The organism is Hahella sp. NBU794, from assembly GCF_050749805.1.
Taxonomy (GTDB): domain Bacteria; phylum Pseudomonadota; class Gammaproteobacteria; order Pseudomonadales; family Oleiphilaceae; genus Hahella.
In genome coordinates, this window is sequence record NZ_CP192738.1 from 1,104,539 (window position 1) to 1,565,911 (window position 461,373).

The 461,373-nt window shown below is 53.1% G+C and carries 422 protein-coding genes, 9 tRNA genes, 1 other RNA gene and 1 pseudogene (2 of these 433 only partly in view); 228 read left to right on the forward strand and 205 right to left on the reverse strand.

Annotated elements, in window-relative coordinates; all coding sequences use genetic code 11:
* A protein-coding gene (locus ACQYWX_RS04920) for an amino acid ABC transporter substrate-binding protein (RefSeq protein ID WP_370454958.1) crosses the window boundary here: on the reverse strand, positions 1-18 show its 5' end (the start). The gene continues 939 nt to the left of window position 1, outside the view; only the first 18 of its 957 coding nucleotides appear in the window; its start codon is at positions 16-18; its stop codon lies beyond the left edge, outside the window.
* Positions 11-70, reverse strand: a complete 60-nt coding sequence (locus ACQYWX_RS04925; protein ID WP_370454959.1) for a hypothetical protein — start codon at positions 68-70, stop codon at positions 11-13. Before ACQYWX_RS04925 ends, ACQYWX_RS04920 begins: the two co-directional genes overlap by 8 nt.
* A 400-nt stretch (positions 71-470) precedes the next feature.
* Here ACQYWX_RS04925 and ACQYWX_RS04930 point away from each other — a divergent pair, with 400 nt between their 5' ends.
* Genes ACQYWX_RS04930 through glcF form a run of 3 tightly spaced genes read left to right on the forward strand, consistent with a single transcriptional unit; the run spans position 471 to position 4,287 of the window.
* A complete protein-coding gene (locus ACQYWX_RS04930) occupies positions 471-1,922 on the forward strand; it encodes an FAD-linked oxidase C-terminal domain-containing protein (protein WP_431688067.1) in 1,452 nt (483 codons plus the stop codon).
* Positions 1,923-1,962: 40 nt separating this feature from the next.
* A complete protein-coding gene (gene glcE / locus ACQYWX_RS04935) occupies positions 1,963-3,021 on the forward strand; it encodes a glycolate oxidase subunit GlcE (protein ID WP_431688068.1) in 1,059 nt (352 codons plus the stop codon).
* Positions 3,022-3,069: 48 nt separating this feature from the next.
* A complete protein-coding gene (glcF, locus tag ACQYWX_RS04940; RefSeq protein ID WP_216736803.1) occupies positions 3,070-4,287 on the forward strand; it encodes a glycolate oxidase subunit GlcF in 1,218 nt (405 codons plus the stop codon).
* A gap of 27 nt (positions 4,288-4,314) precedes the next feature.
* On the opposite strand, the gene yjeH is transcribed toward glcF, so the two are convergent.
* Entirely contained in the window at positions 4,315-5,574 is a 1,260-nt protein-coding gene (gene yjeH / locus ACQYWX_RS04945; RefSeq protein WP_431688069.1) for an L-methionine/branched-chain amino acid transporter, read from the reverse strand.
* Positions 5,575-5,795: 221 nt separating this feature from the next.
* Here yjeH and ACQYWX_RS04950 point away from each other — a divergent pair, with 221 nt between their 5' ends.
* Complete coding sequence (locus tag ACQYWX_RS04950) at positions 5,796-6,230, forward strand: Lrp/AsnC family transcriptional regulator (RefSeq protein ID WP_371824053.1); 435 nt, start codon at positions 5,796-5,798, stop codon at positions 6,228-6,230.
* Between the two features lie 6 nt (positions 6,231-6,236).
* Here ACQYWX_RS04950 and ACQYWX_RS04955 read toward each other — a convergent pair whose 3' ends face one another.
* Positions 6,237-6,683 carry a DUF2214 family protein gene (locus tag ACQYWX_RS04955; protein WP_431688071.1) on the reverse strand — a complete coding sequence of 149 codons (447 nt, stop codon included), beginning with the start codon at positions 6,681-6,683 and terminating at the stop codon, positions 6,237-6,239.
* Between the two features lie 246 nt (positions 6,684-6,929).
* Between ACQYWX_RS04955 and ACQYWX_RS04960 the strand changes: the two genes are divergently transcribed.
* A complete protein-coding gene (locus ACQYWX_RS04960) occupies positions 6,930-7,574 on the forward strand; it encodes a TetR/AcrR family transcriptional regulator (protein WP_279506898.1) in 645 nt (214 codons plus the stop codon).
* A gap of 71 nt (positions 7,575-7,645) precedes the next feature.
* Here ACQYWX_RS04960 and ACQYWX_RS04965 read toward each other — a convergent pair whose 3' ends face one another.
* Complete coding sequence (locus ACQYWX_RS04965) at positions 7,646-8,908, reverse strand: 6-phosphofructokinase (protein ID WP_216736807.1); 1,263 nt, start codon at positions 8,906-8,908, stop codon at positions 7,646-7,648.
* Positions 8,909-9,377: 469 nt separating this feature from the next.
* Here ACQYWX_RS04965 and mpl point away from each other — a divergent pair, with 469 nt between their 5' ends.
* The 6 genes from mpl to ACQYWX_RS04995 all read left to right on the forward strand — a co-directional run bounded on the left by mpl (position 9,378) and on the right by ACQYWX_RS04995 (position 15,371).
* A complete protein-coding gene (gene mpl / locus ACQYWX_RS04970; RefSeq protein ID WP_431688072.1) occupies positions 9,378-10,751 on the forward strand; it encodes a UDP-N-acetylmuramate:L-alanyl-gamma-D-glutamyl-meso-diaminopimelate ligase in 1,374 nt (457 codons plus the stop codon).
* Positions 10,748-11,386: a flavin prenyltransferase UbiX gene (locus ACQYWX_RS04975; protein WP_431688073.1), complete on the forward strand. Its 639-nt coding sequence runs from the start codon at positions 10,748-10,750 to the stop codon at positions 11,384-11,386. The genes mpl and ACQYWX_RS04975 overlap by 4 nt, the downstream gene beginning before the upstream one ends.
* A 48-nt stretch (positions 11,387-11,434) precedes the next feature.
* Positions 11,435-12,196, forward strand: coding sequence for an ATP-binding protein (locus ACQYWX_RS04980; RefSeq protein WP_431688074.1), 762 nt, complete (start codon positions 11,435-11,437; stop codon positions 12,194-12,196).
* Between the two features lie 3 nt (positions 12,197-12,199).
* Positions 12,200-14,701: a YdbH domain-containing protein gene (locus ACQYWX_RS04985; protein WP_431688075.1), complete on the forward strand. Its 2,502-nt coding sequence runs from the start codon at positions 12,200-12,202 to the stop codon at positions 14,699-14,701.
* 74 nt (positions 14,702-14,775) lie between these two features.
* Positions 14,776-14,967 (forward strand): YnbE family lipoprotein, encoded by a 192-nt coding sequence (locus tag ACQYWX_RS04990; protein WP_041598940.1) that lies wholly within the window; start codon positions 14,776-14,778, stop codon positions 14,965-14,967.
* Between the two features lie 77 nt (positions 14,968-15,044).
* A complete protein-coding gene (locus tag ACQYWX_RS04995) occupies positions 15,045-15,371 on the forward strand; it encodes a YdbL family protein (RefSeq protein ID WP_431688076.1) in 327 nt (108 codons plus the stop codon).
* Positions 15,372-15,408: 37 nt separating this feature from the next.
* On the opposite strand, the gene ACQYWX_RS05000 is transcribed toward ACQYWX_RS04995, so the two are convergent.
* Positions 15,409-15,900, reverse strand: coding sequence for a HugZ family protein (locus tag ACQYWX_RS05000; RefSeq protein WP_431688077.1), 492 nt, complete (start codon positions 15,898-15,900; stop codon positions 15,409-15,411).
* Between the two features lie 179 nt (positions 15,901-16,079).
* On the opposite strand from ACQYWX_RS05000, the gene ACQYWX_RS05005 reads away from it, so the two are divergent.
* The 3 genes from ACQYWX_RS05005 (at position 16,080) to ACQYWX_RS05015 (ending at position 21,048) form a co-directional block, all read left to right on the forward strand.
* Positions 16,080-17,216 (forward strand): acyl-CoA dehydrogenase family protein, encoded by a 1,137-nt coding sequence (locus ACQYWX_RS05005; RefSeq protein WP_431688078.1) that lies wholly within the window; start codon positions 16,080-16,082, stop codon positions 17,214-17,216.
* A gap of 541 nt (positions 17,217-17,757) precedes the next feature.
* A complete protein-coding gene (locus ACQYWX_RS05010; RefSeq protein ID WP_431688079.1) occupies positions 17,758-20,373 on the forward strand; it encodes a M9 family metallopeptidase in 2,616 nt (871 codons plus the stop codon).
* A gap of 264 nt (positions 20,374-20,637) precedes the next feature.
* Complete coding sequence (locus ACQYWX_RS05015) at positions 20,638-21,048, forward strand: hypothetical protein (protein ID WP_279506917.1); 411 nt, start codon at positions 20,638-20,640, stop codon at positions 21,046-21,048.
* An 11-nt stretch (positions 21,049-21,059) separates the two neighbouring features.
* On the opposite strand, the gene ACQYWX_RS05020 is transcribed toward ACQYWX_RS05015, so the two are convergent.
* Together ACQYWX_RS05020 and ACQYWX_RS05025 are read right to left on the reverse strand one after the other, a co-directional pair.
* On the reverse strand, positions 21,060-22,283 hold the full coding sequence (locus ACQYWX_RS05020; protein ID WP_431688080.1) for a hypothetical protein: 1,224 nt from the start codon (positions 22,281-22,283) through the stop codon (positions 21,060-21,062).
* 67 nt (positions 22,284-22,350) lie between these two features.
* Entirely contained in the window at positions 22,351-22,944 is a 594-nt protein-coding gene (locus ACQYWX_RS05025) for a TetR/AcrR family transcriptional regulator (RefSeq protein ID WP_216736818.1), read from the reverse strand.
* A gap of 48 nt (positions 22,945-22,992) precedes the next feature.
* Here ACQYWX_RS05025 and ACQYWX_RS05030 point away from each other — a divergent pair, with 48 nt between their 5' ends.
* The 7 genes from ACQYWX_RS05030 (at position 22,993) to ACQYWX_RS05060 (ending at position 29,807) form a co-directional block, all read left to right on the forward strand.
* The gene (locus ACQYWX_RS05030) at positions 22,993-23,493 is read left to right on the forward strand and encodes a hotdog fold domain-containing protein (protein WP_431688081.1); all 501 of its coding nucleotides are present in this window, start codon (positions 22,993-22,995) and stop codon (positions 23,491-23,493) included.
* Positions 23,494-23,533: 40 nt separating this feature from the next.
* Complete coding sequence (locus tag ACQYWX_RS05035) at positions 23,534-23,935, forward strand: PaaI family thioesterase (RefSeq protein ID WP_431688082.1); 402 nt, start codon at positions 23,534-23,536, stop codon at positions 23,933-23,935.
* Between the two features lie 301 nt (positions 23,936-24,236).
* Positions 24,237-25,214 (forward strand): hypothetical protein, encoded by a 978-nt coding sequence (locus tag ACQYWX_RS05040; RefSeq protein WP_431688083.1) that lies wholly within the window; start codon positions 24,237-24,239, stop codon positions 25,212-25,214.
* Positions 25,215-25,354: 140 nt separating this feature from the next.
* Positions 25,355-26,101: a tRNA pseudouridine(65) synthase TruC gene (locus tag ACQYWX_RS05045; protein ID WP_279506922.1), complete on the forward strand. Its 747-nt coding sequence runs from the start codon at positions 25,355-25,357 to the stop codon at positions 26,099-26,101.
* Positions 26,102-26,295: 194 nt separating this feature from the next.
* Complete coding sequence (nhaD, locus tag ACQYWX_RS05050) at positions 26,296-27,546, forward strand: sodium:proton antiporter NhaD (RefSeq protein WP_127968724.1); 1,251 nt, start codon at positions 26,296-26,298, stop codon at positions 27,544-27,546.
* 281 nt (positions 27,547-27,827) lie between these two features.
* The gene (locus tag ACQYWX_RS05055; protein WP_431688084.1) at positions 27,828-28,880 is read left to right on the forward strand and encodes a DUF2156 domain-containing protein; all 1,053 of its coding nucleotides are present in this window, start codon (positions 27,828-27,830) and stop codon (positions 28,878-28,880) included.
* Positions 28,881-29,027: 147 nt separating this feature from the next.
* A complete protein-coding gene (locus tag ACQYWX_RS05060; RefSeq protein WP_431688085.1) occupies positions 29,028-29,807 on the forward strand; it encodes a crotonase/enoyl-CoA hydratase family protein in 780 nt (259 codons plus the stop codon).
* Positions 29,808-29,812: 5 nt separating this feature from the next.
* Here ACQYWX_RS05060 and ACQYWX_RS05065 read toward each other — a convergent pair whose 3' ends face one another.
* From ACQYWX_RS05065 to ACQYWX_RS05085, 5 genes are all read right to left on the reverse strand, one after another.
* Positions 29,813-31,120 (reverse strand): TRAP transporter large permease, encoded by a 1,308-nt coding sequence (locus ACQYWX_RS05065; protein WP_431688086.1) that lies wholly within the window; start codon positions 31,118-31,120, stop codon positions 29,813-29,815.
* Between the two features lie 17 nt (positions 31,121-31,137).
* Entirely contained in the window at positions 31,138-31,659 is a 522-nt protein-coding gene (locus ACQYWX_RS05070; RefSeq protein WP_216736825.1) for a TRAP transporter small permease, read from the reverse strand.
* Positions 31,656-32,804: a TRAP transporter substrate-binding protein gene (locus ACQYWX_RS05075; protein ID WP_431688087.1), complete on the reverse strand. Its 1,149-nt coding sequence runs from the start codon at positions 32,802-32,804 to the stop codon at positions 31,656-31,658. Before ACQYWX_RS05075 ends, ACQYWX_RS05070 begins: the two co-directional genes overlap by 4 nt.
* A 211-nt stretch (positions 32,805-33,015) precedes the next feature.
* Positions 33,016-33,996 carry an inositol 2-dehydrogenase gene (gene iolG, locus ACQYWX_RS05080; protein ID WP_431688088.1) on the reverse strand — a complete coding sequence of 327 codons (981 nt, stop codon included), beginning with the start codon at positions 33,994-33,996 and terminating at the stop codon, positions 33,016-33,018.
* Between the two features lie 126 nt (positions 33,997-34,122).
* Complete coding sequence (locus tag ACQYWX_RS05085) at positions 34,123-34,974, reverse strand: MurR/RpiR family transcriptional regulator (RefSeq protein ID WP_216736828.1); 852 nt, start codon at positions 34,972-34,974, stop codon at positions 34,123-34,125.
* 569 nt (positions 34,975-35,543) lie between these two features.
* On the opposite strand from ACQYWX_RS05085, the gene ACQYWX_RS05090 reads away from it, so the two are divergent.
* From ACQYWX_RS05090 to ACQYWX_RS05100, 3 genes are all read left to right on the forward strand, one after another.
* A complete protein-coding gene (locus ACQYWX_RS05090; protein ID WP_431688089.1) occupies positions 35,544-36,683 on the forward strand; it encodes a Gfo/Idh/MocA family protein in 1,140 nt (379 codons plus the stop codon).
* 61 nt (positions 36,684-36,744) lie between these two features.
* Complete coding sequence (gene iolB, locus ACQYWX_RS05095) at positions 36,745-37,548, forward strand: 5-deoxy-glucuronate isomerase (protein WP_431688090.1); 804 nt, start codon at positions 36,745-36,747, stop codon at positions 37,546-37,548.
* 226 nt (positions 37,549-37,774) lie between these two features.
* Positions 37,775-38,017, forward strand: a complete 243-nt coding sequence (locus tag ACQYWX_RS05100; protein WP_216736831.1) for a DUF6429 family protein — start codon at positions 37,775-37,777, stop codon at positions 38,015-38,017.
* Between the two features lie 21 nt (positions 38,018-38,038).
* On the opposite strand, the gene ACQYWX_RS05105 is transcribed toward ACQYWX_RS05100, so the two are convergent.
* Positions 38,039-38,959, reverse strand: a complete 921-nt coding sequence (locus ACQYWX_RS05105) for a LysR substrate-binding domain-containing protein (RefSeq protein WP_431688091.1) — start codon at positions 38,957-38,959, stop codon at positions 38,039-38,041.
* Positions 38,960-39,061: 102 nt separating this feature from the next.
* Between ACQYWX_RS05105 and ACQYWX_RS05110 the strand changes: the two genes are divergently transcribed.
* Positions 39,062-39,664, forward strand: a complete 603-nt coding sequence (locus ACQYWX_RS05110; RefSeq protein WP_431688092.1) for a short chain dehydrogenase — start codon at positions 39,062-39,064, stop codon at positions 39,662-39,664.
* A 77-nt stretch (positions 39,665-39,741) separates the two neighbouring features.
* The gene (locus ACQYWX_RS05115; protein ID WP_431688093.1) at positions 39,742-40,236 is read left to right on the forward strand and encodes a GNAT family N-acetyltransferase; all 495 of its coding nucleotides are present in this window, start codon (positions 39,742-39,744) and stop codon (positions 40,234-40,236) included.
* 99 nt (positions 40,237-40,335) lie between these two features.
* Here the strand turns inward: ACQYWX_RS05115 and ACQYWX_RS05120 are convergent, their stop codons facing one another.
* The 5 genes from ACQYWX_RS05120 to ACQYWX_RS05140 all read right to left on the reverse strand — a co-directional run bounded on the left by ACQYWX_RS05120 (position 40,336) and on the right by ACQYWX_RS05140 (position 44,713).
* A complete protein-coding gene (locus ACQYWX_RS05120) occupies positions 40,336-40,860 on the reverse strand; it encodes a hypothetical protein (protein WP_431688094.1) in 525 nt (174 codons plus the stop codon).
* Between the two features lie 2 nt (positions 40,861-40,862).
* Entirely contained in the window at positions 40,863-41,885 is a 1,023-nt protein-coding gene (locus ACQYWX_RS05125) for a YHYH protein (protein ID WP_431688095.1), read from the reverse strand.
* A gap of 389 nt (positions 41,886-42,274) precedes the next feature.
* The gene (locus tag ACQYWX_RS05130) at positions 42,275-42,790 is read right to left on the reverse strand and encodes a gamma-glutamylcyclotransferase family protein (RefSeq protein ID WP_431688096.1); all 516 of its coding nucleotides are present in this window, start codon (positions 42,788-42,790) and stop codon (positions 42,275-42,277) included.
* Between the two features lies 1 nt (position 42,791).
* Positions 42,792-43,595, reverse strand: a complete 804-nt coding sequence (locus ACQYWX_RS05135; protein ID WP_431688097.1) for a hypothetical protein — start codon at positions 43,593-43,595, stop codon at positions 42,792-42,794.
* A gap of 20 nt (positions 43,596-43,615) precedes the next feature.
* A complete protein-coding gene (locus ACQYWX_RS05140) occupies positions 43,616-44,713 on the reverse strand; it encodes a helix-turn-helix transcriptional regulator (protein ID WP_216736839.1) in 1,098 nt (365 codons plus the stop codon).
* A 119-nt stretch (positions 44,714-44,832) separates the two neighbouring features.
* On the opposite strand from ACQYWX_RS05140, the gene ACQYWX_RS05145 reads away from it, so the two are divergent.
* Together ACQYWX_RS05145 and ACQYWX_RS05150 are read left to right on the forward strand one after the other, a co-directional pair.
* Positions 44,833-44,979: a hypothetical protein gene (locus ACQYWX_RS05145; protein WP_158304996.1), complete on the forward strand. Its 147-nt coding sequence runs from the start codon at positions 44,833-44,835 to the stop codon at positions 44,977-44,979.
* A 262-nt stretch (positions 44,980-45,241) separates the two neighbouring features.
* The gene (locus tag ACQYWX_RS05150; protein ID WP_431688098.1) at positions 45,242-47,017 is read left to right on the forward strand and encodes a DEAD/DEAH box helicase; all 1,776 of its coding nucleotides are present in this window, start codon (positions 45,242-45,244) and stop codon (positions 47,015-47,017) included.
* Positions 47,018-47,404: 387 nt separating this feature from the next.
* Here ACQYWX_RS05150 and ACQYWX_RS05155 read toward each other — a convergent pair whose 3' ends face one another.
* From ACQYWX_RS05155 to ACQYWX_RS05195, 9 genes are all read right to left on the reverse strand, one after another.
* Entirely contained in the window at positions 47,405-50,212 is a 2,808-nt protein-coding gene (locus tag ACQYWX_RS05155) for an EAL domain-containing protein (protein ID WP_431688099.1), read from the reverse strand.
* Positions 50,213-50,399: 187 nt separating this feature from the next.
* The gene (locus tag ACQYWX_RS05160) at positions 50,400-52,235 is read right to left on the reverse strand and encodes a long-chain-acyl-CoA synthetase (protein ID WP_431688100.1); all 1,836 of its coding nucleotides are present in this window, start codon (positions 52,233-52,235) and stop codon (positions 50,400-50,402) included.
* Between the two features lie 111 nt (positions 52,236-52,346).
* Positions 52,347-53,177 carry an SDR family oxidoreductase gene (locus ACQYWX_RS05165; RefSeq protein ID WP_431688101.1) on the reverse strand — a complete coding sequence of 277 codons (831 nt, stop codon included), beginning with the start codon at positions 53,175-53,177 and terminating at the stop codon, positions 52,347-52,349.
* Positions 53,178-53,211: 34 nt separating this feature from the next.
* On the reverse strand, positions 53,212-55,173 hold the full coding sequence (locus ACQYWX_RS05170) for an acetyl/propionyl/methylcrotonyl-CoA carboxylase subunit alpha (RefSeq protein ID WP_431688102.1): 1,962 nt from the start codon (positions 55,171-55,173) through the stop codon (positions 53,212-53,214).
* Positions 55,170-55,976 carry an enoyl-CoA hydratase/isomerase family protein gene (locus ACQYWX_RS05175; protein ID WP_431688103.1) on the reverse strand — a complete coding sequence of 269 codons (807 nt, stop codon included), beginning with the start codon at positions 55,974-55,976 and terminating at the stop codon, positions 55,170-55,172. The genes ACQYWX_RS05170 and ACQYWX_RS05175 overlap by 4 nt, the downstream gene beginning before the upstream one ends.
* A 3-nt stretch (positions 55,977-55,979) precedes the next feature.
* On the reverse strand, positions 55,980-57,155 hold the full coding sequence (locus ACQYWX_RS05180; protein WP_431688104.1) for an acyl-CoA dehydrogenase family protein: 1,176 nt from the start codon (positions 57,153-57,155) through the stop codon (positions 55,980-55,982).
* A gap of 42 nt (positions 57,156-57,197) precedes the next feature.
* Positions 57,198-58,814: an acyl-CoA carboxylase subunit beta gene (locus ACQYWX_RS05185; protein ID WP_216736846.1), complete on the reverse strand. Its 1,617-nt coding sequence runs from the start codon at positions 58,812-58,814 to the stop codon at positions 57,198-57,200.
* Positions 58,815-58,830: 16 nt separating this feature from the next.
* A complete protein-coding gene (locus ACQYWX_RS05190) occupies positions 58,831-59,694 on the reverse strand; it encodes an SDR family oxidoreductase (RefSeq protein ID WP_216736847.1) in 864 nt (287 codons plus the stop codon).
* Position 59,695: 1 nt separating this feature from the next.
* Positions 59,696-61,495, reverse strand: a complete 1,800-nt coding sequence (locus ACQYWX_RS05195; RefSeq protein WP_216736848.1) for an acyclic terpene utilization AtuA family protein — start codon at positions 61,493-61,495, stop codon at positions 59,696-59,698.
* 287 nt (positions 61,496-61,782) lie between these two features.
* On the opposite strand from ACQYWX_RS05195, the gene ACQYWX_RS05200 reads away from it, so the two are divergent.
* The 6 genes and pseudogenes from ACQYWX_RS05200 (at position 61,783) to ACQYWX_RS05225 (ending at position 68,705) form a co-directional block, all read left to right on the forward strand.
* Positions 61,783-62,385, forward strand: coding sequence for a TetR/AcrR family transcriptional regulator (locus ACQYWX_RS05200; RefSeq protein ID WP_216736849.1), 603 nt, complete (start codon positions 61,783-61,785; stop codon positions 62,383-62,385).
* A gap of 140 nt (positions 62,386-62,525) precedes the next feature.
* A complete protein-coding gene (locus ACQYWX_RS05205) occupies positions 62,526-63,311 on the forward strand; it encodes a substrate-binding periplasmic protein (RefSeq protein ID WP_431688105.1) in 786 nt (261 codons plus the stop codon).
* Between the two features lie 141 nt (positions 63,312-63,452).
* Positions 63,453-63,845 (forward strand): response regulator, encoded by a 393-nt coding sequence (locus ACQYWX_RS05210; protein ID WP_216736851.1) that lies wholly within the window; start codon positions 63,453-63,455, stop codon positions 63,843-63,845.
* The gene (locus ACQYWX_RS05215) at positions 63,835-65,496 is read left to right on the forward strand and encodes a diguanylate cyclase (protein WP_431688106.1); all 1,662 of its coding nucleotides are present in this window, start codon (positions 63,835-63,837) and stop codon (positions 65,494-65,496) included. Before ACQYWX_RS05210 ends, ACQYWX_RS05215 begins: the two co-directional genes overlap by 11 nt.
* Before the next feature lie 23 nt (positions 65,497-65,519).
* Positions 65,520-67,994 carry a two-component system response regulator gene (locus ACQYWX_RS05220; protein ID WP_431688107.1) on the forward strand — a complete coding sequence of 825 codons (2,475 nt, stop codon included), beginning with the start codon at positions 65,520-65,522 and terminating at the stop codon, positions 67,992-67,994.
* Positions 67,995-68,072: 78 nt separating this feature from the next.
* A pseudogene (locus ACQYWX_RS05225) lies at positions 68,073-68,705 on the forward strand (MBL fold metallo-hydrolase).
* A 36-nt stretch (positions 68,706-68,741) separates the two neighbouring features.
* Here ACQYWX_RS05225 and ACQYWX_RS05230 read toward each other — a convergent pair.
* Positions 68,742-70,433, reverse strand: a complete 1,692-nt coding sequence (locus ACQYWX_RS05230; protein ID WP_279506972.1) for an amidase — start codon at positions 70,431-70,433, stop codon at positions 68,742-68,744.
* Positions 70,434-70,609: 176 nt separating this feature from the next.
* Between ACQYWX_RS05230 and ACQYWX_RS05235 the strand changes: the two genes are divergently transcribed.
* The 3 genes from ACQYWX_RS05235 (at position 70,610) to ACQYWX_RS05245 (ending at position 75,764) form a co-directional block, all read left to right on the forward strand.
* A complete protein-coding gene (locus ACQYWX_RS05235; RefSeq protein WP_431688108.1) occupies positions 70,610-73,168 on the forward strand; it encodes a S8 family serine peptidase in 2,559 nt (852 codons plus the stop codon).
* 237 nt (positions 73,169-73,405) lie between these two features.
* Positions 73,406-75,298 carry a DNA topoisomerase IV subunit B gene (gene parE, locus ACQYWX_RS05240; RefSeq protein WP_216736857.1) on the forward strand — a complete coding sequence of 631 codons (1,893 nt, stop codon included), beginning with the start codon at positions 73,406-73,408 and terminating at the stop codon, positions 75,296-75,298.
* Positions 75,288-75,764, forward strand: coding sequence for a hypothetical protein (locus tag ACQYWX_RS05245; RefSeq protein WP_431688109.1), 477 nt, complete (start codon positions 75,288-75,290; stop codon positions 75,762-75,764). The genes parE and ACQYWX_RS05245 overlap by 11 nt, the downstream gene beginning before the upstream one ends.
* Here the strand turns inward: ACQYWX_RS05245 and ACQYWX_RS05250 are convergent.
* The 4 genes from ACQYWX_RS05250 to ACQYWX_RS05265 all read right to left on the reverse strand — a co-directional run bounded on the left by ACQYWX_RS05250 (position 75,761) and on the right by ACQYWX_RS05265 (position 80,467).
* Positions 75,761-76,585 carry an ATP-grasp domain-containing protein gene (locus ACQYWX_RS05250; protein WP_431688110.1) on the reverse strand — a complete coding sequence of 275 codons (825 nt, stop codon included), beginning with the start codon at positions 76,583-76,585 and terminating at the stop codon, positions 75,761-75,763. The two genes, ACQYWX_RS05245 and ACQYWX_RS05250, sit on opposite strands and share 4 nt — an antisense overlap.
* A 50-nt stretch (positions 76,586-76,635) precedes the next feature.
* The gene (locus tag ACQYWX_RS05255) at positions 76,636-77,106 is read right to left on the reverse strand and encodes an RDD family protein (protein ID WP_279506977.1); all 471 of its coding nucleotides are present in this window, start codon (positions 77,104-77,106) and stop codon (positions 76,636-76,638) included.
* A 159-nt stretch (positions 77,107-77,265) separates the two neighbouring features.
* Positions 77,266-78,672, reverse strand: a complete 1,407-nt coding sequence (locus tag ACQYWX_RS05260) for a S28 family serine protease (protein WP_431688111.1) — start codon at positions 78,670-78,672, stop codon at positions 77,266-77,268.
* A gap of 304 nt (positions 78,673-78,976) precedes the next feature.
* Positions 78,977-80,467, reverse strand: a complete 1,491-nt coding sequence (locus tag ACQYWX_RS05265; protein ID WP_431688112.1) for a protein adenylyltransferase SelO — start codon at positions 80,465-80,467, stop codon at positions 78,977-78,979.
* 276 nt (positions 80,468-80,743) lie between these two features.
* On the opposite strand from ACQYWX_RS05265, the gene ACQYWX_RS05270 reads away from it, so the two are divergent.
* Positions 80,744-81,397, forward strand: coding sequence for a DUF4360 domain-containing protein (locus ACQYWX_RS05270; RefSeq protein ID WP_431688113.1), 654 nt, complete (start codon positions 80,744-80,746; stop codon positions 81,395-81,397).
* Between the two features lie 192 nt (positions 81,398-81,589).
* Here ACQYWX_RS05270 and ACQYWX_RS05275 read toward each other — a convergent pair whose 3' ends face one another.
* Both ACQYWX_RS05275 and ACQYWX_RS05280 read right to left on the reverse strand, forming a co-directional pair.
* A complete protein-coding gene (locus ACQYWX_RS05275; RefSeq protein WP_127968804.1) occupies positions 81,590-81,808 on the reverse strand; it encodes a WGR domain-containing protein in 219 nt (72 codons plus the stop codon).
* 324 nt (positions 81,809-82,132) lie between these two features.
* Positions 82,133-83,059, reverse strand: a complete 927-nt coding sequence (locus ACQYWX_RS05280) for a zinc metalloprotease HtpX (RefSeq protein WP_431688114.1) — start codon at positions 83,057-83,059, stop codon at positions 82,133-82,135.
* A gap of 230 nt (positions 83,060-83,289) precedes the next feature.
* Between ACQYWX_RS05280 and ssrA the strand changes: the two genes are divergently transcribed.
* From ssrA to ACQYWX_RS05325, 9 genes are all read left to right on the forward strand, one after another.
* Positions 83,290-83,643: a transfer-messenger RNA gene (gene ssrA / locus ACQYWX_RS05285) on the forward strand.
* 463 nt (positions 83,644-84,106) lie between these two features.
* On the forward strand, positions 84,107-85,048 hold the full coding sequence (locus ACQYWX_RS05290; RefSeq protein WP_431688115.1) for a helix-turn-helix transcriptional regulator: 942 nt from the start codon (positions 84,107-84,109) through the stop codon (positions 85,046-85,048).
* A 14-nt stretch (positions 85,049-85,062) separates the two neighbouring features.
* On the forward strand, positions 85,063-86,904 hold the full coding sequence (locus ACQYWX_RS05295) for a type I restriction-modification system subunit M (protein ID WP_431688116.1): 1,842 nt from the start codon (positions 85,063-85,065) through the stop codon (positions 86,902-86,904).
* Positions 86,894-88,285, forward strand: a complete 1,392-nt coding sequence (locus tag ACQYWX_RS05300) for a restriction endonuclease subunit S (RefSeq protein ID WP_431688117.1) — start codon at positions 86,894-86,896, stop codon at positions 88,283-88,285. Before ACQYWX_RS05295 ends, ACQYWX_RS05300 begins: the two co-directional genes overlap by 11 nt.
* Before the next feature lie 2 nt (positions 88,286-88,287).
* Entirely contained in the window at positions 88,288-89,268 is a 981-nt protein-coding gene (locus ACQYWX_RS05305) for a DUF3644 domain-containing protein (protein ID WP_431688118.1), read from the forward strand.
* Complete coding sequence (locus ACQYWX_RS05310; protein ID WP_431688119.1) at positions 89,265-92,432, forward strand: type I restriction endonuclease subunit R; 3,168 nt, start codon at positions 89,265-89,267, stop codon at positions 92,430-92,432. Before ACQYWX_RS05305 ends, ACQYWX_RS05310 begins: the two co-directional genes overlap by 4 nt.
* Before the next feature lie 50 nt (positions 92,433-92,482).
* Entirely contained in the window at positions 92,483-94,921 is a 2,439-nt protein-coding gene (locus ACQYWX_RS05315) for an AAA family ATPase (protein ID WP_431688120.1), read from the forward strand.
* On the forward strand, positions 94,921-96,063 hold the full coding sequence (gene mcrC / locus ACQYWX_RS05320) for a 5-methylcytosine-specific restriction endonuclease system specificity protein McrC (RefSeq protein ID WP_431688121.1): 1,143 nt from the start codon (positions 94,921-94,923) through the stop codon (positions 96,061-96,063). Before ACQYWX_RS05315 ends, mcrC begins: the two co-directional genes overlap by 1 nt.
* A complete protein-coding gene (locus ACQYWX_RS05325; protein ID WP_431688122.1) occupies positions 96,050-96,904 on the forward strand; it encodes a restriction endonuclease in 855 nt (284 codons plus the stop codon). Before mcrC ends, ACQYWX_RS05325 begins: the two co-directional genes overlap by 14 nt.
* A gap of 139 nt (positions 96,905-97,043) precedes the next feature.
* On the opposite strand, the gene ACQYWX_RS05330 is transcribed toward ACQYWX_RS05325, so the two are convergent.
* The 11 genes from ACQYWX_RS05330 to ACQYWX_RS05380 form a co-directional block, all read right to left on the reverse strand.
* A complete protein-coding gene (locus tag ACQYWX_RS05330; RefSeq protein ID WP_431688123.1) occupies positions 97,044-97,508 on the reverse strand; it encodes a hypothetical protein in 465 nt (154 codons plus the stop codon).
* 326 nt (positions 97,509-97,834) lie between these two features.
* Positions 97,835-98,143 carry a hypothetical protein gene (locus tag ACQYWX_RS05335; RefSeq protein WP_431688124.1) on the reverse strand — a complete coding sequence of 103 codons (309 nt, stop codon included), beginning with the start codon at positions 98,141-98,143 and terminating at the stop codon, positions 97,835-97,837.
* Between the two features lie 149 nt (positions 98,144-98,292).
* Positions 98,293-98,781, reverse strand: a complete 489-nt coding sequence (locus tag ACQYWX_RS05340) for an imm11 family protein (protein WP_431688125.1) — start codon at positions 98,779-98,781, stop codon at positions 98,293-98,295.
* A 121-nt stretch (positions 98,782-98,902) separates the two neighbouring features.
* Positions 98,903-99,487 (reverse strand): imm11 family protein, encoded by a 585-nt coding sequence (locus tag ACQYWX_RS05345; protein ID WP_431688126.1) that lies wholly within the window; start codon positions 99,485-99,487, stop codon positions 98,903-98,905.
* Positions 99,488-99,510: 23 nt separating this feature from the next.
* Entirely contained in the window at positions 99,511-100,086 is a 576-nt protein-coding gene (locus ACQYWX_RS05350; protein ID WP_431688127.1) for an imm11 family protein, read from the reverse strand.
* Between the two features lie 184 nt (positions 100,087-100,270).
* Positions 100,271-101,119: an immunity 49 family protein gene (locus ACQYWX_RS05355; RefSeq protein WP_127968790.1), complete on the reverse strand. Its 849-nt coding sequence runs from the start codon at positions 101,117-101,119 to the stop codon at positions 100,271-100,273.
* Between the two features lie 9 nt (positions 101,120-101,128).
* Positions 101,129-102,268, reverse strand: coding sequence for a hypothetical protein (locus ACQYWX_RS05360; protein WP_431688128.1), 1,140 nt, complete (start codon positions 102,266-102,268; stop codon positions 101,129-101,131).
* Complete coding sequence (locus ACQYWX_RS05365) at positions 102,265-103,230, reverse strand: DUF4123 domain-containing protein (protein ID WP_431688129.1); 966 nt, start codon at positions 103,228-103,230, stop codon at positions 102,265-102,267. The genes ACQYWX_RS05360 and ACQYWX_RS05365 overlap by 4 nt, the downstream gene beginning before the upstream one ends.
* A 71-nt stretch (positions 103,231-103,301) precedes the next feature.
* Positions 103,302-103,868 carry a hypothetical protein gene (locus ACQYWX_RS05370; RefSeq protein WP_431688130.1) on the reverse strand — a complete coding sequence of 189 codons (567 nt, stop codon included), beginning with the start codon at positions 103,866-103,868 and terminating at the stop codon, positions 103,302-103,304.
* Complete coding sequence (locus ACQYWX_RS05375) at positions 103,865-108,139, reverse strand: RHS repeat-associated core domain-containing protein (protein ID WP_431688131.1); 4,275 nt, start codon at positions 108,137-108,139, stop codon at positions 103,865-103,867. The genes ACQYWX_RS05370 and ACQYWX_RS05375 overlap by 4 nt, the downstream gene beginning before the upstream one ends.
* Positions 108,140-108,635: 496 nt before the next feature.
* Complete coding sequence (locus tag ACQYWX_RS05380; protein WP_431688132.1) at positions 108,636-109,508, reverse strand: LysR family transcriptional regulator; 873 nt, start codon at positions 109,506-109,508, stop codon at positions 108,636-108,638.
* A gap of 215 nt (positions 109,509-109,723) precedes the next feature.
* Here ACQYWX_RS05380 and ACQYWX_RS05385 point away from each other — a divergent pair, with 215 nt between their 5' ends.
* From ACQYWX_RS05385 to ACQYWX_RS05395, 3 genes are read left to right on the forward strand one after another with little or no spacing between them, the layout of a single operon-like run.
* A complete protein-coding gene (locus tag ACQYWX_RS05385; RefSeq protein WP_431688133.1) occupies positions 109,724-110,332 on the forward strand; it encodes a glutathione S-transferase family protein in 609 nt (202 codons plus the stop codon).
* A 45-nt stretch (positions 110,333-110,377) separates the two neighbouring features.
* Positions 110,378-110,779 carry a nuclear transport factor 2 family protein gene (locus ACQYWX_RS05390; RefSeq protein ID WP_431688134.1) on the forward strand — a complete coding sequence of 134 codons (402 nt, stop codon included), beginning with the start codon at positions 110,378-110,380 and terminating at the stop codon, positions 110,777-110,779.
* A gap of 27 nt (positions 110,780-110,806) precedes the next feature.
* A complete protein-coding gene (locus tag ACQYWX_RS05395; protein WP_431688135.1) occupies positions 110,807-111,010 on the forward strand; it encodes a tautomerase family protein in 204 nt (67 codons plus the stop codon).
* 161 nt (positions 111,011-111,171) lie between these two features.
* Here ACQYWX_RS05395 and ACQYWX_RS05400 read toward each other — a convergent pair whose 3' ends face one another.
* The 3 genes from ACQYWX_RS05400 to ACQYWX_RS05410 are packed head-to-tail and all read right to left on the reverse strand — an operon-like array spanning position 111,172 to position 114,063.
* Positions 111,172-112,131 (reverse strand): DUF4123 domain-containing protein, encoded by a 960-nt coding sequence (locus tag ACQYWX_RS05400; RefSeq protein ID WP_431688136.1) that lies wholly within the window; start codon positions 112,129-112,131, stop codon positions 111,172-111,174.
* 30 nt (positions 112,132-112,161) lie between these two features.
* Complete coding sequence (locus ACQYWX_RS05405) at positions 112,162-112,614, reverse strand: hypothetical protein (RefSeq protein ID WP_216735223.1); 453 nt, start codon at positions 112,612-112,614, stop codon at positions 112,162-112,164.
* A 42-nt stretch (positions 112,615-112,656) separates the two neighbouring features.
* Positions 112,657-114,063 (reverse strand): hypothetical protein, encoded by a 1,407-nt coding sequence (locus ACQYWX_RS05410; RefSeq protein WP_431688137.1) that lies wholly within the window; start codon positions 114,061-114,063, stop codon positions 112,657-112,659.
* 343 nt (positions 114,064-114,406) lie between these two features.
* Between ACQYWX_RS05410 and ACQYWX_RS05415 the strand changes: the two genes are divergently transcribed.
* From ACQYWX_RS05415 to ACQYWX_RS05440, 6 genes are all read left to right on the forward strand, one after another.
* Entirely contained in the window at positions 114,407-115,489 is a 1,083-nt protein-coding gene (locus ACQYWX_RS05415) for an efflux RND transporter periplasmic adaptor subunit (RefSeq protein ID WP_216735221.1), read from the forward strand.
* Complete coding sequence (locus tag ACQYWX_RS05420; RefSeq protein ID WP_279507382.1) at positions 115,486-118,539, forward strand: efflux RND transporter permease subunit; 3,054 nt, start codon at positions 115,486-115,488, stop codon at positions 118,537-118,539. The genes ACQYWX_RS05415 and ACQYWX_RS05420 overlap by 4 nt, the downstream gene beginning before the upstream one ends.
* Before the next feature lie 192 nt (positions 118,540-118,731).
* Positions 118,732-119,394, forward strand: coding sequence for a hypothetical protein (locus ACQYWX_RS05425; protein ID WP_431688138.1), 663 nt, complete (start codon positions 118,732-118,734; stop codon positions 119,392-119,394).
* A 214-nt stretch (positions 119,395-119,608) separates the two neighbouring features.
* Positions 119,609-120,097, forward strand: coding sequence for an SRPBCC family protein (locus ACQYWX_RS05430; RefSeq protein WP_431688139.1), 489 nt, complete (start codon positions 119,609-119,611; stop codon positions 120,095-120,097).
* 59 nt (positions 120,098-120,156) lie between these two features.
* Positions 120,157-120,564 carry a DUF3052 domain-containing protein gene (locus ACQYWX_RS05435; protein WP_431688140.1) on the forward strand — a complete coding sequence of 136 codons (408 nt, stop codon included), beginning with the start codon at positions 120,157-120,159 and terminating at the stop codon, positions 120,562-120,564.
* 5 nt (positions 120,565-120,569) lie between these two features.
* Positions 120,570-120,923 (forward strand): hypothetical protein, encoded by a 354-nt coding sequence (locus ACQYWX_RS05440; protein ID WP_431688141.1) that lies wholly within the window; start codon positions 120,570-120,572, stop codon positions 120,921-120,923.
* A 45-nt stretch (positions 120,924-120,968) separates the two neighbouring features.
* On the opposite strand, the gene ACQYWX_RS05445 is transcribed toward ACQYWX_RS05440, so the two are convergent.
* The 5 genes from ACQYWX_RS05445 to ACQYWX_RS05465 all read right to left on the reverse strand — a co-directional run bounded on the left by ACQYWX_RS05445 (position 120,969) and on the right by ACQYWX_RS05465 (position 124,607).
* Positions 120,969-121,337, reverse strand: a complete 369-nt coding sequence (locus ACQYWX_RS05445; RefSeq protein WP_127968812.1) for a YciI family protein — start codon at positions 121,335-121,337, stop codon at positions 120,969-120,971.
* 62 nt (positions 121,338-121,399) lie between these two features.
* Positions 121,400-121,771, reverse strand: a complete 372-nt coding sequence (locus tag ACQYWX_RS05450) for a YciI family protein (protein ID WP_431688142.1) — start codon at positions 121,769-121,771, stop codon at positions 121,400-121,402.
* A 75-nt stretch (positions 121,772-121,846) separates the two neighbouring features.
* Positions 121,847-122,284, reverse strand: coding sequence for a YybH family protein (locus ACQYWX_RS05455; protein WP_431688143.1), 438 nt, complete (start codon positions 122,282-122,284; stop codon positions 121,847-121,849).
* A gap of 40 nt (positions 122,285-122,324) precedes the next feature.
* Positions 122,325-123,152 carry a YciI family protein gene (locus ACQYWX_RS05460; RefSeq protein WP_431688144.1) on the reverse strand — a complete coding sequence of 276 codons (828 nt, stop codon included), beginning with the start codon at positions 123,150-123,152 and terminating at the stop codon, positions 122,325-122,327.
* A gap of 132 nt (positions 123,153-123,284) precedes the next feature.
* On the reverse strand, positions 123,285-124,607 hold the full coding sequence (locus tag ACQYWX_RS05465) for an RNA polymerase sigma factor (protein WP_431688145.1): 1,323 nt from the start codon (positions 124,605-124,607) through the stop codon (positions 123,285-123,287).
* A gap of 284 nt (positions 124,608-124,891) precedes the next feature.
* Here ACQYWX_RS05465 and ACQYWX_RS05470 point away from each other — a divergent pair, with 284 nt between their 5' ends.
* Positions 124,892-126,439: an alanine/glycine:cation symporter family protein gene (locus ACQYWX_RS05470; RefSeq protein WP_216735213.1), complete on the forward strand. Its 1,548-nt coding sequence runs from the start codon at positions 124,892-124,894 to the stop codon at positions 126,437-126,439.
* 122 nt (positions 126,440-126,561) lie between these two features.
* Here the strand turns inward: ACQYWX_RS05470 and ACQYWX_RS05475 are convergent, their stop codons facing one another.
* The 5 genes from ACQYWX_RS05475 to ACQYWX_RS05495 form a co-directional block, all read right to left on the reverse strand.
* On the reverse strand, positions 126,562-126,807 hold the full coding sequence (locus ACQYWX_RS05475; protein WP_241566993.1) for a hypothetical protein: 246 nt from the start codon (positions 126,805-126,807) through the stop codon (positions 126,562-126,564).
* An 82-nt stretch (positions 126,808-126,889) separates the two neighbouring features.
* Entirely contained in the window at positions 126,890-128,134 is a 1,245-nt protein-coding gene (gene pgaC / locus ACQYWX_RS05480; protein WP_431688146.1) for a poly-beta-1,6-N-acetyl-D-glucosamine synthase, read from the reverse strand.
* On the reverse strand, positions 128,131-130,083 hold the full coding sequence (gene pgaB / locus ACQYWX_RS05485) for a poly-beta-1,6-N-acetyl-D-glucosamine N-deacetylase PgaB (protein WP_431688147.1): 1,953 nt from the start codon (positions 130,081-130,083) through the stop codon (positions 128,131-128,133). Before pgaB ends, pgaC begins: the two co-directional genes overlap by 4 nt.
* Positions 130,080-132,524, reverse strand: a complete 2,445-nt coding sequence (gene pgaA / locus ACQYWX_RS05490; protein ID WP_431688148.1) for a poly-beta-1,6 N-acetyl-D-glucosamine export porin PgaA — start codon at positions 132,522-132,524, stop codon at positions 130,080-130,082. The genes pgaB and pgaA overlap by 4 nt, the downstream gene beginning before the upstream one ends.
* A gap of 477 nt (positions 132,525-133,001) precedes the next feature.
* The gene (locus ACQYWX_RS05495) at positions 133,002-134,519 is read right to left on the reverse strand and encodes a 2OG-Fe(II) oxygenase (RefSeq protein WP_431688149.1); all 1,518 of its coding nucleotides are present in this window, start codon (positions 134,517-134,519) and stop codon (positions 133,002-133,004) included.
* A gap of 164 nt (positions 134,520-134,683) precedes the next feature.
* On the opposite strand from ACQYWX_RS05495, the gene ACQYWX_RS05500 reads away from it, so the two are divergent.
* A complete protein-coding gene (locus ACQYWX_RS05500) occupies positions 134,684-135,334 on the forward strand; it encodes a TetR/AcrR family transcriptional regulator (protein ID WP_431688150.1) in 651 nt (216 codons plus the stop codon).
* 7 nt (positions 135,335-135,341) lie between these two features.
* On the opposite strand, the gene ACQYWX_RS05505 is transcribed toward ACQYWX_RS05500, so the two are convergent.
* On the reverse strand, positions 135,342-135,836 hold the full coding sequence (locus tag ACQYWX_RS05505; protein WP_431688151.1) for a hypothetical protein: 495 nt from the start codon (positions 135,834-135,836) through the stop codon (positions 135,342-135,344).
* A gap of 176 nt (positions 135,837-136,012) precedes the next feature.
* On the opposite strand from ACQYWX_RS05505, the gene ACQYWX_RS05510 reads away from it, so the two are divergent.
* Positions 136,013-136,567, forward strand: a complete 555-nt coding sequence (locus ACQYWX_RS05510) for a hypothetical protein (RefSeq protein ID WP_431688152.1) — start codon at positions 136,013-136,015, stop codon at positions 136,565-136,567.
* Between the two features lie 70 nt (positions 136,568-136,637).
* Positions 136,638-137,138, forward strand: coding sequence for a hypothetical protein (locus ACQYWX_RS05515; protein WP_431688153.1), 501 nt, complete (start codon positions 136,638-136,640; stop codon positions 137,136-137,138).
* A 166-nt stretch (positions 137,139-137,304) separates the two neighbouring features.
* Here the strand turns inward: ACQYWX_RS05515 and ACQYWX_RS05520 are convergent, their stop codons facing one another.
* The 17 genes from ACQYWX_RS05520 to ACQYWX_RS05600 all read right to left on the reverse strand — a co-directional run bounded on the left by ACQYWX_RS05520 (position 137,305) and on the right by ACQYWX_RS05600 (position 143,879).
* On the reverse strand, positions 137,305-137,685 hold the full coding sequence (locus ACQYWX_RS05520; protein WP_431688154.1) for a hypothetical protein: 381 nt from the start codon (positions 137,683-137,685) through the stop codon (positions 137,305-137,307).
* The gene (locus tag ACQYWX_RS05525) at positions 137,678-138,076 is read right to left on the reverse strand and encodes an ankyrin repeat domain-containing protein (RefSeq protein WP_431688155.1); all 399 of its coding nucleotides are present in this window, start codon (positions 138,074-138,076) and stop codon (positions 137,678-137,680) included. The genes ACQYWX_RS05520 and ACQYWX_RS05525 overlap by 8 nt, the downstream gene beginning before the upstream one ends.
* Before the next feature lie 160 nt (positions 138,077-138,236).
* A complete protein-coding gene (locus ACQYWX_RS05530; RefSeq protein WP_431688156.1) occupies positions 138,237-138,758 on the reverse strand; it encodes a hypothetical protein in 522 nt (173 codons plus the stop codon).
* Between the two features lie 282 nt (positions 138,759-139,040).
* Positions 139,041-139,601 carry an HNH endonuclease gene (locus ACQYWX_RS05535; protein ID WP_011399230.1) on the reverse strand — a complete coding sequence of 187 codons (561 nt, stop codon included), beginning with the start codon at positions 139,599-139,601 and terminating at the stop codon, positions 139,041-139,043.
* 60 nt (positions 139,602-139,661) lie between these two features.
* Positions 139,662-139,736 (reverse strand) — tRNA-Gln (locus tag ACQYWX_RS05540).
* Between the two features lie 149 nt (positions 139,737-139,885).
* Positions 139,886-139,958, reverse strand: a tRNA-Trp gene (locus ACQYWX_RS05545).
* A 46-nt stretch (positions 139,959-140,004) separates the two neighbouring features.
* Positions 140,005-140,091 (reverse strand) — tRNA-Leu (locus ACQYWX_RS05550).
* An 8-nt stretch (positions 140,092-140,099) separates the two neighbouring features.
* Positions 140,100-140,318 (reverse strand): hypothetical protein, encoded by a 219-nt coding sequence (locus ACQYWX_RS05555; protein WP_216735199.1) that lies wholly within the window; start codon positions 140,316-140,318, stop codon positions 140,100-140,102.
* 20 nt (positions 140,319-140,338) lie between these two features.
* A tRNA-Asp gene (locus ACQYWX_RS05560) sits at positions 140,339-140,413 on the reverse strand.
* A gap of 28 nt (positions 140,414-140,441) precedes the next feature.
* Positions 140,442-140,528, reverse strand: a tRNA-Ser gene (locus ACQYWX_RS05565).
* 27 nt (positions 140,529-140,555) lie between these two features.
* A tRNA-Ser gene (locus tag ACQYWX_RS05570) sits at positions 140,556-140,643 on the reverse strand.
* Positions 140,644-140,837: 194 nt separating this feature from the next.
* Positions 140,838-140,993, reverse strand: a complete 156-nt coding sequence (locus ACQYWX_RS05575; RefSeq protein WP_431688157.1) for a hypothetical protein — start codon at positions 140,991-140,993, stop codon at positions 140,838-140,840.
* A gap of 521 nt (positions 140,994-141,514) precedes the next feature.
* Positions 141,515-141,802, reverse strand: a complete 288-nt coding sequence (locus ACQYWX_RS05580) for a hypothetical protein (protein ID WP_431688158.1) — start codon at positions 141,800-141,802, stop codon at positions 141,515-141,517.
* A 73-nt stretch (positions 141,803-141,875) separates the two neighbouring features.
* Entirely contained in the window at positions 141,876-142,148 is a 273-nt protein-coding gene (locus tag ACQYWX_RS05585; protein ID WP_431688159.1) for a hypothetical protein, read from the reverse strand.
* A 70-nt stretch (positions 142,149-142,218) separates the two neighbouring features.
* A complete protein-coding gene (locus ACQYWX_RS05590; protein WP_431688160.1) occupies positions 142,219-142,605 on the reverse strand; it encodes a hypothetical protein in 387 nt (128 codons plus the stop codon).
* Positions 142,606-142,716: 111 nt separating this feature from the next.
* The gene (locus ACQYWX_RS05595; protein ID WP_431688161.1) at positions 142,717-143,130 is read right to left on the reverse strand and encodes a hypothetical protein; all 414 of its coding nucleotides are present in this window, start codon (positions 143,128-143,130) and stop codon (positions 142,717-142,719) included.
* A 422-nt stretch (positions 143,131-143,552) separates the two neighbouring features.
* Positions 143,553-143,879, reverse strand: a complete 327-nt coding sequence (locus ACQYWX_RS05600) for a DUF440 family protein (protein ID WP_431688162.1) — start codon at positions 143,877-143,879, stop codon at positions 143,553-143,555.
* 179 nt (positions 143,880-144,058) lie between these two features.
* On the opposite strand from ACQYWX_RS05600, the gene ACQYWX_RS05605 reads away from it, so the two are divergent.
* A protein-coding gene (locus tag ACQYWX_RS05605) for an IS3 family transposase (protein ID WP_431685671.1) occupies positions 144,059-145,218 on the forward strand; the annotation gives its coding sequence in 2 pieces (ribosomal slippage) (positions 144,059-144,323 and positions 144,323-145,218; 1,161 coding nt in all).
* 518 nt (positions 145,219-145,736) lie between these two features.
* Here the strand turns inward: ACQYWX_RS05605 and ACQYWX_RS05610 are convergent.
* From ACQYWX_RS05610 to ACQYWX_RS05625, 4 genes are all read right to left on the reverse strand, one after another.
* Complete coding sequence (locus ACQYWX_RS05610; protein WP_431688163.1) at positions 145,737-146,753, reverse strand: serine/threonine-protein kinase; 1,017 nt, start codon at positions 146,751-146,753, stop codon at positions 145,737-145,739.
* Positions 146,750-147,202 (reverse strand): hypothetical protein, encoded by a 453-nt coding sequence (locus ACQYWX_RS05615; RefSeq protein WP_431688164.1) that lies wholly within the window; start codon positions 147,200-147,202, stop codon positions 146,750-146,752. The genes ACQYWX_RS05610 and ACQYWX_RS05615 overlap by 4 nt, the downstream gene beginning before the upstream one ends.
* A 407-nt stretch (positions 147,203-147,609) precedes the next feature.
* Positions 147,610-148,023, reverse strand: coding sequence for a hypothetical protein (locus tag ACQYWX_RS05620; protein WP_431688165.1), 414 nt, complete (start codon positions 148,021-148,023; stop codon positions 147,610-147,612).
* Positions 148,024-148,167: 144 nt separating this feature from the next.
* Positions 148,168-148,392: a DUF433 domain-containing protein gene (locus ACQYWX_RS05625; RefSeq protein WP_431688166.1), complete on the reverse strand. Its 225-nt coding sequence runs from the start codon at positions 148,390-148,392 to the stop codon at positions 148,168-148,170.
* 982 nt (positions 148,393-149,374) lie between these two features.
* Between ACQYWX_RS05625 and rtcR the strand changes: the two genes are divergently transcribed.
* Both rtcR and ACQYWX_RS05635 read left to right on the forward strand, forming a co-directional pair.
* Positions 149,375-151,009 (forward strand): RNA repair transcriptional activator RtcR, encoded by a 1,635-nt coding sequence (rtcR, locus tag ACQYWX_RS05630; protein ID WP_431688167.1) that lies wholly within the window; start codon positions 149,375-149,377, stop codon positions 151,007-151,009.
* A gap of 146 nt (positions 151,010-151,155) precedes the next feature.
* The gene (locus ACQYWX_RS05635) at positions 151,156-153,636 is read left to right on the forward strand and encodes an acylase (protein ID WP_431688168.1); all 2,481 of its coding nucleotides are present in this window, start codon (positions 151,156-151,158) and stop codon (positions 153,634-153,636) included.
* A gap of 12 nt (positions 153,637-153,648) precedes the next feature.
* On the opposite strand, the gene ACQYWX_RS05640 is transcribed toward ACQYWX_RS05635, so the two are convergent.
* The 3 genes from ACQYWX_RS05640 to ACQYWX_RS05650 are packed head-to-tail and all read right to left on the reverse strand — an operon-like array spanning position 153,649 to position 162,504.
* A complete protein-coding gene (locus ACQYWX_RS05640) occupies positions 153,649-155,913 on the reverse strand; it encodes an AAA family ATPase (protein WP_431688169.1) in 2,265 nt (754 codons plus the stop codon).
* A complete protein-coding gene (locus ACQYWX_RS05645; RefSeq protein ID WP_431688170.1) occupies positions 155,903-159,199 on the reverse strand; it encodes an AAA family ATPase in 3,297 nt (1,098 codons plus the stop codon). The genes ACQYWX_RS05640 and ACQYWX_RS05645 overlap by 11 nt, the downstream gene beginning before the upstream one ends.
* A complete protein-coding gene (locus ACQYWX_RS05650; RefSeq protein WP_431688171.1) occupies positions 159,196-162,504 on the reverse strand; it encodes an AAA family ATPase in 3,309 nt (1,102 codons plus the stop codon). The genes ACQYWX_RS05645 and ACQYWX_RS05650 overlap by 4 nt, the downstream gene beginning before the upstream one ends.
* A gap of 505 nt (positions 162,505-163,009) precedes the next feature.
* Here ACQYWX_RS05650 and ACQYWX_RS05655 point away from each other — a divergent pair.
* The 8 genes from ACQYWX_RS05655 (at position 163,010) to arcC (ending at position 169,913) form a co-directional block, all read left to right on the forward strand.
* Complete coding sequence (locus ACQYWX_RS05655) at positions 163,010-163,471, forward strand: hypothetical protein (protein ID WP_431688172.1); 462 nt, start codon at positions 163,010-163,012, stop codon at positions 163,469-163,471.
* An 18-nt stretch (positions 163,472-163,489) separates the two neighbouring features.
* Complete coding sequence (locus tag ACQYWX_RS05660; protein WP_431688173.1) at positions 163,490-163,981, forward strand: hypothetical protein; 492 nt, start codon at positions 163,490-163,492, stop codon at positions 163,979-163,981.
* A 21-nt stretch (positions 163,982-164,002) separates the two neighbouring features.
* Positions 164,003-164,506, forward strand: coding sequence for a hypothetical protein (locus ACQYWX_RS05665; protein ID WP_431688174.1), 504 nt, complete (start codon positions 164,003-164,005; stop codon positions 164,504-164,506).
* Positions 164,507-164,728: 222 nt separating this feature from the next.
* The gene (locus tag ACQYWX_RS05670; RefSeq protein ID WP_431688175.1) at positions 164,729-164,926 is read left to right on the forward strand and encodes a CsbD family protein; all 198 of its coding nucleotides are present in this window, start codon (positions 164,729-164,731) and stop codon (positions 164,924-164,926) included.
* Between the two features lie 247 nt (positions 164,927-165,173).
* On the forward strand, positions 165,174-166,610 hold the full coding sequence (gene arcD / locus ACQYWX_RS05675; RefSeq protein WP_431688176.1) for an arginine-ornithine antiporter: 1,437 nt from the start codon (positions 165,174-165,176) through the stop codon (positions 166,608-166,610).
* 60 nt (positions 166,611-166,670) lie between these two features.
* Positions 166,671-167,921 (forward strand): arginine deiminase, encoded by a 1,251-nt coding sequence (arcA, locus tag ACQYWX_RS05680; protein ID WP_431688177.1) that lies wholly within the window; start codon positions 166,671-166,673, stop codon positions 167,919-167,921.
* 33 nt (positions 167,922-167,954) lie between these two features.
* Positions 167,955-168,962 carry an ornithine carbamoyltransferase gene (locus ACQYWX_RS05685; RefSeq protein WP_216735188.1) on the forward strand — a complete coding sequence of 336 codons (1,008 nt, stop codon included), beginning with the start codon at positions 167,955-167,957 and terminating at the stop codon, positions 168,960-168,962.
* A 15-nt stretch (positions 168,963-168,977) separates the two neighbouring features.
* Entirely contained in the window at positions 168,978-169,913 is a 936-nt protein-coding gene (gene arcC / locus ACQYWX_RS05690) for a carbamate kinase (RefSeq protein WP_431688178.1), read from the forward strand.
* A gap of 17 nt (positions 169,914-169,930) precedes the next feature.
* Here the strand turns inward: arcC and ACQYWX_RS05695 are convergent, their stop codons facing one another.
* On the reverse strand, positions 169,931-170,683 hold the full coding sequence (locus ACQYWX_RS05695; RefSeq protein WP_216735186.1) for a substrate-binding periplasmic protein: 753 nt from the start codon (positions 170,681-170,683) through the stop codon (positions 169,931-169,933).
* 361 nt (positions 170,684-171,044) lie between these two features.
* On the opposite strand from ACQYWX_RS05695, the gene ACQYWX_RS05700 reads away from it, so the two are divergent.
* The 7 genes from ACQYWX_RS05700 to ACQYWX_RS05730 all read left to right on the forward strand — a co-directional run bounded on the left by ACQYWX_RS05700 (position 171,045) and on the right by ACQYWX_RS05730 (position 179,533).
* On the forward strand, positions 171,045-171,611 hold the full coding sequence (locus tag ACQYWX_RS05700; RefSeq protein WP_431688179.1) for a DUF4875 domain-containing protein: 567 nt from the start codon (positions 171,045-171,047) through the stop codon (positions 171,609-171,611).
* Between the two features lie 68 nt (positions 171,612-171,679).
* On the forward strand, positions 171,680-172,177 hold the full coding sequence (locus ACQYWX_RS05705) for a hypothetical protein (protein ID WP_431688180.1): 498 nt from the start codon (positions 171,680-171,682) through the stop codon (positions 172,175-172,177).
* Between the two features lie 846 nt (positions 172,178-173,023).
* Positions 173,024-173,398 carry a DUF6559 family protein gene (locus ACQYWX_RS05710; protein ID WP_431688181.1) on the forward strand — a complete coding sequence of 125 codons (375 nt, stop codon included), beginning with the start codon at positions 173,024-173,026 and terminating at the stop codon, positions 173,396-173,398.
* A gap of 379 nt (positions 173,399-173,777) precedes the next feature.
* Positions 173,778-174,506 carry a TetR/AcrR family transcriptional regulator gene (locus ACQYWX_RS05715; RefSeq protein WP_431688182.1) on the forward strand — a complete coding sequence of 243 codons (729 nt, stop codon included), beginning with the start codon at positions 173,778-173,780 and terminating at the stop codon, positions 174,504-174,506.
* Positions 174,507-174,508: 2 nt separating this feature from the next.
* Entirely contained in the window at positions 174,509-175,900 is a 1,392-nt protein-coding gene (locus tag ACQYWX_RS05720; protein ID WP_431688183.1) for an efflux RND transporter periplasmic adaptor subunit, read from the forward strand.
* Entirely contained in the window at positions 175,897-179,040 is a 3,144-nt protein-coding gene (locus ACQYWX_RS05725; RefSeq protein ID WP_431688184.1) for an efflux RND transporter permease subunit, read from the forward strand. The genes ACQYWX_RS05720 and ACQYWX_RS05725 overlap by 4 nt, the downstream gene beginning before the upstream one ends.
* Positions 179,041-179,053: 13 nt before the next feature.
* The gene (locus tag ACQYWX_RS05730; protein WP_431688185.1) at positions 179,054-179,533 is read left to right on the forward strand and encodes a nuclear transport factor 2 family protein; all 480 of its coding nucleotides are present in this window, start codon (positions 179,054-179,056) and stop codon (positions 179,531-179,533) included.
* Positions 179,534-179,576: 43 nt separating this feature from the next.
* Here ACQYWX_RS05730 and ACQYWX_RS05735 read toward each other — a convergent pair whose 3' ends face one another.
* Positions 179,577-182,024, reverse strand: coding sequence for a CHRD domain-containing protein (locus tag ACQYWX_RS05735; RefSeq protein ID WP_431688186.1), 2,448 nt, complete (start codon positions 182,022-182,024; stop codon positions 179,577-179,579).
* Between the two features lie 226 nt (positions 182,025-182,250).
* On the opposite strand from ACQYWX_RS05735, the gene ACQYWX_RS05740 reads away from it, so the two are divergent.
* Positions 182,251-182,991 carry a M35 family metallo-endopeptidase gene (locus ACQYWX_RS05740; protein ID WP_431688187.1) on the forward strand — a complete coding sequence of 247 codons (741 nt, stop codon included), beginning with the start codon at positions 182,251-182,253 and terminating at the stop codon, positions 182,989-182,991.
* Positions 182,992-183,048: 57 nt separating this feature from the next.
* On the opposite strand, the gene ACQYWX_RS05745 is transcribed toward ACQYWX_RS05740, so the two are convergent.
* The 7 genes from ACQYWX_RS05745 to ACQYWX_RS05775 form a co-directional block, all read right to left on the reverse strand.
* A complete protein-coding gene (locus ACQYWX_RS05745; protein WP_431688188.1) occupies positions 183,049-183,408 on the reverse strand; it encodes a hypothetical protein in 360 nt (119 codons plus the stop codon).
* Between the two features lie 14 nt (positions 183,409-183,422).
* The gene (locus tag ACQYWX_RS05750) at positions 183,423-183,833 is read right to left on the reverse strand and encodes a GFA family protein (RefSeq protein WP_431688189.1); all 411 of its coding nucleotides are present in this window, start codon (positions 183,831-183,833) and stop codon (positions 183,423-183,425) included.
* A gap of 825 nt (positions 183,834-184,658) precedes the next feature.
* A complete protein-coding gene (locus ACQYWX_RS05755; protein ID WP_431688190.1) occupies positions 184,659-185,111 on the reverse strand; it encodes a GNAT family N-acetyltransferase in 453 nt (150 codons plus the stop codon).
* Between the two features lie 4 nt (positions 185,112-185,115).
* A complete protein-coding gene (locus ACQYWX_RS05760; protein WP_431688191.1) occupies positions 185,116-186,810 on the reverse strand; it encodes a hypothetical protein in 1,695 nt (564 codons plus the stop codon).
* A gap of 40 nt (positions 186,811-186,850) precedes the next feature.
* Positions 186,851-187,975 carry a hypothetical protein gene (locus ACQYWX_RS05765; RefSeq protein ID WP_431688192.1) on the reverse strand — a complete coding sequence of 375 codons (1,125 nt, stop codon included), beginning with the start codon at positions 187,973-187,975 and terminating at the stop codon, positions 186,851-186,853.
* On the reverse strand, positions 187,975-188,238 hold the full coding sequence (locus ACQYWX_RS05770; protein ID WP_431688193.1) for a hypothetical protein: 264 nt from the start codon (positions 188,236-188,238) through the stop codon (positions 187,975-187,977). Before ACQYWX_RS05770 ends, ACQYWX_RS05765 begins: the two co-directional genes overlap by 1 nt.
* A gap of 9 nt (positions 188,239-188,247) precedes the next feature.
* The gene (locus ACQYWX_RS05775) at positions 188,248-188,715 is read right to left on the reverse strand and encodes a hypothetical protein (protein WP_216735171.1); all 468 of its coding nucleotides are present in this window, start codon (positions 188,713-188,715) and stop codon (positions 188,248-188,250) included.
* Between the two features lie 232 nt (positions 188,716-188,947).
* Between ACQYWX_RS05775 and ACQYWX_RS05780 the strand changes: the two genes are divergently transcribed.
* Positions 188,948-189,712: a substrate-binding periplasmic protein gene (locus tag ACQYWX_RS05780; protein ID WP_279507295.1), complete on the forward strand. Its 765-nt coding sequence runs from the start codon at positions 188,948-188,950 to the stop codon at positions 189,710-189,712.
* A 39-nt stretch (positions 189,713-189,751) separates the two neighbouring features.
* Here ACQYWX_RS05780 and ACQYWX_RS05785 read toward each other — a convergent pair whose 3' ends face one another.
* From ACQYWX_RS05785 to ACQYWX_RS05820, 8 genes are all read right to left on the reverse strand, one after another.
* A complete protein-coding gene (locus ACQYWX_RS05785) occupies positions 189,752-190,522 on the reverse strand; it encodes a heme ABC transporter ATP-binding protein (RefSeq protein ID WP_216735169.1) in 771 nt (256 codons plus the stop codon).
* A gap of 67 nt (positions 190,523-190,589) precedes the next feature.
* Positions 190,590-191,609 (reverse strand): FecCD family ABC transporter permease, encoded by a 1,020-nt coding sequence (locus tag ACQYWX_RS05790; RefSeq protein ID WP_431688194.1) that lies wholly within the window; start codon positions 191,607-191,609, stop codon positions 190,590-190,592.
* A gap of 6 nt (positions 191,610-191,615) precedes the next feature.
* The gene (locus tag ACQYWX_RS05795) at positions 191,616-192,503 is read right to left on the reverse strand and encodes a heme/hemin ABC transporter substrate-binding protein (protein ID WP_431688195.1); all 888 of its coding nucleotides are present in this window, start codon (positions 192,501-192,503) and stop codon (positions 191,616-191,618) included.
* The gene (locus tag ACQYWX_RS05800; protein WP_431688196.1) at positions 192,500-193,579 is read right to left on the reverse strand and encodes a hemin-degrading factor; all 1,080 of its coding nucleotides are present in this window, start codon (positions 193,577-193,579) and stop codon (positions 192,500-192,502) included. The genes ACQYWX_RS05795 and ACQYWX_RS05800 overlap by 4 nt, the downstream gene beginning before the upstream one ends.
* 57 nt (positions 193,580-193,636) lie before the next feature.
* The gene (locus ACQYWX_RS05805; RefSeq protein WP_431688197.1) at positions 193,637-194,866 is read right to left on the reverse strand and encodes an HmuY family protein; all 1,230 of its coding nucleotides are present in this window, start codon (positions 194,864-194,866) and stop codon (positions 193,637-193,639) included.
* Between the two features lie 89 nt (positions 194,867-194,955).
* Positions 194,956-196,962, reverse strand: a complete 2,007-nt coding sequence (locus tag ACQYWX_RS05810; RefSeq protein ID WP_431688198.1) for a TonB-dependent receptor plug domain-containing protein — start codon at positions 196,960-196,962, stop codon at positions 194,956-194,958.
* A gap of 171 nt (positions 196,963-197,133) precedes the next feature.
* A complete protein-coding gene (locus ACQYWX_RS05815) occupies positions 197,134-198,021 on the reverse strand; it encodes a response regulator (RefSeq protein WP_431688199.1) in 888 nt (295 codons plus the stop codon).
* 23 nt (positions 198,022-198,044) lie between these two features.
* Complete coding sequence (locus ACQYWX_RS05820) at positions 198,045-200,597, reverse strand: ATP-binding protein (protein ID WP_431688200.1); 2,553 nt, start codon at positions 200,595-200,597, stop codon at positions 198,045-198,047.
* A gap of 247 nt (positions 200,598-200,844) precedes the next feature.
* On the opposite strand from ACQYWX_RS05820, the gene ACQYWX_RS05825 reads away from it, so the two are divergent.
* The 4 genes from ACQYWX_RS05825 to ACQYWX_RS05840 all read left to right on the forward strand — a co-directional run bounded on the left by ACQYWX_RS05825 (position 200,845) and on the right by ACQYWX_RS05840 (position 205,409).
* Complete coding sequence (locus tag ACQYWX_RS05825; protein WP_431688201.1) at positions 200,845-203,439, forward strand: glycosyl hydrolase family 18 protein; 2,595 nt, start codon at positions 200,845-200,847, stop codon at positions 203,437-203,439.
* A 124-nt stretch (positions 203,440-203,563) separates the two neighbouring features.
* Positions 203,564-204,106, forward strand: coding sequence for a demethoxyubiquinone hydroxylase family protein (locus tag ACQYWX_RS05830; RefSeq protein ID WP_431688202.1), 543 nt, complete (start codon positions 203,564-203,566; stop codon positions 204,104-204,106).
* A gap of 58 nt (positions 204,107-204,164) precedes the next feature.
* Entirely contained in the window at positions 204,165-204,623 is a 459-nt protein-coding gene (locus tag ACQYWX_RS05835) for a hypothetical protein (RefSeq protein WP_216735159.1), read from the forward strand.
* A 51-nt stretch (positions 204,624-204,674) separates the two neighbouring features.
* Entirely contained in the window at positions 204,675-205,409 is a 735-nt protein-coding gene (locus tag ACQYWX_RS05840; protein WP_216735158.1) for a hypothetical protein, read from the forward strand.
* 10 nt (positions 205,410-205,419) lie between these two features.
* Here ACQYWX_RS05840 and ACQYWX_RS05845 read toward each other — a convergent pair whose 3' ends face one another.
* Complete coding sequence (locus ACQYWX_RS05845) at positions 205,420-205,746, reverse strand: hypothetical protein (RefSeq protein ID WP_216735157.1); 327 nt, start codon at positions 205,744-205,746, stop codon at positions 205,420-205,422.
* 235 nt (positions 205,747-205,981) lie between these two features.
* Between ACQYWX_RS05845 and ACQYWX_RS05850 the strand changes: the two genes are divergently transcribed.
* Positions 205,982-206,563 carry a PhnA domain-containing protein gene (locus ACQYWX_RS05850; protein ID WP_431688203.1) on the forward strand — a complete coding sequence of 194 codons (582 nt, stop codon included), beginning with the start codon at positions 205,982-205,984 and terminating at the stop codon, positions 206,561-206,563.
* 95 nt (positions 206,564-206,658) lie between these two features.
* Here ACQYWX_RS05850 and pspC read toward each other — a convergent pair whose 3' ends face one another.
* Genes pspC through pspA form a run of 3 tightly spaced genes read right to left on the reverse strand, consistent with a single transcriptional unit; the run spans position 206,659 to position 207,999 of the window.
* Positions 206,659-207,048, reverse strand: a complete 390-nt coding sequence (pspC, locus tag ACQYWX_RS05855; RefSeq protein WP_216735155.1) for an envelope stress response membrane protein PspC — start codon at positions 207,046-207,048, stop codon at positions 206,659-206,661.
* A 10-nt stretch (positions 207,049-207,058) separates the two neighbouring features.
* On the reverse strand, positions 207,059-207,322 hold the full coding sequence (pspB, locus tag ACQYWX_RS05860) for an envelope stress response membrane protein PspB (RefSeq protein WP_216735154.1): 264 nt from the start codon (positions 207,320-207,322) through the stop codon (positions 207,059-207,061).
* Positions 207,322-207,999, reverse strand: a complete 678-nt coding sequence (pspA, locus tag ACQYWX_RS05865) for a phage shock protein PspA (protein WP_216735153.1) — start codon at positions 207,997-207,999, stop codon at positions 207,322-207,324. Before pspA ends, pspB begins: the two co-directional genes overlap by 1 nt.
* Before the next feature lie 228 nt (positions 208,000-208,227).
* Between pspA and pspF the strand changes: the two genes are divergently transcribed.
* Positions 208,228-209,280, forward strand: a complete 1,053-nt coding sequence (gene pspF, locus ACQYWX_RS05870) for a phage shock protein operon transcriptional activator (protein ID WP_431688204.1) — start codon at positions 208,228-208,230, stop codon at positions 209,278-209,280.
* Here the strand turns inward: pspF and ACQYWX_RS05875 are convergent.
* From ACQYWX_RS05875 to ACQYWX_RS05895, 5 genes are all read right to left on the reverse strand, one after another.
* A complete protein-coding gene (locus ACQYWX_RS05875) occupies positions 209,244-210,032 on the reverse strand; it encodes a substrate-binding periplasmic protein (RefSeq protein WP_431688205.1) in 789 nt (262 codons plus the stop codon). The genes pspF and ACQYWX_RS05875 overlap by 37 nt on opposite strands.
* Positions 210,033-210,124: 92 nt before the next feature.
* Entirely contained in the window at positions 210,125-210,619 is a 495-nt protein-coding gene (locus tag ACQYWX_RS05880) for a DUF2165 family protein (protein WP_216735150.1), read from the reverse strand.
* Positions 210,620-210,725: 106 nt separating this feature from the next.
* Complete coding sequence (locus tag ACQYWX_RS05885) at positions 210,726-211,448, reverse strand: DNA alkylation repair protein (protein WP_431688206.1); 723 nt, start codon at positions 211,446-211,448, stop codon at positions 210,726-210,728.
* A gap of 3 nt (positions 211,449-211,451) precedes the next feature.
* Positions 211,452-211,934 carry a GNAT family N-acetyltransferase gene (locus ACQYWX_RS05890; protein ID WP_279507261.1) on the reverse strand — a complete coding sequence of 161 codons (483 nt, stop codon included), beginning with the start codon at positions 211,932-211,934 and terminating at the stop codon, positions 211,452-211,454.
* 47 nt (positions 211,935-211,981) lie between these two features.
* Positions 211,982-212,293, reverse strand: coding sequence for a cupin (locus ACQYWX_RS05895; protein WP_279507260.1), 312 nt, complete (start codon positions 212,291-212,293; stop codon positions 211,982-211,984).
* Positions 212,294-212,433: 140 nt separating this feature from the next.
* Between ACQYWX_RS05895 and ACQYWX_RS05900 the strand changes: the two genes are divergently transcribed.
* Positions 212,434-212,988, forward strand: a complete 555-nt coding sequence (locus ACQYWX_RS05900) for a GNAT family N-acetyltransferase (RefSeq protein WP_431688207.1) — start codon at positions 212,434-212,436, stop codon at positions 212,986-212,988.
* Here the strand turns inward: ACQYWX_RS05900 and ACQYWX_RS05905 are convergent.
* Positions 212,912-213,559 (reverse strand): TetR/AcrR family transcriptional regulator, encoded by a 648-nt coding sequence (locus ACQYWX_RS05905; RefSeq protein WP_279507258.1) that lies wholly within the window; start codon positions 213,557-213,559, stop codon positions 212,912-212,914. The two genes, ACQYWX_RS05900 and ACQYWX_RS05905, sit on opposite strands and share 77 nt — an antisense overlap.
* A gap of 218 nt (positions 213,560-213,777) precedes the next feature.
* Between ACQYWX_RS05905 and ACQYWX_RS05910 the strand changes: the two genes are divergently transcribed.
* The gene (locus tag ACQYWX_RS05910) at positions 213,778-214,896 is read left to right on the forward strand and encodes an HlyD family secretion protein (RefSeq protein ID WP_216735144.1); all 1,119 of its coding nucleotides are present in this window, start codon (positions 213,778-213,780) and stop codon (positions 214,894-214,896) included.
* 66 nt (positions 214,897-214,962) lie between these two features.
* Entirely contained in the window at positions 214,963-216,486 is a 1,524-nt protein-coding gene (locus tag ACQYWX_RS05915) for a DHA2 family efflux MFS transporter permease subunit (protein WP_279507257.1), read from the forward strand.
* A gap of 31 nt (positions 216,487-216,517) precedes the next feature.
* Here ACQYWX_RS05915 and ACQYWX_RS05920 read toward each other — a convergent pair whose 3' ends face one another.
* A complete protein-coding gene (locus ACQYWX_RS05920; RefSeq protein WP_011399161.1) occupies positions 216,518-216,826 on the reverse strand; it encodes an ArsR/SmtB family transcription factor in 309 nt (102 codons plus the stop codon).
* Between the two features lie 132 nt (positions 216,827-216,958).
* On the opposite strand from ACQYWX_RS05920, the gene ACQYWX_RS05925 reads away from it, so the two are divergent.
* The 6 genes from ACQYWX_RS05925 to ACQYWX_RS05950 all read left to right on the forward strand — a co-directional run bounded on the left by ACQYWX_RS05925 (position 216,959) and on the right by ACQYWX_RS05950 (position 225,374).
* Positions 216,959-217,162 carry a YgaP family membrane protein gene (locus ACQYWX_RS05925; RefSeq protein WP_279507256.1) on the forward strand — a complete coding sequence of 68 codons (204 nt, stop codon included), beginning with the start codon at positions 216,959-216,961 and terminating at the stop codon, positions 217,160-217,162.
* A gap of 9 nt (positions 217,163-217,171) precedes the next feature.
* Entirely contained in the window at positions 217,172-219,805 is a 2,634-nt protein-coding gene (locus ACQYWX_RS05930; protein WP_431688208.1) for an efflux RND transporter permease subunit, read from the forward strand.
* Positions 219,802-220,614, forward strand: coding sequence for an outer membrane lipoprotein-sorting protein (locus ACQYWX_RS05935; RefSeq protein ID WP_431688209.1), 813 nt, complete (start codon positions 219,802-219,804; stop codon positions 220,612-220,614). Before ACQYWX_RS05930 ends, ACQYWX_RS05935 begins: the two co-directional genes overlap by 4 nt.
* Before the next feature lie 18 nt (positions 220,615-220,632).
* Positions 220,633-222,066: a DUF1302 family protein gene (locus ACQYWX_RS05940; RefSeq protein WP_431688210.1), complete on the forward strand. Its 1,434-nt coding sequence runs from the start codon at positions 220,633-220,635 to the stop codon at positions 222,064-222,066.
* A gap of 305 nt (positions 222,067-222,371) precedes the next feature.
* Entirely contained in the window at positions 222,372-224,693 is a 2,322-nt protein-coding gene (locus tag ACQYWX_RS05945; RefSeq protein WP_431688211.1) for a glycoside hydrolase, read from the forward strand.
* Positions 224,694-224,708: 15 nt separating this feature from the next.
* A complete protein-coding gene (locus ACQYWX_RS05950) occupies positions 224,709-225,374 on the forward strand; it encodes an SIMPL domain-containing protein (RefSeq protein WP_431688212.1) in 666 nt (221 codons plus the stop codon).
* Positions 225,375-225,386: 12 nt separating this feature from the next.
* Here the strand turns inward: ACQYWX_RS05950 and ACQYWX_RS05955 are convergent, their stop codons facing one another.
* Complete coding sequence (locus ACQYWX_RS05955) at positions 225,387-226,187, reverse strand: substrate-binding periplasmic protein (protein ID WP_431688213.1); 801 nt, start codon at positions 226,185-226,187, stop codon at positions 225,387-225,389.
* Between the two features lie 211 nt (positions 226,188-226,398).
* Between ACQYWX_RS05955 and ACQYWX_RS05960 the strand changes: the two genes are divergently transcribed.
* From ACQYWX_RS05960 to ACQYWX_RS06010, 11 genes are all read left to right on the forward strand, one after another.
* A complete protein-coding gene (locus ACQYWX_RS05960; protein ID WP_431688214.1) occupies positions 226,399-226,926 on the forward strand; it encodes a dihydrofolate reductase family protein in 528 nt (175 codons plus the stop codon).
* A 138-nt stretch (positions 226,927-227,064) separates the two neighbouring features.
* Positions 227,065-227,637, forward strand: a complete 573-nt coding sequence (locus ACQYWX_RS05965) for a hypothetical protein (RefSeq protein ID WP_279507249.1) — start codon at positions 227,065-227,067, stop codon at positions 227,635-227,637.
* A gap of 50 nt (positions 227,638-227,687) precedes the next feature.
* Positions 227,688-228,509: an ABC transporter permease gene (locus ACQYWX_RS05970; protein WP_011399150.1), complete on the forward strand. Its 822-nt coding sequence runs from the start codon at positions 227,688-227,690 to the stop codon at positions 228,507-228,509.
* A gap of 106 nt (positions 228,510-228,615) precedes the next feature.
* Positions 228,616-229,500, forward strand: a complete 885-nt coding sequence (locus ACQYWX_RS05975) for an ABC transporter ATP-binding protein (protein ID WP_216735132.1) — start codon at positions 228,616-228,618, stop codon at positions 229,498-229,500.
* 17 nt (positions 229,501-229,517) lie between these two features.
* Positions 229,518-231,236, forward strand: a complete 1,719-nt coding sequence (locus ACQYWX_RS05980; RefSeq protein ID WP_431688215.1) for an ABC transporter substrate-binding protein — start codon at positions 229,518-229,520, stop codon at positions 231,234-231,236.
* Positions 231,237-231,247: 11 nt separating this feature from the next.
* Positions 231,248-232,033, forward strand: a complete 786-nt coding sequence (locus ACQYWX_RS05985; protein WP_431688216.1) for a vWA domain-containing protein — start codon at positions 231,248-231,250, stop codon at positions 232,031-232,033.
* A gap of 36 nt (positions 232,034-232,069) precedes the next feature.
* Positions 232,070-233,614, forward strand: a complete 1,545-nt coding sequence (locus ACQYWX_RS05990) for a phosphate ABC transporter substrate-binding/OmpA family protein (RefSeq protein WP_431688217.1) — start codon at positions 232,070-232,072, stop codon at positions 233,612-233,614.
* A gap of 2 nt (positions 233,615-233,616) precedes the next feature.
* Positions 233,617-234,423: a hypothetical protein gene (locus ACQYWX_RS05995; RefSeq protein ID WP_431688218.1), complete on the forward strand. Its 807-nt coding sequence runs from the start codon at positions 233,617-233,619 to the stop codon at positions 234,421-234,423.
* A 13-nt stretch (positions 234,424-234,436) separates the two neighbouring features.
* Positions 234,437-235,621, forward strand: a complete 1,185-nt coding sequence (locus ACQYWX_RS06000; protein ID WP_216735127.1) for a toxic anion resistance protein — start codon at positions 234,437-234,439, stop codon at positions 235,619-235,621.
* Between the two features lie 55 nt (positions 235,622-235,676).
* A complete protein-coding gene (locus ACQYWX_RS06005) occupies positions 235,677-236,711 on the forward strand; it encodes a putative urea ABC transporter substrate-binding protein (RefSeq protein WP_216735126.1) in 1,035 nt (344 codons plus the stop codon).
* Positions 236,712-236,986: 275 nt separating this feature from the next.
* Complete coding sequence (locus ACQYWX_RS06010; RefSeq protein WP_431688219.1) at positions 236,987-237,775, forward strand: acyl-CoA thioesterase; 789 nt, start codon at positions 236,987-236,989, stop codon at positions 237,773-237,775.
* A gap of 29 nt (positions 237,776-237,804) precedes the next feature.
* On the opposite strand, the gene ACQYWX_RS06015 is transcribed toward ACQYWX_RS06010, so the two are convergent.
* The gene (locus tag ACQYWX_RS06015; protein WP_279507242.1) at positions 237,805-238,896 is read right to left on the reverse strand and encodes a PA0069 family radical SAM protein; all 1,092 of its coding nucleotides are present in this window, start codon (positions 238,894-238,896) and stop codon (positions 237,805-237,807) included.
* Positions 238,897-239,111: 215 nt separating this feature from the next.
* Between ACQYWX_RS06015 and ACQYWX_RS06020 the strand changes: the two genes are divergently transcribed.
* Both ACQYWX_RS06020 and ACQYWX_RS06025 read left to right on the forward strand, forming a co-directional pair.
* Positions 239,112-240,092: a phospholipase A gene (locus ACQYWX_RS06020; RefSeq protein ID WP_431688220.1), complete on the forward strand. Its 981-nt coding sequence runs from the start codon at positions 239,112-239,114 to the stop codon at positions 240,090-240,092.
* 168 nt (positions 240,093-240,260) lie between these two features.
* Positions 240,261-241,019, forward strand: coding sequence for a transglycosylase SLT domain-containing protein (locus ACQYWX_RS06025; RefSeq protein WP_279507241.1), 759 nt, complete (start codon positions 240,261-240,263; stop codon positions 241,017-241,019).
* Positions 241,020-241,129: 110 nt separating this feature from the next.
* Here the strand turns inward: ACQYWX_RS06025 and ACQYWX_RS06030 are convergent, their stop codons facing one another.
* The gene (locus ACQYWX_RS06030) at positions 241,130-241,393 is read right to left on the reverse strand and encodes a hypothetical protein (RefSeq protein WP_041598903.1); all 264 of its coding nucleotides are present in this window, start codon (positions 241,391-241,393) and stop codon (positions 241,130-241,132) included.
* A gap of 175 nt (positions 241,394-241,568) precedes the next feature.
* Here ACQYWX_RS06030 and parC point away from each other — a divergent pair, with 175 nt between their 5' ends.
* The gene (gene parC / locus ACQYWX_RS06035; RefSeq protein WP_431688221.1) at positions 241,569-243,848 is read left to right on the forward strand and encodes a DNA topoisomerase IV subunit A; all 2,280 of its coding nucleotides are present in this window, start codon (positions 241,569-241,571) and stop codon (positions 243,846-243,848) included.
* Positions 243,849-243,933: 85 nt separating this feature from the next.
* Entirely contained in the window at positions 243,934-245,163 is a 1,230-nt protein-coding gene (gene serB / locus ACQYWX_RS06040; protein ID WP_216735121.1) for a phosphoserine phosphatase SerB, read from the forward strand.
* A 126-nt stretch (positions 245,164-245,289) separates the two neighbouring features.
* On the opposite strand, the gene ACQYWX_RS06045 is transcribed toward serB, so the two are convergent.
* From ACQYWX_RS06045 to epmB, 3 genes are all read right to left on the reverse strand, one after another.
* Complete coding sequence (locus ACQYWX_RS06045; protein WP_216735120.1) at positions 245,290-247,386, reverse strand: EAL domain-containing response regulator; 2,097 nt, start codon at positions 247,384-247,386, stop codon at positions 245,290-245,292.
* Between the two features lie 167 nt (positions 247,387-247,553).
* Positions 247,554-249,356, reverse strand: a complete 1,803-nt coding sequence (locus ACQYWX_RS06050; protein WP_216735119.1) for a GTPase — start codon at positions 249,354-249,356, stop codon at positions 247,554-247,556.
* A 268-nt stretch (positions 249,357-249,624) separates the two neighbouring features.
* A complete protein-coding gene (gene epmB, locus ACQYWX_RS06055) occupies positions 249,625-250,671 on the reverse strand; it encodes an EF-P beta-lysylation protein EpmB (protein WP_431688222.1) in 1,047 nt (348 codons plus the stop codon).
* Positions 250,672-250,755: 84 nt separating this feature from the next.
* Here epmB and efp point away from each other — a divergent pair, with 84 nt between their 5' ends.
* Both efp and epmA read left to right on the forward strand, forming a co-directional pair.
* Positions 250,756-251,328: an elongation factor P gene (gene efp / locus ACQYWX_RS06060; protein ID WP_011399132.1), complete on the forward strand. Its 573-nt coding sequence runs from the start codon at positions 250,756-250,758 to the stop codon at positions 251,326-251,328.
* 107 nt (positions 251,329-251,435) lie between these two features.
* The gene (gene epmA, locus ACQYWX_RS06065) at positions 251,436-252,392 is read left to right on the forward strand and encodes an EF-P lysine aminoacylase EpmA (protein ID WP_431688223.1); all 957 of its coding nucleotides are present in this window, start codon (positions 251,436-251,438) and stop codon (positions 252,390-252,392) included.
* Positions 252,393-252,441: 49 nt separating this feature from the next.
* On the opposite strand, the gene asd is transcribed toward epmA, so the two are convergent.
* The 3 genes from asd to ACQYWX_RS06080 all read right to left on the reverse strand — a co-directional run bounded on the left by asd (position 252,442) and on the right by ACQYWX_RS06080 (position 256,048).
* The gene (gene asd / locus ACQYWX_RS06070) at positions 252,442-253,332 is read right to left on the reverse strand and encodes an archaetidylserine decarboxylase (protein ID WP_431688224.1); all 891 of its coding nucleotides are present in this window, start codon (positions 253,330-253,332) and stop codon (positions 252,442-252,444) included.
* A 39-nt stretch (positions 253,333-253,371) separates the two neighbouring features.
* A complete protein-coding gene (locus ACQYWX_RS06075) occupies positions 253,372-254,196 on the reverse strand; it encodes a sulfurtransferase (protein WP_431688225.1) in 825 nt (274 codons plus the stop codon).
* A 124-nt stretch (positions 254,197-254,320) separates the two neighbouring features.
* The gene (locus tag ACQYWX_RS06080; RefSeq protein ID WP_431688226.1) at positions 254,321-256,048 is read right to left on the reverse strand and encodes an HDOD domain-containing protein; all 1,728 of its coding nucleotides are present in this window, start codon (positions 256,046-256,048) and stop codon (positions 254,321-254,323) included.
* 95 nt (positions 256,049-256,143) lie between these two features.
* On the opposite strand from ACQYWX_RS06080, the gene motA reads away from it, so the two are divergent.
* The gene (gene motA, locus ACQYWX_RS06085) at positions 256,144-256,995 is read left to right on the forward strand and encodes a flagellar motor stator protein MotA (protein WP_127968928.1); all 852 of its coding nucleotides are present in this window, start codon (positions 256,144-256,146) and stop codon (positions 256,993-256,995) included.
* Between the two features lie 53 nt (positions 256,996-257,048).
* On the forward strand, positions 257,049-258,035 hold the full coding sequence (gene motB / locus ACQYWX_RS06090) for a flagellar motor protein MotB (RefSeq protein ID WP_216735113.1): 987 nt from the start codon (positions 257,049-257,051) through the stop codon (positions 258,033-258,035).
* 6 nt (positions 258,036-258,041) lie between these two features.
* Here the strand turns inward: motB and rsgA are convergent, their stop codons facing one another.
* On the reverse strand, positions 258,042-259,088 hold the full coding sequence (rsgA, locus tag ACQYWX_RS06095) for a small ribosomal subunit biogenesis GTPase RsgA (protein WP_216735112.1): 1,047 nt from the start codon (positions 259,086-259,088) through the stop codon (positions 258,042-258,044).
* 178 nt (positions 259,089-259,266) lie between these two features.
* Between rsgA and orn the strand changes: the two genes are divergently transcribed.
* Positions 259,267-259,815 (forward strand): oligoribonuclease, encoded by a 549-nt coding sequence (gene orn / locus ACQYWX_RS06100; RefSeq protein WP_431688227.1) that lies wholly within the window; start codon positions 259,267-259,269, stop codon positions 259,813-259,815.
* On the opposite strand, the gene queG is transcribed toward orn, so the two are convergent.
* Positions 259,804-260,928 carry a tRNA epoxyqueuosine(34) reductase QueG gene (queG, locus tag ACQYWX_RS06105; RefSeq protein ID WP_216735110.1) on the reverse strand — a complete coding sequence of 375 codons (1,125 nt, stop codon included), beginning with the start codon at positions 260,926-260,928 and terminating at the stop codon, positions 259,804-259,806. The two genes, orn and queG, sit on opposite strands and share 12 nt — an antisense overlap.
* A gap of 156 nt (positions 260,929-261,084) precedes the next feature.
* Here queG and ACQYWX_RS06110 point away from each other — a divergent pair, with 156 nt between their 5' ends.
* From ACQYWX_RS06110 to ACQYWX_RS06165, 12 genes are all read left to right on the forward strand, one after another.
* Positions 261,085-262,575 (forward strand): NAD(P)H-hydrate dehydratase, encoded by a 1,491-nt coding sequence (locus tag ACQYWX_RS06110; RefSeq protein WP_431688228.1) that lies wholly within the window; start codon positions 261,085-261,087, stop codon positions 262,573-262,575.
* A gap of 5 nt (positions 262,576-262,580) precedes the next feature.
* Positions 262,581-263,060, forward strand: a complete 480-nt coding sequence (gene tsaE / locus ACQYWX_RS06115; RefSeq protein WP_431689500.1) for a tRNA (adenosine(37)-N6)-threonylcarbamoyltransferase complex ATPase subunit type 1 TsaE — start codon at positions 262,581-262,583, stop codon at positions 263,058-263,060.
* A gap of 29 nt (positions 263,061-263,089) precedes the next feature.
* A complete protein-coding gene (locus tag ACQYWX_RS06120) occupies positions 263,090-264,412 on the forward strand; it encodes an N-acetylmuramoyl-L-alanine amidase (RefSeq protein ID WP_216735108.1) in 1,323 nt (440 codons plus the stop codon).
* A 154-nt stretch (positions 264,413-264,566) separates the two neighbouring features.
* Positions 264,567-266,411: a DNA mismatch repair endonuclease MutL gene (mutL, locus tag ACQYWX_RS06125; protein WP_431688229.1), complete on the forward strand. Its 1,845-nt coding sequence runs from the start codon at positions 264,567-264,569 to the stop codon at positions 266,409-266,411.
* Entirely contained in the window at positions 266,411-267,409 is a 999-nt protein-coding gene (miaA, locus tag ACQYWX_RS06130) for a tRNA (adenosine(37)-N6)-dimethylallyltransferase MiaA (RefSeq protein WP_431688230.1), read from the forward strand. The genes mutL and miaA overlap by 1 nt, the downstream gene beginning before the upstream one ends.
* A 133-nt stretch (positions 267,410-267,542) precedes the next feature.
* Positions 267,543-267,794, forward strand: a complete 252-nt coding sequence (gene hfq / locus ACQYWX_RS06135; protein WP_011399116.1) for an RNA chaperone Hfq — start codon at positions 267,543-267,545, stop codon at positions 267,792-267,794.
* A 17-nt stretch (positions 267,795-267,811) separates the two neighbouring features.
* On the forward strand, positions 267,812-269,104 hold the full coding sequence (gene hflX, locus ACQYWX_RS06140; RefSeq protein WP_431688231.1) for a ribosome rescue GTPase HflX: 1,293 nt from the start codon (positions 267,812-267,814) through the stop codon (positions 269,102-269,104).
* 146 nt (positions 269,105-269,250) lie between these two features.
* Entirely contained in the window at positions 269,251-270,414 is a 1,164-nt protein-coding gene (hflK, locus tag ACQYWX_RS06145) for an FtsH protease activity modulator HflK (protein WP_216735104.1), read from the forward strand.
* Positions 270,414-271,298 (forward strand): protease modulator HflC, encoded by an 885-nt coding sequence (gene hflC / locus ACQYWX_RS06150; protein ID WP_216735103.1) that lies wholly within the window; start codon positions 270,414-270,416, stop codon positions 271,296-271,298. Before hflK ends, hflC begins: the two co-directional genes overlap by 1 nt.
* A gap of 162 nt (positions 271,299-271,460) precedes the next feature.
* Positions 271,461-271,649, forward strand: a complete 189-nt coding sequence (locus ACQYWX_RS06155; RefSeq protein WP_431688232.1) for a DUF2065 domain-containing protein — start codon at positions 271,461-271,463, stop codon at positions 271,647-271,649.
* Between the two features lie 43 nt (positions 271,650-271,692).
* On the forward strand, positions 271,693-272,916 hold the full coding sequence (locus tag ACQYWX_RS06160) for an ATP phosphoribosyltransferase regulatory subunit (protein ID WP_431688233.1): 1,224 nt from the start codon (positions 271,693-271,695) through the stop codon (positions 272,914-272,916).
* A 13-nt stretch (positions 272,917-272,929) separates the two neighbouring features.
* A complete protein-coding gene (locus ACQYWX_RS06165) occupies positions 272,930-274,228 on the forward strand; it encodes an adenylosuccinate synthase (protein ID WP_431688234.1) in 1,299 nt (432 codons plus the stop codon).
* Between the two features lie 75 nt (positions 274,229-274,303).
* Here ACQYWX_RS06165 and ACQYWX_RS06170 read toward each other — a convergent pair whose 3' ends face one another.
* Positions 274,304-274,759 (reverse strand): hypothetical protein, encoded by a 456-nt coding sequence (locus ACQYWX_RS06170; RefSeq protein ID WP_127968942.1) that lies wholly within the window; start codon positions 274,757-274,759, stop codon positions 274,304-274,306.
* 204 nt (positions 274,760-274,963) lie between these two features.
* Between ACQYWX_RS06170 and ACQYWX_RS06175 the strand changes: the two genes are divergently transcribed.
* Positions 274,964-276,175, forward strand: coding sequence for a saccharopine dehydrogenase family protein (locus tag ACQYWX_RS06175; protein WP_431688235.1), 1,212 nt, complete (start codon positions 274,964-274,966; stop codon positions 276,173-276,175).
* Here ACQYWX_RS06175 and ACQYWX_RS06180 read toward each other — a convergent pair.
* Positions 276,144-277,091, reverse strand: a complete 948-nt coding sequence (locus ACQYWX_RS06180) for a DMT family transporter (RefSeq protein ID WP_431688236.1) — start codon at positions 277,089-277,091, stop codon at positions 276,144-276,146. The two genes, ACQYWX_RS06175 and ACQYWX_RS06180, sit on opposite strands and share 32 nt — an antisense overlap.
* Before the next feature lie 154 nt (positions 277,092-277,245).
* Between ACQYWX_RS06180 and ACQYWX_RS06185 the strand changes: the two genes are divergently transcribed.
* Positions 277,246-278,358, forward strand: a complete 1,113-nt coding sequence (locus ACQYWX_RS06185; protein WP_431688237.1) for an NAD(P)/FAD-dependent oxidoreductase — start codon at positions 277,246-277,248, stop codon at positions 278,356-278,358.
* Between the two features lie 5 nt (positions 278,359-278,363).
* Here ACQYWX_RS06185 and ACQYWX_RS06190 read toward each other — a convergent pair whose 3' ends face one another.
* A complete protein-coding gene (locus ACQYWX_RS06190) occupies positions 278,364-278,693 on the reverse strand; it encodes a ComF family protein (protein WP_431688238.1) in 330 nt (109 codons plus the stop codon).
* A 496-nt stretch (positions 278,694-279,189) separates the two neighbouring features.
* On the opposite strand from ACQYWX_RS06190, the gene bioB reads away from it, so the two are divergent.
* The 9 genes from bioB (at position 279,190) to ACQYWX_RS06235 (ending at position 289,243) form a co-directional block, all read left to right on the forward strand.
* Complete coding sequence (gene bioB, locus ACQYWX_RS06195; protein WP_431688239.1) at positions 279,190-280,266, forward strand: biotin synthase BioB; 1,077 nt, start codon at positions 279,190-279,192, stop codon at positions 280,264-280,266.
* Positions 280,267-280,271: 5 nt separating this feature from the next.
* Entirely contained in the window at positions 280,272-281,462 is a 1,191-nt protein-coding gene (bioF, locus tag ACQYWX_RS06200; protein ID WP_431688240.1) for an 8-amino-7-oxononanoate synthase, read from the forward strand.
* Positions 281,455-282,162, forward strand: coding sequence for an alpha/beta fold hydrolase (locus ACQYWX_RS06205; protein WP_431688241.1), 708 nt, complete (start codon positions 281,455-281,457; stop codon positions 282,160-282,162). The genes bioF and ACQYWX_RS06205 overlap by 8 nt, the downstream gene beginning before the upstream one ends.
* An 88-nt stretch (positions 282,163-282,250) precedes the next feature.
* On the forward strand, positions 282,251-283,021 hold the full coding sequence (gene bioC / locus ACQYWX_RS06210; RefSeq protein ID WP_431688242.1) for a malonyl-ACP O-methyltransferase BioC: 771 nt from the start codon (positions 282,251-282,253) through the stop codon (positions 283,019-283,021).
* Positions 283,022-283,024: 3 nt separating this feature from the next.
* Positions 283,025-283,711, forward strand: coding sequence for a dethiobiotin synthase (gene bioD, locus ACQYWX_RS06215; protein WP_431688243.1), 687 nt, complete (start codon positions 283,025-283,027; stop codon positions 283,709-283,711).
* 128 nt (positions 283,712-283,839) lie between these two features.
* Entirely contained in the window at positions 283,840-284,088 is a 249-nt protein-coding gene (locus ACQYWX_RS06220) for a flagellar biosynthesis protein FlgE (RefSeq protein ID WP_216735089.1), read from the forward strand.
* Between the two features lie 47 nt (positions 284,089-284,135).
* Complete coding sequence (locus tag ACQYWX_RS06225; protein ID WP_431688244.1) at positions 284,136-285,116, forward strand: putative metalloprotease CJM1_0395 family protein; 981 nt, start codon at positions 284,136-284,138, stop codon at positions 285,114-285,116.
* Positions 285,117-285,491: 375 nt separating this feature from the next.
* Positions 285,492-287,291: an acyl-CoA dehydrogenase C-terminal domain-containing protein gene (locus ACQYWX_RS06230; RefSeq protein WP_279507211.1), complete on the forward strand. Its 1,800-nt coding sequence runs from the start codon at positions 285,492-285,494 to the stop codon at positions 287,289-287,291.
* A 161-nt stretch (positions 287,292-287,452) separates the two neighbouring features.
* Positions 287,453-289,243 carry an acyl-CoA dehydrogenase C-terminal domain-containing protein gene (locus ACQYWX_RS06235; protein ID WP_431688245.1) on the forward strand — a complete coding sequence of 597 codons (1,791 nt, stop codon included), beginning with the start codon at positions 287,453-287,455 and terminating at the stop codon, positions 289,241-289,243.
* Positions 289,244-289,334: 91 nt separating this feature from the next.
* On the opposite strand, the gene ACQYWX_RS06240 is transcribed toward ACQYWX_RS06235, so the two are convergent.
* The 5 genes from ACQYWX_RS06240 to leuS form a co-directional block, all read right to left on the reverse strand.
* A complete protein-coding gene (locus tag ACQYWX_RS06240; protein ID WP_431688246.1) occupies positions 289,335-289,946 on the reverse strand; it encodes an endonuclease in 612 nt (203 codons plus the stop codon).
* Between the two features lie 221 nt (positions 289,947-290,167).
* Positions 290,168-290,434, reverse strand: a complete 267-nt coding sequence (locus ACQYWX_RS06245; protein WP_127968955.1) for a hypothetical protein — start codon at positions 290,432-290,434, stop codon at positions 290,168-290,170.
* Positions 290,435-290,541: 107 nt separating this feature from the next.
* The gene (gene holA, locus ACQYWX_RS06250; protein WP_431688247.1) at positions 290,542-291,558 is read right to left on the reverse strand and encodes a DNA polymerase III subunit delta; all 1,017 of its coding nucleotides are present in this window, start codon (positions 291,556-291,558) and stop codon (positions 290,542-290,544) included.
* 9 nt (positions 291,559-291,567) lie between these two features.
* Positions 291,568-292,089, reverse strand: coding sequence for an LPS assembly lipoprotein LptE (gene lptE, locus ACQYWX_RS06255; RefSeq protein WP_431688248.1), 522 nt, complete (start codon positions 292,087-292,089; stop codon positions 291,568-291,570).
* Positions 292,090-292,093: 4 nt separating this feature from the next.
* On the reverse strand, positions 292,094-294,679 hold the full coding sequence (leuS, locus tag ACQYWX_RS06260) for a leucine--tRNA ligase (RefSeq protein WP_279503119.1): 2,586 nt from the start codon (positions 294,677-294,679) through the stop codon (positions 292,094-292,096).
* 251 nt (positions 294,680-294,930) lie between these two features.
* Here leuS and ACQYWX_RS06265 point away from each other — a divergent pair, with 251 nt between their 5' ends.
* Positions 294,931-295,503, forward strand: a complete 573-nt coding sequence (locus tag ACQYWX_RS06265; protein ID WP_431688249.1) for a zinc ribbon-containing protein — start codon at positions 294,931-294,933, stop codon at positions 295,501-295,503.
* Here the strand turns inward: ACQYWX_RS06265 and lnt are convergent.
* From lnt to miaB, 5 genes are read right to left on the reverse strand one after another with little or no spacing between them, the layout of a single operon-like run.
* The gene (lnt, locus tag ACQYWX_RS06270; protein ID WP_431688250.1) at positions 295,500-297,041 is read right to left on the reverse strand and encodes an apolipoprotein N-acyltransferase; all 1,542 of its coding nucleotides are present in this window, start codon (positions 297,039-297,041) and stop codon (positions 295,500-295,502) included. The two genes, ACQYWX_RS06265 and lnt, sit on opposite strands and share 4 nt — an antisense overlap.
* Positions 297,038-297,880, reverse strand: coding sequence for an HlyC/CorC family transporter (locus ACQYWX_RS06275; RefSeq protein WP_216735079.1), 843 nt, complete (start codon positions 297,878-297,880; stop codon positions 297,038-297,040). Before ACQYWX_RS06275 ends, lnt begins: the two co-directional genes overlap by 4 nt.
* Before the next feature lie 10 nt (positions 297,881-297,890).
* On the reverse strand, positions 297,891-298,361 hold the full coding sequence (gene ybeY / locus ACQYWX_RS06280) for an rRNA maturation RNase YbeY (protein ID WP_216735078.1): 471 nt from the start codon (positions 298,359-298,361) through the stop codon (positions 297,891-297,893).
* A gap of 55 nt (positions 298,362-298,416) precedes the next feature.
* On the reverse strand, positions 298,417-299,385 hold the full coding sequence (locus ACQYWX_RS06285; RefSeq protein WP_216735077.1) for a PhoH family protein: 969 nt from the start codon (positions 299,383-299,385) through the stop codon (positions 298,417-298,419).
* Positions 299,386-299,421: 36 nt separating this feature from the next.
* Positions 299,422-300,762, reverse strand: coding sequence for a tRNA (N6-isopentenyl adenosine(37)-C2)-methylthiotransferase MiaB (miaB, locus tag ACQYWX_RS06290; protein ID WP_431688251.1), 1,341 nt, complete (start codon positions 300,760-300,762; stop codon positions 299,422-299,424).
* A 223-nt stretch (positions 300,763-300,985) separates the two neighbouring features.
* Between miaB and ACQYWX_RS06295 the strand changes: the two genes are divergently transcribed.
* On the forward strand, positions 300,986-301,321 hold the full coding sequence (locus ACQYWX_RS06295; protein WP_431688252.1) for a DUF1820 family protein: 336 nt from the start codon (positions 300,986-300,988) through the stop codon (positions 301,319-301,321).
* A 67-nt stretch (positions 301,322-301,388) separates the two neighbouring features.
* Here ACQYWX_RS06295 and ACQYWX_RS06300 read toward each other — a convergent pair whose 3' ends face one another.
* The gene (locus tag ACQYWX_RS06300; RefSeq protein WP_216735075.1) at positions 301,389-302,429 is read right to left on the reverse strand and encodes a nucleoid-associated protein; all 1,041 of its coding nucleotides are present in this window, start codon (positions 302,427-302,429) and stop codon (positions 301,389-301,391) included.
* A gap of 202 nt (positions 302,430-302,631) precedes the next feature.
* On the opposite strand from ACQYWX_RS06300, the gene ACQYWX_RS06305 reads away from it, so the two are divergent.
* Positions 302,632-303,756, forward strand: a complete 1,125-nt coding sequence (locus tag ACQYWX_RS06305) for a pyridoxal-phosphate-dependent aminotransferase family protein (protein ID WP_431688253.1) — start codon at positions 302,632-302,634, stop codon at positions 303,754-303,756.
* A gap of 64 nt (positions 303,757-303,820) precedes the next feature.
* Here the strand turns inward: ACQYWX_RS06305 and cysN are convergent, their stop codons facing one another.
* From cysN to ACQYWX_RS06320, 3 genes are all read right to left on the reverse strand, one after another.
* Positions 303,821-305,476, reverse strand: a complete 1,656-nt coding sequence (cysN, locus tag ACQYWX_RS06310; RefSeq protein ID WP_431688254.1) for a sulfate adenylyltransferase subunit CysN — start codon at positions 305,474-305,476, stop codon at positions 303,821-303,823.
* A 65-nt stretch (positions 305,477-305,541) separates the two neighbouring features.
* Positions 305,542-306,450 carry a sulfate adenylyltransferase subunit CysD gene (cysD, locus tag ACQYWX_RS06315; protein WP_279503129.1) on the reverse strand — a complete coding sequence of 303 codons (909 nt, stop codon included), beginning with the start codon at positions 306,448-306,450 and terminating at the stop codon, positions 305,542-305,544.
* A gap of 303 nt (positions 306,451-306,753) precedes the next feature.
* Positions 306,754-307,134 carry a PilZ domain-containing protein gene (locus tag ACQYWX_RS06320; RefSeq protein ID WP_241566998.1) on the reverse strand — a complete coding sequence of 127 codons (381 nt, stop codon included), beginning with the start codon at positions 307,132-307,134 and terminating at the stop codon, positions 306,754-306,756.
* Between the two features lie 261 nt (positions 307,135-307,395).
* On the opposite strand from ACQYWX_RS06320, the gene rimO reads away from it, so the two are divergent.
* Positions 307,396-308,715, forward strand: a complete 1,320-nt coding sequence (rimO, locus tag ACQYWX_RS06325; protein WP_431688255.1) for a 30S ribosomal protein S12 methylthiotransferase RimO — start codon at positions 307,396-307,398, stop codon at positions 308,713-308,715.
* A 55-nt stretch (positions 308,716-308,770) separates the two neighbouring features.
* Here rimO and gatB read toward each other — a convergent pair whose 3' ends face one another.
* The 3 genes from gatB to gatC form a co-directional block, all read right to left on the reverse strand.
* Entirely contained in the window at positions 308,771-310,213 is a 1,443-nt protein-coding gene (gene gatB / locus ACQYWX_RS06330) for an Asp-tRNA(Asn)/Glu-tRNA(Gln) amidotransferase subunit GatB (protein WP_431688256.1), read from the reverse strand.
* 52 nt (positions 310,214-310,265) lie between these two features.
* Positions 310,266-311,720 (reverse strand): Asp-tRNA(Asn)/Glu-tRNA(Gln) amidotransferase subunit GatA, encoded by a 1,455-nt coding sequence (gene gatA / locus ACQYWX_RS06335; RefSeq protein ID WP_431688257.1) that lies wholly within the window; start codon positions 311,718-311,720, stop codon positions 310,266-310,268.
* Positions 311,721-311,794: 74 nt separating this feature from the next.
* A complete protein-coding gene (gene gatC / locus ACQYWX_RS06340; protein ID WP_127968973.1) occupies positions 311,795-312,082 on the reverse strand; it encodes an Asp-tRNA(Asn)/Glu-tRNA(Gln) amidotransferase subunit GatC in 288 nt (95 codons plus the stop codon).
* Positions 312,083-312,413: 331 nt separating this feature from the next.
* Between gatC and ACQYWX_RS06345 the strand changes: the two genes are divergently transcribed.
* The 7 genes from ACQYWX_RS06345 to ACQYWX_RS06375 all read left to right on the forward strand — a co-directional run bounded on the left by ACQYWX_RS06345 (position 312,414) and on the right by ACQYWX_RS06375 (position 321,815).
* The gene (locus ACQYWX_RS06345) at positions 312,414-313,451 is read left to right on the forward strand and encodes a rod shape-determining protein (protein ID WP_011399070.1); all 1,038 of its coding nucleotides are present in this window, start codon (positions 312,414-312,416) and stop codon (positions 313,449-313,451) included.
* 143 nt (positions 313,452-313,594) lie between these two features.
* The gene (gene mreC / locus ACQYWX_RS06350; RefSeq protein WP_216735066.1) at positions 313,595-314,428 is read left to right on the forward strand and encodes a rod shape-determining protein MreC; all 834 of its coding nucleotides are present in this window, start codon (positions 313,595-313,597) and stop codon (positions 314,426-314,428) included.
* Between the two features lie 5 nt (positions 314,429-314,433).
* Positions 314,434-314,907, forward strand: coding sequence for a rod shape-determining protein MreD (gene mreD, locus ACQYWX_RS06355; RefSeq protein ID WP_216735065.1), 474 nt, complete (start codon positions 314,434-314,436; stop codon positions 314,905-314,907).
* On the forward strand, positions 314,900-315,505 hold the full coding sequence (locus ACQYWX_RS06360) for a Maf family protein (protein ID WP_431688258.1): 606 nt from the start codon (positions 314,900-314,902) through the stop codon (positions 315,503-315,505). Before mreD ends, ACQYWX_RS06360 begins: the two co-directional genes overlap by 8 nt.
* A gap of 4 nt (positions 315,506-315,509) precedes the next feature.
* The gene (gene rng / locus ACQYWX_RS06365) at positions 315,510-316,994 is read left to right on the forward strand and encodes a ribonuclease G (RefSeq protein ID WP_216735063.1); all 1,485 of its coding nucleotides are present in this window, start codon (positions 315,510-315,512) and stop codon (positions 316,992-316,994) included.
* Between the two features lie 112 nt (positions 316,995-317,106).
* Positions 317,107-320,982 (forward strand): YhdP family protein, encoded by a 3,876-nt coding sequence (locus ACQYWX_RS06370; RefSeq protein ID WP_431688259.1) that lies wholly within the window; start codon positions 317,107-317,109, stop codon positions 320,980-320,982.
* Positions 320,982-321,815, forward strand: a complete 834-nt coding sequence (locus tag ACQYWX_RS06375; RefSeq protein WP_431688260.1) for a carbon-nitrogen hydrolase family protein — start codon at positions 320,982-320,984, stop codon at positions 321,813-321,815. Before ACQYWX_RS06370 ends, ACQYWX_RS06375 begins: the two co-directional genes overlap by 1 nt.
* A 10-nt stretch (positions 321,816-321,825) precedes the next feature.
* Here ACQYWX_RS06375 and yjgA read toward each other — a convergent pair whose 3' ends face one another.
* The 12 genes from yjgA to ACQYWX_RS06435 all read right to left on the reverse strand — a co-directional run bounded on the left by yjgA (position 321,826) and on the right by ACQYWX_RS06435 (position 331,142).
* Positions 321,826-322,362: a ribosome biogenesis factor YjgA gene (gene yjgA, locus ACQYWX_RS06380; RefSeq protein WP_216735060.1), complete on the reverse strand. Its 537-nt coding sequence runs from the start codon at positions 322,360-322,362 to the stop codon at positions 321,826-321,828.
* A gap of 89 nt (positions 322,363-322,451) precedes the next feature.
* Positions 322,452-323,813, reverse strand: a complete 1,362-nt coding sequence (gene mgtE, locus ACQYWX_RS06385) for a magnesium transporter (protein WP_279503136.1) — start codon at positions 323,811-323,813, stop codon at positions 322,452-322,454.
* A gap of 237 nt (positions 323,814-324,050) precedes the next feature.
* Entirely contained in the window at positions 324,051-324,320 is a 270-nt protein-coding gene (locus ACQYWX_RS06390) for an HPr family phosphocarrier protein (protein ID WP_011399061.1), read from the reverse strand.
* Between the two features lie 94 nt (positions 324,321-324,414).
* Positions 324,415-325,275, reverse strand: a complete 861-nt coding sequence (rapZ, locus tag ACQYWX_RS06395; protein ID WP_127968982.1) for an RNase adapter RapZ — start codon at positions 325,273-325,275, stop codon at positions 324,415-324,417.
* A gap of 26 nt (positions 325,276-325,301) precedes the next feature.
* Entirely contained in the window at positions 325,302-325,766 is a 465-nt protein-coding gene (ptsN, locus tag ACQYWX_RS06400) for a PTS IIA-like nitrogen regulatory protein PtsN (protein ID WP_127968983.1), read from the reverse strand.
* 6 nt (positions 325,767-325,772) lie between these two features.
* The gene (hpf, locus tag ACQYWX_RS06405; RefSeq protein ID WP_011399058.1) at positions 325,773-326,081 is read right to left on the reverse strand and encodes a ribosome hibernation-promoting factor, HPF/YfiA family; all 309 of its coding nucleotides are present in this window, start codon (positions 326,079-326,081) and stop codon (positions 325,773-325,775) included.
* Between the two features lie 115 nt (positions 326,082-326,196).
* Positions 326,197-327,693: an RNA polymerase factor sigma-54 gene (locus tag ACQYWX_RS06410; protein WP_431688261.1), complete on the reverse strand. Its 1,497-nt coding sequence runs from the start codon at positions 327,691-327,693 to the stop codon at positions 326,197-326,199.
* A 122-nt stretch (positions 327,694-327,815) separates the two neighbouring features.
* Positions 327,816-328,541: an LPS export ABC transporter ATP-binding protein gene (gene lptB / locus ACQYWX_RS06415; RefSeq protein WP_127968985.1), complete on the reverse strand. Its 726-nt coding sequence runs from the start codon at positions 328,539-328,541 to the stop codon at positions 327,816-327,818.
* A complete protein-coding gene (lptA, locus tag ACQYWX_RS06420) occupies positions 328,538-329,062 on the reverse strand; it encodes a lipopolysaccharide transport periplasmic protein LptA (protein WP_431688262.1) in 525 nt (174 codons plus the stop codon). The genes lptB and lptA overlap by 4 nt, the downstream gene beginning before the upstream one ends.
* Positions 329,046-329,624, reverse strand: coding sequence for an LPS export ABC transporter periplasmic protein LptC (gene lptC, locus ACQYWX_RS06425; RefSeq protein ID WP_431688263.1), 579 nt, complete (start codon positions 329,622-329,624; stop codon positions 329,046-329,048). The genes lptA and lptC overlap by 17 nt, the downstream gene beginning before the upstream one ends.
* Positions 329,625-329,628: 4 nt before the next feature.
* Positions 329,629-330,165 (reverse strand): KdsC family phosphatase, encoded by a 537-nt coding sequence (locus ACQYWX_RS06430; RefSeq protein ID WP_279503139.1) that lies wholly within the window; start codon positions 330,163-330,165, stop codon positions 329,629-329,631.
* The gene (locus ACQYWX_RS06435; RefSeq protein WP_431688264.1) at positions 330,165-331,142 is read right to left on the reverse strand and encodes a KpsF/GutQ family sugar-phosphate isomerase; all 978 of its coding nucleotides are present in this window, start codon (positions 331,140-331,142) and stop codon (positions 330,165-330,167) included. Before ACQYWX_RS06435 ends, ACQYWX_RS06430 begins: the two co-directional genes overlap by 1 nt.
* A gap of 310 nt (positions 331,143-331,452) precedes the next feature.
* On the opposite strand from ACQYWX_RS06435, the gene ACQYWX_RS06440 reads away from it, so the two are divergent.
* The 10 genes from ACQYWX_RS06440 (at position 331,453) to hisC (ending at position 339,361) form a co-directional block, all read left to right on the forward strand.
* On the forward strand, positions 331,453-332,292 hold the full coding sequence (locus tag ACQYWX_RS06440; protein WP_216735054.1) for an ATP-binding cassette domain-containing protein: 840 nt from the start codon (positions 331,453-331,455) through the stop codon (positions 332,290-332,292).
* On the forward strand, positions 332,264-333,043 hold the full coding sequence (gene mlaE / locus ACQYWX_RS06445) for a lipid asymmetry maintenance ABC transporter permease subunit MlaE (RefSeq protein WP_216735053.1): 780 nt from the start codon (positions 332,264-332,266) through the stop codon (positions 333,041-333,043). The genes ACQYWX_RS06440 and mlaE overlap by 29 nt, the downstream gene beginning before the upstream one ends.
* A 1-nt stretch (position 333,044) precedes the next feature.
* Positions 333,045-333,494: an outer membrane lipid asymmetry maintenance protein MlaD gene (gene mlaD / locus ACQYWX_RS06450; protein WP_431688265.1), complete on the forward strand. Its 450-nt coding sequence runs from the start codon at positions 333,045-333,047 to the stop codon at positions 333,492-333,494.
* An 81-nt stretch (positions 333,495-333,575) separates the two neighbouring features.
* Positions 333,576-334,229 carry an MlaC/ttg2D family ABC transporter substrate-binding protein gene (locus tag ACQYWX_RS06455; protein WP_431688266.1) on the forward strand — a complete coding sequence of 218 codons (654 nt, stop codon included), beginning with the start codon at positions 333,576-333,578 and terminating at the stop codon, positions 334,227-334,229.
* Positions 334,229-334,561 (forward strand): STAS domain-containing protein, encoded by a 333-nt coding sequence (locus tag ACQYWX_RS06460; protein WP_216735050.1) that lies wholly within the window; start codon positions 334,229-334,231, stop codon positions 334,559-334,561. The genes ACQYWX_RS06455 and ACQYWX_RS06460 overlap by 1 nt, the downstream gene beginning before the upstream one ends.
* Before the next feature lie 135 nt (positions 334,562-334,696).
* Complete coding sequence (locus tag ACQYWX_RS06465) at positions 334,697-334,939, forward strand: BolA family protein (protein WP_127968995.1); 243 nt, start codon at positions 334,697-334,699, stop codon at positions 334,937-334,939.
* A gap of 26 nt (positions 334,940-334,965) precedes the next feature.
* Positions 334,966-336,228 (forward strand): UDP-N-acetylglucosamine 1-carboxyvinyltransferase, encoded by a 1,263-nt coding sequence (gene murA, locus ACQYWX_RS06470; RefSeq protein ID WP_216735049.1) that lies wholly within the window; start codon positions 334,966-334,968, stop codon positions 336,226-336,228.
* Positions 336,229-336,257: 29 nt separating this feature from the next.
* Positions 336,258-336,893, forward strand: coding sequence for an ATP phosphoribosyltransferase (gene hisG, locus ACQYWX_RS06475; RefSeq protein WP_279503142.1), 636 nt, complete (start codon positions 336,258-336,260; stop codon positions 336,891-336,893).
* A gap of 76 nt (positions 336,894-336,969) precedes the next feature.
* Positions 336,970-338,265 (forward strand): histidinol dehydrogenase, encoded by a 1,296-nt coding sequence (gene hisD / locus ACQYWX_RS06480; protein WP_431688267.1) that lies wholly within the window; start codon positions 336,970-336,972, stop codon positions 338,263-338,265.
* Between the two features lie 4 nt (positions 338,266-338,269).
* Entirely contained in the window at positions 338,270-339,361 is a 1,092-nt protein-coding gene (gene hisC / locus ACQYWX_RS06485) for a histidinol-phosphate transaminase (RefSeq protein ID WP_431688268.1), read from the forward strand.
* 7 nt (positions 339,362-339,368) lie between these two features.
* On the opposite strand, the gene ACQYWX_RS06490 is transcribed toward hisC, so the two are convergent.
* A complete protein-coding gene (locus ACQYWX_RS06490) occupies positions 339,369-340,457 on the reverse strand; it encodes a S1C family serine protease (protein ID WP_431688269.1) in 1,089 nt (362 codons plus the stop codon).
* A 66-nt stretch (positions 340,458-340,523) separates the two neighbouring features.
* On the opposite strand from ACQYWX_RS06490, the gene ACQYWX_RS06495 reads away from it, so the two are divergent.
* The gene (locus tag ACQYWX_RS06495) at positions 340,524-341,285 is read left to right on the forward strand and encodes a Nif3-like dinuclear metal center hexameric protein (protein ID WP_431688270.1); all 762 of its coding nucleotides are present in this window, start codon (positions 340,524-340,526) and stop codon (positions 341,283-341,285) included.
* Between the two features lie 25 nt (positions 341,286-341,310).
* Here the strand turns inward: ACQYWX_RS06495 and ACQYWX_RS06500 are convergent, their stop codons facing one another.
* Positions 341,311-341,796, reverse strand: coding sequence for a YhcB family protein (locus tag ACQYWX_RS06500; RefSeq protein ID WP_127969002.1), 486 nt, complete (start codon positions 341,794-341,796; stop codon positions 341,311-341,313).
* Positions 341,797-342,061: 265 nt separating this feature from the next.
* Here ACQYWX_RS06500 and zapE point away from each other — a divergent pair, with 265 nt between their 5' ends.
* The gene (zapE, locus tag ACQYWX_RS06505) at positions 342,062-343,174 is read left to right on the forward strand and encodes a cell division protein ZapE (protein WP_431688271.1); all 1,113 of its coding nucleotides are present in this window, start codon (positions 342,062-342,064) and stop codon (positions 343,172-343,174) included.
* 64 nt (positions 343,175-343,238) lie between these two features.
* Here the strand turns inward: zapE and ACQYWX_RS06510 are convergent, their stop codons facing one another.
* Entirely contained in the window at positions 343,239-344,420 is a 1,182-nt protein-coding gene (locus ACQYWX_RS06510; RefSeq protein WP_431688272.1) for a thiolase family protein, read from the reverse strand.
* Between the two features lie 504 nt (positions 344,421-344,924).
* Between ACQYWX_RS06510 and ACQYWX_RS06515 the strand changes: the two genes are divergently transcribed.
* Together ACQYWX_RS06515 and ACQYWX_RS06520 are read left to right on the forward strand one after the other, a co-directional pair.
* Positions 344,925-346,730, forward strand: coding sequence for a DUF1302 domain-containing protein (locus tag ACQYWX_RS06515; RefSeq protein WP_431688273.1), 1,806 nt, complete (start codon positions 344,925-344,927; stop codon positions 346,728-346,730).
* A gap of 39 nt (positions 346,731-346,769) precedes the next feature.
* Complete coding sequence (locus tag ACQYWX_RS06520; RefSeq protein ID WP_216735039.1) at positions 346,770-348,146, forward strand: DUF1329 domain-containing protein; 1,377 nt, start codon at positions 346,770-346,772, stop codon at positions 348,144-348,146.
* Between the two features lie 132 nt (positions 348,147-348,278).
* On the opposite strand, the gene ACQYWX_RS06525 is transcribed toward ACQYWX_RS06520, so the two are convergent.
* From ACQYWX_RS06525 to ACQYWX_RS06555, 7 genes are all read right to left on the reverse strand, one after another.
* Positions 348,279-349,133: an acyltransferase gene (locus ACQYWX_RS06525; RefSeq protein ID WP_431688274.1), complete on the reverse strand. Its 855-nt coding sequence runs from the start codon at positions 349,131-349,133 to the stop codon at positions 348,279-348,281.
* A 211-nt stretch (positions 349,134-349,344) separates the two neighbouring features.
* The gene (locus tag ACQYWX_RS06530; RefSeq protein WP_431688275.1) at positions 349,345-349,761 is read right to left on the reverse strand and encodes a YkvA family protein; all 417 of its coding nucleotides are present in this window, start codon (positions 349,759-349,761) and stop codon (positions 349,345-349,347) included.
* A gap of 107 nt (positions 349,762-349,868) precedes the next feature.
* Complete coding sequence (locus ACQYWX_RS06535) at positions 349,869-350,693, reverse strand: glucosaminidase domain-containing protein (RefSeq protein WP_216735036.1); 825 nt, start codon at positions 350,691-350,693, stop codon at positions 349,869-349,871.
* 134 nt (positions 350,694-350,827) lie between these two features.
* Positions 350,828-353,152 (reverse strand): hypothetical protein, encoded by a 2,325-nt coding sequence (locus tag ACQYWX_RS06540; protein WP_431688276.1) that lies wholly within the window; start codon positions 353,150-353,152, stop codon positions 350,828-350,830.
* A gap of 218 nt (positions 353,153-353,370) precedes the next feature.
* Positions 353,371-353,934: a YfaZ family outer membrane protein gene (locus ACQYWX_RS06545; protein WP_127969011.1), complete on the reverse strand. Its 564-nt coding sequence runs from the start codon at positions 353,932-353,934 to the stop codon at positions 353,371-353,373.
* 200 nt (positions 353,935-354,134) lie between these two features.
* Positions 354,135-355,136, reverse strand: coding sequence for a DUF3187 family protein (locus ACQYWX_RS06550; RefSeq protein ID WP_431688277.1), 1,002 nt, complete (start codon positions 355,134-355,136; stop codon positions 354,135-354,137).
* Positions 355,137-355,250: 114 nt separating this feature from the next.
* Positions 355,251-357,038, reverse strand: a complete 1,788-nt coding sequence (locus ACQYWX_RS06555) for a cation:proton antiporter (RefSeq protein WP_216735032.1) — start codon at positions 357,036-357,038, stop codon at positions 355,251-355,253.
* A 362-nt stretch (positions 357,039-357,400) separates the two neighbouring features.
* On the opposite strand from ACQYWX_RS06555, the gene ACQYWX_RS06560 reads away from it, so the two are divergent.
* Entirely contained in the window at positions 357,401-359,677 is a 2,277-nt protein-coding gene (locus ACQYWX_RS06560; RefSeq protein WP_431688278.1) for a response regulator, read from the forward strand.
* Between the two features lie 526 nt (positions 359,678-360,203).
* Complete coding sequence (locus tag ACQYWX_RS06565; protein ID WP_431688279.1) at positions 360,204-360,527, forward strand: PilZ domain-containing protein; 324 nt, start codon at positions 360,204-360,206, stop codon at positions 360,525-360,527.
* Here ACQYWX_RS06565 and tsaA read toward each other — a convergent pair.
* The 7 genes from tsaA to pilB form a co-directional block, all read right to left on the reverse strand.
* Positions 360,517-361,239 carry a tRNA (N6-threonylcarbamoyladenosine(37)-N6)-methyltransferase TrmO gene (tsaA, locus tag ACQYWX_RS06570; RefSeq protein WP_253938084.1) on the reverse strand — a complete coding sequence of 241 codons (723 nt, stop codon included), beginning with the start codon at positions 361,237-361,239 and terminating at the stop codon, positions 360,517-360,519. The genes ACQYWX_RS06565 and tsaA overlap by 11 nt on opposite strands.
* Positions 361,240-361,242: 3 nt before the next feature.
* Positions 361,243-362,289 (reverse strand): hypothetical protein, encoded by a 1,047-nt coding sequence (locus ACQYWX_RS06575; RefSeq protein ID WP_431688280.1) that lies wholly within the window; start codon positions 362,287-362,289, stop codon positions 361,243-361,245.
* A 50-nt stretch (positions 362,290-362,339) separates the two neighbouring features.
* The gene (gene yacG / locus ACQYWX_RS06580) at positions 362,340-362,576 is read right to left on the reverse strand and encodes a DNA gyrase inhibitor YacG (protein ID WP_431688281.1); all 237 of its coding nucleotides are present in this window, start codon (positions 362,574-362,576) and stop codon (positions 362,340-362,342) included.
* Positions 362,566-363,192: a dephospho-CoA kinase gene (gene coaE, locus ACQYWX_RS06585; protein WP_431688282.1), complete on the reverse strand. Its 627-nt coding sequence runs from the start codon at positions 363,190-363,192 to the stop codon at positions 362,566-362,568. Before coaE ends, yacG begins: the two co-directional genes overlap by 11 nt.
* 19 nt (positions 363,193-363,211) lie before the next feature.
* Entirely contained in the window at positions 363,212-364,090 is an 879-nt protein-coding gene (locus ACQYWX_RS06590) for a prepilin peptidase (protein WP_431688283.1), read from the reverse strand.
* Positions 364,091-364,158: 68 nt separating this feature from the next.
* The gene (locus ACQYWX_RS06595) at positions 364,159-365,379 is read right to left on the reverse strand and encodes a type II secretion system F family protein (protein ID WP_216735025.1); all 1,221 of its coding nucleotides are present in this window, start codon (positions 365,377-365,379) and stop codon (positions 364,159-364,161) included.
* 3 nt (positions 365,380-365,382) lie between these two features.
* Positions 365,383-367,095 carry a type IV-A pilus assembly ATPase PilB gene (gene pilB, locus ACQYWX_RS06600; RefSeq protein WP_431688284.1) on the reverse strand — a complete coding sequence of 571 codons (1,713 nt, stop codon included), beginning with the start codon at positions 367,093-367,095 and terminating at the stop codon, positions 365,383-365,385.
* A 317-nt stretch (positions 367,096-367,412) separates the two neighbouring features.
* Here pilB and ACQYWX_RS06605 point away from each other — a divergent pair, with 317 nt between their 5' ends.
* The 4 genes from ACQYWX_RS06605 to ACQYWX_RS06620 all read left to right on the forward strand — a co-directional run bounded on the left by ACQYWX_RS06605 (position 367,413) and on the right by ACQYWX_RS06620 (position 371,216).
* Positions 367,413-367,889 (forward strand): pilin, encoded by a 477-nt coding sequence (locus tag ACQYWX_RS06605; protein ID WP_216735023.1) that lies wholly within the window; start codon positions 367,413-367,415, stop codon positions 367,887-367,889.
* Positions 367,890-367,983: 94 nt separating this feature from the next.
* Positions 367,984-368,430, forward strand: coding sequence for a pilin (locus ACQYWX_RS06610; protein ID WP_216735022.1), 447 nt, complete (start codon positions 367,984-367,986; stop codon positions 368,428-368,430).
* Positions 368,431-368,459: 29 nt separating this feature from the next.
* Positions 368,460-370,337: a hypothetical protein gene (locus ACQYWX_RS06615; RefSeq protein ID WP_431688285.1), complete on the forward strand. Its 1,878-nt coding sequence runs from the start codon at positions 368,460-368,462 to the stop codon at positions 370,335-370,337.
* A gap of 9 nt (positions 370,338-370,346) precedes the next feature.
* Entirely contained in the window at positions 370,347-371,216 is an 870-nt protein-coding gene (locus ACQYWX_RS06620; RefSeq protein WP_431688286.1) for a glycosyltransferase family 2 protein, read from the forward strand.
* On the opposite strand, the gene ACQYWX_RS06625 is transcribed toward ACQYWX_RS06620, so the two are convergent.
* The 8 genes from ACQYWX_RS06625 to ACQYWX_RS06660 form a co-directional block, all read right to left on the reverse strand.
* Positions 371,174-372,388: a glycosyltransferase family 4 protein gene (locus ACQYWX_RS06625; RefSeq protein ID WP_431688287.1), complete on the reverse strand. Its 1,215-nt coding sequence runs from the start codon at positions 372,386-372,388 to the stop codon at positions 371,174-371,176. The genes ACQYWX_RS06620 and ACQYWX_RS06625 overlap by 43 nt on opposite strands.
* A complete protein-coding gene (locus ACQYWX_RS06630; protein WP_431688288.1) occupies positions 372,381-373,310 on the reverse strand; it encodes a glycosyltransferase family 2 protein in 930 nt (309 codons plus the stop codon). Before ACQYWX_RS06630 ends, ACQYWX_RS06625 begins: the two co-directional genes overlap by 8 nt.
* Before the next feature lie 13 nt (positions 373,311-373,323).
* On the reverse strand, positions 373,324-374,529 hold the full coding sequence (locus tag ACQYWX_RS06635) for a hypothetical protein (RefSeq protein WP_431688289.1): 1,206 nt from the start codon (positions 374,527-374,529) through the stop codon (positions 373,324-373,326).
* Positions 374,526-375,371: a glycosyltransferase gene (locus ACQYWX_RS06640; protein ID WP_431688290.1), complete on the reverse strand. Its 846-nt coding sequence runs from the start codon at positions 375,369-375,371 to the stop codon at positions 374,526-374,528. Before ACQYWX_RS06640 ends, ACQYWX_RS06635 begins: the two co-directional genes overlap by 4 nt.
* Complete coding sequence (locus ACQYWX_RS06645; RefSeq protein WP_431688291.1) at positions 375,368-376,609, reverse strand: glycosyltransferase; 1,242 nt, start codon at positions 376,607-376,609, stop codon at positions 375,368-375,370. Before ACQYWX_RS06645 ends, ACQYWX_RS06640 begins: the two co-directional genes overlap by 4 nt.
* Positions 376,606-377,277 carry a methyltransferase domain-containing protein gene (locus ACQYWX_RS06650; protein ID WP_216735014.1) on the reverse strand — a complete coding sequence of 224 codons (672 nt, stop codon included), beginning with the start codon at positions 377,275-377,277 and terminating at the stop codon, positions 376,606-376,608. Before ACQYWX_RS06650 ends, ACQYWX_RS06645 begins: the two co-directional genes overlap by 4 nt.
* Positions 377,271-378,497 carry an oligosaccharide flippase family protein gene (locus ACQYWX_RS06655; RefSeq protein WP_431688292.1) on the reverse strand — a complete coding sequence of 409 codons (1,227 nt, stop codon included), beginning with the start codon at positions 378,495-378,497 and terminating at the stop codon, positions 377,271-377,273. The genes ACQYWX_RS06650 and ACQYWX_RS06655 overlap by 7 nt, the downstream gene beginning before the upstream one ends.
* Positions 378,498-378,562: 65 nt before the next feature.
* Entirely contained in the window at positions 378,563-378,763 is a 201-nt protein-coding gene (locus ACQYWX_RS06660) for a SlyX family protein (protein ID WP_279503173.1), read from the reverse strand.
* A gap of 401 nt (positions 378,764-379,164) precedes the next feature.
* Between ACQYWX_RS06660 and ACQYWX_RS06665 the strand changes: the two genes are divergently transcribed.
* Positions 379,165-379,641 carry a cold-shock protein gene (locus ACQYWX_RS06665; protein ID WP_431688293.1) on the forward strand — a complete coding sequence of 159 codons (477 nt, stop codon included), beginning with the start codon at positions 379,165-379,167 and terminating at the stop codon, positions 379,639-379,641.
* 45 nt (positions 379,642-379,686) lie between these two features.
* Here the strand turns inward: ACQYWX_RS06665 and ACQYWX_RS06670 are convergent, their stop codons facing one another.
* From ACQYWX_RS06670 to map, 8 genes are all read right to left on the reverse strand, one after another.
* Positions 379,687-380,082 (reverse strand): hypothetical protein, encoded by a 396-nt coding sequence (locus tag ACQYWX_RS06670; RefSeq protein WP_431688294.1) that lies wholly within the window; start codon positions 380,080-380,082, stop codon positions 379,687-379,689.
* Positions 380,083-380,085: 3 nt separating this feature from the next.
* A complete protein-coding gene (locus ACQYWX_RS06675) occupies positions 380,086-380,388 on the reverse strand; it encodes a hypothetical protein (protein ID WP_216735011.1) in 303 nt (100 codons plus the stop codon).
* A 31-nt stretch (positions 380,389-380,419) separates the two neighbouring features.
* Positions 380,420-381,571, reverse strand: coding sequence for a succinyl-diaminopimelate desuccinylase (dapE, locus tag ACQYWX_RS06680; protein WP_431688295.1), 1,152 nt, complete (start codon positions 381,569-381,571; stop codon positions 380,420-380,422).
* 116 nt (positions 381,572-381,687) lie between these two features.
* Positions 381,688-382,713: a 2,3,4,5-tetrahydropyridine-2,6-dicarboxylate N-succinyltransferase gene (dapD, locus tag ACQYWX_RS06685; protein WP_431688296.1), complete on the reverse strand. Its 1,026-nt coding sequence runs from the start codon at positions 382,711-382,713 to the stop codon at positions 381,688-381,690.
* Positions 382,714-382,787: 74 nt separating this feature from the next.
* Entirely contained in the window at positions 382,788-383,138 is a 351-nt protein-coding gene (locus ACQYWX_RS06690) for an ArsC family reductase (protein WP_431688297.1), read from the reverse strand.
* A gap of 65 nt (positions 383,139-383,203) precedes the next feature.
* Positions 383,204-384,397, reverse strand: coding sequence for a succinyldiaminopimelate transaminase (gene dapC, locus ACQYWX_RS06695; RefSeq protein WP_431688298.1), 1,194 nt, complete (start codon positions 384,395-384,397; stop codon positions 383,204-383,206).
* A 44-nt stretch (positions 384,398-384,441) separates the two neighbouring features.
* On the reverse strand, positions 384,442-387,162 hold the full coding sequence (locus ACQYWX_RS06700; protein WP_431688299.1) for a [protein-PII] uridylyltransferase: 2,721 nt from the start codon (positions 387,160-387,162) through the stop codon (positions 384,442-384,444).
* Between the two features lie 16 nt (positions 387,163-387,178).
* Positions 387,179-387,949 (reverse strand): type I methionyl aminopeptidase, encoded by a 771-nt coding sequence (gene map, locus ACQYWX_RS06705; RefSeq protein WP_431688300.1) that lies wholly within the window; start codon positions 387,947-387,949, stop codon positions 387,179-387,181.
* Positions 387,950-388,313: 364 nt separating this feature from the next.
* Here map and rpsB point away from each other — a divergent pair, with 364 nt between their 5' ends.
* From rpsB to ACQYWX_RS06785, 16 genes are all read left to right on the forward strand, one after another.
* Positions 388,314-389,075 carry a 30S ribosomal protein S2 gene (gene rpsB, locus ACQYWX_RS06710; protein ID WP_216735005.1) on the forward strand — a complete coding sequence of 254 codons (762 nt, stop codon included), beginning with the start codon at positions 388,314-388,316 and terminating at the stop codon, positions 389,073-389,075.
* Positions 389,076-389,159: 84 nt separating this feature from the next.
* Positions 389,160-390,020 carry a translation elongation factor Ts gene (gene tsf, locus ACQYWX_RS06715; RefSeq protein WP_216735004.1) on the forward strand — a complete coding sequence of 287 codons (861 nt, stop codon included), beginning with the start codon at positions 389,160-389,162 and terminating at the stop codon, positions 390,018-390,020.
* Positions 390,021-390,155: 135 nt separating this feature from the next.
* Positions 390,156-390,890, forward strand: a complete 735-nt coding sequence (gene pyrH, locus ACQYWX_RS06720; protein ID WP_011398989.1) for a UMP kinase — start codon at positions 390,156-390,158, stop codon at positions 390,888-390,890.
* A 4-nt stretch (positions 390,891-390,894) separates the two neighbouring features.
* Positions 390,895-391,452, forward strand: coding sequence for a ribosome recycling factor (frr, locus tag ACQYWX_RS06725; protein ID WP_216735003.1), 558 nt, complete (start codon positions 390,895-390,897; stop codon positions 391,450-391,452).
* Between the two features lie 33 nt (positions 391,453-391,485).
* The gene (gene uppS / locus ACQYWX_RS06730) at positions 391,486-392,310 is read left to right on the forward strand and encodes a polyprenyl diphosphate synthase (protein ID WP_216735002.1); all 825 of its coding nucleotides are present in this window, start codon (positions 391,486-391,488) and stop codon (positions 392,308-392,310) included.
* A gap of 2 nt (positions 392,311-392,312) precedes the next feature.
* Positions 392,313-393,143 (forward strand): phosphatidate cytidylyltransferase, encoded by an 831-nt coding sequence (locus tag ACQYWX_RS06735; protein ID WP_216735001.1) that lies wholly within the window; start codon positions 392,313-392,315, stop codon positions 393,141-393,143.
* 4 nt (positions 393,144-393,147) lie between these two features.
* Positions 393,148-394,359, forward strand: coding sequence for a 1-deoxy-D-xylulose-5-phosphate reductoisomerase (ispC, locus tag ACQYWX_RS06740; protein ID WP_431688301.1), 1,212 nt, complete (start codon positions 393,148-393,150; stop codon positions 394,357-394,359).
* 42 nt (positions 394,360-394,401) lie between these two features.
* The gene (gene rseP / locus ACQYWX_RS06745; RefSeq protein WP_431688302.1) at positions 394,402-395,754 is read left to right on the forward strand and encodes an RIP metalloprotease RseP; all 1,353 of its coding nucleotides are present in this window, start codon (positions 394,402-394,404) and stop codon (positions 395,752-395,754) included.
* A gap of 44 nt (positions 395,755-395,798) precedes the next feature.
* On the forward strand, positions 395,799-398,117 hold the full coding sequence (gene bamA, locus ACQYWX_RS06750; RefSeq protein ID WP_279503187.1) for an outer membrane protein assembly factor BamA: 2,319 nt from the start codon (positions 395,799-395,801) through the stop codon (positions 398,115-398,117).
* A 192-nt stretch (positions 398,118-398,309) separates the two neighbouring features.
* Complete coding sequence (locus ACQYWX_RS06755) at positions 398,310-398,822, forward strand: OmpH family outer membrane protein (protein WP_127969051.1); 513 nt, start codon at positions 398,310-398,312, stop codon at positions 398,820-398,822.
* 19 nt (positions 398,823-398,841) lie between these two features.
* Positions 398,842-399,888: a UDP-3-O-(3-hydroxymyristoyl)glucosamine N-acyltransferase gene (gene lpxD / locus ACQYWX_RS06760; RefSeq protein WP_431688303.1), complete on the forward strand. Its 1,047-nt coding sequence runs from the start codon at positions 398,842-398,844 to the stop codon at positions 399,886-399,888.
* Between the two features lie 104 nt (positions 399,889-399,992).
* Entirely contained in the window at positions 399,993-400,427 is a 435-nt protein-coding gene (gene fabZ, locus ACQYWX_RS06765) for a 3-hydroxyacyl-ACP dehydratase FabZ (protein WP_011398979.1), read from the forward strand.
* Entirely contained in the window at positions 400,427-401,200 is a 774-nt protein-coding gene (gene lpxA / locus ACQYWX_RS06770) for an acyl-ACP--UDP-N-acetylglucosamine O-acyltransferase (RefSeq protein ID WP_216734996.1), read from the forward strand. The genes fabZ and lpxA overlap by 1 nt, the downstream gene beginning before the upstream one ends.
* 9 nt (positions 401,201-401,209) lie before the next feature.
* Entirely contained in the window at positions 401,210-402,400 is a 1,191-nt protein-coding gene (gene lpxB / locus ACQYWX_RS06775; protein WP_431688304.1) for a lipid-A-disaccharide synthase, read from the forward strand.
* Between the two features lies 1 nt (position 402,401).
* Positions 402,402-403,010, forward strand: a complete 609-nt coding sequence (rnhB, locus tag ACQYWX_RS06780) for a ribonuclease HII (RefSeq protein WP_431688305.1) — start codon at positions 402,402-402,404, stop codon at positions 403,008-403,010.
* A 31-nt stretch (positions 403,011-403,041) separates the two neighbouring features.
* Positions 403,042-403,485 (forward strand): DUF4124 domain-containing protein, encoded by a 444-nt coding sequence (locus ACQYWX_RS06785; RefSeq protein WP_279503192.1) that lies wholly within the window; start codon positions 403,042-403,044, stop codon positions 403,483-403,485.
* Positions 403,486-403,554: 69 nt separating this feature from the next.
* Here ACQYWX_RS06785 and fdxA read toward each other — a convergent pair whose 3' ends face one another.
* Together fdxA and mutS are read right to left on the reverse strand one after the other, a co-directional pair.
* Positions 403,555-403,878 (reverse strand): ferredoxin FdxA, encoded by a 324-nt coding sequence (gene fdxA, locus ACQYWX_RS06790; RefSeq protein WP_011398974.1) that lies wholly within the window; start codon positions 403,876-403,878, stop codon positions 403,555-403,557.
* Positions 403,879-404,010: 132 nt separating this feature from the next.
* Positions 404,011-406,593, reverse strand: a complete 2,583-nt coding sequence (mutS, locus tag ACQYWX_RS06795; RefSeq protein ID WP_431688306.1) for a DNA mismatch repair protein MutS — start codon at positions 406,591-406,593, stop codon at positions 404,011-404,013.
* A gap of 143 nt (positions 406,594-406,736) precedes the next feature.
* Between mutS and ACQYWX_RS06800 the strand changes: the two genes are divergently transcribed.
* Both ACQYWX_RS06800 and recA read left to right on the forward strand, forming a co-directional pair.
* Positions 406,737-407,228 carry a CinA family protein gene (locus tag ACQYWX_RS06800; protein ID WP_431688307.1) on the forward strand — a complete coding sequence of 164 codons (492 nt, stop codon included), beginning with the start codon at positions 406,737-406,739 and terminating at the stop codon, positions 407,226-407,228.
* A gap of 116 nt (positions 407,229-407,344) precedes the next feature.
* Entirely contained in the window at positions 407,345-408,382 is a 1,038-nt protein-coding gene (recA, locus tag ACQYWX_RS06805; protein ID WP_431688308.1) for a recombinase RecA, read from the forward strand.
* Between the two features lie 147 nt (positions 408,383-408,529).
* On the opposite strand, the gene ACQYWX_RS06810 is transcribed toward recA, so the two are convergent.
* On the reverse strand, positions 408,530-409,012 hold the full coding sequence (locus ACQYWX_RS06810) for a fibronectin type III domain-containing protein (RefSeq protein ID WP_216734989.1): 483 nt from the start codon (positions 409,010-409,012) through the stop codon (positions 408,530-408,532).
* A 311-nt stretch (positions 409,013-409,323) separates the two neighbouring features.
* Between ACQYWX_RS06810 and ACQYWX_RS06815 the strand changes: the two genes are divergently transcribed.
* Positions 409,324-409,503, forward strand: a complete 180-nt coding sequence (locus ACQYWX_RS06815) for a hypothetical protein (RefSeq protein ID WP_216734988.1) — start codon at positions 409,324-409,326, stop codon at positions 409,501-409,503.
* A gap of 14 nt (positions 409,504-409,517) precedes the next feature.
* Here the strand turns inward: ACQYWX_RS06815 and ACQYWX_RS06820 are convergent, their stop codons facing one another.
* On the reverse strand, positions 409,518-409,901 hold the full coding sequence (locus ACQYWX_RS06820; RefSeq protein ID WP_431688309.1) for a SirB2 family protein: 384 nt from the start codon (positions 409,899-409,901) through the stop codon (positions 409,518-409,520).
* A gap of 152 nt (positions 409,902-410,053) precedes the next feature.
* Here ACQYWX_RS06820 and moaE point away from each other — a divergent pair, with 152 nt between their 5' ends.
* A complete protein-coding gene (gene moaE, locus ACQYWX_RS06825) occupies positions 410,054-410,527 on the forward strand; it encodes a molybdopterin synthase catalytic subunit MoaE (protein WP_216734986.1) in 474 nt (157 codons plus the stop codon).
* Positions 410,528-410,569: 42 nt separating this feature from the next.
* Here the strand turns inward: moaE and mobA are convergent, their stop codons facing one another.
* The 3 genes from mobA to ACQYWX_RS06840 form a co-directional block, all read right to left on the reverse strand.
* Complete coding sequence (gene mobA / locus ACQYWX_RS06830) at positions 410,570-411,169, reverse strand: molybdenum cofactor guanylyltransferase MobA (protein ID WP_431688310.1); 600 nt, start codon at positions 411,167-411,169, stop codon at positions 410,570-410,572.
* On the reverse strand, positions 411,166-411,576 hold the full coding sequence (locus ACQYWX_RS06835; protein ID WP_279503197.1) for a PilZ domain-containing protein: 411 nt from the start codon (positions 411,574-411,576) through the stop codon (positions 411,166-411,168). The genes mobA and ACQYWX_RS06835 overlap by 4 nt, the downstream gene beginning before the upstream one ends.
* A 154-nt stretch (positions 411,577-411,730) precedes the next feature.
* The gene (locus tag ACQYWX_RS06840; RefSeq protein ID WP_431688311.1) at positions 411,731-412,015 is read right to left on the reverse strand and encodes a hypothetical protein; all 285 of its coding nucleotides are present in this window, start codon (positions 412,013-412,015) and stop codon (positions 411,731-411,733) included.
* A 370-nt stretch (positions 412,016-412,385) separates the two neighbouring features.
* Here ACQYWX_RS06840 and ACQYWX_RS06845 point away from each other — a divergent pair, with 370 nt between their 5' ends.
* Complete coding sequence (locus ACQYWX_RS06845) at positions 412,386-414,764, forward strand: Lon protease family protein (protein ID WP_216734982.1); 2,379 nt, start codon at positions 412,386-412,388, stop codon at positions 414,762-414,764.
* 72 nt (positions 414,765-414,836) lie between these two features.
* Here ACQYWX_RS06845 and ACQYWX_RS06850 read toward each other — a convergent pair whose 3' ends face one another.
* From ACQYWX_RS06850 to amrS, 3 genes are all read right to left on the reverse strand, one after another.
* Positions 414,837-415,685, reverse strand: coding sequence for an ion transporter (locus ACQYWX_RS06850; protein ID WP_216734981.1), 849 nt, complete (start codon positions 415,683-415,685; stop codon positions 414,837-414,839).
* A gap of 113 nt (positions 415,686-415,798) precedes the next feature.
* Entirely contained in the window at positions 415,799-416,410 is a 612-nt protein-coding gene (locus ACQYWX_RS06855; RefSeq protein WP_431688312.1) for an alpha-ketoglutarate-dependent dioxygenase AlkB family protein, read from the reverse strand.
* Between the two features lie 5 nt (positions 416,411-416,415).
* Complete coding sequence (gene amrS, locus ACQYWX_RS06860; protein WP_431688314.1) at positions 416,416-417,504, reverse strand: AmmeMemoRadiSam system radical SAM enzyme; 1,089 nt, start codon at positions 417,502-417,504, stop codon at positions 416,416-416,418.
* 188 nt (positions 417,505-417,692) lie between these two features.
* On the opposite strand from amrS, the gene ACQYWX_RS06865 reads away from it, so the two are divergent.
* From ACQYWX_RS06865 to ACQYWX_RS06875, 3 genes are all read left to right on the forward strand, one after another.
* Positions 417,693-418,523, forward strand: a complete 831-nt coding sequence (locus ACQYWX_RS06865; RefSeq protein WP_431688315.1) for a M23 family metallopeptidase — start codon at positions 417,693-417,695, stop codon at positions 418,521-418,523.
* A 22-nt stretch (positions 418,524-418,545) separates the two neighbouring features.
* Positions 418,546-419,148, forward strand: coding sequence for a response regulator transcription factor (locus ACQYWX_RS06870; RefSeq protein WP_241567000.1), 603 nt, complete (start codon positions 418,546-418,548; stop codon positions 419,146-419,148).
* 128 nt (positions 419,149-419,276) lie between these two features.
* Positions 419,277-420,899 (forward strand): ATP-binding response regulator, encoded by a 1,623-nt coding sequence (locus tag ACQYWX_RS06875; protein WP_431688316.1) that lies wholly within the window; start codon positions 419,277-419,279, stop codon positions 420,897-420,899.
* Here the strand turns inward: ACQYWX_RS06875 and astE are convergent.
* The 7 genes from astE to ACQYWX_RS06910 form a co-directional block, all read right to left on the reverse strand.
* Complete coding sequence (gene astE / locus ACQYWX_RS06880; RefSeq protein WP_431688317.1) at positions 420,888-421,913, reverse strand: succinylglutamate desuccinylase; 1,026 nt, start codon at positions 421,911-421,913, stop codon at positions 420,888-420,890. The genes ACQYWX_RS06875 and astE overlap by 12 nt on opposite strands.
* A gap of 7 nt (positions 421,914-421,920) precedes the next feature.
* Positions 421,921-422,640: an ABC transporter permease gene (locus tag ACQYWX_RS06885; RefSeq protein ID WP_431689501.1), complete on the reverse strand. Its 720-nt coding sequence runs from the start codon at positions 422,638-422,640 to the stop codon at positions 421,921-421,923.
* Positions 422,640-423,347: an ABC transporter permease gene (locus ACQYWX_RS06890; protein ID WP_216734974.1), complete on the reverse strand. Its 708-nt coding sequence runs from the start codon at positions 423,345-423,347 to the stop codon at positions 422,640-422,642. Before ACQYWX_RS06890 ends, ACQYWX_RS06885 begins: the two co-directional genes overlap by 1 nt.
* Before the next feature lie 54 nt (positions 423,348-423,401).
* Positions 423,402-424,178 (reverse strand): ABC transporter substrate-binding protein, encoded by a 777-nt coding sequence (locus ACQYWX_RS06895; RefSeq protein ID WP_279503204.1) that lies wholly within the window; start codon positions 424,176-424,178, stop codon positions 423,402-423,404.
* Positions 424,179-424,303: 125 nt separating this feature from the next.
* Positions 424,304-425,074, reverse strand: coding sequence for an ABC transporter ATP-binding protein (locus ACQYWX_RS06900; protein ID WP_216734972.1), 771 nt, complete (start codon positions 425,072-425,074; stop codon positions 424,304-424,306).
* Between the two features lie 672 nt (positions 425,075-425,746).
* Positions 425,747-426,256 carry an RDD family protein gene (locus ACQYWX_RS06905; protein ID WP_216734971.1) on the reverse strand — a complete coding sequence of 170 codons (510 nt, stop codon included), beginning with the start codon at positions 426,254-426,256 and terminating at the stop codon, positions 425,747-425,749.
* A 76-nt stretch (positions 426,257-426,332) separates the two neighbouring features.
* The gene (locus ACQYWX_RS06910; protein ID WP_431688318.1) at positions 426,333-427,199 is read right to left on the reverse strand and encodes a prenyltransferase; all 867 of its coding nucleotides are present in this window, start codon (positions 427,197-427,199) and stop codon (positions 426,333-426,335) included.
* Between the two features lie 173 nt (positions 427,200-427,372).
* Here ACQYWX_RS06910 and ACQYWX_RS06915 point away from each other — a divergent pair, with 173 nt between their 5' ends.
* From ACQYWX_RS06915 to flhF, 34 genes are all read left to right on the forward strand, one after another.
* Positions 427,373-428,752: a DUF5610 domain-containing protein gene (locus ACQYWX_RS06915; protein WP_431688319.1), complete on the forward strand. Its 1,380-nt coding sequence runs from the start codon at positions 427,373-427,375 to the stop codon at positions 428,750-428,752.
* A 222-nt stretch (positions 428,753-428,974) separates the two neighbouring features.
* Positions 428,975-431,605, forward strand: a complete 2,631-nt coding sequence (alaS, locus tag ACQYWX_RS06920; RefSeq protein WP_431688320.1) for an alanine--tRNA ligase — start codon at positions 428,975-428,977, stop codon at positions 431,603-431,605.
* Between the two features lie 120 nt (positions 431,606-431,725).
* Entirely contained in the window at positions 431,726-432,952 is a 1,227-nt protein-coding gene (locus ACQYWX_RS06925) for an aspartate kinase (RefSeq protein WP_216734967.1), read from the forward strand.
* Between the two features lie 264 nt (positions 432,953-433,216).
* Positions 433,217-433,420, forward strand: a complete 204-nt coding sequence (gene csrA / locus ACQYWX_RS06930) for a carbon storage regulator CsrA (RefSeq protein ID WP_011398946.1) — start codon at positions 433,217-433,219, stop codon at positions 433,418-433,420.
* A gap of 77 nt (positions 433,421-433,497) precedes the next feature.
* Positions 433,498-433,587, forward strand: a tRNA-Ser gene (locus ACQYWX_RS06935).
* A 17-nt stretch (positions 433,588-433,604) separates the two neighbouring features.
* Positions 433,605-433,681 (forward strand) — tRNA-Arg (locus ACQYWX_RS06940).
* A 30-nt stretch (positions 433,682-433,711) separates the two neighbouring features.
* A tRNA-Arg gene (locus ACQYWX_RS06945) sits at positions 433,712-433,788 on the forward strand.
* A 364-nt stretch (positions 433,789-434,152) separates the two neighbouring features.
* Positions 434,153-434,401, forward strand: a complete 249-nt coding sequence (locus ACQYWX_RS06950; protein ID WP_127969085.1) for an OadG family protein — start codon at positions 434,153-434,155, stop codon at positions 434,399-434,401.
* Between the two features lie 42 nt (positions 434,402-434,443).
* Positions 434,444-436,249 carry a sodium-extruding oxaloacetate decarboxylase subunit alpha gene (gene oadA, locus ACQYWX_RS06955; protein WP_431688321.1) on the forward strand — a complete coding sequence of 602 codons (1,806 nt, stop codon included), beginning with the start codon at positions 434,444-434,446 and terminating at the stop codon, positions 436,247-436,249.
* Positions 436,250-436,262: 13 nt separating this feature from the next.
* Positions 436,263-437,585: a sodium ion-translocating decarboxylase subunit beta gene (locus ACQYWX_RS06960; RefSeq protein WP_279503209.1), complete on the forward strand. Its 1,323-nt coding sequence runs from the start codon at positions 436,263-436,265 to the stop codon at positions 437,583-437,585.
* 122 nt (positions 437,586-437,707) lie between these two features.
* Positions 437,708-438,001 (forward strand): flagellar protein FliT, encoded by a 294-nt coding sequence (locus tag ACQYWX_RS06965; RefSeq protein WP_216734964.1) that lies wholly within the window; start codon positions 437,708-437,710, stop codon positions 437,999-438,001.
* Between the two features lie 221 nt (positions 438,002-438,222).
* On the forward strand, positions 438,223-439,662 hold the full coding sequence (locus ACQYWX_RS06970; RefSeq protein WP_279503211.1) for a sigma-54 dependent transcriptional regulator: 1,440 nt from the start codon (positions 438,223-438,225) through the stop codon (positions 439,660-439,662).
* Positions 439,663-439,975: 313 nt separating this feature from the next.
* Positions 439,976-441,235: a sensor histidine kinase gene (locus tag ACQYWX_RS06975; RefSeq protein WP_431688323.1), complete on the forward strand. Its 1,260-nt coding sequence runs from the start codon at positions 439,976-439,978 to the stop codon at positions 441,233-441,235.
* 27 nt (positions 441,236-441,262) lie between these two features.
* Positions 441,263-442,666 (forward strand): sigma-54-dependent transcriptional regulator, encoded by a 1,404-nt coding sequence (locus ACQYWX_RS06980; RefSeq protein ID WP_216734961.1) that lies wholly within the window; start codon positions 441,263-441,265, stop codon positions 442,664-442,666.
* Positions 442,667-442,790: 124 nt separating this feature from the next.
* Positions 442,791-443,147 (forward strand): flagellar hook-basal body complex protein FliE, encoded by a 357-nt coding sequence (gene fliE / locus ACQYWX_RS06985; RefSeq protein WP_127969092.1) that lies wholly within the window; start codon positions 442,791-442,793, stop codon positions 443,145-443,147.
* A gap of 48 nt (positions 443,148-443,195) precedes the next feature.
* Positions 443,196-444,914: a flagellar basal-body MS-ring/collar protein FliF gene (gene fliF, locus ACQYWX_RS06990; RefSeq protein ID WP_431688324.1), complete on the forward strand. Its 1,719-nt coding sequence runs from the start codon at positions 443,196-443,198 to the stop codon at positions 444,912-444,914.
* On the forward strand, positions 444,907-445,932 hold the full coding sequence (gene fliG, locus ACQYWX_RS06995; RefSeq protein ID WP_127969094.1) for a flagellar motor switch protein FliG: 1,026 nt from the start codon (positions 444,907-444,909) through the stop codon (positions 445,930-445,932). Before fliF ends, fliG begins: the two co-directional genes overlap by 8 nt.
* A gap of 40 nt (positions 445,933-445,972) precedes the next feature.
* Entirely contained in the window at positions 445,973-446,890 is a 918-nt protein-coding gene (locus ACQYWX_RS07000; RefSeq protein ID WP_431688325.1) for a flagellar assembly protein FliH, read from the forward strand.
* Positions 446,877-448,241, forward strand: a complete 1,365-nt coding sequence (gene fliI, locus ACQYWX_RS07005; RefSeq protein WP_127969096.1) for a flagellar protein export ATPase FliI — start codon at positions 446,877-446,879, stop codon at positions 448,239-448,241. Before ACQYWX_RS07000 ends, fliI begins: the two co-directional genes overlap by 14 nt.
* Before the next feature lie 31 nt (positions 448,242-448,272).
* Positions 448,273-448,725, forward strand: a complete 453-nt coding sequence (fliJ, locus tag ACQYWX_RS07010; protein ID WP_216734957.1) for a flagellar export protein FliJ — start codon at positions 448,273-448,275, stop codon at positions 448,723-448,725.
* A gap of 276 nt (positions 448,726-449,001) precedes the next feature.
* Complete coding sequence (locus tag ACQYWX_RS07015; RefSeq protein ID WP_011398930.1) at positions 449,002-449,307, forward strand: STAS domain-containing protein; 306 nt, start codon at positions 449,002-449,004, stop codon at positions 449,305-449,307.
* Between the two features lie 66 nt (positions 449,308-449,373).
* Positions 449,374-451,110, forward strand: a complete 1,737-nt coding sequence (locus tag ACQYWX_RS07020) for an ATP-binding SpoIIE family protein phosphatase (RefSeq protein ID WP_431688326.1) — start codon at positions 449,374-449,376, stop codon at positions 451,108-451,110.
* Positions 451,111-451,112: 2 nt separating this feature from the next.
* Positions 451,113-451,460, forward strand: coding sequence for an Hpt domain-containing protein (locus ACQYWX_RS07025; RefSeq protein ID WP_279503215.1), 348 nt, complete (start codon positions 451,113-451,115; stop codon positions 451,458-451,460).
* 342 nt (positions 451,461-451,802) lie between these two features.
* A complete protein-coding gene (locus ACQYWX_RS07030) occupies positions 451,803-452,852 on the forward strand; it encodes a flagellar hook-length control protein FliK (protein WP_431688327.1) in 1,050 nt (349 codons plus the stop codon).
* 102 nt (positions 452,853-452,954) lie between these two features.
* On the forward strand, positions 452,955-453,482 hold the full coding sequence (locus tag ACQYWX_RS07035) for a flagellar basal body-associated FliL family protein (protein ID WP_279503217.1): 528 nt from the start codon (positions 452,955-452,957) through the stop codon (positions 453,480-453,482).
* Between the two features lie 136 nt (positions 453,483-453,618).
* Complete coding sequence (gene fliM / locus ACQYWX_RS07040) at positions 453,619-454,641, forward strand: flagellar motor switch protein FliM (RefSeq protein WP_216734952.1); 1,023 nt, start codon at positions 453,619-453,621, stop codon at positions 454,639-454,641.
* A complete protein-coding gene (gene fliN / locus ACQYWX_RS07045) occupies positions 454,605-455,123 on the forward strand; it encodes a flagellar motor switch protein FliN (protein ID WP_216734951.1) in 519 nt (172 codons plus the stop codon). Before fliM ends, fliN begins: the two co-directional genes overlap by 37 nt.
* A gap of 2 nt (positions 455,124-455,125) precedes the next feature.
* Complete coding sequence (fliO, locus tag ACQYWX_RS07050) at positions 455,126-455,599, forward strand: flagellar biosynthetic protein FliO (protein WP_431688328.1); 474 nt, start codon at positions 455,126-455,128, stop codon at positions 455,597-455,599.
* Positions 455,586-456,347, forward strand: coding sequence for a flagellar type III secretion system pore protein FliP (fliP, locus tag ACQYWX_RS07055; RefSeq protein ID WP_279503219.1), 762 nt, complete (start codon positions 455,586-455,588; stop codon positions 456,345-456,347). Before fliO ends, fliP begins: the two co-directional genes overlap by 14 nt.
* Positions 456,348-456,371: 24 nt before the next feature.
* Positions 456,372-456,641: a flagellar biosynthesis protein FliQ gene (gene fliQ, locus ACQYWX_RS07060; protein ID WP_216734948.1), complete on the forward strand. Its 270-nt coding sequence runs from the start codon at positions 456,372-456,374 to the stop codon at positions 456,639-456,641.
* Between the two features lie 11 nt (positions 456,642-456,652).
* Positions 456,653-457,438 (forward strand): flagellar biosynthetic protein FliR, encoded by a 786-nt coding sequence (fliR, locus tag ACQYWX_RS07065; protein WP_431688329.1) that lies wholly within the window; start codon positions 456,653-456,655, stop codon positions 457,436-457,438.
* Positions 457,439-457,514: 76 nt separating this feature from the next.
* On the forward strand, positions 457,515-458,651 hold the full coding sequence (flhB, locus tag ACQYWX_RS07070; RefSeq protein WP_431688330.1) for a flagellar biosynthesis protein FlhB: 1,137 nt from the start codon (positions 457,515-457,517) through the stop codon (positions 458,649-458,651).
* Between the two features lie 107 nt (positions 458,652-458,758).
* On the forward strand, positions 458,759-460,927 hold the full coding sequence (flhA, locus tag ACQYWX_RS07075; protein WP_431688331.1) for a flagellar biosynthesis protein FlhA: 2,169 nt from the start codon (positions 458,759-458,761) through the stop codon (positions 460,925-460,927).
* A gap of 36 nt (positions 460,928-460,963) precedes the next feature.
* Positions 460,964-461,373: the beginning of a flagellar biosynthesis protein FlhF gene (flhF, locus tag ACQYWX_RS07080; protein ID WP_431688332.1), read on the forward strand. It continues 889 nt past the right edge of the window; the window shows 410 of its 1,299 coding nt (coding positions 1-410); it begins with the start codon at positions 460,964-460,966; its stop codon lies beyond the right edge, outside the window.

Below are 461,373 nucleotides of genomic sequence, written 5' to 3' on the forward strand. Positions count from 1 at the left end.
CAGTGTGCCGTCAGCCATCGCTGCACCGGTAGCCGTCATAAACCCAAGCGCTGCAACTGCAGAAACGAATGTCTTCTTCATTTTTTACCCTCGGTTGGTTGTTTGTTGTTCATTGTTATTACCGGATTTAACTTAGCATAGTGTTTTCGCAAAAACGAGAATGCGTAAACACAAAAATTCCGGCGTTTCGGTAATTACGTATCCAATGAACTTCGCCTTGGTTAATGCAATTGTAATGCCGTAACTCCATGATTTTATTGATATCGTGGCGCATCATAAATATGGCTGCAGACCACGGACTAATTCCAAAGTAAAGTGTAGATGATGAAATACGGTTGTGCTTAATGTTGGTGCGCGATACGGAAAAAGATTAAATTTCGGTGCAAGCCAGTCCGTTTTTATGCTAAAAAATACGTGTTTTCCGAAGGGAAAACTGTTGGCGAGAGACCTTCCATCATAATCGGCTTTCCATGTATTCATCCGTTACTTCCGCAAGTTCATTTGAAACCCGCAAAAAATTGCTCATTGAAGAAATGGCGAAATTCTTGCCTTCGGATTCCATCATCGCCGATGAGGAAACGTTGCGGGTTTATGAATGCGACGGTTTGTCCGCTTACTGCGAACGCCCGTTGCTGACTGTATTGCCGGACTCTGTGGAGGACGTGCAAAAGATTCTCAAACTTTGTCACCGCTGGGGCGTGCCGGTGGTCGCCCGCGGCGCCGGGACAGGCTTGTCAGCGGGCGCCACGCCGAGCCCGGATGGGATTTTGCTGTCCCTGGCCCGCTTTAACCGGATACTGCGCATTGACCCGGAAGCACGCACCGCGACGGTGCAGCCCGGCGTGCGGAATCTTGCGATAAGCCAGGCGGTGGAGCCTATGGGGCTGTTTTACGCGCCTGACCCATCCTCACAAATCGCCTGCACCATTGGCGGTAATCTGGCGGAAAATTCCGGTGGCGCCCACTGTCTTAAATACGGACTGACTGTTCATAACGTGCTGGCGTTTGAAATGCTCACTGCGGAAGGCGAGAGAGTGCGCGTCGGCGGGCAGGGGCTGGATAACTGCGGCTTCGATCTGTTGCCGTTAATCATTGGCTCGGAAGGACTTTTGGGCGTCATCACCGAGATCACCGTTAAGCTGTTGCCCTCTCCAGACGCCGCGCAGGTGATCATGGCGGCGTTCGACAGTGTGGAGAAGGCGGGCGACGCGGTCGCGGGGGTTATCGCCAAAGGGATAATTCCCGCCGCGCTGGAAATGATGGATCGTTATGCTATTCAGGCGGCGGAGGATTTCGTGCGCGCCGGCTATCCAACCAACGCGGAAGCGCTTCTGCTTTGTGAAATTGATGGCGTGCGGGAAGAAGTCGTGGAATATGTGGAGCAGGTGGAAGGCCTGTTTCGTGAACTCGGCGCCGTCGCCGTGCGGACGTCCCAGAGCGATGCGGAACGTGCATTGTTATGGAAGGGGCGCAAGTCCGCGTTTCCAGCGGTAGGGCGTATTTCCCCTGATTACTATTGCATGGACGGCACCATTCCCCGCAGTCAGCTGTCTTATGTGCTGATGCGAATGCGGGAAATGTCGGAGGAATATGGGCTGCGCGTGGCGAATGTATTTCACGCTGGCGATGGTAATTTGCACCCCTTGATTATGTTTGACGCCAATGTGCCGGGCGAGTTTGAAAAGACGGAAGAGTTTGGCGGCAGAATTTTGGAACTGTGTGTCGCCGTCGGCGGCTGCATCACGGGTGAACATGGTGTTGGCCTGGAGAAAATACGGCAAATGAGCGCGCAGTTTTCAGAGGCGGAGTTGGAGCAGTTTCACGCTGTGAAAGACGCGTTCGATCCTGGCGGGGTTTTGAACCCAGGCAAAGGCGTTCCCATATTGCGCCGATGTCAGGAGTATCGCTCGATAGGCAATTAATAGTGTGGGCGGAAGTTCCGTCCCGGATGAACATATATAAATGACGGACATAGCTGACAGACTGGTCGAGCAAGTGATGACCGCCAGAGCGGCGAGTCGGCCTCTGATGATACGTGGCGGCGGCAGTAAAACATTCTTGGGGCGCGCCGCCGCAGGCGAGGCGATGGACCTTAGCGAACATAGCGGCGTCGTGGATTATTCCCCTTCAGAACTGGTGATCACCGCCAGAGCCGGCACACGCATCGCTGACGTAAGGCGAGCACTGGACGAGCAAGGCCAGATGCTGCCGTTTGAACCGCCTGAATATGAGGGACGCGCGACGCTGGGCGGCGCTTTGGCCGCCAACACTTCTGGACCCGCCCGCCCATGGCGCGGCTCTGTGCGTGACGCTCTGCTGGGAACCCGCATTATCAACGGCAAAGGCGAGCACCTGCGATTCGGCGGCGTAGTCATGAAAAATGTCGCGGGTTACGACTTGTCGCGGGCGCATTGCGGCGCAATGGGATCGCTGGGCGTCATTACGGAACTCAGTATCCGGGTGATTCCCAAACCGGAACTGGAAACCACGCTGGTGCAGGAATGCAATGAGGCCACGGCGATCACTAAAATGGTGGAATTGTGCCGACAGCCGCGTCCGTTATCAGCCGTGTGCTGGACGGGCGGACGCTTGTACTTGCGCCTGTCCGGCGCGGAGCAGGCGGTAGCCAGCACTATCGGTTATTGGGGGGGCGAACTGCTGGAGCGGGCGGCGGACTTCTGGCGTCAGATTCAGGAGCAGACGCATGAATTCTTTGAAGGCGAGACGCCTTTATGGCGTTTATCCGTCAAACCTTCCGCGCCGCCGTTAGGAAATGACGCGCCGGTGCTGCTGGATTGGGGCGGCGCTTTAAGATGGGTGCGGGCTGAATCATCGTTAACGGCCATGGAGCGTTATGCGGTTTCCGCTCAGGGGCAGGCCAGCCTGTATCGTCATGGCGACCATAACGGCGAAGTCTACCACCGGCTCTCACCTCCGCTGCGGGCGTTGCATCAAAGATTAAAAGCGGCGCTGGACCCCGACGGCATATTCAATCCAGGCAGGCTGTATTCCTGGCTTTAGTATTTATCCGGATTTGAAGCGAGCGAGTCCGGGACTCAAAGGTCACTGATGAAAACCGAAATCCACGCTAAATATAAGAACACGCCAGAAGGCGATGAAGCGGAAAAGATTATTCGTTCCTGCGTGCACTGCGGCTTTTGCAACGCCACGTGCCCGACCTATCAGGAACTGAGCGATGAGCGGGATGGCCCTCGGGGACGCATCTATTTAATCAAGCAAATGCTGGAGACGGATGAGGCGTCGGAAAGCACTCGCCTGCATCTGGATCGTTGCCTGACCTGTCGAAGCTGTGAAACCACCTGTCCCTCCGGTGTTGAATACGGCAAGCTGCTGGATATCGGCCGTGGCGTGGTGGAAAAGAAAGCGCCCCGCACCTGGCGTGAGCGTCTGTTGCGCAAAATATTGCTTCTGCTTTTACCTTACCCGCAGCGGTTTGGCTTCCTGATTGTCGTCGGACAATGGGTGAGGCCGGCGCTACCAGAATATCTGCGCAAGAAAATTCCTGAGAAGCAGGTGCCGATCACTTGGCCGCCCCAACGTCAGCCCAGAGTGATGATGGGGCTGCACGGCTGCGCCCAAAGTGTCACTACGCCCAACACAAACGCTGCGGCTGCGCGGGTGCTGGACCGGCTTGGCGTCAGTCTGATCGCCTCAAACGAGGCGGGCTGTTGCGGCGCGGTCAGTTATCATCTGGGCGCGCAGGATGAAGGCAAGCGTCTGATGAAAAAGAATATTGACGCCTGGTGGCCGGCCATCGAATCAGGATTGGAAGCCATTGTTATTACGGCTTCAGGGTGCGGCGAACTGGTGAAGGAGTACGGGCACATCTTAAAGGACGATCCCGAGTACGCGGAAAAGGCCCATAGAGTATCGCAAATGACCCGTGATCTTAGCGAAGTGGTGGCGGCGGAGGACCTGTCCGTCCTGTCTATAAAAAGGAACTACTCGAAAATCGCCGTGCATTGTCCTTGTACGTTGCAGCATGGACAAAAATTGCCGGGGATCGTAGAAAAGATTCTGACCGATGTAGGGTTTGATCTTGCTTCTGCGCGAGACAAGCACCTCTGTTGCGGGTCCGCTGGCGCTTATTCGCTGCTGCAACCGAAGATGAGCCGTCAGCTATTAAAGAAAAAGGTGGCGGCGCTGGTGCAGGATGATCCGGACACCATTGTCACCGCGAACGTGGGGTGTCAATTGCATCTGGCGTCCGAGGCGAGGGTGCCGGTCAGACACTGGATTGAGATCATGGATGAAGCGCTGGGATAAGCCAGAATTGAAGCGGAGAGGCAGGCGTTACGCCTGCGCTCCCATCAGTGTCTGTTTGGGTTTACGTAATTTCAGAACAATGAAGATACCGGTGTAAACCACCGCGATGCACCACAGCGAACTCATCAGCGTATACGCCAGATAGAGGCACACCAACACTCCCAGGCCTGGCAACACACGGTCCTTGCCTTGAAACAGGCGCACGGCGGACAGCATCGTCAGCAGGTAAACCAATACGATCATGCCGTTAGCCATGCGAATCAGCTCCTCCAACGGAACCTGTAACACGGAGAACACAAGCAGGCTCGCCACGCTGGCGATGGACATGGCGAACACCGCATTCGCCGGAGCGCCATGGTGGTTGACCTTGCCCAAAGCGGGATAGGTCGCGCCATCCTTACCCAGGCTCCATAACATACGGGAAGAGCCAGCCAGATAGATATTCATGGTGGCCACGCAGGACAGGAAACCAAACAGGCCAATCAGCAGTTTGCCGTGTCCGCCGATCAGCGCATCGAACAGATAAACCATTGCGGGGCCGGAATAATCTGCGCCCAGCGCGTAGTGCAGCGTCACCCAGCTGCCCATCCAATACACCAGTCCGACCAGCGCCACGCCGATAATCAGACACAGAGGAAAGTCCCGCTCGGGATTTTTGAACTCCGTCGATAGGTGAGCCAGGGTTTCAATGCCGATAAAACTCCAGAAGGCGAGTCCCGCCGCCGCGCCAATCTGGCCCCAGTCGAAAGAGGTCGGTTCAGCAGGGATTGGCGGAATGACGTCAAACCAGGCCAGTACCGACAGTAGCACCACAATGCCGCCGACGCTGAAGGCGATGGTGGTTTGTAAGGAGCCTGACAGCTTGACGCCTCTTAGGTTGACCCACAGCATGCCCGCCACCAGCGCCAGTTTGACAACGAGGAGCTCAGCCGGCGTCAGCGCCACCAGAGAGGTGAGAAACCAGCCCGCCATTTCCATCGCCGCGGGCAATCCTACCGGCACCAGGGCCAGCAATACCCAACCTACGATGCGGCCTTGAGTCGCGCCAAAGGCGGAATGCACGTAGTGAGAGGCGCCGCCGGCGTGAGGATAACGTTTACCCAGTCTGGCGAAAGCGAAGGCGATGGGAATAATGGCGAACACCAGCAAGCCCCATCCCCACAGCGCGTTGGCGCCGGACTGTTTGACGGTGAGCTCGGGAACGATAAAGACGCCGGTCCCCAGCAGGGCGGACACCAAGATGCCAAGACCCTGACTGAAACTGAGCGAGCGGTGGAGCGACTGCATGATAATTTTCCTTGAGGTGTTGCGGGGTCTATGAACAGCTTCGTGCTGTCAATGACGAAACGGCGACGGACCTTTGCAATAATAATCAAATCCCTCGTTGCAAATTGCGGCTTTACGCCGCCAAAATGCCGGTTTGATCGGCATAACGTCGGCGCGTCGCCAAAATGCGGGTGAAACGGCGCTTGATAGTTGATTTGTCGAGTATTTTAGTGGGAGAGCCTGTGGACAAATTCGATGAAAAAATTCTTCAGTCATTGCGTGAAAATGCGAGACAGCCAGTATCCGCCATCGCGGAGAAAGTAAGCCTGTCCCGCTCGGCGGTGACGGATCGTATCCGCAAAATGGAAGAGACGGGAATTATCCGCGGCTATCAAGTGCTGGTCACCCAGGCGCGGGAGGATCAGGTCTCGGTGTATCTGGAAATCAGCTATAACGAAATTCAGTGTACGGAAATGGCGCAGATACTCAGAACCATTCCTGAAATCAAAGTGTGCCACGGGGTCGCCGGGGACACGGATATGATGCTGTTCCTGAAGGCGCCGAACATGGCGCGGATTCATGAAATCCGCGACCGTCTTACCTCGATTCAGGGGGTGGGGAAAATCAAAACCCACGTTGTGATGTCCGAGTACATCAATGAATTTCTTAATGCCTGAGGGCGCTTAACCATAGCCTCGCGCCATGAGCACGCCGCATAACGGAATCAGCAGAACCAGCAGCATTTGCGCATGGATTGCGCGGGTGACTTTGCGACGGGCGTCGACGCTAAATTCCGGCGTTTGTCCGGCCTGAATCGGCTTGCGCCAGCGCAGAAACTGCACTGTTGGATAAATGGAAATCAGCCCGGCGATGATGAACATCGCAAGCTTGCTCCAAAAGAAGAAATTGGAAAAATAGTACGCCTCGCCTTTCTCAAAAAATACCCTCGCAAACCCGCTTGCCAGGACTGTCATCGCACTAAGTCCAAACCAGCGGTCCGTCGCCAACAACGCCTTGGCGGTGTCCAGTGACCAATTCATACTCAGGATTTTCCGCTCTTGCAGCAACAGACTGACCAGCGCAAAGATGCAAATAAAGTGGAGCCAGGTTAGAGCGATGGGAAGGAACATGACGTGATTTCCTGTTTATGTTGTCATCGAAAACATTGTGCGTCTAAAATGTTTTCTATGTCAACAATGTTGACGCTTGTGGTTTTGCGCCCCACACTTATCAGAGATATCCGGTTTGAAGCGGAATTTAACGCTTAACTTCGGAAGCATCGCACGAAACGGCGCTAAGCTGCTGTGGATCATGGGAGAGACTTTGAGATGGATTTATCCTGAACCAATAAACACAAATAAGTAGAAGAGAGTAAGGTGAGTAATTTGAGAGAAGCTGTCGCAGGCGTTGACGCGCACCAGCCCTACCATCACGGCAACCTAAGGAATGAGTTGCTGGACAAAGCCCTGGCGCAGCTCAAGCAGGTCGGGCCGGACAAGATCAGTCTGCGGGCGCTGGCGCGTGAAATCGGCGTGTCGCAAACCGCCCCCTATCGCCACTTCGCGGATAAAAATGCATTGCTGGCCGCCCTGGCGGCGCAGGGATATAGAGAGCTGCAGCGGGTAACCCAGGAAGCCGCTGACGCGCATAACGACCCATCGCAACAACTTTGCCATTCCGGCAATGCCTATATTCAGTTCGCGCGAGATAACCCTGAACTCTACAAATTGATGTTCGGCCCTGTGATCGCCTGTCCGATGGACTATCCGGAGCTGGCGGAAGCAGGCAGCAGCGCGTTTCAGGTTATCTTGAACATCGCCACAAAAGGCGTGAGCGAGGGAGTTTTCACTGACCGGGATGTTTCTTTGATCGCCCACGCCGCCTGGTCAATGGTGCATGGCATCGCCAGTCTCTGGATCGACGGCATGTATAAATGCACGGAGAGCAGCGGCGAAAAGTCGATGATTCTGGATTCTTTGAAAATCTCGCTGTACGGAATTTTGAAAAGGGACGGGGATTAAATAGGCGGGAGATGAAATTTGAAACAACGGCGGGAGAATGTCCCGCCGTTAATGCGATATGGGGCTCGTCGTCAGACGTTAAAAGAATGAGCGAGCTTCTTCGCCACTAACTGATTTTTCAGCTTTACGTAATCCGGCACGCCATTTTTGTAGGGCGGGTAGGACTCGCCCTGAATCAATGGCTGCAAATAACGGCGCGCTGCTTCAGTAATGCCGAAACCATCCTCGGTGATGAATTCTTTCGGCATTTTCTTTTCCACGTTGGCGATCTTCGCCAGAGGCGCTTCGCCAATCGACCACTTATAGGGGCTGTCCTGCTCCCTCACAATGACAGGCATGACCGCATTTTTACCCGCCAGGGCCAGATCCACGGCGGCTTTGCCCACGGCGTAGGCCTGATCCAGATCGGTGGCGGAAGAGATGTGGCGGGCGGAGCGCTGCAGATAGTCCGCTACCGCCCAATGGTATTTATAGCCCAGTTCACTTTTGATCATATTAGCGATGAATGGCGCCACGCCCCCCAATTGCGTGTGCCCGAAAGCATCGGTGACGCCGGCGTCGGACAGGAAGCGCCCGTCCGCATATTGCGCGCCTTCCGACACCACGATGGCGCAAAAGCCGTCACGCTTGACCACTTCATCCACGCGTCTGAGAAAGCTGGCTTTATCAAATGGCGTTTCCGGAAACAGAATAATCTGCGGCGCCCCGCCTTCTTCGCGTTGCGCCAGTCCCGCCGCCGCCGCAATCCAGCCGGCGTGACGTCCCATTACTTCCATGACGAATATCTTGGTGGAGGACTCGCACATGGACTGGATATCCAAGGAGGCTTCCATAATCGAGGTGGAGATATATTTGGCGACGGAGCCGAACCCAGGACAGCAGTCGGTGATAGGCAGGTCGTTGTCGACGGTTTTGGGAATGCCGATGCTGATGATCGGGTAACCCAGCTGCTCGCTGATCTGAGAGACTTTGTAGGCGGTATCGGAGGAATCGTTGCCGCCGTTATAGAAGAAGTAGCCGATATTGTGAGCCTTGAAGACTTCGATCAGGCGCTCATATTCAGCTTTGTGGGTTTTGATGTCTTTCAGCTTATAGCGGCAAGAGCCGAAAGCGCCGCCGGGAGTATGTTTCAGCGCGGCGATGTCCGCGTCGCTCTCCAGGCTGGTGTCGATCAATTCTTCACGCAATGCGCCGATAATGCCGTTGTGGCCAGCGTAAACTTTGCCGATTTTATCGGAATGGGCGCGCGCTGTTTCCAGTACGCCACAGGCAGACGCGTTGATGACCGAGGTCACACCGCCGGACTGCGCATAAAACGCGTTTTTAACCGTCATATTCGTTGTCGCCTCTCGTCGTCTTATGGGCGCGAATCATACGCGAGTTTAATGCCATTTTCATGTCCCTTTACAGGCGCTGACGGGCGTTTGACCGGGTAGTCAACTAACCAGGGGCGGGCGTCTGGCGTGCAAAGTCCCCGGACTTTTATCACTTTGCCGGCAAAGCAGGGCATGTTATTTGGAGCGACCGGTGATTCAGGATTGCGTGATCAATGCGCTGCTCGCCTGCCTTTGCCAACCGCGCTTGGAACGGATTTTCTTAAATTTACTCAATACATAGGGCCATTTCCGGTCCGACGCTGGCGCTTAGGGAACCCGTCAGTAATAATTGACCGATATGCGCCTGAAGCTCAGTTTTCTGACGTTCAATTCGCAATCTGCGCCAAACAGACCGCCTGCGTGGGCGGCCGGACGGATGAGACACTGATTCTTTTCACTGATTAAAAGATAGCGATTAGCAAGAAACATGCATGTACACATACTAGGCATTTGCGGGACTTTCATGGGTAGCCTGGCGTTGCTCGCCAAGGAAATGGGATACAAGGTCAGCGGGTCCGACAAAAATGTATATCCTCCCATGAGCACTCAGCTGATGGCGCAGGGAATAGAGTTGCGCGAAGGGTATGACCCCTCCCACCTTGATCCCAAACCCGACCTTATTATCGTCGGTAACGCCATGAGCCGGGGTAATCCGCTGGTGGAGTATGTTCTGGATAAGGGGTTGCCTTACACCAGCGGCCCACAATGGCTGGCGGAGCACGTGTTGCAGGAGCGCTGGGTATTGGCGGTGGCCGGCACTCACGGTAAAACCACCACCACCAGTATGCTGGCCTGGGTGCTGGAGCAGGCCGGTCTGGCGCCGGGCTTTCTGATCGGCGGTGTTTCCCAGGGATTTGATGTCTCCGCCAGACTGGGCGACACTTCCTTTTTCGTCATTGAGGCGGACGAATACGACAGCGCTTTCTTCGACAAGCGCTCCAAGTTTATTCATTACCGTCCGCGCACCCTGATCATCAACAACATGGAGTTTGATCATGCGGATATCTTCCGCGATCTCGGCGATATACAGCGCCAGTTTCACCATGTCGTGCGCACTGTACCGCGCCAGGGGCTGGTGATTACGCCTACGCAGACGCCCGCTGTTGAGGAAACGCTGGCGATGGGATTGTGGTCGCCGCGGCAGACATTCTCTTTGAGCGATGATCAAGCGGATATTCGAGCGGAGTGTCTGGCGGAAGACGGCAGTCGTTTCGAAGTGTTTTTAAACGGCGAGTCATGCGGCGTCGTGGAGTGGGGCATGAGCGGCGCTCACAACGTACAGAATGCGTTGGCGACCTTGCTGGCCGCCCGTCATATCGGCATTCGGCCGCAAAACGCGATTCCTGCCCTATCTGGCTTTCCCGGAGTCAAGCGTCGTCTGGAGAAACTGGGCGAGCGCAACGGCGTGGTCGCCTACGACGACTTCGCTCATCACCCCACCGCGATTCAACTGACGCTGGAAGGACTGCGCAAACGGGTTGGCGATGCACCGATCTGGGCGGTCGTCGAGCCGCGTTCCAATACCATGAAAATGGGTGTGCATCGAGATACGTTATTAGCGTCTGCGGAGCTGGCGGATTATGTGATCTGGGCCAATCTGGATAGCTACGGATGGCTCGATGACGCGGTGCGTAATGCGGCGCCCAAGCACCAGTGCGTGAGCAATGTTGACGAAATCACCCGTTTGCTTGCCGACGTGAAAGGTCCCGCACATATTGTCCTCATGAGCAATGGCGGTTTCGCGGGATTACCTGCGAAACTGAAAAGCCTGCTCGCCGAAGAAGAGGCGGTGTCGTCGTGACGTTCAAGGAGCCGATTACCATTGCGATTACCGGCGCCTCCGGCTTTCAGTACGGCTGGCGTTTGTTGCAGGTGTTGCTGCAAAAGCATCATCAGGTTTATTTGATGGTGTCGAAGGCGGCCTATGTGGTCGCCAGTGTGGAAGCCGATATCAAGCTGCCCGGTCAGGCGGCGAAGCTGGAGCAGGCGTTGACTGAAGAGTTTGGCGCAGCGCCAGGCCAGCTGCGCGTATTTGGGAAAGAGGACTGGATGTCTCCCGTGGCTTCCGGCTCAGGCTCTCCAGCGAGAATGGTGGTCTGTCCCTGTAGTACGGGAACCCTGTCCGCCGTGGCCACCGGCGCGAGTAATAATCTGATTGAACGCGCTGCGGACGTTGTGTTGAAGGAGCGCAAGCAACTGATTCTGGTGCCGAGAGAAAGCCCGTACTCCACGGTGCAACTGGAAAATATGCTGAAGCTGTCGCAAATGGGCGTCACGATTATGCCTGCATCTCCCGGTTTCTATCACAAGCCGGCGTCTGTGGAGCAGATGATCGACTTCATCGTCGCCCGCATTCTGAATCACCTAGGCATTGACCAGGATCTGACTCCGGCGTGGGGCAGGGCCTCTTCGACTCCCGGCGACGACGAATCCTGATCTGACGTCGTCCGCCTGTCTTAAAAATCAAGTATTGCGAGCAGCATTATGAGTATTGATTGGAACGTGACTCCCGCCGCAATTTGGCGACAATTCAAAGGCAACCTGCGCGCCGTACGTGAAATTGACCCTGTGCGTTTTGATGAGCTATTGAACGTGGATCGTCAGAAAGCGGCCCTGCAGCGCAATACGGAGCGCTTTCTGGCGGGTAAACCGGCTAACAACACTTTGTTATGGGGCTCTCGCGGCACAGGCAAGTCGTCATTGATCAAGGCTATGTTGAATGAATATTTCCCTCAGGGATTGCGCGTCATTGAAGTCGACAAAGACGATCTGATTTATCTGCCGGAAATCGTCGATGAAGTACGCGACCTGCCTCAGCGCTTCATTATTTTTTGCGATGATTTGTCATTCGAAGCGGGGGAGAAAACCTATAAGGTTTTGAAAAGCGTACTGGAAGGTTCTATTGAACTGCCGCCGAAAAACGTGCTGATCTACGCGACCTCCAATCGTCGTCATTTGATGCCTGAGTACATGTCGGAAAACCTGGAGACCAAGCTGGTCAACAATGAGATTCACCAGGGGGATTCGGTGGAGGAGAAAGTCTCGCTGTCGGATCGTTTTGGCTTGTGGCTCTCCTTTTATCCGTTCAACCAGGACAGTTATCTGGATATTATCGATCACTATTTTCATGCCTACACGGGCGACCGCGAGGCGCTGCACAGGCTGGCGATTCAGTTCGCCACCTCCAGAGGCGGCCGTAGCGGTCGCGTAGCGTTTCAATTCTACAAACAACATAGCGAAAATTAGTCGATGACGTGGCGCAAGCGGCTGGCGTGGGGCGGTCTTATCACCTTGCTGACGCTCTGTATTTTGACGGGAGTGGCTTGGTGGTTTGCGCCGCAATGGTTGCCGCCTCTGGCGCAGGAGCTGGCGGGCCGCGCCGGCGTTGACATCCGCAAGCTGGAAATTGGACGTCCCGGTTGGGGAGGCTGGCGCTTAAGGGAGGTTGAACTTGGCCTGGACGGCGGCGCCATCGTCTACGGGGAAAACGTCAAAATCGGCTGGCGCTGTTGCCAAAAAATTGAAGAATCACTGACTGCGAAAGCGCAACGGATTGTCTATACGCCAGTGGAGAAAAGCACTGCGGAGTCGAGCGCGCCGGTGGCGGTGAGCGCCTTGTTATACAGTGTGGCGCAACGTATTCCCTTTATCACGGTTGAGGTGGAGCAGCTGGAAACACCGGCTGGCGACCAGACGCTGACCGCCAGCCTGTCTCTGGAGCGGACGCTGGAAGGGCTGGATCTGCAGGCTCAAACCCAATATCAGGATGCGCCATTGGCCGTGTCGTTAAACTGGGTGGCGCCTACGTCGCTCTCTCTCAGTCTGGCGAGCGATCAACGCATGACGCTTAGCGCCGAGGGAGAGTTGGGCGATGACGGCGTCTGGCGTTTTAGTGGGGAACATTCAGCGGATTGGGCGGCGTCCCTCGCGGCCATTCGAATGCCGCAAGAGTCCATAACCTCACTGCATACTTCGGGCGTGTTACAGCTGATGTTTCCAGATGTCATTGGTAGCGCTCCCTGGTCGTTCAGCATCAAGCCCAAGTTCCAAACGCAACTGGCGCAGCAGGATATCAAGATTTCCGGTGAAACGAATATTGAGCTTAATGGCGTGACAGCTCCAGAAACCGCGGTGATCCAGCCCTCGACGGTTCTAGTCAATGTGCCGCAATGGCCTGAGTCCGCGCCATCGCTGCCTTTGTCATGGCAGGTAAGCGTGCTGGAAGCGGTGCGCTGTGAACATCTATCTGCGGAGCCGAGTTGTCCTGGCGCACTGAAACTGGAGCTGCACTCCAAACCAGCGTCGGACACGGAGCCGCAGCTCAATGCCAAGGCGTCGCTGCAATATGCGGCGGCGACAAAAACCGTGGCCGCGGTGCTGCAAACCGATGCAACCCTGACCGATCCTAAATACCCGCAAAAAGTAGAGCTGGCGCTGGATGGGCAAGTTAAGTTGGGGACGGATATCCAGGTGAATCTTAAAAAAGGCGCTCGTATCGCTTGGAGCGGCTGGTCGCTTCAAGACGCGTCAATGGAACTCAAGGACGGAAACATCGAGCTTGGGAAGACGGCTCTGTCGATTAATACGGGAGCGTCCAAAACTCAGCCGGGGCAGGGTAAGCCCGCATTTTCCTGGAGTTTGACTACGGATGCCAAGGCCAAAGTCAGCCTGTCTCACAAGGGGCAAAATGCGGAAGTGAACTTGGCGGGCAGGGTGAAAGCGGATGACAAACGTATCGCGCTGGATAAAGGGCAGTTGAGCGCATTGGGACTGAGTAGCCCGATCGAAGTGATATACCGGACTGCGGAAAATAAAGGTTGGCTGTCTTACGATGTCGAAGGCAAATTAGCGAACTTCAATTTTATTAAATCCTATATCGCCGCTTTTCCCGAAGCATTGACGATCAATCTTGGCAAAGTCTCCGCCAGCGGCGCCCTGAACTGGTCAATGAAAGACGCTTTGGCGATTGATGGGCGCTCGAATGTCACGCTCTCCAACTGGGGAGCGACTTACGAAGAAATTAAAGCGAAAGGCGTTAGTCTGACCTCGGATGTGCAATTCACCGGACAGGCGGCTTCCTTTACTCAGCCGCTGCGCCTCACTGTCGCCTCGGTTGAGGCGGCGGATATGTTGCAGACCAGCGATGCGGCGGCGGAGGTTTCCGGTCGTGTGGAATACGCCAAGGGGCTCACATGCGACCTGCAGTTGGACCGCGCCTCCATTGGGCTTTTTGACGGCAAAGCGAGGCTGGTGCAACCGGCGAAAGTACAATGCCCGTTGACCCACTCCGACTTTTGGGTGGAAGTCTCCAATCTGGACCTGGGTAAGCTGGTTGCGCTGGAGAGCGATAAAATCAAGGCCAGCGGCCGCATTGCCGGTCTGTTGCCGATCACTATTAAGGACGGCGGCGTCATCGCCAATAATGGCCGCATCGCCGCCCAGTCGTCCGGGTCGATAAATCTGGTGGATGTGGACTACTGGCGGGCGCTCAGCGCGGCCAATCCCAGTTTGCAGTTTGCTGTCGATGCGCTGGAGAACTTTAACTACAATTCTCTGGTCAGCCGGGTGGATTACCAACAGAATGGCGTTCTGCTGTTTGATATTGAGCTGGCGGGAAGGAGCGCGAATAAACGCTACTCCGGCGCTCCTATCGCGCTGAACGTGAATCTGCAAACCAATATCATTGATAATCTGCGGAGCATTTTGGTCCCTGGCTCTATTCAGAAAAAGTTGGAAAAAGGGACTTATTAACCGTGGCGGCAGTTCAGTTTATGTTCAGCTACGGTTGCTATAGTTAACTGAAGTAAATAAGGCTTAGTTATTTGATGAATACTAAAAACTCAATATTGTGTGCGTTATGCTTACCGCTTATCGTCGCATGCGCTCCAAGGGTTGAAGTGGCGGTGCCTGACAAGCCCATCACGATTAACCTCAATGTAAAAATTGAGCATGAGATCAGGGTGAAGGTTGAGAAGGATCTCGAGAAGCTCTTCTCCGAAGAAGATGATTTGTTCTAAGCAGCGCCCCTACGTTGCGATAAAAGTAACCAAACGACCGCATACCTGTGTGTAGAGGCGCGAGAGAGGATTTCTGTATGAAAAAGATCATTCTGGCTTTATTTTGTAGTCTGTTTGTCAGCATGCCCGTGTGGGCGTTGGATTTAGACGAGGCCAAAGCGAAAGGCTTGGTCGGAGAGCAGGCTGACGGCTATCTGGGCGCAGTCAAATCTGGCGCGGAGGTCAACGCGCTGGTGTCGGAAACCAACGATAAACGCAGCAAGAAGTACGCAAAAATTGCTGCGGAGCGCGGCATCTCTGTAGACGAAGTCGGCAAACTAGCCGGTAAGTTGCTTATAGAGAAAGCTGGCCCTAAAGATTACGTTAAAGGTTCCGGCGGCTGGGTAATGAAAGAGAAGCTTTAATCACCCCGCAAGGGAAATAGCGGCGACATGCATCCCTCTATTTCCCTGTTATTTGCTGGAGCTGGCTAAACGCTTTATCCGTCACGGTATACGCGGCTCCAAATCCTTTCACAAAACGACCGCTGGTGATCTCCAGCCTCAATAAGCTAAAGTCCGGCAGTTGGCGCAGCATGGCGATAGTTGGGCCGAATTTGTCGGCGAACCTGTCAAGCATGGCTTCGTAGTCCTGACTATCGCGACTAACTTCTACCACTGCGCATCGCAGAATCAACCTCAATCTGGCGAAGAGATTCCGGCTTGCCTGCTCCTCCTCTATAAACAGCAAACTCGCGACGGGTGTTGTCTTCAGACAGGCGGTATGAGGCGCCAGCGCGCTGACGTAGATGTAAAAGTCTCCATCCTGTCTGACGAATGGGGCATAGCTCGCCAAAGGCTCGTTGTTCTCATTGACGCTGGCGAACTGCACCGTCTTGAAGCGTTCGATCAGCGTCTCTATTTCCGCCCTCAGCGATTCCGTTTCTGTTGACAAGTCCGTCTTCCTCTTCGGGTTAATCCAACGAGTCAGGCGTTTCGCTCGATCGCGAACTGTCTGTTTTCGTCAGTCAAAATGAAACTTTTCGTTATTGGTGGGTCCTGGCGTAATTGCGACACTGAATCCATATTCACACCATGGAAAACCTCCACACAGAATAACAACAGGAGACGGTCATGATACCGAGAGCACTTTTCGATAGCGACTTGGAACAGTTCAGAGATTCTTTCCGCAAGTTTTTGGAAAAAGAAGCGACCCCTTTTCATTTGCAGTGGGAAAAAGACGGGCAGGTGGATCGCGGCCTGTGGAACAAGGCGGGAGAGATGGGATATTTATGCCCGACGATGCCGGAGGAATACGGCGGCTCTGGCGTGGACTTTCGCTTCAGCGCGGTGATTTCCGAAGAAATTTCCCATTTGGGATTATCCGGCATTGGTTTCGGACTGCACTCGGATATTGTGGCCCCCTATATTCTTCACTATGGAACCGAGCCACAGAAGAAAAACTACCTCTCCAAAATGGCGACTGGGGAGATGGTGTCCGCCATCGCAATGACGGAGCCCGGCGCAGGCTCAGATCTACAGGGCGTGAAAACCACCGCGGTTAAAAACGGGGATCATTACGTCCTGAACGGCTCGAAAACCTTCATCACCAACGGACAACATGCGGATGTCGTGATTGTGGTCGCCAAGACCGATCCCAAAGAGGGCGCCAAAGGCACCAGTCTGTTTTTGGTGGAGAGTCACTGGAAGGGGTTCAGCAAGGGCAAGAATCTGGAAAAAGTGGGCATGAAAGCTCAGGATACTTCTGAGCTGTTCTTTCAGGATGTCATGGTGCCGGCGGAAAATCTGTTAGGCGCTGAAAACAGCGGATTTATCGCCTTGATGCAGGAACTGCCGCAAGAGAGGCTATTGGTCGGCATCACCGCAATCTCCGCCTGCGAAGCCGCGCTCGACCTGACCATCAAATACTGCAAGGAACGCAACGCCTTCGGCAAACCGCTAATGGCGTTTCAAAACACCCGCTTCAAACTCGCCGAGCTAAAAGCGGAAGTCACAGCAGGCCGGGTCTTCCTGGACCGCTGCCTGGAACTCCATCTCGACAAAAAACTCGACGTACCCACCGCCGCCATGCTCAAACAGTGGTCCACCGACCTGCAATGCAAAGTCATGGACGAATGCGTCCAACTCCACGGCGGCTACGGCTACATGTGGGAATACCCCATCGCCCGCGCCTGGGCCGACTCGCGAGTCCAAAAAATCTACGCCGGCACGAATGAGATCATGAAAGAGATAGTGGCTCGGTCTTTGTGAGTGGTCGTGCCGTTTGGATCTGTTGTGAAATATTCTCAGGATTCAGCTTGGTTTAAGGTCGCGAAGAACATGTATTGCCTTTATGTAAGCTGACAACTGGGCAGTCCGTCACAATTCGGTTAGATGGTTCGTCCTGTAATGGGTATGACATCACCCAAATGGTACGTATTAATAAGTAAGCCCAGGGTAGTCTAGTCCCCCTCTGGAGCCTGATAATTTCGTCTGCAGTCAGGCTCCTGATTTTCCCTTCTTCTCCGTCTTCCCTTACCACGCGTGAGGCTCAGCCGGTTGCGGCTTTAACGTTTAAGATCAATGCGTCTGCAATCTCATGCCGGTTAGGTTGGTTGTGTACTATCCACTAGAGATAACGGACTAGTCCTAGGGCTAGACGGCCTGACCGATACAAAGAAATTAACAACGTTAATAGAATGCCCGGCCATGTGGGTCTAAGGTTATATGCATAGCATTTTCCGCTCTATCGAAAATGCTAAAGGACTTTGGGCCACCGCTCGAAGATACAAACTACAAAAAGGGCTGACTTATGTTTCATAAGAACAGAAAAGTTGGGGTATTTATTGGGACTGCTTTGCTAGCCAGCGCCGCGCAGGCTTCCCTACCGCCAGTGCAGGGCGCGTCTAACAGCCGTCCTATAGAAGTTCACGAACACGCCATTCCGTCTCAGCAGCAGACGGAGCTTCCACCGCCAGTGATGACGCCCACCAAAATTCATCAGAGCTTTATGGTGATGGCCGCCAAGGAGATTGCGGCGGATTGCGATCCTCAGAATTTGGCTTCTCTCTCCGGGTCCGCATTGACCCAGGCCATCCAGAAATCCGATATGGGATGTATCAACGACCTGTTTCAGGCGCGCGGGGATTTGGCGCGCAATCTGTTCCAGGAAAGCAAAATGATTACGGTCGCGCAGGCGATGGCGTCTGAATCAAGCCGTTACCAGGGTGACAACACCACGGGTATGGAGCAGCTGATTCTCTACATGCGCGCCGGTTACTTCGTGCAGTGGTATCACTCCGATGAAGTGGGTGATTACAGCAACAATCTGAAGCAGCAAGCCGCCACGGCGATCACCGCGTTCATGAACAGTGCGTTGAACTACCTGCATAAGCGGGAAAACGCATCGGTCATGGGTGAAGCCTTGACGTTGGTGGACAGCTCGTTGAACCAGGGCGTTTTCGTCTACGACACCATCTACTGGCTGCAACTGCTGCAAGACAAAGCCGCGACTGAAGATGCATATGCTCGCGCACTGAACAGCATTTTCACCATCTACTTCCGTGGCCATGGCTACGATGACTTCAAACAAAAAGTCGCCAACGATTCCCGCGTCGCCAAAGCGCTGTATGACTTCATCATGAAGAATGGCGCATGGCTGAACGATGGCCGTGATTACCTGGTGCTCAACGCGACCAGAGAACTGGGTCGCTTCCTGCAGTACGACGGCACGCGTAAAGCGGTGGGCGGTTGGATTGGCGCGTTAATGGATAAGTATCCGCTGGCGTCCGATACCGTGAACATGTGGGCGTTGCTGGCCGGAGCCGTCGAGTTGAACGACCCGGAAAACTGCGGTGAATATAACGCATGTAACGTGAAAGAGCGGGTCAAGGAAGTGGTGCTCACCATCCGTCATGACTGTAGCCCGACGATTACCGTGAACGCCCAGTCGATGTCCTCCAAAGAACTGGCCTCCGCCTGTGAAACGTTGGGCATGCGCGAAGAAATCTTCCACGACATGTTGAAGACCAATAAACAGCCCGTCGCTGATGACTTCAACGACAAGCTGGAACTGGTCGTGTTTAAAAACAGTGGCGCATACGGCGACTTCGGCTGGCTGCTGTTTGGCATAGACACCAACAATGGCGGTATGTATCTGGAAGGCACGCCTTCCGATCCTAATAACCAGGCGCGTTTCATCGCTTATCAGGCGGATTACGCCCCGGGCGACCATCGGGTCTGGAACCTGGAGCACGAGTATACGCATTACCTGGACGGACGCTTTGACCTGTACGGCGATTTCAACACCGGCATGCAGGTTCCCACCGTATGGTGGACCGAAGGTCTGGCGGAATACGTGTCCAAGCTGAAAGACAACCAGGGAGCGGAGGATGTAGCTCGTCGCGAGAAAGTGGCGCTGTCTAAAATCCTGCGCAACACCTATGACGATGGCGTTGACCGTATCTATCGTTGGGGCTACTGGTCCGCTCGTTACATGTTGGAGCAACGTCCCTCGGACACCGCCCAGATTCTGTCCTGGTTCAGAGCGGGTGATTACGAGAGCTTCGAAGCCTGGTTGAACTCCACTGGTCAGCGTTACGACGAGCACTTCGCCAACTGGTTGGCGGCGGTGCTGGAAGGCAACGACGACGGCGGAGATGACGGTGGCGATGATGGCGGCGACGACGGTGGTGATGACGGCGGCGACGATGGCGGTGATGATGGTGGCGACGACGGTTCCGACGATCCGCGCGCACTGGAGCCCGGCAAGCCCAAGTCACTGACTGCGGGCGCAGGCAGCCAGGCGTACTACTTCATGTTCGCACCTCGCGGCACGGACCTGCTGCATTTGTTGACTCGCGGCGATAATGGCGATGTATCCGTTTACGTGAAGCACGACGGCTGGCCGACAACGACGGACTACGACCAGAAGTCCACTTCCGGCGCTGCTGACAACAACATTCAGGTTTCTTCACCTGAAGGCGGCACCTATTACCATGTGCTGCTGACGTCCACATCCGGCTACAGTGACCTATGTGTGACTGTGGGCTTGAACGACGCGCCAACCGACTGTGGCGACACTGGCGGCGGCGATGATGGCGGCGGTGACTCATCTGATGGTCCAGAGCTGTCCAGCGGCAAGCCGCGCAGCAACCTGGAGTCCACTCATGGTGAGTATTATTGGTTCTATGTTCCTGCGGGAACCCGCACCTTTGAATTGAACACCTGGGGCGGTCGCGGCAATGTCGATCTGTATGTGCGTAACGCAGGCTGGCCAGACGCCAGCACTTACGATGACGTGTCCGCAAGACGCAGCAACAACGAAAGAATCGTAGTGAGAAATCCTAATGTCGGCACATACTACCATGTGTGGTTGAAAACCGACGGCGGATACAGCGGCGTTAACCTGCAGCTGACTCTACGGTAGTTGAAGCCTCCAGCGCAGTCACCCTGGCTGCGCTGGCAAGCTTGAACACCCTTCCTTATTGTCCGGGCGTATCGTGCGCCCGGTTTTTTTGTATCCGCACGGCTGAATCGACCTGAGCAGCTACGGCTCCTTTCTCTCCCGTATAAGTTTCATCGCAAGGTTTTACAGTTATTTACAGCACATAAAACGACTGTTTCAAACAGATGTTTTAAACTCTGCGTTATTGGTTGAACGGCAATCAGGGGAATCAATTCGGGAGGCGTTATGAAGAACATCCTGCAAAGTGCGGCTCTGGGATTAATACTAGCCGGTTTTTTCGCGGCCAGTGTTCAGGCGCAGGAAAATCTCACGGTGGAAGTTGATTCTGATAAGTCGTTCTCAGGCGCCTATCAGGTGGGAGAAGACCGCGTTGAATTCGCCAGCTTTCTGGGGCGGGACGCCTTGGTCAAGGTCAGTGTCAATGTGAATGGCGCGACCCGAGAAGCATCGGTATATCTGGAGGCGGGGGATATACAGAGCGCTAGTGCGAAACGGCTCAGCAACAAAGAAGAAACGTTGATATTTGACGCCGCCAATGCGCTGGCTGAATACCTCTCCGCCAGTCGCGAAGACATAGAAAACCCTGCGCTAATGCTGGTCGGCGTAATGGATTACTGGTCCAGTCGCACTCACTAATCTGGCCTGAATCAAGATACGCCAGCATCAGAATTGACCAATGGGGCCTGAGCCTCCGGCTTGGGTTCTTTACGCGATTCGGTGACCTCCTGCTGTAGGGTTTTGACTTGATTCGTCAGGGATTCCACCTCTTTGTTTTTGCCCGCCAGATTTTTGCTCAACGTCGTGTTCTCTTGAGTCAACGCCGCGTTTTCCTGGCCCAGCGTGGCGTTGGACATTTCCAGTGTTTTTACTTGCGCCGACAGTGACTCGACCTGAGTCGTCAGCGCCGCCTGGGCGATGTCGCTTTCTTGTTGTTGAGTGTTTTGCGTCGCCAGCGCGGCTTTGACTTCCTCTAACTGAGCGGTAAGGTTTTGCTCGCGCTCATTTGCGGTGGCGATATCCGCATTGCCGCGTTCCAACGCATCTGTCGCTTGCTGTAAAGAGGCGGCCGTATCAGCGAGCTCACTGGCTAATGTTTCTATACGGGCGGTTTGCTGCTGAATGAGTTCTTGCTGCTGGGCGAGGGCTCCCTCCAGCTCTTTTTGTTTGCTCGCCAACTCGGCGTTTTCCGACGCTTTATCTTGCAGTTGCTGTTGCAAGGACGCGGATTCATTTTGCGCACTGGTCAGGGCTTGCGTCAGATCGCGGGTCTTGGTCTCGCTGGCGTTCAGGCTGCTTTGCAGGGTGGATTTCTCTTGCTGTAATTGCGATTTTTCTTTGCGTAGCCCCTGTAGTTCCGTTCCAGCGCTACTCGCTTCCGCCCGACTGCTGGTGAGGCTTTGATTAAGCTGCTCGTTACGTCGCGCTGACTCCGTTAACGCCGTTGTCAGACGCTGGGCCTGGGATAACAAATTATCCAGCTCGCCGCGCACGCTTTGCTGGCGCTCTTGCAGCTGGAAGACGAGATAGCCGACGGCGACGAAGATGACGATAGCCGGAACGGTCAGCAAGGCCTGTAAACGTCCGCCTTTCCTGGCGGCTTGCGCCGCAGCATGCTGCGCCGCCAGTTGTGTTTCCACTTCTTTCATTCGCTGATCGATATCACGCTGGCGCTCTTCCATGCTGCGCTCACGTTCTTTCAGCGCCTGTTCTTTGTCGCGTAAATCGCTGGCTTTTTCATCATTGCTTTTGGCGCGCTGCTTAGACTGCTCTTCCTGGCGGGTCAGAGCCTGCTCCTTGCGAGTCAGGCTCTGCTCGCGCATTTCGATAGAGCGCTGCTTGCGCTCCAGGGCCCGCTCATCATTACTTTGCATTGCTCCAGACTCCGGCTTATTTATCAAACTGTTATAAACAGTGTAGCCAATGCCCGGGAACTTGCCCTTAAGGGGTCAATGAAGACCAGGCGCTGTCGCAAAAGATATCGATATAGTGCGTCGGCGGCTTTTTCACGCGACTGGCTAACCAGTGGCGAGCGTAATCCTGCGCAGGACCGATCAACAGCGAGTGGTAAAGATCGAAGGGCAGGGCGCGGATCTGGCCGTTTTCGAGATAGGGGGTAAACCAGTCTTTCAGATAGGTGAAATGTCGTTTGTTATCCTGCTTGAGTTTCTGCTGTTGCTCTTCACTGAGCGCTTCGCCTCTGGAGCCGAAAATATAGCGGGCCCAGTCAGGATTTTGCGTTATCCATTCGATATAAACACGCACGACGGATTTCACGCCTTCTTCGGCGGTTTCGCATTCGGCGAGCGCATCTTTTAGCTGCGCGAAATGATCTTCCATTCCCAGCATATACAAGGCGGCGGCGATGGCTTCTTTACTGCCGAAATGGTGATAAACGCTGCCTACGCTGGCGCCGGATTCCGCGCGGATCATATCAATGGTGGTCGCAGCGATGCCGTGTTGGGTAAAACACTTTAACGCCGCATTGAGAATGTCGTCACGGCGACTTTTGGAGCGGGTGCTTGAAATCTTCATATTGGAACAATATTCTAGAATAAAATTCTAATTTGTCAGGAGGCTGTTATGACTGCCGCAGCGGCTGCTCCATCGGAACAGGCGAGTTCCACGCTTCGTTTATATCACTCTTTTGCGCGTCTTCCTTTGGGCGCCTGGCTGTTCAGCCGCGCACTGTGCTTTAAAGCTCCTTATTTTAGCAGCATTCGGCCACGCATACGGCAGCTAAAACCAGGACTGTCCGAGTGGAAAATCAAGAACCGTCGCAGTGTGCGCAACCATTTGGGAACAGTGCACGCGCTGGCGATGGGCAACTTGGCGGAGCTGTGCGCGGGAACGCTGATGGAGGCGTCATTGCCGTCGCGCCTGCGTTGGATTCCCAAAGGCATGCAGATTGAGTACCTGAAAAAAGCGACGACGGATCTGGTGGCGACCGCCGTGATTGCTGATCCAAAGACGTTATCTCCCGGAAATTATGAAGTGGAAGTCATGGTGAAAAATACGCACGGCGAAGCGGTGTCGCGCGCAGTGATCACCATGTGGTTGAGTGAGAAAAACCAACATCGTTAGCTGCTAGTAATTAGCTGCTATAACATACAGGAGGCGCCGCATGGACATCATGCAGATTGGAAACAAGATTCTAAATGAACAGCCTTTCAGCCGCTTATTGGGAACCCGGTTGGCGGCTCTGCAACCGGGCTTTGCGCAGCTGGAGCTGGAAATCAAATCGGAGTTCTTGCAACAGCACGGCTATGTGCACGGCGGCGTCATCAGCTATCTGGCGGACAATGCGCTGACGTTCGCCGGAGGCAGTTTGTTCGGTGACGCGTTAACGGTGGAGTTTAAAATTAATTACCAACGACCGGCGCAGGGACAGCGGCTTATCGCCAAAGCGAAGGCGGAAGCTTCAGGGAAAAAAGTCGTGTGCTGCACTTGTGAAATTTACTGCCTGAATGATGAGAAAGAATTTCTATGCGCCTCCGCGCAGGGAACCGTGCTTGGAAAAGTCTGAGTCATTGACGCGCCGTTACGATGCGATGTCGACGGCGCGTTAGTCGGCCTAACTTGTGAATAAATCACGTAAAATCGACCTCTCAGGCGAATAATCGCTTGCCTCAAATCTTTTTTTGTACATACTTGCCAGTCAATTGAACTATCGCTTGATATAAGGTGCGGAATTATCTTTTTTCGCGAAAAAAAGATAGAAAAAACGCATTCTTATTGGGCGTTTTCTAGACAAATTGTACTTTCCGATTACATTTAAAGAGGAAGTGTTTCCTCTCTCCTTTGCTTAATTAATTTGGGGTGACAAGATGGCGACCAGCAAAAAAGGCAAAATCGGCCTTGATCGACTCTTTGACAAGGCTATTGAGGAATTGCGCAGCGCGCAAGACAAACTCAACACTCATGTGGGCCAATGGGTGACTAAGGCTGAAGCTGACCTGAAAGTGGATCAGTCTTTGAAAAAAGTATTCGCCCGCATCGAAGATCTGCAAAAGAAACAGATCGATAACATGCATAAATGGCAGAAAGATTTCGAAGCGAGATTCGCCGCTGTGCTGGATTTCCAAAAGCAAATGCTGGAGGCCATTATGCCTGCTGGTAAAGCGCCTGCCGCCGCCAGTAAAACCGCCAAGCCTGCAGCCGCTAAGCCCAAGGCCGCCGCTAAGCCAACCGCGAGCAAAGCTGCTAAAGCGCCTGCTGCGAAGAAACCTGCTGCAGCCAAGAAGCCAGCCGCGAAGAAACCCGCTGCGACGACTGCTAAGAAAGCGCCTGCCGCCGCCAGCAAAGCCGCTTCCACAGCATCTGCGGCTAAAACCGCTGCAGCAAAACCTGCGGCCAAAAAGCCAGCGGCTAAGAAGCCTGCTGCCAAGGCTGCAAGCACAGCTAAAACTTCCACTACCGCTAAGAAGCCGGCAGCTAAAAAACCTGCGGCTAAGCCTGCTAAACCAGCCGTAGCTGCGAAGAGCGCAGCGGACAAAGCCGCTGATGCGAAGCCGGCGGCAGCGGACAGCAAAACTGCATCGACAACGGCAGCCAAGCCAGCAGCGAAAAAACCTGCTGCTAAAAAGCCCGCCGCTAAGAAACCTGCTGCGAAGGCGCCAAGCGCCGCTAAAACTTCCACTACCGCCAAGAAGCCTGCAGCTAAAAAGCCAGCGGCGCCGCGTAAAGCCGCCGCCAAAAAACCGGCTGCGCCAGCAGTGAAGGAAGCCGCTCCAGAAGCGCCAAAAGCGACGACTGAGTCCACTTCAGCGCCGGCAGCGCCTTCCGCGTCCAGCTCCGAAGCATAAGCTTCGTCGAGAGGAAGACGCTTTCCATAGCAAACGGGGCCGCAGTGAGCGGTCCCTGTTTGTCTGATCCGACTAAATTCGCTCAGTTCCTCAACTAGAGCGCGCCGACAACCCTCTGACAATATTCTGGATGGCGGACTTTGATCCCGCTCAGCATTCTTTATCAAGATGAATGGCTCGTCGCCATTGATAAACCTTCCGGCCTTTTGGTGCATCGCAGTGAAATCGATCGCCATGAAACTCAGTTTGCAATACAGCTGCTTCGCGATCAGATTGGGCGTCGGGTATACCCGTTGCACCGCCTGGATAAGCCGACTTCCGGGGTTCTCCTGTTTGCGTTGGATTCCGACACCGCAAAGACATGCGGCGAGTCCTGGGCGCAAGGCGTCGATAAAACCTATCTGGCGATTGTGCGCGGGGTTCCTGCAGAAGAGGGGACCATCGATAAACCGTTAAAAGAGCCTTGGGATCGTTTAGGCGATCGTAACGTCAGCAAGGACAAGCCGGAACAGCCGGCGGTAACGGAGTATCGGCGTTTGGCGTCGTGTGAGTTGCCTTATGCGGTGGATCGCTATCCCACTGCGCGTTATTCCCTGGTCAGAGTGCATCCGCAAACCGGCAGACGCCACCAGATTCGTCGCCACTTCAAATCGCTGTCGCACCCTCTGATCGGCGACACCAGTTACGGAAAGAGCGTGCATAACCGCTTCTTCGCTGAGCAATTCGGCGTGCAGCGTCTATTATTGCATGCGGCGGAAATGCGTTTGCCTCATCCCTACAGCGGCGAACCTTTGACAATCTGTGCGCCGGTGACGGGCGAGGTATTGCAATTGCTGGAATCTCTGGATTGGTTAAATTCGATACCATTGGAGTGGCGAAAATTTTAATCAAAACCTGTATCATTGGCGCGCTCCCTGGGTATTGCGCCCGCCTGCGTCATTTTCTGATATTCCCGCCTGCCTGTGAGTAACAGTGCGTATGGTCTATTGGGGGCCTGATTCCAATAATTGTCCATTTTTTCATCGCCAGGCGTCGGCGGCCGGAGCGATCAAGACTTCCCAATAAAGAGGAAATTGTTGTTATGTGGTTGAATTACGCGGTGATAGGCTTGGCGGTTCTCGCTCTCCTAGGCGTGGTCCTGGAAGAGGTGATTCACGTAAACAAAGCCAAAATCACCCTTTTCCTTGGCGCACTGGCCTGGATTCTACTCTTTGCATTCAATAGCGGCGATCCCGAACATCAAGAAGCGGTCATTCATGGACTGGAAAGCAACATCGCCGAAATAGCCGGGCTCTGGCTTTTCCTTTTGGCGGCTATGACCTTCGTCGCCTATCTCAACAAAAAGGGAATGATTGAGAACCTTATTTATCTGTTTCTTCCCAAACGGGTATCGGAGCGCAAGCTTTTATTTCTAACGGGCCTGTTCTGTTTTGTTTTCTCCTCTCTCGCCGACAACATCACCGCGACCCTGGTTTCCGTCACCCTGATTCTGTCCTTGCGAATGGACACCGCCAAGACACTGCGCTTCGCCGCTCTGGTGGTATTCTCCGTTAACTCCGGCGGCGTCGCTCTGATCACCGGCGACGTCACCACACTGATGATCTTCCTGCAGCATAAAGTCGACATTCTGGATCTGCTGCTGCTCAGTATTCCTTCTTTCGTCGCCGTTATGTTTATGGCGACTATGTTGAGTTTCGGCCTGTCCGGCGATGTCATCGTGCAGCAGCACCGCACTGACGTGCGCGGCGTTGATATGGCCATCGCCGGCGTATTTCTGGCGACGATTCTGGGCACTATCGTTCTTAACGTCGTGTACCAGATTCCTCCTGTTCTGACGTTCCTGTTTGGTCTTGCGACCATGTTCCTGGTGGCGCGCTTCTTTAACGACGACATCGAGAACGACCCGATTCTGGAATACATCCGCGTTATCGAGTTTGAAACCCTGCTGTTCTTCCTGGGGATTCTGCTGCTGGTTGGCGTACTCAAAGAAGTGCATGTTCTGGAATCCTTACTGGCCATGTACTCGCAAGTGTCGCCGCTGGTGGCGAACTACCTGATGGGTCTGCTGTCCGCGTGTATCGACAACGTGCCTCTGACGGCGGCGCTGCTCAAATCCGGCATCACCATGAGCAAAGCAGAGTGGATGGGGCTGACCTATGCGGTAGGCGTCGGCGGTTCTCTGCTGGTTATCGGTTCTGCGGCGGGCATTGTCGCGATGTCCAAAGTTCGCGGCCTGACTTTCGGCAGTTACGCCAAGTACGTGCCTGCACTGCTGGGCGCTTATTCCGTCGGTTACGCCGGCGTTTATATGTTGGCCCATTACGCGATGTAATACTTACACTGGAGAGCGCAGTGGCGCTCTCCAGTGTTGCTTTCTTCTGATCACTTCCTTTCTCTCGTCTGCTATTGTTCTTGTTCTTGTTCTTGTTCTTGTTCTTGTTCTTGTTCTTGTTCTTGTTCTGGCTCGCCTGACCTCATTTTCCTGCTCATCAAAATCTGTCGATTGGTTCATACCCTTGTTCCGTCCGCTCCTTCTAAAGGCGGATTTGCCACATCAAGGCAATTGTTAAGCTCGCTGGAGCCTATAAGAACAACAGTTAAACGGGGGCGTCTATGCAGCCTGTCCTTTCCGATATGCTCTATGCGGAATCCGCTTTCGACTCTGCTCCATGGGAAGCGCCGCTCTCCGTATCTGAGCGCCGACACCTGCTTCTGCAATATGGCGCCCAGTCCAGCGCCTACTTCAGCTTTCAACCAGGAGTGCAGTTTTTTGGCTCCGCTCAGCATGGTTTTGTCAGCTACTGTCCGCTAGACAGGTGGAAGGGTGGGGTGGATGTGATCTTCAACAATCCGGTATGTGCGGAGCAGAATCTGACTTGGCTGCTCAATCGTTTTCTGGCGTCGCGCGAGCGTCCTGCGGTGTTTGTCGGCATTGAGAGCAAGGTGGCGGAGGCGCTGGCGCAGCAGGGTTATGTGGTCAACGAGATGGGTGTAGAGTTCAGTTTTTCTGTGCAGGACTTTTGCGTGCGTGGCAAGCACAAGAAGCAGTTACGCCACGCGGCCAATCTGGGAGCGCGCTATGAGTTGAGGGTAGAGGAGCTGCACGCTTCACAGGTGAATGCTGAGGAGGTGGAGGCGATCTCGCAACGTTGGCTCAAGCAGAAGGCGGTGAAGCGCAGTGAACTGCGTCTGTTGACGCGTCCCCCGCAGCACCGGGACGAATGGCTGACGCGCCGATTCTATTGTTTTCAGGGAGAGCGGTTACTGGGATACATCTACTTCGATCCTTACTTTACGCAAGGCGCGGTCACCGGATATTGCGCCAATATCCTGCGTTGTCTGCCGAGTATTGGGCCGGCGGGATTACTGGACTACACCATGCTGCAGGCGATCGAGCAGTTTCGCAGGGAAGGCGTGCCGCGGCTCTCACTGGGGATTGCGCCCTTGCATGACTTGCAGGAAATAGCGGGAGAAAGTCCGTTGTTACGGCGTCTTGGCCAATGGCTGTATCGCAACGGTTCGGGACTATACGCCTTTGCGCCGCTGGCATACCACAAAACCCGCTATCGAGGAGAGGAGCGTAAATGGTATCTGGCCTACAAAGACCTTTCCCCTCCGCGATTGCTATGGAGCCTGATGGCGGGAACGGGCGTGCTGGGACGCTAAATCCGTTGATGGCGCGATCAGCCTAAAATTCGTCGATGTAGACAATGGGCTCGCAAAGCGGCGACGAGGATGATACTGAAGTGAGTTATAGTCTTTCTGGCATGGCAGTGCAGAAGGAATTCAACCATCACTCAGGAGAGAAATTGCATGTCATTGGTCAACGTGGAGAAGCGCGGGCATATCCTGTTAATCGGGCTGAATCGTCCGGAAAAAATGAACGCCCTGACAGTGGCGATGTTTCACGACATCGCGGCGGCGTATGGACGACTCCAGCGTGAAGCGGATTTGCGAGTCGGTTTATTGTGGGCGCAGGGCGACCACTTCACTTCGGGTCTGGAGCTGAACGATTGGGCTGAGACGTTTGCGACAGGACAGCCGCCGGAATTGGGCGAAGGAGAAATCGATCCCTTTTTTATTAGCGGCGAACCGCTGCGTAAACCGGTGGTGATGGCGGCGCAAGGGTACTGCTACACCTGCGGTGTGGAAATGATGCTGAACACGGATGTGCGTATCGCGGCGAACAATACCCGTTTTGGGCAGTTGGAAGTGAAACGCGGCCTATTCGCCTGCGGCGGCGCCACGCTGCGTCTGCAACAGGAAATCGGCTGGGCGAATGCGCAACGCTATTTGTTAACTGGAGACGTCTGGACTGCGCAGGACGCCTATCGTTGGGGGCTGGTGCAGGAGCTGGTCGAGCCAGGAGCGCAGTTCGAAAAGGCCCTGGACATTGCAGAGCGTATCGCCAACGCGGCGCCTCTCGGCGTGCAGGGCAGTCTGGCTTCTTCTAAATTGGCGCGTCTGCATGGAGAAGAGGTCGCCAAAGCGCAGTTGTTCAGCGAGATCAAAAGCCTGATGAACAGCGAGGATATGCAGGAAGGCATCGCGTCCTTTCTGGAGCGACGCGACGCTGTATTTAAAGGCAGATAACCCGCTTAGAGAAATATCAGCACAATCCCGGGCCAGGCCACCAGAATCGCCAGGCGCAATATATCGGCGATGATAAAGGGCGTCACGCCCTTGTAGCACTCAACCAGATTGATGTGCTCCGCCTGGGACTTGAGCACGAAGATGTTCATGCCCACCGGCGGCGTGATCAGCCCAATCTCAATCGCCACCACCGCCAGCACGCCGAACCAGATGGCGGTGTGTTCCGGCGGCATGTTGAAGTTCAGCGACATCACTACCGGAAAGAAGATTGGCACGGTGAGCAGCAGCATCGACATACTGTCGAGGAAACATCCCAATGCAAGGTAGATCAACAACAGAATGATGATCACTGCCGTAGTGCTCAAATGCATGGAGGTAATGGCGTCAGCGAAGGCATTGGGTATGTTGGAGAGAACAATCACGGAGTTGAACAGATCCGCTCCCAGTATGATGAAAAACACCAGACCGGTAGTGACGGCGGTCTCCCTGAATATCTTCATCATCGCCTCTCTGTCGAGCTGGCGTTTGAGCTGAGCCAGCAGCCAGGTGGCGAATGCGCCGATGGCGGCTCCTTCCGTCACGGTGAACACGCCGCCGTAAATCCCTCCCAGCAAGCCGAGAAAGATCGCCAGCACCGGCGTGACCCGCAGCAACGCCGACAGTTTTTCCACGGTGGACGCCTTGTGGGTTTGCGGTCCTACGGAAGGAAACAGACGCACGTACACCTGCACCGCCAGTAAATAGCCGATGGTGGCGATAATGCCGGGTACGGCGGCGGCGATAAAGAGTTTGGAAATGTTTTGCTCCGTTAACAGGGCGTAGATCACCAGCGCGATGGACGGTGGAATCAGTATCCCCAGAGTGCCGCCGGCGGCGAGGACGCCCGCGCTTAATTGATTGGAATAGCCATGGCGCTGCATTTCCGGCAGCGCCACTTTCGACATGGTCAGCGTGGTGGCCAGGGAAGAGCCGCTGATGGCGCCGAAGAAAGCGCAACTGGTGATGGAGGCCATGGCGAGTCCGCCGCGCACTGAGCCGAACCAGGAGTTGCAGGCGCTGAACAGGGTTTTATTAAGGTTGGCTACGGTGGCGAATTGCGCCATCAGCAGGAACATGGGAATGACGGCGAGATCGTAAGAGGAAAACCGGTAGAAAGGACCGGAATTAAAATGATTCATCAACGCATCCCAGCCCAGGATGGCGGTGTAACCCGCCGCTCCTGTCAACAACATGGCCGCAGCCACCGGGATGCGCAGAAAAATCAACACGAGCAGCGAGGCGAAGGCGATTACGCCGATGTACAGATCATCCATAAGGGCCTTGTCCTTGGCTATTTATCGGTGACTAGTTTCTGCAATAAGTTACTCACGGCGATCAGCGCCGACAGAAAGCAGGGCGGCGCGCAGGCGAGCAGCACCCAGCCTAACGGGATGGCGAGGATCATGGTTTGTTCGTCGTAGGAAAAGAACTCCTCTGCGCCGTGCACAAGGCGCCAGCCGATGAACGCGAAAATCGCGCAAAGCGCGCATTCGGCGATCATGCAGGCGGCTTTCTCCAATCCCAGGGGAAGGCGCTTGACGAGGAGGTCCACCGCCAGGTGTTTATAGCCGTATTGGCAGGCGGGGAAGGTGTAAAAGATCGCGGTTGCGACGCCGATTTCGACAATTTCGAAATCGCCCGTCACCGCCGTTCCGAACAACCAGCGTCCGAATACGGAAATGGTCACCATCATGACGATGGCGACCAGCGCCGCGCCGCTGAGATAAGCGCTGCACTGCGCCGCGATGGCAAGCCAGGCGTCAGCAGTGCGGACGCTTTGGCGCAAGGCGGGATATGTCGACGACGCAATCATAACTGTCGCGACTTCTCATATTGAGTAACCAGATCTTCAGCTTGCCGCAGTAGATACTCGCCGTTCTTGTTCTGGGAATTCACTTTGGCGACCCAGTCTTCCCGCACAGGCTCCACCCGTTTCTCCCACTCTTTCAACTGGTCCGCCTTGATGGAATAAAAACGGTTGCCGTTTTTCTTGGCCAGTTCTATTCCCACTTTCTCGAAATCGTCCATGGCCTTGCCGATCTGTTTGCTCAATGCAATGCCGGAATTACGATCGATAATGGCTCTCAGGTCTTCAGGCAGCGAGTCGTATTTCTTCTTGTTCATCGCCAGGATGAAGGTGGCGGTGTACAGACCGCGGGCGCCGTTGAGCAGGGTATGGCTTTCGGCCAGTTCGTCCAGCTTCAGTGAGGGCACGACTTCGAACGGCAACAACGCCGCGTTGATGACGCCTTTGGAAATGGCCTGAGGGACTTCTGGAGCGGGCATGAACAAGGGATTGGCGCCTAGTAGACGCAGGGCCTCTCCTGACGCTCTGGTGGGGGCGCGGATTTTCAGGGACTCCAAATCGGCGATCTGCTCAATGGGCTTGCCGAGAATATGGAAAGAGCCGGCGGCGTGAGTATGCAGGGACAGCACGTGCACATCCTGATACTCCTCTGGCGCATATTTCTCGATAAAGGTATGAAACGCCTGGCTGGTCGCTTCCGCGGATGAGGCCACGAAAGGAAGCTCGAAAACAGAGGTCATCTGAAAGCGGCTGGGCGTATAGCCGGGCAGAGTCCAGATGATATCGACGATGCCGTTTCTGACCTGATCGAACAGTTGCTGTGGTTTGCCTCCCAACTGCATGGAGGGATAGATGCTGATTTTGATGCGTCCGTCGGATTCCTTTTCAATCTTTTCCGCCCAAGGCTCCATCCAGCCCTCTTGATCCAGAGAGGTCGCCGGCAGGAAATGATGCATCCGCAGCGTGACTTCCGCCGCGTGGGAAAAAACAGGGAAAAGCAGTGTAGTGAAAAGTAATGTCGCTAAAAAAAGCGTAGTGGCGGCGAATGAGATCGCCAGCAGGGTTAGAAATTTAGAGGTAAGTTTGGGTTGTTTGTGCGCCCCGGCCGCAAGCAGGGCGTCGCCAAGTCGCATGACGGCGTGTGATCGCATGGCTTCCTTCTCCAACTCAGTTCTTAGAATGAGCGCGCTATCGACCCCTTTAGCGCTGCAGGTCCTACATTAAAGTAATGTCGGGAGCCCCGTCAATCTGATGACTTGTTTTGAATTTGGAAGGGTGAACGGGTCGAGTTATCGCGGCAAAAGCGCTTGCAACAAGAGGCGAGAACCCCGGTCCGTCGGCGACGCCCGGGGTATTGAGAGCTTAGAAGCCGACTGGCTTGCCCTGTTCCAGGGACGCGTAGGCGGCGTTGGCGAGTTTTAAGGCGTTAACGCCATCCTGTACGCTGACGGGCATTGGAGATTGAGCCACCAGCGCCTGTACGAAGGCGGCCATTTCCGCCTGATAGGCGGCGGCGTAACGTTGCAGGAAGAAGTCTTCCAGCCTGTCGCTGTTTTCCCCTTCCGCGCCGAAGCGATGCAACTGCGTGGGTTTGATATTGTGCGCTTGCAACATGCCTTTGGCGCCGAAAGCCTCCACGCGCTGGTCATAGCCGTAGGCGGCGCGGCGACTGTTGAGAATGACGCACTGGGCTCCACTCACGGTGGTCAGGGTAATGGTGGCGGTGTCGATGTCGCCAGCCTGGCCAATGGCGGGATCAACCTGACAACTGCCGATCGCGTGAACGTCCCGCAGGGGCTCATTCAGCAGCCATAACGCCATGTCAAAATCGTGAATGGTCATATCCCGGAACAGGCCGCCGGACACTTTAATGTACTCCACGGGCGGCGGCGAAGGATCACGACTGGTGATCACCAGTTGCTCCAGCTTGCCGAGATCGCCAAGGCCGCGTTGCAGGGCGGCGAAAGAGGGATCGAAGCGGCGGTTGAACGCCACGAAGTAGGGCAGGCCGCTTTGTTGTACGTGTTCCGCTACGCCGCTGGCGCTGTTGATATCCAGATCAATGGGCTTTTCGCAAAAGACCGCTTTGCCAGCATTGAGCGCGGCGTGACTGAGTTCCGCGTGGGTGTTGGTGGACGTGGCGATGATCACGGCGTCCACGTCATTCGCATTAATGGCGGCGTTTACATCCACCACTTTCGCGCCGACTTTTTCCGCCAGATCCCGCGCCGCCTCTTCCCGGGGATCGGCGATGTAACGAAGATCCACATTCAGGTTCGCCTTGGCGTTCAACGCGTGAATGACGCCAATACGGCCCGCGCCGAGAAGACTGATTCGAATCATAAAATTGCGCCTCTACTTTATACGCTGGTTATCACAACAGTAATAAGGTTTGCCTTTCATCCATACTGACGATGCAAACGGCGCGACCGGCAGGGAAGCTTGTGTTGTCCCTGAGTCGGCCCGGCGTCAGCCGTCGCCCAGCTGTTGCTGCTCAATCTGGTAGGCCATGCCAATCACCAGAGCCTGAGCCAGACACAGACTGGATGTCAGCGAGCGGAATCCGCGCACCTCACTCTCCTTCACGTCGAAATAGACGGAGGAAATAGGCGCCAGCGGACTCAGCCGGCTGTCAGTAATACTGATAATGGGAACGCCGTTTTCATAAGCCTTGATGACCGCCGCGCGAGTTTCCTGAGCGTAGGGGCTGTAACTGATGGCCACCAGCACGTCGCTTTTGTCCAGAAACGAAGCCTGCTCCTGCAACATGCCGCCGCTGCCGTCGATCAAATACACCCTGCGTTTGATCTGACGCAGGGCGTAGGTGAGGTAAGAGGCGACGGAGAAGGAACGGCGCATGCCCAGCACATGAATGGCTTTGGCGTTATGCAGCAGCTTGATCGCGGCGTCCATGTTCTCGTCGGACACCATCTCCGGCAGGTGCTCCAGACTGAGCAGATTGCCGTTTACGAACTCGTTGAGAATGGTGTGAGAGGTCACTTTGCCGGAATGAACCGGTTGCGCGCTGGAGAGACGAATGCGTTCGCGGTAGCTGGTGCTGTTTTCCACCAGTTTTTGACGAAACAGTTGCTGCATTTCGCTGAAGCCATCGTAACCAAACGCCGCCGCGAAGCGTATCAGCGCAGAAGGCGTTACTTCCGCCTGCTCCGCAATGACGGACACCGTCTCCATCGCCACTGTGCTGGGATGGTCCATGACGAACTGCGCGATTTGCTTGAGCCGTTTGCTGAGATCGTTGTAGCGCTCAGTGATGGCCTGCTGCAGTTCTAGTAAGTTGGTGGGCTTAATCGCGGTGGACAATTCGATTCTCCGGCAATGAAAATGAAATACAGTGTCGCCAATCCTACAAGAAAATTTCAGTGCGGAGCGAGTGTAAATTCACTTCCAGATTGCGCTGAGGCCGCGCCAGCGAGGCGATGCAAGAACAAACCGGCGCTGCAAAAACGTGAAAATGGTTTTGGAATGGCTGGTTCAAGGCGTTCATGCGGCCCCCGGTTTATTGGCTTCTTGTTGTTCTACGGCGCTCCAATAATGGAACGTATGATCCATCCTATTTAAAAAAATTTCGCTTTTCAAACTTTTTGTTCCAAAAAATATCGAAATGGAATTTTCCCTTCTTTTCCTGGATAACCTGTTCTATTCCTTTTCTATTCTATCTATACAGGGGTTGTAGCTGACTTGAGTTGTTTGAAACGCGTCGTCTGAAATTAAAATTATTGAAATTTTTGTTTCGTTCGTGGAATGATTGTTTTAATCTTGAATCGCATTGGCCATAGCGGCGCCTGTCACAACAGACTGAGTTGCGCTTCGCGACCATCAAAACAACAATTTCCGTGTGATGCAGACAGTATCTAAATTCGCAGGTGGGTATGAGCAAGAAGAAACTACGAGTCGGCCTGATCGGTAGCGGTTACATGGGCAAGGCGCACGCGATTGCGTTTCGCTCCGCCCCCGCAGTATTTGAACTCTCAGCGGATATCGAGCTTGAAATGCTGGCGGATATCAGCGCTGAACAGGCGGCGGCGAAAGCTGCGGTGATGGGCTTTAAGCGCTCAACCGGAGACTGGCGTGAACTGGTGAGCGACCCTGATATCGACGTAGTGGATATTTGCTCCCCCAACTGGCTGCACAAGGAAATGGCGTTGGCGGCCATCGCCGCCGGCAAGCATGTCTACGCAGAGAAACCTCTGGCGCTTAATGCGGCGGATGCGCGCATGATGACCGAAGCGGCTGAGCGGGCCGGGGTGAAGACGCTGGTGGGTTTCAATTATGCAAAAAACCCGACTGTGAGCCTGGCCCGGGAAATCATTCGCAGCGGGGAGCTGGGAGACATCGTCCACTTTCGCGGCACTCATAATGAAGACTATCTCTCCGACCCTGATGCGCCGTTCAGCTGGCGCCTGAAGAGAGAATTCTCCGGTTCTGGAACCTTGGGAGACATGGGCTCTCATATTATTAACATGGCGCAGTATCTGGTCGGCGACATCACGGAAGTCGTAGCGGATCTGAAAACCGTGCATAAGAACCGCCCCATCGCCAATGCGCCCGGTGAGTTCGGCGAAGTGGAAAACGACGATCAGGTTCATCTGTTGGCGCGCTTCGCCAACGGCGCCCAGGGGACATTGGAGTCCAGTCGCATTGCCTGCGGCCGCAAGAACTCGCTCTGGTTTGAAGTGACGGGAACCTTGGGCACATTGATTTATGATCAGGAGCGACTGAGCGAGCTGCAGTTTTATTCACGCAAAGACGCTGGGCCGCGGGAAGGTTTCCGCCGCCTGTTAGTTGGCCCGCAGCATCCGGATTACGCTAATTTCTGCGTGTCCGCAGGGCATGGTCTGGGCTACAACGATCAAAAGATCGTGGAAGTGCGGGATCTGGTGGAAGGTCTGTGTGCAGACCGCCCCATGTGGCCGCAGTTTCGCCATGCCTATGAAGTGAACCGGGTATTGGATGCGGTGGAGCTGTCTCATCAGGAACGCCGCTGGGTCAGTCTCGAAGAGATTGCTTGAGGCGCTGCAAGTCGCATATCAGCAGGATTAATCATTCACTAAGTTCGTAGAGGAGAGCCCGATGTCGCATCTGTTACGCAAAGCCAGACGGGAGCAACAGCAACGTATAAACGTCACGCCGGAAAATGCGTCCTGGAAATACGTGGGATTTCAGGCGCTGGCGTTGCAGGCGGGAGAGATCTGGGAAGGCGAGTTCGCTGACGCTGAATGCTGTCTGGTGCTGGTGGCGGGGAAAGCGACCGTAGAGGCCGGAGCGGATACGTTCGCAGATATCGGCGAGCGTATGTCGCCCTTTGAAAAACTGCCGCCCTATGCGGTATATGTTCCGCCCGCTACCCGTATTCGTATCAGCGCGCAAACGGATCTGGAAGTCGGCCTGGGATTGTCTTCACAAGTCTCCGGGCAGTATCCGGTGCGCCTGATCAAACCGGATCAGGTTGCGATGATGAACCGTGGCGAGGGCAGCAATCTGCGCCGCATTCACAATATCCTGATGCTGGATCAGCCGGCGGAGCGACTGCTGTTGACAGAAGTGTTCACGCCCAGCGGCAACTGGTCCAGTTATCCACCGCACAAACATGACTCTGACCGTCTGCCGGAAGAGTCCTATCTGGAAGAAACCTATTATCACCGCATCAATCCGGCCCAGGGATTTGTATTTCAGCGAGTCTACAACGACGACCGCTCTCTGGATGAAACCATGTCGGTTTACGACGGCGATTGCGTGATCGTGCCTGAAGGCTATCACCCGGTCGGCGTGCCTCATGGTTATGAATCTTATTACCTCAACGTGATGGCGGGACCGGTTCGTGACTGGAAGTTTCACAACGACCCAGACCACGAGTGGATTCTGTCCTCATCATGAAGCCCTCTCGCTGCGACCTGTAGAGCGTCATAGGCGCTTAGCCTATTAACATGGCAATAACATTGGCATGCTAATAATCAGGCGGCCACCTGTCCCGGTGGCTTTTTTTATTTAGGCGGGGCGCCTCTTGTGAAAACGCCTGCGCCCCGGTAGCGTATATTCGAACGTTTTCCTTCGTATGACGAATTCTGTGTTTGGTTTTTATCGAAACAGAGGAGATCGGGCGATGACGATGGTGATTGATGAGGAGAAAATTGACGAAACCGTATTGGCTCTGTTGCATCTGACGTTGCACCAGGGCAACCGGGCCTGGAAAGGTTTCGACTGGGAGGTCATGAACCGGCTCTATGAAAAGGGGCTGATCCACGACCCCGTAGAAAAAACCAAATCCGTCGCTTTGACCGAACGCGGCATGCAGGAATCCGAGCGTTTGTTCCAGCGCCTGTTCGTCAAGGAAGAGCAGGAATAATTCCCGACGCCTCATGCGGCCTTATAAACGGTGAAAAAATTCCGGGCGTCCGCTGAACCACTCTATCAATAGTTCCTTGAAATAAATCAGCTTCTTCGGCTGATAGCGTTGGGCGGGAAACACCACGTACAGCGTGTGGGTGTGGGAAGGGTAGTCCTCCAGCAGTCGCACCAGCCGCCCGCTTTCAATATCTCGATAGGCTTCATAAAACGGCAGCTTGGTGACGCCGAGTCCTTCCACCGCGCATTGCCGCATCATGGGATATTGATTGGCGGCGATCTCCGCCTGAATCGGCACGCTGATTTCACGCTCGGGGCCGGTAAATCTCCACTGGCTCAGTTGCTGATGCTGGTTATGGGCGATGCAGGGAAAACGCGTCAGCTCCTCCGGGGTTTCCGGTCTGCCATGGCGCGCGATGAACTCCGGGCTGGCGCAGATGGCGTCCACCATCGCTCCCAAGGGGCGCGCGATCAGATAAGGGTCTGGTTGCGGCGTGGCGCGAATGGCGAGATCGAACTCCTCCGCGATCAGGTTGCGGCTCTCATTGGCGAGGTCAATTTGCACTTTTACCCGGGGATAACGCAACCGAAACAGTTTGAGGATCTCCGGCATCATGGAAATGCCCAGAGAAACCGGACAGGTAAAGCGCAGCACGCCAACCGTGTCCGCGTTCAAATCATTCACCACTTCCGTCGCCTGGCGAAACAGCGCCTGAATTTCCGTGCTATAACGAAACAACGCTTCGCCGGCTTCCGTAAGGCGCAAGCTCCGGGTGGTGCGGTGCAGCAGTTGAGTCTGCAGCAAGGACTCCAACGTCTTGACCTGTTTGCTGACCTGGGACTTGGAGCTGTTCAGGCTGGTGGCGGCCTGGGTGAAGCTACCGTCCTGCGCCACCTGATGGAAGGCGGCGATCAGGTCGAGGTGAGTCAGTAAGTTCTGCATATTGTTTCTGTGTGGAAACAGTGAGTTGGTTTTTAGCTAGATTATCCCGAAGGTGTTTTTCATTAAAGTGGATTTATCAACAATCAACGTGGAGAAAGCACAATGAAAATCGTAGTGATCGGCGCCTCAGGCACTATTGGCAAAGCGGTTGTAGAAAACCTTCAGGACCGGCATGAAGTGATCAAGGTCGGCAAGAGCAGAGGCGATTATCAGGTGGATATCGCCGATGAATCCTCAATTCAGGCGTTGTTTGAAAAGGTTGGCGAGTTTGACGCGTTAGTCAGCGCGACTGGCGATCTGGCGTTTGCGGCGCTGGGAGAAATGACCTCTGAGCAATGGGACGTTGGGTTGCGCAGTAAGTTGATGGGGCAGATTAATCTGGTACGCCATGGCTTGAAATATATTCGCGATCAAGGCTCTTTCACTCTGACCAGCGGCATTCTCAGCGTTGATCCTATCGCCTGGGGCGCAGCGGCCACGACGGTGAATGGCGCCCTGGAGCACTTCGCCGTGGCGGCGGCGATCGAAGCGCCTCGCGGGGTGCGTATAAACGTCGTCAGCCCGACCGTATTAACGGAGTCCTGGGATAAGTACGGTTCATTTTTCCCAGGTGAAACGCCAGTAGATGCTGCAAGGGTGGCGAAGGCGTTTCAAAAATCCATAGAAGGCGCGCAGACTGGCAAAGTGATTTATCTGCGTGGTTAGAGCGATATACTCTGGCCTCTGATGCGCTCGGAGCCTCGGGCGTAAGTCGTGGTTCTCAACAGCCAGACAGAGGGTGTATGGATCGGCGGTTAGTGGTGAAATACCTGGCGGACGCGCCGGAAGCGGTTCCCGCCCTGGCGGCGTCTTTTGAGACGGAGTGGCCGGATTGGTACGGCCCGAAAGGGCCTGGTGATGCGGCAGCGGATTTGCGTCAGTTCTGTTCCCGGGACGCTTTGCCGGTAGGGATGGTGGCCTTCCTGGACGGTGAACTGGTCGGCGTGGCGGCATTGAAAGCGCAATCTATCACCACGCATCCTCATCTTGGTCCCTGGGCGGCGGCGGGTTGGGTGAAGCCCGAACTGCGCCGACGCGGACTGGGCGCAGCGCTGCTGACAGCATTGGAAGACGCAGCGTTAGTGATGGGGTATGACAAACTTTATTGCGGCACGGCGACTGCCGCCTCGTTGATGCGCCGCGGAGGCTGGCGCTTGTTGGAAGAACTGGATTATCACGGCGAAAAAGTGGGTCTGTACTGCAAGGCGCTTGGCGCCGCCGACGTTCCGGCGTCGTAAACGGCCATGGCCCTCAGACCCTAAAGAGCAGGCGAGTACTCCCCCCTCGGATCAACTTACGCCTGCGTGCTGTTGATAGGGTGGCGCTTTACGATTTACTCATGAGCCTTCCGCCAGTTTCTCCAGCGCATTGAGCTGCGAGCTGTAATTATTCCTGGATGACAGCACGACCTTGCTGCGTCCTCCTTCCTGGAACAGGGTCAGGATATTGTGGTGATTGGCGTCATCGGAAAAACTGCGAATACTTGCATCTACACGGCGGAAATCCCTGGGTGCGTTTTTCAGTTCAAATATAACCCGGGTTTCATGATCGCCCAGATTGACGACGGTTGGCGTCAGCGCAATGTCCACTCCATCCACCTTGAGCTTGACGGTGTCCAGCAAATACTTCGTTAGTTCCTTCTCCTGTTCCTCACGAGTGAAGCGCGCGCCGCTGTGCTCAGTCTGTAGCTGACTCAGCGTGGTGGAAACGCTGGCTTGCGCGAGAACCGCGTTCAGCCGCCAGACATTGTCCTCTCCGCGAGAGAGATTGAAGAACGACATGAACGGGTAATGCGCGAAAGCGGACGGCGTTGATAACGCCAGCCAGAACAGCGTTAGAGCGAAAGTTTTGTATCTGCGCATCGTCACTCCACGATCAACTGTTGCTTCGCCAGCACGCCTTTCAGACAGCGCGGAATATTCACGTCCTCCGCTGAGGAGGAGTGGTAGTGATACATGCCGGTCGGATAATGGATGGTCGGGCCGAAATGGCCGTTGCATTCATCCAGATTGGCTGGCGTCGCGCCGTTCATCTCCAGATTGGTGTAGATGGGATACCCATCCATGGCGTACGCCACCAGATCGCCGGAACCTTTCGGGTAGACCGCTTCACAGCGAACTTCTCCAATATGATGCTTGGCGTAAATATCGTTGATGGTTTCCGGGAAAATATGGGAGTGGTAGAAGCCTTCGTTAATGTGCCCGCCGCAGGCGTCCAGGGCGGGCATACTGCCGACTCCAGTGGGCGCGCCGGGAATGCCGTTGGCCACTGAGGGCGGCAAGCCGTTAATGGGCATCCCAATCAAGGATAAGCCGACAATCTTGGAGGCGTCGTCCATGGGCGTGGATTCCTGGGCATGCCAGGAGAAAACGGGAATCATGTACGAGAGTTGCAGGCTATTGTCGGGCTCGACCTCGATGCAGTAGGACAAGTCCGGGTCCAGATTAGGTATTTCGCCGGTTTTGATCATGATGAAGCGGATATTGCCGTCGTCATCCACGATATCGTAGCCGTCCGCTTCCATGTCCTCGAACAGGTCTCTTTTCAGCACCCGCAAACCGGGATTGGTGGCGCCGTCATAAGGATAAACGCCGCCGATATCATTGATGGTTTCCGGGCAATAAGGACCGTTTTCCACTGGATTACTTTTGACTTTCAGTTTGTAGCACCAGGACTGATAGCCGTTCTTCAGTTCACAGCGCTCCACGGAGATATCCTCCAGGAAGTGCTCTTTATCGAAATAGGAAGGAATTAACGCAGGAAAGAAATACCCTCTCCCGTATTGAATTTCCTGGGCGTTCGCCGCAGTCATCCACACTCCCGTTATTGCCGCAGCGAGACCGCCCGGAAGAGCGATGGCGCGAATGGAGATCGAGCGTATTTTCATATCAGTTCCCTTTTTTGGCTGGTGAATAGTTCCTGTATGTGAGCGCTTGCTATATCTCAGTGGCTTGAGATGTCGCCTTTCTTGTTTTACGAGCTTGCTTTAACGAATCGGTCGAATCGCGCCAGCCGCACAAGGCTAGCGGGGAGGAGTAACAGGTGTCGGCATAGAGGTTTCCTTCTTATGTTTGGCTTGGCGGTTCCTTTGCTCCCGACGCTGATTTGAGGCGCAGTGGCCTGTGACGACAATCAGCATGATGATCGGAATAAGCGCATTATTTCGAAGGAGAGGTTAACGACGGGTTAATTTGTAGGCGGAAAATGTACGCAAGGAATGTTAGGAAATGAAGGAAGACAATTTAACGAAAAAAGACATGCACCAAAACGAGCGGGTTAAGCATGACGGTAGATCGCCAACTCTCTTTGAACGCGATCAGTATCCGAATCCGCAATCGATTGGGTTGCTCGCAGCCTTGCAAGATAATGGCTCGGCAGCTGCAATGCTTCTGCGCCCCGCAGCACATGCTCCAGATACCAGTCAAAAGGGAGAAGCGTTGCGTCAGTGAGTGTTGCAACGTAAGTAAGCGCTCGCATAACCGCGCCGCTTTCTGTTGTTATCCATAGGTCGGTGGGGTCATACCCCTTTCCTGCGCCTTCGGCGAGATCAAGGGCGTGTCGATCTTGTTCGTTAATCTGGAAGAGGCCGCCATAGACGACGTCTTCATGATTTCCGGTATGAAAAATATCGCACTTGGCGGAACCATCTTTTCCAATTTTATGAAAACGCAGCTGATAACCCATTAACCGGCCCGTACACAAGAAGCAGGCGCTGGGCGTGCGGCCGCGCAACCGGAGCAGGGACATATTGGACCCATAAGCGAAGTAGTCAAAGCGGGGCAGGGAAGTCATATCAGAACTGGATGAATTTCTGAATCAGCATCGGCTCGTAACCGAACAGGGCGCTAAGGTGATGCAGGTAGGCATGCTGGCCTTGTCCCTGCCAGACGCCGCTGATTTGCCGACGTATTTGTCCGTAACGCTCCAGCATGGCGGAGGGCGTTTCGGATTGCAGGGGGATGTCTTCGCCAAAAGATTGAATCAACGCCAGCCAGTGGGCGCTGACGCCCATGATGAAATAAGGCCAGGTTTTTTGCAGATGAGGCTCCCAATTGGGATCGCTGGTGGCCTGCAGGTCGGACGTCAGGTCGCGGTAGCCGCATTTGATGACCAGCTGATTGAGATCGCCGCTTTGCAGGAGCTGCGCAACGACTGGCGAACTCTCCATACCCTTGAATACACGGCCGGCGGTGTTCGGATCTGTGTAAAACAGCAGGCTGAACTGGTGACCGGCGGCGTCCGGCGCGGCGCGTCGATGAAAGCGCCACAATGGCAAAGCGCCCGCATGTTGCGCCAATACGGGGGCGACGACCTGGTCCGCCAACAGTAAGTCCATGTTCCAATTGGGATCGCCGTTATCATCAAAAGGCATTTTGAAACAGGCGCGCCACCAGTATTGCTCCTGCGTCGGCGCAATAGGATGAACGCCTGGAGTCGTTAAACCCGGTTTGCTATGCGTGGGTTGATGGGCGCAGGCAGCCAACCCGAGCAGGGTCAATAAAGCCGCCATGAGACGCAGGATCGACGCAGCCGTCCATCCCGCCGGATTGAGCTTGCGCATACCGAGCGATGGCGGCGTTGGGGTGGCTGTCTGCATGGCGGACTCCTTTGGTTGGCTTAGGCGCCGTAGTTACTCAGTGCATCCCGCAGCGCGGAAATCAGATCGTCGCGAATTTCCTGCGGCTCCATTACGTTGCATTCTGCACCCAGGTTCATCAGCCAGTTCCGCAACTGAATAGTGCGTCGCACCTTGGCGGTAAGGATGTAGGAACCGCTTTCGTCAGTAGACGGCTTGATTTTCTGGTCCACGGCGATGGGGTTCTCGCTCAGGTCGGATATCAGGTTGCTGTATGGATTAGCCGGCGTGATGCGCAACTTCATGGAGTACACAGAGTTGTCTTCCGGGTCGATGAACACGTCCATCTTGCCCGCCTCCAGGTAGTCCCGCAGCCGGAATTTCTTCGGCACGCGGGAACTGCGCTGATCCATGGTGATGCGTTCGATCTTATGCAACAGGAAGTGGCGATAGGCGCCAGGGGTGTCGATGTCCTCGTCCTTTTTCGCCACCAGATAGATTTTCGGCAGCAGGATCGCAACGCCAAAGGGATGGGCGCGATACTCTTTGCCGCGATAAGTGAACAACACCTGCTTGTTTTTCAAAATGGCGCGATAGATGGTGTCCAGATGCTCGATATCGAAATCCGCCGGTTGCAGACGCTGGCCGCGCTGATAGAACTCCACGGAATCGCGCAGACGATTGTACAACTGCGGAGATAGCGATTTCTCCGACTGCTCCAGGCGCTCCTCCGCCTGGGCGAAAAAACGCTCCAGCTCGGAGATGGTGTTGCGCGGCAGAAGATTGGACAGATGCTTCTTGGCCATGGCGAAAGCGATAGCCATGTACTGAGGCATCTTCTCATAGTCGTATTGCAGGGTGGAGTAGGGGTCGAGTTTCCATAGCAGGCTCTTGCCTACGCCCCTCACCACTTCCAGGCCGAACTCGTTGCCGGGCTCTTCGTCTTCGTCCTCCATTTCGTTTTTGCCGTACAGGAAATTCATGTCGCGCTGGATCAGGCGCTTCTGTGAATTTGGATCGCCGCCCTCTTCCATATAGTCCGCAGAAATCAGGTGGTTGATGATTTCCTCGGTGGATTTGGGCGTTCTGGCCGATTTCAGATAAGCCAGGATGGATAAGCGGCGTAGAAAAGTTCTCATCAGTTCCCCATAAAAACTTTGCGAAGACTAAAGAATACATTCTTTTGCGACATCAATGGTCGTTTTACTTCCTAATCTAACTCCTGTAGACGAAATAAACCATCTCGGGAGAAAGAAAAATGTACAGAGTCAATGCGTTTACCCAAAAAGGAGCCAAATTCCGCTTCCGTATCCAAAGCGAAAGCGTCGCCGACTTGCATGACATCCTGGATCGCATCTTCGAAGGTCGCAAAATGCGCCTGGTTGTCGTTGAACCGGTAGTATGACGAATGGCTCTCCCTTTCCGGGGCCGGCGCGTCGTCTGCAGTAGCCGCCTCCCCGGATATTTCCCGTTTCGCCCCAGGTAAGCGGCGACTTCATAGTAAAAACTCCCTTCCCGCCACTCAAGTTATTGATTACGCATTTGTAAGCGCGTGTAACTTTTCTCCGGCATTAAAAATTTTACTGTTATTCCGCAAGCTAGATCTGTACAATTAGCGACCATTTTTTATTCACTGCAAAGCAGCCCCCCTGATAGGTCCCGAATTAATGTCTTCAACTGATTCTGCAACCGCGCTGTCGAAAGATTTCGCTTCTCTTGGTTTATCTGATTCTCTTTTGTCCGCTCTAAAAGACGTGGGTTACGAGCAACCCTCACCGATCCAGGAGCAAAGTATTCCCCTGTTGCTGCAGGGCGAGAGCATTTTAGGGGTGGCGCAGACTGGTACCGGCAAGACAGCGGCTTTCGCTCTGCCGTTGTTGGAAAGACTTGATCCTAAGATTCAGTCTCCACAAATTATCGTGCTGGCTCCCACCCGGGAACTGGCGATCCAGGTGGCGGAAGCATTCAAAAGCTATTCCCGTTACCTGCCTGACTTCACAGTACTGCCGATCTACGGCGGTCAGGATATGCGCGGACAATTGCGCTCCCTGAAACGCGGCGTGCAGGTTATTGTCGGTACGCCTGGCCGTGTGCTGGACCATTTACAGCGCAAGAGCCTGGATTTGTCGCAAATTCGCGCAGTCGTGCTGGACGAAGCTGACGAAATGCTGCGCATGGGCTTCATCGACGATGTAGAGGAAATCCTCTCCAACGCGCCCGGCGCCTGCCAATACGCACTGTTCTCTGCGACTATGCCTCCCGCGATCAAACGCGTGGCGGAAAAATATCTGAAAGGGGCGAAAGAAGTTCGTATCGCCGCTAAGACTTCTACCGTTGAGCGCATCAGCCAGCACGTATTGATGGTTGATAACTCTCACAAACTGGACGCGCTGACCCGCGTACTGGAAGTTGAAAACTTCGAAGGCATGATCATTTTCGTGCGCACCAAGTCCGCCACCACGGAACTGGCTGAGAAGCTGCAGGCGCGCGGCTACGCCGCTGAAGCCCTGAATGGCGACCAGACCCAGAAGATTCGTGAGCAGACGATTGACCGCCTGAAGAAAGGTCGTCTGGACATCGTTGTCGCGACTGACGTTGCAGCCCGTGGTCTGGACGTAGAGCGTATCGGTCTGGTTCTGAACTACGACATTCCTTACGACACTGAAGCCTACGTTCACCGTATCGGCCGTACTGGACGCGCTGGTCGTGAAGGGAAAGCGATCCTGTTCGCTGCGCCGAAAGAGCGTCGCCTGCTGCGCGCAATTGAAATGGCCACCAAGCAACCGTTGACGCCTTACGAAGCGCCTTCCGCTGAAAAAATCAGCGAGCAGCGCATCCAGCAATTCCAGGAAAACCTGCACCGCACTTTGGACGGTCAGGATCTGGAGTCCATGAAAAAGGTGGTGCTGGACTTCTGTCAGGAAAATGAGTTGTCGCTGGAAGACGTCGCCGCCGCACTGGCGTTCCGCTTGCAGGTGGAACAGCCTCTGTTCCCGATCCTGAAGGATCTGCCGAAGCTGGATAAAGACTTCCGTGGTCGTGACCGCGATCGTGACGGCCGTGGCCGTAACCCTCGCGACCGTGATCGTCGTGGTCGTGAAGGCCGCGAAGGTCGTGATTCACGTCGTGACGACGGCATGCCGAGAGAGCGTTACCGCATCGAAGTGGGCCGCTCCCACGACGTTAGCCCTGGCGATATCGTCGGCGCTATCGCGAACGAAGCGAACATTGAAAGCAAGTACATTGGCCATATCGCCATTTACGACAACTTCAGTACCGTTGAGCTGCCAGAAGGCATGCCGAAAGAAGTGCTTCAGCACCTGCAGAAAGTACGCATTCGTCAGCAGCTGATCAACATGAAGCCGGACACAGGCAAGCCAGAGCGTAAGCCTCGCAGCGGTCGTGGCGGTCCTCGTCCTTCCTCTAAGCGTCCGCGCTCGTAAGACTTAGCCCGCTGATCTAACAGCGGCATTCAAACCAGTGGGATGGCTTCTCGCCACCCACTGGTTTTTGTTTTCTTCAGCAATACTCCCACACTTTTTTCCGCATTCCGCATTCCGCATTCCGCATTCCGCATTCCGCATTCCGCATTCCGCATTCCGCAGCGCTGCATCAATGATTCTTTAGAACTTTCAGAACGTATAAACGCGCATGCTTACGACGTTATTTGCCTCTAACTCGACGCAGAGATCTTCCTGTGTGTAGCCGCTGACGTGTGAGATATAAAAAGAGACAAGAGAGATATGAGTGGGTATGGAGTAAGTAAGTCGTACTGATGAGTGATGGTCGCTAAGAGCGCGCCCGCTTGGATCTATAGCGGAGAGGCGCTCTTACAATGGCATGGGCTTGTGGATGTGATAACCCTGTACGAAATCCACGTCGAGGCTTTTCAGACGCTCCACCGTTTCTTCATTTTCCACGAACTCCGCCACCACGTTCAGCCCCATGATATGGGCGACTTCAGTGATGGAGCGGACCATGGCCAGATCCACTGGGTCGCTGAGGATGTCGCGGACGAAGCTGCCGTCAATCTTCAGAGAGTTTACCGGCAGGCTTTTCAGGTACGAATAAGAGGAAAAGCCGCTGCCGAAGTCATCCAGGGCGAATTTGATGCCTTTGGCGCGCATGTTCTGCACTAGGGCGGTGGTTTCCACCAGGCTGGAGATGGCGGAGCTTTCGGTGATTTCAAAGCAGACTTTATCCAGAGGAATGCAGTATTTGCTGAACGCGGACAGCAGAAAGTCGGCGAATTCCGAATCGTTGATGGTCTGGCTGCTCAGGTTGATGTTGACCTGACTTAGCCGTTCCAACTGTCCTGGTCTTGCATGCAGCCACTTAAAGTAGGCGTCAATTACCCAGCGATCCAAAGAGCGGATGATGTTGTAGCGTTCGGCCGCCGGCAGGAAGGCGCCGGGAGGAAGAATGTCCGCTCCTTGCTTCAAACGCACCAGAATTTCATAACGCTCGCCGCACAGTTCCGGTTTCAGCGCGCCGATATTCTGTTTATAGAGCACCAACTGATTCTGCTTGATCGCTTCCTGCAGCGCAGTGACCACCTGCATCTCGCTTTGACGGCGAATGATTTCCCCGGTCTTCTCGTTATGCACGATGATGCGGTTGCGGCCGGCGTCTTTGGCGGCGTAACAGGCGGTATCGGCGAGGCTGAAAATTTCCTCGATGGAGGGCGTCGCCGCTGTAATCGGCACAATACCGATACTGACGCCGACGCTGAACACTTTTTCTTTCAGGGCGAAGCGGAATTCGCTGACTTCATTGCGTAAGCGGTGAGCGATTTCCGACGCCTTTTCTATGCCGCAGCGCTCCAGCAGGATGCCGAATTCATCTCCGCCCAGACGGGCGAGAGAGTCGCGCTCCCGCAGATGTTGACGGAACATGACGGCGATCTGGCGCAACAGCTCGTCGCCGGCGGCGTGGCCGCTGGTGTCGTTGACGATCTTGAACTGATCCAGATCCATGAACAACAGCGCATGATGCAGCCCCTGCTCACGAGAGCGCAGCAGCGCGCTGTTGAGGCGGTATTCGAATTCAGTACGGTTGAGCAGGCCGGTCAATGGGTCGTGACGGGCCAGATAGTGTAGCTGCTGTTCGTTCTCTTTTTTCTCGGTGATGTCGACAATAGAGCCTTCCACAAAGCCGGGGCCGCCGGGCGTGAGGATCTGTCGGGCGAAGATGGTGGCCCAGAACTGTTTGCCGTCGAGGCGCTGGCAGCGGGCCTCGAATCCGAAAACATGGCCGTACTGCTTCAGCGACAGGAAAAACAAACGGCGGGCGTCTTCCTGAAGGGGAATCATGCCGGTCAGGTCACGGGTATTGCTGACCAGCTCCTTCTCATTACGCGCGCCTAATAACTGCGCGAATGCGGGATTACAGGCCATCAGAGCGCCTTTGGCGTCCAGACGGAACATGCCTTCCAGAGAGTTTTCATAGATGGCGCGATACTTTTCCAGGTTTTCTGTCGCCTGCAACTGTGCGAACTCGCGCGCTGATTTTTCGCCTTTCAGGCGGTCCGCCAAGGCGAGACTGAGCGCCAACACCATGCCGACAACGCCAAATTGAGTAGCGTGTCCAGTCACGCCGTTTAACGGCAGCAGGCCGAATTTGCCTGCGCAGAATACCAGGGAAGCGAACACCAGGAAGGTGTAGGCCAGGGTGAAATATCGGGCTGGACGGAAGTTGGAGCGCAGCAGATACAGTCCGGTGAAATAGCCGAACATTGGCGTCACGGCGATGTTGAGCAGGGATAACTTAAGCATGGCTGTGTTGGAGGCGAAAAACGCCAGCGCCGCGCACAGCAGACACCAGGCGGCGATATGCACGAATACCTGCGCCATGGCCGGCAGACGCTCCGGCAATGACAGGAAGCTGCGAGTGAACAGCGCCAGCGCCGCAAGACAGAGGTTGATGAAAAACACCAGACTCTTGTCGTTCCATACAGGGTTGTCCGGCCAGAAATACGCGTACGCCATCCCGCACAGCGTCGCCTCCGCCAGAGCGTAACTGGCCAGCGCGGCGGTGAAATACAGATAGCCTTTGTCGCGCAGGAACAGAAACAGCATCAGATTGTACGCCGCCATGATGCCGATGATGCCCAGCAATGCGCCGGACAGGCTGGCTTCCTTGTGGTTGTAGGCGGTGAACTGAGACGGCTCCCACAGGCTGATGGGTACCTGGATAGAGGACGTGGCGTCGATCTTTAAGATCACCTCATAGCCGGTATCTCCCGCGAGCTGCAGAGGGAAGACAAAATGCGGGTGATTGATCGGACGCTCATGGTAGGGGCGTTGATCGCCGCTGCTGATAGCGTATTCCGGCTGGGTTTCGCCGACCCGGAACAGGAATAGCTCAATGTTGTCCAGCAGTGGGTTGCCCAGGCTAAGGAACAGTTCGCGACTGTCGCTGCTGCGATTCAGAAGTTTGAACGCGAACCAGTGCTCTTTGCCGGTAAAGCCGAAGTTGATCTGCGACGCGGAGACCGTCGGCGCTGTGCGCAGAGCCTGTCGCGCCTGCTCCAGTGGCGATGAGCCGATCTCGGTGGCGAAGTGATGAACCTGTGGGATGGTCGGCGGAAACTCGCCGGCGTACACATTCACGTCGTCGGCGCTCGCGTGCAACGACATCAAGCAAAACAACGCCAAAGCGATTACGGCTGACAGCGCGTTCGCAAAGCGTGGTGCTGGAAATATCGGAAAAATTATTGAGCGCCGGATCATACCTGGGGTTACTGCAATAGAAGGCCACTAAAATAGGCGATGCAGCGTCCCGTTAAAAGCGGCAAACGTGAACAACTGTAATATTAACTGGGCGCTAAAGGCGGTAGACGCCGGACTCCAGTGCGGCGATCATTTCCTGAGACAATAAACGGTATTCTCCGGCTTCCGGCGCCCATAGGTAAACCTGATCCTCCGGCACATTCAATTGATAGCCGTTTCTTTGCAGCTCCACCTTGCGGTATTTGAAGGTGCCGGTTTTGGCGATGCTCGGCGTAACGCGAATGAAAACCGGCATGGCGTAAGTCGGCAACGCTTCCCGCATGGCCAGAGCCAGTTGCCGCATATCCGGACCGCGTTGCTTGTCCTTCGCCACGATGGCCGCCATGCCGGCTTTGCCGCTCATGTTGGGAATCTCTACCCCGTAGACGACGGCTTCTTCCACATCGTCCAGCGTGTCCAGCACATTCTCCACTTCAGTCGTGGAGACGTTTTCGCCTTTCCAGCGAAAGGTGTCGCCCATGCGGTCCACGAACTGCAGATGACGCCAGCCGATTTCCCGTAATACGTCGCCGGTATTGAACCAGGCGTCGCCTTTGCGGAAAGCGTTGCGGATGATGGCTTTCTCCGTCGCTTCCGGCTGGGAGTAACCTTCAAAGTTCCATTTGGGTGTGATTTTACCCAGCAGTAATCCCGGTTCGCCCTTGGCGACTTTTTGCAACTTTCCTTTGCTGTTGCGGACCGGCTCGCGGGTGCCTTCATGGAATTTCACCAAAGCGAAAGGCGCAGTGGAAAAGCCGACGGTATTGTCCAGATTCAAAAAGTTGGTGAAGCCGACATTGCCCTCGCTGGCGGCGTACAGCTCCGCAATCTGTTCAATGCCGAAGCGCTCTTTGAACTGGAGCCAGATGGAAGGGCGCAGACCATTGCCGATCATTTTTTTCAGTTTGTGATGGCGATCCTGAGGCCCCGGCGGTTGGGCGAGCAGATAGCGGCATAATTCGCCGACGTAGCCGAAACAAGTGGCGCCATACAGGCGCACGTCGCTCCAGAATTCACTGGCGGAAAATTTGCGTCGGATGGCGAGAGCGGACGCGCCCGCCAGCGCAGCGCCCCAGCACACCAGCAGTCCGGTGCCGTGATACAAGGGCAGGGGGGCATAGACGACATCTTTTTCGGTTAGCGCCAGCGACATATGACCAAAGCCGCCATACGCCTTGAACCATTTGCGATGGCTGCTGGGCGCCGCCTTGGGCAGGCCGGTGGTGCCGGAGGTGAACAGGTAGACTGCGGTATCGCCGGCGAGGGGACGATCCGTGACAACCGGATTAGCGTCGGGATAGTTTTTAATGATGGCTCCCAGATTGACATATCCCTCCGGAGCGGTCGAATCCTCCTTGAGCGTATCCGCATCCGCCAGAAAGAGCATGCGTTGTGAGTCGACGGGGATGTTCAGTAATGGCGTAGCGGAAGCGATGGCTTCCAATTGCTCCTCGCCCACGACCACAAGTTTGGGATGAGTGAGGTTCAGGCAGTGCGCCAATGCGTCTCCGCGCAGGGATGTGTTGATCATCGCTCCCGCCGCGCCCAGTTTTAACGCCCCCGCCAGCGCCGCCAGCAATTCCGGTCGATTCTCCAGGTTCAGGGCAATCACATCGCCCCGCGCCACGCCGCGAGCGCGATAGTAATGGGCGAAGCGGTTAGCCCAGGCATTGAACGCTTCATAACTGATGCGCCGGTCGCGGTAGAGCACTGCGTCGCATTCGCCGTGTGTGTCCGCATTGCGTTCGATGATGTCGCCAATGGCCAGAGCTTTATCCGGCTTGAGCAGGGCGTAGTAGTAATACCCTTTGAGCAGGGAAGGCAATTTCTGGGCGACGAAGGGCAGTTGACGGGCCAGATCTCGCGCGGATATGTGGCCTTCCTGCGGCATAGTTCGGTCCTCTTGTTTTCCTGTTTCCTAATTGCCTATCTATCAATAGAGAGCGGGTCCAGTACTGCCTTTCAATGTTAGTCAATAAACCCGGTTAGTCGACCGTCTCTGCTAGTCGATAAACAGGTCGGTCATCAACGGCTGACCCGCTTCGGGGTTGTAGGTGTAGGCGGAAAAATCCGTCACGCCGGTATCGCGCAGCACTTGTTCGTCAATGAGCCACTCGCCGCTGCGGCGCTCTTCTTTATCCGTCAGTATGGCGTAGGCGGCGTCCGCCATGATCTCAGGGTTGCGCGCCCGGTCCAGGGCCTGTTTGCCGCCGGCTTCGAACTCCACTGCGGCGGTGGCGATCAGGGTCTGCGGCCATAGTGAGTTCACCGCGATGTTATAGCGACGAAACTCCTGCGCCATCCCCAGGGTCAACATAGACATGGCGTATTTGGTCAACGTATAGGGAGAATACTGGGCGAACCACTTGGGGTTGAGATTGAGCGGAGGAGACAGGTTGAGGATATGTCCCAGCCCGGATTTCTTCAGCCAGGGCAGGGCGGCCTGGGCGGTCGCCATCACGGCGCGGGTATTGACCTGATGCATCAAGTCAAAGCGCTTCATGGGCGTATGCTCCACGCCGGACAACTTGATAGCGCCGGCATTGTTGATGACGGCGTCCACGCCTCCGAACTCAGCAGCGGCGCGCTCCACCATCGCTTTGACGGCGTTATCGTCGCGCACGTCCAGTTGCACGGGGAGCGCTTTGCCGCCAGCCTGCTCGACTTCATCCGCCACACTGTAGATGGTGCCGGGCAGCTTGGGGTGAGGTTCGGCGGATTTCGCTGCGAGGACAATATTGGCGCCGTCCCGGGCGAAACGTAACGCCATGGCGCGGCCGATACCGCGGGAAGCGCCGGTGATGAGGATGGTTTTATTATGTAGAGGCGACATGAGCGTGTCCTTGTTTGTTGTTTTTATTGACGGTTTATTCTGCGCTTAGAGTGAGAGTAACCAGCAGTTCCCGGATTCTGACCTGATCGCCGGTTTTTACTTTGATGTCCTCCACTACGCCGGAGATATTCGCTTTTAACGGATGCTCCATTTTCATGGCTTCCAGCACGACCAGCGTTGCGCCTTTCTCCACGCTTTGGCCGGGTTCGACCAGCACGTCCACGATGCGGCCGTCCATGGATGCGCGGATGCTGCCGTCGCCAGCCGCGTCGCCGGCTTCCGCTGGCGCATGGGTTAGATCTTCAAAGTCATAAACTACGCCATCGAGTTGCAATGATAGCCGGTTTTCCTGCCGTAGATAGCGAACCCGGCGACGTAGGCCGTCGCACTCGAACAGGGCTTGCTCGGGCTCAATATGCTGCAGTCCCAGCGTGAGAGCGCGGTCGTCCAGTTTGACCTGAAACGCGCCATCTTCCTGCGTCTCCAGCGCCAGCTCCCAAATGTCGTCGCCGCTGCGCAGTTCGTAAGGCCAGGATGAATAGCCGGCGCTGCGCCAATGGCGGTGAGGCTGGCTCAGCTCGGTCTGATGATGAAAAAGCAGCGCCGCCAGGGCGATGACTAAATCCGCTGGCGTTTGTGGCGACAGCGAGGGATCGTCCTTGAATTCGTTGGCGAGAAAGCCAGTATTGGCTTCACCTCGTTGAAAAGTGGGGTGCTTGAGGATATTGGCCAGGAATCGTTGATTGCCGTTGACGCCGAGCAGCAGGCTGTCTTCCACCGCGCGTTGCAGACGACGGCGAGCCTGTTCGCGGTCGGCGCCCCAGGCGATGATTTTCGCCAGCATGGGGTCGTAGTGGGGCGTGATGGTTTGACCTTCTTTCACGCCATCGTCGATGCGCACGCCTTCGCTCAATGCGGGCCGCCAACGTTGAATGCGGCCGGTTTGCGGCAGGAAATTCTGCTGCGGATCTTCCGCATACAGGCGCACTTCCATCGCGTGTCCTTGAATGCGCACTTGTTCTTGAGTGACCGGTAATGGCGCGCCGGCGGCGATTTGTATTTGCCACGCCACCAGATCGAAGCCGGTGACCAGTTCGGTGACCGGATGCTCCACCTGCAGGCGCGTGTTCATTTCCAGAAAATAAAAGCGCTTGTCCTGATCCACCAGAAACTCCACGGTGCCGGCTCCGACATAACCGCAGGACTGGGCCGCCTTCACCGCCGCTGCGCCCATGCGTTGGCGCAGGTCCGCATCAACGAAGGGTGAGGGCGCTTCCTCCACTACTTTCTGATGTCGGCGCTGTACGGAGCAGTCACGCTCCCCCAGATATAGCGCGGCGCCCTGTGTATCCGCAAACACCTGGATTTCGATGTGACGGGGTTGCAGCAGGGCTTTTTCCAGAATCAGCTCACCGCTGCCGAAGGCGTTGAGAGCTTCTGAGCGCGCCGTTTTGATTTGCGCCGCCAGCTCAGCTTCGCTCTGCGCCAGACGCATGCCGCGTCCGCCGCCGCCAGCGGAAGCCTTGATCATGACCGGGAAGCCAATGCGTCGCGCTTCGGCTATCAATGTGGCGTCGCTTTGATCCTCACCCTCGTAGCCGGGAATGCAGGGCACGTCCGCTTCCTGCATGGCGAGCTTGGACAGGCGTTTGCTGCCCATCAGGGCGATGGCGTCGGCGGGAGGGCCAATAAACGTCACTCCGGCGTCAGCGCATTTTTCCGCAAAGCGGGCGTTTTCTGAGAGGAAACCGTAGCCAGGGTGCACCGCGTCAGCGCCGCTCAGGCGACAGGCGGCGAGGATTTTATCGGCGTCCAGATACGACTCCGCCACGGGCGCAGGACCGAGATGCACGGCTTCATCCGCCAGTAACGCATGAGGGGCGTCGCGGTCGGCGTCGCTGTAGACGGCGACGGTGCGAAACCCGAGATCGCGGGCGGTGCGGATTACCCTGCACGCAATTTCGCCGCGGTTGGCGACCAGTATTTTGGTGATCATTGCGCCCACTCCGGGTTACGTTTCTGCATAAACGCCAGCGCGCCTTCTCTGCCTTCCGGGCCTTGAATAGCGCGGGAGAAGTCGGCGGCGGCGCGATCCAGCAGCGTTTCCAGATCTGCGCCTTCCACATCCAGCAACAATTGTTTGGTGACGGCGTTGGCCTGGGGCGCACAGCGTTTGATCTGCGCCAGGATCGTCGCCAGTTTGTCCGCCAGCTCATCGGCGTTTGTCACGCACTCATGAGCAATGCCAAGTCGCGTCGCTTCTTCGCCGTCGCAACGCATGCCTAATAGCGCCAGGCGGCGGGCTTGCGTGAGTCCAATGCGGCGCGCCACGAAAGGCGCGATTTGCGCCGGAGGAATGCCCAGCCCTGTCTCCGGTAAGCCAAAGCGGGCGCTGTTCAGGGTGATGGCGACGTCGCTGACGCAGGCCAGTCCAAAGCCGCCGCCCAGCACGGCCCCTTCCAGTATGGCGACGACGGTTTGTGGGGCCTGATTGACGCGAGTGATCATCCGCCCGAATTCCCGGTTCAACGCCTGAAACGGATCGGCGTCTCCTGACTCCGCCGCCGCGCGAGCGTTGGCCATGTCGGCGATATCGCCCCCGGCGCAGAAATGACCGTCGGCGCCGCGCAGGACGATTGCGCGGAGGCGTGCATCTGTGTCGGCATAGTCGAACAGCGCCATAATCTCACGCACCATTTGCAGGCTCATGGCGTTACGTACTTGCGGCCGATTCAGGGTGATGTGCAGCGCGTGATCACGGCATTCAGCCAGCAGAGTTTCAGTGACGGGCGGACTCATGATTTATTCTCCTGTGGAACTGGCGCTGCGTTTGCCCGGCAGCGTCCCCATCAATTTGCAGATGATGCCAAGCATGATTTCATCAGCGCCTCCCCCAATGGACACCAGACGCACGTCGCGGAATGCCCGCGACACCGGGTTGTCCCACATGTAGCCCATGCCGCCCCAGTATTGCAGGCAGCTGTCAGTGACTTCGCGACCGAGTCTGCCGGCCTTGAGTTTCGCCATGGACGCCAGCTGGGTGACGTCTTTGCCCTGGATATACAGCTCGCAGGCTTGATAGGTCAGGGCGCGCAGGGCTTCGATTTCCGTCTGCAGCTCCGCCATGCGGAAATGAATGTATTGATTGTCGATCAATGGCTGACCGAAGGTTTTGCGCTCCCGGCAGTAAGCAATGGTTTGAGTGACGCAGGCTTCCAGCGCCTTGATGGTGTTGGCGGCGCCCCACATGCGCTCTTCCTGGAATTGCACCATCTGCATCATGAATCCCATGCCTTCGGCGCCGATGCGGTAACGCTGGGGAATGCGCACATCATCGAAAAACACTTGGGCGGTTTCTGAGGAGCGCATACCTAGCTTGTCCAGATGCGGCGCCACCTCAATGCCGGGCAGGTTCATGGGGACGACCATCAGGGTCTTGTTCTTGTGCGGCTTGTCGTCACTGGTATTGGCCAGTAAGCATATGAAATCCGCCTGCGGCGAGTTGGTGATCCACATTTTGGAGCCGTTGATCACATAGTCGTCGCCGTCTTTGCGGGCGTTGGTTTTTAGCCCTGCGACGTCAGAGCCGGCGGAGGTTTCGCTCACGCCGATACAGCCGATCATCTCGCCGCGGATGGCGGGAGTAAGAAACTCGCTTTTGAGTTCATGGGAACCGAAGCGGGCGATGGCGGGGGTGCACATGTCGGTTTGTACGCCGATGGAGAGGGGCACGCCGCCGGCGCCGCAGGCGCCGAGTTCCTCCGCCGCCGCGAGATTGTAGCTATAGTCGAGACCCAGGCCGCCGTATTCCTCCGGCTTGTGGATGCCAAGCAGGCCAAGCTCGCCAAGCTTTTTGAAGATTTCCCGCATGGGATAGGCGCCGGCTTTTTCCCATTCATCGATATGCGGATTGATTTCGTTTTGCACGAAATTGCGCACGGTGCGTCGTAGTTCGCTGTGTTCCTGAGTGAATATCATTGTTATTTTTCCTCTGTGTAAACCTGCCTCGCCGCGCCTGCGTCAGAAGCGCGCCACGCCGAAAGTGTTGGGGCGCAAAGGCCTGCGCTCCGCTTCGTAACAAACGTCCAGCAACAGGGCCAGTACGTGTCGGGTGTCGCGGGGATCTATCAGTCCGTCGTCCCACAAACGTGCGGTTCCGTAGAGTGCACTGGAGCCTTGTTCAATTTTTTCCGCCGCGGTTTTCTCAATAGCGTCGAGCATCTTTGGGTCCGGCGTCAGGCCCAGTTTGGCCTGCTTTTCTTCAGTGACGATACGCAATACCTTGCCCGCCTGGGCGCCGCCCATGACGGCGGTGCGACTGTTGGGCCAGGAAAAGATGAATCTGGGGTCCAGTCCGCGGCCGCACATGGCGTAGTTGCCGGCGCCGTAAGAACCGCCGACCACCATGGTCAGTCGTGGGACCTTGGCGTTGGCCACCGCTTGCAACATCTTGGAGCCGTGTTTGATGACGCCGTTCTGTTCCGCATCGGTGCCGACCATAAATCCGGTGGTGTTATGGAAGAACAGGATCGCCGTATTGCTTTGCTCGCAGAGCTGGATGAACTGAGCGGCTTTGGCGGCGCCTTTGGGCGTGATTGGGCCGTTGTTGCCGATGACGCCGCAGGCCATGCCCTGGATGTGGAGGAAGCCGCATACGGTCTGATTGTCGTAGAGCGACTTGAAGTCCAGATATTCCGAGCCGTCCGCGATGCGGGCGACGATTTCGCGCACGTCATAGGGCTTGCGGACGTCGGCGGGAACCACGCCCAGCAGTTCTTCCGCCGGATACAGCGGTTCCTTCCAGGTGCGCGCAGGCGCGGGAGCGAGCTGTTCGTTCCAGGGAATGCGTTTCAGGATATCCCGCGCCAGGCGTACGCCGTCAGCGTCGTCTTCCGCCAGAAACTCCGCGGTTCCGGCGATGGATGCGTGCATTTCCGCGCCGCCCAATGTTTCGTCGTCGGCGATCTCACCGGTGGCGGCCTTCAACAGGGGCGGACCGGCGAGAAACATTTTGGCTTTGTTCTTTACTGCGATCACATAATCGGAAAGGCCCGGCTGATAGGCTCCACCCGCGGTGGCGTTGCCGTGCACCACGGTGACCTGGGGCAGACCTGCGGCGGACAGGCGGCACTGGTTGGCGAAGCCCCGCGCGCCCTGCACGAAAATATCCGTCGCGTAGTTGAGGTTGGCGCCGGCGGATTCCGCCAGGGTGATCACCGGCAACTTGTTCTCCATGGCGATCTGCTGCACGCGCAGCGTTTTCTCCAGACCGGCGGGGGAGATCGCGCCGCCTTTGACGGCGCTGTTGCTGACGATGATCAAGCAGCGCACGCTCTGCACGTAACCAATGCCGACGATGGAGCCGCCGCCGGCGTAGGAGCCGTCTTTGTCGTCATGCATTTTGTAGCCGGCGAGGGAGCACAGTTCCAAAAAAGGCGCGCCGCGATCCAGTAACAGGTTCAGGCGCTCTCCGGGCAGCAATTTACCTTTTTTGTGAAACTTCTCGCGGGCCTCCAGGGCTTTCTCGCGCACTTTGTTTTCAATACTGCGGAAGGATTCGATCGCCGTCATCATGGCGCGACGGTTAGCGGCGAATTCTTCGGAATGAACGTCAATCTGAGAGGTGAGTTTCGGCATGGCGCGTTTCCGGCTGTTAATCGTCGAGGACTTTGGGTCGGACGGCGCGATGGAAGCCGTTGTAGACCGGTACGTTTTTCGCTTTCGGCAGCGGCCATACGCGGCCGCCCAGGGAGGCTGCGCCGTCCACTCTCAAGGTGGCTCCGCTGATAAAAGCCGCCGCCTCGCTAAGTAAAAAGCAGATGGCGGCGGAAACTTCGGCCTCCGTTCCCAAACGTTTCAATGGCACGCCATTGGCCAGCGACAGCAGCATGGGTTTCATGCTGGCGTCGTAATGGTCCAGTCCGCTGGAGGCGATCCAGCCCGGCGCTACGGCGTTGACGCGCACCCCCGCCGCCGCCCATTCAACGGCGGCGGTTTTGGTGAAGTTGTCCATGCCGGCGCGGGCGGCGCCGGAGTGACCCATGCCGGGCATGCCGCCCCACATGTCGGCGATAATGTTGACGATGGCGCCGCCCTGTTTATTGAAACATTGGTTATACAGCTCGCGGGCCATTAGAAATCCGCCCACCAGATTGGTGCGCACGACGGTTTCAAATCCTTTTTGATTAATGGCGGAGAGAGGCGCAGGGTACTGACCGCCGGCGTTGTTCACCAAGCCATGGACCGGGCCCAGCTCCGCAAGGATTTCTGCGATGACTGCTTTGACTTTATCCTCTTCGCGAATATCGCATACGTATGCGCTGGCGCGGCCGCCATCCTCCTGGATCTCCGCCAGCACTCGGTCCAGCTTTTCCTGCTTGCGTCCGATGATGGCGACGCGTGCGCCCAGCGCCGCGAGTTCGTGAGCGACGCAGCGCCCGATGCCGCTGCCGCCGCCAGTGACGATGATGGTGCGGTCGGCGAATGCGTTTTCCCGGAATACCGATTGATAAGACATATCAGGCCAGCTCCTCTGCAATGGCGCTCGGAATGGGGATCGGGAATTCCAGCAACTGCTGGGCGAAGGCTTTCCCCTGAGGATCAATGCGCAGACTGGCGACGCCTCCCCCTCCCAGGCTGTTCTCCAGCAGGAAGTTCAGGGCGGATATACCCGGCAAGTCCCAGCGGGTGACGCGGCCATTCTCCGGGTGCAATACATGATGCATATAGTCGCCCACCGCGGCCTCGGTGAGGGCGGCGCGAATATAGGGAAGATATTCCGGCCGGCGCGCAATGACGCCGATATTGGCGTGATCGCCTTTGTCTCCCGAGCGGGCCCAGGCCAATTTGACCAGCGGCGCCTGTGTGGTGGTCGCTTCCAGTTGCGCTGACTCAACTTCCGTTGTGTCCGCCGGGGAGGGCGTTGCCTCGTAGTCCCACTCGACCTTCACTGGTTTGCCCACTCCGTCCATATTGGCGGTGATGGTGATGCCGTTCTTTGGGGTGAGGAAGGAAAACAGACGAATCTTGGGCCACACGGTCGGCCTGCCGCCAACAATGCCTGTAATGCCTGGAGCCATGCCTGTGGCGGCCTGGGCGATCTCCCGGGAAAACAGCGCGAGGGCTTCCTTCTGGGGGTGCGCGCAGGCGATTTTCACCACGACTTCCCGACTGCCGGCGATGCGGGAATGGGGGCCATAAGTGGCTTCTGTTCCCAACAGTTCGATATCGACATCGGTGAAGGCTGGCCAGCCGCGCTCTTCGAACTGTCTCTGGGTTTTACCAATAATGGCGTCGGCGGTGACTTTGGCTTTAGCGGCGGCGTCGATGCCGGCCATGAGAAACGTGGCGACGCATTTATGGCCGTCAGGATAGGTGGCGCATACCTTATATAGACGGGTGGGCGCGCGTCCGCGGGCGCCGGTGACGCGCACGCGATCCGGACCGGTTTGCTGCAGTTTTACCTGGGTGAAATCGCAAGTGACGTCCGGCAGCAGATAGGCGCCGGGATCGCCGATTTCATAGACCAACTGTTCCGAGACCGTTCCAATGCTGACCAGACCGCCAGTGGCTTCAGGCTTGGTGACGGTAAAGTCTCCGTTGGCGTCGACTTCCACGATGGGAAATCCCATGTTGTCGAAGCCTTCCACCGCGCGCCAGTCCGTGAAGTTGCCGCCCGTGCATTGTGCGCCGCATTCGATAATGTGGCCTGCGAGGCTGCCCTGAGCCAGTTTGTCGTAGTCCTTCATAGTCCAGCCAAACTCATGAATCAGCGGCGCCAGGACCAGCGCGCTGTCCACAACCCGCCCGGTAATCACTATGTCCGCGCCGTAAGCCAGGGCGGCGGCGATACCCGGGGCTCCCAGATAAGCGTTCATGCTGACGCTGACCGGGGGAAGAGGCGCGCCGGAGAACATATCGGTGAGATTCTGGCGCTCAAACTCCGCGCGTCGATGCAGAATGTTGTCTCCCATGACGGCGGCGATTTTCAGATCGAGGCCCAGTTTGTCGATGATTTCCTGTAGGGCGTCGCGGCAGGCCTGGGGATTTACGCCGCCAGCGTTGCTGATCACCTTCACGCCTTTTTCTTTCAGCTTCGGCAGGAGCGGCTTCATCACATGGTCAACGAAGTCTGTGGCGTAGCCTTTGTTCGGGTCTTGCAGCTTCTGGCCGGTGAGAATGGACATGGTGATTTCCGCCAGATAGTCGAACACCATGTAATCGAGATCGCCTTTTTCCAGCAATTGCGCCGCGGCGGTGTTGGTGTCGCCCCAAAATGCGGCTGCGCAGCCAATGCGCAGAGTAGACTTGGTGGTCATGATCGTCGCCCGTTCCTTTCTGGTCGATAACGCGGATATGTGCGTATCGTCCTGGTATGTCGTTTTGAATGGTTATTGTCGATGATGCGAGCCCGGTCAACGATACCAAGCAAGCGCTTGGTTTGTAAAGAGGCCGAATTGAGATAGACTTAGGAGCGACCTAAATCTTCGGCTAAGCGCCATAAGGGAGTTTTTTTCGACGTTTGCCGTTAGAATGTGCGGCCCCGCACGGCGCCCCGGATTCCGCCGTGGGCCTCCCATCAGTCAGCTCAGGAATGTGATTGCTTATGAAACAACTTGCGCAACTTATCGAAGAGGGACGCATCACCGACCCTCAGAGCGCCAGGGGCAGGTTACTGGCCAAGGCTGCGCACCTGTTCAAGGAAAAAGGTTACGAACGCACCACGGTCAGAGATCTGGCTGCTTCCGTGGGCATTCAAAGCGGCAGTATTTTTCATCATTTTCGCAGTAAGGAAGACATCCTGTTTGCGGTGATGGAAGAAACCATCCTCTACATCACCGCCAAAATGCGCGAGGCCCTGGAGCGGGCGCCGACGGCTCGCGATCGACTGCTGGCGCTATTGCGCTGCGAACTGGAGTCCGTACTCGGCGGCACCGGCGAGGCGATGACCGTGCTGGTGTATGAATGGCGCAGCCTGTCGGACGCGCGACAGGAAGAAATCCTCAAATTACGCGATCAATATGAAGGCCTGTGGCTGGACACGCTGAGCGAAGCCCGCGACGCCGGACTGGTCAAAGGCGATGTGGCGGTGCTGCGGCGCTTTCTCACCGGCGCCTTGAGCTGGACCATCACCTGGTACAAATCGGAAGGCAGCATGACGGTGGAAGATCTGGCGCAACAGGCGCTCTATCTGGTGGTCAAAGATTAGGTTGTTTTCTGCCGCGTTCAACGACGCGTTCTCCGCCAACATGGTCTATAGTTTTCCTTGAAATTCGTTGTCTGGAAAAATTGCTGACGGGGATGGCGCGCTGATTCCAGGCGTTCGCTTCCCCAGCTGGGAAAACCGCCATGGCCTCTATCCGCAGCAGCGCTCTGTGCTGCGCGCTTCTCTGGCTACAGACCCTGCCATCCGCCGCTGAATCTCAACTCAAGCTTCATGCGGTTTCTGAAGAGTGGGCGCCTTACTCCAACGCCGACTGCACTGGTCTCTACTGGGATGTCCTCGCCGCAATTTACGAGCCGGGCGGCGTCTCAGTTATCTGTGAGATCGTACCCTGGAAGCGCGCTTTGTATTGGGTCTCCAACAAGGAGAGAGACGCGCTGGTCGGCGTCTATGGCAGCCGCAAGGAAGTCATGCTGATACCTGACTTACATTTCTGTGTGGATGATCCGGTGGTGGCGCTGTTTCTGCGGGGATTGCAACAGGAGTGGCGTGGCGTCGGGCGTGTGCGCAGTGGAGAGGCGGCCTGGATACGCGGCTACGACTTCAAACAATGGTTCAACCCGGATATAGAGCCTGTGGAGCTGGAAAGCATCGAGCAGGGCATTGGCTTGCTGGCGCGGCGCAGAGTTAAATATGTGATTGATTATTCGGTCAATATTCGGCGCGCCATGCAAGAACTGAAGCTGGATGAGCAGAACTACAAATCAGTGACGGTCAAAAGCGGCGAGAAGCTTTATGTGGGGTTTGCGGATAACGAGCGCGGGCGCTTTTTTGAGGCAATTCTCGCCCGCAAACTGCCGCAACTGTATGAGTCTGGAGAACTGGAGCGCATATACAAAAAGTGGGGCATGAGGCCGCAGTGGCGACATCTACGGGAATCCTGGCCGCAGTCCGCGGAGGTATTGGATTAACACCTTTAAAACAAACAAAAAATTGTCCCGCATCGCAAACGGGGTCTATGCTTTTAGCTAAGGTTCAAAGAAAAATGTCGACGTGCGTCCGGTCTTCGTCCCTGTTGGCTGTGGCGCGCGTGAATGAGCAAGGAGATACCTGTGGCTCCGCCTATTCGGAAAATTGTCTACGTGGAAGATGAACCTGATATTCAGGCTATAGCGCAGATGGCCTTGGAGGCGATCGGCGGTTTCGAGGTCATATTGTGCAGTTCAGGCAGAGAAGCCCTGGAGGTGATTCCTCAGGAAATGCCGGACTTGGTGCTGATGGATGTGATGATGCCCGAGCTGGATGGACCCTCCACATTGCAGGCCTTACGGGAAGTGACGGAATGCAAGCATCTGCCCGTTGCGTTTATGACCGCCAAAGTGCAGAAGTCGGAAATTGACGAATTTATCAGTCTGGGGGCGGTCGGCGTGATCCCCAAGCCCTTTGACCCGATGAAGCTTTCCGATGAGGTTAAGCGGCTTTGGGAGAAGGTGCATGCGGGATGAGCGGGAGAATGCGAAGGAGGATTCACGCTCGCCGATGGAAAAAATGCAGGCCTTGCGCACCGCGTACGCCAGCGCGTTGCCGCAAAAGCTGACCAATGTGCGCGATAGTTGGAGTTCCGTCAGAACGCTGCAAAATTTCAACCGGGAAATTCTGATGCCCTTTCGGCATCTGGTGCATCGTTTGGCTGGCTCCGGCGCCTCCTACGGGTTCGCCCGACTCTCCGCGCTGATGCAGAAGATCGAGCAAAAAATCGATCAGCTCTCAGATTTTCCCGAGAACGCCAAGCGTTTGGTGCTGGAGATCGATAACCTGCTGACTCAGGTTGATTCCTCCGCGCAACCAGACGAACAAAGCAACGAAGAGCTTTCTCTTATTTCCTCCCAACGCATTCAACGGCCGGCGGCGCCTAAAGCGTTATTGGCTTTGTCGAAACAGAGCGCCTGCAATTCGCTGCCGGAACAATTGAAACATTACGGTTATGAGGTGCGCGCCTGTTCTGCGGAGGAAGTGATCGAGAGCGCGCTGCGGTTTGAGCCGGATATCGTCGTCTATGAAGAGCTGGGCGCATCCCAGCTTTGTCCGGCTCCCATTGAAATGGGTAAAACCAAAGTACCTTTTGTGTTCGTATTACATCAAACGCCAAACCTGTTTTTGCGCGTGCAGGCGTATCGGGCGGGCATACGCGAAGTGTTGCAGTCGCCGCCGGATATTTCCCAGTTACTGAGCAAATTCGATCAATGCTTCATTTCTGAGGGAGATGTGCCTTACAGAGTGCTGTTGATCGACGACGACAGTGAACTCGCCATGTATCACGCACAGCTGCTGGAACAGGCGCAGATGAACGCGCGGGTGGTGTCCCAGCCTGAGGATATTCCCGAAGTATTGCTGGAATTTTTTCCCGATGTGATTCTGATGGATTTGTATTTGCCTGGGTACAACGGCATCGAGCTGGCTGTGGCCATACGCCAGGACGCCACGCTCTATGGCGTGCCGATCATCTTTGTTTCGGTGGAGCAGGATATCGCCCGCCACTTGGGCGCTATTCGCGCTGGCGGCGACGATTTTCTTATCAAGCCGGTGCCGGCGCCCTTTCTGCTGGCGTCGGTGGAGAGTCGGGCGCGACGGGGCAGGGAACTGCGGGGCATGCTGAGCCGGGATGGCCTGACTGGGTTGCTCAACCACGTCAGTGCGGAAGAGTATTTATCGCAGCAATTGTCCCGGGCTCGTCGCATGGATAGCAGTCTGGCGTATGTCATGGTCGACCTGGATCACTTTAAAAAGGTCAATGATAATTACGGTCACCTGATGGGCGATCGTGTATTGGTGAATTTCGCGCGTTATCTGCAGGGGCGTTTGCGGCGTAGCGATGTGATCGGGCGTTACGGCGGCGAAGAGTTTGTCGTCATATTGCCGGACACCACCAAAGAGCACGCCCGTTTTGTCATCGAGTCCATGCGTATGAGCTTCGCCTCCATCAATCACAATACTGCGGAAGAACCACTTCGGGTGACCTTCAGCGCGGGCATCGCCGCCTTTCCCGATATCGACGACATGACGATGCTCACCAAGGCGGCGGACGACGCTCTATATGACGCCAAGCAGCTGGGGCGTAACAAAGTCTGCATATATAAACCTAAGACCTCGGATTGATGGACAGGAGCAGTGATAAAGGCATGGACGGTGCACTGATAAACAAGCTGGCGCAGATCCAGCGACATTATCGGCAGTCGTTGGGCGCCAGGGCGGATGCGCTGGAAAAATGGTGGGACGAATTGCTGAAAAAGAGCGATCGTCAACGCCTGAACGATATTTGTATGACGCTGCACAGCCTGGCGGGATCGGGAAAAACCTTTGGACTTCCCGAACTCAGCGCGGCGGCGGCGGAGTTGAATGCTTATTTGCAGGACTTAATCAGAGAAGGCTCGACTGCGTTTGACAAGCACAATGAACGCATGGGGCTGCTTTTACAACTGATGCGCCGCCCACACACCGGGGACGCCGCGCCTGGAGCTAGCGAGATGGAGAGTAACCCTCGTCCGGGACGCTTGGTCTACATCGTCGAAGACGATCAGATGCTGGCGCAGTGGATGAAAACCCACATCGAACAGCATGGTTACAGCGCGCGTATCTTCAACAGCCTTACGGCGCTGGGGCTGCGCCCGCAAGACGAAACGCCGCTGGCGATTCTGATGGACGTTATTCTGCCGGAAGGGGAAAACGCCGGGCTGGATTTCGCCATTAATCAGAACTCATCGGAGATGTGCGGCGTGCCTTTGGTGGTTATTTCCAAACGCACTGACTTTGATGCGCGTCTGCAGGCGGTGCGGGCCGGAGTGCGTCACTATCTCACCAAACCTCTGGATTCAGAGAGTCTGCTGGCCAGTATTGAAGACATGGTGGAAGAGACGCCGGCGGAGCCGTATCGCATTCTGCTGGTGGATGACGATGAAGACATTACCGCCTTGTATCGGGCGCATCTGGAAGCCGCTGGCGTGGAGGCCCGCACGCTGAGTGAACCGAGAAAAGTGCTGCAGGTAATCACGGAGTTCAAACCGGAACTCATCGTTCTTGATCTGCATATGCCGGAATGCACAGGGTTAGAAGTGGGGCAGATCATCCGCCAGCATGTGCAATTCGCCAACGTGCCGTTGGTGTTTCTCTCCGCAGAGTCCGATTCCAGCGCGCAACTGACCGCCATCGAACTGGCTGGCGATGATTTTCTGATGAAGCCCATCGACCCTGAAGTGCTGCGTATCAATCTGATAGCGCGCGCGCGTCGGGCCCGTATGGTGAGCATGTATGTGCGCAGCCTGATCAAGGAAATGTCCTTTAAAGAGCAACACGATGCGCTCACCGGGCTGCCCAATCGATTGCATCTGGAGCGCCGCCTGGAGCTGGCGATTCGCAACGTGCGTTATGGCGTGCGGGATCAGTTTTCACTGTTTCTGATCGACGTGGACAACTTCCAGCATATCAACGACGCCTACGGGCATGAGCTGGGCGATCAACTGATCGTCGATTTGTCCAAACGACTCGAATCCCTGATTCCTCACAGCGCGGTCTTGTGTCGCCCGGGAGGGGATGAATTCGCCATTCTGTTCAAAGGCGTGCGGGATAAGAAACAGGTGATTCAATATGCCGAGCGGCTGCTGGAGGCCTGTGAGACGCCGTTCAATATCGGCATGGATGAAATCAGCATTGGCCTCAGTATTGGCGTCGCCACCTACAGTCGCGAACACAAATCCAACTTCGGCATTGAGCTGTACAAAGAAGCCGACATGGCGTTGTTCACCGCCAAGAAAATGGGCAAGAACGACTTTGTGATCTTTGAAGAGCACATGGCGTCAGAGCTGAAAGCCCAGGTGAGCATGACCAGCGATCTGCGCAAGGCCCTGGTCAACCGGGAGTTTCATCTGGTGTATCAACCCCAGGTTAATTTGTACAACCATCGCATATTCGGCGCGGAGGTGCTGTTGCGCTGGAACCATCCAGTGCGCGGACCGGTGTCGCCAGCGGAGTTTATTCCTGTGGCGGAAGCCCATGGCCTGATCGATCAACTGGGCGAATATGTGCTGCGCTGCGCCATCAAACAGATTGCCGACTGGAAGCGTCAATATGGCCGCGCGGTGCGTTTGGCGGTGAACGTGTCGCCGCGTCAGTTCGGGCGTTTTGATTTTGTATCCCAGGTTGGCTTGCTGTTGGAGGAGTTCCATGTGGACGGGCGTCTGCTGGAGCTGGAAATCACGGAAAGCGCCCTGGCCAAGGATATAGAGACTGCGGTGTCCAAACTGATGGAGCTGCGTTGTCTCGGAGTGGGCGTAGCGGTGGACGACTTTGGCACCGGCTTTTCCAATCTGGCTTCATTGAAGCGTTATCCGGTGGATTTATTGAAAATCGACCGGTCCTTTATTCGCGATATTCCACATGATCAGGATAATCTGGCGATCGTCACTGCGATTGTGCAAATGGCGAAAACCTTGGGCTTGAAGATACTGGCGGAAGGGGTGGAGACCATCGATCAGATCCGTGTCATGCGGCAACAGGGGTGCGATCTGATCCAGGGCTTTTATGTCGCTCGTCCAATGCCGGTGGAGCAGTTTGAGGGAGACTACCTGAGCGGCGCAGGTCAAGAGAGCGGGGCCTTATAAATCCAGCGGTTGCGTCGGTGTCCCGGTGTAATAGAATGGGGCTGCGCCTGTTGTAGGACTTGGATTTAGTGAGTAGTCATGAAATACGAAATAGTGCCCGTTACCCCTTTTGTGCAGAACTGCACCGTACTCTGGTGCGAAAAAACGCGTCAGGCCGCCGTGGTGGACCCAGGCGGAGACCTCGCCAAGATTTAAGCCGTGTTGACGCGTAACGGTCTGACGCTGGAAAAAGTGTTGTTGACCCATGCGCATATCGATCATGCCGGCGGCACGGCTGAGTTGGCGGATTCTCATGAAATTCCGATCGAAGGACCGGAGTATGAGGACAAGTTCTGGATCGACGCCTTGCCGCAGCAAAGCATGATGTTCGGCTTCCCCAGCGCCAAGCAGTTCACCCCGAATCGCTGGTTGAACGATGGCGATGAAGTTAGCGTCGGTGAGGAAACCCTGCAGGTGTTCCACTGCCCGGGACATACGCCCGGACATGTGATTTTCTACCATCAAGGCGCACGTTTGGCGCTAGTGGGAGACGTCCTGTTCAATGGCTCCATTGGCCGCACTGACTTTCCCAAAGGCGATCACGCCACGCTGATTCAATCCATCAAAACCAAATTATGGCCACTGGGCGATGATGTTTCTTTCATCCCTGGTCATGGCCCCATGTCCACCTTTGGCGTGGAACGTAGAACCAATCCTTTCGTGAAAGACTAGTCGCGTCTTTTCTGCGCAACTTTTTTCTTGCGACGCTCAGGGCTTTAACAGATCGAAGTACAGCGCTGGACGTCGCAGCTCCACCTTGCTTTCCAGCGCCCGTCCTACGCGCAGCAATGTATGTTCGCGCCAGGCCCCGCCCATCAGTTGCAGTCCGATCGGCAGGCCTTTGGCGTCGTAATCCACCGGCAAGGTCAGCGCCGGCAGGCCGGTAAGATTGGCGGAGAAGGCGAAACGCATCAGCTCCGTCAGCACCTGCAAGTTGGACTCGCCGCTGGGCTCTTTCTGCGGTCGAATGCGCGGAGCAGTCATGGCGGTGGTGGGCGTGACGATAATGTCCACTTTCTGCAGGAGGTTGTCGAAGTCGCGCATGGCCTGAGTGCGAAAGCGTTGCGCTTTGATGTAGTCCGTACTGGAAAACTGCTGCGCCACGGCCAGATTAAGGCGCGTGTCCAGGCCGAAGCTTTGCGGATTACGGCGATACTCGGCGTCCACCGCCGCCAGCATTTCCGACCCAATGGTGATGGCGTGACTGACCCGCTGCAGATCCAGACCTTCGAGAGTGATTTCCTGCACCTGAGCGCCCAGGCTTTTCAGCTTTTCTACGGCCAATTGACAGGACTGCGCCACTTCCCGGTTGGCGTGCCCGAACCAGGGAGAGTAAATGCCGATGCGGAGGTCGGACAGGTCCTGCTTCATATAGTCGGAAAGATGGGGCGGCGGTTGATCGATAGAGAAGGGGTCCATTAAATCTGCGCCGGCGATGGCGCTGTAAGCCAGGGCCACATCGTCGACGCAACGTCCCATGGGACCGACATGGGCCACGCTCCAACACAGTGGAAAAGCGCCATGCTCGCTGACCCGTCCCCAGGTCGGCTTTAGACCCACTACGCCGCATAACGCGGCGGGAATACGGACGGAGCCGCCGCCGTCGGCGCCGAGGGAGATCGGGCACAGACCCGCCGCCACCGCAGCGGCGCTGCCGCTGGAGGAGCCACCAGCATAGTGGTCGAGATTGTAAGGATTACGGCAGTGGCCATGGTGCACGTTGGCCCCGGTGACGCCAAGGCCGATCTCATGCATGTTGGCCTTGCCGATGATGATGGCGCCGGCGGCGCGCAGCCGCGCTACGGCGGTGGCGTCCTGGTCAACGGAGCAGTCCTGTCCGTAAATCTGGGTTCCTACGGAGGTGGCGTAAGGCGCTGCGTCGAGTTCGTCTTTGATCGCCACCGGCACGCCGTCTAACAAACTCAGGGGACGCCCTTCCTGATAACGTTGCGCGCTGGCTTTCGCCTGCATCAGGATGTCTTGTTCCGAGCTGAAAATGACGGCGCGCAGCGGCGGCTGACCAGAGTCGCTTTGCTGCAGCGCTGCGATGACCCGGCGCGCGACATCCAGCGGCGTGGTCTGGCCTTTGCGATAAGCCTGGATAAGGTCTCTGGCTGAGGTCAGCGGGAAGGCGTCCTGTACGTTTTTAATCGCTTCCTCCGCCATGGCGATGCTGGCTCGGGCGTGGGCCGCTTCCGGAGCGCGCCCGGGAGGATGTTTGGGAAATAGCGTCGGCGTGGTGTTCAGCTCCGCCTCGCGCAGCTTGTAGGCGCCGCCTTCGCGCAGCAACGCCAGTCCCAGAATACGTCGGGAATAGTTGCTTTCGAGCAGGCCCACCAGGGTTTTCAGAGGCGTACCGGCAAGGCGGGGAAACTTCAAAGACTTCAAATCGTAAGACATAAAACTCATTCCGGGGTGAAGCTGCGTTTTTATGCTCTGACGCAATTGGTTATATTTTATATAGAACGCTTTAGTATAAACGCCAAATGATGACGAAGGCGCTGCAATTGGCGCTCACGTCCTCCTGTCTCCTGCTAGGATATACATATATGACCCATTTGCGTTGTGGAATTTATATGCGAAGCCTCTCATTTACCGGCAAAGCTTTCATACTCACTCTGGCGACGACGTTAACCGCCTGCGGAGGCGGTGGAGGAGGGGGCGGCGATAGCGGTGATACGCCCGCCGCTGTGACCTATACGTTGTCTGGCTCTATCAGTATTCCGTCGTTTACGCAGGTGGATTCGGATTCTTCTGACGTTTCAGCGGGCACTACTTCTAACAACAGTGAGAGTGAAGCGCAGATCATTTCGAATCCGGCAATCGTCGGAGGCTACGTCAGCGATTCATCTGGCGCTTACGACGGTGAGCATTCATATCGCCGAGACTTGGTTGATTACTACCGAGTCAAGTTGTTGGCTAGTCAGACGGTTAAATTAAACGCGGAAGCGTCTGCAAAAGGGATTGCATCCACTCAGCGCTTAACCCTGTCTCGGGTCGACGGCGCTACAGACCCTTTAGTTGCAACGAATATTGGCGTTAAAACGCTTACCGTACCCGCTGACGGTGATTTTTATATCAAAGTTGAAGGTTTCTCAGGCCCTTCCAGCTACATCCTGGTAGTTGGCGAGGCAGCTTCAAGCAGTGCGCTCAATAATTATTCTGCGCTATCGATACCGACCCAGGCGGAGTTTGCGCCGGGTGAGGCGATTATCCGCTACAAGGCTGCGAAAGGATATTCCGCGCAGGCGCTGCCGGGATATTTTCTGGAAAGATTCGGCGACGCTAATATAGGCTTGTTCCGCTTCGATGATGCCCAGATAGTGCAGGGACCGGCGCTAAAGTCCTTGGCGCAGAAAGTGGATGAAAGACAGCGCACTATTGAACTGATAGAAGCTTTACGTCAGCGGCCGGATATCGAGTTCGCCGAGCCCAATTACATTCGTAAAGCGCTGGAAACGCCATCAGACCCACTTTATGGACTGCAATGGCATTATCCTTTGATCAGTTTGCCCAGTGCGTGGGATGTCACTCATGGTTCTGGAGTTGTTGTGGCGGTTTTAGATACTGGCGTATTACTAACCCATCCTGATTTGTCTGGGCGTTTAGTGAGCGCCAACGATGATTTCGACTTTGTCAGTTCCCTTTCCTCGTCTCTAGATGGCGATGGTATTGATAGCGACCCCACAGATCCTGGCGATAGTGTGTTTGGAAGCAGCAGTTTTCATGGCACGCATGTCGCCGGAACCGTCGCAGCCGCCTCGAATTCCATCGGAGGGGTAGGCGTCGCCTTTGAGGCTAAAGTAATGCCGATACGAGTGCTCGGGCAGGGTGGGAGTGGTTCTGATGCGGATCTGGTGCAGGCGATTCGTTTTGCTGCGGGACTTTCCAATTCTTCGGGGACTATCCCCAGCCGACGTGCTGACATCATCAATATGAGCCTTGGCGGCGCTGGGTTTTCTACAGCGTTGGGCGTCGCTGTTCAGGATGCATTAAATGCCGGTGTGATCGTGGTGGCGGCCGCAGGTAATGAAAACACCTCGTCTCCGTTTTATCCTGCGGCCTACCCTGGCGTGATTTCGGTCAGTGCGGTGGGGTCCGATGGACTGAAAGCGCCTTATTCAAATTATGGCTCCACGGTTGATGTCGCGGCCCCTGGCGGAAACTTCTTCCTTGATCTGGATGGAGACGGCCAACAAGACGGCGTGCTAAGCACATGGGGGAATGACAGCTCGGGCTCTGTCCAGTTCGCTTATTCGCAGATGCAGGGCACGTCCATGGCGTCGCCTCATGTGGCGGGAGTTTTCGCATTAATGGAGTCCCTCCGTGATGTGACGCCATCGGATATCGACAGTTATCTGACAAATGGCGAGCTGTCGGTTGATATCGGCGCCACAGGGAGAGATGACATCTATGGTTACGGTTTAATAGATGCAGCCAAAGCCGTGACGGCGGCAGGAGGCTCGCCGCCGCCAGTTGTGAAAGCATCCGCCAACAATTTGAAATTCACCAACACCAGTTCGACGGTCATCACCCTGAGCATTCCGTCTGGCGTTAGTGGCGTGACCGTATCCACGTCTGCGTCTGGTGACGTCGTATGGCTGAGCGTGGATGACAATGGCGACCTTGATGACTCGACTTATCGCATCAGTGCGGACGCCACCGGTTTGGACGTGGGAGTCAGCTATCCAGGCGAAATTACAGTGGATTATGTGATTGATGAATCGTCTAAGGCGGTCAAACTGTCGATCCCCGCCACGCTGACCCTGGCTGATCCAAATGCTAAGCCGGATGCCGGCAAGCATTATATTTTGTTGGTTAACCCAGAAGACATATCAGATGTTCCATATCAGATCAGCGCCACTGCTTCGGGCGGCGTTTACAACTTCGCCTTCAGCGGTGTGGAAGCAGGAACCTACCTCTTGGTGGCCGGCACAGATTTGGATAATGACGGTAAAATCTGCGATTCGGGCGAAGCCTGCGCCGAGTATCCCGTGCGCAATGCCCTGGAAACGATAGAGATGAATGAGTCCAAGTCAGGATTTTCATTCGCCACCGGCTTTCAAGGCGACATTGGTAGCGCCGGAGCGGGCGGCTCGCAGGCGCACAAGGAATATCGGCTAATTAGCAAGTGAGGCCGGGCGGGTGAAAGGAATTTCACCCCTTCCCAGTTGATCTTTGGCGGCATTCCTATAAATTAATGCCCAATTCCAATCTCCGGCGATTGGCCCCTGCGCCCCCGGAGAAAGTCACAAGCGCATGCAGGCGCGTTTCCGGGAAAGGCCGTTGTCCGGCCCAATCAGTCAATAGCGGGCAGGGAGCGCCGCCCGAAAGCGCGTCGGCAAGTAACGAGTTGTATTCAGGAGAAGCTTTTGTCAAACAACTACAACGCCGACTCCATTGAGGTCCTCAATGGCCTGGACCCGGTTCGCCGCCGTCCGGGCATGTATACGGACACCTCGCGGCCCAACCACCTCGCTCAAGAGGTTATCGACAACAGCGTTGATGAGGCGCTGGCGGGACACGCGCGACAAGTGGACGTCGTACTGTACAAAGACGGCTCTCTGTCCGTAACCGACGACGGTCGCGGCATGCCGGTGGACATCCACAAAGAAGAAGGGATGCCCGGCGTTGAGCTGATCCTGACCAAGCTTCACGCAGGCGGTAAGTTCTCCCACAAAAACTACCAGTTCTCCGGTGGTTTGCATGGGGTGGGTGTATCTGTTGTGAACGCACTGTCCCTGAATCTGGAAGTGTTGATCCGTCGCGACGGCAAAGTGCATCGCATTACCTTCGCCAACGGCGATAAAGCCTCAGACCTGGAAGTGATCGACACCTGCGGCAAGCGCAATACCGGCACCACGGTGACTTTCCTGCCTGACCCCAAGTACTTCGATTCTCCCAAGTTTTCCGTTCTGCGCCTGCGCCATGTGCTGCGCGCTAAAGCGGTATTGTGCTCCGGTCTGAAAGTCACCTTTAAAGACGAAAACACTGGCGAGAAAGACGAGTGGTATTACGAAGACGGTCTGAAAGACTATCTGAGCGGCGCCACCAACGAATTCGTCACCTTGCCGCAGCAGCCTTTTATCGGCCAGATGGCGGGCAATACGGAAGCAGTGGACTGGGCGGTGCAGTGGCTGCCGGAAGGCGGCGAACTGATCGCTGAAAGCTACGTCAACCTGATTCCCACAGCCCAGGGCGGCACCCATGTCAACGGTCTGCGCACTGGCCTGCTGGAAGCGCTGCGGGAGTTCTGTGAGTTCCGTAACCTGCTGCCGCGCGGCGTCAAGCTGTCCCCGGAAGACGTCTGGGATCGCTGCGCCTATGTGCTGTCAGTAAAGATTCAGGAGCCCCAGTTCTCCGGTCAGACCAAAGAGCGTCTGTCCTCCCGTGAATGCGCCACCTTCGTTTCCGGTGTGGTGAAAGACTCTTTCAGCCTGTGGCTGAACAAACATACGGCGGAAGCGGAGCAACTGGCTGAGCTGGCCATCAACAACGCCCAAAGCCGTTTGCGCGCCGCCAAAAAAGTCGCACGCAAGAAAATTACCAGCGGCCCGGCGTTGCCCGGCAAGCTGGCCGACTGTAGCGGCAGCGATGCGATGCGCGGCGAACTGTTCCTGGTGGAAGGGGACTCTGCAGGCGGTTCCGCGAAACAGGCTCGCGACAGGGAATTTCAGGCGGTGATGCCGCTACGTGGAAAGATTCTTAATACCTGGGAAGTAGACTCAGAGCAGATTTTGGCGTCACAGGAAGTACACGATATCGCTGTGGCTATCGGCGTCGACCCGGGCTCTAGCAATTTGGAAGGGCTGCGCTACGGCAAGATCTGTATTCTGGCGGACGCCGACTCAGATGGCCTGCATATCGCCACCTTACTGTGCGCGTTATTCGTCAAGCACTTCCGCCCGCTGGTGGAAGCCGGCCACGTCTTCGTCGCTATGCCCCCGTTATACCGCATCGACGTGGCGAAAGACGTCTACTACGCCCTCGACGACTATGAGAAGCAGGGGATTCTCGACCGTATCGCCGCCGAGAAGAAAAAAGGCAAACCCAACGTCCAACGCTTCAAAGGCCTGGGCGAAATGAACCCCCTGCAACTCCGCGAAACCACCATGGCCCCCGACACCCGTCGTCTGGTGCAACTCACCGTGGAAGCCGCCGACGACACCGAAGAAAAAATGGATATGCTCCTGGCCAAAAAACGCGCCTCCGACAGACGCGAATGGCTCGAAAGCAAGGGGAACCTGGCTGAGATTGCAGTTTGATTCTTGGCTAGTCACCTCGGAGTGGAAAGCGGATTACCGGCTTTCCACTCGACACTTTTTCTGCTTGTTCAAGCATCCAACAGAAAAACGAATAGCTACCCTGTTTTTTTCTATGAAATCAAAGACTAGATTAATAACCGTCAACGACGCTCGATATGTCTGGTTGGTCGATGAAGTAGAGTGGAACCTGCTCAAGTTAAAAGTCTGGCGGGAAGGGGAAAAGAGCGCCCCTTGGTTTACATTGGATAAAGACGTGAATATTCCGTGGCGATTTTCCCCTGAGATTGCCGAGACTACTCCTGACATTGCTTTTTCAGTGACGCCCAAGCTGGTGGCGGAAGCTATCAGGCAGATCGGCTCGCAATTTGGCTTCCCTGGCGAAAATAGCAAAACTTTAAATCTGTGCGTCAGCGCTGACGGCAAGTCCATTTTGCCGTTATCAGCAGAGGCGTCGCCAAGCTTTTAAACGCCCTCAACTCTCTCCCTCAAAATCCTCGCCAGCGCTTCCAGAGCGTCTTCTGGGAATCCGTTTAAGCCGGGGATATCGTTGCTTTCCAGCAGGATAAATTCGCCGTTTTCGGTTTCCAGAAAGTCCAGGCCGAGTATGTCCGCACTCAAGTGGTCCATTGCGATTTGGGTTTGTTCTCGCAAATTGTCTGGGACCGGCATCAGTTGAAAGTCCAAGGTTTCGATGTTGGCTTTCCAGCGGGCGCCGCGGCGGGACATGGCCCACATTCTGTCGCCGATAGCGAGGCAGCGGATGTCGCGGACGTAAGGGATGTAATCTTCCAGCGTCACGTAGTCATTGGATATGAACGTCAGGTCCTTGATGTCCGACCAGGAGGTTGCGTTTTCCGCCAGGGCCTTGCCGTAACCACCGTGGAAATTGCCGACTTTAACCACCGAGGGCAGGGGAGGATCGACTTTATCTAACAGGTTCTCACCGATGGCGATAGTATGCGGCGATACGGTCAGACCTGCTTCCTGCAGTTCCGCCAGCATCGATAAACGATCATAGCCACGCAGCAAGGTGCGTGCTGGATTTACGCAGGGAACGCCGGCGAAACGAATCAGTTCAAGGACGCTACGATGGGACTCGTCCGGCTTAACCGCGCCAAGTCGCCACAACACCGCGTCCGCCCGCACGACGCCGGAAGCGTCAAATACCCACAGTCGGTTATCGTGATACAGCCATTTGCTGGTTTGCAGGCGACGGTAATGCACTTCATGACCAGTGAGGTATTTTGGCCAGTATTGCTCGCCGTTCACCACGATGATGGAAGCCATAGAGTCCTCGAAACTAATTCAATAACGCTAAAGGGGATGGTTGGGTTTACTTAGCTGGAACGCACAACGACGGTTCCGGCGAGCTTGTCATGGAAGCCTTGCTTTTTCGGGTCCCAGGCGACCCAAAGAAAACCCAGGCCCAGAGGCAGTAATGACAGGTAGTAAGCGAAATAACGCCCGATCATTTGGCCCTTAGATGGTTTAGCGCCTGTTTTGGCGTCGACGATGACGGCGTTAACCAGCATTTTTCCTGGCGTGGCGGAGCGGTAGATCCAGAATAAAATGACCGCAAGCGCCGGGAAGACATAGTTGAGCAGCACATCTGCCGTGCCCGCGATAAACGTCTCACCATCGAAATAATTGAAGCCGTATAGGGAGATCAGAATCGGATAGGAGATCGCCATCATAATCAGCGTATCGATAATACTGGCGCCGGTTCTAGCCCAGAAACCGACATAGTCCATATCTTCCTTGTGAATTTCTGAAGTCAATTCCGCCTGAGGAGCTTGGTAGGGATTCATTGAGTTACCTTATACATCCGAGTATCTAAATTGAAGCTGTTTAGGATAACAGGTTAATGAATCTCGGTGGATGGATTGTAGGAGAGGGGAGAGCGCCTTTAATAAGGCATGAGGATAGAAAAGCCCCCGACGACTAAGCCGCCGAGGACTGAGGATAGATTACAGAGGACGGCGTTGCAGTCCCTCTTCTTCCGATTCAAGGGCGCTGTCTTTGCTGATCGACAGGCTTCTCAGCATTAGAGGCGGATCTTGCGGGGCTACGCCTGTCCAATCTTCCAACATGGAGTAGGCTCTGCCCTTATCACGCTCGTTCAAAGTGAGGATGTCGGAACCGTGATTGCCGCCTTTCACCATAAAGGTGCGAGTACCGCGACGGTTGGAGTCAGGGATAAAGAAGGCCGCCGCAGACCATGGGTCGATTTCACCGTAGATCATGATCACGTTTTTGCTTCTCATCGTCGCAAATTCGGCGATATCCCACATGGCTCTGTGATCGAAGCGCTGGCTCGGCCATTCGCTGACATAAGCGCTGTAATCGTTTGGATCGTACATCAGCAAGTTACGCATATGGCTGGTGAGCAAACGGGGGTACCCCAGCTGGGTGATCGCCTGATAGAAATAGGCTTCATACTGTTCCAGTCCGGAATCCGTAACGAAGGTCAACGGACCCCAGGCCAGCATGAAATCGAACAGCTCCTGGTCACTGGCGTCTTTAGCGGGGATATCTTTGCAGTATTCCAGATCTCCGTACTGATAGAACTGGAAGTACAACTCGCCGATGGTGAGGTCCAGTACGCGATCCAAACCGCCTTCGAGATTGAACTCCAGGCCGTTTTCAGTTGCGTAGGTCTGGATGTAAGCCTTCATGGTTTCCCTGCGCTTCAACACTTCGCGCTGGTAACGCTTGAGCGTTTCACGACAGGCGCGTGGGCCGACTTCTTCCTGGAACGTCACATAGCGGGGGTCCAGACGACCAAAGCTCTGCGGCGCTACATTGGCCACGGTGCCGTCTACGTCATTGGGGAAAAAGCGGCGGTGATACATGGCTGTCATACCGCCTTTACTGGCGCCGCGTGAAATCCACTTGCCGCTGTAGAACGGACGAATCGCCTGCACGATACGATGATGATCTGAAGCCGCCTGCTTGATTGTCAGATACTGCCAATCCAAAGGATCTGGTCTGGATTCCGCAAAGTAGCGGTGCTCAATTTTCAGCTGGCTGGCGTTGAGCACTTTGGTGAGGTTGTAGCGGTAGGTGCTGACGGAAATGTTATAGCCGTTTGTGGCTAACACCATTGGCGCTTCCGCAGATTTATGCAGCAACACCATGCGCTGCTTGAAAGTTCCCATGGCGGGGTTAGCGTGATCGATGGGCTGCTCGTAACGGATCAGAATGTAACGGTAGCCTTCCGGTGGGTTGTCCAGCTCTTCCGCTTCCATTCCAGGCACGCCATTGAGGTATTCCAGAATGTCTTGGTCGGGCGCCTGATTGGCGTAGCCGGCGCTGGATAGAAAAAGGGAGATGAGAAACGCGAAAAATAACGAATAAGGTGATTTTCTAAGCATATCCTTTGTCGCCTTGAAAAATGAGTTCCTTTTCCAGGCAGGGAGGCGGCTGTTTTTAAACCTGCTCCGAGGCGGCCTAACGCGCTAAGCGCTCGTCATTCCTGCAAGAGTGGTTAGATTATTATTCTTAAGATTAAGAATCCTCAGCTGATCCGTGCCCGGGATTTATTATTGAGAGTAGGGTCCTTGGTTGTCTGGGTAGCCATGCTCCTTTAGCAGCGCGATAGGAACGCCATTATAGCCATGAAGAACGACGGATTTAAACGAGTAAGTCAGTAAGCGGCCGCATACCGTCGCGGCTGCTTCATGATGAGCAGGTTAGACAAATGCCTCCCGCCCAGTCCGGCGGCGCGTCGGCGTATCGTTCTGCGCCGGGTTGTGCGTTGAAGGGATTTTTAACGATGCGAAGCAGGTTTTGCACCAGCAGGTAATCGCCCTGATGCGCTTCCCGGATGGCTTCTTCAAGCATGTAATTACGCAAAATGTACTCGGGATTAACCTGCTGCATGGCCTGTGTTCTGTCCGGAACAGTGGCGGCGGATGTATCTACCTGTTTTCTATAGTCGCTCTTCCAGCTTGAAAAAGCGCGGCTATCGCAACTCAGGTCAGACATGAAAGCCAGACTGCTTTCGCTGCCATCGTAGTCACCCAAGGCTCGCATAAAGCGATTCATGTCAGTGTTGTGAGTAGTGAAGAGAGAGAGCAGTTCGTCTATGAGTCGACGTTGTTCGCTATCTTGAACTCCCTGAGTCGTCGCGCTGAAGCCCAGACGCTGCGCCATTTTTCCGTAAAAGGCGGCGCTGTAGCGCTCGGCGAAACCATCCAGCGCTGACTTTAATTCTTCCAACGGAATTAACGGCAGTAACGCTTGAGCCAAGGCGGAGAGGTTCCACAAAGCAATACCGGGTTGTTGCTTGAACGCGTAACGCCCATCAGTATCGTTTTTGTTGCTGATGAAGTTGGGATCGTAGCTATCCAGAAAGGTGAAAGGGCCGTAATCAAAGGTTTCTCCGATGATCGACATGTTGTCCGTATTCATCACCCCATGTACGAAGCCATAGCTTTGCCATTGCGCGACTAAATCAGCCGTGCGGTCGCGGACTTCATTGAACATGGCGAGGTAGGGATTCTCCGCTTCTTGCAGGCCGGGGAAATAGCGCTCGATACAATAATCCGCCAACAATTTGAGGTCGTCATGCTGGCCTAGATAATAAAAATGCTCGAAGTGGCCAAAGCGAATATGGCAAGGGGTGACGCGCAATACCATCGCGCAGGGTTCCATACCATTACGCATGGTATATTCCTCACTGCCCACCAGACATAACGCGCGAGTGCTGGATATGCCGAGGCCGCTCATGGCGGCGCTGACCAGATACTCCCTGATACTGGAGCGCAGCACGGCGCGACCGTCGCCGAAGCGTGAGTATGCAGTCCGCCCGGCGCCTTTCAGATGTAGATCCAGACGCTGATTATCCGTCGTCACGACTTCGCCCAACAGCAGGCCGCGTCCGTCCCCGAGTTCTGGGTTGTAATGGCCGAACTGATGCCCTGCATATTTCATCGCAATGGATTCACCAGCCTCAAGCGCGCCGCCACCACCGCAATAGCGCGCCAGTTCTTCAGGATTAATGTGGCGCCGATCCAGCCCGAGCGTTTCCGCCACGTCTCCATTGAAGCTGATCAAGTGTGCGTCTTCCAGCGGTGTCTGCGCGACTTTTTGATAAAAGTGCGGAGGCAGACGGGCGTAGCTGTTATCGAAGGATAGAGCGTTCAGGGACTTGGCGGCGGACGGCATATGCAAACTCAGAATGGGCTTGGGGTGATGGCGCTTACCTTAACATAAGCGCATTTTCCGCGCGCCCTTCCGGGAAAAACAACTAAGTAAATTTAACTTGGTAAAATTAACGGAGGCGCCTTTTTGCCCTAACGGATTATGCTGGCGTTGAAAGTAAACGTAGCGTCAAGCCTCGCAGGGTGCGCAGGCGAACACTGCGCCTGTGTTATACCTCCCTGTACGCCTTTCTCTGCGTACTTTCAAAACATACCGATATCAAAAAATGGATTACATAATATGAAAAAAGGAATCATGGCGGCGCTGACTGCGGCGGCATTTTTTTCTGGCGGCGCAACGGCGGATAATGCTCTCTTAACCTCTCACCCCAACCTCATTAATGAGGATATTGAAATCTACGACTTCGCCTATGGCGGCTCGGGTTGCCCATCCGGCTCCGCCAGTGCGGTAATGTCTCCCGATTACTCCAAAATCAGTATGTTCTTTGACCAATATACTGCAGACTCCACCACCGCAGACTCTGGCCGCGTCCGTAAGAGCTGTAACCTGGGCGTCGCCGTTCGCGTCCCCCATGGTCTGACCGTGGCGCTGGTGGCGCTGGACTATCGTGGATACGTAGACAACGCGCCGGGCGCTTATGCATCGCTACAGGCGAGTTACTTCTTTGCGGGCGAGTCCGTGGGCTCACGCCTGAACAAAGAGTGGATGGACCCGGAAAATCCTGTTGTAGAGGACTTCCTGGTCGAAGATAACTTCCGCATTGGCTCGATTTCCTGGTCCCCCTGCGGGGAAGACGCGATTATTCGCGCGAATACCAGCATCAAAGCCTATAAAGCAGCGGATGGCGGCAAAGCGGAGATCCAGCTGGATACTGTCGACGCCTCTTCCAAGATTGAGTATCAATTGCAGTGGGATACCTGCCAGCAGCCTTGAGGGCGCTTGCGGAACATAACGCTGGATAAGCGCGGTTTCTGGTATTAGATGATCAGGAACGAATTGATCCGCCCGAGGCGAAACTGCAGGAGCAGTCTTTCGCCCCGGGCGGTCTTGCCTTTGGCTCGTCAGTCATGAATGTGACGGCCGTGCGATGGCTAGTACGGGATTTTATGGGGACAGTAACGGACGTTAGGGGAAAAGCTTGTAACCGCTTTTCCTTCTGGCGCGAAATATTTTTCTCAACTCTTCCTTGAGATGATCTGGATTATTGCAGTAAATGGGTTTACAGCTTCCGTTGCGCGCATCCAGTTTGCCGGACACGCACAGAATCTCCAGGCGGCCGAACAGGTCCCGTTGAATGCTGGCCCGGTAAAATCGACGTTGTTTCGGGTGTTCCCATCGAATCATCTTAAATACTCTAAAGTCGGTTATATTCGGCGGATTTGTATCGGCGACATTCGCCGGATGTGCATAATCTTTCCCTTTACGCATCATCGGCGCCGCTCCGATATCCGGCTGATCTGAGCCTGACGTCGCTTGCGGACAAGGCTCATCAACGCAACTGAGGAGCGTTCCCAACAGGGTCCTGTCTATGGACCATGAAAAGGGTTGCGGAGTTTATCTAAACCGGGGCGAAAAAGACACCCTCTCAACGCTTAAACCGCTTAATTTTTATTTGCTTTGGTTACTCCATAAACAGCCTGTCAGTCACATCAGCAAAGGGACAATAGCTCAATACCAATAGCCATGCCAATACCGTTTTGGCCGATTGGCGCGACCTTTTAACAAGCCCTGTGGACAGGGCTCTGAGTGGGAAAATACCAGACCTTCCTCAGGACTTTGCTGCATCAGATCAAGCAGGCGTTGTATTCTCTTTTCCGTCGGTGGATGCGTCCTGAACAGGGAGGGCTGAGACTCCCCACGCCCAGGAGCGAAGATACGCTCCATCCAGCTTCCCTGCCGTTCCTCAATGGCCCGTAAAGCGGAGGCCAACCCGGCAGGGTCTCCAGTCAATTGAGCCGCCGTAGCGTCCGCCAGGTACTCGCGGGTGCGCGACAGGCCCAATTGCAGTAGAGAAAGAAGGAAAGGATAAAGGAGCAGAGTCAAAATGATTGTCCAATCGACGGACATCGCCCCCAGCCAGATCAGAGGAAGGTTAATCAGCAGTAAAAACTGGCCAATATGAGTCAGCAGAAACACCAATCGGCTGATACTGTCGGCAATCATCATGACCCGCACATCGCCATTGCGGATATGCGCGATTTCATGCGCCAACACTCCAGCCAGCTCCCGCTGAGAAAGAGAGTGCAGCAGGCCCTGTGAAACCACAATCGCAGCGTCGTCCCTACCGCCTATTGCAAAGGCGTTCAGGACACTGCTGGGAGCAATGTAAAGCTTGGGCGTATTCGATAGCTCCGCGCGTTTGCTCAGAGCCTGAATCAATCGATACAACCCCGGAGCCTGGGCGAAAGGCAGATATTGCGCTTTGTAGGCGCGAATCAACATGTCCGGGGCCAGCCTCGGCGTAACCAATAGCGAGACGATGACAACACCCGCCAAAGCATAAGCCGCCATCGCCCCAAAAAACCAACTCGCCAGCACCCAGGCCAGAAAACTCATGCCACTAAGAATCAGCACGGAATGAACGGCATTAATCATCCGATGCCGTTTAATCCGCCAACTATCCACAGAAAGCACTGCAACGCCTCCTATTTATAGCGAACCGTTACTTAACTTGAGAGCCTTACCTATATATCAGGCCGACGAAGCGGAATGAAAAGTCCCACGATTGCAAAACAGACGACGAAGACAGAATAAGGCGCAATGCAAATGGGGACTGGAAAAGCGCTCTTGAAATCGGGTAAAGTACGCCCCATATTACGATCATCGGGGACGACTTGGTTTCGACGCCGGTTACAAACCCTGAGGTGCATGTCGAGTGGACAGTAACACTCGTACTCCAATTACTGTAAAAAATAGTCGCAAACGACGAAACTTACGCTCTAGCAGCCTAAGGGCTCTAGCACTCATGCCAAGGTGCTTGTACCGCGGTTTTTATGAGTGTCACCCATAACAAGCTAGCCTGTGCAGCTGCTCCAGTTGTACACGCGAAACTTCAGGAGATCGCCTTTTACACCCTGCCCTTCGGGTCGTAACGGGTTAACTGAATAGAGGGTCCTAAGCATGTAGAGCCAATGGCAGAGGACTGGCGGACGCGGGTTCAATTCCCGCCGTCTCCACCAAATTCAAAAGGCCAACCTTCTCGGGTTGGCCTTTTTTATTGCCTGCTCCTGCGTACTGTTGCAGGTTCCTGCGGGTTCTCGCGGACTTGGCGAGTCACCCGAAAACCGGGTATATGCCTCTGTTTCGCTCTCTCCCGGCCATTTCTCTCTCTTCCCTCACTCTCCGCCAACCTTGAAGTCCGCGACTTTCCCAAACCACTTTTCCTTTTTAAACAGCTAGTTACATGGCGGACTAATCGAGCGGTTTGATGGCGGCATTGGGTGAGAGAATTGGCGATACCCTGTCCCCAAAAAAGATGGTTATCATGTTGACGCTCAATAGCATATAAAATATAAATGTGCGCCTACTATCTAGTTGGATGGATACTCTACTCTAAGGTTAACCACGGTGATATCAAATAAGCGATCAGTTCAACTGATTGAGAGTGTGGGTGTTTAACCAATAAGTTGCAGGGAAAAAGTGTTGACCGCCCCCAAACACAGGACACAAAGCTACAAAGAACAGTTGGCGGCATTGGGTCAGTCTCAGCGGCAGCGTCTATTCGACCTAGATTTCAAGCTCTACTTCCTGGGCTCGGTTAATCGTACTGATCTGACATCACGTTTTTGCAACAAGGAAGCCGCCTCTCGCGATCTCTCACTCTATAAAGAGCTCGCTCCCAAAAATATCGAATACGACACCAAAGCCAAAACCTACATCCAGCGCCGAAGCCCAAGCGGCAGCGAACAAGAGTGCTTTACCCCACTTTTTGAATACACCGGCAGCCAGACACTCGCAGCCTTGCTGCATGGCTTTGCTGATGACTTCGTTGGCAGCCAAAAGCCCATTGTTGCGTGTGAAGCCCCTACGCAGCTTAACTTCCCGAACATCGCTACGCTGGCTTGTATTACGCGCGCTATCCATAACAATCAGGTTTTGAAGGTTCAGTATCGGTCGTTATCCAGCGGCATCAGTGAGCGAGAGATAGTGCCTTTTGCTCTGGTCGATAATGGATTGCGTTGGCATGTTCGCGCCTACGACAGGGCGCGGAACCGTTTTGCCGACTTCGTAGTAAACCGCATTGAGTTGCCCAAACTCATCGACGAGGAAGTTCCCGAGGAGCAAGCCAAATCGGCTGATAATCAATGGAACAGAATCGTCGACCTGCACATCGTTCCACACCCACGGCTTCAGCACCCTGAAACCATTGCATTTGAGTATGGAATGGAAAGCACGATGCTCATTGTTCAAGTACGAGCAGCAGTTGCCGGCTACCTATTACGCAAATGGAATGTGGACTGCTCTCAGGACCATAAATTAGATGGGCCAGAAAACCACCTTTGGCTTAAGAACACGCAAACACTCTATGGCGTCGAAAACCTCCAGCTCGCGCCTGGCTTTGATATGAATAACGGATGCAATTAATTAAAGAGAACCCCATGAATACTGCAGAACAAGAATTTCTAAAAGCTCTCGATGACAAACTTTGGAAAGCTGCTGATAAGCTGCGCAACAACCTTGACGCGGCAAACTACAAGCACGTTGTGCTGGGTTTGATCTTTCTTAAGTACGTGTCCGATGCCTTTGAAGAGCGCCAGAGTGAACTGCGCCAATTGTTTACCGAAGATACTCCACTACCTAATGGCGACGACAATATTTACTACATGCCGCGCGAAGAGTACGACAGCGATGAAGAGTATGAAGAAGCCGTCAATACCGAGCTGGAGCTTCACGAATACTACCAGGAGAAAAACGTATTCTGGGTGCCCAAGCGATCACGTTGGGAGTATTTAAAAGGTACTGCAGGGTTAGCAATTGGCACTCAACTGTGGCTTGAATATGCGGGCAAAGAAATTACTCAAGAAGAAGCCGACGTAATAAGAGAGCAATACCAAGCCACAGAAACTGATCCCGAAACTAAAAAACGTGATCCAGTGACAGTTAGAAAACTGACCTCCATTTCCTGGCTGATTGATCATGCACTTGAGTCCATTGAAACTTACAAAATAGGCGACAAACTCGCAAACCCCAAACTCAAAGGCGTATTGCCACGTGTTAGCCAATATCAGGTTGAAAACCACAACCTATCCGAGCTTATCAACAAATTTTCCGATACCAGCTTCAGTAACCCAGTACACAGCGGCCAAAAACTCAGCCTGCACAGCAAGGATATACTTGGCCACGTATACGAATATTTTCTGGGTCAATTCGCTTTAGCCGAAGGCAAGCAAGGCGGCCAATACTACACGCCGAAAAGTATTGTCACCCTCATCGTCGAGATGCTCGCCCCTTATAACGGTCGCGTGTATGACCCAGCCATGGGCGCCGGAGGTTTTTTTGTCTCTAACGACAAATTTATCGAAGCGCACGCCGGAGAAAAGCACTACAACGCCGCTGAGCAGAAAAAGCATGTCTCGGTTTACGGCCAGGAGAGTAACCCAACAACTTGGAAGCTGGCTGCGATGAACATGGCTATTCGCGGCATCGACTTCAACTTCAGCACTAAGAACGCCGACAGTTTCTTAGATGATCAGCACCCGGATCTTCGTGCCGACTATGTCATGGCCAACCCGCCGTTTAACATTAAAGATTGGTGGCATGCCAAGCTGGAGGGAGACGTGCGCTGGAAATACGGCACACCGCCCCAGGGCAACGCCAACTTTGGCTGGATACAGCACATGCTGCATCACCTCAATGATCAGGGCTCCATGGCACTGCTGCTCGCCAACGGCTCCATGAGCTCCAACACCAACAACGAAGGCGAAATTCGCAAGGCGCTGATCGAAGCGGATCTGGTCGAGTGTATGGTGGCCCTGCCCGGACAACTGTTTACCAACACACAAATTCCTGCCTGCATCTGGTTTTTAACCAAAGACAAAGCCAACGGTTTGATGCTCGACAAGAAAAAAGAGGACCGACGGGGCAAAACCCTGTTTATTGACGCCCGTAATTTGGGATTTATGAAAGACCGCGTACTGCGTGATTTTACTCATCAAGATATCGCTCAAATTGCCAATACCTTTCATGCTTGGCAACAAAACGCTGAGTATGAAGATGTGAAGGGATTTTGCTATTCCGCCAGTCTGGAAGACATTAAGAAACATGATTACGTTCTTACACCCGGTCGCTATGTAGGCGCTGCGGACCAGGAAACAGACAGCGAGCCATTTGATGAAAAGATGATTAGGCTCACATCTCAGTTAAAAGAGCAATTTGCTGAGTCTGATCGATTGGAGGCGGAGATTAAGAAGAATTTGGCGGGGTTGGGTTATGAGTGCTGAATCATTCCCAAAAACCTGGAAGCTACACCCTCTTGAAGAGGTGATGGAAGCAATAATTGATTATCGCGGTAAGACTCCGACAAAAACGGAGCTAGGAATTCCTTTAATAACTGCAAAAATAGTTAAAAATGGTTATGTTCAGTCACCTACAGAGTTTATTGCTGAAGAAAATTATGACACATGGATGGTCAGAGGGTTACCTGAAGTGGGAGATGTTGTTTTAACCACGGAAGCTCCTCTAGGGGAAACGGCACAGTTAACCAGCTCAGAAGTGGCGCTTGCTCAAAGAATAGTCACGCTCCGGGGATTAAAAGGGGTTCTTGATAATGATTTCCTGCTCTGTGCCATGCAAAGTAAATATGTTCAGAATCAGCTTGAAGCAAGAGCAACTGGCTCGACTGTAAAAGGTATTAAACAAAGCGAACTAAGAAAGGTGTTGCTACCCATTCCACCTTTAGAAGAACAACTAAAAATTGCAGGAACGCTTAAATCGCTTAGCGATAAAATTTCATTAAATATAAAAACCAACCAAACCCTCGAACAAATCGCCCAGGCGATTTTCAAAAGCTGGTTTGTGGATTTTGATCCGGTAAAAGCCAAGATTGCTGTATTGCAGGGCGGAGGCACCGCAGAGCAAGCCGAGTTCGCCGCCATGTCGGCCATCTCCGCAAAAGACGAAACCGCCCTCAAGCAACTGCAAGCCGAGCAGCCAGAAGCCTATGCCGAACTTGCACAAACCGCCGCGCTGTTTCCGTCAAAGATGGTAGATTCGGAGTTGGGGGAGGTGCCGGAAGGGTGGAATACTGATAGCTTTTCAAAGCTTGCTCGTTTAGATACGACCTCAGTAAAACCAAATAACTATCCGGACAAAGTCTGGGATCATTTCAGCATACCCGCATTTGATGTTGATCAGTCACCTGCCAAGGAACTTGGTTCGACTATCAAAAGTGGAAAGTATAAGGTTAAAAAGACATCGGTATTATCATCAAAGCTAAACCCTCATTTCCCAAGAACTTGGTGGCCAGATATAGATGATGAGGTCAACGCAATATGTTCGACCGAATTTATGCAGTTTGTACCTAAAAAGGACGAGCGCAGGGCCTTCATTTATTGCCTCATTACCTCAGCACCCTTTCAAGAAGGTATTTCGCAAAGAGTTACAGGAACGACAGGAAGTCGTCAGAGAGCGCAGCCACCACAAGTTGCGGCAATGAATGTTGTCACCCCACATAACGATTTAATGGATAGGTTTAGCCAGCGTGTATTGCCTATTCTTGAAACAAAATCAAAAAACATAAAGCAAAACAATTCCCTTTCTGCATTAAGAGCCTCTCTACTTCCAAAACTACTCTCAGGCGAACTGCCAGTTATGGAAGTGTGACCATGGCAAAACGAAATAGGCGTGTTGGTTCAATTAAAATCGAGCTGGTCAACAAATCCAGAGAGGCGGCATTGGCTGCCGTCCAGATATTCAACAATCCAAACATCGGGTTCAAGTCAGAATCCTATGTCGTGTTGATGATAATTGCCTGGACATATCTACTGCACGCCTATTTCAAGAAGGAAAATATCGAATACCGCTATTATGACCAAAACGGTAAGCGTAAAAATTTCCATAAAACTAAGCATGGTGCCCACAAGCATTGGGAATTGGAGCGATGCCTAAATGATAAGAGCTCACCTATCGATAGGGATACAGTAAACAACCTCCGATTTTTAATTGGTTTGCGTCATGAGATAGAACATCAAATGACCACCCGAATTGATGATATTTTGAGCGCACGCTTTCAGGCCTGCTGCTTGAACTACAACAAATACATCAAGCAATGCTTTGGTGAACAATACGGTATAGAAAAACATCTATCCTTTAGCTTGCAGTTTTCAACCATTTCAACTGACCAAAAATCCCTTCTGGAAGAGCATAAAGATTTGCCTGCAAACATCCAGGGATATATTCGCGATTTTGACGCCGCACTTACAGATGAGGAATTTTCCAGCTCTCATTATGCTTATCGAATCTTGTTTGTTCCAAAAACTACCAACAGAAAAGGGCAAGCAGATAGAGTTATTGAGTTTGTAAGGTCTGACTCGCCATTGGCAGATGCAGTTAATAAAGAGTACGCGGTGATCAAGGAGACAGAAAAGAAAAAGTATCTCCCTAAGCAGGTTGTTGAGTTAATTCAGGCTGAGGGATTCAAACGCTTTTCGATGCATGACCACACACAATTATGGAAGAAAAACGATGCAAAAAATCCTGCCCTTGCGTTTGGTGTTTTAGTGGCAGGAAAACATTGGCACTGGTATGAGCGATGGGTAGAAGAAGTTAGGAAGCACTGTCAAGCCAATCGCGGGAATTATGTATGAACGAAGAACAACTTGAAGCCCTCTGCTTAGATTGGTTCCGCGAGTGCGGCTGGAATGTTCTCTATGGGCCAGATATTGCGCCGGATGGCACTGACCCAAAGCGTGACGATTACACACAAGTATTGCTGAAAGATGACCTTAAAACAGCGTTTGCCCAGATTAACCCGCACCTGCCCCACGAATGTATCGAGCAGGTATGGGCCAAACTGAACAGGCAAGAAAGTCTGGATTTAATTACCAATAACCGCGCATTCCACCGACTTCTGCTAGAAGGTGTTGCGGTCGAATACAAGAACGACCATGGCGAAGTGATCAACGACCATGCGTTTTTAGTGGACTTCGATAAGCTCACCAACAATCGCTTTGTTGCCATCAATCAATTTACCATCACAGGCACCAAACAACCCCGCCGCCCGGATGTGATCTGCTTTATCAATGGCCTGCCCCTTGCGGTACTGGAACTGAAAAGTCCCAGCGATGAAAACGCTGATATTTGGGATGCCTTTAATCAACTGCAAACCTACAAAGATGAAATCAGCGATCTGTTTATAAATAACGAAGCGCTGGTGGTGAGTGATGGTTACACAGCGCGCGTCGGCTCGTTAACGGCTGATCAGGAACGCTTCTTACCCTGGCGCACCCTCAAGCATGAAGACGATAAGCCATTGCTGGAATGGCAGCTGGAAACGGTGGTACGTGGCTTTTTCGACCGAGAGCTGTTCCTGGATTACATCCGCTATTTTGTACTGTTTGAAACCGACGGTGAGACGATTGTTAAAAAAATCGCGGGTTACCATCAGTTTCATGCGGTGCGTGAAGCAGTAAAAGCCACGGTGATTGCTGCGCAAGATCTTGGGGGGATTGCAGAAAAGCGCGCAGCCTATGGCGATGAGGTTGTTCCTGGTAGTAAGAAAGCGGGTGTAATTTGGCATACGCAGGGTTCCGGCAAGAGCATTTCTATGTGCTGCTATGCAGGCAAGTTGCTACAGCAACCTGCGATGCACAACCCCACATTGATCGTGGTAACGGATCGTAATGATCTGGATGGGCAACTATTTGCCACCTTCAGCAATGCTGTGGAGCTATTGAAGCAAACACCGGTACAGGCCAATGACCGAGATGAACTGCGCCAGCTTCTGGCCGAGCGCGAGTCTGGCGGTATCATTTTTACGACGGTACAAAAATTTGCCCTAATCAAAGATGAAAATGGTGATGAGGAAAGCAGCCACCCGATTTTGAACGACCGCCACAATATCGTGGTGATCTCCGATGAAGCCCATCGCAGCCAGTATGGATTAAAAGCGGTTTTATCCGCCGATGGTCAGTACAAATTTGGTTATGCCAAACACATGCGCGATGCCTTGCCGTTTGCCTCGTTTATTGGTTTTACGGGCACGCCCATTTCGCAGGAAGACAAAGATACCCGTGCCGTGTTCGGTGGCTATGTCTCCATATACGATATTCAAGACGCCGTAGACGATGGCGCAACAGTGCCTATCTACTATGAGTCACGCCTTGCAAAACTGGAATTGAATAGCGCTGAGATTGAAGCGCTTTCCGATCAGGTCGACGAGGTTGTGGAAGATGAAGAAGATGTGGGCGCTCGAGAAAAGACCAAAGGAGAATGGAGTCGGTTAGAAAAACTGGTGGGCGCCACACCGCGACTGAAGCAAGTAGCGGCCGACTTGATTGATCACTTTGAGGCCCGGACAGCCACCATGGATGGCAAGGCCATGATTGTGGGCATGAGCAGGGATATCTGCGCCCAGCTCTACAATGAAATTGTTGCCTTGCGCCCAGACTGGCACGATGCAGACCCCGAGAAAGGGGCGATCAAAATTGTGATGACAGGCAGTGCTTCCGACAAACCGTTACTGCAACCCCATATTTACAACAAGAAGACCAAAAAGCGGCTTGAGAAGCGATTTAAGGATATTAATGACCCTCTGAAACTGGTGATAGTTCGTGATATGTGGCTGACAGGTTTTGATGCTCCTTGTTGCCATACCATGTATGTCGATAAGCCCATGAAGGGGCACAATCTGATGCAGGCCATCGCCCGGGTAAACCGCGTATTCAAAAACAAACCCGGCGGATTGGTAGTCGATTATATCGGCATAGCCAATGAACTGAAGCAAGCGCTGAAAACTTATACCGATTCCAAGGGAAAAGGCGAGCCGACGCTGCGCGCTGAAGAGGCTTTCGCAATCCTTCTGGAGAAGATTGACGCATTAAGAGGCCTATTTGCCAAGACCCCAGATGCGCTAGGCTTGGATATAGCCGCCTTTGAAACCAACGCTCATAAACTGCTGGTGCCTGCAGCTAACTATGTGTTGGGCCTGAAGGACGGCAAAAAGCGGTTTTTAGACTTAGTGTTGGCCGCCAGTAAAGCCTACTCGCTCTGTAGTACGCTGGATCAGGCCAAAGAATTACGAAAAGAGATCGCTTTTTATGCCGCCATTAAAGCGGCTATCACAAAATTTACAGCTGTCGATAAAAAGCGAACCCTGGAAGAGAAAAATTCTGCTCTAAAACAAATATTGGATAACTCTGTCATCGCCGAAGGCGTCGCCGATGTCTTCAGTCTATGTGGATTAGACAAGCCTAATATAGGCCTGCTTTCTGATGAATTCTTGGAAGATGTCCGGCAGATGCCGCATAAAAATCTGGCCATTGAGTTGCTGGAAAAGTTACTCAAGGATGATATCAAAGCCAAGACTCGCAACAACGTAGTGCAAGAAAAGAAATATGCTGAACGCTTGCAAGAAACGTTGCGCAAATATAACAACCGGGCCATTGAGACCGCACAGGTCATTGAAGAGTTAATTCAACTTGCCAAGGAATTTCAAGCCGAAATGGCACGGGAGGCGGAGCTAGGATTAAATCCGGATGAAATCGCTTTTTACGATGCATTAGCCAATAACGAAAGTGCAGTTCGCGAGCTTGGCGATGAAATACTGAAGAAGATTGCCGTAGAAATCACTGACAAGCTTCGTAAATCTACCACTGTAGACTGGCAGGTACGCGATAGCGTTAGAGCTAAACTAAAAATACTGGTGCGTAGAACATTGCAACGCTGGAAATATCCGCCCGATAAGGCCGCCGAAGCCGTCGAGTTAGTACTTAAGCAAGCCGAAACCTTGTCCAACTCCTGGACTAAGTGATCGAAAATATAATTAATTATTTTTTCGTTGCAGGAAAAAAGTGATCAAATATGATTAATGAATCAAAAGATGACAGCCTCGTACAGTTCCTTATTGATCAGGCCAAAGCAAAGGATATTGTTCTCGATCAAGAGAAAGCTAAGGCTGTCAATTCTGAAATTAATCAGGTGGTCAATGAGTCTAAGAAGTTCACCGATTGGCATAAAAAAAGTAGCACCCAGGCTGAATTAAAAATCCGCCTTCGCTCTGTTCTCGATAGGCATGACCTTCAAATAGTCAACGCTGTGTACGATGAAGTATTGAAGCGTGCCGGATCATCAGCCACTCCAAAGTCTTATTGGTTTGTCGGTGCATCCTATGACGGCAATGATGACCAAACCGATAGATTCCTTTCTGAAGGTCAATGGCAAAACGGTTATAAGGACAGGTACTTGGATGTTGTTCGCTCCATGCAGCCAGGCGACAAAATTGCAATTAAGTCATCCTACACCCGCAAAAAAGATCTGCCTTTTGATAGCAAGGGGCAAGCTGTATCAGTTATGGGCATTAAAGCTATTGGAGTCGTAACAAAGAATCATGGGGATGGTCAGCACGTTGATGTCGACTGGGAGCCCCGTTTAGATCCAGTGAGAGAGTGGTATTTTTTCACCAATCGAAGTACGGTCTGGCGAGTGCTACCTGGTGAGTGGAAGACTGACTCTCTCATCGATTTCACTTTCAAAGCAAGTATTCAGGATATTGATCGTTTCCGTAATGCCCCATATTGGAAGGAGCGTTACGGAGATTCGGCCAAGCCTGATGATAAGCGCTTTCTCTGGAGTCGCTTCTATGCCGCCGTTGCAGATGGGTTAATTGCGCACAAAGCGGACCACAGCAAGCTGATCACTTTTGTCACCCAGTTGGCTGATCGTTTTGACCTTTCCTATATAAAAGACAAACACCTGGACGACATCGATCCGTTCACGGTCATGGGCTTGTTTAATCGAGGCATTACCGATGACAACCGAAAATCGATCGCAAAAGAACTTGCCGACTTTTTGGGCGTAGACGAATCCGTTCCCAGTTCTTTTGAAGGGATTCCAATTCTGAATAATCAGAAGTCATGGTTCTTTGGCTTTGAGGAAAAGCGCGATCCTGACGATATTGCATCACTCTGGGGTTTCTTTGAGAAGGCTCTACAATTTTCAGATAGTGATGGTTCAAATGCCAGAACAGATTTTAGTGCTGATTATGACAAGGTAGCTGGCCAATATGGTGTTGGCTGGAACCTTACCATGGCGCTGTACTGGATACGCCCGTGGAATTTTCTCACACTGGATGGCCAATCACAGCTTTATATTACTAAGAAGCTGGGCATCGATATCGGGAAAAATGGACCGAAAGGTCGGTGCAATGCGCTTGATTATTTGAAGGTATTGGATGAGCTGGAGCTGCGTTTTCAGGAAGAGGCTTACCCTGTTCACTCATTCCCGGAACTTTCGTTAGCCGCGTGGCTATACAAGGATGGCGAAACATTTGCCCATCCAAATGCCACCGATCCTGATCTGCCAGGCGAAATAGCCGAGGATGAGGGAGAATCTGAGGTTACAGCGGCACCTATCGAACCGTATCTCGTCGATGACATCATTGCAGAAGGGGCATTCCTAGACAGAGAAATGCTCACTGACATTCTCGAACGCCTGCGCACCAAGAAAAACCTGATCCTCCAAGGGCCGCCTGGAACTGGAAAGACTTGGCTAGCTAAACGCCTTGCCTTTGCGCTTATGGGGCAAAAAAACGATAGCAAGCTTCGAGCAGTTCAATTTCACCCCAATCTGACTTACGAAGATTTTGTGCGTGGTTGGCGACCATCTGGTGATGGGAAACTTACTCTAGTCGATGGTCCATTCCTGGAAATGATCAACGACGCAAAGAAAGACGCTACGACCAAGTATGTTGTGGTTATCGAAGAGATAAACAGAGGAAACCCCGCTCAGATATTCGGTGAAATGCTGACACTGTTGGAGGCCGACAAGAGGACGCCTAATGAGGCTCTGGAACTGAGCTATCGACGTAGTGATAGCGAGCGAGTCTTTGTGCCCGACAACCTCTACGTGATCGGCACGATGAATATTGCTGACCGTTCTTTGGCTCTGGTCGACCTGGCTTTACGCCGCCGATTTGCTTATATCGATCTTAGACCAACCTTCGGGGAACCCTGGCGAAATTGGGTGCACACTAAGGCTGGGGTTGACATGGATATTCTTAAACAAATTGAGCAACGGCTGTTACATTTGAATAGTGAGATAGAGAACGACAAGAACCTTGGTGCTCAATTCAGGGTTGGCCACAGTTACGTCACGCCTGCTTTCAGCAACAAGATTACCGATGCGATTAAATGGTACAAAAGCGTGGTGGCAACAGAAATTGGTCCATTGCTGGATGAATACTGGTTTGACGACTTGGATCGTGCTCAGAAAGCCCGCAATGCACTCATTGAAGATATGTAATGAGAACTACTGTCGCGTTACAAACCGCACCAGAAGAGCATGCCCGGTTAATTGGGAAAATACCGGTCCGCAATTTATGGCTGTTGATGCTGTATGCATCGGGCTTATACCGCCAGATCGGCACCGCGAAAATAGCAGTAGAAGACAACCCTGAGGAGATTGCGGATCTGGTGGCTGAAATCTTGTGCCATCAAGTTGAACGACGTTTAATGCGTAACCTGAGCAATGGATACCAACAAAAAGTTGCGGTCGTTGGTCGGGTTAGAGGAAGAATCGACACGCTGTACACAGAGCGCCACCGTCTCATGGATAAAGGTAAGGTGTGCTGCAGTTTCGAAGAGTTGGCCGTAGACACGCCAAGAAACCGTTATGTGCGTGCAGCGTTGGAAAAGCTGCCTTTGTTAGTCAATAACAACAATCTTGGGCATAGGTGTCGAACACTGGCATTAAGCCTGGCGCGTCTGGGTGTGCACAACGACAAGCCTGCCGGGTACAACGGGAACAGTGAACGCTTTGGCCGCCACGATGCCGAAGATCAAAAAATGGTGGCGGCGGCTGACTTGGCATTTTCATTGGCTCTGCCCACTGAGTTTTCCGGTCGACATCATCTTGCTATGCCGGATAAAAATAAGGAATGGCTTAGAAAGCTGTTTGAGAAAGGTATTGCCGGATTCTACGCAGTAGCGTTGGACAAGTCAGAGTGGCGCGTACAGGCTGGCAAGCAATTTAACTGGCAGATTGTAGATAAGACCGATGGAATTGATTCAATCCTCCCCAGCATGAAGACTGACATCATTATTGACAGTAAAAGAACTTGTGAGCGTCTGGTTATTGATACCAAGTTTAACTCTGTGACAACCCAGGGCTGGCATCGTGAAGAGACATTGAGAAGTGGATATATCTATCAGATGTATACCTATCTGCGAAGCCAAGAAGTTGATAGCGACCCAACCTCTTTATCAGCGAGCGGCATGCTTCTTCATCCATCGGTTGATCGAGAGGTAAATGAGTTTGTGACAATACAGGGTCATTCCATTCGGTTTTGCACTGTCAATCTTGGTCACGATGCAACGATAATAAGAGAGCAGTTACTGGGATTACTTTCAGAAAGTTTTAAAGGGAAATCTCATGGTTACATTTGATCAGTTAATGCTGCCGTTAATGAAAGCGCTCGTTAATTTAGGTGGTTCAGGCAGCATTGATGAGATCTATGAGGCGGTAGTCGATCTGGAGAAGTTCGATGAAGAAACGCGGGCCATTTTGCACAACCCTGAAAAAAGTAGCCAAACAGAGATTGGCTATCGATTAGCTTGGGCTAGAACCTACCTGAAGAAGGCTGGTTATCTTGAGAATTCGTCACGCGGTGTCTGGGCGCTTACGGATAAAGCGAAGCAAGCGCCTGAAATTGATAGCCGCGAGATCGTGAATTATGTCCGATCTCTGGATAGGAAGGGAAATAAAAGCAGCACTGACCCAGCCGACCCAGCTACATCAGTGGATGACTCCCCCGAGGAAGCACTTGCCTGGCGCGAACACTTGCATCATGTTCTGGTTGAAGAAATGAGTCCTGATGCCTTTGAGCGGCTTACACAGCGTATGCTGAGAGAGTCAGGGTTTGTACACGTCGAAGTCACTGGCCGTACCGGTGATGGAGGTATCGATGGCAAAGGCATCGCCAGAATCAATGGTTTGATGAGTTTCCATATCGCCTTTCAATGCAAGAAATACAAAGGCTCAGTGGGCGCGCCAGAGATTCGAGACTTCCGTGGCGCCATTGTCGGTCGTGCTGACAGGGGAATGTTCATCACAACTGGAAATTTTACTAAAGCGGCTATTGAAGAAGCTAACCGTGACGGCGCCGCCCCCATTGATCTTGTGGATGGCGACCAACTCGCGGACAAATTGAAAGAGCTAGCGCTTGGTGTGAAGACAGAGCTTGTTGAAAGGGTCACCGTTGAGCCGGATTGGTTTTTAAGCTTGTAATTTGAAAGGCTACTCCGCTAACTTTTCGACTTCATCTTGAACAGAACCCACAATAGCATAACAATATTCGAAGTTAGGGCACTGGACTTTGATGGATTAAAGAGTTCTTGTCGTATCCTTAAAGTTATTGCATCTTAAATCATGCGATTATTAAGCTATTAGAAATAGGGTCGCGGCGAATCATGATAGTAATCACTTTTGAATCAGGTGTATCGACCGGGGCGCTCAGTTGTGCGCGAATATATCCTGAATATTGATAGGAGGCTTTCGATACCTTGGGAAAAGCGTAATTATGACGTATGCGACTTGGGCCAACTGGGACCACTTTGAATTCTCCCCAAAGTTTACTCATCTCGGATAGAGTAACATCTAGCTTAGGAGACAAGTGGAGTTCTAAATATTCTACCCTTGAGGGATTTTTCTCTGTGCGGAATGATATGCTACCAGAGTCAAAATTGATGTTGGCGGGTTTAAAGTTAGCGCTGCCTAAAGATATGAACTCCTCTCTCATTTCTATGGATATTAGCGCTAAAAACTCGTGGGAGCTGTATTTGCCCATAAGATATTGGTCTACAATTTCCTCTATTTCTCTTAATATGCACATATTGAGCTACCCTGATAGTATATTTAGATGATAAACAGGTGAGTCAACTTACCAAAGTTTGCGTACTTTTGCGCCTGTAGCCCATGCGTCAGATTCTTCTGGAAAGTTTTGATATCGTTTACGATAACTCATCCTGGCTTTAGGTCAATGTCATCAACTTAAGACCAAGAATATAGCTCAAAGCGGTTGAAGGCAGCGGCAAGATGCGCTTCTACTTACAATCTCGGGCGACCATGGTTCCTGATGATCTGAATAATAAGCGTGTTTCTCAGCCGGTTCCCCTTGGGGCTGGACTAAAGGGTATTTGAAGGCTTGGCTGCATGATTTCAAACACTGAATATTTCTTCAGCCAGTTCAACTATTTTTTCTTTTATATCGAATATTTCTTCTTGCTCTTTTTCAGAGTACAGCGAGTATGCTCTTTCAAATGGAGTCGATATATCTATAAACACCATGGCGAGCTCTTTGGGTACGAACCTGCTATTTTTATATATGTCCGTTAAATATTCCATGGCCTCAAACAGCTTTGTGACAAGCTCTCGGTCAATGCCTTCCCTTAGATTCAACTTAACAGGGATGCTGTCCTCAGCATAAAGACAGGCTTTGATGGTTTCTATGGCTTCATTCTCAGTCATATCAAGCCGAGTTAACTAAAAGTTGCCTTTGTGACTAGCGCTATCCTGGTTAAACACTATGCTTAGCCACCGGACTCGCAGAGTACAGTAGGCTAATGGCTACACACCAAATAAAGCGCCTCCGATACAACGCTCTTTTTGCCAGTAGCCTATGTCGCGATCTTGCCAAGCTTATAAAAAGCTAAATCGGTAAAACCCTTGGCTTGTAGATGTTGTTTCACACTTTCATGCGCTATCAGCATGTTGGTGGACTCCGCCAGGCGAAAAAAGTTGTGCCCGTTGGTTCTTTCTGGGTCAACAACCAAGCGCTCAAAGTCCACATCGTGCAAAGCTGAATTGGTAGGGTCATGTGCTGTGACAATAGACCTTTCCATATCTGCGGCAGAGACCAAGCTAACAATATTCACCACTTTGTAGTGTGTATAGACTTGGTCGCTGTCGGGGTCAATTAGCTCAAGATCGTAAACATCAAGGCTATCAACCCCACACTCTCGTAGTGCGGCAATCAGCTCGTCACTGAAAACTGGAGCTGCTGCGCGAAAAAAAGAAGGCATATGATGTGAATCATCTGCAGAGTGCGGGTTGTATGGGCTAAGTGTGAACCTCAAAGGATTAGGAGGAGGCACGGTAAGCGCCATCCCTATTCTCCAGTAGAACCAGTCTACTCCAGGAATGTCTCCTAGCCTCTTCTGTATCCATCTACCGATGCAATCACGATCGAATGCGTAATACATTTGCTAATTCCAATAAGCTCGCATCCTATAGAGCAACCTTACTAGGTTCATAGAATGCAAGATCGGTAAAACCTTTAGCCAGCAAGTGCTGCTTAACCTTTTCGTGAACGATAAGTGCGTTAGTTGACTCAGCTAATCGGAAAAAGTAGTGCCCACCAGCTTTTGCTGGATCGATGACTAAGCTATCAAAATCCACATCATAAAGAGGTGAACTACCTGAGTCGTGAACTATCGCAGCTGATTTTTGCATGTCGGCCGCAGAAATAAGGCCAATGATATTTACAACCTTATAGTTAGAATAAACTGCTCCATTATCCGGGTCTGAAATCTCAGCGTTATAGGTTTCTAAATTGTTGATTCCACATTCCTCAAGGGCTGAAATAAGGTCATCGCGAAAAATAGGCGCCGCAGCTTGGAGGTAGGATGGCATGTGCAGGGAGTCATCCTCCGAATACGGATTGAAACTCTCAAGCGAAAATTTGAGTGGGTCTAGTGGAACGTGAGAAAGCTTTGCTCCCCTGCGCCAGTAATACCAGTCAACGTCGATAATGTCGCCATCTGGGTCCTCGATCCACCGTCCTGGACAGCTTCGATCAAGTATGTAATACATTTATCACCAACCTTTGTAGTGGCTTACAGAGCAGCTTTGCCAGAAGGATAAAAAGCAAGATCGGTAAATCCCTTAGCCAGCAGGTGCTGCCTAACCTTGTCGTGAACGATAAGTGCGTTGGTCGACTCGGCTAGCCGGAAAAAGTACTTTCCTCCAGCCTTTGATGGGTCAATAACCAAGCTATCAAAGTCCACATCATAAATATCGGAGCCGTGAACTATTGCATCCGATTTTTGGATGTCGGCTGCAGAAATAAGACCAATGATATTTACAACCTTATAGTTAGAATATACTGCTCCATTATCCGGGTCTGTAATCTCAGTATTATAAGTTTCTAAATTATCGACACCACATTCCTCCAGCGCTTCAATTAGGTCATCTCTAAAAATAGGGGCGGATGCATCCAGGAATGATGGTAGGTATGGCGAATGATCCCATGCATGTGGGCTGCATGGTTTCAAAGCAAACTTTAAGGGATTTGGCGGTGGGCTTGTAAGGACAGCTCCTTTTCTCCATGAAGACCACTTAATACCGGGGATATCGCCTCTGGGCTGATCAATCCACCTGCCTTTACAGTTTCTGTCAAAGACGTAGTACATCCCCTTGCTCCCAGAGTTAGCCATTTTTCACGTCACCATACTCTGAAAGTATATGAAGGAAGAGCTGCCAACGATGATATGAGTCCCCACCAATATTACGCCAACTTTTCCTCCTAACGGAGGATGATAATAAGTTGGCGTGGTTACTGAGTCGGGCTGACTTTCAAAGGCTCAAGTTCACAAGCTACACACCAAATAAAGTGCCTTCGATACAGTATTTAGGCAGGTAGTCAGACTCGACAGTCAAATCGTTTCCTGCATCAAACCATTGTACAGCCATCCCCAGGAGTTCCATTGGGATAAAGCTTTGAACAGGGGCTACGTCTTCTTCACATCGCGCCTCAAAGAATTCGATAAGAGCTTTGAGGTTTTTCTCTAAGACTTCATTAAAATCCAGGCCAAGATTGGTTGCCAAGGCCAGCAATAGCTCAATCTTACCCATAGTTATATCCAGTGCTTTATCACTTCCTTCTGCAACGGCCAGCTCTGACGCCTTATTAATCAGCGGAACAAAATCATCGCGTCTGAAATGAAAACTCTGCAAAGCCTCCACTAAAACATACTCTGCTTCAATACTTTTTGTTGCGCTTGAGCGCAACAGACTTAAGGGGAAAGAAGCTAAGCTATTCATACTTTCTCTATCGCGCGCGACTACTGCGGTGAAGTAAGCTTCTTGCCAGCGTTCAGGAAAAATTCTGCCATTTTCTACAATGCCTGCACCATTGAGCTGCGCTTCCCCACAACCTGATAGTGATATATCAATAGTGGTGTCTGGATTTTGCGCTAAGGTAAAATAAGCAGCATATGCCTTTGCTGAGAGCTTGATGGCTTCAGCCCCGGCTTGATCATATGAACTATTGTCCAGTAGGGTTATTTCCCGTGCTTTCGCCAAAGACTCTTGAGCAACGCTAAGTACATTGTCGCTCTTCCTATATAAATTCTTACACCCATTTCTCATCAACCGATCAGCGCCGTCAATGTATTCAATAACCCAATCTTGGCGCATAGTAGCTTGTCTTTTGTTTTTAATCATAATTCCCACTTAAATATCATTATCTAGAATAGATTTAAGCTTTAATTTATCTATTTGATACTCAGAAACCTTTACACTATCCACGGCGGATGGGTCATTCTCAATAGGGGTTTGCACTCTAAGATAACGAATGGATTTGTCATCCTGAGAAGCAAACTTTATTGCTCGTGCGGCATAGACTTCTTTCCTTATTGCGCTATTCTTTTCATCAGAAAAGTTTGATGACACGCGCTTATCCGCCATACTCTGAGTTACATTAGCAGCATACTCCGTAGTCCCTTGCTCGTAGTCAATACCGTTGATGTTCCGAGTACCGGTTGTTCCGCCTGCGCCCTTGGCTTCGATGATAATGATTTCACCCGCATCGTTCTGGTAAACCATGTCGAAATTCCCTGAGAGCGAGGGCGCGTTTTCGATATCCTCTGGGTGGATACGCTTGAAATCCGGGAATTCTTTTTGGACATGGACATCGGCGTATAGCTCGCCAATTTTCCCTGAAACGGCAGCGACATTTTTGCTGTTGTATTCGGTCATATCCCAGTCGGAAGGCTTTAAGTCTTCGACTTTCTTACCAAGCTTCTTCGCGGCTTCTTCCTTGAGCGCTTTTCTTTCATCTCGTAGCGTGTCGCGTTCGGCTAGGAGTGCATTAAGGCTTGCAGCGTATGGATGATTGTCCGGCAAGCTCATGTCGTAGGTCGTAATCTCTGTGGAGACGGCCTTGATCGCGTTCTTTTCAACAGAGCAGATTTCCTTTCCGTTGGCCTTCGCCTTGTCTATGGGCTCTCCATCAACAACCACCGCATGTACGAACTCTTCCGATGACAATTGCTTTTTAGCTGGGTACTTAACTGCATTTTTCCGGGTTAGAGTGATCTTATCTTCATCAAGATCAATATCGTCGTCGGTAAAGGTATACTCCGGTCGACTACTTTCACCGGTTTTCAGCAGTACCGTCGTGGGGCTGTTCTCGGTTGGCTTGCCATCCTCCAATACTTTCTTGACCGCAGACTTGTGATCATCTGAAAGCGCCGACATATGCGGCTCAATGAATTTGTCCACCTTGCTCGTCTGTGCGCCGGACTGAGGACAATTGCCCGCCAGGGAGCTTACATGCAGGTCATCCGCGCCATTTAGGCTGTTATCAGTCATGCTTCCAACTTCCCATCCATCATGGACTGTCGCCCACTGTAGTAGTAAAGAGCCTCTAATCTAAGGCTGATATTCCCCAGCTCGGAATTCTCCAGATAGTCCGTTCTAATCCATTTCTGGCTATCGTCCTGGAGGAAGCCCCAACCAAACAGGATACAAGCGTTAATAAAGTGATAGGCGTCTTGCCGGCTTTTAGCGCCAAGTTGATGCATCTGGGAAATGGCGGCATCAACGAGCCTGAACAGCTGGTCTGGCGCAATAGATTTAAGTCGGTCGGGATACTTTTCTAGAAATGTTGTCGCCATCTTTCGCACGAACTCTCGACGGACAGCGTGTGTAAACTGCTCACACTGATCCTGGCGTATTTTGAGAAGATTATCTGTTGTCCCAGAGCCTGGCTGTTCTGTCGGGTCGTAGACGCTTACGTGTGAGTCTGAACCGTCAACATTTCTCGAAATAAACTGCAGCTTTCCCTGTTTACGCTGAAATATGCTGATCTTTTCTGGCGTGTCGCCCTCCATCCAGAAAACGCCGGTGTCGCCCAAAATGCGATTGAGTTGCGCCGAGTCGCAGAGTGGCAGCAACACTCTCATATAGCGTGGGTCGCAATAGCGAAAGTACCAGTTCTCGTTATTAGGGCCGCGAACTTTTGCAAGACGACGGAAGTGCTGAACAAGTTCCGTCATGGGTTTATTGCTGGCTAAAAAAATACACCAGCTGTTGCCCCAGCCTTCCTGAAATAACCAATGGGTGAACTGATCACTGCCTAACTCGACGATGTGGGGAGACGCGGCCTTTAATGTCTCTCCAATACCGTGCCAAAAGAGCGTCGAACTGTCGCAGGAGCTTTTGGTTATTTGCGGATAAATGCGCTCGTCAATAGCGCAGTCGACTAACGCGTAGTAGTGACGAAAGCCGGGGCAATGTTCTTTGAAACGCTGCAAGCTAGAGGTGTCCAACATAAAACTATCCTATCCCGCGCCTCTCACAAGATAAATGAGTGGCCATAGCAAATCTCTTGAGTAAACAGAAATCAGAATTTTTGATTATCGTCGTCGTCCCCAAACATCAAGTGAGCCATTGCTATGGGGTCATAATCAGGATCGAATTTATGCACCTTCTTAGGCACGATGACAGGAGATTTTAAATAATCGTCTTCTCCCATTTCTTTTAGCCATGCATTCCATTCGTGCGAGCTGATCTTAAAGTCGACATCGCTAGCTTCAAAAAGGTCCTCATGAACCCGAGCTAAATCCTTATCAATCTCTGGGAGGACGAAATCTATCGATACCAGATAATCAATAAACTTCCTGGGTAATAACAGGTCGTGCTTCTCAACATAGTGATAAAGGCCCTCGGGCCAAATCCACTTGCCGTCGGTCATATCAGCGCAGCCAAGCGCGTTCGTTTCTGAGTCTTCACATTCAAAACGGCACCTGGCATAGCCTAAAAATGACATGCCACGAATTCCCCTTTTCAAATAATCAATCACTTTGGCTTTCACGTCTGAATTAAGTTCGCCACATAGATACGTAGGGGTAACTCCGTCCTCGTAACGATCAGACCAGAACCCAATTGCCTCTAAAGTGAATGTTTTCATGATTCTCTCTCCGGAAAGAAAACAGTGCCGCCTTGGCCTTTAGGATAATATAAAGCCCTTTGCTGTTCTGCAGTTAAGTCCTCGGGCTTAAGATGCGCCCCCTCTTTTTTAAAGAACTCGGTAGCCTTTTTCTCATCGACGACGCGTACGTCACCATTTGATTGCACAGCCATACGTCCTCCTCCTGCAAAAACAGGAACGCCTGCTGCATTGGCCAACACTTGGCGTGCGCTTCCTGGAACTTGACAACATGCGAGAACCTCAATCCTATCGGGAGAAATTCCATACTTCTTAAGGTAATCAGCTAATCCTTGACCTGAAAAAGGTCCTATCGTCTGACCTGTACCATGAGCTATAACTGTTAGAGTTTTAACGTTTCTGAAATGCTGCAAATTCTGAGGCGTTATCTGTGGAACCTTGCGCGCATTTACTATCCGGCGAACATTCTCGTTAACCTCTGCATCATGAGGCTGCAAGTTCAAGACGGCGTTGTTAAACCGATCCTCCATAATGTCATAGTTTGCCGGTACGGCATCTGGACAATCTCCAGGCTTAGCCGTCAAGCCAAATGGGTCAACCCAGCTTGTCGGATTGGGTACATATAGATAATTGTTGGTTCCTCCAACCAGTCCAACCGGGTCTTGGTTGATGAACCTCGCGCTGCCAGGGTCGTAATATCTATGGCGGTTATAGTGCAGTCCCGTCTCGTCATCGAAATACTGGCCTTGGAAACGCAGCGAGTTTTCAACCTCTTCGGTTTCTTTTAGCGCCAGGTTGCCATAAGCCTTGTAACGCACAGACCAAACGATTTTGCCTTTGGCGTCCGTCATTTCCTGCGGTGTACCGAGGTGATCGAGGTGATAGTGGTAGACTTTTTGATCTTGAATAAAGGCTAGCGGTCTAAACGAGTTCGGCTCGTAAACGTAGATTTTGCTCAGATGCTTACGTTGCTCGGATAGAAGAACGTCGCCATTCCATAGGAACACCGTTTTCCCAAAAGCATCCTGCTTACTGACGCGACGACCGAGAGCGTCATACTTGTACTCAGTTCTTTGCCCATCTTTCTCTACAGCAACCAGTTGATTTTGTTTGTTGTAGAAGTAGCGCGTCTCAAGTTTTCCGCCTTTTCCACGCTTCTCCCTGATGAGGTTTCCTGCTTCGTCATACTCAAAGTGGCGATCGCCATGGAAGTTGAGACGGTTGCCTTTGGCTTGATTAGCGCCCTCCAGGATGTTGCCTGCTGGGTCGAATGCAAACTCCTCGTTACAATAACTCTCGACGGCTTTCAAACGATCCAGAGCGTCGTAATGGTAGTGCGTCGCTCCCTTTTTGAAATCGTCAATCAGAGCCAAGTTACCGCCAACGTCGTAACTGTAGCGACGCTCAATGATGCGTTCTTTGGTCTGGCGACTACTTACTTGATGACGGACCAGGCGACCCATGACGTCATATTCATAGCGAGACTCGACAGCGCCCTGTTGTCTTCGCATCTCACGGCCTTCCTGGTCGCGCTGAACCTTGGCGAGCAACTCGCCATTGAAGCTTGCGCGATTAAACAAACCATTTGATTCGTACCCAAATTCCAGTCGGCGCCCATCAGGCAAAGTTGTTTGGGTGCGGTGACCAAGCGCATCATACTGATGGCGAAGGACAGCGTAGTCCTGCCGTTCCTCGACTAGCTGTCCTAACGTGTTGTAGCCAAATTGAACGCTGCGATTAGAGTTTGCTGCTTTGATTAACTGACCGTTGGCGTCATAGCCAAAGCGGGTGACCTCACCATCAGGGCTGTGTTTTTCCAGCAGACGCCCCATGCGGTCGCGTTTAAAGAGGGTGGTCTGCGCCTGTTCGTTAGAGTGCAAGCCCTCGATATGAGCCTTCAAATATCCGGCAGGGTCATACTGATATTGCTGCACACGCCCATCGAACCCAACTTCGCGGATCAGGCGCTCATTACGGTCATAAGCAAGCTCGTAGCGCTCGCCTTTTTCGTTTATCAGGCCAACCAGATTGCGTTCATTATCGTACAGGTACTCGAATACGTTTCCGGCCGGATCAATTTTTTTCCGTACCTGCGATAAACCATCGTAGACATATTCAGTAGTGCGTCCGGCGCCATCAATGAAGTGCGTCAGCTGATCATTGGCGTTATACCGCAGTCGAACTACAGAGCCGTCTGGTTGTTTGACCTCTGTGATATTTCCGTTCAGGTCATATTTGTAGGCGGTAACCTCACCTTCTGACGTCGAGGCGACGCTAATATCGCCGTTGTCGTTGTAGGTGAACGTCGTGGATTTATTGTTATTGGTTTCGCTGATCAGCTGTCCTTTCCGGTTCCAGCGATAACCTTTCTCGTTGCCGAGAGCGTCTGTGACCGTTTCGAGATTCCCTTGGTCGTTATATTTATACTGCGTTTTGTGGCCGGCAGGATCGATAAGCGCCGTCATTAATCCACGCGGGTCATACTCTCGCGTCCACTTATGCCCGAGCGCATTAGTGATGCTGATAGGTTGGGCGTCTGCGTTGTAATCGATCTTGTAAATACCGCCACTCGCATCAACCAGGGTTGTCAGCTTTCCTTGGTCGTTATAGGCGTAATGAGTACTGTGTCCGTTGGGGTTGGTTTCCTCGATGAGATTACCCGCTGCATCATATGCTCTGCGGGTGACGCCGCCCTCTGGATCAATCTCTTTTACTACTTGCCCTCGCTCGTTGTAATGGTAGGTGGTGACCCCGCCATTACTGTCGGTGGCTTGAGAAATACGGTTCTTTAAGTCCCATTCAAAGCGATAGTCATAGATGCCGTTGTCGCACCACTGACGTAAGCAGCGAGCGGATTTGTCATAGCGATTCCACTCAAAATAGACGCTGAAGCCAGTCTTGAGGGTGTGACGGGTAATCACGTGATTACGATAACCAAAGGTTTCGCTATTACCAGCAGGATCGGTTACTGCAACCAGATCTTGGGCTTCGTCATATTGATATTTAACGAGGCTATCTACGCGACCGTCGTCATGGACATTCTGGACTTCACAGATCAAACCGTATGCGTTATGCAGTAGATGCAACCGTTTGCCGCCGGAGGTGGTTACAATCGTTACCGGACGCTCATGCTCTTCTAACTCCACCCAATAGCTGACATCAATACGGTTACCCAACGAATCCAGCACAGACTCAAGTCGATATACGCCGTTATTGCCTGAGAAAGCCAGGCTGGGTTTACCCAGCTGTTTTAGCACGAAGTGGCGCTCGCCCAAGCGATGCAGCTCAAAGTGCTCCGCACTGTTTCGGACCATCTCGCCTTCTGACGGCAAAGGGAAATCGATGTAACGTCCTTCATCCGTTGTAAAGACGATACGGCCATCAATTTCTTCTAACTGCTGGCTAAGAAAGTGTGTCCAGCCATGACCTAATCCGCGCTGATTATGGTTGGAGGACTTGTACGTTCTTTTCCAAATCAGAGGGAGGGGTCCAGAGAGTTTAAAATCCAGTTGGTCTAATAACTCTTCGCCAGTGACCATACTGATGGGGTGGCCGTTTTTGCAGGAATTGACGTTATCCTGAGAGGTTTCGCCATTGTCGTTTACGCCCGTTTTATCACTGGTCGCGGGGGTATCTTCAGACTTGGGTGCGTTTGCTGGCGCGGCGGCCTTTTCACACTCCTCACAAAACGGCAGCCCTTCCTGAGCGGTATTCTTTAATGTCTGTGCTTGCGCTTCCTCATCGGGCCCTTTCGCCTGTGCTGGCGCAGAGCTTGGTGCGGCGGCGGGCGCTGCAGCAGCGGAAGCTTGATGGCTACTGGACGCTCTTTTCTCACTAGACCAGCCGGGATTGCCGGCTAATTGCGTGACCTCCATGACTTCTCCAGTCACCGCCGGGGGCGGCGGTGGGGCCGGATTGGCGCGAGCAATCAAACGCTCGGCAAGTCTCACCTCCGAACTGACAGGTACTGGACCTTCTTCGCTCTCGTTGATAACTGGACAGAAAGGCTTCTTCTTATCAGAAAAAACCAACAGTATTTCGCCGCGCTCAACGCCTCCGACAAAGTCATCCTTCCACTTGCGGAAGTGGGGAGATCCACGCCCAGGAAAAGCCCTAAACCCCGAGCGGAAGTGATAGCCGCATAAATTGCTGGCGACATCGCTGACCTTAAAGTCGTTGCTCAAGCAACGGTCGGCAAAGCTCGCTGCAAAAAAGGGAGACTCGATAAATGGAAGATCGGCGACAGTGATATCAGACCAGTGCTTAAATGCATAAGAGCGGGTGGAATACATGCAGGAAACATCCCTTGTATTACGCCTTTCCTGACCCTTAAGGCGGAGATGACGCTGAGCTAAGAAGTGTTACGTATTAGTACAATGCAAGAATATTTTACTATCCGGAGACGTCAGGATGTATAACCCTATCGGCATAGGAAGCAAGAGCCAGCTTACAATAATAGCTTGAAGGGATGATTGTAAAACACACGCCACAAAATTGTTTTACTTTGGGCTAGGGGCGGCATTGCATATAGACTCGCACAGTCAAGAATCTACCTCACAAATTGAGGAAGAAACGATTCAACAATCCGCCCCGGATATGTGCCTGAGGTAGCACGTTGCAGCTTCCTTAAAACGCCAATAGTGAGCGACAAAACCTCTCACACAAAAGTTTAGACATATTATGGCTTGAGCTTAAAGGAAGACCCTCGAGTAATGAATCTATAGTCAATGGAATATCCACTACTCCAACCACCTCAAATATACCCAGCCCCCAATTTATAAATAAGCACTATCTCTCAAACCACTTTTCAAGAAACTGAATACAGTGAGTTAACGCAGGCGGTACGTAGCGTCGCGCTGGGTATAAGGCGTACAGTGTGAGGTTGGGTTTGGTTTCATCAGCGAGAATCTCCACCACTTCACCTTTTTCTATCGCGTCGCGGCAGACAAATTCGGGAATAAAACCTATACCCTGTCCACGTTTAATAGCCTCCATCATGAAGATGGTGCTGTTAACTCTAAGTTTGCCCTCTATCGTGACGCCTTCGCCGATAGGCCACAGATTTTTACCTTGAAAGTAGCTGTACACAAAACAGTTGTGCTGACTCAAATCTGCTGCTGCGGCAATTTTAGAGTGACTTTCTAAATAGCTGGGGGCGGCACATACACGATATTCAAAGCGAGTAAGTGGCCGGCCCACGTATTGCGAGTCGAAAGGACGACTGGAAGCTCGAAAGCCCAAATCAAATCCTTGCTCCACTAAGTCCGTGTTTTCATCTCCCAAATGAATATCTAACTGAATATCTGGATAAGCTTCCATGAAGTCAGCAAAGACCAAAGATAGATCTGTCAGGCCCAATGCCATGGGCGCATTGATTTTCAACTTTCCTTTAGCGTGCTGTTGCAAGTCTTGCACGAATGAATCTGCGTCATCCAGTTGCGCCAATATGGCTCTTGCCCTTTGTAAATAACCTTGGCCCACATGGGTCAGCTCTATATTGCGGGTGGAGCGGTGAAGCAATCGCGCTCCCAGGCTTTCTTCCAGCTTGGAGATCTCCTTGCTGATCATGGACTTGGTGGTATTGGTTTGCTCAGCGACTCGCGTAAAGCTGCCGAGATCAGCCAGTCGAACAAAGAATTGAAGCGCTCTGAGTTTATCCATGGACGTTAAGCAGGTAGTTATCATTGGACCGATAGTTTCCATAACAGAAACTATCGGTTCCCATTGTAGCGATATATCAAAACAAATAGAAACTCTAGACTTGCAGCTGTTGACCTACCAACTGGCCCATCAAATGCAACGACGAAGCTGTCTGGCCACAAGTAGGACGACAGACTATTTATCAAACCAAACAGCTTCAGAAGAAGGAACACATCATGTACACACTTTATTACGTTCCAGGCGCCTGTTCCCTAGCGACCCAGGTAGTACTTCACGAACTCAATCAACCCGTTCAGATCATAAGCAAACAAGCTGTAGAAAACTTCCAAGCCATTAACCCTGTTGGCACAGTGCCTGTTTTGAAAAAGGACGGTAAGACCTATACAGAAGGCGCCGCAGTCATGCTGCATTTATTAGAAACTCACCCAAATGCTTTGTTCCCGACCGAGAAAGCAGCACGGGCTCAGGCCATTCAAAATATCATGTTCGCCAACGCAACCATGCACCCCGCCTATAGCAAGCTATTTTTTGTAGCCAATACAGACCTCAGTGAATCTGCAAAACAATCCGCCTACGCCTCTGCGGCAAGCAGCATAAATCAACTGTGGAATGTGGTTGAAGACAGATTAACGGAGCAGAACTTCCTTGGGGGCGAAACGGTGTCTGCAGCTGACATCATGTTGACTGTGTATTCACGTTGGGGCGCCAGTTTCCCCGTGGATATTCATATTGGGCCCAACACACAAAAGATGATTGATCATGTTTTATCAATGGCGAGTTTTCAAACTGCTTTGAACAACGAGCAACGCCAAGCAGCGGCATAACGACGGCTTAAGCGTCATCAACGCCAGCAATCGAAGGGGAAAAGAATGGACAGGGGTTTAAAACATAGAACGAGCGAGCTTGATTTTGGCCAGACAGATTTCACAACCATCATCAACATCGTTGGAGCCTATTTTGAAGGACTTCATTACGCCGATACTGCACTGCTAGAGCGCATCTTCCACACTGACGCTGTACTAAAAGCGCCAGGGTTAAGACGCTCTCTCAAGGACTGGCTCGACGCGGTGGAAAGCCGTCCTGTCCCTTCTGAGCAGGGCTTACCCTATGAATTTCGATTACTTTCGGTGGAGATAACGGGGGAGCAAGCCATGGTAAAAGTGGCTTGCCCCCTGTTCGAATACAACTACGTGGATTATCTGGGTTTGTTAAAAGAAAACGGTCAGTGGCTAATTGTTAATAAGATGTACGCAGATCTATCCAACGACTAATTAACGCGTCTAAAACAGGTAAAAAATATGCCTTACATAAACATTAAAGTGACAGATGAAAACGTCACCCGCGAACAGAAAAAAGCACTTATAAAAGGCGCCACTCAGCTAATGGTGGATGTACTCAACAAAAATCCCGAAACCACATTTGTGGTTATTGATGAGGTCAATACGGATAACTGGGGAATTGGGTACGATCAAGTGACGGATTTGCGAAATAGAAGTAATTAGAACTTAACAATCCATCTGGAGCTGGTCTGCGTTCCGGTGATAGTGCACGGTGAGTTTCCGTATTACCTTTGCGGCTCTCTGATTACGGTGTTTTAGGGGGCCGTTAAGAAAACCTGAGATGATTCTCAAGATTGATACGGGTAATACATAGTAATTATTTTTTACAGCTGCTTATTGTGTTGGCTGCGGCAATACTCGAAAAGCGATTTTAAACGCTTGTTTGGGTCTCCCATGCTTGGGTTATCTAGGAACTTCTCTCTGACCCAGTAATAATCAGGATTTGATAAAAAGTCCCATCCAAACGAGAAGCAGGCCTCGATGAAGTAATTAGCGGAATGTGCTCCATGTCCGCCCAACTCATTCATTTGTGTCAAGGCGAACTCAATATACCTGATTAGTTGTTCTTGGCTATATACTTTGGCTTTGTCTGGATGACGTGTGGAAACTTCTTTAATTAAGCTTAATATGAAGTTGCGGTGCGCGCCTTCCTTCAGAGTATCATATTGGCTCTGGCTTACACTCACATATGAGTCACCATCGTCATCAGCCTGTCCTTTTTCTGGATGGTGAATGATTTGCTTAATGGCTTGATTGTCACCGTTAACCAGGTATGTGGAGCATTCTAGCTGGCTGGGTTTCCATGAGTACTTTAGTGTGGTAGTGGAATCTAAACCCTCCATCCAAAAAACACCGGCCTTGCCTATGATTCGGTTTAATTGAGATGCGTCGCATATAGGGAGCAAGTCTCGGCATACTCTTGGGTCATAGTATCGGAAGAACCAGCTTTGACGCTGTGGACCTGTGACCTTCGATAATTTTTTGAAGTGTCGTATTAGATAACCAATTGGACGCTGACTGGCGATATAAATCGCCCATGAGCGGCCCCATCCGTGAGCTAGAAGCCATGAGCAGAAAGCATTTTCTCTTAGTTCAATAATGTGAGGCGAAACTCGTAGCAGTTCCTCGCTCGCTTCAGCTTCAAGTAGTGCTGAATATTGGCACCCACTTAATTGTATCTTTTCATACAGGCTGTCATCTTGAGCGCAATCCACGATGGCGTAGTAATACTCGAAGTTAGGGCACTGAGCTTTAAGTGTTTCAATAGTCGCTGCCATATCCATAAAGTGATTGCATCTTAAATTTAGTGAAAATTATGGTTTAGAAATAGGATCACGGCTAATCATAATAACAATCACTTTTGAATCCGGCGTGTCGACTGGAGCGCTTAGTTGTGCGCGAATATACCCTGAATATTGATATGACGGCTTTAACACCTTGGGGAAGGCATAGTTGTAGGGGCGGCCACCCGGGGTGGTCGGCACTCTTCTAAAATCCCCCCAACATTTGCTCAAATCTGCTAGAGATATAGCTGTTTCAGGTGAAAGGTGGAGCTCCAGTGATTCTGCTGTTGAGGGATTTTTTTCTGTACAAAAGGATAGGAACCCCGAATCAAAAATGGTGTTGTAAGGTGTAAATGAAATATCGCCTAAAGACGCGAACTCTTTATCATGGTCAATTGCGATAAATGACAGTAAATCAAGACCATTACTTTTCCCGCTTAGGTATAGGTCCACAATTTCTTCTAACTCTTTTAGCTCTTCCATCTTAAATTATCCAGGTAGTGGGTTAATAACTAGTTCGCTTTTCTACCAAGCTTTTCGTACCTTAGCTCCGGTAGCCCATGCGTCAGCCTCTTCCGGTAAGTTTTGATATGCTTTAACTGCCTTCATGTATTGGAGATTCGCGCCAGCGACATCTGCTTGCGCCAATTCAATAGCCTCTGCTGTTGCGTTTGGATCTTGTCGTAGCGCATCACGTCTAACAACCGTGGCTTTTAATACATCTTCAGCCTTGTCTAGCTGGTCATATACAGCGTCACGATCATCAAAATTATCACCGTAGACATATTGGAACATTTTGTCGATTGCTTGCCCCTTATCAGACTCTGGGTCAAGAGGATTCATCCTGGCCACTTCCGCGACATCGGCGCGCAGGTCGATATCGTTAGGGTCGCCACCTTTAGCAGCATAAAGCTGCCCCATACCAAACCATTGTTCTGCGTGTCTTGCTTCATGGAGCAAATGGTCTGCCAGCTGCATCTGCTCGACCTGAGCCAGTGATGACTGCATGATCAAGCTCTTATCAACTAATACTACCCAGTATTTGAAGTCAAACAGTGCGCCTTTTATTGGCCGGCTTATAATCGATATTGCTGGAATCCCTTCTTTCGCTAATTGCTTATTTAGTGCGGCGCTGAGCTCGCCTGATCGTTCTTCAGGGGATAGAGTGCCCCAGCGATTGAATACATCTTTCACTTCAGCCGTATATTCGTTGACACACTCATCAGTTGTTAACCCCCATCCTTTACAGTTTTCAGGCTGGTTGAACTCTGTTTCGTTTGACGGCTGAGCTTTTGGTATAGCTGGTTTTGGGGGGGGGGCACTGTCTTCAAAAAAGGGCTGAGCTTCTTGAGCAGCAGCTTTATTGCTTTGAATCTGGGCGTTTTCAGATCCCTGTTGCTTTATTGATGTCTGGGTTGTTGCCGGCGAACTGGGTGTAGTAGAAGATGAGGCATTTCGAGCTTCACTGGGAGCGCTTGACCAGCCAGGGTTTCCACCTAAGGACGTAACCTCCATAACTTCACCAGTCACCGCTGGCGGTGGTGGTGGAGCTGGATTGGCGCGAGCAATTAAACGTTCAGCAAGCTTCGCCTCTGAACTAACAGGTGCGACTCCCTCTTCGCTCTCGCTGATAACTGGACAGAAAGGTTTTTTATTATCGGTAAAAACCAACAGTATTTCGCCGCGTTCAACGCCTTTGACAAAGTCATCTCTCCACTTACGGAAGTGGGGTGAACCACGACCTGGAAAAGCTCCAAACCCCGAGCGGAAGTGATAGCCGCATAGATTGCTTGCGACATCACTAACCTTGAAGTCGTTGCTCAAGCAACGGTCTGCATAGCTCGCGGCAAAAAAGGGGGATTCGATAAGGGGAAGGTCCACGACAGTGATATCGGACCAATGCTTAAACGCGAAGAGGCGGCTGGAATACATGAAGGAAACATCCCTTGTATTACATCATTTCTAACAGGTGAAGCGAAATGAAGTGGAGCTTAGAAACAAGTTACGTACGGTTACAATGCAAGTGCATTTTACTGAGAGAACGGCCTTAGGCGTATTGCTCTATCGGTATAGGAATATATGGCTAGCGGTCTTCGCTGTCTTGACTCCATATCCTGGACAAAGCTCGATCTGGGAGTTCTCTAATCTTCCCGTGCTAAAACGAAAACTGGCCCCTCTCCCCCTAACCAGCCATAATTCCGCCATTCCATGGCGCATCGGTTCTTTGCGTCCGCCGGGTTAAATTTAACAGTAGATCAATAGCTAGGGAGTCACGATGACCAGTCTAAGCAAGTTCAGTTTTATGGCGATTTTGCTTTCTCTTGGCGTATTGCAAGGTTGTTCTGAAACGGACCAACAGACGACGGAGGAAAAACCTTTGCGTCCCGTCAGGACCCTTGTGGTGGGAGCGGTGGAGAATGCGAACTGGCGTGAATTTCCCGGTACGGTGGATGCGGCGCAGAAGGCGGAGTTGGGGTTTCGGGTGACAGGGAAACTGCATAGTCTAAACGTGAATGAAGGGCAGATTGTGAAGGAAGGAGAGGTGCTGGCGAAGCTGGACGATACTGACTTCCTCATTCAGCTCAAGAGTCGTCAGGCGGATTATCAGCAGGCTCATGATGATTTCCTGCGGGGTAAATCCCTAATCGGCAAAGGCGTTATTTCCCAGTCGGATTTCAGCAAATTGCAGGCGCAGGATATTGCGGCCCAGGCGGCGCTGGAGTCTGCGCAGAGAAATCTGGAGTACACCGAACTGAAGGCGCCGTTCGGCGGCAGGATCGCCAAGCGTTATGTTGAAAACTATGAAGAAGTCTCCGCCATGCAGCCGATTTATGCGCTGCAGGACATCTCTTCTCTGTTGGTGAAAGTGGATATTCCTGAAAGCTTGATGATTACCGCGCAGGAGGGGACAGAGCCGGAAGTGCAGGCAATGTTCTCCGGCATTCCTGGCGAGAGTTTTCCCCTGAAACTAAAAGAAGTGTCCTCCCGTGCGGATGAAGCGACGCGTTTGTTCAACGTGACTTTTAGCATGCCGGCGAACCCTAAATACAACATTCTGCCGGGCATGTCCGTCACGGTTAGAGGCCGTCCACCGCAAGCGACGGGACAGGACGGCGCTATTTTTGTTCCGCCTCATGTGGTGCAGGAAGATGGCGATGGCCGCTACGTATGGACGGTCAGCCATGAAAACGACTCGACAGGCGTGGTCAATCGCCACGCGGTGACTACCGGAGCGATTCAGAACAACGGTATTCAAATCCTGTCGGGCCTGGAAGAGGGGGATGAAGTGGTGACCGCCGGCATGAGCAAGATGCACTCTGGCTTGCAAGTGCGCCTGACCGCGGAGGGGAGCAAGTGAATATCACACGGCTTGCGATAGAGAATAACCGGCTCACGATTGTTCTCCTGCTGGTGATTGCAGTAGCCGGAACCATGACCTTCCTGGGGATGCCTCGCGCTTATGACCCGGGGTTCGTCATGCGGGCGGCGCAGGTGGTGACCTATTTCCCAGGGGCCAGTCCCGAGCGGGTGGAGGAGCTGGTTTCCTCGCAGATTGAAGAAGCGGTGAAGGAAATACCAGAGCTGGATTTCGTGAAAAGCGAATCCCGTACCGGCGTGTCCATCGTTACGGTGAACATCAAGGAAAGCTACAAGGACATGCGCCCGATCTGGGACAACCTGCGACGCAAAGTCGAGTCCACTTCCACTGATCTTCCCGATGGCGTCGTTGGTCCCTATGTGAACGATGAGTTCGGCGATGTGTTCGGCATTGTCATGACTATTACGGCGGAAGGCTTTAACTACGCGGAACTGAAAAAGATCTCCGATGATGTGAAAACGGAGCTGCTGAGGTTTCCGGATGTCGCCAAAGTGGAAATCTGGGGCGAACAGGAAGAGCGTATTTTTGTTGAATACAATAACTCTCGTCTGTCTGAGCTGGGGCTGTCTCCAAGCCAGCTGTCGCAGGCGTTGGAAACGCGCAATATTATTATTTCCGGCGGCTCTTTTAATCTGGGACGTGAGCGCATATCGCTTGAACCAAGCGGCAACTTTGAGTCGGTAGAAGACATAGAGCAGACCATCATTAATATCCCCGGCAGCAACCGTTTGATGTATTTGAAAGACATCGCCACAGTGGTGCGCGGTTATGTGGACCCGCCGGAATCCTTGCTGCACTCATCCGGTGAGTTTGCGCTGGCGGTGGCGGTGGCCATGCGGGAAGGCGGCAATAATATTGAGCTGGGCGAGCAGGTCTCGGCGATGATGAATGAGCTGTTGCAGCAATATCCCTACGGCATTGAGTTTGATCTGGTCAGCTTTTCTCCCGCAGAAGTGGATCAGAAAGTCAGCGACTTTGTCTCCAACCTGTTGCAGGCGATCGCAGTTGTCTCCATCGTCATGTTGTTCACTCTGGGCCTGAGAACGGGCCTGGTGGTCTCCACCCTGATTCCTTTGTCCATGCTGTTAGCGTTTCTGGTGATGTCTTATCTGGATATCGGACTGGATCAGATTTCTCTGGCGGCGCTGATTATCGCGCTGGGGATGCTGGTGGATAACGGCATTGTGATGGCGGAGAACATCATGGTGCTGATGGAGAAGGGCAAGAGCGCCACAGACGCCGCCATAGATTCCGCCATGGAGCTGCGTATCCCCTTGCTGACCGCCTCGTTGACGACCATCGCCGCTTTTCTGCCGATCTATCTGGCGGAGTCCAATGTCGGCGAATTCACCTCCTCCCTGTTTAAGGTGGTGGCGATTACTCTTCTCGCCTCCTGGGTTATTTCTCTCACCGTGGTTCCCATGTTGTGCGTGTACTTCCTCAAAGTCACTCAACAGGAGGAAAGCTACGGATCGATGTTCTATCGCACCTACCGCAGCGTATTGACGACCTTGCTGAGAAATCGGGCGGTGACGCTTGTCGTTACATTGCTGGTGTTTATCGTGGCCATGAAAGGATTCGGTTATGTGCCGAAGATATTCTTCCCGCCTTCTGATCGGAATTACTTTCAGGTGGAGCTGAAACTGCCGGAAGGTACGGCGATAGAAGAGACAAGGCGGATGGTCACGGACATGGAAGGCTTTATCGAGTCCGAACTGCAGGTGACGGAATCGCGCAAGGAAGGCGTCACCAAATGGGTCAGTTATGTCGGCAACGCCGGTCCCAGAATCATTCTGTCCTATAACCCAAAACCCAATAACAGCAGCTATGCGATGATGATTGTCACCGCCAGCGACGCCAAGCTGGTGGGTGGCCTGATTGACCGGATCAGCCGCTATGCTTTGGATAACCATCCAGATCTTGAAGCCACGATTAAACCCATGGCCAACGGACCCTCTGTGGCGAATCCGGTGGAAGTGCGGTTAAGCGGATCAGATGCGGATGTGCTGTTTCGTCGCGTTGACGCCTTGAAAGCGAAGATGCGTGAAATCGGCGGCCTGACCAATATCACTGATGATTGGGGGCAGCGCATCAAGAAGCTGGTGATCCATATCGATCAGCCTAGGGCGCTTAGGGCTGGCGTTACAAGTCAGGATATTGCGGTGTCTCTGCAAGCGGGCATTAGCGGGCTGGAATTGACGGAGTACCGGGAAGGGGAGGATATCATTCCCGTGATGGTGCGGGCGGAAGGCTCCAATCGCAACAATATAAGCGGCGTTCGTTCCTTGTCGGTCTATGTGCAATCCACCGGTAAGTCTGTTCCTCTGTCGCAGGTGGCGGATATTGAAGTGGTTTGGGACACCGCGAAGATCTTTCGTCGTAACGGCCTGAAGACCGTCGCCGTTGGCGCTCAACTGGAAGGGGACATCACTGCGGCGGAGAAGTTCGCTGAGCTGACGCCCTGGCTCAAGGAGCAGCAGCAAGAGTGGGGGACCAGCACTCGCTATGAACTGGGCGGCGAATCGGAAAGTTCTGGCAAAGCGAACCAGTCTATCGTCGATAAGCTGCCTATTGCTGGCTTTGTCATTCTGATTTTGATGGTCGGTCAGTTCAACTCCATCCGCAAGGCGATCATTATCCTGAGCACGATTCCGCTGGGTTTGATCGGCGTATCGGCGGGGCTGTTGGCATTGAACAGCGCTATGGGCTTTATGACTTTCCTCGGCGTTGTGTCTCTGGCTGGGATTGTTATCAACAACGCTATTGTATTGTTGGAGCGTATTAATCTGGAGCTGGCGGAAGGCGTCGAGCATGGTCAGGCTATTATCAACGCTGCGCAGCAACGCACCAGGCCGATCTTGTTGACCACCGCAACGACGGTGCTGGGGCTGCTGCCGTTGTATCTGGGTGGAGGCGAAATGTGGGAGCCGCTGGCTATCGCTATCATGGCGGGCCTGTTGTTCTCCACGATTCTGACCCTTTGTGTGGTGCCTGTGTTGTACGCCACGTTCTACCGCGTGCGGTTTTAATCCCGTTGGCGGATCTATCCTGGCATTAGGAATGGCAATGCCGGGATAGACAGTACTTTTTTACAAGTCAGGCATGGAGCGCTTGGTTAACCTGCGTCGGGAACCGTTTCAGGTCCGGCAGCGCCAGTCATGGCTGTCTCGCTGAATACCTGATTCTCGACAGCAGGCTAATACTTAAAAGGAACTTCATTAATGAAAACGCAATTCGCAGTGCTGGCTTTGGCCGCCTCGATCGTCTCCACGCCCGCCATGTCGGCGGACACCATCTTCGAATATTACAAGACAGCCGCCAGAGCCAAGGTAGACGGGGTTGGAAAATCAGAGTGGGAGTCCACGACATACCGGGAAGCGACGCCGCTGCATCAATCCTATAATTTAAGCGCCTCCGCCAATGGCGCTACATCCTCCATGCGCTACGATCTGGACTACTCTCCCTATGACAACGGCGCTGTATTAAGGTATTTCATTAATGGCGAAATCCAGCGTGACGAAAAAAGCAGAGCTTCCGTCGACTTGGGGCATGGCGGCGCTATCAATCATAAGTTTCGCGCAACAAGCAGCGGTTTGCTGAAAGTGAATTTCAATATCGACGCTTTATTTGTCGACTGCCCGGAACGGGCGGTGTGTATGAGCGTTGACGGAGATGTCACCGTGACAGGAAACGGCTATCGGGAAACCATCAAATTCACGCCCAAAAACGGCTTTAAAGACGGGGTTTCCTACCTGGAGATACCTGTGCAGGAAGGAAAGGACTACCTTGTTCAGTTTAACTCCGGCAACGGTACATCTGGCGCGCCCAAAAGCCAAAGCATTACAGCGGTTTACACGGTGACTTGGGAAGCTCAATACGACTGAGGCCATTGACTACCAGGCCAGGGGGCGGCCCCTGGCTTATAGGTACAGTTTCATTTTCATTGGGCTTTATCCTTCAGTGCCGTTATTGATATGTCTCGCCATAATGCGTCTAATTTTTTACTCTAATCATACTAATGCTGTCGTGAAGGTCAGCAATGGTTGGCTGGATAGTAAATAGTTTTTCTTTTCAAAAAGATAAAATTGATGACGCTTTATGATGAGAAGTTTTGAGTACACCATTAACGCTGGAGTTGAGCGCGTTTTTCGCGAATTAGTTTTGCTTGAAAATGCGGATAAATGGCTGAAGGCTAAAAAATTGGTTGCGGTGGAGTTCAAGGGAAGCAAGGAGAGGCCGGATGGATATCTCATGCGGTATTTAGTTGGCGACAATGCTTTGGCGACCACCACAATAGACTTTGAATTATATGACTACCTTAAAGAAGTCAGGATGATTGAAAAGTCGACTAAATTGGATGACGGCAATGAAGCTGCAGCTGATCGAAGTATGCCGATAAAGCACATGCACCAGAGGCTTCAATTCGCTGCGTGCGAGTCAGGAACGAAAGTTACGCATCAGGTTTACTACGAGACCAAGGGCCTTTTGAGCTGGTTAATTTGTTTTTTCCTCATTCATCCAGCAGTGAAGAAAGAGGTTTTTAGCGTTAATAGGAAAATCAGTGCATTCCTGTCTTCAGGCGTTTAGTTGTAGATACGACGCTAGCAATAACCATGTTAATTGGGCATTCCTGTCGGGAGCAACGTTTGTCGGGCTATTCAAACACCCCATTATCTAAGAAGCTGGGCGTTAAAGAAGGTTTTGTGCTTTATGCGTCAAATGCGCCGGTTGATTACCCAGTGCTGGTTAGCCCTCTGCCTGACAATGTGCTGCTTGTTGATGCGCTCCGTCCTGATTTGGACATGATCCACTTCTTTACAAAAAGCCGTGATGAGTTGGAGTCAGAGCTTGGGAACCTGGTTGATCATATCAAACAGAATGGCATGATCTGGATATCCTGGCCTAAAAAGGCCTCCAAGGTGACGACGGATATGACGGAAGATGAAGTCCGGCGCATTGCTTTGCCTATGGGTTTAGTGGATGTGAAAGTTTGCGCGGTGGACGAGGTGTGGTCTGGCCTGAAGCTGGTGATACGCAAAGAAAACAGGAAGTAGTCCTGATGGGGAAAATGGAAAGCGTTCCGGACATAACATCAATTGTTGCGTGGCATCGTGAGTTGGCGAAAGTCATGGGAGTCAATTCTTTGCCGAATGATCAGGCAAGGCGACTTACCATGCATCTGTTATTCGACGAGACCTATGCAGAGATGACGGGAAAAGAGGGCTGGGCCTGTTATGTCGAACGGCTACTGACCGCATCTGAGTTGACGCTGCTTCTGTTTTCTCATTTTTATACAAAGCTGTTGGCTCACAATGGGGTCAAACAGTATCCGACTTTTCAGCAACATGCAGAAAGCGATTTGCTCGATAAACTAGATCAGGCCTTATTTGCTAAAAGGATTGCTGCGCATTGAGTGCTGCTTAGTTGAGTCCTCAAAGATCAGCCAGAGGCCGCCGGTTTACCCGGCCGACTCTGGCGCTTGCAGTTCACGAATGGGGCGAATTTCAATGCTTCCCAGTCGAGCAGGAGGAATACGTCCAGCGAGTTGGATAGCTTCGTTCAGGTCGCGGGCTTCCATCATGTAAAAGCCAGCCAGCTGCTCTTTGGTTTCTGCGAATGGGCCGTCGGTGGTGGTGACGCGGCCATTGCGGACGCGCACGGTGGTGGCGGTTTCCACAGGTTGCAGTGCGTTGCCGCCGACAAAATGTCCGCTTTGTCTGACCTCATCGCCGAAAGCGATGCACTCTCCGTTCAGCGAGTCCCATTCGCTTTTGGTCATAGCGTTAATAATGTTTTCGTCGTAATAAACGAGACATAGATATTTCATAATAAGTTCTCCAGGTTAATAAGGTGTGGCCACGAAAAAGGCGCTAATAGCAGCCGTGCTATTTACAGGGTAATGAAGTTATCAATTGGGCGAATCTCAACTCCCCAGCCCATCTCTTCACCGATATTGGCCGCGGGGTGCTTTAATGCAAGTTCCTTCGCCTCTTCCAAACTGCTCGCCTCAATCATAAAGAATCCGCCGATCTGCTCTTTAGTCTCCAAAAACGGGCCATCTGAAACAATGGGGCCATTCTTGCTGGGGCGAATACACAAAGAAGACGGTGGTGAGGCAAGAGAGCCTTGCGCGAGCACTGCGCCGCTTCGACGCAGGTTTTGGTCATATTCCGAGCATTGACTGACGATGGCCTGCATCTCCGCCTCACTCAACTCCGCGAACTTTTGTACGTTGTAATAAGCCATGCAGAGAAATTTCATGGTGTTTTCCCTTTATGCAGTGAAGTGGAATCAGGGCAGCGACAGTTAATCAGTGTGCCGCCCTGGTCCGCGCTGTCAGGGTACGAGGTTAAACAGCGCTGCGCCATCGGGTACGCTGAACGGCGCTGAATAATGCTCATGCACAATCTTCCAGTCGCCGTCGCGACGGCGATAGCAGACGGTGCCGCGCATCCAGGAACTCTGCGTTTCCCCTTGTTCACTCACACAGCCGCAGCGATTGAGAAAGTGGCCGACGGCCAAATCCCCTTCGGTTTCAATGCGCAAATCTTCCACCTCAAAAATCATGGGCCCTGATGTGTAAGACAAACAGGTTTCCCAGTGTTTGCGATAGGCGTCCACGCCTTCGAATTGCAACTGCAGAATGGCGTCAAAGGCGCGAACGTCCTGCGCGTAGTGACTCATGATACGTTCCAGATCTTTGGCGCAGGCGGCTTCCACCCAACTACCCAGAGCCTGACGAACTTGGTTCTCAACGGGATTTGTCGCGTTCATAACGGTCTCCTTTTCGTTGCGTGACATGGGATGTCCCTGGTCAGACTGGTTGGTTGCAGTTAATCATCCAGGGAGTGCCGAACCGGTCCACCAGCATGCCGAAGCGCTGGGCCCAAAAGGTTTGCTGCAACGGCATACGCACTTGACCGCCTTCCAGCAGCGCGTTGAACAGGCGGTCGGCTTCTTCAGGCGTGTCCATATCGAGTTGCACAAAGAAGCCTTTGGGTTCTTCAAAGTGTCCGGGAGGGGTATCTGAAGCCATTAATCTTCTATCTCCGACTGTCATACAAATGTGCATGATTTTATCCTCCCAGCCTGGAGGGTTCTGAGTCGGATCGGGACATTCTGCGAAAGTCACCGAATACTCGATTTTGCCCCCCAGGACTTGTGCGTAGTATTCGAATGCCTCTTTGCATTGGCCATTGAAGAATAGATAGGTATTCACCTGCGGCGGCTTAGCTGACAATTGCGCTTGCAGGGCCTTATGTTGCTCCAGTCCTTCACTGGGCGCGAAATCCTCCAGTTCATAGAGCTGGCGGATTTCCAGCTCGACTTCTCCGTCGCCGTCCAGCGCAGGCCAGCGACACGCCCATTCGATTGCTTCTTCTTTCGACTTCGCCTGAATCAAGGTGTAGCCAGCGATAAGCTCTTTGGTTTCCGCAAAAGGGCCGTCGAATACAGTAGGCTTGCCGCCGGAAAACTTGATTCGGGCGCCCTTGTCGCTGGGCTTCAAACCCGTCCCATCAAGCATGGCCCCTGCGTTCGCTAACTCCTGATTGTAGCTCCCCATGGCGGAGATCAGGTCGTCACTAGGCATGACGCCGGCTTCCGTATTTTTGTCTGCTTTACGTATGATCAAAAATCGCATGTTGACGCTCCATTTCTATTTCAGTCTTTGATTGTCAGGGGCGTTTCAATAAAGCTATCCCCTTGATGTACTTCCTTGTCGATTGGGAAAACGGCAAATCGACATGCTGCAGAAAAAATTCAAAAAAATTTTTTAAATGTCCTTCAATGACACAGCCAGCTCCTCCAGACGCCTCTCCAGAAATCGGCGTTCGGGTTCCTGCTTTGCTAATGCCAGCGCCTGTTGATAGGCGTCCCGCGCCTGCTCAAACTGACCCAGACGGCGATGCATATCCGCCTTGGCGGAGTGGGCGAGGTGATAGGAATGCAGCTCGCCCTGGGCGAATATAGTGTCGATAATTTCCAGGCCCCGTTGCGGGCCGTCGCGCATGGCCACCGCCACCGCGCGATTTAGCGCCACCACCGGCGATGGGTTGATGCGCAGCAGTAACGTGTACAGACCAATGATTTCAGACCAGTCAGTCGCCTCCGTGCTGGGAGCTTCAGCATGAATGGCGGAGATGGCCGCTTGCAGGCTGTAGGGTCCAAAGCTCTGGGCGCTTAAGGCTTTAGTGACCCACTGTACGCCTTCTTCTATCTGCGCTTTATTCCACAGTGACCGGTCTTGCGCGTCGAGCAGAATCAGGTCGCCTTGCGCATTGGCGCGAGCGGCGCGTCGGGAATCGCTAAGTAACATTAACGCCAGCAACCCCATCGCTTCTGACGCCTCCGCTTTAGACTTCAGCAGCTCCACCAGCAGGCGTCCCAATCGAATAGCTTCCGCAGACAAGTCGCTGCGGGTGAGGCTATCGCCGGCGGAGGCGGAGTAACCTTCGTTGAATACCAGATAAATGACATGCAGCACGGACTCCAGACGTTCCGGCAACTCGGATTCGGTCGGCACTTCATAGGGAATGCGGGCGTCCCGTATTTTAGATTTGGCGCGCACAATGCGCTGGGCCACTGTGCTGGGTGAAGAAAGAAAGGCGCGTGCGATTTCTTCGGTGGTGAGATCGCATATTTCTCGTAGCGTCAGCGCTACTTGCGCCTCAGTGGATAGGCTGGGGTGGCAACAGGTGAAAATCAGGCGCAGGCGATCATCTTCTATATCTTCGTTCTGTTTGTCTTCCGCGTCTGTCGCTTCCGCATAAAGCCGTTCGGCAATATCGGTTAGCGAGGCGTCAAAGCGGGCGCGACGACGTAGATGATCAATGGCTTTGAAACGTCCTGTGGATACCAGCCAGGCGCGCGGATTGGCGGGAACGCCTTCCTGCTCCCATTGGTCGGTTGCGGCGGCGAAGGCTTCATGCATGGCCTCTTCCGCCAGGTCAAAATCGCCCAATAAGCGGATTAACGTCGCCAAAATACGTCGGGATTCCGCCCGATATACCGCCTCAATTTGCTGACGAGCGCTCAATTTCGCGTTTTCTTCCTGCTGCGGCACTTCGGCTTTCTCCCGTAACTTGTTGAATGCCAATATCCCATCCTAAGTGAAGACGGAAATTGCGGGAAGTGCTGACTAACTTTTGCTCGATGCGCCGTTAGGATATTCGTCGCATGTTAAAGACACGGGGCTAAGATGCTGTATAATCCGCTCCGGTTTTTATGCCGGGAAGCCTAGGGCGTTAGGTTGGTCAACCAAAACGACGCCGGGAAAATCCCATACGCACGAGCGTTTCATTACAAAAATAACAGTCTCATCCAAATCTGTAGCCAGCATGCGGCGTCCGGTTCGACAGAGACTCTACGTGGAGATTTTTGATGCAAGATATTGTTAACTATCTGAACGGCCTGATCTGGAGCCCAGCTCTGATCTACCTGTGTCTGGGAGCGGGTCTGTTTTATTCTGTGTTGACAAGGTTTGTCCAGGTCAGGCATTTCGGTGAAATGTGGCGATTGCTCCTCTCGGGCACCAGCTCTGACAAAGGGATTTCCTCCTTCCAGGCCCTTGCGGTCTCTCTCTCTGGCCGGGTCGGCACCGGCAACATCGCAGGCGTCGCCGCCGCTATCGGTTTCGGCGGTCCAGGCGCAGTCTTCTGGATGTGGATGGTCGCTTTCTTAGGCGCGGCTACTGCTTATATCGAATCCACTCTGGCGCAGATTTACAAAGAAGAAGATGAAGGCCAATATCGTGGCGGTCCTGCTTACTATTTTGAAAAGGCCATGGGCCAGAAATGGTACGCCTGGATTTTCGCGATCTCGACTATTATCGCTTGCGGTCTGTTCCTTCCTGGTGTTCAGTCCAATAACATCGGTAGCGCGGTTGAAACTGCATTCGGCGCCGGTTCGATCATCAACACTTCTTTCTTCGGTGAAGTAAGCTTCGCGAAGCTGGTTTCCGGCGTTGTCGTCGTTCTTATCCTGGGCTTCATTATCTTCGGTGGCGTAAGACGTATCGCCAAGTTCACTGAAATCGTAGTGCCATTCATGGCGTTGGCTTACATCATCATCGCTTGCGTTATCGTGGCGCTGAACATCGATCAACTGCCTGCTGTGATTAGTATGATCGTTGGCGACGCATTCTCTCCAATGGCGGGCTTCGGCGCGGCGATTGGCTGGGGCGTGAAACGTGGCGTTTATTCTAACGAAGCCGGCCAGGGCAGTGGCCCTCATGCAGCGGCGGCGGCGGAAGTACAGCACCCTGCGCAACAAGGTCTGGTGCAGTCTTTCTCTATCTACATCGATACGCTGTTCGTATGTTCTGCGACGGCTTTCATGATCCTGATCACTGGCGCATACAACGTTCACGGCGCTGCCGAGGGGACTTTCCTCGTTCAGAATGTGGCGTCGGAAATAGCGGCCAATGGCCCTGTTTTCACCCAGATGGCGATTGAAAGCACCTTGCCTGGCGTTGGTAAGCCGTTCATCGCGTTTGCGTTGTTCTTCTTCTCATTCACCACGATTCTGGCGTACTACTACATTGCGGAAACCAATGTGGCGTACATCAAACGCACTGTGAATATTCCTGGCATGGTTTTCGTTCTGAAAGTCGCCATCATGGCGTCCACTTTCTACGGTGCGGTGAAAACTGCGGACCTGGCCTGGGGCATGGGCGACATCGGCGTAGGCTTGATGGCGTGGTTGAACATCGTGGGCATCGTCGTGATTTTCTTCATGGCCAAACCGGCCCTGAGAGCGCTGCGTGACTACGAAGAGCAGCAGAAGAAAGGCGTGACCGAGTACACTTTCGATCCAGAAAAACTGGGCATCGAGAATGCTGAATACTGGAACAAGAAAGCCGCAACCGAAGCGCGTGCAAAAGCAGGCCAAGCTGAGCCAGCTAAAGCGCGTAAACCGGGCGTCGCCTGATTGTTTCATTGATGAGCTTCCATTGATCTGACGGAAGCGACTCATAAAAAAGCCGGACTCAGTGTCCGGCTTTTTTTTGTCTGCGGCTTAGTCGCCGCAGTCTACTTCGAATGGAAAGAGGGTTATCCCTCTCCCAGCATCTCCATTTCGGCCTGCTTGAGCAGGTTCCGGCGTCTCCACCACCATTTGCAGTGATGCGCCCGCGACCACAGATGATACAGTGAGAGCGTCACCGCAAGAATGCCGCCGGCCCAGGCCAAGATATCGACGAGAGACAGTTGCAGCAGGGGCGACATAAGCTCTCCGTCATTGAAAAAGAAGTAGTACACAGGATGTAGCAGCAGGTATCCCCACAGCATCCAGGTCATAAGCGATATCGCTCCGTCTCTTAACCAGAGCCCTTTGGTGCGCCGTGACGCCTGTGTGTAAATAAGTGTCCTTTGTGTCGATTCAGCCACGAAAAATTTCTCCTCTATCCGGACTTTCCCAAACTGCATGTTGGTTGCGCTTTCTAAACAGGGCCTTGGGCACTGCAATGGTTACCGTGGCGATATTGAGTATCCAGTAGAACAGCGGATACCAAATACACCACAGAAAGTTTTTGAGCAGTCCCTGGTCGTAGTGACGGTCGATCAGAATGCTGACCAGGAACTGCAACAGACATAAAAAAATCATCAATACGGCGCAGACTTCAAACGTCAGCACCTGTTCCGCGGTGGGAACTTCAGAGAATGTGAACAAGCGCCAGGCAAGCAGGCCAATCACGCTGTAGCTCCAGTAAACGCTGGCGAGATACTCAAGCAACAGAGGCCAGAACCGCAGTTTGCCCTGGAACAGACAGCGCCAGCCGTATTTCAGACAGACCTCCGCACCGCCCTGGGCCCAGCGCAGCCGCTGTTTGTACAGACCGCGAATGGTTTCGGGCATCAGCACCCAGCAGCGCGCCATGGGTTCATAGCGAATATTCCAACCGGCCATTTGCAATCGCCAGCTGACGTCGATGTCCTCGGTCACCATGCTGGTGTTCCAGCCGCCGATTTCTTGCACCGCGCTTTTTCTGAACGCGCAAACGACGCCTGAGATGGTGAACAACGTGCCGTAGATGCGTTGCGCCCGTTTGATCAGGCCGATGATGGACGAGAACTCGCCAGTCTGGATTTTACCGATGATCGTGGAGCGAGTGCGGACTCTCGGGTTGCCTGTGACGGCGCCGACGCCGTTTTCGCTCAGGAAGTGGCGCACCATCCATACCAGCGCATTGGGGTCGAGCAGGGCGTCTCCGTCGATGCAGACAAGACAGTCGCCCTGGGCATGCTCCAGCGCATTGTTCAGTGCCGCGGCTTTGCCCTGGTTCTCCTGGTGGATAACGCGCAATCTGGGATGTTCCTTGGCGATTTCATCCAGGCGCGCGCCGGTATCGTCTTTACTGCCGTCATTGATGGCGATGATTTCGTAATTTGGATAGTCCTGCTCCAACAGGCTATCAATGGTTTCCTTGATGTTGGCGCCCTCGTTGTAGCAGGGCACCATCACCGACACCAGCGGATAATGGCGCAGTTTGAGTTTGTGGTCGGGGTGATTTTTCAGGTAGCGGCGCTCCCAGTGAAAAAAGTAATACACCCCTCCTGTGATCCACACCAGCGCCATGACGCTGGGGTAGAGATAGATACACAGCAGCAGAATATCCAGGGTCATTTCGCCGCCTCCAGCGTGGAGTTCAGCGAGAGTTCTGGACGAATGACGTTGATGTCGGGAATGCCCTTGATGAAATCATCAGGGTAATAACCAAAGCTCTTGATTCCTTCCGCAGAGATGATTTGCATTTGCCGCTTAAGAACGGTCGCAGGAATAGCGGAGCCGTCGCGCCAGTCTTTCGCCTGCAGCTCAAACACCAGCTTGTCCGGATTAATGCGCTGCAGCGCAGTTTGCGCCAGCTTGCGCAGCCACTGGTCGGGATTTTTCTGCTGCTCCATATAAGGCATGGCCATGACGGCGACATGGTCATAGGCTTTGGCGAAGGCCTCCAGGTTTTGCGAGAACCACGCTTCGCTATCGGGGTTCAATATTGGCTGGGCGTACATATTGCGCGCCAGCAGCAGATGTTGACCGTCGCTGGCGAAGTAACGGGCGCTGCGCTTGGCGAGGCGATGGGTGACGTCGATCAGGTACTGGGTCTTTAATTCAGCCCAGCGCTTGGCGAGCTCTTTATCCGCCTGTATTGTTTCAATAGAGTCGCCCAGCCCCCATTCCGCATATTGCTTCAGGGCGTCGGGCGTGGCGTCTTCAAAGTCTCCCAGGAAGGCGTCATCGTGGAAAAGAATGCCGTGGAACTTGCCGAATAAACTCAGGTCTTCATAAATATCGCCGATAGTTTCGATATTTTTTTCGTTGAAAGGCGAGAGTCTCAGGTAATGCTCCGGGGCGGGCTTCTGTGTGCGCACATCGGTGACGTAGCTGTAGTTTTTGCCCAAATCAAACGCCAAAACCGGCATCCAGGCGTAGATGCGGGCGCCGGCGCGAGAGCGCAGTTGCCAGGCGACGCGATTGAATATGTCCGCGCGCACCGGGAGGTGGCGGTTGGGGAAATAAACCGCATCCGCCACGCCGTCGCCATCCGGATCGGCGAAGGCCTGCAGATAAACGGTATTCACCCTGTAACGACTGACTCGCTCAATCAGGCTATCGATATTCTTCTGAATGACGCTGGGATCGGGGTCGTAAACATAATCCAGGTCGACATGCAGAATACGCTTCACCATCGGCGGCTTGGGCTCGCCTCTCAGGATGCGGCCGAAGTGCTCCAGGCTGATCTCCTGATCCATCAGATAGCGATAAACATTCAGACCGGAGTCAGTCACCAGGTTGACGCCTTCGTCCAGAGAAAAGGTGTAGGAGTAGCCCTGCTCCTGAGCGATATCGATGGAGTGACTGTTATAGGCGCCGTAGGGCCATACCATGATGCGGGGCGACTTGAGACCCCGTGAGGTCATTTGCTTTTTACTGGCCTTGAAGTCCTTGCGCAGACGATGATCGTAGTCCTCTGTGCTCTCATAGACGTCGCGAACTTTGTCATATTGAGGGCTGACGGCGGCGGGCTGCTCGTTGCCGAAAGGGTTGGCGTAGATACCGTAATGCAGGTTGTAAGTGTGGGAAGCGAACTCCACCAGACCGGAGGCTTCCATTTCCCGAATCTGCGCCCAGTTCAGGAAGTGTTTACGGTCCAGGTTGGTTTTCCCGTAAAGCACTTCTTTGCCCGGCTCCACTTCCAGCCACTTGCCCACCAGGGCGATGACGGCTGGATAGTTGTAGAGCTTCAACAGGGGGAAAACGGTGGTGTAGAACGACTCATACCCATCGTCAAAGGTGAGCAGAACGGCGTTTTCCGGCAGTTTGGACTTGCCTTCCTTTGCGTCGATAATCTGCTGGAAACTCACTGGGTGATAGTTGTTTTGCTTGATCCAGTTGAGGTGCTCGACAAAGCGGTCGCGGCTCAAGGTATTGGCGAAAATGCGCTTGGTCGGATTGAGTTTGACGTCGTAAAAGTCGTGGTAGCCCAGCACCACATAACTGTTTTCCGGACGCGCCCAAACCAGTGACGAGAGCAGCGTCAGGCTTAAGAAAAATATCCGGGCGATAGTTTTCACTGCATAAACCTCATTTCAAAATTGGCGAAAATCAACGTGCCGTTTTCAGGCTCTCCGTCATAAGTGGCTTTATCGCGGCTCACTCCCAGCTTGACGCTGACCTGATCCCGCCAACGCCATTGCTGGCTGTAACTGATTTCCCAGCCGGTGGCCGGGTCGTAACCTTCCTGGCGATATTGATTCACGCTGGTCTCCAGAAACTGATCCAGGTCCCAATCGTCTGACACTTTGATGCGGTAACTGTGGCGAAGCTCTGCGCCATAATTGCGGTCTGATTCCGGGTTAAAGTAGCTGGTTGCAACCTCATCGTTGTCGCTACCGCCAGCGCTGATGACGCCCGATAATTTGTATCGCGGGGTTTGCCACAATTGGGTTTCCAGCCAGGCTCCGATGGCTTGACGATCATTGCCGTCAGTAAAATCGCTGAGAGAGGCGGAAGCACCCAAGGAAACGTCAGGATTTAGTTTGTACGTCGCGCCAAGCCCCCATTGACGCATATAGCTGCCGTCGTAAAGGCCCCTTAGCGGGGTTTCTGATGGGTTGTAGCGATAGCTCGCCTGTATCGACAAGTCGTCAAACAGGGACCAGCTGGCCGTGCTCCAAAAGTAGGCTTTGTCGTTAAGTTTGCCGCCTGAGCCGGTTTCCACTTCCAAGGTGAACGGATAAAAGCTCAGATCGGCGCCGACGCCGCTGTAACGAGCGAAGAGGTCGCGCTCCTCCCATTCGCCATACATTTTCTGGTCATGAATAAAGAGGCGTTGCCCTTCCCAGCGCGGCGAATATAAACGTGCGTCATAACGCCATTCTCTGGCGTTCTTCGCTTGTCCTGGCTCGCTACTGCTGGATTTGACTCGATTGGCGTTAACACTTACAAAAGGCGCTGACGCTTCATTCCAGCGTTTGTTGATTTCTCTTTGCTCATAATCGGCATAGGCGGTGTTCAGCTCCTCGCGTTTAGCGTTGAGTCCCCGCCAGTCGCCTTTCTCCAGTTGCGTCAGCCACAAGCTACGCTTGGCGCTGCCTTGGGCGTTGCCGGAGAGCATGGACTCTGCGCGACGATAGCTATATTCCGCATCACTGAAGCGGCCTTGCCAGCGCTGCACATTGCCAAGATCCATCCACAGCCAGGGGTTGCCGGGCGCCTCCACCAGTGCGTCTTGCAACGACTTTTCCGCTGCATTCAGGTCGCCGCTCCAAGCCTGATGAATAATGCTTTGCTCGCGCAGCTGCTGGTAATTTTCATTGTTGACTTTAAAGCTGCCGGTGAAATCCCAGCGCTTGGGAGGCTGTGCTTCCAGCAGTTTTTGCAGCAAGGCGCCGCCTTCCTCATATTGTTCGGCGTCCATGTGCGTGTAATACAGTTTCTTGCCCAGCTCTAAGGTTGGCGTTTGTGCATAAAGCTTCTTGAATATCGGCAAGGCTTTAAAGGGGCGACGAGTGGCTGCGTATAAATCCGCACGCGCTTCCTCTATATAGGCGGGCAGCGGCTGTCGCGCTTCGATGGCTGGCAGCAAGTCGCTGGCTTCATCGAAGCGTTTGGCGACGACCAGCCCATAGAAAATATCCAGCTCGATATTGCCGCGCAGGGCGTGGTTCGCTGGCACTTTTTCGTATAACGCCCGCAGGTCGGCAATGCCTTTATCCAGAATATCCGGACGGGATGACTTGGCGCCGCTGCGGATGTTCAAGGTGGACTTGTAGTACTCAAGCCAATAATGGTCGATGCCTTTGAACCAGTCAGGGTGCGCTTTGACGATTCTCTCCGCTGCGGTGGCGGCGCCCAGGTCAATAGCAGCTTTATAAAGACGCAATCCAATGTCCCGATTGTCGGGGGAGAAGTTGTAGTAATCCTGCAGAACACCGACTTCGCCGACCTTGTCCTGCAATACTGTCATGACGTAAAGCTCGTTCTCAAAGCGCTCAATGCTGGGGCGAGTCAGCTCACGGTAGTTCGCGATGGCTTTCTGAGCATGAACATCCTCACCCATTTCAGCGCTGGTCAGCGCCAGTCCCAGCCATGCGTCACGGCTTTTCGGGCTGCGTTTGGTCAGGAGTCGGTAGTGTTCCGCCGCTGCGGCGAAGTTTTTCTGATTGCGCTGCGCTTTGGCCAGTATCGCCACACTGTCGTTATTTAGCGTTTTGGGGGCGCATGGATTACATAGCGCAAGCGCGCTATCCAGTTCGCCGTTCCAGGAGTACAGCGCAATCAGGTCATTCAGAACCGCTTTATCATGGGTTTGCTTGTATAGCTTGGAGAGGCCTTTGATAGCTTCCTTTAAATGTCCTGCGCGGGCGGATATGACGAACTGTTCCCGTTTTTCGTCGACGGGGCTTGCAGCCAGAGCGGGAATAGCCTGAGAAATGGCGACCGCGCTGACAATCAGGCGCGCAAGTTTGCGCGCGGATAGCCGTTTAGACGGCTCCGTAGGAAATAGAGTCATCGATTTGTAGCCCATTAAGCGTTAAGTCCCTCTAAACAATGGGAGAAATGAACCGCAGGAACTGCTGTACGATCCTTCTGTTAGAGGTCGGAGGCGCTTGCTGAAGTTGTGGTAGTGTCGTTTCGCGCGTCAAGTTATTGACGAGGTTCAATTGCATTTGCAGTTTGCTGGCGTCGTAAAAAAAGCTGACGCCAAAAAATTGATAAAACCTAATTAATTCAATAGCTTGCGAGCATCGCCATTTAACCCGAAAAGACCTGGGCAGAAAAATAGGTTGATATGGCTATAACAAAAGAGGTGATAGGCGACAAAAAAGGACTAGAGAAATTGCTGGAGACTTGGTTTTTGAGAGGGGGGAAATTAGTGTAGATGGCTTAGGCGAAAATTTCTGTGAGGCGCGTCGCACAAGGGGGCTGGGCGGAGATAACGCTTTCATTTTATGGCGGGCGAGCCATGCTGAGTCGCTTTTGTCGTTGATCAAAGTGAATGAAATATCACACGTCCGTCATAAGAGGCGGATAAGAATCTTTGCTCACCATAAGGGCATAGCGAGGTGACAAAATTTTCGTGGCTGACGTCCTCACTGAGTACAGTTCCCGTCAGGCTCCAGCGTTTGATTCGGCAGTCTTCTCCCGCGCTTATAAGCTGATTTCCTGCTCCGGCAAACAGGCTTCTTACGATGCCGTTATGAGCTTTCCAGACGTTCTTCACATAAGGTTCCGGTAATAAATCGATGTGTAATATATGACCGGTTCCAGTCCCGGCGAAGACGCTGTGAGCCGCGCCGTACAAGGCCAGGCAACGAATCGGGCCTGCATTGGGGGATAGGTGAAAGTAGCGCTCGCGCGTATCCGTTCGCCAGAAGCACAACGAGCCGTCTTCTCCGCCGCTGACGGCCTTTTCTTGTCCCAATGAGGCGAGATCCCATACCCAGCCCGGACGTCCCGTCAGCGTCCCCTGGAGCGTCAGATCATGATCCCAGAGACGAATAGCGCTGTCTGAACCCGTGGTGACGATTCGGTTCTCGTCCAAGACTGAAACATGCAATGGCGTCGGGCAAAAGGTGTTAATTTTCCTGACGTGAAAATAGCCCGTTTCACGCTGTTCCCATTTACTGATGGTCCCATCTCGAGAGACGGAGAAAAGATCATCTTTGGCGTTTGAACATAAATCCAGGACGGAGTTTGCGTGTTGGGACAGTGTCTGCAGCAATTGCTTCTGTGGACCCCATATGCGGATGGTTTTATCCCGTGACGCCGTGGCGAAACGTCCGCCTGAAAGCGTCGCTATCTTCCAGATATAACCGTTGTGGGCATGCAGAGTATGTGGATTCAATAGTGCAGGGATCGCGCTGATCGAGCGTGACGGTTGATAGATCAGGTCGCTGCGCAGAATGTATTTTTCTCCGCTCAGGACGGTGTCGCCGCTGTGCCAGAGGCTGTGGTCAAACACGATCAGGTCGCCGCGACGGGGCGTAAATCGAGCGCTTATTTCCGTCGCGGAAGCATCTTTGAAAAACAGGGTGTCGCCGCCGCTGAACTCTGCAGCATCATTGAGACAGAGCAGAAAGGTCAGTTTTGATTCCGAGCCGTCAGGACAGGCATAAACCCCGTCCTGATGGGGAAAGAAACTTTGCCCGGCGCTATAGCGGCAAAGGCGCAGACGAGGATTCAGTGAGCGTAGACCCCACGCAGGGTTGCTCGCTGCGTCAGACAGATTCTGAGGCAGGAACTTGCGGCAGAACTCAAACAAACGCTGCGCCAGCATAGGATCATCAACCACCTGCCTGTCGTTATTGCGGTAGCTGGGGGGATACTTTGCGTCCGCAGCGCTGAATCCACGGGCAAGGGCGTCCGCCAATAGTTGCTCACAAATAACCTCGGAAAAAACGCCACGCAGAACGAAACATTCTTTCTTCAATTCCGGCGCTAAATCGATGCGTTGGACGCCGACTGACGTGTGTTGAGAGGTGTTAAAACGACTGACGCTTTTCATAAGCCCGTTCTCCTCCATCGATACCGAAATGTCGCAGTGAATTGCATTTTGTATAAGTTGGTCAACCAACCAAAAATAGATTAAAAGCAAACTGTCGCGACGGCAATAGAAATTTGGTTAAATGACCAAAATATTTTCGGGGCTAAATTTGGGGAACGGCAGCGATGGGGAGAAAGTCCAATACCGAAGAGCGTCGCATGCAAATAGTGAACGCACTGTTGCGTGTGATGACGAAAAAGGGCTACGACGGCGCGACAATCCAGGCGATCGCTGCGGAGGCGGGTCTGACGCCGGGATTGATTCACTATCATTTCAAAGCCAAGCGGGAAATTTTATTGGCGCTGGTCGAGTATGTCGTTAGCATTGGCGAAACCCGCTACCGTAGACTGAGTGTCGACGCGCAATCGCCTGAGCAGCAATTGCGGGCGTTTGTCGACGCAAGGTTGGCGCTAGGGAAGGGCGCTGATCCAGAGGCGGTGAAAGCCTGGGTGTTGATTGGCGCCGAGGCGGTGCGGGTGGATGACGTCAGGGAGTTGTATTGCGAAGCCATCGCTATGCAAATGAAAGAGTTGGCGCAACTATTGTGGAATATCGCAGGAGATCGTTTGGCGGCGGAGGAGATTCGTAAGCTGGCGGCGATGGTTCTTGCGACGATGGAAGGCGCTTATCAACTGGCGGTGACTAACCCGGATTCCATGCCCAAGAATTTTGCGGCGGAGATGGTGATGGAGACTATCGTCAAAGCATGCGGCGGAGAACTTTCCGGCGCTAAACCCGCGCCGCCGGGGCGGAGAAGAAAGAGCGATACTCGTTGAGGCTCCACTATTTGGGCGCGTTGGTTTTCCCTTCTTCTATATCTTCTGCGATCTGGATTTCAGCGACGAGTGTCTGCTTGAGATAATCAATGCCCGGCCTCAGAGTCAGCTCCCAGGCCTGTCTCACTTCATCGCTGTAGGCATGGTCATGGCGAAGGACAGTTTCCAGCAAACAGCTCAACCATAATTCGTACATAGAGGGCGTCAGTCCCATCGTTTGATGGTTATGCGATGCTTCAATCAATCTCAATGTATCATCAGGCCGCCCGTTGGTGGCGTATTCCTCCAGGGCGTAAACTGCTGAGCGAACGGCATGCACCTGTCGTTCTATGGGGCGGCGATTGAATATGGCGCTGACGTCGGCGTCAGAGGCTTTGAGGCGTACATAGAAATCATCGACAAAGCGCACATCGCTACCCACATCGCAAAAGCAGCGCGCAAAGCTGTCTCTGAAGGCGTTCAGGTTGTGCTCGGATACTAATCTCGCGGCGTTTTCATTCATAAAAAAAGTATGGTCTCGCATACTCAGATGCGCAATGTAACCTCTCCTGATGTGTGTTTAGTCGTTTTGCCTGTAATGATGGCGATTAGCTTGGTTGCGGGATGCACTTGGAGTAATCTACGTCGACTCGCAGTATGGCCGTCGTGGGTTCTATTTTTATTCTCAAAGGAGACGCTATGCTCGAGCATGGAAAGCAGTCCTTCACCCTGACTCTCGCTCTGGCCGCCGCATGTGGCGCATTGGTGTACGCCGCCAACCTGCACCTGACGATACATCCTCTACAGCTTAAGAATGCGGAGCTGGAGCTTCAGCTACAAAACCGTATTTCGGAAGTGACCAACGCGGAGATTTACCGGGAGCTGGAACGCAAGTATGCGATGACATTGGTGGAGCGCAACATGCTGTTAAGCGCTAATTCGGAGAACTCCAACCTGCACTCTGAAGTGGCGGAATTACGATCGCAGAATAAAGCTCTGGAAGACATGCTCCGTCAACATAAAGCGGCCCTGCAAGAGCGGGACGAGAGGCTGAAATCATACAGCTCGCAGAGATTAATCCTCGATCGCATTGATGAACTGCGCAAGGAACAGCGCCGCATTGATCAGAGTCTGGCGCAACTGCTCGCTGGAACCACGCCAAACGAAAACGAAGTGTCGAGACTGAACAATCGCCTGCAAATGCTGCAACAGCAAATAGCGGCGTTGACTGCGACCTTGGCTCCGCAGAGCTAAATGGAAATTTTTTAGGGTTCTTTGTTTTTAGTCTGCGAATTTTAGTCTGCTAGCTATTTAGGAATAAGTTGTGGCTGAAGAGTTCATTATTGCAAATCACATCAAACGCCAATGGATCAGCCCCTTTGAGCTGCCTGCCAGTAGTAAGTTTCCCAGTATTTTAATGAGTGATTTTGTCCAGGCTGGGATAACACTTTTAGTTTTTCAAACTAAAACCGCTAAATTTAATGAGTACCTTCTCGGTTGCTCAAATTTTACAAGAAAGCTTCTCGGTTCATGGGCTGAGGGCGGGGTTTCCATCGTGGGAGACTATTCTGAGGAAGCGCTTAGCCGACGGATATCGCAAGACTACGAGAATATTTCATTGCAGGTTATGGCTATGATCTTTGAGACCAGAAGCGCTGGTACAGATGAGGTAATGGAACATATAGAATCTGCTGACAAAGAATGGTTAGTGCTCATCAACCAATTACTGGGCTTGGAGGGAATAGAAGCGATTTTAGAGAAAAGTTTAAAAAAAGCATTTGGCGCACAGTGGAAAGAAGGGTTTTACAAGAGGTTATATCAATGACTGGGCTTGTGGTAAGCATAATTGAAAATCAGGGACGCCTGGAGCCTGTCTACCTTAAGCCTTACGATGATTTCTTAGCTGCTTGATCAGTGGGGGCAGTATACCGTCTTTTCCATTCAGATCTTCGCTTTCCCACAGATAATTCATCGAATGGTTATAAAAAGTATTACTCTGAATAAGGCTCAATCAGGTCGCGCATCTCATCGCAACTCCAGCTTTCATAGCCTGTGCTATCTGCGGCCATTTTAAAAAGCATATATCTCTGACCTTCATAAGCAAAAGAAGTAGCCATCCATGCTGCGTACGCGTTGTCGTCTTTGGTAAGCTTGTGATCCAATTTCTGGGTGATATAAGCCACTTTTTCATCATGTGATAAGGCATCCACGTTACCTTCTTTAGACAACTCTTTAAATGATGAACACACAATATCAAAGTCATTTTCACCTGTTTTTGAAAGAAGGATGAATGCGCTTGCTGAGGCTACGAGTAAAAGGATAATTAATCCGATGGCTTTGCTGACGCACAGTTTTGAACATTCTCTAGACATTTCTACTACGCCCCGGCTGTGTCATTTTATGCAGCTCTTCTATGCGTTCCTCTAATCTCTTTAAATGCCTAGAGTTTGCTTCTGGATCAAATTCAAACTCTGCATTTAATGCTTCTGCGTCAGCGCCCATAGAAATAAGATAATTTACAATTTCCTTGTGACCAAAATCTTCTGCTACTTTGAGAGGCGTAAATCCTCCTTCGCCTTTTTGCTCTATGTCTATCCCATTTTCAACTAGCAATTTGGCTGCTTCTAAGTCTCCCCACACACAGACGCAATGAAGGGCATTATCACCCAAAGTATTTGTGTCGTTTATATCGCTGATTTTGACGCCAGCAAAATCAGCTATGCCTTCTACTTGATCCAGAAGCGCTCTGACCGATTTATTCATCCTGTATGCCTAATATCACCAAAAGAAACTCGCAGCGTTGCCGCGAACCATGTTGTTTAGCCTTGTTAGAAGCCATAAATAAATGCTTCTGACACATTATTCACTGGAGTAAAACGAACGCAGGAGTATGTGCAACCGTTCAGTAATTCGTTATTCAGATTTAGCTGCATTTATACTCCAGCCACCATCCATTTTTTAGCATTCTAATCTCCATGAAGTCCTCTCCGTTGTTCCGCTTACCATATGCAGCCGGAGGAGTGACGCCTTTCACAATATCTAATAGGCATCCAGAAATACCCAGGCCCGAGCGATGGGCCATAATGTAGTATTTGGATGGTGGGCAAAAAGTAACGCGCTCGGTTTGTGTGGTTTTGAATAGCGCTAAATATGACTTATATTTATTCTCAGGAATACCTATGTCTTTTAAAGCCTGAGAAAGGCTCAACTTACTCTCATGATTCTGCGAATGACTCCACTCACCAGAATACTCCCTATAGCCTCCGATAATATCTATTCCGACACTAAAGCAATGCTCTCCTTGAAAATCTTCGGTAACCATCGCCGTTAGCTTTTCATAAGGGATTGTGTCAGTCTCGAATCTCGCTTGTATGGCATCCAAGTCTGGTGGTGTTGAGCATGATGCAAGTGTTAAAAAAACTGGGAATATGAGTGATTTCTTCATTCTGGATTTACGTAGACCTATAGATATTGCACGGATGAACTTCCGTTTCTGAGCTTAGACGATACGTCTTCCAGTCCGCTGGCTTCAGTATAAAAGACGTGGAAATTTGAGTTGACTCACTCATGAAATAAATGTTCGAGTGCATTTTTTTGCAATAATAAGCATATAGAGACTATACACCGCCTGGCGTCTTTCTTCCCTTCTGGCTTGTTTATTTATTGCTGCTGATGCTTCTATCTGGGTGAAAAAAAGCGACCCGAAGGCCGCTAAGGGTGAGGTGGTTCAGGCTATTCTCGCCAACAGGTGGCGGCTGAAGCCTTTGCGTAGAAACTCCATCTGGTCTCCCAGAATGTTTCTGTTGGCCAGATACAGGTATTCGTACCGGCTGGGTACGAATGGCACCGCTAATAGAGGCATGCCTGCTTCCTCTGGGGTGCGGTCTCTTTTGAAGTTGTTGCACCGGATGCAGGCGCAAACGACGTTTTTCCAGATATCCCTACCGCCCCGGGACACAGGCATAATGTGATCCCGACTGAGCAGTTCATAAGGGAACGTCAATCCACAGTACATGCAGGTGCTGTCATCCCTTCGGAACAAGTACTTGTTGGTCAGCGGTGGCGTTTCCATCACGTGTTTATCGCGTCCTTCGGAAGCGATGATGGTTGGAATTTCGAGGGTGGACCGCTGTCCGTCACGTCCTGTTCCGCCTCGCAAAACAATGACGTTATCGCCGGCGCTCCAGAGTACACGGTCGTTGCAGATTAGCGTGGCCGCTTCTTCCTGGCTCATCCACTGCATGGGTTGGCCGGTTTTGTCTAATCTAAGTATGCGAGGGGTGCTCATGACTACATCTCTTCTATCTGTCTACATGTTCTGATTTTTTAAGGTTTATCTGGTTGAAATTGGCCGCCCCGCCTGGATTCGAACCAGGGTTCCCGGAGTCAAAGTCCGGTGCTTTACCAATTAAGCTACGGGGCAGGGGTGAGGGTAAATTGAGGTCATCCTTGGGGCTGCATCGCTAGGAAGAATGACAGTTTCTAGTTGTTGCTGGGGACGACGACCCGTTCGTCGAACTCGTTTTCCATGACCTTTTCCTCTTTTCTGGTCTATTTCGTTAATCAAAGTGACAACCCGGGACGGATTCGAACCATCACCTGGCGGGTTTGGAAGCCGCTGCTCTGCCAGTTAAGCTACCGGGCTGTAATACGTTTTAAGCGATAAGTGCTTTTTAAATCGCTAGTAAATGTGGTGCGTTCGGCGAGACTCGAACTCGCATGCCGATTACGGCGCCTGGTTCTAAGCCAGGTCTGTCTACCTGTTCCAACACGAACGCGTAATTCTCTAACCTGTCAGCTTGGCCTTCACTCGTAACTCCCCGATGCGTGTGGGGAGATCTCCGGCGGCGATGCGGATCAAGTCGCTTCTTTCCAGAATCACGATCAGATCATTTTGATCGACCCGGATTTGAGTCCTGTCATGGCCCAGGCGGCGATCCAATCTCTGTTTGAGGTAAGCCGCCTGATTAGCGGCGAAACCTTCCGCCAATTGATTGCTGTACATGCTTGTTACCTCGCTATAAATGGCGGCCTGTAAGAGAATTGAACTCTTGTTTCCGGGGAGACAACCCGGCGTCTTCGCCATTGGACCAACAGGCCGTGTTCGTTTTTTCATCGTCAAAATATCTGGCGGAGAGTGAGGGATTCGAACCCCCATGCCTGTCTCCAAGCCACAGTTTTCAAGACTGCTCCATTACCGTTCTGGCAACTCTCCGTTTTACGACTTCCTCTGTCTAAAAGGTGGCGGTAGGCGCAGGACTCGAACCTGCAGAACCCCTTCGGGTTCGACGAGTTAGCAACTCGCTGCCTTACCATTCGGCCAGCCTACCTAAAATCAATAATAACAATAAGTTAAGTATTATATTGGCCGCTTTAAAAAGGATTAAAAAAGCCAAAGTGTCCACATTGTGTCCACAGATAAAACGCATCAAAAAACCAGTGAGCGCTAACCCGCTGGATTCCTATTCCTTGATAAGGGGAGGGGTCCAGAGGTTTTGGCTTCCCTCTGAACGTGACTAAGTCACTAGGGGGAGGCTTTGCCTTTTGGTTTGCTGTTGATTGCGATCCAGCTGCGTAAATAATCGCATTGCCAGCTACTAAGCAGCAGGTTGTCCACGAAGCTGCCCTGCATAGGCTGGCTAAGCTTGTGTCCCGACTGTTCACTGAAATGCTTGATCATGAAATGCTTCGCTGTATCTGCAATAGAGTTGTTTATCTCGCTAGGTGTACATATGCACTACGCGTGCCAACTTTTTAATTCCGTTGTTTTTAAAGGGAAATTACGCTTCTTCTGATCCGCCACAAAAGAAGGTGGTTAGGATTGGTGGCGTCGTCAATTCGAAAAATCGAATAATTATTCGTATTTTCGAAGTCGTCTATTTCTCAAAAGATCCAACAGGTTGAAATAGAAAAGCTAGATTTGCATCGCGAGTAAAACGAGCTGGGTTATGCGTGAAGGAAATTAAACACCCGCAGTACTTGATACCGTGCAGATTCGACCTTAGCCCAATAAATCGTCATTTCTTATATAAAATTGTTTGCTATGACGCTTTCATCGAAAGCCTTATTTCCATAGATTATTTCAAAGTATTAAAGCTGCTGGACAAGGAGGGTATTTAATCAGGCTTTGTGACTGAATAGGGGAGGCGTAAGCGCGTCCTGGCCCGAAGGGCCCTTGCTGGTTTGACTTTTTAGGTGTATTCATGGCCACTCACTCTCAGGACCTCTAAATATCTTCACGAGATTCAAAAATTCATCCAGTGAAACTTCATTAGTAAAAATATACTCACCAGCGGGTATACCTTCTACCTGAATATCGTAACTGTTCTTTAGGTCACCACCCAATGTAGAGATAGAAAACGTAGCTTTGACATCGGAAATCGTGAATCCAACTCCGTGTCTCTCTTCTTTGGATGATCCAAAGTAATGAATTTCTCCAAACTCTTTCCTTACAGCATCAATCAATTCTTGAATCTGTTGGCTATGCATGCTGATTAATACCTAACACTTTGGCTGTCCTGCGTAGTTGGCGATAGCCACCGGAGTGTACTTCACCAACTTATTATGTATTGTTTTTGGCACGGACTTTATTTACAGCCTGAGTTAGCTGGCTAATTAGTAACTCAGCATTTTCAAGGCTAAGTTCGATTTCTGTATTAGAGGTTACCGCACCTTCAGGAAGAGATTCATCACCTAGATCAAACGACGTAATATCAACTTCGGGGTGTATATTCCATACTTCTAGATTTACACATTCATCATGAATACCCGCTAGAACTTCGATATAGCCTTTTCGATATTCGATAGAGTTGCACTTAATAAGATTTCTATCCATGGAATTCCTTAACTTATAAATACATATTAATTAAGTAATCTAAAGCGAATCTGTCAGGTTGACTTGTTTGCTATGCATCCCGCTCTTCTATATACGCTTTTACTTTGCCCAAAGGGGACGTATGGCCAAAAAAATACTCTTTAATCTGCTCGATACACTGAGCTTCACTGGAAACAATTGTGTCTAAGCCCTGTGGAATATCATTATCTATAATGCCTCCGACGCTGCATGGATAAGGCAAACTCACCAATCTGATGCTTGCACCTATTTGCGATATAAGTAAAGGCATACAATCACAGTCATCATCTGGATAATTTTCAATTGTATGACCACCTAAACCGGGCGGCTTTCGAACAATTCGCCCTCCATCGAAGCTATCGCTTTCAAACTCCAAACCTAGGTTGGCAATATCATCCCAAAGATTTTTCACTGATGAACCTACATTTTTAGTTCCCATTGTTCATAACGCCAAGATAAGCGGCAAATTTGGAGTGGAAGTTTTTGTGCTAGCGTAGCGTTAAAGCAAAAAAATCGGCCACGGAAAATTTGTCCTTGCTTGAGCGCCTTGTTATGTTTTTAATTGTACCCCGATACTTTGGAAGTACTCTGATATTAACCCCCACCGTTGCTCACTAAGGCTGCTAAACTCCTCTCGCCAATCTGGGCAAGAAGAATAATATTTGTCTGGGGCATTGGTAAGGAATGAATCTATCGCTTTTGCTTCAAAAGCCACACCCAATGACTGGAAGTGACCTTTATAATTCTCGATTACTTTGAATGAAGAAAAATCGCCTGCTAGTTTAAGCAATTTGCACAGAGAAGAATATAAAGTCATTGAATAGATAAAGAAATGATCCCAGCCTTCCATATCAGCGACGGACTCTAAGTAAGCGATGGAGTATACAAGCAGCTCATTTTCTTTGAGTGTGCTTTGGTCTTCTAGTCCTCTGTCTAGGACTTCATCTACATTTATGGTCTGCATAATTCGAAAACATTACGCCTTTAGCATGGGCCGAGCTGCGTAGCAGCGAAGGTCCAGCCGAAAGGCGAGCATGCCTAAACTTGTTAAGTGTCATTTTTTGAGCCTTGGTACTAACCGCATATTGTGTATATCTAATATCACCTCTTCAACTAGCTGATTATTGTAGAACTTATCAAGTTGTTCTTTTTCTTTTAGATACATAGACCAAAACTTTTTCCATTCTCTATCTTTCTTTGGAGATGGAACCCTAATTTTCCAATGAACTTGTTCGCAGACATTGCCGCATATTGCGCACTTGACTGCTTTCTCTGAATTCTGATCTCTTCTGTATTTTTGCTTGCACTCAATGCAAGCCCAAGTTCGGTTGCTCATTTTCTAAGACACTTAACGCCGCCATAACGGGCCGATCGTTCATGGCCTTGTTATGTGTTTGGCCGCCACACAAAATATGTAAATTCATGACTTTTTTCACGACAAATTAGCACTTTTGCAAAAATTTCGGGTTGCTCACCAGGATCAACTGCTAAGCCAATAGTAACTTGGGAATAAAAAACAGCGTCAGGAACAAACCCGACGACAGACTCCCATGAACTATCTGGGGCATTGTGAGCAACGAACCCCCTTGCACCTGACTCATTATTCCATTTTTCAATATCACTTTCCGAGAGATGCTCGCCAACAAGCCCATAGAATTTTTCATGAGCCACATTAGTGATTTTGGGAATACCCCATCTATTCTTCTTATTCATATCTTCTACTTACACATAACATTTATATATCGCGCATGCGCGTTTTTCCATTCCAATATTTTGAAGATAGTTCCTCGAGCCCACTGATTCCAGTGTAAAACCCCAGAAAGTCTGTAGTGGTCTAATAGTCCCGGACACATTAATAAGAGACAATACCCGTCAACGATTAAGGTGTCAGCATGAGTCAGAAAAAGTCGTATAAGCAGTATACAAAAGAGTTTAAAGAAGAGGCCGTTTCCTTGGTGCGCGACCAAGGTTATTCCGTCCCAGAAGCGGCTAAATCCCTCGGCATTAGCGCCAATATGCTCTACAAGTGGAAGGAAAAGATTGAAGCTCAACTTGAAAATCAGGTTCTGGCTGAAGACGAGCGCGCCGAGTTAAAACGGCTTCGCAAAGAAAACAAAGAGCTGCGCATGGAAAAGGAAATTCTAAAAAAGGCTTCGGCCTTCTTCGCGAAAGAAATGAAATAAAGTTCGCCTTCATTCAGGCAGAGTCGAATCGCTTCCCTGTGAAAGTGCTTTGCCGGGCTCTGCGTGCAAGTCGATCAGCATTCTATGCCTGGCGACGGCGCTCCGCGCCGGTGATCCGGTTTGATGAGCTGCATCTGCATCGGCGAATGAAGCGACTGTTTAACGCTTCTCGAAGCAGTCTGGGCAGTCGAGAGATGATGAAGAAGCTACGCGAAGAAGGCTTTCAGGTGGGACGCTACCGGGTTCGCAAGCTCATGAGGCGGCTTGGTCTTCAGGTCACGCAACGCGTTGCTTACAAAGCCACTACAAGGCGCAAACACCATCATGCGGTGGCGGATAACTTGTTGAATCAGAATTTTAATCCTACCGCGCCCAATCAGGTTTGGGCTGGCGACGTGACCTATCTGAAAACAGGAGAAGGCTGGATATATCTGGCCATTGTCATGGATTTATATTCCCGAAGGATCGTCGGGTGGCGCATCGATAAGCGCATGACAACGAGCCTGGTCAGCCAGGCGCTGATCAAGGCCTACAATTTGCGGAAGCCGCCCAAGGGCCTGGTATTCCATAGTGACCGGGGCTCTCAGTACACCAGCGGACATTATCGAAAACTGCTGGAAAAGTATGAAATCAGGGCAAGTATGGGCGATGTAGGAGCCTGTTGGGACAATGCGGTGGTTGAACGCTTTTTTGGTAGCCTTAAGCATGACTGGATATTAAAAATCCCCCAGCCCACCCGGGAACACATGAAGCAGGATGTCGCAGCCTACATGAGGTATTACAACCTCGAAAGACTGCATACGGCGAACAATGATATGTCGCCGGTTAATTATGAAAACTCTCTAAAGAAAGTGTCCGGTGGGATTTGACCAGAACAGTCAAACTACCAACCGTGCGTGCGCATATACCCTTTTTAGGGGGGCTCGTTATCACAACTGTATGGCTCGAAAGTTATTGAATCAAGGCACTTTTTAGGAAGGCATCATCAGAAAACCGAGCCATTCGCTATGAAAAAGCGTGCGACTTTCCAGCCATGTGAGAAATAAACTGTATTTATATATAGGCAAACATAAAAAATTACCTGCCCCCTTTGGGCGTAGGGCCTAACCCCAATTTTAGAAACTTGGCATTTACTCAAATCGCGCAGGCGTGGGGAGGAGTGAGTTTTCGTACCACTACAGCTTGTGGACTGTAGTGAGATGACTGCATGATTCTTGGGCGAATGAAAATTTGGGACCTGCGCAGTTAGAAAAGGGCACAATGTATGCTCGAAAGCAGACGCCAAGGAGAAGAGTTGGCTTTTTAGTTAATATTAAATAGCAATAGACTGCTTTCGGACAAAAGCAGACGTTGAGTCCACGCCAATATTTGCGATACGATCCGCTTGTTATGCATGGCAAGCACAAATAATTTTGAAGAATTCTGTTTTTACTATATCACCAGATAACTCTTTTAAGCAGTGATCCGTTATTCTCCTCCCGTTTTTTTTATAGTCGATAGCCCACCCATTCCTTTTACTTTCTTTCCTGATCTCATATTTATCCCTATTTTGTCCAATGCCTACCCATGTATTTTCATCAAGTGGCGACCAATCTATTGGAACTATAACTCTTTCCAATGATTGTCGGAACTCACTAGCGCTCTGGTATCGCTTAGCAGGGTCGTTGTTAATTGATTTGTTGATTATGGTCTTTACTTTTCGTGGGATATGCGGAAGATAATCTCTCTCAGGATATTTATTCTTCTTTACTGCTGCTCGCCATTCATCTATAGAGGTAAATTTAAATTCAATATTAGGTAGATTGTTGACGAGTCGAAAAAGTGTCATTCCCATAGCGTATATATCACTTAATCTATCCATTGGGTTGCCATCTATAACCTCCAGTGGTTGATGAGGTCGATACCCCATTGTGTCAGATGGGTCAATATGGTAATCAAGTGCGAGGCCAAAGTCAGAAAGTTTTGCCTCGCCGTTATCCCCAAGCAAGATATTCCCAGGCTTAATATCTCTATGAAGCACATTATTATTATGAGCGTGCTCTAAGCCCAAAAGAGCTTCAGACACAATCTTTAGTGATTCTTGTATTGAAATAAAGCGACTATCTAAATGCTTTTGAATTGAACCCTTTGCCAAATACTCCATTGCGATGTAAACACAAGGAACTCCCTCATAGGCACACACATCGACTTCTTTTACATCAACAATGTGCTTGTGTCTGCATCCCTCAAGTGTTTGAGCTTCTTTTACAGCTTCTACAAATTTATCTGGCTCAGGTACTTGTATTAGTTTAATAGCTCTATCTGCCTTGAGTAGCGGATCATATGCTTCGAACACAATGCCAAAGTTACCGTTACCTAAGAATTCGATTATGTTGAATTTCCTTATTTTGTCAGGAATTTTCACAACAGAAACCATGCTATCAATGCTGCATCTTTAGTCGTCACATCCCAATAAGGCGGGTGCTTGCCAATATGATCATCTACATATTTATAAATGTCGTCTTTTTTCGTGAGACCAAACTTGGTTGCGTTTATACCTTGCTTAGTAAAATGGTTTGTTGATATATTTCTCTTATGGCAGCACAAATTCAAAATGCCAAGAGGAAAAATGGAATTTTGAATTGGTTTTGTGGAGCTTAGTGTCAATGGTAGCTTGTAGCCTACTGACTCAGGTGAATGCTTATCAAGGAGCAGGCATATCTGTGTTTCAAGCCAGCCAGCTGTTGATACATTATCTAGAGCTTTGGGGTAGATTATTTTATCTTTTTCGACAAACATAACTGTATCCCCATCCTTTTCAAGAACACAATACCTGAAATCATTTGTTGTAAAGTTAAACCCAATACTATTCATGATTTCCTTCCTTTTTAATAACTACAAATATTTTTCGTTTTAATAATATAAGTAATATTGAAGCACTTTTATTACTCCTAACTTTTAATGTTCGCTAAGGGTTGGGAGCAGTCTTTTACTGCTCAACACTGTCTAAAAAGATAGCACACACACCAATATCTGCTTTGGGTGATCGGCTAATATTTGAGCCTATGGCATTACCCCTCTAATCTGCCCTTTCAATGCGCCAGCGTGGCTCGCCTGACTACTATGGCTCCCACTGCTTGACCGCGTTCCGCTTCCTCCTCCTCCGTGGGTGTGGCTCGCCGTTGTAGCCGCCAACTCCTGAACCACACCGATTAGGTCCGCATTCACTTGCAACACGTCCACGCCCCCGCCGCCTATGGCGATAGCTGGCGCTTGGATGGTCACGGCGGCGCTTCGATGATTTGCGTTTGGATCTTCCTGGCCGCGCTGGCGATGTCCGTATGGTAGCCCTGAACGTTAATGATTTTGTTGGCGTTGGTCTGCGCGTCGCTGCCGCTGATCGCCATGAAGCGCGAGCCGCCCACGGTGGTTTGGTCGTCGCCTTGGATCGACGCTTGGCGATCCAAGACGACCGCTTGGTTAAGATCTGTGGCGGTGGTCAGGTTCAGGTTATCCGCCGCCAGGTTGGCATGGCCTCCGCTCAGCAGCTTTAACGCGCCTAGAGCCTCCACGGTCTTCACGCCGCCGATATGCTCCGCGCTGTGTTCGTTGATCTCGGTCAGGCTGTCCTGGTAACGCTCTTGATTATCCTGGGCGTCCACGCGCCGGCGCACCGTTTCGGATTGCTGCCACACCGGGTCACTCGGCTGGGTGCCTGGCGCGCCTAGGCCCTGTCCCAATACCGTGCGGATAAAGGGCTGATCCGGCAGGCCGTAAGCGAACGCGACCTCTACGATGGTCCCCGGTTCCGGGAAACCGAACTGGCCGCGCAGAAGGCGTTATGCAAGGCTCCCTCTTGCAATATGATGTGCTGCATACATAAGCGCCGCTCTGATTTTTGCTTCGTTAAGGGAGGGGAAATCAGAAATAATTTCAGAATGACTCATGCCGCAAGCAAGCATTTCCAGAATGGCTTCAACCGTTATCCGCGTCCCTTTAATGCAAGGCTTGCCAACCATTACGTCAGGGTTTGTTTCAATGTAGTGCAGGTACTCTTTGGACATATCTCCCTCCTTTTTCTTACGAGCTCATAATAAATTTGAAGGAAGCTGGTGGCTATTATCCAGTGTAGCGGTTACGAAGAGGTTTAATGCTTCCGGCCGAACCGAGAGAACTCTACACCTTAAAGAGTCCGACGGCTCAAAAGTCTGGCTGTGTATTATTAATGTGGCAATGATATTGGCATGTTAATCATCAGGCGCATGGATGCGCTTGCGCGGCGCCTAGCCGCGGGAGACAGGGCCTGACGTGTGCAGGCTCGTCGTTGCAGACAAATAGAAGGAAGCTATTTGTCTGCCTGATTAATAGTCTCAATTGCAGGCGCTTAATACAAAAAACGCAGTACAAAAATGTTGGAGCCTGGTGTGTTTTCACTGTCGCTCCAAGTAACCGTTCTTTGTTATGTGCTCTCTTTCGTCACGCGACGTTTTTACCGCGCTGCTCGAAAAAAACACATAAAAAAACCCGGTGAGCTTTCGCCCGCCGGGTTCTCGTTCCCTGTGAGGGGAGAGTGTCCGGAGGGCGTTTGCTTCCCTCCGGACGTGATTACGTCATCGAAGGGTGTGGTTCGCCTTTGATTCGCCGAGATCGTTTGATTTGCTCCAGTCGCTGGAATAATCGCAATACCAATCGTTATGGCGCAGGCAGGCCACTAAGCCGTTACTTATTGGCTGGCTCAGTATCTGTCCTGGTTGTTGATTGAAGTGCTTAATCATGAAAAACATGTCGTTATCCGCAATGGAGTCGTTAAGTTTAAGTTGCCCGTATATTAGCACTAGTCGTGCCAACTTTTTATTTTCTGTGAGAGAAATCTGAGATCGCCATGTTTTCCGGGGCCTGAGATGTGTGTGCGGGAAATCTGTAGTAATGGCGATGAGTCGCATTAAGAAAAGAGAGTTTTCTTATTTTTGAATCAAATATTCGAAAAAAAGAAGTTTTCATCTAAAATTCTCACAATTAAGTCTGTGGCGGAGTGGGTAGAGCGGAGTGGCGATCAAGAAACGTAAATATAAAGTGGTATTTGGCTTTTTAGGCTCCACTATGGATGCCGTGTCCCGTCGCAGGGGGAAATATGAAAAGCGCTGGCAGCGTTGGCGGCCTACCGTGTCCATTGCGCAACATCCAGAGGCGTTTCCTGTCGATCGCTTAGTGTTGCTGTATAACCCCCAGGATCGCGAACTGGCGGACGAAGTGATCGCCGATATTGGCGACGTGGCGCCCAAACTTCAGGTGGATCTGCAGCAACTGGATTTCGATGCGCCCTGGGATTTGCATCAGGTGTTTCCCAAACTGTATCAGTTTATTGACGGCTACCCCTTTGATACGGAGAAGGAGGAGTACTTCTTTCATATCACCACCGGTTCCCACATCCAGCAGATCTCTATCTTTTTATCTGTGGGCGCCCGCTATTTTCCCGGCAAGTTGCTGCAAACCGCGCCGAGTCGCGACCATGAGGGCGGCAGCAAGGTGGAAGTGATCGATCTGGATAATGCGCCGCGTTCCGTGGCGGAAATATTCAGCCAATCGCGTAAGCGCGACACCGATTATTTGAAGTCCGGTATCAACACCCGTAATGCGGATTTCAATCAGTTGATAAAGCAGATTGAGACCGTGGCGATTCGCACCCGCGCACCCATATTAATTACAGGACCGACCGGAGCCGGTAAGTCCAGATTGGGTTCTCGTATCTACGAACTGAAGCGCAAGCGTCAGGATGTGAAAGGCGCTTTTGTGGAGGTCAACTGCGCCACCTTGCGTGGGGATAACGCTATGTCTGCGTTGTTTGGGCATCGCAAAGGCGCCTTTACGGGCGCGGTTGAAAAACGGGACGGTTTATTGAAAGAGGCTGATGGCGGCGTATTGTTTCTGGACGAAATTGGTGAACTGCCTCTGGATGAACAGGCGATGTTGTTGCGCGCCATAGAAGATAAGCGCTTTTTCCCATTGGGAGCGGACAAAGAAGAAAACAGCGATTTTCAACTCATCGCGGGTACTAACAGAGATCTACGCCAGGATGTTATTGATGGGCGTTTCCGGGAGGATTTGTTCTCGCGCATCAACCTGTGGACATATCGTTTGCCGGGGCTGGCGGATCGGCATGAAGATATCGAGCCTAATCTGGACTACGAGCTGCAACGCTTTGAGCGTGAAAACGGCATTCGCGTGCGCTTCAGTCAGGAAAGTCGCAAACGCTACCTTAAGTTCGCCTGTTCTCCCAGCGCATTGTGGAAGGGTAACTTTCGCGACCTCAACGCCAGCGTCACGCGTATGGCGACCTTGGCGGAGGCCGGAGAGATTGATGTGGCCCTGGTGGAGGCTGAGATGGAGCGTTTAGGATATCTCTGGGGAATGGAGCTGCGCTCCGCAACTCAACAGGCAGAATCTGGCCTGCTGGAGAATCTGCTGTCGCCGGAACAGATGGAGGAAATGGACCATCTGGATCAGGTGCAATTGGAAGCCGTGGTGCGCGCCTGCCGGGACAGCAGTTCGGCTGCAGAGGCGGGGCGACGCTTGTTTGCGGCCTCGCGTCTGAAGAAGCGTCGCTTGAATGACAGTCAGCGCGTGGCGGCGATACTGGACAAATATGGCCTGCATTTCGACCAGATAAAAAACGCCAGGTAGCGTCGTGTACATTTAACGGCGGCGGGAGTATAACTGGTTAATTCCGGCCTGAGCGCGTAAGAGGTTGCGAGGGGAAAGCGGAACATCGCCAAGGGGAGAGCCGGTGAGCGATCCAGGGGGCGCTATAACAAGAAAAGGAGTTTTCTATGTTGCATTTGGGAAAATGGCCACGGGGTTATCGCGGCGTCGGACTGATGCTGGCCCTGGGATTGACGGGTTGCTTCGAGCAACCGGTCGCCTTTGATGACGATGGCGTGCTGGAGGCGCGCATCCGGCGTACGGAGTTCGGGGCGCCGCACATCGAAGCGGATAATCTGCAAAGTCTCGCATTCGGTTCGGGATACGCCTTCGCCCAGGATAATATCTGCATCCTGGCGGATCAGATCATCAAATATAACAGTCAGCGCTCTCGCTACTTTGGGCCGGATCAGACTCCCGGGTCCGGCGACTCACAAAATCTTATCAACGATTTCAGCTATCTGGCTCTGGAGTTGCGCAAGCTGGCGGAGGAGGGGCTGGACGCTATGAGCGACGCCAGCCGGGCGTTGTTATCCGGCTACGCCAGCGGCTACAACAAATACCTAAAGGATGTGGGCGTTGACCATATCGATCCTACTTGCGCCGGTCAGCCATGGGTGCGTCCCATCTCGGACGTGGATCTGCTTACATACTCTCTTGGTCTGGGATTGATACCTGGCGCGTCCGGCTTCCTGACGCAGATCTATGTCGCTGCGCCGCCGGGAGAAAGCTATTTACCGCAGATGGCGGACAGCGGCCTGCCGCCGCCTTGGACTGCCAACCATGGAGCCCCTGTTGAGTTGGCTGCTCTGCCTAACAAGTTCAGATTGGGATTGGGGTCTAACGGGTGGGCTTTGGGTAAACGCAAAACCGCCAATGGCAAGGGGATGTTGCTGGCCAATCCGCACTTTCCATTCACAGGCAATTTGCGATTCTGGCAACAGCATCTGACCATCCCCGGCTCCATGAATGTGATGGGCGCATCGGTGGCGGGCATGCCGGGTGTGGTGAATATCGGCTTTAATGAGCACGTCGCCTGGACGCACACTTATTCCACTGCAGAACACTTTGTTGTTTACGAGTTGAAGCTGGACCCGGAAGACCCGACGGGGATGACCTATTTTGTGGATGGCGAGCGACGCCGTATTCAGAAGCGGAGTTATGTCATTGATGTAAAGGTGGCTCCGGATACTGTGTTTGCGTTGAGCAAGGATCTTTATGTCAGCGATTATGGCCCTATAGTCACCCATCCTGAAATCCTGCCTTGGGGAGAGGCGTCGGATGGGGGCTTTGTGGCCTACAGCCTCAAGGACGCGAATCTTGGAAACTTTGATCTGATAGATACCTGGCTGGGCTTGAATCTGTCCCGCGACATGGCGGATGTGCGCAAGGTCTTTAAACAATTCGACGGCGTCATCTTCAATAACACGATGGTGGTGGATGACGTAGGCGACGCATTTTATATCGATGACTCCACCGTTCCTGAATTGAGTCCTGAAGCTGAAACGGCGCTGACCACCGACACCAAGTGGAGGAAGTTGCGGGAGCAGCTTGAGTTCACCATCTTGCCGGGCGACGCTTCCGTATATGACTTCAAGGGGCCGTCTCCTTTCTCTAAAGCGCCGAAACTCATGCGCTTCGACTTTGTGCAAAACTCCAACGACAGCTATTGGCTGACTAATCCCGCCAGTCCGATTCGGGGCGTTTCCACCTTGTATGGGCCGGTGGATAACGAGCAGTCATGGCGTTCGCGCATGGGGCAACGACTTTTGACGGACGCCGCCGGCTGGGATGGACGCTTCACTTTGCCCGAATTGAAAGAGGCGCTGCTGAATAGCCGCTCCTATTTAGGGGAGGAGATTTTGGAAGATCTGCTGGCCGCCTGCAGGGCGCGCGGCGATGAGCCGGTAATCGTCAAAGGCGAACCTGTGGACCTCACCGAGGGCTGTTACGCATTGAGTTTGTGGGACGGCGTTATGAATGCGGATAGCCGGGGCGGGGTGTTGTTTAGGGAGTTCGCCTGGCAGTTTGATCAAGACCCGCAATGGCGTAAGCCATTTTCTCCCCAGGACCCTCTCAATACGCCTAATAAACTGGACCCGAACGACAAGGTGCTGGAGCAATTGGCCACGGCGATATGGTATGTGCAAGCGGCGGGGTTGTCTCTGGAGACGACCCTTGGCGAAGCGCAGTTTGTCGAAATGAGCGCGCTCGATGGTTCTCCAAGCGGCGTACGTTTCCCGTGGAGCGGCGCCGCCCATATCGAGGGCGGCTTCAATGTGTTTAATCCCTGGATTAAGCCGGATGGAACCCTGCTGCCCCGGCATATTTATTCTTTCCTGCCCGGATCAAAAATCAGCGCAGAGGCCATAGGTTATCACCTGACGCATGGATCGAGCTGGATGATGGCGGTGAGCTTCACGGTTAACGGGCCGGTCGCCGAAGGGTTTTTGACCTACTCCCAGTCCGCCAATCCAGAGTCTCCGTACTACCTGGATCAGACGGAACTGTATTCGCAGCAGCCGCGTTTGCGCCCACTGCGATTCCGCGAGCAGGATATCGCAGCCCATACGCAATCGGAGCAGCGTATCAGGCTGGATATTAATTAGAGCGTAGTGCGGCTACTCGGCGCTAATGACCACTGCGCCGTCGATAGCGTCCAGATGGATGCGCGACGGCGTATGCTCCCGCGTCACCAGAAAGGACGCCAGTTCCGCCACGACCCGTTGCTCGATGGAGCGTTGGATTGGTCGCGCGCCGTAGAGCTCGCTGAATCCCGCCTCTGCGACATGCGCTACCAGGTCGTCGCTGAAGCTCAGATTAAGCTTTTGCTCTCTGATGCGCTCGCGTTGATTCAGCAACTCCAGCTCGCGTCGGGCGATGCTCAGGATGCTGTCGCGATCAAGCGGGTTGAAGCAGAGAATGGCGTCGATACGATTGATGAATTCGGGACGGAAGAAGTCGCGAATGCCGCTCATCGAAACCTGTCCGCGTTTTTCCGCCGCAGAGAAGCCCATGCCGCCGCCAGCGTTTACGCCCAGGTTGGTGGTCATAATGATGATGGTGTTGCGGAAGTCGGTGGTGCGGCCGAAGCGATCGGTCAACAGGCCTTCGTCCAGCGTAGAGAGCAGGGCATCAAAGACGCTGTCGTCGGCTTTTTCAATCTCATCGAGCAGCACCACAGAAAACGGATTGGCGCGCACGTGCTGCACCAGTGGACTGGGTTTGCCTTCGCCGCCAATCAGACGCTCAATGTGTCCGGGATGTTGGAATTCGCTCATATCGAGCCGGAACAGAGGATTCTTGCTTTGGCCCGCGCTGAAGAAATAATCCGCCAGCGCTTTGGTGGCGGCGGTCTTGCCAACGCCGGTGGGGCCGGCGAACAGCAGCGTCGCTATCGGCTTTTGCGGGTCGTTGAGGCCCGCCTTGAAAATCTGGATCACTCGGCATAACTGTTCGAGGATGCTGTCCTGACCGATGATGCGGGTTTTGAAATAATCCAGCAGCGCTTGCTGTGACAGCGCCTGCTCATCCCGCAGGAACAGCTCCGGCAACCCGGTGTAGGCGACGAAATCGGCGATGACCTGATCGCGGGTAATGGTCGTCTGTTTCTTCTCAAAGGCGTTTTTGACGCAGTGATGATAAAAGCGCACCAGATTGCCCGGCGCACGCTCGTATTTGATGTAACGCCTGACCAATTGCGATACCGTCTCCAGCGCATCATCGCGAGTGTCGATGGCGAAGTTGGAGGCGGCGTAATTGGCGTAAGCCTGCACCACTCGCTGCGCGGAGCGGCCGGACAATTCCGTCACGTTGATCTGCTCGAACAAATGCAGGAACCCCGGTAGTTTATTACGCGCCGCTTCCAGTTCTTGCGGGCGCAATTCGCCGATAATGCGGATCTGGCCTTTGGCGAGGTAGGAGCGCAGATAGGCCGCCATGGAGTCTTCCTGGCCTTCGCCGCCAATAGACAGCAGGCTGATGAAATCATTGAGCCAGAGTACGCCGTTGATTTGCGCCAGAGACTCCACCACTTCATCGCACACTTCCTGCCACTCTCCAAGGTACTTGGCCTTGGCGATGATGCGCTGCGGCGTGGCGCGCCAGAAGGTGAGGGGCGCATCGCTGGATTTGCTGAGGCGCGCGGCCACCCGCACCGCTTCCTGCCAAAGCACGCTCTTGCCGACGCCCTGCTCGCCGATCAGCAGGCAACTGCTGCGTCCTTCCAGCAGTTCCTCCGCCAGGCGCTGGATCATTTCGCCTCGCTCCCAGGCCACTTCCGGGAGACGGCTGACCTGACGTTTGACGCGCTTCGGCAATGGCGCCTGATCCGACACCGTCAACATGTACTCCATTGCATCGCTATTGTGCTGTTGTTGAGAAGGACGCACTTTGCCGCGGTCGAAACTGACCACTTCCAGCCAGGGTTCGGAAGGCATGATGTAGCGGTAGGCTTCTTCCGGCGTGACGTTATTCAACACTTGCAGGGAGAAATGTTCGATCAGCGTTTTCAACTGCACTTCATCATAGTAATAAAACGAGCGTTGTAGAAACGGCAGAAAACATTCGCCGAAGCCCCTGTTGGGGTCGCGGCTATGCACCGCCGCAATGCGGAAAGCGCTGGGCGCCGACAGCGGATACACGCCCTGATCCGAACGATAGGACAGCAGCGCGTTGATCGCATGGAAGCTGATTTGCGGACTGCTGATCTCCGGACTGTACAGGCACTCTCCCTGTTTGATCGCCTTGGCCAGACATTCCGATGCGGCGCTGCGGATCTTGGAGGGATGCGACTCCATCACCACCAGTTCCGTCCCCAGAATGACGCCAATCACATCGCCGCTTTCCAGGGTCCAGCAGGCTACGGGAAATTCTTCAATCGCCATGGCGTAATTCTCCTTTGCAGGCGGGGCTTATCAACAGACGCCAGTCGGCGAGCATGGGGGAGCCGTTCAACATCAGGCCGGTGCGCAGATCGGTGACCCCGAATTCCCGCTGCGTGGCGGTGGGCGTCGTGTAAAGGCGCTGGATATCCAGGTCGCCCTGATGGTCCTGCTCCAGACGTTGCTGACTGCCTTCCTCCGCAGTTAAGCCCGGGTAAAACGCCACGGTCACGGGCACTTGCAGGTTGGACTCTTCGATAAAGAGATGCACTCCCTGTTCATAGCTGAAATAACGCTGCAGCCCGGGGCCGCGCAGCGCCAGCGCGACGCAATCGTCGCTGATGCGGCTGTCCTGTACTTCGCCCAGGCGCCCCAGCGTCTGCTCATAGGCGTTGGTCAGGAAGCGCACGCCCATTTGACCTTTTTCCGCCACCAGAGAGCGGATCACCAGGCAGCCCTGGTCCAGTCCCTGGTTCAGATAAGCGTGGGCGATAAACAGCACGTAGCTGAAATCGACGCCGAGCTGGAGGTTGTCGCTCATGTTGTAATCGACGAAGTCCTCCGCTTTCTGATAGAGGCCGTTAAGGTAGTCGCGCAGGTCGTTCTGAGCCGCCAGCGCTGAAAAATCCAGACGTATGGAGCGCCAGCCTTCCCGCGGTCGCGCCGAGGTGCGAAAAGGCATATTGGCCTGCAGACGCTGGGTGCTGCTGCGTTCCTCGCTTTCCCAGGTATAGGTTTGCAGCGGCTCCAGCAATTCGCGCAGGGCGTCGCTAAGATGCCAGCGCCAGTAATCTTCGTAATTCTCAGCGGGATGCAGCAGGCTTTGCGGTTGATGCAAACGTTCGTCCAGCGCCTGCAGCGCGGCGACCATTCTTTGATAGTCCGGCAAGGCATAATCCTGCTCTGGGCGCGGCAATGCGCCCGCTATGATGGACTGGTGGCGGAAGCGGGTGATGCGGCTGTCAACGCCATGAGGGCCGTCAAACAGAGTCAGCATGATCGGGTCCAGGCTGTCCAGTTCCGCCAGTCGTTGCGCCGTCAGATGGGTGATGACCCGCTCCAGGTTGCGTTTCAGCGCCCGTGCGCCCAACAAGGGATCGAAGCTTGCGTCCGCCAGCCGGTTAAGACAGGCCGGGTCTATGTTCAATATTGTGCTGCGACGGATAAAACCATCCCGCTCCAGCAGGCGTTGCATGTGCAGTTGCGCCAGCCGTTGCATATCGCTGTGTTGTAGCGGGTTGAAGACGACGATGTCGTTGATGCGGTTGATCATTTCCGGACGGAAGAATTGCTCTACGCTCTTGCGATAGGTCGCCGCGTTGTCGTCGTTGTGATGGCTGAAGCCAAACCGCGACGCCGCCTCTTTGGCGCCGATATTGGAGGTCATGATCACGACGGTCTGGGTGAAATCGGTGGTCTTGCCCATAGCGTCAGTCAGGCGGCCGTCGTCCAATAATTGCAACAGCAAATCATGGACCTTGGGATGCGCTTTTTCGATTTCATCCAGCAACAGGACGCAGGCTTTTTGGTAGCGCACCCGCTCCGTCAGTAAACCACCTTGCCCCATGCCGTCGCCAATCAGTCGGTGTACGGCGCCGGCGTCGACGAACTCGTTCAGATCGATGCGCACCAGACAGTCGCTGTTGCTGAATAATCGTTGTGTGAGCAGCTTCGCCGCTTCGGTTTTACCCACGCCGGTGGGGCCGATGAACAGAAGGGTGTTGAGTGGTTTGCCCAAGGGCGTCAGTTGCGCCTTGATGGTCATCACGGTGTCCGTCAGCACGTCCTGCGCCTGCGGTTGACCCACCAGACGCTGCTCGAAGAAACGGCGCACTTCGTTTTCCTGTAGCGTGGCGTTTTTATCGATCAACGCTCTGCGGAAATGGAAGTTGGTCTGGAACGCCTGATACACCGCTTGCTCATCAGCGCGTCGGCCTTGATGCTTCACGGCGATGTCGCGCATGACGGACAATACTGAGCCGGGCAAGGCGCTCTCGCCGCGAAAGCCCGGCTCCAGGCCGAGCAGGGTAAGCAGCGCCTGAGAGGCGATTTCACAGTTGTATTCGCGCTCCCATTGCGCGCGTCGGCGTATATAAACTTGCGACAGTTTCTCCGCCGGCAGCGGCTCCAGTCGCAATACCTGAAACAGGTCGGCGAAGCCGCGGTCCAGTTGCTGAATGCGTTGCCATTCATAGGGCGTCGCCTCCAGCACCAGGCCGATTTCCCTGCGCTCCAGATAGGGCTTCAGCACATGGCTGAGGGTGAGGCTGGTTTGCGCGCTCTTGCCAATGCGGAACAGCGCCACAGGATTGTCGATGTAGAGCACGTCCGGGGTGCGGATGCCGTAGGTTTCCTGCAGGCGTTTCTTCACCCAGCTGAGAATAGCTTCAAAGCGCCGCTCCCACTCGCCAACCACGCTCATCCCGGCGATCACCCGTAATGGATCAAGCAGCCAGAGTTTTTGCAGTCGCTCCGGGGCTTTGACGTCGCTGTTCGCCATGTACTGGACCAGCGTGTGCTGAATCAGGTTGCTTTTGCCGACGCCGGGCGCGCCGACGATGACAACCGGTTGCGGTTTGCCGGAGAACAGAGCGCGTTCCAGCCAGACGGCTTCGTTATCGCGATGCAGCGAGCCTTCCAGGTCATCTGGATAAAACTGGGCGAGATCTTCCGCTGTCTTTTTCAGTTCGTAGGCGCCGTTGAATTCACGGCTGGCGGAGAAAAAGGAAAATAGCGACGCTGCGTCTTGTTCGAAGGGGGAATCGCTCTGACCGACGTTCACGGAAACGCCGATAGTGGTGGCGGAATCACCGGCCTGAGAGTACAGACGTTTGATGTCGAAGGACTCATCCGCTTTGCGCTGACTGCGGATATAGGCGCCAATTCTTCCCGCCAGAAATTCAATCAGTTGCGGGCGCGTCTCCACGTCGTCAGGGATGAGCAGCGTCTGGTAATTCAGTTTGGGAAGACAGAGGTAGCGATGCTCGCGCACCTGATATTGCGCCACCGCAAACAGGCCGTCCACCAAGTGCATGCCGGACTTGAAAGTCAGGTGGATCAACTCGAACCGATAGTCCGGCTGGAAGCACAACCAGAGCAAATGTTCTACGCTGTCCCGGTCCAGGCGTCGATCGTCGAAGGTCTTTTTGAGCGAGGATTGATAGCTGCGCAAGGCGTCGCCATAGCGGCGTCGACTGACGATAAAGCCATCCGTCAGCAGCGGCGTCAGGGTGAACTCGCCGTTGCGGGTCTCCACCAGCGTGGGAAATTCGAGTCGCAGTAACGTCATTCCTGCAGCCCTCCTGCGGCGTCGTCATAGGCGGATTTAGCGCCGCGTTTTTTATCTTCCGGTTTCTTTTCCTGGCGGATGACGAGGCGGGCCAGCAGCTTTTCCTGCAGGGAGCGGGCGGCTTTGTGTTTGACCCGCTCTGAGTGCCCGGAAAGATCCTGATAGGTCTGTGGATCACCGAAGCGTTCGTCCTGATATTCTTCTTCGCGGACTTTGCGATGGGCTTTCATGTCTTTGTAAAACTTCATGCGGTGAATGCCGGTGGGAACCTTGTATTCGTCCAGCCTGGCGTCATTGAAATCGATGTACATCGGCGCGTTTTTGTCTTCTTCCGTGGCCCAGTCCACTTTGCCGTGGTCATGACGCCAGAAATGTTGCGCGCAGGCGCCAGATAAGGCCCAGCCCATGCCAATCAGAGGCAGTTCTTCCTGAGTGAGCATTTCTTTGCTGACTTTATAGGGCGGCAGCGTCACTATCTCGAAAATATCGTCGCCCCGACAGACGCCCTCCGTTCTCGGATTGGCCTCCAAGTCGGGGTCTAAGTAGATCCACACCCGGGTGTAGTCATGGTCTAATTTTTCGAACCAGCGCTCGTACCACAGGGACAGACGGTCGAGTTGGGGCTGGCCGCCGTACACGAACAACAGGTGCCGATTGTAGTGCGGGTTGAGCGTGCTCTCGATTTCGATCAGGAAGTCGTCAAAGCGCGTCCTCAGTTCTCGCAATGTCTCTTCATAGTCTTCCGCGCGCATGGCGCTTTGTTGATCCAGTAATTGGCTGAGGCACTCATTTTCCAGTGCGTAGGCTTCTTCTATTCTTTGAGCAAGCGCCTCACGCAGGTTGAACAACTCGCCATAGCGCCGGGTTTGCTCGGGGTCTTCCCAAAACGAGTTACGCTTGCGGCGTTTGCGCGCGTCCATCTGGTCAAGCTCGCTGAGGCAGGAGATCCAGGTGGGGCTCTCCTGCAGCGCCTGCAGATCGCGGCGGTGGGCGGCGACCTTCTCGGTCAGCTCCATGAAGTAGCCTCTGGCGCGTTTCTCCTGATGAGTGACGCGGGCGTCGAAGCTCAGTGCGTCCGCGCTGACCGTGGCGGTGATTTCCAGGGGATCTTCGTGGGGGCGGGCGCTGAGCGCCGGCGCCAGATGAGCGGTGACGTGCTTGCGCAACAGCCGCTGCACGGAGCGCGCGCCGTAACGCGGGTCCGAGGGCAGGTTGTTCAGATGGCTCCAGACGGGGGCCTCGAAGTTCAAACTGACCTGACGATTGCTTAGCCCGGCGGCGCCTTGTAAGCGGCGCATTTCTTTCTGCAGCACGACCATTTGCTCTTCCTGTGTGAGAGCGAAGAAGGGCGCGACCTGATCGATGCGGTTGAACAGCTCCGGGCGGAAGTATTTCGCCGCCGTCTGCTCGAAATGGCGTTGAGCGGCGGCGTCAGTTTTATCTTCCGTGCTGAAGCCGACGCTGTTTTGCATGAACTGCTGAGCCCCCAGGTTGGAGGTCATGATGATCAGCGCGCTGCAAAAGTTGGCGGACTCGCCGTGGTCGTCGGTAAGCCGTCCTTCTCCCAGCACCTGCAGCAACAGGTCGTAAAACGCCGGATCGGCCTTCTCGATTTCATCGAACAGCAACACGGAGAACGGCTGTTGACGCACTTTGGTCACCAGGCTGGCTTCGCCGGTGGCGGTCAGTCGGGTGACGGAATAAGGGTCGCTGTATTCGCTCATGTCGAAACGCAACAGGCGTTTCTCATCCCCAAACATAAATTGCGCCAGGGTTTTCGCCATTTCCGTTTTACCGACGCCGGTAGGGCCTACAAACAACAGCGAGGCGATGGGTTTGCCGCGAGGCGCGAGGCCGGCTTTGACGGTGATAATGGCGCGCACCAGGGCTTCCACGGCCTGAGTCTGACCGACGATGCGGCGACGGAAATGTTCGCGGGCTTTGTCCGCGTCCAGACGGGCCTGATGATCCACCAGAAAACGCGGCATGCCGCTCTCTTCGCAAAAGGCGGCGATGGCTTCATTTTCAGTGATGGCGCTGCTGTCTTTATGGGCCGCCAGGATCATGTTTTCAAAAAAGCGGATGATCTTGCCGGGATAGCCCGAATAGGGCGCATAGCGGCGCTGCAGCAGGATAATGCGTTCAATGGCGTTGGGGGCGATGCGTATATTGAAAAGCTCAGCCTGAGATTGAATCGCCTGCCGCGCGATCTGGTTTTCCTCCTCCTCGCTGCGTTCGGTGAAACGCACGATATGGAAGAGCTGACTATAGCCAGGAGCGCGTAAATCAATGGCGGCCAACTGCTCTTCCGTCACTTCCGCGATGAGCGTGATTTCATTGCGGGTCAGCGGATCGCGCAGGGCTTCGGCGATGCTGACGCTGTTGCCCTGATACTGGCCGACTTCGAACAGCTCGCTAAGGTTGCCCAGGTAGATAAGCTCGCCGTTGGCGCGGGCTTCGCGCACCCACAGACCCAGCGCGTGACGCCATCCGCCCTGTTGCGTCAGGGCCTGCAGCATTTGCGCCGCGGTAGTGCGCCAGGGAATCTTGTTGGCGTTGACGCCGGTGAAGTGGCGCTTCACAAACTCGTTGATGAGTGCGGTCTTGCCACAGCCGCTGGGGCCAACCACCAGCACGCTTTGGCGGAATTCGCCAAGCAGGTTGCGATTTAACGTGTCCACATAAGCGTCCAGACCAAACACGCTGGCGCGACTGCGATGCATCCGGCGCGCCGTCTTTGCAATCATCGGCTCGTCTTGCTGGCGCCGCAGGTCCGCCAGTTCCGCTGGCGTGTAGAACTCCAGCGTCACTTCTTCACGCACGACTTTAGGGGGCGCATACCACTGACAGGCGATCAACGAACGCGCACTGTCGAACCGTTTATTACGCAGCATTTCCAGCTGGATGCATTCGCTGACCCGCTGCATGATCTGCTCTTCGTCCCAGCAGAGGCAGGCGACGGCCAGAGCCGGGACCACACCGAGGATTTCCCCCTGGCGCAAGCGCCAGATGACGGCTTCGAACGTAATCTCATGTCCTGTATAGCCGCCCTCTCTGGAGGCCGGGGCCTTTATTTTCACCTCACGCACTTCCGTCTCGCCTTCCGGCAGATAGTGCAGCAGCTCGACATACTCGCCCTGCTTCAGCAGTTTGCTCTGCGCGCGCTTTTGAAACTGGCGGGCCACATGAGCGCTGGGGGCGTTCAGCCAGGCAATTTCGGTCATATTGCCTGGAAGGGTGAGTGTGACGCCGCTTTCGTGGGTGAGGATGGTGTTATAGAAGGGGAAACTGAACTGTTTACTCATGGCTGAAACATCTGCGCAATGGAAAAGACGTGCCTGTCCGGACGATGCGAACGGAAAAGGGGCTATTCTTACGAATATGGCCTGGGAAAACAATTGAGAGTAAAAGTTATGTTCTCGGCGCCGGCCTAACGCAGGCTTTATTGTCTGAGATCAAGGCTGTTCATTCGACAGATCAATAGAGTCCCTCCTCTTTGTCTGTGAACGTTGGAACCAGCCTGTGGCGAGCCCTGTCTCCCTCAGCTTTTCGACGCAACCTGAATAAATATGACGAAGAGCGCATTTTCGCAAAATCCCATGAAAACGGGATGAACGACAGGGAAAGTCGGGTTATGTTGATAGAGTGTTGCGTCTGTCCTGAGTCCAGATCAGGACGGAGGCGGCCACAGGAAGTGGCTTTCCCGGAGTTTGACGGCGGAGTGTGAGAGTGTCGGCGCCAGCTCAAGGAAGAAAGGGAAAAGCCGTGGCAAGCAGAATGATTTTATTGCAAACGCTTGTTGAGGTTCCTATGAACTTACAAAAATTAGAAGAACAAGTTTGTAAAGCCAGAATCGTATTTGAAGCCCATGGTCGGGAAATCAGCGACATTTATCTGGGGCGCTTTCCCTACTGCGCCTGTCGCGCGGCGAGCGACATGCTCGGCACCTGGTTGACGGCGCATGGCTATGACAATGTGCACTTCGTCAGCGGCCTGCGCGGGGAGGAGCCGCACGCCTGGTTGGAAATGGGAGCGTTGATCGTCGATATCACCGGGGACCAGTTTATTGATGGACCGGGTCGTATATATATCGGCGCGGATAAACGCTTTCACGATCAATTTGGCCTGCAGGCAACCAGCGAATGCTGCCTGAGCGGCGTATTCGAAGCGCCTTACAGAGCCTTCGCCGCCTATATGGAATCAGCGTCGGAATTTACCCCGCCACCTCCTCCGATGTATGCTCCGCACGCGATGCAAAGCATGGAATTATAGCCGTCACCGGAGTTAAGTTTGTCTTCCACCCTAGTCGCCAGAGCGCGCCAACTAAGCGCCTGGTTTCATGTCCTTTTGTGCGGTTTGTGCCTGTCTCCACCCTGGTTCGCGCTGGCGATTGCTATGGGCCTGGGAGATCAGCGGCTGTGGACTGTCTCTCTGGAAGCCGCGCCCTATGGTCTGACAGCGATGGCGTTCGCCTATCTGTACGGAAAAAAGTTTGGGGACTGGTATTTACCTGTCGATGGTGAAAAACCAACATTTGAGATTGTTTGCGCTTCCTGCGTGGTGTCTTTTTTTGCGGCTATCAGTACAGGAGCATGTATTGGTCTGATCTCATCTGTGTGGGAAGGGATGGATGGGCTTTCTATCGGGCTATTCGCTGGACTGGCCGGATACCTTTGCGCGCTGCCGCTGATATTGATTTTAGGTGGACTGGGAGGCTTGGCGCTGACCCGGCGCCTTAACAAATTGGCGGCGGACTTAAATCAGGCGGTTAAGCCCGCTTAAATCTCTGCTTAAGGAGTATGCGTGTCTCCCCAAATTATTGCCAGAGCGCGTCAGCTTAGCGCTTGGTTTCATGCCTTTTTATGCGGTTTGTTTCTTATACCGTTTTTTGCATATGGCCTTTTTACATCTAGCGAAGATATTTTATCGGCGTCCAAGATGCTCCTGGTTGATTGGGGGCCAATTATTCTGGGGAGTATGGCGCTTGCCTATGTTCATGGGAAATTGTTGGGACATTGGTATCTACCGCTCGAAAAAAAACGGTCTACATTCGTGAAATTACTCACTTCCTGCGTCGTTTCTTTTTTGACGGCGGTTAGTTTCAGTCTGTTGGCTGGGGTGGCGGGAGTGATCGCTTTGAAAAGTGTTGAATCAGGCTTGGGAATCGCTCTCCTGGGTATGGTTGGCGGGTCGCTCATTGTTGTAAAACTGCTTCCATTGATTGCGCCGCTTGGTGGACTGGGCGGCTGGCTAGTGATGAAGCATTGCGCCAAATTGATCGAACAGGAAAGCAACGAGGTTTCCTGATTTCGCCTCCCTGAACTTCCGGCGTATTTTTTACAACAGCTTTGTAGAAAGCGCCTTTTCTGCACTGAATATTTGCGCTTATTTTTTATTCTTATTTTGGTATATTTTCATGTAAATCAATGGTTTAAATTAAGTTGGCCCGCTTTCTGCTGTAGTAGGAATGAGAGCTTTGCAGTGATATTTGCAAAGCGACTTTTCGAGAACCAGCTAAGGAGAAAGACTATGAATTGGGACCAAATTGAAGGCAAATGGGATCAGTTTAAAGGTAAAGCCCAGCAGAAGTGGGGCAAGTTGACGGATGACGATCTCGACGTAATTCGTGGCCGTCGCACCGAGCTTTCCGGCCGCATTCAAGAGCGTTACGGCATGGCGAAAGAGCAGGCCGAGCGCGAAGTTGACGACTTCGCCAAGAAGTTATAACCGGCGTCCCCAGCCCCCCGGTTGTGGCCGCGCAGCTGCGCGGCTCCCTCAGACATGATTGCCCGTCACCTTCCGTGACGGGCTTTTTTGTATAAAAAACACCCCACTCCCCTGATTTTATAGAGTTTTTGTATCGGGTTTCCGAAATCCGTATGATCTGCCTCAATTTGCTGGCGGGTCATGCTGGTTTGTGTCTATTGGTGTCGCCACACTTGGCGAAGTTAATGCCCGTGAGGGGGAGGGGTTAATGACTGTGTCGGATAAGCAGCCGCAACGGCTGAGGCTTGGCGCGTTGATCGCGTTGGTGGTGGGTTCGATGATCGGCGGAGGGATTTTCTCGCTGCCGCAGAACATCGCAACGAGCGCCGGAGCCGGAGCTGTGCTGTTGGGTTGGTTGGTGACCGGCGTCGGTATGCTGGCGTTGGCGTTTGTGTTTCAGACGCTGTCGCGACGTAAACCGGAACTGGACGCTGGAGTATACGCCTACGCCAAGGCGGGCTTCGGCGCTTATATGGGATTCAACTCCGCCTGGGGATACTGGATTTGCGCCTGGATTGGCAACGTCAGTTATTTTGTGTTGCTGTTCAGCTCTTTAGGATTTTTCTTTCCTGTTTTCGGCGAGGGCAATACGCCCACGGCAGTGATCTGCGCGTCCGTATTGCTCTGGATGGTGCACGCCATGGTGCTCTCCGGCGTGCGCCAGGCCGCTTTTATCAACATTATCACTACTGTCGCCAAAATTGTGCCTTTGATTATGTTCGTCGTTCTGGCGTTTGTCGGGTTCAAGGCGGATTTGTTCAGCATTGATATCTGGGGCGTCGAGGAGCAGGCATTAGGGTCTGTACTGGATCAGGTGCGCAACATGATGCTGGTGACGGTGTGGGTGTTCATCGGTATTGAAGGGGCCAGCGTTTACTCGTCCCGTGCGCAGAATCGCTCCGATGTCGGCAAGGCGACGGTGCTTGGCTTTATTGGCGTGCTGGCTCTGCTGGTGATGGTCAACGTGCTGTCCATGGGCGTGCTCAGCCGCGCTGAATTGGCGGGGCTGAAGAACCCCTCCATGGCGGGCGTGCTGGAAGTGGTGGTCGGCGCCTGGGGTTCCAAGCTGATCAATGTGGGCCTGATCATTTCACTGTGCGGCGCTCTGCTGAGCTGGACGATGCTGAGTGCGGAGATTCTGTGCGTCGCGGCGAAAGACGGCGCTATGCCGAAGGCGTTGGCGCGCACCAATTCTCGCGGCTCGCCACGGGGCGCGTTGTGGCTCAGCAACACTTTGATCCAGGTATTTCTCATCATTACCCTGTTTTCGTCAGGCACCTATCTGGATCTGCTGTACCTGGGTTCCTCCATGATTCTGCTGCCTTATTTCTGGACGGCGTTTTATGCCTTGATGCTGTGTCTGCGGGGGGAAACCTATGGCGACAATGATCGCGTGCGCGGCAAAGACTTCGCCATCGCGCTGGTCGCCGTGCTGTACAGCCTGTGGCTGGTGTACGCAGGCGGCGTGAAATACCTGCTGCTTAGCTCGATTCTTTATGCGCCGGGCGCGGTGGTTTTCGCCATTGCGAGGAGAGAACAGGGCGAACGCGTATTTACTCCGCTTGAAACCGGGGTGCTGGTTGTCTTAATTATGGCGGCTCTGGCGGGAATAGCTGGGCTGTATATGGGATATCTGTCGCTGTAGCGGCGTGATCAATAGAGTTCGCCTTTTCAAATCAATAGGTAAGCAAAGGAAGGATAGGCTATGACTGCTGCAACGCGCCTGGGCGTATTTTCGGAAGTGGGCAAGCTACGCAAAGTGATGGTATGTCGTCCGGGGCTGGCGCATCTGCGTCTTACGCCGGGGAATTGCGAAGAGCTGCTATTCGATGATGTGATCTGGGTGCAGCAGGCGAAGCGGGATCACTATGACTTCGTCAGCAAGATGCAGGATCGTGGCGTGGATGTCGTGGACATGCATGACTTGCTGGCGCAGACCATGGCGTTGCCGGAAGCCCGTCAGTGGCTTTTGGATCGCAAAATCACCGACGAACACGTGGGCGTTGGATTAGCGGACGACGTGCGCGCCTGGATGGGCGAACTGCCGGCCGCGACTCTGGCGGAGCTGTTGCTGGGCGGCGTAGTCGGCGGCGATCTGCCGGAAGACTTCGATAGTCGGGAAATGGCTTTGTTCCGTGAGTTCATGGGACGTTCCGGGTTTGTCATTCCACCGTTGCCCAACTCGATATTCACCCGCGACACCAGTTGCTGGATCTATGGCGGCGTGACGCTGAATCCCATGTATTGGCCCGCGCGCAGACAGGAAACGCTGCTGGTGGCGTCCATTTACCAGTTCCACCCGGATTTTGCAGGGGCGGATTTTAAAGTCTGGTGGGGCGATCCTGAAAAAGACCATGGCGCCGCCACGCTGGAAGGCGGCGACGTTATGCCGGTGGGAAATGGCGTTGTGTTGATCGGCATGGGCGAGCGCACCTCCCGCCAGGCGATTGCGCTGGTGGCGCAGTCACTGTTTCGCCATGGCGCTGCGGAGAGAGTCATTGTCGCCGGCTTGCCGAAACTGCGCTCCGCCATGCACCTGGACACGGTTTTCACTTTCTGCGACCGCGATCTGGTGACAGTTTTTCCAGAGGTGGTCAACCGAATCGAAACCTTCTCAATTCGTCCTGGAGATAACGGCGCGAACGGACGTCTGGATATTCGTCCGGAAAAAGCCCCTTTTGTAGAGGTGGTCGGAGAAGCACTTGGCTTGCCCAGGCTGCGCACGGTACAGACCGGCGGCGACAGCTATGAACAAGAGCGGGAGCAATGGGATGACGGCAATAACGTCGTGGCGCTGGAGCCCGGCGTGGTCATCGCCTATGACTGCAACACTTACACCAATACCCTGCTGCGTAAAGCTGGCGTGGAGGTCATCACAATTACCGCCGGCGAACTGGGACGTGGCAGAGGAGGCGGCCATTGCATGACTTGCCCCATTATTCGCGATCCGGTTTAGGCGTTAATTATTTAGGTAACAAGGAGATTTCTTATGTCGCGCAACCTTCACAACCGCAGTCTTCTCAGTATGCTGGACTTCACTCCCCAGCAACTGCGATTTCTGCTGGATCTGGCCAGAGACCTGAAAAGGGCCAAGTACACCGGCACCGAGCGTCAGCATCTCAAAGGCAAAAACATTGCGCTGATTTTTGAGAAGACCTCCACGCGCACCCGCTGCGCTTTTGAAGTGGCGGCCTATGATCAAGGCGCGCATGTGACCTATATCGACCCGACCGGATCGCAGATCGGACACAAGGAAACCATGAAAGATACGGCGCGGGTGTTGGGGCGTATGTATGACGCCATCGAATACCGCGGCTTCCATCAGCATATTGTGGAGGAGCTGTCGCAGTACGCTGGCGTGCCGGTCTATAACGGTTTGACCGACGAATACCATCCCACGCAGATGTTGGCGGACGTCATGACCATGCGTGAGTTCAGCGACAAGCCGCTGCATGACATTTCCTACGCCTATGTCGGCGACGCCCGCAACAACATGGGCAACTCCCTGTTGATCATCGGCTGTCAGCTCGGTATGGACGTGCGCCTGGGCGCTCCCCGCGAGTTATGGCCCAAGGATGAATTGATCGAACAATGCCGTGAGATCGCCGCCCGCACCGGCGCCCGTATGACGTTGACCGATAAGCCAAGGGAAGCCGTTCGCGGCGTGGATTTCATTCACACTGACGTATGGGTGTCCATGGGCGAAGCGCCGGAAAGGTGGGGCGAGCGCATCAACATGCTGTTGCCGTTCCAGGTGAATGCCGCGCTGTTGGCGTCGGCCAATAATCCCCGGGTGAAGTTCATGCACTGCCTGCCCGCCATCCACAACTCGGAAACCAAGATCGGCGCGCAGATATTCGAACAGTATGGCCTGCACAATGGCGTGGAAGTGACAGACGATGTGTTCGAGTCGGAAGCGTCTATCGTGTTTGATCAGGCGGAAAACCGGATGCACACCATCAAGGCGGTGCTGGTCTCTACCTTGGCGGATATCTGATCGGGAGGCGCGGCGATGAGGATAGTAGTGGCTCTGGGCGGCAACGCCCTGCTGCGACGGGGGGAGCCCCTGACGGCGGACAATCAGCGCATCAATGTGCGTCTGGCCGCAGAGCGTCTGGCCGCCGTGGCGCCGGGCAATGAAATGGTGATTGCTCACGGCAACGGTCCGCAGGTCGGATTGCTGGCGTTGCAGGCGGCGGCCTATGCGTCGGTGTCGCCCTATCCCCTTGATGTGTTGGGAGCGGAAACCGAGGGCATGATCGGGTACATGATCGAGCAGGAGCTGGGCAATCTGCTGCCTGCGGATGCGCCCCTGGCTACCGTGCTCACCCAAGTGGAAGTGGACCCGGATGACCCAGCTTTCCAGCATCCCACCAAACCTATCGGGCCTGTCTACGAAGAGGCGGAAGCCGAGGCGTTGGCTTCTGAGAAAGGATGGCGCATCGCCCGCGACGGCGACAAATTCCGCCGCGTCGTCCCCAGTCCGCGGCCGCGCCGTATCTTTGAGATCCGGCCCATTCAGTGGCTGCTGGAGAAAAACACGGTGGTCATCTGCGCAGGTGGCGGCGGCATTCCTACACTGTATAACCGCGACGGCAAGTTGCAGGGCGTCGAAGCCGTGATCGACAAAGACCTGTGCTCCTCTTTGCTGGCGCAGCAACTGGATGCGGATCTTTTGATTATCGCCACGGATGTGGACGCGGTGTATCAAGACTGGGGAACGCCGGACTCCCGCCCGGTTACGAAAGCGCACCCGGACGCGTTGCAATCGGACGCGTTTCCCGCCGGCTCCATGGGGCCGAAGGTGCAGGCCGCCTGTGAGTTCGCCCGTACTACCGGTAAGCCCGCAGTGATTGGTTCGTTGCGGGATATCGAGGCCATGATTGCAGGGGAGGCGGGCACCCGCATCAGTACGCAATTCGCGCCTGGGTCGTTGGAAGTAGCTTAAGGTTTGCCTGACTACGCTCAGTAGTCCGCCCAATTCTCGACGATTTTCGAATATACGCCTTCCGCAATCATATTCGCCAGCGCCTGATCGAAGCGTTTGCGTAGATTGGCGCGTTGGGACTTCTTGGAGAAAGCGATGTAGCTTGGCGTTTCCTCCACATTCGGCTGCAGGCGTTTGATCTGTGGTAAAGAACGCACTTTTTGGCCCTGCAGACGCCGGTACTCCAACAGAACGCCGCGTTGATCGCCGACGATGATATCCAGATTGTCATTGATCAGGCGTAAAAACAGATCGTTCAGACTCACGGCGGTGACGAAGTCTGTGTTCAGCTCCATGCTGCGAAAGGCGTCGAATTTTTCGCCGTAGCTGAAATCCTGCAGGCCGCCAAAGCGAAACTGGGCCAGTTGCTGCAGGTCGCCATCGAACTGAATAGGACTGTTCTCCGGCACGAACAGTGAGACATTCTCCATCATCAACACCAGCGATGAGTAATCTGCATAGGTCTCCCGCACCGGCGTTTTCAACAACTCAAACACGCCGTCCACCTCGCCGTTCTCCAGATAACGCAGCGCCCGGCTCCAGGGCAGCTCGATCAACTTCACTGGTTCATCCATACGCCTGAAGGCCTCTTCCACCAGCGCCACGCTGATGCCTCGGGGAGCGTTATTTTCGTTGTAGTGATAGGGGACCAGACGAGTAAAAGCGAGCACCGTTTCAGCCCAAACGGCGTGAGGGAAGAGCAGTATCAATAAAGCACACAAACGGAGCATGCAAAGCCTCCGGAAATTCTCTGACGCTGGACGATAACCTGAATCCGTCTGGCGCCGCCGATTCCGGCGGAGGCCTGTGACACTCCGTTGGCCTGAACCCGCCGCAGCGGGTCTACCGAGTAAGTATAGCCCAGCTTTTTAGAAGGTCAGACTTGTCGGTTTTCATTAGGAGTCCTTCAGGGACTCGAATATAGCCATGTTTTGACGCTTGGGTGACCTGACGCTAATTAGGATTTAAAGCAGGCTAAAGAAGTTACCTTGGCGGCTCTATTTATCTTTCAATGGGCAAGATGAATGCATTCGTTCTGATACATGATATAAGCTGGCGGCCAGTCATTGATCTTTTGCCCGGGGAACAACAATGAATAGAGCAATCGCTATTGCGTTGACCGCTTTTGTTACGACCGTTACCTATGCTGCGCCGCCATCCATTGGTTTCTCGAAGGCTGCTGCTTATGACGTCGTTAGCCAAGAAAAAATCAGTGAAGGCGATTACGATTACATATTCTCCTGCGTCGCGTCTAAAGCAATAGGAAAAGAAGAGCGGGCGCACACGATGGTGAAGGCGATAATGGATATCCAAAGCGCCTCGCCGGATATCAAAATTGCGCTGCACTTGGCTCCAGACCGTGCTCTATGTCAGGAAGGCCGATTGATTGGCGCATCCTATTACAGTCCTGACGGCTCTGGATGGAAGGGGGTTGGACGTGGCTCCTGGACGTGGAACATATCGACCACAGGCAAAAAAGTGACGGAGCAGGAAATTTCAGACACGGTTTTATACGAAAAAAGTAAGCCTGAGTTTAAGAAGAAGTTTGGTGATTTATATTATTCAGAAAAGCTTGATGAATATGTTAAATCCCAGCTTGGGCATGAGCCTAAGTACGTTACTACAGGACTTTGGGTGGATACTTATCACGTTGAGTGATGGAGCGATTATAAGCCCGCCACGGATAAACACGCCGCTCATATATTGATAACTCTATTGGGACGAATATGAAATTTACGCTTGCCCTATGGCTTTTGTTACTCTCGCTTTTCTCCCACTCAACGGAGTTGAGAATACATGAGCTAAGAAACTATGGCGCTTTGCATTATCTTGAGTTCTACATGATGGAGGAAGGTGGCGTTCCAGTGAAGGCGGCGTTTAAGGCGTTGGAAACTCCCAAGTGCCCGTTCAATATGCGTTTGGTTGGAGGTATGTCGAAGGACACAATGAATGAACTTCGCGAGTTTTACCGACTGAACTATCCCGAACAATTAAATGCGTACCTGAATTCGCCGAGGGACAAGTTAGGTTCAGCAATTGCGCCGCTGGCGGCGCTTGTACCAGAGGCTTTGGCTTCCACAGCCCTCCTCAGGGAAGTCGGTGAGGAGTTAAAAGACCGCAAGTGCGTGCTTGGCGATATCAGCTACGAAAAATTCGTCCCCAGCATCGAGGAAGGCTTTTGGGTGTCGGATATTTACATAAAAGTGGTCAAGCAGGCGGAATGATAGCGGGTGGCGCCCTGCTTATTTGGAGAAGGTTGAACCGTTGTTGTATGGCCCGACTGCGGGTCTATCGAGTCAGTATCGCTTAGTGGAGAACAGGGCTATGAAGGGTCCTTAATGGGCCTTCAGACAATTATTGTTGTGATTTTGTCTTTGCTTTGATGTTGAAAACTTGCCTTTGGTTGTGTTTTGATGCCTCCCATACCTGCCGCCAAAGATTAAAAATATACTCACTGACTTATCACAGAAACATCAAAGTCTTTGGGAGCGCCAGCGATACCAGTGAGCGAATTTGATTGGTGAACAAATGAGAGTGTGTCCTCATTGTAAAAACAAGATATCCATTAAAGGAGCAGGGGCTTCTAAAGAGAGTCCCGTTCGTTGCGCTCAATGTGGAAAGTATTCTTATCTCTTTCCTGGTTACTATGGCGTGACTCAGCTTTTTGTAACTCTATCCTTAACTTGGCTGGTTATTGCAGGCTTACAGTTTACATGGCCTTACCTGGTAGTCAGTCTGATAGTCTCGTTGGCGATTCTGACCGCACTTGTTCTTTGTTGGCCCATGCGCAGAATGGAAGATGAACAAGTCAGGCGCTTGGAGTTGGAGCAGTAATCTGAGCCCTGATTTGTAGACGTTAGAGCCTGGGACCTTCATAGTACGCCTTTCTGTGTTGTATTAATTGGATTCGAATAACTTCACCACAGAGGCAATGGTATGACGTCTTTTGCAGTCATCATCATTGTTGCTGTCAGGGCCGCCGCAAGTCACGTCATTGACTCCAATATGGACAAAAGGCGCCTGACTTTAAGCAGTGGCGATGAGTTATAAGAAGTGGGTAGGGGATTTAGATGTTTACTAGAAATTGGTGGCGACGCCGGGCGGCGGTAAAGAGCTATATCAGAGTGTTGGGGCCGGCGTTAGCCAAGAGGAGTGGGCGCAGGAGAGTGTACTCGGTGAAAAAAGTCAGGGCTTTGGTGAAGGAGCTCGGCTTATCTGAAAAATACCTCGGCTACGCTATCGCGCTTTATTGTAAAGAAGCGGACTTCGTCAAATATTCTAATAACCACCAGACCTCAGTCGACCAAGCCGTGAGTTATGAATCGGCGCGAAACTTCGGAATGACGCTGGCGTTAGGCTCCATCTTTTGGAGCAGTGACTCAAGCCACAGCGCCTCCGATGGCGGGTTTGACGGTGGCGATAGCGGCGGAGATTCCAGCTTTTAGCGGTTCTGCTGTTGTCTGTGACGTGTCTGTCAGGAACAGCGCGTTCTACGTCTTAATTTTGCTTTTCCTGCAATGCCCAAACGCGTTCCAGCCCATTCACTATTGCGATGTAGTGGGCTCATTTTAGCCTGAGCGACAGCAACCTTTCTTCCGTGAGCGCCTACGGGCTCTTCGCTATTCTGTCAGGGCGCCGTAATAGAAGCCCTCTGATTCTTATTCTGCAAAGATGCGACTCTCCGCTGTAAGGCGGCGCCTGAATTTCTGTCGTTGAGCGTTGTTGTTAGCGGGAATCTCTTTCTCAAAAATTTCGCTTTCTGATTTCGCCTAATTAATTTATCATCCGATTAAATTAATCGATTGATAAACTAATTGGCTTTACATGCGTAAGAAAACCGAGGCCAAAGAGCCTGAAAACAAGCGTGGTCGCCCTCTGGACCCTGCGCTGCAGCAGCAGCGTAAGGACGACCTGTTGGACGCCGCCTTTGAATTGCTGCGGGAGAAGAGCTATCGCAGCATCACCATTCGCGATATCGCTGAGAAAGCGGGCATGAAGTCTGCGATGATCAGCTACTACTTCGGCGGCAAAGAAGATCTCTTCATCGCCTTGATTGAACGCCTGGGCGAACAACAGTTTGGTCGTATTATCGAAGTGATCGCCCAGCCCGACCCCCTTCGCGGGTTTATCCGCGCCGCTATAACCAGAATAGTCGATTGTCCGCCTTTGATTACGTTCATCATCGATGAAGTGTTGTCGGAGCGGGGCAGGTTACAGGACCGTTTTATAGACCTGATGCCCCGTCGCATGGCGATGTTTCTTCCTAAGCTAATTGAAGCAGAACAGAAAAAGGGCAATTTGCGCGCGGACGTGGACCCCAAGTGGGCGGCGTTTTCATTGGTGAATCTGATTATTACGCCTTTCATCGGCGGGCCCGTGCGCAGGCGGGCCTGGGACATGTCCGATGAGCTGGTGAGCAGCGATGAATGGATCGAGCATGTCTACCGCATGTTTATCTCCGGCTGTGGCGCAGCGCCTCAATCCCATTCACAAGCTCACCCACACTCCCATTCACACCTCCATTCACAACCTGACAATATGAAAGAGGACTGACTATGAGCCTGGCCTGGATGAAACGCCGATGGGCGTTGCCCTTGGTGGTCGCGACCGGCGTCGCGGTGGCGGTGGCGATTATCAAGAGTCGCCCGGCGATGGAGCATGCGGATAAAGCGCAGCTTCCCGCGGCGGTGAAGGTGGTGTCCGCCAAGCGTTACGAGGTCAGGCCGCGCATCACTGGATTTGGCGAAGTGGCGCCGGATGTGGTGCTGGACAGTAAGGCCGAGGTGTCAGGCAAAGTGACTTATGTTCACCCGCTGTTGAAGAAGGGCTCCATATTGCCGGCGGGAACGCTGGTGGTCAGCATTGATGATCGCGACTATCAACTGGCGTTGAAACAGGCGGAAGCGGATCTGGCGGTGAGCCGCGCCAACCTGGAGGAAATGCGGCTGAACATAGAGGACACGGAGCAGGATCTGAAACTGGCTCAGGAAAAACTGGCGATCGCCAGGAAGGAGCAGGAGCGCATCGGGCGGCTGTTGCAGAAAGGCTCCGCTTCGCAATCCAACTACGATGCGCAGCAGTCCGTTGTGCTGCAGTTGAGGCAGGAAACCCAGAAACTGAGTTATCAGCTGCAAACCCTGCCGTATCAATTACAGGTGCTGCAAGCCAAGCAGGATATCGCCGAAGCGGCGGTGGAGACGCAGAAGCGCAATCTGGAGCGCACTCACATCAGCCTGCCATTCAACGCCCGCATTACCCGCCTGTCGGTGGAGGAGAACCAGTTCGTCGCTGTGGGCGCTTCGCTGTACGGCGCTCAGACCATCGATAAAGTGCTGGTTAATGCGCAGTTTCCCCTTAGCCAGTTCCGTCTTTTAGCGGAAGGGTTCGCCAATCTGGAGGATCTGTTTCAGAAGTTTCTGGAGCAGGACGCCGCCAGCAATATTTTCACTGAGCTGGACCTTGCCGCCAGCGTCGCTCTGGCGGAAGACGGCGACACGCACTGGGACGCCAAAGTGGAGCGCATCAGCAATAATCTGGAAGCGGCCTCGCGCACGCTCGGCGTGATCGTCGGGGTTGATAATCCCTATCGCACCGCCCGCCCCGGCGTGCGGCCGCCGCTGATAGAAGGGATGTACGCCAAGGTGGAGCTGCAAGGCGCGCCACAGCCGTTTTTAGTGCTGCCACGAGACGCTTTGCGGGAGCACGAGCTGTATGTGGTGGATAAGGATAATCGCCTGCGTCGAATCAAACCCCACTACAAAACTCAGGGCGCGATGTTGTTAATCCGGCAGGATGACAACGAGGGCGATAACGCTATTCACGAGGGCGAACGCGTTGTCACTACCGACCTGTTTCCCGCTGTGGCGGGCATGTTGGTGACTCCGCAGGAAGATAATGAAGCCGAAGCGCTGATCGAGCAGTGGGCGCAAGGCAGGCAAACCCTATGATCCGCTTTTTCGCCACACATCCTACGGCGGCGAATCTGCTGATGGGCTTCTTTATGTTCATCGGCGTGATGACGCTGCCGCAGATCAAGCGGGAGACCTTCCCGGAAATAAAAAGCTATGAGGTTGAGGTGAAAGTCGCCTATCCCGGCGCCACGCCGACGGATATCGAGCTGTCCGTCTGCAAGCCGCTGGAGGAAGCGGTGGAAGGCGTCAGCTTCATGGAGGAAGTGCGCTGTGAAGCCCGTAACTCCATGGGCCTGATGACCCTGAAAATGCTGGAGGATGGCGACTTTGACGACTTTATCGATGACGTAAAAAGCGCCGTGGATGAGATCAGCTCCCTGCCGGAGCAGTCGGAAGAACCGGTGGTCAAGGAGCTGGGTCGCACGCAAAACGTAGTGACCATCGCCCTGACTGCCGACCTGCCCCGCAGCGAACTGAAAACCCTGGCGGAAGAGGTGAAACAGCGCATCCTGCGTAACCCGGATATCCCATTGGTGGACATACAGGGGTTCTCTGATCGGCAATTTCAGATTCAGGCGCCGGAAAGCAATTTGCGTCAATACGGCCTGAGTTTGCAGGATATCGCCAATCTGGTGGCGAAGCAGGATGTGGACCTGCCGGCGGGAGATGTGAAAACAGACTACCGCGACTATCAGATTCGCTTCAGCGATGAAAAACGCACCGTCACGGACCTGGAGAATCTGGTGGTGTTGCGGGGCGGCAATGGGGCGGAAGTGCGCCTGGGGGACATCGCCAAAATCGTCGACGAATTTGAGCTGGAGGAGAACAAGTCCACCTTCGACGGCAAGCCCGCCGCCTTTTTGAAAATATCCAAAAACACCCGTGACGACAGTCTGCGTATTCTGCAGGAAGTGGAGACGTTCATTGCGGAAGAGAGCCAGCGTTTGCCGCCGGAAGTAACGCTGAGTCTGACCCAGGATTACACCAGCGTCGTCAAAGACCGCATCAGCATGTTGAGCAGCAACGCCTGGCAGGGGCTGGTTCTGGTGTTTGCGGTGATGTGGCTGTTTTTCGGCGCCCGTTATGCGTTTTGGGTGGTGATGGGGTTGCCGGTGTCATTCCTGGCCAGCGCCTTTGTGCTGGGACATATGGGCGTGAGCATCAACATGCTTTCCATGGTGGCGTTGCTGTTGGCGCTGGGGATTCTCATGGATGACGCCATTGTCATCAGTGAGAGCATCGGCACGGAGATGCGCAAGGGCAAGCGGCCCCTGCAGGCGGCGGTGGACGGAACATTGATGGTGGCGAAAGGGGTGTTTTCGTCATTTCTCACGACCCTGTGCATGTTCACCGGACTGTTGTTCCTGGAAGGCGATATTGGTCAGGTGCTGGTGGTCGTACCGATCGTGCTGATCTCGGTGATCACTATTTCGTTGATTGAAGCGTTTTTCATTCTGCCCCATCACTTACAACACTCTCTCGCCCATGCGGAGAAACAGCAAGACTCCCGATTTCGCATAGGGTTTGAACAGCGTTTTGAGAAGATCCGACAAGGGCTTGATCGGCGCGTGTCAGTGTTGATCAAACATCGCTACGGCTTTGTCGGCGCCGTTATCGCCACGTTCATTCTGTGCGTCAGTCTGTTGGCCTCGGGGGTTATCAAATTCTCTGCGTTTCCGGACCTGGAAGGGGACATCGTGCAGGCGCGCCTGATCATGCCTACCGGGACCTCGCAGGTGCGTACGGAGGCCATGGTGGCGCATTACTCTCAGGCGCTGGAGCAAACTGCTTCCGAATTCAACAAGGAGCAGGAGGAGCCTGCGATAGGTTCCGTGACGGTGAACTATGGACAGAATGCGGACGCCTTTGAAACCGGTCCCCATTTAGCCACCATCAGCGTCGACCTGCTCACCGCCGAGCGCCGCAATTTCAGTTTGCAGGCCTTTACGTCACGCTGGCGTGAGCTGGCTGGGGAAACGCCGGACGTATGGTCGGTGCTGTTCAAGGAGCCGACGATTGGGCCGGGCGGACGAGCGATTGAAATACGTCTGCGTGGCGACGATCTGGAGTCATTGTCGCTGGCGTCTCATGAGTTGCAGAACTGGCTGGCGGGCTATCCTGGCGTGATCAATCTGCTGGATGATCTGCGCCCGGGCAAGCCGGAATTCACCTTACATTTGAAGTCCGGCGCTTACGATCTGGGCCTGGACGCGCAAACCATCGCCGCGCAATTGCGCGCCGCGTTTCAGGGCGTGACGGTGCTGGAGTCGAGCGTCGGCCTGGAAACCTATGAGGTGGTGGTGCGCCTGGATGATGAGTCCCGTGACGAGTTGGCGGACTTCGACAACTTCCCCATTGTGCATCCGGTCAGCAAGGCGCTGATTCCGCTATCCAACGTGGCGGAGATCATCCCCAGCCGCAGCTACTCGCGCATTAATCGGGTGGATAATCAGCGCACGGTCACGGTGTATGGCGATGTCGACATCAGCCTGAACAACACCAAGGCGGTGATCGGCGACATGCAGAAGCACTTTTTGCCGCAGCTGCAGCAACGCTATCCAGACATTCAGCTGAGTATTCAGGGCGAGATCAAAGAGGGCGCGGCCACTCAGGGCTCGATGAAACTTGGCTTTCTGATGGGGCTGGCGGGTATCTTTATTCTGTTGAGCTTCCAGTTCAAATCCTATGTAGAGCCGGTCATCGTTATGCTCAACATCCCCATGGCGTTTATCGGCGTGATTGTGGGGCATGTGGTGATGGGAATGGATATCACCATGCCGTCGCTATTGGGATTTGTGTCGCTGGCGGGCATTGTCGTCAACGATTCCATCCTGCTGGTGGAGTTCGTCAAGATGCGGGTGGGGCAGGGCATGAATGTGCATGACGCCGCCGCGAAGGCGAGCCATGATCGCTTCCGCGCGGTACTGCTGACTTCCCTGACCACCATGGCGGGGATGACGCCGCTGCTGTTTGAAACCAGTCTGCAGGCGCAGATTCTGATTCCTTTGGCCACCAGTATTGTGTTCGGCGTAGGCGCATCTACGCTTTTGGTATTGTTTGTCATCCCTTGTGTGTATACGATCCTTGAAGACTTCGGTCTGACCAGGGCGGTCGTCGGCGAACCCGAGGAGGAGTTTGCGCCGGCGCAGAATCCGCCGCCGCTTACACAAGAATAAAAGGACAAAAGGTATGCACCCTAACGCCGAACTGGTGACCCGTTTTTATGAAGCCTTTAAGGATAAAGATTATCGAACCATGCAAGCCTGCTATCACGAAGAGGCGGAGTTTCAGGATGAAGTGTTCACCCTCAAGGGCAAGGAAATCGGGGCCATGTGGCATATGTTGTGCGAACGCGGGGCGGACCTGTCGTTGCACTTTCATCACGTTGAAGCCGACGATCGGCAAGGCTCCGCTCGCTGGCGCGCGGGTTATACCTTTTCCACAACCGGGCGTTACGTGCTGAACAAACTACGCGCTGAATTTGAGTTCAAGGACGGCAAAATATATCGCCACCGCGACCGCTTCGACTTCTGGCGCTGGTCCCGTCATGCGTTAGGCTTGACTGGCTGGGCGCTGGGCTGGTCGCAAATGTTGCGGGATAAAGTGCAGGCCACAGCGGATACAAACCTGCGGCGCTTTATGGATAAGAACCCGGAATATAAAGACTAGATGGCTTAATGAAGAGCGCCGCCTTGAAAGGCGGCGCTGACAGTTACTCCCTATTCCCTTCCACTTTGAAGGTTAGGGCGCCGTTTAACAGGTCGTCATAGTCCGGTAAACGTCCCTCCGCCTGAAACAACGTCGGCAAATCGCTGTTTTGTTCAAGCTCTGCTATCAACGCGCCGTTGGCGTTTTGAATGGTCGCCGCAACGCTGTCGGGAGCGAGCCCCTTGATATTGAGCGCCGCCGTAAAGTCATGGGCGTCGATATCCGTCACCGTCATATAGCCGGAGAAGCCATTCTCGGCGCTGGAGTTACCCTGTAGCGCAAAACTGTTATTGGAAACAACCTGGCCGCGCAGTTCTCCGCTGGGGTTGGCATTGCTGTGGACATTCAGATAGAAGCCGCCGTGCAACAGGCCGGCTACGTCCGCCAGCTTGGCGCCGCGGGCTGCGCTGAACAGCTCTCCGTCGCCATTCACGTCTTCCAGAGGTAGAGCCACATCGCCATTGACGCCAGCGAAACCAGTATGCAGATGAGCGGCGGTGGCGTTGAAGCCCTGGTTGAGAATATTGATCCAGATAGCGCCAGTTTCATCATGCACGGTGACGTAGCCTGTCGAGGCGATATCTTCAGCGATGGGTTGGGTCACCGGTGGATTTTCCTGTTCCCCCTGTAACTCAGTCCGCATTGCAATGATATGCTCCGGAGTGATCTGACCACGTACTTCGCCGTTGGAATTGGCGTCGGAGTGAACATTGAAGTAATAGCCGCCGATAAGCAGTTTGGCGAGCTGGTTTTCCTCCAGCTTGGTCACTTTATTGAAGTGCGAGCCCGGGGCGCCGCCGTCGGCGTCGCTCACGTCATTGAGGGCGAAGACGATATCGCCGTTAGCCCCGGCGAAATTGTTGTGCACATGGGCTGCAGTCGCGGTGAATCCAGCATTCAGAATGTTGGCCCACACCACGCGGGTATCGGTTCTGATCGTCAGATATCCCAGGCTGTTCACCTGCCCACTGGCTGGAGTGAGAACGGGAGGCGCTTCCTGATCACCCTCTAGAGAGGCGCGAACAGTCTGCACGTGCTGGGGAAGAATCTGGCCACGGGCTTCGCCAGAAGGGTTCGCTGCCGAGTGAGTGTTCAGATACAGACCGCCATTGAGAAACTTGGCGAGCTGACTCTGATCCATCTCCACAACCTTGCTGAAGGAGGTTCCCTCCGCTTGCTCCAGATCGGCGCTGATATCGTTGAGAGCAAAGACGATGTCGCCGTTAGCCCCGGCGAATTCGCTGTGCATGTGCGCTGCGGTGGCGTTAAAGCCATGGTTCTGCAGGTTGACCCAGACTTTGGGAAGATCGCTTCTGACCGTCACGTAACCAATGCCATAGGCGCTCTCAGCTGCTGGCGCAGCCACGGGAGGAACTTCCTGCTCGCCCTGCAACAGCAGGCGAGAGGTTTGTACATTTTTAGGCAGAATCTGTCCACGCACTTCGCCGTTGGGGTTCGCTTCGGAATGAACATTCAAGTAATAACCGCCGTTAAGCAGTTTGGGCAGGTTTGCGGCTACTGCGCCAGGGGCGCTGCTGAAAAATACGCCGGGCTCCAGACCTTGATCCGCGCTGACGTCATTCAACGCAATCACTACATCTCCGTTGGCTCCGGCGAAGTTGGAGTGAACGTGGGCGGCGGTTCCTTGGAAGCCGATGTTCTGGATATTCGCCCAGATTCTGCCGTCATCGGTATCTACGGTAAAATAACCAATGCTTTCGATGTCGGCGGCAGCGGGTGTGGTTACTGGAGGTACTTCCTGTGCGCCTTCCAGCGCTATTCTTACCGCCTGGATGTCCCCGGGAATAATCTGGCCGCGTAATTGCCCCTTGGGATTTTTGTCTGTATGGACATTGAAGTACCAGCCGCCGCTTAGCAGCAGATTCAACGATGCGCCGGGCAGGTCGCTTAATTTCGTACCGCTGGGCAGATAGAACAGATTGGGGTCCAGCTCGTCGCGGGACAGGGCGATCAGCATGTCGCCATTGGCGCCGGCGAAGCCTTTGTGAAGGTGAACGGCGGTGACGGCGTCGTCCTCGTCCAAACCTGTGATTTTGACGCTGGCGGACAAGGTTTCGTTACCTTCGCCCATAGACGAATCCAGTTTGAATTCCGCAGTTGCCGTGGCGTTTTTATTGACCAATTTATCAACACCGTCTGCGTTCACCTCCTGCTCCACGCTCAAGGTTACATCGAAAATGCGCAGACTGGCGGATTCGCTCGCGCGTTCGCTGGAGGGCAGCAAATCAGATTGCAGCGCTGCTGACGGCAGCAGTCTGGAAGGAAGCTGCGCTGCGGGTAAGACGTTCTGGATGGGGGCTGTCAGCGTCACCTTGGAGGTGTTGTCGGTACTGGGGTGGCCATTGTCATCGCTGCTGCAGGCCGCCAATGTGCATATCGCGCCGACACAGAGCACTGCTCGGGAAGGACGCGTCAGTTCAAAAAGATTCATCAAGAGGTTCTCCCTGTTTCATGGAATACAGCCAGCGGCGGACAAAACCACCCCGGCGTGATTTTTTTATCGTCAGTCGTATGACGACCGAGAAGAGTGGTTTGGATGCAGTGGGAGAGAAATTTATTTGGACTAAGCACTATTGCTTATAAGGGGAAAAATGTCCTAGGTCGCTTTCCCGGGTGAGGAATATATAAAAACATAGAACTACTCGGAGAGTTAAATCATGGCTTACACATTAAGATTTGAAAGCATGGGGGATGCAGCCCCTTTTAATAACGGCGAACAGGTGAAAATAAGCAATGCATTAAGCATGCTGGAAACAATATTGGCGGAGTCTATTACTCTTCCAAAATGCAGCTCGATAAATAGATGGTTTGGCGGGGGGAATATTAAGGCGGTCCTCGAAGGCTTAAATAATATGCATAAGTATTTAACAAGGAAATGCACTAGCCTGACCTTTGTCTCTGCGCCCAGGCACCCCAAAGATTATATTGGCTGGGTCAGGCCGATGGTTAAAGTAGGATTGAACCCTTACGATTCTGATTTTGACAATCAACTGGGACAATCTTCCCATAGAAATAATGATAACTTCTTCCATCGCCTTAATAACAATGCGCCTCAAAGCAAGAAGTATACGGTCAAGGAAACAACAGGCACTTTCAGAGCCAACTGTGGATACGTTAACGTGCAAAGCGGGCTGAGAATCTACCTGACGCCAGGCTACCTGAGCGGTAACTTTGACGAAAATGATCGCAATGACGAACAGTGGTTCAAATTCCGTTGCGTCGCCCACGAACTTAGCCACCGAATTCTGGATACCATCGATATCGCATATGGAGCGCATGAGTGTGGCAGACTGGCGATAGGATCGGACAAGCGGGCGTCACTTAATAATGCGGATAACTGGGGATTGTTCCTGGCGGAAATATACAAGTTACGTAACTTAAGAGCTTTGCCGAACTAAGTAATAAAGTTTAACGGAAAGGGAGAGCCTTTTGCTCCCTTTCTGTTTTTTTATGACTTAGTTTTCCACTTCATGTTTTATCGGTACGTCAACACACAATACTTCATCTAACTTCCAAAAGCGGTCAAACAGTTCAGACTCGCATTCGAATGAGCCAAATATCTTTTCTATGTTCTCACGTCCAAATACTAAGATAGGGAGTTCATGCTGAATGAAAAAGGCCTTTAGGTCTTGGTGGATAAATATTACTGACCCTGGTTTCAATGGCTGACATAGAATATCCGAAGTCAAAACTATTGGAATAAAGTGATAGTCTGATTCAGAAATAGAATGACTTTTTAGCCATTCTATTAACTCAGGCTTTTCTCTCACAATGAAGCCGGTTTTTAGATTGTCCACATTACTATCATTTACCATATGCTGTACTTGAGCTAGCCGCCCCGCCCGGGCTCATGCGCTTCATACCGGGGAAGCTGGGCGTCCAGGTCGTCCCAGTTTGCTTTTGAGGTGACGAAATTGTGGGAGAGGGGGCGTTCGGCAATGTCTGAATCCAGAATTCCGAGACGCAGTCTCACCCGGTCAGGCGCTGCATCGTTTGAACTGAAGACCGGGGAAGCGCAGGTCCGGCAAAAGTGGCGTTTGCGTCCGGGCGCCATTTCGAAAAAGGCCAAGTGCTCCACGCCCTCCTGAACTATCAAGTCCGCCGTATTTACAAACCCATTGGTGGCGTAAGCCGTGCCGCTGCTCTTCCTGCACTTGGAGCAATGGCAATGAATAATCGACTCAATCGGCCCTTGGACTTCAATTTTGACCTGACCGCAAAGACAGCTTCCTTTGTACATCTTGTTTCCTGTGCTCCTGTTGAGATAACCATTCCTGTCTGTGGAAAGTCAGACAGTGGACGTATGCAAATATGCGGGCTTATAGGTGCGCATACCAGCAGATATTGCTTCGATAATCTGTATAAGGGCGTTGACGCCTCTAACTATCAGTGATGTGTAAGCGATAGATATTGTGATCGAGATATTCATTAAGCCGGCTTTTTATGTTTGAGACAGTCAGTTCTCCGCTGTGTACACGCTCTTCAGCCTGCTGATACTTATTACTCTCAGTGAGTGTATCCGGAGCAAAAAACAGGGTTTTACAACCCATTAAGATGGCGAAGCGTTTACAGAACTCAATGTAGGTTTCTATGGAGTCATTGTCTTCCCGGCAGAAAAGTCGGGTGTATTTCCAACCATACCCTATCTCAATACTGCGCCTTGAAGGCGCCGCGGTCAGCGCTTTGGGGCCGGTTATCCATAAGCCCTTATCATTAATGAAGTTCTCAAGACTTTCCTCTGTAAGCTCTGGAGGAGACGGAAATTCACCCCATTGTCAATCTCCGGGAAAGAGGTTCTTAGACGCAATCGACAGGCTTTCTGGGAGTTTGAGGATCTGCTGAGCATTCAGGTTGCAACTGATTAGGCAGGAAAGATTTACACTCATAATCTGTTGATACTTATCTGGTTAGTTTCTCACCCTGTATAAATCGGCCTTTATACTAAGCAGAGGCGCTCCCAACGCAAGCGAATATTCAGAGGGACGGCCGAGTCTCGGGCGGATTGTTTATCACCATGGGCGGCGGGGTGCTGTTGAGTCAGCGCGTATAGCAGTATGAGCAGGCTTCAGCGCTGGCTGTATTCATAATAAATATCAAACTCGCCCTCATGCGTTTTGACGAAGCCGTGTTTCTGGTAGAAGTCGTTGGCCTTGCTGTTGCGGAGCGCGCCGAGTCTTATTGGTAGGCCTTTATTGGCGGCTTCCGACTTCACTTTTGCAAGCACTTTTCCGCCGATCGATCGGTTTTGATAATCGGGATGAAGATAGAGGTGATCGAGGTATAGGTGGTCGTGCTTGTTGCGCAGGACGAAGAAACCGGCCAGCTTCCCGCTTTCCATGATCTTGAAAGTATCCTCCGGGACGAATGTGTCCAGGAAACGGCTTCTCACTCTGTTTGCATCAAACCGTCCCACGGCTTCCAGGCTGGGCTGCATCGCTTGAGCCCTGATCTCAGCAAGGGCGTCGCCGTCCTGATTGGTCGCATTTTCGTAGCGCGTGGTTTGCGCTGATTGAATCACTGCCTTACTGCTCCCTCAATTCTTGTTCCGCCGGATAGCGGCTAAACAGATTAAAGTGTCCATATAGATATTTATTGGGAAAGTCAGGGGAGATGACGACGCCTTTGGCGAGTATGCCCTGCTTGCCGAAACGTTTGGTGTAGGGCTCCAAGTAGAAGGCGACGGTCAGCGGCGTGTGGGACAGTTGGCCCAGTGTGGCGCTGTAGGTGACGGTGTCCACGGTGACGTCTTTGCGCAGTTTGGCGTAGTCGGGGAGGTTAATCTCGCGCAGGTCGAGGGTGGTAACGGGAGGCGGCGCGTTTTTGTCTTTGTTGAATGGCTGGCGATACAGCTCATTCTGGTAAGCAGTCATATAGGCGCTCAGGACATCGAACAGATAGCGGCTGAATTTATCCCAAAACGGGCCGACCTGATCCGGGTGAACGCCCACCAGCCAGTTTTGCTTTTCGGTATACAGACGTCTCTGTTTTTCGCGATCAATACTTTTATACAGCAAGGTCGCGAACAGCTTTTGGTTTTGTTTGGTCCAGTCCGACTCTAGGGGCGTCGGCAAAGGCTGTTGTTCGGCCACATGGCGGTAGCGCTGATAGTTGCGCCATGCCTCATAACGCGCCAGCGCGCCGAACATGACATCCGCCAGTGTGGTGATTTCGCTGGGGCGGAAAGAGCCGTCCTTGATGGTTTTCAGCGACTTTTCCAGATAGGCCTGCATTTCCTTCTGCTCGCGTTCGTAGATTTCCGCTGCGCTGTCCAGTTCCGGGGCGGGGTATTCGTGGCGGCCTGCGATGAGCTGACGGCCCTCGTTGGCGATTTCACTCATATCGTGCAGCTTGTTGAAGAACCCAACCGTCCACACCACGCAGACCAGAATGCAGACGCCCGCGGTGGCCAGGTGTTTGCCGGTGACGCCGGACTTATCTCGCCGGTGATCCGGCAGCAGCATCAAAATGGAAAGCCCCGCCAGGCTGAATAAGCCCAACAGCCCCACCAGCATGCTGTAGCCTTTGCTTTCCGCATAAAGAATGCAGCCGCGCAGCAAGACCAGATGACCCACGAAGAAGGGGATATAGCCCAGGTCAATGCCGGCGGAGTAGAGAAAGTTGATCTTCAGCAGGTAACTGTCGGAGACAAACACAATGGTCAGGATCAGGCCAGCCCAGGACAGCCACTTCGCCGCCCGCTTTTGCTCAGAGTCCGCCTCTTCCAGTCGAAACGGTTCCGCCTGCACAGGGGCTGGCTGCGGCGGCGGGTTTTGCAGCCGTTCCTGCATCTGGCGATACTTTTCCAGAATGACGCCGCAATCGAGACACTGAGTGGCGTCGATATTCTGTGACAGACACTTCGGGCAACGGGAGCGGTCATCTGTCTTGGGCGGTACTTCCGCAGTCTGTGGCGACGCTGTCGGTGAGCCTGATGTTTTGTTTTGATGCGGTGTTGTATTCGTTGTGACGGAGGGAGCGGCGGTGTTGTCCGTCTGCTCTCGTACTGCGCCGACGGCACCGACGCGGGCGAACTGCTGCTGATAGGACTTAGCGGTGAATTCGTTTAATCCTTCGCGACGAAATATGGCTTCGCCGCTGAACAAAGGCGCCAGCTCGGCGGCGTCGGTCTGGAACAGCTTGGCCAGTCCCGCCTGGGTCTTACCCTGGTCCGAGCCAGGGGAAAGTTGGCCTCTGAATTCGAAGGAATACTGCTTCATACCTGTTTCATAACTGCTTCATAACTACTTCATAACTGTTTCATACATAGGGACTCCTGAGCAAACAGGCGCAGAAGGCCAGCAGCCGCAGTTTCTCCTGTGGCGAGAGATCGGCTTTGCGAATTTGCGCCGCAGGCTCCGGCGTGGCGTACACCAACGCCGCCAAATTACCTTCCTGATCCAGCACCGCCATGGCGTTCTGCGGGTCCCAGGAAGGGGAGGCCACAGACTTGGCGCGTTTACGCTTGAGGAAATCCAGAACTTTCTTCGCATGCCCCAGATACTCGGCGACGGGGCCCAAAGCGGTGTCTTCCACCAGCTTCTCCTGAATCTTGCCCAGAGCGTCTTTGCTGCTTTCGTGAACGCGCACGGCCTGCCGCCATTCATAGACGACGGCTCCTTGCGCATCCGTCAAGGTCGCGCTTTGTTGTTTGCGCTCAATGACGCCGAGGTCTTGTTGCTCCGCATCGATCAGTCGATGCTTTTTCGCGCCGACCCAAAAGACGGGAAGTTCCTGCTGGTAAATGCGGTGTGCGCCACGGGCGTCGGCAATGGACTGCAGCATGCGCGGTTGCAGCAGCCGGGGAAGGCAGATGATAGTCAGCAGCAGAAAAATAATGCTAAGGACGCTGGCGAGAGCGCCCCATTGCAGATAGTGCGTCATCACCCGCAGCAGGTGATTCTGCAGCGTCAGAGCCAGTCCGGTTGAGGCCAGCACTAACGCCAGCGGGCTCCAATACGCGTTGTGATTGACGATACGGGCGACGGGCGCGTCGGACTCAGTGGACACCGTAAGAGACTCAGAGAAATGAACCAGATGAGGCGTCAGCTTGCCCGCTTCGAACAACAGTATTTGATCATCCGGCTCATCTTGGTCAGGCTCCTGCGGGGCGGCCTGTAAGCCTGCTTGCAGGCAGGCGGGGTTTAATTGCAGCGCCAGTTCCGTCAGCAAACCAAGCTGATGCAGTTTTTTCTGCCAGCCCTGAGCCTGTTTCCAGGTCAGATTACTTTTCAGTTTCACCGGCGCGCCTGCGAATACCTTGGCGGCCATGGCGTCGTTCAGACGCAACTGCGCTTTCAAATTACGCTGAACCTGAACAAGCTCCTGGCCGCTGGCGAGCTTGCCGCGCGTGACGACCTGATAGGTTTCCACGGCGTCCTGCATTATTCCGACACACTATGTTTAGCATTGAAAAAAAACAGACCGACTATTTGCAATAGCAATGCCGCTCCGAGAAGGCCGACCGGCCATAGCGAGGGGGATTGATCCATGGCTTCATAGGAGCCGCCGTATGCGGATAGTGCTGCGGCGAACCAGAGGCAGGCTGCTGTGGCTTTCACCTTGTTGCCAAGCCTGACCCGGCGCGACAACGCGTTGAACCACGACGGATGTATGCTTTTCACCAGCGACGGCTTACTACGACTCATGATGAAAAATCAGCGGGAAGACAGGGCGTGAAACAATTCCTTCAGCAGGTCCTTCTCTTCAGCAATGATGCGCTCGTTGAACTTGTAGGGATAGCTATTAACGCTGGCGGCGGCGATATCCAGGCAATAATTCATCATGGCCTGTTTGCTTTCCATCTGGTCCTGGTAGTTGGATTTGCTCTCGATTCGATCCAGGCACAGTTCTCTAAGTTCGCGCAGCATTTCCCGATCAGGACGGGTTTGTGTGAAGCGGTCGAGAAACTCGTTGATGTCATCGTCGGAAATGAATTCGATATCCGGAGATTCGCGACTGACCCGGCTCAGATGTTCGATGGTGTAGCGGTAGAGAATTTTCACTTCGGCGTCCTGACAACGGCCATCCGCCCAGATCATTTCAATCAGGGGAATCAGCTCAAGCAGGTAGATGTGGGACTCCTTTAAGCCGTGTTTTTGTAAAAAATTGTCAAACCCTTGCACTACAATTTCCTATTTTTCCAATCTCGGTTAAGGGCGTTTTGCGCCCGAACTCATACAGATACGCGATATTATAGCGCTTATTCAGATTCTCGCCCGAATTTCACAGATTGTGAACTCGCCCATTGACGCGTCCGTCCTCACTGGCGGCTTTAACGTCTTCTGCTAGCCTTACCTGCGATAACCAATAATAGGTTGCGGAGCTTCTCCGTAGTTAAAAATGAAAGGTAAACAAATGAAAAAGACATTATTTAACCGCTTGATGAATGTGCTTGTTTTATCCGCCGCCGTGGTCTTTTCCGGGACCTGCGCTGCAGAAAAAGTGACCCTGGCCAATGGTGAATGGGCGCCGTATCTATCTGAAAACCTCAAAGAATATGGCGTGATTTCCGATGTGGTGAAGAAAGCCTTCGCCAATGAAAATATTGAAGTGGAATATGTCTTCCTGCCTTGGAAGCGGGGTTATGAAGACGCCAAGAACGGCAAGCTGAATGGCTCGCTGATTTGGAGTCGCACCGAAGACCGGGAGAAGGATTTCGACTACAGCGACACTGTTATCGACCTGAAGACCGTTGCGTTTTTCAAAAAGGGCAGCGGCTTCGACTGGAGTGACGCAGCGTCTATGAAAGGCAAAAAACTGGGCGGCGTCACCGGCTATAGCTACGGTTTCGATGAAGAGGAAAAATCAGGGATGGTCAGCATTGAAAGGGTGTCCAGCGCGGACGCCAACGTGAAAAAACTGCTGGCGGGACGTTTGGACGCCTATATGGAAGACCTTGATGTAGGCAGTGAGCTGATGAACAGCATGGGCGTGATGGATCAAGTTGAAGTGCATCCCAAACCGATCAAGGAGAAGTCTTACCACTTGATTCTGAATAAGACGCAACCGGAAAACAAAAAGCTGATGGAGGCTTTCAACCGCGGTTTGCAGAAGCTGAAAGACAGCGGCGAGTACGACAAAATGATTGAAGCTTCCCGCCGCGGCGAATACAAAAAGTAAGCTGTATCTCCTTCAACCGCCGCGCCTTGCGCGGCGGTCTCAGTCAATCATCGCCATGGGCCGCTGCGTAATGGGATGCGGCATAATGCGACTCTCCACCTGATAAACCTCCCTGACGTTCTGCGACGTAATCAACGTCTCCGGCGCGCCTTCCGCCACGATGCGCCCGTGATTCATCAACACCAGACGGTCGGCGTATTGGGCCGCCAGATGCAGATCATGCAGCACGCAGAATACGCCTACGCCTTTGGCCGCCAGTCTGCGCGCGAGTTTCAATAAGGCGCACTGATGTTTCAGGTCCAGCGCTGAAGTGGGCTCATCCAGCATCAGGTATTGAGGGCCGGCGCCGACTCCCGTCCAGAGCTGGGTGAGAGCGCGGGCGATCTGTACGCGTTGACGTTCGCCGCCGGAGAGGTCCTGGTAATTTCGCTGCGCCAGATGGCCCGCGTCCACTTCTTTCAGCGCTTCCTGGCTCAGACGAAATGGATCGCCCCCAGATACTGTGCGTTGCACGCCCATCAGCACGACTTCCATGGCGCTGAAGGGAAAATCGAGATGCACGGACTGGGACAAGACTGCGCGCCGACGGCTTAACTGCGGCAGGCTGAACTGGCTGATGGGCTCATCGTCCAGCAATACATGTCCGCGGGAAGGCGACAGTTCCCCCGCCAGGGTCTTTAGCAGGGTGGACTTGCCTGCTCCGTTGGGACCCAGCGTCACTACCAGTTCCCCAGGGCTGAGGCTGAAATTGATCTGCTCCAGCAAGGTCTTGTCATGACGTATCACGGACACGGCGAAGGCGTGAATCATTGCGGGACTCTCTGTTCTTTACGGTTATCTTGAGGGCTTTTTCGGTTATCCAGGAACATGGAATGCATCATGAACGCACCCCGGATTTCCGGCTAAGCAACAACCACAAGAAGAAGGGACCGCCGATCAGACTGGTCAGTATGCCCACGGGCATTTCCGCCGGCGCAAACAGGGTGCGCGCCAGGGTGTCGGCGGAGATCGTCAGCGCGGCGCCCAGGATCGCGGAAGCGGGAATCAGCACGCGATGATCCGCTTTCCACAGCAGGCGCACCAAGTGCGGCGCCACCAGACCGACGAAGCCGACGATGCCGGACACCGCCACGGCGGCGCCTACGGCGACGGCGGAAAGCGCGATGACGCGGGTTTTCAGCTTCTCTGTGTCCGTGCCTAGATAGCGGGCTTCCTGCTCGCCCAGCAGCAGCCGGTTCAAATCGCCGGATTGACGCATCAGCATGACTATCACTGGTAGCGTGATGGTGAACGACACGCCCACTGACGGCCACAGCGCACCGCCAAAGCTGCCCATTGTCCAGAACGTCAGTGTGCGCAATTGCTCATATGTACTGAGATAGGTCAGAAAGCCCACCGCCGCGGCGCACATAGCGTTGACTGCGATGCCGGCCAGAATCAGGTGCGCCACGCTGGAGGCGGCGCCAAGCTGACCGACCTTGAAGATCAGCCAGCAGGTGGCCGCGCCGCCAAGGAAGGCGGCGACGCTGAGTCCATACAGCCCCATCCAGCCAGTGCTGAAAGGGAACAATACGATGACTAACGCCGCCGCCAGCGCTGAGCCGCCGGAGATGCCGATCAGTCCCGGGTCCGCCAGCGGGTTGCGAAACAATCCCTGCAGGGCGGCGCCGCTGACCGCCAGCGCGGCGCCCACCACACCGGCCAAGAGCACTCGGGGCAGGCGGATATGCCAGAGAATCATCCAGTCCTGACTGCTCAAGTCAAAGTTAATCACGGAGCGCCAGGTCAGAGAGTAAGCGCCCAGCATCACCGCGCCGAGAGTGGCGGCGGTCAGGCTGGCGCCCAGCAATAGCCAGATGCGGGTGGATTTATGCGGCATGGCGGAGAGGGTCTGCACAGGCGTTTACTCCATCCAGGTTTGACGGAGCTGTTTGGCGGCGACCACCGTGCGGGGGCCGAAACCGAGCAGCAACAATCCATCCATGGCGGCGATTTTGTCATTGCGTCCCGCTGGCGTGAGCCTGACCCCGGGAATGCTGCGCATAGCGTCGATGCCTCCGGCCTGTTCCATCCCCAGGGTAGTGGTCAGGATCAGGTCCGGTTGCGCCTGCGCCAGGGACTCCGGCGTCATGGGTTTGTAGCCTTCCACACCTTGCAGCGCGTTCACGGCTCCAGACAGACGGATAATGCGGTCCGCGGCTGTGTTGGAGCCGGCCACCATAGGCGCGCCGCCGCCGTGCTGAAGGATGAAAATCACCCGCGCGCTGCGTTGGTCCTGGGCTTTCTCCTGTTCCAGTTGCTGTTGTTGCGCCTGCATGGCCGTCACCAGCTTATCCGCTTGAATCTCTGCGCCAAGCAGGTAGCCGATTTGACGAATATTGGCGTAAACCCCGTCCAGATCCTGTGCGGTAGGGACGGTCAACCAGGTGGCTCCGGCGCTTTTCAGTTGTCGCAGCACAGCGGGGGGGCCTGCATCCTCACTGGCCAGCACCGCATCCGGACGCAACGCGAGAATGCCCTCGGCGGAAAGAGAGCGTTCATACCCGATTTTCGGCATGTTCTCCGCATCGGGCGGGTAATAACTGGTGATGTCGGAGCCGATCAGACGCTGTTCCTGCTCCAGCGCATAGACAATTTCCGTCACGGCGCCGCCGATGGAGAGGATGCGTTGCATGCGTTCGGGAGGCGGCGTCGGCGTTGCAGCCTGGGCCGCCATGCTAGCGACCCATAGCAATGCAACGCCGGCCAGGCGCGCGCTCCAGTCACGCACTGAGAAGCCGGCTAAGCTCATGACAGATTCTCCACCGACGCCACCAGTTCACGCCACTCGGTCAGTTCCGGCTTGCCGGGCTTGCGGGCGCCGAACAGGGTGAGCACTAGCTTGCGTTCATGGTTGAAGCATTCCAGGGAGGTCACCACACCATCGCTGGTGGGACGACGCACCGCCCAGCAGCTCGCCAGTTGCTCTGTATTCAGGTGCAGGTTGAAGTCCGGGTCCAGCACATTGAACCAGGGGCCGGCGCGCAACAGTTTGTTGACGGTCCCGGTGTGGATCTGCACGACGCCGTCGTTGCCCACAAACGCCATGATCTCCAACTGGCAATTGGCGGCGAATCGCAACGCCTGCTCCATGGCGTCCGTCGGCAGGCGATGGGCGTATTCCTGACCCGCCATCTGCAGCGCTTCCAGACGATCAATGCCCAGTTTGCTCAGCATGGCGTTAAAGTGGTGGACGTCTTTCAATTCCGACCAGGGCCGACGCACTTCGTCTTCCGTCACGTTGCCCGCATTGGGATAAAGCGGTGGCGTCTTCGCTTCGGGCATGAAAAACAGCTCCGCGTCGACAGCGAGGTGAGCGTTAATCCACTGGTCCCAGGCCGCCATATCCGTATGTTCGGTGGCATAGATTTTGTGCGTCGCCGTCCCAGAAGCGTCGAAAAACTGAATGCTGCGACGAGGCTGTTCGTCGGCGCCTTCGGTGACGGCGTAAGCGTGACGCCAGTGCTTGAAGAAGACGCGCAGATCGATCTCGCCCAGACATAAGCCCATGACGCCGGCCGCGTTGGCCTTGAAGTCATGGTAGACGCCGTGACGTTCGTGCACGGCCTGATCGTTGCGGGTCAGCGCCATCACCCGTCCTACAGATTCGATTGACGTCAACATCTCCGCGAAGTCGCCGCCAAGGGGCTGGACGCGCTGTTCCATTTGAGTGAGCAACAGCGCCAGCTCGCTCACTCCCAATAGTTCCGCCGCATTGCGGATACGCAGACGGGGTTGCTCCCGTCGCATTTGCGTCCAGGATTCTTTCAATCCGTCAGCAGGTTGTTTGATCGCCTCGTCTCTGCTGAGAACCGCTTGAGCCGTCATGTGTTCACCTCGTTATATATGCGATATATGTGCAATGGTTCCTGTGGAGCGTGCGGATCAGTTGGCGACCGGCATGAAACGGATATTGGGATGTCCGCTTGCGCCCGCGTCGGAGTAATAGTTGGTGATCTGTAGCTTGTACTTAGTGGCGTCATCGCCGCCGCTTTGGGTTTCGATCACGTAGACGCGGTAGTTGGACCAGATTTTGTGCTGACCTTGCAGGTTATAGGCGTACCAGGGCGAGCCTTCGAAAATGCCCGCGGTGGCGTCGGCCACATAGTGCATGCTGATGTCCGCGCCAGTGTCGGACTGCGTGCCGGAGACATAGTTGTTCAGGTCCGCCACAGGCAGCGGGCCGAAAGCGCCGCCAGCGCCGCTGCCGGAAGGGCCGCTGTTGGTCCAGAGCGTCCAGTTGAAGCCCTTGATCTCCAGCTTTAGATCCCAGGCCGCGTTGGCGCAGTCGACGGTGGCGTCAGCATCGAAATCAAAACACTGGCTGCCGCCGCTGAAGGGAACGGAGGCGGCGAAGGTGGCGTTGCCGGTGAAGCCTGCTGCATCGGAGGGTTGCACGTCGAAGCTGAAGGTGACGTCAATATTGGCGCTGGGGTTATAGGTCAACGAGGTAGCGTGGAAGCGGGCGTAGCTGGCGCCGGAATTAGAGCGCAGCAACCAGCCGTTGGCGTCGTTCAGCGATACCGTGTGAGTGGAGATATCGTAGTTGTACCAGCCCAGGTCCATGACGTTGCCGGTTCTGTCCCCGGAAGCGGTGATGGCGCTCAGCACGCTGTCGCTGGTGAAGGTCAGACCTGTTGTGTTCACTGCTGCGAGCAGATGCTCTTCTTCCGAGTCTGGCGTGGCGTTGAGAAATACGTTGGCGTTGGGATCGCCGCTATCTGTGTAGAAATCCTGCTGCGCCACCGCGAGCGCGCCGCGCACCTGGCCGGGGCCGGAAGCGCCGCCGTTGAGTACGACGCCAGTGCGGCGGAAACCGATATGCCAGTCCGTAGAAGAAGCGGCTTCCGCTTCCGTCAGCGACAGGGTTTGACCTGTGGCGAGGTTGACGTAGGTGTAAGCGTCGCGACTGCTGGCGTCGACGATCAGAGAAGTGTAAGCCGCGCCGGCGCCGTTATCAGGCGTGGAGCCGCTGTCGCCGCCATTGGTTGGCGTATTGTTCGCATTGTTATCGGGATCGCCGGAGCCTCCTCCGCCGGAGCAGGCGCTGAGTAATATCAGAGCGGCGGCGATGGCGCCGGATTTGACTGCAAGGGTGGGGGAGACTGGTTTCATAGCGTTGCCTTTATGTGTTTTTTGGGTGTGTGAGTGGGTTATTGCCATAGTGCTGCGTGATAGTGCTGAGTGATGTCCGGGCGCTGGCGTCAGCCTTTGATGCGCACGCCCAGGTAGAAAAATCGTCCTTCGTCCGGGCGGAAATCGCTGGCGTCACTGAAATCCCGCTGCGTATCCGTCAGATTGTCGATGCCGCCGAACAGGGTGACGCCCCAGGGCAGAGGTTGATTCACTTTGAAATCGAACGTGCTCCAGGACGGCGACTCCATGGAGCCGGCGATGTCGATGAACTCACTGGATTGAAATACGCCGTCCAGAGACAGCTGCGTTCCCCAGGAAGACAGGGTGTAATCCGCGCCCAGTTTTACCTGGTGGCGCGGGCGTTTCGGCAGCTCCAGGCCGGTGCGTTTGTCTTCGCTGTCCATCCAGGTATAGCCGCCGTGAATGTTCCATTGTGAGGACAGCGGGTAGGCGGCGCTGATTTCCGCGCCTCGGGTGCTGGCTTCGGCGATGTTGGTGTAGCGGTGAATGGCGACGCCGTCGCCGCGATCCGCCGTGGCTCCTGGATCGAAAGCGGTTTCGATCAGATCGGTGATGTCGTTGTAGAACAGATTGAGGTCCACGTAGGCGCCCTGGTCGCCGTAAGCGCCGACGCCTAACTGGTAACTGGTGGATTTTTCCGGCTGCAGGTCCGGATTGCCCAGCACCATGTATCCCAGATGACTGTGATCGAACACGTAATAACGTTCTTTCAGGTTGGGCACGCGATATCCACGGCCCACGCCGCCGCGCAGAAACAGGGTCAGGCTGTCTTCGCGCATGAGTTCATAGCGCGCATTGATTTTGGGCGCGGCGTAAGAGCCGAAATCGCTGTCCCGCTGCAAGCGTATGCCGGGGGTGATTTCCAGACGATCACTAATGAAATAGTCGTCCTGCAGATAGACCTCGATGCTGTGGCGGTCCGTGCCGGCGGGTACTTCGATCGCGTCGTCGTGACGTTGTTCAAGCGTCTCGTCAAACCCTTCCAGGCCAGCGGAAAGCAGATGGTCGTCATTCAAGGCGTAAGTCCAGTCCAGAGTCGCCCTGCGAGTCTCCATGCTGGCGCTGCGACGGTCTTCCTTAACGGCTGTGGCGATGGCGTCCTGATAGGTGACGTCGTCGAATTGCTCCTGCAGCAGTCGGGCCTGGAAATCTCCCGCCGCAGTGCGCCAGGCGGCGGACGCGCCCAGTCGGGTGCGCTCCGCTTCCTCCTCTTTGACCTTACGGATTTCCTTACCGGCGGCGTCAGCGGAGATGCGGTTATTGAGGTCTTCACGATAGTAACCGCCCAGCAGCTCATAGGACTGGTTCTGATCGGGCTTCCAGCCCAGGCGGGCAGACCAGTCGCCGCGTTCGCCTTCTGCGCCTTGCGTGGTCCAGTTTTCCGGCGTGGCGTCGAAGCCATCGCTGTCGCGATAGTCCATGCTGAGCGCGCCATACCAGGCGCCGTCGCGGCCGGTTAATCTCGCGGAGGCGCGGCGCGCGCCGATATCCGCCGTCTTGCCGCCGATGTTGTCTTTGCCGAAACTGGCGGCTTCCGCCAGCGCTTCGTAGTGCAGGCCCGGCTCGATATCCCGGGTGATAATGTTGATGACTCCGCCCATGGCGGCGCTGCCATAGAGCGCGGACGTAGCGCCTTTGACGACCTCTATGCGCTCGATATTGAGACTGCCGATCTGGGTGACGTCGACGCTGGAGCCGGTGCTGGCGGCGACGGGTTCGCCGTCTATCAGCACTTTGACGCGGTTGCTGTCCAACCCCTGCAGCCAGACTTCATAGCCGCTCTTGCCGTGGATTCTTTTCAGCAGCAGACCCGGAACGTCTTCAAGCGCTTCCTTGACGTCCCGCGCGTGTTTGCGTTCGATTTCCTCCCGCGTCACCACCTCGGTGCGCACTGGCGTTTCCATCAGCAGTTTTTCGCTGCGGGTGCCGGTGACGACGACGGTATTGAGCACCGTTTCCGGCGCAGTCGAATCGCCCAGCGCCTGCTGTGGCAGCGCGAGAGTGAGAGGAACGGTGAGTGTGACAAGTAGAAAAGGGTGAGATGTATGCGACACGAACAACCACTATCGACAGTTAAATGATAATGATTATCATTTAATAAAAATGAATCTCTGTCAATAATGATTCTTATTTGCGTTTATGTGAATGGTATTATTCACGGAGACGCGGATGTTTTTTCTCTCTAATTGATCACCTGAAGGTTTTTGGACCTATATAGACGGTTTTTAAACGAGCACTTTGCAAATAACCCGATTGCCGTCTCCCTCATAGGTCAGGTCGTCAAAGCTGAGCAGGTTGGCCATAGCGATGCCTCTGCCATGGTTATCCGTGGCCCGCTCCACGCTGATCTGCAGGTACTCGCGCCAGTTGAACCCCGGCCCTTGATCGGTGATGGCGACGGTGATGGCGTCGTCAGTTCTAGTGAACTCCACCTGCACGCGTTTGTTTTGGTTTTCTGGAAGCTTCTGGCGTCGCTGCACCTCATTCATCCACTCTCCGCGCAGGTTGAGGTCGGTCTTTTCGTCATAGGTGATGCCCAGATTGCCATGCTCCACCGCGTTCACCAGCAGCTCCGCCAGACCAGTGACGACCTTGGGGGGAAAGGGGAACAGGTCGGCCAGCAGAATCGACGCCTGCTCAGCTTCCTCCACGGTGGCGAAACTCAATGTCAGTTGGCGCGCCATGTGTCGCAGGGACTCATTTTTCCCCAGCTCGGTCATGAGCTTGTGGGACTCTTTGCCGAACTCCAGCGCGGCCTTGATAATGGAAATCAGCACTTCTTCTTCATAAGGCTTGGTGAGGTAGTAGTAGGCGCCGGCGTCGATGCCCTCGCGGATTTGTCCTGACTCCGCCGCCGCGGTCTGCATGATGACCGGAATCTCTTTTGCTCTGGGGTGTTCTTTGAGTTGCTGCAGAAAGGCGAGGCCGTCCATCTTCGGCATCATACGGTCGAGCAGGATCAGGTCCACTTTGAAAAGATGACGCTCCAGGGTCGACCAGCCTTCGGCGCCATCTGCGGCGGTGATGAGCTCGTAGCCGGTATCGGCCAGATAGGCGCGGATCAGGCGTAAGTTGCGTTCATCGTCGTCTATCGCAAGTATTTGTTCGTGCATGCTGAGCGCTCTTGTCCTTGCTGTCAGGTGGGCGAGGGCTCCGCTTCCGGAATCAGCGCAATGAAGTCGGCGCCGCCCTGTTCATGGTTGCGGGCGTATATGACCCCGCGATGAGCTTTGATGATTTCGCGGCATATCGCCAGACCAAGCCCGGTTCCGCCTGCGCCGGTGTCTGTACTGCTGCTCTGGACGAATTTGTCGAAGATGCTTTCCAGCTCCGCGTCTGGAATGCCGTCGCCCTGGTCGGAAACGCTGAAGGCGAACACGGGCTCATCCGTATCCATTAAGGATAACTCTAGCAGCAATATGTTGTTTTGCGATCCATGAGGAAGCGGCGCCAATCCCACAATTTTCCTCTGCAGCTCGCCCACGTCCGCCAGTTTCCAACATGGACGCTCCAGGGCCCCGGCCTCTTGCGCCAGCTTCGCCAGCTTCTCCGCCTTGCGTTCACTGAGTCCGCCGACGCGACGCCAGTTGCTGGCGTAAACGTTGGTTTGAGCGGCGTCGGGGTGTGGGCGCGCGCCTTCCAGGTGAGTGGGTGCGATGACGTCGCCCTCCTGAATCAAATAGATCGCGGAGTGGCTTTCATCCCAGGGCAATTCTCTATTCAACCTTCTCAGGGTTTCGGTCAGGCAGTTCTCTTCCTGAAAGGGCCAGTAGGGGAACTCAGCGGAGGCGTTGGACTCGCTCGGGCAGGGGGCGGGGGAGGTGAAGAGCTCTATAAGCTTGTCTGGTTGCTGTAAAAGCAGCGCGGTCTTCTCGTTTAATCGCTCCAGCGTCAGTCCGTGCAGAGCCAGCAACTCATACATGTCCGGCGTGCGATGGGCGATGCGCAGCCTGATGTGGCCTTGTTGCGGGGAGAACTTGATCGCATTGCTGAGCAGGTTGCGCAAGACCTGGGTCATTTTGGGACCGTCGCACACGACAAAAGGGGAGTCCATCAAGTCTTCAGTATGAATCTGCAGTTCCTTTTTGTCCCATAGCGGCCGCAGCTCCTTCAGAAGCTTGTCCCGTATGGCGAGGATATCCACAAGGTTGAACGTGTAAGTCATGCGGCCGGATTCCAGCTTGGCGAGATCCAGCAGATTATTCAGCAACTCCAGCAGACCCTCGGCGCTGGTTTTGACTTCGCTGAGGTGTTCGTAAACCAGTTCATCCGAATTTTTCACCCGCTTCAGGCACAGGCTGGTGAAGCCAAGAATCGCGTGCACCGGAGTGCGCAGCTCATGGGACATGTTGGCCAGAAACTGGGATTTCACGCGGTTGGCGCGCTCCGCTTTTTCTTTCGCGGTGGTCAGCTCACGGGTTTGTCGCTCCAGTTGCTGCGCATATTCTCGCAACTGCTCGTCCGCGCGCTGCTTTTCTGTGATGTCTTCCAGTATGCCGAGGAGCGTTTCCGGCTCGCCCTTGTCATCGAAGATGGGCACCTTGGTGGTATGCGCCAGCCAGGTGCCGCGAGAGGTTGTGATCGGTTCCACCTCCACATTCGCTACTTCGCCGGACTGCATGACCTGTTCGTCGATGCTGCGGAAAAAATCCACCTCTTCCTTGTTGGGGAAAATGTCGTAGTCAGTCTTGCCGATAATATCGGCGCGGTTCGCTTCGAACAGCTTTTCCGCCTGACTGTTCCATATCAAAAAGCGGTAGTTGTTCTTTACGTCCTTGGCGAATACGGCGACAGGGATGTGGTCGATAATGCTGGCCAGCATGTCTTTCTGTACTCGCGTCTGTCGTTCCGCCTCGCGTCGATTCTCCGCTTCGCTTTCCGCCACGTTCTTGGCGCCCGCCAGCAATTGGTTGGCCTGCTGCAGACGCTGCAACAGGTTATGCAGCGTGCGTATGAACAGGCCGAGGTCGTCATCGCGATCTTTTTCCGGCAGGTTAATGAATTGCGGCTGATCCTGCATGGCGCGCAGGTGGCGGGTGACCCGTCTGAAAGGGCGAATGATGGTGTGAGTCAGGCGGAAACCAGCGCCCAGACAGGTGACGAGCAAGATGGCGACGCTAATGAAGGTGATGCCTTCGATAAAATGCAGTCTTTCCTCAATATTGAGAGAGGAGCGGTGCACGTACTGATCGGAAATCTCTTGTTGCCGGAACAGCAAATTAACCGCTTCATCGCGCAAGGGGGATATCTTTTCGTGCAGGATGGTCATGGCGGTCCCTGGCGTCGCTGTTTCCATGGCCTGAAACATTTGCTCGCCAAGCAGGGCGATTTCCCGCAAATGCCCGTTCAGCTCGTCTTCAATTGCAGACGTGTTCTCCATAATGGCCCGGGAAGGAGAGCGGTTTATCAGCTCGGACAGGTTGCGATAGCTTTCCAGAAACTGTTGTTGCGCCGCATCGCGGGCGTCGCTGTCCGCCTCCATGGGGATGCGCTCCAGCATGGCGTAAATGCGCGCAAAACCCAGCCCCACCTGATCGAGATGCTTGAACAGAAGGCGGTCCTGATCGATGATTTTTCTCGACATATCGCTGACGAAATGCAACTGCCAGTGCTGGAACAGCGTGGCCGCCAGCGCGACGATTGTGATCAGCAACAGCGCGGAGAGTATTCGGTTGGAAGTTTTGCGCATGCAGGCGTCGCCGGAATTCCTTTACGTTATGACTGTCTGCCTAATTAATATATACGCGAAAAATATCAAACAAGTGTAGTTCATACCCAATGGCTCTGCGGCGCGCCTCGCGGCTTGAAAGACGCATATAAGCCATCACCCAAATAGCATAGAAAAAATCATATCTCCGGATGATACCAATTGGCTGGCTATTGTATAACCATTGAAGTACCAATAAGGCGAAAATAGACAATGGAAGGGTGATGCAATGAATCCACTTAAGAGAACAGGTATGCTCTCGCTGGCGCTGACGACCGGGTTGATGGCCGGTCAGGCGTTGGCGGAGTTTAAGGTGGTGGGGTACTTTCCCACCTGGCAAGGGGATGTGAACAGCATTCCTTACGATAAAGTCACTCATATCAATTATTCCTTTGCGCTTCCTACCGCCAGTGGCGGATTACAACCGCTTGAAGGCGGTACGCAACGTTTGAGCGCCCTGGTGCAGCAGGCGCACGCCGCTGGGGTCAAAGTGCAGATCGCTGTGGGCGGCTGGAACGACGGCGACGACTCCGCCTTCGCCGCGCTGTCAGCGAACAGCAGCGCCCGCGCGACCTTTATTCAGAATCTCATGAGCATGGTGGATCAATACAGTCTGGACGGTGTGGATCTGGACTGGGAATACCCCGAAGCGGGCGCGGAAGCGAATAATTTCAAGGTGCTGATGCGGGAGCTTGGCGAGGCCCTGCACGCGAAAGGCAAAATTCTGACCGCCGCCGTCACCGCCACAGACTTTCCCGGCAGCGTAGACGCTGACGTAATCAGCAGCGTCGATTTTCTGAATTTGATGGTGTACGACCTGGGCTATCCGCACTCCACTTATGAGCATGCTCAGAGTGCGTTAAGTCACTGGAAATTCAACGAAGGTCTGCCGCAGGAGAAAGCCGTTCTGGGCGTGCCTTTCTACTCTCATAAAGACTGGGTGGCCTACAAGGACGTGATCGCCCGCTACGGCGCTTCCGCAGCACAACGCGATGACGCCGGCGGCCTGGATTACAACGGCCAGCCTACCATTCGCGCCAAAGCGGAGCTGGCTCTGGCGGAGGCTGGGGGCGTCATGTTCTGGGAAATTTCCCAGGATACTCATGACGACACGTCCTTGATGAAAACCATATGGGATGTGGTAAGCGGTTCTACCGATCCAACCGATCCGACCGATCCGACCGATCCGACCGATCCGACCGACCCGGGCGCCTGCGATGTGGCCGTTTGGGGCGCTTCTGCGGTTTACACCCAGGGCATGAAAGTGAGTTATGAGGGCAAGATTTACGAGGCGAAATGGTGGACTCAGGGCGAGACGCCTTCTCAGTCCGGCCAATGGGGCGTCTGGAAAGAAGTGGGCGCCTGCGATGATGACGGCGGCGCGCCGACCGATCCCACCGACCCGACGGACCCTGGCGGTCCTACAGACCCAACTGATCCAACGGACCCCACCGACCCGGGCGGTCCGACCGACCCGACTGATCCAACAGACCCATCCAGCTGCGCAGTATGGCGGGAGGGCGTGACGTATCAGGCTGGCGATGTGGTGTCGTTCGGCGGGTCCGTATACACCGCGCTGGTGACGCACACGGCGCATGTGGGCGCCAATTGGAACCCGGCCTCTACGCCAACCTTATGGGAGCAAAAAGGCGAGTGCGATGATGGGGGAAACGATCCTGGAGACGGCGACGGAGATAATCCCGGCGACGGTGATGGCGATAATCCCGGGGACGGAGATGGCGATAACCCAGGCGATGGAGACAATCCAGACGATGGCGGCCCTGGTCCTGTCAGCGGGTTGCCCAAACACGCCCTGATCGGTTATCTGCATGCGAGCTTCGCCAATGGTTCAGGCTATGTGCGCATGGCCGACGTTTCCAATGACTGGGATGTGATTAACCTGTCATTTGCAGAACCGACGTCCCCAACCTCTGGTGAGGTGGAGTTCCATTTATGCCCGGTATCCGAGTGCGCCAATGTGGAATCCGAAGCGGAGTTTAAAGCCGCGATTCGCGCCAAGCAGACCAAGGGCAAAAAAGTGCTGATTTCCATCGGCGGCGCGAACGGGCAGGTGCAATTGACCAGCTCAGAAGCGAAAGATGCCTTCGTGCGTTCCGTGTCGGCGATTATCGATAAGTATGGTCTGGACGGCCTGGACATCGACTTCGAAGGACACTCGTTGTATCTGGACTCCGGCGACAATGATTTCCGTAACCCGACCACGCCGGTTATCGTCAACCTGATCGCTGCGCTGAAAGAGCTTAAAGCCAAGTATGGCGCAGGCTTCGTATTGACCATGGCGCCGGAGACCTTCTTCGTGCAGAACGGCTACAGCTTTTACGGCAGCGGTAAGTGGGGCGGCGCCGATCCTCGGTGTGGCGCGTATCTGCCGGTGATCTACGCGATGCGTAACGATCTGACGTTGCTGCATGTGCAGGATTACAACTCAGGACCTATCGTTGGACTGGACGATCAGTACCACACCATGGGCACGGCGGACTTCCACGTGGCGATGACGGATATGTTGTTGGCGGGCTTCCCGGTGCAGAAAGACTCCAACATGATGTTCCCAGCGCTCAAGCAGAGCCAAATCGCGATTGGTCTGCCATCCAGCGTTAACGCCGGCGGCGGTTTCACATCCGTGCAAGACGTGCAAACCGCGCTGGACTGCTTGATGAAGAAAGAGAACTGCGGAACATATCAGCCCAAAGGCGTTTACCCCAATATGCGGGGGCTGATGACCTGGTCTATTAACTGGGACAAGTTCAACGACTACGAATTCTCCAAGAGCCATAAGGCGTACTTCGAGCAGTTTGGGCTGTAATCGTCAGTCCTGAATAGATCAGTGTGACTCAGAAGGCGCCTGAACGGCGCCTTTGCTTGTTTAATGTCCAGGCTGCGGATATTGTGTGCGAGTCAATGGTCGTAATCAAAAGTAGCAGTCAATCATGGAGCTCACCTCCGTCGCAGACGGGTCTAAAAATACTCCGGGTAAAATTCTTCAGGTTAATCACGCCGGTGAATTCGGCGCCATCAACATCTATCGCGCGCAGATTGCCGTCGCACGCCTCACCGGCGCCAAGCATTTGGGGCTTCTGGAAGAATTTTTAGTCCACGAAAAAGAACATCACCGCATCTTTGGGGCAGAGCTCAAACGCAGGGGCATTCGTCGCTGTCCCAGCCTTTGGCTATGTGGCGTAGGCGGTTTTGTGCTGGGACTGATCTCCGGCCTGCTGGGCAAAAATTCAGTGCTGGCCTGCACCGCCGCAGTGGAAACCGTTGTACTGAAACACTTACGCGAGCAACTTCAGGCGCTGGAAAAACTGGGCGACCAGGCCGCCTATGACGCCGTAGCCAAGATCGTAAAAGATGAAGAAGAACACCAACAGGCTGGAATGGAAGCCAGGCAGGAATGCATCTTCTATCGACCCTACTACAACATGATCAGCCAATGCACGGAAGCCGTAATCTGGATGGGAATGCGCCTCTAAATCACGAAGTCGCTATACATTACCTGGTTTGAATTCGGTCCGCCTTTAATAGGATTTTATGAGCGACAAATATACAAGAAGACAAGTAGTCTCCGCGCTGAAAATACCCGTGATGGTATTCATCAGCGTGTTTTCCCTGATCCTGTTCTTTGGCTTCATCATTCCGCTTTTACTCGAACTGAAGCTTTCGTCATTCTCCTGGCTAGTCTCCTGGAGTTTTTGGAAAGTCATCTTAATCATTGTTGGCGCGCTTGCCGCACTGTATCTAGTAGGAGTATGCCTCAACAAAGCGGATCAGTTCCTGAAACAACGCTTACCATTTAAGGCCTACGCCGCCTACTTGGCGTTTGGGCGTCTTATGCTGGTTGTGATGTACGTATTTGTCGGCGCTATGCTTTATCGCGCATATATAGATGGAAGTGTTGAAGTCTATGTAGGGATTTTTATGTTTGTCTGTTTTACTTTTATGAATGCCTATCGGGAGGTGGTTGAGATGGGAGATAAAAGGCGGGAATAAACCGACCAGTGCTTTAATGTTTGGGGGTATTGGATTTTTAGGGATTATGTTATGAGTTTTGACGGCATAGTAATTGATAAAGCAGGGTCTTTGAAAAACTATTACTCTAACTTGAGTTTGTTATCTCCTTTTGATGTTTCCCGTATTGATTTCGTTCAATCTGCGCCTTATCTGGAAATAACCGGGACTCTGGGAGTTCCTCCTGATGCTTACAATAAGAAATATGGCGTAGCCTGTAGCGAAACCACAATTACGCTATGTTTATGGGGTATAGGTAAACTGGAGTTTGATAATTTATACGGGAAAGGGAAGGGAAACTTCAGCTTTTCGAGAAATGAGGAGCGTACAGACTTCCTGTTTATATCTGATGGCCGTCATATGAAAGGCGACTGTAAAAAAGTGGAATTAGTTGGCGTCAATGCGAGGGATGAAGTCAGTTATGAACGAAGAAAAGGGCGCTTGTTCAGCTACAGGAATTTATATAATGCAGCTCTTAATATTCTGGAGGAAGAAGGCTGGGATTTAAGCTTGGAGGGGCGGCCTAATAATGGAGGGTTCTATGATTCTCTTGCCTGGAAAGGAAGTAATTCTGAATTCAGACTTGAAGGAAATACTCCAATCGAGCTTTTAGGGATGTACGCCCTATACAAAAAGAGAAAGAGCGCAGATACACAAACAGGCTGGTGGAATCGTGATAGCGATAAGAATCTATGGCTAAGCTTGCTTGAAAGTCTAGACAAAATTCATTTCGATGAAGTTAGAAATAACTACCGTGATGAAGAGTGACGCGGATCTATCAAGCATCAGGATCATAATAAAAATAAGGATCGCCGTTTTCGTCAACGATGCAATCGTATAAGCCTTGCGAGTAGCGCTCCAGGTGGAGGTCTTCTTCTTTTTCGTTTGTTGCTTTCATGAAAGCGTTCCAGTGTTCTTTATGTTTGGTATGACAGGCGTCGAACTGAGCTTCCACGGCGGAGATGCAGGCGGGGTCGTCTTCGCCGCAGGTATCTATAAGGTGTGTTTTCTGCAGCTTTTCTCCAGCCAAACCGATCAGGCTGTCGCAGCCCGTCAGTAGCAAAGTGGTGAGAAATGTGGCGGCGGCTTTGTATTGTGGGCGCATGTAATATCCTCTGATCGCGGGCCAGATCCTTGGTCGGCCTTGTTTGAGTGGGCATTATAGGGAGGCTTCGGATGCAGGAAAGCTTTTTCACCGATTTTGGCTGCGTTTATTGATCTGGATTGCGTCTATCCTCATTAAATCGGTGTCAAAATGCGCTTTCAATCTGCTATCTTTGCGCCCCTTGTCGGCGCTTGGCGCTGGTCCCGGATTTAAATTCAGATGTGAGTGATAAGGTATGAGTACAGAACAGACATTGCATGCGCGCAGCGAATCAAAATGCGAACTTTGCGGCGCGACGGATAATCTCGGAGTCTATGCGGTGCCGCCGACTTCTGACGGTTCCGCCGACCAATGCATTCTGGCTTGTGCGGTTTGTCAGGGGCAGATGGATGACCCGGACACGCTGGAAGTTAATCACTGGCGTTGCCTGAACGACAGCATGTGGAGTCAGGTTCCTGCTGTGCAGGTAATGGCCTGGCGCATGCTAAAGCGTTTGAGCGCGGAGCCTTGGGCTCAGGATTTGAGCGACATGCTGTATCTGGATGAAGATACGCTGACGTGGGCGAAGGCGACGGGTGAGGGCGAAGCAAAGGAAGAGGCCGTGCGTCATCTGGACAGCAATGGCGCTGTGCTGGAAGCGGGAGATACGGTCACTTTGATCAAAGACCTGGACGTGAAAGGCGCCAACTTCACCGCCAAGCGCGGCACTGCCGTACGCGGCATCTCACTGGTGGCGGACAATCCTGAGCATATCGAAGGTCGGGTTAACGGCCAGCAGATTGTGATTCTTACCAAATACGTCAAGAAATCCAAATAAGTCGACGCCTATGAAAACGGGGCGTCCGCTGCGCCCCGTTGATTCTCTCCGGACCTCATGAGTCCTTCTTAACCTTCCGTACTATCGCCGCCGCGCTAAAGGTTTTTGAACTCCTTGTTAACGTTAAAGCGGTTGGACGTGACATAACGCTCCATGGACTGCAAACGCATTTCCAGTGCGCGCATACGCTCTTTGAGCTGCCGGGCGCGATCTGAGGCGCTTTCGCCATAATCAAATAACGGACGTCCCTGGCTTGGCGTGTAGCTGTCGCGCGGGCGTTTGGCCAGCAGGATGACGCCGGCGATGTAGAGCAGCACGCCGAGGCTGCCGCTGAAAATAAACACCGACAGCATCACGATGCGCGCCAGCCATACCGGCTGTCCGTAGCTCTCCGCCAGACCGGCGCAGACGCCGGCGATCCAGCCTGCGTCAGGGTCGCGATACAGATTGCGGTTATAGCCGTTTTGCTTGTTGGCTTCGCTCATGGTGGACTCCTTAATGGTGCTGCGGACGATCATGACGGTTGTCGTAGGTGCGCCAGCCGCCATGATCCGCATCTAAAATCGTTTCCAGCGCGTTGATGCGCTGCTCCAAGCGCTCCGCTGTTTTTAGCGCGCTTTCCAGCAAGTCGCGCTCATCCTCGGACAGGCTGCGGCGAATCTTGCTCTTGGTGCGGTAATGCAGGATCAGCCAGATTGGGGCGACCAGACTGAGGAAGATCACCGTCGGCACGAAAAAGAAAACCATGATGGACGACATTAGTTTTTACTCCCGTTATCGGCATCCATGCGCGCCTTCAATTCGGCAAGCGCCTGCTCAACCTTATCGTTGCGCTCCAGCTCGGAAAACTCATCCATCAGAGAGCCGGTGCGGCCGAGATCATAGGATTCCACCTGGGCTTCCAGGTCATCCATTTTGCGCTCGTAGGCCTCAAATTTGTTGAAGGCCTCCTCCAGTTTATCCCGATTGCTGGAGCGACGGATATCCATGCGGGAGCGGGCGGTCTGTTCGCGCACCACCAGGGATTTTTGCTTGGCTTTAGCGTCGTCCAGTTTCTGCTGCAGTTGGGCGATTTCTTCGTGCAGCACTTCGAGTTGTTCCTCGATCGCTTTCAATTCTTTGCCGGCGATCTGCAGGTTTTCTTCAATGGCGCTTTTTTCCGCCAGGGCGGCGCGGGCAAGATCTTCGCGGTTTTTACTCAGGGCCAGGCGGGCTTTGCCTTCCCAGTTTTCGGATTCCTGACGCAGGTAGTCCATGCGCCGCTCCAGTTCTTTACGGTCGGCAATGACCCGGGCGGAGGTAGTGCGGACTTCGATCAGCGTTTCTTCCATTTCCTGAATCATCATGCGAATCATCTTGGCGGGATCTTCCGCGCGATCGAGCAGGGCGGTCAGGTTTGCATTAATGATGTCGCCGAAACGAGAGAAAATACCCATAAATCAATCTCCTTTGCTGTGTCGCCTGCGCACTCTCTATAAGCGCGTCTTGGCTTTTGAGGTCGGTTGTAACGTTGCCTAAGCCATAGCGAGTCTTGTGCCAATTTCTGTAAGTCGCTGAAAATACTTGTTTTATTTGGTTTCGTGGCGATATTTTCGTATTTGTGAGTTGTCTTGAATGGTTTTAGTGATTTATTTTTAGCTTAAATGGCTAATAAATGGTTTTTTATGGATGGTCGGCGACAAACATTGATTGGCGGCTCGGAAGAGTTGCATCGCGTGCTGCAGCAGGTGTCTCAGGTGGCGCCGCTGAACCGGCCTGTGTTGGTGATCGGCGAACGCGGAACGGGGAAGGAATTGATTGCGGAGCGTCTGCATTACCTCTCTTCCCGTTGGGAGCAGCCTTATCTGCAAGTGAATTGCGCCGCGATGAGCGAGTCGTTGTTGGAGTCTGAACTTTTTGGTCATGAAGCGGGCGCCTTTACAGGAGCTACGCGGGGCAGGGCGGGACTGTTCGAAAGGGCGGATGGCGGCACGCTGTTCTTGGACGAGCTGGCGACCGCCTCCATGCAGGTGCAGGAAAAGCTGTTGCGGGTGATTGAATATGGCCGCTTTGAGCGCCTTGGCGGCAACAAGACGCTGCAGGTGGATGTCAGAGTCATCGCCGCCACCAATGCGGACTTGCCCTCTATGGCGCAGGACGGTCGCTTTCGCGGCGACCTCCTGGATCGTCTCGCCTTCGATGTCATCAGCTTGCCCCCGCTACGTTTTCGCAAAGACGATATTCGTGAGCTGGCTGAGCACTTCGCGCTGAAAATGAGTATTGAGCTGGGATATGACTGGTTTGCGGGTTTCGCCCCCGAAGCTATGACTCAATTGATGAATTACCACTGGCCCGGCAATATTCGGGAGCTTAAAAACGTCGTCGAACGCAGCGTCTATCGACATGGCGCCCAGGAACAAATGCTAAGGGAGGTGGTTATTGATCCCTTTGAGAGCCCTTGGCGACCGCCAGCCACTGCCTCCGTCGAAGAGATTCCCAAACCGACGGAGTCAATAGCTGTGCAGGCTGAGGGGGAAGCAACAGGAGAGGCTGAGCACCTGGATTTGCGCAGTCGTATGGCGCAGTTCGAGCAGCGCCTGATCGCCGAAGCGCTCGCCGCCAATCAGTTTCACCAGAAACGGGCCGCGGACGCGCTGGGGCTGACTTATCATCAACTGCGCGCCGCGTTGCGCAAGTATCCTCAGTTGCTGGGTGGCGATGAGGCCCCCGCGCCCTGAGCCGCATTGAACAGTTTCGGGTCGTCGCCGAAGTACTTCTTTCGCAGCTTGTCGAATATGCCCGAGGTTTTAAGCTGCTCAAGCGCATCGTTCCATTCCTGTACTTTAACATTCGGCGACGACTTGCTGGCGGCTATCCATAGGGGCAGCGTCTGCAGCGGTCGCCCATATTGCAGGCTCTGCGAATACTCTCCCTGTTTCCAGCCCAGAATGGCCTCAGGTTTGGCGGTGTAGATGGCTTTGACCTGATCTTCGGCCAAAGCCTCATACAACTGCTTGCCGGTAAGCGCGATGTAAGGCACATCCTCTTGTTTGAGCATCTCTTCCTGTGGCGTCCCGATGATGACGCCGATTCCCCGCATTTCGCGGGCGGTATGGAAGTCGTTGATGGGCGGACGTCCTTCCTTGGTGATGAACATGACGGGGACATCGAACACTTTGCAGATCCAGGTGTACTTGGGCTCTCTTTCCTGAGTGCGGCTGAGTGGAAAAATAACGGCGTTGGGGGTTTTAATCGCCATATACTGAGCCCGGTTCCATGGCAGGAAGTTAGCGCTCACCTTCAATTTCATCGTCTTGTTCATTTCTCCCACTACTTCCATTAGAAAGCCGGGGGATTGCACTGAATTGCTGGTATAGATGGGCTCATCCTCAAGGTAGAACACGACATCGTGATCCGCCATTGCGGTAAAACTCATTAGCAAAAGCAGGAATAGCGTCAGAAAACGCGGGCGTTGCTTGGGTGGTGACATGCTTGGGTCCCAAAAAAAGTGTGTAGTCAGCGCTCGCCGAAACCCTGCTCAAGGTATAGCAAAGAAAGGGGAGCGCTGCAAAATCCGCAGACTCAAGACTGGGCGTTTGTGTCCGGCATATTGAGGTAGATCATAGTGACGCCAAGAATGACCGTGAAGCGGAACGCGCCTTGTTGTCCATTCCAGATCTTGGACTGCCACATCAAAAACCATTCCCCGCCAACGGCGATAAAACCCGTGAACCAGAGGATCACGCCCAGGGTCAGCCCCATAATGGCCAGCCCTTTTGCCTGAGTGAACTGCTCGACGTCCCTGACGTTTCGCAGCAGACGATAGCCACCTATCCAGCACAGAATCGCAACCAACGATTCCGTCGCGATGATCAGGGCGTATGCGCCGTGGTGAATCACGGGAGACGTCAGCGCGCGCCACATGCCCTGATTGTCTGGGAAGGTGGTGTCCATGCTTAATACGTGGGAGACGAAGGCGAAGTTAGAGCCGTAATCCGTCAGGTTGTTGAAGGCCACTAGAGTGGCGAATAAGGCGGCGGCCCACACTAGGGCGATTTTGGAATATCGTGTGTACATACTGTTCCTTAGTAGTTACTGCTGGTCGCAACTTGCGGCTTGCGGGCATATCGCGCCGGGCTTCGCGGAGTTGCCTGGTTCGCCCAGTGGGCTTAACGTCCGAGGGTTAGCGCAACCCCTGGAGATATTGCTTTCTCTCCTCCGTTGAAAATTTCTCAATGGCGTAGCGCAACATGGTGCGAGGCATATTGCGATAGTGTTTGAGCAGGAAGGTCTCCTCCGATGCTTTATCCCGGTTGCCCACTTCCCGCAGCATCCAGCCGACGGCTTTCTGGATCAGGTCTTCGCTGTCCTGTAGCAGGATTTCCGCGAGTTGCAGAATGTCCGTGAAATCATGGCGGGTGATGTAGTGGTAAGTGGCCAGCACGGCGATGCGTCGTTCCCATAAATCGGATGACGCCGCCAGCGTATAGAGCTGGTGGCGATCTTTATCTTCAAGATAAGGCCCGACGATAAAGCGGGCGGAGCAATCTACCAGATCCCAGTTGTTGATGAATCGGGTTTGGGCCAAATAAGCCTCGTACACCGCCTGCTTCTGTTCAGGCCCGCCTTTCTGAAACTGCGCTACCAGTAGCAGTAGGGCGAGCATACGCTCTTCATGATAAGGGGACTGCAGTGTCTGCAATGTTTCCGTCAAACTGACGCCGCGCAATTCGGACGCCAGCTTGCGTAAGGTCGGCATTCTGATGCCCAGAAACTGGTCGCCAGCGCCATACTCTCCCGGCCCGGTTTTGAAAAAGCGCAGGGAGTGCGCGGCAATTGTTTCATTGCCGAGACGTTGCAGGCGGGCGCGGATTGCAGCGGCGTCGAGTTGCATGGGCGTCGTCACAGGTTAACCTTTGGCGAAGTCTGTCAACGCGTCGCCTGTCAGACGGTAGATCACCCACTCGTCCATGGGCTTGGCGCCGATGGATTTGTAGAAGTTGATGGCGGGCTCATTCCAGTCCAGTACGCTCCATTCGAAGCGGCCGCATCCTTTGGCGACGGCGATTTTGGCGATATGACGGAGCAGCGCTTTGCCTGCGCCGCCGCCCCGGCATTCAGGAGATATGTAGAGATCCTCAAGGTAGATGCCGTGTTTGCCCAGCCAGGTGGAATAGTTAAAGAAGTAAACCGCATAGCCCACGGGCTTGCCGTCTACTGAGCAAATCAGGGCGTGGGTGGTGGAGTCGGGACCGAACAGAGAGCGTTGAATCTCCTCCGCGTTAGTCTTTACTTCGTGCTCCGCTTTTTCATAGATCGCCAGCTCTGTGATGAATTGCAGAATGAGTGCGGCGTCGTCCGCGGTGGCGGTCCTGATGGTTATGTCCGTCATGTATTCCTCTAGCTCTGTATGGTTTTATCCGTGGGAAGGGAGGGCGCTTACACGGAGCCCTCTTTTTCTATGACCAGAATTCTGGCGGCTCCGATGGGATGTGCGACATGCTCCGTTCCGACGGCGGCGTAGAATATGTCGCCGCATTGCAGCGTGGCGATTTTAACCTCTCCCTGGTCTTTGTAATGCATGTCCACGGTTCCGTCCAATACGGCGAAAACTTCTTCGCCATCATTAACATGCCACTTGTACGGCTGATCCGTCCAGTGCAGGCGGCAGGTGACGCCGCTCATGTTGGCGATGTCGAGCGCGCCCCAGGCGCGGTCCGCTGTAAACTCTTTGCTACGGATGACTTTCATGGCGTATCGGGTCCTGTGTATGCTTGAGCGCGCACAGTATATGAGAGAAACAGGCCGGGAGAGAACCGGCTGCGTCTTCTCCGCGCATAGCGCCGCGGCTGACCACAGTAGAAGGGCTTGATTAATAGTAAGGATATTTCATGGATTGCAGATTACTGACTCGGGATGACCTGGACGCCTTGTTTGAATTCGAGCTGACTAACCGGACCTGGTTTGAAGCCCATATTGAGCCGCGTCCCGACGGTTTCTACACTCGCCAGGGCGTAGAAGGACATATCGAAGATTATCTCCAGGCATGGGCGCAAGGACGTCAGCTTCCATTTTTGCTGTGGGGAGATGAGGCGTCCGGCTCTGCAAATCAAATTGTGGTGGGGCGCGCCAATCTGCGGGGAATTTGCCATGACAGCGGCGACGCCTGGATAGGCTATCGTGTGGCGGAGAATTATTGCGGACGCGGGCTGGCCACCTGTGCGGTAAGGCATCTGATGAACGAAGCCTATGAGCGGCTGGGGCTGCGTCGTCTGCTCGCCGCTGTTTCTACCGCCAACCCCTCATCGAGCCGGGTATTGGAAAAATGCGGCTTCCGGCAGGCTGGCCTGATTCCGGAAGCGGCGACTCTCAAGAACCGGACGCTGGACTGTTACGAGTATCAGCACTGCCGTGACTGGCGGACATCCCGGCGACCCCTTGCATGAACTGTTTGACGACGCTGTCCAGGTGCGCGTTGATCTCTTCCTGGGGCAAGGCGACGCCGAGCAGGGCGCGCCAGAATAAATCTCCCCGCAGTAACGCCATGAAGTGACGGCCGGCGCGAACGGGGTCCGTCTGAGGGATTTCCCCTTTCTGCATGCGCTTTTCCAGAAAACGGGCGACAGCGCTTTCCCCAACGGCGGGGCCAGACCTGTAGAAGGCCTCACCTAGTTCCGGGTCCGCTTGAATCTCCGCCAGGATCATGCGGATGGCCGCCAGATTATGCGGGCAGAGCAGGAAGGTGAGAAAACGCTCTGCAACGATGCGCAGGGCGGGCTCCAGACGGCGCCCATCCATCTGCAGGTCGCTCAACTCTTGAATGAATCTGGCGCTGGCGCTGGACACCACGGCCTGAAATAACACCGTTTTGCTCTTGAAGTGATTGTACAGCGTCGCCTTGGATACCCCGGCTTCTTTCGCCACCCGGTCCATGGAGGCGCGGGCGTATCCGCTTTGATGAAAAACGTTCTTGGCGGCTTCAAGTATCTGTTCGGTGCGTTGTGGGTTTAGTGCCATGGTGGTCGTTAAATTGCCTTTGTGCTTATCCGTCAAATCAGAGTAGAATGCAAAAACTGAACTGTACGGTTCAGTTTTGTAAATTGCAATCGACATAATTTTAACCCGGCGGCGGCTGAAAATCAGAAGTTGGGGCCAAAGTCCGACTCTTTGCTCAGAAATCCCGCCCGCGGGCCCGTCTTTATCCTGAACCTGTATAGCGAACGTGGGACTGCGCCATGTCAAAGAAAATGATCCGTTTGATGTTGTTTTTCAGCCTCGCTGGCATTGCCGGTTGCGGCTATTACCTGTGGCATGCCGGCAAGGTCTCAACCGACGATGCGTTTGTCGAGCGCGACGTTATCTTCCTGACGCCCCGGGTTTCCGGCACGTTGGTGGAGGTGTTGGTGAGCGATAACCAGAAGGTGGCGGCGGGAGACCTGCTCGCCCGCATTGATCCCAAACCCTACGAAGCTGAATTGCAAAGCGCATCCGCCCGAGTCGCCATGCAGCAGGCGGCGATGGTGAAGGCGCAGGCGGATCTGGACGCGTTTACGGCGCGTTTGGATGCGCGTAAACAGGATGCTTTGGCTCAGGTGGACGTCGCCAAAGCGGAGAAACAGCATCATGAAAGCAACCTGGCGCGTCTGGATGCGCAGATTGCGCAGGCGCAGAGAGATGTGGATCGCTATGAGCGCCTGGCCGGGCGCAAGCAGGTCTCAGAGCAGGCGCTGGAGGATGCGAAAACCAATCTGGCTACTTTGCGTGCTGAGCGGGAGACTGTAAAAGCCTCCATCGACGTTGCCTCCAGCAAGGTGGCGGCGGCTCATTCCCAACAAAAAACCGTCGCCTCCGATGAGCGCAATATCGAAGTGCTGAAAGCGGCGATCGGGCAGAGTGAAGCGGCGCTCAAACAGGCGCAGGCGGATGAAGAACGCGCCAGTCTGGCTTTGCAATGGACGGAAATCCGCGCCTCCTCCAATGGCTGGATCAGCCGAGTGGATAAGCACCCTGGCAGCTTCGTCAGCCCGCAGACCAACTTCGCCATTGAAGTCACCGGCGCCGCCTGGGTGAAAGCCAACTTCAAAGAGACTCAGATCGGCGATGTACGCATTGGCGATAAAGTCAGCGTTGAAGTCGACGCTTATCCTGGCGTGACTTTCAGCGCCAAGGTGGAGTCTTTCCAGCCTGGCACGGGTTCCCGTTTCAGTCTGTTGCCGCCGGAAAACGCCTCCGGCAACTATGTGAAAGTAGTGCAGCGCGTGCCGGTAAAAATCATTTTTGATGAAGTCCCCGACGGGGTGCAGTTGTGGCCGGGCATGTCGGTCATTCCCACCGTCTACGTCAGCGGCTCCTGATGCCGGCAAAGACAGGAGTAAGCGCCATGCGCCGTCAATCGGAATCGCCAAGCGTCTGGGGTATCCATGCAGAAAACCGTTAATCCCTGGCTGATTGCGCCGCTGGTGGCGCTCGCAGCTTTTATGGAGGTGCTGGACATCTCCATCGCCAACGTCTCGCTGCAGCATATTGCCGGCAGCCTGGGGGCGGGACCGGAAGAGACCACGTGGATACTGACGTCCTACCTTGTCACCAACGCTATCGCGCTGCCCATCGCCGGCTGGCTGTCCGACTATTTTGGGCGTACGCGCTTCTTTATCGGCAGTATTATCGGTTTTACGCTGGCGTCTCTGGCTTGCGGCATGGCGCCAGGGCTGGAAATGCTGATTATCTTTCGCGCCGTGCAAGGTCTGGCTGGCGGCGCGTTGCAGCCAGTATCTCAAGCGATACTGGCGGACAGTTTTCCCTTGGAAAAGCGCGGCATGGCGTTCGCCATGTACGGTATCGCCGTGGTGGCGGCGCCGGCGATTGGTCCTACCCTGGGCGGCTGGATTACGGATGAGTTCAGCTGGCGCTGGATCTTTCTGATCAACGTGCCTGTTGGCATTGTCTTGATTATGCTGGTTAAACGCTTTCTGCCGGACGAGCCCGCCAACCATGACGGCTCCAAGGTGGATTATTTTGGCTTTGCTCTGATCGCCATCGGCCTGGGTTGTCTGCAATGGATGCTCGACACCGGACAGCGCGAAGACTGGTTTGAGTCGCCGCAGATCGTCGCCTTGGCGGTGATTGTGGTGGTGGCGCTGTTGACCTATATCGTGCGTTCTTTCGATCAGAAGAATCCCATCGTCGACCTGACGTTATACCGTTACCCCAATTTTGCGATGGCGAATGTCATCATGTTTATGATGGGCTTTGTGCTGTTCGGCTCCACGGCGTTGTTACCGCTGCTGATGCAGACGCTGATGGGGTATTCGGCTTTCGATGCCGGTCTGGTGTTGTCGCCGGGCGGGTTCGCGATCATGTTTATGATGCCTATCGTGGGGCGTCTGGTTGGCGCCGTGGATTCCCGGATTCTGTTGACGCTGGGGCTGAGCGTGAGCAGTCTGGCGCTCTGGAATCTGGGGGACCTGACGTTGTCGGTGAGTCGGGATCAACTGGCGTTGGCCCGAGTGTGGCAGACGCTGGGTTTGGCGTTCCTGTTCATTCCCACGACATCCAGTGCTTATGTCGGGTTGCCTACGTCGGCGAACAATCAGGCGGCGGCCATGCTGTCGTTCATGCGTAATCTGGGGGGCGGCGTCGGCATCGCCTTATTGATGACATTCCTGGATCGCGTCGCGACCGTGAATCGCGGTCATCTGGTGGCTAACACCAGCCCGGTCAGCGAGGTCTGGAGCCAGCATTATATGCAGTTGCAGCAGATCACTGGCGACGCCACTCGCGCATTGATGATGGCTAATCAGCAGGTGGCCGAGCAGGCCCGGTTTATCGCATTCATGGACAGCTTCAAGATGCTGGCGATCCTGTTTGCGCTGCTGATTCCTCTGGTGTGGAAGCTGAAGCCATTACCCCGCAGCGGCGTCGGCGCGCCTCAAGGCGCTCACTAACGCGTTGCCATTGTTGTCAGTGAAGGCGCCGCTATTTGGCGGCGCTGTCGCAGTACAGCTTTTTCAGCAGCGCAATCATCTGTTTGACTTCATTGCCTTTAAGACGATACGTCACGCTCTGCTGATACTTCTCCGTCTCTACCAAATCCGCCTGACGCAGCACGCTTAGATGCTGCGACATGGCGGACAGGCTCAGTTCCGCCGCTTCCGCCATTTCCGTCACCGTACGCTCACCGTCGCACAGCAGGCAGAGAATGAACAATCGATTGCGATTGTCCATGGACTTGATTAACGACAAAGCCTTTTCAAAACCTTCGGGGTCAAATTCGTTATCCAGCATAATTTGAAGCCACACATCTAATGAATTGACTAATATTTTAGAATAATCTAAATTAGAAAAAAATCATTTAGATTATTCTAAATAAATGATCAGCAGCTAAGCTTTCAGCCATCCGAACAGGAGTAGGTCGCTATGAACATTGATCGACTGGTCTTGGCATTCGCAGGTTTCATGGTTTCTCTCGGTTTGATTCTGGGTTATTGGGTGAGTCCCTATTGGTTCCTGCTTTCCGCCTTTGTCGGCCTGAATATGTTTCAGGCGGCGTTCACCGGCTTTTGTCCGTTAGCCATGGTGTTGAAAAAACTGGGGTTCCATCCCGGAAGCGCCTTTCACTGAGGCCCTGCTATGCTGACTTTATCAGAACATGCCTCCCGACACCCCAAGTTTTGGTTCCGCCTGAGCGGGGCTCTTTGCCTGCTGCTGATTCTTCTAGCGGCGGCTCCGACACTGAGCCCCGCGACGTTTTCCTTCCTGAACCCTCTACACATTGATACCGACCCGGAAAACATGCTGCGGGAGGATGAACCTGTCAGGGTGACTCACAACCATCTAAAACAGGAATTCAGCCTGTACGATGTTGTCGTGGTGGGGGTGATCAACCGCGATCATCCTCAGGGCGTATTCAATGCGCGCTCACTGAAGAACGTGTACGACCTGGCCGCTTTCGCGCAAGGCTTGCGCTGGGAGGAGAACGGCCGTGAGCAGGGCGTGGTGGGTGTGGATCTGATGGCTCCGTCCACAGTGGATAATATTGAGCAGGCCGGATTGGGAACGGTGCGTTTTGAATGGCTGATGCCGTCGCCTCCCGTTAACGACGCCGCGGCTTTGCAGGTCGCGGAAAAAGCCATGCGTATTCCCATGCTGCGCGACACTCTGGTGTCATCGGACCAGAAAGCGCTGGCGCTTTACGTTCCTATTACGTCAAAGGACATCAGTTACCAGATCGCGGAGAAGCTGCGCGCCAAGGTCGCTGAGTTCGACTCAAATGATGAGTACCACATTACCGGGCTGCCGGTGGCGCAGGATCAGTTTGGCGTGGAGATGTTCAAGCAGATGGCGATTTCCGCGCCGCTGGCGATGCTGCTGATTTTCCTGCTGATGTGGTGGTTTTTCCGCCACCTGCGTTTGGTGCTGGCGCCGCTGGCGGTGGCCATGATTTCCGTGATCCTGACCATGGGGTTGCTGGTGGTCACCGGCAACACCGTGCATATCATGAGTTCGATGATTCCCATTTTTGTCATGCCTATCGCAGTGCTGGACGCGGTGCATATCCTGTCGGACTTCTTTGATCGCTATCCCCGGATACGCGACCGCAACAAAACGATTCGCGAGGTGATGGAAGAGTTGTCGGCGCCGATGCTGTACACCTCGATCACCACCTGTGCGGGCTTCGCCTCATTGGCGTTCACCCCGATTCCTCCTGTGCAGGTGTTTGGCGTATTCGTTTCCATTGGCGTGGGGCTGGCCTGGTTGTTGACGGTGACGCTGGTCCCCGCCTACATCATGTTGATGCCGGAAAACTCCCTGCAGGGATTTGGTATGAACACGGACAAAGACGGAGAGGAGCATACGGCGCTGGCGCGGTTTCTTCATACGCTGGGACGTTTCACCTATCGCCGCGCCAAACTGGTGCTGGTGGCGACCTTGTTGGTGGCGGTTGGCGCAGGCTATGGCATTAGCAAAATCCAGATTAATGACAACCCGGTGAAATGGTTTGCGGAAAGCCATCCGATTCGGGTTGCGGATCAAGCGCTGAATGCGCGTTTTGCGGGAACCTATATGGCCTATCTGGCGCTGCAGCCAGCGGCGCCGGCTACATTGGAGGATGCCCGCAACCGGGTCGCCGCGTTATTGAACGAGACGGATGCGGCCATTCAAGAGCCCGCTCGCGCCCTTATCGCCGCAGCGACTGCGCAAACCCGAGATGAATGGTTGCGTGAGGTGCAGGACGCTGTGGCGGAAGCCAGAGAGCAGACGGACACAGATGCGCTTTGGGACGCCTGGGATGCGTTGGGGCAGGGGCTGGACGCAGTGAGACAAAGCGCTGAAACCTTTAAACAGCCTGAAACCCTGGCTTATATCGAAACCCTGCAAAAGTACCTGCAGGAAACCGGTTTGGTGGGTAAGAGCAATGCGCTGCCGGACATTGTCAAAACCGTGCACAGAGAACTGATGCAGGGAGAAGCGGAAGCGTTTCGCATCCCCGCCAGCGCTCCGGCGGTGGGGCAGACGCTGATTACCTACCAGAGCAGTCATCGTCCTCAGGACTTGTGGCGCTTCGTAACGCCGGACTATCGCAACACCAATTTGTGGATACAGCTGAAAAGCGGGGACAACAAGGACATGGCGGCGGTGGTCGCCGCGGTGGACCGCTTTTTCGCGCAGCATCCGGCGCCGACGGCTCTTAAGCATGAATGGTTTGGGCTGACCTATATCAATGTGGTGTGGCAGGAAAAAATGGTGAGCGGGATGTTGGAGGCGTTTCTCGGCAGCTTCCTGATTGTGCTGGCGATGATGGCGTTTTTATTCCGTTCCCTGTGGTGGGGGCTGCTCAGCATGCTGCCGCTGACGGTCACAATTGGCGCGATCTACGGCGTCATCGGCTGGATTGGCAAAGATTACGATATGCCGGTGGCGGTGCTGTCAGCGTTGAGTTTGGGACTGGCGGTGGACTACGCCATCCACTTTCTGGCTCGCAGCCGCTTTCTGTATCGGCAGACCGGCTCCTGGCGTGAGACGGTGGACGCGGTGTTTGGCGAGCCGGCGCGGGCGATTACCCGCAATGTGATTGTCATCGGCGTGGGGTTCCTGCCATTGCTGGCGGCGCCGTTGATTCCCTACCAGACTGTCGGGGTGTTTATCTCTTCCATTTTGCTGTTCGCCGGCGTGGCGACCTTGCTGATCCTGCCTGCGCTGCTGACGGCGTTTGATCGCTTTCTGTTTAAAAATCTGCAACCAACAAGGGAGGCTGAGGCATGAGTCTTTCATTCAAACGATGGGCGACGACCTGGGTATTCGTCATGACGGGAATTTCGGTGACGCCGGCGGGCGCTGCGGATCAGGCGCAGGTGGATGACATCGTACGCAAGGCCAGCCACGCAGCTTATTATCAAGGCGTGGATGGCAAGGCGAGGGTGGATATGCGCATCTTCGACGCGCAGAATCGGGAGCGCTCGCGGGAATTCACCATTCTGCGGAAAGACATTGACGACGCAGGCGACGGCGATCAGAAGTTTTATGTGTACTTTCACAGCCCGGCGGACGTGAGCAAAAGCGCCTTCCTGGTATGGAAGCATGTGAAGGGAGATGACGACCGTTGGCTCTATCTGCCGGCTCTGGATCTGGTGAAACGCATTTCCGCCAGTGATGAACGCACCAGCTTCATGGGCTCACATTTTTTCTATGAAGATGTGTCCGGGCGCACCCCGGATGAAGACAATCATGTGTTGCTTGAAGAGACGGACAACTACTACGTGCTGAAAAGCACGCCAAAAAACACCGGCAATGTGGAGTTCGCCTACTACAAAAACTGGATTCACAAGACCACCTTTATTCCAGTCAAAACCGAGTTTTACGATGCATCGGATCGGGCTTATCGCACCTATCAGGCGACGCGGGTGGAAATGGTGGACGGCTATCAGACAGTGACGGAATCCAAAATGAGCGACTCGCGCATCGGCGGCTACACTCAGATGCGCTACAGCAAAGTCGATTACGACGTGGATATTCCAGAAGATATTTTCAGCGAACGTTATTTGCGTAGCGCGCCGCGTCAGTATCTACGCTGAGAGAGGGCGGGAGCACTGATGAAAACACCGCTTCGAATCGTCGCGATCCTGCTTATAAGCGCTCGCGCCTGGGCTGAAGAGCCAGCGTTGCCTATGGGGCTGGGAGCGGAGGAACCACAACTGCCAACAGGGTTGGAAGAGCCTGCTAAGCCGTCCGCCCATGAGCCGGACCTGCCTGTCGGCCTGGATCTGGCGGAGCCCGAGTCGAATGGCAGGGACCAAGGGACAGAGGCAGAGCTGACTGCGGTTCCGTGGCAAATGTCCGGCTTTGCGGAAACCCGACTCGGCGCCCGGTTGCAGGATGATCCGACGCAAAAACGGGCGTCCATTGGCGAAGCGCGCGCCCAATGGCAGGCGGAAGCGTTTCTGGAGTCGGTCACGTTTAAGGGCGTGGCGGATGTCCTGTACGACCCGGTATTGGATCATCATCGTATCGATCTTGAGCGCGGAGAAGGCTGGCTGGACTTGCGCGAAGCCAACTTCTTGGTGCGTCCGGCGGATGCGATGGATATCAAGCTGGGGCGTCAGATTCTCACCTGGGGAACCGGCGATCTGTTGTTCATCAACGACCTCTTTCCCAAGGACTGGAACGCGCTGATGATTGGCCGTGACGAGGAGTACCTGAAAGCGCCTTCGGATGCAGCCAAGATATCCCTCTTCAGTGATGTAGTGAATCTGGACTGGGTGTACACGCCGCAATTCGACGCGGACCGTTACATTGATGGCGAGCGGATTTCCTACTACAGCGCTGGCGCCGGTGAGATAGTGGGGCGTAATCAGCCCGTGCGGGTGGAAGGGCGTCAAAACGCGTTGCAGGATGATGAACTGGCGTTGCGGGCGTATCGTCTATTAGGGCCTTATGAACTGGCCGCCTATTATTATCGCGGCTTCTGGAAAAGCCCGGCGGGCGTTAATCCTGACAGCGGCCTGTATAGGTTTCCTGAGCTGCAGGTGTGGGGCGCGAGCGTGCGTGGTCCTGTCGCCGGCGGCGTAGCCAATGCGGAGCTGGGCTACTATGACAGCCTGGAGGATGAGCGCGGTGACGACCCCTGGGTGCGCAACAGTGAGTGGCGCGCTTTGGTCGGCTATGAACGCGAGCTGCTGCCGGAGCTGACTGGCGCGGTGCAGTTCTATGTTGAGTCCATGCAGGATTATGACGTCTTCAAGGCCTCGCAGCCCTCTGGCGCATACTTGAAGGACAAGCGCCGGGAGGTGGTGACGCTGCGTTTGACCCAGCTTTTGATGAACCAGAATCTGACGCTGTCACTGTTCAATTTCTGGAGCCCCAGCGAAGACGACGGCTACTTGCGTTTAAAGGCTAACTACAAGGTGGACGATCACTGGCGCGTGGAGACCGGCGCTAATGTTTTTTACGGAGAGAAAGTGGAAACCTTTTTTGGCCAGCTCAAGGACAACAGCAATCTCTACGTGGCGTTGAGATATGGGTTTTAGCCGTCCCACTCTCATGAATAAAATTTCATAACTTTGTCAGTCCTACGCCGCCAAGGCTTTCAAGTCATTCGACGGAAAGAGGGCGCCTTCGCCATGCAGAAACCGGGAAACTTTTATTTTATAGTGCATTGGGCTTACACGTTTAAGTTCCCGGAGCATGGCGGCTTCTATTATCAATGACTTACCTATAAGACCAATCACTTATCCATAAGTCCGCGCCCAAATGCTCCTGTTGCTTTCATTCGGGAACCTGAATGAGTTAAAGCGATACCTCGATCCAACTTCTATTCAAGTTATACGTAATTATGAAACGAATCTCCGTATTGGCGGCGCTGTTATCCATGGCGTTGCAACCAACCTGGGCGGCGTCCGGGAATGCTCAACCGTTGCAAGTCGCCGTTGGCGACGACCTGTATCTGATCGATCCCGCCACGTTGGCGGTGACTGTACAGATGAATCAGACTCAATCTCCCGCCTCAGCGGCGGCGTTTGCTGTCGAAGACGTCAAAAATGTGGTGTTTGTGGAGGGAGACCAGCGCCATTGGCGTATTGCCCTGCAGGAAAACGCGTTTGACGTGAAAGTCGCTGTTGATCATGGCGCTCTGACTTTCGCCATCAGCGCCGATAAGCCCAAGACGCATATTGACTGGCCGACGTCGGCGGCGCGCCAGGTGTCCGCTTACGGCCTGCCATTGGGCGAGGGTTTTTATATCCCGGCCGATGATGCGGCGTGGGCGGATTGGTTACAGGAAAAGTACGACGAGTCCGCGGTGACGGAACTGCTGTCCATGCCGTTTTGGACGGAAGTGCGCGCTGGCGGCGACGGACAAGCCGGCTACTCTCTGACCTGGACATTGGAAAACCCCTTCAATACCGCCATGACTTTCAATCGGGATGAGGGCGCATTGCGTCTGGGCGTGAGTCATGAATTCTCGCCGCTGATGCCGGATCGGCCTTATCTGGTGCGTTTACAGAAGGGCGCGGCTACGCCTGTCGCCGGCGCCTTGGCTTATCGCGAGCTGTTGGAGCGTCAGGGGTTGCTGACGCTGGACGATAAACTCGCGCAAAACCCCAATGTAGCCAAGCTGGCTGGCGCGCCGCATATTTACTTGTGGAGCAGCGGTCTGATCAAGCCGGAGGATATTAAGAGCTGGCGTCCCTTCGTGCGTGAATTCGCCGCCAAGTATCAGACGCCGGATCATCTCGCGCAAAAACTTTGGGCGCAGTGCGATAAAGAGGCGCGCAAGATGTTTACCCAGGCCTTCAAGGAGGCGCAGGGTGATGCGGGATTTGTCTCCAAATACTCACGCGAGGCTATCGTCAGGGCGGTGAATGGAGCGTTGATCAAAGCCATCGATGCGCCGGCGCAGCATCCCTTACCGGGCGGACATGATCCCGCGATGGAAGTACTGCGGGGAGACGCGATGCGCACGGCCATGCAGCAGGCGTTCGGCTCCATGATGACCGAGCCGGAGTCCTGGGGCGGCGGTTTCTCCACGGACACCATCGCCGCGCTGCGCAAGGCCGGGCTGACCAGCGCCTGGCTGGGCGCCAACGACTGGCTGGATACCTTATGGCATCCGCAATCGGTGAAAGCTGCGAAGGCGGCGGGCTATCTGGTGGGAGTCTATGACAGCTACGGCAGCATTCACGCGCCGGATGAGCCGCGCACCTGGCTGACCGCCCAGGTTGGCCGTGAAAACTGGGAAAAGGCTCCATATCGACGGGAAGACGGCAGTGTCGTCTCCGGTTTCTCCAGTGTGGGCGCCTACGCCAACCCGGTGGCGATTGAAGACTATGCGGAGCAGCGCATGACGGCGGTGACGCGTGAGGCGAAGCTCAACAGTCTGTTCCTGGACGTGGACGCCACTGGCATGATTTACGAGGACTACACGGAAGGGCGCAAAACCAGTGAAGCGCAGGATGTGGCGGCGCGTACGCAACGATTGAATTTCCCACGGGAAGAACTGGCGCTGGTCACGGGGAGCGAAGGCGGCTCCGCGTTGTTTGCGAACGCCATTGAATTTGCTCATGGCATGACCATCACGCCGTTCAGCTGGACGGACCCTGACACTGGCAAGAACCGCCAATCCACCTATTATCGCGGCAACTACTGGCCGCCGGAGGCGCCCTCGCTGTTCTTCGCCACCAAACCGATCAAGCCGGCGCTGCGCAATATTTACTACAACCCCGCCTATCGCTTGCCGCTGTATCAGCTGGCGCTGCACGATAGCGTTGTGGCGACCCTGCACTGGGAATACCCCTCGCTGAAGTTCAAAGAAACCCGCGTGGACGTGGGGCTGCTGCAGTTGTTGTACATGATTCCGCCGATGTACCATCTGAACGCGGCGAATCAGAAGCGCGACCTGCCTGTCATCGCCGCCTACGATAAAGTGTTCCGTCCCTGGCATGAAAAACTTTACAGTACGCGCATGACGGGGTTTGAGTTCCTGTCGCAGGATCGTCTGCTGCAATCCACCCGCTTCGCGGACGGCACGACGATTACCGCGAACTTTTCCTCTCAGGAGCGTAAAGCGGGTCAGTCAGCCATACCGGCCCAATCTGTGGCGATTGTATCGTCCGAGGGCGAGCGCAGCCTGATTCCATTGCGGGACATGCTGCAATAACAGGAGAGCTTGAGCATGAGCGAAAAATATCCCGATAGAATCACCATGGAAACCGTGGAGAAGGTGAAAGTGTCTCCCGACGCGGCGACGCTGGCGCTCAAGGTATCGGGGGAGTCTTCGGTGTTCACCACCGAAGCGCTGAAGAAGTTGAAGGATGTCAAAAGCCTTATCGATGGCTTGAAGCGGCTGGGGGTGGATGAAAGCAAGCTATCCCTTGAGAATATTCGCGTGACCTCTAAATCCGGCATGTTCGCCGGCGCTTCCTCGGTGACGTTCACGCTCAAGCTGCAATCGCTGGCGATTGCCGATGTACCGCAAACTCTTGCCCTGGCGGCGACCACGAAAAACATCTCTCTGGAAGATATCCAGTGGGAGTATTCCTATCTGGAGACTAAGAAGCTGGAGATCATGAAGTCCGCCGCCAGGGAAAACAAGAAACAGGCGTTGGAGCTGGCGGACGCCCTGGGCGTGCGCCTGATCGCCGTACACAGTCTCTATCCGAAATGGGACGAGCCTAACCGTCAGGCGATGGCGGGGCTGACCCGCAGCCGCAGTCTGATGAAAGCGCGAGGACCCGGCGGAGGCGATGACAGCGAGGGCTTTGAGCTGGCGATGAATCACTCGGATTATCTGGAGGTCGTCATCAAAGCGGAGTATCGGGTGTCGGAGTTCGCGGCGTAGTCCGCAGCGTCGTCAAGGTTGATAGCGGGCGATAATTGCCTGCAGGTCGCCGGAATCTTTCAGATCCTGCAGCACAGCGTCGATATCAGCCAATAATTGTTTGCGCTCTGGGGTCACGGCGAAGCGAAACCACACGGTGCTGACATCCTGGTCGGAGAGGACGAACTGATTGCCCAGACGCTTCTCTTTGATCAACCACAGGCCAACCAGCTCATTTATCACCGCGCCGTCTACCCGATCCGGCGTTTTTAGCAGATGCGACAGCATGATGCTTTCACTGTAATCTTCCTGACGCTTGATCAGGCCATCCTCAAAGTAAGGGTCCAGCAACGGATAGTGGTAGCCGAAACGCACCACCAGGGTCATGCCTACCAATTCATCGACTTTCTTAAATTGCAGATTGCGATCGCGCAGGGAAAAAATCACGTCGCGATGGGGAATCACCGGTTTCGACCATAGAAACTGCGTTGGCGCATCCGTCCATTCCCGCGCCAGGGTCACCACATCCACATCGCCGGTTGCGAGCATGCTGTCGAGTCGCTTGCGGGGCAGGGCCATTAATTTGAGTTGGTAATTGCGCCGGTTCGCCACGGTAGCCAGCACTTCATACATGATGCCTTGCGGCTGGTTATGTTCGTCGTAGTAGGTGAACGGCGGAAAGCCGCCGCCATCGCTCATATTGAACCTGATCAGCCTGCTTTCCGGTGCGCTAGTCTGGGCGTCCTGGGCATGAACGGTCGGGGGCGCAAGAAACCATAGCGCGATGACGGCCAGCAATACGGCGCGGCGCCACGGATGATTAATAAAGTTCATTGTTCTATCATCGCCCCTTCGTCATGCGCTAAAAAACAGGCATTACTTGCCCAGAAAAACAGAGCGCTCTTGGGAGCTTATTATTTCCGGACTTAAGCATGTGACGTTGTCTTGCATTTAATTCTAGCTGTATTCCCGGAGAGCGTGTAATCAGCGCGGTTTTATTTGGCGACAACCGATAACCATTGAAAACTGTTAAGGTCTTTCGTGTATGGAAATAGTGTATTACGTGGCCGCCAGTCTTGACGGCTACATCGCCGATCTACAAGGAAAGGTGGACTGGCTGGCGTCTGTGGCGGATGAAAATGAAGACTATGGCTACGAGACGTTTTACAACGGCGTCGATGCGTTGGTCATGGGGAGCAAGACCTATCTCAAAGTGCTGGAGCTGGGCGCCTGGCCCTATCAGGGGAAACCGGTATGGGTGTTCTCCCGGCAGGAGGATTTAAAGCTCGCCCCGGGAGTGGAGCGTTGCGCCGGCGATCCCTCCACCTTAGTGGCGCATTTTCGGGCGCTGGATTATAAACGAATCTGGCTGGTGGGCGGCGGCGAGCTGCTGGCTTCCTTCCAGGAAGAAGACCTGGTGGACGAGTACATTATTTCCTATGTGCCCGTTTTACTGGGCGAGGGTATTCCGCTGTTTCCCCCCGTAGACGCCTGCGCGCGCCTGGACTTTCAGTTGGCGGAAACCTTCTCCAGCGGGCTGGTGCAGATGCGTTATAAGCGCATATGCGATTGAAATTTATAATTAAATGACGGAAAGTCATGAGAAACGGCGCTTTATACCTGTTCGTCGTCTCTTCTCCAGACGCCCGGCCTATACTGTGTAACTGACGTATAAACATTCGCTAGCTCGCTCAAACTCATGGAGACAACCATGGCATTACCCGAACGTGTGGCAAAATGGCACATCAAGCTGGACGATGACCAAATGACTGTGGCGGAAGCATTCGCCAGCATTCAGAGCATTGCTCTGAAACAGGAAGACATCCCGCTGATTATTCAGTTGGTGGAGAACCCCAAATTTGACATCCCCGGCGTCAATCTGTTCAACGGCGCCACCGGCCTGAAAGCGCATGATTATATCCACGTACTGCTGGGGCGGGGCGTGGCGCCAAAAGATGAAGCCTTTGTGCTTGGCTTCACCATGGGCAGCACCAACCGGGTGACGACGACGGAAGAACGTTTATACAGTTTCTTCGCCAAGTATCTGTACCCCAAGGTTTATCAGATGAATGACGAAGACCTGCAGGTATACAAAGACGCCGTGCGACTGGGCTACGTCTCTGACTGTACGCCTCTGGACACAGTGGATTTCGAACAATATTCAAGTTACACCTTGAAAGAAGCCCGCGAGGCGATTGGCCTGGAGGCCGACCTGCTGAAGGCGTACTACGCCATCGAGAAAAAGCGTTATCCCGACAGCCGGGAGTCGCAGCGGAACTTGTAAACGGCGGACGCCGACAGCCACCATTCAATAATTATTAATAAGGGATTTAGATGAAAAGACCCGCCATGCTGGGCCTGTTCGCCCAGCCGCCGCGACTGTTGAACGTGGTTCTGGCGCTGGCGCCATTTGTGATATTGATCGCGACCTATCTCATTGCTTCCGATATCCGCCTGGCTGATAACCCCAGCGACAAACTGCTGCCCAGCCTGCAACAGATGGGGGACGCTATTCACCGACTCGCTTTTGAGCCGGACCGGCGCAGTGGCGATTACGTGTTCTGGGCCGATACGCTGGCCAGTCTGCAACGTCTGGCGATAGGGCTGGCGCTCTCCACCCTGGTGGCGTTGATCATTGGCCTCAACATGGGGGCGTTCAATGGCCTCTATTCCCTGGGTAACCCCATTCTTACCTTTATTGCGATGATTCCTCCATTGGCGCTGCTGCCGATATTGTTCATTTCCCTGGGCATTGGCGAGCTGGGTAAGGTCGCGCTTATTTTTATCGGGGTTTTTCCCATTATGACCCGGGACATGGCGCTGTCCGTGCGCAGCTTTCCTCGCGAACAGGTGGTGAAAGCCAAAACTCTGGGCGCTTCCGATCTGGCGGTGGTTTACAAAATACTGCTGCCACAAATGATGCCGCGCCTGATCACAGCGTTACGTCTGAGCATCGGCTCCGCATGGCTGTTTCTCATCGCCTCTGAAGCCATTGCGGCGACGGAAGGGCTGGGATACCGCATCTTTCTGGTGCGGCGCTATCTGAGCATGGATGTGATCATTCCCTATGTTATTTGGATCACTTTACTGGGCTTTTTGATGGACTGGGCGCTGCGTTTGATATTGAAGTGGCGTTACAAGTGGTACGAACAATAGCGGGAATCGAGCGGGACCCGCGTTTGCGGACTACCCTGATTGAATGCGGACATAGCGGAACGGACCGGCGCAGACCGGCGACGCTTGAATCTTAGGATTGGAAACGATGCAGCCATTGCTTCACATAGAAGACGTATACAAGCAGTACGGTGACAAACAGGTGCTCGACAATATTGATTTGTCGGTGCGCAAAGGCGAGTTCTGTACCGTGGTCGGCCCCAGCGGATGTGGCAAGTCCACACTGTTGCGACTCATCCTCGGACAGGAGCAGCCGACTGCCGGCAAAGTGGAGATCGCCGGGGAGCCGGCGCTGTTGCCGGACCTCAGTCGCGGCATTGTGTATCAACGTTACTCCCTGTTTCCCAATCGCACCGTGCTGGAAAACGTCATGCTGGGCAAGACGTTGACGCAGGGGCAATGGTGGAACCCCTGGTACCGCAACAAGGCCCACGAAGAAGAGGCCATGGCGATGCTGGCCCAGGTGCGACTGACGGATGCTGCGCGCAAGTATCCTCATGAACTGTCCGGCGGCATGCAGCAGCGGGTGGCTATCGCCCAGGCGCTGATCATGAAACCCCCCATTCTGCTGATGGACGAACCCTTCGGCGCTCTGGACCCGGACACCCGCGCGGACCTGCAGGTGCATCTGTTGGAACTGTGGGAAAAGGAACAACTGACGGTGTTCTTCGTGACTCACGACATGCATGAGGCCTGTTTGCTGGGGACGCGACTGCTGGTGTTGTCCCAGTATTACTCCGATGACCGGGGCGATCGTCACTTCGCCGGCCGGGGCGGCAAAATTGTCGCGGATCACCCGCTGCCGAAGGTGGCCACCAGCCGAGAGGTCATGCACACGGACGCCTTCAAAGAATTAATAGAACAAGTGAAGCAGGAAGGGTTTGACCCTGAATATCTGCAACACGTCAAAGATTTCAACCTCAAACATCCGGACTCATTCCAAACCTTGCTGGATGCGGAATATCGACGGTAAGTTATAAGGAATCCATTATGGTTAAACGCTCTCTTATTTCGGTACTGGCGCTGCTGGCCACCGCCTTCAGCGTGCTTTCCCACGCCAAGCCCGCCTATGTTGACTACAAGCCGATCAGTGAAGTAGTCAAGCTCAATGTCGGCGAAGTGAACACCCGCAGCCTCAGTGCGCCGGTCATTACCTGGGGTGGCGATATCGCCACGCTGCTGGCCAATGGCAATCAGACGCAAACCGCGAAAGGCTCTATCTTCGACAAGAAAGGCCTGCAACTGAAACTGTACCGGGAAGACGCCTTCGTCAATCAGGTCAAAAGCTATGTGGCCGGCGAAACGCCGTTTTTGCGCGGCACGGTAGGCATGATCAGCGCGGCGGCGGAACTGCTGAATAAAGACCCGCGTACGCAGCCAGTGGTCATTTATCAACTGACCTGGTCTTCCGGCGGCGATGCATTGGTGGTGAAGTCCAATATCCGTAACGCCAAGGACCTGAAAGGCAAAACTATCGCAATTCAGGCATACGGCCCGCATGTGGATTACGCCGCCCGGATTCTGAAAGACGCAGGCTTGAGCTTCAAAGACGTCACGGTTCGCTGGTTGCCGGATCTTACTGGCACCAATAATGCGCCCATGGCGGCATTTTACGAGCAGGACGTGGACGCAGCGTTCGTCATCATCCCTGACGCATTGGCGCTGACCTCCGGCGGCAATGTTGGCTCTGGCTCTGAAGATTCGGTAAAAGGCGCGCGCATTCTGTTGTCCACCCGTACTGCGGACAAAGTTATCGCCGACGTCTACGCGGTAAGAAAGGACTATTTCGACGCCCATCGCAGCGAAGTGGAAGCCTTTGTCGCCGGGCTCCTCGAGGGCGAAGAGGCGTTGGGCAAGCTGTTCCAGAATAAAACCAAGGACGTTAAACCTTACCGGACTATGCTGGCGGCGGCGGGCAAACTGCTGCTGGACAGCGAAGAAGCCACCGCTGACGTGGAAGGCCTGTTCGCGGACGCGACCTTCGTCGGTCTGCAAGGCAACAAGCAATTCTTTACCGACAGCAACTATCCCCGTCGCTTCGACGCCCTGAGCAGCGAAGTACAAACCGGTCTGCAACAGGCCGGCATTCTGAGCAAGCCGGCGATGCTGGCGAAAGCGGCGTTCGACTATGGATTCCTGGGCGCGGCGGTCAATGTTAAAGCGGAAGCAGCCAAGCCCCGCTTCGACGAAGAGAAGGTGGCGCAGCTGGTGAATCAGCGTCAGCAGCAACAGAGTCTGGCTGAAGGTGAGCTGTTCTCTTTCGAAGTGTTCTTCCAGCCTAATCAGAAGTCTTTCTCTATCGACCTGTATCAGGACTCTTTCGACAAAGTGGTCGAGCTGGCCAGCACTTACGGCGGCGCCATTATCACCGTGGAAGGCAACTCCGACCCGATGGAATACCTGCGCGCCAAGAAGAAAGGCGAGCAGGCGGTTGTGCTGGGACGCATCAAACAGTCCGCCCGGAACCTGAGCCTGGCCCGTGCGCAGGAAGTGCGCGACAACATCATTCAATATGCGGCGGGCAAGAACATCAGTCTGGACCCATCTCAGTTCGCGGTGGTGGGCAACGGCATCGCCAACCCGAAAACCGGTATTTGCGGCGCGGAGCCCTGTGCGCCGAAAAACCAGCAGGAATGGCGTTCGAACATGCGGGTGGAATTCCGCATTATTCAGGTTGAAGCTGAATCCGACGTATTCATGCCGTTGTAAGGGGACATGCGATGTTGAAGAAATTTTCAGTCTGTATCGCCCTGGCGGCGCTGGCGGGGTGCGATAGCTCCTCCTCGCCGGCCTCGTCCTCCGCCCCTGCGGCGACCGCGGAGACGAAGCCTGCGCAGGCGGCGAAACCTACCGCGCTTTACGCCATGCGCCCGGCGGATAACCTTTGGCCGGCGACGCGGGAGCAAAGCGAATTGAGCGACAACCTGCTGGCGAAGAACTACTACATTGTGTTCGACGGCTCCGGCAGTATGGACAATACCGATTGCGGCGACGGCAAGCGCAAGCTGGATGTGGCTAAAACCGCGGTGAAAAAGTTCGTCGAGCAGCTGCCGGCTGACGCCAATGTGGGGGTTTACGCCTTTGACGGCCAGGGCGTTGGCGAACGCACCCATCTCGCCACACAGAATCGTCCGGTCGTAAAACAGATGATCGACCAGTTGGTCGCCGGCGGCGGTACGCCGCTGTCCGCGGGCCTGGAGGACGGCCAAGCCGCGTTGACTACACAGGCGGGCAAGCAACTGGGCTATGGCGAATATCACCTGGTGATCATCACGGACGGATTGGCCAGCCGTGGTTATGAAACCGATGGGGCGGTGCAGTCCATTCTGCAGAATACGCCGATCAACATTCATACCATTGGTTTCTGTATTGGCGACGATCACTCCCTACATCAGCCAGGGTTGACCTTTTACCGCTCTGCGAGCGACCCGGACAGTCTGATGGCGGGGCTGAATGAAGTATTGGCCGAAGCGCCGGACTTCACGCTCCTGGAATTTCAACAATAGAACGCAAGGCGACCTCAGGCAGTAGAGACTGGATGCATGAAAGCGCACGTTAAGATCGTAATCATCCTGCTGTTGGGCGGGCTGCTGGTGATGGCGGGAGTCAAAATATTCCTGCTGCAATCCCAGGAGGACCGCCAACTGCAGACCACAGACGCCAAGAACACCAAGGGAACCATTCGCCTGGCCAGGGATAGCTGGGTGGGCTACTTCCCCTTGTGTTCGCCGGAAATGAATGCGCGCCTGCGCCGCCAGGGCTATCTGCTCGAATGCGTGGATGATCAGGCCGACTATCAGGACCGCTTCAAGCGTCTGAGCAAAGGCGAGTACACCTTTATCGTCGCCACGGTGGACAGTTATGTCCAGAACGGAGCGGCCGTGAATTATCCCGGTCCCATCATCTCGGTGATCGACGAGAGCAAAGGCGGTGACGCCATTGTGGCGCGTCAGTCCAAAGTGGCGGGCATTGAGGATTTACGAACCGCAAACGGCGTCAGAGTGGCGTTTACGCCCAACTCGCCCAGCGAGCATCTGTTAAGGGCGATCCGCAGCCATTTTGACCTGACCGCGCTGAATCAGTCGACCTCCTGGAAAATGCCGACCAACGGCTCGGGCGAAGCGCTGGACGCGCTGCTCAAAGGGCAGGCGGACGTGGCGGTGGTGTGGGAGCCGGAAGTGACCCGGGCCTTGTCCAACGATGGCATTGTGCGTCTGCTGGGCACCGAGGACACCCAGAAGCTGATTGTGGATGTGCTGGTGGCCAACGCCACGGTGCTGCGCAAGGACCCGGAAATGGTGTCAGTGTTCCTGAAAGCGTATTACCAGACGCTGCAGCACTATCGTCGCAACCAGGATGAGCTGGTGAAAGCGCTGCGTGACGAATACGGCCTCGACGCCAAACAGTCCAAAGAACTGCTGAGCGGCGTAGAGTGGAAGAGTCTCACCGAAAATGCGGAAGACTGGTTTGGCGTTGGACGCCGCAACGCCGGTCGTGAGTATCTAGTGGACACCATTGAGTCCGCGGTCGGCATTCTGCTCGACGACAAAGTGTTCAGCCGTAATCCCATACCGAACAACGACCCTTATCGACTGCTCACCAGCGCCCCCATTAAAGAGCTTTACGACACCCTGGCCACGGGTGAGTTCGCCGGCGAAAGCAGCTCTGCGGAGAAAGCGCGTTTTCGCGCGCTGGCCGCGTCGGAGTGGGAACGCCTGCGGGAGTTCGGCGCGCTGAAAGTGCGTCCGATTATCTTCGCCAGCGGAACGTCGGAGCTGACGCTGGAAGGCAAGCGCGAAGTGGATTTGTTGATGGAAAACCTGCAGCACTACCCGAACTTCCGCGTGGAGATTCGCGGGCATACTGGCGTCAGGGGCGATGCGGAAGCAAACAAACGGCTTTCCCTGGACCGCGCCGAAGCGGTGTATCGCTATATCGAAGTCACCTATGAAATCGATCCGAACCGGTTCCGATTTGTTGGTTTTGGCGGTGAAAAACCACTGCCGCAACTGCCGAACGAATCGTTGCGCGCCTACAACTACCGCCTGCCGCGGGTGGAAATCGTTTTGGTGAGTGGGGAAATCTAGGTATGACCTTTGACACCAAAGCGATCAAACCCGCCAAAATCAAAGCGGAGACGCTGAAAACCTCGCTGACCCAGCCGGTGACGCTATATCCCGCTTTGGTCGGCTTTCTGGGCGGCGCCGCGACCATGCTTTTTGGTGTGGGCGGCGCAACGCTGGGCGCCTTGGTAGGCGGCGCCGTATTGGCGCTGGGCGGCTGGTCCTGGGAGTACTTCGCCAAAGGCGGAACTCACGCCAATCGCTACATTGAGCGATATCGCAAAGCGCTGGAGGCGCAGCGCAAACAGGCCATCGCTCACCTTAATACGGAGTTGTCTAAACTGAATGCGGATGACGCCATTCAACAGCTGCAGTTATTTCAGAAGAAGTTTGAGATCTTCAATCAGGTGCTCAATCGTAAACTCCAGTCCACGGAACTGACCTATAACCGCTATCTGGCGATGGCGGAGCAGGTGTATCTGAATGGCCTGGATAACCTGGAAGGCGTCTCTCTGTCCCTGCAGTCAGTCAGCGCGATTGACCGGATCGCTATCGAGAGCAAGCTGCAGCGCATGGATGGCGTTGACTCAGCGGAAGCGGAAAGAACCCGCGAGCAGCTCCGCGGTCGTTTGCATTTGTTCGATGAGCAAATGCAGCGTGTGCGCTCCCTTTATGCAGAAAACGAGGAAGCGTTGACCAAACTGGATCAGGTCAGCGCCCGTCTCGCCAATACGGATTTCAGTAGCGGTCGCGCCGCCATGGATATGGAGCAAGCGATCAAGGAACTGACCACACTAATTGAAAACTCGCAGCAATATGCGCAAAAAAAGTGATGAGGAATAACCATTGAGCAATTTAATCCTGACCGAGAAAGAGAAAATAGAGAAGCAGGTCATTGCGGAAACCTCCAAATCTGAAGAGGTTGATCCCAAGCTGCAAGCGCAGGCTGACGAGCTGGTGGATAAATTGGTCGGCATCGATCTTCGCAATCTGGACCAGCGCGACGCTCAGGCCCGCGCCGTGGCCAATCTGGGTGAAACTGTGACGCGTAATATGGCGCAGCAAAGCGCAATGCTGAAACAGCCCATGGCCAATCTGCTGCGTGACGCTCAGGACGGCGGCCCGGTGGCGCAAGGCCTGCTGACGTTACAGGAGCAGGTGACCGACATCAATCCGAACCGGGTTGATTTCAACATGGGCGGCTTTCGTCGACTGCTGTCGATGATCCCAGGCGTGGGCACGCCTCTGGCGCGCTGGTTCGCGCGTTATCAAAGCGTTGAAGGCGTGATTCAGGACATCGTGGCGACCCTGAAAGACGGCAAGTCGCAACTGGAGCGGGATAACGTCACCTTGCGCAACGATCAGAAGCGTATGCGTGAACTGACCTTCCTGCTGCAGGACTACATCAAGCTGGGACAGTTGCTGGACAGACAGCTGACTTCTCAGGTGGAGCGCCAGGAAGATGAGGAGAAGCGTAAGTTTCTGGAAGAGGAAGTGCTGTTCCCGTTACGCCAGCGCATTATCGACCTGCAGCAAATGCTGGCGGTGAACCAGCAAGGCGTGTTGTCCACAGAAGTGATCATCCGCAACAACCAGGAATTGGTGCGCGGCGTTGATCGCGCCTGCAACGTGACTGTGACTGCGTTGTCCACGGCTTCCACGCTGGCGCTGGCGTTACAGGCGCAGAAGAAGGTGCTGAAAGGCGTGCAGGCGGTGACTCAAACCACCAACGATCTGATTGCCGAAACCGCCAGCACATTGCGCACTCAGGGCGTGGAGATTCAAAAGCAGGCTTCTCAGGCGCAGCTGGACATCAATACGTTGAAGAAAGCCTTTACCGATGTGCAGGCCGCTCTGGAAGAACTCAGCAGCTTCCGTCGCAACGCCCTGCCCAAGATGGCGCAGTCTATTGTGGATATGGATGACCTGAGCGGCAAAATGGAGAAATCCATCCAGAAAATGGAAGGAGCGGAAGAAGCCCGCGTTTCCCTGGAAGACGCCATTGAAATTATTGATATCAATAAAGAATAACCGGCTGTCCGTTACTGACGACGGACGCAATACTTTGCAACAAGGAAAAAGATTTATGGTACGAAGCATAACCTCCATCATGATGTGCCTGGCGGTGTCCGCCTCCGCTTCAGCGGCGGATAAGTTCAAACTGGCCTGGTCCCATTACACTGGCTGGGAGCCCTGGGGCTACGCAGCGGATCAGGGCATCGTCAAGAAGTGGGCGGACAAGTACGGCATTGAAATTGAAGTGCAGTTGATCAATGACTACGTCGAGTCCATCAACCTTTATACCGCCAGCGACTTTGACGCGGTCACCGCGACTAATATGGACGCACTGACGATTCCTTCCGTCAGCGGCGTGGACACGCAGGCGATTATCGTCGGCGACTATTCCAACGGCAACGACGGTATCGTCGTGAAAGGCGCGCACAGCGTGGCGGAGTTGAAAGGTCGGGAAATCAACTTGGTGGAGTTTTCCGTATCCCATTACATGCTGGCGCGTGCACTGGATAAAAACGGGATGTCTGAAAGAGACGTCACGGTAGTGAATACCTCTGATGCGGACATCGCCAGCGCCTTTATCTCCAGCTCCAAAGGCGCGGTGGTGACCTGGAATCCGCCTTTGCAGCAGGCGCGTAACGCCAAGGGCGCGCAGATGATTTTTGACTCGTCCATGATTCCAGGTGAAATTCTGGATATCACATTTGTGAAGACAGACGCGGATGAGCGTTTCAAGAAAGCCCTTACCGGCGCTTGGTATGAAACCATGGCGACCATAAGCGGCGGCGCCGGCAGCAAAGAAGCGATCGAGTATATGGCGGAAGCCACTGGCGCCACGGTGCCTGAGTTTAAAGCTCAGCTGCGCACCACCGCGATGTTCTACACGCCAGCCGAAGCCCGCGACTACACCAAGTCCGACGCGATTGAGAAGACCATGGAGTACGTGCGTCAGTTCAGCTTTGACAAAGGTTTGTTTGGCGCTACCGCGCAGTCGGCTGACTTTGTCGGCATTCAGTTCGATAACGGCAAAGTGCTGGGTGACGAGAAAAACGTCAAGCTGCGCTTTACCAGTAAATATATGGACATGGCCGCACAGGGTTCCCTGTAACAGGCTTTTTGTCCTAGCGGGCGGGAAAGGCGATATCCCGCCCGTGCAGGCTTCAGTTTGCAGCTTTGAGTCGGTGGAATTGAAACCGGTTGGAAGGGGGATGGTGGAGCCTTGCAATTTAAAGTTAATGCTGTAAACATCGTTCGGTCGCAAGTGACGGCGACCGGCGAATAACGCCCGATCCTGTGTGCGCCTGATGGCGTGTAGCAGTATGACGTCAGGAGGCCAGGACATTTTTCGTCATGAAGCAATGTAAGCAATAAAGGTGAATTCCAATGCTTTTTTCCAAGCTCCTGGGAGAAGTTAGCGACTCAGTATGCGATGTAGAAATCGCCGAGGACTGGTCCCAAGGTCGCTCGACCTTTGGAGGGCTGGTAGCGGCGTTTATCTACGAAGCCATGCGCCAGTCACTCTCCGAGGATCGCCCACTGCGTGAATTTAATATCTCGTTCGTCTCCCCCGTCGCCCCTACTAAATTGACCGTCGCCAGCGAGTTATTGCGCGAAGGCGGTTCAGTCAGCCAGGTGTTGGGCCGCGCTATTCAACAAGGGGAAGTGAAAGCCACGGCTTTCGCCAGTTTCGGCAAGGCGCGGGACACCATCATCAATGCGTCCGGGGAAGCGACGCCAGAAGCGAAGGCCCCTGATCAGTGTATTGAAATGCCCTACATTAAAGGCGTCACGCCCGAGTTTACCCAGCATTTCAACTACTACTACGCCTATGGCAACCTGCCGTTCTCCGGCGTGCAGTCGAGAGAAATGGGTGGCTGGGTGCGCTTCCGCCAGCCGGAACCAGCGATGACTCTGGGGCACATTCTTGGATTGGTGGACGCCTGGCCGCCAGCGACCTTGCCTTGGGTGAAAGCGCCGGCTCCCGCCAGCACGCTGACCTGGTCTATTCAGTTCCCGCAGCCAACGCCATCAATTCAGCCGGATGAGCTGTGTCTGTATAAGGCATACGTTGAGCACGCTTCGGAAGGGTATGCTTATACCCGCTCCAAGTTGTGGAACGCCAAAGGCGAGTTGGTGGCGCTCAGCCAGCAGACCGTAACGGTATTCGGCTAAGCCGTACAGAGCGAGCCATAGGGCTCGCTCTACAAGGAAAACAGATCAATCTGCCTGGATGCCCCTGGCGGGGTGAACAGGTCTGTGCGCAGTGGAGAGTCCCGTCGTAGATTAAGTCCATTGCGCTTGGCGGCGATACTAAAGCGTTGCTCGATCAGGCGGGCGAAGTGTCCCACGCCGCTTTGGCGAGTGCGGAAATCAGACTGATACAGCTCGCCATTTCTGCACTCTCTCAGCAAGTTGAGCGCCTTCTCCTTGCGCAGCGGATAGTGCTGCTGCAGCCAGTTTTCGTAAAGCTCCTTTAACTGATGAGGCAATCGCAACAGGATATAGCCGGCATTGAGTGCGCCGGCGTTGGCGCATTGGGTAACGATATCTTCAATTTCCGGATCGTTGATGCCGGGGATCACCGGAGCCACCATGACGCCAACGGGGATGCCTTCCCGGCGCAAGGTCTCTATCGCTTTGAGACGCGCTTTGGGACTCGCCGCGCGGGGTTCCAGGATATTTTTCAGTTTCACGTCCATGGTGGTGACGCTGATCATGACTTTGACCAGATTCTGAAACGCCAGCTCCCGCAATAGATCAATATCGCGCAGTATGAGGTTGCTCTTGGTGATCAGTGTAACCGGGTGCTTGGTATCCACCATGACATTGAGCAGACTGCGGGTGATTTTTAGTTGCCTTTCGGAGGGCTGATATGGGTCGGTGTTGCCGCCGATAGCAATGGTTTCGCAGCGGTAATTGCGCTGATCCAGAAAGACCCGCAGCTTTTCCGCTGCATTGGTTTTGCAGTAGATCTTGGTTTCAAAGTCGAGGCCCAGCGACAGATCCAGGTACTCATGACTGGGGCGGGCGTAGCAGTAGACGCATCCATGTTCACATCCCTGATAGGGATTGATGGAGTAAGTGAAGGGAATATCGGGGGAATTATTCTTGCTGACAATGGACTGACAGCTTTGCTGGATATATTCCGTTTGCGGGTGCTTCTGATAAGCTTCGTCGTGGACTTCGCTCCACGCGGCGATTTCAGCGGGATCGCTCTCGCTGCGTTGCGGGTGAAAACGATTGTGTGGATTGGTCCCGGTTCCACGCCCTTTGCTTGCTTCGCCGTATTGCATAACCTGCCTCCAAAATACTGTTTAAATGTACAGTATTTTGTTTGGGGACGGCAACAGGAATTTTCTGCGGTATGTTCGGATCGTAATTTCGGGCTCAAACATAAATGATTGTAAGCTTTCGCGTATGATGTTAAATACGCTTTTGCTTCAGTGGGTTAGGAAGAAATGGTGATTTAATGCGTTGGGGATTGTGTCTTTTGTTACTCGGGGCGACGATGGTTTTCGCCGAAGAAAACGAGACGCCTATATTGGCGTGCTATGAGCTGGAGGATGTACAGCAACGCCTGATTTGTTATGACAGCGTAGCCAAATCCCTGGGCAAGGAAGACGATCCCCAAACGGGCGCGGTAGAGGAGCAGAATGATGACCCCCTAGGCGATATCCGGCAACCCAGCGATATCGATAAGCGCCTGGAGTTTGAAACGACTTTCTCCGACAACCGATTCCTCATTATCCCTCACAAGCCCAACTATCTGCTGTTGTATTCCTATGTGGACGACCCCAACGAGATGCCATACAGCCCGACCAGAGAGCCTAGTATGGACCTGGAGAGTCAAAAGCACTCGGAGACTAAGTTCCAGATTAGTTTCAAAGTGCAATTGGCGCGTAACTTTATCCCCGAGCCCATGAGCCTCTGGTTTGCCTATACTCAGGTCTCTTTCTGGCAGTTGTATAACCAGTCACTGTCCGCGCCTTTTCGGGAAACCAATTACGAGCCCGAGCTGATTTTTTTGTTCCGTAATAACCTGAGCCTGTTTGGCTACACCTCTGAGCACTATGTGCTGGGATTGAGTCATCAGTCGAATGGGCGCACCGAGCCGACGTCGCGAAGCTGGAACCGCATCTATACGGCGTTCCTGTTCAATCAGGGAAGTATGACTTTCAGCGTTAAACCCTGGTGGCGACTGCCGGAAAGCGGGGATGACGACGACAACCCCGATATTCACAACTATATGGGGTACGCAGAGTTTGGGGCGACCTATAAGCATAATGAGAACGTGGCCAGTATGCGCCTGTTCAACAACTTCCGCCGCAATGACAACCACACCACGGTGCAACTGTCCTACAGCTTCCCCTTGCAGGGGCGTTTGAAGGGATATATCGAGTATTACGATGGCTATGGCGAGAGTCTGATCGACTATAACCACCGCACGCAAAGGATTGGCTTTGGGGTGTTGCTCACAGACTGGTATTAAACTAAATGTCTGACGAGTCCGCCGGCCCGACGCCATCGCGCCGGCGAGTTTTTTTAATTATTTTGCTTTTGCTTAATTTTCAATAACAAAATACCAACGCGGCTTAAACAGCTTAAATTCCCTCGAAAATTAGAATGGCTCCATACAGATGTGATGGAGAAAGTGGGAATGAAGCAGAAAGTGGTCGCCGCTCATCCTTTAATTGAACAATATATCACGCCACTGTTTATCGCATTTATCGCCGCCTGCATGCTCGGCCTTGTCGTCAGCGCTTGGCGTTTTGGAGGGATGCAGAGCCTGTTTAATGCTCAAACAAGTCACGGGCAGTTACTGCCAGACGCCGACGCTTTGCACGCTGCTTACTATTCTAATGCTGATCCGATTCACGATGCGGATCGCTTTCCGGGTCATGTGCCTCAATACGCTTACGCCAAAGAAGTGCGCAAGGTGGCGGTAGAGCTGGATATGGAAGAACGTCTGCTATACGCCGTCGCCAGAACGGAATCCAGTTTGCGGTCAGACGTGCGTAGCGACAGGGGCGCTATGGGCCTGATGCAGGTGGTGGCGGGAGCGGGTGGCCGTGAAGCCTACAAGCGTCTGTACAAAAAGTCGCGAAACCCTACGGAAAAGGAACTGGCTGACCCTTATACCAATCTCAAGCTGGGCGGCGCTTATCTGAAAATTCTGAGACACCGCTACTTTGGTCAGGTCGAAGATCGGACGGTGCAGACCATGCTGGTGCTGGCGGCCTACAACTGGGGGCCGAGCAATGTACGACGGAAAATCGTCGGAAAATTCCCAGTACAAACTCGTGAGCAAGTGTTAAAAGCGCTGCAGCAGGACGCGCCCACAGAGACATATCAGTACGTCAGAAAAGTGATGCGTTATATGGATGAGTTCGCCAAGCTTTCCGGTCGGCCCGCGTAGGCTTATTGTTTTTAGTCGCCTGCGGTGACTCGGGTTTCCAGCCTGTGGAAAGTAGCGTTAGGGATGAGCGAATAAGCTCTTATTATGAATGAGAGGGCGGATAAATCCGGCTACTGCTTTTTCTTGATGGTTCTTACTGCGGCGATAATGCTCGCCAAAACAATACTGGCGCTTAAGTAGTAAGGCGCCGCCTGCCAATGTCCTGAAATGAGATAATCCATCGCCATCATCACCAGGAACGCGCTCATGCAAAATGGAAACAGGAACGGGGCCAGTTTGGCTCCGAGCACTGGAAATTTTGCTGGAAGCTGCGGAGCGGAAGGCTTGGCTGCGGCCAACTGCTCTTTCTGTTGAACGAAAATTTTGAATAACAAGTTAGCCTCCTTTGTTAAATGGAGTGAGGCGATCTTAGTGATTGCAGACCTTGCTCAAAATGCGTACAAGCCGCTACGTAGCAATGCGAATTTGACTTTATCTTGGGCCAGACCTTGCGTAGAGTACGGGTTTTGACAAATTCGAATGACGAGCTGAGCGAGCATTTAAGAATCTATGAGCATGATGTTTGAAGAGGGGATTGAGCGTCGTCCGCTAAAGGAATATACGGAAAAAGCCTACCTTGATTATTCCATGTACGTCATTCTGGATCGGGCGCTTCCCCATATCGGCGATGGCCTGAAGCCGGTGCAACGGCGCATTGTTTACGCCATGTCCGAACTTGGCCTGAGCGCCGCCTCCAAGCACAAAAAATCCGCCCGTACCGTGGGGGATGTGTTGGGTAAATTCCATCCTCATGGCGACTCCGCCTGTTATGAAGCCATGGTGTTGATGGCGCAGCCTTTTTCCTATCGTTATCCATTGATTGATGGACAAGGCAACTGGGGTTCTGCGGATGACCCCAAATCTTTCGCCGCCATGCGTTACACCGAAGCTCGTCTGGCGAAGTACGCGGAAGTGTTGTTAAGTGAAATCGGTCTGGGCACGGTGGACTGGGTTCCCAACTTTGACGGCAGCCTGGATGAGCCGGCTTTACTGCCTGCGCGTTTGCCCAATCTTCTGCTAAACGGCACCACAGGCATCGCTGTCGGCATGGCGACGGACATTCCTCCCCATAATCTGAGGGAAGTGACGCAAGCCTGTATTCACATGCTGGATCACCCGAAAGCCACAGTGGAAGACCTGTGTGAATATATAGAAGGACCGGACTTCCCGTCTGGTGGTGAAATTGTCACCTCTCGCAGCGATCTGCGTCAGATTTACGAGACGGGACGCGGCTCCGTCAAAATGCGTGCGAAATACACCAAAGAAGGTCAGGACATCGTCGTCACTGAGCTTCCGCACCAAGTGTCCGGCGCTCGCATCATGGAGCAGATCGCCCAGCAAATGCAGGCCAAAAAACTGCCCATGGTGGCGGATCTGCGGGATGAGTCCGATCATGAAAATCCGACTCGACTGGTCATTATTCCTCGCTCCAATCGCATTGACGCAGAGCCTCTGATGGCGCACTTGTTCGCCACCACAGATCTGGAAAAGAACTATCGGGTCAACCTCAACGTAGTGGGCCTGGATGGACGTCCTGCGGTGAAAGACCTGCGTGTGCTGCTGCAGGAATGGCTGACGTTCCGGACGCAGACGGTCAGACGCAGACTGGAGCATCGCTTACAGAAGGTATTGGCGCGCCTGCATATTTTGGAAGGCTTGTTGGTTGCGTTCCTGAATATCGATGAAGTCATCGCGATTATCCGCAGTGAAGACAAGCCCAAACCCGTCCTGATGGAGCGTTTTGGCTTGAGCGACGTGCAGGCCGAGTACGTTCTGGACACCAAATTACGGCAACTGGCCCGCCTGGAAGAAATGAAAATCAGGGCGGAGCAGGATGAGCTGGAAAAAGAGCGTAAGAAACTCGAAGACATCCTGGGTTCAGAAGCCAAACTGCGTAAGCTGGTTAAGACCGAACTGAAGCAGGATATGGAGACGTTTGGCGACGAGCGCCGCTCTCCCATTGTTGAGCGTAAAGAAGCGCAGGCGTTCAGTGAAACTGACTTGATCGCCTCTGAGCCAGTGACGGTGGTGTTGTCAGAGAAGGGCTGGGTGCGGGCCGCCAAAGGTCATGATATCGACGCCGAAGGCCTCAGTTACAAAGCGGGCGACAAGTTCCTCGCCGCCGCCAAGGGGCGCAGTCACCAGAATGCCATTTTTCTTGACGATACTGGACGTTCCTATTGCGTGGCGGCGCATTCATTGCCTTCCGCCAGGGGCCAGGGCGAGCCGCTTACCGGGCGAGTCAATCCGCCTTCCGGCGCGGGCTTTACCCATGTGCTGATGGGGCCGGACTCCATGAAGGTGGTGCTGGCGTCAGACGCGGGCTATGGCTTTGTGGCCAAACTGGAAGATTTGCAATCGAAAAACCGTGCTGGCAAAGCCTTGATTTCCTTGCCGAAAGGCGCGTGCGTATCGCCGCCGATTCTGTTGGAGCGGCAAAACAACCCTCACTTGGTGGCGATCAGTAATGAAGGGCGAATGCTGGTGTTTCCCGTGAGCGAACTTCCAGAGCTGGCCAAAGGCAAGGGCAACAAGATCATCGGCATCCCCAGCGCTCGTGCGCAAGCTCGTGAAGAAGTCATGAGCAATCTGGCGGTGGTGGGTGAGAAAGACACTTTGGTGCTGCACGCGGGTAAACGTTTCCTCAAACTGACTTTCGATGATTTGAGCCATTATCTGGGCGAGCGTGGTCGCCGTGGGCACAAGCTGCCCCGTGGCCTGCAACGCGTCGACCGAGTGGAAATCATCGTTGATGAAAGCGCCGAACCGGTATCCCCGGAAGGCGAGTAAATCACTTCTGCGCGCGCTCGTCCGGGCGCGCGATGTCCGCAATTATTCATAGCTAATAAGCAGTTAGATTGAGGTGGAAGACGCCGTGAGCGAAATACTACTGATTAATGTCTCTGGATATGACAAACCGGGACTGACTTCCTCGATCACCCGGATCATGGCTGAGCACGGGCTGATTATTTTGGATATCGGTCAGGCTGTTATTCACGATTATCTGACCTGGGGCATATTGGTGCAGATTCCTGACAGCGAGGAATCCGCGAATGTTTTGAAGGAGCTTCTGTTTTGCATTCACGCCTTGAACTTGCAGGTGCAGTTCAAGCCGGTATCAGAGCAGGAATACTCCGAGTGGGCGAAAGGCAAGGGCAAAGAGCGTTATATTGTCACGCTGTTGGCGCGTGAGATCACCGCAGAGCAGATTGCGCGGGTGTCTGGCATTACTGCTGACCATCATCTGAATATCGACAACATCAGCCGCTTGTCGAGCCGTCTGTCACTCTACGAAGACCGCACAAACGCCCAGGCCTGTATCGAGTTCGCCGTGCGCGGGACGCCGCAGAATCTGGATGCGTTAAAAGCGGAATTCCTGCATGTGTCGAATGACCTGAACCTGGATATCGCGTTTCAGAAAGACGATATCTATCGCCGCAATCGTCGTCTGGTGGTCTTTGATATGGACTCCACGCTGATCGAAGCGGAAGTCATCGATGAGCTGGCCAAAGAAGCGGGCGTTGGCGAGCAGGTCTCTGAAATCACTGAAATGGCCATGCGCGGCGAACTGGACTTCTCGCAAAGCTTCCGCAAACGAGTGGGGCTATTGAAAGGTCTCTCTGAGAGCGTTCTGGAAAGAGTGCAGGCGCGACTGGTGATGACGGAAGGCGCGGAAAAGCTGATTTCCCATCTGCGTATGCTGGGTTACAAGACTGCGATTCTCTCTGGCGGCTTCACTTATTTTGCCAAGGGACTCCAGGCCAAGTTGGGCATAGACTACGTTTACGCCAACGAGCTGGATATTAAAGACGGCGCAGTCACGGGTGAAGTGACCGGCAGGATTGTTGACGGTGCGCGCAAAGCGGAGCTGTTGCGGGAGATTGCGGAAAAAGAAGGCTTGCGTCTGGAGCAGGTGATTGCAGTGGGCGACGGCGCCAACGATCTGCCGATGCTGAGCGTGGCTGGACTGGGTATCGCCTTCCGCGCTAAACCTCTGGTGAAAGAATCCGCCAAGCACGCGATTTCCAATCTGGGGCTCGACAGCATTCTCTACTTGCTGGGGCTGCGGGAAAGCGACACTGCTTTGTTGGTGGGCGGCGAGTAAGCTGCTCTCCTGTCTGGTCCTGAATAGGCGCCAACTCTATTCAGGACGGGGCATCCAAAACAAAAAAGGCGGGCCTCAGGCCCGCCGTGAACACAGCAAAAGGAACGAATGTCGACGTCTGCGAGGCTACTCGCCCTCGCTGAAGTCGTAATTCATTTCCGGTGAGGGCTCCTGCAGATAGTAGCCCTGAATGTAGTTGACGCCCGCCTGCCACAGTGTGGACAGTACGGAAGCGTTTTCCACGAAAGGCACTACCGTTAGTTTCTTCAACTCCTGTAGCTGAGTGATCATTTCCTTCAGCTTCTCTCTGGAGCGCTCGTCTTTCTGAATCTCTTCGGTGAATGAGCCATCCATCTTGATGTAATCGCATTCAACGTGTTTGATCGTGTTGAATGGGTTCAAGGCGCAACCGAAACGTCCAATGGAAATCTTGCCGCCTAAGCGTTTAATGCCCGCAGCGAACTCTTTGGCTTGTTTCAGATACTCGATAGCGTTCTCTTCGGCGATCTGGAATATCAAGGCGCCGCCGGGCAGTTTGGCTGCCTTCAACGCCAGGCCCAGCCACTGTACGAAGGTTTTATCCAGCACCGTGTAGGGTGTGATGTTCAAGAACAGCTTGGTGTCGTGACCTTTGGCGCGATGCGCGCTGAGGCTCTTGATGTTCTGCAGGATCACCCAGCGATCCAGTTTGATCGCAAGTTCGGCGTTGCTGTCGATGGGCAAAAACTCGGATGGGCTGATTTCCTCGTCCTTGTCGTTCAACATGCGCAGGAAGGCTTCGTAATGCTCTTCGCCTTCGCCGCGTAAACCAATGATCGGTTGGAACAACAGGCGGAAGCGGCCATTATCCAGGCTGCGCTGCAGCACGGCGACCATGTCTTCATCCAAAGGCTGCGCTGCGTCGAAGTCCACGGCGTTATACAGGTAAACGCCATTGCCTTTCTTCTTGCCTTCCAGATTGTGAACATGTGAACAGGCTTTGTGGGCGCGGCTCATCAGCTCTTCTGCTTTCGGCGCATTTTCGTTGATGCGGGCGATGCCTATGCTGACAGTGACCTGCGCGGTGCGGTCGCCAACTTCGAATAAATGTTCTTCCGTCTGCTTGCGAATATTTTCCGCCAGTTGCTCAGAGCCTTTATCGTCGACCTGGGACGCCAATATGGCGAAGGTATCATCGCCAAGACGGGCCAGGGAGTAGTTGTCCGGGCAAATGGACTTCAACATGTTGGCGAAATCGCCAAGGATGCTGTCTGAGCCTGGGATGCCGTATTCGTTACGGGCGACGGAGAAGTCGTCCAGCTCCAGATACAGCAGGCTGCCTTGCAGGTCATTGTTGAGCGCTTTGTCGATCGCTCCTTCCAGGTGCTCCATGAAGTGCACCTTATTGTAGAGACCGGTCAGCAAGTCTTCGCTGCTGAACTTACGCAGCTTCTCTTCCAGTTCAGGATCGACTTCCGGGCGCACGATAATCTGAGTACAGGCTTCGCCGTCATACGTCGCCTGAGAGCAGCTGAGGACGACCTCTACTTCGGAGTCGTCGCTCTTGCGAATGGTGCAGGTCAGCTCTTTATGTTGCTGATTTTGCTGGGCGTCATTGAACGCTTTGAGGAAGTCTTTGAAAGGTTCCTGGCTGCCGCTGGACAGAACGTCCATGACGGGAATACACATCAATTCGTCGATGTCTTCGTAACCGAACAGCTCCAGGTAAGCTTTGTTAGCGAAAACGTGCATGCCTTCGTTGATGTAGGCGATGGCGTCCATGGAGCTTTCGAGCAACAGGTTGCAGCGTTTTTCCGCTTCCCGCAGATGCACTTCGATGTTGCGGCGACGACGACGTTCTTCCAGGTCGCTCAGCTCGCGCTTGACGGAAAACACCATTCGCGGAAGTGCGTCCACCGGCAGCACTTCGCGCGCGCCCAGCTTCAGTCCTTCCAGGGCTGAGTCCTCATCGAAAGTCTGTGTCAGAAGGATAAAAGGAAGGTCTTTTTCCAGTCTTTTGATTTGTTCGAGGCAGTGCTTATAGGTGACTTCCCCGTCGACTTCTTTGGCGATGAACAGATCCCACACCTGAGAGTTTAGCGACTCTTCCAAATCCTCCAGACTGGTGACTCGGTGAGCGCGCGTGGCTCTCCCTGCATTCCGAAGTAGGCTGACTACTTTTTCGGCATCATTTTGCGAGGCGTCCAGGATCAGCAAATGTACCGTTGGATTTTTTTTTTGCATGAACGTGAATTGATCAAACTCCAGTCAATTGGCGTAAACCTTGGCGCCGAACGCACCTCAAGAGCGCTCTACAGCCCAGATTTTACAAAGTTTTATATATGTAAGTTATTCTAGGTCGCTCTTTATTATGCGACAAGGAAATATGTTAAGTAATTTGACGTTCGTTCCTATAAGGACGGCCATAGTGAATCAAAATCATCTTCGCTTGCGCCCGTAGTTTTCACTTCTTCCTGAGCTTGATTAAGCGATTGATTTAAAAACTTAATCTCAAACTGACTGAAACTGCCGGTGGCGGACACCCGACGACAAAGCTGCACTTTGGTTTCGCGTCCCTGTTTGTTGATGATGACTTTGTGACCCACCTGGAACGGCAGGCGTGGGGTGATGAGCGTCGCAGGTTGTCCGATGGAGGGAAGCTCCGGCAACAGCAGCCCGCGCAAAAACTCGCTGCCTTCGCCGGTTTTCTGCGTGAGCTGTACGCCGCAAGGCTTGGCGCTTGGCGCCAGCAACTCGACGCCGAACTGGGTGCCATGCTGTTTGATCTGGCGAATCCAGCGGATGACGGAAATGCTCCAGGGGTGAGACTCATCTTCCCGCACGCCAAGCAACTCTCCAGCCTGGACATTGCCGGGCACGTCGCCCACCCATTGAATGCAGTAGCCGCCCGGACTGGTGTTCACCAGGGGTACGATATGCTGCATGTAGTTGGATTTGGTTTCCGTCTGTTTAATGCGATTGATGCCGGGATAATTTATCGGCGACATTTCAGCGGCGCGGCCGCGATCGTCACGAGTGGGTCCCGCGTCGAAAGAGGAATTCCAGACATCGGTTTTACGCGCGCGTTGCATGAAGTAGTTGACGTCATTGTCATCGTCATTTTTCGACATCAGCAGGGTGTTGAACTCGACGCCGTTGGCGCAGAAAAAGTGCGTGGCGGAGAGTCCGACGCTCAGGAATACGCGGCCGGTGCTGGACATACGTTTAAAGGTGCGTTTTGTCAGAATGCCCAACGCCTGACTTAGCGATGACAATACGTTGTCGGTCATCCGCACCGGCATGTCCAAGACGCCTTCGGGCGCTTTCTTGTGCGTGTTCACATAGGCGATGTAGTCTGTCAGTCTGTCCACCAGACGGGCGGTGTCAAAACCAAAAGAGTCCAGGCTGGGCGCTGCGCTTTGCAAGCTGCGATAGTGAGGCGCCGCATCTGCGCCGGGATTGACGATAAACAGTGCGGTTGTCTCCGCGTCGTCCAGAACATCCGTAAATTGCGCCCAGGATTCGAAGGCCTCGAAAGCGGCGGCGATATCATTCTGGCGCATCTGATTGGGCTTGCAGCAGCCAAGCAACAGCACGCGCTTGTAGATATGCTCCAGCGTGGTTTCTTCAAATAACTTTGACTGCTCGTCACGCACTTTGGCGTTGGCGAACTTAAAGGTGTGCGCAAACTTATAAAGCTGATGAATTTCCAGCCAGACATTGGTTGGGCTTTGGCAATACAGCTGACAGGCGCGTAATACGCAGCGGGAAAGGTCGCTGATAGCGCGATGGCAGGCCGTCGCCAGAGATTTTTTGGCGCGGTCCGACATGGAGGCGCTGAGCTGATCGTGAATCACCAGTTTATAGCCATTAGCCAGATGCAGTTGCAGGGCCTGGGCGAGGTTGGCGATTTTGCGCTGTTTTTCCGGCAGAACTATTGAATGGTTAAGAAAGTGCTTTGATAACTCCGTGCAGACGTAATAGATGGGTCCACGGATGACTTCCATTAACTGGTAGCGGTTAGCGGGTGCGGTAATCAGTTGGTTGAGTTCAATAATCGCATGGTATAGCCGTTTGGCGGTCTCACCAATGTTGGCGATGGGCAGCTGGCTCACCCAATGCTCCAACTGCTTAACGTTAGGTTCGCAGAAGGACAGCGAGGTGAGCTTGAGCTCAGGAACAGTTATTTTCGGCGCAGTACTTTGACCGTCCATGCATGACAACCATTATAGTTTTCGTGGTGACCTGAACGCATGCCTGCCGATAACTCAATGAATCCAGCGGGATACGCGCGTTTTTTCAAAATAAATGAAAATTCTTGCTTTTAGAATAGCAAAGATTCTTCAAAGGGAGTGGAGGGGCCTCCAAAATCCCTTCTTTTGCAAACTTTTACGATTAACATGGGTGTAACACAAAGCGACAAAAAGTTACATAACCAGTCATCCCTGTCAAAACTTTTTTGCGCCGCGCCTTTGTCCTTAATCAGGCGAAGATGGGCGTTTTGGAGGGGGCTCCGGGGATTTCTCTGACCAGGCGCGGAACCAGGTAACCGGGTAGTTTGGCTCTTAACGATTGCATTAAAGAAGAAAGACGTTCGTCGCCACAGTCAAAATGAGCGGCGCCCTGAACTTTGTCGAGCTGATGCAGGTAATAGGGCGTAACGCCGCATTCAAATAATCTCTCGCTAAGAGCGGCCAGGGTGGGGGCGTCGTCATTAACGCCCTTAAGCAGAACGGTTTGGTTCAGCAACATATGGACTGCCGGGCGCAGTCGCGCCAAAGCCTGTTCCACGGAGCCATCCAGCTCTGCGCTGTGGTTAGCGTGGATAACCATGATGGTTTTGAATGGACGGTCCGAAAACAGGTCCAGTAGTCCTTGATCAATGCGATCAGGCAGCATGATTGGCAGACGCGTATGGAGCCTTACCTTGCTGATCTGCGGCAGCTCTGCGATGAGAGTGAGTAACTCATCGAGAACTGAGTTATTCAGCATGAGCGGATCACCGCCGCTGAGAATGATCTCACTGACGCTGTCGTCGCCCGGCAAACTCGCCAGGGCTTCCTTCCATTGCGCGCGGCTTTGGCGATGTTCGCTATAGGGGAAATGGCGTCGGAAGCAGTAACGGCAGTGGATGGCGCAGGCGCTGGTGGTAATGAGCAGGGCGCGGCCGTGATACTTCTGCAAGATGCCTTTGGAGGCGGTGTAATCCGCTTCGCTCAGTGGGTCGGCGCTATAGCCGGCCATTTCCTGCTGCTCCAGATGCAGTGGCAGCACCTGAAGTAATAGAGGGTCGTTCGGGTCGCCTTTCTTCATGCGGCGCACGTAATCGCGAGTCGCCCGCACCGGAAACTGCGCATGCCCGGGAAGCGCGTCCTGCAATAGCGCGTGCGGCAACTCCAAAAGCGACAGCAGTTCCTGCGGCGACTTGATCATGTCGACGATTTGCTGGCTCCAGGAGAGTGAGGGGGCGGATTGGGCGTCAAGTTTCGCGTCGCAGACTTCTACTGCAACCGGATTTCGGGCTATCATTTACAAATTTGCACCACAAGTCAGGTTCTGACCGAATTTTAACATGCGTCGCCGTCTGGCGATCATTCTGTTTCAAGAGGAAGTATGGCCAACTATTCTACCAACGAATTCAAATCAGGTCTCAAGATTATGCTGGACGGAGACCCTTGTTCCATTATTGAGAACGAGTTTGTCAAACCCGGAAAAGGACAGGCGTTCAACCGGGTCAAGTTCCGTAACCTGAAATCTGGCCGCGTCGGTGAGCGTACGTTCAAGTCCGGTGATTCTGTAGAAGGCGCGGACGTTGTGGATCTGGATATGGAATACCTGTACACCGACGGCGAATTCTACCATTTCATGCTGACTGACGGCTCTTTCGAACAACATGCGGCGGACGTTTCCGCTGTTGGCGACACCACTAAGTGGCTGAAAGAGCAGGACGTCTACACTGTGACTTTATACAACGGCGCGCCGCTGTCTGTATCTCCGCCCAACTTCGTAGAGCTGGAAATCGTTGAAACTGATCCCGGCGTACGTGGCGACACCGCTCAGGGCGGCAGCAAGCCCGCCAAGTTGACCACAGGCGCGGTGGTGGCTGTACCTCTGTTCATTAACCAGGGCGAAATGATCAAAGTCGACACTCGCTCCGGCGAATATGTGAGCCGCGTTAAGAGCTGATAACGCCGCATAGGCCTTTGTAAGGCCGCGCGTTGACTCATGGAAAGGCGGATTCGTTGGAATCCGCCTTTTTTTATTGTTTCAGACTGATTTTTTCTTATTCGACTATGCAGCAGCCCGACTGGCGTCCAAGCGCCACAATCGACACCCTTCGCAAAAGAGCTGATTTTATTAAGCGCATACGCGCTTTTTTCGATGATCGGCAAGTCTTGGAAGTAGATACGCCTTTGTTGAGCAGCGTTACTGCGACCGACCTCAATCTGGACAGTTTTGACGTCATCAGTGTGGGCCCTGAGCCTCGCTATCTGCTCACCTCACCGGAGCATGCGATGAAGCGTCTGCTCGCCGCGGGTTCAGGGCCCATCTACCAGATTACCCGGGCGTTTCGGCGCGGCGAGTTCGGGACTCGTCATAATCCGGAATTCGTCATGTTGGAGTGGTACCGTCCCGGGTTTTCGCTCCAGGATCTGCAGCGTGAGGTGGAGGAGCTTCTGGCCAGTCTGGGCTACGAGGAAAAAGCGGAATGCATGAGTTATCGGCAGGCGTTCCAGCGCTTTGTCGATCTGGACCCGTATCGGGTGGAGACCTTTGTGTTGCAGGAGGCAGCGGCGCAAGCCAGCGGCATGGCGGCGTCAGAACTGAGCCGGGATGAGGCGTTGGATGTGCTGATGACTCACCGCGTTGAGCCGGCGTTGAAACCCTTGGGTGCGGTGTTTATCCGTGACTATCCGCCGAGTCAGGCGGCCCTGGCTAGAGTCGGTGAAGACGCTGAAGGCGACGCGGTGGCTTTCCGCTTTGAGCTGTACATCAATGGAGTCGAAATCTCCAACGCCTATGACGAGTTGATAGACCCGGTTGAGCAAAGACGGCGCTTTGAAGAAGACAATCTCGCCAGGTCAGCGGCGAAGAAACCGGTTATTCCGGTGGACGAGCGTTTACTGGCGGCGCTGCCTGATATGCCGGAGTCCTCTGGCATTGCGTTGGGCGTGGATCGGCTGTTTATGGTGCTCGAAGGGAAAAGCCGGTTAGAGGATGTGTTGGGGTTTCCGGCGGACAGAATCTAGCTGAAGCGTCGCGGCGACAGACCGGAGCGGCCTGTCGCCCGTCGTCATATTAATCCGTTATTTGCTTGTCAACGGCCGTAACGGTCTGCAAAATCTCACCCAGGTCTTCGCCCAGGCGCACTGGCGTCTCTGCTTTGAAGCCTTCGCGCCAGCGCATGGAGCCTTTAGGGAAGGTCATCACAACAGTTGAGCCCAGGCAGAAGCGTCCCATTTCTTCGCCGCGCTTGATGGTGACTTCGCCTGGCTTGTAGGTATAGCTGCGCACTGTTTTGCCCATTGGCGCCACGCGGCCGGCCCACACCGTTTCCACGCTGGCGACGATCATGGCGCCGACCAGCGTCATGGACATCGGTCCCAGTGGCGTGTCAAAAATGCACACGACGCGTTCATTACGCGCGAACAGCGCAGGCACGTTCTCGGTGGTCAGCGGGTTGACCGAGTAAAGTTTGCCTGGAACATAGATCATCTCCCGCAGTTCGCCGTCAATCGGCATATGGATGCGGTGATAGTCTTTGGGGGACAGATAAATGGTCGCGAATTCACCGCCAATAAACGGTTGCGCCCTTTGCAGGTCGCCTCCCAGCAATTCGACGAGACTGAAGCTATGGCCTTTGGCCTGGAAGATCTTGCCGTAGTCGATGGAGCCTGCCTGCGATACAGCGCCATCCACCGGCATCACCAGTCGTGAGGCGTCAGGATGGATAGGGCGCGCGCCATCCTTTAACGCCCGGGTAAAAAAGTCGTTGAAGCAGGCATAATCTTCCGCAGATGGAAGTAACGCTTCCTGCATGTTCACGTTATAACGCTTGATGAACCACTTGATGAAGGTGTTCTTTATAAACGGCGTCCTGGAATCCGCCAGCTTGCCAATGGCGCGCGATAGCGCGTGCTGTGGAGTCAGATGCTGGCTCAGAATAAAAAGACGGTCAGATAAGGACATGTTGTGTTCCGTGCGTAAAACCACCGCAAACGCGGTCTGTCAGGGCTGGTCGATCGGCGTATCGGGGTGGTTGCCCCACTCGCCCCAAGACCCAGCGTAGGCGCGCATATTAAAGCCCAACGCCTTCCCGAGCAAATAAGTCAGTCCAGAGCGGTGATGGGATTGGCAGTGTGTGACGATGCGTTTGTCGGCGTTAAGGCCGAGCGCTTCCAGTTCTTCTTTAATTACCGTCAGGTCGCGCAGACGCAAGCCTGCGGACGGGTCCATCGCCCGGGTCCACTCGTAATTAACGGCGCCGGGAATATGGCCATTGCGCATGGCGGTTTGACGTACTCCCTGGTATTCCTGAGGCGATCGGGCGTCCCATATCGCCAGTGCGGAGTCGCCCAGCTCAGCCTGTAACTGGTCCAGAGTTGCTGTGGGTTCTGAGCGCAACTGAATTTCGTAATCGCTGGGGGTGACGCTGGGCTCCTCACGAGTGAGCGGGCGACCTTCGTCATGCCAGGCGACCAGACCGCCGTTCAAATAGCTGTAACGCTGAAATCCGATGCTATCGAGCAGCCAGATCATCCGGCCGGCCCAGCCGCCGCCTTCATCATCATACACCACTACGTGGCTGTCATGACGTAACCCGATGTGTTGAACAATGGCTTGCAGCTGGGACTCGTCCGGTAATAGGCCTGGCGCGGGCGGGCGGCCATATTGCGTCGCCCCCGGTGGAATATGAATCGCACCCGGCAGATGCGCGGCCTGATAGTTCTCAGTGCGGCAAAGGTCGACGAGAATCAGGCCAGGCGAGCCAAGCAGCGGCTCCAGCTGTTCGGGTTCAAGAATTAGCGGCAGGGAGTCCAGGGTATTCGCCATCGGGATGCTCTCTCTTGGTCGGGCGTTTGGATATTAAGAAGCGCCGCTGCGGAGCAGGTCGCGCGGTCATTGAAAGCCTCGGATGTTAGCAAAAGCGGCTATGAGCGCATAGCGCTTTCAGAGGCTAGCTCTCCTGATTCTTATTCTGTTGATTGCGTACGGCGAAATGGTGCAGAACATGAGAGGCCGAGCTACAGACGTGCTTAAAGCTTTCGTACTCATACTCGCTGAGCGGCAGGCTATCCAGGCCTGCGTCTGCATAAAACAGCGCGACGGGACGGGTTTTCACGAACAAGGACATGAGGAAGAAGTCGTCCATCTTGTTGAGCGTCTTGAAGCTGTCGGGAATCATGGCTTTTACTTTGGGAGAGCTGCCGGGTTTGACCCAAAGGCTGGATGGCTTCTCCATCAGCTTGCTGAACAGGTTGGCTTCCGTCAGGTCCAGGTCGATGCGGGGCAGGTCGGGACGGTCTTCCGCGCCCACGGCGTAATACCCCTTGAGACGCGTGCGTTTGGTGTTGATCAGGGCGATGACGCAGGTATGCAGGCCCACTCCGTATTTCACGCAACGGGCGGCGTTGTTCATGAGAAAGGCGATGTCCTTAAACTGATGCGGCGACTGCAGCATCATGTTCGTCAGCTCAGCGTAAAGATCCCGGTTGCCGTGGCGTAGCTTTCTGACGTCGGCCTGGGCGGTCTGGCGAGGAGGCGGAACGGTTTTTTCTCTGGGTTTAGCTTGCTCGCGGACAAAGGGTTCTTCTGTCTCATCCTCTTCGACAAGCGGCGGAGGCGGCGCGGCGATTACCGGCTCTTTTCGTAGGGCAGGCTTGGGTTCCTGAGCGGGCGAGGGGATGACAACCGGGGCTTCCTCCTCCTGACGAACAAGAATCTTGGGATCCCACAGGAGCGACTCCGCCAGGCGGTTGCCAGAGGCTAAGGGGTGCAGGCGCGCCGATTCGACGGCGATCAGGTGCGTTTGCCGAATGACCTCGCTGAGAGAGCTGTTCAGATATACCGCCAACACTTTGCTGAGGCGGTTGAATATGCTGCTGCGCCAGTCGAGTTGGGCATGGAAGGCAATGAGATTACTCAAGCCGACAATGAATTCCGGCCTGTTCACAAACAGGCGCAGGTCGCGGTCTTCTGACAAATCGCCGGAACCGGTGCTTTTGTAGCGTCGGGAGATGCGCACGAGCTGTTTCATCAACGGCAGGTCATGCAGATAGTGTTCGTCGACGGCCGTTTGCGGCAAGGCGAACGCCTCCTGGATTTTGCTCCAGACCTCAATGAAAGGGGCTCCAAATACTTTTTCTTCAACAGAGCGGCGATGTGTCGAAGAGTGCTCGAGCCTCTGTGTCCAGGCCTGCATTTTCTTGGGCGTGAAGCGCCATAAATACCAGGTTGGCGCGCCCCAGAACAGGCCGCCCCAGAAATATTCCTCTTCTTTACCTTTATGTTTGTGGGCGGCGATGTAAGAGGCGAGATGGCCGGCGAAAAAGCTGGTGGCGATGGCCTGATGATAGCGTCGCACTGGCTCTTCTTTATCTGATTCCGGCGGAGGGGTTTCCTGTAGCAGTTTTTCCAGAAACTCCACTCCCAGCAGGCTGATGGCGTGGGCCAGCGTCTTTACCAGGCTTTCGTCGCTGCGAATCGCCACATTGGCTTTTCCGAGCACGGTAAGCGCCAGCACGGGGTCATTTTTGATGAAGTCGCTCATCCCCTGATAGGACAAGGACGATTTGCTGAGCAGTCCCAACAGAATTTTATTGGTGGCGGTAACGGGAGGCAGCGGTTTTTTAACCAACTGATCCACCCACGCCATGGATTGTTGGGGCGGTGCGGTATCCTGCATAAGTATTTGTGAAATCGCCGGTTTTGATCTTAACTAACAATATAAAAGTAGTTAATAGTGGCTGCCTTGTCACTTAAGCAGAGAATGTTCCTGGTATGCTTTTAATTCTTGGAGTGATCGTCGTTCTGGCCAGCGTGTTGGGCGGATATGTGTTGTCGCACGGGGAGCTGGCCGCCCTGTGGCAGCCTTTCGAACTAATCATCATCTGCGGTGCGGCGCTGGGCGCCTTCCTGATCTCCAATCCGTTCAAAGTCATCAAGCAGATATTCCAAGCCGTTCCGAAAATGATCATGGGGTCGCCTTTTAACCGGGTGGTCTACATGGATCTGCTCAGCTTGCTCTACGATTTGTTCGATAAAGCGCGGCGCTCGGGCGTCATGGCGATAGAAGCGGATGTGGACGACCCCCTTAACAGCGAGATCTTCAATCGTTATCCCGCCATTGTGCGGATGGATAAATTGCGAGACTTCATTACCGATTATCTACGCATTGTCAGTACCGGCAACATGGCTCCTCATGAGCTGGAAGGTTTGATGGATCTGGAGCTGGAAACCCGAATGCAGGAGCTGGAAAAGCCCGCCGATGCGGTGAATCGCGTGGCGGACGCTCTGCCGGGGTTTGGGATCGTCGCTGCGGTACTGGGGATTGTTATCACGATGAAATCACTCGGAGGGCCGCCTGACCAGCTGGGCGTGCATGTCGCCGCCGCTTTGGTGGGGACGTTTCTGGGGATACTGGCGGCCTATGGCTTTGTTGGTCCAACCTCTCACGCCATGCACCATTTGGCGGCGCAAGAAATCAAAGCCTATGAGTGCGTCAAGGTCAGCATACTGGCAACCATGACCGGCCTGGCGCCGCAATTGGCCATCGAATTTGGGCGCAAGGCCCTGAACTCGGACGTACGTCCCAGTTTTCAGGAGCTTAATGATTACGTCCGCTCCAAATAGGTGGCGGCGATCATGTCTGAAACGCGCTGGCTTGAATACAACGGAGGCGGGATATGATGGAGGAACGCCCGCCGATTATCGTTCGCCGCGTCCGCAAGGGGCATCACGCTCATGGCGGCGCCTGGAAGGTGGCGTTCGCGGACTTCGCCACCGCCATGATGGCTTTCTTTCTGGTGTTATGGCTGAGTGAGGCCGCTACTGAAGATCAGAAAGAGGCGATCTCTGGCTATTTCACCGATCCGATTGGTTTTGAGCAGGGTGGCAGCCCGTACGTCATAGACCTGGAAGGTAGCGTTACGGTGACGGTGACCCAGGACACTGCCGGTAAGCCGCAGGATCAGCCGGAAGTGCGCATGCGCGAGGACACCATTCAGGACCTCGCAGCGCAACTTGAGCAGCAGAAGCTGACCCGGCTGATGCAGGAAATCATGACGCAGATCGAGAAAAACCCCAAGCTGAATGCATTTAAGGATCAGCTGTTGCTGGATATCACGGATGAAGGCTTGCGCATTCAGATTGTCGATAAACGGCAGCGCCCTATGTTTGACAGCGGCCGCTCGGAACTCAGACCTTATTTCGAAGAAATCTTATTTGAACTGGCGAAAAGCATCGCCAAAGTCAGGAATAAAATCAGCGTTTCCGGCCACACCGACGCCCAACCCTTTCTGGGCCGGGACAACTACAGCAACTGGGAGCTTTCGGCGGACCGCGCCAACGCCGCGCGTCGCGCGCTGGTGGAAGGAGGGCTGCCGGAGGGGCGTATGGCGCGAGTAGTTGGACTGGCGTCTTCCGTGCTATACGACGAGAAAGACCCCTACAACCCAGTTAACCGTCGCATTTCTATCCTGGTGTTGAACAAAAAGACGCAAGAGGATATCGAGGGCGCGGAACAAGCGGACAGCGCCATCTCCACTTCGGATTTACTGGAAGAGCTGGATCGCACTCTGGACCGTCAGGGCCGCAAACCTGAATTCGATCCAGATAAAGATCTGCCTGTAGACGATAAGCCTGCGCCGAACACAGATGGGCTGACCTGGTAATCAGCCCTAAAGGTTCTCCTCGTGGATGTCCTGTTCCTGCAGCGATTCCCTGATGCGCAGAAAGCTCTCCATGCGGCTGGAAAGAATTTCACCGCTTTCCTGCGCTGACTGCAGGGCGCAACCGGGTTCCTGAAGATGCCGGCAGTTACGGAAACGGCAATGGCCGAGATGAGGGCGAAACTCGACGAAGCCGTCCTCCAGGGTGCGCTCATCAATATGCCACAAGCCGAACTCCCGGATGCCGGGGGAGTCGATCAAGTCGCCGCCGGAGGGGAGGTGAAACAGTTTGGCTGTCGTGGTGGTGTGCGTGCCTTTGCGAACATTTTCCGACAGATCGCCCACTTTGACGTCCTCGTCCGGTAGCAGCATTTTGATCAATGAGGACTTTCCAACCCCTGATTGACCCACAAAGATGCTGGTCTTATGCGCCAGGTGCCGCTTGAGGTCATCCAGGCCGGATTGAGTGTTGGTGGATGCGTCGATCCATTCGTAGCCCAATTGCTGGTACTGATCTTTGAACTGTTGCAGCGTGTCGCGGTTGGCGTCGTTGATCAGGTCTTGCTTGTTGAGGATGATCAGCGGGGGAATGCCAACGGCTTCCGACGCCACCAGGTAGCGATCAACCAGATTGTGGTGAGGCTCAGGCTCCGCGGCTATGACAATCAGAATCTGATCGATATTGGCGGCGATAGGCTTCAGCTGACCGAACTTGTCTGGGCGCTTTAAAGCCGACTCACGGGGTTGGCGGGCGACAATGACGCCGGAATTGTCCGGGCCGGCGCGCCAGATTACTTGGTCGCCTGTGACCAGGGAGTCAATATTGGCGCGGACGTAACAGCGAAATATCTGACCTGCGTGCGGCGGCTCCAGCGCTTCGACCGCAAGTTGCTGGCCGTAATGGGCGATGATAAGCCCCTCTTGCTCCGCCGACAGTTCTCCTCCGCTCAGTTGGCTTTCCAGCTGCGTTTCCTTGCGGGTGGCGCGTTTGGTGCGCTCGTCCTGGATTTTCTGGATGCGCCATTTTTGCTGTTTGCTGAGTTTTCGCTTCGCCATAATCGGGGGGCTTAACTATCCTATGAACTACACTAGTTTAATATACAGCCTGATGGCCTTGAGTATGCATGCGGCTGGCGACGTAAGGCTTACAAACGGTTATGGATGCCGCTACACTGCCTGATTTTTCTGATGTCGCCGTTTGACGCCGGTGCTACTGTAAAACGATGGAGAAGTTATGTCACGTCGCGATAACCTGATTTGGATCGACTTGGAGATGACCGGACTGGATCCGGACTCGGACCGAATTATTGAAATGGCGGTGGTCGTCACCACCAGCAACCTGGAATTGGTCGCCGAAGGGCCGGTTATCGCAGTGCATCAGCCAGACAGCGTATTGGCGCTCATGGATGACTGGAATCGCAATACACATGGGACCAGCGGGCTGACGGACCGGGTCAAGGCCAGCACAATCGGAGAAGCTGAGGCGGAAAAACAGATGCTGGAATTTCTGGCGCAACATGTAGACGCGGGCTGCTCTCCCATGTGCGGCAACTCCATTGGCCAGGATCGCCGCTTTCTCGCCCGCTATATGAAGGACCTGGAAAAATTCTTCCATTATCGCAATCTGGATGTCAGCACCCTTAAGGAGCTGGCCCGCCGCTGGCGGCCGGAGGTGGCCGCAGGAATCAAGAAAAAAGGCTCTCACCAGGCGTTGGAGGACATCAGGGAATCAGTCGAAGAGCTGCGCTACTATCGCGAACACTTCCTGCGTTTAACGGACTGACGTTTTTTCCGCTTCTTGCCGCTCGGCCATATCCGCGGGCGGCTCGCCATGTTGCGTCAGCGCCCAGCTGACATGCTCCTGAACAATGGCGGATGGGTGCGATAGCTTCTCCTTCAATGCAGCAATGATTGCTGGCGATGTTGGCGCATTGCCGAGCGCCACGGCGATATTGCGCAGCCAGCTTTCATGCCCTGTACGGCGTATCGCTGATCCTTCCGTGTTGCTGAGGAACTCTTCCTCCGTCCATGCAAATAACTCTAGCAATTCCGCACTGTCGAGACGATGGCGGGGCGAGAAGTCCTTTTCATCGGTCAGCCGGGAAAACTTGTTCCAGGGACAAACCATCTGGCAATCATCGCAGCCGAAGATGCGGTTTCCCATCATCGGGCGAAGGTCTTCGGGGATTTTGCCTTTTAGCTCTATCGTTAAATAGGAGATACAGCGGCGGGCGTCCAGAACATTGGGCGCTACAAATGCTTTGGTGGGGCATAAATCCAGACAGGCGCTGCAACTCCCACAATGGTTTTTGGGATAGGGCGGGTCGATGGGCAGGGGCAGGTCGGTGAACAGCTCGCCAAGGAAGAAGTAAGATCCCGCTTTGGGGTTGATCAGCATGGTGTTTTTGCCGATCCACCCCAAGCCGGCCTTCTGCGCTAATGCCCGCTCCAGAACCGGCGCGCTGTCAACGAAGACACGATAGGCGGACTCCGTAATTTCTTCCTGTATGCGCTTGCCCAGCTGAGCGAGACGCTTGCGCATGAGTTTGTGATAGTCTCTGCCTACGGCGTAGCGGGAGACATAGGCGTTCTGATCTTGCTCCAGACGCGCTTGCGCTTCTCCCTTTTTTTCCGGCCAATAATCCATGCGTACACTGATGACGCGCAGTGTCCCGGGTAACAACTCAGCTGGGCGGCTGCGTTTGTCGCCATGGTCGGCCATGTACCCCATGGCGCCATGATAGCCCTTACTCAGCCAGTCTTTGAGCGCCTCTTCGTGGCGGCCGAGATCGACATCGGTGACGCCGCACTGCTGAAATCCCAGCTCTTGCGCCCACTGTTTGATGTCGCCCGCCAACTGGTTAAGTTGAGATTGGCTGTAAGTTTCGTTCGTCATAAGTTACCGCTTTAATCCAGGGGGCTATTGTGACACATCGGCGCATGGTTGTTTACGAAATGGTCTTTTTCGAGTATTTTGCTAAAATTTACATACGTATAGCGCTATTAATTGAAGTGGATTCTTGAAATGTCACCTGTGCGGGTCTCCCATCCTATGCCGAAGGACCTATTCACAGCGGCGCAAGTGCGTCAGCTCGACGCGTTGGCCATACAGTCCATGGCGGCTGAAAACGGCTATGAACTCATGCAGCGTGCAGGGCGCTCAGCGTTTCGCGCGCTGATGCGTCGTTGGCCTGAAACGGCAAGGTTGACCGTGCTATGTGGTGGCGGCAATAACGGCGGCGACGGCTATGTGGTGGCTGAACTCGCGCGCCGTCATAATTTGCAGGTCGAAGTATTCGCGTTGAGCGATCCCCAAAAATTGCAAGGTGAGGCGGCTCAGGCCTTCGCGAGTTGCCGCGCGGCTGGCGTTGATGTGACTATGTGGTCTCCTGATTCCTCTATAAGCGGCGACATCATTGTCGACGCCATGCTGGGGACAGGGCTGTCCGGCGCGGTGCGTGATGACTATGCGGCGGCGATTATCGCTATCAATGCGGCTGGTAAGCCGATCATCGCCCTGGATATTCCCTCCGGCTTGTGCGCGGATACGGGTATGCCTCTGGGGGCGACCGTGAATGCGGCGATGACGGTGACCTTTATTGGTATGAAGCGAGGGCTGCTGACAGGCGAAGCGCCTGACTATACCGGCGAGCTTGTATTTGACGAACTGGACGTTCCCGCTGACATTTATAGTAAAATCCCCGCGGCCTGCCGGCGTTCTGACTTTTCACTGGCTGTTAAATTGGCTCCACTCAGAAAGCCATCGTCGCACAAAGGCATGTTCGGCCGCGTTCTGGTGGTTGGCGGCGATAATGGTTTTGGCGGGGCTGCTATCATGGCGGCGGAAGCCGCTTATCGCGCTGGTTGTGGACTGGTGTCCTGCGCCACCCGCGCCGCACATGTCGGCGCCGGGCTATCTCGACTGCCTGAGGTCATGTTTCGGGAAATCAACAGTCGTGGTGAGCTGCTGGTCATGTTGGAGTCGGCGGATGTGATCGCTCTGGGCCCTGGACTGGGTAAGGAGCCCTGGGGGCAAATGTGTCTGCAAACATGTCTGGATGCTGGTAAACCCATGGTCGTCGACGCTGACGCCCTGAATATGATTGCCGCTCGCAAGCATCAGCTCAGTCCTCACTCCTTAATGACGCCGCATCCAGGAGAGGTGGCGCGTTTGTTGGAGTGTTCGGTGGCGGATGTAATGCGGGATCGTTTCGCGGCGGCGCGAGAATTGGCGAAGACCTATAATTGTCATGTCTTGTTGAAGGGCCTCGGTACCGTGTTGGCGGCTCCAGACCAGGAAGGGCAGGTCGTCGTACAGGCGGGCAACCCGGGAATGGCGTGCGGCGGTATGGGCGATGTATTAACCGGTCTTGCGGCGGGATTACTGGCGCAGGGCATGACGCCGTTGGCGGCGGCTGAACTGGCGGCGGCCTGGCATGGCGCGGCGGCGGATTCAGCGACGGAAAGTGTAGCGCAGGCCTCTTTGATGGCCGGCGACTTATTAAAGCAGTTAGGGGCGGTAATGCGCGAGGCGACGGTATGACGCAGATGCTTTCATCCAGGCAGGTAGTAGCTCCTGATGAAGAGGCGATGGCGGTATTGGGCGATGAGTTATCGCAATGCTTCGCTGCGCCCGGAGTAGTTTATCTGCAGGGACAGTTAGGCGCTGGCAAAACCACGCTGACGCGCGCCATGATGCGCGGCATGGGATATTCAGGTTTGGTTAAGAGTCCCACCTATACTCTGGTCGAACCCTATCAGCTGGAAGACAGGCTGGTTTTTCATTTTGATCTGTATCGATTGGCGGACCCGGAGGAGCTGGAGTTTCTCGGTATCCGCGATTATTTCCATGAAAATTCGATTTGTTTGGTGGAGTGGCCGGATAAAGGCGCTCCATTGTTGCCGGAGCCTGACTTGACGGTCGATATTCAAGTGCTGATGAAAGGCCGCAGAATTAAACTGCTGGCGCACACTACGCGAGGCTGTCAATGGCTGGAGGCGTATGACGCAAAGCAGTCCCGGGAGTAACGATTATACTGGGCAATGAGGTTTACAAGATGACAGTAGCGCTCAGACTGATATTACTCAGTGTGATACTGATTTCTTCCGTTGCGGGAGCGGCCACGGTCAGTAATGTCCGTGTATGGCCGGCTCCTGACCATACTCGTTTGGTTTTTGATATGAGTGGACCGGTGGATCACAAAGTGTTCGCTCTGTCGAAGCCGGATCGACTGGTGATTGATATTTCACAGGCCTCTTTGGAGACTGACTTTTCCGCCGTCAGTTACGAAGGGACGCCGATTCAACGCATTCGTAGCGCCCGCCGCGGTTCCAAGGACCTGCGCGTTGTGCTGGACCTTCGGGAAGGTGTAAACCCGAAAAGCTTTGCGTTGCAGCCGAACGATCAGTATGGGCATCGTTTGGTGATTGATCTGTACGGATCAGGTGGAGCGCAGCAAGTCAAAAAGCAGGCTGACGATCATGCGCAGAAGCGCGATATCGTGGTTGTGATTGACGCTGGCCACGGCGGCGAAGACCCAGGCGCTCTTGGACCCAAAGGCATTCGCGAAAAGGATGTGGTGCTGGCGATCTCCCGTGAACTGCAGGCTTTGCTGGATCAGGAGCGCGGCTTCTCCAGCCGGCTGACCCGTAAAGGCGACTACTTTATACCTTTGCGCAATCGTACTGCCCTGGCTCGCGAGTACAATGCCGACTTGCTGGTTTCAGTGCATGCTGACGCATTCAAGAGCCCGGACGCCAGCGGCGCCTCCGTCTATGCGCTTTCCAAACGCGGCGCCACAAGTGAAACGGCGCGTTGGCTGGCGGAGAAGGAGAATACCTCTGACTTGATTGGCGGCGTTGGTGGCGTAAGCCTGGAAGATAAAGATCAGGTGCTGGCCGGCGTGCTATTGGATTTGTCCATGACCGCCAGCCTGAAAGCCAGCCTTACCGTCGGCGACAGCGTGTTGAGGTCCGTAAGCGGCGTTTCCCGTCTGCATAAGAAAAGAGTGGAGCAGGCGGGGTTTGTGGTATTGAAGTCGCCGGATATCCCTTCCATTCTGGTTGAGACGGGCTTTATCTCTAACCCCTCTGAAGCGCAGCGGCTGAAAACCAGCAAGTATCAGAAGAAAATCGCCACAGCCATATATGGTGGGCTGCAAAAGTATTTCGTTGACGCGCCGCCTCCGGGCACGCTGCTGGCTTGGCAAAAGCAGTCCGGGCAAGGCAAGGTGGGGCAGACCTATGTCATCGAGAAAGGCGATACGCTCAGCAGCATCGCCCAGAGGAACAACATCAGTCTTAACGATCTCATGAATCATAATGGGCTGACCACTGAGTCTCTGCGAATTGGTCAGGTCCTGATGATACCCGCTACCTGATAACGCCTCACGCAGATGAGCCGGCGCGCTTGGAGCGCCGGTTCTGTTGTCCTTGCACATCTGTTACCATCTGCGGCAATTGCTCGCCTACGCTAAGACATGGTTTATTTAGCGCAGAGGCGACTCACTTCCTGATAATTTGACGAAATACCCGATGTCGAAGATTCATTTACTTTCCCCTCGATTGGCTAACCAGATTGCTGCGGGCGAGGTTGTCGAGAGACCCTCCTCAGTGGTGAAAGAGTTGGTGGAGAATGCGCTGGACGCTGGCGCGCGCAAAATAGAAATCGATATTGAGAGTGGCGGCGTCAAATTGATTCGAATTCGCGATGATGGAGGAGGGATACAGCGGGAAGACCTGCCGCTGGCGCTATCTCGTCACGCCACCAGCAAAATTGAGACGCTGGAAGACCTTGAAGCTGTAGCGACATTGGGCTTCCGAGGCGAAGCGCTCGCCAGTATCTGCTCCGTGTCCCGTCTCTCCCTGACGTCGCGTCCGCAAAATCAGGGCGAAGCCTGGAAGGTGGAAGTGGAAGGGCGTGACATGAAGCCGGAAATTTCACCGGCGGCCCATACTCCCGGCACCACAGTGGAAGTCCGTGACCTGTTTTACAATACCCCGGCGCGCCGTAAGTTTATGCGCACGGAAAAAACAGAGTTCGGGCATATTGAAGAAATTATCAAGCGGCAGGCATTGGGCCGGCTAAGCGTCGCGTTTACCTTGCGGCATAATCAGAAGGTCGTGCACCAGTTGCGTCCGGCTGGCTCGGAAGAGGATCACGTTCGTCGTATCGGACAGCTTTGCGGCGCAAACTTTATCGAGAGCGCCATTCCTATCAATGTTTCTGCATCTGGGTTGTCATTGAGCGGGTGGGTGGCCAAGCCCACATTTTCTCGCAGCCAGGCCGATTTGCAGTACTTTTTCGTCAACGGTCGGGTGATTCGCGATAAGCTGGTGGCGCATGCTGTGAGGCAGGCTTATCAGGATGTGCTTTATCATGGGCGTCACCCCGCCTTTGTGCTCTATCTGGAGTTGGACCCCGCCACGGTTGACGTGAATGTGCATCCCACCAAACACGAAGTGCGTTTCCGCGAAGGCCGCATGGTCCATGATTTCCTGTTTCGCAGTCTGCATCGGGCGCTGGCCGAAGTGAAGCCGCAGATTGCCGCGGCGGAGGCCATGCCGGTCGCGGAAGTGGAGCAGGAACGTCCCGTAATGCAATGGCCAACGCAGGATGTATTGCCTCTAAGGCAGCAGCCGGCGGCGTCTGGTTTTTCGATGGCGGTAGCGCCCTCTGCAGGCGCTGTGAGAGAGCAAATCTCCGCCTACGGGCAATTGCATGATAATTCAGGACTTGGCGACATGTTTGGTTCCGCCCAGGCTGGAACTGCGCCTGCCATGGATAATGCCGCAGAGGCCCCCCTGGGGTATGCGATTGCGCAATTACACGGGGTGTTTGTATTGGCTCAGAATGCGCAAGGTATGGTTCTGGTCGATATGCATGCGGCGCATGAGCGTATTGTCTACGAGCGTATGAAGCGCTCATTGCACAATAGCGGAGTGACCACTCAGCCTATGCTGGTGCCGATGAATCTGGCTGTCAGTCGCCGGGAGTCTCTGGCGGTAGAAGAAAACGCAGAGACATTGCGTCAGTTGGGTTTGGAAATCACAGTCGCCGGCGTAGAGTCTATAATTGTTCGGCAAGTCCCGGCGTTATTGCGGAACGCAAACGTTGAAGCTCTGGTGCGGGATGTTATTGCGGAATTGGCGGAGCATGGCTCCACACGCAAAGTGGAGGAAACCATGAATGAGCTGTTGGGGACTATGGCTTGCCATGGCGCAGTTCGTGCCAACCGACAGCTGACCATTGCAGAAATGAATGCGCTGTTGCGGGACATGGAAGACACTGAGCGCAGCGGGCAATGTAACCACGGCCGGCCAACATGGGTGCAGTTGACGATGTCTGAGTTGGATAAACTGTTTTTGCGGGGTCGATAGTGTCGGATAAAAAGGCGCTTCCGCCTGCCATACTGTTAATGGGGCCAACCGCTTCTGGTAAAACGGACCTTGCTATGGCCTTGAGCGAGCGTCTGCCCTGTGACTTAATTAGCGTTGACTCCGTCATGGTGTATCGCGGCATGGATATTGGCTCCGCTAAGCCTGATCCTGAAACGTTGGCGCGCTACCCTCATCATTTGATTGATATTCGCGACCCGGCTGAACCTTATTCCGCCGCAGAGTTTCGCGCTGACGCCTTGCGCCTGATGGAGCAAAGCGTTAATGCTGGACGCATCCCTCTGCTGGTAGGCGGCACTATTATGTACTATAAAGCTTTGTGCCAAGGGTTGGGTGATATGCCCAGCGCAGACGAAAGTGTAAGGGGAGAGATATTGGCTGAGGCCGAACAGATTGGCTGGCCGGCGCTGCATGAGCAGCTGCGCCAAGTCGACCCAGTAGCGGCGGCTAAAATTCACCCGAATAACCGTCAGCGTATTCAGCGTGCTTTGGAAGTGTATCGACTGACAGGGAGGCCGCTCTCGCATTATTGGGCGGCGGATGGAGCGAATCCGGAAAATGAGCTCAACTGGGACAGTGTGGATGGCGCAGCTTTGCCTTACAATGCGCTAAACTTAGCTCTGGCGCCCGTTAAGCGAGAAGATTTGCACGCCCGTATCGCCAAACGCTTTCAGATCATGCTGGAGCAGGGGTTGTTGGATGAAGTGGAGCAGTTGCGTCAGCGTGGCGATTTGAATGTAGAACTGCCCTCAATCAGGGCGGTAGGCTATCGTCAGGTGTGGTCTTTTCTCGAAGGTGAGTTTGGCCGGGAAGAAATGGTGGAAAAAGCGACTGCGGCAACTCGTCAGCTGGCGAAAAGACAAATGACCTGGTTGCGTTCCTGGCCTGAGATAAATTGGCTGTCTGCAGATGATACACAATTAGTCGAAGCCGCTATGCGACTGATTTCACAACGGTTACAATCGTGTAATCCACTATAGGTCAGATCGCAGGTTAGCGCTATACTATTACGCAATGCTGTCAAAAGTGCTGGCAAACCGTCCCTGGTGATAATACATACACGAGTTAGTAATTTAATCACCGATAATTAGAACTAAAAGTAGGAGAATTCCAATGTCAAAAGGGCAATCTTTACAAGACCCTTATTTAAATGCGCTACGGAAGGAACGCATCCCGGTATCCATATTCCTGGTAAACGGCATCAAACTGCAGGGACAAATTGAATCGTTCGATCAGTTTGTAATTCTGTTGAAAAACACCGTTAGCCAAATGGTTTACAAGCACGCTATCTCCACCGTCGTTCCTGCCCGGAACGTACGTATCGCCGCTCAAGGCGAAGGAGAGAACGAAGCATCTAACGCTTAATGCGGAGCAGCGCCTGATTGTTTGAGCGTCCTAAAGCGGGTGAGCGGGCTGTACTTGTTCACCTGGATATGCTGGAAGAAAAAGATCGAGAAGACCCTCGCGAGCTTACGGAATTAGCTTTATCGGCCGGCGCAGAGCCTGTTGCGCTGGTCACCGGAACCCGTAATCAGCCCAGTCCGCGCTATTTTGTCGGCAGCGGTAAGCTGGAGGAAGTCAGGGCGGCGGTAATTGAGCACGAAGCGGAAGTCGTACTGTTCAATCATTCTCTTACTCCTAGTCAGGAGCGAAACCTGGAAAAGGATCTGCAAGTGCGGGTTCTGGATAGGACTGGCCTGATACTGGATATTTTCGCCCAGCGAGCGCGCACTCATGAAGGTAAGCTTCAGGTGGAGCTGGCTCAGCTTGAGCACTTGTCTACACGACTGGTGCGGGGTTGGACCCACCTTGAGCGTCAGAAAGGCGGTATCGGTTTGCGCGGGCCGGGCGAGACCCAGCTCGAAACTGACAGACGACTCATTCGTGGTCGTATCAAATCTATACACAAGCGCTTGGAAAAGGTTCGCAAGCAGCGCGAACAAGGCCGGCGCGCGCGTCGTCGGGCGGAAGTGCCCACCATTTCTCTTGTTGGCTACACAAACGCCGGCAAATCCACCCTCTTTAATCGTATGTCCTTGTCCGATGTTTATGCTGCGGATCAGTTGTTCGCAACTCTTGATCCGACTCTACGGCGTATAAACCTGGAAAACTATGGTCCTGTGGTTTTGGCCGACACGGTCGGGTTCATCCGGCATCTTCCTCACAAGCTGGTCGACGCGTTTCGCGCGACATTGGAAGAGACGTGCAATGCTTCGTTATTGCTCCACGTCGTGGATGCGAGTGATCCAAAGCGCAGGGAAAACATCGAGCAAGTTGAGGATGTTTTAAAGGAAATCGGCGCTGACGATATTCCTTCTCTCTTTGTCTTCAACAAAGTGGATCGGCTGGAAGCTGCTGAGCCTCGCCTGGAGCTAAATGAAAATGGCGAGCCGGTTCGTGTTTGGGTTTCCGCAGTTACCGGAGACGGTCTTGAACTGCTGGAGCAGGCGACCGGAAAGTTATTGGGCGGTGACATGGTCGACGAGACGCTTTGCATTCCTCCTGCGTTGGGCAGGTTGCGAGCCAAGCTTTATGAAAGAGAGGCGGTGTTGTCGGAAGAGGTGAGGGAGGACGGCTCCTTTTCTGTGCATATAAAGATGCCGAAAACCGACTGGCTGCAAATAGCGCATAAGGAAGGCGTGAAACTTGAGCAGCTTACCGGACATGTCTGCTAAGCTCAGAAGTTGTGCGTATCGACTATCTGGGCGCGCTGCATTGTATGTCGGCGTTATCTTAATTACATTTCAGAACCTTGCCGATCGAGACATAGATAAATAGTATTACGCGCAAGCTTTAAATCTTCACAACGAAGGGGAATAAAATGGCTTGGAATGAACCAGGCGGAAATAATAATCAGGACCCATGGGGCTCAGGCCGTCGCGGCAACAAAAATGACGGACCGCCGGATCTGGATGAAGTCATTCGCAAAGGTCTGGAGAAAGTCGGTGGATTGTTTGGCGGCAAGCCTCGAGGCGGCTCTTCCGGCGGCGGCGGAGTTTCTGGCGGCGTGGTGGCGATTATCATCGTTGTCTTGGTGCTGCTTGCTGCCTCCAGTTCCGTTTTTCGCGTAGATGAAAAAGAAAACGCAATTGTGCTGCGCTTTGGTAAGTATCTGGATACGCGCCAGCCTGGTCTGCAATTTAAAATCCCCCTGATCGACCAAGTCTTTATCGAGGAAGTCACCTCGGTTCGCAATCAGAAGAAAAAAGGTCACATGCTGACGGAAGATGAAAATATCGTTGATATTGATCTGACCGTTCAGTACGTCATTGGCGACTTGCGCAAATATACTCTGGTGATGCGCGACCCTGTCACGACCTTGGACTTTGCCATTGACAGCGCCCTGCGCCATGAGGTCGGCTCTGAGTCTATGGATAAGGTTCTGACGGAAGGACGTGCGATTTTGGCGATTAACGTGCAAGACCGTTTGCAGCGTTACCTTGATTTCTATGGCTCTGGCATTGAGGTGAAGAAGGTCAACATCAATGCCGCACAGCCTCCTGCCGCAGTTAAGTCCGCGTTTGAAGAAGTTCAACGCGCAAAAGAAGATGAGCAGAAGGTTATCAACCGAGCGCAAGCCTACAAGAATCAGGTTGTGCCTGAAGCAAGAGGTAAGGCGCAACGGGTTATTGAAGAAGCCAAAGCTTATCGGGATCAGGTAATCGCTCAGGCTGAAGGTGAAACCCAGCGTTTCTTGAAGGTGCTTGAGATCTATGAGAGTGCGCCAGCGGTAACTCGCGAGCGTTTATATATCGATACGATGGAGAAAGTTCTGTCCGGCAGCAGCAAAGTGTTGGTGGATCAAGGGCAAGGGAACAACATCATGTATCTTCCATTGGATAAGATGCTGAATCGCGCAGATGCGGCTCCCGCAGCGGGCGCTATTATTCCGCGTAATGTCGATACGGGCTCCAGCGGCTCTTCCCGTGCGGTGGAGGATTTCCGTTCCCGTAACGAAATTCTGAGCAGAAGCAGGGGCCAATAATGACTACAAGATTTGCAATTTCTCTCGGCGCTATCTTGCTGGCCATCATTGTCGTCATGCAAGGCGTATACATTGTTCCAGAAACTCACCGAGCAGTATTGCTGCGCTTTGGCGGTATGGTCGAGTCTGATATCGGAGCTGGGCTTCATTTCAAAATTCCTTTTGTGGATGTGGCTCGTAAGTTTGATATCCGTGTACTGGTCATGGATTTGCCAACCAAGAGTTACCTTACTGGTGAGCAAAAGCCGCTGGATGTCGACTCATATGCAACATGGCGCATAGTAAATGTGGGGCAGTTCTATCGTTCCACTGCCGGCGATGAAAATAATGCCGTGCGCCTGCTGGAGTCGCGTATCGATAACGGTCTGCGCGATCAGTTTGGCCGTCGCACTATGCATGAAGTCGTGGCGGGTGAGCGGGAAGAGCTGATGGAAGAGCTGACCAAGAGCCTGGATCAAATCGCTCGTACAGAGTTTGGTATTGAAATCAACGATATCCGCGTTCGTGCGATTGAGCTGCCAACTCGCGTCAGCGACTCTGTTTACGAGCGGATGGAGTCCGAGCGTCTAAAAATCGCTCAGCAACATCGTTCGCAAGGTGAAGAGCAAGCCGAAGCCGTACGCGCGGCGGCGGATGCTGAAAGAACAGTTATTGACGCGAATGCGTATAAAGAAGCGGAGCAGATTCGAGGCGAAGGCGATTCCGTCGCTTCCAGAATCTACGCTGACGCTTTTAGTAAAAACCCTGAGTTTTACTCTTTCTACCGGAGCATGGGCGCTTATGAGCAGACCTTCTCCAGTAAGGGAGACTTGCTGATTCTGCAACCGGATAGCGAGTTTCTTAGGTACCTGAAACAACCACAAGGCGCTCCCCAGGGGAATTAACCCAGCCTTAAAAAGCATTGGGAAGCCGCCGAAATAGTGGTAATATTCTGCAACCGGGAACTATCCCGGTTTTTTTGTGATTAAATACTGGCAACTGTATATATTTTGTGTGGCTTTGCGCCCTGATTTGAGCGATGCAAAGCGAGGCGATGAGGGATCCCAATGTGGCGGGAACTGGGAATTGCGCTCTGTCTGATGTTGGTATTGGAAGGCGTCCTTCCTTTTCTGTATCCGCGACGCTGGCGAAACATGGTGGTCAGGTTGGCGCAGGTCGATGATGGAACCATGCGGCTGGCCGGGTTTGTGAGCATGCTTGTGGGGACAGCCCTTTTATACCTGATCAGGCAGTGATCTTCCGTTCACACAAAAGGTTGCGCACCAAAAGGTGAAATGAATGTTTGGCGATACGCAGTCAATGTCCGAATCTGATTTATGGCTTCTCCCTGATGGTGTGGAAGAGTTATTGCCGCCAGAGGCCAAACGCATTGAGGAACTGAGACGACAGTTGCTGGACCTGTATCACTCCTGGGGTTACGAAATGATCGTGCCGCCCCTGTTGGAATTCTTGGACTCTCTGCTTATCGGCGTCGGGCGCGACCTGGAGCTGGAGATGTTCAAAGTGACGGACCAGCTTACTGGACGCCTGATGGGAATTAGAGCGGATATGACGCCCCAGGTGGCTCGTATAGACTCACGTCGATCCCATGATGTCGCCAGTCGATTCTGTTACATCGGCAGCGTTTTGCGCACAAAATCTCCCAGTATGTTTTCTTCGCGCACGCCAATTCAGACTGGGTGCGAGCTTTATGGCGTAGTGGGCTCAGCCGCCGATATTGAGATTATCTCTCTGATGCTGGAAACGCTGAATCTGGCTAAGATCAGTCCGCTGCACATGGATATTGCTCATGTGGGTGTCTATCAGGCGATACTGGCGGAAGCGAAGCTTTCCAAGATTCAGTCTGATGAGCTGTTTGAGGCGTTGCGCAGGAAAGCGATTCCTGAAGTTGACGAGATAGCCGCGACTATTCCAGATAAAGCGATTCGTCAAAAAGTCATGGCGCTGCCAAGACTGGCGGGCGGCAAAGAGAAAATGAAAGAAGCGCGCAGAATTTTTGCCGGCAACCCAGATATTGAATACGCGCTGGACGAAATGAGCCAGGTCGCCGCAGTTATAGGCGAGCGTTACCCGGAAGTGGAGATTTACTTCGATTTCTGTGAAATGCGCGGCTACAAGTACTACACCGGTCTGGTGTTCGCTGCATATACCGAAGGCCTGGGACAGGCTGTGGCGAAAGGCGGGCGTTATGACGAAGTAGGGCGCGATTTCGGGCGGGGACGCCCTGCAATGGGCTTCAGCGTGGATTTGAAAGCTTTATACCGCATGGGCAAGCGTGAATGGGCGCAGCCGGCGGGCGCTATTTTAGCTCCAAACGGTCAGGATGCAGAGTTATGGGAGCTTATCAGGCAGTTGCGGCGGAGCGACAGAGTTATACAACTGATGCCCGGTGAGGAAGCCGACCACTGGGCCTCCCACTGCGATCGCCAAATCGTACGGGACGAGTCGGGGCAATGGATCGTAACGCCCTTAACCGAATTCAATCCTAATCAAGTTAAATAGAGATTTAATCATCATGGGCAAAAATGTGGTCATTCTCGGCACTCAATGGGGTGACGAGGGCAAAGGTAAGATTGTGGATCTGCTGACGGAAGAAGTCGCTGCGGTGGCTCGATTCCAAGGCGGGCACAATGCCGGGCACACTTTGGTGATAGACGGACAGAAAACCGTTCTGCACCTGATTCCCTCTGGGATTTTGCGCAGCAATGTCGCCTGCCTTATCGGTAATGGCGTGGTGTTGGCGCCGGATGCGTTGCTGTCTGAGATCAAGACCCTGGAAGATAAAGGCGTGCCTGTTCGTCAGCGTCTGTTCCTGAGCCCTGCATGTCCTCTGATTCTGCCTTACCACAAGGCTCTGGATTTGGCGCGGGAAGAGCGTTTAGGCGCTGCGAAAATTGGCACGACTGGTCGGGGCATTGGTCCCGCCTATGAAGACAAAGTGGCGCGTCGCGGCGTGCGACTTGGTGATTTGGCGAAGCCTGAGCGTTTTGCTGAGAAGCTGAAGGAAATCATGCAGTACCAGAACTTTGTTCTGGAGCACTACTACAAGGTCGCTCCGATCGATTATCAGAAAACACTCGACGAAACGCTGAAAATGGCGGAAGAGTTGCTGCCGATGATGGCGGACGTCACCGACATGCTGCATGAGTTCAGAAAGCGCGGCGAGAATGTCCTATTTGAAGGCGCTCAGGGTTCCTTGCTGGATATCGACCTGGGCACATATCCCTTCGTTACTTCATCCAATACCACTGCGGGCGGTACTGCGACTGGTAGCGGCTTTGGTCCGATGTATCTGGATTATGTGTTGGGCATCACCAAGGCTTATGCAACGCGCGTAGGCTCAGGTCCATTCCCGACTGAACTGTTCGATGACGTAGGCGCCTATTTGGCGAAGAAAGGCAATGAGTTTGGCGCAACGACTGGTCGTCCTCGTCGTTGTGGCTGGTTTGATGCGGTTGCTCTGCGTCACGCTATCCAAATCAACAGTGTTTCTGGAATCTGTCTGACTAAGCTGGACGTTCTGGATGGTCTGGATGTTGTGAAAGTGTGCGTCGGCTATCGCACTGCGGATGGCGTTGAAATTACGCGTCCGCCAATCGATTGCGAAGCGTTTGGTGAAGTAGAGCCAGTTTACGAAGAGCTGCCAGGCTGGAAAGAGAGCACTTTTGGCGTTAAGCGTGTAGAGGATCTACCCAAGAACGCGCAAGACTATATCGCCTTCCTGGAGAAGCAGATTGAAGCGCCAATCGATGTTATTTCCACTGGTCCGGATCGTAATGAGACGATCATATTGAGACATCCTTTCTCAGCATAATTTAAAAGGGGCGCTTAGCCCCTTTTTGCGAGATATAAAAAAACGCCCCATCTGGGGCGTTTTTCGTATGCGTGCCTAGTTGGCGTTGGCGTCAGCCATGGGAGACGCGGCGTCCGGGCCTTTCATTTCAAAAGGTATGCCCTGAACTCGAAGCCAATTTTCATCAAGCTCCCACCGAACAAAGTCGAAAGCTTCATTCTTCAACACAAGATCCTGCGCATAAGCCTGCATTCTGGCGAAATCTTTTTCCGCCTGTAGCAAGGCGCGTGAGTTGTCCCTCTCGTCTTTTAGCTCTGGGAACACAATGCGCAACGCTTTCGATAGCGTTTTCTGGTTGGAATGCAGAGTGCCCATGACGGCGACGCGGCCATCTTTCTCTATGACCCTGAAATGATAGGGGTACTTTGAAAGTACGGGGTCTTCTTTGAGTTCGTCGTTTATGAAAACTATCTCCAGGCTGCCGTATAAAATCCATAATACAAACAGCGCCGATACCAGCATCACTATGGCAAATTGTTTTTTATCCGACATGTCGGTAATTCTATTCCAAGTTTCATTAGCGTTAAGCCCCCGGATTGTCTGTTGTTTTACCTTGGGCGGGGGGTATTATAACCGGATTATTAATGTATGTATTTGCATTCGGGTGAGAATTGACGGATTCTCGCGTCCTAGGTCGAACGGCTTATTAACGCGTGGCGCTAGGCATACTGTCAAGTCGGTACAAGGATATTCCACATGGCGAACAAGAAAATTTATGACTTGGTTCTATTTGGTGCGACGGGATACACAGGAGAGTTGACCGCCGAGTATCTGGCGAGGGCGATGATGCGGGAGGACTTCGTTTGGGCGATTGCCGGACGCAGTCTGGAAAAGCTGGAGCGATTAAAGAAGCGCCTGTGCTCTGTCAATCCTGATGTGCGTAGTCGTCTGCATGTGATTCAAGCTGATATCGAAGATCAGGCCAGTCTGGATGCGATGGCGAAAGACGCGAAAGCGGTGATCAATACGGTCGGCCCTTATATCAAGTTCGGCGAGCCTGTGATCAAGGCTTGTGTTACCCAGGGCGCAGATTACGCAGACCTTACAGGAGAGCCTGAGTTCGTAGACGCCATGATCAGTCAATACGATGAGGTCGCCAAACGCAATAAAGTCCGAATCGTAAACTGTTGTGGCTTTGACAGTATTCCCCATGACCTGGGCGCCTATTATACGGTGATTGAATTAACCCAGGGCGTGTCTGCAGACGTATTGGCCGCCAACCCCGTTAAGCTGGAAGGGTTTGTCCGCGCTGGCGGCGCTTTTTCCGGCGGAACCTGGCATTCCGCCGTGCACGCATTTTCGAGAGCACGGCAGGCGCGGGCTGATAAGCGCAATAAACCTTATAAGTCAGAATCTCCCCGTAAAGTCGGCAGTGTGGATTTCAGTCTGCGCTTTCGCAAGGACATCAACGCTTGGGCATGTCCTTTCCCTACCATTGACCCACAAGTGGTGAAGCGCAGCGCCAGGGCGCTTGAGCAGTATGGTAAGGAGTTCAAATATGGCCATTATATCCAGGTGAAGAAGCTGCCCCGGGTTATCGCAGGCGCAGCGTTTGTCGGCGGCGTGTTTGCGTTGGCTCAACTCAAGCCTACGCGTAATTGGCTTTTAAGCCTTAAGCCCGCAGGGCAGGGGCCCACGCCTGAACAGCGCAGCAGGGGTTGGTTTAAAGTGGTGTTTATTGGTTCCTGTGATGGTCGCCAGATAAAGACGCAAGTCAGCGGCGGCGACCCGGGTTATGGCGAAACCTCAAAAATGCTGGCGGAAAGCGGTTTGTGTCTGGCGCTTGATCGGCGCAAATTACCGAAAACATACGGCGTAATCACCCCGGTCATGGCGATGGGGCGTCCATTGATGGATCGATTGCAGCAAAGAGGCGTCAAGTTCGAGGTTTTGGAATCGGCGGCTTGACGCTTTTGCCCATATCCTGAGAGAGCCATAATCCAGCCAAAATCGCTCCACCGCCGATAAGGTGGTAGCTTTCTGGATGCTCGCCAAGAAACGGGATGGATAACAGGGCGGTGAGCAGTGGCGTCAAATAAGCGAATAAAGCGGCGGTGCTGGGAGAAGTCTTAGTGACGCCGTAGTTCCACAGCAGGTATGCACAGAGCGACGGGAATATTGCGACGTAGGCGATAACCGCCGCCAAGTCATAGCTCCACTCAAATCCACCTTTAAAATGGTGCTCCAAAGCGTAAAAGGGCAGGATCATCGGTAGCCCCAATCCCAGCAAAATAGCGAACAAGTCGAAGCCTGGGATGGGGATGGCCCATTTTCTTAACAATACTGAATACAGTGACCAAATAACCATCGCCGCCGCCATGATGCTGTCGCCAGCGTTCATCTGCAACGAGAACAGTGCGCTTGGCTCGCCATGCAGTATTACGTATAACGCGCCGAGGAAGGCGAACAACACGCCGACTCCGCTTTTAAGATTCAGGCGCTGACCAAGCAAAGGCATCGCTAAAACCAGGGTGGCTACCGGCAACAGCGAGTTCACTAGCGTGATATTGAGCGCAGAGGTGAATTGCGCGGAGGTATACAGCAATGAGTTATAGGTCGCCACGCCAAGAAAAGCGAGCACGCTTATCTTAAGCCAATGCTGCTTTATAGTGTTTTTATGGCGAAGGAACGCCCGCAAAATAAATGGTGAGATAAGGAACGCACAAACCAGCCAGCGATGGAAAGACAGCGCCAGCGGAGGGATGCTGTCATTAAAACCGCGCGCCACCAGAGCATTGCCCGCCCAAAATAAGGATGTTCCCGCCAATCCTAAGTAAGGCGCTATTCGAAAAAAGAGTGAATCAGAGGCATTGACGTCGCTCACTGCGCGGGTCCTTTTGAGTTGCTGGCAAGGCGGGAGAACACCGGGCCCTGCTATTAGGGCTTCCGGGGCCTCCAATTCTAGGATAAATTCTATCTGCTCGGCCAATTTTTCCGTTTATATCAATCATTAAGCAGATGAGAGCGACGAACTTGTTATGGAGCTTTTTGAAACATCCATTGTAGTGATTGGCGCTGGCGTCGTGGGGCTAAGCGTAGCCAAAGAGTTGGCTGAAGGTGGGCGGGATGTGCTTCTGCTGGAGCGCGAGAGTCTAGTTGGTTCCGGCATATCATCTCGCAATAGTGAAGTGATTCATGCTGGCATCTACTACCCGCGGGGCAGCCTGAAAGCTGAAACTTGCGTAAGAGGTAAGGCGCTGCTGTATGAATACTGCGCTTCTCGGGGGATACCTCATAAGCGTTGCGGAAAGCTCATTGTTGCAACCCATCCCGAACAGATGGATGCCCTGCAGAAAATATGTGAAGCGGCCGCCGCCAATGGCGTGACGGACTTACAGTGGTTGACCCAGGCTCAAGCCTTGGCGATGGAGCCCGAGCTAAGATCTGTTGGCGCGTTATATTCTCCTTCCACCGGCATTATCGACAGCCATCAGTATATGTTGTCCTTGCAGGGTGATTTTGAGCGAGCGGGCGGAATGGCAGTACTGAATGCGCCTCTGTTGGGTGGCCGCATTGATACAAAGTCAGCAACCTTGAACGTTGGCGGCGCGGCGCCCTGTCAGGTGCAAGCGGAAGTCGTTGTGAATTGCGCTGGGTTGGATGCGATGGGGGTGCTCGCCAATGTGGAGGGCTATCCAATGGCTGGAATTCCGCCTATCTATTTCGCCAAAGGGAGCTACTTTTCGCTATCGGGGCGCAGTCCTTTTCAGCGCTTGATATACCCTGTGCCGGAAGATGGCGGGCTGGGAGTGCACTTGACTCTGGATATCGGAGGACAAGCGCGATTCGGTCCGGATGTCGAGTGGATAGATAAGCCGGAGTTCAGTGTAGACCCGCAACGGATGGTTAAGTTCGCCCAGGCTATACGCAATTACTGGCCTGCATTGCCTGAGGATAAGCTGCAGCCGGCGTATGCGGGCGTTCGCCCCAAGTTGTCGCCGCAAGGCGCGCGCGCAGAGGACTTTGTTATAGACACGCCCGAACAAAATGGCGTTGCAGGCTGGTATAACCTGTTCGGCATTGAGTCGCCCGGATTGACTGCCTCGCTTGCACTGGCGGAGGTGGTGGCGAAGCGGGTATTAAATGGTTGAGGGGCTCAATCCATTGAGCGTCTCGCAATACTGAAAACGTAAACCTCAAGCGCACCGGCTTGTTTCAGCGTGCGCGCCAGCTCATCCACCGTGCTGCCTGTAGTGACGACATCGTCAATAATAATCAGCGGTTGTTGAGGGAGTTTGGATGACACTGCAAAGCCATTCTTCACGTTGCTGCGCCTGTTTTTTCGATTCAGCCCAGTTTGAGGCGGAGACGCCTTTATCCGCTTGCACAGCTTATTGCTGAACTCCACATCGGCGTAGCGGGCCAGACTTCGCGCCAGCAGTTCCGCCTGATTGAATCCGCGTTTACGCTGCTTGCTCTTATGCATAGGAACCGGTACCAGCACGGGGGCTGAAATGTGCGCGCAGGCTTGTTCAAACGCAGGGAGAGCCGCCTGTGCGAGCGCCCTGGCCCAATATCGTTTATCGCCATACTTCAACTGTCCAATGACTTGATTCAATGGGAAGGAATAGTCGAAAGCGCTAGTGCTGGCGTCGAAGTGCGGTGGGTGGCGAAGACAACGACCACAAGGGGCTGTATCGGGGGCCACCCGACTGATTCCGCAACGGGGGCAGGGATGTTTGGGGGCGGTTAAATCCGCGGCGCAGGCGGAGCAAATATGAGTGTCGCACCTCGTTTCAAGGCAAAGCAGACAATGCTTTAGTTGTAAGCCGTTAACCTTTTCTCTGAGAAAGGTTGACAGCTTTTTGGCCCGGCTTATTATGTCTTCCATGAACTTCTCTCGTTTTTGGGTCCACATTCCTGTGTCGAGGCGGATTATATCTCAGGCCCCGGCTAGTTTTGTATAACAGCAAGAGTTTGATATGACAGCAACCATGCAATCACCCATCCGCCATGACTGGTCTCTGGAAGAAGTCGAAGCTCTCTTCGCTATGCCTTTCAATGACTTACTATTTCAGGCGCAAGTCATGCACAGGCAGAACTTCGATCCGAATGAAGTGCAGGTCAGCACTCTGCTTTCCATCAAGACCGGCGCCTGCCCTGAAGACTGTAAATACTGCCCTCAAAGCGGCCACTACAACACAGGGCTTGAGAAAGAGAAGCTGCTGGAAGTGGAAAAGGTGGTGAACGAAGCCAAGGCCGCCAAAGAAAAAGGCGCCAGCCGTTTTTGTATGGGAGCGGCTTGGAGGAATCCTCGCGCCAAAGACATGCCTTATGTCCTTGAGATGGTCAAACAGGTTAAATCTCTGGGGATGGAAACCTGCATGACTCTGGGCATGCTGACGGCGGATCAGGCGTTGGAGCTTGCTGGCGCAGGTTTGGATTACTACAACCATAACCTGGATACCTCTGAGAATTACTACGGTGAGATTATCACCACGCGTACTTACTCAGATCGTCTGGAAACGCTGCAAAATGTCAGAGACGCCGGTATGAAAGTCTGCTGCGGCGGCATTATGGGCATGGGTGAAAGCGCCCGCGATCGCGCTGCTTTGCTCGCCCAGCTGGCGAACTTGCCCAGCCACCCTGAAAGTGTTCCGATCAATATGCTGGTCAAAGTGCAAGGTACGCCTCTCGAAGTGCAGGAGGACATAGATCCTTTCGATTTCATTCGCACTATCGCCGTTGCGCGGATTCTCATGCCCAAGTCTCACGTGCGTTTGTCCGCAGGGCGTGAGGATATGAATGAGCAGATGCAGGCGATGTGCTTCCTGGCTGGCGCCAATTCTATTTTCTATGGCGAGAAACTGCTGACTACGCCTAATCCCGAAGCAGATAAGGATATGATGCTGTTCAAGAAACTGGGCATTCGTCCTGAGCAGCGCGAACAAGCGCATTCGGAGGATCAGCAGGAAGCATATCTGCATGACGCTATTCAGGCGCATGACCAGCAACAACGCATGGAAAGCATGTTCTACGACGCGACAAAAACTGCGTAAACATCATGTCTAAATGGGGGCATCTTGCGCAGACGCTGGCGGCGCGGAAACAGCAGGACCTTTATCGCAGCCGCTTGACGATAGACAGCCCACAAGCGCCTCGGGTCATGATTGAAGGACGAGAGTATCTCGCCTTCTGCAGCAATGATTATTTAGGGCTGGCCAATGACCCGCGCGTCATCGCCGCCGCACAGCAGGCTCTGAATGAGTATGGCCTTGGCGGCGGCGCGTCCCACCTCGTTATTGGTCACCACCGCGCTCATCATGAGCTGGAGTTGGATCTGGCCGAATTCACCGGGCGTGATCGCGCCTTGTTATTTTCAACCGGTTATATGGCTAACCTTGGCGTGGCGTCTGCATTGTTGGGCAGGGGCGACTACGTCATTGAGGACAAGCTCAACCATGCTTCGCTATTGGATGCGGGGATCTTGTCTGGCGCAAAGCTGTTGCGCTGTCGCCATTCGGACTCTGAACATCTGGCGTCGCGGTTGGATGAGGCGCGCGACAGTCGGGCCTTGGTGATTACGGACGGCGTATTCAGCATGGACGGCGATATTGCTCCGTTAGACGACATAGTCCAGATATGCCATAGCAAAGACGCCATGCTGATGGTGGATGACGCGCACGGCTTTGGCGTTCTGGGCGCCAACGGCGGAGGCTGTGCTGAGCATTTTGGGTTGAACCAGAGCGATGTACCAATACTGATGGGAACTCTCGGCAAGTCCTATGGCGCTGCCGGGGCCTTTGTCGCCGGCTCGGAAGAACTTATTGAAACACTGGTGCAATTCGCCAGAACCTATATTTACACCACTTCCATGCCCCCGGCGATCGCGGCTGCGGCGCGTGTCAGCTTGTGTATCAGTCGGGAAGAATCATGGCGTCGCGAGCGATTGAATGAATTGGTGGCGCGCTTCCGTAAAGAAGCAGCGGGAATGGGGTATCAGCTGGCGGCCTCTTCCACTCCGATACAACCCATTTTCATTGGCGACGCGGCTACAGCAATGGAGCTGAGTCAGGCGTTACGCAAAGAAGGCATTTTGATAACGGCAATTCGTCCTCCAACGGTTCCGGCAAACACATCGCGACTGCGCGTGACCTTTAGCGCCGCTCATACGGAGGATGACCTGAGCCAATTATTGGAAGTCCTCCATAAATATCGTGGCGCCGCCAATATCGCTGGAGCGGTGAATGCTTGACGGACGCTTTGATTCGGTTCATCTGATTGGCGGCTGGGCGCAGCCGCAGTCGGCGCTTGAGCCACTGGCGCAGGCATTTAGCGGCGATTCAGCCGTTACGACCTGGACGCTGAGTGATTCGTATGCAGCGCTTGCTCCACGGCTATCCGCCCAGTGGAATGAACGAACCCTTATCGTGGGATGGTCGTTAGGCGGCTCTTTGGCGATTCGCAGATTGGCTGAGGATGGCCGGAAGGTGGCGGGTTTAGCGTTGGTGGCTTGCAATCCATTTTTTTCTGGTGACAGTTATTGGCCAGGCGTAGGTCTGGAGTTGCTCGATAGCTTCGCGGAAGACTTGAAGGCGGATCGTGGACGCTTACTGAGGCGCTTTAATCTGTTGCAGACCCAAGGCGCAGCGGCGGCGCGAGCCCAGGCACGGCAGACTTTAGGCTTCGCCTCTGAGATTGAGTCCTGGTCGGATCAACAGTTGAGCGCATCTCTAGAGTGGTTGCGGAGCTGGGACCTGCGTAGTGAATTGGCATACCTTGATATCCCGGTCGTTCACTTTCTAGGGGAGGCGGACGCGGTTGCCCCAGTGGATCTGGCGCAGCCTCTTCAGCAAAACTACCCCGCCCACCGAGTGGAAATAATCGGTGGCATGAGCCATTTCCCTGATGCAGAGGCAAGCCGCTTCATTGCGGAATGTCTGCAGTCAGGATGAAAAAGCGTGGACCAACTCGATGAATCATGCAGTAACGTTTAAATCCATAGTGTCGACTTCCTCTCTTGCAGATTTGGAGCGTGGCGTCATGGATAAATCCAAAGTGGCTGAGTCGTTTAGCGCCGCGGCTGCGACCTATGACCATCTGGCCGGCATGCAGAAAGAGGTGGGCGAAAGCCTGGTGTCGCTCAGTCGAGAAAGTTCTCCGCAGGATATTATCGATGTAGGGTGTGGTACGGGATGGTTAACTCACCGCCTGAAAAACAGCTTTCCGGAAGCGAGATTGTGCGCCTATGACTTATCCCCAGGGATGATTGAGTACGCCCGCGCGCATCACTATGGCGTGGCGGCGCTCTGGGCTGTCGCTGATATGGAGTCGCTGCCTGTGGCGGATGCTAGTCAGGACCTTGTGTTCAGCAATATGGCGATGCAGTGGTTGGATGACCCTAGTGTCTGGTTTGCCGAGGTGAGCAGGGTGTTGCGGCCTGGGGGTCGACTGATTTGCTCCACATTGCTGACGCAGACCTTGTTTGAGCTGGAGCAGGCATGGGCTGGAGTGGACGGAGATCGGCACGTCAATCGTTTTCTGAGCGCGGAACAGGTTGCTGAGGCGGCGGTTTCCTGCGGCTTACAGGGAGAATGTCGAGAATCCCTGCATGTGCGTTTTCATGACACCGTACTCGGTGTTATGAAAGAGCTTAAAGGCATTGGCGCCCACAATATTCAATCGGAGCGCCCGCAAGGCCTGACTGGCAAGCGACGGCTGCGGCAGGTGATTGAAAAATATGAAAAATGCAGACAGGAACAAGGGGTGCCCGCCACCTATCATGTTGGGGTCTGCGTATATAGCAGGATCTAATTCATGGCGAAGACTTTTTTTGTAACAGGGACGGATACAGAGGTTGGAAAGACCTTTGTATCCGCTGCGTTACTGCATGCGGCCGGGGCCCAGGGGAAACGTACGCTGGGCTTGAAGCCGGTTGCATCCGGTTGCGAGCAGACCCCTGATGGGCTGCGAAATGAAGACGCACTGGCGTTGCTGCGGTACGCCACGGTGAAGCTCCCGTATGCTCAAGTGAATCCCATTGCTCTAGGGCCTGCGATAGCGCCTCATATCGCCGCGCAGCAGGCGGGGCGCACATTGTCCGCTCCTCGACTGGCCGGGCTGTGTCGCGGCGCGTTAATGACGCCTCATGACTTTTCTTTGGTGGAGGGTGCGGGCGGTTGGTTGACGCCGTTGAATCCGCGTGAATATTTAAGCGACCTCGCCGCCATGTTGGATATTCCTGTCATTCTTGTGGTGGGTATGCGTTTAGGTTGCATCAATCACGCCTTACTGACCGTGGAGGCGCTGCGCGGCCGACGCTTGAGGTTGGCGGGGTGGGTGGCGAATCAGTTGTCAGCGGAAGCCATGCCTCAACTGACGGATAACCTTGAAACCTTGAGCGCCAGAATTTCTGCGCCCTGCCTGGGCGTGGTTCCCAGAGCGGAAGCGCCGGATAGTCCCAATGTTCAAGCCTCCCTGCGGTTGGCGTCCTTGTTTGATTGATGCGCGGGCAAGCCAGAAGTTACGTTTGGGTTGTGACTTTGTGAAGAAATTTTGCGCCTGGTTGAAAATTGATCGAATTGGTGGGTACAATCAAAACTGAATCAGTCTGATCGCCGAGTGGTAATGCGATGATTTCAAGCGTTTTGCAAAGTGGTGTGCAAGGTGTAAAGCAAAATCTCCAGGGAATGGAAAAAGCGGCGACTGAAATCGCCAAAGTAGGTCAGCCCGCCGAAGAGTCTGGTGAGCTGCGTACAGTCGACGATGTCGTAGAGTCCATCGTGGATCTTAAGCTGTACGAAAATGGCGTTAAAGCTTCGGCGAAAGTCATTAAAAGCGCCGACGAAACCCTGGGAACGCTACTGGATATTAAAGCCTGAGTAGTTGCGGCCGCGACAAGGCTTAGCGAGGTGAACGGGAGCATAAGGTGCAGGTAGCCGGAGCGGGACAACCCGCCATCAGTTCTGTTACCCCATACTCGCCTCCCACGAAGGTGAGCAGCTCTGCTGTCGCTATTTCAGACCTGGAATCCACTCTGCCTCCGGTTCAGCCATTGGAACCGAGTGCGCCTTCTTCCTCCTCCAACTCTTTTCCTACAGTTATCTATAACCGCTTTGCGCAGACCTCAAGCGTTACGCCTCAGGTAGTTCAGCCTGCTACTACGGAGGCGGATGGAGCGGTGGTTACGGGTAAGGAAGCTCCTGCCGTAGAGGTTGCGCCTGTAACGCAAAATGGAAATGGCGGAGACGCGATTGAAGGTGTAATTGAAGGGGGGGCTGGAACTGCCCAGGAGGGGGGCGGTGAAGGTGGGGCGCCTGCTGCGCCGAGTCAGACTGAGCAGCCTAAGCGGTCGGCTTCCAGTGACTCTGGGGGCGGACTGAGTGAAAGTGATTTAGCGGCAATCTCCCAATTGTCGCAACGGGATCTTGAAGTGCGGCAGCATGAGCAGGCGCATGTCGCTGTTGGCGGCCTCTATGCGGGGGCTCCACAATATTCCTACTCGCGTGGACCTGATGGGCGCTCATACGCCGTCGGCGGCGAAGTGCCTATTGACGTGTCGTCAGTGCCCGGTAATCCCGAGGCGACGATAAGGAAGATGGAGCAGGTCCGAAGGGCGGCGCTGGCGCCGGCGGAACCTTCGTCTCAGGATCGGTCTGTCGCAGCGCGTGCGACTCAGGCCATTTTGCAGGCGCGCTCTGAGCTTGTGCAGCAGCAGTCGGATGGACGCGCGGAGTTACGGGCTGAGCAACAACAGGAGCGTGAGCAGCGGCAGCAGGAAGAGGAAAGCCGCGGTTCTTCCAGCGAGCGTGAAAGCGAAGCCATTCGCACCTATCTTGACCTGATCCGCATTGGGCAAGCTTTCGAGCAGGGGCTGCAGCCCAGCATTCAATTGGACGAAGTGATTTAGACCCTCTTTACTGATTTCTAACCTTGCCGAGCGCTTGTTTGCGCCGCTTAGGCAAAGGCTGTTACTTACAAAATTTTACTCATTTATCAATTCCTGTCTCGTGTTTTCGCTGTTTTTGTCTTCACATAACCATTTGTTTTTAAAGAGTTTAAAATTTAATGATAAGTATTGTTGCGTACCCTTCGATGAACGGCTATTAAAAATTGGAACTTTAACTCTAATCGTTCTTGACAATCTCCGTAAGCAAACGTATGTTTCAAACACTTGTTTGATATATCGGTGAGTATTGTGGCTCGCTGTGAAAAAAATCCAGAACATGGAATAAAAAGGTGGCGGCCTCGTGTTGCTGCGCCGAGTAGAGATTGAGGTAAACTTATGCCGGAATATAAAGCTCCTTTACGCGATATCAGGTTTGTGATGGATGAACTGCTGAATGTGCAGTCTCATTACAGGGAATTACCGAGTGCGGAAATGACGACCCCAGACATGGTGGACGCAATAATCCAGGAAGGAGCAAAGTTCTGTGAGCAGGTCCTGTCTCCCCTTAATCGGGTGGGAGACGAGGAAGGTTGTACATGGAGCGAAGACGGCGTAACCACACCTACCGGTTTCAAAGAAGCTTATAAGCAATACGTGGAAGGCGGCTGGCCTTCAATGACTGCGCCAGAAGATTTCGGCGGCCAAGGCCTGCCCGAGTCTCTCGGTCTGGTTATGAGTGAAATGGTTGGCTCATCCAACTGGGCTTGGGGTATGTATCCCGGCTTGAGCCATGGCGCGGTTAACACCGTTATTTTGCATGGCTCTGAAGCGCAGAAAGCGGCGTACCTGCCCAAACTGGTGAGCGGCGAATGGACTGGCACCATGTGTCTGACCGAGCCGCATTGTGGCTCTGACCTGGGGATTCTGCGCTCAAAAGCTGAGCCTAATGCCGACGGCAGCTACAGCATCACTGGAACCAAGATTTTTATTTCCGCTGGCGAACATGACATGGCGGAAAACATCGTTCATATCTGTTTGGCGCGTTTGCCAGACGCTCCGCAAGGTACCAAAGGCATTTCTCTGTTCATTGTTCCCAAGTTCCTGGTGAATGAAGACGGCAGCCTGGGAGAGCGTAACAGCGTTACTTGCGGTTCTATCGAACATAAAATGGGGATTCATGGCAACTCTACGTGCGTCATGAACTTCGACGGCGCCAAAGGTTATCTGATCGGTCCAGAGAACAAAGGCTTGGCGTGCATGTTCACATTTATGAACTTTGCTCGTCTGGGAACTGCTATTCAAGGCCTGAGCGCGTCTGAGCTGTCCTTCCAGGGCGCTTTGACCTATGCGAAAGACCGTTTGGCGATGCGTTCTTTGTCTGGCGTAAAGAATCCGAATGGTCCTGCCGATCCTATCATTGTACACCCTGACGTACGTCGCATGTTGTTGACGCAAAAGGCGTTTACGGAAGGTTCACGCGCACTGATTTATTACACCGCAGTGCAAGGCGATTTCGTTCACCACGGCGCGACTGAAGAAGTTCGCAACGAAGCGGATGAACTGATGGGCTTCCTGACTCCTATCGCCAAAGCATTCCTGACCGAAATCGGTTATGAATCCGCTAACTTGGGTATGCAGGTATATGGCGGCCACGGCTTTATTTCCGAGTGGGGAATGGAGCAAATCGTACGCGATACGCGTATCGCGTTGATGTACGAGGGCACCACTGGTATTCAGGCGCTTGATCTGCTGGGTCGTAAAATTCTGATGACTCAGGGCGAATCTCTGAAGCGCTTCACCAAACTGGTTCACGTGTTCTGTAAAGAACAGGCGGAAAATGCGGAGATGAACGAGTTCGTCGAGCCGTTGGCCAAGCTGAATAAAGAGTGGGGCGACCTCACGATGAAGATTGGTATGGCGGCGATGAAGAATCGCGATGAAGTGGGCGGCGCCTCTGTGGACTACTTGATGTATTCCGGTTACGCCGTGCTGGCGTATTTCTGGGCGCGTATGGCGCTGGTGGCGCAGCAGAAGCTGGCGGAAGGGACCACTGAAACTGGCTTCTATACGGCGAAACTGCAAACTGCGCGTTTCTACTTTAAGCGCATCCTGCCTCGCACTCTGTCTCATGCACAGTCCGCACTCAACGGCGCTAACTGCATGATGGATATGGAAGTGGAAAACTTTGCGTTCTGATTCCGTATAGGGACAAAATAAGCCCGCTGTTGCGGGCTTTTTTACATACCGATGCGAACCGGTATGTAGCCGGATTCGTAATAGCCAGATAATAGCGCGACAATAAGCACAAATAGAAAGACATTCATTCAGACAAAGCGATTTAGCTCGAGGGAGTAACCATGGCTGATTATTCTGCGCCGCTTCGTGACATGCAGTTTCTACTCAAAGAAGTGTTTGAAGCCGATAAACTTTGGCTCAGCTTGCCGGGTGCGTGCGACACGGTTGACCCGGATACTGCGGACGCCATATTGGAAGAGGCCGCCAAAATAGCGTCTTCCTTGCTGGCGCCTCTCAACCGGAGCGGAGATGAAGAAGGTTGCCAATGGAATGAGGGAGTAGTGACAACGCCAAAGGGCTTCAAGGAGGCCTATAACACCTTTATCGAAGGTGGTTGGTGTGGGTTGGGCGGTAATCCTGACTTCGGCGGCATGGGCATGCCGAAGATGCTGGGCGCCCAGGTCGAAGAGATGGTGCAATCCGCGAACATTTCTTTTGGCTTGTATCCTATGTTGACGGCGGGCGCATGTTTGGCGATTGACGCGCACGCAAGCGAAGAGCTTAAGCAGACTTATCTGCCTAATTTATATTCCGGCGTATGGGCTGGCTCTATGTGTCTGACCGAGCCGCACTCCGGTACGGACCTTGGCATCATCAGAACCAAGGCTGAACCTAATGGCGACGGTTCCTACGCAATCAGTGGCACTAAGATATTCATTACCGGCGGCGAGCATGATCTGAGTGAAAACATCATTCACCTGGTGCTGGCGAAGTTGCCTGACGCTCCAGCGGGCTCAAGAGGTATTTCTCTGTTCCTGGTGCCTAAATTCAAGGTGACGGAAGACGGCGGCTCGGGCGAGCGCAATGCGGTGTCTTGTGGTTCAATCGAGCACAAGATGGGCATCAAAGCGTCGGCTACCTGTGTCATGAACTTTGATGGCGCACAAGGCTGGTTGGTCGGCGAGCCGAATAAAGGCTTGGCCTGCATGTTCACCATGATGAACTACGAGCGTCTGGGTGTTGGCGTGCAAGGCCTGGCGGCGGCGGAGCGCTCCTATCAAAACGCGGTTGAGTATGCGAAAGACCGTATTCAGGGACGCGCCGCCACCGGTGTGGTCGCCAAGGAAAAAGCGGCTGATCCTATTATTGTGCATCCAGATGTGCGTCGGATGTTAATGACCATGCGCGCTCTGATTGAAGGCGGCCGGGCGTTCTCCACCTATGTGGCGAAGTATCTGGATATCTCCAAGTACTCTGACGACGCCGCTGCGAAGCAGCACGCTGAAGCGATGGTGGCTCTGTTGACGCCAGTCGCCAAGGCGTTTTTGACGGATCGCGGCCTGGATAGCACCGTACTTGGTCAGCAGGTGTTTGGCGGTCACGGCTATATTCGCGAGTGGGGCCAGGAACAACTGGTGCGCGATGTGCGCATTGCGCAGATCTACGAAGGTACTAACGGCATCCAGGCGCTCGACCTGATGGGGCGTAAAGTCGCGATGAACGACGGTAAATTCGTCGAGCTGTACGCTGGCGAAGTGGCCGACTTTATTGAAGCTAACCGCGATCGCAGCGACCTGCAGGAGTTTATAGAGCCGCTGGCGGGTGTCCTAGAGCGCCTATCAGATGTGACGGAGTATGTGCTGGAGACGGTTACGCAAGACCCTAACGCTGTCGGCGCGGCCAGTGTTGAGTACCTGGATCTGTTCGGCTACGTCGCACTTGCGCACGTTTGGGCGATGATGGCGAAAGTGGCGATTGAGAAACAAGTCGGCGACAGCTCTGGTTTCTATGACGCCAAGCTGAAAACCGCTCGCTTTTACTTCCGCCGACTTCTGCCGCGTACAGTCTCTTTGGCTGAGTCCATCAAGTCCGGTAGCGGCGATATGATGGCGCTGGATGTAGAGCAGTTCTAAGTTGCTCTGAGGAATAGCCTGAAAAGCCCGCATTGCGGGCTTTTTTTGTGGCGGTCTGGCGTCAAATGCGCGTCTAGGCAGTAACGAAACGTCATCGGTTCAGCATGACTTGGTCGGCGGACTCGGGATGGGTGATAAAGGGGTTGCTGTTGCCCTGCAGCTCGCGAATCTGTACATCGCGTGCGATCTCCTCTGCAGTGGGAGGGTCGGCGCGGGACCAGCGTTTTAATTGGTCGAGATTGCCGTACAAAGGCAGGTTGTAAGTGGTGTGCATGTAAAGAAGGCTTCGAGCAATGTCGCCTTTTATATCGTCAGGAGGATCGATTATGCCGAATACCTGACGGATGCCGCACTCATTGGCTTTGACTTCATTACCTAACTCTTCAAATTTTGCCGCGCGGCGCTCCAGTTCAAAACGGGCGTCTTCTGGGTAGATGTTGTGCAAATCGGACGCCATGCGGCGATATGCCTCGTTGTTCTCTCTGCATTGTCGAGGTGTGCCGCACTCCAGGTTGTCTCTGATCCAAAGCGATGAATAGATATAGCTTTCAGTAACCAGGATGCTTTTCTTGCTGAACTCTTTTTTGCAAAAGAACGTCTTGCCGCCATTGGCGTACAGTTTGCCCCAGAATTCTTCCTTGAGTGTCTGTTTGGGATCGTTGAATTTGGTTTGGGCATGGGTGACGTTAAGCAAGCACGCCATAAAAACACCCAGTAGGACGGTGACTGTGTTCCTCATTTGCGGATCCGTAATCTGATTGTTTTTATTCGGTGATTCGCAGGGCCGCTGACATGGTCAGGGCTAAGCGGACCCATTTACACCTATATTACAAATTGTCAGCAAAGTACAGTGTAAACAGGGCCGCTTCCTATGATAGGAGGGCTGTGGCGGCTAAGCGTAGGAGGTTAACCCCAGGCCAGGGATTACTTGAGACGATCTTTGATGCGTTGGTAGCCGGAGCGTAACTCTTCGCCCATTTTCTTGGCGGTTTCGCTGACTTCTTTGCCGGTTTGACCTGCTTCCTTGCCTGCCTGCTGCAGTTTGCCGACGAACTTATCCCAGTCTTTTTCAAGATCTTCCCACTCGTCCCGGACTTCCGCTTTGGCCAGATTCAGCTGTAGCCGCAACTCGTCCCTTTCCTGTTTAAGTGAGTCTTTGAGTCTTTTGATCTCGTCTTGCAGTGTGCTCATGCTTCATCTCTCCCGATGATTTAAGTTCCATTAATCATAGACAGCAACAGCGTTAACTGGTTGATCTGCATCAACCTGAAGGTGGCTTTTCGGTGACGGGGTATCAATCAGGAAGTAGATAATCCTGCACCCGCCAGCTCCAATGCGGCGTAAGTCAGGGTAGACCAAACAGGAGTGCTATCCAAGCCCTTTATGGATCTGTCTGCGGCCTGGCAGGCCTGGTGAATATCTCGAAGCCGTGCGGCGTTAAAGCGCGGGATGAAGCGTTTGTATAAGGCCCAGCGATTCTTGAAAACTCTTTCCTTTTGCAGCGCCTGTTCCAGGCCCTGGGAGGTTTGCGAATGTTTGTAGAGTTTGGCGATCAGGCGCACCTCGCGGGCCAGAGACCAAAGCACGATGGTGGGTTCGAAGGATTCCGCCTGCAGCGTTTGCAGCACTTTCAGCGCCTGTTTGGGGTTTCGCTCCAGACAGGCGTCCACCAGATTGAACACGGTGAACTTGTTGCTGTTGGATATGCCGCGCAGGACTTGTTCTTCGTCCAGATTGGCGTCGTCGGACAATAGACGCAGTTTCTCCATCTCCTGTCGGGCCGCCAGTAAATTGCCCTCAACATGATCGCATAATGCCTTTACGGCGCCGGATGTAGGGGTGAATCCTAGTTTGTGTAAGCGCTGATTTATCCAGTTAGGCAACTGGTCATGGCTGATCGGCCATACCTGAACGTGAAGGCTGTGTGTCTCAATTGATTTGAACCACTTCGTATTGAGAGTGGAGGATTCAATGCGATCACTGATGATCAGCATCAGGCAGTCTTCGGGTGGGTTTTCACTAAAAGCGGCGAGGCGTTTTTTACCGCCATCATTTGGCAGGCTATCCAGATGAATTTCCAGTAGCTTCTTTTCGCCGAAGAGAGAGAAAGACTGGGTATGCTCATCAAGAGCGCTCCAGTCAAAGTTCTTGGGCGTGTGAAAGACGATACGCTCGCTAAACCCCTGCTTACGGCTGTAGGCGCGAATTTCGTCACAGGCTTCCTGGCGCAACAGCGGTTCATCCCCGCTCACCACAAAAACGGCGGGGGGATGTTTGTTCAGGTTGCTTTGCAGCTGCTCCGGTTTAATGCGCATGAGAAAGGCTCAGTTCGCCGCCGGCGCCGAAGCTCGTTCGCTATATACCGCCAGACGATTGAGAATTTCTGTAGCGAGCAGCTTGTCCAGGTCATCGCGAATGCTGTTCTCTTCCTTCTCTTTGCCAAGCACGCTGAGCTTGTCATATTGATAAGACTGGAACTGCTGTAGCGACGTTGGTTGAATCAATGGCTCGCCCTGCGCGTCGGTCAGGCTGAAAGTGACTTTGCGGGAAAGCTCATATTCGGCGGCGTTGGCGCTACTGTCCAGACTTACGGCGCGGCGGCTGTTTTCAACGCTCCCGATCGCCAAGGTGGGAGCATCAGCTCCTCCCTCGCTGACCTGAACAGAAGCTTGCTGCAGGCTTTCGCGCACTTTTCCGCAGAGCACTCTGGCGTCGCCCTCCGGGCAGCTCAAATTGAGCGCCTGGAGAGAAGAGGGGAGTTCCATCTGGCCGCGCAGATGAAAACCGCAACCGCTGACGAGGAGGCCAGCCATCCCCGCCAAGAGTAGTCTTATGGCAATTCGCATCGCTTTACTTCACCACGATGTTGACCAGTTTACCTGGTACAACGATGACTTTAACGACGGTTTTGTCTTCCATGAAGCGCTGAACGTTCTCGTCATCGAACGCCATTTTCTCAAGCTCGTCTTTGCTGGCGCTTGCCGCCGCCTGGATGCGTGCACGCAATTTTCCGTTCACTTGAACAACCAGCTCTATACTGTCTTTCTCAAGCGCTTTTTCATCCAGTTTTGGCCAGGTAGCGTTCATGACGATGTCTTTGTGCCCCAGCTCGCGCCACAGTCCGTGGCTAATGTGGGGAACAATCGGAGCCAGCACCAGCACAGCTGTTTCAAGCGCTTCCTGTACAACCGCCAAACCTTGGGGCGAGTCGTCTTCAAAGCGGCTTAACTCATTCAACAGTTCCATCACCATCGCGATGCCAGTGTTGATCGCCATGCGCTGATTAAACTCATCCGTCATCTTTTTGATGGTTTCATGAGTTTTGCGACGCAGTGTGCGCTGAGCTTCATTCAGTTCGGCCACATTCAGCGGCGCAGCCCCTTTCTTCTCAACGTGTGTGTGCACCAGTTTCCACAGGCGGCGCAGGAAACGATGTTGACCTTCAACGCCGGACTCTGACCACTCCAGTGATTGCTCAGGCGGCGCTGCAAACATGGTGAACAGGCGAACAGTGTCGGCGCCGTACTTGTCAATCAGCTCTTGCGGATCAACGCCGTTGTTCTTGGACTTGGACATTTTCTCCTTGGGTCCAATGATAACGGGCTGACCATCTTCATTGAGGAAGGCCTTAGGCGAGTTGCCGTGAGTATCAATATCAATGCGAACGTCTTTAGGATTGAAATAGGTTTTCTTGCCGGATGGATCTTCGCGGTAGAAGGTTTCTGCGATCACCATGCCCTGGCACAACAGCTTCTTGAATGGCTCGTCGCTATCCACTAAGCCTTCGTCACGCAGCAATTTGTGGAAGAAGCGCGAGTACAACAAGTGCAGAATGGCGTGCTCGATCCCGCCTACGTAGTAGTCTACGGGCAGCCAGTAGTTGGCGGCTGCGGGGTCCAGCATGGCGGATTCCAGGTTAGGGCAGCAGAAGCGCGCGTAATACCAGGAGGACTCCATGAAGGTGTCGAAAGTGTCAGTTTCCTGGGTGGCTGGCTGGCCGTTATAGCTGCGCTTGCTCCAGTTAGGATCTGCTTTTATAGGGGACTTGACGCCGTCCATTTCCACGTCTTCAGGTAATTTCACGGGGAGGTCGGCCAAAGGAACGGGAACTTCCGAGCCATCTTCCAGCGTCATCATGGGGATTGGGGCGCCCCAGTAACGTTGGCGGGATACGCCCCAGTCACGCAGACGATAGTTGACTTTTTTCTCACCGATTCCCATGGCGGTCAACTTTTCGGCGACCGCATCAAACGCTTCCAGAGACGTCATGCCGGTAAATTCGCCAGAGTTGACCAGGATACCTTTCTCGGTAATGGCTTTTTCCTGAATATCCGCCTCATCGGCGTCGATGACGGAAATAACCTGTTTGACGGGCAAACCGTACTTGAGGGCAAACTCGTGGTCGCGCTCATCGTGACCGGGAACTGACATGACTGCGCCAGAACCGTAGTCCATCAGGACAAAGTTGGCGACCCAGATCGGCGCAGGCTCGTTTGTAAGCGGGTGGATGACGAAGAAGCCGGTGTCCATGCCGCGCTTTTCCATCGTGGCCATGTCCGCTTCTGCGACTTTGGTGTTTTTGCACTCGTCCAGGAACTTCGCCAGCTCAGGATTATTGGCGGAGGCTTCCAGCGCCAACGGATGTTGTGGCGCGATAGCGACGTAAGTGACGCCCATGATGGTGTCAGGGCGCGTGGTGTATACCAGCAGGTCGCCATCGTGGTCTTTCAGCTTGAAGTGGAACTCAACCCCTTCAGACTTGTTGATCCAGTTGCGCTGCATGGTTTTGACCTGTTCAGGCCAATTCTCCAGCTGGTCCAGATCATTGAGCAGTTGCTCCGCGTAGTCCGTAATCTTAATGAACCATTGCGGGATTTCGCGACGCTCCACAACCGCGCCGGAGCGCCAGCCCTTGCCGTCGATAACCTGCTCATTGGCTAATACTGTTTCGTCCACCGGGTCCCAGTTGACCGTGGACATTTTTTTGTAGACCAGCCCCTTCTCGTAAAGGCGGGTGAAGAACCATTGCTCCCATTTGTAGTATTCAGGGCGACAAGTGGCCAATTCGCGATTCCAGTCATAACCGAAGCCCAACAGCTTCAACTGGTTTTTCATGTAAGCGATGTTTTCGTAAGTCCACTTGGCTGGCGCCACGTTGTTTTTCAACGCGGCGTTTTCCGCCGGTAGACCGAATGCGTCCCAGCCCATGGGTTGGAGAACGTTCTTACCCTGCATCCGCTGGTAGCGGGAGATGACGTCGCCGATGGTGTAGTTACGGACATGGCCCATGTGGAGCTTGCCGCTGGGGTAGGGGAACATGGACAGGCAGTAGAACTTCTCTTTACCTGGCTCCTCGTCCACTTTGAATGCATCGGTTTCTTCCCAGAACTTTTGCGCTTCCTGCTCAACTTTTTTTGGGTGGTACAGTTCTTCCATCGGTCGTCTTTTTTCGCCTGATCGCTTTAATTAAGGTTTATCGCCCCGGATCAAAAACGTCGGCTTGCAAGCGTGACATAATCCTTACTGATGGACTCTGCGTCGGCAAGGCGCTGGGGGCGTGTAAACACAATGGGTTAATGGCGGACTTTCCGCCATGAAAGCCGTTTATTCTAACCTAATAGTGTTGACTACAGATAGGGTTGGAGTAGGGTTGAAAACAAGATCTCGCATATCCGGGAGGTTAAGGTATGAAGCAGGAGGATAAAGCGCCTGAACATGTCGTGCAGGCGTACAACAATATTCTGCAGCGCGTTGAGAAATCTCTCGCTGACGTTGAAGTAAAGACATGGGAGACCGTTAAGCAGGAGATTGATCAGGCTGTCGAGTTTGAGCAGGGGCTGGCGAAGCTGACCAAGGAGGAATGGAATCTCTTGGAGGCCTACGTCAAACGCGACATGAAAGAGCTTTACCACTTTGTTGCGGAGACGGGTAAAGGGCTGCGCGAGTGGCTGAGGCTGGACATTGACCTGATTGAGCAGCGCATCGGCGACGCGCTACTGTCCATCGCGGATAAAACCCTGGTGGATTTGGAGAAGCTGGATTACCAGCTGCACCATGATCCGGGAACCTATGTCGCAGGCGAGGTCGCTTGCCCGGGCGTACTTAAATGCGATCAGTGCGGCAAAATGGTCTGCTTGGTGGAAACGTCGCATATCGACACCTGTCACCGGTGCCAGGGCATCTATTTTCAGCGGCTTACATCCCGTTGGCCCTACGAACCCGAGCTTGAAGGAGATGGCGCTCCAGAAGGCGGAGACTAACCCGCCTGCTCTAATGCGGCGGCGGGGGCTGCAGTCTGCTCGCGCCGTCCCAGTAATAGTGCGCCAGCCAGCAAAAGGGTCGCTATGATCAGTATTGGCCAGGATCCCAGGCGTGAGAAGGGCGTAGCTCCTTGGCGTAATTCTACCGCGCCGCTTAATGTAGTCGCCTGAAACTGCGGAGCGCGAGAGGCGATGCGGCCATGTGGGTCAATGATGGCGGTAATGCCGTTATTGGTGGAGCGCAGCATAAACTTATCATTCTCCAGCGCTCTCATTTGTGCGATTTGCAGATGTTGGTGTGGCCCAATAGAGGCTCCGAACCAGCTATCATTGCTGACCGTCACCAATAACTCAGGCTCTTGCGCCAGCTTTGCCACGAAGTCTGGATACACGACTTCGTAGCAGATGAAAGGCATCAGGGGGGCGTCCCGAAAACGAATCGGGGCTTGTGTCGGCGAACCCTTTTGCATGCTGGACATGGGTAGATTAAAGAAGTCGATAAGCCCCCGCAGCCAAGACTCCAAGGGCACGTATTCGCCAAAGGGCACCAGCTTTTGCTTGTTGTATGAGCCTTCGCCTTGGCCCAACGCGATAAAGCTGTTGTAAATATTTATCCTGGCGTCTTCACCTCTGTCCGCGCTGAGAATGCCCATCATTAAAGCGGCGTTGTTTTCTTTGGCTTGCTTGTCCAGCTGTTTGAGCAGTGGTCCCGCCTGACTGCTGAAATAAGGGAGAGCGGTTTCCGGCCAGATAATCAGGTCGCTGTCCCAGAGTGGTTCGGTGAGAGTGAGATAAGTCTCTGTAATAACTTCACGATTCTCGCGAAGCCATTTTACTTCCTGGGCAATGTTCGCCTGCACCATGCTGACCTGAATAGGTTCGCCTCGTGGAGTCGTCCATTCAATTTGCTGTAATAAGGCCCCTCCGCCCCAGGTTCCGACGATTAACGTCGCGGCACAGGCGAGGCCAGTCAAAGATTTGCGGTTACGATAGCTGAGGTTTAAGGCGTGGCAGGTCAACCATAAGAGAAAGGTCACGCCATAGACGCCCAGTATCGGCGCCCAGCCGGCTAATGGCGTTTCGATAAAGGCGACGCCCAGAAACAGCCAGGGGAAGCCTGTCAGTAACCAGGATCTGACCCATTCGAACAAAACCCACATGGCGATAAAAACAAGCCCTTCCAGGCCAGGCGATAAGCGTCTCCGGGTCAGGCGGGCGGTTATCGCAAATTGCAGCGTGGGGAATAAGGCTATGCCGGCGACAAAGGCGGCGGTCAGGATAAAGGCCAGCACTGCGCTGGCGTTGCCATGTTCATGGATGCTGACGTAAACCCAGGAAGCGCCGGAGCCAAATAGTCCGAGGCCAAACGCCCAGCCTTGCGCCAGAGCCTGTTTGATCTTGCCGAATTGAAATACATTCAGCAGGATCAAGGCGGCGGGAAAGGCGCAGAACCACAGGTTGTAGGGGGCGAAACCAAGGGTGAACAGCCCGCCTGCGGCGGCCGGAGCCACCCAGTTTCTCAGCAAAGCGGACTTCATGCCGTGCGGCTGACCTGGATCAGGCGAATCTGGCGGCTGTCCGCGTTGAGTATCTTGATGTCGAAACCGTTAAAAGAGACGGTTTCACCCCGTTTGGGCAGGCGCCCAAACTGCTTGATGACCAGCCCGCCAATTGTGTCGAACTCTTCTTCGTCCAGGTTGGTGGTGAAGTATTCGTTAAACTCTTCCACCGGGGTCAGCGCTTTGACGACATACTGGTTGTGGCCAGTGCATTTGATGAGGCTTTCTTCATCGAAGTCATGTTCATCTTCGATTTCGCCAACAATCTGCTCAAGCACGTCCTCGATGGTCACCAGACCGGCCACGCCGCCATATTCGTCCACCACAATCGCCATGTGATTGCGGTTTTCCTTGAACTCTTTCAGCAGCTGATTCAAACGCTTACTCTCAGGAATAAACCATACGGGACGCAGAATGTCCTGAACTTTGCTTTTGTTTAATTCGTTTTTCAGCGCCAGTCCAAGCAGGTCTTTAGCCAGCAGAATGCCCACGACTTCGTCTTTGGATTCACCGATGACAGGGTAGCGGGAATGGGCGGACTCAAGCAGCTCGTCCATGTACTCCTGAGGGCTTTGTGAAGCCTTGACGACGCTCATTTGAGCGCGAGGAATCATAATTTCCCTGACCTGCATGTCTGTGACCTGCATGGCGCCCTCAATCAGGCTTAGAGAGTCGGGATCTATGATGTTGCGGTTTTCCGCCTCCCGCATAATCTGCAGGAGTTCTTCCTTGTTTTGCGGTTCATCGGAAAAGGCCTGGGTTATACGGTCAAGCCATGAGCGAGAGATTTGCTGGCTACCCGAATGATCGTCACTCATTGATGTTGTGTTACCCTTCAGCTAACGAACTGTTGGTGGCGTAGGGAGGGGGAAAGCCCAGACTGGTCACCAGTTCTGTTTCGAGACTTTCCATAACCTCTGCTTCCTCGTCAATTATATGGTCGTATCCCTGTAAATGCAGCATCCCATGAATGACCATATGAGCCCAGTGCGCAGCGGCGGTTTTTTGTTGCTCAACGGCTTCGTTGAACACTACCGGCGCGCAAATAACCAAGTCGCCCAGCAGGGGCAAAGTTAATCCGGGCGGGTTTTCAAAAGGGAAGGACAGGACATTGGTCGGCTTGTCTTTGCCGCGATACTGCGCGTTCAGCTCCTGGCTTTCCTCCGCGTCAACGATGCGGATGGTCACCTCATGGTCGCCTGTTTCGCGCAGGGCTGCTTGCGCCCACAGAATCAGCTGTTCTTCACTTGGAAGGTCAGCCTCTTCCGAGGCTATCTGGATATCGACGTCGAGACTCATAAACTGCTTTATTTAGATGCGTTTGCTTCGTTTATATGGGCTTCGGCGACGATTTTCAAATGGAATTTTTGTTAAATGCTTCGTACGCATCAACAATTCTTTGTACAAGCGGGTGACGAACGACGTCTTTGCTCAGGAATTTGGTGACGCTGACGCCTTTGACGTCCTCCAGTACTTTCAATGCTTGAACCAGTCCGGATGGGACGCCTTTCGGCAGGTCGACCTGGGTGGGGTCTCCAGTAACTACTGCAGTTGAGCCGAAGCCGATTCGGGTCAGGAACATCTTCATCTGCTCTGGCGTGGTGTTCTGACTTTCATCCAGGATGATAAAAGCGTTGTTCAGCGTGCGGCCGCGCATGAAAGCCAGCGGCGCAATTTCGATCAGCCCTTTCTCCAGCAGTCGATTGACGTGCTCGAAACCAAACATCTCGTATAACGCGTCGTACAGAGGGCGCAGATAGGGGTCGACTTTTTGCGCCAGGTCGCCGGGCAGGAACCCTAGTTTTTCTCCCGCTTCAACCGCTGGGCGCACCAACAGAATTCGTTTTACCTGGTCGTCGGCCAGCGCTTGTGCTGCGCAAGCGACCGCCAAGTAAGTCTTGCCTGTGCCTGCAGGGCCTACGCCGAAGTTGATGTCGTGCTGCAGGACGGACTTCACATAGTGAATCTGGTTTTGACCGCGTGGCCGAATATGTAGCTTGGGCGTGCGGATGACAACGCCGCCGGAAGAGCTGCTTGTTTCGTCTTCTTCCTCGGCTCCGGACTCACGAATAAACAGATGGACTGTATCGGGTTCTATGGACGTGGAAGCTTCTGTTTCACGGTAAATATGACGGATGATTTCCGCCGCCGCCTGGGCGTTCTTTTCTTCCCCAAACAGAGTGAAGGCATGTCCACGATAGGCGACGCGCACCTTCAGGCGGCGTTCGATTAAGCGCAGGTTTTCGTCAAACTGCCCGCATAGCGCTTGCAGTCTGATGGGGTCAGCAGGTTCCAGCTTAAAGCTGATGGCTGGTTCGTTCAAAATATATCGCCTGATAGTGTGATATGGGCCTGTGACTTAATAGTCCAGGCCATCAACGCGTTCGCCGCGCAGTGAGTTGGGCAAGGCTGCAGTGATGGTGACATCGACAAAACGCCCGATAATGTCATGACTGTCGCTACGGAAGTTCACCACACGATTGTTTTCGGTGCGTCCCTGTAGTTCGCCAGGGTCTTTCTTGGATACGCCAGTCACCAAAATACGCTGGGTGGAGCCGACCATTTTGCGGCTGATGTCCTGTGCGAACTGCAAGATGCGCTGTTGCAGAATCGCCAGACGCTGCTTCTTGGCTTCTTCGGAGACGTTGTCTTCCAGGTTCGCGGCGGGAGTGCCCGGACGAGCGCTGTAAACAAAGCTGAATGAGTGGTCAAAGCCTATCTCATTGATCAGATTCATGGTTTCCTCGAAATCCGCGTCAGTTTCCCCTGGAAAGCCAACAATGAAGTCAGAGGACAGGCTGATGTCAGGACGAATCTCTTGCAGGCGACGCAGTTTGTCTGTGTACTCCGCCACAGTGTGGCCGCGCTTCATCAGGTTCAGTATACGGTCGGAGCCGCTTTGCACGGGTAAGTGCAGGTGGCTGACCAGCTTGGGAACGCTGGCGTAGACTTCGATAAGTGAGTCGGAAAATTCGACCGGGTGCGACGTGGTGTAGCGGATGCGATCAATGCCGTCGATTGAGGCGACATAAGTGATCAGCTCAGCCAAATCCATGTAATCGCCGTCGTGGGTCAGTCCCCGGTAAGCGTTGACGTTCTGGCCGAGCAGGTTGACTTCACGCACGCCTTGTCCGGCCAAATGCGCGACTTCCGCAATGACGTCGTCCACAGGGCGGCTGACTTCTTCACCGCGAGTGTAGGGCACTACGCAGAATGTGCAGTATTTGCTGCAGCCTTCCATTATGGAGACGAAGGCGCTGGCGCCTTCGCTGCTGGGCATGGGCAGGCGGTCGAACTTTTCAATTTCGGGGAATGTGACGTCCACCATAGGGATCTTTTGATGGGCGACGGAGTTGACCATTTCCGGCAGACGGTGCAGGGTCTGCGGGCCAAACACCATATCCACGTAAGGCGCGCGGTCGCGAATGGCGTCGCCTTCCTGGCTGGCGACGCAGCCGCCGACGCCAATCAGCAGATTAGGGTTCTTTTCTTTAAGCGTTCTCCAGCGGCCTAACTGATGAAACACTTTCTCCTGGGCTTTTTCCCGGATAGAACAGGTGTTCAGCAGTAAAATGTCCGCCTCATCGGGGTTGTCGGTGAGCTCAACGCTATGACTCTCACCTAATAAGTCAGCCATGCGCGAGGAGTCATACTCGTTCATCTGACAGCCATAGGTTTTAATAAAGAGTTTTTGCGCCATTCAAAACCACCCGAAGAATCTGCGAACTTAAAAATTGGGACCGCGTATTATACGTTTTAGGCGTGCTCTAGTGTAGGGGGGCGTTCAAAAAGTTAGCAGTATGGACTCCAGAGCCCGGTGGAGGCTGTGATATGATTGCGCCGGTTTTCAGCGTCTCCCCTTTGTTCTCAAGGCTTACGAGGGCGATACGGATAGTTGAGCGATTGAATTTACAGGTGTGTTTATGTCGAATAAGACGAGTAAAAAAGTTTTTCGGGTCGTTTACTTTAATCAGGATGAGGTATTCGAGCTGTACGCGAGTAAAGTCTATTCCAGCGAGCTGTATGGGTTTATTGAGGTGGAGAGCTGGTTGTTCGGTGAGCGCTCCCAGCTACTGGTCGATCCTGCGGAAGAGAAGCTCAAAGGGGAGTTTGCAGGGGTAAGCCGTTCCTTTATTCCCATGACCTCCATCATCCGTATCGACGAAGTGGAGCAGCAGGGAACAGCAAAGATCTCCTCCGGCAAGTCCGGAGGGACCGTGGCCAGCTTTCCCCGTCCCCCAGTGAAAACGGATCGCTAGCTCTGATGGCGGCGCCGTATTCCCGGCGCTGCCGCTATCTTCTTAAACTTGCGTATTGATCCCCGGCTTATTCGGCGTTGTCGTCCTGATTCTGTTCTTGCTCATCTTGCGGGCTCAAATAGCGTTTTAACTGCGCTTTCAAAGACTTGGGGATCTCCATGATAATGAGGGCGTCTTTCTCGCTGTCGTAAATAATGCTTTCATTGATTGCTTCGGAAGAGAACGACAAGCTCATGCCAGAGCCTCTGCCTGCAAAGCGGACGAGCTGTTTTAGCTTGCGGCTGTCAGGGCGCAGCGCGGCTGGAGCTTCTGGTATGGCTTCACGCATAAAGTGGGCGAACTTGTCGGGGTTTTGTTCATCCATAGCGATGGACAATTCTTCAATTTGTACCGCTTCCCCCAGTTTCTCCTGGTCTGAGCAGAACTCAACCGCCTTTTTCTTCAGCTTGGCTGCGCTTTTCGGGTCCAGTGACTCCGCGAAGCGCTCCAGGCCGCTCAACACCACTTCAGTTTCTTTGGCGGTGTCCACATGGGTGGCGAAACCAAAACTATGGCAGCCCGCTTCGCCTATCTTGCGCAGGTTGCGTTGTAGATAGACGGTGGCGCAGTCAGGCTGATTGCTGGCGAAAAGTGGGTCTAGCTCGATACGCAGGGCGAAAGTGATGGCTTGCGGGTCCAAGTGCTCAATGGGCTCGATTTGCAATTCGTTGGTGACGACATTGGTGACGCTGCTTTCCAGGACAAAAATATAAAGGGTGCGGGCGTCGCCCTGCTGGTCGTGAATCCACAATAAATAGCTCTGTGTGGTGAGGGGGATGACGTCCAGTTTTTCTTTGAAATCGGCCAGGCCTTTTTCGGTTAACTGCTGGAAGGACATTTTCCCTTCGTACCAATCTTTTAACCTGGGACCGAAACTTTGACCCTCCGCATGGAGGTTGATACGGCCAAAAGCCTTACCTGTCTTAGCTGCGAACAATCGACGTAAAGTATGAAAAACGGCCTCATTGTCCGCGCCTGTCTTGGGCAGTTGTTGCGGAATTCGGGTCTGGCTGGCGTCGTCTTCGGAGAATTTTTCCAGTACCTGAATGCTGAGTTCGCTGATCGCCATAGTAGGTAAGCCTTAATCGAGCCTGAGTGTGCGGAGAGACGCCGGACGAAGCCGTGTCCTAGTTAAAGGCGGATTGTAATCGCCCCAGTAAAGAGTGCAAGGCTGCTGTGCGGGCATTCTGAGTTTTACTCAGCAACCGTGAGATATGTTGCGTTGTCTTGTAGACTTCCTTTATCCATAACAATGATTCAAGGAACCAAGCATGAGTACAGGCTTTACTATTCCCAACCGGTTACTGCTGGGGCCCGGGCCTTCGAACACGCCCGTCAGTGTGCTTGCGGCGATGTCGCAACCGACCATCGGTCATCTGGACCCTGTCTTTATCAATATGATGGATCAGATCAAACAGATGTTGCAGGCGACATTCAAGACGCAGAATAGATTGACGATGCCTGTTTCGGCGCCTGGCTCCGCTGGCATGGAAACCTGCCTGGTTAATTTGCTGGAGCCGGGGGATCAGGCGATTGTCGCGATCAATGGCGTGTTCGGCAAACGTATGGTGGAAAACGTCGTTCGTGCGGGAGGCGTACCGATTGTTGTTGAGTTTGAGTGGGGTAGCCCAGTTGATCCGCAGCGTATTGAGGAGGTTCTGAACGAGCACCCCAATGTGCGGCTATTGGCGTTTGTGCATGCGGAAACGTCCACTGGCGCGCGTTCAGATGCTGAGACCTTGTGTCGTCTTGCGCACGAGCGTGGCGTGCTGTCCGTCGTCGATATGGTTACTTCCTGGTGTGGCATAGAGGTGGATGTAGACGGCTGGAAAGCCGACGCGGTATACAGTGGCGCGCAAAAGTGTCTTTCTGCTGTGCCAGGTATTGCGCCAGTGTCATTCAGTGAAGCGGCGGCGGAGCGCATTCGCTCCCGCACCAAGCCTGTGCAAAGCTGGTTTCTTGATATGAGTCTGGTGATGGCTTACTGGGCTGAAGGCGGGCAGCGGGCGTATCACCACACAGCGCCGGTCAATACTCTGTACGCTATTCATGAGGCGCTGCGCCTGGTTTTGGACGAAGGGCTGGAGAATCGCTGGGCGAGGCATAAGGCTGCGCATGAGGCCTTGGTGAGAGGCGTGGAGTCGCTGGGGCTATCCTTCCTGGTGGAAGAGCCTTACCGTCTGCCGATGCTGAATGCGATTAAAGTGCCGGAAGGTGTTGATGAAGCGGCGGTGCGCACTAAGCTGCTGACGGATTACAGCATGGAGATTGGCGCTGGGCTTGGGCCGCTGCAAGGGAAAATCTGGCGTATTGGGCTAATGGGAAATAACGCTACGATAGAATGTGCGAATCGCGCGGTTAGCGCTTTGGGCGAATGCTTGCAGGCATTGAAGTAACGGGAAATAAAAAAGGCTCCAGGGCGAAAGTCACCCTGGAGCCTTTGAATAGACTAAGAAAGCCTTACACGAAGTAGTGCTTTTCCACCAGCTCACCGATGACACGGTTAACCTGTGTTGAAAGCTCTTTCTCATCTGCTGCGCTTACCGTCGCGGCGACTTCACCTTCGTATGACTCAACGCCTTGGATGGCGATGACCAGCAGGCCGGCTTTCAACAGAGCGGTTAATGTGGCTTCAGCCAGAGTTTCCTCTACAACCACTACCGACTTGCCACGTTCAAACAAGTTGCGTTCCAGTGCGTAAGCCAGTTTATCCGCCAATTCGCCTTCGACTTTAATCAGGCCAGGCTTGTGGCCGTTACGGGCTTCACGTTCTGCGTCAGTAATGGGGGCGAAAGCAGCGATGTCTGCATCGTCTACAGCGCTTTCGATCATGCCTGCGCCGATAGTCACGTTAGTCAATCGGTCAACGATGATAAACGCGCCGGTGGTGCGGTTGCGTGAATAGGGGTCAAACACCAGAGGCTGGTTGAGCGTGACTTCACAGGAGCCGATTTCATTTAACTGCAGCGTATCGGTTTCGCTCTTCTCCAGTGTATTAACATCGATCTGATGATGGATGCGGCTGACAGAACCGGTCGCCAGATGCGTTGCTTGCTTGATGTAGTATTGACGACCCGGCAGCAAAGGCGCTTCGCTCATCCAGACGATATGCGCCCGCATCCGGTTGGATACGCAGGGAACATTGTCTGGGCGAACCAGTACGTCGCCGCGGCTGATATCGATCTCGTCGGCTAATGTCAGCGTCACGGCCTGGTCAGAGAATGCTTCTTCCTGTTCACCCTCGAAGGTGACGATGGACTTGACCGTACTGGTTTTGCGGGAAGGCAGCGCCATGACTGGATCGCCCTTGCGGATAATCCCCGAGGACACGGTTCCGCTGTAACCGCGGAAGTCCAGGTTCGGGCGATTGACGTACTGCACGGGCATGCGGAAATCGGACAGATTTTTGTCGCGGGAGATTTCCACTGTCTCCAGGATTTCCATCAGAGGCTTGTCTTTGTACCAAGGCATCGCCGGTGAGTTGGAGACCACGTTGTCGCCATCCAGCGCTGAAATCGGCACGAATTTCAGGTCGTGTAGAGTCAGGCCCTTAGCGAAACTCAGATACTCCTGCTTGATCTCTTCGTAACGCTCCTCGCTGTAGTCCATCAGGTCCATTTTGTTCACCGCCACCAAAATGTGCTGAATGCCCAGCAGTGAGGCGATGAAGGTGTGGCGCTTGGTCTGTTTCAGGACGCCGTGACGGGCGTCGATCAGAATGATGGCCAGTTGCGCAGTGGAGGCGCCGGTGGCCATGTTACGCGTGTATTGCTCATGGCCAGGGGTGTCGGCGATGATGAACTTTCTCTTGGCGGTGGAGAAATAGCGATAGGCAACGTCAATAGTAATGCCTTGCTCGCGCTCCGCCTGAAGACCGTCCACCAACAGGGATAAATCGAGCTTTTCGCCCGCATTGCCGGATTTAGCGCTGTCTTTCTTGATGGCTTCAAGTTGATCTTCATAGATCATCTTGGAGTCGTGCAGCAATCGACCGATCAGGGTGCTTTTGCCGTCGTCAACGCTGCCGCAGGTTAAAAGACGAAGCAGCTCTTTGTGTTCGTGCTGCTTCAGATATTCGAGAATGTCTTCGCTGATTAGGTTTGATTGATGTGACATGGACCGTACTCAATTAAATTCTGCTAAATGAATGCTTCCCTGAAGGCGCTTCTTCTCCAAATGGATCAGAAGTAGCCTTCGCGTTTCTTTTGCTCCATCGAGCCAGCCTGGTCGTGGTCGATAACGCGACCTTGACGCTCGGAGCTGGTGGTTAGCAGCATTTCCTGAATAATTTCCGGCAATGTGGTCGCCGTAGATTCGATAGCTCCAGTCAGCGGGTAGCAGCCCAGAGTACGGAAGCGCACGTCTTTCATCATTGGGGTTTCGCCCGGCTTTAAAGGCATACGGTCATCGTCCACCATGATCATCGTGCCGTCGCGCTCGACAACTGGGCGCTTGGCGGAGAAGTAAAGAGGGACGAGCTCGATGTTCTCCAGATAGATGTATTGCCAGATGTCCAGCTCTGTCCAGTTGGACAAAGGAAACACCCGGATGCTTTCGCCTTTATTGATTTTTCCATTGTACAGGTTCCACAGCTCCGGGCGCTGATTTTTTGGATCCCAGCGGTGGTTGGAGTCACGGAAAGAGTAGACGCGCTCTTTCGCGCGGGATTTCTCCTCGTCGCGACGGGCGCCGCCGAAGGCTGCATCAAACTTATATTTATTGAGAGCCTGTTTCAAAGACTCGGTCTTCATGACATCGGTATGCTTGGCGCTGCCGTGAGAAAAAGGGCCGATGCCCTGGCGTACGCCTTCTTCATTTATGTGGACGATTAAGTCCAGTCCAAATTTCGCCGCCTGCTGATCACGGAAAGTGATCATATCCTTGAACTTCCAGGTCGTGTCCACGTGCATCAAAGGAAAGGGCGGTTTGCCGGGAAAGAAGGCTTTGCGCGCCAAATGTAGCATCACCGAAGAGTCTTTTCCGATGGAGTAGAGCATGACGGGGCGCTCGAACTCGGCGGCGACTTCTCTGATTATATGGATACTTTCAGCTTCCAGCTGTTTTAGATGGGTGAGGTTGTAATCAGTCATTTTTTCAACTGCACTCCTTAGTAAGGGGTCTCCGGTAAGGCTGATGTCCGAGGATGATTGGGTTAAAAAACTACACTTACTATACCAAACACTCGGTGATTATAAGAAGAATGGCTTTTAGAAGACTTTATTATGACGATATAGTTTTCTATGGCCTTTTAGTAGCTTCTGATATACGCAGTTAAGCGGCGCTGCTTGTAGCGGGCTGTTTCTGGCGAATTTTCCGGGGTTCCATCCTGTTTGGGCCGTAGGCCGCAAATAGAAAGCTTGAGATGAAAACCTGGAAAATACGGCGGCGATTTTCTAACGCAGCTTATTCTCGGCGATATACTGCTCAAGTTGGTGGGTTTGCTCTGGCGTCAATTCTTTGAATTGTAAGCCTACGTGGAAGGCGTTGCGAGCCAGTCGACGAGTGTAAATGACCAACATCTCTGTCTCTACTTCAACAACATCTTTCTTGCCCAGAGGCAGAGTGAAGCGAATATTGATGCAGACTGGCCGTAATGGCGCGAAGTTTAAGGCGTTTGGCGTCAACGTCTCCAGAATGCAGCGGTCGCACTCAAGCATGAGGCCCGTTCTGGAAATGTTGTGGATGGCCGCGTCGCATTCCCGTTGGTCGCGTGTGGTGATATGAGCGACGAAATCCGTTGGAATGCGCAGATGATGCCTCAGATTTCTTTGCATGACGGTTGGACTGCTTTGAATCATAGTCGGTTAAGTAATGATACTAACATTCAACATGGAAGGCTAAGTGTACCAAATTGAATTTGATTTAAAATTAATCTTTTTGGCATAGAGAGCACGATTTTTTTGTAACAGTGTGGGTATTTTGTTACGGAGTGTAATCTGTGTTGCTGGTCGAAGTTTGAGCGATATTTGATCTATTTTCTCAGGCTGAGCTTAGGTAGAATGGCGGCCTTTTTCTGAATAGACAGGTGATGGTAGATGTCCTCTTCTAGCGGCAAAGTGGGTTTTGTCAGCCTTGGCTGCCCCAAAAACACAGTAGACTCGGAGCGTATTCTGACGCAACTGCGTACGGAGGGGTACGAGATATCGGCCAGCTATGAAGATGCGGATGTCGTTTTGGTGAACACCTGCGGCTTCATCGACAGTGCTGTGCAAGAGTCCCTGGACGCCATTGGCGAAGCGTTGCGTGAGAACGGCAAAGTTATCGTGACCGGGTGTCTTGGCGCCAAAGAAGATGTGATCCGCGAAGTGCATCCAAAGGTGTTGGCGGTAAGCGGCCCGCACGCTTATTCGGAAGTGATGAACCAAGTGCATCAAGTGGCTCCGAAGCCTGAATACAACCCCTTCCTCAACCTTGTGCCCGATACTGGGGTTAAGCTCACGCCCAAGCATTATGCCTATCTGAAGATATCTGAAGGCTGTAACCACCGTTGTACGTTTTGCATAATTCCGTCCTTCCGCGGTGATTTGGTGAGCCGTCCTATCGGTGATGTGCTGGGCGAGGCGCAACGTCTAGTGAAAAACGGCGTCAAAGAGTTGTTGGTGATCTCTCAGGACACCAGTGCTTACGGGGTGGACACCAAATACCGTACCGGCTTCTGGGAAGGGCGTCCGGTCAAGACGCGTATGAAAGAGCTTTGTGATGAGCTCGGGCGCATGGGCGTTTGGGTGCGGTTGCACTACGTTTACCCTTACCCTCATGTCGATGACGTTATTCCGATGATGGCGGAGGGCAAAATTCTTCCTTATCTGGATATTCCTTTTCAGCATGCCTCTCCGGCCGTGTTGAAAAATATGCGTCGTCCAGCCCATGCAGAGAAGGTGCTGCACAGGATTGGCAAATGGCGTGAGCAGTGTCCGGATATCACTCTGCGTTCCACCTTTATTGTCGGCTTTCCCGGAGAAACCGAAGAAGACTTTCAGACACTGCTCGACTTTCTTGAGGAGGCGCAGTTGGATCGTGTCGGGTGCTTCAAATACTCTCCTGTGGAAGGTGCCACGGCGAATGAGCTGCCTGATCCTGTTGAAGAAGCGGTCAAACAAGAGCGCTGGGAGCGCTTTATGGAAGTGCAGCAGCGTATCAGCGCCAGTCGTTTGCAGGCGAAAATCGGCAAGCGTATGGACGTGATCGTGGATGAGGTGGTGGAAGAAGGAGCGGTTTGTCGTTCCAAAGCGGATGCGCCGGAAATTGACGGACAAGTGTTTTTAGACAACCAAACTCATCTGAAGCCGGGTGATCTGGTTTCGGTGGAGATAGAGGATGCGGACGAGTATGACTTGTGGGGGCGTCCAGTATAACTTGCGGATGCAGCCAGTATGAAAAAGAGCCCGTTTAGGGCTCTTTTTTTTAGGCTTAACTCAGCTTTTTGGCGAGTATCTCGTTCACCTGTTGTGGGTTAGCCTTGCCTTTTGAGATTTTCATCGTTTGGCCGACAAAGAATCCGATCATTTTTCCGCGTTTGGCTTCATCTGCGGCTTTATATTGTTCGACTTGGGCTGCGTTATTCGCCAGGACCTCGTCAACAATAGCCTCAATGGCGCCCGTGTCGGAAACTTGCTTTAGGCCTTTCTTCTCAATAATCTCATCAGCCTCACCTTCGCCATTCCACATAGCCTCAAGCACATCCTTGGCGGCTTTGCCATTGATAGAGTTGTCTTTCAGGCGCAGCAGCAACTTGCCAAGCCCTTCAGCCGTGACGGGAGATTGAGAGATATCCAGAGAATTCTGGTTCAGGCGTTTGGCCAGTTCTCCCATCACCCAGTTGGCTGTCAGTTTGGCGTCGCCGACGATTTTTGTTGCGACTTCAAAGTAGTCCGCTTGCGCGCGGGAGCTGACGAGCACACCAGCGTCGTAATCAGACAAACCGTACTCTGAACAGAAACGGGCCAGCTTTTGTTCTGGTAGCTCTGGGAGGGTGTCACGGACGGCTTCTATATAGGCTTCGTCTATTTCTATGGGCAGCAGATCTGGGTCTGGGAAATAGCGGTAATCGTTGGCGAATTCCTTGCTGCGCATGGAGCGGGTGTCGTCATCGTCGGCGTCATATAGACGTGTTTCTTGCTCGACTTTAAGGCCGCCTTCTATTAAGTCGATTTGCCTTTCAATTTCACCTTGAATAGCCTTTTCGACAAAACGGAAGGAGTTGACGTTTTTGATTTCGGTGCGAACGCCAAACTCTTTCTGACCTTTCGGGCGAACGGAAACGTTGCAGTCGCAGCGCATGGATCCTTGGGACATGTCGCCGTCGGAGATGCCCAGGTAGGTGACGATAGAGTGCAACTTCTTCAAGTACGCGACGGCTTCTTTGGCGCTGCGCAGTTCCGGCTCGGACACGATTTCCAGCAGAGGCGTACCGGCGCGGTTCAAGTCGATGCCTGTCATGCCATGAAAATCTTCATGCAGACTTTTTCCGGCGTCTTCTTCCAGGTGGGCGCGAGTGATATTAATTGTCTTCTTCTCGCCATTTTCAAGCTGGATGTCCAGTTTGCCTTGCTTGACGGTAGGGTGATCCAGCTGGCTGATTTGATAACCCTTGGGCAGATCAGGGTAGAAATAGTTTTTGCGGTCGAAGACCGAGCGTGTGTTGATTTCGGCGCCGATGGCCAGGCCGAACATCACCGCCATACGCACTGCTTCTTCGTTCATGACTGGCAACATGCCAGGCATGGCCAGATCTACAGCGCAAGCCTGAGTGTTTGGCTCTGCGCCAAAGGTAGTGGCTGCGCCGGAGAATATTTTGGATTTGGTGGCGAGCTGAACATGAACTTCCAGCCCGATAACCGCTTCCCATTCCATGATATGACCTCTTCGCTAATGGTTGCGTAATCTTTATGTAGTGCGGGTGGGCTTATTCGCCCAGGGCCGGACTGCGTTTATGCCAGTCAGTGTTCAGCTGATATTGATGGCCCAGGTTCAATAACCGGGCTTCAGTAAAGTAGTTGCCGATCAACTGCATCCCAACAGGCAGGCCGTCCTTGAAGCCGCAAGGCAATCCAAGCGCAGGCAGACCAGCCAAGCTGGCGGGGATAGTAAAGATGTCCTCAAGATACATCTGTACGGGGTCTGACGTTTTCTCGCCCAGTTTGAAGGCGATATCGGGTGTGGTTGGGCATAACAACGCGTCGACTTCGTTCAGCGCGGACACGAAATCGTTTTTGATCAGGCGGCGGATTTTTTGCGCCTGTCGATAATAGGCGTCGTAGTAGCCTGCAGACAGTGCATAGGTTCCGATTAAAATGCGGCGCTTTACTTCGTCCCCGAAACCTTCGGATCGAGAACGTTGATACAGGTCTTCGAGATCTTTGGGGTTCTCGCAGCGATGGCCGTAGCGAACGCCGTCGAAGCGCGACAGGTTGGTCGAGCACTCCGCGGGGGCGATAACGTAGTAAGCGGGTACGGACAGCTCTGTATGGGGCAGGGAGACCTCTTTAAAGGAAGCGCCCAGAGATTCGTACACTTTTATTGCTTCCTGCAGCGCTTTTTCGAGTTCGGCATTGAGCTGGCTGCTGAAGTATTCTTTTGGCAAGCCGATAGTGACGCCAGTCAGCGGTTGCGCCAGCGCTGAAGTGTAATCTTCAGTGGGGTTCAGGGCGCTGGTGGAGTCCATGGGGTCGTGTCCGGCCATGACGTTCATTAGCAGCGCCGCATCTTCCGCCGTGCGAGTGAAAGGACCGCCCTGATCCAGACTTGATGCGAAAGCCACCATGCCTAGACGAGATACGCGTCCGTAAGTTGGCTTGAGTCCGGTCAGGCCGCAAAATGCGGCAGGCTGACGAATCGATCCGCCTGTATCCGTACCGGTCGCCGCCGCGCAAAGTCCGGCCGCAACCGCTGCGGCGGAGCCGCCTGAAGAGCCGCCGGGGGCTCGCTCGGTGTCCCAAGGGTTACGTACCGGGCCAAAGTAGCTGTTCTCATTGGATGAGCCCATGGCGAACTCGTCCATGTTGGTCTTGCCCAATGTGACAGCGCCTGCCTCCATAAACTTGCGGGTGACGGTGGACTCGTAAGGGGGAACAAACTTTTCCAGCATTCTGGAGCCGCATGTCGTCGTCACGCCTTCTGTGCAGAAGACGTCTTTGTGCGCGAGAGGTACGCCATTCAGAATAGAGGCTTCTCCTGCATTGCGGCGAGCGTCGGCTTGTTCCGCCTGAGAGAGAGCCAGATCTTCAGTAATGGTGATGAAGCAATTCAATTCTGGATTGAGGTGCTTGATTCTGGTCAGGTAATCCTGGGTGATTTCACGGGATGAAAACTGCTTATCCCGGAGTCCGCTTATGATCTCGCTAATAGTATGTGGCAACATGCGTATCTCTTACTTTTCTATAACCGGCACGGCGTTCGCAATAAGTTCTTGGGGAGGCGGGCGTTCCAGTCGTTTTAATCGATGACTTTGGGAACCAGATACAAGCCATTTTCGGTGGCTGGCGCGATGGCCTGAAACTTTTCACGCTGATTGCTTTCCGTTACTTCGTCTTTACGCAGTCGCTGAGTCATTTCCAGCGGATTGGACAGAGGCTCTACAGCGCTGGTGTCCACTTTCTGCATCTGTTCGACGAAGTCCAGAATCTGTCCCAGATCGCGGGTCAGTTTCGCCACTTGATCGCCGGGCGTTTCCAATCTCGCTAGCTTGGCGATGGTCTCCAACTGTTCCGACTGGATAGTCACATTATTCTCCTGCTGGGCGTTGCGGTTGGCTTGATTCGGATCTGTTCCGATAATTCGATGTTGAATCCGGGCTGGCGAACGCCATTGCAGCGCTCCTGATCGCACCAGAAACTAAAGAGGGCTATTATAAGAGGGTTTGCGTACAGTCTGTAAATGAATTGGCGATTTTTTCCCTGTAAAACGCCCTAAAACAGGCCTTTCTGATGACAATTTTTTAATGGCTTGCGGCTAGGCCCGGGCGGGGCTAAATGATTCTTGCCCTGACCCTTCGCCACTGTTAAAGTTGCCGCAGCATGCCTAACCCTAAAAAGAATACGGATTCAAACGTTCAATGTTTAAACGATTACGTGGTTTGTTTTCCAGCGATCTTTCGATTGATCTGGGGACCGCCAATACACTGATTTATGTTCGTGGAAGAGGAATTGTGCTCAATGAGCCCTCTGTGGTCGCAATTCGTAACCAGGGCGCACAGAAAAGCGTTGCGGCGGTAGGCGCCGAAGCGAAGAGGATGCTGGGACGGACGCCGGGCAACATTACCGCGATCCGACCATTGAAAGACGGCGTCATCGCCGATTTTCACGTTACTGAAAAGATGCTCCAGCACTTTATCCACAAAGTGCATGAAAACAGTTTCATCACCCCCAGTCCTCGCGTACTGGTTTGTATCCCCAGCCGATCCACTCAAGTTGAGCGTAAAGCAATTCGAGAGTCCGCCCTTGGCGCGGGCGCCAGAGAAGTATTTTTGATTGAAGAGCCTATGGCTGCGGCGATTGGCGCCGGTCTGCCTGTTGAAGAGGCGAACGGCTCCATGGTGGTGGATATCGGTGGCGGAACCACTGAAATCGCCATTATCTCCCTGAACGGTATTGTGTACGCCGACTCGGTAAGAGTGGGCGGAGACAAATTTGACGAGGCGATTACCGCTTATGTGCGTCGCAATTACGGTAGTTTGATTGGCGACGCCACCGCAGAGCGGATCAAGCAGGAAATCGGCTGCGCATACGAAGGTCTGGAGCTGCGTGAAATCGACGTGCGCGGCCGCAACCTCGCAGAGGGGGTTCCCCGTAGTTTTACCTTGAACAGCGAAGAAATCCTCGAAGCGCTGCAGGAAGCCCTGGCGACCATCGTACAGGCGGTTAAGAGCGCATTGGAGCAGTCGCCGCCTGAACTGGCGTCTGATATCGCTGAGAGAGGCATTGTATTGACTGGCGGCGGCGCATTATTGCGTGGCCTGGACAGTTTGCTGACAGAAGAAACCGGCTTGCCGGTGATCGTTGCTGACGATCCGCTTACCTGTGTCGCAAGGGGCGGCGGTCGTGCGCTGGAAGTTATCGACAAACGCGGCAGTGGTCTATTCTTTATGGAATAACAACTCTTTAACGGAGTTGACCACTTGTTTTCGCCATGTTTTATGGTAGCTTTCTGTGTTTGTAGATAAATTCCTTTCCGGACTGTTGGGGAGATTGCGACATTAAAAATATCTTCGTTGAAGGCCCATTTTTAGGCGCACGAATGATATTGGTGGCTGTGCTCTCCATCGCCATCGGATTTGCGGATTATCACCTCAATCTCTTATCTTCGTTACGCGAAACGCTGGCGACTCTCGTCGCCCCCGTGCAATGGGTTGTCAGCGCTCCTTCCGACGTGGTCGACTGGACTGAAGATGCGGTTAAATCGCGCCGCGATTTACAGCAGGAAAATGACGCGCTGCGCAATAGGCTTTTGATACTTGAGGCAAAGTCGCAGCGTCTTGCGTCTTTGACTGCGGAAGTTAATCGTCTGCGTGAATTGCTGAATGCTTCGTCTGTAGTGGATGATTCTGTGCTGGTGTCCGAGATCATCGGCATCAACCCTGATCCTTACATGCATGAGGTGGTCGTCAACAAAGGTTCTGACGATGGCGTTTATGTTGGGCAGCCTATGCTCGATTCGCAGGGGTTAATGGGGCAGGTGACGCAAGTATCGCCGTTGACCTCCCGTGTTCTTCTGATTTCCGATAGCAATCATGCCGTGCCGATTCAGGTTAATCGCAACGGCGTGCGCGGCATTCTCGTCGGCTCCGGCGTATTGGATCGGCTACAACTGATAAACGTTCCCGATACAGCTGATATTGTTGCTGGCGACTTGCTGGTGAGCTCTGGCTTGGGTGGTAAATTCCCGGCGGGTTATCCGGTTGCGAAAGTGACTGCGGTGGTTCATGACCCGGGCGAACCCTTTGCGCGAATCGAAGCGCACCCGTTATCCGAATTAAACCGCAGCAGACACGTTTTATTAGTATTCAAGAAGAAATCGTCGGAGGTGGGAGACAGGGTTTCCGACGAACCTTCGCCTGAAGAAACTCAGTAGGCCTTATGCCCAGAGATGAGTTTCGTCCAGTCTTGTTCGTATTCACCCTGTTCCTGGCGTTTTGCGTCAGTCTGATTCCCCTGGGTGGTTACGCTGCTTATTTTAGGCCCGAGTCCATATGCATGGTGATGTTTTACTGGACGTTGAAGCATCCCGGCGCCTGCGGCATTCTGGTCGGATGGTGTGTGGGGCTGTTGTGGGATGTCTTGATGGGAAGCACATTGGGGGTGCATGCTCTGGCGTTGGCGCTACAGGCTTATCTGGTGCTGAAGATGTTGCAACGACTGCAAATGTTCCCCTTGATTCAGCAGTCTTTTGTTGTGTTCATCATCGTTGGCATTGTGCTGATGCTGTTTCGCTGGATTAATGGCATGCTCGCCCAGCCTGCGACGGATATGGCGTATTTATTGGGCGCTCTGAGTTCTGCGCTGCTGTGGCCGCTGTTTTCGCTACTAATGGAAAAACTGGAAAATGTTTGACGGTAACCCTGGTAGGAGGCGCCTTGTGCTGGCGTCGGGATCTCCGCGTCGGCGTGAAATGATCGCCGGGCTGGGGTGTGAGTTTTCTATCGCCAGTGCGGATATTGATGAAAGCGTTCTGCCTTCTGAAGCAGCGGCGGACTATGTGGAGCGCCTCGCCAGAGATAAGGCGAAAACAGTATTTGAAGCGCGTAAAGATCAACAGGATATTGTGGTGTTGGGCGCTGACACCACGGTTGTGGCGGGAGGCGATATTCTCGGCAAGCCGGTTGATTTTGAAGACGCTCAGGTCATGCTGCGCAGGCTGTCAGGGACATGGCATGAGGTGCTGACCTCCGTGGCCTTGGTCGCGGAGGAAGGTTGCAAGGTGACGACGACTTTGAGTCGGGTGCGATTTCGAGAGTTGTCCGAGCAGGAAATTCAGCGCTATTGGGATTCCGGTGAGCCAGCCGACAAAGCGGGCGCATACGGCATTCAGGGGTTGGCCGGGAGTTTCGTGGAGCGCGTGGAAGGCAGCTATTCATCCATTGTTGGGTTGCCTCTTTGCGAGACCGTCGTGCTGTTAAAGGAATTCGGAATCAAGATCTGGTCGGACTAACTGCATGAGTGAAGAAATCTTAATCAACGTGACTCCGGTGGAAACTCGCGTCGCTGTCGTCGAGAACGGCATGCTGCAGGAAGTTTATATCGAAAGAAGTCAGCGGCGTGGCATTGTCGGCAATATCTATAAAGGCAAAGTCATCCGAGTATTGCCTGGCATGGAAGCGGCGTTTATTGATATCGGATTGGAGCGCGCGGCTTTCATTCATGCTTCGGACGTCACCACAGTGAACCCCGGAGAGGATCGCAACGGCGGCAATAAGCATCCCGATATCAGCTCTTTGCTGCGGGAAGGTCAGTCTTTAGTCGTGCAAGTCACCAAAGATCCAATCGGAGCCAAGGGCGCGCGTCTTACCACACAGTTATCAATACCATCTCGTTATCTGGTTTATATGCCCGATAACAACCACATCGGAATATCCCAACGCATAGAAGACGACGCTGAGCGTGACCGCCTCAAGGAACTCATCCAACTTTGCGTGACCACGGAAGATGCTAGTTCCGCTGATGGCGCCGGTTTTATCATCCGCACGGCCGCTGAGGGCGTCGGTTCGGAAGAGTTGAAATCCGATATCCTGTTCCTGCAAAAGCTTTGGTTGTCTTTACGGGAGAAGATCAAAACTTCGCCAGCTCCCGGGCCGATATATGAAGACCTGCCACTCTACATCCGTACTCTGCGCGATCTAGTTCGCCCCTATACTGAAAAAATACGTATCGATTCCAGGGAAAGCTTCCATAAGGCGCTGAAGTTTGTGGATGAATTCGTCTCTGAGATTCGCAATAAGCTGGAGTACTATCCCGGCGAGCGGCCGATTTTTGATTTGTACAGCGTTGAAGATGAACTGCAGAAAGCGTTGAGTCGCAAGGTGCAATTGAAGTCTGGCGGCTACCTGATTATCGACCAGACCGAGGCGATGACGACCATCGACGTCAACACGGGGGCCTTTGTCGGTCATCGCAACCTCGAAGAAACCATCTTTAAAACCAACTTGGAAGCGGCGCGCGCCATTGCGCGACAGCTGCGGTTACGAAACCTGGGCGGCATTATCATCATCGACTTCATTGATATGGAGGACGAGGAGCATAAGCGCCAAGTGTTGCGTATGCTGGAAAAAATGCTGGAGCGTGATCACGCCAAAACCAAAATCAGCTGCGTGAGCGAGCTGGGGTTGGTGGAAATGACTCGCAAGCGCACCACCGAAAGTCTGGGGCAGATGCTGTGTGAGCCTTGTCCCGCCTGTGACGGCCGCGGTACGGTCAAAACAGCGCAAACCGTATGCTATGAAATCTTTCGTGAGATTTTGCGTATTAACCGCACCTATGACGCGCAGGGTTATCTGGTGTTAGCGGCGCAAGCTGTGGTGGATCTGTTGCTGGATGAACAGTCCGATAGCGTCGCCGATCTGGAAACTTTCATCGGCAAGCGTATCCGCTTTCAGGTGGAGGTGATGTATACCCAGGAGCAGTTTGATGTTGTTCTGCAATAGATTGCAGCGCACACTTTCCGTAGATATTACCGGCCGGCGGCGAATCTGAATTTTTGTCGCCGGCGCCGACTCATTAAGCATAGACGTATACCGCCGGCGGCCCGATTCAGTCATGACCATAAAATCCGTGTTAATCAAGGTCACGCAATGGATATGGTATGTGGCTATCGCATTGCTGGTTCTGGTCGCCACTTACCTTTCTATCGGGCGTAACTTCTTCGACGCCGTGTCTGTGTTCAAGGAAGATCTTGAATTACGCCTGTCCGCTTCCCTGGGCGCAACAGTCAGAATGGAGGCGCTGGAAGGAAGCTGGGACGGCTTCGATCCCGTCATTACCCTCAAAAACGTGACTCTAACCGACCCCAATAAAGTCGACAGCGCAATGACGCTGGATTCCCTCGTTGTGCAGCCTGATATGGTCAAATCACTGTTCTCGATGAAACTGGCTTTGAGTCGAGTGGAAATCGGGGATGTCTCCGTTAACCTGGAGCAAAGTCTGAGCGGCGGCTGGCGACTCCCGGGGCTAGATCAGAAAGCAAATAGTGGCGGGGCCCTGGATTGGCGGCGACTGGCGGATTATATGGCTTCGCCGGTGCTGGAGTTTCGAGAAATCCGTTTGCACTGGCGTTACCGCGACAGCCAGGTGGCGGGTTGGTTGATTCCGGTGCTGACAATTCAAGTCGAGGAAAATGACGTGGCTGCCTCGGGCCGAATTTTACGGGCGCAGGATCATGCGGATCTGGGGCTGTTTTCCGGTTATGCGCATGACTTGCTTAACTCGGGGAAGCTGAATGGCGAAGCTTACCTGAGCTGGCGTAGGGGGGAGGCGTTGGATCCCCTGTTAAATCTGATTTCCGAACATGGCGTACAGGCTACGGATATCGAAGCGTCAGGGGCTCTTTGGCTGACGCTGGAAGACAATCGCCTCATCGATATGGCTGGGGATCTGGATATCCCCCGATTAGCCTGGGCGGATGAGCAAACCACCCTGGCGCCTCTGCAGAATATCAGGGCGCGATTCAACGCGGCGCTGACTGAACAAGGCGGCTGGAAGGTCACCGCCTATGATCTTGGGCTGGATTGGGCGGGTGACAATTGGCGCGATGCGCGCGCTTTGCTGGATATTGATACGGAAGGCGCGGTCCGGATGGCCATGGATAATTTGAATCTGGGCCTTTTGGGGCGTTTGAGCGTCGCCGCTGGCGTTTTGCCTGAAAATGCGTCGAGGCGTCTTGCCAGTTACCAGCCGGAGGGCGCGCTGCGCAACATAGGCTTTAACCTTGATGCGAACGGGCAGTTTGAGGTGGTCGCGCAACTCGATCAGGTCAGGGTTGCGGCTCATGGAGGGGCGCCTGGCGGCGCGGGTATCGATGGCTTTCTGCAGGTGCGTAATCATGGCGGCAAGGTCATCTTCAAGGGAGCAGAGATGCAGCTGAGCTTTCCAGAGCTGTATCACGCAGGGTGGACATTCACAACCGGCGAGGGGCGTGTTGAATGGCGAGGGAACGATGATTATGTCTATGTTTTCGGAAACGGTCTGCGGCTGAAAGAGATTAATGGGCTGCGAGCGGAACTAAGCGGCGCTTTTAGCATACTGTTGCCTCATGACAAAACCCGTGAGCTTAACCTGGAGCTGGCGATCGGCGTTGAGAATGCAGACGCTCGGGTAGCTTCTCTGCTGGTGCCGGGACATATCATTCCGCAGGAGCTTAATCGCTGGTTGAGGCAGGCGGTAAAAGGCGGTCAGGTGACGACCGGCGGCTATTTCTATTCTGGTGTGGTGGGCCCTTTGGCGACCGCTACCAATCATCGCTCGCAGATGTTTTTCAATTTGAAAGACGGGCGTTTGCATTACGCAGACGGCTGGCCTGAATTGGAAAATTTTGATGCGCGTCTTGCGATTATCGGAGGCGAGTTGAGCGCAATTGTCGGCGAGGGGACGATCGCCGGCACACGGGTTCGCTCGGTGAAGGTGAAGCGCGACGGCGGAGAAGGTCCTGACTCGCTGCTCCATATCAGCGCGAATATTCGGCCTCAGAAAAGCGACTGGGATTATTGGTTGAAGAAGTCGCCTATCGCTAATGTGACTGCGCCGGTTGTGGAAGACTGGTCTGTCAGCGGCGCCAGTTCTGGCGTGCTGGACTTGACGTTAGACACAGTCGGGGTGGGCGCGCCTCGTATCGATCTCAAGTTGAAAACGGCCGGATTGAATTTGCAGTCTGAGCGCAATGACCTGGCGTTGACGGATTTACGGGGCAACCTTTCCTTCAGCACCGTTGCTGGCATTCGGGCGACAGGCATGCAAGGGGCGATATTCGGACAACCTGCGAACCTGGACGTGACGACATCAAACTGGTCGGAACAACACAAGGCGCTGGCGTTAAAGCTGGCGAGTAAAATAGAGACGTCTACGCTGCTGGATTGGCTCAAGATCGAGCGGAAGGTTCCGCTGTCTGGCCAACTACCCTATCGCCTTGCTTTGGATCTTGATCACACTGATAAAAGCCGCTTCAGGCTGCGTCTGGACAGTGAGCTGCTGGGCGCTGACATTCGGGCTCCGGCCCCTTTCGGCAAGACGATACAGGATAGCTTTCCTCTGTCAGTCGTGCGCGACTGGGAAACGGAGGGGAGACGTGAAAACTGGTCTGTCTCAGTGAAAGATCTGCTGAAAGCGCGTTTTGAAGTCAGTGAAGGGACGGTCAGCCGGGGGGCGCTGGCGTTTGTCACGGGGGATGGCGCTCCCGAAGGGTTGGAGCTGCCGGCGCGTGGCGTCAATGTGTCGGGGCAACTGTCGCGGTTATCGGTGTCAGAGTGGCGCACTTATCTGCAAGAGTTCTTCGGCGCTGATATGGGGGATACGCCAGCAAGTGCGCCAGATTGGCTGAATCGCGTGTCGATGCAGGTTGGGAAGCTGGAAGTCGCTGGCGAGTGGTTCAGTCAGGTGGATGTGCGGCTGCAGCGTCATTCTGGTGGGCTTGATGTTTCGCTGGATGACGGTGAGAGGCTGACGGGGACGTTGTCTATCCAGGATGACGCCAGCAAGCCGCCCTTTGCGAAGTTTCGGCGTTTGTATATCTCTGATAGCGCCGCCACGGCGGTGGAAAAGCGCATGACGCCTGCGGATGTGCCTCTGGCGCAGGTGGATATCGAAGACCTACGCCTGGGGGGGAAACAGCTTGGAAGCTGGGTCTGGGTGACACAGCCGAGGGAAGATGGCGTGGTTTTCAGCAATATGTTTGGGCGTCTCGCCGGCGTAACGGTGACGGCAAGACTAAGTTGGCTGATGGACCCGCAAACCGGCCACCAGACTTCGATTCTCACTGGGGATCTGAAAGGCGTTAACTTCGATCGCTTTTATGAGAATCTGGCGGAAGAAGCCCCATTGACCGCTGAAGATTACAGCTTCAATACAGGCATAGTTTGGCAAGGCGGCCCTACTGAATTTCAGTGGAAGGACGTGACGGGGCAAATCAGTTTCAAAATGAGTAATGGCGTATTTCGTGAAGCGTCCAACTCGGCCAATATTTTCAGGGTGTTCGGCATCTTGAACACGGACTCAATTACCCGGCGTTTGCGTTTGGACTTTTCCGATTTATATCGTAAAGGCTTGGCCTATGACCAGATTGAGGGGGAGGCGCGCATTGAAGAGGGCGTGATGAACTTCGAAAGCCCGCTTGCGATCCAGACTCTTTCCAGTGGATTTAAGATAACCGGCAAGACCAGCCTGGTTGATGACACTCTGGATATGCAAATGGTGGTCGTGCTGCCAGTAACGAAAAACCTGCCGCTGGCGGCGGTTTTGGTGGGGGCTCCCCAGGTGGGAGGCGCATTGTTTCTGATCGACAAGCTACTGGGCGATCCGCTCAGCCGGATGACCAGCGCCACATATAAAATCAAAGGTACATTGGAAAACCCTGAAGTCAGCCTGCAGCAGATTTTTGATAACACCAGCGGCGGTTCGGCTTCGCAGAGAAGGAGAGCGGATTGATGAGCGAGTTCACACTGGCGATAGTGCAGTTGGTCAGCACCAGTGATATAGAGCAGAACCTGGCCCGAGTGGAGCACTGGGTGGCGGAAGCGGCAGGCGGCGGCGCGCAGCTGGTGTTGCTGCCGGAGAACTTTGCATTGTTCGAAAGCAAGCGTTCGTTGGATATCGGCGCTGCGGAGGCGGAGTCAGAGGGCCCTATACGAGGATTTATCGCTGGACTGGCGAAGCGTTTCGGGGTTTGGATTATTGCTGGCTCATTGCCTTGCGCGCAACGCCCTGACGGCGCTCCCATTGATGGGCGCGTGCGCTCCGCCTGCTGGGTGTTCGACGATAGTGGCGCCACGGTTGCCCGTTACGATAAGATTCATCTATTTGATGTGGATGTGAAAGACGCTTATGGCGCGTATCGTGAGTCCGCCATATTTGAGCCTGGTGAAAAGGTGGTGGTGATTGATACACCGTGGATCAGGGTTGGCCTGTCGATTTGTTATGATTTGCGCTTTCCCGAACTATACCGGGCGATGGCGGAACAGGGGGCGGAGTTAGTGACGGTTCCTTCCGCATTCACCTATGTGACGGGCGAGGCGCATTGGGAAACCCTATTGAGGGCCCGGGCGATAGAAAATCAGGTGTTTATAGCCGCCGCGAATCAGGGGGGAATTCATTCGGAGTCCCGACGCACCTACGGGTATTCCATGGTTATCGATCCCTGGGGCAAAGTTATGGCGGGGCTGGAAGAAGGAGAGGGAGTTATTCTCTCCACACTGAATAAGGCCGAGCTGCAGGAGGTACGGGCCAGAATGCCCGTACTCGCTCATCGCAGACTCAAGTAGCGATCTGCAATCAGGCGTCGTCGACCACTTCTTTCAAGTAGCGATACAGCTTTTTGGCGGCGCCGCGATTCTTGTTTTCCGTAATGTCTTTTTGCGCTGCGCGGATCAGCTGACGCAGGTGTTGCGCCTCGGTGTTCGGATACTGATTCATAAATTCAGTCACCGCTTGATCCCCTTCTGAAATCAGGGACTCCCGCCAGCGCTCCAGGCGATGATGCTCTGCAGCTTGTTGTACGGAGCCCTGGTCGAACTTGTCGAGAAATGAGCGAAGCTCCTCCTCGTCCACATCCCGCATCAACTTGCCGATAAATTGCAGCTGGCGGCGTTTGGCTTCATGGCTGCCGATTTTGTTATAGGTGTGGATCGCATCCAGCAGGCGGTCAGTCAGTGAAAGCTGGCTGAGTTGGTCTGCTTTAAGTTCCGTCAGTCTCTTCCCTAGCTGCTGCAGCGCTTCCATCGCCCGTTTGCGGCTGGATTTACTGGGAGGCAGATCCTCTTCGTCGTAATAATCGTCTTCGAAATCGTCGTCGTGATGTGAATGGTTCATTGAAATGCTCGAATCAACTCTCGGAAACTAAAATGGTAACACAGCGCTCAAGTAAGATAAGAATAGACAGGCATTCGCCTTGCGCCTAGTCAGGCGTAGGCGATTGTGGCGAGTCCCAGAAATGACATGAACCCCACTACATCCGTAACAGTTGTCAGGATGACGCCTCCGGCCAGAGCGGGGTCTATTTTCAGGGTTTTTAGTATCAGAGGTAAAGCGGTGCCGGCGATGGCTGCTACGGTCAGATTGATTAGCATCGCTGAGGCGATCAGAACGCCAATGGTGACGTCGTTGAACCAGACCATAGCGGCGGTCGCCACCACGAAAGCCCAGAGTAAGCCGTTGAAGGCTCCCACCAGAAACTCACGGTTCATCAGCCAGCGAATGTTGCTTGAGCTGACCTTGCCCGTAGCCATCCCTCTAATTACCAGTGTGAGCGCCTGACTGCCTGCAATGCCGCCCATGCTTGCGACAATGGGCATCAACACGGCCAAGGCGACTACTTTTGCAATGGTTGCTTCAAAAATACCAATGACCGCAGAGGCGAGAAACGCGGTGATCAGGTTTATCCCCAGCCAGACAGCGCGACTTTTAGCCGTCTTCATGATGGGGGCGAACATATCTTCTTCTTCGTCCAGACCCGCCATGCTCAAGATTTCGTGGTCGGCGTTTTCGCGGATAACGTCAACCACGTCATCGATAGTGATACGACCTACGAGTTTACCTTTGTCATTGACAACAGGGGCTGACACCAAGTCGTGGCGTTCGAACAGCGTGGCGACTTCTTTATCGGGAACTGTCGCAGGAATTGGCTCCACGTCCGTGCGCATGATTTCGCGTACGGTGGAGCTGAGGCTGGACACCAGCAGAGTGGTGACGGGGAGTACGCCGATAAAATCATCTTTTCGGTTCACAACCAGCAAGCTGTCGGTCATGTTAGGCAGGCTTTTGTGGCTGCGCAGATAGCGAAGCACAACATCAACAGTAATGTCCGGACGCACGGTGATCATGTCCGTGTTCATCAGGCCGCCGGCGGAGTCCTCAGGGTAGGCCAGGACTTCTTCCAGGCGTTGTCGATCCTGAGCGTCCATGGTCTCCAGGACTTCCTGGATGACGGCTTCCGGCAACTGCTGTAACAAGTCGGCGAGGTCGTCGACTTCGAAGTCTTCGGCGATCTCGATAACATCCTGAGCATTCATCTCACTCAGGAAGTCGGAACGGATTTCATCGCTCAGGTACTGAAGGACTTCGCCATCCAGTTCGTCATCGACTAACTGCCAGAGTAACTTCCGTTCATTGGGCGGAGACGATTCCAGCAAGTGGGCGATGTCGCTGGGGGAGAGGCCGCCGTTCAGGATGCGCGCGACCTGCTGCAAAGAACCGCTTTCCAGCGCTTCCGCAATGGAGCGCATACGGACCTTGGCAGTGCTTTTTTCGGTCGCTTGAGGCATAGACATACATCCGCGTTTAGGGCGGCCCGCAACGGGCAGCGAGGAATTTGCCGGATTAAATACAGAGACGGGCTCTGCGCCGTTGTGGCGCCAGTATAAGCGAGCCCACTATAAAGTGTAAGTTAAGACGAAAATTAGTCTAAGGAAAATCAGGGAATTGTCTTACTTTATTCAAGCGGTTTGTATTGTTTGGCATGCCTGGAAGGGATGGGGCGAAGCGCCCCGAAAGCGATAGGGCTACTCTCCCTCTCCGAAATAGTCCTCGATCAGAGCTTTGATGGCGTGAAAAGCTTCCTCTTCATCCGGACCTTCTATTTTCAGTGTAAGAAGCGTTCCTTTGCTGGCGGCGAGCATCATGACCGCCATTATACTTTTTCCGTCAACTTCCTGGCCTTCTTTGGCTACTCTGATCTTACTGGCGAATCGGCCGCTGGTGGACACGAATTTGGCCGCCGCTCGGGCGTGCAGGCCAAGCTTATTAATAATAGTGACTTGTTCCTGGATCATGGGGCGCGATGAGTATAAAAGATTGAAGTTTCCTGAATGTTGGATTCAGGCCGGTTTAATTGTTAAGCGACAGTGGCTTCTTATTGTTAAAACCTTATTGCGCCAGCTCTTTGTGGCGCACTTGGACATTATCATATTTTTTCTTGAAATGCTCTCCCAGGCACTCGCAGATATAGACGGAGCGGTGCTGTCCGCCAGTACAGCCGATGCTGATCGTCATATAGGTGCGGTTGCTGTTCTGGAAGTGCGGAATCCAGGTTTCAAGAAAGCTGATGATGTGCTGCAGCATCTGTTCCGGTTCCGGATGCTGCTTTAGGAATTCAATGATTTCCTGATCCGTGCCTTTGTAGCCGCGCAGCGCGGTGTCCCAGTAAGGATTAGGAAGGCAGCGCACGTCAAATACCATGTCGGAATCCGACGGCACGCCATGCTTGAAGCCGAAAGACTGGAAGAGCAGGGCCAGTTCCTGGGTTTTATGCCCGATAACCCTGATCTTAACCTGATCCCGTAACTGGTAAATGGAGAGATCGCTGGTGTCTATATAGAGGTTCGCCAGGGTGGCGATCGGCTCCAGCAGCTGTTTCTCTTTGGCGATGGCTTCTTTTAGTGATGTGCTTTTACTGCTGAGCGGGTGCTTGCGACGCGTTGCATGAAAACGTTTGATCAAGGTGGCGTCATTGGCGTCAAGATAGATGATTTCCACATCGATATTGTGCGCCTGCAGAGTGGCGTAGATCGACGGGAAATCCGACAGGTCCCTATAAAGATTGCGGGCGTCTATGCTGACGGCGAGTTGCTGATTCTGGGTTTTCCCCTGGTCCAGCACCTCTTGGGTGAGAGGCGAGAGGAGACCGATAGGCAGGTTATCGATGCAGTAATAGCCCATATCCTCCAGGACATGGAGCGCCGTACTTTTTCCGGAGCCTGAACGACCACTTACGATAATCAGCTTCATGTCTTCCTCTTTCCATCGAAGCTGGATTATTTCTCCAGCACCCTCCTGAACAGGGTTTCGTCGTTGTCACAGTCGCGCAGGTGTTCGCAGAAGCGACGGTCATTGAATTTCTGGGCCAGCTGGCTCAGTAGGTCCAAGTGTTCGCTGGTGGCCTCTTGAGGCACGATCAGAACGAACAGCAGGTCCACGGGTTCGTTGTCTATGGCGTCAAAAGGGATTTTGTCCTTGAGTGTAAGCAAGGCCCCTATGATGCGGTCGCAGTTTTCCAGGCGGCAATGAGGTATTGCGATACCCTGGCCGATACCAGTGCTGCCGAGTCTTTCACGGCATATCAGGTTGGTAAAAATGGCGTTCTCGTCCAAAAACGGAAAATGTTGCGCAATCAGATTGGCGATATATTCGAGAACGCGCTTCTTACTCGAGCCCGACACCCCACAGCGTGTGAGGGCGGGCGAGATAATTGACTCAATAGTTAGTGTGGTTTGGGCCATGTTCTGTTATCTGGCGGATGCGCCGTGCATCCGATCAACGTGCTTCTCTTTGTGTTTGAGGATCTGGCGGTCTAATTTGTCCACCAGTGCGTCAATTGACGCGTACATATCTTCGTGTTCAGCATTGGCATGCAGGTCAGCGCCGCTTATGTGCATGGTTGCTTCCGCAATCTGACGCTGTTTTTGAATGGAGAGCGTAACTTGGACATTACTGATACTGTCGAAGTGTCGTTCGAGCTTGTCGAACTTGTTGTTAACGTAGTCTTTCAGTGCTTCAGTTAACTCGACTTGATGTCCGGTGATGTTCATTTGCATACTTTGCTCCTAATGCCAATATACGGTGCATTATGAATTTTGCACTTCCATGAAAAATACTAGCACATCCAATTTGTGACTATTTGATTTAAGTCTTATGCCTGCATTCCTCCTTTTAAATTAACCGCTTACGTTCATTGGAAGGCGGAATGGAAAGCGCCTCCCGGTAATTTGCGATCGTGCGACGGGCGACGTTGATGCCCTGGTCGCCAAGCAGCGCAGCAATTTTGCTGTCGCTCAATGGTTTCTTCGGTGATTCCGCCGCGACTAACTTCTTGATAATAGCTCTAATAGCGGTCGAAGAACACTCGCCACCCGTGTCTGTGCTGACATGGCTGGAGAAAAAGTACTTCAGCTCAAATACGCCGCGAGGAGTGTGCATGTATTTCTGGGTGGTCACTCGGGAAATCGTCGACTCATGCATCTCCACCGCCTCCGCAATATCGTGCAGCACCAGTGGCTTCATCGCCTCTTCGCCGTACTCAAGGAATCCTTGCTGATGTTCGACGATTTGTGAAGCGACTTTCAACAGAGTTTCATTACGGCTTTGCAAGCTTTTGATAAACCAGCGTGCTTCCTGTAACTGGTCGCGTAAATAAGTGTTGTCTGAGCTGTTGTCCGCGCGTCTCACCAAACCTGCATAGCCAGGGTTGATGCGGATCTTGGGAGCGATTTCAGGGTTCAGCTCCACCAGCCAGCGGCCGTTGGCTTTTTTGACGATAACGTCAGGAACCACGTATTCGGTATTGCTTTCCTGAATGCCTTCGCCCGGCCTTGGGTTCAGACTTTGAATCAGTTTGAGAACTTCCCGCAGATCGTCTTCTTTCAGGCGGCTGCGGCGCATCAACTGGGCGTAGTCGCGGTTGCCAAGCAGATTGATATAGTGGCTGACCACCAGCTTGGCCTGACCGAGCCAGGGGGTGTCTTTAGGCAACTGATTCAGCTGGCTTAGCAGGCAATCCTGTAAGTTGCAGGTGGCGACTCCAGGAGGATCGAATTGCTGTACGCGTTTTAAAACGGCGCGTACTTCGTCCAGCTCAATTTCTTCTTCCCCCTCAGTTTGCAGTCCGCCATGAATTTCGTCTGGAGTGAGGGAGAGATAGCCGTCAGTATTGACTGCATCAATTATCGCAACAGCGATCATGCGGTCAATGTCGGACATGGGGGTAAGGTTTAGTTGCCAGAGAAGGTGGTCTTGCAGGGTTTCGCCTTTGCTATTGCGGGATTCGAAGTCGTATTCGTCATCTTCGCCGCCGCTGTAGCTGCTTGATCCGCTCTGGAAGACATCATCCCAGGCGGTATCGACGGGGAGGTCGTTCGGAATGGAATCGGACCAGTTGTCCTCTTCAGCGAATCCTCCTTCATCCATGCCCGACTCTTGCGTTCGCTCCTTGCTGGAGTTGTTAGCGAGCATGTCGCTGATCGTATCGTTCTGAACGTGGTTGGGAGATTCGTCTTCTTCAGACACTTCCAGCATGGGGTTGGACTCAAGCGCTTGTTGAATCTCCTGCTGTAAATCCAGTGTTGAAAGCTGCAAAAGTTTTATTGCTTGTTGCAGTTGCGGGGTCATGGTCAGCTGTTGACCCAGCTTTAACTGCAATGAAGTTTTCATAACCATCTGATGCTTACCACCGATTCAGGCACAGATCTTGTGAGTTTTTCATAGTTATTAGGTGCTTTAATCCTAAGCTCTTGAGCCTTGGGGTCCATCTTGGATGGAGGCCGCCGGTTAAACTAAAGTTTGAACTGGTCACCCAGATAGACCTCTCTAACCTTTGGGTTGGCAAGGATATCACTTGGGGCGCCGCTTGCGATAATAAATCCTTCACTGACAATATAGGCGCGTTCACAAATATCCAAGGTCTCGCGCACATTATGGTCTGTAATTAAAACGCCGATGCCGCGCTTTTTGAGATGCTCAATAATCTGCTTGATATCATTGACGGAAATAGGATCCACCCCGGCGAAAGGTTCATCCAATAAGACAAACTTTGGCTCCGTAGCCAGCGCACGAGCGATTTCCACGCGTCGACGCTCGCCCCCCGAGAGACTCATGCCAAGGCTTTTGCGAATATGGGTGATGTGAAACTCCTGCAGCAGCTCTTCCATCTTAAGCTTACGTTCCTTGCGGCTCAGATCCGCTCTGGTCTCAAGGATGGCGTAGATGTTGTCCTCTACGGACAGCTTTCTGAAGACCGAAGCTTCCTGCGGCAGATAGCCAATGCCCTTGCGCGCTCTCCCGTGCATAGGCAAACCGGTAATTTCCGTTTCGTCAATAAATACGCTGCCTTTGTCGCTGGGGATGAGTCCTACCACCATGTAGAAGCAGGTAGTCTTCCCGGCGCCGTTAGGGCCGAGGAGGCCCACGATTTCGCCGCTGCGAATTTCAACGGACACATCTTTTACTACGGGGCGTTTTTTGTAGGCTTTGGCCAGGTTTCTGGCGGTGAGAGTGCTCATTGTTTATTAGATTTGGGCGGATGATAGATAATTTCAACCTGCTCGGTTTGATTGCCCGATGAGGCTCCCTTTGCCGTGACTAAACGCTTGTCTGTGAAATAAATAATTTCTTCGCCTTCCACTGAGCTGTTGTCCTGAAGAATGCGTGCATGGTTACGCATAACGACTTTACTCTGGCTGCGGTCATAGTCCATGTTTTCTGCGTAAGCGTGAGTTTCAGTTTGTTTTTCTTGGTCAAACTGCACTAAATGAGCGGGTTTGCCGGTCGCCTGGAAGCGGCTGATGCCATTGTCGTCGGTGTATAAAATGACTTTGTCCGCCTCGATGCTGGATTTGCCCTGGGTAATAACGACATTGCCGATATAGGTGTCGATGCCTTTCTGGCCGTCTCTCTCCCAGCGTCCCGCTTTGATGCGCACCGGTTCGTCACTGCCGTTAAGAAGGTCCAATGCATGGCTAAGCGGGGCGAAAATAAGGCCCAATAACAGCGCCGCGGTGAATAGTTTACTTGGGTTGTGCATAAACGCCGGTTACCTGAGAAAGTAATACAATAAGCTTTTTATCAATGTCCGCCTCCATTCCGACAGCGGTTAACTGATTGATATTTGAAGTTATCTTAACGGGTTGATCGGTGCTGATAAAGCGTGACTTGTTGTTGTAGTCGAGCGCTTGCGTTTGCATGAGAATCGGCGCGCCGTCGTTGGAGGCTCCATTTACTTCCACGTCTCCACGCAGTTTCAGGGTGTCCTGCTTGATCAGCAGTTCGCCTTCCTGAGACTCCACATGCCAGCTTTTCTCCCCTTGCTGGAAGATCTCCAGATTGGGGCGCGTCAGTACGCCGGTGTCTGTATCGGGATAGTGCTTCGCCAGTTGGCTTTGCAGGCGGCTGGTGAGTGCGCCCTCTTTGTTGTAGGTGGTGTAAACCGCGTTGATGACAAATGCGTCAGGTTCGTCTTTCAGGAGCGGTTCTTCCTCGAAGAACGGGACGCTTGCTTCGTCCTGATAAGCGACCAGATAAATAACCAGAAACGCCGCCAAAGCCGCGTAGAGCCATTTGCTGTATTGTCTGAAGAGTTCTGTCATGAAGTTACAGGTAGGCTTCCAAGGAGGTGTGGAGCAGGCCTTTCGCCGCCAGAATCATATCGCACACCTCTCTGACCGCGCCTTTGCCGCCCTGGGCTGAGGTGCAGTAGGTGGCGTGCTGGCGAACAAACCAGTGACTGTTAGGCACAGTAACGCCAAATCCGCAACTGCGAATGGCCGCCAGATCAGGAAGGTCGTCGCCGACATAGGCGCATTCATTCAGCTCTAAACCAAGCTTTTCTCGAATCTCATTGAGCCCGACAAGTTTGTCTTCGCGGCCTTGTAGTAACTCTAAAATGCCCAGGTCGCCGGCTCTCTTTGCGACCATGGCGGACTTGCGGCCGGTGATAATGGCGACGGTTACTCCAGCTTTTTGCAACAGCTTGACGCCGAGTCCGTCAAGTATGGAGAAGGGTTTGAACTGCTCGCCAGATTCGCCGAAATAAAGCGTTCCGTCTGTCAGAACGCCGTCTACATCCAGCGCTAAGAGTTTAATCTGTTGTAAGGCTTGGGTCTGTTGCTCGGTCAAAGACGGCGACATTAAATGACTCCTGCGCGTAGCATGTCTTGTGTATTGAAGGCCCCAATCACTTTATTGTCAGCATTAACGACAGGCAGGGCGTTGATCTTTTTCTCCTGCATCAAGCCCAGGGCTTCTGCGGCAAGCATGTCTTTGGTGACAGTCTTGCAGTTTGCCGTCATAACCGTATCAATGGTGCAGCTCCGAATATCGATGTTTTTATCTAGAGTGCGGCGCAAATCGCCGTCAGTAAACACGCCGAGAAGCTTGTCGTCTGCGTCGACGATACAAGTCATGCCCAGGCCTTTCTGTGACATTTGCAGGAGCGACTCACTCAAGGATGCTCCACTTTTAACTACCGGGATGGCGTCGCCAGAATGCATGATGTCGGAAATTCTCAGTAATAGTCTGCGGCCCAGAGCGCCGCCAGGGTGAGAGAATGCAAAGTCCTCCGCTGTAAAACCGCGCGCTTCTAGCAGCGCTATCGCCAAGGCATCACCCAACACCAGGCAAACTGTGGTGCTGGAGGTGGGTGCGAGTCCAAGAGGACAGGCCTCTGTGGCAACGCTGGCGTCGATATTCGCCTCTGCGATTTCAGAAAGAGTAGAGTCCGGTTTGCCGGTCATGCTGATTAATGGAACTCCCATTCTTTTCAAAAGGGGGAGTATGGTGACAATTTCTGCCGTGTTGCCTGAGTTGGATATCGCTAATACAACGTCATCGGGGGTGACCATGCCGAGGTCGCCGTGGCTGGCTTCACCGGGGTGTAGAAAAAACGACGGTGTACCTGTGGACGCGAGGGTGGCGGCAATTTTGTTACCTATATGGCCTGACTTACCCATCCCGGTAACCACCACGCGTCCTTTACAGTTCAGCATCAGGTCGCAAGCCTTAACAAACGCATCGTCAATCCGGCTGCTTAGCGCCTGGACTGCCTGAATCTCCATTTCTATAGTGCGTCTTGCGGCCTTTATGTATTCGTGGTCGTGATGGCTCATTAATCTGGCGTTCCTAATGGCGTTGACAGTGGCGGATATTTCGTCGCGGTAATGCTTCTGCGCCGCCTTGCTTAAACAATCATGCGAAAAAATGGCGTTTGGCGAGGCCTGCGTATTATACGACGCTCGGGGACTGCTGCAACTTGCCGGGAAAGATGTGGGCAGTTAAAACATCTTCTGATATATTCCGCAGCTGTTTAGGCTATTTTTGGCAGAAACGCTAAAGCCGCCGTAAGGTTATGTTTTTAGGATACTTAATGCTTCCAGGAAGGGGGCGTTTACGCGGACTGGGCGATTAAGGTGATTTTAGATGACGCAAAACCCCTCCAATTACGTGGAAGTCAGGGGGCTTACCTTCGCCAGAGGCGACAGGCTTATCTACGATAACGTAGACATCGATATACCCAAAGGCAAGGTCACCACCATCATGGGACCCAGCGGTACGGGCAAGACTACTCTACTTAAATTGATTGGCGGCCAATTGAAGCCCGACAAAGGCGATATTTGGGTGAATGGCTTTAATGTGCCGAAGCTGAAGCGCAAGGAGCTATATGAACTGCGCGAGCGTATGGGAATGTTGTTTCAATCCGGCGCGCTCTTTTCGGACATCAATGTCTTTGAAAATGTCGCATTTCCTTTACGGATTCACACTCAGCTACCGGAAGCAATGATTCGTGACTTGGTGTTGATGAAGCTACACGCAGTGGGGCTGCGTGGCGCGCGTGATTTGATGCCAAGCGAGTTGTCTGGCGGTATGGCTCGTCGCGTGGCTTTGGCGCGTGCTATTTCTATGGACCCTGAAATGGTGATGTACGATGAGCCTTTCACCGGGCAGGACCCTATTGCTATGGGGGTGATTGTCCAGCTGATTCGCTTGCTCAATGATGCGCTGGGGCTGACCAGTGTGGTCGTGTCCCATGATATTCAGGAGTCATTGAGTATTACGGACCATCTTTGCATTGTCGCCGACGGTAAGGTGATGGGGCAGGGTAGCCCACAAGAATTGCGCTCCAGCGGGAATGCTTTCGTCAAGCAGTTCCTCAATGGTTTGCCGGATGGGCCTGTGCCTTTCCATTTTCCCGCGACAGACTATGCGGAGGACTTGTTACGAGGAGACCAGGATGCTGGATTTTCTACAAAGGCTTGGTAGAAACGCCCTGCTTTCGCTCGGCTCGCTAGGTCGGGCGGGAATATTTTTGGTGGGGTCGTTACTGGGCGCTCCACGGATGAAAGGCTTGCCGCTACTGCTCAAGCAACTTTATTCAGTCGGCGTTCTCTCGCTGGTGATTATTGTCGTTAGCGGGCTGTTCATTGGCATGGTGCTTGGCCTTCAGGGCTACAATATTTTGGTGGACTATGGTTCTGAGCAGGCTATTGGCCAGATGATCGCCCTGACGCTGGTGCGTGAGCTCGGGCCGGTAGTGACCGCGTTATTATTTGCTGGACGCGCCGGTTCTGCGCTGACTGCTGAAATTGGGTTAATGAAGGCGACTGAGCAATTATCCAGCCTGGAAATGATGGGGGTCGACCCATTGCGGCAGATTATTGCGCCGCGACTGCTTGCCGGGTTTATCGCGATGCCGATGTTGGCCATGATATTTAGCGTGGTGGGCGTCTGGGGCGGTAAAATGGTGGGAGTAGAGTGGCTGGGTGTCTATGAAGGCTCGTTCTGGAGCAACATGCAGGCGTCTGTGGATTTCTCCGACGACATTCTCAACGGGATTATCAAGAGCATCGTGTTCGGCGTCGTGTGTACCTGGATCGCCGTTTTTCAGGGGTATGATTCGGTCCCTACTTCTGAAGGCATCAGCTCTGCGACGACCAAGACCGTCGTGTATTCATCGTTAGCTGTGCTTGGATTGGATTTTATTTTGACCGCCGTAATGTTTGGAGATTTTTAATATGCGGATTCGTACGCTGGAGATATCTGTAGGGGCGTTCATCGTCGCCGGCATTGGGGCGTTGTTCCTATTGGCGCTGGAAGTGAGTGGGCTATCACTGAGTCCGACGCAGGATACCTACAAGTTGTATGCGGAATTTACTGATGTGGGCGGGCTGAGAGTGCGGGGTAAAGTGTCCTTGTCCGGCGTCACGATTGGGCGCGTCAACAGTATTTCGCTGGATCCCAAGTCGTCTAAGGCTGTTGTGGAAATGGATATTGATGCGGATGTGAACTATCTAAGTGCGGATAGTGTCGCAGTTATTAGTACCGCAGGCCTTTTGGGAGAGAAGTATATCAATGTCTCTATTGGTGGAGACGAGGAAGCCCTAAAGGGAGGGGACTTCTTTTATAGCACGCAGGGGGCGCTTAATTTAGAGAAGCTGATAAGTGACTTTGCAACCAGTAAGTAAGTCGCTGTATCTCTGAATTCAAAATGAAGTTGTGAATTTTAGTTAGTACTAGTCAGGCAAAGAAATAGTTGGGCAATTAACATGATGTTAACAGTGAAGAATATTGGGCGCATGTTTGCAGCCATGGCGATGATGGCGTTTGCAGCTGTGGCGCAGGCCAACGCGCAGCAGGAAGTGATGAGTGTGGTGCAGGACAGCACCCAAATGCTGGTTACCAAATTGCAGTCAGAAAAGCAGACTTATTACGAGAACCCGCAAAAGTTTTATGGAGTGATGGAGGGCGCGCTTCAAAATTTGGTTGATTTTGAGCGGATTGCTGCGCGGGTCATGGGGCGTTATCGCAGAGAAGCCAGTGATGAGCTGAAAGAAAAGTTTGTCGGAGTATTCAAAAAGAGTCTGTTTGATGCTTATGGCAAAGCGCTGGTGGAGAGTGGCGAGTTCAAAGTCAACGTATTGGCTGCGACCATCAATCCAAGAGATGAAGGGCGCGCAAGCGTGGATTTGGAAGTGATCTCCGCGTCTGGCAACAAGTACCCGGTTATCTATTCAATGTATAAGAATCGCGACAACAAATGGTTGCTGGAGAACGTCATCGTTAACGGCGTGAATATAGGTCTAGCATTCAAAGACCGCTTTGAGCAGCAGGTTAACGTGCACAATGGCGATATCACCAAGGTCGTAGATAGCTGGTCTAGCCGGATTGAAGAAGGTGAACTGACTGGCGAGGCGAAATAATGTCGGCGAGATTGACCTGCGCCAAGGATGCGCAGTCCAGAGAGATGGCGCTCAGTATTGCGGGGACGGTTGATCTCTCTAATGTGGCTGACTTGCTGGCCGAAGGCGAAAAGGCAGTGCAATCCGCCGACGCGGCTTCGCCGCTGCGTATCGATGTCTCTCTCGTCGAAAATGCGCAAAGCGTGTTGATATCATTGTTGTTGCGCCTGGTTGCAGCAGCTGAGGCCAAAGGCTTGAATGTCAGTGTGTCAGGTCTGTCCGGCAAGATGTTTGATATTGCGCGGGTTAGCGGAGTGGAGACTGTTTTGCCATTGGCGGATGAGTCAGTCTAGCTAAATAAATATCCTTCCAAAAAACAATTTGCGGCAGTCGCTGCAAATTGTTTCCAATCCATAACTTGGGCCTGGCCCCTGCTTGGGGTAAAATGTCTCGTTTAGTTCAGCTAACGAATAACGAGGAGTGGGCGCATGCAACCCGAAGCATTGCAAGAAATTTTGCAAGAAAAGCTGTCCGACTGTGAAGTCCGTGTAGAAGGTGATGGCTATCATTATCAGGTTGTTGCCGTCGGTGAACGTTTCGCCGGCCTTTCTCCCGTCAAAAAACAGCAAGCGGTGTACAGCTGCATCCATGATCTGATCGCTGACGGCACCGTACACGCTGTTTCTATCAAAACATACACTCCCGACGAGTGGGCCGCCGCGAATAAATAATTCGTTTTCCAACCCAGGTAAGTTTAATGGACAAATTATTGATCGGCGGTAGCAAGCCGCTTAATGGGGATATTCGTATCTCCGGCGCGAAGAACTCCGCATTACCAATCCTTGCTGCGACATTGTTGGCGGACGAGCCCGTCACCATAGGCAACCTGCCGCACCTTAATGACATCACCACCATGATCGAGCTGCTGGGCCGCATGGGCGTTGAGTTGATGATCGACGAAAAAATGTGTGTGGAAGTACACGCCAATACCATCAAGCATCTGACTGCGCCTTATGAGCTGGTAAAAACCATGCGGGCTTCCATTCTGGTGCTGGGGCCAATGCTGGCTCACTTTGGCGAAGCGGAAGTTTCCTTGCCGGGCGGTTGCGCGATCGGCAGCAGACCCGTTGATCTGCACATTCGCGGTTTGGAAGCCATGGGCGCTGATATTCTGGTCGAAGGCGGCTATATCAAAGCGAAAACCAATGGTCGTCTGAAAGGCGCGCATATCTATATGGATACCGTGACGGTGACTGGCACGGAGAACCTTCTGATGGCGGCGACGCTGGCGGATGGTAAAACGGTAATTGAGAACGCCGCACGTGAGCCCGAGGTCATTGATCTTGCCGAGTGTCTGATTGCAATGGGCGCCGATATCCGCGGCCATGGCTCTTCAACCATTGAAATTAACGGTGTGCCGCGTCTGCATGGTTGCCGCTACAACGTATTGCCGGATCGAGTGGAGACAGGAACCTATCTGGTGGCCGCCGCAGCAACTCGTGGTCGGGTTAGAGTGAAAGACACGCGTGAAGATATTTTGGAAGCGGTCCTGTTGAAGCTGGATGAAGCCGGCGCACATATCAGCACAGGCCCAGACTGGATCGAGCTGGATATGAAAGGAGCCCGGCCGAAAGCGGTAAGCTTGCGCACTGCTCCTTATCCTGCTTTCCCAACAGATATGCAGGCGCAGTTCGTCGCTATGAACACCGTGGCGGAAGGTACGGGCGCCATTGTTGAAACCGTATTTGAGAACCGCTTCATGCACGTGCAGGAACTGCGTCGCATGGGCGCGAAGATCAAGCTGGAAGGCAATACTGCTATCGTTGAGGGGGTGGAGTCTTTGACTGGCGCTCCGGTTATGGCGACGGACTTACGCGCTTCCGCCAGCCTGGTTATCGCCGGACTGGTGGCGGAAGGGGATACCCTTGTAGACCGCATTTATCATATCGACCGTGGTTATGAGTGTATTGAAGAAAAAATGCAGTTGTTAGGCGCGAAGATTCGTCGGCTGCCGGGCTGAAGCAATTCACCAATATCCGGAATCCTGTAATGAGTGCGATCATCACCATCGCCCTGTCCAAGGGGCGTATCCTGGACGATACATTGCCGCTGTTGGCGGCGGCCGGTATTGAACCGGAAGACGATATAAAGAAAAGCCGCAAACTGATCTTCACCACCAACCAGCCCAATGTGCGGTTGGTGGTGTTGCGCGCCACAGACGTCCCAACCTACGTGCAGCATGGTGTGGCGGATTTGGGAGTGGCGGGTAAGGATGTGCTGATGGAGCACGGCTATGATGGCCTCTATGAACCGTTAGACCTCAAAATCGCCACCTGTCGTTTGATGACGGCGGCGATGAAAGGCGCAACGCCTAAATCGGGACGTATCAAAGTGGCGACCAAGTTCGTCAACATCGCCAAGCGCTATTACGCGGGCAAGGGTATCCAGGCCGACATCATCAAGTTGTATGGCGGCATGGAACTAGCTCCGCTGATGGGGTTGGCGGATGAAATTGTAGATATTGTCGATACGGGCAATACCCTCGTGGCCAACGGGTTGGAGCCGCGCGAGAAGATATGCGACATCAGCTCCAGGCTGATTGCCAACAGCGCCTCAATGAAAATGAAACACGCCAGTTTGCAGCCAATACTCGACAAACTGGCGCAGGCGGTGGGCGCTGAGTGATTTGATGAGCCTCTGCTTGGGCAGAGGTCGGCGTGGGCGAACACTAATGAAGTAGCGGATGAGGCGAACTGCAGATATGCGTGAATTAGATAGCAGTCAGGCGGATTTTAAGTCGCAGCTGGAAGCTTTGCTGGCTTTTCAGGAAGATGATAGCGCGGAAGTGAATCGCGTTGTGGAGAGCGTGCTGAAAGATGTGCGCGTTCGTGGTGATGAAGCGGTGCTGGAATATACAAATCGCTTTGATCATATGAGCGCAACCTCAATGAGCGCTCTGGAGATCCCGCATCATCGCCTGCAACAGGCGCTCGCCTCTATTAGTCCCGAGTTGAAAAGCGCGCTGGAAAGCGCCGCCGAGCGCATCCGGCGTTATCATGAGAAGCAGGCTCAGCCCTCCTGGACCTATCAGGAGGAGGATGGAACTGTCTTGGGGCAGCAGGTGGTTCCCTTGGATCGCGTAGGCATCTATGTTCCAGGCGGCAAGGCTGCTTATCCCTCTTCCGTGCTTATGAACGCGATTCCCGCGAAAGTAGCGGGGGTCGGCTCCATTATTATGACCGTGCCGACTCCGCGTGGCGAAGTGAACGAATTGGTGCTTGCCGCAGCGGCGGTGGCGGGAGTCGATCGAGTGTTTACCGTTGGCGGCGCGCAAGCTGTTGCGGCTTTAGCTTACGGCACAGAAACCGTTCCCAAGGTCGATAAAATTGTCGGTCCCGGCAATATTTACGTGGCGATGGCGAAGCGTATGGTGTTCGGGACCGTTGGCATCGACATGATCGCCGGTCCTTCGGAAATCTGCGTGGTTTGCGATGGCGGTACGGACCCAGACTGGATCGCTATGGATCTGTTCTCCCAGGCGGAGCACGATCAGGATGCTCAGGCGATTCTTATTTCTCCTGACGCGGGCTGCCTGTCTGCGGTGAAGGCCTCAATCGAGAAGCTGCTGCCGGGTATGGAGCGTAAGGATATTATTTCTGTGTCTTTAAAAGAGCGGGGTGCTTTTATTAAAGTCGCTGATCTTAAAGACGCTGTTGAGGTGGTTAACCTTATCGCGCCTGAGCACTTGGAGCTTTCGGTTGCTGATCCTGATGCGTTGTTGCCTCATATCAGGCATGCCGGCGCCATATTTATGGGGCGTTATACGGCGGAAGCTTTAGGCGACTATTGCGCGGGACCGAACCATGTATTGCCGACGTCAGGCACTGCCCGCTTCTCAAGCCCTTTGGGCGTGTATGATTTCCAGAAGCGTTCTTCCCTGATCAATTTTTCCAGTCGCGGCGCTTCTGACGCCGGGCGCATTGCGTCGGTGCTCGCGCGTGGGGAAGGGCTGACCGCCCACGCCCGATCCGCAGAGTATCGCATAGTCGAGGAATAGGCTTATGTCCGTTAAAGACAGAATTACCCAGTGGGTGCGCCCTGAAGTTCAGGCGCTTTCCGCATATCACGTTGCGGACGCCGCAGGTCTGATCAAGCTGGATGCAATGGAAAATCCTTTCGACTTTCCCGCTGCGTTAAAAGCCGAATTAGGGGCGGATTTGCGCGATGCAGCCATTAATCGCTATCCAGACCCTGACGCTGGCGCCATTAGAGCGGCGTTAAGGGAGCTCTATAGCCTGCCTGATGCTGTGGATATGCTGTTCGGCAATGGTTCGGACGAGATCATCCAGATTCTCGCTATGGCGGTCGCTGGGCCGGGACGGACAATTCTCTCCGTTGAGCCCAGCTTCGTCATGTATAAGATGATTGCGACATTCATCGGCGCGGAGTATGTGGGCGTTCCGCTGAATGACGAATTCCAGATAGACGCTCAGGCGACGCTGGACGCAATCAAACGTCATCAACCCGCACTGGTTTTTATTGCTCAGCCTAACAATCCAACAGGCAACCTGTTTGATGATGAAACGCTGCGCCAGATTGTTGCCGTAAGCCCTGGACTGGTGGTGATTGATGAGGCGTACACGGCTTTTACCGACGCGGATTATATGAGCTGGGTCAGCGAATACGACAATGTTGTGGTGATGCGAACCTTCTCGAAGGTTGGATTGGCGGGACTGCGTTTCGGAATGCTGTTCGGCGCGCAGGAATGGATTGAGCAACTGAATAAAGTACGCCTTCCATACAATATCAACTGCCTGACGCAAAACGCGGTATTGACGGCTATCCGGCATTTCCCAGAGTTCGTGAAACAGACAGAAGCGCTGCGAGAGCAGCGGCGCTGGTTAAGCGCCAAGCTCGAAGAGGTGGCTGGCGTGTCAGTCTACCCTAGTGAGGCGAACTTTATTTTGGTGCGTGTCGACTTGCCAGCCAAGTCCGTCTTCAGTGAAATGAAAAAACGCGGCGTTTTGATTAAGTTGTTAGATGGCGGACATCCCAAGCTGGCAGGGTGCTTACGTTTGACGGTTGGAAGCCACGAAGAAAATGAAGCAATGCTGAAGGCGCTGATAGAGGCTTTGGAGTCGGTAAGGGGATAACCTCAGGTTAATCCCCTTCATTGCCTGCGCGCTGTTGTAAGGTGGCGGTCAGATTTACGGACTGGCCGCGCCTGAACACCGTCAACTTGATCTGATCTCCAGGCTTGTTGTGTGAAACAAAGTCCCTGGCTTGTTGTGATGTCCTCATGGGCATGTCGTTGATCATTAAAAGCACATCGCCAGCCTCTAATCCTGCTTTACTACCTGGGCTATCTGGCTGGACGCCTGTTATCAATAATCCATTGGTGTCCGTGAGGCCGAAAAAATCCGCCTCATGACGCGCCAGCTCATGCATTTCCACTCCCAGATATCCGCGAATCACCCGTCCGTACTGGATTAAGTCCTGAGCTATCGCCATGGCCGACTGCGCGGGGATGGCGAAGCTAATGCCCTGGTAGCCACCTGTAGTTGAGAACACCGCGGTGACGATGCCGACCAACTCGCCTTTGGCGTTAATCAAGGCTCCGCCGGAATTCCCCGGGTTGATGGCGACATCTGTCTGAATGTAATTTTCATAGGTGGCGAGCCCCAGGTTTGATCGCCCCAGTCCGCTTATGATGCCTTGCGTCACGGCCTGGCCGACGCCAAACGGGTTGCCGATCGCCAGTACAATATCTCCCACTCGGGGTTGAGATTGGCTGACTGGGATAGCCTGAAGTCCGTCCTGTTTGGGTTTTAGTACGGCGAGGTCGGCTTCACTGTCCAAGCCTACGATTTCTGCGGGGGTTTCCCGTCCATCGGACAGCATGATCCTGATCAGTTCCGTGGACTTAACCACATGGTAATTGGTCAGGATATGCCCTTGTTTATCGATGATGACGCCGGAGCCCAGTCTGCTTAGCGTGGGCTCCGGGGGCGTAATATTCTTGGAGTAGTTGGAGAATAAGGGGTTGTTCCAAATAGCGTCGGACAGCGCGGGGTTGGGTTCTTCGCTGTAGATATTGACGACGGAAGGCAGCGTCTGCTCAACGGCGTCGGCGAATGAAGTCAATGCCGGCTGGGGCTGCGATGTCGGATGCTTCATAAAAAAGAGATAAGCGCCAGCGGCTAACAAACCAATTGCCACGGCGATTCCATAGGCTGCTAACTGTCTCATTTTTCTCGTTCTTTGGCGGCACTGGCGCGGAATGTTAACATAACTGCAACGATGGAGGAGTAGGCCATGACTGATATCTCGACAATAATGACACTGCTGAACAACTGGTTACAACCGGACCGGATCAGGGACTACTGCCCTAATGGTTTACAGGTGGAAGGGCGCAAGGATGTCCGCAAAATACTGTGCGGCGTTACGGCCAGCGAGCAGTTGCTGGACGCTGCGATTGAGCAAGGAGCTGATGCGGTGCTGGTGCACCACGGATATTTCTGGAAAGGCGAAAGCGCGGCGATTGTCGGTATGAAGCGCAGGCGCATCGCTAAACTGTTGCAACACGACATTAATCTGATCGCCTACCACCTTCCGCTGGATATTCACCCTGACTATGGCAATAACGCCGCGCTGGCTGCGCACTTGGGCTTTACCGTTGAGAGCAGGGTGAAAGCGGGGGATGTGGATGGGTTGTTGTGGCGGGGCGCATTGCCTCAGCCAATGACTGTCAGTGGCTTGTCCGAGTATCTTGCCAGCCGTTTACAGCGTGCGCCTTTGATTATTGGAGATGACCCAGACCAAGTGGTCAGCACCGTCGCCTGGTGTACTGGTGGGGCGCAAGGGTTTATCGATCAGGCGGTCAGTATGGGGGTGGATGTTTATTTAAGCGGCGAAATATCAGAGCAGACTGTGCACAGCGCCCGAGAGCAGGGAATTGTATATGTCGCTGCGGGGCATCATGCGACAGAGCGCTATGGCGTGCAGGCTCTTGGTAAAGCACTTGCTGGTAGCGTAGATGTGGAAGTGAGTTTCTTCGATGGCGATAACCCGGTTTAACCGGATTATCGCGCATGAAGGCGGACTAGTATTTCTCGCCTTCAGAAGCGGCTTCTGGCGAATTATGTGATCGGCTTTCGAACCCATAATCCTCCGATAAAGTGCCTTTTTCTTTAGGGTCCGCTTTGGGAGCGTAGTCCCGAGGCGGTTCAAAGACCGTATCTTCTTCAGCTTTGCTTTTACCCTCTTTACGCTTCACGGATAGCGAAGGCGTGGCGGACGACACCAGCGACTTGAATTCGCTGTCGCTGCAAAGGCGCTCGGCGCCGACAGCCAGATGATTGAATATATCGCGATAGTTGGCGTTAAGCTTGCCCAGCATCTCCGCTGTACGAGAGAAGTGCTCGGCGACTTCCGCTTGATAGCGGGTGTGTTGATCCTGCAGATGATCGATCTGGCGTTCCAAACGCCGGTTTTTAGCGGTTTCAGAATGCAGCAGCTTGTGCAGCAGAACGCCCAGGCCTAAACCGACCAGAAAAGTTACCGCCGCTATAACAATGGTAGATCCCATAATTCTTTCAACACTTAAATTTGCAAGGAATTGTGAACCGGAGGAGTGAGGTAGTATAACGACAAAAGCGCCTCGATTTCCATTGCTGGCGGGTAGCTTTTGGTCGCACTGGACCCTCGCAACGACGGGGCATGTGAAGGGGTCGGGAATATCCCTTACCTGTGTAGTCAATATGTTTAGAAAAAGGCAAAATAAGCGCGCAATTTCGGCCAACTATAATTAGTTGGCGACTTGAACATCATTTATCAGTGAGGCGAGTCAGGCAGTGACGACTCCTATTGAAAAGTATCGACAAGATCTCGAACGCCAGAATTTCTCCTATGACCCCGCTCAGGAAATGGCGGTTGAAAAGCTGCAGGTGTTGTTTGAACGCCTGACGGCGGCGGAAAGCAAACGTCTTCAGGCTAGCCGTATTCAGCGCCTGGCGCGGAAAATCGGGCTGACCAAAGCGGATACCACTCCCGAGAAGGGCTTGTACTTCTGGGGGGGCGTCGGGCGTGGCAAAACCTATCTGATGGACACTTTTTATGAGTGTCTGCCTTTTAAACGCAAAATGCGCGTGCACTTTCATCGCTTCATGCAGAGGGTGCATCAGGAGTTGAAGCAGCTCAAAGGGGAAAAGAATCCGCTGGAGATCGTCGCTGATAACTTCAGCCGCGACGCGCGGGTCATTTGCTTCGATGAGTTCTTTGTCACCGATATTGGCGACGCCATGATCCTCGCCACCTTGCTTGAAGCCTTGTTTGAGCGGGGCGTTTCATTGGTGTGCACTTCGAATATCGTGCCTGACGGCTTGTATAAAGACGGTTTACAGCGGCAACGATTCCTGCCCGCAATTGCTTTGTTGAATCAGCATACCGAAGTGGTGAATGTTGACGGCGGTACGGACTATCGCCTGCGAACGCTGCAACAGGCGGAGCTCTATCACTATCCTTTGGATGAAGACGCCCAGTTGAGTCTGGCGCAAAGTTACGAGCGTTTGGCCGTGGAAGCCGGGGCTCACCAAACCGATATTCTGATTAATGGTCGCAAGTTGAACGCGATACGTCGGGCGGATGACGTTATCTGGTTTGACTTTAAAGAGCTGTGCGATGGTCCCCGCAGTCAAAACGACTACATAGAACTGGCGCGTGAGTTTCACGCCGTATTGGTAAGCAACGTCCCTGTGCTTGAGGCCAATAAAGAAGATCAGGCGCGGAGATTTATAAACTTGGTAGACGAGTTTTATGATCGCCGCGTAAAAGTGATTATTTCCGCCGCCGCCGCCATTAATGAAATATACCAGGGCGAGCGACTCAAATTTGAATTTGAGAGAACAGAGAGTCGATTGCTGGAAATGCAGTCTCAGGAATACTTGGCGTCGCCGCACCGTCCCTGATATTCCTCAGTAATGACAAGGGGCCGAATACGGCCCCTTGTCATATTTAATGGGCATTATCTGATTAGATAAGCTCAATGGCGACTGCAGTTGCTTCGCCTCCGCCGATACAGAGCGCCGCTACGCCGCGCTTCTTGCCTAGACGCTTCAGTGCATGCATGAGGGTAATGATGATTCGTGAGCCGGTTGAGCCAACGGGATGGCCCTGAGCGCAGGCGCCGCCGAACACATTGACTTTCTCTCCATCCAAGCCCAACTCCTGAATCGCCAGCATGGTCACCATGGCGAAAGCTTCGTTGATTTCAAACAGGTCGACTTCATCCTTTGACCAGCCCGCTTTCTGCAGAACCTTTTGAATGGCGCCGATAGGGGCAATGGTGAACTCTGAAGGAGCCTGGGAATGGGTGCTGTGAGCGACGATTTTGGCGAAAGGCTTCGCGCCGCGGCGGTCAGCTTCCTCACGACTCATCAATACCATGGCTGAAGCGCCGTCGGAGATAGAGCTGGAGTTGGCGGCAGTGATGGAGCCGTCTTTCTGAAATGCGGGTCTCAGTGTGGGAATCTTTTCAAGATTGGCTGAGCCTGGCTGCTCGTCATGCTCTACCAGGAAGTCGCCCTTGCGCGACGATACTGTGACAGGAACAATTTCGTCCTTCAGCGCGCCGCTTTCAATCGCGTCCTGGGCAAGTTTCAACGATCTGATGGCGAAATCATCCATCCGCTCGCGGGTGATACCGAACTTACCGGCGACTTCCTCAGCGAATGAGCCCATCAGGCGTCCGGTTTTTGCGTCTTCCAGTCCATCAAGGAACATGTGGTCTTTTACTTCGCCATGGCCCATGCGATAGCCTGAACGGGCCTTTGGCAGCAGATAAGGCGCGTTGCTCATGCTTTCCATACCGCCGGCAATCATGACTTCGTTAGTCCCGGCGACAATCAGGTCATGCGCGAGCATGGTGGCTTTCATGCCGGAGCCGCATAGCTTGTTGATTGTGGTGGCGCCTGTAGAGTTGGGAATGCCGGCGTCCAGCATGGCCTGTCTCGCGGGGCCTTGCTTCAGGCCTGCGGGAAGAACGCAGCCCATGATGACTTCCTGAATGTCGTCAGGTTTCAGGCTGGCGCGGGAAATGGCTTCTTTAATAGACGCAGCGGCCAGCTCCACAGCGGTCAATGAACTCAGGGAACCCTGAAAACCGCCCATTGGGGTTCTGGCTCCCGACACAATTACAACCTCTCTCGCATTCATGTTTTTCTCCTATTGTTTTTGGTGTGTTTCTCTTATTTTTTGTTGACGGCGCAGCCGTCTGACCTTGGATTCATCATGTCTCGCTTACGTTGCAAATGCAATGTGAGGGCGCGGGATAGTTTTTCGTTAGGGTTAAAGCATAAATAGATAGGGGAATGAGATAGATTTTGCGACCTGTTTAGCAATTCTTATATGACATAAATACCGTAAAAAATACCCATGCTAAAACAGGTCGAATTTGCTATGTGTTTGCCGCCTGAAAATCCTTAATAAAACCCATAACTTTCTTATTTTTTCATAACTTGCGTTTTTTATTTAGACTATTGGTGAATCCGGGCATTAGCGTCTATAGTGTATGAGACTTTCATCGTAGAAGATTCCGCCGTGATTTCACGTCTTTTACATCTTCTAGGGGTCGATAATAAAACAAACAAAAATTGGGTTTACACAGAACGTCTTCCTGCATGGCATGAAGATCTAAGAAAAATAACGGAGTAGCGTTCGATGATAAATAAAAATAAACGTTGGCGTCAGTGGACCAAATTACCGTTGGCCGCCGCAGTGGCGGCGATAATCTCTGCTCCGGCGCAGGCGTTTCAATTTTATCTGGGCGACATTGAAGGCTCGCTGGACACCACCCTCACCGCCGGAGCTAGCTGGCGGATATCCGATCGCGACAAGAATCAGTTGAGTCCTGGCAACCAGGGGCTTTGTGAGGGTGGCTCGGGCTGTCCAGGGCCGTATTCAGAAGCAGCTTCGTCTCATAATAGTGACAACGGAAACTGGAACTTTAAGCAAGGCGAAACCTACTCAAAAATTATCAAAGGTACCTCCGACCTGATGTTGCGTTATGGCGACTATGGCGGGTTTACGCGCTTGCGTTACTTTTACGACAAAGAGTTAATGGATGAAGGCCGAGCCTATGATGAAGTTGGCCAGACACGGCCACTGAATGATCAGGCGTTGGAGCAGGCGGGTGCGGATGTGCGCTTTCTTGATGCTTATGTCTGGGGGGACTGGTATTTCGGCGATACGCCGGTGAACGCCAGATTGGGACGGCAAGTGGTCAGTTGGGGTGAAAGTACGTTTATACTCGGTGGCGTAAATATTATCAATCCGATAGACGCCTCTGCAGCTCGTGCGCCTGGTGCTGAAGTTAAGGACGTTCTGCTTCCCGTTAATATGTTCTATACATCCGTTGGTCTATCCGAAGATCTGACTACTGAGTTCTTTTATCAAATTGAGTGGGAAAAGGCGGAAGCGGATCCTTGCGGCACATTCTTCTCTAATAGTGATTCCGCTGCTGATGGCTGTGGTGGAATTGTTACTACGGCCCAGCTCCCTGAATCACAGGTGATTAATCTTGATGCCGGCACCGGGTCTTTGGTTAATGAAAGGCTTGGTGATCGTGAGCCTGATAATAATGGCCAATATGGTTTGGCGGTGCGTTGGTATGCTGCAGATTTAGGCGACACTGAATTTGGCTTCTACTACATTAACTATCACAGCAGGCTGCCGTACGCCTCTTTCGTGAAAGGCTCAGGCAGTGGTGGTGTTGGCGCTAAGTACTTTATTGAGTACCCTGAAGACATTCAGCTTTTCGGTATCAGCTTTAACACTAGTACTGATAGTGGCTGGTCAATAGGCGGTGAGGTTACTCACAGACCAAAACTGCCCATCCAGAAAAACTCATTTGAGTTAACAGCAGCGAGTAAAAACCAGCCCTACAGCGCTTTTTACGATGCTGGCGCCTCTGCCGGGGATACTATTCGGGGATACGATGAGTTCGCGGTGACACAGGCGCAAGTGACTTTTATCAAGTTTATCGACCAGATACTGGGGGCGAGCAGACTGACGTTCGTCTCGGAGGTTGGCGCAGTATTTGTGCATGACCTGCCGAACAACTCTCGTTATGGGCGCGATAGCACATATGGTACAGGGCCGGTCGTGAATGATTCCGGCGCCAGTTGTGAGGCGGTGAACCTTAATCCTTCTTTCTGTGAGGACGAAGGTTTCGTCACCGACTTCTCCGCAGGCTATCGCATGCGCTTCACGCTTGATTATCCGAATGTTTTCGCAGGCATTAACTTAGAGCCGTCACTGGCGTGGAGTCACGACGTCAAAGGTTATGCGCCGGAGCCTGGAGCGCCTTTCAAAGAAGGCTCTAAAGCGGTAGGCCTGACTTTGAAGGGCGTCTATCTGAACAAGTATTCCGCCTCCATTGGCTACACCAACTACTTCGGGGGCGAGCCGTACAATTACCTCAATGACCGGGACAACGTTTCTGCAAGCGTATCGGTATCATTTTAGGGTTTAGACAAGTTATTTAAGGTTTATGAGGTAGCCTCAATGAGATTGAATGCAATAATAAAACTCAGCGCTTTAGCGCTGGCGATATCGTCTTCTCTCGCCTGGGCCAAAGTCCCAGCGGGCGAAGCTTCTAAATTGGGCGATACGTTGACGCCTGTCGGTGCGGAAAAAGCGGGTAATGCTGATGGAAGCATTCCAGCCTGGGATGGTGGGTTAAAGACAATTCCTGCTGGTTATGACGGTGTTGATTACATTAATCCGTTCGCGGCTGAAAAGCCCAAGTTCGTGATAAGCGCGTCGAATGCGGATCAGTATAAAGATCACCTGTCCGCCGGCCAGATGGCGATGCTGAAGAAATACCCGGGCAGCTACAAGATCAAGGTGTATCCCACCCATCGTACTTCCGCCTATGATCAGAAGGTCTATGATGCGGCGAAGAACAACGCGACTTCTGTAGAGTTGGTGGCGGACGGCAACGGCATCACTGACTATCAGATGGCGGTGGCGTTTCCCATCTTGAGCGGCAGCTCATCCGATCAGGCCAAACAGATTATCTGGAACCACATCACCCGTTGGCGCGGAGGCTCTTTGAGTCGGCGCGTGGCGCAGGTGACGCCTTTGGCGAACGGCGATTTCACGCCAGTTATATTCTCCGAACAGTTAAGCTATGTCAGCTCATTGTCTGACTACAAATCTGGCGCGGACCCCAACGTTATTTTCTATTTCAAGCAAGAAATAGAATCTCCCGCACGACTGGCGGGCAACGTATTGTTGGTGCATGAAACTCTGAACCAGGTCAAGGAGCCTCGCCGCGCCTGGATCTATAACGAAGGCCAGCGTCGCGTGCGTCGCGCCCCTCAGGTCGCCTACGACGGCCCGGGCACCGCTTCAGACGGCCTGCGCACCACTGATAACTTCGATATGTTCAACGGCGCGCCGGATCGTTATGACTGGAAAGTACTGGGCAAGAAGGAAATTTATCTGCCTTACAACGCCTACGATCTCAGCTCGAAAAAAGTGAAGTATTCCGAGCTGGTGCAGCCTGGTCATTTGAATCAGGATATGGCGCGTTACGAATTACACCGCGTATGGGTGGTGGAAGGCACTTTGAAGGCCGGCGCCAGACATATCTACGCGAAACGCGTTTTCTATGTTGACGAGGATACCTGGCAAATCGGCCTGGCGGATCATTATGACGGCCGTGGCGAGCTATGGCGCGTTGCGGAAGGACACCATGTGTACTTCTACGATCAGAAGATCTCCTGGTTCTCCGCAGAAGTGCTGTATGACCTGCTTTCCGGACGCTACTTGGCTCTGGGTTTAACCAATGAAGAGCCGAAGGGGTATGAGTTCAATCTGGACGCCAGCTCTCAGGACTTTACGCCTGCGGCGTTGAGACGGTCGGGAAGAAAATAAGCGCGTCATACGTGGTATGAAGCAGTATTAGAAAAAGGAGGGATATCCCTCCTTTTTTGGTTTTTAGTGCCCGCTTTGAGCGTGAATAGTCGCGTTTAGATTATTCACTTTCACAAAGTCTATTTGCTGGCTTCAAGATGCGTATTGCTGGTGAAGCTGCTCCAACTGCTCGTCTTTTCTTCGCCATAGCTGTGCGATCCACTCCTGAAACTCTGAGCGAAACTCAGCATCGTTCATATAGTCCCGACTGAGAAACTGATCGGGAATGCGAATTTTCTCAATGCGGATCACTACCTTTTTGATTCGACCTGACGCTAGCCCCCAAAATCCAAGCGCTTTGCCGGGGTAATGAATAGTAATGTTGAGCATCGTGTGCAGATGTTCTCCCATCGCCCCCAAGACAAAAGCGGCTCCGCCGGCTTTGGGCTTTAGCAGGTGCTTATAGGGCGATTTTTGATGATCGTGCTTGGCCTGGGTAAAGCGTGTGCCCTCCAGGAAGTTAAACACGGTGACAGGAGTGTATTTAAACTTCTCACAGGCTTTTTTGGTGGTTTCCAAGTCTTTGCCTTTCAATGCGGGGTTGCGCTCAATTTGTTCCCGGGAGTAGCGCTTCATGAATGGAAAATCCAGCGCCCACCAGGCCACGCCAATTAACGGCACCCAAATCAGTTCCTGCTTTAGGAAAAATTTCAGCATCGGAACTTTGCCGTTAAGCACCCTCTGTACAATGGGGATATCCGCCCAGGTTTGGTGATTGCAGGTGACCAAATACCAGTCATTAGGATTGAGATCGGTATCCCCTTCCACATCCCACTGAATGTTGTGAAGAAGATACAGCAGCCCATTATTGATATTGATCCACAGTCCAGCGATGCCGATCAGCATGATGGTGCAGTATTTACGTGTAACGCTAATCGGTATCAGCAGCTTGATAAAAGCCAGCGCCAGCACGAAAGGAAATAAAATAGTCGTTGAAAGCAGGATCAAGAGGACGGCTAGAACGCCTCTTAGCCAATGTGGAAGAAAGCTCAACATTCGTCGAAATATCTCGTTATTGTGTTTTCAGGAAGTCTTATTTTTGATTATCCAGGCGAATGTTTTCAGGTCGCCTGTCGCTCTTTCGGCGTTTATTCTCCGGCTGGGCGAGTCGCCCTCCGGTTCTTGTGTGGTGTGGGTCAGTGTACTTGCGATACCGCCATCAATTGCTCCCTTGCTGAGATGTCTGCTTCTTGTCGGTTTTGAACCAGGCTGCCGTTTTTTCCTGCGCCTGGCGTCGTATTTCAGGGGTAATATGTGCAGCGATCGTGGCGATAGCGCCGGCCATAACCGTGAGGTCGTCGGTATAGCCCAGAATGGGCGTCAGGTCAGGAATGCCGTCTATCAGCGATATAAAATACCCCAGAGCGCCGTAGATGACGGTTTTACACCATACCGGCGTGTTGGGCGATGCGGCGGTGTAATAGAGCGTCAATGCATGCTCTACCGCTGTAACGCCGGCGGCGGAGGCTGCCGCGCCCAACTTTTTCCACAACTGGGCGCCAGAAACCGATGGAGGATTTTCTGATTCTAAACGAGCTGTCTCGGAGAAGCGGTTACGGGCTAGATTGATGCTCATAGTGTGTCCCATAGTCGGGTGGAATCCATTTCATTTTACGCAACCCCGGCAGGAATTTCTGAATTAAATAACCAATGGTCGCGTTTCCATCCGGTAACTTCGGTTGATCAAAGTGTTGCGGCGTCACTGGGTTGGTCGTACTTCTCCAGGTCATTGGCGCGGATCATACCCTGTATTTCCGCAATATAAGCTTCTCCCCGGGTAGAGTATTTCGCCAGGCCTGGGGTCAGGCTTTGTCCGGTGACGGCGAGCCCTTGAGCTCGGAGTTTTTCTCTGGTTTTACGAAGGTCGATATAGTGCAGATTCCGGTTGAGGTTGCGCATGTAGCTCATCACAGAGTGGTAAACCGTATCGAAACGCGCGACTTCGTGCTGCAGGTGAGAGGCGCGCTGCGCGGGCTCAATGCCGCATCCGGGCTTGAAGCACCACTGTCCGAATAAGTTGTTGCCTTCACGGGCGAAGCGGGAGCCTCCCCAGCCGGACTCATTGGCCGCCTGCGCCAGCACCAGAGAGGGTGGAATCGTATCCACTCTGCGCAGCATCAGTTTGAAAAAGTCGTTGTTGAAAGCGTCGTCAAACGGCACTCGATAAGTTTCCGCCAAGCGTTGCAGGCGAGCGGTATCTTCCGTCGAGAATGTGGTTTGACGCTGCATCATTTGGATGAACTGGCGCTCTTCTTTGATTTGTCGATTGGCTTGTTGCACCAATGGCAACAAGTAAGAGAAAAACGCTTCTTTCTTTTCACCGACATCTTCATAGCTGCTGAAATCAGGAAGAGGTGCGGTGGGTATCAGATTCACGTTCGAGGCCTTGAGCTCTTTTTTATCATCCTTAACCACCAGAGCATGTAAGTCATACCAGAGTGAAAATGTAAAAAGCCAAACTAATGCGCCGCTAAAGGCAATAACGGCATAGCTGCGGTAATTCTTCATGTACTACCCATCGTTTTTGCTAGCAGATTTTATTTTGCGTATTTAGTTTAGCTGATTCAACACTTTGGGCAGGAAGGAGGGCGAGCTATGGCCTGCTCTCCACAACGTCAATGTGGAGAGCAGGGGAAGGGCGTTTAATCTGAGTTTGCGGTCAACGCTTGTTGCTTGAAGCCATATACCAATCCGATACGGTCGCCGTAACGCACCAGTAAAATCAGCAGATTGCCGCCGCTGGCGGCGAATCCTTCCATTGTCAGCGTTTTTCCACCTGCGGGCTGCGGATCGGTGAAATCCAGCTTAAGAAGGTTTCTGTCCGCTCCCGTGTTGGCGGCGGGAGACGCTTGTGGCGTTAAAGAGTAATCCGCATCGTGATTTTCAATATCGCTGAGTGTCTGGCTGCCAATGGTCTGCGTCACCCGGCGCTCGTTCAGATGGAGGGTTGCGACCGAGGCGTCGTCGAAGGTCAGGGTGGACAGGTTGTGATTCCCGAATAAGGTCGCGCCCCCGCTGATGCCTAAACTATTGCCATATAACACATAGCTGGCGCCGGCGTAGTTAATGTCCGTGTCTGACAACTTCACCGCATGAATGATGCCTTGGCCGTCCGTATCGCTGTCTATATTGAACGACAGGACATTGCCGGAAGGGTCACTGACGCCGCTGGCTGAGCCAGCTTTGATTCGTCCGGTATATTGCGTTTCATAGACTTTATCAGCGTTGTTGTACTTGATGGTCGGCAGTCGCTCCAGCGCCAGAGACGCGGGCGTTTCCGTTGACATGCCGACGCCTGAGGCGGAGCCGTCCGCGCTACGGCTCATCTGATAGGTGTGATAGATGTCGGGATCGCCTGCAACCGGAGCGGGTTGCGTTTGCGCAATATCGCTTGAGGTCGCTTGCCAGTGGTGAATCGCGCCAACGACCGTCATGACCGGGTCTGTGGACAGGTTCTGGCGCAGGCTGATCACACCATAATCGCCGCCATTGATCACGTCCGTGCTGAAGTTCGAGGATTGTTTGCTATGGAAAAGCCAGCCGAAAGTGTTCAATTTTTCCAGCGTCAGCTCGCGGCTATACCCTCCCGTTGACTTGGCGGCCAGTTCAATCGCAAATCCATCGCTCAAGTAAGCGGAGGCCATGGAGGGTGAGGATGTGCTGTCGTCATTGGTCGATTTTGTGGTGTACAGGCGAGTATAGAAAGGGTTAGTCAACCAGCCGGTAGGGCTGGCGCTGTCTTCCCGGGTAATGTACTGAGTTTGCAGGCGCGCCATATCGAAAAAGCCGCTTGGAGACAGGTAGGTCAGTGTTGAACCGACATGGGCGTTAATATCATCCTCTTCCGCCTGCGCGCCCTGGTTGAAGACGTCGTCGGAGACTTGGGTCAGGCTATGGCGCTCCCAGGGAACCTGTTCGACGATAATGTTATTGATGATGCCCAATACTGTGGCGGTAAAGCTGGCGATGGGGTAGGAATAGGTCGTGACTTCCGCGGACGTATTGGTTTTGATCGTGGCGATGCGGTTGGAGAACACCACGGTTTTAGCGCCGTTGGGCAGGCCTTGGTTCAGTCCGGTGGCGAATAATACGGAGTTGTACAGGCCGGCTCGGTTTTCCAACACTGGCGCAATACTGGTTGATGTTGTGCCGTCGATCTTTTTCTCGCGGATAGTGGCGATGAACTGGTCGACGAAGTCGTCAAATAATACGTTGTCGCCAAGAAACGCCATCGTCTCTTCCAGGTCTGCATTGTCCGGTAAGGTGACTTCGAAATCCTGCACGCCGTTCATCAATGCGGCCCAGTTCAGCATGCGTGCGTCGGCCTGTGAGCCGCAGGAATCCGTACTGTCGTTACAGGGCATCATTCCGTCCAGCTCGGCTTGGGAACTCAGGCTGCTGAAGAAATCTCTAACCGCATATTCCGACGCGGCGGTAATCAGTATGCCTTTGTTAGCGTTGGGCAAACCCGTGCGAATGACAGAGCCGTTACTGAGCTCCGCTGCGATAACCAAGTCAATTCTTTGCGGAATGGAGCCGTCAAAGGTGATGGTGTAGCTGCCGTCGCTGGAGCGATTGACAGAATAGTCATTGCTTGAGATGACTCCACCGGAAATAACATTACCGCGATAATCCAGCTGTTGAATGCTCAGATTGGCCGCCACCTTGTCTCCGGCTGAGATGGCGTAAGCTGAAGCTGGCAGGAAAGCGTTCAGTATCTTTTGGGCGATGGTGGCTTCTTGCATGCCCGGGGTGGCGAGTACTGCGACATTGACCTGTCTGCCGTCAATGGGATCGGGGGGCGTTTCTCCGCTGGCGTCGCCGGCAGGAGGATCAACTTTGTTGTCGTTCTTGGGCGGCGTGTAACCGCCGTTGCCATCTAGAGATTCATCGCCGCCGCCACAGGCGGAGAGTATGGATACAAGCAGCAGGAGCCCGGAAACTTTTTTCAGCTCGCGCAATGACATAGGCAATTCCATTGTTGATTCTTATTGAGGCTGTTGGGGGCTAGTCTAAGGGTTTTTACGGAGGGCGGAAAACCCTGGTTTGAGGAATCTGTGAAGCAGTCCCAGCCGGGGAAGTGCTGGAGTGAGGGTAAGGGCGATGAAATCGCCGCAGACGACGAAGAGGCGCGTTCTGCGGCGAGAGTTTGTCTTGCTAAACGTTATAAGTCGTTTACAGAGACTTAGAACTGCAGGGCGAAGCCGACGTTTACGCCTTCGTCCAGAGTGATGTCATTATTGCGTTCAATGTCCGCTTTGATGACGCGGTATCCCAGATAGATATCGGCGTTGGGAATAACGCGATAGGTGGTTTTTACGTCAAAACGGGAGAACTGCTCGGCGTCCTGAAAGGACGTGATGGACGGCGCGAAATGGCCTGCCAGTTTGACTCCCAATCCTGGAACGGCGGGAATTTTGATGTGCGCGTATCCACCTAATGCAATGGCTGAGCCGTCGACGTCACCTTCGGTAAAAGCGTCCAGCTGGGCTCCAATGCCAACCGTTGTCGGCAGGTTGCCGATAGCAGTTTGCCCCCGTGCATGCAGGTCGCCGTTGAGCAGGTGACCGCCGCCTTTGTGGTACAGGTAGCCAAGGCCTGTTTCGAAATCTCTGGATTGCGGCAGCATATTGACCTGTACATTAACGGACTCATCGCCAATGTTGAAGTCTAATTCGGAAGCGGTTGCGATGTTGGCTCCCAACAGTGCGGCGGCGCCGATAGCCGCGTTAAGCCCTAAAAATCTCATGGATATGGTTGCTCCTGGTTTAATCATTCTGAGAAAAAGTTTCCGGCGAACTTCCGTTTGCGGAATGTGTCCATCTACGGAATATCTTGTAGCGGATTGCGGAAATACGCCCTCAGGCGCTAAAGGCGACAAGCCGACATCTTAACCACAGGCGAATGTCGGCTCAAATTAATAACAGGTTATCTGGAGCTCTGACTCAATCACCAGCCGTAGGTCATACCCAGAATGGCGACAAAGTCCGGCGTGATAGTAGTGTTAAGGTCCTCTGCGATTGCGATGTTCAGTACCAGCGAATCACTGAGGGCGATTTGTCCGCCGGTGGTCAGCTGCAGGGAGAAATTGCTCAGTTCGCGCAACTGGCTATGGTAAAGCCCGGAGTGGCTGTCTATCTGCGCCGTAAGCGTGAGATAAGGCAGCGCGCGCCAATGGCCGCCAGCCCGTAGGGACAGCGCCCAGTTTTTCTGTAGTGGAGCAAGCTTGAGGTCGCTATCGCCCAGGTAGCTGACAGCGGCGCCGGCGAATGGAATGAAGCGTTGCTCGGGACCCGTTACGGCTCCTTCCCAGCCCATGCCTGCAGAAAGGTCCCAGGCTCCGCTGCCGGTAAGCTTATCGGCGTGTCCTGTCGGCGCTTTAACTTCCAGTTGCGCCAGCCAATCCTGCTCCCAGAAATGCAACTGTTGGGAGTAGCCAAGGCGAATATCGCCGATTCCAGAGGCTTCTTCGCGAAAATTCAGCAGCCTTTCGCCATTGCGCTGGTAAACATAGGCGAATTGATCGTTGGTGTCCTGCGTCCTGCCGCCCTGGGGAAGGCCGAACCATTCGTGCCAATCGTAGATGAAATCGTCCCACAGGCCTTTGCTGTGGTCGACATAGGGCGCTCTCAAGGTAAGTTCGGCGTCGTTTGTGAAACGCCAGCGCAGCGATAACGAGGTTATCGCCACTTCGCCGTCAAAATAGGAAATTTCGTTGATGTTCTCGTGTGTGACATAGGTATTGGCGGTGGCGTGCTGCAGGCTTGCCTCAAAGCCGGATGGCGCGGTGTTCAGGGCTGTTTGAATAGACGGCAGCCCAAATATCTGCGCGAGAGGAGAGTAGTTCCCCACTTCAAAAGGTGTGGGAGAGAGGGCCAATGCAGGGGAAGATAATAGTGCGCAGACGCAGGGGTAAACGATCCGGTGAGTTATTTTTTTTAACGACGTCATCGGTTGGATGATTCCTTCATGTCATGCCAAGTTGTTTAAACAGGCTCTTTAAAGCGTCAGCATCTGCCTGATGTTGAGCTAAAAAGAGCGCTTTAGAAAGTTTAGCAGCAGACGCTAGCCAACGAGGCTGATCAACACCTGTCCTGGCTTGGGTTGCAGGTTTTTCTTTACGGTGAAGAAGTTCAATGTTCCGTTTTCACCCACAAGGCATAGCGGTAATGGATCTTGATCCTGGTTCTTTTCCTTAAACTGTTCGTAGGTGAAGTCTTTGGTAAGAGGAGTGCGCTTGATGACGGCGCCATGATTCAATCTCCTCATGATGTGGTTGTAAGTGGCCTGGGTGGAGAACAGGGCGACGCCGGACAAGTCTTCGGGAATCCACTGAGCGGGTTTGTCCTTATCTTCGGGTTCGCCAAGCTGATAGACCTCTTTGACGCCGAATATGTCGGAAAAACGAATACAGGCGAGAGAATTCAATTCCAGGTTGGGCGTTAACGCCAGAAAGCGTCCCATCCCTGTGTAATTGACGCGCTCCAGTAACTGCTCGGACAGGACGTTGCCCAGCAGTGTCGGCGTTCCTTCCATACGGGCTTCTTTAATGTTGCTCCACCGTGCGTCGACAATCAGCACGCTCACGTTTTCATTCTTCAACGCTTTGGCGAGCGCATTGGTGAAGGCGTTGGAGCCAAGAATGATACAGCCTTGCGGGTTATCGTCGGACAGCGCCAGTTTCTTCGCCAGCGGTCTGGCGCCCAGGCCATAGATAAGAATCGTGCCCATGATGATCAGAAACATCGTGGGGGGTAATGCTTCCGCCTCTTCATATCCGATGCCTTGCAGGCGTACGGCGAATAGAGAGGCCACCGCCGCGGCGACGATGCCTCGGGGCGCCATGGAAGATAAGAAGACTTTTTCCTTCCAGCTCAGATTGCTTTTTACGGTTGAAGCCCAAACCGCCGCTGGACGCACCAGAAACACCAGCAGTAGCAAGAAAGCGAAACTTCCGGCATGGATGTGCTCCAGGTCTTTTACATCCAGACGGGCGGCGAGAACGATAAACATAGAGGAAAGCAGCAGTACGCGGAGGTCTTCTTTAAAGCCCACCAAATTGCGTATCGACACCAGGCGCTGGTTGCCTAAATAGATCCCCATAATAGTAACGCTGAACAGGCCGCTTTCATGCTGTATCAGGTTGGAGGCGGTGAACAGACACATGACCATCGCGAGGGTGAAAGTGTTGCCCAGAAACTCCGGTATCCAGTGATGACGTAGCGCTGTCGCCACCAACATCCCGGCAATCAAACCCATCAAGCCGCCTACTACGACAGTCAACAAGAAGCCGGATAAAAACAGGGTCGTCGCTTTGCCCACGCTGGTGGACACGACGGCCTCATACACCAATACAGTAAGGAGTGCGCCAATGGGGTCGTTGAGAATGCCCTCCCATTTCAGGATAGAGTTAACCTGTCCTTTGGGGCGAATCAGCATCAACAAAGGCAGCACCACGGTGGGGCCGGTGACGGTAAGAATCGCACCGATCAGCAGAGCGAGAATCCAGGGCACATCGAGTGTAAGCCAGGACAGGAAAAAGGCGAGAAACCAGGTAATCAAGATTCCCACGCTGACGAGACTGCGAACAGCGGTTGAGCTGGTTTTGAGTTCCGCCAGTTTAAGGCTGAGTCCGCCTTCGAACAGGATGATGGCGACGGCGAAAGAAATAGCTGGAAACAGGAAGTCGCCGAAAATTTCGTCAGGGTTCAGTACGCCAGTCGTTGGACCCAGAACTATACCGCTCAGCAATAACAACAGTATTGAAGGCAGTTTCAGTTTCCAGGCTATATACTGAGATGCGACGCCGAAAAACAGGATGGCGGCGAGGGCTACGACGACATGTTCGTTCAAAAGGGGAGCTCCGAACCGGAAGAGTTGAGGTTTAGCAGTCAGTTTTTCCGCTAAAGATAGCAGTTGATCCCTGGTGTGGCCAGCTTAAAGCCGATGCGGTGGTGGTTTGAACAACGCGCCATCCTATACTTCTGATCGCTGTTGAATACGTAGGCGGGATGGATTATTGACGGGAACATATATAGAGTTGTCGCTGTCCCATGGGCGGGCGGCGAATAGGCGACTGGACGTCAAAGTGTCAAAGTAAGGTTTTGCTACAATATCGATAGCGCTCTCAACGGTAGTAGGCAAACAGGGAGTTTAGGGGTTTGTGGGGTAAATTTAGTAAACGGCTGCGTAAGTATCCTTTAGGATCGAAGGTCGTGGCGAGCGTCCTGCTGTTCAGCACAGCCGTCGCCCTGGTCTCCACCGGCGTACAGTTGTGGCTGGATTACCGTGCGGAAGTGGCGGCGCTCAACACTAGGCTGGACGATGTCGCAAGTACGTTCGAACCGGGATTGGCGAATAGCCTCTGGAGCATCAACCACGATAACCTGGATGTGTTATTGCGGGGATTGCTGCGCCTGCCAGAAATTTACAACGTCTCCCTGGTCACCAACTACCAGGATGTGTTTACCGCTGGCACGCCGCCATCCGGTGAGCCTTCCTTCAGCAAGGTGTACCCCATCTATCAGCCGGGCATGGACAATTACTGGCTGGGAGATTTGACGCTCATCGCCACACTGGAGCCTATCCAGCACAAAATCTGGGACCGGCTGCTGATTATTCTGATTACCCAGAGCGTCAAAACCTTTGTCGTCGCTATTTTCTTCTTGTTGATCTTCTGGCTTTTGGTCAGTCGGCATCTGGAAAAGATGTCGCAATATTGCCGCAGGTTGGAGATTGATAACCCGACGGCGACCTTAACCCTGGACCGTAAGCCGCCATCCTCATCCGACGAGCTGAGTCAGGTGGTCACCGCTATTAATAATCTGCGTATTCGCATGCTGGAGCAGACGCGCATTTTGCGGCAGTCCGAGCAACGCTCTCAAGTCGAGCGCTCCCAGGCGGTAAAGGCGAATCAAAGCAAGAGCGTGTTTATCGCCAATATCAGCCACGAGCTGCGCACACCGATGAACAACATTCTTGGCTATACCGGCCTGTTGCTGGATGCCCCCGTTTCTCAGGAGCAACGTGAATATTTGCTGGCGGTGCAACAGAGTTCAGAGTCTTTGTTGACCCTGTTTAACGATATGCTGGACCTTTCCAAACTGGAAGCCGGCACGACGCAAGTGGATTTGGCGCCTACCGAATTGCGAGCATTGCTGCAGGCGGCGGTGGCGCGTGTTTCGGCGGTGTCGGAAGCCAAAGGCCTGAACGTTGAAACCTTTGTGGATGCAGGCCTGCCGACTCGAGTGCTGACGGATCGCAATATTCTGTTGCGCGTGCTGGAAAGCCTGCTCTCCGTTGCGATTACGGTCACGGTTAAAGGCCAGGTGGTGCTGCATGTGCATCCGGTGGCGTTTGACGAAGATCGGGTGCGCATACGCTTTACCGTAGAAGACAGCAGCCCGGGAATCAGCCCTAATGAAATTGATACCTTGCTGTCCAACACCTTTGAGGCGCCGGTTTCGCAGGGCCTCAACGAAGTTGGCACAGGGTTGAGGTTGGCGTTGTGTAAACAGTTCGTGGAGTTGATGGGCGGCTCTTTCGGTATCGAAAGTGAGGAAGGTAAAGGCACGACCTATTGGGCGCAACTGTCCTGTCAGCGCGTGCAAAGTTATAGCCCTCAAATTCTTAATGAAGAAAATATTTTCAGAGAAAGCCGCATCCTCGTGGCGGATGCCAATGAGCTGAGTCTCAAGGCCACTCTGGATATTTTCTCCGAAGAATCCCTGCTGCATTGCGATATTGCTAAAACCTCTGAAGAGGTCAGGGCGCTGGTGAATCAGGCGGTGGACTCTAAAGCCCCATACAACGCGATGATTCTGGATGAGTCGCTGCCGGGAGATGACTTTATAGATCTGATTAAGTTCATCAAATCCTTGGACTTGCAGAAAAACGCGCCGATTTTGGCGTTGTCCTCACATCCGCAAAGAGAACATGTGTCTGAATTGAAGGGCGCGGGAGTATCCGGCTATCTCAGTAAGTTGGACAGAGAGTCGCACTTACGCGACGCTTTGTACTCGGTTTTGGTGGAGGAGCCGAATGAAACTTCGATTATCCTTTCTCCCAGCCTGATGACCTTTGAGGATCGCAGGGACTCAAGGCGTTCCGGCTTACGTGTTCTGCTGGTTGAGGACAATACGGTCAATCGCAATCTCGCCCGCAAGATGTTGGAGAAGTGCGGCTGCCGAGTGGACTTTGCTGAAAACGGCGAAATTGCCATCCAACAGCTGGGTTCAACCCATTTTGATTTGATATTCATGGACTGTTGGATGCCGGTCATGGATGGCTATGAGACGACCAAGCGTATTCGTGAGAGTGCCCAAAGCTTTTCTCATATCCCTATTGTGGCGCTCACGGCGAACGCCTTCCCCGGTGAAAAAGAGAAATGCATGCAGTGCGGGATGGACGACTTCCTGACCAAGCCCATCCGTTTCGAAGAGCTCAGCGCTATTGTTCGTCACTTTGAGGAAAAAGTGTTGGAACAGGCTTGATAGCTCCTTTGTGACAGATTGTTGGATGATGCTGTTAAATTTTGAAAAATTAATCAAAAAAGTCACCGTAAGTGGGTGAGTCTGGTTGAAAAAGACTACATTTTCCCCTAAATCTTAAATTAAGGATTGTTGTCGCGCGTCAGAAGCTGTGTTCTATCGGCCTTCGGCTTCAAGCGTCAAGAAGTGGGAGCAGTATGGCAAAGGAGAAGCGCAGAGTTTTACACTGAACACGAACGCCAACGGATGAGCTGTAAGAAGGTCAATTTAACGCTGACATTGAATAGGCGATGTGCTTATGAACATGTTTGTGACTGGAGATACAGCGATGCGTCAGTTTATACGTCATCCTACAGATATCCCTATTCTGCTTGAAAAGAAACGCCCCTCCAAAGAAGACTCATGCTCCGATTCTGGTGTTTGTACTGACACAATAATCCATAAGAGCCCCGCCACCGTGGGCGTCGGCTGTTGTCCCGCCGCGTCTTCGCACTGCATGCAAAACATAAGCTGCGGCGGAGTTTGTTGTATGTCGCCAACGTCCTATGAGGTGGGAGAGAAGGTGATGGTGGTTATCGCTTTTGTACGCCCAACCTTTAGAACGCCAGCTCAGGTAATCTGGTGTAATGATGTGGGTAACGGTTTTGAAATAGGGTTGCGTTTCATGAGCGAAAAAGATGCATTCGCCGCACGGATGGTGGAGCAGGTGTGTCACATTGAGCATTACAAACGAGAAGTATTGGCGACGGAAGGTCGTCGTATGTCAGGGGAAGAAGCGGCGATAGAGTGGATTGAAAAGCATGCGCCGGATTTTCCCGAGTTTGATTCAGGTCCTGAAGTAACTACTCATTAACTTCCAGAGGCGTAACCGCGCTGACAAGCGCGTAATCGTCATAGACACGCCAGGAAATATTCAGGTTGTATAAAGCCAAGCCATAGACTTTCGAGTCGGTTTGGCTTTTTTTATAGCTGGGACGCGGGTCGAGTCCAATGGTCTCAATAATCAGCTCTCGCAGGTTGGGATATTGAGGGCTGAATTGACGCAAGCTATGTTCTGCTTCTTCTGTAAAGCGCACTTCCAGGCAAGGCTCAGGCTTCTCAACCGCATAGCCGCCTTCAGCCTCTATTGCGTCGACATAGGGAATATAAGGTTTAATGTCTAATACAGGGGCTCCGTCTACGAAGTCGCCCCCTTCCACGCTGAGCACTTGTAACCCTTCATGCTCCTGAACAGAGAGCAGGCGTACGGCGGAGAGTCCAATGGGGTTGGGACGAAATGGAGAGCGGGAGGCGAATACGCCGACTGACTTGTTGCCGCCGAGCCTCGGAGGGCGGACTTTCGGCTTCCAGCCTGCAGCGGCGGTTTTATGGAAATGAAACAGGACCCAAATATGGCTGAAAGCTGTTAATCCCGACACGGCTTCTACGGAAGAAAACTCCTGTGTGAGCACGATTTCCGTGATGGCGTGTTTGATTAGCCCAGGTTGGCGCGGCGCTCCGAACTTTTCTGGGAAGCACGAGCGGATGTGGCCAATTGGGCGGTAGATTAGATCTTCCATCGCCATGATTTACTCTGAGAAGATCATCTCAATTCCCAGCGTCAGCGACGGATTGGGCTTGAAGTTATCGTCTCTGGGAAACAGCAGTTCTGGCGTGCTTTCGAGGAAGAGCCAGTCGCTATAAAGCCGTTGACGGTAGGTGGTGTTTATAAAGTAAGCGCTGGTGCGTGGGTTAGGGCGGCTTTCTCCCAGCCATCCCAACTGGTGATTCATTGCACGATTCTCATCTATCTTTTGTGAAAGAGAGAAGATTTCCGCAAATTCCCAACCGTCTCGATTATCCACCCACTGCGCTTCTGACTTGGAACGGAAGAACCAGCGGTCTGAAATGGCGTTCTCAAAGTAGAAGGCGCTGGTGTGACCCCAGCCATCGGAATGGTAGTAATAAATCGACTCGTCTACCCGGAAGGCCCAGGTGTCAGAGAGCGCCCACTCTTTCTCCGCTTTCGCCCTAGCGAATGGGTCCAATGGAATTTCCAGCTTGATACCCAGGTCGCCCTTGAACTTCCACTCTTTCAGGGCGGCAATTAAGCGAAAGAAGCCAGTACTGGTGGTGTTGGTGGTTTCATTTTCCTTTAACACCCTATTCCGGTTTTTTTCCGCCAAGGTTTTGGTTTCATCTGGGTCGTTCTCGATCACCAGTTTGAACCGGTCCTGGGTATAAGGAAGGTCCAAACGAAACTTGAAGCGTGGTTCGGGATCAATCCCTTCTTCTTTTCGCCAAACACCAAACAAGCCAACTTTCAAGAAGCTGCCGTTGGCGCTCAGTTCAGCCTCTTTGCCGCCAAAAAAGCCGTCAATATTGCGTCCAAGCGAACCGATTCTATTTGACCAGGCGTTGCGTTGATCTACGATCCAGCTGAAGGAGCGCTCAGTCATGGTTTCTTTTTCTGCGTCTTCCTCGTCTTCTATCGCTTGAACGCTATCCTCGGCAGGGACGGAGGCTTTAGTTTCAATAGCTTCCTCTGTTTCCTTGGCATGAGAAAGGGAAGCGGATATGAATTGGAATGAGACGGCGGCAAGGGCCGCACAAAGGTATTTGTACGCGAACGTCACCGGCTAATACTTCCTGGTATGTGAATAGGAAAGGTCGCAGAGGTTGGATATCAATGGGCGTCCTTGGGCCGATCGTCGTCGGCTTCAGACCACTTGTCTTTCTCCTCAGCTTCTGGAATTCGATACTCTTCGGACGCCCAGGCACCCAGGTCGATCATTTGGCAGCGTTTGCTGCAGAATGGACGAAATTCATTTTCCTGAATCCATGGGACTTTCTTTCCACACGTTGGGCAATCCACTTTCAGGGATGTGCGCGTGGCTGGAGAGGTTGAAGATTTATCGATCATGCTGCGCCAGTTCTAAATAGTATTCGTGCAACTTGGCGACCTCCTGGTTCAGGTGGGCCAAGTCCTTATCGTTCTGGATGATATCATCCGCATGTTGGCGTTTATACTCTCTGCCGCTTTGAGTCGCAATAATCCGGCGGACCAAATCCTCGCTATTTTGATCTCGCGCCATCGCTCTGGCGATTTGCACTGGCTCAGGAACATCTATGACCAGTATGCGATCTACCAACTCGCGTTGCCGGGTTTCCAGCAATAAAGGGGATGCCAGGATGCAATAAGGCGACGCGCATGCACTTAACCAATGGCGTATGCGCTGATTGATGAGCGGGTGCAGCAGGCTTTCAAGCCACTTCTTCTGCTCAGGGTCATGGAACACCAGCTTACGAAGCGCTGCGCGATCCAGAGCTCCGCTCGGCGTGATCAAGGCGGAGCCGAAATGTTCTACAATATGTTGCAGGGCTGGCTCACCAGGCTCGACTACGTCGCGGGCGACTTGATCGGCGTCGATACAGGGAATGCCTAGTTCGACAAACTTGGCCGCTGCTGCGGACTTACCGCTGGCGATGCCGCCGGTAAGTCCGATGACTAATGAGTTATGTTGAGTAATCTGATTCATGTAGGGAAAGATACTGCGACTAAGGTGCAGGATACATCCCCAAATAGGCGGATACGATATCATTTCCCCAGATCATCGCGATCCAGCCGGCGATCGCCAGATAGGGGCCAAAGGGGATCGGGATATTTTTATCTCTACCTAAGGTAATGATCATAGCCAGGCCAATAACGGCCCCAACCAGTGACGAAAGCAGAATAATGAGCGGGAGCATTTTCCAGCCCAGCCAGGCCCCAAGAGCGGCGAGCAACTTGAAGTCGCCGTAGCCCATACCTTCCTTGCCGGTCAAAAGTCGGAATAAATGGTAAACCGACCACAAAGCCAAATAGCCAATCACTGCGCCAGTCACAGCTTCTGATAGGGGAGCGAAAATACCCTGGATATTGATTAACAACCCCGCCCAAAGCAGAGGAAGCGTCAGGTCATCAGGAAGCAGCTGGGTGTCGAAGTCAATCAATGACAACGTAAGCAATGTCCAGCTTAAGCTAATGGCCGCCAGTCCCGCCCAACTCATTTTGAAATAGCAAACGGCAATAACCGCCAATAAAGCGGTAGCGATTTCCACCAGGGGGTAGCGTATCGAAATGCCAGTTTTACACGAGGAGCACTTGCCCCCAAGGAACAAATAACTGATTACAGGAATATTTTCCCAGGCTCTGATTTTATGTCCGCACTTAGGGCAGGTTGAGTCGGGTTTGGAAAGCGTGATCAGAGGCTCATCTGTTTTAGGGCAGTCGCAGCCTGGAATTTCAGCGCACTGAGCGCGCCATTCCTGCTCCAGCATTTTCGGCTTCCGCAGAATTACGACATTCAAAAAGCTGCCGACAACCAAGCCGAAAACAATGACCGTGGTATAAAGCAGCGCAGGGTTATGATTGAACTGATTAAAGATTTCTAACATCGGTTATATATGGGCACAGTTAAAAAAAGACCTCGCGGGTGCGAGGTCTTTTGAGGATAAGTATTTGATTAGACCACAGAGCCCAATTGGAATATGGGGAGGTACATACCAACAATCAGGCCGCCAACCAAAACCCCTAACACGGCCATGATCATTGGTTCCATAAGCGCGGTCAGGTTGTCTACGGCATCGTCTACTTCAGACTCATAGTGATCGGCGACTTTCTCCAGCATGTCATCTAGAGCGCCAGACTCTTCGCCAATTGAAGTTAACTGTATGGCCATAACGGGAAATACGCCCGTAGTTTTCATACTGTATTGCAATTGCGTTCCCGAGGATACGTCGTCGCGTATTTTGGTTACAGCTCTTCTGAATACTGCATTTCCTGTGGCTCCAGCTACTGAATCCAAGGCGTCAACGAGTGGTACGCCGGCAGCAAAAGTAGTTGAAAGAACCCTGGCGAAGCGAGCTACTGCAGACTTGTGCAAAATATCGCCCATGACAGGAAACTTTAATATGTACTTATCAACAGCATCAGAAAACGCTGGAGACCTTCGCCTAGCTTCGCTAAAGCTAAATATCGCGGCAATAATGACACCAAGAATAATGTACCAGGACGCCTGCAAATACTCTGAAATGTTAATAATCATTTGGGTGAAGGCGGGCAAATCGGCGCCGAAGCCCTGGAATAGATCTTGGAACTGGGGAACGACTTTGACCAGCAATATACCTGTTACAATTACTGCAACGACAAGCACCGCAATAGGGTATGTCATTGCTTTTTTGACCTTTTTCTTCAGAATTTCTGTCTTTTCCAAATAAGTCGCCACTCGATCCAGCATTGTCTCTAGAGCGCCCGACTTTTCACCTGAGTCAATCAGGTTGCAAAATAAATCGTCGAAGTATTTTGGATGTTTCATTAGTGCGCCAGCAAAGCTATTACCTGCCGCAACTTCATTCTTGATATCTAAAACGAGCTCTTTTAGCGATGGGTGTTCAAGCCCGTCTGCAACTATGTCGAACGACTGCACTAAAGGAACTCCAGCTTTCATCATCGTCGCCATTTGGCGAGTAAATACGGCGATATCAAACGGAGTTATTTTCTTGGTTCTTTTGCCTAAAATACTTTCTGCTTTCTTTCTGACCTTGGTGGGGTTAATTCCCTGCTTTCTCAGCTGCGCTTTTACAAGGGCTACGTTTGACCCACTCGTTTCTCCCTTGGTCTTATTCCCCTTTCGGTCAGTGCCTTCCCAGACAAAGGTTGAGTGTTTTTGTGCTGCTTGGGCCATATTTTAATCCTTCGTTACCCGATTTGCGTCTTCTAGGCTGGTTACGCCCTCAATTACTTTTCTCAGCGCTGACTGTCTGAGATTGCGAAAACCTTCTTTCTGAGACTGCCTGGCTAGCTCAAGTGAGCTTGCCTCATTCATGATAAGTTCTTGCATAGGGGGGGTGACTCTCACTACTTCGTATATACCCACGCGGCCTTTATACCCGTCTTTGCATTTACCACAACCTTTTGGACTGTACAATTTAAAGCCTGTTTCAATTTGTGCATCTGTGAATCCCTCCTCCTTTAAAACTTCGTTGGGGACGGTGATCACCTCCTTACACTCTGGACAGAGCCTTCTTGCAAGGCGCTGTGCGATAATTAGGCTTACCGAGGTTGCAATATTGAAAGCGGGAACCCCCATATTACGAAGTCGGGTTAAGGTTTCGGCAGCGCTATTCGTATGAAGTGTAGACAGCACTAAGTGCCCTGTTTGTGCTGCTTTGATAGCGATAGATGCAGTATCTAAATCCCGTATCTCTCCCACCATAACCACGTCAGGATCTTGTCGAAGAAACGCCCGTAAAGCAGAAGAAAAGTCTAAGCCGACCTTTGTATTTACGTTAACTTGGTTGACTCCTTCCAAGTTGATTTCTACCGGATCTTCCGCCGTAGAGATATTTCTTTCCGTGGTATTCAGTATATTCAGGCCAGTATAAAGAGAAACGGTTTTACCGCTTCCTGTAGGCCCGGTGACCAATATCATGCCTTGCGGTTGAGCAAGGGCGTCCAAATACATCTTCTTCTGATCTTCTTCGTATCCAAGGGCGTCAATGCCCAGTTTTGCGCTACTTGGATCCAGTATCCGCAAAACAATCTTTTCTCCCCAGAGCGTGGGGAGAGTGTTAACTCGAAAGTCAATGGCTTTGGTTTTGGATAGCTTCATCTTGATGCGGCCATCCTGAGGAACTCTTCTCTCAGAAATATCCAGCTGTGACATTACCTTTAAACGCGCTGACAACTTGGCTGCGAGTTTTATAGACGGCTTCGATACCTCATGCAATATGCCATCTGTCCTAAATCTGACACGATAAGTTTTCTCGTAGGGTTCGAAATGTATATCTGAAGCCCCGCCCTTAATCGCGTCCAGGAGCATCTTATTTATGTATTTGACGATAGGGGCGTCGTCTTGCTCAGCCCCTGAGTCGTCATCTCTGTCGCTATCGTCGCCAGTTTCTATATCGACATCTTCTAAGTCGCCGCCATCGATATCTCCTAGGGGCTGCTCTTGGGCCTCAAGATACTTTTCGATAGCTGAAGAAAGCTTGTCGTCTTCCACGAGGACAGCATCGGTGCTTAGCCCTGTGTGGAATTTTATCTCGTCAAGCGCCTGCAGGTTGGTTGGGTCAGCCAAAGCCAGAAACAACCGGTTGCCTCTTTTAAACAAGGGCAAGGCGTGATGCTTTCTTATTAGCTTTTCATCGACAATTTTTTCGGGAACTTGATCAAGGGCGATAGAGTTCAGGTCAACCAAAGGCACGCCAAACTCTGCCGATGCGGCATAAGCTAGCTGGGTCGCTTTGGCCAGCCCCTGTTGCACTAGGTAGCTCACAAAAGGGAGCTTTGCTTTGCCTGCATTATTCTGCGCATCGCGCGCAGTACTTTCCTCGATAATTCCGTCTTGGACAAAACGGCGTGCTAACCCTGTAAGGGGAGTGGTCATTTGAGTATTCATACTAAGGGGTCGACTAAAAAAATAAACATCCTTTCAAAAGTTTAGATTTAATTGGGGAAGTTGGAAAGTTGCATTACAGGTTTTATGCAGAGTGACAAAATTTGTCACCAACTGGCGATAATGGTCAGCACTTATTTTTTGTCTAGACTGAAAAAGAGAGGAAGTAAGGCGGGAGCGTTCTGCTATCTGCTTGAAATAAAAGAAAGAGCAAGACGGAAGAGGAAGTTGGCACGTAGACTGCATCCTCTTTGTGCAAGGTGTCGGCAGTGGCCCCCGAAACGTTTAAATAGTCGAAAGACGATTGAGGAGATCAGTTAATGAAAAGCATCCAAAAAGGTTTTACCCTTATTGAATTGATGATCGTTGTTGCGATCATTGGTATCCTGGCGGCGGTGGCTATCCCTGCTTACCAAGACTACATCGCTCGTTCTCAGGTGAGTGAAGCTGTGAGCCTGACTTCTGCGGTAAAAGGCTCTATGGCGGAAGCATTCCAGAATACAGCTAAAAGACCGGGTCTGACTGAAGTTGGCGCGGTTACAGATGGTAAATACGTTGCAAGTATGACTGTTGTCGGTATCACTACTAACCAGTGGGCTGTTGTTGCAACAATGAAGACTACTGGCGTAAATGCAAATATCTCCGCTAAGAAATTTGCTACTGCAACTTACGATGGTGGCAAGCACTGGACATGCGGTAAAGTTGCTACTCAAAATGACGGCGCTACCGCCTTTACTGGTGCATCCGACAACACTGATCTGGACCCCCAGTACCTGCCAAGCTCTTGCAAACCTTAATAATCGTAGCTACAGCTGACTGACACAGTTAAGTTCTAGCTATCATATAAAGCCTCCTATATAGGGGGCTTTTTACTTTAAGAGGCGCCAACATATGAAAGGTTATTTGAAAGGCTTTACTTTGTTGGAACTATTGATTGTAGTTGCCATAATAGGGATAGTTTCTGCACTGGCAATACCTGGTTATCTTGATTATGTTGCTCGAACTCAAGTGGCGGAAGCGGTTACTCTGACAGATAGTTTTAAGACGAAAGTGAGTGAGTTTGTGCATAATACAGGGAGAGTTCCCTCTGTAGCGGCAATTGAAGTTGGCGCATCAGGGAAATATGTCGGTAGCATGAGTATTATGAACCCTGCATCAGGCGTTATTGTGATTCAGGCAACAATGAGAAATGCAGGTGTAAGCAGTAACATATCAGGTAAAACTTTTGCCATGGCTTCCGATAACAATGGCAAGACTTGGTTTTGTGGTAAAACATCCTCTAGCGCTAATGCTGCAACAAGCATTGACCCCTCTTATCTTCCGTCTTCTTGTAAATAATATTGCTGTGAGTAATGAGATAGGGCTATATGACCTTTAGGCTTTATATATCTTTAATAGTGATCGCGTGTGTAGCCTTACTCTTAATCTATTTTCCTGGCGCCAATGGCGGAGTCCCCATCCTAGACGATCAGCATGTACTACATAGATTGTTGGGGCTGGACGGTCTAACTTGGTTCGAAGGGTATGTTCGCTATTTCTCGGGGGATGTAGGTGATTTAAAAAGGCCGTTGTCCTATCTGTCGTTTTATTTGCAAAAAGACTCTCTGGGAGAAGGCCTCTTCGATCTTAAAGTCGTTAATATATTTATTCACCTAATAAACTCACTATTGGTTTGCTGGTTAACTTACAGGATATGCACTGTCCGTCTGAGCGTAAGTGAGGCTAGATGGATTTCTCTTTTCTGTTTCTTATTGTGGGCGTTCGCTCCTATACAGGTTTCAACAGTTCTGTATATCACCCAGAGGATGGCTGAGCTTGCTGCAACATTCACACTATTAGCGTTAGTTGTGTGGACTTATGTAAGAGGAGCCTGCGGTCGAGCTCAAATTTTATTATTATTCGGTGTGGTAAGTCTATTCGCCTTGTTTTCCACATTATGTAAGGAAAATGGCTTTCTTACTCTTCTCTTCATTATAGCTCTTGATCTTACTGTTTACTCTGAAATGCCTAGGACTAGAGGCTACAAATTCTGGTTTTTTACGGTAGTTGTTGGAGGAAATGTACTTTTTAGCTCTGTCATACTGTATGACTATCATCGATATTTTATTGGGGCATTCTCCGCCAGAGACTTCAACGCATATGAGCGCCTCTTGACTGAAGGAAGAATTCTGGTGGAATACTGTCTGAAGTTTCTTTCTCCAGGATCATACAAGTTTGGTTTGATTAATGCGGGGATTTCCAAGTCAACGGGTATTTTTTCCCCTCCAACAACTCTGCTGTCCGCTATGTTTTGGATTCTATCTATATTTTTTGCCCTGAAGTATAGAAAAAGGACTCCATATATTTCCTTTGGAGTTTTATTCTTCTTGTGCGGACACTCAATGGAATCTTCAGTGCTCTCGTTAGAGCTGTACTTTGAGCATAGAAATTACATTCCAATATACGGTGTTGCGTTGATTTTCTCATTCTGTTTAATGATGGCGCTTAGATCTATTGTCATAAGTAAGCTTATAAAATATGTACTGGTATTATGCTCTGCGGCATATCTGTTTCTCATTGCATTTGTTACAAAGCTAGAAGTTGATGCTTGGGCGAACCCTGTCAAGCAAGCCTATGAATGGTATTTGGAAAACCCGTTGTCAGAAAGGGCGTACTCACATCTCGGAGCAACTTTATTTCAGTTTGGGCTTCATAAAGCAGGAGCAGATTTTTATCAAGAGACACATAATGATTTTCCGAAGGATCCAACTAAAGAGCTACTTTGGTATGAGTTGGTATGTATGGATGATAGTTTGCCTAGGCCTGGACTGAAAGAGTTTATAAATAAGGCTAGGCAGTCTGACTTTTATAACCAGACAATTGTCTTGCTAAATGCTCTGTTGGACCTGAAAGAGGGTGGGAGCTGTAACAACCTATCTACGGAAGATATGATGTTGTTTTCGGCTGCGCTCCTGGATAATCCTAATTACATATCAAGAAAGAAATCTCTCTACATTTATCAAGCCAGGCTAAGCGATCACAATAATGATCTTTCGGGGGCTGTTGAGAACCTGGAATACGCTATCAATCTTGGTTGGCGAGTAGATATCGCGCTGAGCCTCGCTGAGAAATATGCGCTGTCAGAGCAGTTGGACAAAGCTGAAAAGAGACTTGCAGAGGTCAGAAAATGGTGCTCTGATAACTCATTTGAGTGTCAGAGTAAAAAGTCTGAGATTGATACATTGTCGCAACTGATAGAAAATTAAGGGCAAAGCATGATAAGTGTGGTAATTCCTGCAAAAAACGAAGCTGAGAATTTAAAAAGAGTTATCCCTGAATTATTAGCGCTTTATCCTGATGCAGAAGTGATTGTTGTTGATGATGGATCAACGGACGATACTGGATCATATTGCCAGCAACAGGGAGTGAAACTCGTAACTCACAAATATAGCAAGGGAAATGGCGCTGCGGTGAAAGCTGGCGCGAGAGCTTCAACTGGTGACGTTTTGGTGTTTATGGATGCGGATGGTCAGCATTCACCCAAGGAAGTCCATACTTTACTAATGAAGCTGGATGAGGGGTACGATATGGTTGTGGGAGCGAGAGATAAAGGAGCGCAAGCAAATATAGGAAGGTATTTGGCGAATAATCTTTATAACAAGTTGGCGTCCTTGATGGTCGATCAAAAGGTGGAAGATCTCACCTCAGGCTTTCGGGCAGTTAGGGCTGATAAGTTTAAAAGATTTCTTCATTTGCTACCGAATGGCTTCTCTTACCCTTCGACGATTACCATGGCGTTTTTTCGAATGGGATATTCTGTTGGCTACCAAAAAGTGGCGGTTGGGCGTAGGGAAGGAAAAAGTCATATAAGGCCAATACATGATGGTTTTCGGTTTTTATTAATAATATTTAAAATTGGCACCCTGTACTCGCCTTTAAAGTTTTTTGTCCCTATTAGCTTATTTTTCTTTTTTACTGGCCTCGGTTACTACAGCTATACCTATTACAATTTTCATCAGTTCACTAATATGAGCGCACTCTTGTTAGTGACAAGCGTCATTGTCTTTCTGATAGGCTTGGTTTCTGAACAAATATCGGGGCTTCAGTATTCGTTGAGTCGATCTTTTGACGATGAGGTATCATAGATTGATGCATATCTTCTCGCACAGCTGCTCCAAGAGTATAGATTGGCGGTTGTGCGTGCATTCTCTGATAACTCATGCAATGTATTATCGCAACTTAAGACTTTTATTAGAAGCATAGAAAGCTCTTCTATATTCCCTTTTGGGTATATAAAACCATTAATATTATTGCTGATATAATCCTTGCTTGCAGGAAAGTCGGGGACAATTGGCGCTAAGCCGGAGGCCATTGCTTCCAGTATGGCCAGCCCTAGACCTTCATTATCTGCGGCATGAGCAATAACCTTGCTTGTCCTATATAGCTCCGCTAACTGGCTATGACTACGATAACCACGCAGTTCAACAAAATTGGCTAATGAATACTTATCTATGTATCGCTGCAGAATTGTTTTCTCTGGTCCCTCGCCCAAGAATATTAGCTTCGTGTCAGTTGGAAGCTGCGCCTTAGCTTGATGAAATGCAATGAGCACGTGGATAGGGTTCTTTTGCTTAACCAGCCTGCCTACACATAAGATATTGTTATTTCGTTTAGTGGGCGCTGAGTGTTGGGAAAAAAATATATCTGGTATTCCCATAGGGGCAACTAGTATTCTCGACGGCAATACACATGCCAGTTTTTCCAGTTCCGCCTGCATGGGGCTACTCACGACTGTAACGTACTTAAATGGTCTTAATAACCATCTCCTTATCTGGCGGAAAATGCCTTTTTTAACCAAATCTAAGTCTGAACCGTGCATTGTAAGTATATTGTCAACATTAAGGCCAATAGTTGCTATAGATGTTGATATGGCTTGTGGGAGTACCCAGTGCGCATGAACGATGCTTGGTTTTGTTTTCTTTACTAACGCCCTAATTTTTAAAGCCTGGGAAATTATAAAAAAAGGGATAGTTAAAGAGATAAACGGATTTCTCTTGATGTTGGAAATTATACCTGCTCCGTAACTCAGTTTTTCTAAAAAGTCAGGAGCATACCTGAATCTGTATACATCAATACCTTCTATGTTGTCGTATAGAGACAGACCTTTGCAGTGGGGGGCGACGACTAAGGGGATAATACCTATGTTTTTAATTGCTTTGGCGTAATCAAGTATAAAGCGAGGGACAACATCGTTTTTGTGCCTGGGGAAGGTTGATGTGGCGATAATAACTCGTCTGGCTTCGTTTTTATTAATCAAGACTTTGCCTGCTTTTTGTGCCTTTATAAAAGCTCAATATAAGTGTCGCGTTTACAAAACACTTTTTAACTAAAAAAGGTATAATGTTACTCTTTAAAAAGTAGGAGGTGGAAGCCCTTAGAAGAGGAAGGCCTAAAACTAAAATATCTAAAATAAACTTAGTTACTATACTTCTGTGCTCAGAATCAAAGAGAGAATACATGGTTTTCCTGTATGCTTCAGGATGTTTTTCATTGAACTTCTGCGCAGTTATTCTACCAGCCTCAAAATATTTTTTTGAAACTATATAAATATCAGTAGATGATACATCATGATAGGCCAAACAGGATGGGTTAACGCAATATTTTAAGCCCATTTTGGAAAGCCTAGCGATTAGATCCTTATCCTCAAAGCCATAGCCTTTATAATCTTCAGAAAATTTTCCCGCTTTCTCTAAGGAGGATCGAGTAATGGCAAAATTCGCAGTGGTTTGTCTGCTAATTTCACCTTTAGCTCTCTTTTTGCACACTTCTGCATTCAGGCGTTGCCAAAAACCCTGGCCTGTTGCGCTAGTTAAACCAAAGCAGATTTCATAACCATCATCGAGCACTTTGGACAAAAAAGAATTGAAAACGATTTTGGAGGCCCATATACAATCAGCATCCAAAATTATAACGGTGTCACTACTACCTTTCGATACTCCGGTGTTTATTGCGGCGCTTCTTCCACGATTGGAAGAGTGGCGAACGACGCTAACATTATAAAGCTCTTGTAGCTTATTTAGGTGAGCGCAAGTTTCGCTGTCAGATCCATCGTCCACAAGAATGATATTGTAATGAGTTTCTCTTATGCCTAATTGCGAAACTATACTTTCCACGCATCTTTCTATTACGCTTCCTGTGTTATAAACAGGTACTATGATGTCTACAGTTGGACGACCCATTATCAATTTTGTCCTAAATGTATGCTCTTTCAATAATCATATTGAAAGTCGACGTGCTGATATCCTGCTGGTTGAAATAGTTGATGTCTAGCAGGTAGTGGTATATGTATTTTTCTAGTCTATCATAAGTCAATTTTTCGTACAGAGTCTTCCCCAAAAATATTACTTCCTTTTTTCTTATTATTGCATCCAGTCCAACAGATGAGTTTATAGTTATTATAAGTGAGGCATGGGAAACTAATCGCGAAGCGCTACTATTAGATATCGAAATATTATTATCTTTAGCGATAGCTGTAATTTTATCAATCTCTTTTTCGGATTTCTCTGCGGGATGAATTTTTACTATTAGTGGAAGCCCTCTTTTGATAGCCTCCTTGTTTGCGTAGATTAGCGCCTCGGCATTGGTAAAGTCGCTATTTAGTAAAAGTTGAGTGTCATCTGAAACTTGCAAAGGTATAAACACGTATCTATCTGGTAGTGCTTTTTCCTCTACTAGAAGGCCGCGACTGCTCTTACTTCCTGGAATATTTTTTTTTGTTAGTCTCGATATCAGTGAGCCCTTATTTAAATCTATCCCATACCCTGTTTTGTATAATAAAGCATCTAAAATGTTGCCTAAATAAAATTTGTTCTTAAGATTTGCTTGTAGAGGCTTGTTTCCTACGCTTAAGTACCACTCCCTCCAGCGGGTGTATTCGAAAGATGGGGGAGGGGAAAACTCATCCAATATATTAGGGCTATGGAAAAGTCTAGACTGAGCATTTACTCCATCAGGGTCGGCAAATATTTTTCCAGGAATGTTGGCTAGCTCAAAATAGACCTTCTTTATACTATTTTCGTTTAGAGAGTCGGAAATTGCATGTGCTACGGTGGAGCTCCCATTGAAAATAAGAGCGAGTTTTATGTTGTGATTTTTTAGAATGACTAAAGTCAGGGATTTGGCTGAGTTGTAAACTAAGTTAGAAAGTTTCCTGTCCTGTGTTCCTGTTAGTAAGTCTAAGGAGTTGCGATTGTACTCTGTTTCATGTGATTTGTTTTTTTTGGGTCTCTTAATAAGGTAAGTTTTTATTTTACTTACTTTTAGTCGTAAATGGATGCTAGGTACAGAGGTGATGACGACGGGGTTCATTTCTAACGAATAAACGGCAGAAAAAAAGCGCTTAAAAAAATAAAGCCTCTCATAATTGTCGATATAAAATAGCAAAGAGGAGTTTTTCATTTTAGATAATATCCTCTTAGCCATATTCTAATATCTCGTAATAGTGTTCTGTAGGAAGAGTATTTTAGAATTTCAAGGAAGGAAAGCTTATTGTTTTTAGCTAGTGTTAATCGTAGCTGCTGAGCTCTCATGTGAGGCTTTTTCATAATGTGCTGATGCTTTTCTATGAATAGCTCAAATCCAGGTATCTTACTCTTGTTGGTGGATATTCTTTCTCTTCCTGGTGTCTGATCAAAAACTATGAGAGGGATTTGGATTCGAAATCCGGGCCCATATTTAATAACTAGTCTCAGCCACATATCATAGTCTTGGCAAGAGCTTAACTCTTCATCAAATAACCCAGCAGCAATGATTTTTTCTCTTTCTACCAGTACTTGGTTTGTTGCAAAATTGCTATACAGCATTTCATTTAAAGTAAGGGTGTTTATGGTAGATTTTTTATGTGAAAGGACTCCTTCTTTTAAGCATATGTACTGATCGCTACATATGAATGAGTATGTTTCTTTGTTATGCTCAAGTAAAGTGGAAACTCGTTCAGGCAAAAAATAGTCGTCGTCGTCTAGTCCTGTTACATATTTCCCTTTTGCTTTAAGTATAGCAGCGTTTCTAGAAGCGCAGGCGCCTTTTGATTTTGTGTGGGTTATTATAGAAATATTGTTAAAATTATTTTTTAATTCTTCAAGTATGTGACGTGTTGAGTCAGTTGATGCATCATCTACAATTATAATTTCAATATTGGTGTAAGTTTGCGCTAAAGCAGAATTGACGGCTCTAAGAATCAAGTCTTCTCTATTTTTTGTCGTTATATATATGCTTACCAAAGGCGAGGGCGGAAAGCTCATTCATCATTCCTTGAAGCCAAGTGTTTAAGTTCACTTGAGAATATAGAGTAGTTCTTCTCAGCATTAAAATGCTTGCTCCACTTTAGAAAAGAGGCCTCTCTCATTGAGTCAACCACTTCGTTACTTAATTTAACAAACTTCTCCAAAACTCCTACAGTTTCCGCTGTATCAGGCCTAATAGAAAGAAGAAATCCGTTTGTGCTATCAACAATTTCTGAGCATCCTCCAACATCAGATGACATGATCGGAATACCAAAGCTGGCGGCTTCCTGTAATACAACCGGTAATCCTTCTGAGTGGCTCAAGTGTATAAATAAATCTACGGGGTTGCTCCTATAATAATCGTATACTTCCTCTGATGTTAGTTCGCCCAATAATTCAACTTTAAGATTTCCTGGTCTGTCTTTTAATGCTCTCGTTACACTATTCATTTCTATTCCATTCCCTATGTGTGTCCAGGTCACTGAAATAGAGTTTTTAAGACAAAACGCTTTTAGGGTTTCTGCAATAAAGGGTACGTTTTTTACTTTGTTTATATGAGAGCAAGATAATACTCTGAGCTTGGTGTCAGTTGATCGCCGAACCTTGTGGTGGGGGTTGAAAGTACCTAGATAGGATAACTTAATATTGTTATCTATTCCGTATTTTTCCTTTATATACTCTTTGGCTTGCTTACATACGGTATATACTGTATTGGGGCTTGATAGTATCTGGCGGTGCCACGGAATATAGTTTTTTCGGTATCGCTCTTGGTATAAATCGTAGCCATGGACCCTGGTTACTACTTTTGTTAGGCTATTTTCATCTCGAAAAGAGCATAATCCAAGAGTTACTGGAGAAGCCCAGTAGGTGTATAGTAGGGAGGGACTATTTGAAGATATATTTTTTTGGGCCCATGACTTAACGGACTGAGCGATACTGGCGTCTCTTACTGTAAATAAGAGTCCATGGATAGACTTTAAATGTACGTGTTTAAACACTTCTAAGATGGAGCCTTGCCATTTTAAAAAACTGCTTAATTTATGAAGCCTCCCCTTTTTAAGCTCTCGAGCAAGTGAGGTATCTAACGTGTATTTGTCAGTGTCTAGGTGGACTGCCTTTCCCTCAGTTTTGGCGGGGACTATTCGTATTTTTTTAAAATGATTTGAAAGAAATCTAAGCTCTGTGTTTACGAAAATATGCTCGCTGCCGCTCGTTTCGAAAGGGAAGTAATTTGTGAAAAGTATCAGTTCCATCATTTTTTTTCTGAAACTATTATTAGATCGTCTCTGTATTTTGGGAAATAGCTAAAGAACGCATTGTAGATGAAGTTCAATTTTTTGGGCCTATGTCCATAAATTACGTTCTTTATTATATAGCCGGCTTCTGTGATTGTTTTGCATAAAGTATAGGGCGAAAACCAGTATCGATGATCAGAATTAATTTCTTCGTACTTTAAGGATGTAAAGTTTTTTATTCTAAGCGCATTTGGTGTTGTTATAACGAGAGTCTTGAAATCATGACGGTTTATTTCGTTTAAAAATGATTGAACATTGCCGACATGTTCTATAACGTCTGCTGCAAGACATACGTCGTACTTATCTTGTGGCAGCGTTTCAGGAGTGAAAATGTTGCTGATACCAATCTCTTTTAAATAACTTATTGACTTCTCGTCGATATCCAATCCTATACATTTCTTTGTATGGGTATTCAAAAGACTGTGAAGATGAGACCCCCGCTTTATCTTTTTTTCAATTAGCGGAATATGATCGCAACAGCCAACATGCAGTACTGATCTTTCCTTACATATGTTCAGTATATGTTGATTTCTATCGAGAAGCTGTCTCTCAGAAATGATTTTAAACCTACCGGAATTTGTAAATTTTTCTCCGGTTAAATAAGCTTCAGTTTCAGGAGAGATTAGCATTTTAGTAAGTTTTCTCTATAAGTTGACTGAAAAAGGATATAAGTAATCACTAGCCCTAGCGTGTAGCTTGTTGAAATGGCAGTGCATATTGCACCTAAGCCGTATTGGTAACTAGCCAGTATGGATAAGCATACTCCTGCTAGTACGGATGTGCTTATTATTAGGTTTTTACCTGAGTATCCCCTTCCCGCCATATCTGAAGCTAAGACTCTGACTGCTGACCAAGCAATGATGCCAGGAGTGAGGCTCGATATGGCCACCAGTGTCGTCCGGTAGTTGTCACCTATAATATCTAGAAGGATATAGTTTGATAGAAGTATTATTGTTAGAGATATGAGGGCGGTGATCAGTGCTGCAGCTAACGCTAGTTTTAATGTTTTTGACTTTCTTGTAGGCGACTCTTTTGATTTTGCTGAGTCTGGGAATAGCACAGTTGCAATTGACTGTGCGGGCATCCCAGACTTTTCTATAATGCTGTTTCCAATTGCAAAGGCTCCTAAGTGTCTCGCTCCAAGTAGCGCTTCTATTAGATAGTACTGTATGCGCAAGCTAATAAAAGAAATTAAATTGGCGAAGTATATTTTGTAGCCGTAGCTATATATGCTTTTAAGATTCCCGGGAGCTAGTCTGCAGTAGCGAATATAATGCTTTAGCGGCTGGTAAGCTATTGATGGTATTGCTATTGTAATAGATGCTATTTGTAAGGCCGCGGCGATTGACCAGTTTGACTCATTAATATTTATCGCAGGAAGCATCATTAGAAACAATATGCTTGATGATAAATGAATCCAATTAAAAACTTTTATTTCTTCAAGAGCTAGACATACCGAAGCAAGCCACTCCCTTATGATCGATAGGCTGGTGTAGAGTCCTAGATATAAGAGTACTAAGTCACTATAGTCGCCGAGTAAGCCTAACATTTTGGAAAGTATGAGAGCTACTATTAGTGCCGAAATTGCAAACACCATCAAAGTGTAGGATGTTGATATTGCGCTTTCACGTTCACCTATGCTGGGAGCAGATGCAATACTTCTTGCGGTTATATTCGCTATTGAGAATGAGAATATAGTGGTAAGCAAGCTGCCAGTAACCATGAAGAAAGAGTATTTACCCATACCTGCTGGAGAAAGCTGCTTGGCTAAGTATAGGTTTGCCACAAGGCTTATCAATGCCGAAGATGATTGGCGAATGAATGTATAAAGGGCAGCTTTTCCCAACATTTTTTAAATACGGCGATTAGGCTGGATTAGGTTATTTCTTGTCGAGCATATTGCTGGTTGCAGTATCAATAATGCGGAGGCGGCCCCTCTTCTCCATCTTCAGGCAACAGCTCTCTCACGCTCTCAAGTTGTTCGCGCAGGTTACCCAGCTGGCTCTCCAGTTTTTCAATCCGCCTGTCTTGTTGGTAGATCGTGTCGTTGAGCGATGTGATCAGGTCGTCCAGGAAAGCAAGCTTGGTTTCCAGGTCGGTGACTCTTTGTTCCATTCGTTAGCCCTTAACCTCAGTCGAACGTCTGGTAGGAGCGGGCGGCCGAAAAATATAGGCCATAAGTCATAAAGTTGTACCCGCGTACTACGTAATATATGTCTCGATTTGCTATTATAAGGACTTCTTAGATGATTTCGATTCTAAATCATCGAGAGCGGAGCGTTCGGAGAAGCCTTTTTTATTTTGTCGGTCGCTTTTTAGTCTAGCTGGTTTTCTAAAGATTTCCGCCCGGGTCTATATGCTGACCGAACCGGCGCTCTGATGTTTAGGCTTGGTGGAGGGGGCTTTCGGTATCATCCATGCCGTTTTCGGAATGATATGAAACACACTCGTAAGTCTCTCCATCTCAGCCATTGGGGTGTTTTTTGTTCCAAAATAATTATTTGTAGAGTTAATAAATGAAAGATAATAATTCAGTAAAAATGATGATTGCAGTGATTGCCGGTCTTATTCTTCCTATCGTGCTTGGCGTTGCGTTGAGTCTTTTCGGTATGCAGCCCACTTTTTCCTTCATGGCGGACGGCAGTGGATTAACGAGCCTCTTAACTTCTGGCGCAGGCATTGGCGTTTATTTGATCACCGCTGTGCTATTCATTCTGGCTGGCTTTTTGCCAGCGATATTGTCTGGAAGCTCGGAAGAGGCTTATGAGGAAGATAACGCCAATGACGAGCGCGAGTCGGGTGTTGTTAAGTGGTTTAATCCGAATAAGGGATTTGGCTTTATTACGCGCGAAGGTGGCGATGACATATTTGTACACTTCCGCTCAATTCGGGGCAGAGGCCATCGTTCTTTGCGTCAGGGACAGAAAGTGAGGTTCCGGACAGTGGAAGGGGACAAAGGTCTTCAGGCGGAGGATGTTTCTCCCGTTCGCTGATAGCTACTTTACAGGTAGACGTTAAAAGGGCGGTTTAACCGCCCTTTAATCTTTCCAGTTACACTGTTTCTCGCCGTTCTGATTAATTTTCCACCACAAATCAGGCGCATCTTCTTCCTCTTCTTCGATCCAGCCGCTTGCAGAGCAGCGCACCTCTTTATTGAGGGCTGAGAATGCGCTGCGAGCACAGTCCAGATCCGTTTCCCAGGGGGTGGAGGAGGAGTCGAACCAAACGCTTGTGAAGCGTTTGCCGGAAGCTTTTTCAACAACGATGACAGGAATGTCAGCGCCGTTGTAGTTGGTGTGGATCTTGTGTGTGTTTCCCTCCACCAAGGGGGCTCCCTTAATCGTCAGATGTTTCTTTAGCCATTCGCATATATCTGGGAGATTTGTGTCCAGAATATAGATTTCGATATCGGGATAGCGGGGGGGATTTTGCATATATCAGGACTCTTTCCGGTTGCCACTGTCGTTGGCGAAATTGGATAAACGTATAATAAGTAAGCGAATATAGCCATACGCCGCCATTACTAGGCCTAAAATAAGCAGCGCAAGCACGATCAGGTTTAGTAGATCTTGAGCTAGTGTGGCGGAGTGCGTCGCATTGGAGATCACCAGCGTCGCCATGGCGCATATTGCTGTAACGCCACCGCACAGAAAGCACTGAAAAGCGCGCGCCTGATCGTAATCCCGCTTTAGCAATCGCTGCATCAGTCGCTTTATGATACTGGGATTGGGCGAGGTCATAGGCTCAGCTCCGGCCTGCTAATTATTGAGTCTACTTAGACTCGACTACCAGTAATTCTTCCAGAATATGTTCATAAATACTGCTGAGTTGGTCAATTTCGCTGACCAGAACCTGTTCATTTATGCGGTGTATGGTTGCATTGCAAGGCCCCAGCTCCACCACCTGTGCGCCGGTTGGTGCGATAAAGCGTCCATCTGACGTTCCGCCGCTGGTGGAAAGTGTCGTATCAGAGCCGCGAACATGTTTGATCGCTTTCTGAGTGGCTTCGATTAATGGCCCTTTACTCGTCAGGAAGGGCTCGCCATATAGGCGCCATTCTATATCGTAGTCCAGGCCATGCTTTTGAAGAATCGCTTCACTTCTTTGCTTGATGATATCTGCGTTTAGTTCGGTCGAAAAACGCAGGTTAAACATGACGTTGAGTTCGCCCGGAATCACATTGGTGGCGCCGGTTCCGCCATTAATATTCGAGATCTGCAGACTAGTGGCGGGAAAGAAGTCATTGCCCTCGTCCCATTTTTCATTCGCTAACTCGGTCAGTGCTGGCGCGGCTTTGTGAATTGGGTTGTTGGCGAGATGAGGATAGGCGACATGTCCTTGAACGCCTTTCACTATAAGTGTTGCGCCAATGGAACCACGACGACCGTTCTTAATGACGTCGCCAACTGTATGGGTGCTGGAAGGTTCGCCGACGATGCACCAGTCGATGACTTCGCCCTTGTTGACCAGATACTCCACAACCTTAACCGTGCCGTTCACTGCATGGCCTTCTTCATCGCTGGTGATCAACCAGCCAATGGAGCCCCGATGGTTGGGGTGTTTTGCAACGAAGCGCTCGCAGGCGGTCATAAATGCCGCCAAACTTCCCTTCATGTCTGCGGCGCCTCTACCGTGTAGTACGCCATCTTTCACTTCGGCGGCAAAGGGAGGGTGCTCCCACTTTTCTTCCGGTCCTGTAGGGACGACATCGGTGTGGCCGGCAAAAACAACCAATGGGGCTTGAGAGCCGCGTTTTGCCCAAAAGTTTTGCACCTCTCCGAAAGGAAGGTCCGTTATTTCAAATCCGATGGTTTGCAACCTCTGACTTAATAGATCTTGGCAGCCTGCGTCATGAGGAGTGACGGAAGGGCGCCTGATAAGGTCCACAGCCAGTTCCAGAGTAGGGGAAAGGGAATCGGTCATGATGCGCTCAACGAGTAATGGGTTGCGATTGAAAATAAGGCGGACGACTGGGAGTCTGTCCGCCTTGCTGCATTTTATATCATTCGAGGGGAGGGGAGTCCCCTGCCGCATTGATATCAGTTATTTGCGTGCAACGCTTCGTTCAACTGAATCGCGGTTTTATTGGTGACGACTTCGATTCTGCCTGTTTCAGAGTTGCGGCGGAACAACAAGTCGTTTTGGCCAGCCAGTTCACGGGCTTTGACGATTTTTGCAACTTCGCCTTTGTCGTCCATTACCGCCACTTTAGAGCCAGCGGTGATGTACAGGCCAGCCTCAACTTTGCAGCGGTCGCCCAGAGGAATGCCAATCCCGGCGTTGGCGCCGATCAGTGAGTTCTTGCCGACGGAGATAATGATAGCTCCGCCGCCGGACAGTGTGCCCATTGTGGAGCAGCCGCCGCCAAGATCGGAGCCTTCGCCGATCATTACGCCTGCAGAGATGCGGCCTTCGATCATGGATGCGCCTTCGGTGCCAGCGTTAAAGTTGACGAAGCCTTCGTGCATGATGGTGGTGCCTTCGCCGACATAGGCGCCGAGCCTGACTCGGGCGGTATCAGCGATGCGTACGCCTTTGGGTACTACGTAGTCAGTCATCTGCGGGAATTTGTCTACGGAAAATACGCGCAGGGTTTCGCCATTGGCGCGAGCGCTCAGTTGACGTGACGAAAGTTCATCAATGTCGATAGCGCCCTGTGATGTCCAGGCTACATTGGGAAGTAGGGCGAAAATGCCTTCCAGATTAATCCCGTGGGGTTTCACAAAGCGATGGGATATCAATTGCAGCTTTAAATACACTTCGGGTGTGGAAGAAGCTTTGCCGTCTTCTTCAATCATGACGGCTACTGTCGGGCGTTTTGAGTCACGTAACGCCATGGCGGTTTGCGCTTGTTCGGGCTGGTTTGCTTTGTCGAACGCAGCGGCCAGAGCTTCCAGCTTTTGAGCGTCAAGCTCCAGCGTCTGGTTGCCGCCGGCGTAGCCCAGTGAATCCTTCAACAGCTCTTTTACTTCTGCTGCGGGATTCCACAAGGGAGCGGCGAAATAGGTTTCAAGCCAGTCTCCTTTGCTGTTCTTGGCGCCTACGCCAATGCCAAATGCCAACATGATAGTACCTTCTTTGCTTAGTGTTTAATGTCTTTGAATGTCTGTTGCTCCGGAGTCGGGAGACTGCAATTCATTCAGGCGTATTTTTCCAGTTGGGATGGTGTGAAGCCTGTAAGGATGTCTCCTGATGGCGTCTCGATTACCGGGCGTTTGATAACGGAGCTGTGCTCCGACAGTAATTCTTTTGTCCTGGCCCCTGATTCTATATCGGACTTATCTGAGTCCGAGAGTTTGCGCCAAGTGGTCCCTCTTTTGTTGACTAACGTTTCCACGCCGACTGCGTTAAGCCAGGCTTCCAGGTTGTCTTGGGGAACACCGGACTTTTTAAAGTCGTGAAAAGTATATTCAATACTATTGGCTTCCAACCACTTTCGGGCTTTCTTTACGGTGTCGCAGTTGCTGATTCCGTACACTTTCAAACTCATTGGACCATTTCACCTGTTGTTTTACGGTTGTACCCGCTTTGAGTTGCGCGCTCGTAACGAGCTGTTCACAGTGATTCTATAAATGACTTGATGCGCTGGGCGGCCTCAATGCATTCATCCACTGAGGCGACTAGCGCCATGCGGACGCGTCCTGCTCCTGGATTGACGCTTTGCTGCTCACGCCCCAGAAAACGTCCGGGTAAAACAGTGAGGTTTTTCTCCGCATAAAGACGTTGTGCAAAGATATCGTCAGGAATTGGCGTCTGCGCCCAGAAGTAAAAGGCGGCGTCAGGCATCTCAAGTGGCCAGCACGGAGCAAGTATCTCCTTGAAGCTATGAAATTTGCTTACATACTGGGCGCGATTTTGTCGTACATGTTCCTCGTCGCTCCAAAGTGCTATGGAGGCAAGCTGCGTCGGGATGGGCATTGAGCAGCCATGGTAAGTGCGGTAACGAAGAAACTCTCGAAGTATGTTCGCATCCCCTGCAACGAAACCTGATCTGAGCCCCGGAACGTTTGAGCGTTTTGACAAGCTGTGAAATACGACGCAACGGCGATAATCCTGTCTGCCCAATTTGGCGCAGGCTTCCAGTAAGCCAATAGGCGCGGCGGGCTCATCGAAATAAATCTCCGAGTAGCACTCGTCTGAAGCAATAATGAAATTGTACTCATCAGCCAGGGAGATCAGTTTCTGTAGTGTCTCAGCAGGGATAACGCGACCGGTCGGGTTGCCAGGAGAGCAAAGAAACAGGAGCTGGCAGCGTCGCCAAATGGAGCTTGGGACGGAGTCAAAGTCCGGGATGAAACCATTGCTTGCGTCACAAGGCAAAAAATAGGGCTCAGCCCCTGCCAGGTAAGCGGCTCCTTCATATATTTGGTAAAACGGATTTGGGCTGACGACAAGGGCGTCCTGGGTAGGATCGATAACCGCCTGCGCAAAGGCGAACAGGGCTTCTCGAGTGCCATTGACTGGCAATACTTGAGACTCCGGATCTATTCCTCCCGCCAGATAGAAGCGTTTCTCAAGCCAACTGGCGATGGCTTGGCGGAGCTCGGGCTCCCCCTTGGTCGTGGGATAGCGTGAAAGAGCGCTCATATTATTCCGCAGCACGTCCAGGGCGAACTCTGGCGGCGCGTGTTTGGGCTCGCCGATAGAAAGCGCTATATGGGGCAGATGCTCTGGCGGTTGGGCGGATTGCTTCAGCTGCGCCAGTTTTTCAAACGGGTACGGCTGTAGACGAAAAAGGTTTGGGTTCATATCTTTGTCGTTACTCCAGAGCCTGTCGTCAATCAGGGAGATGACTATAGTTCTTTACTGTTCTGTTGGTCCAATTGCCCGCAGATATCGTCGCGCAATGTTCGGCATAGCTCAGGGTCGCTCAAGGGAGCCCCATCAATATCTGTCAGAACGAAAACGTCTTCCACTCGCTCGCCAAGCGTTGCGATGCGGGCTGTGACGAGTTCGACCTCATGCTCCAGCAGAATGCTGCCGATACGGGCGAGCAGCCCCGGGCGGTCTGGAGTGATAATCTCCATGACCGTGCGTTGGTTAACGGTGTCATTGCTGAAAGTGACTTCAGTCGGAAAGTAAAAATGTTTCAGCTGTCGGGGCGTCCGCCGCTTGATGACATTAGGGTAGTGTTCGGGGTTGCTTAACTCCCTTTCCAAACGCTGGGAGATCTGCTTCTTGCTGACTGAGCCGCTTGTGTCCGCATCAGCGCTGCTGACCACAAATGAGCCAAGACTGAATCTGTCAGTGGCGCAGTTAATGCGGGCTTCGGCAATGTTCAGGCGTAGTTGCTCCAGCGTGGCGGTGGTGGCGGCGAATAAGTCGTCGCGAGCCCGCTGATACACCATGATTTGCATGAAGCCTTCCGCTTCACCGCCCTTGGCGTCGCGAATTAATACGAGCGGCTCTGTGGAGTCGCCATGCCGAATGATGGCGGCGGTCTGCCATGCTATCTCTCCGGTGGAGTCCTGCAAAAAATATTCTTCTTCCAGAGCGTCCCAGATGGCGTCGATATTGTCGTCGCCAAAATCCTGCGAGTGTAGTATCTCGCGGGCTTCGGTCTGGGTGTCCGCCACCCACTGACTGCGGTCGGGCGGTGTATCCAGGCCGCGGCGGATTGCACGTTTGGTTTCGCTGTAGAGCTGTCGCAAAAGAGCTGCGCGCCAGGTGTTCCATAATTTGGGGTTGGTGGCGCTGATGTCGCAAACGGTCAGTGTATAGAGGTAGTCCAGATGTATTTGCGAGTCGATCTTGCTGGCGAACTCATGAATCACTTCAGGGTCTGATGGATCTTTGCGTTGCGCCGTCATCGACATCAACAAATGGTTGCGCACCAGCCACGCCACCAAGCTGGTGTCCCGCTGGCTGAGATGATGCCTTTTACAGAACGCCTCAACATCTTCTGCGCCCAGTTCCGAATGATCGCCGCCGCGTCCTTTGGCTATGTCGTGGTATATGCCGGCAATGTATAGAAGCTCAAGCTTGGGCAGTCGATACACCAGTCGGGTCGCCAATGGGTAATCTTTGACGCTTTCGGGGTTGCGCAGGCGGATCATGTTGCGAATCACATGAATAGTGTGCGCATCCACGGTGTAAATATGGAATAGGTCGTGCTGCATCTTGCCGACAATGCGACCAAATTCCGGGAGATACTTGCCTAGCACGCCATAGCGCTTCATGGACGAAAGTGTGCGATGCAGGGCGTGAGGCGTTTTTAAAATCTCCATGAATAGAGATGTGTTGGCCAGGTCGCTGCGGAACTTGTCGTCTATCAAGTGTCGGTGCGCTCTGATCGCCCGGATGGTGTTGGCGCGAATACCTCTGACCTGAGGGCTTTGCGCCATCAGAAGAAAAACTTCCACTAAGGCGAAAGGCTGGTAGGCGAAGGTCTGGTTGTTGATGGCCTCTATATAGTCATTGCGGATATGAAAGCGCCTATTGAGCGGTACGATGACTTCCTCGTCATCGGCATGCAGGATAATTTCGTCGAAGTATTGCAGCACCACGTCGTTAAGTTCGCCTAGCGCCATGGCGTAGCGGTAGTACTCCTGCATCATCTGTTCGACGCCGAGTTCATCTTCGCGGTCAATATATCCCAATAGATTGGCCAGTGAGCGTTGATGGTCGAACAGCAGTCTGTTTTCGTTACGTCCCGCCAGCATCTGCAAGCCGTACCTTAGGCGCCAAAGATAGGCTTCGCCCTCGCGCAAAGTGCTGTACTCATCGGCTGTCAGGAAATCGTAAGCTGCTTCGCTGTCGCTGCTTTCATTACAGAAATGGCGTTTGGTGATCCAGCCGATAGTCTGAATATCACGCAGTGTGCCTGGGGATGTCTTGATGTTGGGCTCAAGATTATATTCGGTATCGCCGTACTTCTGATGCCTTTCCAGCTGCTCGTCTCGCTTGGCGCTGAAAAAGCGTTGGTCCGTCCAGGATTCATCTGAATAAGCGCGACGACTGAGCTGGCCCCGAAGCTGTGGCGCCCCCGCTAGAGTGCGGGTTTCCAGTAAGTTCGTGGCGATGGTGATATCTGTCGCCGCTTTGGCTATCGACTCCGATACCGTGCGGACGCTATGGCCAATGTCGAGGTTGAGGTCCCACAGCAGGGTAATGAATCCTTCAATCGCGGGACCGAATTCGCTGATATCGGCGTCATCATCAAGCAGGATTAATAAATCAATGTCAGAGTGGGGGAGGAGCTCGTTGCGCCCATACCCACCGACCGCAAGAAGGCATATTTTATCTGGATCAGACCAGTCTGCGCCTAGCCACAAGGCTTTGAGCACCTGATCAATATAGGCGGCCCGGCCGGAAACCAGCTCTCTGATAGGGGCGCCGGATTTGAATTGTTCGTGCAGTCGCTCTGCGGCGCTCTGTAGAGATTGCTTCAGAAAGCCCAGGGTGGGCTTTCCTTCTCTTAGAAGCGTGGCGTAGGCGTCGGCGTCAAATATGAGACGCGGATCAAGCCTGATTGGCGGCGCTTCCGTTAATGCCTGGTCGCTTTGTTCAGTCATAAACCGGATTTATTGACTAGAAAGACTCTTCGCTACGCTTGGTAAGAACTTCGTATCCGTCTGCGGTCACCAGGATGGTGTGCTCCCACTGAGCTGAAAGCTTATGGTCCTTGGTGACGACTGTCCAGCCGTCAGGAAGCAGTTTGCAGTGGCGCTTGCCCTGGTTGATCATTGGTTCAATGGTAAAAGTCATGCCTTCTTTGATCACCATGCCAGTTCCAGGCGTGCCGTAGTGCATTACCTGCGGCTCTTCGTGAAATACCGCGCCGATACCATGGCCGCAATACTCTCTTACAACCGAATAATGCTGGCTTTCCGCATATTGCTGGATGACATGGCCAATATCGCCAAGGCGAACCCCGGGCTTGACCAGCTCAATGCCCTTGTAAAGACATTCCTGGGTAACGCGCACGAGTCTCTCTGCGGCGATGGTGGGCTTGCCGACAAAAAACATCTTGCTGGTGTCGCCATGATAGCCATCTTTTATTACGGTGATGTCTATATTAACGGTGTCGCCGTTTTTCAGTACTTTTTTGTCGCTGGGTATGCCGTGACAAATAACATGGTTGACTGAGGTGCAGATGGATTTGGGGAACCCCTTGTAGTTCAGCGGAGCAGGTATAGCCTGTTGGACTTCAGTGATATATTTATGGCAAATCTCGTCCAGCTCGCCGGTAGTGACTCCTGGTTTCACATGCTCTTCAATCATTTCAAGCACTTCAGCCGCAAGACGGCCGGCGATGCGCATTTTTTCGATTTCTTCAGGGGTTTTGATGGTAACTTTCATGCTCGCTTCTGAGGGTTCCAACTGCCTGCAAGGGCAAAGTGTGATTCTGTTGATTGTAAACGCTGCCGTATTGTAACCGGTTCGCAGAGTGAATAAAAATCCGAGTTCTTTGCTAGGCTATCGTTTTCCTGCGTGCTTTGGTCGTTGAGGGCTCTGCGCTGGAGAGGCGGAGGGTGATTTTGGTCTTTAAAAAAACGGGTGTTTGTGGTATAAAGCGCGCCGGATTGAAATGCATCCTGAAATCAGGGGCGTTGAAACCATAAAAAACACACATGCGTCGACACATGTTTCGGGTGCCGCTTAAATGCGGTTGGAGCATGGGATGCATGGAGGTTAAACCCAAACATTTTAAAGAGTAAAAGATATGTCAGAAGTTTCAATGAGAGACCTGCTGAAGGCAGGCGTTCACTTCGGTCACCAGACTCGTTTCTGGAACCCCAAAATGCGCAAATATATCTTCGGTGCGCGTAACAAGATTCATATCATTAACTTGGAGCACACTGTACCTGCTCTGAATGATGCTCTGCGTTTCGTTTCCAATCTGGCTGAAAAGAAAAATAAAATTCTTTTCGTTGGCACTAAGCGTGCGGCCGGTAAGATCATTAAAGAAGAAGCGGATCGCGCCAGTATGCCTTATGTCAACCACCGCTGGTTGGGCGGCATGCTGACTAACTACAAAACCATCCGTCAATCCATCCGTCGCTACCGTGACCTGGAAACTCAGAGTCAAGACGGTACTTTCGACAAGCTGACCAAGAAAGAAGTGTTGATGCTGAATCGTGAGATGGACAAGCTGGAAAGAAGCATTGGCGGTATCAAAGATATGGGCGGTCTGCCTGACGCGCTTTTCGTGATCGACGTGGATCATGAGCGTATTGCTATCAAAGAAGCCAACAAGCTGGGTATTCCTGTTATCGGCGTAGTTGATACTAACAGCGATCCAGACGGCGTTGATTATGTTATTCCTGGTAACGACGACGCCATTCGCGCAATTCAAGTCTACGCCAAGGCTGTTGCTGACTCTTGCCTGGAAGGTCTGTCCTCTGCGGCGGGCAATGGCGATGAGTTCGTAGAAGTTAACGAAGCAGCTGCTTCCGCCGAAGAAGCTGCCGAAAAGTCAGAGTAATCTTAGGCATATAGAATGATCAAAAAGGGGACGATCTCCCCTTTTTTTTCAATTTTTCTGAACCTGACAAGTGAGGATTAAAAGATGGCGGCTATTTCAGCATCCATGGTAAAAGAACTGCGCGAGCGCACCGGTCTAGGCATGATGGAGTGCAAGAAGGCGCTTGTTGAGGCGGAAGGCGATATCGAGAAAGCGATTGAAGACCTTCGTAAAAGCAGCGGCATGAAGGCTGCTAAGAAAGCCGGCCGTGTATCCGCGGATGGCGTGGTTGCAGTTAAAGTCAGCGATGACAACAGCTATGCAGTTGTTGTTGAAGTGAACAGTGAAACTGACTTCGTTGCTCGTGACGAAAACTTCCTGGGCTTTGTTGGCGGCGTTGTTGGCGCAGCCTTTGACAAAAAGTCCGCTGACGTGGCGGCTCTGATGGAGTCTGGTCTGGAAGAGAAGCGCCAGGCTCTGGTTCAGAAAATTGGTGAAAACATCAATGTTCGTCGTGCTTCTATGTTGTCTTCCGATGTGGTTGGCGCATATGTTCACGGCAACAACCGTATTGCTGTTCTGGTTGCTCTGAATGGCGGCAGCGCTGAACTGGCCAAAGATATTGCTATGCACATCGCAGCAGTGAACCCGCAGTTCGTTTCTCGTGATGACGTTAGCGATGAAGTGATCGCTAAAGAGCGTGAAATTTACAAGGCGCAAGCTGATCAGAGCGGTAAGCCTGCAGAGATCGTCGACAAAATGGTTGACGGCCGCATCAACAAATTCCTGGCGGAAATTAGCTTGCTGGAGCAGGCTTTCGTTAAAGATCCTGACGTTAAAGTTGGCGATCTGGTGAAGAAAGCGGGCGCTCAGGTAGTTGCTATGGTGCGCTACGAAGTTGGTGAAGGTATTGAAAAAGAAGAAGTGGATTTCGCTGCAGAAGTTGCTGCTCAGCTGAAAGGCTAATTTCTTCTTTTTGTATGAATTTGTGGCGAGGGCGGTATACTCTGCTCTCGCCACATTAGTATCCGGAGGTTGTAAACAGCCTCTCAGCGTTTCTTCAACTTGCCAAGCTAGCGTGCAACACAGGTGAAACTACATATGCCCCCGTCTGCTCAAACTCAACCCAAATATAAGCGTGTACTGCTAAAACTCTCAGGTGAAGCGCTCATGGGAGAAGAGAACTTCGGAATAGATCCGAAAGTGCTCAATCGCATGGCGTTGGAAATTGGTCAGCTAATTGGTATAGGGGTTCAGGTCGGCCTGGTTATTGGGGGGGGGAACCTTTTCCGCGGTAAAGCACTGCAAGATGCGGGTATGGACAGAGTGACCGGCGACCATATGGGTATGCTGGCGACTGTAATGAATGCGCTGGCTATGAGGGATGCGCTGGAACGTTCCAATATCGCGACCCGTGTTATGTCCGCCATACCTATGAGCGGTGTTGTTGAGCATTATGATCGTCGCCGCGCTATTCGTGATTTAAAAGAAGGCGACGTGGTGATCTTCTGTGCTGGTACCGGCAACCCGTTTTTTACAACTGATTCCGCTGCCTGTCTGCGCGGTATTGAGATTGACGCGGACGTCGTCTTGAAGGCCACTAAAGTGGATGGCGTATACTCCGACGATCCTATGAAAGTGGCGGATGCAGTAAAATATGATCGACTCACCTATGATGAAGTGCTCGAGCGTAAGCTTGGAGTCATGGATCTAACAGCGATTTGTTTGTGTCGCGACCACGGTATGCCTGTGCGGGTATTTGATATGAATAAAGCTAGCGCGCTGATCAATATCGTGGTGGGTATGGAAGAAGGTACATTGATAGAGCGAGGGTAAAGCCATGATTAATGATATTAAGAAACAATCTGAACAAAAAATGAAAAAGTCCATGGAGGCGCTTGGTCATGCCTTCGCTAAGATTCGGACTGGTCGGGCTAACCCTGCGATTCTTGAATCGGTCATGGTTTCATACTACGGCTCTGACACGCCTTTGACCCAGGTCGCTAATGTGGTGGTTGAAGACGCCAGAACTCTGAGCGTAACGCCATGGGAAAAGAACATGGTGCCACAAATTGAAAAAGCCATTCTGAAGTCTGACTTGGGTCTTAACCCATCTACCGCTGGTACAGTCATTCGGGTGCCAATGCCTGCGTTGACGGAAGAGACTCGTAAGGAGTTGGTGAAGACGGCTCGCGGAGAGGCGGAAAACACCAGGGTGGCGATTCGTAATCTGCGCCGCGATGCTAACGCAGATATCAAAACACTGCTGAAAGACAAAGAAATTTCCGAAGACGAAGAGAAGCGCGGGCTGGACGATATCCAGAAGCTGACCGACAAGTATATTGCTGAGGTCGATCGCGTTCTTGCTGAAAAAGAAAAAGACCTGATGGCTGTATAAGTCATGAATGGCGGCTGGATGTTGGAGGGTTAAATGTCGACGGCTGATATTCCTTTGGTTGGAACCAGCAAACCTCGCCATGTGGCGATCATCATGGATGGTAATAATCGTTGGGCGAAGCAGCGTCGACTCCCTGGAGTTGCGGGTCACAAGGCTGGCGTTGATTCTGTGCGGGCCGTCGTTGAAACCTGCGCTCGTCACGGTGTGGAAGTGCTGACCTTGTTCGCTTTCAGTAGCGAAAACTGGCGTCGTCCCGAAGAAGAAGTGGGTGCGCTGATGCGCTTATTTCTTGTCGCGCTGCAACGTGAGGTTCGTAAACTTAATCGCAACAATATCCGGCTGCGAATCATTGGCGACCGTTCCAAATTTAATTCTACTCTGCAGCAACATATGCAGGACGCAGAAGGGTTAACCGCCGGCAACACAGGCATGACGCTGGCGATAGCGGCCAACTACGGCGGGCACTGGGATATTACTCAAGCGACCCGTCGTGTTGCTGAAAAAGTTGAGCGAGGCGAGCTTCGCGCTGCTGATATTGATGATCACCTGATCCAGCAGTATGTCGAATTGGGTGATCTTCCTCCTCCTGATCTGTGTATCCGCACCGCGGGTGAGCAGAGAATCAGTAATTTCCTTTTATGGCAGCTTGCCTACACGGAACTGTATTTCGCGGATGTGTTCTGGCCAGATTTCCGTACGGAGCAGATGGAGTTGGCGTTAGCTGCATATAGCCACCGGAAAAGACGGTTTGGGCAAACTGACGACCAAGTTGATCGTCGCTTGGCGGAAGATGGCGGGTCTCAGGCTGAGCATCCATCCTCTTTCGAATTCGCTACTAATCCAGCTGCAAAGCGTTAATTGTGCTAAAACAAAGAATAATCACTGCGTTGATTCTCCTGCCTTTATTTCTGGCGGGAGTGGCGCTGACCGATGTGTTTGGTTTTTCTCTTTTTATTGGGGCGATTGTTACCTTGGCGGCGTGGGAGTGGGCGCAGATTTGCGGTCTCACGTCTCAAACTTCCCGAGTGAGTTACGCAGCCATGACGGCGGTTGTATTGCTGGCCTGTTCTCATTTGCCCGCCATGTTGATTCTCTCCATTGCGTTGATTTGGTGGATAGGCGCATTGGCGATAGTTCTAACATACCCTGCATCTAAAGCTTTCTGGACGCCATCTATGACCCGGGCTGTCGCCGGGTTATTAATCCTGGCCCCGGCTTGGAAGGCGCTGGTGGCGATTCGCGGCGGGGTGTTTGTGCTTGAGCCTGGCTTCGACACAAAGTGGATAATCCTCTATATCTTTCTCATCGTTTGGTTTGCCGATGTTGGCGCTTACTTTGCTGGTAAGACTTTCGGTAAGAACAAGCTTGCCCCTCATGTCAGTCCTGGAAAATCATGGGAAGGCGCAGTGGGTGGGATGCTGGCTGTTTCGGTTTTGCCTTTCGCAATGAACTCGTTTTTGACTCTTACCTTACCTCAGCTTGTTGTGCTTTGGATGATGACCCTGTCAGCTGCAATTTTTTCCGTTGTGGGCGACTTGATAGAAAGTCTTGGTAAGCGCTTTGTTGGCCTGAAAGACAGCAGTCAAATTCTTCCAGGACATGGCGGTATTTTTGATCGCATTGACAGTGTTACGGCTGCGGCTCCTGTATTCCTAGTGCTAGCCATGTTTTCAGGCTGGATGCAGGGGTAGGTTTATGAAGCGAGTTACTGTTTTAGGAGCTACGGGCTCTATTGGGCGCAGCACCCTGGATGTGATGGCCCGTCATTCCGATCGGTATGAGCTTTACGCCGCCACGGCTCACAGTAACCTGGACGAGCTCCTTTCTATCTGCATTAAACATCGGCCAAAATTCGCTATATTGGCGACTGATGCGGGCGCAGCGGATTTTAAGCAGCGCCTTCGTGACTCAGGCCTCTCTACTGAGGTTAGAGTGGGCGTTGAGGCTATGTGCGAGGCGTCGTCCGCTAAGGATGTTGATGTTGTCGTTGCCGCTATAGTCGGAGCGGCTGGATTGACTCCCACATTAGCGGCGGTGAACTCCGGAAAGCGTATACTGCTCGCCAACAAAGAGGCGCTGGTAATGACTGGCGGGCTGTTCATGGACGCTGTGAGAAAGCATGGCGCTGAACTCCTTCCTATTGATAGTGAGCATAATGCGATATACCAATGCCTGCCAGAGGCGGCGCAACGCTTAAACGATTCTGCATCACTTGCTGCACATGGGGTTACTCGTGTCCTGTTGACTGCGTCCGGGGGCCCGTTTCGCCACTTTTCTCGTGAGCAATTACAGCAGGTAACGCCGGAGCAGGCGTGTAAGCACCCGAACTGGTCTATGGGGCGTAAAATTTCAGTTGATTCCGCGAGCTTGATGAACAAGGGGTTGGAGTTGATCGAAGCATGCTGGTTGTTCGATCTGGCTCCAGGCTCTGTTCAAGTGCATTTGCATCCTGAGTCGATAATCCACTCCATGGTTGAGTATGTGGATGGTTCTATTTTGGCTCAGATGGGCAACCCGGATATGCGTACGCCTATCGCCTATGGGTTGGCGTGGCCGGAACGGGTCGATGCAGGTGTTGAGCCGTTAGATCTGTTTTCTATTGGGAAGCTGCACTTCGAAAAGCCGGATAAGGCGCGTTTTCCCTGTTTGAGGCTGGCTGAAGAAGCCTTTGCACTTGGTGGAACTGCGCCGGCGGTAGTTAACGCTGCCAACGAGGTGGCGGTAGATGCGTTTCTTCAAGGCGGCATCCGGTTCGTCGATATTCCCGTTGTTATTGAAAAGAGTTTGCTGAAAGGTTCTATTGTGCGAGCGGATTCTGTCGAAACTGTAATTGAAGCTGACAGAGTAGCCCGTCAATATGCCTCGAAAGCCATTAATGAGTTGGCTGGCGGAGTTGTCATTCCGTAAGTCTCACTAGAAGGTCGCTCAGATATATTTACAATAGAGAGCATGGAATTTTTTCAAAAAGCCTTAGCGTTTATAGTTACATTGGGGGTGCTGGTCACCATCCATGAATTCGGTCACTTTTGGGTGGCGCGGCGCTGTGGCGTCAAAATTTTGCGGTTCTCCGTTGGCTTTGGATCTCCTCTGCTGACATGGCGGGATAAGCAAGGCACTGAATTTGTGATTGCTGCCTTACCTTTGGGCGGCTATGTCAAAATGCTGGATGAGAGGGAAGGTGATGTCTCTGCTGAAGAAAGACATCTGACTTTCAATCAGCAGGCGGTGGGCAAGCGTATAGCCATCGCGGCGGCTGGGCCTGTGGCGAACTTTATATTCGCTGTCTTCGCCTACTGGTGTATGTTTGTGCTCGGTATCCAAACATTGGCTCCGGTCGTAGGAAGCGTATCTATCAATTCTCCTGCGCAGCAGGCAGGGATTGTCGCGGGCGCGGAGCTGACCAGCGTTGATGGTTCTCCGGTATATAGCTGGGGCGACGTCAACATGCAGTTGGTCGGGCGTCTTGGTGATACTGGCGCTATTGAATTCGGTTATCGCCTCCCTGACGAAAGTCTCCCTCACGACGCGACTGTGCCGATTAATGATTGGCTTATCGGAAAAGTTGAGCCTAACCCTGTATTGGAACTGGGAATGAGGAGCTTCGTTCCTGATGCGCCTGCGGTGGTTCACGGCGTGACTCAGGGCGGACGCGCTCAGCAAGGAGGGATGGAGCCTGGCGATAGAATTGTGGCGGTTGAAGGCCGCCCTGTCGGCAACTGGTCTGACTTTGTTCGTGAAATAAAAGCGTCTCCTGAAAAACAATTAACGTTGTCCCTGGAAAGAGCTGGTCGGTCGCTGGATATTAGCGTTCGCCCCGAGGCAAGGGAGCACAATGGTGAGACCTACGGCGTAATTGGGGCGGAGGCGAAAGCGACTGAATGGCCGCCTGGAATGCTGCGCGACGTGAAGTATTCGCCATTTGTGGCGGTAGGCAAGGCGCTGGAAGAGACCTGGGATATGTCTCTACTGACGTTGACTGCGCTGAAAAAAATCGTAACCGGACGGATTTCGGTCGAAAATCTTGGCGGGCCTCTCACCATTGCTTCGGCTGCCGGAATCTCTGCTAAATCCGGTTTGGAGGCGTTTCTTGGCTTTCTTGCATATTTAAGTATTAGTCTGGGTATCCTGAATTTGTTGCCAATACCGGTATTGGATGGCGGGCATTTATTGTATTATTTTGTCGAACTTATTCGGGGCAAACCCTTATCTGAAGAAAAACAACAGCTTGGGATAAAAGTCGGGATGGCCCTCATTGCTTTCGTAATGTTGTTAGCGTTCTATAACGACCTCTCCAAATTGTAGTAAATAATGCTGAATCTTCGGCTCCCATCACGTGTGTTGATTACATGAGAGTATTGCTTTTTATCTTTGTTTGGCTCACGGCCGCTTTTTCTTACGCTGCAGATGATCAATTCGACATTTCCGATATTCGAGTGGATGGTTTGCAACGAGTGTCCGCTGGAAGCGTCTTTACCGCGTTCCCTGTCAATGTGGGAGAGAGCGTTGACTCAAAGAAGCTTGCGGACGCTACCCGCTCGCTTTTTAAGACGGGACTGTTTACCGATATCAAGCTGAGCCGGGAAGGCGATGTGCTGATCATCAATGTGACTGAGCGTCCATCGATTAGCAAGATTGAAGTTGAGGGAAATAAAAACCTACCCACCGAAGATTTAATGGAAGGCCTTAAGTCCGCCAAGCTTTCGGAAGGGGAGGTGTTTCAACGCTCGACGCTGGAGCGTATTGAGCTGGAAATTTTGCGCAGCTATGTCGCGCAGGGGCGCTACAATGCTTCTGTGAAAGCGGAAGTGGAGGAGTTGCCCCGTAACCGCGTGCAGTTGAATATCAAAATCAAGGAAGGTCCGGTTTCAGCCATCCAGCATATTAATTTTGTCGGTAATAACGCCTTTTCGGATGACGAGTTGCGCGATCTTATGCAGCTCAAGTTAACCGGGTTTTGGGCGTCAATTTTCAGCAGTGATAAGTACTCCAAGCAGAAATTGAATGGCGACTTGGAGCGTATTCGCTCACATTACCTGGATAATGGATACATCAAGTTCAGTATCGAATCTACGCAGGTCTCCGTTTCTCCAGATAAAGAGCAAGTGTTCATCACGGTTAACGTGAATGAAGGGCCTCAGTACAAAATTCGCGACATTGCTTTAAAGGGCGACTTGAAAGTCGAAGAAGAAGAGTTACGCAAGCTGATTGTAGTGAAACCTGGCGATACATTCTCCCGTCAGCTCCTTACGGTAACATCGGACATCATTTCCAAACGTCTGGGGAACGATGGTTATACATTCGCGAGTGTGAATGCTATTCCTGAACCGCACGACGATAATACCGCTTCGGTTACCTTTTATGTTGAACCGGGCCGTCGTACATATGTGCGCCGAGTCAACTTCAGCGGCAACACTTCAACCAGCGATGAGGTGCTGCGTCAGGAAATGGTGCAGATGGAGTCTGCGGCAGCTTCGACAGACTTGATCGAAGCGTCCAAATCCAGACTGGAGCGTTTAGGGTTCTTCAAAACCGTTACTGTGGAAACGCCTCTGGTTCCTGGAACCAACGATCAGATAGATGTGAACTATTCTGTGGAAGAGCAGCCTACCGGCAGCCTTTCCGCAAGTTTGGGCTACTCGCAGGATGGCGGCGCGACTGTCGGCGCCAGTGTGGCGGAGAAGAACTTCCTGGGAACGGGCCGTCGGGTGTCATTCGGGGTTAACAAAAGCAAGAGCGTTCAGAGCGCCAACTTCTCATACACCAACCCATATTATACCGTTGATGGGGTAAGCAGAGGCTTCAGTCTGTTTTACAAGGAAACAGACTATGACGATGATGACAATGATGTCGCCGCATATTTGAAAGACAGCATGGGCGGCTCCGTTAACTTCGGTTATCCAATTGATAGATTCTCAAGGCTGACCTTTAGCTCAGGCTATACTCACACCCGTATTAAGCTGCCCAAGTACCCTGTTCAGGAAATCTCTGATTTCACTAATGAATTTGGCTCTAGCTACAGCTTCTTTGATTTGTCCGCCGGGTGGAGCCGCTCCACTCTAAACAAAGGCTTATTCCCAACGTCGGGTAACTCGCAGTCTTTCTCTGTGAAGGTCACGTTACCAGAGTTGAGTGACTACAATTTCTACAAGTTGAACTACAACAACACCCAATACTTCCCGTTGTCAGAAGACCAGGAGTGGGCGCTTAAGTTAAGAGCTGACTTGGGGTATGGCGATGGGTATGGCGACAATGATCGCTTGCCGTTTTTTGAGCATTACTATGCTGGCGGATTTGGATCTATACGCGGCTTCAAGGCCAATACGCTAGGACCAAAGAGTACGCCGCATCCTAGTAATCCGGACAGAGATCAGGATCCCTTTGGCGGTAATGTACAGGTTGAGTCCAGCCTTGAGTTGATAGTGCCTTTTATCTTTGTAAAAGACCGTTCTCAGATCCGTAGTGTAGTGTTTTTGGATGGCGGAAATGTGTTCGACACAGCTAGGGGATACGATCCCTCCTTCGATGAGCTTCGTTTTTCTGCTGGCGTCGCGATGACGTGGGTAACACCTATCGGTCCTTTGTCCTTCAGTCTCGGAAGAGCCCTGAACGACAAGGAAGGCGATAAAACCCAATTCTTCCAGTTCTTGCTGGGGCAAACGTTCTAAAGAACGAAATGATTTTCCTGGCGCGTCGCCTAGTACGCGCGCAGGATTTTTCTGGTCTTTGCGGCATATAACCGAGACAGTGAAGGCTTGGCGGTGTTAGCCAAGTTACGCAGAACTCTATAAACTCTGCGTCCTCACTGGTGGTTTCCAGTCAGCCGATAGAGATAAATGTTTAAGTTTAAGGAGCCCAATATGAAATTGATTCGAATTGCCGCTTTGGCGTTGGCGTTAGTAAGCACAGGATACGCTGGAATGGTGAGTGCGGCTCAGAAAGTGGCGGTAGTTGACTTGCGTACGGCGTTGCTTTCTTCTCAAGCGGCCAAAAAGTTTGGCGAGAATCTTAAGAAAGATTTTGCTGACGAAGAAGCCAGATTAAGAGAAGTTGGCGAGCAGGCGCAGAAAATGCAGGAGCGCTTGAAAAAAGACTCCGCCATCATGAGTGAAACTGAGCGCACTAAGCTTAATGCAGAGCTGGAAGAAAAAGCGCAGGAATTCAATTTTCTGAAAAACAAATATCAATCTGCGATCTCTAAGCGGGAAGAACTGTTTTTGCAGGAATCCAAGCCCAAGGTTGACGACGCGCTGAAGAAAATAGCGGAAAAAGAGAAAGTGGATGTCATCTTACCCAGCAAATTGGCGGTGTACGCTAATCCTTCTCTGGATTTGACTGCAAAGTTGATCGAAGCGCTTAACAGCGCCAAATAAGTTTCAGAGGCTGGAGTTCATGGGTAAGACAGACCTTTCATATACGCTGGCGGATATCGCTTCTCGGATTGGCGCTGAGCTGCGGGGCGATGGCTCAGTAGAAGTGAAAGGGCTGGCGACGTTGCAAAAGGCTCAGGCTGGACAGATCAGTTTTTTGGCTAACAAGAACTATCTAAAGCATTTGAAAGATACTTGCGCATCCGCCGTCATCCTTCCATCCAGCCTCGCTGATCAGTGTTCGACCAATGTACTGATGATGGAAAACTCATACTTCGGGTATGCTCTTTGTAGTCAGTTGTTTGCCCCTCAATGGTCGAGTATGAGTGGCGTATCTACCTCCGCCGTTGTATCAGAAAGCGCCAAACTTGGCGACGGCGTGACCATTGGATCGAATGCAGTCGTTGAGGACGACGCGGAGATAGGCGATGGGGTGGTTGTTGGCCCCGGTTGTTATATCGGCGTGGGTTCTGTCGTTGGAGCGAATACTCAGCTACGTCCCAATGTTACTGTCTACCACGGCGTGAGTATTGGTGCGAGAGTGCTTATCCATAGCGGCGCTGTTATTGGCTCTGATGGCTTTGGTTTTGCTCCTAATAGGGGAGACTGGGCCAAAATCGCCCAGCTTGGTGGTGTTGTTATTGGCGACGATGTTGAAATAGGCGCCAATACAACGATCGACCGTGGCGCATTGGATGACACGGTCATCGAAACCGGGGCGAAGTTGGACAACCAGATACAAATCGCCCACAACGTCAGAGTTGGCGCATATACTGTTATTGCGGCCTGTGTAGGCGTTTCGGGAAGCTCGTCGATAGGCAAGCATTGCATGATCGGTGGCGGCGTAGGCATTGCCGGCCATCTGGAAATAGCGGATCAGGTGCAAATTACGGGAATGACATTGGTGACTCATAATATTAAAGAGCCAGGAATTTATTCTTCTGGCACTGCGGTTGAGCCCAATGCTTCGTGGCGAAAAAATGTGGCCCGTTTCCGACAGTTGGATCAGTTGGCGCGTAGGGTCAGGGTGCTGGAACAGGGCGGCCGCCGAAAGTCCGATGCGGATTGAAAGCGAACTGTAAAGGATCGAGAATCCGGGCCAACGGCTCTGTATAATCGATATTCATAAACTTATCCGGCATTGTGCAATCATGTTGTTGAGGCTTTCCAAATATGGAAATTAATGAAATTAAAGAATACTTACCTCACAGATACCCATTCCTGTTAGTGGACCGGGTGCTGGAGATTAAGCCGGGCGAGTTTATTGCTGGTGTGAAGAACATCACTTACAACGAACCGCAATTTACCGGTCACTTCCCTGATCACCCTATTATGCCTGGCGTGCTTATTATTGAGGCAATGGCTCAGGTGGCCGGAATTCTTGGGTTTGTCACCACAGGCAAAAAACCTGCGGATGGTTATACCTACTATTTGGCCGGGACGGATAAAGTGCGCTTTAAAAAGCCTGTCGTTCCAGGAGATCAATTGCGTCTAGAAGCGGAAATTGTGACTGACAAGCGCGGCATATGGAAATTCGCCTGCCGGGCGCTGGTTGATGGAAATGTCGTTTGCAGCGCGGAAATTTTAACTGCTGAGAGAAGGCTTTAATGTCCATTCACCCTCAGGCGATTGTTGAACAGGGAGCCAAAATCGCCGCTGATGCGGAGATTGGGCCATGGAGTTATATCGGAGCCGATGTTGAAATTGGCTCTGGGACAGTGGTCAATTCTCACGTAGTGATCAAAGGCCCCACAAAGATAGGAAAGAACAACCGTATCTTCCAATTCGCCAGCGTGGGAGAGGAATGTCAGGACAAAAAGTACAATGGCGAGCCTACCGTTTTAGAGATCGGCGACAATAACGTCATCCGTGAGAGCTGCACGATTCATCGAGGGACTGTTCAAGATCTCGGCGCTACTAAGATTGGCAGTAATAACCTTTTCATGGCGTACGTTCATGTCGCTCATGACTGTGTGGTTGGAAATAACTGTATTCTGGCGAATATGACGACCCTCGCAGGGCATGTGTATATTGGCGATTGGGCGATTCTCGGCGGCGGAACCATGGTGCACCAGTTTTGCAAGATTGGTGAGCACAGCATGTGTGCTGGCGGCAGTATCGTTTTGAAGGATATCCCTGCTTATATCATGGCGGGAGGACAATCCGCTAAGGCTCATGGTCTGAATGTCGAGGGATTGAAGCGTCGGGGCTTCTCCAGTGAGATAATCCTGGAGTTGCGCCGTGCTTATAAGACGCTGTACCGACAAGGATTAACGCTTGAGCAAGCAATAGAGAAGCTTAAAGCGCCAGCCGAGGAGTTTGCCGAAGTAGGCGTCTTCCTACGCAGCGTACAATCCTCTGCCCGAGGCATCGTTAGATAGTCGCCTAAAATGACGCCCATATCACAACGACCGATTCGCATCGGCATTGTCGCCGGAGAGGCTTCCGGCGACTTGTTGGGGGCGGGCCTGATGCAAGAATTAAAGGCCCTATACCCTCAGGCGACTTTTGAAGGTATCGGCGGTGAGCGGATGCTGAAAGAAGGATTTAACACCTTCTTTCAAATGGAGCGCCTTTCAATTATGGGATTGGTGGAGGTGCTTGGCAGGCTGCCGGAATTATTGGCTATGCGCCGCCGCATAGTTGAGCACTTTACCGCGAACCCTCCCGATCTTTTTCTTGGTATTGACTCCCCAGATTTCACTATCGGCATCGAATTAAAGCTGCGTCAGGCGGGAATTAAGACCGCTCACTACGTTAGCCCTTCTGTGTGGGCCTGGCGACAGAATCGTGTCTTCAAAATCGCCAAAGCAGTTGATCTGATGCTGACGCTGCTGCCTTTCGAGGCGCGCTTTTACCGCGAGCATAATGTGCCGGTAAAATTTGTTGGGCATCCTTTGGCGGAAATTATTCCGCTTCATCCCGATAAAGTGGCAATGCGCCATGAACTTGGTATTGATGCGTCGGGTGAAGTTGTCGCTGTGTTGCCCGGCTCCAGAGGCGGTGAGGTCTCTCGCTTGGGGCCCACTTTTATTGAAACCATTGCTTGGCTGCATCAACGACGCCCTGATGTTCGATTTCTGATTCCCGCCGCCAATCAAGCGCGAAGAGTGCAAATAGAGCAACAGCTGCAATCTCATGGCGGCCGACTACCTGTTACTCTGATTGATCAGCATTCACGTGAATGCATGATGGCTGCGGACGCTATACTGCTGGCCTCAGGAACAGCGACGCTTGAAGCGATGTTGGTGAAGCGCCCGATGGTAGTGGCCTATAAGCTTGCGACGCTCAGCTACTGGATTATGCGGCGCTTATTGAAAGCAAAGTATATCTCTTTACCGAACCTGCTGGCGGATAGAGCTTTGGTCCCTGAGCTGATTCAACACGACGCTACGCCTTCCAAGCTGGGAGGCGCGTTACTAAAAGAGCTGGACGTGGAGCGGCGAAGAAGTCTTGAAGGCGAGTTTGAAGGATTGCACAAGCTCATACGGCAAAACGCTAGTGTGGTCGCGGCGCGGGCCATTGCAGAGTTAATTGAAAAAGGGCGTGCCGAGGCTCAAGGCGCCAAAGAAGGACAATAACATGAGTAATTCGCAGATTGGTCTGTTCGATCAGGAAACTGACGAGCTTGTAGCTGGCGTCGACGAGGTTGGCAGGGGGCCTTTGGCTGGCCCTGTCGTGGCGGCGGCGGTTATATTAAATCCAGAAAAGCCTATTGAAGGCCTGAATGACTCTAAAAAACTAAGTCATCGTCAGCGGGTTGCGTTGTCACAGGAAATTAGAGAAAAAGCGCTGGCGTGGGCGACGGGGTGGGCTACTGTCGAAGAGATTGATCAAATTAATATCTTGCAGGCTTCGTTGCTGGCGATGCAGCGCGCCGTAGCAGGCTTGCAGGTTACGCCGGATTTGGCTCTGATAGACGGTAACAAAATCCCCAAGTTGGAGATGCCAGCGGAAGCGATTGTTAAAGGCGATAGCAAAGTGGCGGCCATTGCGGCGGCTTCTATACTAGCTAAAGTAGAGCGTGACGAAGAACTGGATAGATTAGACGCAATTTTCCCTGGGTACGGGCTGGCGGGGCATAAAGGTTATCCAACGGCTCAGCATTTATCCGCGTTGAAGGAGCTGGGGGTGACGGAAATACATCGGCGCAGCTATAAGCCGGTACAGCAGTTATTGCAAGGTGACTAAAGTGGCTAGGCACATCGTTAGAAATCCTCCCATGAGCGGCATAGCCGTTGCGCTGCTATTCTGCTTTGGCGCGTCTGCGCAGGCGGAAATCTATAAATGGGTCGATGAGCATGGCGAAGTACATTTCAGCGATACGCGCCAGCATAAGGACGCCAAAGTCATCAAAGTTCAGCCCAATGTTTCGGATGCGCAAAAGCGTGATGCGGAGCAGGTCGGACAGCGTTACCAGCGTATCTATGAGCAGTATAAAGTGGAGGAAGCCGCGCGGGTCGCTCATGAAAAAGAGCGCGCGGCTCAAAAAGCCAAATTAGATAATTACTGTGCGGAGCTTAGAAAGGATATCAATCAGATTGACCAGGGATACGCCTTTGCGCGCATTAAAGATGACGGCACGCCTGAGTATGTCTCTGACGAAGAAATTGCTCAGCGGCGCAGTAAGTTGCAGGCGTTATATCAGGAAAAGTGTGCGCCGTAGCATTCGTTAAAAAGAAAAGAGGGCTTGAAGCCCTCTTTTTTTATGTCTGAAGCTGGACGCTAATTTGTATCAGCGCGCCAGATCTTTAAGTTTGCCCTTAACGCCTTTCCAGTCATCCGCATCAGCAGGCGCGTCTTTTTTCTCCGTGATATTCGGCCAGACGCGGCACAGCTCTTCATTCAGCGCGATAAATTCCTTTTGATCTTCCGGCAATTCATCCTCGGAAAAAATGGCTTCGGCCGGGCACTCTGGCTCACACAACGCGCAGTCGATGCATTCGTCTGGATCGATGACGAGGAAGTTAGGACCCTCGTAGAAGCAGTCCACTGGGCACACTTCGACGCAATCGGTGTATTTGCACTTGATGCAATTTTCGGTAACAACAAAAGTCATGGTCTGATCCCTTATTATGAAACTCTGCGCGATTGCTCAGTGACCGTTGGGCCGCGCGATTTAGTATTGTAGAAAACCCTTTCGGCGCAAGCAACCCGAGGCGCTCTTGCAACGCCCGGGATACCTGAGTTTTCAGGTGTTCTTACTTATCGATTTCAGCTCATACAGCATATTTAATGCATCTCGCGGAGAAAGAGAATCCACGTCGAGTTTTTGCAGGCGGGTCTCCACCTCGCTAGGCTCGATTCGAGCGAACAAATCGTCCTGAAGCGATGGCGCAGGAGCCGTCAATGCGGGCTTGGACCCGCCGCTTTCCAGCTGTTTCAATTGCTTTTGCGCTTGGTTGATAACCTGCGACGGCACCCCCGCCAGTTGCGCCACCTGTATTCCGTAGCTCTTGCTCGCTGGGCCTTCGTGTACGGTATGCAGGAAGACAATGCTGTCATTGTGCTCCGTGGCGGTCAGGTGCACGTTGGCGACATTTGTGTGTGTCTTGGGTAGCGCAGTCAGTTCAAAGTAGTGTGTGGCGAACAGGGTAAAGGCCTGAATTTCCTGAGCTAAGTGCTCTGCGCAGGCCCAGGCCAACGAAAGTCCGTCAAAGGTGCTGGTGCCGCGGCCGACTTCATCCATCAAGACCAGACTCTGGCGGGTTGCGTAGTGCAGGATGTTGGCGGTTTCAGTCATCTCCACCATAAACGTGGAGCGCCCGCCAGCGATGTCGTCGGAGGACCCCATACGGGTGAATACGCGATCTATCGGGCCGATGATAACTTGAGCTGCGGGTACAAAGCTGCCGCAGTAAGCCAGGATGACAATACAGGCAGTCTGGCGCATGTAGGTGGACTTACCGCCCATGTTAGGGCCGGTAATGATCAGCATGCGATGTTTGTCCTGCAGATCCAGATCGTTGGGGACGAACGGCTCCTGACTGACTTGCTCAACAACTGGATGACGACCGCCTTCGATATGCAGCATGTGCTCATCTGTCAGCTCTGGGCAGACCAAATTCAGTGTTAGCGCTCTTTCCGTAAAGTTGGACAGCACATCCAGTTCTGATAGGGCGCGAGCGCTGTCCTGAAGGGGAGCGAGCTGTTCTGCGATGGTTTCCAGAATTTGGTCATAAAGCATCTTTTCCCGGCTCAATGCGCGGCTCTTGGCGCTAAGCGCTTTATCTTCAAAAGTTTTCAGCTCGGGAGTAATAAAGCGTTCAGCGTTTTTCAGTGTCTGGCGTCGAATGTAATCTGCGGGCGCCTGGTCGGATTGTGTGCGACTCAGCTCGATGAAGTAACCGTGAACGCGGTTATAGCCCACTTTTAAAGAGGATAACTGCGTGCGTTCTTTTTCGCGTTTCTCAATTTCCAGCAGATAGTCACCTGCGTTTTCACTGATTCCGCGCAATTCGTCCAGCTCTTCATCGAAACCCTGGCGAAGCACACCGCCATCGCGAATGACGACAGGAGGGTTTTCTTCTATGGCGCGGGTGAGAAGGTCGGCGATGTCTGGAAATTCACTGATTTGTTTGGCCAGACGATGCAGGTGAGCGTCACTTAGCTCCTCCATCTGCTTTTGCAAATCAGGCAGGAGCGTCAGAGTATCCCTCAAGCGTGCGAGATCGCGGGGGCGCGCTGAGCGTAACGCGACCCGAGACAGAATGCGTTCGCTATCGCCAATCTGTTTGAGCGTTTCGTGTAATGCTTCGAACTGATAGCCTTCCAGCAGCTCTTTAATTGCGTTTTGACGCTGGCGCACTTCTTCCTGGCTGCGCAATGGACGATTCAGCCAACGGCGCAACATGCGGCTGCCCATAGCGGTGGCGGACTTGTCCATGACCCATGCCAGCGTGTGCCGGGAATCTCCCGCCAGATTAACGTCAATTTCAAGGTTTCTGCGGCTGGCGGCGTCAAGAATGATGGAGTCTTCGCGGCGCTCCCGAATCATTGTGCGAATATGGGGAAGCTGAGAGCGCTGCGTCTCTTGGGCATACTGAAACAGGCAGCCGGCGGCTTCTATGGCGACGCTCATGCCTTCGCAATCGAATCCAGCCAGGTCTTTAGTGCGAAATTGCTGGCATAGCAGGCGCTGGGCCGTTTCCTGTTCAAAGTACCAGGGCGGCTGCTTTTGCACGCCTGTGTAGTTTTCCAATAGCGTCAGAAAAGGGAACTGTTCGCTGACCAGAATCTCAGCGGGTCGCAGGCGTTGCAGTTCACTGGCTAACGCTTCGGCTCCACGCACTTCCTGGATCAAAAAGCGTCCGCCGGCGATATCCAGCGTCGCCAGGCCGAATAAATCTTTATAAGCGCTTATTGCTAACAGTAAGTTGTCCGACTTCTCTTCTAGAAAGGCTTCATCGCTGAGCGTGCCCGGCGTGACGACTCTGACGACCTTGCGTTCTACCGGCCCTTTGCTGGTGGCCGGGTCGCCAACCTGCTCGCAGATGACGACGGATTCGCCAAGACGAACCAAGCGGCCGATATATCCCTCTGCGGCATGGAAGGGAACGCCCGCCATGGGAATGGGCTGTCCGCCGGACTGGCCTCTCTGAGTCAAGGTGATATCCAGCAGCTCCGCGGCGCGGCGGGCGTCTTCGTAGAACAGCTCATAGAAGTCGCCCATTCTATAGAATACGAGCTGATGAGGATGTTTCGCCTTGATGCCAAGATACTGTTGCATCATTGGCGTGTGTTGGGGTTTGATTGCGGATTCAATAGCGGACATGACAGAACAAAAGGATTGTGTAATTTTATGAATGAAGGCGGGATTGTAAGGGAAAGCCATGGCCTTAATAAAGGAGGCCGATCATTGTCCCTGAGCGTAATGCGCGCCCTTCCTGTATTTAAATTGGGGTTGATGGTGACGGAATGAACGATGAGATCAAGAGCCTGGCGGCGCGTTTAGGCGTAATCCTGCGTGAGAGGGGCCTGAAGGTGACGACAGCGGAATCTTGTACCGGCGGTGGAATCGCCTATGCGATTACCTCCGTTGCGGGTAGTTCGAATTGGTTTGAGGAAGGCGTGGTCACATACTCCAATGACGCCAAGCAGTCGCGCTTACAAGTGTCGTCGGAGGCCCTGATGCGATATGGCGCAGTCAGCGAAGAGGTTGTGAAAGAGATGACGCTTGGCGCCTTGCAGCTCGCGCAAGCGCAGCTTGCTATCGCTGTGAGCGGAATAGCGGGCCCTGGAGGCGGAACCGCAGAAAAGCCCGTTGGGCTGGTCTGGGTTGCATGGAGATTTCGGGACTTGGTTGTGGCGCGGAGCTTTCATTTTTCTGGAGACAGGGAACAGGTGCGCGTGCAGTCCGTTGCTGAGGGATTGCGGGGGGCGATAGCGATGCTGGAAAGCAATTTGTAGAAAATTTAAGCGTGACTTTGTCCGTCGGCTTGTGGAATAATGCTGTCAATTTATACAGTAATTCTGGGTTGGAATAACAACTCGTACCGGTTAAATGAAATAAAGGGTGTTTAAGAATGGATGACAATCGTAAGAAGGCGTTGACGGCCGCTTTATCACAAATTGAGCGTCAGTTTGGTAAAGGCGCAGTTATGCGGATGGGCGAGCAGCCGAGAGAAATTATTCCTTCCGTTTCTACTGGCTCGCTTGGACTGGATATCGCACTCGGCATAGGCGGCTTGCCATACGGACGTATTGTCGAGATCTATGGACCTGAGAGCTCCGGTAAAACCACTTTGACTTTGCAGGTGATCGCAGAAGCGCAGCGTCAGGGCAAGACCTGTGCGTTCGTTGATGCTGAGCATGCGCTGGACCCTATTTACGCAGAGAAGCTTGGCGTTAATATCGATCAATTGCTGGTTTCTCAGCCCGATACGGGCGAGCAGGCTCTGGAAATCGCCGATATGCTGGTACGCTCCGGCGCGGTTGACGTCATCATTATTGACTCCGTTGCTGCACTAACGCCGAAAGCGGAGATCGAAGGCGAAATGGGAGACTCCCATGTTGGTCTGCAAGCCCGTTTGATGTCTCAGGCGCTGAGAAAGTTGACCGGCAGCGTTAAGCAAGCGAATTGCTTGATGATCTTCATTAACCAGATTCGTATGAAAATCGGTGTAATGTTCGGATCGCCAGAAACCACTACTGGCGGTAACGCGCTTAAGTTCTATGCTTCCGTCCGTCTTGATATTCGCCGCGTCGGCTCTGTCAAAGAAGGAGAAGAAGTCGTTGGTAACGAGACTCGCGTGAAAGTGGTGAAAAACAAAGTGTCTCCTCCTTTTAGACAGGCGGATTTCCAGATCATGTACGGGCGCGGAATTTACCGCACCGGAGAGATTATCGATCTGGGCGTGAAGGAAGGCTTTGTTGATAAGTCTGGCGCATGGTATAGCTACAAAGGCGACAAGATCGGTCAAGGTAAAGCGAACTCCTCAAGATATCTGGAAGAGCACCCTGAGATTGCGATAGAAATCGAAACTGCGATTAGAGATAAATTGATGCCGAAGATGCCATCCAAAGAGAAAGAAGCGCCCGTCGCTCCAGTTGAGGCTGAATAAGGCCAGATCTTCCTAGAGCGTATTTGCTCAATACAAAATATAAGGGCGGCCTTTTAGCCGCCCTTATTGCGTTTCCTTGTCCATATTCCTTCTCTCTATTTTTCCGTATCGAGTATTGTCCTTGGTCGGATGAGTTGTTGATCGGCGTTAAAGGATCTTCTTGGTCATAATCTTGGAAGGTTCGCTTTCCATCCCGTTTATATCCAGAACCGTGACAGCGAAATAGTGAACGCCTTTTTCCAGATTGGAAAACGCATACTCAAATTGCTGGTCCCCAACTTCGACGTATTTCCAGTCGTTGTCTGATTCATGCTGGTGGTACACGCGGTAGCCTTCTAATTCATATAGCTCGATTTCGCTGCCGTCTTCACGAGTATAAGGTGGTTCCCAGATGATAAACGCACTACGGGCGTAGTTCGTTGATTGCTTCGCTGCGGCGATTTGGGGAGTATTCCCGTCGATACTGGAAGAGTCGCTTCCAGATCCTCCACCACCGCCACACCCGGTTAAGACAGCGCTTGCCAGAGTGAAGCTAAAAATAGCGGTGATGGATCTACAATTTGATTTGGCGCGGTGAAAAATACTTTTTAAGTATGAAAGGGCTTTGACCTCAAAGTTAACTTGATTCAAATCATTCCCCTATTAGTAGAGTTAGAGTTATAAGTTGACGTTATAAACAGATAACGCCCCGCGCTCTTAGTCAGGATTCGTGCCAATAATGACGGGATGTTGGTAATTTGCTTAAAAAACAAAGAGTTATGCTTTTTGTTTATCTCTTTCTGGATTTGGACTATTGTGAAAAGGGTTGCCTTTTTCTTACCAGAACGCCGGTATTTGAAATTATTGTTATAAATTTCAAATAGTTAGATTGTCTGCAATTGGCGACAGTGATTGTAGAATCGAAAATATAACTTGAGCTGTTGTGGAGAGGGAGAACGAATATGAAGTGGGTCGTATTGCTAGCTATCGTGGTCGCGGTCGTGATTTGGGTGGTTAATAGTCGGAAACGAAACCCTGTGAGCGATCCTGAAGTCAAAGAGCTTGACCAGAAGCGTTATTACGTGACGCCACCTAAGCCGGGTGACCTAGAACCCGAGGATAAAAGCGGCACGCAATACTAATTTGGCGGAAGGTTTTAAAACGGTAATGGCCAGCTGCTTTTAGTCAGTGCGGCCATGACGACATAGGCGAACGCCATATAAGCGCCAAGTCCGAACAGGATGCGAGTCCCTTTTGTCTTGCCTCTCTTGAGCGCGAACACGCCTAACGCAATATAAATGATTAACCCCACCACTTTTGCGGTGAGCCATCCATTATAGAAAGGGTATTGCTGGAGCTTGAGTGTGAGTCCTATGGCGCTCAGGAGTAGCACTGTGTCGATAATGTGAGGAAGAATCTTGGCTAACTTACGCTGCAAGAGCGAACTTTCCAGAATCATCCATATAAAGCGCAGGGTAAACGACGCAAAGGTTAGCGCAACGCAGGTCATATGAATGTGTTTGAGCAGCATGTAGCTCATGACGGGCTCCTTTCACAGCTTCTTTTTTATTTCGGTTTGTTTGAACGACGGCCGCCTATTAGAAATTCTTTCCTTAAAAACTTAAAGTGTTAGTCAGCATTTCTTTATCTATTGCGCGTTACGCGCAGCCTTCATTAGGTGGTTTCTGAACGATGAGTGACAACATAAACATCGATGTGACAACGGACGACTTTGATCTCGGAGAAGAAACGCGTCGATTGACGGATGGCGACACCAGTGTCGGCGCGGTTTGCAGTTTTGTCGGCCTGGTGCGTGACTTCAGTGATAAGCCTGATGTGAAAGGACTTTATCTGGAGCACTATCCGGCCATGACGGAAAAGTCACTGCTTAAAATTGCAGAAGAAGCTTCTCAGCGCTGGGATTTGAATGGGGTGAGAGTCATCCATCGAGTGGGCGAGCTTTGGGCGGGAGATCAGATTGTCCTGGTGGTGGCCGCCAGCGCTCATCGTGGTGATGCTTTCGCCGCCTGTGAGTTCATCATGGATTATTTAAAGGTGCAGGCGCCATTCTGGAAGAAGGAACTGACGGCGGAAGGGGAGCACTGGGTGGAGGCCAAGGAAAGCGATCAGGCCAGGGCGGGAGAATGGAGTTCTGAGTCTGAATAACTTCGGTAGTTTGAGACGAAACGAGCAGTGGGCGTATTTCTGTTACTGTTCTTGGGACTTGTCCAGATTCGCCAGTTCTTCCAGTGTATTGATGTTATAGAACATCTCCGGGCAGTCGCTGAAGTCGATTTGTTGCAAGGGGCGTGAATCCAGCCAGCGTTTGACGCTACGTCCCTCGCTCTGTAGATAGCGAAGAATATCTTCAAAACTGCTGGCGGGAAGCAGGCAGTGAAGATACTGCAATCGTTCTCCATCCCAGGCGATGTTTATCAGGTTGTCGCGTCTGCCGGCAAACATGCGAAGCGCGTATTCAGGTCTGAGAAGTGGCGTATCGCAGGGGCTGATCAATAGCCACTCTTTACTCATATAGGGGTGGGCGGAGTAGATGCCCGCCAGAGGGCCGGCAAACTCTCCCCAGTCATCGGAAAAGACAAAAGGCGTCATGCGCTGATACTGCGTCCTGTTGCGATTACAACTGATTAGAACTCGTTCGCAGGTTTTGGCGAATGTGGAATGTATGTGTTGGGCGAGAGGCTGGCCGCGCCAAGATAGCAGCCCTTTGTCATTGCCGCCCGCGCGCTGTCCTTTGCCGCCAGCGAGAATCAGTCCGTCGCAGTCCAGCATGGTCAACGGCTCAGTCATGAAGCCCTTGAGCGACAGGCTTCCTGTGCTTTGCTGAATAAGCCTTCAATACGGGACAAAGCATTATCAACTTCTCTGGAATAATCTCTGCTGGAGGCGCAGTAAGCGAATTGGATACCGTATCTGAAGCCATGCTCATGTTCGCGGCAGTTAACAATCTGCGCCTGAATGCCATTTTCAGCAATGTAGCGGCCCCGGAAACAAAGTTCAATCTTCTCGCCCAGACGAAATTTCTGACTACTGTGAAACGCCATACCATAGCGATTAAAGTCTATGCAGTTAACGACGATACGAGTTTTGGAGCGGCTGAACAGGCCTGATAGACAAACCATTGCTGTCATGGCTGTTGTGGTGTGCCGTACTTTGATGCGGCGTTCTGATTGGGAGGGAAAAGTCACTTCCTGCATGATCTTATGCTGAGTCTGTATCTTTTGGGTAATAGCGTTAAGCCCGATGGATTCCCTTTATCGGGCTGCTTATTTTATTAATTGGATTTGGATAATAAATGCTCAGCTTCGTGTTTTGTGAGCTGGCGCAAGCCGTGTGGTTGATGGCGAGGGGCTAAACGGCAGTATTCACCAGCCTTCCTGTTCTATTCTCCAGCTCTTCCGGTTGCCCGTCTCGCGCCCCGAGCAGTTTGGGGGTGCGTCGCTCTCGCCTTTTGCGGCGTTCCTGGCCGTCGTAGTCGTTTTCATCGCTGCGCCGACGATCAGGGCGCATGCGGCGATCATGCAGCTCGCCTTCTATCAGGGGCGCCTGCGCCGGCGTGGACTCGACTTGAGCGGCCTGCTTCAGGGAAGCCGAACTGGGGGGGGAAGGCCTGTTTCTGGCGTCATTAATGTACATGTCTGGATTTCCTCTAACAGGTTGTCTTTCATTTTTTCAATCATTCCCTATTGTTGTATTAACTCGCCTTGAATTGTTGCGTTTGGCCCTGTTTCCGGCCGGCGTCACCGTAACCGGAGTTACGCTAAACTTATAACGGCGGGTGTAGGAAAAACTTTAGCTCGCCTGATCAATCGTCAGCGCTTTTGTAGGTCTTCTAGCATTGGCGGGCGTGGCGGAGAGCATCTTGGATAATTGTGTAAAAGCGGTTTTGTGCTAAAGCCGATTTGGTTAAACTTGACCCTTTTTTGGGAAGTCGCAGGTGAGCCGGCGTGGCGAGCAGCGATCTATACACGCATTTTGACGCCCCGATTTAGCTCGGGCGGAGTCTATGACTAAGAAAAAGCCCCTACCAATCCAATCGCTCTACAAACCCTGTCTGACAAAAGATTTTAAATTCAGCAGCACCCGCGCGCTGGAGCCGCTGGAAGGCATTCTTGGGCAGAATCGCGCCCAGGAGGCGGTGCAGTTCGCCATATCCATGGCGGATGCCGGCTACAACATATACGCCATTGGCCGCAACGGTCTGGGTAAGCGGACGATGATCATGCGCTTCCTGGAGAAAAAACGTTCCGATGCGGTCGCCAGCGACTGGTGCTACGTCAACAACTTTGACGATGTGCGCTCGCCCAAAGTGCTGCGTCTTCCTGCCGGTCTGGGAATGCCGTTAAAGAAAGATTTGGAACAACTGTTGGTGCGCCTGCAAAAGGGCATTCCGCAGGCCTTTGACAACGAATCTTACTACGAGCGCGCAGAGCAGATTAAAAACGAGCTGAGTCAGAAGCAGGAAAAATCGCTTAGTCGCATCGCCAACGCGGCCAAAAAACAGCAAATCAGCCTGACTGTGACGACGCCGGGCGGTTATCGTCTGGTGGCGACGGACGGCGAGAAGCCATACAGCGCGGACACGTTTGCGGAACTCCCGGAAGCTCGCCAACAGGAGTTTGAAGACGCGATCAACAAGCTGGAGAAAAAGCTCCGCACGGTGCTGCGTCGACTCAGCCAGTGGGAACAGGAATATGCGGATAAACAGCAGGCGCTGAATGAAGAGATTGCGCTGGCGGTTTCTCAGCACTTGATCGATAACCTGAAGAAAAAGTATCGCGAGCACACAGAAGTCGTTGAGCATCTGGAACAAATTCAGGCGGATTTGCTGAAAAACGTTGAGATTTTTCTGGACGACGGGGAAGAACAGGCGGCTCTGGCTGCGGCCACCATGGATAACAAACTGCCCAGACGGTACCAGGTGAACGTGATGGTGCATCACGACGCCAATGGCAATGCGCCGATCGTCGTGGAAGACAACCCAAACTACTTCAACCTGTTTGGGGCGGTGGAGAACGTCACTTATAAAGGCACGGTATTTACCGACTTTACCCTGATCCGTCCCGGCGCTCTTCATCGCGCTAATGGCGGCTATCTCCTCATGGACGCGGTCAAAGTACTTGAGCAGCCTTTTGTCTGGGATGCAATCAAGCGCACGCTGCGCTCAGGCAATGTGGTCATGAATGCGCTGGAGAAAGAGATCACGCTGTCCGGTACGATTTCTCTGGAACCGGAGCCAATGCCGCTGGAAGTGAAAATCGTGCTGTTCGGCGACAGAGATACATACCTGTTGCTGCAGCAGTATGATCCAGACTTCGGCGAACTGTTCAAGGTGACGGCGGACTTTGAAAGTGAGATTTCGCGCACTCCTGAAACTCAAATGCACTATGCCCGCTTTATTACCAGCCTAGTGCGCGAAAAGGGGCTGATGCCTTGTGATCGCTACGCGGTGATGAGAATCCTGGAGCATAGCGCTCGCGTCGCGGAAGATCAGAACCGGTTGTCTTTGCACGCGGCGGATATCGCTAATCTGTTGCGTGAGAGTAACTACTGGGCCAACGACGCCAAAGCGAAAATGATCCATTCAGAGCATGTGGACAAAGCGCTGCGCAGCGCGGAATATCGCTCCAGTCGAATTCGTGATCAAGTGTTCGACAGCATCCGCGATGGCACTACACTGATTTCCACAGTTGGAGAGAAAGTGGGCCAAATCAATGCGTTGTCGGTGTTGAGTACGGGCGATCATGAGTTTGGCGTGCCGAGCCGGGTGACTGCGACCACGCATTATGGCGATGGCGAAGTGATCGATATCGAGCGCGACGTTAAGCTGGCCGGCGCTATTCACTCTAAGGGCATGATGATCCTGTCTGCGTATCTGGCTTCTATTTTCGGTAAGAATGGTCCGATCAGAATTTCCGCCAGTATCGCCTTTGAGCAGTCTTACAGCGAAGTCGATGGCGACAGTGCTTCCATGGCGGAGTTTTGCGCGATCATTTCTTCGATTGCCGATGCGCCAATCAGGCAGAACATTGCAATTACCGGTTCTATGAACCAGTTCGGCGATTCTCAACCGGTTGGCGGGGTCAACGAGAAGATTGAAGGCTTCTTCGAAACCTGCTGCATCAAAGGGCTGAGTGGGGAGCAGGGCGTGATTATTCCCGCTTCCAACGAGCACAATCTGATGCTGAACAAGCGTGTGCTGGACGCCTGCAAGGAGAAGAAATTCTTCATTTATTCCGTCAGGAATGTAGGAGAGGCGCTGGAGATTTTGACTGGCCTGCGCGTTGGACAGCCAAACGAAAAAGGCGTCTATAGCCGCAATACGTTATTTGGCATGGTTCAGCAGAAGCTCAAGCAACTGAAAATTGCGGAGAGACGTCACTAGGGCGTCCCTCCGTACTATCCATAGTATCCGTACTATGCACTAAAAGGCGTGCGGCGTCTTTGGCCGCATGCCTCAACTCTGAGCTTTAACTGGCTTCACAACTGTCCCCAAAGGAAGTCGCGCGCCGCAATGGCTGCAAAAACGAGCTTCCGCTTCATGTAAATCTTTTTCACAGGAACGACAGGCCAGACTCAGGTAGTTGTTGCGCAATACGTTGGAAAGTTCTGCGGTAAAAATACCTGTTGGCACGGCGATGATGGCGTAACCCATCACCATGACCATCGCCGCCATGCCTTGACCAAGGTCTGTCCTTGGAGCGATATCTCCATATCCCACGGTGGTAAGTGTAACGATTGCCCAATAGATGCTGCGCGGAATGCTGGTGTAACCATTAGCGGGGCCCTCTATCAGATACATCATGCAGCCGAACAAAGTGACCAGCACCAGGATGGAAAACAGAAACACCGTAACTTTTTGCCGGCTTTGGCGAATCGCGTGCAACAGCAGGTTGGCCTGGGAAACGTACTTCGCCAGCCGCAGGATACGAAACACCCTCAGAACTCTAAGCACCCTGATGACCAGCAGATAGTGCGCGCCGCCCACGAACAAACTCAAATAGGTGGGGAGGATGGAGAGCAGGTCGACGATGCCATAAAAGCTGAAAATATACCGAATGGGTTTGTCCACACAGTAGATTCGCAGCAGGTACTCAGCTGTGAACAGGATTGTGAAAAGCCACTCAACGGCCACGAACCAGTCGCCGTATTTCATGCGCAGCTCACTGACGCTGTCCAGCATCACGGTCAGCACGCTGATAAGAATTCCGCCGATCAACGCTATGTCAAAGGCTTTGCCGGCCGGGGTGTCAGCGTGAAAAATAATGATATAAAGCTGCCTGCGCAGCTTGTCGTTAATAGACATGTTTTTCTCGAAACTGGTTTAACGGATAACCACGCCGCAGATTCTAATTCATCATTGAGGATGCGCAACCGTTTACTGGTGAGCTGCGACGGTCATCAGGGTTGGGGGATCCATCAGACGGCGAGAATATTTCGATAAGTCAGATTCAATCGCGGACCCACTGGCGTTTTGGTTTTGGGAAGTTGATGGCGCCAGTGGCGCTGCATGTCTCCTGACATGATCAGCAGCGAGTTATGCATCAGCTCTATCGCCAGGGTTTGGCCGCCTCGTTTGGGCTTGATCTGAAAATTACGCGTTGCCCCAAAAGAGAAAGAAGCAATGATGGGGGTTGGTCCCAGCTCAGGCTCATCATCCGCATGCCAGGAAACGCTGTCCTGGCCGTTCCGATACAGGTTACACAGCGCACAGTTGAACTCCGTGGAGGCGTGTTCAGACGCGATATGACGCAACTGTTGCAGCAGTGGAGAGAATGGAGTGGGACTCAGGCGCAGACCAGAATAAGCATAATGGCAGTGCGCTTCTCCATACCAGGCCTGCAGGCGCGGGATGGGAATAGTGCGGCCTTGGATGCGCAGGCTGTCCTGGCGCCAGGCCAAGTGCTGGGTCAAGTCCTCCATAACAGAGGCTGCGTCAGCGTCCGTCAGTACTGGATGAATGAGGGTGAGCGCGCCATTAACTATCGCAATAGGCTCAATTTGGAGGTCTGGATGCTGGCGTAACTGCATGCGTTCTAGTTAATCCTTACGGGTTGGCGTCGGGGGCCCCAGTTGCCGGGATGTGATTCAAATACACCCGGTAAGACGGCTCCACAATGGGCGCATTCCCCGTGCTTATTTAAACCCCATTTACCGAGGCGATACCAGTCGCGTTCTATCAGTAACTCTCCACAGTTGGCGCACCATGTGCTGCCGCCTTGGCTATCATGAACGTTGCCGGTATATGCATAGCGTACGCCGTTTTTCATGGCGATATCCCGGGCGCGAGTGAGCGTTTCCGGTGGCGTGTGGGGTTTGTCCTGCATCTTCCAATCTGGATGGAAGGCGGAGAAATGCATGGGAACGTCTGGGCCGAGGTGTTCCACCACCCATTGGGTCATGTCCTCCAATTCTTGAGAGGAGTCATTTTCATCTGGAATCAGTAACGTGGTGATTTCGAACCAAACTGATGTCTCCTGCTTCAGGTAGATCAGTGTGTCTAAAACCTCCGCCAGGTGCGCACCGCAAATTTTATGGTAGAAGCGTTCGGTGAAGGCTTTCAGGTCAACATTGGCGGCGTCCATGTAGCGATAAAATTCCTTGCGGGGCTCCGGGCACATAAAGCCGGCCGTCACGGCGACAGACTTTACGCCGACCTCATGACAGGCTTGGGCCACATCAATTGCGTATTCGTGAAAAATCACGGGGTCGTTATAAGTGAAGGCGATGCTGCGGCAGCCGTAATGCAGGGCTGACTCGGCCAGTTGTTGCGGCATGGCGGTGGCCGCGAGAGTATCCATTTCTCTGGATTTGCTCATGTCCCAGTTTTGACAGAATTTACAGGCGAGATTGCAACCAGCGGTGCCAAAAGACAGCACGGGCGTGCCCGGCAGAAAGTGATTCAACGGTTTCTTTTCTATAGGGTCGATACAAAAACCGCTGGAGCGACCATAGCTGGTGAGCACGATGGCGTCATTCTCTCGCGCTCTCACAAAGCATAAGCCTTGTTGTCCTTCATGTAGTTTGCAGGCGCGAGGGCAGATATCGCACTGAATGCGGCCGTCATCCAGCTGATGCCAATAGCGAGTGGGATGATTTGGGGGCGGTTGGAGTTGGGCCATCATTAAAATCAGGTTAGAAACGCCTGCCTCCGCTTACATTTGTCAGCTATCGGGCGGATAAACGGTTTTACCCGCTTCCACTAACGGCTATGATAATGAGAATACCACAAAGTGGTTCGCCATTTGTTTTGCGCGCGGTCTTATCGTTAAAAATGATGTTAATCAGACTACTGCGAAGCCTTCCGCATTGGATGCTTCTTCTTTCTCTTACTCTCTGCGCCCGTGTTTGGGCGGCGTCTCCTATTGAACTCAAGGGTGACTTAACCCAGGGTGGTCTGGTCGTCGGCCAAATCTCTGCTGATGCTCAGGTCTGGTATGACGACCATAAGCTTGAACTGACGAAAGATGGTCATTTCGTGTTTGGTTTTGAGCGCGATGACGAATTAAGCCATAGCCTGAAGGTCCGTTTGGCGGATGGACAGGAATGGACGCAACCCGTCACTATCTCCGCCAGAGATTACGACATACAGTATATCGAGGGCATTCCCAAGAAGATGATGGAGCCTGACCCGAACGATTTGAAGCGCATTCGGGAGGAAAACGCTCAAGTAGCCCGTGCGCGGGGACGCGATTCCCGACTAAACTATTTTTTACAGGGATTTATTTGTCCTGCGAAAGGGCCGATTACGGGAGTGTATGGCAGTCAGCGTTATTTCAACGGTGAACCGCGTCGCCCGCACTATGGTTTGGATATCGCTGCGCCGCGAGGCGCTTCCGTGATTGCGCCAGCTTCGGGAGAAGTAACGCTCACGCACCCGGATATGTTTTTTTCAGGGGGAACCCTGGTGATTGATCACGGTTATGGCGTGTCTTCCACCTTTATTCATCTGGATAAGATTCTGGTGAAAGTGGGCGACAAAGTGGAACAGGGACAGGAAATCGCCAAAGTCGGTTCTACCGGGCGGGCCACAGGGCCGCATCTGGACTGGCGGATAAACTGGTTTCAGACCAGGCTCGATCCGGCGTTGTTGCTGGCGTCGGAACCTAAAATGATGAGCAACAAGAACCTGCAAGAAAAATAGGTAATTAGCCAAGATGAATGTAATGAACCAGATAGTCTATGTGGTCGAGGACGACGAAGCTGTTCGCGACTCTCTGCTGCTCCTGTTGCGGGCGGAAGGTTACAGTACCAAAGGGTATTCCAGCGCCCAAAGCTTCCTGGAAGAGGAAGTCGCCGATCTGAATGGCTGTCTGGTTCTGGACATCCGTATGCCTGGCATGACAGGCATGGAGCTGCACAAAAAGCTGCTTGAGCTGGGGTGCGCCCTGCCAGTGATATTCGTAACCGGGCATGGCGATGTGGCTATGGCTGTGGAGGCGATGAAGCTGGGAGCTGTGGACTTTGTGCAGAAGCCATACCGAGAAGAAGATTTGTTGGAGAAGGTGAAAGGCGCTTTGGCGATGGACGCTGAACAGAAAGAAGCGCTGCGTCACAAAGAGAAGTTGCGTCAGAAGATAGAGTCTTTGACTCCGCGCGAGCTGGAAATCATGGAAATGATGATTGAAGGCAACGCTAATAAAGTAATCGCCATTGAACTGAACATCAGCCAGAGAACCGTGGAAATCCACCGCTCTCGTGTCATGCAGAAGATGGGAACGCATTCTCTGGCGCAGTTGGTGCAGATGGTGCTGGCCGCAAGAAGCTGATTTCTGCGGCATCCGCCGCAGCTTTCCCTGGGGTGAAAGTCGCCTCGAGTCTGTAAGGGTTATCGCGTATTAAACGGGATGATACGGCTGTCTATAGTCGCAAGTTCCGGCATTTTTCTCGGTGGAGCATGGCGACGGTAGATAACAAAGCAGTATCCAAGCTATCCAGACAGGACCAGATTCTGCTGGTGGATGATAATCCGGCTAACCTGAAAATCCTTTATGAAACGTTGGATGGCCGCGGCTATAAGCTGTTAGTGGCGGATAGCGGCGAAAAAGCGCTTAGCATCGTTCGTAAATCCCACCCTGACTTGATTCTTCTTGATGTCATGATGCCTGGCATGGATGGCTTCGAGGTGTGTCGCACCTTGAAGCAGGACCCGGCCACTGCATCCTCTTCGATTATTTTTCTTTCTGCGCTGGATGACACGGACTCCAAAGTGATGGGCTTCGATGCCGGCGGCGTGGACTACATTTCCAAACCGTTCCAGGTCAAAGAAGTGATCGCAAGGGTGGAAACCCACCTGAAGATCCATCGCCTGGAACAGCAGCTGGAAGCCCGTAATCGCGAGCTGCAGATTGACAAGGCGAGTATCCTGTCCGCCATGAGCGAGGGCATATACGGGCTGAGTCGTCGCGGTGAAATCATTTTCGCCAACTCGGCGGCGGGACGCATGAATGCGTGCGACGAAGACAGCCTTCTCGGGCGTTCGTTCGTGCAATTGCATTTCAGTCAGGCGGAAAACCCCGAGGGTGAGAACGCATTCGATTTGGATCGGATGACTGAGCGTCTACAGCGCGTATTAAGTAAAAATGAGGCGTTGCGCATCGGAAACGCTTTGTTTACGCGTCCGGATGGCTCTGTCTATCCCGTCGCCTTTACGGTTACGCCGACGGCGCGGGACGATCATGCTACTCATGCCGTTGTGGTATTTCATGACACGACGGATGAGATCAAGCAGGCTGAAGAGCTGGAGGCCGCACGGCAAAGCGCTGAAGCGCAACGTTCCCAGCTCGCGCATATCTCTCGCCTGAGTATGATGGGAGAGATGGCGGCGGGCATTGCTCATGAAGTGAATCAGCCTCTTACCGCCATCGTCAATTACATCCGTGTCGCCAACCGTATTGCTAAGGCGGAGCAGTTGGACAAGGCGCTGATGGACGAAACTCTGAAGAAGATAGAAAGTCAGTGCCTGCGCGCCAGTCAGGTTATTCAGCATATTCGGGATTTCGTTAAGAAGCCTTTGCAGGGCAAAGAAATGTTGTCCGCCAACGCGCTTGCGAGAGACATCCTGGAGCTGGCGGAAATAGAGGCCAAAGAGCACGGTATTGAGTTGCGAGCGAATATTGAGCCCTCATTGCCGGAACTCTATATTGAGCCGGTGCAGGTGCAGCAGGTGGCCTTGAATCTGTTGCGTAACGGCATGGAGGCGATGGGGCACGCGAATATGCGCGGCGCTGTTAAGTTCAAAGTCGCTCAGGCCAATGGCAAGGGGATTTTGTTCGAAGTGACGGATGAAGGACCTGGCGTCGCGGAAGAGCATCAGAACAACTTGTTCAGCCCTTTCTTCACCACGAAAAAGTCAGGGATGGGGATCGGTCTGACATTATGCCAGTCCATCATTCATTCTCATGGCGGCGAAATTGGCTTCAGGCCGGGAGAAAGCGGCGGCAGCACTTTTTATTTTACGCTGCCGGTGCGCAACAAGCCGGTAGGCAAGCGGGATCAACCCGCTGAATCAGCTCAGTAACATTGCAGGCAAAGGCCTGACTAACAGCCCCGCGCGTTGACCGGGTCCTACCTTGGAGTTAGGGAAGACTATGCGCACAGGGCTGCCGGAAACAACGTACTCCGTCTCCTCATCCTTCCAAACTGAATAACCCACCTCCAGCTCAGTGAAGTTGGGGGTGTCTTCCGCGATGTTTAGCTGGAAGTTCTTGCCTGTATTAATGATTTCGTCAACGACCTGATACTGCTCAGGCAGCTTTCCGCTATGGGATTTGATCGCGGCGTCGTCACCGGCGATCAACGCCAGAAGCTGGTTTTTAAGATTGGCGAGTCCCGCCAAGTCGTTTTCACCAAATGGATGCACTTTGCCCAGCTCCACTGTGAAACTCTCTGCGGCGTACTCTGCTGCGCTCCAACCTGAAAATGTCGCGGCGGGTTTGTTTTGCAGCAGGACGGCTTCCACTCCGCTGGCGGCTAGCAGCTTCAGTTGTAGAGTGGGGCACTGTCGGGCTGGCAGGAATGGATAAACGGCGAACTTTTCGATTTGCGAACCCCGAATTGCCGTGTGCAGGTCATAGTGCCAACAGGACTCTCCAGCAGGGACAAAGTCTTGTACCTGTGCGATGAGTTCCGCCGCCCGATTGGGCTCATATCCGGGGCCTGTAGTGGCGCTTTCCTTGAAAAGGCGATTGAGATTGATATCAATAAAGCGCTCCTGCGCTCTCATGGCGGGAGGATTTCCGAGGAGAAAAAGACACTCTCTGCGCACAGGATGAACTCCCTCCAATAGCTCGGAAACGATTTCGTTCACGATTTCTATTGGCGCAGTCTCGTTGCCGTGCACGCCTGCGGAAAAGACCAGCTTGGGTCCGATGGGAGAGGAGGGCGCGCAGGTTAGCGCGCCGTGGCCGGTGAGGCGGAACACCACACCGTTATTTTCTACGACTTCCCTTTCTTGCGCCGCTTCCCGCCCCTCAGGGATGTCAGCCAGCGTGGCGGATAAGAAGTCCTTGTGAGGGGCGAATAAAGCGCTCATAGACAAATCAGCTTCCTACAGGTCTCAAGTGGGCCATGAGCTTGTGTTCCAGACGCTTGAAGATATAAATGATGGTGAAGGTCAGGCACAGGTAAATCATGGCGACAAAGGTGAAGGCCTCGAAAGGCGCATAGTACTTGGAATAGATGTAACGGGCGGCGCCAGTGAGGTCGATAATCGTCACTACGCTGGCGATGGCGCTGGCGTGCAACATAAAGATGACTTCGTTGCTATACGCTGGCAGGGCCCGGCGGAAGGCGTTAGGCAGAATGATGCGACGCATGCTTAACCACCAGGACATGCCGTAAGCCTTGGCGGCTTCGATTTCCCCTTGAGGGGTTTGCTGAATAGCGCCGCGAATGATTTCTGTTGTGTACGCAGCGGTGTTCAGAATGAAGGCGAGCAAGGCCGGGTAAAACGCGTTGGCCAGCAAGGGCCAGATGAAAGAGTCTTTCACGCCGGGAAGCGCAGGCAAGCCGTAATAGATCAGGTAAAGCTGAATCAGCAGTGGCGTGCCTCTAAATATATAGGTATAGAGCCAGATAGGCTTGCTTACCCAGGGGTTCTTGCTAGTGCGCAATATGCCTAGTGGAATGGCGATAACCAAGCCAATCAGCAGTGACAGGAAGACCAGTTGCACGGTGACCGTCAAGCCATCCCCGTAGTACTCCAGAGTGCCGACGTTGAAAATTTTATTCTGGTTGAGCCAGGTGGTAAGGGTCTCGATCACTGGGAAGCTCTCCTGGAATCAACATGGTAGTGAGTTTCCAGCTTTTTGAAGAAAAACTCGGAAATGGAAGTCAGCGCCAGGAATATTAAAAGAACGGGAATAAAGAACATGAATGGCGCTTGCAGTGCGGCGGAAGCCTGATGGGCGGCTCGCACCATATCCTCCATGCCAATGACGGAAACCAGCGCAGTGGTTTTCAGCATAACCAGCCAGTTGTTGCCCAGACCGGGAAGGGCGTGACGCATCATCTGCGGAAACATAATACGTTTGAAAATCTGCCAGCGATTCATTCCGTAAGCCAGGCCAGCTTCAACTTGGCCCCGTTCGACGGCGAGAAAAGCGCCGCGAAATGTTTCTGACATATAGGCGCCAAAAATAAAACCTATGGTCAACACGCCGGCGACGAAGGCGTTGATGTTGATGTAAGTGTCAATTTCAAACTGGTCGTAAAGCCAGTCTGAAAGGCTGTTCATCATTATCTGGCCGCCATAAAAAATTAGCAGCATCAGAACCAGATCGGGCACGCCCCTGATCACGGTGGTGTAAGCGGTGCCTACTGCTTTAGAAATCGGGTTTCTGGATAGTTTTGCGGTTGCGCCCAACAATCCCAACAGCAAGGCGAGCAATAGAGAAAGTATGGCTACTTCTATGGTAACCAGTGATCCTTTGAGGATAGTGGGGCCGTAACCTTTCAGATCTAACATAAAATCGCCTGATCGATTGATGGTAAGGGGAGGCCGGAGCCTCCCTTAAGATGCTTACTTGCCGTAAACGTCGATTTCGAAGTACTTGTCGTTGATTTTCTTGTACACGCCATTGCCACGGATTTTCTTGATGGCGGCGTTGAATTTGTTAGCCAGGTCGGTATCGCGCTTACGCACAGCGACGCCAGCGCCTTCGCCGAAGATACGGACGGGTTCAGTGATCATGGGGCCGGCGAATTCGAATTCTTTGCCCGCTTCTTTCTTCAGGAAGCCGCCATCGGCAGCCAGTGCGTCAACGAACAGCAGGTCCAGACGGCCAGCTTTCATATCCAGGTAAGCTTCGTCCTGGCCAGCGTAACGCTTGATGTTGACGACGTCTTTCAGTTCTTCGCTGACATAGGTGTCCTGAATGGTGCCGCGCTGAACGCCAACGGATTTGCCTTTCAGCTGATTCATGTCGGAAGGATCAATGCCCGCGCCTTTCTTGGCTACCCAGCCGGAAGGCGTGTTGTAGTATTTGTCGGTGAACAGAACTTTTTCACGACGCTCTTCGGTGATGGACATGGATGACAGGATGGCGTCGTACTTACGAGCCAGCAGTGCAGGGATGATGCCGTCCCAATCTTGCACTACCCATTCACATTTCGCTTTCATTTCCGCGCACAGCGCATTGCCGATTTCGATATCGAAGCCTTCCAGTTCGCCAGCGGCGTTTTTGGAGGCGAAGGGAGGATAGGTTGCGTCAACGCCGATACGGATTTCTTTCCAGTCTTTAGCTTGGGCTGACGAAAAAGCCAGTACGGACACCAAGGTAATGAGTAACTTTTTCATGAAATTTCCTCAACATTTATTATCAGACTGATGGCTTGGCCACCGTTTTCTAAACCCCATTTTCTGCGAAAGTGCAGCGATGAACCGAAGGACGTCGCGCACGGTTTAATTGGCCCTGTATAGGATTAATACTTCGGAGCCAAAAACTGTCGAACCCGCTCGGAATCCGGGTTGTTGAATACTTTATCAGGAGAGCCTTGCTCCTCGATTTTGCCTTGGTGCAGAAACACCACTTGGCTGGAAACGTCGCGGGCGAAAGCCATCTCGTGGGTCACCACAATCATGGTGCGGCCTTCTTCCGCCAATGAACGCATGACTTTCAACACCTCGCCGACCAACTCTGGGTCAAGCGCGGAGGTGGGTTCGTCAAACAGCATGACGTCCGGCTCCATCGCCAGCGCTCTGGCGATAGCGGCGCGCTGTTGCTGTCCGCCGGACATTTGTGCGGGATAGTAATTGCGGCGCTCCCAGATACCGACCTTCTGAAGATAGCGTTCTGCGCTTTCCAGGGCTTCTTTTTTGGGGACGCCGAGCACATGAATGGGCGCTTCAACGATGTTTTCCAGCACGGTCATGTGCGACCAGAGGTTGAAACTTTGAAATACCATGGACAGTCGGGACCGCATGCGTTCCACCTGCTTGATGTCCGCAGGCTTGCGTTCTCCGTTTCGACTGGTGGTGAAGGTGATTTGTTCGCCGTGAACTTCTATTTCACCTGAGGTAGGGATTTCAAGCAGGTTGATGCATCTTAAAAAAGTACTTTTGCCTGAACCTGACGAACCAATCATTGAGATTACGTCACCTTTTACGGCTCTAAGCGAAACCCCTTTCAAGACTTCCAGGTCATTAAACTTCTTATGTACGTCTGTGACTACCAGGGGGGCTTTTTCAGCCATGTAAACCTCCGGTTGAGAGTGGGCGATGCCGACAAATCGACTTAATAATAGTAGTTAGCTCCGGCTACCACCTATTCTTTGCATGTTGTGAGAATAGAATGTGGCATTTGAGCCTTTCATGCCAGGGTAGTCTCTTAGAAGCTACTCATCTAGGACTTCGCTAAGGGATAGGCGAGTGGCGAGGAAATCATCGAGGTAGGACATACAGATCCCAATAAGTAGCGAGCTGCAGAAGCGTACGCAAATGTGTTGGGAATGTTCTGTAACCATCATATGAGCCAGACCGCTTTAACTTCTATTTGATCCATAGTGCTTGCTCGTGCACAGGATACTTTCTTGTTTTTAGAACTGAGTCTTGTTGTTCTGTCTGTTGTTATTATCACAAATCACGCTTTTTGAACTAGCGGTTCCTCCGTATTCCATCCGAAAAGAATTTTAATGTCAACCAAGCTCTGATTGCGGAAATTACCTATAGATTCGTCGTTAAATTTTTAAATCACTCTTGTTTTGGAGTTTGTTGATTTCTGTATGTTTTTGTTTTTATGGCATATTTCAGAGCGCCGTCGAGCGCCCGAATATTTTCGTTAAATTGGCGTTTCGACGGTATAATCGGACAAATGGGGGATTGTTGAAAAGTCAGGATGACTGGAAAAATTGGTGAAAGAGGAAAATCTACTTCTTTTTTTTCTTTTCGGAGGGCTTGGCGGGGACATAAACGACTCTGCTCAAAGAGAAGCGATCATGCCAGCTCAGTTTCTCTTTGTCCCAAAGAACCCAGAGATATCCCAATCCAAGACAAACGGCGGAGGCGGCGGCGCCAAAGAAGCGCAGCAGGCACTGACTCCAGTTCACCTTGAATCCGTCCGGATTCTGAATGCGAATGCGCCAGACCTGCATGCCGAGAGTCTGCCCTATGCGTCGCCAGAAGTAGGCGAAAAAGAAGAAGGTAGCCAGAAACAGGCTGCTGGAAAGCAGTGGGTCGCCGATATTTTTACCTGCGTCAGCCTCCATCTGCATCGCTTCAGAACCGATAACCATTCCGCGTAGAAGCATATAAATCATGGTGGTCACCATCCATACCGCAATCAGCAAAATGGCGTCATAAAACATGGCTGCGAGGCGGCGCCACAAAGGAGCGGGTTGGAGTTGCGCGGGGTCTTCCGGAAAGCGATTCGATAGCATAAAAATGAGGACTCTCAAGGCGACTGAAAACTGCGGCGGGACTATACCACAGGTGACTTTTTCTGTCCCGGCGCGATCAAATGGAAAGTATGTGGCACAGTGCGGTGACGCCCGTCAGTCTTCCCGCCAATTGCGGCAGATTGCGGCGAGACATGGCGCTTTGCATTTGCAGCAGTCGATACACGAGGAGCAGGGCGAAAACGAGCGAGCCTGTCATCCACAGTGGAGAGTTTAAGTGGCCCAATGAAATCAAAGCGATATACCCGGCGGCGGTTAATCCCAGGAGAGACAGAAACGCCAATTTGGCGCGGGGTAACCCTAATATAGATGAAAGCGTGCGATCGCCATGGCGCAGATCTTTTTCTATGTCCCGGATTTCATTCGCCATTAACACCAGGGAAATTAGAGGGCCGAAAGCTATTGAGTCCAAAAGCAGCGCTTGCGACCAAACTCCTGTAGCGCTGAATCCCGCGCCAGTAATCAGGAGCGGGCCCATCAATACGAATACCAATATTAACCCCAAGCCCCGGCGTTTCAGGTTAAAGGGCTCAATGGTATACGCCAGGCACCCCGCAAAGCCGGCTATGGCCAATAAGGCGATTACCGGCCCTCTCATAAACATAATGACACTTCCTAAAATCGCAGCGGAGGCGAAACACGCCATTCCCAGAGTGAAATTATGACGAATGGCGTGAATTTGATCGGAACTCAGGCGCAGCTCGGGCTGGCGTTGATCGCTCCAGTCATTGATGAGGTTTACTCCGCACTGTGCCAGCAATGTAGCGGTGAAAGTCAGTGTAGAGAGTAGTGTTGAGAAGTTGGCGTCAGAGTATGTGCGGGCGAAAGCGATACTACAGCAGGCGACAGCGATGATCAGGGAGAATGGCCGTAATGCTGAGGCGAATCTGTATTTGTTGGTCGTCGGGGAAGTTGCGGCTGTCATAGCTGTTGGATAATCAAATGGTTACCTGCAAGCATAACCAAAAATTCCTAGAAATTAACTTTTAATAATGCAAAGTCGCTAAAGAAAACGCGGGAACTGACGCTAACTATATTGCCCTCGTTGAAAATGGCTTTACGGGGAGGGCGTAAACAGGTTTGGGGGAGGGCGTTTAAATGCACTTTGCAATGCCGGCGATAAATAATCTGCTTTCTGGTTCTCATCATGGTTCTGGCTCTGAAGCGTCTGAGAAGATGCGTCATGGCAAGGGCGTGGGCGGCAATGTCGCTGCATATGATTTCAGTTACTCCAGCACAGAAGTTTCCTATAGCCAAAGTGGCGGCGGTCGGGATTTTTCCGTTCGAGTTTTTGAAGCCAGGATGTCTGGGCGTCTCGCCAGCTTTGGGGTAAAGCCCGCTAATGATTCTTATCAGTCACAAGTCCCTACTCCCCAAGATGTCGCCAACAAAGTCCTGGGCTTTGTAGAAAAGAGAATTGAAAACGCCGCCCGTAACGGCGCCTCGCCGGAAGATCTGGAAAGCCTGTTTGCTCAAGCCGCTGAAGGCGTTGATCGCGGATACGCAGAAGCGATGGAGGAATTGGACGCTCGCGGCTTGATCACGGATGAGCTGCAAGAAGATATCGATTCAGGATATCAGCTGATTCAGGATGGCTTGGCGGGACTGCGTGAGCGTTATCTGCCTTCAGACAGTCCCACTGACCCTCAGCCTCAAACGCAAGAGCCAGACGTGGTCTACGTGCCACCGGGATACGGCGAGCCGGATGTTATTTATGTGCCTGATGGGTATGGCGAGCCAGATGTCATTTACGTTCCAGATGGGTATAACGGCTCTCAGGGCTCAAATTCAGATTCTGACGCCGACCCTTCTCAGACTGGCGGCGATGCGCCATCGCGCCTTGGCGGTATTGCAGAAGCGCTGTCCGCCAGACGGTCATCTCTTTATGCCGCGAATGTGGGTATAAACGTGCAGACTCAGGATGGCGATAACGTGCGCATTCGCATGGTGGAAGCATCCGGCTCACAAACCTCGCTGAATTATCGTCGCGGCGAAAATGGCGAAGCCATGCAGTTCTCCAGTAACAGCTTCAGAGTCGGCTCTTTTGAATTCTCCGTTGACGGCGAGCTGGATGAGGATGAATTGAATGCGCTGGCGGATATGCTGCAGCAAGTTGAAGGGATTGCGGCCTCTTTCTTCGGCGGCGATATGGACGCAGCCTTTTCCGCGGCAATGGATATGAACGTAGATGGCAGTGAAATAGCCAATTACGCCATCAACATGCGCAGCCTGCAGTATGAGCGTGTGGATACCGCTTACCGCCGTACTGAAGGCGCTGGCGACGCCTTCCAGTCTTTGGCGAAACACCGTGATATGTTGGCGGATTCCTTGAATAAAGCGTCTATGTTCGCTGACCCGGCGCGTCTGGTGCATGAGTTCCTGAGCCAGATGCTGCAAACCCGTCAGGACGAGGCGCCCGCCTATCAGACACAGTACGTGGACTTCGCGAAAGAGTTGCTGGAGCGCATGTCCGCCTAAGCGAAATTCGTCTTTTACTACGGCGCAGTTTAACCAAGCTGCGCCGTTTGCGTTTTAAGCCCCCCCACCGTTCATCTCTATATGTAAAATTGCGCATTCCATAATCTACAGGGCCGTTTTTTACCCCGCAGGTTCTATGGTAGAGTACGCAGCTCAGCCTTTTGCGCGCAATTCAGTCATCGCGCGGGTCTCACTATCGAAATCACCCAGAACGGAACAGGTATGAAGAGTTCAGAAATACGCAGCGCCTTTTTAAAGTATTTTCAGCGTAACGGGCACGAAGTTGTCGCCAGTAGTTCGCTGGTTCCGGCGGATGATCCTACATTGCTGTTCACTAACGCCGGTATGAATCAGTTCAAAGACGTGTTTCTGGGCAAGGATAAGCGTAATTATGACCGGGCGACCACTTCGCAAAAGTGCGTGCGCGCAGGCGGCAAGCACAACGACCTGGAGAATGTCGGGTATACCGCTCGTCACCACACATTCTTCGAGATGCTGGGCAACTTCAGCTTTGGCGACTACTTCAAGCGCGAAGCGATCAATTACGCATGGGAATTCTTGACTTCATCGGACTGGCTCAACATCGATAAGAGCAAGTTGACCGTAACGGTTTACGCCTCCGATGGCGAATCCTACGATATCTGGGCCAATGAAATTGGCGTGCCGAAAGAGCGCATTATACGCATCGGCGATAACAAGGGCGCGCCCTATGCGTCGGACAACTTCTGGCAGATGGGCGACACCGGCCCCTGCGGCCCATGTACCGAAATTTTCTACGACCACGGACCGCACATCGCGGGTGGGCCTCCTGGCAGCCCGGATGAAGATGGCGACCGCTTCATTGAAATCTGGAACGTGGTTTTCATGCAGTTCAATCGCACCGCTGATGGCGAGATGCATCCGCTTCCCAAGCCGTCTGTGGACACAGGGATGGGCCTTGAGCGCATCTCTGCCTTGATGCAAGGCGTGCACTCCAACTACGAGATTGATCTTTTCCAGGAGCTGTTAGTCGAAGCTTCCAAGGTGCTTGGCGGCGCCTCTACAGAGGAGCCAGCGCTGCGGGTTATCGCTGACCATATTCGTTCCAGCTCGTTCCTGATCGCTGATGGCGTGTTGCCTGAGAATATCGGGCGTGGTTCCGTATTGCGCCGTATTATTCGTCGCGCTGCACGCTACGGCAACAAAGTGGGTGCGACTGAGCCATTCTTGCATAAATTGGTCGCTAAGCTCGTGGCGTTAATGGGAGATGCTTATCCAGAGCTGAAATCCTCTCAAAGCAAAATTGAAAAGACACTGCTATTGGAAGAAGAGCAGTTCGCCAAAACTTTGGACAAGGGCTTGCGCTTGCTCGAACAGGAGCTAGAGCAACTCAAGGGCTCCATCATCCCAGGTAAAACGATCTTTACTCTTTATGATACCTATGGATTTCCGGTGGAGCTGACCAACGATATCGCCAGAGAAAGAAGCTTGGCGATGGATATGGACGGCTACGAAGTAGAGATGGAAGCTCAACGTAAGCGCGCGCGTGACGCAGGATCTTTTGGGATGGATTACAACGCTGGTCTGAACATAGAGGCGTCCTCTGAATTCACGGGTTACACCGAGCTTGCTGGCAGCTATAAGGTGCTGGCCTTGTTCGCCGGTTCAGATAAGTCTGACGCTCTGACTGCTGGTCAGCAAGGCGTAGTTGTGCTGGATAAGACGCCGTTTTACGCAGAGTCGGGCGGTCAGGTGGGCGATACCGGCGTGCTGAAAACCGATACCGGTGTTTTTATCGTTAAAGACACCAAAAAAGAAGGTTCGGCGATTGTGCATATTGGCGCGGTCTCTGAAGGTGAGATCAAAGCGGATCAAACCGCAACGGCGGAAGTGGATCGTCACAAGCGTAAAGCCACGGCTCTCAATCACTCTGCTACGCACTTATTACATGCCGCTTTACGTAAAGTATTGGGAGATCATGTCGCCCAGAAAGGCTCCTTGGTGGACCCTGAGCGTTTGCGTTTTGACTTCGCGCACTTTGAGCCGATGACGCAGGAGCAGATTCGTCAGGTGGAATCCATCGTTAATGCACAGATTCGCGCTAATACGCCGGTTTCAACGGAAGTTATGGGAATGGATGCTGCGCGTGAACGTGGCGCTATGGCGCTGTTCGGTGAAAAGTATGGCGATACCGTGCGTGTTCTGGCGATGGGCGAAAGCGACTTCTCCATCGAACTGTGTGGCGGCACTCACGTCGAGCGCACTGGCGATATCGGTATGTTTGTCGTTACCAGCGAAGCGGGAACAGCCGCTGGCGTGCGTCGTATTGAGGCGTTGACGGGGCAGCCTGCGGAGAACTGGGTGCAGTCCGGTGATGCATTGTTGCGTGATATCGCCGCGCTGGTTAAAGGCAATCGCGAAACAGCGGCGGATAAAGTCCGCGCTCTGATTGAACGATCCCGTCAATTAGAGAAAGAAGTGGACCAGGTTAAAGCCAAACTAGCTAGTTCCGCGGGCAGCGATCTGGCTGCTTCTGCGGTAGAGGTAAAAGGCCTCAAAGTGCTTGCCGCCAAGTTAGATGGCGTTGATCGCAAGGCGTTGATGGATACCGTCGATCAATTGAAAAACAAGTTGGGGCAAGCGGTTGTGCTGCTGGCGTCTGTTGAAGATGGTAAGGCTTCCTTGGTGGCGGGCGTCACCAAAGCGGAATCTGCGAAAGTAAAAGCCGGAGATCTGGTGAAAATGGTAGCTGAGCAACTGGGCGGCAAAGGCGGCGGACGTCCGGACATGGCCCAGGGCGGCGGCGTGGAGCTGGATAAGCTTGATGCGGCGTTAGCCTCTGTTAATGCGTGGGTGGAAGAGCAACTGGGTTAATTCCGCGCATTCGAAAGACGAAGGCAGGGAGAATATGCGGGCGCGCCTAGGCGACGCCCCGAGCAAAGGGAAGTGTGTGACGAAAAAATGTAATTACTAAGACGGAAAGATAGAAACATTATGGCCCTACTGGTTCAAAAGTTCGGAGGCACTTCTGTCGGTAGCGTGGAGCGTATCGAGAAGGTCGCGGACAAAGTAAAAAAGTTTAGAGAAGAAGGTCATGACTTGGTGGTGGTGGTGTCGGCGATGTCCGGCGAAACCAACCGGCTGATCGGGCTGGCCAAGGACATAATGGATGAGCCGACTCCAAGAGAGTTGGACGTTCTGGTCTCCACCGGCGAGCAAGTGACCATAGCGCTGCTTTGTATGGCGCTGCACAAGCGCGGCTGCGAAGCGCGTTCATATACTGGCGGACAGGTCCGCATTCTTACGGATAACGCCCACACTAAGGCCCGCATCCTTGAAATTGACGAAAACAATATTCGCGCTGATCTGGATGCAGGTCGTGTGGTTGTCGTCGCGGGCTTCCAGGGCGAAGACGAGAGCGGCAATATCACCACGCTTGGCCGCGGCGGCTCGGATACCACCGGCGTTGCTCTGGCGGCGGCGTTAAAGGCGGATGAGTGCCAGATTTATACCGACGTGGATGGCGTTTACACCACTGATCCGCGCGTCGTGGACAGCGCGCGCAGACTCGACAGTATTACCTTTGAGGAAATGCTGGAAATGGCGAGCCTGGGCTCCAAAGTTTTGCAAATACGCTCGGTGGAGTTCGCCGGCAAATATAACGTTCCCTTACGTGTCCTTTCATCGTTTGAAGACGGTCCGGGCACGCTGATAACAACAGAGGATGATGAGAATATGGAGCAACCCATAGTATCGGGCATAGCTTTCAACCGCGATGAAGCCAAACTGACCGTATCCGGCGTGCCGGATATCCCTGGCGTGGCGTCAAAGATCCTTAAACCGATCAGCGACGCTAACATTGAGGTGGATATGATCGTGCAGAACGTGGGTGAGGATAATCACACCGACTTCACTTTCACTGTGCACCGCAATGACTTCAACAAGGCCAAAGCGATCCTTGAGAAGCTCTGTAAGGAGCTTGAGGCCAGAGAGGTGAAGGGGGATAGCAAGATCGCCAAAGTCTCCATCGTCGGCGTTGGCATGCGTTCTCATGCAGGCGTCGCCACCACGATGTTTGAAGCGCTTTCCAAAGAAGGCATCAACATCCAAATGATCTCCACTTCTGAGATCAAAGTTTCTGTCGTGATCGATGAAAAATATCTGGAATTGGCGGTTAGAAGCCTGCACGGCGCTTTCGAATTGAGCGAAAAACCGGCGTAATTTTGGATAAAACATTGGCTTTTGCCTGGAAATAACTAAAATAGGCGACCTGTGTGATGCAGGTCGCACGTAAATATAGAAAAAGATCAACCGGAATCCGCAATTTCTTAACGACGGTTATTAACCGTCCTTTTAAAAATCGGATTCTCGATAATAATAAAAAAGTGCAGTAGGTTGACGAAGGGCTTGTAGAGCGCAGTAAATCTACAAGTAATCGACAATTAGGTCATTTTTTGGAATAGGTCGTTCTTTAAGGAGAATAAGATGCTAATCTTAACCCGCCGTGTAGGCGAAACTCTGATGGTTGGTGATGATGTAACCGTTACCGTTCTGGGGGTGAAGGGTAATCAGGTGCGTATCGGCGTTAATGCGCCGAAAGAAGTAGCTGTACACCGCGAAGAAATTTATCAGCGTATCCAGCGTGAGAAGTCTGCTCAGGCTGGCGAGTCGGACCATCAGGACGATTAATTGACGGTACCACAAACTTTTTTTGAATAAGGACTATCATTCTTAAAATTTTGTGGTACTATACGCCCCGCTTTTGCGGAGAGATGGCCGAGAGGCTGAAGGCGCGCCCCTGCTAAGGGCGTATGGGGGAAACCTCATCGAGGGTTCGAATCCCTCTCTCTCCGCCACTTTAAGTTTTTGATGCGCGCTCGTAGCTCAGCTGGATAGAGTACCTGGCTACGAACCAGGCGGTCGGAGGTTCGAATCCTCCCGAGCGCGCCATTTAAAAACCTTAAGTTGTCAATTTGTTGCGCGCTCGTAGCTCAGCTGGATAGAGTACCTGGCTACGAACCAGGCGGTCGGAGGTTCGAATCCTCCCGAGCGCGCCATCTCTTAACTGTTTTTGCAGTATCTAAAACAGTAGATGTTAGGAAGCCAATCGCGGCTTCAAAATAAGATGTCTACGAACCAAGCTTCTTAGTTTTCGATCCAGTTCAATTCCTTCTCGTCAATGCCGTTTTTCTTCACCGGCGCATCATTGTTTTTCAAGCTATGGTGTTGAGTTCTCAGTTTTTTTAGGATTTTTCGTCAATAGGGGAAAACCGAAGTTTTACGGTTGCGCACCCCTGGTTTTATCGGTATCTTACGCAAGATTTGCCGCCGAGAAGCGGCCCTGCGTTTGTTCTTTAAGCACATGGAATGCCTCTTCGTTGGCGTCTTCATGCTGGTATATCAAAGACAGGTATCGATCATATGAATGAGCTTTTTCAGCAGGCGGTCACCCTGATGGTAGCGGGAATGGGATTCGTATTCGTATTCCTGGCTATACTGGTCGGCGCAACCAATTTGATGTCGAAAGTCGTCAATCGCCTGGCGCCGGAAATTCAGGTAGTCCCCCCTCCCACCGCAGGCAATCCCACGCCGCCTCCGAATAACAATAACGACACGATGGCTGTTATCGCAGCCGCAATCGCTAAACACCGTTCACGCCACAAGAAGTGAACGCAAGGAAATTCGCGAGAGTAAACGAAAGGCTAATAACCCATGACAACAACGAAAAAACCACTAGGTATTACGGACGTAATATTGCGTGATGCGCATCAGTCGCTGCTGGCCACGCGCATGCGTTTAGACGACATGCTCCCCATTGCCGAGAAGCTTGATCAAGTCGGCTATTGGTCCATTGAGTCCTGGGGCGGGGCGACTTTCGACTCCTGTATCCGCTATCTGGGGGAAGATCCATGGGAACGCATTCGCGAATTGAAAAAAGTGATGCCAAACACGCCTCAGCAAATGTTGCTGCGTGGGCAAAACCTGCTTGGCTACAGACATTACGCTGACGATGTTGTCGAACGCTTTGTAGACCGCGCTGCGGCTAACGGCGTTGACGTATTCCGTGTCTTCGACGCGATGAACGATCCTCGAAACCTCGAGACCGCGATCAAAGCAGTGCTGAAAGTCGGCAAACATGCGCAGGGCACCTTGTCCTACACCGTCAGTCCCGTGCATACAATTGATATGTGGGTGGAGCTGGCCAAGAAAATTGAGAGCATGGGCGCGAATTCTATCGCCATTAAAGACATGGCGGGCCTGTTGAAGCCCTACGTGGCGTTTGAGTTGGTCAGCCGTCTGAAGAAAGAATGCTCCGTGCCTATTCATATGCATTGTCACGCCACCACTGGCATGTCCACGGCTACAGCGCTTAAAGCGGCGGAAGCGGGCATCGACAATGTAGACACCGCCATCTCTTCCATGAGCATGACCTACGGCCATTCACCCACCGAGGCGCTGGTCGCAATTCTGGAGGAGACAGACCGCGATACAGGTCTGAATATCAATCTTCTGGAAGAAATCGCCGGTTACTTCAGAGAAGTGCGTAAGAAATACGTCAAGTTTGAAGGCAGCCTGAGAGGTGTGGATTCCCGCATCCTGGTGGCGCAGGTTCCTGGCGGTATGCTTACTAACATGGAAAACCAGCTGCGTGAGCAGGGCGCTATCGATAAGCTGGACGCAGTGCTGGAAGAGATTCCACGCGTGCGCAAAGACCTCGGTTTTATTCCCCTGGTGACGCCCACGTCGCAAATCGTCGGCACTCAGGCGGTACTGAATGTACTGACGGGCGAGCGCTATAAATCCATCGCCAAAGAAACGGCTGGCGTGTTGAAAGGGGAGTATGGTTCAGCGCCGGCTCCGTTCAATGCTGAACTGCAGGCCAGGGTCTTGGAAGGCGCTCAGCCTATCACCTGTCGCCCCGCCGACTTGATAGAACCTGAAATGGATAAATTGACGGATGAGCTGAAGAAGCTGGCGTCCGAGAAAGGCGTGAAGTTGGCGGCGCAAGCAGTCGACGATGTGCTGACCTATGCGTTGTTCCCGCAAGTGGGCCTGAAATTCCTGGAGAATCGCGGCAACCCTGCGGCGTTTGAGCCGGTTCCCAGCGCTGACGACCTCAAGCCTGCCGCCCCTGCGGCTAAAACTGCGGCGCCTGCAGGCGGCCCAGAGGTGTACACCATCGTTGTTAACGGTCAGACCTATGTGGCGCAAGTATCAGAAGGCGGCGATATTACTCAGGTCGCGGCTGTCGGAGCGGCTCCCGCTCCTGTTTCCGCAGCGCCGGCTCCTGCGCCAACTGGCGGAGGCGAGCCTATCCCTGCGCCATTGGGCGGAACTATCCTGCGTCTGGTCGTACAGGCGGGGCAAACCGTTCAGGAAGGCGACGTGCTGCTATACCTGGAAGCGATGAAGATGGAGACGGAAATCCGTGCGCCGAAAGCCGGACATGTCGCCAGCATCGATGTCAAAGTGGGCGATGCGGTCTCCGTCGGCCAGTCTCTCTTGAAACTGGCTTAAGAGGTAGCGTTGTATGAACGGATTGTCCCAGCTGGTATACGGCAGCGGCCTGTATAACCTGGAATGGGGGCAGGCGGTCATGATGGCCATCTGCCTGGGTTTGCTGTTCCTAGCGATACGCAAAGGTTTTGAGCCTTTGCTTCTGCTGCCGATTGGTTTCGGCGGTTTGTTGGCGAATATTCCTGAAGCCGGTCTGGCGATGTCGGCGGTTGAGAACGCGATTCACTTGGGCTCTCCCGAACAGCTGGCCAACCTGGCGGCGGCGTTGAATATTCCTTTTGACGTCACGCAGGCAGTGACGCCGGAGATCCGGCACGAGTTCATCGTGGCCTACAAGGGCGCCCATGCAGCGATGTATCAGGCGGTTTCATTCGCCGCTCAGGACATGGGCTTCACCAGCGGCATGCTGTATCAGTTCTTCAATGTCGCCATTATGAGCGGTGTGGCGCCTCTGCTTATCTTCATGGGCGTTGGCGCGATGACTGACTTTGGTCCGTTGCTGGCGAATCCGAAGACGCTGATGCTCGGCGCTGCGGCGCAGTTCGGTATTTTCGGTACGGTGCTTGGCGCTGCGGCGCTGGACGCTTCCGGCATGATTCCTTTCTCCATCAAAGAAGCAGCGGCGATTGGCATCATTGGCGGCGCCGACGGTCCGACCTCCATTTATGTGGCGACGCTGTTGGCTCCGCATTTATTGGGCGCTATTGCGGTCGCGGCGTACTCTTACATGGCTTTGGTGCCGTTGATTCAGCCTCCGATCATGAAAGCGCTGACCAACGACGCAGAGCGTAAGATCAAGATGGAGCAGCTGCGTCACGTAACCAAGGCGGAGAAAATCGTTTTCCCGATTATCCTGCTGGTTCTGGTCGCCATGTTCCTGCCAGACGCAGCACCGCTGTTGGGCATGTTCTGCTTCGGCAACCTGATGCGTGAGTGTGGCGTGGTGGATCGCTTGAGCGATACTTCGCAAAACGCGCTCATCAACATCGTCACCATCATTCTGGGTCTTTCCGTGGGCAGTAAGTTGTCCGCTGACAAGTTCCTGGACGTGCAGACGCTGGGCATCCTGGTGTTGGGCATGCTGGCGTTCTGCGTGGGCACTGCGTCAGGGGTTTTGATGGCGAAGCTGATGAATAAGCTCCCCGGAACCCAGGTCAACCCGTTGATTGGCTCCGCTGGCGTGTCCGCCGTTCCGATGGCTGCGCGAGTGTCCAATAAGGTTGGTCTGGAGGCGAACCCGCAAAACTTCCTGCTGATGCACGCGATGGGGCCGAACGTGGCTGGCGTTATCGGATCAGCGGTAGCGGCGGGCGTCATGATCAAGTTCTTGAGCTGATTTAGCCTCACTGAGTTTCCGGCGCGGCCAATAAAAATAATACCCGCGCCGGAAAATCTCATGTCGGAATGCTACACTAGCCCGAGATGGCGTATCTCAATCCAGCATAGGGCGAAGCCTAAATGTCGCAGTTGGAAAAGCTAGCGGAACAGATCGAACAACTGGCCTCACAGTCTAAGTGGGACGAATTAATTGCTTTGGAGCCTGCTTTACGTGACGTGGTGCAAGAGAGCGTCGCGCAGACCAGCGAAGACGATAAACCTCAACTTATCGCCACACTGACTCGATTACGCAGCATATACGCCAACGCGGTTCAACACGCCGGCTCCAATCGTTCAGAGTCCGCCCAGGAACTCACCAGCGTCCGTCGTAGTTTGAAAGCGGCGCAGTCCTATCTCAACACGTCCAAGTTTTAACCTTCCTGTTCAGCGGCTGTCTATTTTCAATCGCGCTGGCGACAATTTTTTGAACGGTTTTTATTCAGATATCGAAATTCGACTATTTGCGTCATTTATTTGACCACTCCCGGAAAGCGTACTTTAATTCTTGGGAAAGAAAAGGTTACTCCTCGCAATATGGAACCGGGTGACCGAGATGGAGGCTCAGGACATTTCAACAAATGTAGTACTGAGGTTACATGACAAGCAAAGACAGCACTGTCCTCTTGGTCTGCGATGACGATGCGCGTAGACAGGCCATAGAAGTGATACTGGCGTTTCTGGGCGAGCCTGCTCTGGCCACGGATGCGGATAACTGGGTAAAAGCGTGTAAAGACGCCTCATTGAGCGCTATGGACATGGCTGTGGCGTTGATGGACGCCAGCGTGACGCAGGTGGAAGATTTTCTCGTCAAGCTGGAAGAATGGGACCCGGGCCTGCCTGTGCTGATGCTGGGGGAGCGTGATCTGTCGGAAGTCGACGAAGACCTGCGTCGCAAGATCATTGTCCAGCTCGAAGAGCTGCCTCACTACAACAAGTTCATGGATAGTCTGTATCGCGCGCAAGTCTATCGCGAACAGTACGCGGCCAAGAGCGGTCGCGGCAAACAACGGGAAATCCTGTTGTTTCGCAGTCTGGTCGGCACCAGTCGTAGCGTGCAGAAAGTGCGTGAATTGATGTCCCAGGTGGCGGACAAAGAAGTCAGCGTGCTGATCACTGGCGAATCCGGTACTGGTAAAGAAGTGGTCGCGCGCAACCTGCATTACAACTCCCATCGTCGCAATCAACCTTTTGTTCCCGTTAACTGTGGCGCGATCCCTGCGGAGCTTCTGGAGAGTGAACTTTTCGGTCATGAAAAGGGTGCGTTTACCGGCGCTATCACCTCTCGCGTCGGACGCTTTGAACTGGCGCAGGGCGGCACTTTGTTTCTGGATGAAATCGGCGATATGCCGTTGCACATGCAGGTCAAGATTTTAAGAGTACTGCAAGAGCGCACCTATGAACGGGTTGGCAGCAGCAAAACGCTGGAGGCGGATGTGCGTATCATCGCCGCTACCCACAAACATCTTGAGGATATGATCGAGCGGGGCGACTTCCGGGAAGACCTCTACTATCGCCTCAACGTTTTTCCCATCGAAATGCCGCCCTTGCGGGAGAGAGCGGAAGACGTGCCGCTGCTGATCAACGAATTGATCTCCCGCATGGAGAAAGAAAAACGCGGCTCTATCCGTTTTAACTCTGCGGCGATTCTAAGCCTGTGTCGCCATGAATGGCCTGGCAATGTCAGAGAACTGGCGAATCTGGTGGAGCGGTTGGCGATCATGCACCCCTACGGCGTGATTGGCGTGCAGGAGCTGCCGCTGAAATTCCGCCATGTGGAGGATATCGAGCAGGGCATGGAAGACCTGGATGAGGGCTACTCAGGGGAGCCTGGTCTGGTGGGGCTTAATTCCCCGGCGGTGCTGCCTGTGAATGGGCTGGACTTGAAAGAGTATCTCGCCAATTTGGAAAAGAGCCTGATCAAACAGGCTTTGGATGACTCCGGCGGCGTCGTCGCCCGCGCGGCGGAACGTCTGCATATTCGCCGTACCACGTTGGTGGAAAAAGTACGTAAGTACAATCTCAACGCTGACGAGTAGAGCGAACTTCTTTCCCTGTTAATTCTGATTTCATTTCCTGTTGAGCCCGGCGTTGTCCGGGCTTTGTCGTTTTAACTTCTGGCGCTTCATGCTTATCAATAAACCAGCTTGGTTAGGAGCATGGACGCCTCACGCAAACCCTGGCGCGAAAGCCGTTGGCTCGTCAATTTTTCGGCGTGGCGCTTAGTCCTTTTGTCCTAACTGCATGAAACTGCGGCGTTAATCAGGGCTGGCACAGAAAATGATTGATTACGGTTAAGACAGGTTTTTCGTCAATGTTCCAGCGATACGGACAAGTGATCGGAGAGGCAATATGAGTGTACCGAAAATTTTGTCGCCGGCGGATCAAGAGCAGCCGGTAGCGGTGATCCACCATTTGGCCCCCAAACATACCGGGTTTGACGACGGCGCTTATGCAGCGTCCGCAGACCCGGGTTTGGACCGGGCGATGAGCATGTTCGGCGCCATCGCAGATCAGATTTCCCAAACCTATCAGGATCTCAGCGGACGGGTAAATCGTCTGGCCAATGAGCTGGACTCCGTCAGCCTGAATCGACAGAGAGAGCACGAAGACAAAGCGCGCATCGCCAATCGCCTGAAGACTTTATTGCAGGCGTTGCCGGTGGGCATCGTCGTGCTGGATGCGAGAGGCTCCGTACAGGAGTGCAATCCCGCTGCGGTGGACCTGTTGGGCGAGCCTTTACATGGAGAGCGTTGGGTGGAAATTATCCAGCGCTGCTTTGCGCCCAAGGCGGACGATGGACACGAGGTGTCATTGAAAGACGGTCGTCGCCTGAGCATTCAAACCTGCTCGCTGGAGAACGCTCCGGGCCAGTTGATTGTGTTGTCTGATCTCACTGAAACCCGTGAGTTGCAATCTCGTTTGTCCCGCAGTGAGCGTCTGTCTTCCATGGGCAGAATGGTGGCGTCTCTGGCGCATCAGATTCGCACGCCACTGTCTGCCGCCATGCTGTATGCGGGGCATCTCTCTCAGCCTGAGCTGGACGGCTCCCTGCGGGTGAAATGCGCGCAGAAACTGATGTCCCGGCTTACTCATCTGGAACAGCAAGTACGCGACATGCTGATTTTCGCCAAAGGCGACGCGCCTCTGGCGCAACGCATTACCTGCGCGGAATTGTTTTCTGAAATTCAAGCGGCGGCGGAGCCTGAAGCGCAAAGCAAGCAGGTTCCCGTGCAATGGAGCATCGACTGCGGCGAACGGGAAATCCTGTGTAATAAAGACGCTTTGGTCGGCGCAGTATTGAACCTCTTCAATAACGCGCTGGAAGCGGTAAAAGGCGTGGATCAGCCTCAGGTGGAAGTGAATCTGAGCGCTCCGGGGCAGGGATTCATCTGCCTGGAAGTGCGTGATAACGGCGTCGGCTTTGACCCTGAAGACGGTCACCGTCTGCTGGAGGCGTTCTATACCACCAAATCCCACGGCACCGGTCTTGGCCTGGCGGTGGCGCAAGGCGTGGCGCAGGCGCACCACGGGCGCTTTTTCATCACCTCCGGCGGTCCGGGTCTGGGCGCCCGGGCCATTCTGACTTTGCCAGCGCGCCACTCCGCCTGACTCACGAATCTTTGAAGGAGACATGCCATGAATAAACCGACCCTGCTGATAGTGGAAGACGATCTGGAGTTACTGGACGCGCTCACCACTACGCTGGAAATGAACGGGTATGACTATATCGGCGTTGATTCCGCCAGAGAAGCCTTGAGCGTTCTGGAGCAGCGCGCCGTAGATATGATCATCAGCGACGTCAACATGCCGGGCATGAACGGCTTTGAGTTGATGCTGGAAGTACGGCGTCAATATCCCGGCGTCCCGGTTGTGCTGATGACGGCATATGGACAGATCAGCCAGGCGGTGGCGGCCATGCAAAGCGGCGCGGCGGACTATCTGGTCAAACCGTTTGAGCCGCAAACGCTGTTGGACACCATTGAAAAATACATGGGCGGCGCCGGCGGCGATTCCAACGCCGACGAGCCGGTGGCGGTGGACGGCGCCAGCAAGCGCATATTCCAGTTGGCGCAGCGCGTGGCGATGACAGACTCCACCGTGCTGATTTCCGGCGAAAGCGGCACCGGGAAAGAAGTGCTGGCGCGTTATATCCATCGTAAATCCGCCCGTAAGAATGCGCCTTTCGTGGCGATCAACTGCGCGGCCATTCCAGAAAACATGCTGGAAGCGATTTTATTTGGGCATGAGAAGGGCGCTTTTACTGGCGCCTACGCGAGCATGCCGGGCAAGTTTGAACAGGCGGACGGCGGCACCATTCTGCTGGATGAAATTTCCGAGATGGATCTGGGCCTGCAAGCCAAACTGTTGCGTGTATTGCAGGAGCGGGAAGTGGAGCGTATTGGCGGACGCAAGAGCATTCGTCTTGATGTGCGCGTGCTGGCGACCACCAACCGGGACCTGAAAACCTACGTGCAGGAAGGCCGTTTCCGGGAAGACCTCTATTACCGCTTGTCCGTGTTTCCAATTCACTGGCGGCCGCTGCGCGAGCGTCGCGCGGACATCGTGCCTTTGGCGGAGCACCTGCTGGCGAACCATGCGCAGAAAATGAAACTTTCTTTCGTGCGTTTCGACGATGGCGCGCGTCAGGCGCTGTACAACCATGACTGGCCGGGCAACGTGCGCGAACTGGATAACGCCATTCAACGCGCCCTGATTCTGCAGCAAAACGGTCAGATCACCGCCGCGGATGTGTGCCTGGAAGGCGTCAGTATGGACAGCCTGGCCGCGCCCTTTGCGCCGGGGATGGCGATGTCAGAGCCAATGGACGAAATGGAGGACGTGGATGACGTCAGCGGGTTGGGGCAGGAGATGCGCATGCGCGAATTTCAGATCATTCTCGACACGCTGAAAAGCGAGGGCGGACGCCGCAATAAAGTGGCGGAGAAGCTGGGCATTTCACCGCGCACATTGCGCTACAAAATCGCCCGTATGCGTGAGTCCGGCATCGACATCGACGAACAAATGGCGCGGGCTTGCTAACGTCGTGTTCAGCATGGCGAAAGCGCTGAAACTGGTATGTTTTCTGCAGAACTAGTTTAAACGAAACGGCTTTCGACGACATTTTGACAAGGCGTTTCGATAGCTTGGGAATGTGGAGGCGGTTATGACAAATCGGGTCGATATCAACAATGTGCTGGCGGATATCCGTAACCTGCGCGCGCAGATGCGGCAGTCAGCGCGCGTCGAGCAGGAACTGTCCGCTGAGCAGTTGAAGCCCACCCGCAAGCCTGAAGAAGTTCCCGAGTTCAGCCAGATGCTCAAGCAGGCGGTGGACAACGTCAACGACCTGCAGAAAACCTCGTCAGACCTCAGAACCGCCTATGAGCAGGGCGACCCGCAAGCGGATCTGACCAAGGTGATGATCGCCTCGCAGAAATCGTCGGTGGCCTTTCAGGCGCTGACCCAGGTGCGCAACAAGGTGGTCCAGGCCTACGAAGACATCATGAAAATGCCTATCTGATCGGCTCAGTCATTCTAATAAAGCAGTAAACAAGTATCGAGGTGGACAATGGCTAGCGTTCCCGCACAGGTCGACGCCCAGGGCGGACAGAATAACGACGTGGATCTGATGGAAAACCGCAGCGATATGATGCTGGGGTTCAATCGTTTATCCCTGCTGCGTCAATTGGTGTTGATGGTGGGGGTCGCCGCCAGCATCGCGATGGGAGCGGCCATCATCCTGTGGGCGAATGAACCCGCTTATCAGCCGCTGTATCCGGACATGAGCGTGTACGACAGCTCGGAAGTCTCGGACATCCTCAATCAGAGCAATATTCACTTCAAAGTAGAACCCAAGTCCGGCGCCCTGTTGGTGGCGGCGGAAGATGTGAGCGTCGCCAGAATGCGTCTGGCCGCTGCAGGCGTGACCCAGGACAGAACCATGGGGTACGAGCTGCTCGACAAAGATCAGGGACTCGGCACCAGTCAGTTCATGGAGTCCACCCGCTATCGTCGCGGTCTGGAAGGTGAGTTATCGCGCACTATCTCCAGTCTGCGCAATGTGAAAAGCGCGCGGGTCCACTTGGCGATTCCCAAGCAAAGCGTGTTTGTGCGCGACAAGCGCAAACCGTCCGCCTCCGTTCTGGTGGAGCTGACCGGGTCGCGCAGTCTGCACCAGGATCAGGTGGAAGCCATCGTTAATCTGGTGGCCGGCAGCGTGCCGGAGATGGACCAGCGCGACGTCACGGTGGTGGACCAGCGGGGTAATCTGCTGTCACAGAACAATTTGACCGAAGACGACTTGAGAACCTCCCGTGAATTCCAGTATGCGCGCCGTATGGAGGAGGTGCTGACCGGTCGGGTGAACAGTATTCTGGAGCCGATATTGGGGCCAGGGCGCTTCCGCGCGGAAGTTTCTGCGGACGTGGATTTCACTGCCGTGGAGCAGGCGCAGGAAACCTTCAATCCAGACCCTCAGGCTGTGCGCAGCGAGCAGGAGATTGGCGAGCAGCGTATCGCCGGCAGCAATCAGGGAGTTCCCGGCGCTCTATCCAATCAGCCTCCAGGCGTGGCCAGCGTGCCGGAGCAGGCGGGCGTCGCTGGCGCCGCCGCGAATGCAACCGCCAATAGTCAGGCCACGGATATCCGTAAACAGACCGTGCGTAACTACGAAGTGGACCGCACCGTCAGCTACACTAAACAACATCAGGGTAAAGTCCAGCGTCTTACCGTGGCGGTAGTCGTGGACGACCTGCGTCGGGTGGGTACAGACGGAAAAGTTACTACTGAAGCCTGGCCGGAAGCGGAGCTGCAGCGGCTGACCGTCCTGGTGCGGGATGCGGTGGGTTACTCCGCCGCTCGTGGCGACAGCGTCAACGTCATCAATACGCCTTTCATGGCGGAGGAAGTCGAGATTGGCGACTATGAAGCGCCGCTGTGGGAGCAGCCCTGGATACGTGAACTGATCAAATGGGGCGTCGCCTTTCTGATCGTCCTGATCCTGGTGTTCGGAGTCATTCGCCCAACCTTCAAGAACCTCTCCAGTGGCGGCTCTGACGCCAAGAATCTGGCGCTGGCCGGCGATGAAGATGGGTTGGCTGAGCTGGAAAGTCTGGGCTCTGGCGTAGGTGATGGAGAAAGTGTAGGCTTAAACGCAGCGGGCGATTTTTTACTGCCCGGCTCCTCTGAGGGATATGAGAAAAAGATTAACGCGCTCAAAGGACTGATTGCTGAAGATCCGGGTCGAGTGGCCCAGGTTGTTCGCCAATGGGTAATGGCTGATGAGTGACGAGAAAGGTGAGAAAAAACCGGTACGCAAAGTCTCCCGCGTGGAATCGGCGGCGATTTTGCTCATGTCTCTCGGCGAAGCGGACGCCGCTCAGATTCTAAAACACATGGGGCCCAAGGAAGTGCAGCGTGTGGGCGCGCAAATGGCGCAATTGCAGAACGTGACTCAGGATGTTGTCGAACACGTCACCACTGAATTTCTTGAAGCAGTCGGCGGCCAGACCGGTCTGGGCATCGGCGCTGACGACTATATTCGCACTATGCTCACCCAGGCCTTGGGTGAGGACAAAGCCGCCAGCCTGATCGACCGTATCCTTCTGGGCGGCAACACGACTGGTCTGGATACGCTAAAGTGGATGGAAGCGCGGGCGGTATCAGACATCATTCGCTACGAACACCCCCAGATCCAAGCCATCGTCATCTCCTATCTTGATCCGGACCAGTCCGCGGAAGTGCTATCCAATTTCGATGAAAAAGTGCGTCTGGACATCATCATGCGGGTGGCGGCTCTGGAAACGATTCAACCCCAGGCGCTGCAGGAGCTTAACAATATTCTGGAGAAGCAGTTCTCCGGCGGCTCTTCAGCGCAAACCAGCAGGATCGGCGGCGTCAAACGCGCGGCGGATATCATGAACTTTATGGACTCCAGCCTGGAGGCGCCGTTGATGGAATCCATCAAGGATGTGGACGCCGATCTGGGCAGTCAGATCGAAGATCTCATGTTTGTGTTCGACAACCTCAAGGATGTGGACGATCGCGGCATTCAATCCCTGTTGCGTGAGGTGTCGTCCGATAACCTGATTCTGGCGTTGAAAGGCGCGGAAGAGGATTTGCAGGAAAAGATCTTCCGCAATATGTCGAAGCGGGCGGCGGAGCTGCTGCGCGACGATCTGGAGGCGCGCGGCCCCGTTCGCATCAGCGAGGTGGAAGCGGCGCAGAAAGAAATTCTCACTATCGCGCGGCGCATGGCCGAAGCCGGCGAAATCATGCTGGGCGGCGGCGGCGAAGAAATGCTGTAAGCCCGTCGCCTGTGCAACGCCACACTAACAGAGCCAGCCGATGAAAGACCAACCCGAAACCATCCCCAAGGAAAAACTGACGGCCTACGAGCGTTGGGAATTACCGGTCATGGGGGAACAGCAGGAAACGCCCAAGATCAAACCGCCTACGGCGGCGGAACTGGAGAACATTCGTCAGAGCGCTTATCAGGAAGGACTTGAACAAGGCAAAGAAGAAGGCTTTCAGAAAGGCTTTGAACAAGGCCATGCCGAAGGTAAACGCAAAGGTGAGCAACAAGGCCTGAAGCAGGGGCGCAAGACTGGCGAAAGCGAGGCGGTGAAGTCCAAGAGCGCCGTCATCGACCAAGCCTTGAGCCACTTCGAAGAGCTGGCGACTGAACTGGAAGCGCCGATTCGCAAACATCAGGATGAGGTGGAAGAGGCGCTGCTCAATCTGGTGCTGGCGATCTCCCGGGCGGTGGTGTTCCGTGAATTGAAAGTGGACCGCTCGCAAATTCTGCGCGTGCTGCAGGAGGCCCTGGCGGCGCTGCCCAACACAGAAGAGCTGGTCACCATCTATCTGCATCCGCAGGACCTGGCGTTTGCCAAAGAACACTTGCCGCCGGAAAGAGGAACCCGTTATCAGGCGGACCCCGCTTTGATGGAAGGCGGGTGCCGTGTGGAGACCCGTCATACGTTGCTGGACTTCACCGTTGAAAAACGATTCCAGACCACCGTGCAGCAAATGCTGTCCCGTCATAGCGACGATGCTTCTTTGCAGGAAACCAAAGACTTCACCGATCAGATGGGCGAGATGAGCGATCTGCACCGGGACTTGCTGGAGAAAAACGCGGAAGCGCCGCTGGCCCCCGAAGTACCTATTGAATCGTCTAGGGCCGAGGATATAGAGGCCGACAAGCTGCATCAAGCGCCGTCGGAGGCCCAGGAAACGCCGGAGGGCGACGATGAGTCTGGTTGAGCGGCTACGCAACTACGAGCGTTTCGTGCCGGCTCAGGCGCGTCCTGAGCTGAATGGTCGTCTGACCCGCGTGGTGGGGCTCACCCTGGAGGCGGTCGGCTGTCCGATGACTTTGGGAGAACGCTGCCTGATCGAAGTGCGCGGCGGTCGCATGGTCGAGGCGGAAGTCGTTGGCTTCTCCGATGAGCGGGTTTACCTGATGCCGCTGGCGGCGGTGGAAGGCCTGCAACCCGGCGCCAAAGTGAAGCCGATGTCCGGAGTGGGGCGTATTGGCGTGGGCGCTTGCCTGTTGGGGCGCGTGCTGGATGGCGCCGGCGAGCCACTGGATGGTCGCGGTCCTTTGCAGGCGGAGCATCACGTTGAATTGTTCGGTGCGCCGATCAACCCTTTGCACCGTGCGCCGATCCGGGAAAAACTCGATGTCGGCATTCGCGCCATCAACTCACTGTTAACCGTCGGCATCGGCCAGCGCCTGGGATTGTTCGCAGGCAGCGGCGTGGGCAAGAGTATGCTGCTCGGCATGATGACCCGCTTCACGACGGCGGACATCATTGTGGTGGGGCTGGTGGGAGAGCGTGGCCGTGAGGTGAAAGAATTCATTGAAGATATTCTTGGCGAAGAAGGCCTGCGTCGCGCGGTGGTCGTGGCGTCACCCGCCGACGACTCGCCATTGATGCGCTTGCGCGCAGCGGTCCTGACTACGCGCATCGCCGAGTATTTTCGCGACTTGGGCAAGAACGTGCTGTTGCTGATGGACAGCCTGACGCGCTACGCCCAGGCGCAACGGGAAATCGCCCTGGCGGTGGGCGAGCCTCCCGCCACCAAAGGCTATCCCCCTTCCGTGTTCGCCAAACTGCCGCAACTGGTGGAGCGGGCGGGCAACGGCAAACCCGGCGGCGGTTCCATCACCGCGTTCTACACGGTGCTGACGGAAGGCGATGACCAACAGGACCCCATCGCCGACGCCGCGCGTGCAATTCTGGACGGCCATATCGTGCTGAACCGACGTCTGGCGGAGGAGGGGCATTATCCCGCCATTGATATCGAGGCTTCCATCAGCCGGGTCATGCCTCAGGTGACGACGCCGGACTACTTGCAAAGGGCGCAGCGCTTCAAACAGTTATACGCCCGCTACCAGCAGACGCGGGACCTGATCAGCGTCGGCGCATACGTGCCCGGCTCCGATAAAGAAACCGATTATGCGATCGAAAGATTTCCCCACATGCGCAAATTTTTACAGCAAAGTCTGCGGGAACGCGCTACGCTGAATGATAGCGCACAAGGGTTGAATCAATTGTTCACCCCGGCTCCGGCGCAAGGCGCCGCGCCCAGAGCCCCGGCGAAACCATAAGGTTACTCCACTTTAGTTCAGGTGCTTTAACGTGGCGGAGAAAAAGAAGTCGCAAAGGTTGTCGCTGGTGCTTGATCTGGCGGAGCGGGACGAGGAAAACGAGCGCAAGAAAATGGGCGAGATCCGACGCAGAGTGGAGCAGGCGGAAGGCAAGCTGGAGCAACTGGTCGCCTATCAGCGTGATTATCAGGATGAATTAAGGGGTACTCAAAACGGCGTACGTTCAGTGCGTCATATCCAAACCTATCATGTCTTCATCAGCAGGCTGGGCTCGGCTATCGAGCAGCAGCAACAGCAGTTATTGCTGTTGAAACAGCAGTTGTCGCAACAAACGGATGTGTGGCGGGCGGCGTATCAGAAAAAAAATAACATGCAGGACTTTATTGATCGCTGCAAAAAAGAGGAAGCCTATTACGAGGACAAGAAGCAACAGCGCAACCTGGACGATGCTGTCGGTCGACGCGCCTATCACAACAGACATTAAGATACGGTAGAAAAAGTTTTTTGGTTTTAGCGAGTTAGCTGAAACAGGCGGAAAATGTGCCTGAAAGTCAGTTTTTGGCTGTGGATAAAAAGCGGCCAAGTGAATGAAAACTGGAAATTTAGTAAAAATCAGCTATTGATGAATTAGTAAGAATATGAGTATTGAAATTCACTGCGTACTATTCGTAATATCCTGAATTTCAAATAAAAAGAACACAGAATGGATCTAACCGATCCTGATGGTTTGATTAGGGGAGCGCCAACAGAAGGAGGCAATATGTCTATAACGACAAGCCGCTCTGACGATAATGCCGAACTGACTATTCGCATTAAAGGGCGATTTGATTTCAGTTCCCACCAGGAATTCAGGGATGCTTACGAAAACCCTGAGGGACCGTTCGAGCAGTACAAGATCGATATGACGGAGACGACGTATCTGGATAGCTCCGCCTTGGGGATGCTGTTGTTATTGCGGGATTATGCAGGCGGCGACAACGCTAAAATCTGCATCACGAACTGCAACAATGATGTCAGGAAGATATTGACGATTTCCAATTTTGAACAATTGTTTGTTATTCAATAAAGCGCCCGTAGTTTTTGGGCGCCTGAAACGGACTTTCCGCCATTTATGCGCCTTTCGGGTATTGCTATGAAACAATCCCTGGACTCAGAAATGGCCTCGTCCGTTCTCGGGTCCCAGAAAACGCTAAAAATTCTCATCGCCGACGACAATCAGTCGGATCGCATGATCCTGCAGAATATCGTCAAAAAGCAGGGACATGATACGGCGACGGCGGTGGATGGCGTCGACGCCATTGAGAAATTCTCCGAGTTCCGGCCGGACATTGTCCTGCTGGACGCCTTGATGCCCCGCATGGACGGCTTTGAGGCGGCGCGGAAAATCAAGTTGCTGGCCGGCGAAGACTTGATTCCCATTATTTTTCTCACCTCTCTCAGCGACGCGGAATCGCTCGCCAAATGCCTTGAGGCGGGCGGCGACGACTTTCTGTCAAAACCCTATAACCGCATTATCCTGCAAGCCAAGATCAACGCTTTCAACCGCATGCGGATCATGCATAAAACCCTGTTGCGGCAACGGGACCAGATCGCGGAACACAACGACCATATGGTGCGTGAGCAGCAGGTCGCCAAAACCGTGTTCGACAACGTGGCCCATGTGGGCTGCCTCGGCGCCAACAACATCAAGCATTTGCTTTCGCCTTTGGCTGTTTTTAACGGCGACGTGTTGTTAGCCTGTCAGAAACCGTCCGGCGGCATGCACGTGCTGTTGGGAGATTTCACCGGCCATGGCTTACCCGCGGCGATCGGCGCCATGCCGTTGGCGGAGATTTTCTATGGCATGACCAGCAAGGGCTATGCGCTGGGAGATATCCTCCGGGAAGTGAATCAGAAGCTGCGGAAAATCCTGCCGGTGGGCTTTTTCTGCTGCGCCTGTATGGCGGAGCTGAACTTCGAGCAGGAAGAAATCGAGATCTGGATCGGCGGTTTGCCGGATTGTTACCTGGTGCAGGGCGATCAGTTGCTCAAGGTCGCCTCCAACCGATTACCCCTTGGCATCCTCAAAGGCGAAGCCTTCGACGCGCGCACCTATCGTTTTGAAATGAAACATGGCGATCGGGTGTACTTATGGTCGGACGGCATTGTTGAAGCGACCAACGCCAAAGGAGAAATGTTCGGCGAAAAACGCCTGCAGCAAGTCTTTGAGGATAATCTGCAGGAGTCGAACCTGTTTGAAAAAATCCGCCGCTCCGTGGTCGATTTCATGGGGGAAGGCGGTCCCAGCGACGATCTGACGCTGGTGGAGCTGACCATGATGCCGGAGAAGGAGCTGGGGATAGAAAACAACTATCTCACCAATACTGGCCTCAAAGGTCCGCAGCACTGGCGCATGGCCTATGAACTGTGTAGCGACTCCCTGGCGGTGTTCGACCCGGTGCCGCTGCTGTTGCAGATCGTCATGGAAGTGCCCGGCCTGCGCACGCGCAACGGCGAGATGTTCACCATTCTCAGCGAACTCTACACCAATGCTCTGGAGCACGGCGTGCTGGGCCTGCACTCCAAGCTCAAGGCCAGCCCGGATGGATTTGCGGAATATTACCGTCTTCGCGAGGAGCGTATTCGTCAGCTGGATGGCCATTTCGTGAAGGTGGACGTGCGTCATAAAGGCGCGGTCGCTGGTGGCGTATTGACGATTCGCGTGGAAGACAGTGGAAAAGGCTTTGATTATCAGAAACTCGACGGTAAATTACCGGGTCCGACCTGTTATAGTGGTCGTGGCACAGCCCTGCTGCTCTCCATGTGCAGCCGCGTGGAGTACTTCGGTCAGGGCAACATCGTTGAAGTGGATTATGAGTGGCAAGCTTGAATATGAGTTCGAACGATCTGTCTCACCTTGATATGGGCGCCCTGGCGGAACTGCGGGAAGTAATGGAAGACGACTTTCAGATATTGGTGGAGACCTTTATCGGAGATACAATCGAACGTATGCGCGCCATTCGCGCGACGCTGGACTGCAATGACCCGGACGCATTCAGTCGCGGCTGTCACAGCATCAAAGGCAGCGCTACCAATCTGGGCTTGCCGGCGCTGTCCGAACTGTGTCGGCAAGGCGAGTTGATCGGCAAGTTCAAGCAAATGGAGAAAGCGCGGGAAGTGTTTGACTCCATCGAGCAGGAATTTGAAGTCGTACAGTCTTTATTACGGGAACAGGTGTAGCAGGCGCTGCATCGTCCCCGCCGGCGGTGTGAGTCGGTTGTTTGCGTTGAAATATCCCGCGTTTATTTTTTCCTCCTCTCTATCTTCTCTAAAAGTCTTTGATCCCGCTCTGGCGTAACTTGGCCTGATCTGTGCATTTATCCCTCAAAACAATGGTTTTGCCGCTTTCGCGACAGCGATTGCCGCGTTGGCGCTGGTGAGACCCGTTGCATCCGCAGGTAAGTTGTAACTTGGATTTGAGGACAGTAAATGGACAGCTCAGTGGCATTTATTGATATACCCAAAGTCGCGCCGAAATCGACTCCGAAGCCGTCAGGCAATCAGAGGGATGAGGCTAACGCTATGAATGATAAGGATGATCGCTTCTCTGAGGTGCTGGATCGGGAAGTCGCGGACAAGACAGACAAAGTGGATAAGAAAGACGTCAAAGCGGAAAAAGGCGATGACAAAAAAGCGCCTGATGACGATAAGACATCGGAGGATGCAGTGGCTGTCGCCCAAGCAGCGCTGACGGATATAGATCAGACCGCGCCGCAGAGCGGAGTGAAATTGCCGTCAGGAGAGCAAACCTCAGTGGAAGGCGATGAAGAATCCATCAAGGCGATGGCCTTGGCTGAATTGTCGGGGGATAAAGAGGAGGGCGCAGATCCTACCGGACAAAATGCGCTCACGCCTCTGGCGCGGGCGGTACACGACGCCGTTGAAGGCGTTGATGGAGTCGAGGGCGATGAAGAGAAGATGGGGGACAAAAAGGGCGGCGAACTGATCAAACTGACACAGGCGCTTGCCGCAAACGGCAATGGCGGCGAACAGGAAGCTGGCGCCGATGGCGAGACGCTGGATGCCGCGCTGCTGAAGCTGGCGGAGTCGCAGAGCGCGGCCAAGCCCAATGCCTTGCACGGAGTCGCCGCCAATATCCGAGCGGAATTCAAAGTCGATGCGGCCGCGCCGCCTTATGTCACTACACTGCAGCAACCGGTGCAGGGAGACGATTGGGGCGAGGGCATGGCGCAGAAAGTGGTCTGGTTCGTGGGACAGAAGATTCAATCCGCCAGCGTGCATCTGAATCCGCCGGAGTTGGGTCCCATTGAAATGAAAATTCATGTGCAGAAAGACCAGGCCCATGTGCAGATTCAAAGCCCTCACGCCATCGTACGCGATATGGCGGAAGGCACGGCGCATCGGCTCCGGGAATTGCTGGCGGAGCAAGGCTTGCAGTTATCCCAGTTTGACGTCTCCAGTCAGCAGCAACAGACGGGAACCGGTAGCGGTCAGGAATCCGGCGGCGCCGATGGCGGTCTGTTTGCCGGCGAAGGGGATGAAGACGGCGCAACTGTGGCGGGAATCGAGCAGGCGCTGGCCACGGATCGCATGGTGGATTATTACGTCTGATGGTTTTTCACTGAAAAATCAAAGGAATGAACTACACTTATCGACAAGGAGGCGGCGGCTTCCCCAGTGACCTGTTTATCTGTCGATGGTGGAAACTAAGTTATGGCGAAAGACAATAGTGGAGAAGGCGGCGAGGAGTCCGGCAAATCAGGCGGCATGAGCAAGAAGCTGCTCATTATCATCGTACTGATTCTGGTGATCGCCATCGGGGCCAGTGTGGGAGTGACCATGATGCTGCTCAAGTCTTCTCCCGATGAGGGCGGTGGAGATACTCCTGCTGAGGGCGGCGAACCTGCCGCGCCGGTGAAGGCGGAGGCTATCTATTACGACATGCGTCCGCCGCTGGTGGTCACTTTCGACTACAAAGGCAAACAACGATTCCTGCAGGCGAGCATCAGTCTGCTGACGCGTAACCAAGGGGTGCTGGACGGGGTGGAGCTGCACATGCCGGTGATTCGCAACCGCCTGATCAACCTGTACAGCGGCAAGGATTTCGAGGGCGTACAGACGGACCAGGGCCGGCAGGATCTGCTGTCGGAGTCTAAGGAAGTCATCAATACCGCCTTGAAGGAACAGGGCGTGAATGGAGAAATTGAGCAGGTGCTGTTCACCAATTTCGTGTTGCAGTAACCGCGGGCGCGATGTATCGAATCGCCGCGCTGAAACGCTGTCAGACCTGCAGGCGGGGCTTGTTATAGGCCCGTCTCAGGTGATAGAACTAGATGCATAACATTTCCTGTTAGACCCTGGGTCAAGGTGTAGGGCTGTGCAAGATTTATTATCTCAAGACGAAATTGATGCGCTCTTACATGGCGTGGACGATGGCGACGTCGACACCGAGGAGGATGTCGATGCGGCGGGGGTGCGCAGTTACGACCTGACCAGCCAGGACCGCATTGTTCGCGGCCGCATGCCGACCCTGGAGATGATCAACGAACGCTTCGCCCGCTACACCCGCATCAGTCTTTTCAACCTGTTGCGCCGCAATGCGGACGTGGCCTCCGGCGGCGTTCAGATCCTGAAGTTCGGGGAATATATTCATACGCTTTATGTGCCCACCAGTCTTAATCTGGTGAAGATTCGTCCCTTGCGCGGCACCGGCCTGTTTATCCTGGACGCCAAGCTGGTGTTCAAGTTGGTGGACAACTTTTTCGGCGGCGACGGCCGTCACGCCAAGATCGAAGGACGGGAATTCACGCCGACGGAAATCCGCATCGTACAGATGGTGCTGGAGCAGGTGTTCCATGACATGAAGGAAGCCTGGAATGCGGTGATGAAGGTGGACTTCGAATACGTCAACTCAGAAGTTAACCCGGCCATGGCGAACATCGTCAGCCCCAGCGAAGTGGTGGTGGTGAGCACTTTCCACATTGAACTGGACGGCGGCGGCGGAGACATGCACGTGGCCATGCCGTACTCCATGATCGAGCCCATTCGCGAAGTGCTCGACGCGGGCGTACAGAGCGACGTCGACGATGTCGACGAACGCTGGATCAGCGCTTTACAGCAGGACATCCTGGAAGCCAGGGTGCCGCTTAATGCCGCCGTGGTCAGACAAAAGATTTCTTTGCGCTCTCTGTCGAGGCTGAAGCCCGGAGACGTGATTCCGGTGGAGATGCCGGAAACCATTACGGTGACAGCGAACGGCGTGCCGATATTCATCGCCAAGGTAGGGCAGTGCAACGGCAATCTGGCGCTCAAGATTGTAGATAAGATTAAGCGATCGGCGGCGACGCCGACGAAGGAGGCGCAATGGCTGAAGACGACGACAATAAAGAAAACGATTTAGACGATACGAAGTCTGAAGAAGAAGCGCTGGCGGACGAGTGGGCTGCTGCGCTGGGTGAACAGGAAGCGACTGAAGCTGAAGGCGACAGAGAGGATGAATGGGCCGCCGCGATGGCGGAGGCTGAGAGTGCGGAGGCGAAAGGAAAAGCCGCTGATGACGACATCCGCGCCGCGTCGTTCGAAACCTTTGACGAGACGCTCCCAACCAGCGCGCCGGGGGCGCCGGATCTGGATGTGATCCTGGATATTCCGGTCACCATTTCCATGGAAGTCGGCAATACCCAGATCGCCATTCGCAACCTGCTGCAGCTCAACCAGGGGTCTGTGATCGAGCTGGACCGTCTGGCCGGGGAGCCTTTGGACGTGTTGGTCAACGGCACATTGATCGCCCATGGCGAGGTGGTGATGGTCAACGAAAAGTTCGGCATTCGTCTGACGGACGTCATCAGTCCTTCCGAGCGCATCAAGAAACTGCGGGGGTAGGGTTGAAACGTACTGGATTTAACTTAACTGCGCTATGCGTCGCCATGACCACGACCCTGTGGTTGTGGGCGCCGGGACTGGCGCGGGCGGCGGAGGAAGCCGCCGCCAAGAAACCGGTGGCGGGCGTGGAGGCGGGACAGCTGCTGCAAGTCGGCGGCGCGCTGGTGCTGGTGCTGGCGCTGATCGGCGGAGCCGCCTGGATGATGCGTCGCTTCACCGGTCTGGCCCCGCAACAACATCAACATCTGAAAATGCTGGCGGTGCTACCTGTAGGCACCCGTGAGCGCATCGCGTTATTGCAGGTCGGCGATCGTCAAATAATCGTCGGCATTACTCAACATCAAATCACCAACCTGCTCACATTGGACGAGCCGCTAGAACTGTCGCCACATAGCGGCGAGTTTGCACGGAAGTTGCAGAGCCTTTTGCGTCGTACTGAAAACGAAGCAAAAGGCGAAGCGAATGGCGCGCAATAGGGTCCTGCGGTTAACTTACCTGATCTTGTTTTTGATGCTTCCTGGAGTCGCCTGGTCGGCCCAGGACGCCATCCTGCCGGCGGTCAAGCTGGTGACCAACCCGGACGGCACGCAGGAATATTCCGTCACCCTGCAAATTCTCGCGCTGATGACGGCGCTGACCTTTATCCCCGCTTTCCTGATGATGATGACGTCTTTCACCCGCATCATCATTGTTTTCTCCATCCTGCGTCAGGCGCTGGGGCTGCAACAAGCGCCTTCCAACCAGATTCTGGTGGGCATCGCACTGTTCCTGACTTTTTTCATCATGGGGCCGACGTTTAAGCAGGCCAATGAAATGGCGCTGCAGCCTTATCTCGCCGAGAAACTGACGGCGCAGGAAGCGGTGGCCAAAGCCAGCGAACCCTTCCGCGAGTTCATGCTGCGCCAGACCCGCGAGAGCGATCTGGGCTTGTTTATTCGACTGGCGGGGGATGAGAACAAATACGCTAACCCGGAAGAAGTGCCGTTCACGATTCTGATGCCGGCGTTTGTCACCAGTGAGCTGAAAACCGCATTTCAGATCGGCTTTCTGATTTTTATTCCCTTTCTGATTATCGACATGGTGGTGGCCAGCGTTTTGATGGCCATGGGGATGATGATGCTATCGCCGATCATCATCTCGCTGCCGTTCAAAATCATGCTGTTCGTACTGGTGGACGGATGGGCCCTGATCATGGGCACTCTGGCCGCCAGTTTCGGGGTTTAGCCCGGTCAACCGAGGAGAACGCTTATGACGCCTGAAGTGGTGCTGGATATTTTTCGCGAGGCCTTATGGTTGATCGTCACGCTGGTGACGCTGATCGTGGCGCCGAGCCTGGTGGTCGGTCTGATCGTCAGCGTTTTTCAGGCGGCGACGCAGATTAACGAGCAGACCCTGAGTTTCCTGCCCCGCCTGCTGGTGACCTTGATCGTGATCATCATCGCCGGCCCCTGGATGCTGACGCAGTTGATGGAGTACACCGACATGCTCATCACCAGCATCCCTGACGTCATCGGTTAGGGAGCCGTACGGTGTTTGAGTGGACAGACGAACAGATCGGCGCCTGGATGGGCATGCATCTGTGGCCATTGTTTCGCATCTCCAGCTTCATGATGACGACGCCGATTCTGGGCACGCAAATCGTGCCTGCCCGCGTACGGCTGACGCTGGCGCTGTTGATGACGATTCTGATCGTGCCCTCATTGCCGCCAGTCCCGGAAGTGGACCCGCTATCCGTCAGCTCGGTGGCGATCATTATTCAGCAAGTGCTGATCGGGCTGGCCATGGGCTTCGCCGTGCTGCTGCTGTTCCAGTTGTTCGTGGTGACCGGCCAAATGGTGGCGATGAACATGGGGTTGGGCTTCGCGTCCATGGTGGACCCGACCAACGGCATCACCGTCACTGCGCTGAGCCAGTTTTATCTGATGCTGGTGACCCTGTTGTTTCTCGCCATGGGCGGCCATCTGGTGATGTTCGAGGCGGTGGTGGAAAGCTTCCGCTTTTTACCGATCTCGGCGCAGGAGGTGGACGCATGGTCCTGGTGGTATCTTGCCTCGCGCATCAGTTGGATGTTCGCCAGCGCGTTGATGATCGCCTTGCCGGCGGTGACCGCGCTGCTGATCGTGAATATTTCCTTTGGCGTGATGACCCGGGCGGCGCCGCAAATGAACATATTCTCCATCGGCTTTCCGATGACGGTGCTGTTTGGTCTGGTGGTGTTCTGGATCAGCATTGGCGGCATCTTGCCCCAGTTCACCGTGTTGAGCGAGAACACCTTTGATTTCATGCAGGTCATGCTGCAGCCGACGCCGCCCTGATAAGACGGCGCTGGCCCAGGACAGAATACGATTGCGCAGGACGCCTGGACCCGAAGTAAAACGAGTGTGACGGACGATGGCCGACAACGACACCAGTCAGGAAAAAACCGAAGAACCCACCCCCCGAAAGATTGAGAAGGCCCGGGAGGAGGGGCAGATTCCCCGTTCCCGCGAGCTGAACACCACGGCGGTGTTGCTGGCGGGTGCGGTCGGTCTTCTGGTGTTTGGAACGACTATCGCCAAGGCGCTGGAAGGCGTCTTTCGCGCCAGCTTTACGTTAACTCGGGAAGAAGTGTTTGACGCTCATCAACCGTTGATTCATCTCGGCATGGCGGCGTTGGATATGGCGATCGCTCTGGTGCCCTTCATGCTGGTGCTACTGGTTGCGTCTCTGCTGGGGCCTATTGCGTTAGGCGGCTGGATGATGAGCGGCAAAGCGGCGGCGCCGAAATTCAGTCGCATCAACCCGCTGGAAGGCCTGAAGCGGATGTTCTCGCTGAAGTCTCTAATGGAGTTGATCAAAGGCATCGCCAAGACGCTGGTGGTGGGCGGTGTGGCGCTCATTATTCTGAACCACTCCATACCGGATCTGTTGGCGATGGGAGGGGAGGATACGGCGGTGAGCATGGCCCATGCCTGCAAGTTGCTTGCGTGGAGTTTCCTGTTTCTGGCCAGTTCAATGATCCTGATCGCCATGGTGGACGTGCCCTTTCAAATATATGACCACCAGAAGAATCTGCGTATGACCATGCAAGAGATCAAGGACGAATACAAGGACACGGAAGGCAAGCCGGAAGTGAAGCGACGGGTGAGGGAAGTGCAATACGAGATGAGCCGCCGTCGCATGCTGCAGGATGTGCCCAAGGCGGATGTGGTCATCACCAACCCGACTCACTACTCCGTGGCGCTAAAGTATGACGCCAAGAAAATGGCGGCGCCCATTGTGCTGGCCAAGGGCGCAGATCACATGGCCATGAAAATCCGTGAAATCGCCAGGGCGCACAAGGTTGAGCTGGTCTCGGCGCCGCCTTTGACCCGCTCCATCTACCACCACTCGGAAGTGGGGGACGAAATTCCTTCCGGTCTGTATCTCGCCGTAGCACAGGTGCTGGCGTATGTCTTTCAACTGCGTCGTTATCGCGGCGGTTACGGTAAGAAGCCTCAGGGCATGCCTGACTTCAAGATACCTTCCCATCTGCGCCGGGATCAGTGAGTTGAGTTAACCGCTGTCCGGCGTCGCTTTTCCATAGAGCGGCACAGTTCCTGCAAACACACTAGGGAAACGGTTTTTTCCGTCAACCTTTTGTCGTTTGGAGTGTTATGGAACGAGCTGCCGCGATCAACAACCTGAAGGCCCTGACCCACGGCAACCTGGGTATCCCGGTGCTTCTGATGGTGTTGTTGGGCATGATGACGTTGCCGGTGCCGCCGTTCCTGCTCGACGTCTTCTTTACCTTCAATATCGCCTTATCGCTAGTCATTCTGCTGGTGTGCGTGTACGCCATGCGTCCCATGGAGTTCGCCATATTCCCGACAGTATTGCTGGTGGCGACCTTATTGCGTCTGGCTCTGAACGTCGCCTCCACACGTGTGGTGCTGCTGGAAGGTCATGAAGGCGGCGATGCGGCGGGTAAAGTTATCCAGTCTTTCGGCGAAGTGCTGATCGGCGGCAACTACGCCGTTGGTCTGGTGGTGTTCGCCATTCTGATGATTATCAACTTCGTGGTGGTCACCAAAGGCGCGGGACGCGTCTCTGAAGTGAGCGCACGCTTTACCTTGGACGCCATGCCCGGCAAGCAGATGGCGATCGATGCGGATCTGAATGCAGGCATTATCAACCAGGACGAAGCCAAAGCGCGTCGGGCGGAAGTGTCTCAAGAGGCAGATTTCTACGGGTCCATGGACGGCGCCAGTAAATTCGTTCGCGGCGACGCCGTCGCAGGTCTGCTGATTCTGGCTATCAACCTGATCGGCGGTCTCGCCATCGGCATCATGCAGCACGATCTGGAGTTTAACGACGCCGTTCAGAAATATGCGCTGCTGACGATCGGTGACGGTCTGGTGGCGCAGATTCCTTCACTGCTGCTCAGCACCGCGGCGGCCATCATGGTCACCCGCGTCAGCACTCAGCAGGATATGTCCAGCCAGGTCATCAACCAGTTGTTTGGCTCCCCCCGGGCGCTGGCCATTGTCGCCGTCGTTATGTTCATCATGGGCGTAATTCCAGGCATGCCGCACATGGCGTTTCTGGGGTTGGCGTCGGTGTTTGGCGCGGCGGCGTATTTCATGTGGAAACGCCAGCAGCAGTCGGAAGTGGTGGACGAAGGCGTCACGCCTGCGCCCAGGCGTCCCGGAGCGCCGCCGCAACCCGGCGGCGGTCCCGCACTGGCTCCCGGCGAGAGCGCGCCGGCGGTGCGTGGCCCCGAGACCAAAGAACTGGGCTGGGACGACGTGGCCAGCGTGGATATCGTCGGTCTGGAAGTGGGCTATCGCCTTATTCCACTGGTGGACAAGTCGCAAGGCGGACAGTTGCTGGCCCGCATCAAGGGCGTGCGTAAAAAACTGTCGCAGGAGCTGGGCTTTCTCATGCCCTCCGTGCATATCCGCGACAATCTGGATTTAATGCCGAACTTTTACCGCATCACCCTGATGGGCGTCACCATCGCTGAAGCGGAAATTCATCCGGATCGGGAAATGGCCATCAATCCCGGTCAGGTCTTCGGCAAGCTGGACGGTATTCAGACCAAAGACCCGGCTTTCGGCCTGGAGGCGGTGTGGATTGATCCTGCCCAGAAAGAACAGGCGCAGACGCTGGGCTACACCGTGGTGGATTCCAGCACCGTGGTGGCGACGCATCTGAATCAGGTGCTCAGCCGTCACGCCTATGAACTGATCGGCCATGAAGAAGTGCAACAGTGGCTGGAGCAGCTGGGCAAGAAAGCGGCGAAACTGGCGGAAGAGCTGGTTCCCAACACTGTTTCGCTCAGCACCCTGTTGAAGGTGCTGCAGAATCTGTTGCAGGAAGATGTGCCGGTGCGGGATATGCGCAGCATTGCGGAGGCCATCGTCAACTTTACGCCGAAGACCCAGGACGCCGGTATTTTGACGGCGGCGGTGAGGGCGTCTCTGCGTCGTCTGATCGTCCAGAACATAGTAGGGGCGGAGCCTGAGCTGCCTGTTATCACTCTGGACCCAGGGTTGGAACAATTACTGCTTAAATCTATGCAACAAGCGCAACAGGCCGGCGGCATGGATGACATCGGTCTGATTTTGGAACCGAGCATGATGGAAAAACTGCAACGCTCGCTGGCGGAAGCAGCGCAGCGTCAGGAAATGCTCGGTAAAGCGGCGGTCTTGCTGGTGTCCAACAGCCTGCGCCCGGTTCTGGCGCGGTTCATCAGACTCAGCGTGGAGCGCATGCATGTCCTGGCTTATCAGGAAGTGCCGGACAACAAACAAATCACCATCGTGGCGACAATCAGTGGGTAATCCCGTGCGGGCTCGTGGAGCCGGGAGACTAACATTATGAAAGTGAAACGTTTTTTTGCAGCGTCAATGCAACAGGCTTTAAAGGATATCCGTGAAGATCTCGGCGCGGACGCCGTCATTCTGTCCACCAGTAAAACGGGGGATGGCGTGGAGGTGATCTGTGCGCTGGATTATAACGAGGACGATCAGCGCAGCAGCATGCCTGAGCAGGAAGGCCCACGCCCGACGCCCTCTGCGGTGGCCCGGGAGACAGCGGATCGCCATCGTCGCCTGGAGGATGAAATGTCGCGGGTGCGCGACCGGCTGGAAACGCTGAAAAGCAACGCCAGACCCAAAGCGGAGCCGGCGCCGGCTTTTGCCGCTGCAGAACCGGCGGCGACGGCTTCCCGGCAAATCGGCGCCGGAGAACCGGAAACCTCACGTATGCTGGCGGAAATGCGCGAAGA

Coding starts and splice junctions, on each gene's coding strand:
- ACQYWX_RS04990 (WP_041598940.1), top strand. CDS start 14,776: ATGAATACTAAAAACTCAATATTGTGTGCGTTATGCTTACCGCTTATC.
- ACQYWX_RS06660 (WP_279503173.1), bottom strand. CDS start 378,763: ATGGAACAAAGAGTCACCGACCTGGAAACCAAGCTTGCTTTCCTGGAC.
- ACQYWX_RS06785 (WP_279503192.1), top strand. CDS start 403,042: ATGAGCGGCATAGCCGTTGCGCTGCTATTCTGCTTTGGCGCGTCTGCG.
- ACQYWX_RS05220 (WP_431688107.1), top strand. CDS start 65,520: ATGGACGGTGCACTGATAAACAAGCTGGCGCAGATCCAGCGACATTAT.
- ACQYWX_RS05725 (WP_431688184.1), top strand. CDS start 175,897: ATGATCCGCTTTTTCGCCACACATCCTACGGCGGCGAATCTGCTGATG.
- ACQYWX_RS05975 (WP_216735132.1), top strand. CDS start 228,616: ATGCAGCCATTGCTTCACATAGAAGACGTATACAAGCAGTACGGTGAC.
- ACQYWX_RS06045 (WP_216735120.1), bottom strand. CDS start 247,386: ATGCAAAAAAAAAATCCAACGGTACATTTGCTGATCCTGGACGCCTCG.
- mobA (WP_431688310.1), bottom strand. CDS start 411,169: ATGACTGAGCCGTTGACCATGCTGGACTGCGACGGACTGATTCTCGCT.
- iolB (WP_431688090.1), top strand. CDS start 36,745: ATGTCGCATCTGTTACGCAAAGCCAGACGGGAGCAACAGCAACGTATA.
- ACQYWX_RS06645 (WP_431688291.1), bottom strand. CDS start 376,609: ATGATGGAACTGATACTTTTCACAAATTACTTCCCTTTCGAAACGAGC.
- ACQYWX_RS06235 (WP_431688245.1), top strand. CDS start 287,453: ATGGCTGATTATTCTGCGCCGCTTCGTGACATGCAGTTTCTACTCAAA.
- ACQYWX_RS05125 (WP_431688095.1), bottom strand. CDS start 41,885: ATGAAAATACGCTCGATCTCCATTCGCGCCATCGCTCTTCCGGGCGGT.
- ACQYWX_RS06665 (WP_431688293.1), top strand. CDS start 379,165: ATGAAAGATAATAATTCAGTAAAAATGATGATTGCAGTGATTGCCGGT.
- asd (WP_431688224.1), bottom strand. CDS start 253,332: ATGTCCTTATCTGACCGTCTTTTTATTCTGAGCCAGCATCTGACTCCA.
- ACQYWX_RS05695 (WP_216735186.1), bottom strand. CDS start 170,683: ATGCTCCGTTTGTGTGCTTTATTGATACTGCTCTTCCCTCACGCCGTT.
- ACQYWX_RS05700 (WP_431688179.1), top strand. CDS start 171,045: ATGAATAGAGCAATCGCTATTGCGTTGACCGCTTTTGTTACGACCGTT.
- ACQYWX_RS05375 (WP_431688131.1), bottom strand. CDS start 108,139: ATGTATTCCACCCGCTCTTATGCATTTAAGCACTGGTCTGATATCACT.
- tsaE (WP_431689500.1), top strand. CDS start 262,581: ATGCTTTCATCCAGGCAGGTAGTAGCTCCTGATGAAGAGGCGATGGCG.
- ACQYWX_RS06300 (WP_216735075.1), bottom strand. CDS start 302,429: ATGGCGATCAGCGAACTCAGCATTCAGGTACTGGAAAAATTCTCCGAA.
- ACQYWX_RS05110 (WP_431688092.1), top strand. CDS start 39,062: ATGAAAATCGTAGTGATCGGCGCCTCAGGCACTATTGGCAAAGCGGTT.
- ACQYWX_RS05625 (WP_431688166.1), bottom strand. CDS start 148,392: ATGTCCAAAGAGTACCTGCACTACATTGAAACAAACCCTGACGTAATG.
- ACQYWX_RS06905 (WP_216734971.1), bottom strand. CDS start 426,256: ATGCTATCGAATCGCTTTCCGGAAGACCCCGCGCAACTCCAACCCGCT.
- map (WP_431688300.1), bottom strand. CDS start 387,949: ATGAAAGTTACCATCAAAACCCCTGAAGAAATCGAAAAAATGCGCATC.
- arcC (WP_431688178.1), top strand. CDS start 168,978: ATGAGGATAGTAGTGGCTCTGGGCGGCAACGCCCTGCTGCGACGGGGG.
- holA (WP_431688247.1), bottom strand. CDS start 291,558: ATGCGCATTAAACCGGAGCAGCTGCAAAGCAACCTGAACAAACATCCC.
- ACQYWX_RS06900 (WP_216734972.1), bottom strand. CDS start 425,074: ATGGCTGAAAAAGCCCCCCTGGTAGTCACAGACGTACATAAGAAGTTT.
- ACQYWX_RS05025 (WP_216736818.1), bottom strand. CDS start 22,944: ATGAAGATTTCAAGCACCCGCTCCAAAAGTCGCCGTGACGACATTCTC.
- ACQYWX_RS06370 (WP_431688259.1), top strand. CDS start 317,107: ATGACCATAAAATCCGTGTTAATCAAGGTCACGCAATGGATATGGTAT.
- orn (WP_431688227.1), top strand. CDS start 259,267: ATGTCACGTCGCGATAACCTGATTTGGATCGACTTGGAGATGACCGGA.
- ACQYWX_RS05930 (WP_431688208.1), top strand. CDS start 217,172: ATGCTGACTTTATCAGAACATGCCTCCCGACACCCCAAGTTTTGGTTC.
- mreC (WP_216735066.1), top strand. CDS start 313,595: ATGATATTGGTGGCTGTGCTCTCCATCGCCATCGGATTTGCGGATTAT.
- mlaD (WP_431688265.1), top strand. CDS start 333,045: ATGCGGATTCGTACGCTGGAGATATCTGTAGGGGCGTTCATCGTCGCC.
- mgtE (WP_279503136.1), bottom strand. CDS start 323,813: ATGCCTCAAGCGACCGAAAAAAGCACTGCCAAGGTCCGTATGCGCTCC.
- uppS (WP_216735002.1), top strand. CDS start 391,486: ATGTCGACGGCTGATATTCCTTTGGTTGGAACCAGCAAACCTCGCCAT.
- ACQYWX_RS05530 (WP_431688156.1), bottom strand. CDS start 138,758: ATGAAGAAATCACTCATATTCCCAGTTTTTTTAACACTTGCATCATGC.
- rng (WP_216735063.1), top strand. CDS start 315,510: ATGAGTGAAGAAATCTTAATCAACGTGACTCCGGTGGAAACTCGCGTC.
- ACQYWX_RS05890 (WP_279507261.1), bottom strand. CDS start 211,934: ATGACGGACATAACCATCAGGACCGCCACCGCGGACGACGCCGCACTC.
- ACQYWX_RS05615 (WP_431688164.1), bottom strand. CDS start 147,202: ATGAATAGTATTGGGTTTAACTTTACAACAAATGATTTCAGGTATTGT.
- ACQYWX_RS06700 (WP_431688299.1), bottom strand. CDS start 387,162: ATGACTGAACAAAGCGACCAGGCATTAACGGAAGCGCCGCCAATCAGG.
- ACQYWX_RS05655 (WP_431688172.1), top strand. CDS start 163,010: ATGAACTTACAAAAATTAGAAGAACAAGTTTGTAAAGCCAGAATCGTA.
- ACQYWX_RS06220 (WP_216735089.1), top strand. CDS start 283,840: ATGATTTCAAGCGTTTTGCAAAGTGGTGTGCAAGGTGTAAAGCAAAAT.
- ACQYWX_RS06245 (WP_127968955.1), bottom strand. CDS start 290,434: ATGAGCACACTGCAAGACGAGATCAAAAGACTCAAAGACTCACTTAAA.
- ACQYWX_RS05030 (WP_431688081.1), top strand. CDS start 22,993: ATGACTGCCGCAGCGGCTGCTCCATCGGAACAGGCGAGTTCCACGCTT.
- recA (WP_431688308.1), top strand. CDS start 407,345: ATGGATGACAATCGTAAGAAGGCGTTGACGGCCGCTTTATCACAAATT.
- lptE (WP_431688248.1), bottom strand. CDS start 292,089: ATGCGAATTGCCATAAGACTACTCTTGGCGGGGATGGCTGGCCTCCTC.
- ACQYWX_RS06965 (WP_216734964.1), top strand. CDS start 437,708: ATGTCGCAGTTGGAAAAGCTAGCGGAACAGATCGAACAACTGGCCTCA.
- alaS (WP_431688320.1), top strand. CDS start 428,975: ATGAAGAGTTCAGAAATACGCAGCGCCTTTTTAAAGTATTTTCAGCGT.
- ACQYWX_RS06925 (WP_216734967.1), top strand. CDS start 431,726: ATGGCCCTACTGGTTCAAAAGTTCGGAGGCACTTCTGTCGGTAGCGTG.
- ACQYWX_RS05805 (WP_431688197.1), bottom strand. CDS start 194,866: ATGAAACCAGTCTCCCCCACCCTTGCAGTCAAATCCGGCGCCATCGCC.
- ACQYWX_RS05135 (WP_431688097.1), bottom strand. CDS start 43,595: ATGCAGACAGCCACCCCAACGCCGCCATCGCTCGGTATGCGCAAGCTC.
- ACQYWX_RS06410 (WP_431688261.1), bottom strand. CDS start 327,693: ATGAAAACTTCATTGCAGTTAAAGCTGGGTCAACAGCTGACCATGACC.
- rsgA (WP_216735112.1), bottom strand. CDS start 259,088: ATGGCGAAGCGAAAACTCAGCAAACAGCAAAAATGGCGCATCCAGAAA.
- ACQYWX_RS06515 (WP_431688273.1), top strand. CDS start 344,925: ATGATAAATAAAAATAAACGTTGGCGTCAGTGGACCAAATTACCGTTG.
- ACQYWX_RS06460 (WP_216735050.1), top strand. CDS start 334,229: ATGTCGGCGAGATTGACCTGCGCCAAGGATGCGCAGTCCAGAGAGATG.
- mpl (WP_431688072.1), top strand. CDS start 9,378: ATGCATGTACACATACTAGGCATTTGCGGGACTTTCATGGGTAGCCTG.
- gatA (WP_431688257.1), bottom strand. CDS start 311,720: ATGTTGCCACATACTATTAGCGAGATCATAAGCGGACTCCGGGATAAG.
- ACQYWX_RS06185 (WP_431688237.1), top strand. CDS start 277,246: ATGGAGCTTTTTGAAACATCCATTGTAGTGATTGGCGCTGGCGTCGTG.
- ACQYWX_RS05195 (WP_216736848.1), bottom strand. CDS start 61,495: ATGACCACCAAGTCTACTCTGCGCATTGGCTGCGCAGCCGCATTTTGG.
- ACQYWX_RS05365 (WP_431688129.1), bottom strand. CDS start 103,230: ATGTTGGACACCTCTAGCTTGCAGCGTTTCAAAGAACATTGCCCCGGC.
- ACQYWX_RS05340 (WP_431688125.1), bottom strand. CDS start 98,781: ATGGCGCTTACCGTGCCTCCTCCTAATCCTTTGAGGTTCACACTTAGC.
- ACQYWX_RS06915 (WP_431688319.1), top strand. CDS start 427,373: ATGCACTTTGCAATGCCGGCGATAAATAATCTGCTTTCTGGTTCTCAT.
- ACQYWX_RS06980 (WP_216734961.1), top strand. CDS start 441,263: ATGAATAAACCGACCCTGCTGATAGTGGAAGACGATCTGGAGTTACTG.
- fliN (WP_216734951.1), top strand. CDS start 454,605: ATGGCTGAAGACGACGACAATAAAGAAAACGATTTAGACGATACGAAG.
- lpxA (WP_216734996.1), top strand. CDS start 400,427: ATGTCCATTCACCCTCAGGCGATTGTTGAACAGGGAGCCAAAATCGCC.
- fliP (WP_279503219.1), top strand. CDS start 455,586: ATGGCGCGCAATAGGGTCCTGCGGTTAACTTACCTGATCTTGTTTTTG.
- pspF (WP_431688204.1), top strand. CDS start 208,228: ATGGATGGTCGGCGACAAACATTGATTGGCGGCTCGGAAGAGTTGCAT.
- ACQYWX_RS05845 (WP_216735157.1), bottom strand. CDS start 205,746: ATGCGCCCACAATACAAAGCCGCCGCCACATTTCTCACCACTTTGCTA.
- ACQYWX_RS05330 (WP_431688123.1), bottom strand. CDS start 97,508: ATGTGCATATTAAGAGAAATAGAGGAAATTGTAGACCAATATCTTATG.
- ACQYWX_RS05850 (WP_431688203.1), top strand. CDS start 205,982: ATGAGTACAGAACAGACATTGCATGCGCGCAGCGAATCAAAATGCGAA.
- ACQYWX_RS04965 (WP_216736807.1), bottom strand. CDS start 8,908: ATGACGGTTAAAAACGCGTTTTATGCGCAGTCCGGCGGTGTGACCTCG.
- ACQYWX_RS06800 (WP_431688307.1), top strand. CDS start 406,737: ATGAACGATGAGATCAAGAGCCTGGCGGCGCGTTTAGGCGTAATCCTG.
- fliG (WP_127969094.1), top strand. CDS start 444,907: ATGAGTGACGAGAAAGGTGAGAAAAAACCGGTACGCAAAGTCTCCCGC.
- ACQYWX_RS05105 (WP_431688091.1), bottom strand. CDS start 38,959: ATGCAGAACTTACTGACTCACCTCGACCTGATCGCCGCCTTCCATCAG.
- ACQYWX_RS05710 (WP_431688181.1), top strand. CDS start 173,024: ATGTTTACTAGAAATTGGTGGCGACGCCGGGCGGCGGTAAAGAGCTAT.
- tsf (WP_216735004.1), top strand. CDS start 389,160: ATGGCGGCTATTTCAGCATCCATGGTAAAAGAACTGCGCGAGCGCACC.
- ybeY (WP_216735078.1), bottom strand. CDS start 298,361: ATGAGTCTCGACGTCGATATCCAGATAGCCTCGGAAGAGGCTGACCTT.
- ACQYWX_RS07035 (WP_279503217.1), top strand. CDS start 452,955: ATGGCGAAAGACAATAGTGGAGAAGGCGGCGAGGAGTCCGGCAAATCA.
- motA (WP_127968928.1), top strand. CDS start 256,144: ATGCTTTTAATTCTTGGAGTGATCGTCGTTCTGGCCAGCGTGTTGGGC.
- ACQYWX_RS05830 (WP_431688202.1), top strand. CDS start 203,564: ATGGAGCTCACCTCCGTCGCAGACGGGTCTAAAAATACTCCGGGTAAA.
- ACQYWX_RS06390 (WP_011399061.1), bottom strand. CDS start 324,320: ATGATCCAGGAACAAGTCACTATTATTAATAAGCTTGGCCTGCACGCC.
- ACQYWX_RS05170 (WP_431688102.1), bottom strand. CDS start 55,173: ATGATCACCAAAATACTGGTCGCCAACCGCGGCGAAATTGCGTGCAGG.
- ACQYWX_RS05015 (WP_279506917.1), top strand. CDS start 20,638: ATGAAGAACATCCTGCAAAGTGCGGCTCTGGGATTAATACTAGCCGGT.
- ACQYWX_RS06670 (WP_431688294.1), bottom strand. CDS start 380,082: ATGCAAAATCCCCCCCGCTATCCCGATATCGAAATCTATATTCTGGAC.
- pgaC (WP_431688146.1), bottom strand. CDS start 128,134: ATGACCCTGGATATTCTGCTGCTGTGTATCTATCTCTACCCCAGCGTC.
- ACQYWX_RS06540 (WP_431688276.1), bottom strand. CDS start 353,152: ATGTCATTGCGCGAGCTGAAAAAAGTTTCCGGGCTCCTGCTGCTTGTA.
- ACQYWX_RS06690 (WP_431688297.1), bottom strand. CDS start 383,138: ATGAGTTTGAAAGTGTACGGAATCAGCAACTGCGACACCGTAAAGAAA.
- astE (WP_431688317.1), bottom strand. CDS start 421,913: ATGAGCGCTTTATTCGCCCCTCACAAGGACTTCTTATCCGCCACGCTG.
- epmB (WP_431688222.1), bottom strand. CDS start 250,671: ATGATAGCCCGAAATCCGGTTGCAGTAGAAGTCTGCGACGCGAAACTT.
- ACQYWX_RS05370 (WP_431688130.1), bottom strand. CDS start 103,868: ATGAAAACATTCACTTTAGAGGCAATTGGGTTCTGGTCTGATCGTTAC.
- ACQYWX_RS05555 (WP_216735199.1), bottom strand. CDS start 140,318: ATGTACAGCAATCAATTGGCGGAAGGTTTCGCCGCTAATCAGGCGGCT.
- mutL (WP_431688229.1), top strand. CDS start 264,567: ATGTCGAAGATTCATTTACTTTCCCCTCGATTGGCTAACCAGATTGCT.
- ACQYWX_RS06510 (WP_431688272.1), bottom strand. CDS start 344,420: ATGAATGCGAGAGAGGTTGTAATTGTGTCGGGAGCCAGAACCCCAATG.
- pilB (WP_431688284.1), bottom strand. CDS start 367,095: ATGAATACTCAAATGACCACTCCCCTTACAGGGTTAGCACGCCGTTTT.
- ACQYWX_RS05720 (WP_431688183.1), top strand. CDS start 174,509: ATGAGCCTGGCCTGGATGAAACGCCGATGGGCGTTGCCCTTGGTGGTC.
- ACQYWX_RS05275 (WP_127968804.1), bottom strand. CDS start 81,808: ATGATTCGATGGGAACACCCGAAACAACGTCGATTTTACCGGGCCAGC.
- hflC (WP_216735103.1), top strand. CDS start 270,414: ATGACTACAAGATTTGCAATTTCTCTCGGCGCTATCTTGCTGGCCATC.
- ACQYWX_RS07030 (WP_431688327.1), top strand. CDS start 451,803: ATGAATGATAAGGATGATCGCTTCTCTGAGGTGCTGGATCGGGAAGTC.
- ACQYWX_RS06295 (WP_431688252.1), top strand. CDS start 300,986: ATGTCGAATAAGACGAGTAAAAAAGTTTTTCGGGTCGTTTACTTTAAT.
- ACQYWX_RS05525 (WP_431688155.1), bottom strand. CDS start 138,076: ATGAATAAATCGGTCAGAGCGCTTCTGGATCAAGTAGAAGGCATAGCT.
- motB (WP_216735113.1), top strand. CDS start 257,049: ATGATGGAGGAACGCCCGCCGATTATCGTTCGCCGCGTCCGCAAGGGG.
- ACQYWX_RS05880 (WP_216735150.1), bottom strand. CDS start 210,619: ATGTACACACGATATTCCAAAATCGCCCTAGTGTGGGCCGCCGCCTTA.
- ACQYWX_RS05315 (WP_431688120.1), top strand. CDS start 92,483: ATGATTAATGAATCAAAAGATGACAGCCTCGTACAGTTCCTTATTGAT.
- ACQYWX_RS06110 (WP_431688228.1), top strand. CDS start 261,085: ATGCCGAAGGACCTATTCACAGCGGCGCAAGTGCGTCAGCTCGACGCG.
- ACQYWX_RS05835 (WP_216735159.1), top strand. CDS start 204,165: ATGAGCGACAAATATACAAGAAGACAAGTAGTCTCCGCGCTGAAAATA.
- fabZ (WP_011398979.1), top strand. CDS start 399,993: ATGGAAATTAATGAAATTAAAGAATACTTACCTCACAGATACCCATTC.
- ACQYWX_RS06610 (WP_216735022.1), top strand. CDS start 367,984: ATGAAAGGTTATTTGAAAGGCTTTACTTTGTTGGAACTATTGATTGTA.
- ACQYWX_RS05495 (WP_431688149.1), bottom strand. CDS start 134,519: ATGAAAAGCGTCAGTCGTTTTAACACCTCTCAACACACGTCAGTCGGC.
- ACQYWX_RS06910 (WP_431688318.1), bottom strand. CDS start 427,199: ATGACAGCCGCAACTTCCCCGACGACCAACAAATACAGATTCGCCTCA.
- ACQYWX_RS05635 (WP_431688168.1), top strand. CDS start 151,156: ATGTTGCATTTGGGAAAATGGCCACGGGGTTATCGCGGCGTCGGACTG.
- fliQ (WP_216734948.1), top strand. CDS start 456,372: ATGACGCCTGAAGTGGTGCTGGATATTTTTCGCGAGGCCTTATGGTTG.
- ACQYWX_RS05970 (WP_011399150.1), top strand. CDS start 227,688: ATGAAAAGACCCGCCATGCTGGGCCTGTTCGCCCAGCCGCCGCGACTG.
- ACQYWX_RS05925 (WP_279507256.1), top strand. CDS start 216,959: ATGAACATTGATCGACTGGTCTTGGCATTCGCAGGTTTCATGGTTTCT.
- ACQYWX_RS06820 (WP_431688309.1), bottom strand. CDS start 409,901: ATGAGCTACATGCTGCTCAAACACATTCATATGACCTGCGTTGCGCTA.
- miaB (WP_431688251.1), bottom strand. CDS start 300,762: ATGGCGCAAAAACTCTTTATTAAAACCTATGGCTGTCAGATGAACGAG.
- ACQYWX_RS05800 (WP_431688196.1), bottom strand. CDS start 193,579: ATGACGGCTCAAGCGGTTCTCAGCAGAGACGAGGCGATCAAACAACCT.
- flhB (WP_431688330.1), top strand. CDS start 457,515: ATGGCCGACAACGACACCAGTCAGGAAAAAACCGAAGAACCCACCCCC.
- mlaE (WP_216735053.1), top strand. CDS start 332,264: ATGCTGGATTTTCTACAAAGGCTTGGTAGAAACGCCCTGCTTTCGCTC.
- ACQYWX_RS06020 (WP_431688220.1), top strand. CDS start 239,112: ATGGTTTTCGCCGAAGAAAACGAGACGCCTATATTGGCGTGCTATGAG.
- bioF (WP_431688240.1), top strand. CDS start 280,272: ATGTCTAAATGGGGGCATCTTGCGCAGACGCTGGCGGCGCGGAAACAG.
- ACQYWX_RS05250 (WP_431688110.1), bottom strand. CDS start 76,585: ATGGCTTCCATCATCGTGGTGAACGGCGAGCAATACTGGCCAAAATAC.
- ACQYWX_RS05260 (WP_431688111.1), bottom strand. CDS start 78,672: ATGCTTAGAAAATCACCTTATTCGTTATTTTTCGCGTTTCTCATCTCC.
- ACQYWX_RS05445 (WP_127968812.1), bottom strand. CDS start 121,337: ATGAAATATCTATGTCTCGTTTATTACGACGAAAACATTATTAACGCT.
- ACQYWX_RS05595 (WP_431688161.1), bottom strand. CDS start 143,130: ATGCAGACCATAAATGTAGATGAAGTCCTAGACAGAGGACTAGAAGAC.
- ACQYWX_RS06010 (WP_431688219.1), top strand. CDS start 236,987: ATGCTTTTTTCCAAGCTCCTGGGAGAAGTTAGCGACTCAGTATGCGAT.
- ACQYWX_RS05175 (WP_431688103.1), bottom strand. CDS start 55,976: ATGAGTCCGCCCGTCACTGAAACTCTGCTGGCTGAATGCCGTGATCAC.
- ACQYWX_RS05450 (WP_431688142.1), bottom strand. CDS start 121,771: ATGAAATTTCTCTGCATGGCTTATTACAACGTACAAAAGTTCGCGGAG.
- ACQYWX_RS06975 (WP_431688323.1), top strand. CDS start 439,976: ATGAGTGTACCGAAAATTTTGTCGCCGGCGGATCAAGAGCAGCCGGTA.
- ACQYWX_RS06630 (WP_431688288.1), bottom strand. CDS start 373,310: ATGGGTCGTCCAACTGTAGACATCATAGTACCTGTTTATAACACAGGA.
- ACQYWX_RS06845 (WP_216734982.1), top strand. CDS start 412,386: ATGACTAAGAAAAAGCCCCTACCAATCCAATCGCTCTACAAACCCTGT.
- hfq (WP_011399116.1), top strand. CDS start 267,543: ATGTCAAAAGGGCAATCTTTACAAGACCCTTATTTAAATGCGCTACGG.
- arcA (WP_431688177.1), top strand. CDS start 166,671: ATGACTGCTGCAACGCGCCTGGGCGTATTTTCGGAAGTGGGCAAGCTA.
- ACQYWX_RS05035 (WP_431688082.1), top strand. CDS start 23,534: ATGGACATCATGCAGATTGGAAACAAGATTCTAAATGAACAGCCTTTC.
- ACQYWX_RS06960 (WP_279503209.1), top strand. CDS start 436,263: ATGAACGGATTGTCCCAGCTGGTATACGGCAGCGGCCTGTATAACCTG.
- ACQYWX_RS05735 (WP_431688186.1), bottom strand. CDS start 182,024: ATGAATCTTTTTGAACTGACGCGTCCTTCCCGAGCAGTGCTCTGTGTC.
- ACQYWX_RS05460 (WP_431688144.1), bottom strand. CDS start 123,152: ATGCGATTTTTGATCATACGTAAAGCAGACAAAAATACGGAAGCCGGC.
- pyrH (WP_011398989.1), top strand. CDS start 390,156: ATGCCCCCGTCTGCTCAAACTCAACCCAAATATAAGCGTGTACTGCTA.
- ACQYWX_RS06435 (WP_431688264.1), bottom strand. CDS start 331,142: ATGAGCCATCACGACCACGAATACATAAAGGCCGCAAGACGCACTATA.
- dapC (WP_431688298.1), bottom strand. CDS start 384,397: ATGAACCCAAACCTTTTTCGTCTACAGCCGTACCCGTTTGAAAAACTG.
- rimO (WP_431688255.1), top strand. CDS start 307,396: ATGTCCTCTTCTAGCGGCAAAGTGGGTTTTGTCAGCCTTGGCTGCCCC.
- epmA (WP_431688223.1), top strand. CDS start 251,436: ATGCAGCAGCCCGACTGGCGTCCAAGCGCCACAATCGACACCCTTCGC.
- ACQYWX_RS05130 (WP_431688096.1), bottom strand. CDS start 42,790: ATGACTTCCCTGCCCCGCTTTGACTACTTCGCTTATGGGTCCAATATG.
- ACQYWX_RS05895 (WP_279507260.1), bottom strand. CDS start 212,293: ATGAAAGTCATCCGTAGCAAAGAGTTTACAGCGGACCGCGCCTGGGGC.
- ACQYWX_RS06455 (WP_431688266.1), top strand. CDS start 333,576: ATGATGTTAACAGTGAAGAATATTGGGCGCATGTTTGCAGCCATGGCG.
- ACQYWX_RS05405 (WP_216735223.1), bottom strand. CDS start 112,614: ATGGAAGAGCTAAAAGAGTTAGAAGAAATTGTGGACCTATACCTAAGC.
- ACQYWX_RS05055 (WP_431688084.1), top strand. CDS start 27,828: ATGCAGCCTGTCCTTTCCGATATGCTCTATGCGGAATCCGCTTTCGAC.
- tsaA (WP_253938084.1), bottom strand. CDS start 361,239: ATGGCGATGGAAGATCTAATCTACCGCCCAATTGGCCACATCCGCTCG.
- lnt (WP_431688250.1), bottom strand. CDS start 297,041: ATGAAGTCCGCTTTGCTGAGAAACTGGGTGGCTCCGGCCGCCGCAGGC.
- coaE (WP_431688282.1), bottom strand. CDS start 363,192: ATGAATCAGATTACTCAACATAACTCATTAGTCATCGGACTTACCGGC.
- ACQYWX_RS06755 (WP_127969051.1), top strand. CDS start 398,310: ATGAAATTGATTCGAATTGCCGCTTTGGCGTTGGCGTTAGTAAGCACA.
- ACQYWX_RS05730 (WP_431688185.1), top strand. CDS start 179,054: ATGCACCCTAACGCCGAACTGGTGACCCGTTTTTATGAAGCCTTTAAG.
- ACQYWX_RS07000 (WP_431688325.1), top strand. CDS start 445,973: ATGAAAGACCAACCCGAAACCATCCCCAAGGAAAAACTGACGGCCTAC.
- ACQYWX_RS06050 (WP_216735119.1), bottom strand. CDS start 249,356: ATGGACGGTCAAAGTACTGCGCCGAAAATAACTGTTCCTGAGCTCAAG.
- frr (WP_216735003.1), top strand. CDS start 390,895: ATGATTAATGATATTAAGAAACAATCTGAACAAAAAATGAAAAAGTCC.
- ACQYWX_RS05745 (WP_431688188.1), bottom strand. CDS start 183,408: ATGGTAAATGATAGTAATGTGGACAATCTAAAAACCGGCTTCATTGTG.
- ACQYWX_RS05400 (WP_431688136.1), bottom strand. CDS start 112,131: ATGGATATGGCAGCGACTATTGAAACACTTAAAGCTCAGTGCCCTAAC.
- hisC (WP_431688268.1), top strand. CDS start 338,270: ATGTCCGTTAAAGACAGAATTACCCAGTGGGTGCGCCCTGAAGTTCAG.
- ACQYWX_RS04980 (WP_431688074.1), top strand. CDS start 11,435: ATGAGTATTGATTGGAACGTGACTCCCGCCGCAATTTGGCGACAATTC.
- ACQYWX_RS06165 (WP_431688234.1), top strand. CDS start 272,930: ATGGGCAAAAATGTGGTCATTCTCGGCACTCAATGGGGTGACGAGGGC.
- ACQYWX_RS06265 (WP_431688249.1), top strand. CDS start 294,931: ATGAAGCAGGAGGATAAAGCGCCTGAACATGTCGTGCAGGCGTACAAC.
- ACQYWX_RS05645 (WP_431688170.1), bottom strand. CDS start 159,199: ATGACGTTACTGCGACTCGAATTTCCCACGCTGGTGGAGACCCGCAAC.
- ACQYWX_RS05280 (WP_431688114.1), bottom strand. CDS start 83,059: ATGATTAATGCCGTTCATTCCGTGCTGATTCTTAGTGGCATGAGTTTT.
- ACQYWX_RS05265 (WP_431688112.1), bottom strand. CDS start 80,467: ATGCCGTCCGCCGCCAAGTCCCTGAACGCTCTATCCTTCGATAACAGC.
- dapE (WP_431688295.1), bottom strand. CDS start 381,571: ATGACCGATTCCCTTTCCCCTACTCTGGAACTGGCTGTGGACCTTATC.
- hisD (WP_431688267.1), top strand. CDS start 336,970: ATGCGTGAATTAGATAGCAGTCAGGCGGATTTTAAGTCGCAGCTGGAA.
- ACQYWX_RS05145 (WP_158304996.1), top strand. CDS start 44,833: ATGTACAGAGTCAATGCGTTTACCCAAAAAGGAGCCAAATTCCGCTTC.
- ACQYWX_RS06535 (WP_216735036.1), bottom strand. CDS start 350,693: ATGAAGAATTACCGCAGCTATGCCGTTATTGCCTTTAGCGGCGCATTA.
- mcrC (WP_431688121.1), top strand. CDS start 94,921: ATGAGAACTACTGTCGCGTTACAAACCGCACCAGAAGAGCATGCCCGG.
- pgaA (WP_431688148.1), bottom strand. CDS start 132,524: ATGACTCTATTTCCTACGGAGCCGTCTAAACGGCTATCCGCGCGCAAA.
- bioC (WP_431688242.1), top strand. CDS start 282,251: ATGGATAAATCCAAAGTGGCTGAGTCGTTTAGCGCCGCGGCTGCGACC.
- ACQYWX_RS05310 (WP_431688119.1), top strand. CDS start 89,265: ATGAACGAAGAACAACTTGAAGCCCTCTGCTTAGATTGGTTCCGCGAG.
- yacG (WP_431688281.1), bottom strand. CDS start 362,576: ATGATCGATAAATCTTCAACCTCTCCAGCCACGCGCACATCCCTGAAA.
- ACQYWX_RS05410 (WP_431688137.1), bottom strand. CDS start 114,063: ATGTATTCCAGCCGCCTCTTCGCGTTTAAGCATTGGTCCGATATCACT.
- ACQYWX_RS05090 (WP_431688089.1), top strand. CDS start 35,544: ATGAGCAAGAAGAAACTACGAGTCGGCCTGATCGGTAGCGGTTACATG.
- ACQYWX_RS06160 (WP_431688233.1), top strand. CDS start 271,693: ATGTTTGGCGATACGCAGTCAATGTCCGAATCTGATTTATGGCTTCTC.
- glcF (WP_216736803.1), top strand. CDS start 3,070: ATGAAAACCGAAATCCACGCTAAATATAAGAACACGCCAGAAGGCGAT.
- ACQYWX_RS06620 (WP_431688286.1), top strand. CDS start 370,347: ATGATAAGTGTGGTAATTCCTGCAAAAAACGAAGCTGAGAATTTAAAA.
- ACQYWX_RS05305 (WP_431688118.1), top strand. CDS start 88,288: ATGGCAAAACGAAATAGGCGTGTTGGTTCAATTAAAATCGAGCTGGTC.
- ACQYWX_RS05215 (WP_431688106.1), top strand. CDS start 63,835: ATGCGGGATGAGCGGGAGAATGCGAAGGAGGATTCACGCTCGCCGATG.
- ptsN (WP_127968983.1), bottom strand. CDS start 325,766: ATGGCCCAAACCACACTAACTATTGAGTCAATTATCTCGCCCGCCCTC.
- arcD (WP_431688176.1), top strand. CDS start 165,174: ATGACTGTGTCGGATAAGCAGCCGCAACGGCTGAGGCTTGGCGCGTTG.
- ACQYWX_RS05425 (WP_431688138.1), top strand. CDS start 118,732: ATGAAAACGCAATTCGCAGTGCTGGCTTTGGCCGCCTCGATCGTCTCC.
- ACQYWX_RS06175 (WP_431688235.1), top strand. CDS start 274,964: ATGGCGAACAAGAAAATTTATGACTTGGTTCTATTTGGTGCGACGGGA.
- ACQYWX_RS06465 (WP_127968995.1), top strand. CDS start 334,697: ATGCAACCCGAAGCATTGCAAGAAATTTTGCAAGAAAAGCTGTCCGAC.
- ACQYWX_RS06490 (WP_431688269.1), bottom strand. CDS start 340,457: ATGAGACAGTTAGCAGCCTATGGAATCGCCGTGGCAATTGGTTTGTTA.
- ACQYWX_RS05475 (WP_241566993.1), bottom strand. CDS start 126,807: ATGACCTGGATGCTGTGGGGATACCTGCTGCTACATCCTGTGTACTAC.
- ACQYWX_RS05505 (WP_431688151.1), bottom strand. CDS start 135,836: ATGAATGAAAACGCCGCGAGATTAGTATCCGAGCACAACCTGAACGCC.
- ACQYWX_RS05715 (WP_431688182.1), top strand. CDS start 173,778: ATGCGTAAGAAAACCGAGGCCAAAGAGCCTGAAAACAAGCGTGGTCGC.
- ACQYWX_RS05940 (WP_431688210.1), top strand. CDS start 220,633: ATGAAAACACCGCTTCGAATCGTCGCGATCCTGCTTATAAGCGCTCGC.
- ACQYWX_RS05120 (WP_431688094.1), bottom strand. CDS start 40,860: ATGCGCAGATACAAAACTTTCGCTCTAACGCTGTTCTGGCTGGCGTTA.
- ACQYWX_RS06595 (WP_216735025.1), bottom strand. CDS start 365,379: ATGGCCCAAGCAGCACAAAAACACTCAACCTTTGTCTGGGAAGGCACT.
- ACQYWX_RS06080 (WP_431688226.1), bottom strand. CDS start 256,048: ATGCAGGATACCGCACCGCCCCAACAATCCATGGCGTGGGTGGATCAG.
- ACQYWX_RS05185 (WP_216736846.1), bottom strand. CDS start 58,814: ATGCCGAAACTCACCTCTCAGATTGACGTTCATTCCGAAGAATTCGCC.
- ACQYWX_RS06875 (WP_431688316.1), top strand. CDS start 419,277: ATGGCGACGGTAGATAACAAAGCAGTATCCAAGCTATCCAGACAGGAC.
- ACQYWX_RS05040 (WP_431688083.1), top strand. CDS start 24,237: ATGGCGACCAGCAAAAAAGGCAAAATCGGCCTTGATCGACTCTTTGAC.
- ACQYWX_RS06850 (WP_216734981.1), bottom strand. CDS start 415,685: ATGTCTATTAACGACAAGCTGCGCAGGCAGCTTTATATCATTATTTTT.
- ACQYWX_RS05070 (WP_216736825.1), bottom strand. CDS start 31,659: ATGATTGCGTCGTCGACATATCCCGCCTTGCGCCAAAGCGTCCGCACT.
- ACQYWX_RS06835 (WP_279503197.1), bottom strand. CDS start 411,576: ATGCAGGAAGTGACTTTTCCCTCCCAATCAGAACGCCGCATCAAAGTA.
- ACQYWX_RS05580 (WP_431688158.1), bottom strand. CDS start 141,802: ATGCATAGCCAACAGATTCAAGAATTGATTGATGCTGTAAGGAAAGAG.
- ACQYWX_RS05235 (WP_431688108.1), top strand. CDS start 70,610: ATGCGAAGCCTCTCATTTACCGGCAAAGCTTTCATACTCACTCTGGCG.
- ACQYWX_RS05840 (WP_216735158.1), top strand. CDS start 204,675: ATGAGTTTTGACGGCATAGTAATTGATAAAGCAGGGTCTTTGAAAAAC.
- ACQYWX_RS05230 (WP_279506972.1), bottom strand. CDS start 70,433: ATGTCTTACGATTTGAAGTCTTTGAAGTTTCCCCGCCTTGCCGGTACG.
- ACQYWX_RS05640 (WP_431688169.1), bottom strand. CDS start 155,913: ATGGCGATTGAAGAATTTCCCGTAGCCTGCTGGACCCTGGAAAGCGGC.
- ACQYWX_RS05440 (WP_431688141.1), top strand. CDS start 120,570: ATGGGGAAAATGGAAAGCGTTCCGGACATAACATCAATTGTTGCGTGG.
- ACQYWX_RS05915 (WP_279507257.1), top strand. CDS start 214,963: ATGCAGAAAACCGTTAATCCCTGGCTGATTGCGCCGCTGGTGGCGCTC.
- ACQYWX_RS05350 (WP_431688127.1), bottom strand. CDS start 100,086: ATGTACTACGTCTTTGACAGAAACTGTAAAGGCAGGTGGATTGATCAG.
- ACQYWX_RS05910 (WP_216735144.1), top strand. CDS start 213,778: ATGTCAAAGAAAATGATCCGTTTGATGTTGTTTTTCAGCCTCGCTGGC.
- ACQYWX_RS05155 (WP_431688099.1), bottom strand. CDS start 50,212: ATGTCGTTGCACGCGAGCGCCGACGACGTGAATGTGTACGCCGGCGAG.
- ACQYWX_RS05650 (WP_431688171.1), bottom strand. CDS start 162,504: ATGAGTAAACAGTTCAGTTTCCCCTTCTATAACACCATCCTCACCCAC.
- dapD (WP_431688296.1), bottom strand. CDS start 382,713: ATGTTGGCATTTGGCATTGGCGTAGGCGCCAAGAACAGCAAAGGAGAC.
- ACQYWX_RS05795 (WP_431688195.1), bottom strand. CDS start 192,503: ATGAGCTTAGCCGGCTTCTCAGTGCGTGACTGGAGCGCGCGCCTGGCC.
- fdxA (WP_011398974.1), bottom strand. CDS start 403,878: ATGACTTTTGTTGTTACCGAAAATTGCATCAAGTGCAAATACACCGAT.
- ACQYWX_RS06440 (WP_216735054.1), top strand. CDS start 331,453: ATGACGCAAAACCCCTCCAATTACGTGGAAGTCAGGGGGCTTACCTTC.
- ACQYWX_RS05820 (WP_431688200.1), bottom strand. CDS start 200,597: ATGCGCAAAACTTCCAACCGAATACTCTCCGCGCTGTTGCTGATCACA.
- ACQYWX_RS05345 (WP_431688126.1), bottom strand. CDS start 99,487: ATGTATTACATACTTGATCGAAGCTGTCCAGGACGGTGGATCGAGGAC.
- ACQYWX_RS07025 (WP_279503215.1), top strand. CDS start 451,113: ATGAGTTCGAACGATCTGTCTCACCTTGATATGGGCGCCCTGGCGGAA.
- ACQYWX_RS05585 (WP_431688159.1), bottom strand. CDS start 142,148: ATGGATAGAAATCTTATTAAGTGCAACTCTATCGAATATCGAAAAGGC.
- ACQYWX_RS05985 (WP_431688216.1), top strand. CDS start 231,248: ATGTTGAAGAAATTTTCAGTCTGTATCGCCCTGGCGGCGCTGGCGGGG.
- ACQYWX_RS06605 (WP_216735023.1), top strand. CDS start 367,413: ATGAAAAGCATCCAAAAAGGTTTTACCCTTATTGAATTGATGATCGTT.
- gatB (WP_431688256.1), bottom strand. CDS start 310,213: ATGGAATGGGAAGCGGTTATCGGGCTGGAAGTTCATGTTCAGCTCGCC.
- ACQYWX_RS05590 (WP_431688160.1), bottom strand. CDS start 142,605: ATGGGAACTAAAAATGTAGGTTCATCAGTGAAAAATCTTTGGGATGAT.
- pspA (WP_216735153.1), bottom strand. CDS start 207,999: ATGGGTATTTTCTCTCGTTTCGGCGACATCATTAATGCAAACCTGACC.
- ACQYWX_RS06320 (WP_241566998.1), bottom strand. CDS start 307,134: ATGCAAAGAAATCTGAGGCATCATCTGCGCATTCCAACGGATTTCGTC.
- lptA (WP_431688262.1), bottom strand. CDS start 329,062: ATGCACAACCCAAGTAAACTATTCACCGCGGCGCTGTTATTGGGCCTT.
- ACQYWX_RS05750 (WP_431688189.1), bottom strand. CDS start 183,833: ATGTACAAAGGAAGCTGTCTTTGCGGTCAGGTCAAAATTGAAGTCCAA.
- ACQYWX_RS05980 (WP_431688215.1), top strand. CDS start 229,518: ATGGTTAAACGCTCTCTTATTTCGGTACTGGCGCTGCTGGCCACCGCC.
- ACQYWX_RS06430 (WP_279503139.1), bottom strand. CDS start 330,165: ATGTCGCCGTCTTTGACCGAGCAACAGACCCAAGCCTTACAACAGATT.
- ACQYWX_RS07020 (WP_431688326.1), top strand. CDS start 449,374: ATGAAACAATCCCTGGACTCAGAAATGGCCTCGTCCGTTCTCGGGTCC.
- ACQYWX_RS04955 (WP_431688071.1), bottom strand. CDS start 6,683: ATGTTCCTTCCCATCGCTCTAACCTGGCTCCACTTTATTTGCATCTTT.
- ACQYWX_RS05740 (WP_431688187.1), top strand. CDS start 182,251: ATGGCTTACACATTAAGATTTGAAAGCATGGGGGATGCAGCCCCTTTT.
- ACQYWX_RS05060 (WP_431688085.1), top strand. CDS start 29,028: ATGTCATTGGTCAACGTGGAGAAGCGCGGGCATATCCTGTTAATCGGG.
- ACQYWX_RS06590 (WP_431688283.1), bottom strand. CDS start 364,090: ATGTTAGAAATCTTTAATCAGTTCAATCATAACCCTGCGCTGCTTTAT.
- ACQYWX_RS05815 (WP_431688199.1), bottom strand. CDS start 198,021: ATGCACGAACAAATACTTGCGATAGACGACGATGAACGCAACTTACGC.
- ACQYWX_RS06550 (WP_431688277.1), bottom strand. CDS start 355,136: ATGACGTCGTTAAAAAAAATAACTCACCGGATCGTTTACCCCTGCGTC.
- iolG (WP_431688088.1), bottom strand. CDS start 33,996: ATGATTCGAATCAGTCTTCTCGGCGCGGGCCGTATTGGCGTCATTCAC.
- ACQYWX_RS05470 (WP_216735213.1), top strand. CDS start 124,892: ATGCAAGATATTGTTAACTATCTGAACGGCCTGATCTGGAGCCCAGCT.
- ACQYWX_RS06240 (WP_431688246.1), bottom strand. CDS start 289,946: ATGGCGTGCTTGCTTAACGTCACCCATGCCCAAACCAAATTCAACGAT.
- ACQYWX_RS06205 (WP_431688241.1), top strand. CDS start 281,455: ATGCTTGACGGACGCTTTGATTCGGTTCATCTGATTGGCGGCTGGGCG.
- ACQYWX_RS05005 (WP_431688078.1), top strand. CDS start 16,080: ATGATACCGAGAGCACTTTTCGATAGCGACTTGGAACAGTTCAGAGAT.
- ACQYWX_RS04930 (WP_431688067.1), top strand. CDS start 471: ATGTATTCATCCGTTACTTCCGCAAGTTCATTTGAAACCCGCAAAAAA.
- nhaD (WP_127968724.1), top strand. CDS start 26,296: ATGTGGTTGAATTACGCGGTGATAGGCTTGGCGGTTCTCGCTCTCCTA.
- ACQYWX_RS05165 (WP_431688101.1), bottom strand. CDS start 53,177: ATGTCGCCTCTACATAATAAAACCATCCTCATCACCGGCGCTTCCCGC.
- murA (WP_216735049.1), top strand. CDS start 334,966: ATGGACAAATTATTGATCGGCGGTAGCAAGCCGCTTAATGGGGATATT.
- pspB (WP_216735154.1), bottom strand. CDS start 207,322: ATGTCGTCCATCATGGTTTTCTTTTTCGTGCCGACGGTGATCTTCCTC.
- ACQYWX_RS06950 (WP_127969085.1), top strand. CDS start 434,153: ATGAATGAGCTTTTTCAGCAGGCGGTCACCCTGATGGTAGCGGGAATG.
- fliI (WP_127969096.1), top strand. CDS start 446,877: ATGAGTCTGGTTGAGCGGCTACGCAACTACGAGCGTTTCGTGCCGGCT.
- ACQYWX_RS06500 (WP_127969002.1), bottom strand. CDS start 341,796: ATGGGATCTACCATTGTTATAGCGGCGGTAACTTTTCTGGTCGGTTTA.
- ACQYWX_RS05200 (WP_216736849.1), top strand. CDS start 61,783: ATGAAACAACTTGCGCAACTTATCGAAGAGGGACGCATCACCGACCCT.
- bioB (WP_431688239.1), top strand. CDS start 279,190: ATGACAGCAACCATGCAATCACCCATCCGCCATGACTGGTCTCTGGAA.
- ACQYWX_RS06635 (WP_431688289.1), bottom strand. CDS start 374,529: ATGAAAAACTCCTCTTTGCTATTTTATATCGACAATTATGAGAGGCTT.
- ACQYWX_RS04995 (WP_431688076.1), top strand. CDS start 15,045: ATGAAAAAGATCATTCTGGCTTTATTTTGTAGTCTGTTTGTCAGCATG.
- moaE (WP_216734986.1), top strand. CDS start 410,054: ATGAGTGACAACATAAACATCGATGTGACAACGGACGACTTTGATCTC.
- ACQYWX_RS05010 (WP_431688079.1), top strand. CDS start 17,758: ATGTTTCATAAGAACAGAAAAGTTGGGGTATTTATTGGGACTGCTTTG.
- csrA (WP_011398946.1), top strand. CDS start 433,217: ATGCTAATCTTAACCCGCCGTGTAGGCGAAACTCTGATGGTTGGTGAT.
- ACQYWX_RS06650 (WP_216735014.1), bottom strand. CDS start 377,277: ATGCTAATCTCTCCTGAAACTGAAGCTTATTTAACCGGAGAAAAATTT.
- ACQYWX_RS05955 (WP_431688213.1), bottom strand. CDS start 226,187: ATGAACTTTATTAATCATCCGTGGCGCCGCGCCGTATTGCTGGCCGTC.
- ACQYWX_RS05960 (WP_431688214.1), top strand. CDS start 226,399: ATGGAAATAGTGTATTACGTGGCCGCCAGTCTTGACGGCTACATCGCC.
- ACQYWX_RS06120 (WP_216735108.1), top strand. CDS start 263,090: ATGACAGTAGCGCTCAGACTGATATTACTCAGTGTGATACTGATTTCT.
- ACQYWX_RS05900 (WP_431688207.1), top strand. CDS start 212,434: ATGGATTGCAGATTACTGACTCGGGATGACCTGGACGCCTTGTTTGAA.
- ACQYWX_RS06615 (WP_431688285.1), top strand. CDS start 368,460: ATGACCTTTAGGCTTTATATATCTTTAATAGTGATCGCGTGTGTAGCC.
- ACQYWX_RS05780 (WP_279507295.1), top strand. CDS start 188,948: ATGAAAAAGACATTATTTAACCGCTTGATGAATGTGCTTGTTTTATCC.
- ACQYWX_RS05935 (WP_431688209.1), top strand. CDS start 219,802: ATGAGTCTTTCATTCAAACGATGGGCGACGACCTGGGTATTCGTCATG.
- oadA (WP_431688321.1), top strand. CDS start 434,444: ATGACAACAACGAAAAAACCACTAGGTATTACGGACGTAATATTGCGT.
- ACQYWX_RS05920 (WP_011399161.1), bottom strand. CDS start 216,826: ATGCTGGATAACGAATTTGACCCCGAAGGTTTTGAAAAGGCTTTGTCG.
- ACQYWX_RS06360 (WP_431688258.1), top strand. CDS start 314,900: ATGTTTGACGGTAACCCTGGTAGGAGGCGCCTTGTGCTGGCGTCGGGA.
- ACQYWX_RS05100 (WP_216736831.1), top strand. CDS start 37,775: ATGACGATGGTGATTGATGAGGAGAAAATTGACGAAACCGTATTGGCT.
- rapZ (WP_127968982.1), bottom strand. CDS start 325,275: ATGAAGCTGATTATCGTAAGTGGTCGTTCAGGCTCCGGAAAAAGTACG.
- ACQYWX_RS05255 (WP_279506977.1), bottom strand. CDS start 77,106: ATGAATCCCTACCAAGCTCCTCAGGCGGAATTGACTTCAGAAATTCAC.
- ACQYWX_RS05785 (WP_216735169.1), bottom strand. CDS start 190,522: ATGATTCACGCCTTCGCCGTGTCCGTGATACGTCATGACAAGACCTTG.
- fliE (WP_127969092.1), top strand. CDS start 442,791: ATGACAAATCGGGTCGATATCAACAATGTGCTGGCGGATATCCGTAAC.
- ACQYWX_RS06655 (WP_431688292.1), bottom strand. CDS start 378,497: ATGTTGGGAAAAGCTGCCCTTTATACATTCATTCGCCAATCATCTTCG.
- ACQYWX_RS06230 (WP_279507211.1), top strand. CDS start 285,492: ATGCCGGAATATAAAGCTCCTTTACGCGATATCAGGTTTGTGATGGAT.
- ACQYWX_RS07015 (WP_011398930.1), top strand. CDS start 449,002: ATGTCTATAACGACAAGCCGCTCTGACGATAATGCCGAACTGACTATT.
- ACQYWX_RS05065 (WP_431688086.1), bottom strand. CDS start 31,120: ATGGATGATCTGTACATCGGCGTAATCGCCTTCGCCTCGCTGCTCGTG.
- yjeH (WP_431688069.1), bottom strand. CDS start 5,574: ATGCAGTCGCTCCACCGCTCGCTCAGTTTCAGTCAGGGTCTTGGCATC.
- ACQYWX_RS06545 (WP_127969011.1), bottom strand. CDS start 353,934: ATGAGATTTTTAGGGCTTAACGCGGCTATCGGCGCCGCCGCACTGTTG.
- efp (WP_011399132.1), top strand. CDS start 250,756: ATGGCCAACTATTCTACCAACGAATTCAAATCAGGTCTCAAGATTATG.
- ACQYWX_RS05295 (WP_431688116.1), top strand. CDS start 85,063: ATGAATACTGCAGAACAAGAATTTCTAAAAGCTCTCGATGACAAACTT.
- ACQYWX_RS05500 (WP_431688150.1), top strand. CDS start 134,684: ATGGGGAGAAAGTCCAATACCGAAGAGCGTCGCATGCAAATAGTGAAC.
- ACQYWX_RS06305 (WP_431688253.1), top strand. CDS start 302,632: ATGAGTACAGGCTTTACTATTCCCAACCGGTTACTGCTGGGGCCCGGG.
- ACQYWX_RS06375 (WP_431688260.1), top strand. CDS start 320,982: ATGAGCGAGTTCACACTGGCGATAGTGCAGTTGGTCAGCACCAGTGAT.
- ACQYWX_RS05270 (WP_431688113.1), top strand. CDS start 80,744: ATGAAAAAAGGAATCATGGCGGCGCTGACTGCGGCGGCATTTTTTTCT.
- ACQYWX_RS05075 (WP_431688087.1), bottom strand. CDS start 32,804: ATGCGATCACACGCCGTCATGCGACTTGGCGACGCCCTGCTTGCGGCC.
- rpsB (WP_216735005.1), top strand. CDS start 388,314: ATGTCAGAAGTTTCAATGAGAGACCTGCTGAAGGCAGGCGTTCACTTC.
- ACQYWX_RS05150 (WP_431688098.1), top strand. CDS start 45,242: ATGTCTTCAACTGATTCTGCAACCGCGCTGTCGAAAGATTTCGCTTCT.
- ACQYWX_RS05535 (WP_011399230.1), bottom strand. CDS start 139,601: ATGAGCACCCCTCGCATACTTAGATTAGACAAAACCGGCCAACCCATG.
- ACQYWX_RS05875 (WP_431688205.1), bottom strand. CDS start 210,032: ATGTCACCACCCAAGCAACGCCCGCGTTTTCTGACGCTATTCCTGCTT.
- ACQYWX_RS05335 (WP_431688124.1), bottom strand. CDS start 98,143: ATGACTGAGAATGAAGCCATAGAAACCATCAAAGCCTGTCTTTATGCT.
- ACQYWX_RS06890 (WP_216734974.1), bottom strand. CDS start 423,347: ATGTTAGATCTGAAAGGTTACGGCCCCACTATCCTCAAAGGATCACTG.
- lptC (WP_431688263.1), bottom strand. CDS start 329,624: ATGACAGAACTCTTCAGACAATACAGCAAATGGCTCTACGCGGCTTTG.
- ACQYWX_RS05685 (WP_216735188.1), top strand. CDS start 167,955: ATGTCGCGCAACCTTCACAACCGCAGTCTTCTCAGTATGCTGGACTTC.
- ACQYWX_RS06565 (WP_431688279.1), top strand. CDS start 360,204: ATGTCGCCAACGTCCTATGAGGTGGGAGAGAAGGTGATGGTGGTTATC.
- ACQYWX_RS05205 (WP_431688105.1), top strand. CDS start 62,526: ATGGCCTCTATCCGCAGCAGCGCTCTGTGCTGCGCGCTTCTCTGGCTA.
- ACQYWX_RS05760 (WP_431688191.1), bottom strand. CDS start 186,810: ATGAAGCAGTATTCCTTCGAATTCAGAGGCCAACTTTCCCCTGGCTCG.
- ACQYWX_RS05945 (WP_431688211.1), top strand. CDS start 222,372: ATGAAACGAATCTCCGTATTGGCGGCGCTGTTATCCATGGCGTTGCAA.
- ACQYWX_RS05020 (WP_431688080.1), bottom strand. CDS start 22,283: ATGCAAAGTAATGATGAGCGGGCCCTGGAGCGCAAGCAGCGCTCTATC.
- leuS (WP_279503119.1), bottom strand. CDS start 294,679: ATGGAAGAACTGTACCACCCAAAAAAAGTTGAGCAGGAAGCGCAAAAG.
- ACQYWX_RS05355 (WP_127968790.1), bottom strand. CDS start 101,119: ATGATTAAAAACAAAAGACAAGCTACTATGCGCCAAGATTGGGTTATT.
- ACQYWX_RS05965 (WP_279507249.1), top strand. CDS start 227,065: ATGGCATTACCCGAACGTGTGGCAAAATGGCACATCAAGCTGGACGAT.
- ACQYWX_RS05600 (WP_431688162.1), bottom strand. CDS start 143,879: ATGAATAAGAAGAATAGATGGGGTATTCCCAAAATCACTAATGTGGCT.
- ACQYWX_RS06155 (WP_431688232.1), top strand. CDS start 271,461: ATGTGGCGGGAACTGGGAATTGCGCTCTGTCTGATGTTGGTATTGGAA.
- ACQYWX_RS05300 (WP_431688117.1), top strand. CDS start 86,894: ATGAGTGCTGAATCATTCCCAAAAACCTGGAAGCTACACCCTCTTGAA.
- ACQYWX_RS06840 (WP_431688311.1), bottom strand. CDS start 412,015: ATGTACATTAATGACGCCAGAAACAGGCCTTCCCCCCCCAGTTCGGCT.
- ACQYWX_RS05140 (WP_216736839.1), bottom strand. CDS start 44,713: ATGAGAACTTTTCTACGCCGCTTATCCATCCTGGCTTATCTGAAATCG.
- ACQYWX_RS05995 (WP_431688218.1), top strand. CDS start 233,617: ATGACCTTTGACACCAAAGCGATCAAACCCGCCAAAATCAAAGCGGAG.
- ACQYWX_RS06275 (WP_216735079.1), bottom strand. CDS start 297,880: ATGAGTGACGATCATTCGGGTAGCCAGCAAATCTCTCGCTCATGGCTT.
- ACQYWX_RS06675 (WP_216735011.1), bottom strand. CDS start 380,388: ATGACCTCGCCCAATCCCAGTATCATAAAGCGACTGATGCAGCGATTG.
- ACQYWX_RS06530 (WP_431688275.1), bottom strand. CDS start 349,761: ATGAGCATCAATCTAGCCCGTAACCGCTTCTCCGAGACAGCTCGTTTA.
- ACQYWX_RS05670 (WP_431688175.1), top strand. CDS start 164,729: ATGAATTGGGACCAAATTGAAGGCAAATGGGATCAGTTTAAAGGTAAA.
- mutS (WP_431688306.1), bottom strand. CDS start 406,593: ATGTCCGCTATTGAATCCGCAATCAAACCCCAACACACGCCAATGATG.
- ACQYWX_RS05180 (WP_431688104.1), bottom strand. CDS start 57,155: ATGATATTCACTCAGGAACACAGCGAACTACGACGCACCGTGCGCAAT.
- ACQYWX_RS05765 (WP_431688192.1), bottom strand. CDS start 187,975: ATGCAGGACGCCGTGGAAACCTATCAGGTCGTCACGCGCGGCAAGCTC.
- ACQYWX_RS05510 (WP_431688152.1), top strand. CDS start 136,013: ATGCTCGAGCATGGAAAGCAGTCCTTCACCCTGACTCTCGCTCTGGCC.
- ACQYWX_RS05455 (WP_431688143.1), bottom strand. CDS start 122,284: ATGAACGCGACAAATCCCGTTGAGAACCAAGTTCGTCAGGCTCTGGGT.
- ACQYWX_RS05520 (WP_431688154.1), bottom strand. CDS start 137,685: ATGTCTAGAGAATGTTCAAAACTGTGCGTCAGCAAAGCCATCGGATTA.
- hpf (WP_011399058.1), bottom strand. CDS start 326,081: ATGCAAATGAACATCACCGGACATCAAGTCGAGTTAACTGAAGCACTG.
- ACQYWX_RS05190 (WP_216736847.1), bottom strand. CDS start 59,694: ATGTCTTATCAATCGGTATTCCGGGAAAACGCATTCGCCGACCGCACC.
- ACQYWX_RS05380 (WP_431688132.1), bottom strand. CDS start 109,508: ATGGATAAACTCAGAGCGCTTCAATTCTTTGTTCGACTGGCTGATCTC.
- hflK (WP_216735104.1), top strand. CDS start 269,251: ATGGCTTGGAATGAACCAGGCGGAAATAATAATCAGGACCCATGGGGC.
- bioD (WP_431688243.1), top strand. CDS start 283,025: ATGGCGAAGACTTTTTTTGTAACAGGGACGGATACAGAGGTTGGAAAG.
- parC (WP_431688221.1), top strand. CDS start 241,569: ATGAGCATGATGTTTGAAGAGGGGATTGAGCGTCGTCCGCTAAAGGAA.
- cysD (WP_279503129.1), bottom strand. CDS start 306,450: ATGACTGATTACAACCTCACCCATCTAAAACAGCTGGAAGCTGAAAGT.
- ACQYWX_RS05575 (WP_431688157.1), bottom strand. CDS start 140,993: ATGATCAAGCATTTCAGTGAACAGTCGGGACACAAGCTTAGCCAGCCT.
- ACQYWX_RS05395 (WP_431688135.1), top strand. CDS start 110,807: ATGCCTTACATAAACATTAAAGTGACAGATGAAAACGTCACCCGCGAA.
- ACQYWX_RS06495 (WP_431688270.1), top strand. CDS start 340,524: ATGACTGATATCTCGACAATAATGACACTGCTGAACAACTGGTTACAA.
- ACQYWX_RS05990 (WP_431688217.1), top strand. CDS start 232,070: ATGAAAGCGCACGTTAAGATCGTAATCATCCTGCTGTTGGGCGGGCTG.
- lptB (WP_127968985.1), bottom strand. CDS start 328,541: ATGAGCACTCTCACCGCCAGAAACCTGGCCAAAGCCTACAAAAAACGC.
- ACQYWX_RS06170 (WP_127968942.1), bottom strand. CDS start 274,759: ATGTCGGATAAAAAACAATTTGCCATAGTGATGCTGGTATCGGCGCTG.
- amrS (WP_431688314.1), bottom strand. CDS start 417,504: ATGATGGCCCAACTCCAACCGCCCCCAAATCATCCCACTCGCTATTGG.
- rseP (WP_431688302.1), top strand. CDS start 394,402: ATGGAATTTTTTCAAAAAGCCTTAGCGTTTATAGTTACATTGGGGGTG.
- queG (WP_216735110.1), bottom strand. CDS start 260,928: ATGACGAACGAAACTTACAGCCAATCTCAACTTAACCAGTTGGCGGGC.
- ACQYWX_RS06870 (WP_241567000.1), top strand. CDS start 418,546: ATGAACCAGATAGTCTATGTGGTCGAGGACGACGAAGCTGTTCGCGAC.
- ACQYWX_RS06345 (WP_011399070.1), top strand. CDS start 312,414: ATGTTTAAACGATTACGTGGTTTGTTTTCCAGCGATCTTTCGATTGAT.
- ACQYWX_RS05950 (WP_431688212.1), top strand. CDS start 224,709: ATGAGCGAAAAATATCCCGATAGAATCACCATGGAAACCGTGGAGAAG.
- ACQYWX_RS04985 (WP_431688075.1), top strand. CDS start 12,200: ATGACGTGGCGCAAGCGGCTGGCGTGGGGCGGTCTTATCACCTTGCTG.
- ACQYWX_RS06895 (WP_279503204.1), bottom strand. CDS start 424,178: ATGAAAAAGTTACTCATTACCTTGGTGTCCGTACTGGCTTTTTCGTCA.
- ACQYWX_RS05390 (WP_431688134.1), top strand. CDS start 110,378: ATGGACAGGGGTTTAAAACATAGAACGAGCGAGCTTGATTTTGGCCAG.
- mreD (WP_216735065.1), top strand. CDS start 314,434: ATGCCCAGAGATGAGTTTCGTCCAGTCTTGTTCGTATTCACCCTGTTC.
- flhA (WP_431688331.1), top strand. CDS start 458,759: ATGGAACGAGCTGCCGCGATCAACAACCTGAAGGCCCTGACCCACGGC.
- bamA (WP_279503187.1), top strand. CDS start 395,799: ATGAGAGTATTGCTTTTTATCTTTGTTTGGCTCACGGCCGCTTTTTCT.
- ACQYWX_RS05385 (WP_431688133.1), top strand. CDS start 109,724: ATGTACACACTTTATTACGTTCCAGGCGCCTGTTCCCTAGCGACCCAG.
- ACQYWX_RS06520 (WP_216735039.1), top strand. CDS start 346,770: ATGAGATTGAATGCAATAATAAAACTCAGCGCTTTAGCGCTGGCGATA.
- ACQYWX_RS05360 (WP_431688128.1), bottom strand. CDS start 102,268: ATGACTGATAACAGCCTAAATGGCGCGGATGACCTGCATGTAAGCTCC.
- ACQYWX_RS05825 (WP_431688201.1), top strand. CDS start 200,845: ATGAATCCACTTAAGAGAACAGGTATGCTCTCGCTGGCGCTGACGACC.
- ACQYWX_RS05325 (WP_431688122.1), top strand. CDS start 96,050: ATGGTTACATTTGATCAGTTAATGCTGCCGTTAATGAAAGCGCTCGTT.
- ACQYWX_RS06190 (WP_431688238.1), bottom strand. CDS start 278,693: ATGCATAAGAGCAAGCAGCGTAAACGCGGATTCAATCAGGCGGAACTG.
- lpxD (WP_431688303.1), top strand. CDS start 398,842: ATGGGTAAGACAGACCTTTCATATACGCTGGCGGATATCGCTTCTCGG.
- ACQYWX_RS06640 (WP_431688290.1), bottom strand. CDS start 375,371: ATGAGCTTTCCGCCCTCGCCTTTGGTAAGCATATATATAACGACAAAA.
- ACQYWX_RS06075 (WP_431688225.1), bottom strand. CDS start 254,196: ATGGCGAATACCCTGGACTCCCTGCCGCTAATTCTTGAACCCGAACAG.
- ACQYWX_RS06005 (WP_216735126.1), top strand. CDS start 235,677: ATGGTACGAAGCATAACCTCCATCATGATGTGCCTGGCGGTGTCCGCC.
- ACQYWX_RS05905 (WP_279507258.1), bottom strand. CDS start 213,559: ATGGCACTAAACCCACAACGCACCGAACAGATACTTGAAGCCGCCAAG.
- ACQYWX_RS05705 (WP_431688180.1), top strand. CDS start 171,680: ATGAAATTTACGCTTGCCCTATGGCTTTTGTTACTCTCGCTTTTCTCC.
- hisG (WP_279503142.1), top strand. CDS start 336,258: ATGAGTGCGATCATCACCATCGCCCTGTCCAAGGGGCGTATCCTGGAC.
- ACQYWX_RS05430 (WP_431688139.1), top strand. CDS start 119,609: ATGATGAGAAGTTTTGAGTACACCATTAACGCTGGAGTTGAGCGCGTT.
- fliF (WP_431688324.1), top strand. CDS start 443,196: ATGGCTAGCGTTCCCGCACAGGTCGACGCCCAGGGCGGACAGAATAAC.
- ACQYWX_RS06015 (WP_279507242.1), bottom strand. CDS start 238,896: ATGCAATACGGCGAAGCAAGCAAAGGGCGTGGAACCGGGACCAATCCA.
- ACQYWX_RS06970 (WP_279503211.1), top strand. CDS start 438,223: ATGACAAGCAAAGACAGCACTGTCCTCTTGGTCTGCGATGACGATGCG.
- glcE (WP_431688068.1), top strand. CDS start 1,963: ATGACGGACATAGCTGACAGACTGGTCGAGCAAGTGATGACCGCCAGA.
- ACQYWX_RS05115 (WP_431688093.1), top strand. CDS start 39,742: ATGGATCGGCGGTTAGTGGTGAAATACCTGGCGGACGCGCCGGAAGCG.
- yjgA (WP_216735060.1), bottom strand. CDS start 322,362: ATGAACCATTCACATCACGACGACGATTTCGAAGACGATTATTACGAC.
- ACQYWX_RS05160 (WP_431688100.1), bottom strand. CDS start 52,235: ATGCCGCAGGAAGGCCACATATCCGCGCGAGATCTGGCCCGTCAACTG.
- pspC (WP_216735155.1), bottom strand. CDS start 207,048: ATGAGCGAAGCCAACAAGCAAAACGGCTATAACCGCAATCTGTATCGC.
- cysN (WP_431688254.1), bottom strand. CDS start 305,476: ATGTCACATCAATCAAACCTAATCAGCGAAGACATTCTCGAATATCTG.
- ACQYWX_RS06815 (WP_216734988.1), top strand. CDS start 409,324: ATGAAGTGGGTCGTATTGCTAGCTATCGTGGTCGCGGTCGTGATTTGG.
- ACQYWX_RS05770 (WP_431688193.1), bottom strand. CDS start 188,238: ATGAGTCGTAGTAAGCCGTCGCTGGTGAAAAGCATACATCCGTCGTGG.
- ACQYWX_RS06865 (WP_431688315.1), top strand. CDS start 417,693: ATGCTTCTTCTTTCTCTTACTCTCTGCGCCCGTGTTTGGGCGGCGTCT.
- ACQYWX_RS05415 (WP_216735221.1), top strand. CDS start 114,407: ATGACCAGTCTAAGCAAGTTCAGTTTTATGGCGATTTTGCTTTCTCTT.
- lpxB (WP_431688304.1), top strand. CDS start 401,210: ATGACGCCCATATCACAACGACCGATTCGCATCGGCATTGTCGCCGGA.
- ACQYWX_RS06855 (WP_431688312.1), bottom strand. CDS start 416,410: ATGCAGTTACGCCAGCATCCAGACCTCCAAATTGAGCCTATTGCGATA.
- ispC (WP_431688301.1), top strand. CDS start 393,148: ATGAAGCGAGTTACTGTTTTAGGAGCTACGGGCTCTATTGGGCGCAGC.
- ACQYWX_RS06025 (WP_279507241.1), top strand. CDS start 240,261: ATGAAGCAGAAAGTGGTCGCCGCTCATCCTTTAATTGAACAATATATC.
- rnhB (WP_431688305.1), top strand. CDS start 402,402: ATGAGTAATTCGCAGATTGGTCTGTTCGATCAGGAAACTGACGAGCTT.